Annotated in this window: 420 protein-coding genes, 12 tRNA genes, 3 pseudogenes and 2 riboswitches (2 of these 437 running past the window's edge); of the genes and pseudogenes, 198 read left to right on the top strand and 237 right to left on the bottom strand. The window is 61.3% G+C overall.

The features are described from left to right. The 3 genes from hppD to FE240_RS06235 all read right to left on the bottom strand — a co-directional run. Window positions 1-835, bottom strand: the 5' portion of a protein-coding gene (hppD, locus tag FE240_RS06245) for a 4-hydroxyphenylpyruvate dioxygenase (RefSeq protein ID WP_193003813.1). It extends 269 nt beyond the left edge of the window; only the first 835 of its 1104 coding nucleotides appear in the window; its start codon is at window positions 833-835; the stop codon falls past the left edge of the window. A 184-nt stretch (window positions 836-1019) separates the two neighbouring features. Further along, the gene (locus FE240_RS06240; protein WP_193003812.1) at window positions 1020-1646 is read right to left on the bottom strand and encodes a haloacid dehalogenase-like hydrolase; all 627 of its coding nucleotides are present in this window, start codon (window positions 1644-1646) and stop codon (window positions 1020-1022) included. Further along, entirely contained in the window at window positions 1643-2287 is a 645-nt protein-coding gene (locus tag FE240_RS06235) for a TIGR01621 family pseudouridine synthase (protein WP_193003811.1), read from the bottom strand. Before FE240_RS06235 ends, FE240_RS06240 begins: the two co-directional genes overlap by 4 nt. Before the next feature lie 144 nt (window positions 2288-2431). On the opposite strand from FE240_RS06235, the gene FE240_RS06230 reads away from it, so the two are divergent. Both FE240_RS06230 and FE240_RS06225 read left to right on the top strand, forming a co-directional pair. Then, window positions 2432-3388 carry a hypothetical protein gene (locus FE240_RS06230; RefSeq protein WP_193003810.1) on the top strand — a complete coding sequence of 319 codons (957 nt, stop codon included), beginning with the start codon at window positions 2432-2434 and terminating at the stop codon, window positions 3386-3388. A 180-nt stretch (window positions 3389-3568) separates the two neighbouring features. Further along, window positions 3569-4759 carry an amino acid aminotransferase gene (locus FE240_RS06225; RefSeq protein WP_193003809.1) on the top strand — a complete coding sequence of 397 codons (1191 nt, stop codon included), beginning with the start codon at window positions 3569-3571 and terminating at the stop codon, window positions 4757-4759. A 69-nt stretch (window positions 4760-4828) separates the two neighbouring features. On the opposite strand, the gene FE240_RS06220 is transcribed toward FE240_RS06225, so the two are convergent. From FE240_RS06220 to FE240_RS06190, 7 genes are all read right to left on the bottom strand, one after another. Beyond that, on the bottom strand, window positions 4829-5602 hold the full coding sequence (locus FE240_RS06220) for a YSC84-related protein (protein WP_193003808.1): 774 nt from the start codon (window positions 5600-5602) through the stop codon (window positions 4829-4831). 345 nt (window positions 5603-5947) lie between these two features. Continuing rightward, a complete protein-coding gene (arsC, locus tag FE240_RS06215; RefSeq protein WP_193003807.1) occupies window positions 5948-6373 on the bottom strand; it encodes a glutaredoxin-dependent arsenate reductase in 426 nt (141 codons plus the stop codon). 11 nt (window positions 6374-6384) lie between these two features. Beyond that, the gene (gene arsB, locus FE240_RS06210) at window positions 6385-7434 is read right to left on the bottom strand and encodes an ACR3 family arsenite efflux transporter (RefSeq protein WP_193003806.1); all 1050 of its coding nucleotides are present in this window, start codon (window positions 7432-7434) and stop codon (window positions 6385-6387) included. A 47-nt stretch (window positions 7435-7481) separates the two neighbouring features. Next, complete coding sequence (arsA, locus tag FE240_RS06205) at window positions 7482-9230, bottom strand: arsenical pump-driving ATPase (protein ID WP_193003805.1); 1749 nt, start codon at window positions 9228-9230, stop codon at window positions 7482-7484. A gap of 11 nt (window positions 9231-9241) precedes the next feature. Further along, window positions 9242-9601, bottom strand: a complete 360-nt coding sequence (arsD, locus tag FE240_RS06200) for an arsenite efflux transporter metallochaperone ArsD (RefSeq protein WP_193003804.1) — start codon at window positions 9599-9601, stop codon at window positions 9242-9244. Between the two features lie 5 nt (window positions 9602-9606). After that, the gene (locus FE240_RS06195) at window positions 9607-9975 is read right to left on the bottom strand and encodes an ArsR/SmtB family transcription factor (RefSeq protein WP_193004467.1); all 369 of its coding nucleotides are present in this window, start codon (window positions 9973-9975) and stop codon (window positions 9607-9609) included. A gap of 96 nt (window positions 9976-10071) precedes the next feature. Beyond that, complete coding sequence (locus FE240_RS06190; protein WP_042045662.1) at window positions 10072-10374, bottom strand: ArsR/SmtB family transcription factor; 303 nt, start codon at window positions 10372-10374, stop codon at window positions 10072-10074. A gap of 101 nt (window positions 10375-10475) precedes the next feature. On the opposite strand from FE240_RS06190, the gene FE240_RS06185 reads away from it, so the two are divergent. Continuing rightward, on the top strand, window positions 10476-11561 hold the full coding sequence (locus FE240_RS06185) for a permease (RefSeq protein WP_193003803.1): 1086 nt from the start codon (window positions 10476-10478) through the stop codon (window positions 11559-11561). A 58-nt stretch (window positions 11562-11619) separates the two neighbouring features. Here the strand turns inward: FE240_RS06185 and icd are convergent, their stop codons facing one another. Then, the gene (gene icd, locus FE240_RS06180) at window positions 11620-12870 is read right to left on the bottom strand and encodes an NADP-dependent isocitrate dehydrogenase (RefSeq protein WP_042045681.1); all 1251 of its coding nucleotides are present in this window, start codon (window positions 12868-12870) and stop codon (window positions 11620-11622) included. Window positions 12871-13243: 373 nt separating this feature from the next. On the opposite strand from icd, the gene FE240_RS06175 reads away from it, so the two are divergent. The 10 genes from FE240_RS06175 to FE240_RS06130 all read left to right on the top strand — a co-directional run bounded on the left by FE240_RS06175 (window position 13244) and on the right by FE240_RS06130 (window position 23471). After that, window positions 13244-14365: an ABC transporter substrate-binding protein gene (locus tag FE240_RS06175; RefSeq protein ID WP_193003802.1), complete on the top strand. Its 1122-nt coding sequence runs from the start codon at window positions 13244-13246 to the stop codon at window positions 14363-14365. 102 nt (window positions 14366-14467) lie between these two features. Next, complete coding sequence (locus FE240_RS06170; RefSeq protein ID WP_193003801.1) at window positions 14468-15520, top strand: FecCD family ABC transporter permease; 1053 nt, start codon at window positions 14468-14470, stop codon at window positions 15518-15520. Then, the gene (locus FE240_RS06165; protein WP_193003800.1) at window positions 15513-16283 is read left to right on the top strand and encodes an ABC transporter ATP-binding protein; all 771 of its coding nucleotides are present in this window, start codon (window positions 15513-15515) and stop codon (window positions 16281-16283) included. The genes FE240_RS06170 and FE240_RS06165 overlap by 8 nt, the downstream gene beginning before the upstream one ends. Before the next feature lie 73 nt (window positions 16284-16356). After that, entirely contained in the window at window positions 16357-17583 is a 1227-nt protein-coding gene (locus FE240_RS06160) for an MFS transporter (protein ID WP_193003799.1), read from the top strand. A 157-nt stretch (window positions 17584-17740) separates the two neighbouring features. After that, a complete protein-coding gene (locus FE240_RS06155; protein ID WP_193003798.1) occupies window positions 17741-18583 on the top strand; it encodes a pseudouridine synthase in 843 nt (280 codons plus the stop codon). Then, on the top strand, window positions 18583-19032 hold the full coding sequence (locus FE240_RS06150; protein ID WP_193004466.1) for an NUDIX hydrolase: 450 nt from the start codon (window positions 18583-18585) through the stop codon (window positions 19030-19032). Before FE240_RS06155 ends, FE240_RS06150 begins: the two co-directional genes overlap by 1 nt. 88 nt (window positions 19033-19120) lie before the next feature. Beyond that, window positions 19121-20227: a tRNA 2-thiouridine(34) synthase MnmA gene (gene mnmA, locus FE240_RS06145; protein WP_193003797.1), complete on the top strand. Its 1107-nt coding sequence runs from the start codon at window positions 19121-19123 to the stop codon at window positions 20225-20227. 29 nt (window positions 20228-20256) lie between these two features. Continuing rightward, window positions 20257-20871, top strand: coding sequence for a high frequency lysogenization protein HflD (gene hflD / locus FE240_RS06140; protein ID WP_193003796.1), 615 nt, complete (start codon window positions 20257-20259; stop codon window positions 20869-20871). Between the two features lie 32 nt (window positions 20872-20903). Beyond that, window positions 20904-22274, top strand: a complete 1371-nt coding sequence (gene purB / locus FE240_RS06135) for an adenylosuccinate lyase (protein WP_193003795.1) — start codon at window positions 20904-20906, stop codon at window positions 22272-22274. Window positions 22275-22340: 66 nt separating this feature from the next. Beyond that, window positions 22341-23471, top strand: a complete 1131-nt coding sequence (locus tag FE240_RS06130) for a ribosomal protein uL16 3-hydroxylase (RefSeq protein WP_042045831.1) — start codon at window positions 22341-22343, stop codon at window positions 23469-23471. Window positions 23472-23532: 61 nt separating this feature from the next. On the opposite strand, the gene FE240_RS06125 is transcribed toward FE240_RS06130, so the two are convergent. The 5 genes from FE240_RS06125 to FE240_RS06105 form a co-directional block, all read right to left on the bottom strand. After that, window positions 23533-24564 (bottom strand): permease, encoded by a 1032-nt coding sequence (locus FE240_RS06125; protein ID WP_193003794.1) that lies wholly within the window; start codon window positions 24562-24564, stop codon window positions 23533-23535. A 157-nt stretch (window positions 24565-24721) separates the two neighbouring features. Beyond that, window positions 24722-25234, bottom strand: a complete 513-nt coding sequence (locus tag FE240_RS06120; RefSeq protein ID WP_193003793.1) for a GNAT family N-acetyltransferase — start codon at window positions 25232-25234, stop codon at window positions 24722-24724. 109 nt (window positions 25235-25343) lie between these two features. Then, complete coding sequence (gene pdxH, locus FE240_RS06115) at window positions 25344-25982, bottom strand: pyridoxamine 5'-phosphate oxidase (protein ID WP_193003792.1); 639 nt, start codon at window positions 25980-25982, stop codon at window positions 25344-25346. Between the two features lie 103 nt (window positions 25983-26085). Beyond that, entirely contained in the window at window positions 26086-26409 is a 324-nt protein-coding gene (locus tag FE240_RS06110) for a hypothetical protein (protein ID WP_193003791.1), read from the bottom strand. Next, entirely contained in the window at window positions 26388-28418 is a 2031-nt protein-coding gene (locus tag FE240_RS06105; protein ID WP_193003790.1) for a reprolysin-like metallopeptidase, read from the bottom strand. The genes FE240_RS06110 and FE240_RS06105 overlap by 22 nt, the downstream gene beginning before the upstream one ends. Before the next feature lie 168 nt (window positions 28419-28586). Between FE240_RS06105 and FE240_RS06100 the strand changes: the two genes are divergently transcribed. Beyond that, complete coding sequence (locus tag FE240_RS06100; RefSeq protein WP_193003789.1) at window positions 28587-29798, top strand: RsmB/NOP family class I SAM-dependent RNA methyltransferase; 1212 nt, start codon at window positions 28587-28589, stop codon at window positions 29796-29798. Between the two features lie 69 nt (window positions 29799-29867). Here the strand turns inward: FE240_RS06100 and FE240_RS06095 are convergent, their stop codons facing one another. Beyond that, window positions 29868-30203 (bottom strand): Grx4 family monothiol glutaredoxin, encoded by a 336-nt coding sequence (locus FE240_RS06095; protein ID WP_042045843.1) that lies wholly within the window; start codon window positions 30201-30203, stop codon window positions 29868-29870. Between the two features lie 282 nt (window positions 30204-30485). Between FE240_RS06095 and sodB the strand changes: the two genes are divergently transcribed. Further along, a complete protein-coding gene (gene sodB / locus FE240_RS06090) occupies window positions 30486-31070 on the top strand; it encodes a superoxide dismutase [Fe] (protein WP_193003788.1) in 585 nt (194 codons plus the stop codon). An 83-nt stretch (window positions 31071-31153) separates the two neighbouring features. Here the strand turns inward: sodB and FE240_RS06085 are convergent, their stop codons facing one another. The 39 genes from FE240_RS06085 to fliE all read right to left on the bottom strand — a co-directional run bounded on the left by FE240_RS06085 (window position 31154) and on the right by fliE (window position 66449). Next, entirely contained in the window at window positions 31154-31981 is an 828-nt protein-coding gene (locus tag FE240_RS06085; RefSeq protein ID WP_193003787.1) for an MlaA family lipoprotein, read from the bottom strand. 85 nt (window positions 31982-32066) lie between these two features. Then, window positions 32067-33308 carry a c-type cytochrome biogenesis protein CcmI gene (gene ccmI / locus FE240_RS06080; protein WP_193003786.1) on the bottom strand — a complete coding sequence of 414 codons (1242 nt, stop codon included), beginning with the start codon at window positions 33306-33308 and terminating at the stop codon, window positions 32067-32069. Continuing rightward, window positions 33305-33769 (bottom strand): cytochrome c-type biogenesis protein, encoded by a 465-nt coding sequence (locus FE240_RS06075; RefSeq protein WP_193003785.1) that lies wholly within the window; start codon window positions 33767-33769, stop codon window positions 33305-33307. Before FE240_RS06075 ends, ccmI begins: the two co-directional genes overlap by 4 nt. Then, complete coding sequence (locus FE240_RS06070) at window positions 33769-34299, bottom strand: DsbE family thiol:disulfide interchange protein (RefSeq protein WP_193003784.1); 531 nt, start codon at window positions 34297-34299, stop codon at window positions 33769-33771. Before FE240_RS06070 ends, FE240_RS06075 begins: the two co-directional genes overlap by 1 nt. Further along, the gene (locus FE240_RS06065) at window positions 34296-36251 is read right to left on the bottom strand and encodes a heme lyase CcmF/NrfE family subunit (protein WP_193003783.1); all 1956 of its coding nucleotides are present in this window, start codon (window positions 36249-36251) and stop codon (window positions 34296-34298) included. Before FE240_RS06065 ends, FE240_RS06070 begins: the two co-directional genes overlap by 4 nt. Further along, window positions 36248-36739, bottom strand: a complete 492-nt coding sequence (gene ccmE / locus FE240_RS06060) for a cytochrome c maturation protein CcmE (protein WP_042045812.1) — start codon at window positions 36737-36739, stop codon at window positions 36248-36250. The genes FE240_RS06065 and ccmE overlap by 4 nt, the downstream gene beginning before the upstream one ends. Next, a complete protein-coding gene (gene ccmD, locus FE240_RS06055) occupies window positions 36736-36942 on the bottom strand; it encodes a heme exporter protein CcmD (protein WP_042045811.1) in 207 nt (68 codons plus the stop codon). The genes ccmE and ccmD overlap by 4 nt, the downstream gene beginning before the upstream one ends. A 2-nt stretch (window positions 36943-36944) precedes the next feature. Beyond that, window positions 36945-37685: a heme ABC transporter permease gene (locus FE240_RS06050; protein ID WP_042045809.1), complete on the bottom strand. Its 741-nt coding sequence runs from the start codon at window positions 37683-37685 to the stop codon at window positions 36945-36947. A gap of 120 nt (window positions 37686-37805) precedes the next feature. Continuing rightward, window positions 37806-38474, bottom strand: coding sequence for a heme exporter protein CcmB (gene ccmB, locus FE240_RS06045; protein WP_193003782.1), 669 nt, complete (start codon window positions 38472-38474; stop codon window positions 37806-37808). Next, window positions 38474-39109, bottom strand: coding sequence for a cytochrome c biogenesis heme-transporting ATPase CcmA (ccmA, locus tag FE240_RS06040; RefSeq protein WP_193003781.1), 636 nt, complete (start codon window positions 39107-39109; stop codon window positions 38474-38476). Before ccmA ends, ccmB begins: the two co-directional genes overlap by 1 nt. A 133-nt stretch (window positions 39110-39242) precedes the next feature. Then, window positions 39243-39572 (bottom strand): DUF2802 domain-containing protein, encoded by a 330-nt coding sequence (locus FE240_RS06035; RefSeq protein WP_404800077.1) that lies wholly within the window; start codon window positions 39570-39572, stop codon window positions 39243-39245. An 81-nt stretch (window positions 39573-39653) separates the two neighbouring features. Then, on the bottom strand, window positions 39654-40142 hold the full coding sequence (locus tag FE240_RS06030; RefSeq protein ID WP_193003779.1) for a chemotaxis protein CheW: 489 nt from the start codon (window positions 40140-40142) through the stop codon (window positions 39654-39656). A gap of 59 nt (window positions 40143-40201) precedes the next feature. Next, entirely contained in the window at window positions 40202-41038 is an 837-nt protein-coding gene (locus tag FE240_RS06025) for a chemotaxis protein CheW (protein ID WP_193003778.1), read from the bottom strand. Then, entirely contained in the window at window positions 41035-41829 is a 795-nt protein-coding gene (locus FE240_RS06020) for a ParA family protein (RefSeq protein WP_193003777.1), read from the bottom strand. Before FE240_RS06020 ends, FE240_RS06025 begins: the two co-directional genes overlap by 4 nt. A 1-nt stretch (window position 41830) precedes the next feature. Further along, window positions 41831-42748, bottom strand: a complete 918-nt coding sequence (locus FE240_RS06015; RefSeq protein ID WP_193003776.1) for a flagellar motor protein MotB — start codon at window positions 42746-42748, stop codon at window positions 41831-41833. A gap of 1 nt (window position 42749) precedes the next feature. Then, a complete protein-coding gene (locus FE240_RS06010; protein ID WP_193004465.1) occupies window positions 42750-43487 on the bottom strand; it encodes a flagellar motor protein in 738 nt (245 codons plus the stop codon). Beyond that, window positions 43487-44590 (bottom strand): protein-glutamate methylesterase/protein-glutamine glutaminase, encoded by a 1104-nt coding sequence (locus tag FE240_RS06005; protein ID WP_193003775.1) that lies wholly within the window; start codon window positions 44588-44590, stop codon window positions 43487-43489. The genes FE240_RS06010 and FE240_RS06005 overlap by 1 nt, the downstream gene beginning before the upstream one ends. Window positions 44591-44625: 35 nt before the next feature. After that, window positions 44626-46809 carry a chemotaxis protein CheA gene (locus tag FE240_RS06000; RefSeq protein WP_193003774.1) on the bottom strand — a complete coding sequence of 728 codons (2184 nt, stop codon included), beginning with the start codon at window positions 46807-46809 and terminating at the stop codon, window positions 44626-44628. An 11-nt stretch (window positions 46810-46820) separates the two neighbouring features. After that, the gene (locus FE240_RS05995) at window positions 46821-47558 is read right to left on the bottom strand and encodes a protein phosphatase CheZ (protein WP_193003773.1); all 738 of its coding nucleotides are present in this window, start codon (window positions 47556-47558) and stop codon (window positions 46821-46823) included. A gap of 11 nt (window positions 47559-47569) precedes the next feature. After that, the gene (cheY, locus tag FE240_RS05990) at window positions 47570-47941 is read right to left on the bottom strand and encodes a chemotaxis response regulator CheY (RefSeq protein WP_449696224.1); all 372 of its coding nucleotides are present in this window, start codon (window positions 47939-47941) and stop codon (window positions 47570-47572) included. 126 nt (window positions 47942-48067) lie between these two features. Further along, window positions 48068-48784, bottom strand: a complete 717-nt coding sequence (locus FE240_RS05985; RefSeq protein ID WP_042045794.1) for an RNA polymerase sigma factor FliA — start codon at window positions 48782-48784, stop codon at window positions 48068-48070. Beyond that, a complete protein-coding gene (locus FE240_RS05980; protein ID WP_193003771.1) occupies window positions 48777-49661 on the bottom strand; it encodes a MinD/ParA family protein in 885 nt (294 codons plus the stop codon). The genes FE240_RS05985 and FE240_RS05980 overlap by 8 nt, the downstream gene beginning before the upstream one ends. Next, complete coding sequence (flhF, locus tag FE240_RS05975) at window positions 49654-51063, bottom strand: flagellar biosynthesis protein FlhF (protein WP_193003770.1); 1410 nt, start codon at window positions 51061-51063, stop codon at window positions 49654-49656. Before flhF ends, FE240_RS05980 begins: the two co-directional genes overlap by 8 nt. Window positions 51064-51076: 13 nt before the next feature. Next, window positions 51077-53179, bottom strand: a complete 2103-nt coding sequence (gene flhA, locus FE240_RS05970) for a flagellar biosynthesis protein FlhA (protein WP_193003769.1) — start codon at window positions 53177-53179, stop codon at window positions 51077-51079. 109 nt (window positions 53180-53288) lie between these two features. Continuing rightward, window positions 53289-54419 (bottom strand): flagellar biosynthesis protein FlhB, encoded by a 1131-nt coding sequence (gene flhB / locus FE240_RS05965; RefSeq protein ID WP_042045790.1) that lies wholly within the window; start codon window positions 54417-54419, stop codon window positions 53289-53291. Further along, the gene (gene fliR / locus FE240_RS05960; protein WP_042045788.1) at window positions 54412-55209 is read right to left on the bottom strand and encodes a flagellar biosynthetic protein FliR; all 798 of its coding nucleotides are present in this window, start codon (window positions 55207-55209) and stop codon (window positions 54412-54414) included. The genes flhB and fliR overlap by 8 nt, the downstream gene beginning before the upstream one ends. Then, the gene (gene fliQ / locus FE240_RS05955; protein ID WP_042045786.1) at window positions 55206-55475 is read right to left on the bottom strand and encodes a flagellar biosynthesis protein FliQ; all 270 of its coding nucleotides are present in this window, start codon (window positions 55473-55475) and stop codon (window positions 55206-55208) included. The genes fliR and fliQ overlap by 4 nt, the downstream gene beginning before the upstream one ends. A gap of 9 nt (window positions 55476-55484) precedes the next feature. Further along, the gene (gene fliP, locus FE240_RS05950) at window positions 55485-56231 is read right to left on the bottom strand and encodes a flagellar type III secretion system pore protein FliP (protein WP_042045784.1); all 747 of its coding nucleotides are present in this window, start codon (window positions 56229-56231) and stop codon (window positions 55485-55487) included. Continuing rightward, complete coding sequence (gene fliO / locus FE240_RS05945; RefSeq protein WP_193003768.1) at window positions 56218-56589, bottom strand: flagellar biosynthetic protein FliO; 372 nt, start codon at window positions 56587-56589, stop codon at window positions 56218-56220. Before fliO ends, fliP begins: the two co-directional genes overlap by 14 nt. Further along, complete coding sequence (gene fliN / locus FE240_RS05940) at window positions 56586-56981, bottom strand: flagellar motor switch protein FliN (RefSeq protein ID WP_193003767.1); 396 nt, start codon at window positions 56979-56981, stop codon at window positions 56586-56588. The genes fliO and fliN overlap by 4 nt, the downstream gene beginning before the upstream one ends. 33 nt (window positions 56982-57014) lie before the next feature. Next, the gene (gene fliM / locus FE240_RS05935; protein ID WP_042045780.1) at window positions 57015-58085 is read right to left on the bottom strand and encodes a flagellar motor switch protein FliM; all 1071 of its coding nucleotides are present in this window, start codon (window positions 58083-58085) and stop codon (window positions 57015-57017) included. A 7-nt stretch (window positions 58086-58092) separates the two neighbouring features. Next, window positions 58093-58602: a flagellar basal body-associated protein FliL gene (gene fliL, locus FE240_RS05930; protein WP_193003766.1), complete on the bottom strand. Its 510-nt coding sequence runs from the start codon at window positions 58600-58602 to the stop codon at window positions 58093-58095. 57 nt (window positions 58603-58659) lie between these two features. Next, window positions 58660-60678, bottom strand: coding sequence for a flagellar hook-length control protein FliK (locus FE240_RS05925; protein ID WP_193003765.1), 2019 nt, complete (start codon window positions 60676-60678; stop codon window positions 58660-58662). 99 nt (window positions 60679-60777) lie between these two features. Continuing rightward, a complete protein-coding gene (gene fliJ, locus FE240_RS05920) occupies window positions 60778-61218 on the bottom strand; it encodes a flagellar export protein FliJ (RefSeq protein ID WP_042045776.1) in 441 nt (146 codons plus the stop codon). Between the two features lie 13 nt (window positions 61219-61231). After that, complete coding sequence (gene fliI / locus FE240_RS05915; protein WP_042045773.1) at window positions 61232-62563, bottom strand: flagellar protein export ATPase FliI; 1332 nt, start codon at window positions 62561-62563, stop codon at window positions 61232-61234. 4 nt (window positions 62564-62567) lie between these two features. Next, window positions 62568-63362, bottom strand: a complete 795-nt coding sequence (gene fliH, locus FE240_RS05910) for a flagellar assembly protein FliH (protein WP_193003764.1) — start codon at window positions 63360-63362, stop codon at window positions 62568-62570. Window positions 63363-63365: 3 nt separating this feature from the next. After that, window positions 63366-64424 carry a flagellar motor switch protein FliG gene (gene fliG / locus FE240_RS05905; protein ID WP_193003763.1) on the bottom strand — a complete coding sequence of 353 codons (1059 nt, stop codon included), beginning with the start codon at window positions 64422-64424 and terminating at the stop codon, window positions 63366-63368. Further along, window positions 64417-66120 (bottom strand): flagellar basal-body MS-ring/collar protein FliF, encoded by a 1704-nt coding sequence (fliF, locus tag FE240_RS05900; RefSeq protein ID WP_193003762.1) that lies wholly within the window; start codon window positions 66118-66120, stop codon window positions 64417-64419. The genes fliG and fliF overlap by 8 nt, the downstream gene beginning before the upstream one ends. Window positions 66121-66131: 11 nt before the next feature. Continuing rightward, window positions 66132-66449 (bottom strand): flagellar hook-basal body complex protein FliE, encoded by a 318-nt coding sequence (gene fliE, locus FE240_RS05895; protein WP_193003761.1) that lies wholly within the window; start codon window positions 66447-66449, stop codon window positions 66132-66134. 214 nt (window positions 66450-66663) lie between these two features. Between fliE and rimO the strand changes: the two genes are divergently transcribed. Continuing rightward, the gene (gene rimO, locus FE240_RS05890; RefSeq protein WP_193003760.1) at window positions 66664-67992 is read left to right on the top strand and encodes a 30S ribosomal protein S12 methylthiotransferase RimO; all 1329 of its coding nucleotides are present in this window, start codon (window positions 66664-66666) and stop codon (window positions 67990-67992) included. Between the two features lie 42 nt (window positions 67993-68034). On the opposite strand, the gene FE240_RS05885 is transcribed toward rimO, so the two are convergent. Continuing rightward, the gene (locus FE240_RS05885; protein WP_193003759.1) at window positions 68035-68511 is read right to left on the bottom strand and encodes a DUF4442 domain-containing protein; all 477 of its coding nucleotides are present in this window, start codon (window positions 68509-68511) and stop codon (window positions 68035-68037) included. Between the two features lie 234 nt (window positions 68512-68745). On the opposite strand from FE240_RS05885, the gene fur reads away from it, so the two are divergent. Continuing rightward, a complete protein-coding gene (gene fur / locus FE240_RS05880; RefSeq protein ID WP_042045764.1) occupies window positions 68746-69177 on the top strand; it encodes a ferric iron uptake transcriptional regulator in 432 nt (143 codons plus the stop codon). A 117-nt stretch (window positions 69178-69294) separates the two neighbouring features. Here fur and glnS read toward each other — a convergent pair whose 3' ends face one another. The 3 genes from glnS to nagE form a co-directional block, all read right to left on the bottom strand. Further along, on the bottom strand, window positions 69295-70956 hold the full coding sequence (glnS, locus tag FE240_RS05875) for a glutamine--tRNA ligase (RefSeq protein ID WP_193003758.1): 1662 nt from the start codon (window positions 70954-70956) through the stop codon (window positions 69295-69297). Window positions 70957-71240: 284 nt separating this feature from the next. Next, complete coding sequence (locus FE240_RS05870; protein WP_193003757.1) at window positions 71241-73907, bottom strand: beta-N-acetylhexosaminidase; 2667 nt, start codon at window positions 73905-73907, stop codon at window positions 71241-71243. 118 nt (window positions 73908-74025) lie between these two features. Further along, complete coding sequence (gene nagE / locus FE240_RS05865; protein ID WP_193003756.1) at window positions 74026-75483, bottom strand: N-acetylglucosamine-specific PTS transporter subunit IIBC; 1458 nt, start codon at window positions 75481-75483, stop codon at window positions 74026-74028. A gap of 275 nt (window positions 75484-75758) precedes the next feature. On the opposite strand from nagE, the gene nagB reads away from it, so the two are divergent. The 5 genes from nagB to hdfR all read left to right on the top strand — a co-directional run bounded on the left by nagB (window position 75759) and on the right by hdfR (window position 80410). Continuing rightward, window positions 75759-76559, top strand: a complete 801-nt coding sequence (gene nagB / locus FE240_RS05860) for a glucosamine-6-phosphate deaminase (protein WP_193003755.1) — start codon at window positions 75759-75761, stop codon at window positions 76557-76559. Between the two features lie 10 nt (window positions 76560-76569). Next, entirely contained in the window at window positions 76570-77712 is a 1143-nt protein-coding gene (nagA, locus tag FE240_RS05855; RefSeq protein WP_193003754.1) for an N-acetylglucosamine-6-phosphate deacetylase, read from the top strand. Between the two features lie 9 nt (window positions 77713-77721). Further along, window positions 77722-78936 (top strand): DNA-binding transcriptional regulator NagC, encoded by a 1215-nt coding sequence (nagC, locus tag FE240_RS05850; RefSeq protein WP_193003753.1) that lies wholly within the window; start codon window positions 77722-77724, stop codon window positions 78934-78936. 230 nt (window positions 78937-79166) lie between these two features. Next, on the top strand, window positions 79167-79523 hold the full coding sequence (gene maoP, locus FE240_RS05845; RefSeq protein WP_193003752.1) for a DUF413 domain-containing protein: 357 nt from the start codon (window positions 79167-79169) through the stop codon (window positions 79521-79523). Beyond that, window positions 79523-80410 (top strand): HTH-type transcriptional regulator HdfR, encoded by an 888-nt coding sequence (hdfR, locus tag FE240_RS05840; protein WP_193003751.1) that lies wholly within the window; start codon window positions 79523-79525, stop codon window positions 80408-80410. The genes maoP and hdfR overlap by 1 nt, the downstream gene beginning before the upstream one ends. 48 nt (window positions 80411-80458) lie before the next feature. Here the strand turns inward: hdfR and tyrA are convergent, their stop codons facing one another. The 4 genes from tyrA to FE240_RS05820 all read right to left on the bottom strand — a co-directional run bounded on the left by tyrA (window position 80459) and on the right by FE240_RS05820 (window position 85474). After that, window positions 80459-81586: a bifunctional chorismate mutase/prephenate dehydrogenase gene (gene tyrA / locus FE240_RS05835; protein WP_193004464.1), complete on the bottom strand. Its 1128-nt coding sequence runs from the start codon at window positions 81584-81586 to the stop codon at window positions 80459-80461. Between the two features lie 57 nt (window positions 81587-81643). Beyond that, on the bottom strand, window positions 81644-82720 hold the full coding sequence (locus FE240_RS05830) for a 3-deoxy-7-phosphoheptulonate synthase (protein WP_193003750.1): 1077 nt from the start codon (window positions 82718-82720) through the stop codon (window positions 81644-81646). Between the two features lie 281 nt (window positions 82721-83001). Then, a complete protein-coding gene (gene glpD / locus FE240_RS05825; RefSeq protein WP_193003749.1) occupies window positions 83002-84489 on the bottom strand; it encodes a glycerol-3-phosphate dehydrogenase in 1488 nt (495 codons plus the stop codon). Window positions 84490-84715: 226 nt separating this feature from the next. Next, the gene (locus tag FE240_RS05820; RefSeq protein WP_193003748.1) at window positions 84716-85474 is read right to left on the bottom strand and encodes a DeoR/GlpR family transcriptional regulator; all 759 of its coding nucleotides are present in this window, start codon (window positions 85472-85474) and stop codon (window positions 84716-84718) included. Window positions 85475-86054: 580 nt separating this feature from the next. On the opposite strand from FE240_RS05820, the gene FE240_RS05815 reads away from it, so the two are divergent. After that, entirely contained in the window at window positions 86055-86903 is an 849-nt protein-coding gene (locus FE240_RS05815) for an MIP/aquaporin family protein (RefSeq protein WP_226799022.1), read from the top strand. A 33-nt stretch (window positions 86904-86936) separates the two neighbouring features. Continuing rightward, the gene (gene glpK, locus FE240_RS05810; RefSeq protein WP_193003747.1) at window positions 86937-88442 is read left to right on the top strand and encodes a glycerol kinase GlpK; all 1506 of its coding nucleotides are present in this window, start codon (window positions 86937-86939) and stop codon (window positions 88440-88442) included. Between the two features lie 127 nt (window positions 88443-88569). Here glpK and FE240_RS05805 read toward each other — a convergent pair whose 3' ends face one another. Beyond that, a complete protein-coding gene (locus FE240_RS05805; RefSeq protein WP_193003746.1) occupies window positions 88570-89379 on the bottom strand; it encodes a DUF2726 domain-containing protein in 810 nt (269 codons plus the stop codon). A 209-nt stretch (window positions 89380-89588) separates the two neighbouring features. On the opposite strand from FE240_RS05805, the gene FE240_RS05800 reads away from it, so the two are divergent. The 3 genes from FE240_RS05800 (at window position 89589) to ppx (ending at window position 93721) form a co-directional block, all read left to right on the top strand. Beyond that, the gene (locus FE240_RS05800) at window positions 89589-90095 is read left to right on the top strand and encodes a glycine cleavage system protein R (protein ID WP_193003745.1); all 507 of its coding nucleotides are present in this window, start codon (window positions 89589-89591) and stop codon (window positions 90093-90095) included. 64 nt (window positions 90096-90159) lie between these two features. Continuing rightward, window positions 90160-92241: a polyphosphate kinase 1 gene (gene ppk1, locus FE240_RS05795; protein WP_193003744.1), complete on the top strand. Its 2082-nt coding sequence runs from the start codon at window positions 90160-90162 to the stop codon at window positions 92239-92241. Beyond that, the gene (gene ppx / locus FE240_RS05790) at window positions 92231-93721 is read left to right on the top strand and encodes an exopolyphosphatase (RefSeq protein WP_193003743.1); all 1491 of its coding nucleotides are present in this window, start codon (window positions 92231-92233) and stop codon (window positions 93719-93721) included. The genes ppk1 and ppx overlap by 11 nt, the downstream gene beginning before the upstream one ends. Window positions 93722-93773: 52 nt before the next feature. Here ppx and mgtE read toward each other — a convergent pair whose 3' ends face one another. Next, complete coding sequence (gene mgtE / locus FE240_RS05785; protein WP_193003742.1) at window positions 93774-95117, bottom strand: magnesium transporter; 1344 nt, start codon at window positions 95115-95117, stop codon at window positions 93774-93776. 111 nt (window positions 95118-95228) lie between these two features. Further along, window positions 95229-95398, bottom strand: a riboswitch (M-box (ykoK) riboswitch). A 247-nt stretch (window positions 95399-95645) separates the two neighbouring features. Between mgtE and pseB the strand changes: the two genes are divergently transcribed. The 10 genes from pseB to FE240_RS05735 all read left to right on the top strand — a co-directional run bounded on the left by pseB (window position 95646) and on the right by FE240_RS05735 (window position 104170). Further along, the gene (pseB, locus tag FE240_RS05780) at window positions 95646-96650 is read left to right on the top strand and encodes a UDP-N-acetylglucosamine 4,6-dehydratase (inverting) (RefSeq protein WP_193003741.1); all 1005 of its coding nucleotides are present in this window, start codon (window positions 95646-95648) and stop codon (window positions 96648-96650) included. Next, complete coding sequence (pseC, locus tag FE240_RS05775) at window positions 96647-97789, top strand: UDP-4-amino-4,6-dideoxy-N-acetyl-beta-L-altrosamine transaminase (RefSeq protein WP_193003740.1); 1143 nt, start codon at window positions 96647-96649, stop codon at window positions 97787-97789. Before pseB ends, pseC begins: the two co-directional genes overlap by 4 nt. Next, complete coding sequence (locus FE240_RS05770; protein WP_193003739.1) at window positions 97780-98625, top strand: aldo/keto reductase; 846 nt, start codon at window positions 97780-97782, stop codon at window positions 98623-98625. The genes pseC and FE240_RS05770 overlap by 10 nt, the downstream gene beginning before the upstream one ends. Next, window positions 98622-99377, top strand: a complete 756-nt coding sequence (locus FE240_RS05765) for a cytidylyltransferase domain-containing protein (protein WP_193003738.1) — start codon at window positions 98622-98624, stop codon at window positions 99375-99377. The genes FE240_RS05770 and FE240_RS05765 overlap by 4 nt, the downstream gene beginning before the upstream one ends. Beyond that, window positions 99374-100663, top strand: a complete 1290-nt coding sequence (locus FE240_RS05760; RefSeq protein WP_193003737.1) for an aminotransferase class III-fold pyridoxal phosphate-dependent enzyme — start codon at window positions 99374-99376, stop codon at window positions 100661-100663. Before FE240_RS05765 ends, FE240_RS05760 begins: the two co-directional genes overlap by 4 nt. After that, the gene (locus FE240_RS05755; protein ID WP_193003736.1) at window positions 100664-101608 is read left to right on the top strand and encodes a hypothetical protein; all 945 of its coding nucleotides are present in this window, start codon (window positions 100664-100666) and stop codon (window positions 101606-101608) included. Then, complete coding sequence (gene pseH, locus FE240_RS05750; RefSeq protein ID WP_193003735.1) at window positions 101590-102153, top strand: UDP-4-amino-4,6-dideoxy-N-acetyl-beta-L-altrosamine N-acetyltransferase; 564 nt, start codon at window positions 101590-101592, stop codon at window positions 102151-102153. The genes FE240_RS05755 and pseH overlap by 19 nt, the downstream gene beginning before the upstream one ends. Next, on the top strand, window positions 102150-103178 hold the full coding sequence (pseI, locus tag FE240_RS05745) for a pseudaminic acid synthase (protein WP_193003734.1): 1029 nt from the start codon (window positions 102150-102152) through the stop codon (window positions 103176-103178). The genes pseH and pseI overlap by 4 nt, the downstream gene beginning before the upstream one ends. 18 nt (window positions 103179-103196) lie before the next feature. Beyond that, window positions 103197-103478: a hypothetical protein gene (locus tag FE240_RS05740; RefSeq protein ID WP_226799020.1), complete on the top strand. Its 282-nt coding sequence runs from the start codon at window positions 103197-103199 to the stop codon at window positions 103476-103478. 140 nt (window positions 103479-103618) lie between these two features. Next, window positions 103619-104170 carry a GNAT family N-acetyltransferase gene (locus FE240_RS05735; RefSeq protein WP_193003733.1) on the top strand — a complete coding sequence of 184 codons (552 nt, stop codon included), beginning with the start codon at window positions 103619-103621 and terminating at the stop codon, window positions 104168-104170. A 35-nt stretch (window positions 104171-104205) separates the two neighbouring features. On the opposite strand, the gene FE240_RS05730 is transcribed toward FE240_RS05735, so the two are convergent. The 20 genes from FE240_RS05730 to FE240_RS05635 all read right to left on the bottom strand — a co-directional run bounded on the left by FE240_RS05730 (window position 104206) and on the right by FE240_RS05635 (window position 124168). Beyond that, complete coding sequence (locus FE240_RS05730; protein WP_193003732.1) at window positions 104206-106293, bottom strand: motility associated factor glycosyltransferase family protein; 2088 nt, start codon at window positions 106291-106293, stop codon at window positions 104206-104208. After that, entirely contained in the window at window positions 106293-106619 is a 327-nt protein-coding gene (locus FE240_RS05725; protein ID WP_226799018.1) for a hypothetical protein, read from the bottom strand. Before FE240_RS05725 ends, FE240_RS05730 begins: the two co-directional genes overlap by 1 nt. Further along, a complete protein-coding gene (gene fliS, locus FE240_RS05720; protein ID WP_193003731.1) occupies window positions 106616-107038 on the bottom strand; it encodes a flagellar export chaperone FliS in 423 nt (140 codons plus the stop codon). Before fliS ends, FE240_RS05725 begins: the two co-directional genes overlap by 4 nt. A 20-nt stretch (window positions 107039-107058) precedes the next feature. Next, a complete protein-coding gene (gene fliD, locus FE240_RS05715; RefSeq protein ID WP_404800056.1) occupies window positions 107059-108453 on the bottom strand; it encodes a flagellar filament capping protein FliD in 1395 nt (464 codons plus the stop codon). Between the two features lie 36 nt (window positions 108454-108489). Further along, the gene (locus tag FE240_RS05710; RefSeq protein WP_226799016.1) at window positions 108490-108948 is read right to left on the bottom strand and encodes a flagellar protein FlaG; all 459 of its coding nucleotides are present in this window, start codon (window positions 108946-108948) and stop codon (window positions 108490-108492) included. Between the two features lie 39 nt (window positions 108949-108987). Then, a complete protein-coding gene (locus FE240_RS05705) occupies window positions 108988-109902 on the bottom strand; it encodes a flagellin N-terminal helical domain-containing protein (RefSeq protein ID WP_193003729.1) in 915 nt (304 codons plus the stop codon). Between the two features lie 625 nt (window positions 109903-110527). After that, window positions 110528-111445 (bottom strand): flagellin N-terminal helical domain-containing protein, encoded by a 918-nt coding sequence (locus tag FE240_RS05700; RefSeq protein WP_193003728.1) that lies wholly within the window; start codon window positions 111443-111445, stop codon window positions 110528-110530. A 218-nt stretch (window positions 111446-111663) separates the two neighbouring features. Further along, on the bottom strand, window positions 111664-112872 hold the full coding sequence (gene flgL, locus FE240_RS05695) for a flagellar hook-associated protein FlgL (protein ID WP_193003727.1): 1209 nt from the start codon (window positions 112870-112872) through the stop codon (window positions 111664-111666). A gap of 3 nt (window positions 112873-112875) precedes the next feature. Further along, window positions 112876-114870 carry a flagellar hook-associated protein FlgK gene (gene flgK / locus FE240_RS05690; RefSeq protein ID WP_193003726.1) on the bottom strand — a complete coding sequence of 665 codons (1995 nt, stop codon included), beginning with the start codon at window positions 114868-114870 and terminating at the stop codon, window positions 112876-112878. Window positions 114871-114873: 3 nt separating this feature from the next. After that, entirely contained in the window at window positions 114874-115950 is a 1077-nt protein-coding gene (flgJ, locus tag FE240_RS05685; protein WP_193003725.1) for a flagellar assembly peptidoglycan hydrolase FlgJ, read from the bottom strand. A gap of 50 nt (window positions 115951-116000) precedes the next feature. Beyond that, a complete protein-coding gene (locus FE240_RS05680) occupies window positions 116001-117098 on the bottom strand; it encodes a flagellar basal body P-ring protein FlgI (RefSeq protein ID WP_193003724.1) in 1098 nt (365 codons plus the stop codon). Between the two features lie 9 nt (window positions 117099-117107). Then, complete coding sequence (gene flgH / locus FE240_RS05675) at window positions 117108-117779, bottom strand: flagellar basal body L-ring protein FlgH (RefSeq protein WP_193003723.1); 672 nt, start codon at window positions 117777-117779, stop codon at window positions 117108-117110. 13 nt (window positions 117780-117792) lie between these two features. Next, the gene (gene flgG, locus FE240_RS05670; protein ID WP_193003722.1) at window positions 117793-118581 is read right to left on the bottom strand and encodes a flagellar basal-body rod protein FlgG; all 789 of its coding nucleotides are present in this window, start codon (window positions 118579-118581) and stop codon (window positions 117793-117795) included. 15 nt (window positions 118582-118596) lie between these two features. Further along, window positions 118597-119343, bottom strand: coding sequence for a flagellar basal-body rod protein FlgF (gene flgF / locus FE240_RS05665; protein WP_193003721.1), 747 nt, complete (start codon window positions 119341-119343; stop codon window positions 118597-118599). Window positions 119344-119480: 137 nt separating this feature from the next. Next, the gene (flgE, locus tag FE240_RS05660; protein ID WP_193003720.1) at window positions 119481-120809 is read right to left on the bottom strand and encodes a flagellar hook protein FlgE; all 1329 of its coding nucleotides are present in this window, start codon (window positions 120807-120809) and stop codon (window positions 119481-119483) included. 40 nt (window positions 120810-120849) lie between these two features. After that, window positions 120850-121527, bottom strand: coding sequence for a flagellar hook assembly protein FlgD (locus FE240_RS05655; protein ID WP_042045718.1), 678 nt, complete (start codon window positions 121525-121527; stop codon window positions 120850-120852). A gap of 11 nt (window positions 121528-121538) precedes the next feature. Continuing rightward, the gene (gene flgC / locus FE240_RS05650; RefSeq protein ID WP_042045716.1) at window positions 121539-121958 is read right to left on the bottom strand and encodes a flagellar basal body rod protein FlgC; all 420 of its coding nucleotides are present in this window, start codon (window positions 121956-121958) and stop codon (window positions 121539-121541) included. Continuing rightward, a complete protein-coding gene (flgB, locus tag FE240_RS05645) occupies window positions 121958-122356 on the bottom strand; it encodes a flagellar basal body rod protein FlgB (protein ID WP_193003719.1) in 399 nt (132 codons plus the stop codon). The genes flgC and flgB overlap by 1 nt, the downstream gene beginning before the upstream one ends. 56 nt (window positions 122357-122412) lie before the next feature. After that, on the bottom strand, window positions 122413-123237 hold the full coding sequence (locus tag FE240_RS05640) for a CheR family methyltransferase (RefSeq protein WP_193003718.1): 825 nt from the start codon (window positions 123235-123237) through the stop codon (window positions 122413-122415). Window positions 123238-123256: 19 nt separating this feature from the next. Beyond that, window positions 123257-124168, bottom strand: a complete 912-nt coding sequence (locus tag FE240_RS05635; protein WP_193003717.1) for a chemotaxis protein CheV — start codon at window positions 124166-124168, stop codon at window positions 123257-123259. A 227-nt stretch (window positions 124169-124395) separates the two neighbouring features. On the opposite strand from FE240_RS05635, the gene flgA reads away from it, so the two are divergent. The 3 genes from flgA to FE240_RS05620 all read left to right on the top strand — a co-directional run bounded on the left by flgA (window position 124396) and on the right by FE240_RS05620 (window position 125812). Further along, complete coding sequence (gene flgA / locus FE240_RS05630; protein WP_264293199.1) at window positions 124396-125004, top strand: flagellar basal body P-ring formation chaperone FlgA; 609 nt, start codon at window positions 124396-124398, stop codon at window positions 125002-125004. 71 nt (window positions 125005-125075) lie between these two features. Continuing rightward, on the top strand, window positions 125076-125399 hold the full coding sequence (flgM, locus tag FE240_RS05625; protein WP_193003715.1) for a flagellar biosynthesis anti-sigma factor FlgM: 324 nt from the start codon (window positions 125076-125078) through the stop codon (window positions 125397-125399). Beyond that, window positions 125396-125812, top strand: a complete 417-nt coding sequence (locus FE240_RS05620) for a flagella synthesis protein FlgN (protein WP_193003714.1) — start codon at window positions 125396-125398, stop codon at window positions 125810-125812. The genes flgM and FE240_RS05620 overlap by 4 nt, the downstream gene beginning before the upstream one ends. On the opposite strand, the gene yfcE is transcribed toward FE240_RS05620, so the two are convergent. Then, window positions 125802-126344, bottom strand: a complete 543-nt coding sequence (yfcE, locus tag FE240_RS05615; protein WP_193003713.1) for a phosphodiesterase — start codon at window positions 126342-126344, stop codon at window positions 125802-125804. The two genes, FE240_RS05620 and yfcE, sit on opposite strands and share 11 nt — an antisense overlap. Window positions 126345-126351: 7 nt before the next feature. Then, on the bottom strand, window positions 126352-127884 hold the full coding sequence (locus FE240_RS05610) for a peptide ABC transporter substrate-binding protein (protein ID WP_193003712.1): 1533 nt from the start codon (window positions 127882-127884) through the stop codon (window positions 126352-126354). A 219-nt stretch (window positions 127885-128103) separates the two neighbouring features. Here FE240_RS05610 and FE240_RS05605 point away from each other — a divergent pair, with 219 nt between their 5' ends. Further along, the gene (locus FE240_RS05605; RefSeq protein WP_193003711.1) at window positions 128104-128997 is read left to right on the top strand and encodes a DMT family transporter; all 894 of its coding nucleotides are present in this window, start codon (window positions 128104-128106) and stop codon (window positions 128995-128997) included. A 32-nt stretch (window positions 128998-129029) separates the two neighbouring features. Here the strand turns inward: FE240_RS05605 and rsuA are convergent, their stop codons facing one another. After that, the gene (rsuA, locus tag FE240_RS05600; RefSeq protein WP_193003710.1) at window positions 129030-129722 is read right to left on the bottom strand and encodes a 16S rRNA pseudouridine(516) synthase RsuA; all 693 of its coding nucleotides are present in this window, start codon (window positions 129720-129722) and stop codon (window positions 129030-129032) included. A gap of 147 nt (window positions 129723-129869) precedes the next feature. On the opposite strand from rsuA, the gene FE240_RS05595 reads away from it, so the two are divergent. Next, window positions 129870-131042 carry an HD-GYP domain-containing protein gene (locus FE240_RS05595; protein WP_193003709.1) on the top strand — a complete coding sequence of 391 codons (1173 nt, stop codon included), beginning with the start codon at window positions 129870-129872 and terminating at the stop codon, window positions 131040-131042. A 1-nt stretch (window position 131043) separates the two neighbouring features. On the opposite strand, the gene FE240_RS05590 is transcribed toward FE240_RS05595, so the two are convergent. Both FE240_RS05590 and FE240_RS05585 read right to left on the bottom strand, forming a co-directional pair. After that, entirely contained in the window at window positions 131044-131229 is a 186-nt protein-coding gene (locus FE240_RS05590) for a hypothetical protein (protein WP_193003708.1), read from the bottom strand. A gap of 696 nt (window positions 131230-131925) precedes the next feature. Next, a tRNA-Ser gene (locus FE240_RS05585) sits at window positions 131926-132013 on the bottom strand. Window positions 132014-132196: 183 nt separating this feature from the next. On the opposite strand from FE240_RS05585, the gene FE240_RS05580 reads away from it, so the two are divergent. Both FE240_RS05580 and eco read left to right on the top strand, forming a co-directional pair. Beyond that, complete coding sequence (locus FE240_RS05580) at window positions 132197-132943, top strand: DsbA family protein (protein ID WP_193003707.1); 747 nt, start codon at window positions 132197-132199, stop codon at window positions 132941-132943. Window positions 132944-133129: 186 nt separating this feature from the next. Further along, window positions 133130-133612 (top strand): serine protease inhibitor ecotin, encoded by a 483-nt coding sequence (gene eco, locus FE240_RS05575; RefSeq protein ID WP_193003706.1) that lies wholly within the window; start codon window positions 133130-133132, stop codon window positions 133610-133612. A 157-nt stretch (window positions 133613-133769) separates the two neighbouring features. On the opposite strand, the gene FE240_RS05570 is transcribed toward eco, so the two are convergent. The 3 genes from FE240_RS05570 to seqA form a co-directional block, all read right to left on the bottom strand. After that, on the bottom strand, window positions 133770-135386 hold the full coding sequence (locus tag FE240_RS05570) for a phosphoethanolamine transferase (RefSeq protein ID WP_193004460.1): 1617 nt from the start codon (window positions 135384-135386) through the stop codon (window positions 133770-133772). A 130-nt stretch (window positions 135387-135516) separates the two neighbouring features. Further along, window positions 135517-137166: a phosphoglucomutase (alpha-D-glucose-1,6-bisphosphate-dependent) gene (pgm, locus tag FE240_RS05565; protein ID WP_193003705.1), complete on the bottom strand. Its 1650-nt coding sequence runs from the start codon at window positions 137164-137166 to the stop codon at window positions 135517-135519. A 24-nt stretch (window positions 137167-137190) separates the two neighbouring features. Beyond that, complete coding sequence (gene seqA / locus FE240_RS05560) at window positions 137191-137697, bottom strand: replication initiation negative regulator SeqA (protein ID WP_193003704.1); 507 nt, start codon at window positions 137695-137697, stop codon at window positions 137191-137193. Window positions 137698-137965: 268 nt separating this feature from the next. Between seqA and FE240_RS05555 the strand changes: the two genes are divergently transcribed. From FE240_RS05555 to FE240_RS05530, 6 genes are all read left to right on the top strand, one after another. Then, window positions 137966-138736 carry an alpha/beta fold hydrolase gene (locus FE240_RS05555; protein WP_193003703.1) on the top strand — a complete coding sequence of 257 codons (771 nt, stop codon included), beginning with the start codon at window positions 137966-137968 and terminating at the stop codon, window positions 138734-138736. Between the two features lie 55 nt (window positions 138737-138791). Continuing rightward, window positions 138792-139013 carry a DUF2788 domain-containing protein gene (locus FE240_RS05550; RefSeq protein WP_193003702.1) on the top strand — a complete coding sequence of 74 codons (222 nt, stop codon included), beginning with the start codon at window positions 138792-138794 and terminating at the stop codon, window positions 139011-139013. 12 nt (window positions 139014-139025) lie between these two features. After that, a complete protein-coding gene (ybfE, locus tag FE240_RS05545) occupies window positions 139026-139325 on the top strand; it encodes a LexA regulated protein (protein WP_193003701.1) in 300 nt (99 codons plus the stop codon). 33 nt (window positions 139326-139358) lie between these two features. Then, window positions 139359-139883: a flavodoxin FldA gene (gene fldA / locus FE240_RS05540; RefSeq protein ID WP_042047511.1), complete on the top strand. Its 525-nt coding sequence runs from the start codon at window positions 139359-139361 to the stop codon at window positions 139881-139883. Between the two features lie 126 nt (window positions 139884-140009). Continuing rightward, window positions 140010-140684 carry a response regulator gene (locus tag FE240_RS05535; RefSeq protein ID WP_193003700.1) on the top strand — a complete coding sequence of 225 codons (675 nt, stop codon included), beginning with the start codon at window positions 140010-140012 and terminating at the stop codon, window positions 140682-140684. Then, window positions 140684-142036 (top strand): ATP-binding protein, encoded by a 1353-nt coding sequence (locus tag FE240_RS05530; protein ID WP_193003699.1) that lies wholly within the window; start codon window positions 140684-140686, stop codon window positions 142034-142036. Before FE240_RS05535 ends, FE240_RS05530 begins: the two co-directional genes overlap by 1 nt. A 58-nt stretch (window positions 142037-142094) precedes the next feature. Here the strand turns inward: FE240_RS05530 and astE are convergent, their stop codons facing one another. After that, window positions 142095-143105 carry a succinylglutamate desuccinylase gene (gene astE, locus FE240_RS05525; protein WP_193003698.1) on the bottom strand — a complete coding sequence of 337 codons (1011 nt, stop codon included), beginning with the start codon at window positions 143103-143105 and terminating at the stop codon, window positions 142095-142097. A gap of 159 nt (window positions 143106-143264) precedes the next feature. Further along, entirely contained in the window at window positions 143265-143474 is a 210-nt protein-coding gene (locus FE240_RS05520; RefSeq protein WP_042047516.1) for a DUF1127 domain-containing protein, read from the bottom strand. A 383-nt stretch (window positions 143475-143857) separates the two neighbouring features. Here FE240_RS05520 and FE240_RS05515 point away from each other — a divergent pair, with 383 nt between their 5' ends. Beyond that, on the top strand, window positions 143858-144724 hold the full coding sequence (locus tag FE240_RS05515) for a DNA replication terminus site-binding protein (protein ID WP_193004459.1): 867 nt from the start codon (window positions 143858-143860) through the stop codon (window positions 144722-144724). A gap of 30 nt (window positions 144725-144754) precedes the next feature. Here the strand turns inward: FE240_RS05515 and FE240_RS05510 are convergent, their stop codons facing one another. Further along, on the bottom strand, window positions 144755-148444 hold the full coding sequence (locus tag FE240_RS05510; protein ID WP_226799012.1) for a DEAD/DEAH box helicase: 3690 nt from the start codon (window positions 148442-148444) through the stop codon (window positions 144755-144757). A 107-nt stretch (window positions 148445-148551) separates the two neighbouring features. Beyond that, a complete protein-coding gene (gene tadA, locus FE240_RS05505; protein ID WP_193003696.1) occupies window positions 148552-149079 on the bottom strand; it encodes a tRNA adenosine(34) deaminase TadA in 528 nt (175 codons plus the stop codon). Window positions 149080-149257: 178 nt separating this feature from the next. Here tadA and FE240_RS05500 point away from each other — a divergent pair. Beyond that, window positions 149258-149334: transfer RNA gene (locus tag FE240_RS05500), tRNA-Pro, on the top strand. Window positions 149335-149702: 368 nt separating this feature from the next. Here FE240_RS05500 and FE240_RS05495 read toward each other — a convergent pair. From FE240_RS05495 to FE240_RS05480, 4 genes are all read right to left on the bottom strand, one after another. Beyond that, window positions 149703-149786, bottom strand: a tRNA-Leu gene (locus FE240_RS05495). Between the two features lie 42 nt (window positions 149787-149828). Next, window positions 149829-149904: transfer RNA gene (locus tag FE240_RS05490), tRNA-His, on the bottom strand. A 15-nt stretch (window positions 149905-149919) separates the two neighbouring features. Continuing rightward, window positions 149920-149996, bottom strand: a tRNA-Arg gene (locus tag FE240_RS05485). Between the two features lie 38 nt (window positions 149997-150034). Further along, a tRNA-Pro gene (locus tag FE240_RS05480) sits at window positions 150035-150111 on the bottom strand. Window positions 150112-150336: 225 nt separating this feature from the next. Between FE240_RS05480 and folD the strand changes: the two genes are divergently transcribed. The 6 genes from folD (at window position 150337) to FE240_RS05450 (ending at window position 156379) form a co-directional block, all read left to right on the top strand. Further along, complete coding sequence (gene folD, locus FE240_RS05475) at window positions 150337-151191, top strand: bifunctional methylenetetrahydrofolate dehydrogenase/methenyltetrahydrofolate cyclohydrolase FolD (RefSeq protein WP_042047519.1); 855 nt, start codon at window positions 150337-150339, stop codon at window positions 151189-151191. 175 nt (window positions 151192-151366) lie between these two features. Next, window positions 151367-151702: a DUF3302 domain-containing protein gene (locus tag FE240_RS05470; RefSeq protein WP_193003695.1), complete on the top strand. Its 336-nt coding sequence runs from the start codon at window positions 151367-151369 to the stop codon at window positions 151700-151702. 2 nt (window positions 151703-151704) lie between these two features. Then, entirely contained in the window at window positions 151705-152742 is a 1038-nt protein-coding gene (locus tag FE240_RS05465) for an HlyD family secretion protein (RefSeq protein ID WP_193003694.1), read from the top strand. A gap of 95 nt (window positions 152743-152837) precedes the next feature. After that, complete coding sequence (locus tag FE240_RS05460) at window positions 152838-154604, top strand: DEAD/DEAH box helicase (RefSeq protein WP_193003693.1); 1767 nt, start codon at window positions 152838-152840, stop codon at window positions 154602-154604. Between the two features lie 9 nt (window positions 154605-154613). Then, window positions 154614-156044, top strand: a complete 1431-nt coding sequence (gene dacB / locus FE240_RS05455; protein WP_193003692.1) for a D-alanyl-D-alanine carboxypeptidase/D-alanyl-D-alanine endopeptidase — start codon at window positions 154614-154616, stop codon at window positions 156042-156044. Window positions 156045-156121: 77 nt separating this feature from the next. Continuing rightward, window positions 156122-156379 (top strand): GrxA family glutaredoxin, encoded by a 258-nt coding sequence (locus FE240_RS05450; RefSeq protein WP_193003691.1) that lies wholly within the window; start codon window positions 156122-156124, stop codon window positions 156377-156379. Window positions 156380-156415: 36 nt separating this feature from the next. On the opposite strand, the gene FE240_RS05445 is transcribed toward FE240_RS05450, so the two are convergent. Further along, window positions 156416-156640 (bottom strand): DUF1653 domain-containing protein, encoded by a 225-nt coding sequence (locus tag FE240_RS05445; protein WP_042047526.1) that lies wholly within the window; start codon window positions 156638-156640, stop codon window positions 156416-156418. Window positions 156641-157009: 369 nt separating this feature from the next. Here FE240_RS05445 and FE240_RS05440 point away from each other — a divergent pair, with 369 nt between their 5' ends. Both FE240_RS05440 and FE240_RS05435 read left to right on the top strand, forming a co-directional pair. After that, window positions 157010-158224, top strand: coding sequence for a pyridoxal phosphate-dependent aminotransferase (locus tag FE240_RS05440; RefSeq protein WP_042047527.1), 1215 nt, complete (start codon window positions 157010-157012; stop codon window positions 158222-158224). A gap of 115 nt (window positions 158225-158339) precedes the next feature. After that, window positions 158340-160598, top strand: coding sequence for a putative bifunctional diguanylate cyclase/phosphodiesterase (locus tag FE240_RS05435; protein WP_193003690.1), 2259 nt, complete (start codon window positions 158340-158342; stop codon window positions 160596-160598). Window positions 160599-160648: 50 nt separating this feature from the next. Here FE240_RS05435 and purL read toward each other — a convergent pair whose 3' ends face one another. After that, window positions 160649-164536: a phosphoribosylformylglycinamidine synthase gene (gene purL / locus FE240_RS05430; RefSeq protein ID WP_193003689.1), complete on the bottom strand. Its 3888-nt coding sequence runs from the start codon at window positions 164534-164536 to the stop codon at window positions 160649-160651. Between the two features lie 183 nt (window positions 164537-164719). On the opposite strand from purL, the gene mltF reads away from it, so the two are divergent. Both mltF and FE240_RS05420 read left to right on the top strand, forming a co-directional pair. Further along, window positions 164720-166174: a membrane-bound lytic murein transglycosylase MltF gene (mltF, locus tag FE240_RS05425; protein ID WP_193003688.1), complete on the top strand. Its 1455-nt coding sequence runs from the start codon at window positions 164720-164722 to the stop codon at window positions 166172-166174. Window positions 166175-166287: 113 nt separating this feature from the next. Next, window positions 166288-166431, top strand: a complete 144-nt coding sequence (locus FE240_RS05420; RefSeq protein ID WP_193003687.1) for a hypothetical protein — start codon at window positions 166288-166290, stop codon at window positions 166429-166431. Between the two features lie 45 nt (window positions 166432-166476). On the opposite strand, the gene FE240_RS05415 is transcribed toward FE240_RS05420, so the two are convergent. The 10 genes from FE240_RS05415 to ndk form a co-directional block, all read right to left on the bottom strand. Further along, the gene (locus FE240_RS05415) at window positions 166477-166701 is read right to left on the bottom strand and encodes a zinc ribbon domain-containing protein (RefSeq protein WP_193003686.1); all 225 of its coding nucleotides are present in this window, start codon (window positions 166699-166701) and stop codon (window positions 166477-166479) included. Between the two features lie 54 nt (window positions 166702-166755). After that, window positions 166756-168258 (bottom strand): ribosome biogenesis GTPase Der, encoded by a 1503-nt coding sequence (gene der / locus FE240_RS05410; protein WP_193003685.1) that lies wholly within the window; start codon window positions 168256-168258, stop codon window positions 166756-166758. A gap of 119 nt (window positions 168259-168377) precedes the next feature. Then, window positions 168378-169562, bottom strand: coding sequence for an outer membrane protein assembly factor BamB (gene bamB, locus FE240_RS05405; protein ID WP_193003684.1), 1185 nt, complete (start codon window positions 169560-169562; stop codon window positions 168378-168380). Then, window positions 169555-170202, bottom strand: coding sequence for a YfgM family protein (locus FE240_RS05400; protein ID WP_193003683.1), 648 nt, complete (start codon window positions 170200-170202; stop codon window positions 169555-169557). Before FE240_RS05400 ends, bamB begins: the two co-directional genes overlap by 8 nt. Before the next feature lies 1 nt (window position 170203). Further along, entirely contained in the window at window positions 170204-171481 is a 1278-nt protein-coding gene (gene hisS / locus FE240_RS05395) for a histidine--tRNA ligase (RefSeq protein WP_193003682.1), read from the bottom strand. Window positions 171482-171617: 136 nt separating this feature from the next. Beyond that, window positions 171618-172733 (bottom strand): flavodoxin-dependent (E)-4-hydroxy-3-methylbut-2-enyl-diphosphate synthase, encoded by a 1116-nt coding sequence (ispG, locus tag FE240_RS05390; protein WP_193003681.1) that lies wholly within the window; start codon window positions 172731-172733, stop codon window positions 171618-171620. Window positions 172734-172736: 3 nt separating this feature from the next. After that, window positions 172737-173648 carry a RodZ domain-containing protein gene (locus tag FE240_RS05385; protein ID WP_193003680.1) on the bottom strand — a complete coding sequence of 304 codons (912 nt, stop codon included), beginning with the start codon at window positions 173646-173648 and terminating at the stop codon, window positions 172737-172739. Further along, complete coding sequence (gene pilW / locus FE240_RS05380) at window positions 173638-174417, bottom strand: type IV pilus biogenesis/stability protein PilW (protein ID WP_042047003.1); 780 nt, start codon at window positions 174415-174417, stop codon at window positions 173638-173640. The genes FE240_RS05385 and pilW overlap by 11 nt, the downstream gene beginning before the upstream one ends. A 27-nt stretch (window positions 174418-174444) precedes the next feature. After that, window positions 174445-175548, bottom strand: coding sequence for a bifunctional tRNA (adenosine(37)-C2)-methyltransferase TrmG/ribosomal RNA large subunit methyltransferase RlmN (locus FE240_RS05375; protein WP_042047002.1), 1104 nt, complete (start codon window positions 175546-175548; stop codon window positions 174445-174447). A 146-nt stretch (window positions 175549-175694) separates the two neighbouring features. Then, a complete protein-coding gene (gene ndk, locus FE240_RS05370; RefSeq protein ID WP_193003679.1) occupies window positions 175695-176123 on the bottom strand; it encodes a nucleoside-diphosphate kinase in 429 nt (142 codons plus the stop codon). 748 nt (window positions 176124-176871) lie between these two features. Here ndk and FE240_RS05365 point away from each other — a divergent pair. The 6 genes from FE240_RS05365 to FE240_RS05340 all read left to right on the top strand — a co-directional run bounded on the left by FE240_RS05365 (window position 176872) and on the right by FE240_RS05340 (window position 182166). Then, window positions 176872-177222: an ArsC family reductase gene (locus FE240_RS05365; RefSeq protein WP_193003678.1), complete on the top strand. Its 351-nt coding sequence runs from the start codon at window positions 176872-176874 to the stop codon at window positions 177220-177222. Between the two features lie 10 nt (window positions 177223-177232). Next, complete coding sequence (gene dapE / locus FE240_RS05360; RefSeq protein WP_193003677.1) at window positions 177233-178360, top strand: succinyl-diaminopimelate desuccinylase; 1128 nt, start codon at window positions 177233-177235, stop codon at window positions 178358-178360. Beyond that, window positions 178357-179034 (top strand): M15 family metallopeptidase, encoded by a 678-nt coding sequence (locus tag FE240_RS05355; protein WP_193003676.1) that lies wholly within the window; start codon window positions 178357-178359, stop codon window positions 179032-179034. Before dapE ends, FE240_RS05355 begins: the two co-directional genes overlap by 4 nt. Beyond that, window positions 179031-179174: a hypothetical protein gene (locus tag FE240_RS05350; RefSeq protein WP_104452650.1), complete on the top strand. Its 144-nt coding sequence runs from the start codon at window positions 179031-179033 to the stop codon at window positions 179172-179174. The genes FE240_RS05355 and FE240_RS05350 overlap by 4 nt, the downstream gene beginning before the upstream one ends. A gap of 149 nt (window positions 179175-179323) precedes the next feature. Then, window positions 179324-181051, top strand: a complete 1728-nt coding sequence (locus FE240_RS05345) for a potassium/proton antiporter (protein WP_193003675.1) — start codon at window positions 179324-179326, stop codon at window positions 181049-181051. Window positions 181052-181062: 11 nt separating this feature from the next. Next, on the top strand, window positions 181063-182166 hold the full coding sequence (locus FE240_RS05340) for a beta-N-acetylglucosaminidase domain-containing protein (RefSeq protein ID WP_193003674.1): 1104 nt from the start codon (window positions 181063-181065) through the stop codon (window positions 182164-182166). A gap of 54 nt (window positions 182167-182220) precedes the next feature. Here the strand turns inward: FE240_RS05340 and FE240_RS05335 are convergent, their stop codons facing one another. After that, the gene (locus tag FE240_RS05335; protein WP_193003673.1) at window positions 182221-182853 is read right to left on the bottom strand and encodes a LysE family translocator; all 633 of its coding nucleotides are present in this window, start codon (window positions 182851-182853) and stop codon (window positions 182221-182223) included. 208 nt (window positions 182854-183061) lie between these two features. Here FE240_RS05335 and FE240_RS05330 point away from each other — a divergent pair, with 208 nt between their 5' ends. Further along, window positions 183062-183583: a DUF1523 family protein gene (locus FE240_RS05330; protein WP_042048828.1), complete on the top strand. Its 522-nt coding sequence runs from the start codon at window positions 183062-183064 to the stop codon at window positions 183581-183583. Between the two features lie 3 nt (window positions 183584-183586). Next, window positions 183587-183886, top strand: a complete 300-nt coding sequence (locus FE240_RS05325; RefSeq protein WP_193003672.1) for a winged helix-turn-helix domain-containing protein — start codon at window positions 183587-183589, stop codon at window positions 183884-183886. Here the strand turns inward: FE240_RS05325 and FE240_RS05320 are convergent. Continuing rightward, complete coding sequence (locus FE240_RS05320) at window positions 183877-186066, bottom strand: response regulator (RefSeq protein ID WP_193003671.1); 2190 nt, start codon at window positions 186064-186066, stop codon at window positions 183877-183879. The genes FE240_RS05325 and FE240_RS05320 overlap by 10 nt on opposite strands. Window positions 186067-186069: 3 nt before the next feature. Continuing rightward, entirely contained in the window at window positions 186070-186555 is a 486-nt protein-coding gene (locus tag FE240_RS05315; protein ID WP_193003670.1) for a molybdopterin-binding protein, read from the bottom strand. A 310-nt stretch (window positions 186556-186865) separates the two neighbouring features. Between FE240_RS05315 and FE240_RS05310 the strand changes: the two genes are divergently transcribed. The 6 genes and pseudogenes from FE240_RS05310 to FE240_RS05285 all read left to right on the top strand — a co-directional run bounded on the left by FE240_RS05310 (window position 186866) and on the right by FE240_RS05285 (window position 191264). Further along, window positions 186866-188494, top strand: coding sequence for a response regulator (locus FE240_RS05310; protein WP_193003669.1), 1629 nt, complete (start codon window positions 186866-186868; stop codon window positions 188492-188494). A 44-nt stretch (window positions 188495-188538) separates the two neighbouring features. Next, window positions 188539-188712, top strand: a complete 174-nt coding sequence (locus FE240_RS05305) for a hypothetical protein (RefSeq protein ID WP_193004607.1) — start codon at window positions 188539-188541, stop codon at window positions 188710-188712. Next, a pseudogene (locus FE240_RS05300) lies at window positions 188676-188978 on the top strand (ion channel); the annotation flags it as partial. The gene FE240_RS05305 and the pseudogene FE240_RS05300, both read left to right, overlap by 37 nt. A gap of 64 nt (window positions 188979-189042) precedes the next feature. Then, on the top strand, window positions 189043-189849 hold the full coding sequence (gene xthA, locus FE240_RS05295) for an exodeoxyribonuclease III (protein WP_193003668.1): 807 nt from the start codon (window positions 189043-189045) through the stop codon (window positions 189847-189849). Window positions 189850-189969: 120 nt separating this feature from the next. Further along, on the top strand, window positions 189970-190494 hold the full coding sequence (locus tag FE240_RS05290) for a YbhB/YbcL family Raf kinase inhibitor-like protein (RefSeq protein WP_193003667.1): 525 nt from the start codon (window positions 189970-189972) through the stop codon (window positions 190492-190494). A gap of 2 nt (window positions 190495-190496) precedes the next feature. Continuing rightward, on the top strand, window positions 190497-191264 hold the full coding sequence (locus tag FE240_RS05285; protein WP_193003666.1) for a helix-turn-helix transcriptional regulator: 768 nt from the start codon (window positions 190497-190499) through the stop codon (window positions 191262-191264). A gap of 57 nt (window positions 191265-191321) precedes the next feature. On the opposite strand, the gene FE240_RS05280 is transcribed toward FE240_RS05285, so the two are convergent. Beyond that, a complete protein-coding gene (locus FE240_RS05280) occupies window positions 191322-191714 on the bottom strand; it encodes an NUDIX hydrolase (RefSeq protein ID WP_193004458.1) in 393 nt (130 codons plus the stop codon). Window positions 191715-191930: 216 nt separating this feature from the next. Here FE240_RS05280 and FE240_RS05275 point away from each other — a divergent pair, with 216 nt between their 5' ends. Both FE240_RS05275 and FE240_RS05270 read left to right on the top strand, forming a co-directional pair. Beyond that, the gene (locus tag FE240_RS05275) at window positions 191931-193133 is read left to right on the top strand and encodes an efflux RND transporter periplasmic adaptor subunit (RefSeq protein WP_193003665.1); all 1203 of its coding nucleotides are present in this window, start codon (window positions 191931-191933) and stop codon (window positions 193131-193133) included. 9 nt (window positions 193134-193142) lie between these two features. Next, the gene (locus FE240_RS05270) at window positions 193143-196271 is read left to right on the top strand and encodes an efflux RND transporter permease subunit (protein WP_193003664.1); all 3129 of its coding nucleotides are present in this window, start codon (window positions 193143-193145) and stop codon (window positions 196269-196271) included. Between the two features lie 110 nt (window positions 196272-196381). On the opposite strand, the gene FE240_RS05265 is transcribed toward FE240_RS05270, so the two are convergent. The 8 genes and pseudogenes from FE240_RS05265 to FE240_RS05230 form a co-directional block, all read right to left on the bottom strand. After that, window positions 196382-197359, bottom strand: a complete 978-nt coding sequence (locus tag FE240_RS05265) for a formate dehydrogenase subunit gamma (RefSeq protein WP_193003663.1) — start codon at window positions 197357-197359, stop codon at window positions 196382-196384. Beyond that, entirely contained in the window at window positions 197356-197997 is a 642-nt protein-coding gene (gene fdh3B / locus FE240_RS05260; RefSeq protein ID WP_042048815.1) for a formate dehydrogenase FDH3 subunit beta, read from the bottom strand. The genes FE240_RS05265 and fdh3B overlap by 4 nt, the downstream gene beginning before the upstream one ends. A gap of 4 nt (window positions 197998-198001) precedes the next feature. Continuing rightward, on the bottom strand, window positions 198002-200857 hold the full coding sequence (locus FE240_RS05255; RefSeq protein ID WP_193003662.1) for a formate dehydrogenase subunit alpha: 2856 nt from the start codon (window positions 200855-200857) through the stop codon (window positions 198002-198004). Window positions 200858-200867: 10 nt separating this feature from the next. Then, window positions 200868-201071 carry a twin-arginine translocation signal domain-containing protein gene (locus tag FE240_RS05250; RefSeq protein WP_052449534.1) on the bottom strand — a complete coding sequence of 68 codons (204 nt, stop codon included), beginning with the start codon at window positions 201069-201071 and terminating at the stop codon, window positions 200868-200870. A gap of 28 nt (window positions 201072-201099) precedes the next feature. After that, complete coding sequence (locus FE240_RS05245; RefSeq protein ID WP_193003661.1) at window positions 201100-201675, bottom strand: TorD/DmsD family molecular chaperone; 576 nt, start codon at window positions 201673-201675, stop codon at window positions 201100-201102. 9 nt (window positions 201676-201684) lie between these two features. Next, complete coding sequence (locus FE240_RS05240) at window positions 201685-203352, bottom strand: 4Fe-4S binding protein (RefSeq protein ID WP_226799010.1); 1668 nt, start codon at window positions 203350-203352, stop codon at window positions 201685-201687. Window positions 203353-203458: 106 nt separating this feature from the next. Further along, window positions 203459-203896, bottom strand: coding sequence for a DUF3306 domain-containing protein (locus FE240_RS05235; protein ID WP_193003660.1), 438 nt, complete (start codon window positions 203894-203896; stop codon window positions 203459-203461). Between the two features lie 38 nt (window positions 203897-203934). Then, window positions 203935-204377, bottom strand: a pseudogene (locus FE240_RS05230) (DUF3305 domain-containing protein); the annotation flags it as partial. A gap of 125 nt (window positions 204378-204502) precedes the next feature. Here FE240_RS05230 and FE240_RS05225 point away from each other — a divergent pair. Both FE240_RS05225 and FE240_RS05220 read left to right on the top strand, forming a co-directional pair. Beyond that, on the top strand, window positions 204503-205348 hold the full coding sequence (locus tag FE240_RS05225; protein WP_193003659.1) for a formate dehydrogenase accessory sulfurtransferase FdhD: 846 nt from the start codon (window positions 204503-204505) through the stop codon (window positions 205346-205348). Window positions 205349-205352: 4 nt separating this feature from the next. Continuing rightward, the gene (locus FE240_RS05220; protein WP_193004457.1) at window positions 205353-206222 is read left to right on the top strand and encodes a helix-turn-helix transcriptional regulator; all 870 of its coding nucleotides are present in this window, start codon (window positions 205353-205355) and stop codon (window positions 206220-206222) included. On the opposite strand, the gene FE240_RS05215 is transcribed toward FE240_RS05220, so the two are convergent. After that, window positions 206219-208285, bottom strand: a complete 2067-nt coding sequence (locus FE240_RS05215) for a sensor histidine kinase (protein WP_226799008.1) — start codon at window positions 208283-208285, stop codon at window positions 206219-206221. The two genes, FE240_RS05220 and FE240_RS05215, sit on opposite strands and share 4 nt — an antisense overlap. Beyond that, a complete protein-coding gene (locus tag FE240_RS05210) occupies window positions 208282-209631 on the bottom strand; it encodes a sigma-54-dependent transcriptional regulator (protein WP_193003658.1) in 1350 nt (449 codons plus the stop codon). The genes FE240_RS05215 and FE240_RS05210 overlap by 4 nt, the downstream gene beginning before the upstream one ends. A gap of 236 nt (window positions 209632-209867) precedes the next feature. Here FE240_RS05210 and FE240_RS05205 point away from each other — a divergent pair, with 236 nt between their 5' ends. From FE240_RS05205 to FE240_RS05180, 6 genes are all read left to right on the top strand, one after another. Then, window positions 209868-210683 (top strand): substrate-binding domain-containing protein, encoded by an 816-nt coding sequence (locus FE240_RS05205; RefSeq protein ID WP_319016751.1) that lies wholly within the window; start codon window positions 209868-209870, stop codon window positions 210681-210683. Then, complete coding sequence (locus tag FE240_RS05200) at window positions 210680-211381, top strand: ABC transporter permease (protein ID WP_193003656.1); 702 nt, start codon at window positions 210680-210682, stop codon at window positions 211379-211381. Before FE240_RS05205 ends, FE240_RS05200 begins: the two co-directional genes overlap by 4 nt. Window position 211382: 1 nt before the next feature. Then, a complete protein-coding gene (locus tag FE240_RS05195) occupies window positions 211383-212081 on the top strand; it encodes an ABC transporter ATP-binding protein (protein ID WP_193003655.1) in 699 nt (232 codons plus the stop codon). Then, the gene (mobA, locus tag FE240_RS05190; protein WP_193003654.1) at window positions 212065-212649 is read left to right on the top strand and encodes a molybdenum cofactor guanylyltransferase MobA; all 585 of its coding nucleotides are present in this window, start codon (window positions 212065-212067) and stop codon (window positions 212647-212649) included. Before FE240_RS05195 ends, mobA begins: the two co-directional genes overlap by 17 nt. After that, window positions 212636-214396, top strand: coding sequence for a bifunctional molybdopterin-guanine dinucleotide biosynthesis adaptor protein MobB/molybdopterin molybdotransferase MoeA (locus FE240_RS05185; protein WP_193003653.1), 1761 nt, complete (start codon window positions 212636-212638; stop codon window positions 214394-214396). The genes mobA and FE240_RS05185 overlap by 14 nt, the downstream gene beginning before the upstream one ends. Window positions 214397-214467: 71 nt before the next feature. Further along, the gene (locus tag FE240_RS05180) at window positions 214468-215199 is read left to right on the top strand and encodes a substrate-binding periplasmic protein (protein WP_193003652.1); all 732 of its coding nucleotides are present in this window, start codon (window positions 214468-214470) and stop codon (window positions 215197-215199) included. Between the two features lie 44 nt (window positions 215200-215243). Here the strand turns inward: FE240_RS05180 and FE240_RS05175 are convergent, their stop codons facing one another. The 3 genes from FE240_RS05175 to FE240_RS05165 all read right to left on the bottom strand — a co-directional run bounded on the left by FE240_RS05175 (window position 215244) and on the right by FE240_RS05165 (window position 217642). Then, window positions 215244-215948, bottom strand: a complete 705-nt coding sequence (locus tag FE240_RS05175; protein ID WP_193003651.1) for a MaoC family dehydratase — start codon at window positions 215946-215948, stop codon at window positions 215244-215246. 147 nt (window positions 215949-216095) lie between these two features. Further along, entirely contained in the window at window positions 216096-217022 is a 927-nt protein-coding gene (rlmF, locus tag FE240_RS05170) for a 23S rRNA (adenine(1618)-N(6))-methyltransferase RlmF (RefSeq protein ID WP_193003650.1), read from the bottom strand. Window positions 217023-217156: 134 nt separating this feature from the next. Beyond that, window positions 217157-217642, bottom strand: coding sequence for a C40 family peptidase (locus FE240_RS05165; RefSeq protein WP_042048794.1), 486 nt, complete (start codon window positions 217640-217642; stop codon window positions 217157-217159). A gap of 268 nt (window positions 217643-217910) precedes the next feature. On the opposite strand from FE240_RS05165, the gene FE240_RS05160 reads away from it, so the two are divergent. Beyond that, window positions 217911-218609, top strand: a complete 699-nt coding sequence (locus FE240_RS05160; protein WP_193003649.1) for a 4'-phosphopantetheinyl transferase family protein — start codon at window positions 217911-217913, stop codon at window positions 218607-218609. Window positions 218610-218623: 14 nt separating this feature from the next. Next, window positions 218624-219472: a tetratricopeptide repeat protein gene (locus FE240_RS05155; RefSeq protein WP_193003648.1), complete on the top strand. Its 849-nt coding sequence runs from the start codon at window positions 218624-218626 to the stop codon at window positions 219470-219472. Window positions 219473-219636: 164 nt separating this feature from the next. Here the strand turns inward: FE240_RS05155 and FE240_RS05150 are convergent, their stop codons facing one another. Both FE240_RS05150 and ribB read right to left on the bottom strand, forming a co-directional pair. Then, on the bottom strand, window positions 219637-219876 hold the full coding sequence (locus FE240_RS05150) for an Lpp/OprI family alanine-zipper lipoprotein (protein WP_005363258.1): 240 nt from the start codon (window positions 219874-219876) through the stop codon (window positions 219637-219639). 215 nt (window positions 219877-220091) lie between these two features. Continuing rightward, window positions 220092-220745, bottom strand: a complete 654-nt coding sequence (ribB, locus tag FE240_RS05145; protein ID WP_193003647.1) for a 3,4-dihydroxy-2-butanone-4-phosphate synthase — start codon at window positions 220743-220745, stop codon at window positions 220092-220094. Between the two features lie 111 nt (window positions 220746-220856). Next, window positions 220857-221001: riboswitch (FMN riboswitch) on the bottom strand. Between the two features lie 165 nt (window positions 221002-221166). On the opposite strand from ribB, the gene purU reads away from it, so the two are divergent. After that, entirely contained in the window at window positions 221167-222003 is an 837-nt protein-coding gene (gene purU, locus FE240_RS05140; RefSeq protein WP_042048791.1) for a formyltetrahydrofolate deformylase, read from the top strand. A 64-nt stretch (window positions 222004-222067) separates the two neighbouring features. Here purU and FE240_RS05135 read toward each other — a convergent pair whose 3' ends face one another. Next, the gene (locus tag FE240_RS05135) at window positions 222068-223336 is read right to left on the bottom strand and encodes a DUF945 family protein (protein ID WP_193003646.1); all 1269 of its coding nucleotides are present in this window, start codon (window positions 223334-223336) and stop codon (window positions 222068-222070) included. 76 nt (window positions 223337-223412) lie between these two features. After that, the gene (gene cls, locus FE240_RS05130; protein ID WP_193003645.1) at window positions 223413-224894 is read right to left on the bottom strand and encodes a cardiolipin synthase; all 1482 of its coding nucleotides are present in this window, start codon (window positions 224892-224894) and stop codon (window positions 223413-223415) included. Window positions 224895-224987: 93 nt separating this feature from the next. On the opposite strand from cls, the gene FE240_RS05125 reads away from it, so the two are divergent. Beyond that, complete coding sequence (locus FE240_RS05125) at window positions 224988-225524, top strand: DUF1439 domain-containing protein (protein WP_042048788.1); 537 nt, start codon at window positions 224988-224990, stop codon at window positions 225522-225524. On the opposite strand, the gene FE240_RS05120 is transcribed toward FE240_RS05125, so the two are convergent. Continuing rightward, window positions 225521-225958, bottom strand: coding sequence for a GNAT family N-acetyltransferase (locus FE240_RS05120; protein WP_193003644.1), 438 nt, complete (start codon window positions 225956-225958; stop codon window positions 225521-225523). The two genes, FE240_RS05125 and FE240_RS05120, sit on opposite strands and share 4 nt — an antisense overlap. 216 nt (window positions 225959-226174) lie before the next feature. On the opposite strand from FE240_RS05120, the gene FE240_RS05115 reads away from it, so the two are divergent. Beyond that, a complete protein-coding gene (locus FE240_RS05115) occupies window positions 226175-226945 on the top strand; it encodes a DODA-type extradiol aromatic ring-opening family dioxygenase (protein ID WP_193003643.1) in 771 nt (256 codons plus the stop codon). Here the strand turns inward: FE240_RS05115 and FE240_RS05110 are convergent. Both FE240_RS05110 and FE240_RS05105 read right to left on the bottom strand, forming a co-directional pair. After that, window positions 226930-227841, bottom strand: coding sequence for a Gfo/Idh/MocA family protein (locus tag FE240_RS05110; RefSeq protein ID WP_193003642.1), 912 nt, complete (start codon window positions 227839-227841; stop codon window positions 226930-226932). The genes FE240_RS05115 and FE240_RS05110 overlap by 16 nt on opposite strands. 43 nt (window positions 227842-227884) lie before the next feature. Then, window positions 227885-228607 carry a gamma-glutamyl-gamma-aminobutyrate hydrolase family protein gene (locus FE240_RS05105; protein WP_404800076.1) on the bottom strand — a complete coding sequence of 241 codons (723 nt, stop codon included), beginning with the start codon at window positions 228605-228607 and terminating at the stop codon, window positions 227885-227887. A gap of 342 nt (window positions 228608-228949) precedes the next feature. Here FE240_RS05105 and FE240_RS05100 point away from each other — a divergent pair, with 342 nt between their 5' ends. The 3 genes from FE240_RS05100 to FE240_RS05090 all read left to right on the top strand — a co-directional run bounded on the left by FE240_RS05100 (window position 228950) and on the right by FE240_RS05090 (window position 232784). Next, window positions 228950-229819 (top strand): helix-turn-helix domain-containing protein, encoded by an 870-nt coding sequence (locus FE240_RS05100; RefSeq protein ID WP_193003640.1) that lies wholly within the window; start codon window positions 228950-228952, stop codon window positions 229817-229819. 99 nt (window positions 229820-229918) lie between these two features. Continuing rightward, complete coding sequence (locus tag FE240_RS05095) at window positions 229919-232042, top strand: TonB-dependent siderophore receptor (protein ID WP_226799006.1); 2124 nt, start codon at window positions 229919-229921, stop codon at window positions 232040-232042. Between the two features lie 49 nt (window positions 232043-232091). Continuing rightward, complete coding sequence (locus FE240_RS05090; protein WP_193003639.1) at window positions 232092-232784, top strand: siderophore ferric iron reductase; 693 nt, start codon at window positions 232092-232094, stop codon at window positions 232782-232784. Here FE240_RS05090 and FE240_RS05085 read toward each other — a convergent pair. The 6 genes from FE240_RS05085 to FE240_RS05060 are packed head-to-tail and all read right to left on the bottom strand — an operon-like array spanning window position 232764 to window position 239179. Beyond that, window positions 232764-233756, bottom strand: coding sequence for a lipoate--protein ligase (locus tag FE240_RS05085; RefSeq protein ID WP_193003638.1), 993 nt, complete (start codon window positions 233754-233756; stop codon window positions 232764-232766). The two genes, FE240_RS05090 and FE240_RS05085, sit on opposite strands and share 21 nt — an antisense overlap. A gap of 59 nt (window positions 233757-233815) precedes the next feature. Continuing rightward, window positions 233816-236968, bottom strand: a complete 3153-nt coding sequence (locus FE240_RS05080; RefSeq protein ID WP_193003637.1) for an efflux RND transporter permease subunit — start codon at window positions 236966-236968, stop codon at window positions 233816-233818. Next, window positions 236958-237977: an efflux RND transporter periplasmic adaptor subunit gene (locus tag FE240_RS05075; protein WP_404800075.1), complete on the bottom strand. Its 1020-nt coding sequence runs from the start codon at window positions 237975-237977 to the stop codon at window positions 236958-236960. The genes FE240_RS05080 and FE240_RS05075 overlap by 11 nt, the downstream gene beginning before the upstream one ends. A 31-nt stretch (window positions 237978-238008) precedes the next feature. After that, the gene (locus tag FE240_RS05070) at window positions 238009-238443 is read right to left on the bottom strand and encodes a YeeE/YedE family protein (protein ID WP_193003635.1); all 435 of its coding nucleotides are present in this window, start codon (window positions 238441-238443) and stop codon (window positions 238009-238011) included. 9 nt (window positions 238444-238452) lie between these two features. Then, window positions 238453-238866: a YeeE/YedE family protein gene (locus tag FE240_RS05065; protein WP_042047197.1), complete on the bottom strand. Its 414-nt coding sequence runs from the start codon at window positions 238864-238866 to the stop codon at window positions 238453-238455. Continuing rightward, the gene (locus tag FE240_RS05060) at window positions 238859-239179 is read right to left on the bottom strand and encodes an ArsR/SmtB family transcription factor (protein WP_193003634.1); all 321 of its coding nucleotides are present in this window, start codon (window positions 239177-239179) and stop codon (window positions 238859-238861) included. The genes FE240_RS05065 and FE240_RS05060 overlap by 8 nt, the downstream gene beginning before the upstream one ends. Window positions 239180-239266: 87 nt before the next feature. On the opposite strand from FE240_RS05060, the gene FE240_RS05055 reads away from it, so the two are divergent. Continuing rightward, window positions 239267-239452 (top strand): YgaP family membrane protein, encoded by a 186-nt coding sequence (locus tag FE240_RS05055; RefSeq protein ID WP_193003633.1) that lies wholly within the window; start codon window positions 239267-239269, stop codon window positions 239450-239452. 42 nt (window positions 239453-239494) lie between these two features. On the opposite strand, the gene FE240_RS05050 is transcribed toward FE240_RS05055, so the two are convergent. Beyond that, window positions 239495-240379, bottom strand: a complete 885-nt coding sequence (locus tag FE240_RS05050; protein WP_193003632.1) for a cation diffusion facilitator family transporter — start codon at window positions 240377-240379, stop codon at window positions 239495-239497. Between the two features lie 541 nt (window positions 240380-240920). On the opposite strand from FE240_RS05050, the gene FE240_RS05045 reads away from it, so the two are divergent. Next, window positions 240921-241223 (top strand): hypothetical protein, encoded by a 303-nt coding sequence (locus tag FE240_RS05045; protein WP_193003631.1) that lies wholly within the window; start codon window positions 240921-240923, stop codon window positions 241221-241223. 59 nt (window positions 241224-241282) lie between these two features. Further along, window positions 241283-242011 carry an MgtC/SapB family protein gene (locus FE240_RS05040; protein ID WP_193003630.1) on the top strand — a complete coding sequence of 243 codons (729 nt, stop codon included), beginning with the start codon at window positions 241283-241285 and terminating at the stop codon, window positions 242009-242011. Between the two features lie 39 nt (window positions 242012-242050). Here the strand turns inward: FE240_RS05040 and FE240_RS05035 are convergent, their stop codons facing one another. The 8 genes from FE240_RS05035 to grpE form a co-directional block, all read right to left on the bottom strand. Next, window positions 242051-243064 carry a substrate-binding domain-containing protein gene (locus FE240_RS05035; protein WP_193003629.1) on the bottom strand — a complete coding sequence of 338 codons (1014 nt, stop codon included), beginning with the start codon at window positions 243062-243064 and terminating at the stop codon, window positions 242051-242053. Window positions 243065-243093: 29 nt separating this feature from the next. Further along, on the bottom strand, window positions 243094-244500 hold the full coding sequence (locus FE240_RS05030) for a glycoside hydrolase family 32 protein (RefSeq protein WP_193003628.1): 1407 nt from the start codon (window positions 244498-244500) through the stop codon (window positions 243094-243096). Continuing rightward, entirely contained in the window at window positions 244500-245864 is a 1365-nt protein-coding gene (locus tag FE240_RS05025) for a sucrose-specific PTS transporter subunit IIBC (RefSeq protein WP_193003627.1), read from the bottom strand. Before FE240_RS05025 ends, FE240_RS05030 begins: the two co-directional genes overlap by 1 nt. Before the next feature lie 42 nt (window positions 245865-245906). After that, a complete protein-coding gene (locus tag FE240_RS05020) occupies window positions 245907-246827 on the bottom strand; it encodes an aminoimidazole riboside kinase (RefSeq protein ID WP_193003626.1) in 921 nt (306 codons plus the stop codon). 103 nt (window positions 246828-246930) lie between these two features. After that, window positions 246931-248412 (bottom strand): carbohydrate porin, encoded by a 1482-nt coding sequence (locus FE240_RS05015; RefSeq protein ID WP_193003625.1) that lies wholly within the window; start codon window positions 248410-248412, stop codon window positions 246931-246933. 230 nt (window positions 248413-248642) lie between these two features. Continuing rightward, window positions 248643-249788 (bottom strand): molecular chaperone DnaJ, encoded by a 1146-nt coding sequence (gene dnaJ, locus FE240_RS05010; protein ID WP_193003624.1) that lies wholly within the window; start codon window positions 249786-249788, stop codon window positions 248643-248645. 122 nt (window positions 249789-249910) lie between these two features. Further along, window positions 249911-251836, bottom strand: a complete 1926-nt coding sequence (gene dnaK / locus FE240_RS05005) for a molecular chaperone DnaK (RefSeq protein WP_193003623.1) — start codon at window positions 251834-251836, stop codon at window positions 249911-249913. 244 nt (window positions 251837-252080) lie between these two features. Further along, a complete protein-coding gene (gene grpE, locus FE240_RS05000) occupies window positions 252081-252653 on the bottom strand; it encodes a nucleotide exchange factor GrpE (RefSeq protein WP_193003622.1) in 573 nt (190 codons plus the stop codon). 159 nt (window positions 252654-252812) lie between these two features. Between grpE and nadK the strand changes: the two genes are divergently transcribed. From nadK to FE240_RS04985, 3 genes are all read left to right on the top strand, one after another. Further along, window positions 252813-253700, top strand: a complete 888-nt coding sequence (nadK, locus tag FE240_RS04995; RefSeq protein ID WP_193003621.1) for an NAD(+) kinase — start codon at window positions 252813-252815, stop codon at window positions 253698-253700. A 174-nt stretch (window positions 253701-253874) separates the two neighbouring features. Beyond that, on the top strand, window positions 253875-255545 hold the full coding sequence (gene recN / locus FE240_RS04990; RefSeq protein WP_193003620.1) for a DNA repair protein RecN: 1671 nt from the start codon (window positions 253875-253877) through the stop codon (window positions 255543-255545). A gap of 205 nt (window positions 255546-255750) precedes the next feature. Continuing rightward, on the top strand, window positions 255751-256191 hold the full coding sequence (locus FE240_RS04985; protein WP_193003619.1) for a universal stress protein: 441 nt from the start codon (window positions 255751-255753) through the stop codon (window positions 256189-256191). Between the two features lie 132 nt (window positions 256192-256323). Here the strand turns inward: FE240_RS04985 and FE240_RS04980 are convergent, their stop codons facing one another. Further along, entirely contained in the window at window positions 256324-256788 is a 465-nt protein-coding gene (locus FE240_RS04980) for a hypothetical protein (protein ID WP_193003618.1), read from the bottom strand. A gap of 675 nt (window positions 256789-257463) precedes the next feature. Beyond that, complete coding sequence (gene udp / locus FE240_RS04975) at window positions 257464-258219, bottom strand: uridine phosphorylase (protein ID WP_193003617.1); 756 nt, start codon at window positions 258217-258219, stop codon at window positions 257464-257466. Window positions 258220-258605: 386 nt separating this feature from the next. Here udp and yiaY point away from each other — a divergent pair, with 386 nt between their 5' ends. The 3 genes from yiaY to FE240_RS04960 all read left to right on the top strand — a co-directional run bounded on the left by yiaY (window position 258606) and on the right by FE240_RS04960 (window position 260894). Beyond that, window positions 258606-259757: an L-threonine dehydrogenase gene (gene yiaY / locus FE240_RS04970; protein ID WP_193003616.1), complete on the top strand. Its 1152-nt coding sequence runs from the start codon at window positions 258606-258608 to the stop codon at window positions 259755-259757. 121 nt (window positions 259758-259878) lie between these two features. Further along, entirely contained in the window at window positions 259879-260217 is a 339-nt protein-coding gene (locus FE240_RS04965) for an outer membrane protein assembly factor BamE (RefSeq protein WP_042047178.1), read from the top strand. Between the two features lie 44 nt (window positions 260218-260261). Next, window positions 260262-260894, top strand: a complete 633-nt coding sequence (locus tag FE240_RS04960; RefSeq protein WP_193003615.1) for an NAD-dependent epimerase/dehydratase family protein — start codon at window positions 260262-260264, stop codon at window positions 260892-260894. A gap of 1158 nt (window positions 260895-262052) precedes the next feature. Here the strand turns inward: FE240_RS04960 and FE240_RS04955 are convergent. After that, window positions 262053-262970: an IS5 family transposase gene (locus tag FE240_RS04955; RefSeq protein WP_193003614.1), complete on the bottom strand. Its 918-nt coding sequence runs from the start codon at window positions 262968-262970 to the stop codon at window positions 262053-262055. Between the two features lie 279 nt (window positions 262971-263249). Here FE240_RS04955 and FE240_RS04950 point away from each other — a divergent pair. Continuing rightward, a protein-coding gene (locus FE240_RS04950; RefSeq protein WP_102948393.1) for an IS3 family transposase occupies window positions 263250-264454 on the top strand; the annotation gives its coding sequence in 2 pieces (ribosomal slippage) (window positions 263250-263568 and window positions 263568-264454; 1206 coding nt in all). Between the two features lie 85 nt (window positions 264455-264539). Continuing rightward, window positions 264540-270065, top strand: coding sequence for a beta strand repeat-containing protein (locus FE240_RS04945; RefSeq protein ID WP_193003613.1), 5526 nt, complete (start codon window positions 264540-264542; stop codon window positions 270063-270065). 111 nt (window positions 270066-270176) lie between these two features. Here the strand turns inward: FE240_RS04945 and FE240_RS04940 are convergent, their stop codons facing one another. After that, window positions 270177-271817 carry a methyl-accepting chemotaxis protein gene (locus tag FE240_RS04940; protein ID WP_193003612.1) on the bottom strand — a complete coding sequence of 547 codons (1641 nt, stop codon included), beginning with the start codon at window positions 271815-271817 and terminating at the stop codon, window positions 270177-270179. 417 nt (window positions 271818-272234) lie between these two features. On the opposite strand from FE240_RS04940, the gene FE240_RS04935 reads away from it, so the two are divergent. Continuing rightward, complete coding sequence (locus tag FE240_RS04935; protein ID WP_193003611.1) at window positions 272235-273875, top strand: methyl-accepting chemotaxis protein; 1641 nt, start codon at window positions 272235-272237, stop codon at window positions 273873-273875. 198 nt (window positions 273876-274073) lie between these two features. On the opposite strand, the gene FE240_RS04930 is transcribed toward FE240_RS04935, so the two are convergent. Genes FE240_RS04930 through mhbT form a run of 5 tightly spaced genes read right to left on the bottom strand, consistent with a single transcriptional unit; the run spans window position 274074 to window position 279052 of the window. Next, entirely contained in the window at window positions 274074-275264 is a 1191-nt protein-coding gene (locus FE240_RS04930) for a 3-hydroxybenzoate 6-monooxygenase (RefSeq protein ID WP_226799004.1), read from the bottom strand. A 15-nt stretch (window positions 275265-275279) separates the two neighbouring features. Beyond that, on the bottom strand, window positions 275280-275924 hold the full coding sequence (maiA, locus tag FE240_RS04925; protein WP_193003610.1) for a maleylacetoacetate isomerase: 645 nt from the start codon (window positions 275922-275924) through the stop codon (window positions 275280-275282). An 8-nt stretch (window positions 275925-275932) separates the two neighbouring features. Further along, complete coding sequence (locus FE240_RS04920; protein WP_193003609.1) at window positions 275933-276631, bottom strand: fumarylacetoacetate hydrolase family protein; 699 nt, start codon at window positions 276629-276631, stop codon at window positions 275933-275935. A 13-nt stretch (window positions 276632-276644) separates the two neighbouring features. Then, window positions 276645-277682, bottom strand: a complete 1038-nt coding sequence (gtdA, locus tag FE240_RS04915) for a gentisate 1,2-dioxygenase (protein ID WP_193003608.1) — start codon at window positions 277680-277682, stop codon at window positions 276645-276647. 11 nt (window positions 277683-277693) lie between these two features. Then, on the bottom strand, window positions 277694-279052 hold the full coding sequence (gene mhbT / locus FE240_RS04910; protein WP_193003607.1) for a 3-hydroxybenzoate transporter MhbT: 1359 nt from the start codon (window positions 279050-279052) through the stop codon (window positions 277694-277696). Between the two features lie 128 nt (window positions 279053-279180). On the opposite strand from mhbT, the gene FE240_RS04905 reads away from it, so the two are divergent. Next, on the top strand, window positions 279181-280101 hold the full coding sequence (locus FE240_RS04905) for a LysR substrate-binding domain-containing protein (RefSeq protein WP_193003606.1): 921 nt from the start codon (window positions 279181-279183) through the stop codon (window positions 280099-280101). Between the two features lie 26 nt (window positions 280102-280127). On the opposite strand, the gene FE240_RS04900 is transcribed toward FE240_RS04905, so the two are convergent. Both FE240_RS04900 and FE240_RS04895 read right to left on the bottom strand, forming a co-directional pair. Continuing rightward, window positions 280128-280979, bottom strand: a complete 852-nt coding sequence (locus FE240_RS04900; protein ID WP_193003605.1) for a universal stress protein — start codon at window positions 280977-280979, stop codon at window positions 280128-280130. A 19-nt stretch (window positions 280980-280998) separates the two neighbouring features. After that, the gene (locus FE240_RS04895; RefSeq protein WP_193003604.1) at window positions 280999-282489 is read right to left on the bottom strand and encodes a SulP family inorganic anion transporter; all 1491 of its coding nucleotides are present in this window, start codon (window positions 282487-282489) and stop codon (window positions 280999-281001) included. Between the two features lie 1142 nt (window positions 282490-283631). Between FE240_RS04895 and FE240_RS04890 the strand changes: the two genes are divergently transcribed. The 4 genes from FE240_RS04890 (at window position 283632) to FE240_RS04875 (ending at window position 288351) form a co-directional block, all read left to right on the top strand. Next, window positions 283632-284912: a putative glycoside hydrolase gene (locus FE240_RS04890; protein WP_193003603.1), complete on the top strand. Its 1281-nt coding sequence runs from the start codon at window positions 283632-283634 to the stop codon at window positions 284910-284912. 61 nt (window positions 284913-284973) lie between these two features. Continuing rightward, on the top strand, window positions 284974-286263 hold the full coding sequence (locus FE240_RS04885) for a carbohydrate porin (protein WP_226799002.1): 1290 nt from the start codon (window positions 284974-284976) through the stop codon (window positions 286261-286263). 72 nt (window positions 286264-286335) lie between these two features. Next, window positions 286336-287190, top strand: a complete 855-nt coding sequence (locus tag FE240_RS04880) for a MalM family protein (RefSeq protein ID WP_193003602.1) — start codon at window positions 286336-286338, stop codon at window positions 287188-287190. A gap of 138 nt (window positions 287191-287328) precedes the next feature. After that, the gene (locus FE240_RS04875; protein ID WP_193003601.1) at window positions 287329-288351 is read left to right on the top strand and encodes a LacI family DNA-binding transcriptional regulator; all 1023 of its coding nucleotides are present in this window, start codon (window positions 287329-287331) and stop codon (window positions 288349-288351) included. Between the two features lie 320 nt (window positions 288352-288671). On the opposite strand, the gene FE240_RS04870 is transcribed toward FE240_RS04875, so the two are convergent. Both FE240_RS04870 and FE240_RS04865 read right to left on the bottom strand, forming a co-directional pair. Next, complete coding sequence (locus FE240_RS04870; protein WP_193003600.1) at window positions 288672-290003, bottom strand: ABC transporter substrate-binding protein; 1332 nt, start codon at window positions 290001-290003, stop codon at window positions 288672-288674. A 198-nt stretch (window positions 290004-290201) separates the two neighbouring features. Continuing rightward, a complete protein-coding gene (locus tag FE240_RS04865; protein ID WP_226799000.1) occupies window positions 290202-292922 on the bottom strand; it encodes a glycoside hydrolase family 3 protein in 2721 nt (906 codons plus the stop codon). 790 nt (window positions 292923-293712) lie between these two features. Between FE240_RS04865 and FE240_RS04860 the strand changes: the two genes are divergently transcribed. The 6 genes from FE240_RS04860 (at window position 293713) to FE240_RS04835 (ending at window position 301051) form a co-directional block, all read left to right on the top strand. Next, window positions 293713-295941, top strand: a complete 2229-nt coding sequence (locus tag FE240_RS04860) for a glycoside hydrolase family 9 protein (protein WP_226798998.1) — start codon at window positions 293713-293715, stop codon at window positions 295939-295941. Window positions 295942-296670: 729 nt separating this feature from the next. Then, window positions 296671-296976, top strand: coding sequence for a PTS sugar transporter subunit IIB (locus FE240_RS04855; protein ID WP_193003599.1), 306 nt, complete (start codon window positions 296671-296673; stop codon window positions 296974-296976). 27 nt (window positions 296977-297003) lie between these two features. Then, on the top strand, window positions 297004-298356 hold the full coding sequence (locus FE240_RS04850; RefSeq protein WP_193003598.1) for a PTS sugar transporter subunit IIC: 1353 nt from the start codon (window positions 297004-297006) through the stop codon (window positions 298354-298356). Between the two features lie 57 nt (window positions 298357-298413). Next, the gene (locus FE240_RS04845) at window positions 298414-299793 is read left to right on the top strand and encodes a glycoside hydrolase family 1 protein (protein WP_193003597.1); all 1380 of its coding nucleotides are present in this window, start codon (window positions 298414-298416) and stop codon (window positions 299791-299793) included. 10 nt (window positions 299794-299803) lie between these two features. Then, the gene (locus FE240_RS04840; RefSeq protein ID WP_193003596.1) at window positions 299804-300115 is read left to right on the top strand and encodes a PTS lactose/cellobiose transporter subunit IIA; all 312 of its coding nucleotides are present in this window, start codon (window positions 299804-299806) and stop codon (window positions 300113-300115) included. Window positions 300116-300355: 240 nt separating this feature from the next. Next, window positions 300356-301051, top strand: coding sequence for a family 16 glycosylhydrolase (locus tag FE240_RS04835; RefSeq protein WP_193003595.1), 696 nt, complete (start codon window positions 300356-300358; stop codon window positions 301049-301051). 35 nt (window positions 301052-301086) lie between these two features. Here FE240_RS04835 and FE240_RS04830 read toward each other — a convergent pair. The 3 genes and pseudogenes from FE240_RS04830 to FE240_RS04820 form a co-directional block, all read right to left on the bottom strand. Then, window positions 301087-301266 (bottom strand): annotated as a pseudogene (locus FE240_RS04830) (IS3 family transposase); the annotation flags it as partial. Between the two features lie 334 nt (window positions 301267-301600). Then, window positions 301601-302680: an ATP-binding protein gene (locus tag FE240_RS04825; protein ID WP_193003594.1), complete on the bottom strand. Its 1080-nt coding sequence runs from the start codon at window positions 302678-302680 to the stop codon at window positions 301601-301603. Next, window positions 302677-303405, bottom strand: a complete 729-nt coding sequence (locus tag FE240_RS04820) for a response regulator (RefSeq protein ID WP_193003593.1) — start codon at window positions 303403-303405, stop codon at window positions 302677-302679. Before FE240_RS04820 ends, FE240_RS04825 begins: the two co-directional genes overlap by 4 nt. 157 nt (window positions 303406-303562) lie before the next feature. Here FE240_RS04820 and FE240_RS04815 point away from each other — a divergent pair, with 157 nt between their 5' ends. Beyond that, the gene (locus FE240_RS04815) at window positions 303563-304720 is read left to right on the top strand and encodes an efflux RND transporter periplasmic adaptor subunit (protein ID WP_193003592.1); all 1158 of its coding nucleotides are present in this window, start codon (window positions 303563-303565) and stop codon (window positions 304718-304720) included. 14 nt (window positions 304721-304734) lie between these two features. Continuing rightward, window positions 304735-307863 (top strand): multidrug efflux RND transporter permease subunit, encoded by a 3129-nt coding sequence (locus FE240_RS04810; protein WP_193003591.1) that lies wholly within the window; start codon window positions 304735-304737, stop codon window positions 307861-307863. 320 nt (window positions 307864-308183) lie between these two features. Here FE240_RS04810 and FE240_RS04805 read toward each other — a convergent pair. Further along, window positions 308184-308273 (bottom strand) — tRNA-Ser (locus FE240_RS04805). Window positions 308274-308643: 370 nt separating this feature from the next. Here FE240_RS04805 and FE240_RS04800 point away from each other — a divergent pair. Together FE240_RS04800 and FE240_RS04795 are read left to right on the top strand one after the other, a co-directional pair. Next, window positions 308644-310692 (top strand): TonB-dependent siderophore receptor, encoded by a 2049-nt coding sequence (locus FE240_RS04800; RefSeq protein WP_226798994.1) that lies wholly within the window; start codon window positions 308644-308646, stop codon window positions 310690-310692. 166 nt (window positions 310693-310858) lie between these two features. Beyond that, window positions 310859-314047, top strand: coding sequence for an ATP-binding protein (locus FE240_RS04795; protein WP_193003589.1), 3189 nt, complete (start codon window positions 310859-310861; stop codon window positions 314045-314047). Here FE240_RS04795 and FE240_RS04790 read toward each other — a convergent pair whose 3' ends face one another. After that, entirely contained in the window at window positions 314048-314548 is a 501-nt protein-coding gene (locus FE240_RS04790) for a MarR family winged helix-turn-helix transcriptional regulator (RefSeq protein WP_193003588.1), read from the bottom strand. It lies immediately after the preceding gene. A gap of 91 nt (window positions 314549-314639) precedes the next feature. Here FE240_RS04790 and FE240_RS04785 point away from each other — a divergent pair, with 91 nt between their 5' ends. Beyond that, window positions 314640-315476 (top strand): DMT family transporter, encoded by an 837-nt coding sequence (locus FE240_RS04785; protein WP_042046538.1) that lies wholly within the window; start codon window positions 314640-314642, stop codon window positions 315474-315476. Window positions 315477-315657: 181 nt separating this feature from the next. Here FE240_RS04785 and thrC read toward each other — a convergent pair whose 3' ends face one another. The 4 genes from thrC to FE240_RS04765 form a co-directional block, all read right to left on the bottom strand. After that, window positions 315658-316932, bottom strand: coding sequence for a threonine synthase (gene thrC / locus FE240_RS04780; protein ID WP_193003587.1), 1275 nt, complete (start codon window positions 316930-316932; stop codon window positions 315658-315660). Further along, the gene (thrB, locus tag FE240_RS04775; RefSeq protein ID WP_042048236.1) at window positions 316929-317909 is read right to left on the bottom strand and encodes a homoserine kinase; all 981 of its coding nucleotides are present in this window, start codon (window positions 317907-317909) and stop codon (window positions 316929-316931) included. The genes thrC and thrB overlap by 4 nt, the downstream gene beginning before the upstream one ends. Window positions 317910-317911: 2 nt before the next feature. Next, window positions 317912-320371 carry a bifunctional aspartate kinase/homoserine dehydrogenase I gene (gene thrA / locus FE240_RS04770; RefSeq protein ID WP_193003586.1) on the bottom strand — a complete coding sequence of 820 codons (2460 nt, stop codon included), beginning with the start codon at window positions 320369-320371 and terminating at the stop codon, window positions 317912-317914. A gap of 225 nt (window positions 320372-320596) precedes the next feature. Next, entirely contained in the window at window positions 320597-321286 is a 690-nt protein-coding gene (locus tag FE240_RS04765; RefSeq protein ID WP_193003585.1) for a tRNA/rRNA methyltransferase, read from the bottom strand. A gap of 118 nt (window positions 321287-321404) precedes the next feature. On the opposite strand from FE240_RS04765, the gene aceK reads away from it, so the two are divergent. Together aceK and FE240_RS04755 are read left to right on the top strand one after the other, a co-directional pair. Next, window positions 321405-323132 (top strand): bifunctional isocitrate dehydrogenase kinase/phosphatase, encoded by a 1728-nt coding sequence (gene aceK, locus FE240_RS04760; RefSeq protein ID WP_193003584.1) that lies wholly within the window; start codon window positions 321405-321407, stop codon window positions 323130-323132. 60 nt (window positions 323133-323192) lie between these two features. Further along, window positions 323193-326054, top strand: coding sequence for an HD domain-containing phosphohydrolase (locus FE240_RS04755; protein ID WP_193003583.1), 2862 nt, complete (start codon window positions 323193-323195; stop codon window positions 326052-326054). 105 nt (window positions 326055-326159) lie between these two features. On the opposite strand, the gene FE240_RS04750 is transcribed toward FE240_RS04755, so the two are convergent. Continuing rightward, window positions 326160-326561, bottom strand: coding sequence for an META domain-containing protein (locus FE240_RS04750; RefSeq protein ID WP_042048242.1), 402 nt, complete (start codon window positions 326559-326561; stop codon window positions 326160-326162). Between the two features lie 258 nt (window positions 326562-326819). Here FE240_RS04750 and aroQ point away from each other — a divergent pair, with 258 nt between their 5' ends. The 11 genes from aroQ to panC all read left to right on the top strand — a co-directional run bounded on the left by aroQ (window position 326820) and on the right by panC (window position 337601). Next, entirely contained in the window at window positions 326820-327269 is a 450-nt protein-coding gene (gene aroQ / locus FE240_RS04745; protein ID WP_193004450.1) for a type II 3-dehydroquinate dehydratase, read from the top strand. Between the two features lie 36 nt (window positions 327270-327305). After that, window positions 327306-327764, top strand: coding sequence for an acetyl-CoA carboxylase biotin carboxyl carrier protein (gene accB / locus FE240_RS04740; protein WP_193003582.1), 459 nt, complete (start codon window positions 327306-327308; stop codon window positions 327762-327764). 10 nt (window positions 327765-327774) lie between these two features. After that, window positions 327775-329115, top strand: a complete 1341-nt coding sequence (gene accC, locus FE240_RS04735; RefSeq protein ID WP_193003581.1) for an acetyl-CoA carboxylase biotin carboxylase subunit — start codon at window positions 327775-327777, stop codon at window positions 329113-329115. Window positions 329116-329199: 84 nt separating this feature from the next. Beyond that, the gene (locus tag FE240_RS04730; protein WP_193003580.1) at window positions 329200-329448 is read left to right on the top strand and encodes a YhdT family protein; all 249 of its coding nucleotides are present in this window, start codon (window positions 329200-329202) and stop codon (window positions 329446-329448) included. Then, entirely contained in the window at window positions 329438-330895 is a 1458-nt protein-coding gene (gene panF, locus FE240_RS04725) for a sodium/pantothenate symporter (protein WP_193003579.1), read from the top strand. The genes FE240_RS04730 and panF overlap by 11 nt, the downstream gene beginning before the upstream one ends. Before the next feature lie 78 nt (window positions 330896-330973). Continuing rightward, window positions 330974-332362 (top strand): PTS transporter subunit EIIC, encoded by a 1389-nt coding sequence (locus tag FE240_RS04720; RefSeq protein WP_193003578.1) that lies wholly within the window; start codon window positions 330974-330976, stop codon window positions 332360-332362. A gap of 657 nt (window positions 332363-333019) precedes the next feature. Further along, window positions 333020-333901 (top strand): tRNA glutamyl-Q(34) synthetase GluQRS, encoded by an 882-nt coding sequence (gene gluQRS / locus FE240_RS04715; RefSeq protein WP_193003577.1) that lies wholly within the window; start codon window positions 333020-333022, stop codon window positions 333899-333901. Between the two features lie 116 nt (window positions 333902-334017). Then, a complete protein-coding gene (gene pcnB / locus FE240_RS04710; RefSeq protein WP_226798992.1) occupies window positions 334018-335409 on the top strand; it encodes a polynucleotide adenylyltransferase PcnB in 1392 nt (463 codons plus the stop codon). Further along, window positions 335406-335903, top strand: coding sequence for a 2-amino-4-hydroxy-6-hydroxymethyldihydropteridine diphosphokinase (gene folK, locus FE240_RS04705; protein ID WP_193003576.1), 498 nt, complete (start codon window positions 335406-335408; stop codon window positions 335901-335903). Before pcnB ends, folK begins: the two co-directional genes overlap by 4 nt. A gap of 10 nt (window positions 335904-335913) precedes the next feature. After that, window positions 335914-336708 (top strand): 3-methyl-2-oxobutanoate hydroxymethyltransferase, encoded by a 795-nt coding sequence (gene panB / locus FE240_RS04700; protein WP_193003575.1) that lies wholly within the window; start codon window positions 335914-335916, stop codon window positions 336706-336708. A gap of 41 nt (window positions 336709-336749) precedes the next feature. Next, window positions 336750-337601: a pantoate--beta-alanine ligase gene (panC, locus tag FE240_RS04695; protein ID WP_193003574.1), complete on the top strand. Its 852-nt coding sequence runs from the start codon at window positions 336750-336752 to the stop codon at window positions 337599-337601. Between the two features lie 57 nt (window positions 337602-337658). Here the strand turns inward: panC and FE240_RS04690 are convergent, their stop codons facing one another. From FE240_RS04690 to hpt, 3 genes are all read right to left on the bottom strand, one after another. Further along, complete coding sequence (locus FE240_RS04690) at window positions 337659-338432, bottom strand: ABC transporter permease (protein ID WP_193003573.1); 774 nt, start codon at window positions 338430-338432, stop codon at window positions 337659-337661. Continuing rightward, complete coding sequence (locus FE240_RS04685; protein WP_193003572.1) at window positions 338429-339346, bottom strand: ABC transporter ATP-binding protein; 918 nt, start codon at window positions 339344-339346, stop codon at window positions 338429-338431. Before FE240_RS04685 ends, FE240_RS04690 begins: the two co-directional genes overlap by 4 nt. A gap of 102 nt (window positions 339347-339448) precedes the next feature. Continuing rightward, the gene (gene hpt, locus FE240_RS04680) at window positions 339449-339979 is read right to left on the bottom strand and encodes a hypoxanthine phosphoribosyltransferase (RefSeq protein WP_193003571.1); all 531 of its coding nucleotides are present in this window, start codon (window positions 339977-339979) and stop codon (window positions 339449-339451) included. Between the two features lie 196 nt (window positions 339980-340175). Between hpt and FE240_RS04675 the strand changes: the two genes are divergently transcribed. Then, complete coding sequence (locus FE240_RS04675) at window positions 340176-340814, top strand: TetR/AcrR family transcriptional regulator (protein ID WP_193003570.1); 639 nt, start codon at window positions 340176-340178, stop codon at window positions 340812-340814. Window positions 340815-340864: 50 nt separating this feature from the next. Here FE240_RS04675 and FE240_RS04670 read toward each other — a convergent pair whose 3' ends face one another. Further along, on the bottom strand, window positions 340865-341473 hold the full coding sequence (locus tag FE240_RS04670) for a flavin prenyltransferase UbiX (protein WP_193003569.1): 609 nt from the start codon (window positions 341471-341473) through the stop codon (window positions 340865-340867). Next, window positions 341470-342837 carry a UDP-N-acetylmuramate:L-alanyl-gamma-D-glutamyl-meso-diaminopimelate ligase gene (gene mpl, locus FE240_RS04665; RefSeq protein ID WP_193003568.1) on the bottom strand — a complete coding sequence of 456 codons (1368 nt, stop codon included), beginning with the start codon at window positions 342835-342837 and terminating at the stop codon, window positions 341470-341472. The genes FE240_RS04670 and mpl overlap by 4 nt, the downstream gene beginning before the upstream one ends. Window positions 342838-342998: 161 nt before the next feature. Here mpl and ppa point away from each other — a divergent pair, with 161 nt between their 5' ends. Continuing rightward, window positions 342999-343526, top strand: coding sequence for an inorganic diphosphatase (ppa, locus tag FE240_RS04660; protein ID WP_193003567.1), 528 nt, complete (start codon window positions 342999-343001; stop codon window positions 343524-343526). Between the two features lie 53 nt (window positions 343527-343579). Here the strand turns inward: ppa and FE240_RS04655 are convergent, their stop codons facing one another. After that, on the bottom strand, window positions 343580-343945 hold the full coding sequence (locus FE240_RS04655) for a hypothetical protein (protein WP_226798987.1): 366 nt from the start codon (window positions 343943-343945) through the stop codon (window positions 343580-343582). Window positions 343946-344052: 107 nt separating this feature from the next. Between FE240_RS04655 and FE240_RS04650 the strand changes: the two genes are divergently transcribed. The 15 genes from FE240_RS04650 (at window position 344053) to FE240_RS04580 (ending at window position 357294) form a co-directional block, all read left to right on the top strand. Continuing rightward, complete coding sequence (locus FE240_RS04650) at window positions 344053-344931, top strand: hypothetical protein (RefSeq protein ID WP_193003566.1); 879 nt, start codon at window positions 344053-344055, stop codon at window positions 344929-344931. Between the two features lie 183 nt (window positions 344932-345114). Further along, window positions 345115-345657, top strand: a complete 543-nt coding sequence (locus FE240_RS04645; RefSeq protein WP_193003565.1) for a YtfJ family protein — start codon at window positions 345115-345117, stop codon at window positions 345655-345657. Window positions 345658-345688: 31 nt separating this feature from the next. Then, the gene (locus FE240_RS04640; RefSeq protein WP_193003564.1) at window positions 345689-345985 is read left to right on the top strand and encodes a hypothetical protein; all 297 of its coding nucleotides are present in this window, start codon (window positions 345689-345691) and stop codon (window positions 345983-345985) included. Between the two features lie 43 nt (window positions 345986-346028). Then, window positions 346029-346583: a ZrgA family zinc uptake protein gene (locus tag FE240_RS04635; RefSeq protein ID WP_193003563.1), complete on the top strand. Its 555-nt coding sequence runs from the start codon at window positions 346029-346031 to the stop codon at window positions 346581-346583. 3 nt (window positions 346584-346586) lie between these two features. After that, window positions 346587-347276, top strand: a complete 690-nt coding sequence (locus FE240_RS04630) for an ABC transporter ATP-binding protein (protein WP_193003562.1) — start codon at window positions 346587-346589, stop codon at window positions 347274-347276. Continuing rightward, window positions 347270-348517, top strand: coding sequence for an ABC transporter permease (locus tag FE240_RS04625; RefSeq protein WP_193003561.1), 1248 nt, complete (start codon window positions 347270-347272; stop codon window positions 348515-348517). Before FE240_RS04630 ends, FE240_RS04625 begins: the two co-directional genes overlap by 7 nt. A 20-nt stretch (window positions 348518-348537) precedes the next feature. Further along, on the top strand, window positions 348538-349008 hold the full coding sequence (locus tag FE240_RS04620) for a DUF3299 domain-containing protein (protein ID WP_193003560.1): 471 nt from the start codon (window positions 348538-348540) through the stop codon (window positions 349006-349008). A gap of 93 nt (window positions 349009-349101) precedes the next feature. After that, on the top strand, window positions 349102-349968 hold the full coding sequence (locus FE240_RS04615) for a TIGR03899 family protein (protein WP_193003559.1): 867 nt from the start codon (window positions 349102-349104) through the stop codon (window positions 349966-349968). 204 nt (window positions 349969-350172) lie between these two features. Then, window positions 350173-351171: a lauroyl-Kdo(2)-lipid IV(A) myristoyltransferase gene (gene lpxM / locus FE240_RS04610; protein ID WP_193004447.1), complete on the top strand. Its 999-nt coding sequence runs from the start codon at window positions 350173-350175 to the stop codon at window positions 351169-351171. Between the two features lie 611 nt (window positions 351172-351782). Beyond that, window positions 351783-352076 (top strand): helix-turn-helix domain-containing protein, encoded by a 294-nt coding sequence (locus FE240_RS04605; RefSeq protein ID WP_226798983.1) that lies wholly within the window; start codon window positions 351783-351785, stop codon window positions 352074-352076. Beyond that, window positions 352060-353376, top strand: coding sequence for a HipA domain-containing protein (locus FE240_RS04600; RefSeq protein ID WP_193003557.1), 1317 nt, complete (start codon window positions 352060-352062; stop codon window positions 353374-353376). Before FE240_RS04605 ends, FE240_RS04600 begins: the two co-directional genes overlap by 17 nt. A 412-nt stretch (window positions 353377-353788) precedes the next feature. Further along, entirely contained in the window at window positions 353789-354706 is a 918-nt protein-coding gene (locus FE240_RS04595) for an IS5 family transposase (RefSeq protein WP_193000518.1), read from the top strand. A gap of 683 nt (window positions 354707-355389) precedes the next feature. Next, on the top strand, window positions 355390-356247 hold the full coding sequence (locus FE240_RS04590; protein WP_193003556.1) for a hypothetical protein: 858 nt from the start codon (window positions 355390-355392) through the stop codon (window positions 356245-356247). 2 nt (window positions 356248-356249) lie between these two features. Then, window positions 356250-356909, top strand: a complete 660-nt coding sequence (locus FE240_RS04585) for a hypothetical protein (protein WP_193003555.1) — start codon at window positions 356250-356252, stop codon at window positions 356907-356909. 10 nt (window positions 356910-356919) lie between these two features. After that, the gene (locus FE240_RS04580; RefSeq protein WP_193003554.1) at window positions 356920-357294 is read left to right on the top strand and encodes a hypothetical protein; all 375 of its coding nucleotides are present in this window, start codon (window positions 356920-356922) and stop codon (window positions 357292-357294) included. Window positions 357295-357807: 513 nt separating this feature from the next. Here the strand turns inward: FE240_RS04580 and cysC are convergent. The 12 genes from cysC to FE240_RS04520 form a co-directional block, all read right to left on the bottom strand. Then, window positions 357808-358401 carry an adenylyl-sulfate kinase gene (cysC, locus tag FE240_RS04575; RefSeq protein ID WP_193003553.1) on the bottom strand — a complete coding sequence of 198 codons (594 nt, stop codon included), beginning with the start codon at window positions 358399-358401 and terminating at the stop codon, window positions 357808-357810. Window positions 358402-358445: 44 nt separating this feature from the next. Next, on the bottom strand, window positions 358446-360170 hold the full coding sequence (locus FE240_RS04570; protein WP_193003552.1) for an SLC13 family permease: 1725 nt from the start codon (window positions 360168-360170) through the stop codon (window positions 358446-358448). 3 nt (window positions 360171-360173) lie between these two features. Next, a complete protein-coding gene (cysN, locus tag FE240_RS04565; RefSeq protein WP_193003551.1) occupies window positions 360174-361589 on the bottom strand; it encodes a sulfate adenylyltransferase subunit CysN in 1416 nt (471 codons plus the stop codon). Window positions 361590-361598: 9 nt separating this feature from the next. After that, window positions 361599-362507, bottom strand: a complete 909-nt coding sequence (cysD, locus tag FE240_RS04560) for a sulfate adenylyltransferase subunit CysD (protein WP_193003550.1) — start codon at window positions 362505-362507, stop codon at window positions 361599-361601. A gap of 46 nt (window positions 362508-362553) precedes the next feature. Continuing rightward, window positions 362554-363960, bottom strand: a complete 1407-nt coding sequence (gene cysG / locus FE240_RS04555) for a siroheme synthase CysG (RefSeq protein WP_193003549.1) — start codon at window positions 363958-363960, stop codon at window positions 362554-362556. 156 nt (window positions 363961-364116) lie between these two features. After that, complete coding sequence (gene nirD / locus FE240_RS04550; RefSeq protein ID WP_193003548.1) at window positions 364117-364458, bottom strand: nitrite reductase small subunit NirD; 342 nt, start codon at window positions 364456-364458, stop codon at window positions 364117-364119. Next, window positions 364455-366956, bottom strand: coding sequence for a nitrite reductase large subunit NirB (nirB, locus tag FE240_RS04545; protein WP_193003547.1), 2502 nt, complete (start codon window positions 366954-366956; stop codon window positions 364455-364457). The genes nirD and nirB overlap by 4 nt, the downstream gene beginning before the upstream one ends. A gap of 19 nt (window positions 366957-366975) precedes the next feature. Further along, the gene (locus FE240_RS04540) at window positions 366976-367803 is read right to left on the bottom strand and encodes an ABC transporter ATP-binding protein (protein ID WP_042048283.1); all 828 of its coding nucleotides are present in this window, start codon (window positions 367801-367803) and stop codon (window positions 366976-366978) included. 15 nt (window positions 367804-367818) lie between these two features. Continuing rightward, complete coding sequence (locus FE240_RS04535) at window positions 367819-368748, bottom strand: ABC transporter permease (protein ID WP_226798981.1); 930 nt, start codon at window positions 368746-368748, stop codon at window positions 367819-367821. 14 nt (window positions 368749-368762) lie between these two features. Beyond that, window positions 368763-370106 carry a CmpA/NrtA family ABC transporter substrate-binding protein gene (locus tag FE240_RS04530; RefSeq protein WP_193003545.1) on the bottom strand — a complete coding sequence of 448 codons (1344 nt, stop codon included), beginning with the start codon at window positions 370104-370106 and terminating at the stop codon, window positions 368763-368765. Window positions 370107-370438: 332 nt separating this feature from the next. Then, window positions 370439-371017: an ANTAR domain-containing response regulator gene (locus FE240_RS04525; protein ID WP_193003544.1), complete on the bottom strand. Its 579-nt coding sequence runs from the start codon at window positions 371015-371017 to the stop codon at window positions 370439-370441. Between the two features lie 122 nt (window positions 371018-371139). Continuing rightward, a complete protein-coding gene (locus FE240_RS04520) occupies window positions 371140-373758 on the bottom strand; it encodes a nitrate reductase (protein ID WP_193003543.1) in 2619 nt (872 codons plus the stop codon). A 277-nt stretch (window positions 373759-374035) separates the two neighbouring features. Between FE240_RS04520 and FE240_RS04515 the strand changes: the two genes are divergently transcribed. Beyond that, entirely contained in the window at window positions 374036-374965 is a 930-nt protein-coding gene (locus FE240_RS04515; protein WP_193004446.1) for an SPFH domain-containing protein, read from the top strand. Further along, on the top strand, window positions 374962-375435 hold the full coding sequence (locus FE240_RS04510) for an NfeD family protein (protein ID WP_193003542.1): 474 nt from the start codon (window positions 374962-374964) through the stop codon (window positions 375433-375435). Before FE240_RS04515 ends, FE240_RS04510 begins: the two co-directional genes overlap by 4 nt. Here the strand turns inward: FE240_RS04510 and FE240_RS04505 are convergent. After that, the gene (locus tag FE240_RS04505) at window positions 375410-375826 is read right to left on the bottom strand and encodes a CBS domain-containing protein (protein WP_193003541.1); all 417 of its coding nucleotides are present in this window, start codon (window positions 375824-375826) and stop codon (window positions 375410-375412) included. The two genes, FE240_RS04510 and FE240_RS04505, sit on opposite strands and share 26 nt — an antisense overlap. A gap of 162 nt (window positions 375827-375988) precedes the next feature. On the opposite strand from FE240_RS04505, the gene FE240_RS04500 reads away from it, so the two are divergent. From FE240_RS04500 to FE240_RS04490, 3 genes are read left to right on the top strand one after another with little or no spacing between them, the layout of a single operon-like run. Continuing rightward, the gene (locus FE240_RS04500) at window positions 375989-377902 is read left to right on the top strand and encodes an ABC transporter ATP-binding protein (RefSeq protein WP_193003540.1); all 1914 of its coding nucleotides are present in this window, start codon (window positions 375989-375991) and stop codon (window positions 377900-377902) included. After that, the gene (locus FE240_RS04495) at window positions 377889-378308 is read left to right on the top strand and encodes a DUF2390 domain-containing protein (RefSeq protein WP_193003539.1); all 420 of its coding nucleotides are present in this window, start codon (window positions 377889-377891) and stop codon (window positions 378306-378308) included. The genes FE240_RS04500 and FE240_RS04495 overlap by 14 nt, the downstream gene beginning before the upstream one ends. A 48-nt stretch (window positions 378309-378356) precedes the next feature. After that, window positions 378357-379214: a 23S rRNA (adenine(2030)-N(6))-methyltransferase RlmJ gene (locus FE240_RS04490; RefSeq protein ID WP_193003538.1), complete on the top strand. Its 858-nt coding sequence runs from the start codon at window positions 378357-378359 to the stop codon at window positions 379212-379214. A 118-nt stretch (window positions 379215-379332) separates the two neighbouring features. Here the strand turns inward: FE240_RS04490 and FE240_RS04485 are convergent, their stop codons facing one another. After that, window positions 379333-380583 (bottom strand): mechanosensitive ion channel family protein, encoded by a 1251-nt coding sequence (locus FE240_RS04485; RefSeq protein WP_193003537.1) that lies wholly within the window; start codon window positions 380581-380583, stop codon window positions 379333-379335. A 151-nt stretch (window positions 380584-380734) separates the two neighbouring features. Between FE240_RS04485 and FE240_RS04480 the strand changes: the two genes are divergently transcribed. From FE240_RS04480 to FE240_RS04465, 4 genes are all read left to right on the top strand, one after another. Continuing rightward, complete coding sequence (locus FE240_RS04480) at window positions 380735-381313, top strand: lysozyme inhibitor LprI family protein (RefSeq protein ID WP_193003536.1); 579 nt, start codon at window positions 380735-380737, stop codon at window positions 381311-381313. Between the two features lie 76 nt (window positions 381314-381389). Further along, window positions 381390-383342, top strand: a complete 1953-nt coding sequence (locus FE240_RS04475; RefSeq protein ID WP_193003535.1) for an LTA synthase family protein — start codon at window positions 381390-381392, stop codon at window positions 383340-383342. A 218-nt stretch (window positions 383343-383560) separates the two neighbouring features. Continuing rightward, the gene (locus FE240_RS04470; protein WP_193003534.1) at window positions 383561-383929 is read left to right on the top strand and encodes a VOC family protein; all 369 of its coding nucleotides are present in this window, start codon (window positions 383561-383563) and stop codon (window positions 383927-383929) included. A 15-nt stretch (window positions 383930-383944) separates the two neighbouring features. Continuing rightward, a complete protein-coding gene (locus FE240_RS04465) occupies window positions 383945-384787 on the top strand; it encodes a hypothetical protein (RefSeq protein ID WP_193003533.1) in 843 nt (280 codons plus the stop codon). A gap of 756 nt (window positions 384788-385543) precedes the next feature. Here FE240_RS04465 and rluB read toward each other — a convergent pair. From rluB to rnm, 5 genes are all read right to left on the bottom strand, one after another. Beyond that, on the bottom strand, window positions 385544-386458 hold the full coding sequence (gene rluB, locus FE240_RS04460) for a 23S rRNA pseudouridine(2605) synthase RluB (RefSeq protein ID WP_042049088.1): 915 nt from the start codon (window positions 386456-386458) through the stop codon (window positions 385544-385546). Continuing rightward, on the bottom strand, window positions 386451-387035 hold the full coding sequence (gene scpB / locus FE240_RS04455; protein ID WP_193003532.1) for an SMC-Scp complex subunit ScpB: 585 nt from the start codon (window positions 387033-387035) through the stop codon (window positions 386451-386453). Before scpB ends, rluB begins: the two co-directional genes overlap by 8 nt. Then, window positions 387019-387837 carry a segregation and condensation protein A gene (locus FE240_RS04450; protein ID WP_193003531.1) on the bottom strand — a complete coding sequence of 273 codons (819 nt, stop codon included), beginning with the start codon at window positions 387835-387837 and terminating at the stop codon, window positions 387019-387021. The genes scpB and FE240_RS04450 overlap by 17 nt, the downstream gene beginning before the upstream one ends. Further along, window positions 387837-388457, bottom strand: coding sequence for an L-threonylcarbamoyladenylate synthase (locus FE240_RS04445; RefSeq protein WP_042049085.1), 621 nt, complete (start codon window positions 388455-388457; stop codon window positions 387837-387839). Before FE240_RS04445 ends, FE240_RS04450 begins: the two co-directional genes overlap by 1 nt. Before the next feature lie 119 nt (window positions 388458-388576). Continuing rightward, window positions 388577-389458 (bottom strand): RNase RNM, encoded by an 882-nt coding sequence (gene rnm, locus FE240_RS04440; RefSeq protein WP_193003530.1) that lies wholly within the window; start codon window positions 389456-389458, stop codon window positions 388577-388579. 379 nt (window positions 389459-389837) lie between these two features. Between rnm and aroF the strand changes: the two genes are divergently transcribed. The 8 genes from aroF (at window position 389838) to FE240_RS04400 (ending at window position 398119) form a co-directional block, all read left to right on the top strand. Next, the gene (aroF, locus tag FE240_RS04435) at window positions 389838-390851 is read left to right on the top strand and encodes a 3-deoxy-7-phosphoheptulonate synthase (protein WP_193003529.1); all 1014 of its coding nucleotides are present in this window, start codon (window positions 389838-389840) and stop codon (window positions 390849-390851) included. Between the two features lie 17 nt (window positions 390852-390868). Continuing rightward, window positions 390869-392461 (top strand): anthranilate synthase component 1, encoded by a 1593-nt coding sequence (locus FE240_RS04430; RefSeq protein WP_404800053.1) that lies wholly within the window; start codon window positions 390869-390871, stop codon window positions 392459-392461. A gap of 11 nt (window positions 392462-392472) precedes the next feature. Next, on the top strand, window positions 392473-393072 hold the full coding sequence (locus tag FE240_RS04425; RefSeq protein ID WP_042049080.1) for an aminodeoxychorismate/anthranilate synthase component II: 600 nt from the start codon (window positions 392473-392475) through the stop codon (window positions 393070-393072). A gap of 9 nt (window positions 393073-393081) precedes the next feature. Continuing rightward, window positions 393082-394098 carry an anthranilate phosphoribosyltransferase gene (gene trpD / locus FE240_RS04420; RefSeq protein WP_042049078.1) on the top strand — a complete coding sequence of 339 codons (1017 nt, stop codon included), beginning with the start codon at window positions 393082-393084 and terminating at the stop codon, window positions 394096-394098. Between the two features lie 8 nt (window positions 394099-394106). Beyond that, window positions 394107-395519, top strand: coding sequence for a bifunctional indole-3-glycerol-phosphate synthase TrpC/phosphoribosylanthranilate isomerase TrpF (gene trpCF / locus FE240_RS04415; RefSeq protein WP_193004445.1), 1413 nt, complete (start codon window positions 394107-394109; stop codon window positions 395517-395519). A gap of 20 nt (window positions 395520-395539) precedes the next feature. Next, complete coding sequence (trpB, locus tag FE240_RS04410; RefSeq protein WP_193003527.1) at window positions 395540-396730, top strand: tryptophan synthase subunit beta; 1191 nt, start codon at window positions 395540-395542, stop codon at window positions 396728-396730. Next, on the top strand, window positions 396730-397536 hold the full coding sequence (trpA, locus tag FE240_RS04405; RefSeq protein ID WP_193003526.1) for a tryptophan synthase subunit alpha: 807 nt from the start codon (window positions 396730-396732) through the stop codon (window positions 397534-397536). The genes trpB and trpA overlap by 1 nt, the downstream gene beginning before the upstream one ends. 340 nt (window positions 397537-397876) lie before the next feature. Continuing rightward, window positions 397877-398119 carry a DUF3297 family protein gene (locus tag FE240_RS04400; protein WP_156991717.1) on the top strand — a complete coding sequence of 81 codons (243 nt, stop codon included), beginning with the start codon at window positions 397877-397879 and terminating at the stop codon, window positions 398117-398119. 160 nt (window positions 398120-398279) lie between these two features. On the opposite strand, the gene FE240_RS04395 is transcribed toward FE240_RS04400, so the two are convergent. The 10 genes from FE240_RS04395 to FE240_RS04350 form a co-directional block, all read right to left on the bottom strand. After that, entirely contained in the window at window positions 398280-399227 is a 948-nt protein-coding gene (locus FE240_RS04395) for a LacI family DNA-binding transcriptional regulator (protein ID WP_193003525.1), read from the bottom strand. Window positions 399228-399410: 183 nt separating this feature from the next. Next, entirely contained in the window at window positions 399411-400607 is a 1197-nt protein-coding gene (locus FE240_RS04390; RefSeq protein WP_226798979.1) for a carbohydrate-binding domain-containing protein, read from the bottom strand. A 214-nt stretch (window positions 400608-400821) separates the two neighbouring features. Further along, a complete protein-coding gene (locus FE240_RS04385; protein ID WP_226798977.1) occupies window positions 400822-401271 on the bottom strand; it encodes a CBM35 domain-containing protein in 450 nt (149 codons plus the stop codon). An 87-nt stretch (window positions 401272-401358) separates the two neighbouring features. Then, a complete protein-coding gene (locus tag FE240_RS04380) occupies window positions 401359-403548 on the bottom strand; it encodes a CBM35 domain-containing protein (protein WP_193003522.1) in 2190 nt (729 codons plus the stop codon). 11 nt (window positions 403549-403559) lie between these two features. Beyond that, window positions 403560-404906, bottom strand: a complete 1347-nt coding sequence (locus FE240_RS04375; protein WP_193003521.1) for a maltoporin — start codon at window positions 404904-404906, stop codon at window positions 403560-403562. A 153-nt stretch (window positions 404907-405059) separates the two neighbouring features. Then, a complete protein-coding gene (locus FE240_RS04370) occupies window positions 405060-405962 on the bottom strand; it encodes an ROK family protein (protein ID WP_193003520.1) in 903 nt (300 codons plus the stop codon). 20 nt (window positions 405963-405982) lie between these two features. After that, a complete protein-coding gene (locus FE240_RS04365; RefSeq protein WP_193003519.1) occupies window positions 405983-406294 on the bottom strand; it encodes a PTS lactose/cellobiose transporter subunit IIA in 312 nt (103 codons plus the stop codon). Window positions 406295-406326: 32 nt separating this feature from the next. Then, window positions 406327-407709: a glycoside hydrolase family 1 protein gene (locus tag FE240_RS04360; RefSeq protein ID WP_193003518.1), complete on the bottom strand. Its 1383-nt coding sequence runs from the start codon at window positions 407707-407709 to the stop codon at window positions 406327-406329. Window positions 407710-407758: 49 nt separating this feature from the next. Further along, the gene (locus FE240_RS04355; RefSeq protein ID WP_193003517.1) at window positions 407759-409093 is read right to left on the bottom strand and encodes a PTS sugar transporter subunit IIC; all 1335 of its coding nucleotides are present in this window, start codon (window positions 409091-409093) and stop codon (window positions 407759-407761) included. Window positions 409094-409121: 28 nt separating this feature from the next. Then, window positions 409122-409427 (bottom strand): PTS sugar transporter subunit IIB, encoded by a 306-nt coding sequence (locus FE240_RS04350; RefSeq protein ID WP_193003516.1) that lies wholly within the window; start codon window positions 409425-409427, stop codon window positions 409122-409124. Window positions 409428-409449: 22 nt separating this feature from the next. On the opposite strand from FE240_RS04350, the gene FE240_RS04345 reads away from it, so the two are divergent. The 3 genes from FE240_RS04345 to FE240_RS04335 all read left to right on the top strand — a co-directional run bounded on the left by FE240_RS04345 (window position 409450) and on the right by FE240_RS04335 (window position 411791). Further along, entirely contained in the window at window positions 409450-409677 is a 228-nt protein-coding gene (locus FE240_RS04345) for a hypothetical protein (RefSeq protein WP_193003515.1), read from the top strand. Then, window positions 409674-410984 (top strand): PTS sugar transporter subunit IIC, encoded by a 1311-nt coding sequence (locus tag FE240_RS04340; protein ID WP_193003514.1) that lies wholly within the window; start codon window positions 409674-409676, stop codon window positions 410982-410984. Before FE240_RS04345 ends, FE240_RS04340 begins: the two co-directional genes overlap by 4 nt. A 438-nt stretch (window positions 410985-411422) precedes the next feature. Then, window positions 411423-411791: a hypothetical protein gene (locus FE240_RS04335; protein WP_193003513.1), complete on the top strand. Its 369-nt coding sequence runs from the start codon at window positions 411423-411425 to the stop codon at window positions 411789-411791. 186 nt (window positions 411792-411977) lie between these two features. Here the strand turns inward: FE240_RS04335 and manA are convergent, their stop codons facing one another. Continuing rightward, window positions 411978-413174 (bottom strand): mannose-6-phosphate isomerase, class I, encoded by a 1197-nt coding sequence (manA, locus tag FE240_RS04330; RefSeq protein ID WP_226798975.1) that lies wholly within the window; start codon window positions 413172-413174, stop codon window positions 411978-411980. Window positions 413175-413366: 192 nt separating this feature from the next. Between manA and FE240_RS04325 the strand changes: the two genes are divergently transcribed. Beyond that, window positions 413367-414914: a sensor domain-containing diguanylate cyclase gene (locus FE240_RS04325; protein ID WP_193003512.1), complete on the top strand. Its 1548-nt coding sequence runs from the start codon at window positions 413367-413369 to the stop codon at window positions 414912-414914. Between the two features lie 40 nt (window positions 414915-414954). Here the strand turns inward: FE240_RS04325 and FE240_RS04320 are convergent, their stop codons facing one another. Together FE240_RS04320 and FE240_RS04315 are read right to left on the bottom strand one after the other, a co-directional pair. After that, the gene (locus FE240_RS04320) at window positions 414955-418077 is read right to left on the bottom strand and encodes an efflux RND transporter permease subunit (protein ID WP_193003511.1); all 3123 of its coding nucleotides are present in this window, start codon (window positions 418075-418077) and stop codon (window positions 414955-414957) included. A 15-nt stretch (window positions 418078-418092) separates the two neighbouring features. After that, window positions 418093-419259 carry an efflux RND transporter periplasmic adaptor subunit gene (locus FE240_RS04315; RefSeq protein WP_193003510.1) on the bottom strand — a complete coding sequence of 389 codons (1167 nt, stop codon included), beginning with the start codon at window positions 419257-419259 and terminating at the stop codon, window positions 418093-418095. A gap of 161 nt (window positions 419260-419420) precedes the next feature. On the opposite strand from FE240_RS04315, the gene FE240_RS04310 reads away from it, so the two are divergent. The 9 genes from FE240_RS04310 to FE240_RS04270 all read left to right on the top strand — a co-directional run bounded on the left by FE240_RS04310 (window position 419421) and on the right by FE240_RS04270 (window position 423721). Continuing rightward, window positions 419421-420053 carry a TetR family transcriptional regulator gene (locus FE240_RS04310; RefSeq protein ID WP_193003509.1) on the top strand — a complete coding sequence of 211 codons (633 nt, stop codon included), beginning with the start codon at window positions 419421-419423 and terminating at the stop codon, window positions 420051-420053. Further along, window positions 420046-420420: a hypothetical protein gene (locus FE240_RS04305; RefSeq protein ID WP_193003508.1), complete on the top strand. Its 375-nt coding sequence runs from the start codon at window positions 420046-420048 to the stop codon at window positions 420418-420420. Before FE240_RS04310 ends, FE240_RS04305 begins: the two co-directional genes overlap by 8 nt. Before the next feature lie 69 nt (window positions 420421-420489). After that, on the top strand, window positions 420490-420975 hold the full coding sequence (locus tag FE240_RS04300; protein ID WP_193003507.1) for an NlpC/P60 family protein: 486 nt from the start codon (window positions 420490-420492) through the stop codon (window positions 420973-420975). Window positions 420976-421105: 130 nt separating this feature from the next. Further along, window positions 421106-421190 (top strand) — tRNA-Tyr (locus tag FE240_RS04295). A 33-nt stretch (window positions 421191-421223) separates the two neighbouring features. Beyond that, a tRNA-Tyr gene (locus tag FE240_RS04290) sits at window positions 421224-421308 on the top strand. Between the two features lie 31 nt (window positions 421309-421339). Further along, window positions 421340-421424: transfer RNA gene (locus FE240_RS04285), tRNA-Tyr, on the top strand. Between the two features lie 124 nt (window positions 421425-421548). After that, window positions 421549-422190, top strand: coding sequence for a response regulator transcription factor (locus tag FE240_RS04280; RefSeq protein WP_193004443.1), 642 nt, complete (start codon window positions 421549-421551; stop codon window positions 422188-422190). 57 nt (window positions 422191-422247) lie between these two features. Then, window positions 422248-422820, top strand: a complete 573-nt coding sequence (locus FE240_RS04275; protein ID WP_193003506.1) for a TetR/AcrR family transcriptional regulator — start codon at window positions 422248-422250, stop codon at window positions 422818-422820. Between the two features lie 46 nt (window positions 422821-422866). Then, window positions 422867-423721: an alpha/beta hydrolase gene (locus tag FE240_RS04270; RefSeq protein WP_193003505.1), complete on the top strand. Its 855-nt coding sequence runs from the start codon at window positions 422867-422869 to the stop codon at window positions 423719-423721. Between the two features lie 52 nt (window positions 423722-423773). Here the strand turns inward: FE240_RS04270 and tyrS are convergent, their stop codons facing one another. Then, window positions 423774-424973 (bottom strand): tyrosine--tRNA ligase, encoded by a 1200-nt coding sequence (gene tyrS / locus FE240_RS04265; RefSeq protein WP_193003504.1) that lies wholly within the window; start codon window positions 424971-424973, stop codon window positions 423774-423776. A 110-nt stretch (window positions 424974-425083) separates the two neighbouring features. Between tyrS and FE240_RS04260 the strand changes: the two genes are divergently transcribed. Beyond that, window positions 425084-426367, top strand: coding sequence for a peptidoglycan DD-metalloendopeptidase family protein (locus tag FE240_RS04260; protein WP_193004442.1), 1284 nt, complete (start codon window positions 425084-425086; stop codon window positions 426365-426367). Further along, window positions 426364-427458 (top strand): anhydro-N-acetylmuramic acid kinase, encoded by a 1095-nt coding sequence (locus FE240_RS04255; protein ID WP_193003503.1) that lies wholly within the window; start codon window positions 426364-426366, stop codon window positions 427456-427458. The genes FE240_RS04260 and FE240_RS04255 overlap by 4 nt, the downstream gene beginning before the upstream one ends. Before the next feature lie 712 nt (window positions 427459-428170). Here the strand turns inward: FE240_RS04255 and FE240_RS04250 are convergent. The 17 genes from FE240_RS04250 to glyA all read right to left on the bottom strand — a co-directional run bounded on the left by FE240_RS04250 (window position 428171) and on the right by glyA (window position 444303). After that, the gene (locus tag FE240_RS04250; protein WP_193003502.1) at window positions 428171-428869 is read right to left on the bottom strand and encodes a DUF3334 family protein; all 699 of its coding nucleotides are present in this window, start codon (window positions 428867-428869) and stop codon (window positions 428171-428173) included. 322 nt (window positions 428870-429191) lie between these two features. Beyond that, window positions 429192-429899 (bottom strand): DUF3334 family protein, encoded by a 708-nt coding sequence (locus FE240_RS04245; protein ID WP_193003501.1) that lies wholly within the window; start codon window positions 429897-429899, stop codon window positions 429192-429194. A 100-nt stretch (window positions 429900-429999) separates the two neighbouring features. Next, the gene (locus FE240_RS04240; protein ID WP_193003500.1) at window positions 430000-430428 is read right to left on the bottom strand and encodes an HIT domain-containing protein; all 429 of its coding nucleotides are present in this window, start codon (window positions 430426-430428) and stop codon (window positions 430000-430002) included. Window positions 430429-430483: 55 nt separating this feature from the next. Further along, a complete protein-coding gene (locus FE240_RS04235) occupies window positions 430484-431092 on the bottom strand; it encodes a DUF2057 domain-containing protein (RefSeq protein WP_193003499.1) in 609 nt (202 codons plus the stop codon). A 96-nt stretch (window positions 431093-431188) separates the two neighbouring features. Then, entirely contained in the window at window positions 431189-432124 is a 936-nt protein-coding gene (locus tag FE240_RS04230) for an ABC transporter permease (RefSeq protein WP_193003498.1), read from the bottom strand. A gap of 2 nt (window positions 432125-432126) precedes the next feature. Beyond that, window positions 432127-433101, bottom strand: coding sequence for an ABC transporter permease (locus FE240_RS04225; protein WP_193003497.1), 975 nt, complete (start codon window positions 433099-433101; stop codon window positions 432127-432129). Window positions 433102-433205: 104 nt separating this feature from the next. Next, window positions 433206-434762 (bottom strand): ABC transporter substrate-binding protein, encoded by a 1557-nt coding sequence (locus FE240_RS04220; protein ID WP_193003496.1) that lies wholly within the window; start codon window positions 434760-434762, stop codon window positions 433206-433208. 27 nt (window positions 434763-434789) lie between these two features. Then, window positions 434790-436514: a dipeptide ABC transporter ATP-binding protein gene (locus FE240_RS04215; protein WP_193003495.1), complete on the bottom strand. Its 1725-nt coding sequence runs from the start codon at window positions 436512-436514 to the stop codon at window positions 434790-434792. Window positions 436515-437005: 491 nt separating this feature from the next. Continuing rightward, window positions 437006-437488 (bottom strand): phosphatidylglycerophosphatase A family protein, encoded by a 483-nt coding sequence (locus FE240_RS04210; protein ID WP_193003494.1) that lies wholly within the window; start codon window positions 437486-437488, stop codon window positions 437006-437008. Further along, on the bottom strand, window positions 437485-438444 hold the full coding sequence (gene thiL, locus FE240_RS04205) for a thiamine-phosphate kinase (protein WP_193003493.1): 960 nt from the start codon (window positions 438442-438444) through the stop codon (window positions 437485-437487). The genes FE240_RS04210 and thiL overlap by 4 nt, the downstream gene beginning before the upstream one ends. 54 nt (window positions 438445-438498) lie before the next feature. Further along, a complete protein-coding gene (nusB, locus tag FE240_RS04200; RefSeq protein WP_042046632.1) occupies window positions 438499-438912 on the bottom strand; it encodes a transcription antitermination factor NusB in 414 nt (137 codons plus the stop codon). Window positions 438913-438926: 14 nt separating this feature from the next. Further along, on the bottom strand, window positions 438927-439397 hold the full coding sequence (gene ribH / locus FE240_RS04195; RefSeq protein WP_042046633.1) for a 6,7-dimethyl-8-ribityllumazine synthase: 471 nt from the start codon (window positions 439395-439397) through the stop codon (window positions 438927-438929). Between the two features lie 153 nt (window positions 439398-439550). Further along, complete coding sequence (gene ribBA / locus FE240_RS04190; protein WP_042046634.1) at window positions 439551-440660, bottom strand: bifunctional 3,4-dihydroxy-2-butanone-4-phosphate synthase/GTP cyclohydrolase II; 1110 nt, start codon at window positions 440658-440660, stop codon at window positions 439551-439553. A gap of 73 nt (window positions 440661-440733) precedes the next feature. Beyond that, the gene (locus FE240_RS04185; RefSeq protein ID WP_193003492.1) at window positions 440734-441381 is read right to left on the bottom strand and encodes a riboflavin synthase; all 648 of its coding nucleotides are present in this window, start codon (window positions 441379-441381) and stop codon (window positions 440734-440736) included. 1 nt (window position 441382) lies between these two features. Further along, window positions 441383-442492, bottom strand: a complete 1110-nt coding sequence (ribD, locus tag FE240_RS04180; protein WP_193003491.1) for a bifunctional diaminohydroxyphosphoribosylaminopyrimidine deaminase/5-amino-6-(5-phosphoribosylamino)uracil reductase RibD — start codon at window positions 442490-442492, stop codon at window positions 441383-441385. Next, window positions 442492-442941, bottom strand: a complete 450-nt coding sequence (gene nrdR, locus FE240_RS04175; RefSeq protein ID WP_042046642.1) for a transcriptional regulator NrdR — start codon at window positions 442939-442941, stop codon at window positions 442492-442494. The genes ribD and nrdR overlap by 1 nt, the downstream gene beginning before the upstream one ends. Window positions 442942-443049: 108 nt before the next feature. Further along, window positions 443050-444303 (bottom strand): serine hydroxymethyltransferase, encoded by a 1254-nt coding sequence (gene glyA, locus FE240_RS04170; RefSeq protein WP_042046643.1) that lies wholly within the window; start codon window positions 444301-444303, stop codon window positions 443050-443052. A 179-nt stretch (window positions 444304-444482) separates the two neighbouring features. On the opposite strand from glyA, the gene FE240_RS04165 reads away from it, so the two are divergent. From FE240_RS04165 to FE240_RS04130, 8 genes are all read left to right on the top strand, one after another. After that, entirely contained in the window at window positions 444483-444971 is a 489-nt protein-coding gene (locus tag FE240_RS04165; RefSeq protein WP_193003490.1) for a GNAT family N-acetyltransferase, read from the top strand. Continuing rightward, window positions 444968-445375, top strand: a complete 408-nt coding sequence (locus FE240_RS04160; protein ID WP_193003489.1) for a GFA family protein — start codon at window positions 444968-444970, stop codon at window positions 445373-445375. Before FE240_RS04165 ends, FE240_RS04160 begins: the two co-directional genes overlap by 4 nt. A 79-nt stretch (window positions 445376-445454) precedes the next feature. Further along, window positions 445455-446099: a molecular chaperone TorD family protein gene (locus FE240_RS04155; RefSeq protein ID WP_193003488.1), complete on the top strand. Its 645-nt coding sequence runs from the start codon at window positions 445455-445457 to the stop codon at window positions 446097-446099. After that, window positions 446096-446464, top strand: a complete 369-nt coding sequence (locus FE240_RS04150) for a hypothetical protein (RefSeq protein WP_193003487.1) — start codon at window positions 446096-446098, stop codon at window positions 446462-446464. Before FE240_RS04155 ends, FE240_RS04150 begins: the two co-directional genes overlap by 4 nt. A gap of 70 nt (window positions 446465-446534) precedes the next feature. After that, window positions 446535-447977, top strand: a complete 1443-nt coding sequence (locus FE240_RS04145; RefSeq protein WP_226798973.1) for a PAS domain S-box protein — start codon at window positions 446535-446537, stop codon at window positions 447975-447977. A 10-nt stretch (window positions 447978-447987) separates the two neighbouring features. Further along, window positions 447988-450420 carry a two-component system response regulator gene (locus tag FE240_RS04140; RefSeq protein ID WP_193003486.1) on the top strand — a complete coding sequence of 811 codons (2433 nt, stop codon included), beginning with the start codon at window positions 447988-447990 and terminating at the stop codon, window positions 450418-450420. 69 nt (window positions 450421-450489) lie between these two features. Further along, window positions 450490-452436, top strand: a complete 1947-nt coding sequence (acs, locus tag FE240_RS04135) for an acetate--CoA ligase (RefSeq protein WP_193003485.1) — start codon at window positions 450490-450492, stop codon at window positions 452434-452436. An 8-nt stretch (window positions 452437-452444) separates the two neighbouring features. Then, on the top strand, window positions 452445-453059 hold the full coding sequence (locus tag FE240_RS04130; RefSeq protein ID WP_193003484.1) for a hypothetical protein: 615 nt from the start codon (window positions 452445-452447) through the stop codon (window positions 453057-453059). Here FE240_RS04130 and FE240_RS04125 read toward each other — a convergent pair. Further along, window positions 453056-453553, bottom strand: a complete 498-nt coding sequence (locus FE240_RS04125) for a putative 4-hydroxy-4-methyl-2-oxoglutarate aldolase (RefSeq protein WP_193003483.1) — start codon at window positions 453551-453553, stop codon at window positions 453056-453058. The genes FE240_RS04130 and FE240_RS04125 overlap by 4 nt on opposite strands. A gap of 48 nt (window positions 453554-453601) precedes the next feature. After that, a complete protein-coding gene (locus FE240_RS04120; protein ID WP_193004440.1) occupies window positions 453602-453988 on the bottom strand; it encodes a DUF3293 domain-containing protein in 387 nt (128 codons plus the stop codon). Window positions 453989-454373: 385 nt separating this feature from the next. On the opposite strand from FE240_RS04120, the gene arcA reads away from it, so the two are divergent. Next, entirely contained in the window at window positions 454374-455093 is a 720-nt protein-coding gene (gene arcA / locus FE240_RS04115) for a two-component system response regulator ArcA (RefSeq protein ID WP_042046653.1), read from the top strand. Between the two features lie 105 nt (window positions 455094-455198). Here arcA and FE240_RS04110 read toward each other — a convergent pair. Both FE240_RS04110 and FE240_RS04105 read right to left on the bottom strand, forming a co-directional pair. After that, window positions 455199-455273, bottom strand: a tRNA-Gly gene (locus tag FE240_RS04110). 14 nt (window positions 455274-455287) lie between these two features. Beyond that, window positions 455288-455361: transfer RNA gene (locus tag FE240_RS04105), tRNA-Gly, on the bottom strand. 201 nt (window positions 455362-455562) lie between these two features. On the opposite strand from FE240_RS04105, the gene cydD reads away from it, so the two are divergent. The 5 genes from cydD (at window position 455563) to tsaA (ending at window position 460660) form a co-directional block, all read left to right on the top strand. Next, window positions 455563-457332 (top strand): heme ABC transporter permease/ATP-binding protein CydD, encoded by a 1770-nt coding sequence (gene cydD, locus FE240_RS04100; RefSeq protein ID WP_193003482.1) that lies wholly within the window; start codon window positions 455563-455565, stop codon window positions 457330-457332. Continuing rightward, entirely contained in the window at window positions 457325-459052 is a 1728-nt protein-coding gene (gene cydC, locus FE240_RS04095; RefSeq protein WP_193003481.1) for a heme ABC transporter ATP-binding protein/permease CydC, read from the top strand. Before cydD ends, cydC begins: the two co-directional genes overlap by 8 nt. A gap of 73 nt (window positions 459053-459125) precedes the next feature. Beyond that, the gene (rcsF, locus tag FE240_RS04090; RefSeq protein WP_042046657.1) at window positions 459126-459497 is read left to right on the top strand and encodes an Rcs stress response system protein RcsF; all 372 of its coding nucleotides are present in this window, start codon (window positions 459126-459128) and stop codon (window positions 459495-459497) included. 16 nt (window positions 459498-459513) lie between these two features. Beyond that, complete coding sequence (locus FE240_RS04085; protein ID WP_042046658.1) at window positions 459514-459900, top strand: DUF488 domain-containing protein; 387 nt, start codon at window positions 459514-459516, stop codon at window positions 459898-459900. Between the two features lie 58 nt (window positions 459901-459958). Further along, window positions 459959-460660, top strand: coding sequence for a tRNA (N6-threonylcarbamoyladenosine(37)-N6)-methyltransferase TrmO (gene tsaA, locus FE240_RS04080; protein WP_193003480.1), 702 nt, complete (start codon window positions 459959-459961; stop codon window positions 460658-460660). A 40-nt stretch (window positions 460661-460700) separates the two neighbouring features. Here tsaA and FE240_RS04075 read toward each other — a convergent pair whose 3' ends face one another. Continuing rightward, on the bottom strand, window positions 460701-461373 hold the 3' portion of the coding sequence (locus FE240_RS04075) for a beta-ketoacyl-ACP synthase III (RefSeq protein WP_193003479.1). Its footprint extends 449 nt past the window's final position; 673 of the gene's 1122 nt are visible here — the last part of the coding sequence; its start codon lies beyond the right edge, outside the window; its stop codon occupies window positions 460701-460703.

Below are 461373 nucleotides of genomic sequence, written 5' to 3'. Positions count from 1 at the left end.
GGGTTGCCATGAAGCCGGTCCCCCGGCTACGCAGGGTGCGAACTGTGTGGTAGATGTCGCCGGTCGCGAGGGCGATGTGCTGGATCCCCTCCCCCTTGTACTGGCGCAGGTACTCCTCAATTTGTGACTTGTCGTCTGCCGACTCGTTGATGGGGATGCGGATCTTGCCGCACGGGGCGGTCATGGCGCGCGAGTGCAGGCCGGTCAGCTTGCCCTCGATGTCGAAGTAGCGGATCTCGCGAAAGTTGCCGATGCGCTCATAGAAGTGGGCCCACACATCCATGTTGCCGCGATAGACGTTGTGGGTCAGGTGATCGATCTCGGTCAGCCCCGCGTCCACCGACCCCATGCGCTCCTGCCAGTCCGGGTAGAAAAGAAAATCCACCTCATAGATGGAGCCGCGCTCCCCGTAGCGATCGACAAAGGCCAGGGTGCTCTCGCCGATGCCGTAGATGGCCGGGATGTTGAGCTCCATCGGCCCTATCTTGCCGACAAACGGCTTGGCCCCCTGAGCTAGGGCGTGCTGCTGCGCCAAGCCGGCATCGACCACCCGAAACGCCATACCGCACACGCTCGGGCCGTGCTGCGCGGCGAACGCCTCAGCTTGGGAATGGGGCTCGGCGTTGATGATGAAGTTGATCGCCCCCTGGCGATAGAGCCAGCACAGCTTGTGGCGATGCTTGGCCACCTCGGCAAAGCCAAGGGAGGCAAACAGGCTCTTGAGCGCCGCGATGCCGGCTGCGGTAGGGGCCGTGAACTCGACGTATTCGAAGCCGTCGGTGCCGAGGGGGTTGCGGATCACCGGCTGGTGCTGGGGAGAGGCGGCATGACGCATGGGAGGCTCCTTTTTCGACAAATGTTATCCATTTGTTTCATTTAGGCGCGAGGGGGCGGGAAAAGAAAGAGAGGCGCAGGGAAGCGCTGCCCACAGTGGCCAGGAGCGGATGTAAAGATGCGGTTACTGACGCGCGCGCCCTTGCCGGGCGTGGCCTCGCGGGCCGTCTGGCGTCACGCCAGTGTTACAGTGACCATGTCCGGGCCTCGACGGCGGGCAGGGAGCGCCGGGCCTTCGCCAGTTGCCGGGCGCTGGGGTTGATAAGCCAGGCCCGCTCGCCCAACGCGAGCAGCGGCAGATCGGAGAGACTATCGGAGAGGGCCAGCGCAAAAGCGTGGGGGGGCAACGCGGCCCGCTTGCCCGCCCCGAAGCAGTAGTAGAGCGGTACGATGGCCCCATAGCGGCGCCCCATGCGACTGCCAATAAGGCGGGCCACCGACCCTCCGGCCCACTGATGATGCAAACACCGGCGCACCAGGGCGCGCGGCGAGGCGCTCACAATCCAGACGCGTCCCCCCTCCTGCTCAAGCAGCGCCGCCGCCTCGGCAAACAGGGGGGCGGAGCGGGCCGCCACCGCCTTGATCCAGCGCCGCCAGTCGCGCCCTCTGGCCCCCAGTGTGGCGCACCACCAGATGAGCCAGACGGTGGCGAAGCGGCAACGTGGCCAGAGCAGGGCGATCAGCGGGGCACCGAGCAGCAGCAACAATAGGGGCCAGCGCCGGGCTCGCACTATGTGGCGCAGCAAGGCGGCATGGGCGTCGCCGGGGGTCAGGGTGCCGTCATAGTCAGCGAGGATAGGGGCGCCGGTCACGGCGCCAACGCCTCGATGGCGAGCCGGGTCTCCGGCAACAGGAAGGCCTCGCCCACCTCGGGCGGGCAGACGAAGTCAAAGGCCTCGCCGCCGTACGTAAAATTGAGCCGCCAGGCATGCAGATAGCCGCGCTCGGCCGGTGTGCCGCCGTAACGCTCGTCCCCCAAGATAGGGGCCCCCACGCTTTTCAGGGCGACGCGGATCTGGTGGGTCTTGCCGGTCTCGGGGCGAATACGAAACAGCCGCAACCCCTCGCGAACCAGGCTGGAGTCAAAGCGGCTGATGGCGGGGTTATCTTGGGAGCGCGTCAGCATCCAGCTACCACCGCGCCCCTTTTTCATGTCCCCCTTGATCAGCCCCTGCTTCTTGATGGGGCGACGATCGGAGAGGGCCAGATACTGCTTTTTGATGCGCCGCTCGGCAAACCCCTGACTCAAGGCCCGGTTCGCCTCTGGATGGCGCGCCAGCAGCAGCAACCCCGAGGTCATCTTGTCGAGACGGTGCACCGGATAAAGCGCGAGCCCGGTCGCCTCGCGCACCAGGGTGACGAGACCCGGCGCACCGTTCTCCTCATGCATACCAATGCCCGGCGACTTGTCGATGAGCAGAAAGTCGGGGTGGCGCAGCAGTTCGCGAAACATGAATTCTCCAACACGGGCAACGAGGCGGGAATTGTAAGGGGCAAAGGAACCTGGCACAAATCCGCGCCGGATCACGCCGAGGAGCCCCGCCCCTTGGCGAGGAGCCCCCCGGTCAGTAAAGTAAGCCCCTGTTTCGGGGGAGCCATGACCAATATCGACTTTTCTTCCGGCCAGCTCAGGGAGGTGGCCGAACAGCTGATGGCGCAGGAGTCTGTGCTGATCCGCTCGCGCAACCTGCAACCGCTGGTGAGCCTGATGCTGGAGCACGCCCTGCTAGTTGGCCACGCCCCCCACCGCTATGGCCTCACCGACGCGGGGCGGCGCTACCTCACCCGCGCCCTGACGCTCGGCGAGCTGCGCCAGGCTCCCACCGACCCCGAGCAGTGGCTACATGAACAGGGGCTCCAACTGCCCACTCCGGTCAACCTGCGTCTGCTGGCCGCCCTCTACCGCCGCCACGGCGGCAACGGCCGCCCCCTCTTCTCTCCCGACGAAGAGGTGCGTTTTGCCGAGCAAGGGGTCGAGCTGTGCCGGGATCGCCTGCTGCGCCTGCGCACCTCGCTGCCCCTGAGCCTGTTTTTCCAGGGGGGAAGACTGGTCGACGGCGCCCCGCTGCTCGAGGCCCTCGGCGAGATCAGCCTGCCCGAGCGTGCCCTGCCCGGCCTTGGCAAGATCATCAGCAACGGCGAGCCGCTCACGCGCCTCATCACCACCGATCGCACCGGGGTCTTCACCGCCCTGCCGCTGCCCCCCGATACCCTGCTGGCCTGGCTGCCGCCCGGCGGTCATGAGCTGATCGCCCCCCTGTTCGCCGCCCTCCCCGCGACCGTCAGTTGGAGCCACCTGACCGACCTTGAGCCGGCGGGGCTGGAGCGAACCCGCACGCTGGCCGAGCGGATCGGGCGCCCCCTCAGCTACTGGCTGCCGACCGATCTGTCGCCGCACCTGCGCCACTATGCCCGCCCGCTGGAGCACGCCACCTGGGAGCCAAGCCGCCTGCCGCGCCCCCTGCTGGCCCGCCTCACCCCCCTCATCGAGCAGGGGTTAGGGCTGCCGGCCGAGCTGTTGGCGCTGGCCCATCATTGGGATGCGGTCGGCTAAACGGAGTGGGCAGCCGGCCTCGCTTATGCCATCAACACCACGCTTTTTCCCTTCGCTATTTTCCCCCTCTTCTTGCAGTGGTATAAAGAAACAACAGAGGCGCCCCTGCGCAGCAGTCGGGCGCTTCTGTTTGCCCCCAGGGATTGCCACCATCAAAAACAACGGAATACAGGGATCATCATGTTTGAAAAGGTTGTAGCCGCCCCCGCAGACCCCATCCTCGGCCTGACTGAAGCGTTTCGCAGCGACCCACGCCAGGACAAGATCAATCTGGGCGTCGGCATCTACAAGGACGAATCGGGCGCCACCCCCATCCTCAAGTGCGTCAAGCTGGCCGAACAGAAGCTGCTGACCGACGAAAAAACCAAGAACTACCTCGGCATCGAAGGTAACCAAGAGTACGCCCGCATCGTGCAGGGCCTGCTGTTTGGCAAGGGTGCCGAGCTCATCAATGCCGGTCGTGCCAAGACCGCACAGGCACCGGGTGGTACCGGCGCCCTGCGGATCGCCGCCGAGTTCATCGCCCGCAACCAGCTCTCCAAGACCGTCTGGATCTCCGATCCGACCTGGGCCAACCACGTCAGTGTGTTCCAGGCCGCCGGTCTCGAGGTGAAGTGGTACAAGTACTACGACGCCACCAGCAAGGATCTCGACTTCGCCGCCATGCAAGCCTCCCTGAGCGAGGCCCAGCGTGGTGACGTGGTGCTCTTCCACGGCTGCTGCCACAACCCGACCGGGATCGATCCGACCGCCGCCCAGTGGGAAGCGCTGGCCGAGCAGAGCGCCGCCGCAGGCTGGCTGCCCCTGTTCGACTTCGCCTATCAGGGCTTTGCCCGTGGCATCGAAGAGGACGCCGAGGGGCTGCGCATCTTCGCCCGCTCCCACCGCGAACTGCTGGTTGCCAGCTCCTTCTCCAAGAACTTCGGCCTCTATAACGAGCGGGTCGGCGCCTTCACCCTGGTTGCCGAGAGCAAGGAGGTCGCCGACACCGCCTTCACTCAAGTCAAGACCGTCATTCGCGCCAACTACTCCAACCCCCCCTCCCACGGTGCTGCCGTGGTGACCGCCGTGGTCAATGATCCGGCCCTCTTTGAGCTGTGGGTAAGTGAAGTGGCCGAGATGCGCGTGCGCATCCGCGAGATGCGCGAGCTGCTGGTGGCCAAGCTGGCCGAGCGTGGCGTGAACCAGGACTTCTCCTTCATCGCCCGCCAGAACGGCATGTTCTCCTTCTCCGGTCTCTCCAAGGAGCAGGTAGCCCGCCTCAAGGACGAGTTCGCCATCTACATCGTCGGCTCCGGCCGGATCAGCGTGGCCGGGATCACCCGCGCCAATATCGATCCCCTGTGTGACGCCATCGCCAAGGTGCTGTAAGCGCCACCAGATCCGCACGATCGAAAAGGCCCGCTGATGCGGGCCTTTCTTATGGATGCGCGCCAGCGCTCAAGGGGTCAGATCCCGATCGACCCAGTATTTCGAGCCGGTGATGCTGGCATCGAGCAGCAGCCCCTTGTCATCTTGCTGATAGATGGCCATGCCGCCATTGTACTGGGCGGTCAGTGCGCTGCGCTTCTGGCCGGCCACGGCCCCCACCTCTGAGCTAGCCTCCCACCCCTTGCTGACAAAGCGCTCGAAGGTCTCGCGATTTTCAAACAGGATCACCTGCTGGTAGAACTTGCCACCCAGCCCGGCCCCCATCCCCGCCCCGAACATCTTCATGTAGGTGCGGGCCCCATCATGACGGCTGACCGCCACCCCGGCGCCCTGGCTGGTGTTGAGCATGAGGGCGAACTTGCGCGAATCGAACACGGCATAACCGTAGGCCTGATCAAACAGCAGCTTGGCCGAGGGGCGCTCATTGAAAAGGCGCACCAGCGCGGTGTCAGCCATGGTGTCGAGTGCGCTGCGCGCCTGCTCCGCCGTCTTGGGCTCGGTCATCTCATCGAGCTTCTGGTCGGCCACCACCAGCCATGCCTTGCTCTTGGCCACGCTCTGCTCGCTCCATTCACCGGCTTGGTTGTAGGTGCTGGCGGCCCAGCTCGAGACGGAGGCCCAGGTCGCCTTGGAAAAATCGGTGACGTTCTGCCACGCCTCCTTGCCCGCCTCGCCGACGGCGTCCCCCAGTTGGCTGGCCGCCGACTTGATCTTCTCCCAGTCTGCGTGACTTGGCATGGCCACCAGGGCCGCCAGTAGCAAAGTGAGGGTGCGTATGTTCATAAATCCTCCATCATGGATGACCGGGCAACCTGCGATCGCCTGGGGAGTGCTTAGCATATCTCCCCCACCCGCCTTAGCCCAACTGTCACCCCGCCGGGCGCAGCGACACCAATTGCCCACCGCGCCGGGGTGGCGAGCGTTTCGGCCCAGAAGAAAGGCGCGGCGGCTGGCGCCCACTGCGACACCCCGCTTCACCATGGCTGCGCGTCAGCATGAACAAAGGGGCCTAAAGCCCCTGTATGAATAAGGGGGACTAAAGCCCCTGTATGAACAAGGGGGACTAAAGCCCCTGCATGAACAAGGGGGGCTAAAGCCCCCCTGCATACCAATAACGATCGGCGCCGGTTATTTCAGGCGCTTGCCGTCGGCATCGACCACCTGCTCGCCATCTTCCTTGGCGAAGGCCCCTTTTTGCTGATCGGGCAGAATATCGAGCACCCGCTCGGAGGGGCGGCAGAGGCGAGTGCCTAGGGGGGTCACCACGATCGGCCGGTTGATGAGGATCGGATGGGCCAGCATGGCATCGATCAGCTCGTCGTCGCTAAAGCGCTCCTCGGCCAGCCCCAGCGCCTCATAGGGCGGCACGTTCTGGCGCAGCAGGGCGCGCGGCGTGATGCCCATGGCCGCGATCAGCTGCACCAGGGTGTCGCGGCTCGGCGGTGTCTCGAGGTAGTGGATCACGGTCGGCTCCACGCCACTGTTGCGGATAAGCTCAAGGGTGTTGCGGGAGGTGCCACACTCCGGGTTGTGGTAAATGGTGATGTTGCTCATTGCAGTCACTCTCACGGGTTGGATTGTTCGTACCAGGCTTTGCTTCGGTTGACGATGCGCACGACCAGCAGCATGACCGGCACTTCGATGAGCACGCCGACCACGGTGGCCAGCGCCGCCCCCGAGTGAAAACCAAACAGGCTGATGGCCGCGGCCACCGCCAGCTCAAAGAAATTCGAGGCGCCGATGAGGGCCGAGGGGCCCGCCACCGCATGCTTCTCCCCCACGGCGCGGTTGAGCCAATAGGCGAGCCCGGCGTTAAAGAAGACCTGGATCAGGATGGGCACGGCCAGCAGCGCAATCACCAGCGGCTGGGCCAAGATGGCCTCTCCTTGGAAGGCAAACAGCAGCACCAAGGTGAGCAGCAAGGCGGCCATGCTCCAGGGCTGGATCCGCGCCAGCAGCGCATCGAGGTGGTCGGCCGCCAGGGCGCGTTTGCGCAGCCACTGGGCCAGGAACACCGGCACCACGATATAAAGCACGACCGAGGTAAGCAGGGTATCCCACGGCACCGTGATGCTGGAGACCCCGAGCAACAAGGCCACCAGCGGGGCGAAGGCCACCACCATGATGATGTCGTTCAGCGCCACCTGAGAGAGGGTGAAGTAGGGGTCCCCGTTGACCAGCCGGCTCCAGACAAACACCATGGCGGTGCAGGGGGCGGCGGCCAGCAGGATCAACCCCGCCACGTAGCTGTCTTGCTGATCGGCCGGCAGCAGATCGGCAAACAGCACGCGGATGAACACCCAGCCGAGCAGGGCCATGGAGAAGGGTTTGACCAGCCAGTTGATGACCAGGGTCACGCCAATCCCCTTCACGTGCTCGCGCACCTGATGCAGGGCCCCGAAGTCGATCTTGATCAGCATGGGGATGATCATCACCCAGATAAGCAGCCCCACCGGCAGGTTGACCCGGGCAACCTCAAGGGCGCCTATGGTGCGAAACAGCCCCGGCAGCAGCTGACCCAAGCCGATACCGGCCACGATGCACAGGGCCACCCAGGCGGTAAGATAGCGTTCAAAAAAGCCGATGGCGCTCGGCTCGGCGTCACGATGAGACATGATCTCTCCAGTTAGTCAGACAAGGCGGCCATCCGGCCGCCAACGATTCAAGCGTGGTGGCTCAATGCCAGCAGTGCCGCTGCCCCCACCGGCTCCTCAGGCTGGACGGTGACGGCCGCCCAGCGCGGGCAAAGCTCGGTTACCGCCGCCAGATGGGGCTGCTGGGCTGCGGCGCGGATGCGCAGCAAGGGGGCCGTGACCGACGCCGGCAACACCTGATTGACCAGCCATCCCCAAGGCTCGATGCCCGCACGGCGCAGGTCGGCCTGCAAACCGGCCGCCTCCTGCACCGGGGTGGGCTCAGGCAGGGTGACGATCAGTACCTTGGTCTGGGCCGGGTCCTGCAACTGCATCATGGGGGTAGTAAAGTGCAGCCCCTTATCCCCCATCTGGCGCGCCACCTCTCGGTGATAGGCCCCGGTCGCATCGAGCAGCAGCAGGGTGTGGCCGGTGGGGGCCGTGTCCATCACCACGAAGCGGCGGCCCGCCTCGCGAATGATGCGGGAAAACGCTTGGAACACGGCGATCTCCTCGGTGCAGGGGGAGCGCAGATCCTCCTCGAGCAGGGCGCGGCCGGCCTCATCAAGGCTCTCCCCCTTGCTCGCCAGCACCTGGGCGCGATAACGCTCGGTCTCGGCCTCGGGATCGATGCGGCTCACGGTGAGCCCGGGGGCCTCGTCGGCCAGGGTCTCCCCGAGGTGGGCCGCCGGATCCGATGTGGTCAGGTGCACATCGTGCCCCCGCTGCGCCAGTGCCAGGGCAATGGCGGCCGCCATGGTGGTCTTGCCGACGCCCCCCTTGCCCATCAGCATCACAAGGCCGTGCCCCTGCCCCTCCAGCTCGTCGATCATCGCCGCCAGCTCTGGCTGAGCGTGTGGCACGACGCCGCTCTCCTGCGCCATGGCCACCGGCGCGCCGCACAGGGCGCGCAGGGCGGCCAGCCCGACCAGGTTGGCCCCCAGCAGTGGCAAATGACTTTGGGGCAGGCGCGCCAGCGCGGTGGGCATGTTCGCCAAGGCGCGCTGCTCACGCTGCCACAAGGCCAGGGCCAAGGGGTCGTTCTGGATCGCCGGCTCGGGGAAGAGCCCGTTGATGACCAGATGGGGCAGCTGCATGCCGATGGCGGCCAGCTCAGCATGGGTGCGCGCCACCTCGCGCAGGGTCGAGCCTTGCGCACGGGCCACCAGCACCAGCCGGGTCTTGGCGCCATCACACAGGGCCGCCACGGCGGCGTGATATTGATGGCGCTGCTTGTCGAGGCCGGCCAAGGGGCCGAGGCAGGAGGCATCCCCCTTGCCGTGTTCGAGAAAATCGCTCCACGCTCCCGGCAGTTGCAGCAGGCGGATGGTATGGCCGGTTGGCGCCGTATCGAACAGGATGTGATCGAAGCGCTCATGCAGCGCCGGGTCGGTCAGCAGCGCAGTGAACTCATCGAAGGCGGCAATTTCGGTGGTACAGGCGCCGGAGAGCTGCTCCTCGATGCTCTGCACCACACGCTCGGGCAGCTTGCCGCGCACCGGCCCGACGATCCGCTCGCGGTAGTCGCGCGCCGCAGCCTGGGGATCGATCTCGAGGGCGTGCAGACCCGGCACCGCCACAAGGGGGGTGATCCGGTTGCCAATGGCGGTGGAGAACACCTGCCCCACATTGCTGGCCGGATCGGTGCTCACCAGCAGCACTCGCTTACCCGCCTCGCTCAGGGCCAGGGCACTGGCGCAGGCCAGCGAGGTCTTGCCGACCCCGCCCTTACCGGTGAAGAACAGAAACGGGGGGGCATTGCGCAAAAACTCGAACATAGAGCCTCCTGTTAGCAGCAACCGCTACCGGAGCAGCAGCCCTTGGCAATCCCCTTGATGGGCGAAGGCTCCGCCAGACCAGTGAAGCGGGCCAGCTCGCGCCGGCTCGGGTAACGCCCGGTCAGCACCACCTGTCCATCGACCAGGATCAGCGGCAGCCCCTCTTCACCGGCCACCGCCAGAAAGGCGCTCACCGCCGGGGTGTCGGCAAACATCAGGGGCTGCTGGGCCAGGTTATAGCGCTCGGCAGTGGCCCCCTGCCCGCGGGCCCACTCCAGATCGGCGGCGAACGTGACCAGAGACTGGTCGACCTCGGTACCGCAGACGCCAGTGGCACAGCACAGCGCCGGATCAAAGATTTGGATCGCCATAGGATTTACTCCTTGTTGCAACAGGTGGTGGAAGGCAGCACGGCCGGGGAGCAGCCGGAATCGGCACGCAAGGCGCCGCACGCCTCGGGGTGGCCGGCGCAGCACTCTTCGGTGAGATAACCGATAAGACCGAGCATCAGCGGAATATTGGCGCGGTAGCGCAAAAAGCGCCCCTCTTGCTCCACGCTGAGCAAATGAGCGCCGAGCATCGCCTTTAGGTGAAACGACAGGGTATTGGGGGCCACCTCGAGGGCAGTGGCCAGCTCACCGGCCACCATGCCATCGAGCCCGGCACGCACCAACTGGCGCCAGGCAGCCAGACGTACCGGCGAGGCAAGGGATTCGAGCACCTTGACGGCACTGTCGGAAGGCATGGGATCGCGCATGAGGACTCCTGGGACCATTTCAATAGTTCAACTATACAAGAAACATTGAAATGATCAACTTAAGCCCCCAAAAACAACGCGCGATTAGGGGGCGGGGGGATGGCCGTTGACGCAGCACTCCTCTTGCAAGAAGTGCAAGATGGCCTCCAGCGCCGCGTACTGGGAGATGCAGTAGAGGGTGCGGCTCTGGCGCACCTGCACCACCAAGCCGACCGAGACCAGGGCCGCGATGTGATGGCTCAGGGTCGAGCCAGGGATCCCCAGCTCTTTTTGCAGCTCCCCCACTGGCAATCCCTCGGCACCCGCCTTGACCAGATGCTTGAAGATGAACAGGCGAGTCGGATGACCCAGCTCCTTGAGCGCCTTGGCGACCGCTTCCAGCTCCATTGTGATACCCCTTCAGATTCAATATTTCGATAATACCAGAAATATCTTGCGCTCGATTATATTTCCAATATTTTAGAAATATAGTTTGATAGGAGCCCGCTATGCCCCCCTTCACCACCTTGTTGCAAGACGCCGCGCAGATGTTTCTGCTGTTGTTTGCCGAGCTGTCCCTGCTGTTTTTGCTGATCAGCGCCGCCATCAACCGCCTGCGCCAGACGATACCGGATCATCGCATCCAAGCCTTGCTCGGGGCCCGTCAGGGGCGCGGCTATCTGACTGCCGCCCTGCTCGGGGCCATCACCCCCTTTTGTAGCTGCTCGACCATCCCCATGCTGCGCGGCCTGCTCGACGCCAAAGCTGGCTTCGGCCCGACCCTCACGTTTTTGTTCGTCTCGCCCCTGCTCAACCCCATCATAGTGGGCCTGCTGTGGGTCACCTTCGGCAGCCAGCTCACCCTGCTCTATGTGCTGGTCGCCGCCGGCACGGCCCTCATCGCCAGCCTGCTGCTCTCCCAGTGGGGCTTCGAGCGCTACGTCATCACCACGCGAAGCGAGCCGTCATCTTGCTGCTCGCCCCGCCCCGCCATGGCCGCAGCCAGCCCCTCGGCAACCATTCGCGGCCTGCGTCCGGCCAGTGGCCCCATCCTGCGCCCGGCCAAGACAGCGTGTTGCACAGCCCCAAGCCCGGCACCGGTCAGCACCGCCAACTGCTGCGACACACCGGCACCGGTCAGCGCCTCCAACTGCTGCGGCGCGGCAACAAGCTCCGCCGAGCCCCCCTCCCCCTGGCGCGCCGCGCTGGTTGAGGCCTGGATGCAGTACCGGGATCTGCTCCCCTACCTGCTGCTCGGCGTCGTGGTCGGTGCCTTTATCTACGGCTTCATTCCGGCCGACTGGATTGCCCGCCACGCCGGCCAAGATAACCCCTTCGCCATTCTCGTGAGCGCCGTCATCGGCATTCCGCTCTACATCCGAGCCGAGGCGGTGATCCCGCTGGCCTCGGTGCTGCTTGGCAAGGGGATGGGCAGTGGCGCCGTGATGGCGCTCATCATCGGCAGCGCCGGCGCCAGCCTGACCGAGCTCATCTTGCTCAAGTCCATGTTCCGCGCCCCCATGATGCTGGCCTTTCTCAGCGTCATTCTGGGCATGGCCATCCTGATGGGCTACCTCTGCCAATACCTGCTCTGAGGTTTCACCCATGAAAAAGGCCAGCCCGAGGGCTGGCCTTTTTGCGTCTCGCGCAGACTTACATCTGGTCGACCATGTCCTGAGCGAACTGGGAGCAGGAGCGCAGGGTGGCCCCTTCCATCAGACGCTCGAAGTCATAGGTGACGGTCTTGTTGCGAATGGCCGCTTCCATCCCCTTGACGATGAGATCGGCCGCCTCGACCCAGCCCATGTGGCGCAGCATCATCTCGGCAGAGAGGATGAGCGAACCCGGGTTGACCTTGTCCTGGCCGGCGTACTTCGGCGCGGTGCCGTGGGTGGCCTCGAACAGGGCCACGCCGTCACCGATGTTGGCGCCGGGCGCAATGCCGATGCCGCCGACCTGGGCCGCCAGGGCGTCGGAGATGTAGTCGCCGTTCAAGTTCATACAGGCGATGACGTCATACTCGGCCGGGCGCAGCAGGATCTGTTGCAAGAAGGCGTCGGCGATGACGTCCTTGACGACGATGGTCTTGCCGGTCTTGGGGTTCTTGAACGAGCACCAGGGGCCGCCGTCGATGAGCTGGGCGTCGTACTCTTTCTGGGCCAGGGCATAGCCCCAATCCTTGAAGGCACCTTCGGTGAACTTCATGATGTTGCCCTTGTGCACCAGGGTCACCGAGTCGCGATCGTTGTCGATGGCATACTCGATGGCGGCGCGCACCAGACGCTCGGTACCGGCCTTGGACATGGGCTTGATGCCGATGCCGCAGGTCTCGGGGAAGCGAATTTTCTTCACGCCCATCTCGGTTTGCAGGAAGGCGATCACCTTCTTGGCTTCATCGCTGTCGGCCTTCCACTCGATGCCGGCGTAGATGTCTTCGGCGTTCTCGCGGAAGATCACCATGTCGGTCAGCTCGGGGTGCTTAACCGGGCTCGGGGTGCCTTCGTAGTAACGCACCGGACGCAGGCAGATGTAGAGATCCAGCTCTTGGCGCAGCGCCACGTTGAGGGAGCGGATACCGCCACCGACCGGGGTGGTCAGCGGGCCCTTGATGGCCACGCAGTATTCACGGATGAAATCCAGGGTCTCGGCCGGCAGCCAGACGCCTTCGCCGTACACCTTGGTCGACTTCTCACCGGTGTAGATCTCCATCCATTCGATCTTGCGCTCGCCCTTGTAGGCCTTCTCGACGGCGGCATCCACCACCTTGAGCATGGCCGGGGTCACATCGACACCGATGCCGTCACCCTCGATAAAGGGGATGATGGGGTTATTCGGAACATTCAGCTTGCCGCCAGCTGCGGTGATTTTCTGTCCTTGAGAAGGGATAACTACTTTGCTTTCCATCGGCATCTCCTAACATCCTTTTGTTATCAATCTGATCATTTCGCGCGGCCATCTTAGCCCATCCCTTTACATAATCAAATGGCGAGCACGCAGGGCGAACCATAGTCGCGCACTGGATCACAATGCTCCCTATCCCAGGAAAAGCCACCCATTTTGCCCCCTCTGGCGGCAGTCCGGCACGGCGCGCTGGCGCCCTATCTCCCGCAACAGCGTCCTCGGCGCCCTCCATCCGTACCGCGCGATACTTCCCACGCACCGAGCCAGGACACACAAAAAGTAAGGACAATCCCTACAAATTCCATTGCTTTTCAAGTGGCAAATAGTAATAATTATCAATTTGCTTTTATACTCATCCCCCTGAGGTTCCCACACGATGTTTCGTCACCCCCTGGCAAGGCTACTGTTGCTTGGTCAGCTCGCTCTGGTGAGCTGGATGGCGCAGGCCAATTCCCCCGTTGAAGTGGAAGATGTAATGGGCCGCAAGGTCTCCCTCAACCTGCCCGCCAGCCGTATCGTGCTCGGTTTTTATCCCGAGGATTACCTGGCGGTGGCCGGTGAAGGCGGCGCCGATCGTCTGGTGGGGATGTCCCGCGGCTGGTTCGTCAAGTCCCGTCCCGCCATCTGGTCTCTCTATGTCGCCAAAGAGCCGCAACTGGCCAAGGTGCCTGACCTTGGCAACGTGCAGGATCAGAGTTTTTCCATCGAAAAGACCCTGGCGGTCAAACCCGATCTGGTGATCCTGGCAAAATGGCAATACGAGGCCCTGGCCCCGGATCTGCCGCGCTTCGAGCAGGCAGGGATCCCTGTGGTGGTGGTGGACTACAATGCCCAGACCCTTGCGCTCCACATGGCGAGCACCTTGCTGCTGGGCAAGGTGACCGGCCAAGAGGCTCGCGCCCAAAAGATGGCCGACGAGTACAAGGCCAAGATTGACACCATCACCTCGCGCATCGCTGCCGCGAAGCGCCAGCCACCCCGGGTCTATATCGAGCTCGGTGACAAGGGCCCGGCCGACTACAGCTACACCTATGGCAAGGACATGTGGGGCGCCATGGCCCTGCTGGCAGGCGGTGACAACGTCGCGGCCCCCTTCGTCGATCGCTGGGGCCCCATGCACCCGGAGCAGCTGCTGGCCAGCAAACCCGAGGTGATCCTGATGGCAGGTTACGAAAGCGTGAGCAGCGCAGAGGCGATGCAGGTGGGCCAGGACATCTCGGCTCAGACGGTGCTTCGCCGTTTGCAAGGCTTTGCCGCCCGCCCGGGCTGGAGCGAGCTGCCTGCCGTGCAGCAGGGCCGCCTCTATGCGGTCTATCACGGCGCCACCCGCAGCATCATGGATGCCGCCCTCATCGAGTTCATGGCCAAGGCCCTCTATCCGGATTTGTTCCAGGATATCGACCCCTTAGCCACCTATCAGGACTTCTATCGCCACTATCTGCCGATCCGTCCTCAGGGCACCTTTATGCTGGGCATCAAGCAGGGTGAAGCCAACTAAAGCCGGTCGTTCGGGCTCTGCCACACATAGGCAGGGCCCTCTTCATCCGCCCTCTTTTTCCCTTGTGGGCGCCCTCATGGCGCCCGTTTCAGGATTGACATCATGAATGATTTGGCTGCCTTGCAGCAGACTCTCACCCGGCAGCGGCAGAGGGAGCGCCGTCGCTGGCGCTGGCTGGCACTGCTTGCTCTGGTACTGTGCATCACGCTGGTGCTCGATATCGCCACCGGCCCCTCTCTGCTGGCCCTGCGCGATGTGATCGATGCCCTGCTCTCCCCCGCTCAGGCTGACCCCATGACCCGCACCATAGTCCATGACATGCGCCTGCCCATCGCCCTCATGGCCCTGGTGGTTGGCGCGGCCCTTGGTCTGGGCGGAGTGCAGATGCAGACCCTGCTGGACAACCCCCTCGCCAGCCCCTACACGCTGGGGCTGGCCGCAGCCGCCGGCCTTGGTGCGGCCCTCGCCCTCTACACCGGCGGCCTCGGGCTGCCCCCCCTGATAGCCATTCCCGCTGGCGCCTTCGTCCTGTGTATGTTGGCCTCCTGCCTGCTGTTTGGTCTGGCCATGATGCGCCATGTCAGCAACCAGACCCTGATCCTGGCGGGCATCGCCCTGTTGTTCCTGTTCCAGTCCCTGCTCTCCCTGCTGCAATTTCTCTCCTCCCCCGAGCTCAACCAGCAGATCCTGTTCTGGCTGTTTGGCAGCCTGATGCGCACCACCTGGGACGCCCTGGCCATCACCACAGTGGTGACCCTGATCTGCACCGTGCTCATCTACCGGGATGCCTGGGCCCTCACCAGCCTGCGCCTCGGGGAAGCCCGCGCCCGCAGCCTCGGTGTCAACGTGGACCGACTGCGCATAAAGACCCTGGTGCTGGTCGCCCTGCTGACCGCCACCGCCACCAGCTTTGTTGGCGTCATCGGCTTCGTCGGTCTGGTGGCCCCCCACATCGCCCGTATGCTGGTGGGGGAAGATCAGCGCTTTTTGATCCCGCTCTCCGCCCTGTGCGGCGCCTGCATGCTCTCGGCCGCCTCGGTGCTCTCCAAGTCGATCATTCCGGGGGCCCTCTTCCCCATCGGCATCGTCACCGCGCTCATTGGCGTGCCCTTCTTCATCTGGTTGATCCTCGGCAGGGGGCGTAAACGTGCTTGAACTATCCCGACTCTCCCTCTCTATCGGCCAGCAGACCCTGCTGCGGGATCTCAACCTGACCCTGCAACCGGGCCAGGTGCATGTGATCATCGGCCCGAACGGAACCGGCAAGACCTCCTTGCTGCGCGCCCTCTTTGGCGAGCTGACCCCGGACGGCGGTGACATCCGCTTAGGGGGCCAGAGCGCCCGTCAGATGACGCAGGCCAGTTGGCGCCAACAGTTTGGCTACATGCCCCAGAACATTCAGCTGGAGCTGGATTTGAGCGTCATCGAGGTGGTGGTACTCGGGCGCCTCGACAGCCTCTCCATGCGCCTCGCCGACGAGGACATCCTGGCCGCCGGCCGCGCCCTGCAAGCGCTCGGCATCGCCCATCTGGCGGATCGCCCCCTTTACTCCTTAAGCGGTGGCCAGCGACAGATGGTGCTGTTCGCTCAGGTATTGCTGCGCAACCCCCGCATCATGATGCTGGACGAGCCGGTCAGCGCGCTGGATCTGCACCACCAGATGCAACTGATGGAGCACTTAAACCAGCAGACCCGAGAGCAGCAGTGGATCACCCTGGTGGTGCTGCACGATCTCAATCTGGCCGCCCAGTTTGCCGATCAGCTGATCGTGCTGGCCGATGGCGATCTGCAAGCCTTCGGCCCCCCCGCCCAAGTGCTCGACGCCCCCCTCATCGAACGCCTCTACCATGTGCCGGTAGAGATAAGCCACGATCAGAGCGGCATCCCCTTCCTTCGAACCGTACGCAGACAACCATGATGGCCATCAGAGCAAACGCCCCGAGCCGCAGACCACCACAGGGGGCGCACAGCCACCCCCGGAGCCATGAAGCATGAGCGGCGCCTCCTACTGGCGTGACTGGCAGGGCATGAGCCCGGCCGCCCGCCTGCTCATCACCAACGGGCTGGCCTTCAACCTCGGCTTTTACATGATGATGCCCTTCCTCGCCCAGCACATGGGCAGCGGGCTAGGGCTGGCCGGCTGGGCCTGTGGTCTGGTCATGGGGATGCGGGTCTTCAGCCAGCAGGGACTGTTTCTACTCGGGGGAACGCTGGGAGATCGCATCGGCTATCACCCCGCCATCGTCTGGGGCTGCCTGGTGCGATCGGTCGGCTTCGTGCTGCTGGGCTGGGCCGAGTCCCTGCCCATCCTGCTGCTGGCCGCCGCCCTCACCGGCTTTGCCGGGGCCCTGTTCACCCCCTGCGCCCAGGCCTATCTCGCCAGCGAATGCCACAACCCTAGCCAGCGTCAGCGCGCCTTTGCCCTGCACAACTTGGCCAGTGAGGCGGGCATGCTGCTTGGCCCCCTGGTTGGCCTGACCTTGACCCAGCAGAGCTATACCCTGACCGGGTTCCTGGCGGCGAGCCTATTTGCCCTGCTCGGGGTGTTGCAGTATCGGGTGCTGCCCAAACGCCCGGTCAGTCGCCAGACCCCGCGCGGTGCCATCTTGTCCCAGTGGGGCACCATAGTGCGCCAGCGCCCCTTTATGACCTTCACCCTGCTGGCGGGCAGTTATCAGATCCTGTTCCACCAGCTCTATCTGGCCCTGCCCGCCCACATCCAGAGCCTGCCGGACGCCACCCACCTGATCGGCGGCGTCTTCACCCTCTCGGCGGTGATCGGCGTCCTGCTCCAGCTGCCGGCCTCGCGCCTAGTGGAGCGCCGCCTAGGGGTGCCGCTCGCCATGGGGCTCGGCATCGGCCTGATGGGCGTAAGTTATCTGGCCCTGCCCCTGCTCGCCCCCTGGCCGACGGCGGGGGTCATGGTGCAGGTGGCCCTGCTCTCCTTGGGCTCCATTCTCTGCTTCCCGCTCTTTGCCGCCCAGCTGCCCCGCTACGCGCCGCCTGAGCAGCTCGCCAGCTACTACGGCTTCTATGCCAGTACCGGCGGCTGCATGGCGCTCGTGGGCAACCTGCTGATCGGCTTTATGCTGGGGGACGCAGGCACCCGCCCCGTCACCGCCATCTGGCTGTTGCTGGCGCTGATCGGCCTGCTGGTCGGGCTCGGCCTCTATGCCCACCTCAGGGGCTCAATGGCCACAAGCACCACCACGCCATGATGGATGGACGGGCAACGGCACCAAACGAGCGGGCGTGAAGTGCGCATCGGCCAGCGGCGGGAATCGTGCTATCTGGCCGATGCAGTAACGGGCGCGGGCCCATGCTCCCACCTCCCTGTGATACACTGCCCCCTCCCCAGTTTTTGGTCTGTTTGCGATGAAACCTGCCCGTCCCCGCCGCTCCCTCGCCGAGCGCGCCACCCCTTCTGGCCGCACCGCCCGTGCCGGAGCCCAGCGGCCCGCTTCTGCACGTCCGCGCCCTGGCAGCCAACCCGATCAGCCGGCGCGGCAAAAGCCGGCCGTGGCCCCTGCCGATCGCAAGCTGCTGCTGCTCAACAAGCCCTACATGGTGCTGTGCCAGTTTACCGACGAGGCAGGAAGGGAGACGCTCAAGGATTACATCACCGAGCCCGGTATTTACGCCGCCGGACGGCTCGACCGGGACAGCGAGGGGCTCTTGCTGCTCACCAACGACGGCATCTTGCAGGCACGCCTCACTCAGCCGGGCGAAAAGCTGCCCAAGACCTATTGGGTACAGGTGGAAGGGGAGCCCTCGGACGAGGCCATCTCGGCCCTGTGCGCCGGGGTGACCCTCAATGACGGCCCCACCCTGCCGGCCGAGGTGCGCCGCATGGCGCCACCTGCTGTATGGGAGCGCACCCCGCCCATCCGTGAGCGCAAGGCCATTCCCACCTGCTGGCTCGAGATCAAGATCGTCGAGGGGCGCAACCGCCAAGTGCGGCGCATGACCGCCCACATCGGCCACCCGACGCTGCGCCTCATCCGCTACGCCATCGGCGAGTGGACCCTAGACGGCCTGGCACCGGGCGAGCACAGCGCCGTGCCGGCCCCCGCACTGCCGCCGGCTCGCCGCGCCGCCCCAGAGCGCCGGTCAGGGGCCAAGCCCCCCCGGCCTTCATCGTCCTCCACCGGCAAAGGCCGTGCCACCGCCCGCCGTCCGGCCCGTCGCCACCCCGGTAAACAAGGAGCCTCATCATGATGGAAACCCGCCTCACCGTCGCCGCCCTGGTTCACTGGCAGGGGCGCTTTCTGATGGTGGAAGAGGAGATAGGTGGGGAGCGGCGCTTTAACCAGCCCGCCGGCCACGTAGAGGCAGGGGAGACCCTGACGGAGGCGATGTGCCGCGAGTTGTACGAAGAGAGCGGCCTGAGGCTAGCGCCCACCGCCTGGCTCGGTGCCAGCCTGTTTCGCCCGCACGACACCGCCGCCACCTATGTGCGTTTTGCCTTTGTGTTCGAACTTGAAAATCCGCCCGGCGACCACCATCCAGAAGATCCGGACGGTGATGTGCTCGCCTGCCACTGGTGGACCCGCGAGGAGATCGCCGAGCGGCGCGCCAGCCTGCGCAGCCCTCTGGTGTGGCAGACCATCGACAACTATCTGGCCGGCACCCGCTTGCCGCTGCATGCCTTACAGGCCCATATGTGACCGTGTATTACGGGTGCAGTCCGATATGACCCGGGGCGCGAACTTCTGGTAGAATGCGCCCCGTCAAATGCAAGGATTTTCACAACTGATGACAGACAACAGCCAAATCAAGGTGATCGTCGGCATGTCCGGCGGCGTGGACTCTTCCGTCTCGGCCTACCTGCTCAAGCAGCAGGGCTATCAGGTCGAAGGCTTGTTCATGAAGAACTGGGAAGAGGACGACACGGACGAGTACTGCTCTGCCGCCCAGGATTTGGCTGATGCCAAGGCCGTGTGCGACAAGCTCGGCATCGAGCTTCACACCATCAACTTCGCCGCCGAGTACTGGGACAACGTGTTCGAGCACTTCTTGGAAGAGTACAAGGCCGGCCGCACGCCGAACCCCGATATCCTGTGTAACAAGGAGATCAAGTTCAAGGCGTTCCTGGAGTTTGCCGCCGAAGAGCTGGGCGCCCACTACATCGCCACCGGCCACTATGTGCGCCGCGACGACTCGACCGGCCGCCCGCGCCTGCTGCGCGGCCTCGACGGCAACAAGGATCAGAGCTACTTCCTCTACACCTTAAGCGAAGCTCAGGTGGGACAGAGCCTGTTCCCGGTCGGGGATCTGGAAAAGCCCGAAGTGCGCCGCATCGCCGAGGAGCTGGATCTCGTCACCGCCAAGAAAAAAGACTCCACCGGCATCTGCTTTATCGGTGAGCGTAAGTTCCGGGATTTTCTGGCCCAATACCTGCCGGCCAAGCCGGGCCCCATTGAAACCGTGGATGGCCAGATCATCGGCGAGCACCAAGGATTGATGTATCACACCCTGGGTCAGCGCAAGGGCCTTGGCATCGGCGGGCGAAAAGACGCCAGTGAAGAGCCCTGGTACGTGGTCGATAAAGAGGTGGCGCGCAATACGCTTATCGTGGCGCAAGGGGAGCACCCGCGGCTCTACTCCGACGGCCTCATCGCCAGCCAGTTGCACTGGGTCGACCGCACCCCGATCCGCGCGCCGCGCCGGGTCACCGTCAAGACCCGCTATCGCCAGCAGGATGTTCCCTGCCTCATCGAGCCTATCGACGACCTGACCATCCGTGTCACCTTCGATGAGCCGGTGTCCGCCGTCACGCCGGGCCAGTCCGCCGTCTTCTACGACGGTGAGGTGTGCCTCGGCGGTGGTGTCATCGAGCAACGTTTCAGCCACGGCGCCTAAGCGCCCACTGCATCCAAAAGGCACAAAACGTGAGCGACAAGTATCAAGATCGCACCATGGCGTTCGCTGGCATCTGCCAGGCGGCCGCCCTGGTCCAGCAGGTGGCCCGTAACGGCGCCTGCGACGAGGCCGCCCTGCGCGAGAGCCTCTCCAGCGTACTGGTGACCAATCCGAGCCATCCGCTTGAGGTCTACAACAACACCCACCTGGCCATTCGTGACGGCTACCGCGCCTTAGTCGAGCAGCTCGGCGCCGACGGCAGCCAGAAAAATGCCGAGCTGACCCGCTATGTGGTGAGCCTGATCGCCCTTGAGCGCAAGCTGGCCAAGCGGCGTGATCTGCTGGCCATGCTGAGCGAGCGGATCGGCCAGATCGATCGCCAGTTGCAGCACTTCGATCTGCTCGACGAGCAGGTGCTGGCCAACATGGCCAGCATCTACAGCGACCTCATCAGCCCCATCGGGCCGCGCATCCAGGTGGCGGGCACCCCGCTCTACTTGCAGCAGCCCATGGTGCAGCACAAGGTGCGTGCCCTGCTGCTGGCCGGGATCCGCGCCGTGGTGCTGTGGCGCCAGCTCGGCGGCAGCCGCACCCAGATCATCTTCGCCCGCAAGAAGATGGTGGAGCTGGCCAAGCAATACTGATTCCCCCACACCAACCATCAGGAGTTCACCACATGGAACTGTCAGCACTGACTGCTGTTTCTCCGATCGATGGCCGTTACGGCGACAAGGCGGCGGCGCTGCGCCCCATCTTCTCCGAATACGGCCTGCTGCGTTTTCGCGTTGAAGTGGAAGTGCGCTGGCTGCAAAAGCTGGCCAACACCGCCGGGATCCCGGAAGTGCCCGCCTTCAGCCGCGACGCCAACGCACTGCTCGACGGGATCGTCAGTGGCTTCTGCGAGGCCGACGCGGCCCGCATCAAGGAGATCGAACGCACCACCAATCACGATGTGAAGGCGGTCGAGTACTTCCTGAAGGAGAAAGTGGCGGTGCTGCCCGAGCTGGAGGCCGTCTCCGAGTTCATCCACTTCGCCTGCACCTCGGAAGACATCAACAACAACTCCCACGGTCTGATGCTTAAAGCCGCGCGGGAAGAGGTGATCAAGCCCTACTGCGAAAAACTCATCGCCGAAATCAAACGTTTGGCTCATGAGTACCGCGACCTGCCGCTGCTCTCGCGCACCCACGGTCAGCCGGCCACTCCGAGCACCATGGGCAAGGAGATGGCCAACGTCGCCTATCGCCTGGAGCGCCAGTTCAAGCAGATCATGGCGGTCGAGTTCCTCGGCAAGATCAACGGCGCCGTGGGCAACTACAACGCCCACCTCAGCGCCTACCCGGAAGTGGACTGGCACCAGTTCTCCGAGGAGTTTGTCACCTCCCTCGGCCTGACCTGGAACCCCTACACCACCCAGATCGAGCCGCACGACTACATCGCCGAGCTGTTCGATGCCCTGGCGCGCTTTAACACCATCCTCATCGACTTCGATCGCGATGTGTGGGGCTACATCTCGCTCGGTCACTTCAAGCAGCGCACCATCGCCGGCGAGATCGGCTCCTCCACCATGCCGCACAAGGTCAACCCGATCGACTTTGAGAACTCCGAAGGCAACCTGGGGCTGGCCAATGCCGTGTTCCAGCACCTGGCCGCCAAGCTGCCGATCTCCCGCTGGCAGCGCGATCTGACCGACTCGACCGTGCTGCGTAACCTTGGCGTGGCGGTGGGCTACTCCCTGATCGCCTATCAGGCGACCCTCAAGGGGATCTCCAAGCTCGAAGCCAACGGCGACGCCATGGCCGCCGATCTAGATGCCAACTGGGAAGTGCTGGCCGAGCCGATCCAGACCGTGATGCGCCGCTACGGCATCGAGAAGCCCTACGAGAAGCTCAAAGAGCTGACCCGTGGCCGCCGCGTCGACGCCGAGGGGATGCGCACCTTCATCGACACGCTGGAGCTGCCGGAGGCGGTGAAGGTCGAGCTGAAAAAGCTGACCCCGGCCAACTACATTGGCGCCGCCCAGCGCCTGGTGGACGAACTCAAGTAAGCGTCCACCTTTCAGAGGGGCCCACCGGGCCCCTTTGCCGTTTTACTGAACCGCTAAAGAGACACCATGTACGAACTCAATCTCGATATCGCCCATTTCCTCGAGCACTACTGGCAAAAGCGCCCGCTCCTCATCAAGGGTGGCTTCAAGGACTTTGCCGACCCCATCACGCCGGATGAGCTGGCGGGGCTGGCCATGGAGCAGGAGGTGGAGTCCCGCCTGGTGACCCGCTTCGACGGCAAGTGGCATGCCGAACACGGCCCCTTCGAAGCCTATGACCACCTGGGCGAGGAGAACTGGACCATCCTGGTACAGGCGTGCAACCACTGGAGCCCCGAGGTCAACGAGCTGGCTATCCCGTTCCAGTTCATCCCCGGCTGGCGCTTTGACGACGTGATGGTGAGCTTCTCCACCCCAGGGGCCGGTGTTGGCCCGCACATCGACAACTACGACGTTTTCATCACCCAGGGGATCGGCCGCCGCCACTGGCGGGTGGGCGATGCCCTGCCCCTCAACGAGTTCGCCGCTCACGGCGCCCTGCGCCACTGCGAGCCGTTCGATGCCATCATCGATGCGGTGCTGGAGCCGGGTGATATCCTCTACATCCCGCCCGGATTCCCCCACGAGGGCTATGCCATCGAGCCGGCCATGAACTACTCGACCGGTTTCCGTGCCCCCGATGCCCGCGATCTGCTCTCCTCCTTTGCCGATCACCTGATCGACAACGAGATCACCACCGAGCGCTACGGCGACCCGGATCTCAAGGCGCGCGAGCACCACGGCGAAATTCAGCCCCATGAGCTGCACCGCCTGCGCGAGCTGATGCAGCACGCCCTCGATGACGACACCCTGTTCAAGGCCTGGTTTGGCGCCATGATCTCCGAGGCCAAGCACGATCTCGACGTGGTGCCGGTCGACCCGGACTACAGCGAGGAGGAGGTCGCCAACCTACTCGCCAGCGGCGAGCCGGCCATCCGGGTGCCGGGCCTGCGCTGCGTGCGCTTCGCCGATGCCAGCGATCACTGCTACATCGACGGCGAGAGCTGGTCGCTGCCAAGCAGCGATCCCACCGCACTGGCACTGCTGTGCGATCGCGACGTGGTGACCCAGAGCGACATGGTGACCCTCGAAGATCAGGCCGGCTTCCTGACGCTGTTTACCCGCCTGGTCAACCGTGGCTACTGGTTCTTCGGCTAATTTATCTGATGACTATCGACAAAAAGGGCGCCCATGGGCGCCCTTTTGCGTTTGATGAGGCTTAACCCGCCAGCAGGCCGGTCAGCACCCCGACCCCCACCACCACGGCGGCGGTGAGCCACAGAGCCCGGGCCGGGAAGCTCTTTCGCAGCATCAGCAGCGAAGGCAGGCTCACCGCCGGCAGGGTCACCAGCAGCGCCAGCGCCGGCCCCATGCCAAGCCCGGCCGCCAACATGGCCTGGGTGATGGGGATCTCGGCGGCCGTCGGGATCACAAACAGGGTCCCCGCCAGCGCCATGCCAAGCAGCCAGCCCATGCCATCACCGAGTTGCCCTGCATGGGGGAACAGCCACACCTGGGCGGCGCCCAGCGCCATCACCGCCAGCACATAGGCCGGCACCGTGCTGACAAACAGCCGCCACAGGGCCTGGCCCCAACGTGGCCAGAAGCCGGCAGGCCGCGCCTCGGGCTCCGGCAGGAGAACCGGATCGACGGGCGCCGACTCACGCACCAGACGGCCCACCAGTGCCGCCACGCCGAACACGATGACCAGACCGGCCACCAGCCGCAGCAGGGTGAACTGCCAGCCCAGCACAAACCCCATGAAGATGAGGGTGGCGGGATTGAGCAGCGGATTGCCGAGCCAGAAGGCCAGCGCCCCGCCCATCGAGACCGAGCACTTGCGCATGCCAGCGGCCACCGGCGCGGCGCAGCAGGTGCACATCATGGCGGGCAGGGAGAAGAGGGAGCCCAATAGCGAGCTGCGCAGCCGCTCCTGGCCGAGGGCGCGGCGCAGCCACTGGGCCGGGATCAGCACCTGAATGAGGGAACCGAGCAGTATGCCGAGCAGCGCCGCCTTCCAGACCGCCTTGAAATAGAGCAAGGTGTAGTCGATGGCCGCTTGCAGCGGCGCCGACTCCAGCCCTGCCAGCACCGAGGCGCCGATGGTGTGGCTCTGCGCCGCACTGAGCGCCTTGCCGTAGTAGGGTTGCCATTTCACCAGCCACAGGCCGGCGGCCATCAACGCGAAGAAGATCAGGGGCTTCCACCAGGCGCGTTGGGGCGCCTGGTGAGTGAGGGGTTGCACTGACATGGGGATCCTTTCTCTGAACCGTTGCCTAACTGAAATCGGCCGCTCCGCTCTGATGACGGACTGACCTAAAAACCGGGCGTAGAGAGTAACACGTTCCACGGCGCAGTAGAGAGGCGTGCTTTTGATGAAAACGCGGCGGCCCATCGGCCGCCGCGGTTCACTCCTGCTCGTCCGGTAATGCATCAAACAGGGGGTGATAGAGCACCTCCCCCTGAATGCCGGTCAAGCTGCCGGGCTCAAGCTCCATCGCCATGAAGCACTCAGCGGGCACCTCGTAGATGCAGTGCAGACCGAACTCGCTCGCCGGGCGAAACCCGAAACGCTGGTAGTAAAGGGGATCCCCCAGCACCACCACCGCCTTCCAGTCCATCTCGAGTGCCGTATCGAGCCCCTCGCGCACCAGATCCGAGCCTATCCCCTGCCCCTGCCACTGCGGGTGCACGGCAAGCGGGGCCAGACCGAGCCAAGGGCCCTCCTGGCCGTCGATGGTCACTGGGCTCATCAGCAGATGCCCCATGAACTCATACTCTTCCTCTTCCACCATGGTGACCACGGCGGCGCCACTTTCGCGCAGGCGGTTGACCAACTCGGCCTCGTCGCCGCGGCCAAAGGCGGCCTCAAGCAGTTCCTGAACCGGCAGCATATCGCCAGGACGTTCGGTTCTCAGCATGACCTCTCTCTCTTTGCGCTAGGGACGGCGCATTATTTCACAAGGCAGGGGAGAAACTGAGCCTGCCATATCAAAAATGAGGGAATGTCCCTTTTTTATCGGTCACGGATCAAGGGGCCAGACGCTCGACCTGCCACCCCTCCCCGACCCGGGTGTAGTAGAAGCGGTCGTGCAGCCGATGCTCACCGCCCTGCCAGAACTCGACGGTATCGATCACCACCCGGTAGCCCCCCCAGAAGCTCGGCAGGGGCACCTCCCCCTTGGCAAACTTCTGCTTGAGTTCGAGGAATTTGGACTCGAGCACGCCGCGCGCCGAGATACGCGAGGATTGCTGGGAGACCCAGGCGGCGATCTGGCTCTCTTTGGGACGGCTGTGGAAGTACTTCATCACCTCCAGCGTGCTGAGCTTCTCAACCCGGCCGGTGACATGCACCTGCCGATCCAACATGTGCCAGGGAAACAGCAGGCTGATGCGCGGGTTGCCATCTAGCTGGTGCGCCTTGCGGCTGCCCATGTTGGTGTAAAACAGCATGCCGGCCGCATCGTAGTGCTTGAGCAGCACGGTGCGCTGCCAGGGCTGCCCCTCGCTGTCGACGGTCGCCACCACCATGGCGGTGGGATCGGAGAGGCGCGCCTCACAGGCCTGAGCCAGCCATTTTTCAAACAGGGTCAGCGGCTCGGCCGGCAGATCGGCACGGCGCAGCCCCCCTTTGGTGTATTCACGGCGCAGATCGGCCACGTCCATCATCTTGATTCCCTTAGCTACGGCACACGAAAGCCCCCATTGTGCGCGTGGCCGGCAGATGAGACAACCTCCAAAGAGGCGGGGAGGCTCACGCCTCCCCGCTTCATTACTGCGCCGCCTTGCAGTGCGGCAACATCAGCCGGTTGTACTCGCTGGCATAGAGAACCCGCTTAGTATGCTGCTCCTGCTCACCGGGGCGGATGACATCCCCCAGCCCCTCAAGGTAGCGGATGCCACAGCGCGCCTTGGCATCGGCCTGCTCCCCGGCAGGGATGCCCGGCGCCGTCTGCCCGCGCCCGGCCCGCACAATGAGGCGGGTATCACCGGCCTTGAGGCTGGCCTGCACGTCGGCCTGCGGCCCCTGTGCCTGCACCTGGCAGCCTGCCAGCAACGCCAGCACCGTCAGAACTAAGGGTTGCGCCGACGCCACAGGGCACCTCCTGCCAGCAGCAGACCGAACAGACCGAAGGCACCACCGCCGCCGCCACCGCCGTTGTCGCTGCCCTGGTTATTACCGCCGCTGTCGAGCACCGCCAGCTTGGGCGAGAGGGCAAAGAAGATGTTGTCGCTGCACGCCACCTTGAGGCGCGAAGGAGAGGTAATGCCGCTGGGGATGGTGACCTTGGCCGTACCGCTGTTCGCCACTGAGCTAGCCAGCGCCAGCCAGCGCTTACCCTCGTCGTTGGTCAGGCTGATGTCGACCTTGGCACAGTTGATGGGGGGCTGATCGGTGTCACCCACGTTCCACTGCACTGTGTTCTCAGTGCCCATGGTGAGGCTCAGGGATGTAGGTGGAACCACAGCAAAGGGAGAACTCGTGGGCACGACCTGCACCGCCCGCTCAGCACTGGTCACGCCGCCCTTGTTGTCGCGGGCAGTCAGACGAAAATGCAGGGTGCGCGCCGTGGTCGGCCAGGCTTCCCCCTTAGCCAGGGAGCCGCTTAGCAGCGATGAGAGGGCCGGCAGGGTGCGCTCGGGCTGCGCGGTGGGGGGCACAAAACGGAACAAAGGGCGGCTGCCGTCATCGACCATGGTCTCAGCACTGTCGGAGGCCGTGCCGAGATCGATTTGCTCCCAGGTGTAACTCAGGGTATCCCCATCCGGATCACTGCCGCTGCCCACCAGCACGAAGGGGGTGCGCGCCGGAATGACGCTGTTGTTGCCGCCATTGACCTCAGGGGGGCGGTTGCCACTGGCCACTGCAGTGCCGCAGCTCGCCACCATCGCAATATGCGCCTTCATCTGCTCAATCGACTTGCTGTGGAAGTAGGGATCGCTATTAGCCTGCAAGTTCTCATCAGTACTCCCATCAGCGCAGATCCCCGCATAGGCCATGATGGTACTGCCGCTGCCCGGCTCCCAGGCCTGGTCAGTCGCCCGGTTGCCACCGCCGCAACTGCCGGTGGTGCCGTTGAAGGTGTGCTCAGCTCCCATCTGGTGACCAATCTCGTGGGCCACATAGTCGATGAAGAAGGCATCCCCGGTGGGTTGATCGGAGCCCGTCATGCCCGCCGCCTTCTCCTCGCCGGCGCAGAGCACGCCAAGGCCCGCCAGGCCACCCCCGCCGGTGTTGACCACGTGACCGATGTCATAGGGGCCAATCTTGCCGTTGGTGAACGCCTCACGTTGCACCTGCATGTTCTTGGTGACGTCGTTCTTGTCGTAAAGGCTGCTGAAAGAGGTGTAATTTGGGTTATCCCCGTTATAGAAGGGATCGGTATTGGGATCGGTGAAGATCAGCTCGTCGTTGCCGCTCACCAGTTGGAACTCCACCCCGAGATCGCGCTGGTAGACCTGATTCACCCGGTTGAGCAGGGTGGCGATGGCGGTCATCGCCAGCGTCTTGGAGCCCCCAAAGAACTGGGTGTACTCACCGGCCGCCGAGATGGCAATGCGATAGGTGCGCTTTTCATTACCCTCACTCACCACCTGGCGTGCCAGGGTGCTCTTGGCACTGCCGAGCACCTTGTCGGCCTCTTCATTCAAGCGGCTGTCGGCATCGCGCTGGTCATAGACGGCGAAGCGGCCACCGGGCAGCGGATCGACATAGATGAGGCGCCCCTGATGGCTGAACACGGCGTGAAAGCCGTTGTCACCGACGTCAAAACGGCCGGTCTGGGTCGGGTCGCTGACGTTCTCCCCTTTAAAGGTGCGAATCGTCGGATAACGCGCCGCCAGATCGGCGGGCAGCAGATCGTAGGCCGTAATGTTGAAGGTGACGCTCCCCCCCTCAGGCAGAGGAAGCTCGAGAGTCCCCATCGACTGGTAGAGCCCCGCGAGATAGTCGGCGGCCACATCGACCACCCGGTACTGGCTGGCCCGCACCTCGCCGGTATGACTACCCCGCTCAGCCAGTGTCTGCCATTGTCCGGCCTGCGCCGCGCCAGCAAGTGACCCCGCCACCCATAATGCCAGCCTGATACTTGTTGTTAATCGCATTGCAATATCCTTTCGCAACTTATTGTTATAAAAAGGGAAGCTTATCATTCCCCGGTTTTAGCACTGCGTCTAGTGCCCCATATCACACTTCCCTCTACTGGGTGAAGGTTGCGCCCCACCAGTCTAGTCCCTATCATTGCGCGGTTTGAACTGGCCAAGGTTACTCTCATGCTCAAGTCCCCCTTACATCCCCGCCTCGGCGATCTGGTTGCCGCTCTGCTCGATGACGTGCTCAACCAGGGCATGCCGCTCGATCGCGCCTACTCCCGTCGCTTCTCGGGGTTGAGCCTCAAGCCCTTCGAGCAGGCCCGGATCGCCTTGGTCACCGGCGATCTGCTACGCCGCCTCAACCTCTATTGCGCCCTGGCCGGCATCCAGGTGCGTCAGGCCGGCAAGATGGGATGGCCCTTGCTGCTGGCGTGGCATGCGTTCCACCGCATTGCGATGCCGAACCACCGTAGCCTGGATCGCTTCAAGGAGGAGACCTTCCGCTTCCGCCTGCAAGACGTGAAGAAGAACCCGGCCCTGATGGACGGTTGCCCGACCTGGCTCGATAAGCTTGGCACCGACCAGCTGGGTGAAGGCTGGCCGCGCGAGCGGGCCGCCCTGAGCGAGATGCCCCGGCGCTTCGTGCGCGTCAACACCCTCAAAGGGGACAAGGCCGCGCTGCTGGCTCAGTTCAAAAAAGAGGGGGTCGAGGCCATCGAGGTGGAAGGGGTCGACACGGCCCTTGAGATCACCTCTGATGCTGCCCTGTTCAAGACCAAGGCGTTCAAGGATGGCCTGTTTGAGCAGCAGGACGCCGGCTCCCAGAAGGTGGCCGCCGCCCTCGCCGTTGAGCCGGGCATGCGAGTCATCGACGCCTGCGCCGGTGCCGGTGGCAAAACGCTGCACATCGCCGCGGCCATGCAGGGCAAGGGGCGCCTCATCGCCATGGATGTGGAGCAGTGGAAGCTCGACAACCTCAAAGAGCGCGCCCGCCGCGCCGGTGCCCACAACGTCGAGACCCGCCTCATCGAAGACAGCAAGACCATCAAGCGCCTGAAAGAGAGCGCCGATCGGGTGCTGCTGGACGTGCCCTGCTCGGGCCTTGGCGTGCTCAAGCGCAACCCCGATACCAAGTGGAAGGACACCGCCGAGCGTCTCGCCCCGCTGGTGGCGCTACAGGCAGAGATCCTCGAGAGCTACAGCCGCATGGTGAAAGTGGGCGGCATCTTGGTCTATGCCACCTGCTCCATCCTGCCGATGGAGAACCGCGCCCAGATCGATGCCTTCCTGGCCAAGAACGATCGTTTCCGTCTCATTGAGGACGAGAGCATCAGCCCGGCAGAGACCGGCTTCGACGGCTTCTACCTGGCTCGTCTCGAGCGCATCGCCTGAGCCTAGGGCAACTTTTCGCACAAAAAAGGAGCCTTTCGGCTCCTTTTTTTACTCTTATCAGCGCGACGATTACGCCTCGTCTTGCTTGTACTTGGCCGCGGTTTCCTTGATCAAGGTCTGCAACTCGCCCGCCTGATACATCTCCAGCATGATGTCGCAGCCGCCGATCAGCTCACCTTCTACCCACAGCTGCGGGAACGTGGGCCAGTTGGCGAACTTGGGCAACTCGGCGCGGATGTCCGGATTTTGCAGTATGTCGACATAGGCGAACGGCTCGCCGCACGCCATCATGGCTTGGGAAGCCTGAGCGGAGAAGCCGCAGCTCGGCAGCTTGGGGGAGCCCTTCATGTACAGGATGATGGGGTTCTCTGCCAGTTGCTGCTTGATCTTGTCGATGGTTTCCATGAATGCCTCACATTGCACGTTGTTGGCGCCCATTCTACCCCATGGGATGCGCCTCACAAACTTACAAAGTCAGGGGTTATTACCCTCTTTTTCATCTTTGTATGCCTTTTTGATCCATATCATGGCAAGCCCTGTGGTTGTGACTCTAGTCACTAAGCGCTACAATCCGGCCGTCCCTATTGGGCTTATCCCAATATTTCTAAAAAGATTTCTTTTCTCAGGGAAAAGAAACCGTAATGTCGTGCAACCATCGCCCCGGCGATCGCCAATGGAGAGTAGACAATGGCATTCGAACTTCCCGCTCTGCCCTACGCAATCAATGCACTGGAACCGCACATCTCCCAGGAGACCCTGGAGTACCACCACGGCAAGCACCACAACACCTATGTGGTTAACCTGAACAACCTGGTACCGGGCACCGAGTTTGAAGGCAAGTCCCTGGAAGAGATCATCAAGACCTCCAGCGCTGGCATCTTCAACAACGCCGCCCAGATCTGGAACCACACCTTCTACTGGCACTGCCTCTCCCCGAACGGCGGTGGCGAGCCCACCGGCGCCCTGGCCGATGCCATCAACCAAGCGTTCGGCTCCTTCGCCGAGTTCAAGGATGCCTTCACCAAGTCTGCTATCGCCAACTTCGGCTCCAGCTGGACTTGGCTGGTGAAGAAGGCTGACGGCTCCCTGGCCATCATGAACACCTCCAACGCCGGTTGCCCGCTGACCGAAGCCGGTGTCACCCCGCTGCTGACCGTCGACCTGTGGGAGCACGCCTACTACATCGATTTCCGCAACCTGCGTCCGAAGTACATGGAAGCCTTCTGGGCCCTGGTGAACTGGGAGTTCGCCGCCAAGAACCTGGCTGCCTGATTGACCCAATGAAAACGCCCCGCACTGCGGGGCGTTTTTTTATCTCCAGCCAATAAAAGTAGGCGCCCGCAGGCGCCTGGTTTTCACTGGTCAATCTCGTCCATGTAGTCATCAAGATGCTCGTCATCGTTTTGTGACGGGCTCTTGCCTTGCGCCCCTTCACCAAACGAGCTCTGCTTACCTTCCACCTTGGTCTGGTTGTATTGCAGATAGAAGCCCTTGGTCAGGCTGTAGGGATCGAGCGCGTTGTCGATGATGGGCTCTTGATCGATGAGCTTGGAGCGATTGCCCACCCCGTTGAGCGCCCAGTGCACCGCCCTCAGCGGCAGCGTCAACAGGGCATAGGGGAAGTAGAGGGTATCGACCGTGTCCCCCACCAACTGGCGGGTAGTGGTGGGGCCGTAAACCGGCACCATCAGATAGGCGCCATCACCGATGCTCATCCGCCCCAGCACAGTGGAGAGTTCCAGCTTGTTGCGCTCCAGCCCGACGTGCTTGGCCACATCGAAGATGCCGAGCAGGCCGACCGTGGTGTTGAGGGTAAAGCGGCCCAGGTTGGTGCCGGCACCGGCCAGATCGCCCGAGATCAGGTGGTTGACCATGCTACTCGGCTCGTTGAAGTTCTCGACCAAGTTCTCGATACCGGTCTTGACCGACTCAGGCACATGATTGGCATAGGCGTGCACCACGGGGCGGGCCACATAAGGCTCGAGCACGTCATAGTTCACCGCCCACATGGCCCGGTTAGTCCCCTCAAACGGGTCCTTGGGATCATTGGCGGTACTGACCGCCTTGGCATTGGGGGCCGGCCCCATGGGATCGGGAAGAGTCTCGGGCCCCTGCTTGGGGGGGCCGCCGGCACAGCCGGCCAGCAGAAGAAAAGGCAATAACGCCGCCACTCGCAGTTGCATCGTAGGCACCATCTCTGTTGTTGTACTTGGCTTTATTCTATATGAACCCGGCCCCTCAAGAGGGGGCCGGGCGCGAAAGGGGGTATTAAAGAGCGTGATCGATACGAATGTCAATCGACACCGACGGCACCTCCCCGGTGCGCACGCGCTGGGAGAGCCCCTCGAAAGCGCCGCTCTTCTCCATCACGTTACCGCTGGCCGAGAGGCGAGCCTTGAATTGCAGCTCGGGGTGATCGGCTAACCGGCTCCCCTCCATCATGGCGTCAGCATCACTCAGGCGCAGCGACACCGGAAAGTGCGGGTTGGGGATGCGCTGCACTGCAATCGGCATCGGCGGGCCATCCGGCACCACGGCGAAGACAAACAGATAGGCGCCTTCAGGCGGCACTATGCCGTCAGCTAAGGTCACGGTCAGCGGGAAGCCTGACTCGGCAGCGACCTCTCCCTGCCCTGTGCCGTGGAGCACCTCACCACGCTGCTCCAGCCTCTGCCGGGCAAAGGCGATGGAGCGCTCAATCATCTGATAGCGCGTAGAGCCCTTTTCCAAGAGCGGCAGCATCGCCTGCCAGCGGGCCAGCGCCCCCCGGTAATCCTCCTGTTGCAGCGCCATGAAGGCGTAGGTCGAGTGCGCCTCGAGATTGTTAGGGTCGCTCGCCAACGCCTGCTCAAGCAGCTGCTTGGCCCGCGCCTCATCACCGGTCGCCAGCAGCGCCTCAGCATAAGGGGCGGCCACCAGATCCGGGCTCGGCGCCAGACGATAGGCCTTGTCCAGCGCCTGCGCCGCCGATTCGGGGTCGCGCCCATCGAGCAGCAGGCGGCCGAGCAGCAGCCAGCCACGATAATCGTCGCCATCGCTTTGCAGCCGGGTGCGCAGGGCCAGGATGAAGGATTGCAGATCCTGCTCGGTGACCGTGGCGTCGCGCTCGACCAAGATGCGGTTACTGAGCTCGCCAAGGCGGGATGAGGCGTCGCGCCACACCTGCACCTCACGCCAGGCACCGAGCTGCAAATAGAGCCCAACACTGACGACCACCAGCACCGCTACCCCAGGCAGCCACAGCAGGCTGCGACCCTTACTGGCACGCGGCTCCGCATCGGGAATGTCATCGAGTAGGCTGCGTTGCAGCTCCAGCTCCGCCTCTTTCTCATCGCCAAGCACCCCTTGCTCGCGCTCCTCGGCCAGCTCAGCGAGACGGCGGCGGTAGAGGCGCTTGTTGAGCTCGGAGCGGGTCAGCGGGCTCTCTCCCCTGCCCTGCCACAGGGGCAGGATCAAGGCGGTGGCGGCCAGCGCGACTAGGGCCAGGGCGGCCATCCAGAATCCGATCATGCGTCGTTATCCTCGTCAAGCAGTTGCGTAAGACGGCGCCGCTCAGCCTCACTCAGGGAAGCGGCATCGCCCGTCGGCGCGGGCCGGCGGCTGCGTACCACCACCACGGTGGCGCCAATCAGGATCACCAGCAGCGGCCCGGCCCAGAGGATCAGGGTCGAGGCCATCAGGGGCGGATCATAGAGGATGAAGTTGCCGTAACGGGCGACCATGTAGTCGATCACCTCCTGCTTACTCTTGCCCTCGCGCACCATCTGGTAGGTCTTGTCGCGCAAGTCCTTGGCCAGACCCGCATTCGAGTCGGCAATGTCCTGGTTCTGGCACTTGGGGCAACGCAGCTCGCGAGTCAGCTCGCGAAACGTCTGCTCCTGGCCATCGCTCTCAAAGGCATAGACATCGATGCCGGCATAAGCCGGGCTCAGCCCTGCTAGCAGCAACAGAGAAAACAACAGAGTACGCATCACTTCATCCCCTCGTAGATGGCCTTGAGGCTGCTCTCCCACACCTGGGGATTGATGTCCCCCACGTGGCGATAGCGGATGATCCCTTGACTATCGATAAAGAAGGTCTCGGGGGCGCCGTAGACACCGAGATCGAGCCCCAGCATGCCGTCCGGATCGTACAGGGTCGCCTGATAGGGGTTGCCCAGCTCCTTGAGCCAACCGATAGCCTTGGTGCGATCGTCTTTGTAGTTCATACCGATGATGGCGATGCCCTGGGAGGCGAGCGCCTTGAGGTACTCATGCTCCGAGTAGCAGGTCGGGCACCAGGTGGCCCAGACATTGAGCAGCATGGGGCGACCGATCAGTAAGGAGCGATCGTGCTGCTTGGTGAGATCGAAGATGTCTTGCAGGGTGAACACCGGCACCTCCTTGCCCACCAGCACCGACTCAAGCTTGCGCGGATCGGAGTAAAGGCCGCGAAACAGAAACAGGGCCCCCAGCATGAAGACGATAAAGGGGATCAGAAACAGCCAGCGCTTGCGGCTCATGCCTTGGCCTCCTCTTCACGGCGATTGAAACGGTAACGGCGATCGAGCATGGCCAGCAGGCCGCCCAGCGCCATGATGAGGCCGCCGACCCAGATCCAGCGCACAAACGGCTTGTAGTAGAGGCGCACCGCCCAAGCATCGCCCCCCAGGGGCTCGCCGAGCGCGGCATAGAGATCGCGGGTAAAGCCAGCATCGATGGCCGCCTCGGTCATCGGCATGCGGGTAACGATGTAGTTGCGCTTCTCGGGCTTGAGCAGGGCCACCTGACGGCCATCCCTGTGTACCTCGATCACCCCCTTGAAGCCGTGGTAATTGGGGCCATCCTTCTGGCGGATGCCGGCGAAGACAAACTCGTAGTCGGCGAAGGTGGCGCGATCCCCCGGCTGCATACGCAAGTCCTTCTCGATGCTGTAGTTCTGGGTACAGGCGATGCCGATGATGGTCACCGCCAGCCCGACGTGACCGAGGATCATGGCCCAGTGGCTGTTACCAAGCTTGACGATCCCTTCAGCGAAACGGTGGCGGTGGGTCGCACGCGCCCAGGTCTCCTGCACGCTGGTGACCATGATCCAGACCCCGAGACCGATGCCCAGAGAGGCCCAGGGCTTGACGCTATCGGCAAACAGCAGCGGCAACGCGATGGCGGCCAGCAGGCTCACCAGCAGGGCCACCACCACCTTGCCGCGGATGTCGGCCAGCTCCTGACGGCGCCAGCGAAACAGGGGGCCAACCCCGAGCAGCAGGGCAAACGGAATGATGAGCCAACTGTAGATGTGGTTGAAAAAGGGGGTGCCGATAGAGATGCTGCCCAGCCCCAACTCCTTGTGCACCAAGGGCAGCAGGGTGCCGACCAGCACGGTGAGCAGCCCGGCCATCAATAGGATGTTGTTGCCAAGCAGCAGGGTCTCGCGGCTCCACAGCTCGAATTTGCCGTGGCTGCGAACCTGGCCGCCCTTGAAGGCGTAGAGCAGCAAGGAGGAGCCGATCACCGCCAGCAGGAAGCCGAGGATAAACAGGCCACGGGTCGGATCGGAGGCAAACGCATGCACCGAGACCAGTACGCCGGAGCGCACCAGGAAGGTACCGAGCAGGCTCAAGGAAAATGCCGAGAGGGCCAGCAGCACGGTCCATGCCTTGAAGGTGGCTCGCTTCTCGCTCACCGCCAGCGAATGCAGCAGCGCGGTGCCCGCCAGCCAAGGCATGAAGGAGGCGTTCTCTACCGGATCCCAGAACCACCAACCGCCCCAGCCCAGCTCGTAATAGGCCCACCAGGAGCCGAGCGCAATCCCCAAGGTCAGGAAAATCCAAGCGGCCATGGTCCATGGCCGTGACCAACGCGCCCAGGTGGCGTCAAGCCGACCGGTCAGCAGCGCCGCGATGGCGAAGGCGAAGGCCACCGCAAAGCCGACATAGCCCATGTAGAGCATCGGCGGGTGGAAGATGAGGCCGGGGTCTTGCAAGAGCGGATTAAGATCGCGCCCATCCACCGGATAGAAAGGCAGGGTGCGGGTAAAGGGGTTGGAGGTGAGCAGCACAAAGGCGGTAAACCCCACGGCAATCAGCCCCAGCACCCCGAGCACCCGCGCCACCGCATCGAGCGGCAGACCGCGGCTAAAGCGCGCCACGGCGGCGGTCCAGCCACTTAAGATCAGTACCCACAGCAGCAGCGACCCCTCATGGGCGCCCCACACCGCCGAGATGCGATATTGCAGTGGCAGCAGGCTGTTGGAGTTGGTGGCCACATACTGCACCGTGAAGTCGTTATCGATAAAGGCCCAGGTGAGGCAGGCAAACGAGACCAGCAAGGCCAGCAACTGCATATAGGCAAGGGGCCGCGCGGCATTCATCATGCCAAGGCGACCATAGTGGGCCCCCAGCAACGGATAGGTGCCGAGCAGCAGGGCCACGGCAAAGGCGAGGATCAGGGCAAACTGGCCCAATTCAGGCATCATTTCTGGCTTCCTTCCGGCTGCTTGCCGTACTGGGTCTTGTAGTGATCCATCCCCTTGAGGGCATCGGCGACCTCCGGCGGCATGTAGTTCTCGTCGTGCTTGGCCAGCACCTCGAAGGCATCGATGGTGGTGGCATCGCGCAGGGTGCCTTGGGCGACGATCCCCTGCCCTTCGCGAAACAGATCCGGCAATATGCCGTTAAAATGGACGGTCACCACCTCACCGCCGGCATCGGCCAGCTTGAAGCTCACCTTGAGGCTGTCGCTGGCACGCTGCACCGATCCGGGCAGCACCAGACCGCCGATGCGCAGGCGCTGCCCCTCCTCCGGTTTTATCTGCTCCGGCCCCTTGCCGCGCACCAGCTCGGTCGGGGTGTAGAAGAGATCGATGTTCTGGCTCAGGGCGTAGAGCACCAGGCCAATCACGCCCCCTAACCCCAGCAGGATGGCCAGCAGGATGGAAAGGCGCTTCTTGCGTCGCGGGTTCATAGGGTGTTCTCCATGGACTGGGCCGCCTGCCGGCGCGCTTCGCGGGCCTCTTTGCGGCGCAGCTCGCCGAGCAGCTGGCGACGCTTGAGACGGGTCGTCATGACGATGCCGACCAGAGAGGCCAGCGTGATAGCAAAAGAGAGCCAGACATAGAAGGCGTAGCCGCCCATGGCCAGGAAATCGGCAAAAGATGCGAAGTGCATGGTTACTTCTCCTGCTCGGCGATGGCCTTGACCCAGGGACGGTGCCACTCGTGCATCAGCAGCTCGTTGCGAAAGCGCATCAGGGTCACGGCACCGAGAAAGGCGGCAAACGCCAGGATCATGAACAGCAGCGGCCACAACATGTCGGGGGCGATCGAGGGTTTGGCAAACTTGGTGATGCTGGCGCCCTGGTGCAGGGTGTTCCACCACTCCACCGAGTAGTGAATGATGGGCAGGTTCACCACCCCCACCAGCGCCAGTATGCCGGCGGCGCGGCCGGCCAGCGCCTTGTCGCTAAAGGCGTTGTAGAGGGCAATCACCCCGAGATAGAGAAACAGCAGGATAAGCTCGGAGGTGAGGCGCGCATCCCATACCCACCAGGTGCCCCACATGGGCTTGCCCCAGGCCGCCCCGGTCACCAGGGCAATGAAGGTAAAGACGGCTCCGACCGGGGCGATGGCCGCCACCGTCATGTGCGCCATGCGCAGTTGCCACACCAGACCGATGAGGGCCGCCACGGCCATGGTGGAGTAGGCCCCCATCGACCAGATGGCGGCCGGCACATGGATGTAGATGATGCGAAACGAATCCCCTTGCTGATAATCGGCCGGGGCAAACGCCAGCCCCCACACCGAGCCGACGATAAAAGCCAGCAGGCTCACCACGGCAAACCAGGGCAGCAGGCGCCCAGCCAGGGCATAGGCGCGCTCCGGCTTGGCATAGGGATGCAACCATTTCCACATAATTCACAATACCTTAGCGTTATCTGTCATCCGGCAAGCCTACCTTACCGGTTAAATGGGTATAAAAAATACCCCTATCGGAATAAGCGGGACACTCCTTGATCCATCGCAAACTCACGCTCAGTTCATGCTCACCCGCAGCGCGGCCGCCACCGCCAGCGGGGTCAGGGTCAGGGCCCCCAGCAACAGGGCGCCGAGAATCGCGAGCTGACCGCTGTAGGGCAGCCCCATGCCGGCGGCATCGATGGCCGAGGTGGCGAAGATGAGCACAGGGACATAGAGCGGCAAAATGAGCAGACTCAGCAACACACCGCCACGGCGCAGCCCCACGGTCAGCGCGACCCCAACCGCCCCGAGCAGACTCAGCACCGGGGTGCCGAGCAGCAACGTCAGCGCCACCGCCTGCCAGGTACGCAGATCAAGGGAGAGCAGCAGCGCGATCAGCGGCGAGAGCAGCAGCAAGGGCAGGCCGGTCAGCAGCCAGTGGGCCAGCACCTTGCCAAGAGCCAGCACCCCGAGCGGCGCCGGCATCAGCATCAACTGTTCAAGGGCTCCGTCGGCAAAGTCATCGCGAAACAGCCGCTCGAGGGCGAGCATGGCCGAGAGCAGGGCCGCGACCCAGATGATGCCAGGAGCAATGCGCGCCAACAGGGCCGGCTCAGGCCCTATCCCAAGTGGAAACAGGGTGATGACGATGAGAAAGAACCAGAGGGGATTGAGGATCTCCGAGCATTGCCGCAGGGCCATGCGCAGCTCGCGGCGCACCACCTGACGAAAGGCATGCAGCATCAGGCGGCCCCCCGCATCGCATCACCCAGATGGATTCGCCGCAAGCGATCCCGGCTGAGGTGAAGATCCTGATGGGTGGTCAGCACCACCATGCCACCGCGCTCGGCATGCTCGATAAACAGCTGCTCAAGCACTCCGACCCCCTGCTTGTCGATGGCGGTGAAAGGTTCATCGAGGATCCACAGAGCCGGCTGTTCGCTCAGCCACAGGCGGGCCAAGGCAACCCGACGCTGCTGACCTGCCGAGAGTTGGGCACAAGGGGTCTCTTCAAAGCCCGCCAGCCCCACTCTGGCCAGCACCCGCCAAAGATCGCGCGGCTCATGGCGATGATGGATCTGCTGATAAAAGGCGAGGTTCTCGTAGGCCGTCAGGTTAGCCTTGGTGCCGGGATGGTGGCCAAGATAGAGCAAACTGGCATGAAAATCGTCGCGGCAGCGGCGGATATCCTCCCCCTGCCAGGAGACATGCCCCTCAAACGGGAGCGAAAGACCGGTCAGCAGCCGTAACAGGCTAGTCTTACCAGCCCCATTTGGCCCTTCAATCTGGACGATGTCACCGGGCCGCACCCGGAACGAGAGTGACTCGAACAGCGTCCTCTCTTCCCGGACACAGGTCAGTTGGTGAGCTTCGAGCATGGTCTTTCTGTCTGTTGGCAAAGGCTGCGGCAGTGTACCACAAGAAGCGGGCGGGTCTTTTCCACTGTGGAGGGAAAGAGGTAGAAAATGAGAGGCAGCCGAGGAACGCCTTCCTTCGCGTTCCTGGCATTGTCTATTGGCGCTGACTGCCCTTGCGCAGGGAGATGAGTAACTCCGCCTCGGCCTTGGGCAGCTCGCACTCGGCCATCAGCTCTTCGACATCGGCGCCCAGTTCCACCATCTTGGCGGCACGACTGTACAGGCGGCGCTCGGGCTCAAGCAGTTGCAGCTCCTGCTGGCTATCTTGCAAATGCTGGATATGTCCTTCCATGCCTTGCAAGCGCTGCCCCATACCAATGGAGCCCGCATGGATCTCGGTGAGCTGCTTGCGCATGCTCTCCACACGACCCAACAACACGTCCCTCTCCTCTTCAGCCTGCTTTCTGTTGCGTTTGAGACCCACCCAAACCCCAACACAACACCCTAGCGCAAAGAGGGCCAGCACCAGAGCCAGCCATTGAATTAGTGAAACCACCGCCAATCCTTAGAGTGAACCAATATCATCCCACTCTTCATCACTCAGCAACTTATTGAGATCAACCAGAATCAACAGTTGACCATCGCGATTACTGACACCCTGGATAAATTTGGCACTCTCTTCAGTACCCACCGCTGGTGCCACGTCGATTTCAGAGGCACGAAGATAAACCACCTCGGCCACGCTGTCGACCATGATACCAATCACCTGCTTTTCTGCCTCGATGATGACGATGCGGGAGTTTTCACTCACTTCAACAGGCGGCAGCCCAAAGCGGGAGCGAGTGTCGATCACGGTGACCACATTGCCGCGCAGGTTGATGATCCCCAGCACATAGTCAGGGGCCCCAGGTACCGGGGCGATCTCGGTATAGCGAAGCACCTCTTGCACCTGCATCACATTGATGCCGTAAGTCTCGTTCTCCAGCTGGAAGGTCACCCATTGCAACACCTCATCTTCCGCCAGATTCTGTGCAACATTACGCTTTTCGCTCATAATCCCGTTCCTCAATATAAAAGGGGTGTTAGTAAAACTAGCAATAAAACAACTGGAACTCAGCGCCCATCGATATTCACGCCGCTCTCAAGCAGACGTAGCAGTTCGTGGACATGCAGCAGAGCACACCTCTTATCTTTTACCATGCCCGCCAACCAGGGACGCTTGCCCTCTTGATGACGCCACTTGATCTGATCACTGCGCAGCTTCTCGGTTCCCTTGAGGTGGTGGCAAGAGAGTCCCCAGCTCGAATCCCCTAGCATGATAAGGTACTGATAAGGTGCCAAGGCGCTGTGATCATCATCCGGCATGACCCACAGTGCCGTATCCACCACATTAAGCTTCTTCTCACGCTGAGTCATGATGCCCCGAAACCACGGCGCCTGCCCGAACAGCGACGTGACCTCCCCTAGCCGGTGGATCCCCCCAAGCTCAGTCAAAGGCACTGCGAACGTCACGCCCGCCACCTCAAAAAAGAGCGCTTGAAACTCGTGCCCTGGCTCAATATTGCGCCACTCCGTCGGGGCAAGGAGCTGCGGCTCAAGAGCCACCTCGGTTTGCTCAGCCATCACCGGCTGAACCGGTGAAGGGCTAATGACCTCGGGTTCGACGGTGATCTCGATAGCCGTATCGGTAGCCGTGACCACATCGATATCGAACGCCTCCACCTCTTGGTGAGCGATCACCTCCATCTCATCTTGTACCTGCCCTACCTGGGCCAGTAGCTCGGAGAGCCGCTCTATGCGAGAGGGCTCCTCCAGATAGGGACGCGCATCCCGTAATGGCTCGGCGGCAAGCTGCGGTAACGGCTGCAATTCAGGCTCAGGTAGAGGCTCTTCCAACAACAAGGCGTGGAAGTAATCATCCATGGTGCGGTATTGAAGCGACTCTCTCATGGCGCCCTCTCCAGTTGCTCTTTCTTCTCTAACGCATCCAGAAATTGCAACAGTGTCTGATAGGCATAGGTACCGCGGCTACCCGGAGCATAAATAGAGGGAGGCACATGCAGCAGGCTGGCATCCCGGAACTTGGTATCGATGGGGATCACGGATGGCCAGACCGCCTCTCCATACTGCTCCTTGACGGATTTGAGCGTCATCAGTGAGGCTCGAGTTCGCTTGTCGAACATGGTCGGCACTATGGTGTACTTGAACCCCTCTTTTTTAGAACGCTGCATGATCTCGAACGTTTTCATCATCCGCTCGAGCCCCTTGAGCGCCAGGAATTCGGTCTGCACAGGCACCAGTATGCGGTCACTGGCCGCCACCGCATTGACCATCATCACCCCCAGCACAGGAGGGCAGTCGATGATGGCGTAGTCATAGTGATCCTGAATTTGCAGCAACGCGCGCTTGAGCACCAATCCCATGCCCTCACGGTTACCCATGATGCGATCCAGGGTTGCCAAGGTGATAGAGGCAGGTAGCAGGTGAATATTCTCAAACTTGGTCTTGAGGGTTATCTCTTTGACCAGCTCCGCACTCGGGCGCGGAGCTTGAAACAACTCGTACAGGGTTGCATCCAACCCATCCGAATCATAATCCAGATAGGCGGTGAGCGAAGCGTGCGGGTCGGTATCGATGAGCAGCACCCGCTTGCCTCGCTGGGCAAGAATGCCGGCCAGCGAGACAACGGTCGTCGTCTTGCCGACTCCTCCTTTCTGGTTGGCCACCGTCCACACTCTCACGTCATGGTTCCTTTCTTGTCGTTATACGTATGCCCCCATTGGGGAGCGTAATTACCTTGATGTCCTGCTCATTTGGCACGGTCACCGGAACCATCGGTTCAGTGGCGGAAGTGTTTTCCTTCACCTGGCGCTCAGCCAAGGGAGCAACCCAGGCATAGCGTGAAAGTGCGATCACCACCTTACGATTCTGTGCCCTCCCCTGCTCGCTGCTGTTGTCGCTCCAAGGAGAAAACTCACCGTAGGCCTCCATCGCCAACCGATGCGGGTCGATACCAAGCGCCATCAGTGACTCCAACACCGCACCGGCCCTGGCCGCGGACAACTGCCAGTTGGAGTGGAAAATTTCATTGTTTATCTGTTGGTTATCCGTATAACCACGCACCCTTATATAGTTATCGACCGGTTTCAAAATTCTTGAGAGCGCGGCGATGACATCCGGTGCATTGCGGCCTAACGTGGCACTACCGCTGGCAAACAACAGGCCGGCGCTGAGTTCAATGGTCAACCATTCATCGTCTCGATTGATCTTGACCAAGCCGGCATCCACCAACGCCCCCACCGCGCGGCCAAGCTGCGCATCAATCTCTGCAAGAGATGCGCCATCTTGTCGCTGCATGATGATGGAGTCAGGAGCCTGGGAGGTAGCGGCAGACTCAAGCAAGGACGCCGGTGCCACCGACACCGCATCCAACAGGTGGTTACCGGTCCCTTCAAGCAACCCATGGCTATGTGGTTGTTGCTGGCTGAAGGCCTGTGAAAGACCATCGATCACACTGCGGTACTTCTCTTTGTTCACCACAGCAACCGAGTAGAGCACGACAAAGAGGGCAAAGATGAGCGTCATATAATCGGCATATGAGATCAGCCAGCGATCCAGATGCTCGCGCCCCTTAAGCTGCAGGCGATGGCGACGACGCATGTTACTCCCCTTGCAGATAGATCTGCAGTCGCCGCCGCAACTGGGTCGCATTGTCGCCGTGCGCAATACCGAGCAATCCCTCCAGGGTCATCTCCTGAAACAGGGCTTGGTGATAGTGAAGAGTTCGCAGCCGATTGGCTACCGGGAGATAGAACAGATTGGCCAACCCAACCCCATAGATGGTGGCAACAAAGGCAACGGCAATGCCTGCCCCCAACTCAGCGGGCGCTTCCAGACTAAACATCGCCTGAATTAACCCCATGACAGCACCTATGATGCCGATGGTCGGGCTATAGCCACCAAGTGACTCAAACACCCGGGCACCATGCTCGTTGCGCTCCTGCTCAATGGTGATCTCGGCTTCAAGCAGCTCACGCATGTGCTCGACCTCAACGCCGTCGACCAACATAGTCAGCCCCTTACGGGTGAACGGTTCGCTCTCCTGATCGGACAGCTCCTCTAGGGCGAGCAAACCATATTGGCGGCCACGCAGCGCCCACGCTTCAAGTCGCAGCGCCTGGGAAGCCATATCGAGCCGCTCCGGGCGAAATAACCAACCGAGCTGGATCAGGGCTTGTTTTAGGTAGCGCGTGGGGGTCTGGAGTATGACAGCCCCCAGCGTGCCCCCAACCACAATCAGAAAGGCAGGACCATCGAGCAAGGTCAGCAGACTGCCACCATGCCAGCGCTGGGCCAAGGCGATACAGCCAAGGGCCAACAACAGTCCAACCCAACCGATCATTGGCGCCCCAGTTCAACCAAAATACGCTGAGCAATGCGATCTAATGGTAGGGACTCGCTAGATAAGCCCGCTTTGGTCACCGCTTGGGGCATCCCATAGACGACACAGCTGGCTTCATCCTGCGCCCAAATCGTAGCGCCTTGCTCCTTGAGCAGACGGGCGCCATCGCGTCCATCTGAGCCCATACCAGTTAGCACAATCGCCAGTACCTTATCGCCAAATGACTTGGCTACAGAGGCAAAAGTGATATCAACACAAGGCTTGTAGTTGACCTTGTCATTACCGTCGATAATACGCAGGCGGGCGTTACTTCCCCTCCCCTCAACCAGCATCTGCCGCCCACCAGGGGCCAAATAGGCCTGCCCCTGACGTAACACATCACCATCTGCCGCCTCTTTCACACCGATCTTGCACAATCCGTTGAGACGGGCTGCAAACGCCGCGGTAAATGTTGATGGCATGTGCTGGATAAGCAAAATCGGGTAGGGAAAATCCGCAGGCAATTGGGTCAATATATTCTGTAACGCAACAGGGCCACCGGTAGATGTGCCGATAGCCACCAACTGATACGTCTTACCTGAGCGCTTAAACACGGGCGAGATACTGGGGCGAGCCACGGGTCGCTCTACAGGTTGCTCGCGCTTATTCAGAACGGGAGAGGGCTCACCCACACTTCTATTGCGAAACGCAGAGAGCATGAAGCGCTTGCGGGCGATCGCTTTGACACGCTGCTGCAACAGGTTGACGGCCTCTTCCTTATCGCGAGCGATGTCTTCGAACTTCTTGGGCAAGAAATCAAGCGCCCCCGCATCGAGCGCATCAAGGGTGGCTTTGGCACCCTCGTGGGTCAAGGAAGAGAACATCAGAATAGGAGTCGGATTCTTGGCCATGATCGCGCGAACTGCACTGATCCCGTCAAGCACCGGCATTTCTATGTCCATGGTGATGACGTCAGGGCGCAAGGCGATGGCTTTATCCACCGCCTCTTGCCCATCTCGTGCAGTGTCGATAACCGTCAACGCCGGATCTTGATTGATGATCTCGCTAACACGGCGACGGAAGAAGCTGGAGTCATCTACTACCAGTACTTTTACTGCCATTATTATTTTTTAACCCCTTGATCTCGCTGCCGGCATCAGTGCCGGCGAGCATAGGTCTTGAGCAAGCTGGGTACATCAAGGATGAGAGCAATACCACCATCGCTGGTAATGGTTGCACCAGCCATACCAGGCGTCCCCTGTAGCAACTTATCGAGAGGCTTAATGACGACCTCTTCCTGACCGATGAGGTTATCCACGACAAAACCTATCTGCTGGGTACCAATTTGGGCGATCACCACATGTCCCACATCTTGCCGAGTTTTATGGCCACGATTCCCCTTCATCAGCCACTGCTGCAAATAAAAGAGCGGGATAGCCTTGTCGCGCACTATGATGGTCAGTTGCCCATCCACCATATTGGCTTTCTTGAGATCCAAGTGGAAAATTTCATTAACGCAGCTCAACGGCAAGGCAAATGTCTGCTTGCCCACCTCGACCATCAAGGTCGGCAGAATTGCCAGCGTGAGCGGCACCTTAATCTCAAGGCGCGTCCCCTTACCCTTGGTCGAGTCAATATGAATCGAGCCATTGAGACGGATGATGCTGGTTTTCACCACATCCATCCCCACCCCACGCCCGGAAATCTCGGAAATATCCTTCTTCGTTGAGAAACCGGCAGCAAAAATGAGGTTATAGGCTTCATTGTCGCTCATGCGCGCAGCAGCGTCGGAATCCAGAATCCCGCGCTCGATGGCGATCGACTTGAGCCTCTCAGGATCCATACCGGCGCCGTCATCCTCAATACAGAGCAGGATGTGATCCCCCTCTTGGGAGGCACTCAGAGTGATCGTTCCCTTGCGTGGCTTGCCTGCGGCTTCACGAACATCCGGCATTTCAACGCCATGGTCACAGGAGTTACGCACCAAGTGCACTAGGGGATCAGCCAGCGCCTCGACCAAGTTCTTGTCGAGATCGGTCTCTTCTCCGATCAGAACCAGTTCAATCTCTTTTTTCAAGGAGCGGGCCAAGTCACGAACAACGCGTGGGAAGCGGCCAAACACCTTCTTGATGGGCTGCATGCGGGTCTTCATGACCGCGCCTTGCAAATCGGCTGTGACCACATCCAGGTTGGCAACCGCTTTGGACATATCCTCGTCGTTGCTAGCAATCCCGAGGCTGACCAAGCGATTACGCACCAGTACCAGCTCGCCCACCATGTTCATGATGACATCCAGCGTCTTGGTGTCGACACGAACCGTGGTATCCCCTTGCGCGCTGCTGTCCTTGCTCTCGCTGGCAGCTTTGGGGGCCGCGACAGGCTTGGTTCCGACCTTATTTTCTGACTTAGGAGCCGCAGCAGGAACCGGAGCAGAAATCTCGGCCTTCTTAGAAACCTCAACCTTAGGTGTTGCCGCCACACTGGGGGCCTGGATCACCGGAGCCTCATTCTTAACGGTTGGCCCCTGCCCGGCACCATGCAGCTGATCCAGCAGGCGGTCGAATTCATCGTCATCGATCAGTTGATCGACTTCCTGCTGCACCGATTGCAGTGGATTGACGACTGAGCCGCCATGCTGACCCTTACCATGTAATTGATCCAGCAACGCCTCAAATTCATCATCCGTCATGTCTCCGTGCTCATCGACACTGATGACATCACTACTGCTGCTCACTTCAATACTTGGGCTCTGGGTCGAACTCGGCGCCTTGTTACTACCGTGCAGCTCATCGAGCAGACGCTCGAACTCGTCGTCCGTCATCTCATCAATGGAGCCATTGGTTGCAGGCATGACATCGGCCACAACCGGCTCTGGTTCCGGCTCAGGAAGTGCCATCTCCACCATTGGTGGCTCACTGCCCAATGATGCGGTTTTCAGCTGTTCAGTGCCTTCCGGTTTGCAAAGTTCATGCAGATCATGCAACAAATCATCAGAAGCCGGGCTCAGCGGCTCGCGATTTTGCACCTGGCTGAACATGCCATTGATGGCATCCAGCGCTTGCAGGATAACATCCATCAGCTCCGGCGTTACGCGGCGCTTGCCATTACGCAGAATGTCAAAGACGTTCTCGGCGCCGTGGCAAGCGTCGACCAACTCAGTCAATGAAAGGAAGCCTGCACCACCTTTAACTGTGTGGAACCCCCGAAAAATAGCGTTCAGTAGAGCACTGTCATCAGGGCGTTTCTCCAGCTCGACGAGCTGCTCTGATAGTTGCTCCAAGATTTCGGATGCTTCGACCAGAAAGTCCTGCAGTATATCTTCATCAACATCAAAGCCCATTCGTCACCCCATTAAAATCCCAGGCTAGAGAGCAAATCGTCCACATCATCCTGGCCATTAACCACGTCATCGCGATCTTGGGCATTGATAATGGGGCCTTCAGCCTCTAGCGCGCTGCGTGTCGGGCTCTGTGGCACCTCGGTGCCGACATCACCAAACATCGTCAACATTTCAACCAGTTTAATTTCAATCTCCTGAACCAATTTGATGACCCTGCGGATCATTTGGCCAGTAAGATCCTGAAAATCCTGAGCCATCAGGATTTCAGTTAGTCGTTTTCTTAATATATCGGCGTCAGCTTCAGAAGACTTGAGAAAATCATCGAGTTGATGGCACAAAACCTTAAATTGACCAAGATCCAGAGAACGAGTCATCAGGAGCTGCCAATGAGGTAACACGGCTTGAATGCTATCGTTGAGACGATCGGCTATAGGCAAACTAGCCTCAACCGCATCCATAGTGCGATTGGCCGCTTTATCTGTCATATCAATGACATAATTCAAGTGTTCTCGGGCATCGGGGATCTCGTGGGTCGCCAACACGGGGATTCTGGAGTCGATGCAAAATTCCTGCAAAGAGGTATGCAATTGACGGGTCAGTTGCCCTACTTTTTCGAACAGAGTGTGAGCATTAGGTGCACACGCTTCGGCCAGCAAATTATCGGCTTTAGTAAATTCGCCCTGCTCAAGCAAGGAGACGAGCAACCTCGCTTGCTCAAGAGTGATTAATGAGCTCGCCTTAGCCATCATCAGAAGGCTCCTTAGCCAATACGTTCGAAGATTTTATCCAGCTTCTCTTTCAAGGTCGCTGCGGTAAAAGGCTTGACGATATAGCCATTGACGCCAGCTTGCGCCGCCTCAATGATCTGCTCACGCTTGGCTTCGGCGGTCACCATCAGCACCGGCAGGTGCTTGAGCTTGTCATCCAGGCGGATAGCCTTGAGCAGGTCAATCCCCTGCATACCGGGCATGTTCCAGTCGGTCACAACAAACTGAAAGTCACCATTTTTTAGCATGGGCAGGGCAGTGTTGCCATCATCAGCCTCATGGGTGTTATTAAAGCCAAGATCTCTTAGCAAGTTCTTGATAATCCGACGCATTGTCGAGAAATCATCAACAATGAGGATTTTCATGTTCTTGTCCAAAATTCCCTCCTAGTCGGTAGCCCCTGAAGCAACCGGTGTTGATACCGTATTAAATAGGCAGAATGGCGGCTATTATGCCCTATAGCGCTATTTTAGTGTAGTCAGTACAAAGAGTTATACTTGCCAATCTCGCAATCTAGCGCGCAATCTGTGCATCGCCTGACTGTGGATCTGGCTGACCCTCGATTCGCTCACGTTGAGGATCTCGCCAATTTCACGCAGATTGAGCTCCTCATCGTAATAAAGAGAGAGTACCAGCGCCTCCCGCTCAGGCAGACGCGATATATTCTCAGCGAGCGCTATTTGGAAACGATCGCTCGCTAACTCTTCATAGCCATGTCGCTCACAGGCCCCCTCACCACCGATCACATCCTCGCTGACACCCAGATCTTCGATGCCGATGATCTTGCCACAGGAGACATCCTGCAACATGCTGTGATACTCGTGCAGGGAGACACCCAGTTGGCTCGCGACCTCGGTATCACGAGCATCGCGACCATGCTGCTTTTCCACCTTGTCGATCGCCTCAGCGATCATCCGGCTATTTCGGTGCACCGAACGGGGCACCCAGTCGCCACGGCGAATTTCATCGAGCATGGCACCGCGGATACGGATCCCGGCATAGGTCTCGAAGCTTGCCCCCTTGCTGCCATCAAAATTACGGGACGCCTCGATAAGCCCAATCATCCCCGCCTGAACCAAATCATCGAGCAATACACTACTGGGCAAACGTGCCAGCAAATGTTGAGCAATCCGCTTGACCAAGGGAGCGTGCCGCTCGACCAGCGCATAAGAGTCCTGATGGCGAAGATAGGCTTGGGCTTTATTCACGAGAACCTTCCTTTATGACAACCGGTTTTTGCAACAGGCTTTCCAGGAAAAACTCCAAATGGCCGCCGGGCTGGTTTGGGATCGGCCAACTGGCCGCCTTATTGGCCAGGGCACGGAACGCCAACGAGGCTGGCGACTTGGGAAAGGCATCGACGATCAATTTTTGCTTGCGCACGGCTTGGCGCAGGTTGGTGTCATAGGGAATACAGGCCACCAACTCGAGCGAGGTATCGAGGAAACGATCGGTCACCCGGGTCAGTTTGGCGAACAGCTCCTGCCCTTCGCGTAGGCTGCGCACCATGTTAGCCACCACCTTGAAGCGAAACACGCCGTGATCCTTGGAGAGGATCTTGATGAGGGCATAGGCGTCAGTTATCGAGGTGGGCTCGTCGCACACCACCACCATGATGTCCTGGGCGGCGCGGGCAAAGCTCAGCACCATGTCGGAGATCCCTGCCGCCGTATCGACCATCAGCACGTCGACGGCCGTCTTCATCTCACTAAAGGCTCTAATGAGCCCCGCATGTTGGGCCGCAGAGAGTTCCACCATCGACTGAGTCCCCGAGGTGGCCGGCACTATCATCATGCCGTTGGGCCCCTCGATGATGATATCGTCGAGGGTACATTCGCCAGCCAGCACGTGTGAGAGGTTACGATGCACCCGCAGCCCTAACATCACGTCGACGTTAGCAAGACCCAGGTCGGCGTCCAACACCATGACCCGCTTCCCCTGCGCCGCCATGGCGCCGGCGACATTCAGGGTCACGTTGGTCTTGCCCACGCCACCCTTACCGCCCGAGACGGCGATCACCTTGACCCGGTTGTTATGGTGCATTCTGCGCAGCCCGCTTGCCTGATCCATATTTACGTTACTCATAGAACTCCGAATCTTCCGCCTCACCGAAGCCGGCTCCCCAGAAATAGGGCTCTTCCACCTGCTGCTCCAGCGAGCCCAGTGCCGAGCCGACCAGATAGGCGGCATCAGCAACCTGAATATCTTCCGGAACACGCTGACCGTCGGTCACATAGCTGACCGGCAGCGCATTCTGGATACATACGTTAATCACTTCCCCCAGATTGAGGCTCTCATCAATCTTGGTCAGGATGCAGCCACTGAGCGGGATCCGCTTGAAATGATCGACCGCCTCCTGCATCACCCTGCGTTGGGCAGTGGCCGCCATCACCAGATAGCTGCGAATACGCACCTTGGCGTGTTTGACCAGGGTATCGAGCTGCTCGGTCAGACGGATGTCACGCTGCCCCATCCCCGCGGTATCGATGAGCACCAACCGACGGTGGCGAAATTGATAGAGCGCCGCAGCCAACTCTTCGGCATCGCGCACCTGGCGTACCGGGCACCCCATGATACGCCCATATGTCTGCAACTGCTCGTGGGCACCAATGCGATAGTTGTCGGTCGTGATCAGCGCCACCTGTTCGGCACCGTATTTCATGGCAAAGCGAGCGGCCAGTTTGGCAATCGTGGTGGTCTTACCCACCCCGGTCGGGCCAAGCAGCGCCACCGCCCCCCCTTGGCGCAGGATTTCGTCATCCCCCACCTTGAGCTGAGTCGTCAGTATCTCTGCTAACTGGGCCATGGCCTGATGCAGCGGCATATCTTCCGGGATGATCCCCGCCAACTGATCGGCAAACGCATCCTCGAACCCTATCTTTTTAAGCTCCTTGATGAGCAGGGCCCGCATTGGCTCACGACGCTCCACCTCCTGCCACATCAGACCGGAAATCTGATGCTCAAGCAGCTTGCGGATGCTGGCCATCTCGTTACGCATCCCCTCCAGCTCGCGATCCCGACTCTGTTCACGCGTGGCCTGAGCCGGGCGGGTGGGTGATCGAGGCGCCGCACTCGGCGCACTCTTAGGCGCAGCGGGTGCTTCCCACTGCGCCTGTTCGGCCAGCGTTTTGGGGGCACCGTTGTTGCCCGCCGCAGGGCGAGCGCCCTGGCCGTTGATCTGTTGTTGACGCGCCAGCAGGGCCGCCAAACTGTCGGCGTAGTGCTCCTCTTTTGACGGTGACGGTTTTGCGGTCGTCATCTGGCGGGCCGTCGACGAAATATTGACGCGCTCCTCTCCGAGCGCAGCACGAGCGGGGGCAGGCTCACGCGATGGCACCAGTTGGGCTTGATAGTCGACCGCAGCGACTATCTCCACCCCTCCGGTCACCTTCTTGTTGGACATGATCACCGCGTCTGGCCCGAGTGTCTCTTTGACCTCGGCCAGCGCCGTTCTCATGTCCTTGGCAAAAAACCGCTTAATCTTCACCTGTCATCTCCGCTCACTGGTTCTGCCCGACCGCACTGACGATACGGATCTGCTTGTCGTCAGGGACTTCCTGGTAGGACAGGACACGCAATCCCGGGATCGCATTTTTCACGAACCGCGCCAGGGTATTGCGCAAGATACCCGAGGTCAGCAACACGGCGGATTGCCCTTCCAGCTCAAGACGCTGGGAGGCATCGGCGAGCGAGCGTTGCATCCGCTCTGCCAGCCCCGGCTCAATGCCGGCTCCTTCGTTGCCACCTGCCTGCAAAGATTGATGCAATATGCGTTCCAATTCTGGTGCCAAGGTGATGACAGCCAGCTCGCTCTCGCCGCCCGTGATCTCTTGCACAATCAAGCGGCGCAGGGCGATACGGCAGGCGGCGGTCAGCACGTCCGGATCCTGACTGCGCGGGGCATATTCGACCAGGGTCTGCAATATGGTGCGCATATCGCGGATCGGCACCCCTTCGGTCAGCAGGTTCTGCAACACCTTGACCAGGTTGCCCATGCTGATCACCTCCGGAACCAGACCATCGACCAGCTTGGCCTGATGCTTGGCCACCAGATCCAGCAGTTGCTGCGCCTCGTCATGACCCAGCAGCAAGGAGGCATGGCTGGCGAGGATCTGGCTCAGATGGGTGGCCACCACGGTCGACGCATCGACCACCGTATAGCCCAGCGTCTGAGCATGGGAGACCTGATCCCGGCCGATCCACACAGCCTCTAGCCCGAAGGCAGGATCGCGCGCCTCAATGCCCGAGAGCGTACCAAAAACCTGGCCCGGATTGATCGCCATCTCCTTGTCCTGATAGATGCTGGCCTCTCCCGTGGTGACCCCCATCAGGGTGATACGGTACTGATTCGGCGGCAGATCCAGATTGTCGCGGATATGCACCGGCGGCACCAGAAAACCGAGATCTTGAGAGAGCTTTTTGCGCACCCCCTTGATGCGGTTGAGTAGCTCTCCTCCTTGGGCGCGATCGACCAGCGGGATCAGCTGATAACCCACCTCAAGGCCGATGATGTCGACCGGCATCACATCATCCCAGCTCAGTTCGCGTGGCTCATGGGATGGATGCGCCTCACCGCTGCCCTTCTCCTGCTTGGGCTGCGCCGCGCGGCGCTGCTCCAGCTTGAGCAGCCACCACGAGATGCCGGCACACAACAACCCGAGAGAGAGAAACGCAAAGTGGGGCATACCCGGTACCACCCCCATCACCAGCAAGATGGCGGAGGTGATGATCAGTGACTTCGGATTGCTAAACAGCTGGCCCAACATGGCCTGACCCATGTCCTGATCGGTGTTCTGACGGGTGACGATAAGCGCCGCCGCGATGGAGAGCAGCAGCGAAGGGATCTGGGCCACCAGGCCGTCGCCGATGGTGAGCAGGGTGTAGATGCGGGTGGCATCGCCGAAGCTCATGGCGTGCTGCACCATGCCGATGATGAAGCCACCGATGATGTTGATAAACAGGATCATGATGCCGGCGATGGCATCCCCTTTGACGAACTTGGAGGCACCGTCCATCGAGCCGTAGAAGTCCGCCTCCGAAGTCACTTCATGGCGACGCTTCTTGGCCTCCTCCTGATTGATGAGACCGGCGTTGAGATCCGCGTCGATGGCCATCTGCTTGCCGGGCATGGCATCCAGGGTGAAACGGGCGCTCACTTCCGAGATCCGCCCCGCCCCCTTGGTGACCACCACGAAGTTAATGATCATCAGGATGAGGAAGACGATGAGACCGACCGCGTAGTTGCCACCGATGACCACAGAGCCGAACGCCTCAATGACGTGGCCGGCCGCATCCGGGCCATTATGGCCCTCCAGCAGCACCACCCGGGTCGAGGCGACGTTGAGCGCCAATCGCAGCAAGGTCGCGATCAGCAGCACGGTGGGGAAGGCGGCAAAATCGAGGGGGCGCCGGGTGTAAACCGCCACCAGCAGCACCACCATGGCCAGCGCTATGTTGAACGAGAAGAGAATGTCGAGCAGCATGGCCGGCATCGGCAGCACCACCATGCCCAGCGCGGCCAGCACCAGCAGGGGCGTCCCCAGCCCCTTGCTCACCATGCCACGATACCCTTTAAGCCGGGTCAGCACCTGCGTCATTTCCATCTGCGGTCACGCTTTGCCATCAATACGATAGACAATCCAAAGCAAGAACCATTCCATTAAGATAAGAGGATGAATACAAACAGCTTTTTCTTGCAGCGTCAGAAGTTTGTCAACGCCTGAGCTCATCCGGTATCGGCAGATCCGGCGCCAGCGGCCGCGGTCGCTGCCCCTTGCCACGGCGAAACGCCCTGAGCTGGTAAACATAGGCCAGCACCTGGGCCACGGCGGCAAACAACCCCTCGGGGATCTCCCGGCCCAGCTCGGTGCTGTGATAGATGGCGCGGGTCAACGCCGGCGCCGGCAGCACGGGGATCTGATACTCGCGGGCAATCTCGCGGATCTTCATCGCCACCTCGTCGACCCCCTTGGCCACCACCTTGGGGGCCGCCTTGGGCTGTTTGGGATCGTACTTGAGCGCCACCGAGTAGTGGCTCGGGTTGGTGATCACCACATCCGCCTTGGGCACGTCGACCATCATGCGCCGGTTGGCCATCTCCATCTGCAAACGACGGATCCGCCCCTTCACCTCGGGCTTGCCCTCGCTGTCACGAAACTCGTCTTTGACCTCCTGCTTGGTCATCTTGAGCTGGCGCATGTGGTTCCACTGCTGGAACGGCACGTCGATGGCGACAATCGGCAGCAGCGAGCAGCACAGTACCACCACCATCCACAGCAGCAACTCCAGCGCATCGATGACACCGCCAGGAAACCCCTCGAAAGAGAGGTTCATCAGGTGCTCGAATTGACTCGAAAGCAACCACCAGGCAAACAGGGCGATGAAGAGCACCTTGGCAATGGACTTGATCAGCTCCACCAGTGACTGCACCCCGAACATCCGCTTGAGGCCGCTGAGGGGATTGAGCTTGCTGAACTTGGGGGCCATCGCCTCACTCGAGAAGTTAAAGCCCCCCATCAGGATGTTGCCGGCAAAGGCCGCCAGCGCTACCAGCAAGAAGAGCAGGCCAAGCGGCGCCATCATCTGCCGCAGCAAGGTGGCCAGCAGATCGCCCATGGCATAAGGGTCAAACACCTGATCCCGCTGCAAGCTAAAACCGGTCTTGAAGACCTTGATCAAGGCGCCGGCGAGCGTCTCTTTCAACATCAGCAGGGCAAAACAGGCCGAAAGCAGCACCGCCGCCGTGCCCAGCTCTCGCGAGCGGGGGATCTGCCCCTTCTCGCGCGCCTGTTGCAGTCGTTTACCTGTGGGTAGCTCCGAGCGCTCCTGATCGGTTTCAGCCACTGATGCCTCCCGGGCAGCTGATGCCAATGATTTGGCACTCCACCTCCTGCACCTGCTGCCAGAGGCGGCCGAAGTGATCGGTGAAGCTGCCGAGGGTGAGCCAGAGGATGAACAGGCCGGCGATCATGCTGACCGCAAAACCGATACTGAAGACGTTGAGCTGCGGCGCTGCCCGGGTCATCACCCCGAACGAGAAGTTGATGAGCAGCAGGGCGATGATGGCCGAGAGCGAGATAAGCAGCGCCGCCTGGAACATGATCCCAAGAAACGAGGCCAGATCCCGGTACATCAAGCCGGTAAGACCGCTTTCGGAGACCGGCAGGGTCTGAAAACTTAAGATCACCAGCCGCAGCAGCACCAGATGGCCGTCCACGGCGAGAAACACCAAGGTGGCCAGCATCAGGTAAAACTGGCCGACCACGGGGGTCGATTGGCCATTCATGGGGTCGGCCAGCGAGGCAAATCCCAGGCTGGTCTGCATGGCGATCACCTGGCCTGCGATGACGAAGGTCTCGGTGAGAAACAGGGTCACCTGCCCCATGGCAATCCCGATCAGCACCTGCTGGCCGGTCACCAGAAAGCCGCGCAGCGAGAACAGCTCGACGGCCGGCATGGCCGGCAGCAGGGGGGCCACCACCAAGGTGATGGCCAGGGTGAGCAGGATGCGCACCTGCATCGGCACCAAGCGGCTGCCGAACACCGCCATCACCATCAGCAGGCCGCCGATACGGCACAGTGGCCAGACGATGGAGGCCAGCCACTCCATGATGAGGCCGGCAGAGAAGGTCATCCCACGACCTCGGGGATCTGGTTGACCAGCATGACGAAGAAGTCCATCAGGGTCTGCAATCCCCAGTGTGCCCCGACGCCCAGTGCCAGCAGGGTCACGATGAGGCGTGGCAGAAAGCTCAAAGTCTGTTCGTTAATCGAGGTGGCCGCCTGAAACACCGCCACCACCAACCCCACCAGCAGGCTCGGGATGATCACGGCGCAGACCATCAGGGTGACGATCCAGAGCGCCTCACGAAAGACGTCGACGAAGGTTTCCGGTGACATGGCGCCTCCTTAGCCGGCCCCCAGGCCGAAACTGGTGGCCAGACTGCCCATGATGAGGTTCCAGCCATCGACCATCACAAACAGCATCAGCTTGAACGGCAGCGACACCAGCATGGGCGAGAGCATCATCATCCCCATCGCCATCAAAATACTTGCCACCACCAGGTCAATCACCAGAAACGGCAAAAACAGCATGAAACCTATCTGGAAGGCGGTCTTGAGTTCACTGGTGACAAAGGCCGGGATCAACACCCGCATCGGCACCGTCTCCGGTGTGTCAGCCTTGATGTTGGCGATCTCCATGAAGGTGTTGAGATCCTTGACCCGGGTCTGGGCCAGCATGAACTGATGCAGCGGAGCCTGGGCCTTCTCCAGCGCTACCTTGGCGCTGATGGTCTCGTCCAGATAAGGTTGCAGCGCCTCGCTGTTGATGCGATCGAGCACCGGAGACATGACGAAGAAGCTCATGAACAGGGCGATGCCCACCAGCACCTGGTTGGAGGGGCTCTGCTGCAATCCGATCGCCTGACGCAAGATCCCCAGCACCACAATGATGCGGGTAAACGAGGTCATCATGATGACGATGGCGGGCAGGAACGAAAGGGCCGTCATCAGCGCCAGCACCTGTAGCGTCAGGCTGTACTCCTGACTGCCATCGGGGTTGGTGGTGACGGTCACCGCCGACATGCCATCTTGGCCGAAGCACAGCGGCGCGGCCAGGAGCAGCAGGAACCAGAGCAGGCTAGGCTTTTTCATCTTTTTTCATCAATTGACCCAGTTGCTGTGCAAAGGGCTGGGTTTCGTCGAGCGGCATCTCAAGCCGGGAGAGAAAGCTCACCTGCTGCGGGGTTACCCCCAGCAGAAACTGCTGCTCGCCGACCCGCACCACCATCAGTTTTTCCTTCACGCCGAGCGGCAGCGTGGCCACCACCTTCATCTGGCCACCGTTAAGGGCCTGAGAGAGGCGGGTCTTTTTGAGCAGCACACCGAGCAGTACGATAAGACCGATGACAAGCAGGCTGGAGAGCAGCCAGGAGCCAAGACTCGGCACCGAGGCCCCGGCCGGCTCAGCCAAGGCGGGCAGCGGCAATAACAACAACAGCAGGCGTATCATTTGAGTTTCTTGATCCGTTCAATTTGGCTGATGACGTCGGTCAAGCGGATACCGAACTTGTCGTTCACCACCACCACCTCGCCATGGGCGATCAGGGTGCCGTTCACCAGCACGTCGAGGGGCTCACCGGCAACCCGGTCCAACTCGACCACGGAGCCCTGGTTGAGCTGCAACAGGTTACGGATGCTGATCTGGCTGCGCCCCACCTCCATCGAGATGGTCACCGGGATATCGAGTATGGTGTCGAGCTTACGCCGCTCCTCGGCCGAGATGGGGGCATCCTCTTTGAGCTCCTCAAGAGGGGCCGCTTTCACCTCGGTATTTTCTTGCTCATCAAGCGCCGCGGCCCAGGCATCCGCCATCAGGTCCTGGTCTTCGTCGTTTCCACTCATGCTTTGCGTTCCTTATGCTGGGCCCTTGGCCTGCTACTGCTGTTGATCTTCAATGCTGCGTTCGAGCTCCTCGAGCTCGGCTTCACCATCGATGCGCACCCCACCACGGGTCACCAGATGCATCTCGGTCTTCACTGTGTCGGGTCGCTTGAGCTTGTCGACTATCTTGAGCGCCACCTTCTCTTTGGTGCGCCCCATCTTGGCGTGGAAGGTGGGCAACTCCTCAACCGACACCAGCACGTTTTCCGGCATCTCGACCGGGATGATGTCGCCCGGTTGCAGCTCCATCAGCTCACGCAGGGTCAGCTCCGCCTCGAGCAGCTTGGCCTTGATCTCGACCTTGACGTCCATGATCTCATCACGCAGCGCCTTGCTCCAGCGCACGTCAGTGTCCCCCTTGTCGCTCTGGACACCGGCATCAAGTAGCTCGCGGATGGGCTCGAGCATCGAGTAGGGCATGGCCACGTGAAAATCACCGCCCCCGCCGTCGAGCTCGATGTGAAACGAGCTCACCACGATCACCTCGGTGGGGCTCACTATGTTGGCCATGGCCGGGTTCACTTCCGAGTCGAGGTATTCAAAGCCGACGTCCATCACCGGGGCCCAGGCGTCCTTGTAATCCTCAAATACCAGCTTGAGCAGCATCTGGATGATGCGCCGCTCGGTGGGGGTGAACTCGCGTCCCTCAATCTTGGCGTGGTAGCGACCATCGCCGCCAAAGAAGTTCTCCACCAGGATGAAGACCAGACGCGCCTCCATGGTGATGAGGGCCGTTCCCTTGAGGGGACGAAAGCGCACCATGTTCAGGCTGGTTGGGACAAACAGGGTGTGGACGTACTCGCCGAATTTCAGCATCTGCACCCCGTTGATGGAGACCTCGGCGGTGCGGCGCATCATGTTGAACAGGCTGATACGCATGTGGCGGGCGAAGCGTTCATTCACCAGCTCCAGGGTCGGCATGCGACCGCGCACGATACGATCTTGGGACGAGAAATCAAACGAGGCGACGCCGTGGCTGTCACCGCTGATAATCTCCTCTTCCTCTACCTCGTCCACCCCGTGCAGCAGGGCATCGATTTCGTCTTGGCTTAACAGATCACTCACATGTCACCTACTGCATCACAAAACCGGTAAAGAGCACCTGCTCCACCACGTTTTCCTTGGTGAGCTCCTTGAGTACGCGCTGGGTCTCGGCCAACGCATCAGTGCGCAGCTTCTCCTTGCCCTCAAACGTCATCAGTTGCTCGGCACTGGCGGCGCTAAAAACGCGCAGCAAGGTGCCCTCAATCAGCGGTATATGCTGCTTGGCCAACGCCTCGCTGGCCCCCCCACGCACCATCAATTGCACCTTGATCTGCACCAGGCGATCGCGATCCTGACCACTGACATTGAAGACAAAGGGGCGTGGCATGCCCACGTAAAGTGCATGCTGACGCTGTGGCTCGGCCTGTGCGGGACTGGCCTTGGCGGTCTCTTCGGCAGAGGGCTTGGCAGGGCCCGAGAGCATGAGCCAAGCACCGACTGCGCCCCCGATCAACACCAGGGCAGCCACAGCTATGAGGATGAGTTTCTTCTTACCACCGCCCTTCTCTTTTAGGGTCAGTTCGCTGTCGTCCGCCATCGTGAGCCCACCGTGTCATGTAAGTTTTTCATTATCATATAGTTGCCGCAGGCGGCTTCAAGCATAGAAATCGATTCCGCGACCGTTTGCCGATTCCCTCGGCAACCGGGTCGCCGCCGGTTGTGGTTGAGCTGCTGCCGTCGCCTCCCCTTGGGGATGGCCTCGCCCCTGCCCACCGCCCTGACCAGCACCGGCCTGCGCCTGCTGACCGGTGTGCTGAAACTGCTGCTGCACCTGGGTCTGTCCGAGGGTAATCCCCTGCCCGGCCAGCATATCGCGCAGGCGCGGCATACTCTGCTCGACCAGATCGCGGGTCTGGCCATGTTGTACCACGAAGTGAACGCTGACCTGCTGCTCCTGGCCAAGCTGGATCTGAATTTTCATCTTGCCAAGCCCCATGGGGTCAAGTTGCAGCTCGGCCTGCTGCAACCGCTCGGTCAGCATCACATTGACCTTCTGCTGCAACTCGGCCGGGACTTGCTCTCCCTGCAAACGCTGCGATCCGAGCAGGGTATCGCGCCGCTCCCCCTGCACCGTGGCACTCTGGCCCTGCGGCCCCTCGGCGCTTTGGGTGAGCACGCCGTGCTGGGCACTGCCATGTTGCACTGTGCTCTGTGGCGCGGCCTCGCTCTGCACCGCAGCCGGTTGGGCCTCCTGACGGGCGGCTCCCTGCACCTCAGCGCGCCCCCTCTCCCCATCACGAACCTTCAGCATCTCATCGGGTTGATGTTCATGCGCCCCCGGAGCCACCAGCGAGCGCTCTCCCCCCATGGTTGCCTGGGCCGGTTGCAGCGAGGCGGCGCGGGCCAGTGCCTGCTCCTGATCCACCGGCGCAGCCTCCCGGCTTTTCTGCTCCTGGTGTGCCCCGCTTCCCTGTAGCGACGCCGCCCAGCTACTGGCCTTGCTCTCTGCGGCAACCTCCTTGGTCGGGGTATCTTGGGTCACCTGTGCCGCGTCCTCTTGAGGTGCGCGGGGCGCAGCGCCCGCCGCCGGCGCTTGATTCACTTGACTCGACGTGGCGGCCACTGGGCCCGCAGGCTCACCTGGGGGCGTGCCCGCCTCCTTGGGGGAAGGAGGCACTACAGAGGTCGGCTGAGGCCGAGTGTCGCCCGGCGTGGGGATGGCGTGACCCTTGGCCTCCTCGGGGCGCTGCGCTTTGGCTCCACTTGCCTGCGCGGCGGCCGGCTCCGGCTCGCTCACCTCCACGGCCAGAACGGTCGCGTTATCGGATACCGCGACCCTTTGTTGCGTGACACGGGGATCAGTTTGCTGCGCAAGGTGAGGCGCCCCCTCATCCTGTGCGGGCGCCTCCGGCAAAAGCGCGGCATCGGTTGCCGGGGGGGCTGCCGTGAAGAGGTGGGCGTCTTGCATCTGGATAGGAGAGACCACGGCACCGGGCTCACTCTGCTTGAGCGGCACCTGCGCCATGGTTTGCGCCGTGGTTTGTGGCGTGGTTATCGCTGTTTTGTCTGCCCCTGGTAAACGGGGCGTCTCGGCCGGCTCAGGTTGCGCATCGACCACCTGCATTCCGGCGCCCTGCAAGCGAGATAGCGCAATACCGCCCTCATCACGCGGCGGGTCGCCATCGGGAGCCGGCGTTGCCTTCGCATCCAGAAGCGGCGCTGAGGGCGACGCTCCCTTGGCCTGCCCGGCGGCGGCGATCGCCGTTCCCTGTAAGGCCTCAGCGGCATCACGCTTTACCTGTGCTGTCGCCGCCATGGGGCGCGCGCCCACTAAGTCCCCCTCGTCCAGTGCCAGCGCCTCCTGCTCACCCTGCCCTGCGCTCGGCGCCGCCATCACCAACTGAGTGCTGGTGTGCAGCGAGGCTTCGAGGCGGCTGAGCAGATCGAGCGGCAACTCTTCGCCGCCCTCCGGCAGCGCCTCCCCTTGCTTCTCCTGCGCCGAGGCCTCTTTACTCACCTCTTTTTCACTGACAGGCACATCGCTCTGCTCGGCCGATTCGGGGGAGAGCCAGAGGGCGAAGCTCTCTTCGGTCGCACCACTTTTCGCCGCACGTGCGCCCAGCAGCGGCTCGGATGCACCGGCGGAAAGAGTAAGAGGGGATGGGGCTGTCATGATGAACTCCTGCTCTGGTTATCGTCAGGTCACGCAAGAGCGGACGGGCCAAGGTGCCTGTCCGGTAGAATGCAACTACCGGGCCATTATCTTGATGGGTTACGGCTGAGGCCGATGCAGGTAGCTGCGGGTGGCAAACTCATCCAGCATCTTCTGCTCCTGGCGCTCCGCCTTCTGGCGAGCCCGCTCGGCCTGCTTGGCCAGCAACAGCTCCACCGCCTTGCGCTTTTGCTGGGTGGCGAGCCACTCCTGCTTGCGCTGCTCCACCGCCTGACGCACCTGCAAGACCCCCTCATACTGCTGCTCTGCGGCCAGTTGCAGCTTGTTGATGAAGGCCTGGTACTGCACGTTCTGCTGGGCGGCGATCCCTTGCAGGCCACGCTCGGTCCACTGCTGCTGGTAGATCTGGCGGTAGTGGCTAAGCGCCTCCTGCTGCTCCATGAAGAGCTTGAGATCCTGGCGCGCCTTGGCCAGCGCCATGGCGCAGCGCTGTTCCGCCTCGGCCAGTTGACCGGCCAACAGTTGCAACCCCTTGCTCATCGCGTCTCCTTACTCATCGGTTGAGCGGCCCCGTCACCATCTCCAGCTCGGCCAGCCCGGTGTCATAGCCGACCACCTCGCGCATCCCCTGCTGCAAGAACTGATCCAGATAGGGCTTTTGCAAGATGGCGCGGTCGATGCGCGGATCGGCCCCCTGGCTGTATGCGCCGATGCTGATGAGATCGCGATTCTGCTGGTAGAGGGAGTAATACTGCTTGAGCAGCCGCGCCAGTTGCAGGTGCTCGGGCGAGGTCACCTGAGGCATGACCCGGCTGATCGATTTTTCGATGTCGATGGCCGGGTAGTGGCCGGCATCGGCCAGCTCGCGCGACAGCACGATGTGGCCGTCGAGGATGGCGCGCGCCGCATCGGCGATGGGATCTTGCAGATCATCCCCTTCGGTCAGCACGGTGAAAAAGGCCGTGATGGAGCCCTGCCCCTCCCCGCCATTGCCGGCCCGCTCCACCAGCGCCGGTAATTTGGCGAACACCGAGGGCGGGTAGCCCTTGGTCGCCGGCGGCTCGCCGACCGCCAAGGCAATCTCGCGCTGGGCCTGGGCGTAACGGGTCAGGGAATCCATCAAAAGCAGCACATTCAGCCCCTGATCGCGGAAATACTCGGCGATGGTGATGGCGGTTTCGCACCCCTTGAGACGCATCAGTGGCGAGGCATCGGCGGGGGCCGCCACCACCACGGCGCGCTCGCGCCCCTCAACGCCGAGGATCTCCTCGATGAACTCTTTCACCTCCCGGCCCCGCTCCCCGATGAGGCCTACCACCACCACATCGGCCACCGAGCCCCGGGTCATCATGCCGAGCAGCACTGACTTGCCGACCCCCGAGCCGGCAAACAGCCCCATCCGCTGCCCCTGCCCCACGGTCAACACCGCATTGATGGCGCGAACCCCCACGTCCATCGGCTGATGGATCGGGCGGCGGGCCAGCGGGTTGATGCCGCGAGCGGCGAAACGGGCGGTGTGGGCGGTGAGAATGGGGCCGAGCCCGTCGAGCGGCTGGCCGATGCCATCGATGACTCGACCGAGCAGGCTCATGCCGACCGGAATGCCCTGCTCCTCGGAGAGGGGCACCACCCTAGCGCCGGGGATCACCCCTTTGAGCTGCTCGCTCGGCATCAGGTAGAGCCGCTCGCCGGCAAAGCCGACCACCTCGGCCTCGAGCACCCCATCGAGGGTATCGATGCGGCACAGTGAGCCGATGGCGGCGCGGCACCCGACCGCCTCCAGAGTCAGCCCCACCACCCGCGTCAACTTGCCGGCGACCGGGGTGCGCGGGGCGATGTCGGCCACCCGATAGCGCTGCATGCGGCTAAGCAGAGTGCGGTGCATGGGCTTACTCCCCGTGGTTGTCGCGCAGGAAGTTACGCAGCAGCTGATTGATGCGGGCCTCCAACTGCATGTCGATGCTAGACAGCGTGGTGGCGAGCTGCACGTCGCCGTGAGAAAGAGTGGGATCGGCCTCGAGGCGCCAGCCGCGCTTTTCGCACTCTTCGGCGCCAAAGGCGGCCACCACCCGCTCCACGTCCTCCGGATGCAGTTGCAAGGTGATGCCGCTCTCGGCCGCCGGCAACTGGGCCAGCCCCTCCTTGAGGGCCGCCAGTAGCAGCCGGGGCGAGGTCTCGGCCTCGTGCTTGATCAGTGTCTTGGCCAGCTGCAAGGTCAGGCTCAGCAGTTGCTGCTCCACCTCGTCGTCCAGCTCGGCCAAGGGGGTAGCGAGGCGGGAGGCGAGCTGCTGCCAGTGGGCTACCGCCTGCTCGACCAGCTCGCGCCCCATGGCGAGCCCCTCCTCACGCCCCTGCTCGAGACCGGCGGCGTGGCCCTGTTGCAATCCTTCGAGCTTACCCTCTTCGAGCCCCTTGGCAAAACCGGCCTCACGCCCCTCCTGCATCCCCTCCTCCCAAGCGGCCTGGCGGATCGCCTCCAGTTCCTCGGCGGTCAGGGTGGGGGTCGGCTCCGGCTCAGCGTCCACCTCGGGCTCGGGCTCCTCGTGCTGATACCAGTCGGGCGCCAGCCCCAGGGCATTGCTCTCCATCTGCGGGCCGCTCTCCATCTGCGGCCAGCCCCAGTCCTGCACCTCGATGCCATCCTGCTCCGGGCGCAGGTAACCCCTTAACTTGCGATCGCTCATGGCTTACAGGAACTCGTCGCCACCACCGGCGCCCAGCATGATTTCGCCGGCATCGGCCAGACGGCGAGCAATCGAGAGGATCTCCTTTTGCGCCGCCTCCACCTCGGAGACGCGGATCGGGCCCATCGCCTCCAGATCGTCGGCCAGCATCTCGGCCGCCCGCTTGGACATGTTCTTGAACACCTTCTCGCGCATCTGATCGTCCGAGCCCTTGAGAGCCCGCTGCAACAGATCTCCCGGCACTTCGCGCAGCAGGGTCTGGATGCCGCGATCGTCCACATCGATGAGGTTTTCGAACACGAACATCAAATCCTGGATCTGCTGGCTCATCTCCTCGTCGGCATCGCGGATGGCGTCCATCAACTGCCCTTCGACGTTGGTGTCGAGGTAGTTCATGATGTTGGCCGCCGCCTTCAGGCCGCCCATCTTGGCCGCCTGGGCACCGGCCGCGCCGGCGAACTGCTTCTCCATGATGTCGTTGAGCTCTTGCAGCGCCGCCGGTTGCACCTCTTCGAGGTTGGCGATACGCATCACCAGATCGAGGCGCACCTGCTCCGGGAACTGGCTCAAGATCTCGGCCGACTGCTCGGGCTCGAGGTAGGAGAGGACGATGGTCTGGATCTGCGGGTGCTCGTTTTGGATGATGCTGGCCACCTGGCGGGCATCCATCCACTTGAGCGAATCGAGACCGCGCGCCCCGGAGCCGAGGATGATCTGATCGACCAGGTTGCTGGCCTTGTCCTCACCGAGCGCGGCCACCAGGGCCTTGCGCACGAAGTCCTCGCTGCCGATCCCGATGTTGGTGTACTTCTGGATGTCGTCGATGAACTGACGGTGCACTGCTGCAACCCGGTCGTGGCTGAAATCCGACATGGAGGCCATCGACATGCCGAGGCGCTGCACCTGCTTGGGCTCGAGATGGCGGAAGATCTGCGCCGCATCCTCTTCGTTGAGGCTCAGCATCAGCACGGCCGCCATCTCCATGCCACTCATGCTGTCAAGGATCTGACGCTGGGTATCGGTGATGTCGTTGCCGGTCACTTGGTTGTTACTATCAGGCATCTTTGGTTACCCACTCCTTGATGACCTGGGCCGCCAGGTCGGGTTCATTCGCTACCAGAGCGCGCACTGCCTTGAGCAAGTCTTCGTCACGGTGCAGATCGGGCAGCTTGAGCTGACCATCGCGCAGACCAAACACCGGCTCGGCCTCAGCCTGAGCAGCCAGCAGGCTCAACTCGTCGTCGCCCCCCAGCACGGTGTGGTTATCCAGATCCACCTCATGCTCGGGTCTGGCATCCGGATAGAGCAGCCGTTTGAGCATGGGCCGCACCACGGTCACGATGAGCACGATGATGATGAGCACCGAGGCGGCGATACGTACGGCGCGCCAGAACCAGGGCTGATCGTAGAGAGGAGGCTCGGCCACCGCATCGAGTTCGGGACGGTTGAAGGGGATGGTGACCACCTCCAGGGTGTCGCCACGGGTCACGTCGAAGCCAAGGCCACCGCTGAGCACCCGACGCAAGGTATCGAGCTCGGCCTGACTACGCGGTTCACGACTTATCTTGCCATCAGCCCCCGCCGTAGCCGTCTTGTAGTCGACCGCCACCGAGACCGTCATGCGGCGGATCCCCCCCATCTGACGCCGGGTGTGACTCACCGTGGTGTCGAGTTCGAAGTTGCGGGTGGCCTCTTTACGCGAGCGGCCCGAACTGCTGGCGGCGTTGGCGCCGGTGGCCTGCTCGGGAATGGTTGCGTTAGCAGGTGGCTGGTTGGAGAGGGCGCCGGGGATCCCTTGGCTCTGACCGTTGGCGCTGTTCTCCTCCATGGTCATCTCGGAGCGCACCGCGGGCAAGTCTGGGTTGAAAGTCTTGCGGGTCTGCTCTTGCTGGGTGAAGTCGAGCGACAAATCCACCTCGGCGGTGTAATTGTCGGCACCGAGCACCGGGATCAGGATGGCGTCAATTTTCTGTTTGTATTCGAGCTCCTGCTTTTGCTGCATCGCAAACTCGCGGCGGGTCTGCACCGCGATCGGATCTTGGGAGCCGGAGTTGAGCAGGCGCCCCCCCTGATCGGTGACGGTGACCCGGCTCGGCTCCAGGCCGTGCACGGCGGAGGCCACCATGTCGACGATAGCATCGACCGTGCCCTGCTCAAGCGCCGCCCCCTTGAGGCTGACCACCACGGTGGCGCTCGGCTTGCGCTCGTTGCGGGCAAACACGTTCTCTTTCGGGATGGCCAGCAGCACCTGGGCCTTGGCGATCGACTGGAACTGCTCGATGGCGCTGGCTAGCTGGCGCTCCCGGCTCAGTTTGAGGCGCTCGGCCTCCATCCGCTGGCTCACGCCAAAGCTCGAATCTTTGAGCAGGATGTCCTCACCGCCGATGGCGCTGTCATCCGCGGCGCCCAGCCCGGCACGGGTCAACTGCAAACGGATATCGGGGTACTTCTCGGCATTGACCAGCACCGACTTGCCATCCACCTCGTAGGGGATCTTCTGCTGATCGAGGTAATCGAGGGTTTTCACCAACTGTTCGGTGCTGAAGGTGCCCAGCGGCCGCATGTCGGGCTCTTTGCCCCACAGCAGGATGAAAACCGCGATAGCAAGACAGATGGCCAGCCCCAAAATCAAGGTGATCTGGCGCAGAATGTCGCTGTTGGAGAGGATGCTGCCAAACGCCGAGCTCTTCTGCTCGTGCTCATCCAAGGTGGCGGCGCCGTCTTGCAGCAGGAGATCGCCGTTCTGTTCCGTGGCCACAGGCTAATTCCTTACACTGGCATGTTCATGATGGTCTTGTACGCCTCGACCACCTTGTTGCGAACCTGCACCGTCGCCTCGAAAGCGATGGTGGATTTTTGCCCCGCGATCATGACATCGGAAAGGTCGATGGAGCGATCCCCCATATCGAAGCGGGTGCGCAGATCGTTTGACTGACCTTGCAGCTCATTGACGTTGTCGAGCGCCCGGCTCAGCATGCTGCCGAAATCGGCGCCAACATTCTGGCTCGGCTGGGCCCCCAGACTGTTGCCCGCCTCGATCTTGAGCCCCTGCATCTCCTGCAGCAGATTGGTTGCGTTGATTTCCATGTTGACTCCCGGACAAATGATTGACGCTGTCTCTGTGTATGCAATCAAGATGCCAGAGAGGAAAAAACCGCGCGATTATCCCCGATTGCACGCCCCTGCCCCGGCGGGGCCGCGCATTTTTCCAGCGCTCTCTTTGCGTACAGTTTTTGGCCTTTGTTTGTGCCCCTCATGCTGGTAAAATCCCGCGCCTTTAATGCACTGTGAGCATGAGTGAATGAGCAGCACCCCCAACCAGCCGCCAAAAGTCGGCTTTGTCTCGCTCGGTTGCCCGAAGAACCTGGTCGACTCCGAGCGCATTCTGACCCAACTGCGTACCGAAGGGTATGATGTGGTACCCAGCTATGACGATGCGGAACTGGTGGTGGTCAACACCTGCGGTTTCATCGACAGCGCGGTGCAGGAATCCCTCGAGGCCATCGGCGAGGCGCTCTCTGAAAATGGCAAGGTGATCGTCACCGGCTGCCTCGGCGCCAAAGAGGATCAGATCCGCGAGATCCACCCCAAGGTGCTCGAGATCACCGGCCCGCACGCCTATGAAGAGGTGCTGGGGCACGTCCACAAGTACGTCGCCAAGCCGACCCACAACCCCTTCACCAGCCTGGTGCCGGCCCACGGGGTCAAACTCACCCCGCGCCATTACGCTTATCTGAAGATCTCCGAAGGGTGCAACCACCGCTGCACCTTCTGCATCATCCCCTCCATGCGCGGGGATCTGGTGAGCCGCCCCATCGGCGACGTGCTGGCCGAGGCCAAGCGCCTCAAAGAGGCCGGCGTAAAGGAGATCCTGGTGATCTCCCAGGACACCTCCGCCTACGGAGTTGATGTGAAGCACCGCACCGGCTTCTACGACGGCATGCCGGTCAAGACCAGCATGGTGGCCCTGTGCGAGGAGCTCTCCAAGCTCGGCATGTGGGTACGCCTGCACTACGTCTACCCCTACCCGCACGTGGATGACGTCATCCCCCTGATGCGCGATGGCAAGGTGTTGCCCTACCTCGATATTCCGCTGCAACATGCCAGCCCGCGCATCCTGAAACTGATGAAGCGCCCCGGTACTGTCGAGCGCACCCTGGAGCGCATCCAGAAGTGGCGTGAGATCTGCCCTGAGATCACCTTGCGCTCCACCTTCATCGTCGGCTTCCCCGGCGAGACCGAAGAAGAGTTCCAGATGCTGCTCGACTTCATCGACAAGGCGGAGCTGGATCGGGTTGGCTGCTTCAAATACAGCCCGGTAGAAGGGGCCAAGGCCAACGAGCTGCCGGACCCGGTGCCGGAAGAGGTTCAAGAAGAGCGCTTCCAGCGCTTCATGGAGCTGCAACAGCAGGTCTCCATCCGCAAGCTCGCCCGCAAGGTAGGCCAGCAGATGGACGTGCTGATCGACGAGGTGGACGAAGAGGGGGCGACCGGTCGCTCCATGGCTGATGCGCCGGAGATCGACGGTCTGGTCTACCTCAATGGCGCCACCACTCTCAAGCCGGGCGATCTGGTGCGGGTGCAGATAGAGCACGCCGACGAGTACGACTTGTGGGGCAGCCTGGTCTGACCCTGGTAGCAAGAAGCCCCGCAGTGCGGGGCTTCTCTGTTTTCAGGCGCCGCCCCGGTGCTCGCGCCGCTTGCGCACATAGAGGGTGCGGCGCACTTTGGCCACCACCTCCCCCTTGCCATCCTGGATGGAGACGCTGAATTCAGGGAAGTGCTTGTCCCCCCCTTCGGTCGCCGCCACAATGGCGGCCAGCGCACTGTCACTTAAGGTGAACTCGGCCACCAGCGGCCCCTTGCCCGGTTTGATGTAGTCGATGTCGCCCGACTTGTCCCAGACGTAGTAGTGGTTCTTGAAGTACCCCATCAGCATCAAGGGATAGATGGGATCGGTCATCGCAAACATGCTGCCGCCGAACTGGGTACGATTGGCATTGCGGGTCGACCAGCGCGCCTTGAGCACCACCCGGCAATAGCGGTAGTCATCGCTCAAGGCTTCTATCTTGATCCCGGCGCCCCGGAACGGAGGCCACCAGTTGAGGGCGTGGCGTACCAGGCTGGCACGCCGGAAGAGCCATTCCATTGCTTCTCATCCGACCAGTAACATTAGTTACATGATAGCAACATTCGTGCCCAAGCCTCAAGAGCGATTGCTCTAATCTAGCGTTGGGCTGAATGGCGAAAAGCCTTTGAATTTACGTGTTTATTTTCGTTAATCGAAAACTCTATAATGGTTCGCTTAGCCAGTTCGAGGTTGCCATTCGCGTGGCAGTCAATCAGAATAGCCCCACCACAGAGAATGCGAATAACTAATACTATGGCTGACAATAACCAAGCGTTGAAAAAGGCCGGGCTCAAGGTCACCCTTCCCCGCGTCAAGATCCTGGAAATCCTGCAGCAGCCGGAGTGCCACCACACCAGCGCAGAAGAACTCTACAAGCGCCTGATCGACCAAGGTGAAGAGATTGGTCTGGCCACCGTGTATCGCGTTCTCAACCAGTTTGATGACGCTGGCATCGTCACCCGTCACCACTTTGAGGGCGGCAAGTCGGTGTTTGAGCTCTCCAGCCAAGAGCATCACGACCATCTGGTATGCCTCGACTGTGGCAAGGTGATCGAATTCTCCGATGACGTTATTGAGCAGCGCCAGAGCGAGATCGCCAAGAAGCACAACATTCGTCTGACCAATCACAGCCTCTATCTGTATGGTCACTGTGCCGATGGGACTTGCGCCCACGCCGACGACTGAGTCCGGCCGCCCCCATCAGAAAAGCCAGCCCCAGGGCTGGCTTTTTGCTATCTGGCATTCCTGCCAAACGGGCAGCAAAAAGGCGGGTCACCCCGCCTTGTTTAGCATCAGGCCGACTTAGCCTTCAACCTTGCCCCAAGAATCGCGCAGCGCCACGGTGCGGTTGAACACCAGATGCTCGGCGCTGGAGAGCTTGTTGTCGGCGCAAAAATACCCTTCACGCTCGAACTGGTAGGCAAACTCCGGCTTGGCATCCTTAAGCGACGCCTCGACACGGGCCCCCTCGATGATCACCAGGGATTCCGGGTTCAGGGCCGCCTCGAAGTCCTCTTCGGCGCCCGGATTCGGCACCTTGAACAGACGATCGTAGAGACGGATCTCTGCCGGCAGCGAGGTGGGGGCGCTGACCCAGTGGATCACCCCCTTCACCTTGCGACCATCGGCCGGATCCTTGCCCAGGGTGTCGGCATCGTAGGAGCAATAGATGCAGGTGACCTTGCCTTCGGCATCCTTCTCGACCCGCTCGGCCTTGATGACGTAGGCGTTGCGCAGGCGCACCTCTTTGCCCAGCACCAGACGCTTGAACTGCTTGTTGGCCTCTTCACGAAAATCAGCCTGATCGATGAAGATCTCGCGGCCGAAATGGAGTTCGCGGGAGCCCATCTCGGGCTTGTTCGGGTGTGCCGGCGCCGTCAGGGTCTCATCGTGATCCAGGTTCTCGATCACCACCTTAACCGGATTCAATACCGCCATGGCGCGCGGAGCGTTCTCGTTGAGATCGTCACGGATGCAGGCCTCCAGCATCCCCATCTCGACGATGTTGTCCTGCTTGGTGACGCCGATACGCAGGCAGAACTCGCGGATGGCCGCCGGGGTGTAACCGCGGCGACGCAGGCCGGAGACAGTCAGCATGCGCGGATCGTCCCACCCTTCCACGTGCTTCTCGGTCACCAGCTGGTTCAGCTTGCGCTTGGACATGACGGTGTATTCGAGGTTCAGACGGGAGAACTCGTACTGACGCGGGTGGCACTCGATGCTGATGTTGTCCAGCACCCAGTCATAAAGACGGCGGTTGTCCTGGAACTCCAGGGTGCACAGGGAGTGGGTGATCCCCTCCAGCGCATCGGAGATGCAGTGGGTAAAGTCGTACATGGGGTAGATGCACCACTTGTCACCGGTCTGGTGGTGGTGGGCAAACTTGATGCGATAGATCACCGGATCGCGCATCACCATGAAGGGGGAAGCCATGTCGATCTTGGCGCGCAGGCAGGCGGTGCCCTCGGCGAACTCGCCGTTCTTCATCTTATCGAATAGGGCCAGGTTCTCGTCGACCGAGCGATCGCGAAACGGGCTGTTCTTGCCCGGCTCGGTCAGGGTGCCACGGTACTCACGCATCTGCTCCGGGGTCAGCTCATCCACATAGGCCAGCCCCTTCTCGATAAGCTCGATGGCGTAGCCGTGCAGCTTGTCAAAATAGTCAGAGGAGTAGCACACCTCGCCGTTCCACTGGAAACCGAGCCACTGCACATCACGCTTGATGGACTCGACATACTCGATGTCTTCTTTCACCGGGTTGGTGTCGTCGAAGCGCAGGTTGCACTGGCCCTGATAGTCGCGGGCGATGCCGAAGTTCAGGCAGATGGACTTGGCGTGGCCGATGTGCAGATAGCCGTTAGGCTCCGGCGGGAAGCGGGTATGCACACTGCTGTGCTTACCGCTGGCCAGATCCTCGTCGATGATTTGGCGGATAAAGTTGGTTGGGCTGCTAGCCTGAGTCATGGGCTCACCTCAAAAGTCGTACATCGCGGGGCGGCCAGCGCCACACCCGACATCAAGCCGAATATGATCCACCATTCAGCCCCTGCGCTCAACCGCTATTTCTGTCCCATGTGCCCGTCATCGATAAAAAAACCCGCGCCTAAGCGCGGGTAACCCATTGATAACAATATGAGCACAACACACAACGTCAAGGAAGTCAGTAGGCCCCCTTGGGCAAGGGGTCGCGACGCCAACCCCTTGCCCAAGGAGGGAGGGCCGCCCGGCCCTCCCGGTATCACGAACGGTTAGCCGTTCACCTCGGTAACACGGCTCACCCGCTTGCCATCGAAGCTGACGGTGCGCAGGTAGACCTTACCGCTCACCTGCGGCTTGGCAGCGGCGTCATAGGCGATCCAGCTCTTGCCATCCAGGCTGTACTGGATCGGCAGACCCGGCAGATCGACGTTGGCCTCCAGCACGCCACCGACGACGCGGGCCCCCGGCACGGAGAGGCGATACTCGACCCCGGCCTGATCCAGCTTGGGCAGCACGCGCTGACCCAGTACGTTGGCAAAGCGGTTCCATTCCTGGTTGAGCGCCGCCTTGTTGACGTGCTTGGTCTCGCCGGAGAACTCGCGCCCCTTCACGTAAGGCAGCTCGAAGCTCCCCTTGTGCCAGGCACGCTCGGCCAGGGAGAAGATACGCGGATAGACCATGTACTCGTACTGCGCATCGGTGCGGATGGTCTCACTCCACTGCTGGCCGGAGATCCCCTTGAACTTGACCGGCTCCTGGTCACCCTTGGCCACGAAAGCGTTGCCGTCGCGGTCAACCGAAGTCTCGGCGTTCTGCGGCAGGTTCTCCGGGGCGAAGGCGAACACCTTGCGGGTGTCGTTGAAGCGGGTGGCCCAGTAGTAGCCACGCTCGGCCGGGTGAACCTCGTTCGGGAAGTCGAAGTAGAGGTAGTCCGGGTTGGAGAGCACCACTTCATAGCCGTTGTGGGCCCACTTCATCGCCTCGTTAAAACCACCCCAGTAGAGGGTCTCCCAGAAGTTGACGCGGGTCTTGGCGGTGGCAAAGACGCTGGCGTCCTTGGCGTACTTCAGGCCATCTTCCCACGCTTGCAGGGTGTCAAAGCCATGACCCTTCACCAGCTCGCTCACCTCCTTGGCGAAGTAGACCGGCAGCTCGGCCACGTCCTTAATCTTGCCATCGGCGATCATCTTCTGGCACACAGGGGACTTGCCGAACGGCTTGTCCTGCTTGCTCCAGTCGGTGTTGCCGCGCCAGCCCACCAGCTCTTCCTTCTTGGTGACGGCCGGATCCTGATAGCCGCCCCCCAGCATGATGTTCTTGGCTTCGTCACCACCGTAGTGCCAGGCGGTCAGCGGCTGACCGGCGGCCTGGTGCATCTTGGCCACCTCTTCCATCACCTTAGCCACGAAGTTGGCGGCGCCCGGCTGGCAGGGGTTGATGAAGGACATCTTGTCGTAGAACTGCACCGAGGTGACGTTGGAGGTGTCCTGCGGGTCGGTCAGACGGAACTTGAGTGCCTCGTCCTCCTTGCCCTCGGCCAGCAGCCGCTTGTAGCGCGCCTCCATGGAGACCACAGCGGCACGGGCGTGGGCCGGCATGTTGATCTCGGGGATCACGGTCACACCGCGCGCCTTGGCGTAGCGCACCAGCTCGATGTAATCAGCCTTACTGTAAAAACCGGTGCCCATGTTGTCGCTGGTCGGGCCGGAGCCAAGCTGCGGCAGCAGGCACTGGGTCTCGCTGAGATCGTGGCAGCGCTTGCTGCCCACCTCGGTCAGCTCGGGCAGACCCGGGATCTCGATGCGCCAGCCCTCATCGTTGGTCAAGCCCAAATGCAGCACGTTGAGCTTCATGGCGGCCATCTGATCGACCAGCTTCTTCATGGTCTCGGCGCTTCTGAAGTGACGGGCCACGTCGGTCTGCATGCCGCGGTATTCAAAGCGCGGCGCATCCTCGACACTCATCGGGGAGACCTGCTTGTTGTCGACCCCAAGCAAAGAGAGCAGCGACTGGGCACCCCAGAAGGCCCCTGCCACGTCATGACCACGGATCACCGTGCCCTGCTGGCCAATGGTCATATCGTACCCTTCGGCCTGCTTGACCTTGCTGCCGAGCTTGATGGAGACCGGGTAGCCGGTGTCGGAGAGGGTGACACCCAGGCGGGTCAGCTCGGCCTTGAGGGCCTCGGCACGATCGGAGGGGAGATCCAGCGCATCGAGCTTGATGCTGGAGAGATCCACCGGTGCGCCGGCCTTGATCTCCTGCTTGAGCGGGGTCGGCACTATCTGGTTGGCGATCTTGGCCGCCGGCAGCAGGGCGCTGGTCTGGTTGGCCGCGAAGCGGGTCTCGCTGTTCATCAGGATGTTGTTGTCATCCTTGGTGCGCTTCCAGCCATCGGCCGGCATCGGCTTTTCGTAGCGGGTGGCATCATTGATGTCGCTCATGCTGGCAATCACCTTGGGCTCGGCGCCCTCGGCAGAGATGTACCAGTTCGGCATGATGTCAGATTCAAACAACACCCAGTACTCCACCACCAACGGCACCTCGACCGTGGCATCCTTGGCAAAGCCCTGGAACTTGTCGGTCGGGGTCAGGCGATAGAGGTCGCCGGTCAGGTGAGTGATGGTGAACTGCTCGTTGTCGACCCGCTGGATCCGGCGGATGGAGTGGATGTAGAGCTCCCACTCCTTGCTATCGACGCTGGCCCCCTGGTTGGTCAGGTGCAGCTTGGCAACGCCGCAACTGGCCCACTCGGAGCCGAGCGCCTGGCAATCGATGCCGGCACCAGCGCCGTCATTGGTGACCACTTCGTATTTCACCAGCAGATTGTTGGCAAGCGAGTCAACCACGGCCTGCTTGGCAGCATCGGCGGCCTGGACGTGGGCGACAAAAGCGGAAGACATGGCAATGGCTAACAGTGACTGTTTCAAGTTCATAGCTGCTGCTCTCGTTTGAAGTAAAGGTTGGATGGTTCTTGGCTTGTTATATGGGGCCCCAGGCGGGGCCCTTATTTATGTCAACAATGGACTTAGTCTTGTGGCGACAAGCGCCGGGTTAACGCAGGGACTTCATTTCACCAGCGATGATCTCGGCCAAGGGGCCCAGAATCACTTGCAGGTTCTGCTCGCCGAGCTTGACCACACCGGCGGCGCCGAGAGCCTTGAGCTTACGCTCGTCGACGATGCTGCGATCCTTCATGGTCAGGCGCAGACGGGTGATGCAGGCGTCGATGGTAACCAGGTTGTCGTGACCCCCCAGCACCTCGAGGTATTGACGGGCCAGCTCGGTCTTGTCGGTCGGCTGGTTGGTGACCACCGGAGCGGCTTCGTCATCCTCACGACCCGGGGTCTTGAGGTTGAACTTGGCGATCACGGCGCGGAACACCACATAGTAGAGGCCGAAGAAGACCAGGCCCTGTACCAGCAGCATGTACCAGTGGACGGCCAGCGGGTTGCGGCTGGAGAGCACCATATCCACCAGACCGGCGCTGAAGCCGAAGCCGGCAATCCACTGCATGCTGGCGGCGATGAAGACAGACAGGCCGGTCAGCAGGGCGTGAATGACATACAGCACGGGCGCCACGAACATAAAGGAGAACTCGAGCGGCTCGGTGACACCGGTAAAGAAGGCGGCAAAGGCGGCGGCGATCATGATGGATGCCACTTTCTCTTTGTTCTCTTTCTTGGCCGCGTGGTAGATGGCCAGCGCCGCACCCGGCAGACCGAACATCATGATGGGGAAGAAGCCGGCCTGATACATACCAGTCACACCCGCCACGGCTTTACCCGCGTCGATGGAAGATTGACCACCGAGGAAGTTCGGAATGTCGTTGATACCGGCCACATCAAACCAGAACACCGAGTTCAGGGCGTGGTGCAGACCGACCGGGATCAGCAGACGGTTAAAGAAGGCGTAGATGCCGGCGCCGGCGGAGCCCAGGTTGACGATGGACTCGCCAAAGCTCACCAGACCACCGTAAATAACCGGCCATACCGCCATCAGAATGAAGGAGACGACGATCATCACGACAGAGGTCACGATCGGCACCAGACGGCGGCCCGAGAAGAAGGCCAGCGCCTTGTGCAGCTCGACGCTGCTGAAGCGGTTATACAGCTCGGCGGCGATAACACCGCACAGAATGCCGACAAATTGGTTGCTGATCTTGGCAAAGGCAGCAGGTACCTGATCGGCCGGGATCCCCTTGATCTGGGCCACGGCGCCTGGGCTCAACAGGGTGGTGACCACCAGGAAGCCAACCAGACCCGCCAGGGCCGCAGCACCGTCCTTATCCTTGGACATGCCGTAGGCAACACCGACCGCGAACAGCACAGGCATGCTGTCGATGATGGCGGCCCCTGCCTTGATCAGGAAGGCGGCGACCGGACTACCACCACCCCAGCCATTCGGGTCAATCCAGTAGCCAATCCCCATCAGGATGGCGGCGGCGGGCAGTACTGCCACCGGTACCATCAGCGCGCGGCCGATTTTTTGCAAATAACCGAGAATGTTCACGGCTCCCTCTCCTTATAGTGCTAGTTTGAATTCTTGTTTCAAAATAAGTGCTTTAGACTTGCTCTTGCATAAGCCTATTGGCTTGTTTTTCAGTCTATGTCTTTTATTTCGCCCTGCAAATTAATAAACCATCTTTCGTGATCATTATCACCCAAATGACATATGAATGAGTAAATTGTGTGGCACATGTCGGAATCTTTATTTACGCTATGAAACAACTTACGATTCCGATTCCATGCCAGGGTTCACCCGGCACCTGACCAAAGAGGTATCCCATGCGTCTGATCCCGTTGAAGTCCGCCAGCCAAGTCGGTCTGTGGTCTGCCCGTTACATTGTCGATCGCATCAATGCCTTCCAGCCGACCCGCGATCGTCCGTTCGTGCTGGGTCTGCCGACCGGCGGCACGCCGCTCTCGACCTACAAGCGACTGATCGAGCTGCATCAGGCTGGCGAGGTGAGCTTCGAGCACGTGGTCACCTTCAACATGGACGAGTATGTCGGCCTGCCGGAAGATCACCCGCAGAGCTACCACAGCTTCATGTACAACAACTTCTTCAACCACATCGACATTCGCCCCGAGAACATCAACATTCTCAACGGCAATGCCGAGGATCTGCTGGCTGAGTGCCAGCGCTACGAGGAGAAGATCAAGTCCTACGGCAAGATCCACCTGTTCATGGGCGGCGTCGGCAATGACGGCCACATCGCCTTCAATGAGCCGGCCTCCTCCCTCGCCTCACGCACCCGCCTCAAGACCCTGACCGAGGATACCCGTATCGCCAACTCCCGCTTCTTCGATGGCGACATCAATCAGGTTCCCAAGCTGGCACTGACCGTGGGCGTCGGTACCCTGATGGATGCCGAAGAGATCATGATCCTGGTGACCGGCCATGGTAAGGCGCTGGCCCTGCAGGCCGCCGTCGAGGGCTGCGTCAATCACATGTGGACTATCTCCACCCTGCAACTGCACCCCAAGGGCATCGTGGTCTGTGACGAGCCCTCCACCATGGAACTCAAGGTCAAGACGGTGCGTTACTTCCAGGAGCTGGAAGCGGCCAACATCGGCCGCCTGTAAGGAGAACGCCATGTACGCACTGCACAACTGCACTCTCTATACCGGTGAGGCGATCCTCACCGGCCATGCCCTGCTGATCGATGGCGACAAGATTGCCGCCATCGTCGAACAAGAGGCGATCCCGGCTGATCTGCCCCGCCACGACTTGCACGGCGCCAACCTGAGCGCCGGCTTCATCGACGTGCAGCTCAACGGCTGCGGCGGCGTCATGTTCAATGACGCCATCACGGTTGAGACCCTGGCCACCATGCAGGCGGCCAACCTGAAATCAGGCACCACCAGTTTCCTGCCCACCCTCATCACCAGCCCGGATGAGGATATGAAGCGGGCCGTCATGGTAACCCGTGACTATATGGCCGCCCATCCTAACGAGGTGCTCGGTGTCCATCTCGAAGGCCCCTACACCAATGTCAAACGCAAAGGGATCCATCCGGCCGAGCAGATCCGCCAGCCTGCCGATGAGATGATCGACTTCTTCTGCGCCCATCATGAGGCCATCGGTAAAATCACCCTGGCCCCGGAGCGTAATGACCCCGCCCACATTCGCCGTCTGGTGGATGCCGGCATCTTAGTCTCGGCCGGCCATACCGCCGCCAGTTACGATCAAGCGATGCAGGGTTTTGATTGCGGCATTCGTTTCGCCACCCACCTCTACAACGCCATGACCCCGACCATCAACGGTCGCGAGCCCGGTGTGGTCGGCGCGATTTACGATCGCCCCGACGTCTATGCCGGCATCATCGTCGACGGTCACCACGTGCACTGGGCCAACGTGCGCCTGGCCCACAAGATCCTCGGTGAACGTCTGGTGCTGGTGACCGACGCCACCGCCCCGGCCGGAGCCCCGGAAGGCTTCGATCAGTTCGATTTTTGTGGCGCAACCGTCTATTACCGCGATGGTCAGTGTGTCGACGAAAATGGTACACTCGGCGGCTCGGCCCTCACCATGATCGAGGGGGTCGAAAACCTGGTGAAACAGGTCGGGTTGCCACTGGATGAGGCGCTGCGTATGGCCACCCTCTATCCTGCCCGGGCCATTGGATGGGACTCGCGTCTCGGTAGTATCCAGGTCGGCAAGGTAGCCAACCTCACTGTCTTCGATCAGGACTTCACGGTCCGTGGGACCGTGGTTAACGGACACTACAACCAATAAGCAGACACGATGACTGGCGGACAAATAGCGAACGTAGATCTCATCAAGCAGGTCAACAGTGCAGCCGTATACCGGCTGATTGACCAGCAAGGCCCCATCTCGCGGGTCAAGATAGCAGAGCTGAGCCACTTGGCTCCCGCCAGCGTCACCAAAATCACCCGTCAACTCATTGAGCACGGGCTGATCAGAGAGAGCGCCCCCCAGGCCTCCACCGGGGGACGCCGCGCCATCTCGCTCAACACCATCAAGAGCCGCTTTCACTTCGTGTCGGCCAAGCTGGGCCGCGGCTACCTGCACCTCTCTTTGTATGATCTCGACGGCAAGTCACTCGATGACCACATCATCCAGGTGACCGAGATCGACCAGCAGCCAGTGGTGGACATGCTGCTGCGCGAGATGGGGGCTTTCATCGATCAGAATCGTGAACGCTATCGCCAGCTCATCGCCATCGCGCTCATTATGCCGGGTCTGGTCAATCCCGAGACCGGCATGGTCATCTACACCCCCAAGTACCAAATCCGCAACCTGCCGCTGGCCAAGCTGCTGGAGAACCACTTCAATCTCCCCTGCTACGTGGGCAATGACACCCGCTCGCTGGCACTGGCCGAGCACTTCTTTGGTGAGTCCCGCGACTGCATGGACTCAATTCTGGTGAGCGTGCACCAGGGGACGGGCTCGGGGATCATCACCAAGGGGCAGGTGTTTCTCGGTCAAAACCGCAACGTGGGTGAGATAGGTCACATCCAGGTCGAGCCCCTCGGCAAGCGCTGCCACTGTGGTAACTTCGGCTGCCTTGAGACCATTGCCTCCAACGAGGCCATCATCGATAAGGTGAAAGAGCTCATCAGCCGTGGCCATCAAAGCCGGCTGCAAGACAAGCACATCACCATCGAAGAGGTGTGCAAGGCGGCACTGGCCGGGGACGAGCTGGCGCGCAGCGTGCTTGAAAATGTGGGCGAACACCTAGGGCGGGCCATCGCCATCACGGTCAACCTGTTCAACCCGCAAAAAGTGCTGCTGGCCGGTGAGATCACCGTGGCCGAAGAGATCCTGATGCCCGCCATTCGCCGCTGCGTCGAGCACCAGTCCCTGCCGAGCTTTCACCGTGGCCTGCCCATCGTCAGGGCCCGCTTTCAGAATCAGCCCACCATAGGCGGGGTTGCCTTGGTCAAACGGGCCTTACTGGAGGGCGATCTGCTGCAGATCATCATGGAGCAGAAGTAATACGATGACGGGCTCGCCGTCGCGAGCCCGTCAGTCCCCCTTTCCCTCTTAGAACACGATTCCAGCCCCTTCTGTTTTGCGCCTCCTCGCGATTAACAGAAATTTTTTCGCATCCCCGGTGTTTCGATAAAATTTTTTCATTAACATGGCGAGCAAATTGATTTTGCACTATCGCCGTGCCTGATGATACTTGCCCGCGAAGGCATCCATAACCAGTAAAAAGATCACTTATGAGCTTCGAATCTGATAAGCGTTTCAACGACTTCAAACATTTCCCACGTGGTCTTCGCCGCAGCGGCGAGTTCACGGTTGCCGAGGCCGACAGCCTCGAAAAATTTGGCACCGCCATGCTGGCTCTCTACCAGGGCGCCATGGAGCCCCGTGACGAGGTGGAAGCCGCCTTTATCGCTCAGGTGAAATCGGGCGAAGCAGGTGGCAACCCTCACGCCAAGGTGTGGTTCAAATACCTGAAGGTGATCGGTCCCAAGCGGGTGCACCGCCTGTGCACCGTGGCCGGTGGCGCGGAAGAGAGCAACAGCTTTGATAGCGGCAACGGTGGTGGCGGCGGCGACGAGTCGCTCGATTAATGGATACCGAACTGCTTCGGACCTTTATCGAGGTCAGCAAGACCCGGCACTTTGGCCGGGCCGCTGAGAATCTCTACCTTACCCAGTCGGCGGTTAGCTTTCGCATCCGCCAACTGGAGCAACAGCTAGGGGTGAGTCTGTTTGCGCGGCATCGCAATAACATCCGCCTCACCGCCTCAGGCGAGCGACTGCTCCCCTATGCTGACGCCATCTTGCACACCCTGGGACGAGCCAAGCAGGATGTGGCCCTCTCCCCCGGCTTTAGCCAGCAACTGGCCATCGGGGCTCCCCCTGTGTTCTGGGAGCTCGATTTCAATGACTGGCTGGGCCACATCTACGCCCTAGCCCCCGGCCTTGCGGTGCGCCTCGAGACCGCCTCACGCGAGCACCTCTGCCGTCAGTTGCTGGAGCGCTCCCTCGATTTGGCCCTGCTCTCCGAGCCGACCAAGATCGACGAGATCGCCCTGCATCCCATCGGTGAGCTGGTATTTGAGCTGGTGAGTCGAGAGCCGAATGTGGGCAACGACCAGCTGGCCCAGATGCCCCATATCCACCTCGACTGGGGCACCAGCTTCGAGCCACAGCCAGCCCGCTTGCAAAGCCTGCAAAAGACGCCTGTGCTGCATTCGAGCTCAGCCAGCATGGCGCTGCACTTCCTGCTCGGCAATGGCGGCGCGGCCTATCTGCCGCGGCGCATGGTGGGCCCCTACCTAGAGCAAGGGCGCCTGCACCTGGTTCAGGAGGCGCAGCCCCTCACCCGCCCCCTCTATCTTGCCTATCTGGAGAAATCGGAGCGGCGCGAACTCATCGACGAGCTCTTAAGCCTGCCGCTTGGCTGGCTGGAGGAAGATCTGCGCAGCAGCCTGACCGGCCCCAGCAAGGATTGAAAACAACAAGAGGGCCGCAGCCCTCTTTTTTTATGATCGCCCAGTGGCTTAAGCCAGATGGCGGCGATCGTTGGCCTGGGCAAGCAGCTGCTTGCTCTCACGCAGGAACTGACCGGCATGCTCGCCGAAGTAGTCAGCGACCTCGTTGAACGACGCCACGAACGCCTGCCGCTGCCCCTGCTCGAGCAGGGCGAGCGAGCGACCGAAGCCGTCGTAGTAGCGGCGGATCATGGCCAGGTTCTCCGGTGAGGAGAGGATGATATCGGCGTAGAGGGCCGGGTCTTGGGCAAACAGCCGCCCGACCATGGCCAGCTCCAACCGGTAGATGGGGGAGCTCAACGAGAGTAGCTGCTCAAGATCGGCCTGCTCCTCGGCCAGATGGCGGCCATAGGCAAAGGTCGCGAAATGGCGCAGCGCTTGAATGAAGGTCATGGCCCTGTCGTGTTCAGCGGCGCTCACCTGCACCAGCCGCGCGCCCCAGATGGTCATCTGCTGACGCAGCCACTCGCTCGCCTCGGGATGACGCCCTGTACAGCAGACGATGACCTGCTTGGCAAAACTTGCCACATCCGGCCCGAACATGGGGTGCAGACCGAGCACAGGCCCGTTATGCACCTGTAACATGGCGTTGAGCGGCCCCTGCTTGGTACTGGTGAGATCGACCAGCAGGCAATCTTCCGGCAAGCGGCCCAACTGGCCTATCACCGCCTCGGTCACGTCGATGGGCACGGCCACCAGCACCATGCCAGCATCCGCCAGCAGGTGATCGGCCCGCGCCCACTCCTCTTTTTCCAGCACCTCGACCCGATAGCCGGACAGACGCAGCATATTGACGAACAGCCGGCCCAGCGCACCACGCCCGCCCACTACCACCACGTGGCGCAGTGATGGGTTGATGCATTTGAAGCCTGTGTCTTTTTCACTGGCATAGGACTCACGCATGATGCGGCGCAGCACGTCCTCGATGAGATCCCCCGGCACACCGTTGGCCTCGGCCTCTTCGCGGCGACGGGCCAGCATGGCCGCCTCGCGATCCGGGGCATAGATGGGCAGGCCGTGACGGCTCTTGACCTCCCCTACCTCGGCCACCAATGCAAGCCGGCGGGCCAGCAAGGCCACCAGCTCTTTGTCCACTTCATCAATCTTGTCCCGCAGGACATCCAGTTCTTTTGCCATCATCCCTTCTCTACATGCAAGCGGGCCGCCATGAGGCGGCCCGTCCATTATTCAATGTCAGGCCTGCTGCCGTCGAGCCTCAAGCGCAGTCCCCAGCTCCTTGTGGGCTCGTGCCAGCAGCTCTGCCGTGCTATCCCAGCCGATGCAGGCATCGGTGATAGAAACGCCATAGCGCATGCACTCGCGCGGCTGCTCGGAGGATTGGCTTCCCTCCTCCAGATGGGATTCGAGCATGAGGCCGATGATGGAGCGGTTCCCCTCCTGGATCTGGTGGATGACGTTATCGGCCACCTTGGGCTGCAACCGGTAATCCTTGTTGGAGTTGCCGTGGCTGCAATCGACCACCAGACAAGGTTGCAGACCGGCCGCCTCCATCGCCTCTTCGGCCAACGAGACATTGACCGAGTCATAGTTGGGGTGCTTGCCACCGCGCAAAATGACGTGACCATCCGGGTTGCCCTGGGTCTGGAGCAGCGCCACCTGGCCCTGCTGGTTGATCCCCATAAAGGCATGCGGCATGGCGGCCGCACGCATGGCGTTGATGGCGGTGCCGAGGTTACCGTCAGTGCCATTTTTAAAGCCGACCGGCATGGAGAGGCCAGAGGCCAGCTCGCGGTGAGTCTGAGACTCGGTGGTACGCGCCCCGATCGCCGACCAGGAGAAAAGCTCTGCCAGGTATTGCGGGCTGATAGGATCGAGCGCCTCAGTCGCCAGCGGCAACTCCAGCTCGGCCAGCCAGCACAGCAGCTCGCGGGCCCGGTGCAGCCCCAGCTCCACGTCGAAGGTGCCATCCAGATTGGGATCGTTGATGAATCCCTTCCAGCCGACGGTGGTTCGCGGTTTCTCAAAATAGACCCGCATCACGATGTAGAGAGAGTCACGGTAAGCGTCATGTAAGGCCTTGAGACGGGTTGCGTACGCCTTGGCGGCCTCCATGTCGTGAATGGAGCAGGGGCCGCAGATCACCAGCAGCCGATGATCTCGGCGATGAATGATGTCAGAGATGGTCTGACGCGCCCCCTGTACGAAGGCCAGCGCCTGCTCAGAGATAGGCAACTTTTGTTTGAGCTCGGCCGGGGTGATCATCACCTGCTCGGACTGGATATGAATGTTGTTCAAGGGATCTTTGTGCATGGGTGAACTCTCTCTACTCAATGAAACCACCGCGGCAACTGTAAAGTTTAATTTACCAAAAGTTCGCTCACGGCAACGCAACCGGAGTTCACCTTACCAATTCTGCATCATCAGGCAAGATAAAATGTGACACCACACCATCAACTGCACCTTTTTTGCTCAACCCACCCTCTTCCACCATGAACAACAAACTCTAAACCAGTAATTCGTAAACTATTTAATCCAGTTGCTGAGCAATAAAAACGGAGCCCGTAGGCTCCGTCTTACGCTCAACGACCGGATCAGCTCGCCCTTGGCAGGGCGTGGAGATACTGCTCCAACCAGGCGGCCAGATGCTGCTGCTGCCGCTCATCCAGACGCAGCCCCAGCTTGCTGCGACGCCAGAGAATATCTTCCAGTGTTCGCGCCCACTCCTGATCGATCAGGTAGCGCACCTCAGCCTCATACAGACCGGCACCAAACGCTTCACCGTGCGGCTGGCCGAGCCAGAGTCTGGCCCTGGCCCCATACGCCTCAGCGATACGCAGGGCGGTGCGATCATCCAACCACTCAAATTCGAGGCTAAAGGCCAGCGCCAGCTCGCGTACCGGACAATCAAACTCCCCCCCCGGCAACCGGGTGGTGGCAGTCCAGTCCCCGCCCATCTGCGAGAACCAGGGTTGCAACTTGTGGCAGGCCGCCTGGGCCAGCTTGCGATAGGTGGTGAGCTTGCCACCAAACACCGACAACAATGGCGCCTCCTGCTCACTCCCGCTCACCTCCAGGGTGTAATCGCGGGTTACCGCTTGGGGCGAGTCGGACTCATCGTCACACAACGGACGCACCCCGGCGTAGGTCCACACCACCTCCTCAGGGCTGATCTGGCGAGTGAAATGGGCATTGACCACCTGGCACAGGTAGTCGATCTCCGCCGGGCTCATGCGCGCCTCGCGCGGACTGCCCTTGTGCTCCACGTCCGTGGTGCCAATCAACGAGAAATCCTGCTGATAGGGGATGACGAAGACGATGCGCTGATCCTCGTTTTGCAGTATGTAGGCCTCTTCACGCTCGTGGATGCGCGGCACCACCATGTGGCTGCCCTTGATGAGGCGGATGCCACGCGGTGAACGCTGATGCAGCCCCTCATCATAGAACTGCTTGACCCAAGGGCCGGCCGCATTGACCAGAGCATTCGCGCTGACGGTGAAACGCTCCCCCCCTTCCCGCTCCAAGGTGATCTGCCAGCGCTTGCCTTCGCGATGAGCATCGACACAGGTGGTGCACGTCTCGATCTGTGCCCCCTTGTCCCGGGCCAGCATGGCATTGAGCACCACCAGCCGGGCGTCATCGACCCAGGCATCCGAGTATTCAAACCCCTTTCGGATCTCGCGCTTGAGGCCATCGCCCTCGCTAAAGCGCAGGCCAACACTCCCCTTGAGCCGATCGCGCTTGGCCAGGTTGTCATAAAGAAAGAGGCCGGCGCGGATCATCCAGGCCGGGCGCAAGTGTGGCCGGTGCGGCAGACGAAAACGCATCGGCTTGGCGATGTGGGGCGCCATGCCGAGCAGTACTTCACGTTCGGCCAGCGCCTCTTTCACCAATCGAAACTCGTAGTGCTCGAGGTAACGCAGCCCGCCGTGGATCAGTTTGCTCGAATTAGAAGAGGTGGCCGAGGCGAGATCGCGCGCTTCAAACAGGGCCACCTTCAATCCCCGGCCTGCCGCGTCGGCGGCAATGCCCACTCCGTTGATGCCGCCACCGATGACGACCAGATCATAATGCTCGTTCATGTTCACCCTCTTCATTCTTATAGCTATGCGCGCCTTAACGCTCAATTTCGAGCATATTAGAAGACAAAAAGAAAATAAACGAACACAAAATGAAAAAAGTGTGATCGAAATGGGATATGGGTGTGCCTAACGGCAACACTCCGATAACCCATAAAGGAGAGAAAAGAGAGGAGGAGAAAAACGGATGGTGCGTCAGGGGCTAGACGATGTCAGCCCCTGCCAAGGCTTAACAGAGGTGGTACTCAATCTGATGGCTGGCCATGATGCTCGCCAGCTTCTCCGGCGGCTCCTGATCGGTAAACAGGGCATGGATCTGGCTGATGTGCCCCAGATTGACCATGGCATTGCGGCCAAATTTGGTGTGATCGGCAGCCAGCAGCACCTCTCGGGAGTATTGAATGATGGCCTGGGCAATCTTCACTTCGTGATAATCGAAATCGAGCAGCGAACCGTCGAGATCGATGCCGGAGATACCGATGACCCCGTAATCCATGCGGAACTGACCGATGAAGTCGCGGGTCGCCTCCCCCACTATGCCACCATCACGATTGCGAATTTCGCCACCGGCGATGATCACGGTGAAGTCATCCTTGGCCGTCAGAATGCTGGCCACGTTGAGGTTGTTGGTGACGATGCGCAGATCCCTGTGCCCAAGCAGGGCACGGGCCACCGCTTCGGTGGTGGTGCCGATATCGATAAAGAGCGAGGAGCCGTCGGGAATATGGGCCGCCACCGACTGCGCAATGCGCTCCTTCTCTTTGAGCTGCATCACCTTGCGGGTGGTGTAGGCGGTATTGACCGTGCTCGAATGCAGTGAAGCGCCACCATGATGGCGGCGGATCTTGTTCTGCTCCGCCAGATCGTTGAGGTCGCGCCGAATGGTCTGCGGGCTCACGTCAAAATGGCTCACCAGGTCTTCCGTGGAGACGAATCCCTGCCGGGTGAGGACATCCAGAATCTCCTGATGTCGTTGCGTTTGCTTCACCTAGGTCCTCCAGTGTGATCGAAAAATGCCCCGCAGCATGGCGGGGCCCATGCAGTCTACCCCAAGCCGGGGGGGATCAGGTAGGCGAAGGGTCACGTTTCAACACGCCAACCGGGTGGGTCAAGCCCATTTTTTCTCTGCGCTCATCTCTTGCCCCCAAGGGTTCGAGCTCGAACGCATTCACTCAACCCCCAGGCTTAACATGGTTGTTGTGAGCACAATATGCTCACAAAAAGACAACACCATCCCCATTTCGAACCTAAAAGAACAAAAAGAGCCACAAACAAAAGACTCATACAAAACCAATCCAGCCATTCTTCCCCTTGAAATCGCTTGCACACTTTGCTGGTGGTCACATTTTTTTAGCATCTTGTGCGATCTCGAGCACAATTTGTCGCGCCCGCATTTAACAGCCGCCAAGAGATGGGAGTATCTTTGCGCCATCCCTGAGCGAGCGAAAACGAACATCACGAACGTCGTGAGTGATAAAAAAACAACATCTCTTTCGGGGTCGAACGTCGGCAAGAAAGAACATCAGATTTACGGAATCACGCCTCACGGTGGATACAAGGAACAGACTATGAGCATACAAAGACCGAATACCCTACCCGGCGAACTGTTCGCCGAGTTCATCGGCACCGCCCTGCTGATCTTCTTCGGCGTGGGTTGTGTTGCCGCCCTCAAATTGACCGGTGCCAGTTTTGGCCAGTGGGAGATCTCGATCACTTGGGGTGTGGGCTGTGCCATCGCCATCTATGTGACCGGCGGTATCTCAGGCGCCCACATCAACCCGGCCGTCACCCTCGCGCTGGCCGCCTTCTGCGGTTTTGAGAAGCGCAAAGTGGTGCCCTACATCGTGGCCCAGATTGCCGGCGCCTTTGCCGCGGCGGCCCTGGTTTATGCCCTCTACAGTGGTCTGTTCACCGAGTGGGAAACCACCCATAACGTGGTGCGTGGCAGCCAGGAGAGCCTGGCACTGGCCGGCACCTTCTCAACCTATCCGAATGCGGCGCTGAGTAACCTGCAAGCCTTCTTTGTCGAGTTCTTCATCACTGCCGTGCTGATGCTCTCCATCCTCGCCATCGGTGACAACAACAACGGTGCCCCCAAAGGCTTTGCTGCCGCCCTGCTCATCGGTCTGGTGATCGCCGTCATCGGTGCCTCGTTCGGCCCGCTCACCGGCTTTGCCATGAACCCGGCCCGTGACTTTGGTCCCAAGCTGTTTGCCTTTGTCGCCGGCTGGGGCGAGATCGCCCTCACCGGTGGTCGCGCCAACCCCTACTTCTGGGTACCGATCATGGGGCCCATCTGCGGCGCCCTGGCTGGTGCCGCCCTCTATGTGAAGGTGCTGGCCCCCTGCGTTCCCGGCAATCGTGTGGCCACCGAAGAGGCCGCCAAGCTGTCCAATAAGAAAGAGGCCGCTGCCTGAGTGGCGGCCCTACCCGACCAAGTGGAGAACATCATGACCGCTCAACAGAAATACGTCGTCGCTCTGGATCAGGGAACCACCTCCTCCCGTGCCATCGTCTTCGATCAAGACGCCAACATCGTCGCGACTTCCCAGCGCGAATTCACCCAGCACTACCCCAAGGCGGGCTGGGTCGAGCACGACCCGATGGAGATCTGGGCCACCCAGTCCTCCGTGTTCACCGAAGTGCTGGCCAAAAGCGGCCTGCACAGCGAGCAGATCGCCGCCATCGGTATCACCAACCAGCGTGAAACGACCGTGGTGTGGGAGAAGGCCACCGGCAAGCCCATCTACAACGCCATTGTCTGGCAGTGCCGCCGCACCGCCGCCATCTGTGAAGAGCTCAAAGCGCGCGGCCTGGAAGAGTACGTACGCGAGAACACCGGCCTGGTGCTGGACGCCTACTTCTCCGGCACCAAGGTGAAGTGGATCCTCGACAATGTAGAAGGGGCCCGCGAGAAGGCGATGAACGGTGAGCTGCTGTTCGGCACCATCGACACCTGGCTGGTGTGGAAGATGACCAACGGCGAGGTGCACGTCACCGATCCGACCAACGCCTCGCGCACCATGCTCTACAACATCCGTGATCTGAAGTGGGATCAAAAGCTGCTCGACGAGCTCGGCATCCCCATGTCCATGATGCCGGAGGTCAAACCCTCCTCCTCCGTCTATGGCTACACCACCCGTGGCGGCGGTACCCGCATCCCCATCGCCGGCATCGCCGGTGACCAGCAGTCGGCCCTGTTCGGCCAGCTCTGCTTCGAGAAGGGGATGGCCAAGAATACCTACGGCACCGGCTGCTTCCTCTTGATGAACACCGGCACCGAACCGGTTCGCTCGCAAAATGGCCTGCTGACCACGGTCGCCATCGGCCCGAAGGGCGAGGTGAACTATGCGCTGGAAGGGGCAGTCTTCATGGGCGGTGCCACCATCCAGTGGCTGCGTGACGAGCTCAAAATCATCCACGATGCCCGCGACACCGACTACTTCGCCAGCAAGGTGGGCGACACCAACGGCGTCTATCTGGTTCCGGCCTTCGTCGGCCTGGGCGCCCCCTACTGGGACCCGTACGCCCGTGGCACCATGGTCGGCCTGACCCGCGGCGCCAACCGCAACCACATCATCCGTGCCGCGCTCGAATCCATCGCCTATCAAAGCCGCGACGTGCTCGACGCGATGCAGCAGGACTCCGGCATCAAGCTGGCGGCCCTCAAGGTGGACGGTGGCGCAGTCGCCAACGACTTCCTGATGCAGTTCCAGTCCGACATGATGCACACCCCTGTGGTGCGCCCGACCCGCATCGAGACTACCGCCATGGGCGCCGCCTTCCTGGCCGGCCTCGCCGTCGGTTTCTGGAAGAGTTCGGACGAGCTGGAAGACAAGTTCAGTGTCGATCGTGAGTTCATCCCGCAGATGGACAGAGCCGATCGTGACAAGCGCTACCGCGGCTGGCAAAAAGCCGTCGAGCGCTCCCGCCACTGGGCAATCGAAGAAGAGTAATCATCCACGCAGCGTAACAAAGGCCGGCATTTGCCGGCCTTGCTGTTGCTCAATGCCACCGAGCAAAACATTTAGGCAAGAAACGAAAAGCCGGCCAAAGGGCCGGCTCTCTCTTGGTATGCACCGCTCAGTCGGCGCGCTTGTCGGTCAGGGTGGCATAACGGCACTCGGGGAAACGGGTGCAGGTCATGAAGTAGTGACCGGCCTGTGGCCCTTTGCGGGCCAGGCGCTCCACCAAGGGCGCATCACAGCGCGGGCAGGTATCATGCATCCGCTTCACCTGCGGGGCTCGCGGCTCCTCCTCCACTTCGGTCATCAGGCCGGGATTGAAGGTCGGCTCACGTCGGCCACCGGTCTCGACGCCATCGAGCATCAGGGCCCCCAGCGTCGGCTCGTCACCAAATTCGCGCTCATGGTGATGCTCGTCCACATGGTGGGGCGGCAACTCCGGCTCCTCTTCCTCAAGACCCAGCTCAGGCTCCAAGTAATAGTGCAGCTGCTCATGCAGGGCATCGACGTCGTACTCCGCGGCCAGCGGAATCGCCAGCAGCGCCAATCCTGCCGCCTTGCAAGCCTCACGGCGGAAGTCCTGCTCATGGCCCTCCTCCTCTTCGATGACGATGCCGCACAGAGGGGTGGCATCCTCTCGATCGATGAGGAGATAGTCGAGATCCCAACAGGTCAATTCATCCGCAGCCAACTGCCACTTGCGGCTGGATAGCTTGTCGTTAGGGATCAGCACATTGGCCAGATTGACCTTGGCCAACACCCGCGCTGAATCACCGACGGCCTCCTCCAGCGCATCCAGCAGGGCCAGCTCCTCGGCCTCCAGCACGCCTTCCTGACGACGGTAATCAGAAGGGTTACCACCACGACGCATCCACCACAACACGGCCGCCACCAACAGCATCAAGACGGCCAACCAGACTAGGCCCATCACTCCTCCTGCGCCCACGACTCTCGGGCTGAAAAAAACGGGCGATACTCTAGCACGCCACCAGAGGGATGTCAGTTGGTGACGCAGCCTGTTTATTTTGCATACAACCCAGACCACCCCGCTTCATCGCCGGGAATTTATCGTCCGGGTGCTTCATCTGAGGCAGCGGCGCAGGCACAATGGAACAAGAGCACGACAAGGAGAAGCAGATGCAAAAACAACTGGTTATCACCGTGATAGGTCCGGATCGCCCGGGAATAGTGGAGAGTCTTGCCGAAGCCGTCAGCACGGCGGGTGGTAGCTGGCAGGCCAGCTCCATGAGTGAACTGGCCGGCCAGTTCGCCGGCATACTGCAAGTGACCCTACCCGAGGCGGCGGTAGCACCACTGCACCAGGCGCTCGATGCCCTGCCAGATCTGCGCGTCACCTTAGTCGAGGGGGCCGAGGTCGCCCTGCCCGATAGCGAACTGCTCATCACCCTGACCGCCAACGACCGCCCCGGTATCGTTCATGAGCTCTCCGCCGCCCTGCACCGCCTTTCGGTCAACGTGATGGAGCTCAGCACCGGCTGCGAGGCCGCCGCCCACAGCGGTGCCCCCCTCTTCTATGCTCACGCCCTGCTGGCCCTGCCACAGGGGATGACCCAAGAGGAGCTGGTCACCGCACTGGAATCCCTCTCCGATGATCTGATGATCGACATCGACGAAGCCGGGTGACGTCATCAGGTTGTCATCATTTCGTCATATAAAGGGCAGCCCATAAGGATCACAGAGGCACACCATGAGCACTGACAAGCTGTACGAAGATAAGGAGCTCAGCTGGCTCTCATTTAATGAGCGAGTACTGCAGGAGGCGATGGACAAGACGGTACCGCTCATCGAGCGGATACGCTTCCTCGGGATCTTCTCCTCCAATCAGGACGAGTTTTTCAAGGTGCGCGTCTCCGAGGTCAAGCGCCGCATCCTCATCAACGAAGAGCACGGCGGCGACGAAACCGCCAAGGTACTGCTGCGCGCCATCCAGCAGAAGGTGCTGAACCTCGGTGAGGCGTTCGATGCCACCTACCGCGAGCTGTTGCTGCAACTGGCCCGCCACAATATCTTCTTGGTCAACGAAAACCAGCTCTCCGAAACCATGGTCAGTTGGATGCAGACCTTCTTTCGCGAGAAGGTGCTGCGCCACATCACCCCCATACTGCTGAGCAAGGAGGTGAACCCGGCGCGCTTTCTCAAAGATGAGCGCACCTATCTGGCTATCGAGATGAAGAAGCTGGGCCAGGTGATCCAGTACGCCCTGGTCGAGGTGCCGACCGACGATCTGCCGCGCTTCTTTCAACTGCCGCCAGAGGGATCACGCCGCAAAAAGCAGATCATCCTGCTCGACAACATCATCCGCCTCAATCTTGACGCCATCTTCAAGGGTTTTTTCGACTACGACGAGATTGCCGCCTATGCGGTCAAATTGACCCGCGACGCCGAGTATGACCTCTCGGATCAGCTGGATCTCAGCTTGGTCGACAAGATGAGTGATGGCCTCAAGCAGCGCATCACCGCCATGCCGGTGCGCTTTGTCTATGAGCGGGAGATGCCGGCAGCCATGATTAGCTTCCTCAAGCTCAAGTTGCAGATCAGCTCATACGACGCCATCATCCCCGGCGGACGCTATCACAACTTCAAGGATTTCATCGGCTTTCCCAACGTCGGCCGCGATTATCTGGAAAACCCCAAACTGCCGGCGCTCGATTGCCGCGACTTTGATGGCTTCGTCAATGCCTTCGACGCCATCCGCCAAAAAGACATACTGCTCTACTACCCGTACCACAAGTTCCACCATTTCACCGAGCTGGTGCGCCAGGCCGCCTTCGACCCTGCGGTCACCGCTATTCGCATCAACATCTACCGGGTGGCCAAGAAGTCGCGCATCATCCACTCCCTCATCGACGCCGCCAACAATGGCAAGAAGGTGACCGTGGTGGTCGAGCTGCGCGCCCGTTTCGATGAAGCGGCCAACATCGACTGGGCCAACATCCTGACCGATGCTGGGGTGCGGGTGGTATTCGGGGTGCCGAGCCTCAAGATCCACTCCAAGCTCTGCCTCATCACCCGAATGGAGAACGGCGAGCCGGTACGTTATGCCCACATTGGCACCGGCAACTTCAACGAGCGCACCGCCAAGATCTACACCGACTTCTCCCTCATCACCTGCCACCCGGAGATCGCCGCCGAGGTGGAGAACGTGTTCGACTACATCGAGTACCCCTATCGCCGCTACAAGTTCAACCACCTGCTGGTCTCCCCCATCAACAGCCGTCGCCAACTGTTTCGCTTGATAGACAGCGAGCTGGCCAACGCCAAGGCCGGGCAGCCATCGGGGATCTTCCTCAAGATCAACAACCTGGTGGATCGGGATCTCATCAACCGCCTCTATGCCGCCGGCCAGGCCGGAGTGCCGATCCAGATGATCATCCGCGGCATGTGCGCCCTGCGCCCCGGCATCCCCGGCATCCCCGGCCTGAGCGAGAACATCAAGGTGATCAGCATCATCGACCGCTTCCTCGAGCACCCGCGGGTCATGGTGTTCCACAACAAGGGGGCACAGCAGGTGTTCATCTCCAGCGCCGACTGGATGACCCGCAACATCGACGGCCGGATCGAGGTGGGCACCCCCATCTATGATGACCGGCTCAAGCAACGCATCCTCGATATCCTGGATCTGCAGTGGAACGACACCACCAAGGCGCGGGTCATCGATGCCGAGCAGAGCAATGCCTACGTCAAGCGTGGCAACCGCCGCAAGCTGCGCAGCCAGGTTGCCATCTATGACTACCTCAAACAGACCGAGGAGAAGAGCGGTGGACAATAGTCTCTATGCCGCTGTGGATCTGGGATCCAACAGTTTTCACATGATCATCGCCCACCTCAGCGAGGGGCGTTTTCGCATCGTCGATCGCATCAAGGAGCGGGTGCGCCTAGCCGAGGGGATGGATGCCCAGAAACGGATGAGCCCGGCAGCCATGGCGCGCGGGCTCGCCTGCTTGTCGCTGTTTGCCGAGCGGCTGGCCAACATTCGGCCCGATCACGTGCGTATCGCCGGCACCTACACCCTGCGCCGCGCCAGCAATGCCCGTGACTTTGTGTTGCAGGCCAGCCGGATCTTGCGCCACCCCATCGAGATCATCAGCGGTCAGGAGGAGGCCCGCCTCATCTATCAAGGGGTCGCTCATACCCAACATGTGGAGGGGCAGGTGCTGGTCATCGACATCGGGGGTGGCAGCACCGAACTCATCATAGGGGAAGGATTCACCCCCGCCGCCTTAACCAGCCGCAAGATGGGCTGTGTCAGCTTTACCCAGCAATTTTTCGCCGATGGTCGCCTTGGCGAACGCCAATTTACCGCCGCCATGTTGGAAGCCCAGCACCAGCTCGACCCCATCCTCGAGCAGTACCGCACCCTCGGCTGGCAGGACTGTCTCGGCAGCTCGGGCTCCATCCGCGCCGTGCACGACGTGTTGTTGCAAGAGGGGCTTTCGGAGGGAGGCATCACCCTCGGGGCGCTCGAACAGCTCAGAGAACGGATGATCGAGTGCAAAAAAGTGAGCCACCTCAAGCTCTCCGGTCTGCCGGAGGAGCGGCGCGAGGTGTTCGCCGCCGCCGTCGCCATCCTGCTGGCCCTGTTCCACTCCCTCAAGATAGAGCGGATGGACTACTCGGACGGCGCCCTGCGTGAAGGGTTGCTCTATGAATTCGAGGAGCGCCTGCAACACCACGATATCCGCGAGCGCACCACCCTGGCCCTCAGCCGCCACTACCGCATCGATGTGCGCCAGGCGAGCCGGGTGGAAGAGACAGCCCTGACCCTGTTTGACATGTTGCGCGATGATTGGCAGCTCGAGCGCGAGCCCTACCGCGCCATGCTTGGCTGGGCGGCACGGCTGCATGAAATTGGCCTTGCCATCAACTACAGCGGCATTCACCGCCACTCGGCCTACATACTGCAACACACCGATCTGCCCGGCTTCAGCCAAGAAGATCAGACCCTGCTGGCAGCACTGGTGCGCTTTCAACGCAAGGCGCTGCGCCCGGACGACATGCCCGCGCTACCGAGTCATGACGAACAGAGCGTGCTGCGCTGCATCCGTCTGCTGCGGCTGGCCGTGGCCATGCACCACAGGCGTCAGGATGAGTTGCTGCCCTCCCTGCGCGCCAGCGCCGCTGAGAGCAGAATGACACTGGAGCTGCCGGAGGGGTGGTGCGAGGCCAATCGCCTGCTGATGCAGAACTTGGAAAAAGAGCAGCGCTACTGCCATGAGATGGGCTGGACGCTGGAGCTGCGTGCGCAGTAATGACTTACCTCTCACTACACGGGGCTGCCGCTGGGCAGCCCCGTTTCATTTATCACTGCAACTCGGGCAGCACCCACTTGGCAATCTCGAAGTAGATGATAAGGCCAGTGCCATCGACCAGGGTCGAGATAAAAGGGGCCGACACCACGGCAGGATCGATGTTGAGCCGGCGCAGTACCATGGGGATCACCGCCGAGACGATAGCGCTCCACATCACGATGGCGATGATGGTCAGGGTGACCACCAGCCCGATCTGCGGCCCAACGCCCAGCATCCAGGCTCGAACCCAGGCCGCCACCGCGATGGCCAGCGAGATGAGGCCGGCGGTCGAGAGCTCTTTACGCAGCACAGCGCCGACATTGCGAAGACTCACTTCGCCCACCGCCATGGCCCGCACTATGGTGGTGGTGATCTGGGTGCCGCTGTTGCCCCCCGTGCCGATCAGCAGTGGGATGAAGAAGGCCAGGGCGATCACCGCCTCCAACTGATCTTCAAAGGCTCGCAGCACGGTGCCGGTGTAGGCTTCGGCCAGAAATAGCGCCAACAGCCAGGGAGTACGCTTGCGCCACAGCTCCCAGGTGGTGGTCTCAAGGTAGGGTTTGTCGAGCGGCAATGAGCCCCCTTGCATCTCGGCATCCTCGGTCGACTCCTGCTCCAGGATGTCGGCCGCATCGTCGATGTGCAGCACCCCGACCAGGCGCCCCTCATCCTCGACCGGCAGGGTCGAAAGTGCGCTGTCCACCAGCATGCGGGCGGCCCGCTCCTGATCCGTATCGGCGGCGACGCTGACGACCTGGCAACGCATCACTTCACCAATGGGCTGGGTCAGTTCAGCCACCATGAGCGAGCGCAGCGAGAGTATGCCCCGCAGCCCACCGGACTGATCCACCACGTAGATCTCCTTGCTGGTCATGGCCCGATCCCAGCCGTCGTGGGCCGCACGCTTGGCGTCGGCCACGCTACAGGTGAGCGGCAGGGCAAGGTAATCGAGCCGCATGTGGGCTCCGACCGTCTCGGCCGGCCAGGTGAGTAGCAGACTCAGCCGCTCGCGCGGCGCCTCTGCGAGGGAGGCCAGCAGCTGAGTTTGCTCGTGACGGGGCAGCGGGCGCAGTAACTCAAGAAGTTGATCGGTACTGAGCCAAGCCAACAGCGGGGTCAACACACTGGTGTGCAGCCGTAATAGCAGGCGCCCGGCCACCCCTTCTGGCAGGCTGGTGAGCAGTGACTCACTCTCGCCCACCGACAGGGTGTCGAAGATGCAGTTGAGCTCTTCGGGTCGTAGTGACATCAGCTGATCGGCACGGCGTACCGGATCGGTATTGTGCGCCATCCAGGCCTGCAACGACGTCAGATCGAGCAGTTGGTGGCAGTTAAGAAGCAGGTGTGTTTTCTTCATCACGGAGTTCCTCGTGTGACCCGGTAAGCCGGGAAGCGCTGATGCGCCGATGAGAGAAAACAGCCCTTGCTGGACGAGCAGATAGGCAGGAAAAGGGTCGCTCACGCGAGACCCGCATCCCCACGTTCTAGCTTTAGCACTGCACAACGTATCCGGTTGCCCGGAAGCCACTTGGGTTTACACCTTAAGCCGATGAAAACTGTCCTGATCTTGGGCGTCTCTGGACGTCGTGAGATCAGTGGCCTGTGTTTATGCAGGAGCCTCGCCTAACGAGATGCTGTAAATAAACGGGCCCCTCTCGGGGCGGCGCCATGATGCGGGGCCCACCCTCCCCGGTCAACCCACACTTGGCAGCAGCAATATTCGGTTACAGTTTTCTGGCGAAGAGTCAAATTACTGGCGCTTTCTCGCTCCCTAAGTGGTGAGGCCACCATCGGCATCAGCCCGCTCACGGCCGTGTGACGCGGGCTAGCTTGATATGGAACAGAACTTGCTAAAGTTGGGAGACGCAATCCGGAGACTTCGCCCATGTTGAACGATAAAACCCTGCTTATCACCGGTGGTACCGGCTCGTTTGGAAAGATGCTGGTCAAGACCATTCTGGCTCGCTACCAGCCCAGAAAACTCATCATCTACTCCCGCGATGAACTGAAGCAGTACGAGATGCAGCAGGTGTTCAACGCCCCCTGTATGCGTTATTTCATCGGCGATGTGCGCGACGCCGAGCGCCTTGACATGGCCATGCACGACGTGGACTTCGTGGTGCATGCCGCCGCCCTCAAGCAGGTGCCGGCCGCCGAATACAACCCCATGGAGTGTATCAAGACCAACATTCATGGGGCGGAAAACGTCATCAAGGCGGCGCTCAACAACGGGGTCGAGAAGGTGATCGCCCTCTCCACCGATAAGGCAGCCAATCCGGTCAACCTCTATGGCGCCACCAAGCTCTGCTCCGACAAGCTGTTCGTGGCTGCCAATAATATGGCCGGCAAGCACCCCACCATCTTCTCCGTGGTGCGCTACGGCAACGTAGTGGGCTCACGCGGCTCGGTCGTCCCCTTCTTCCAGAAGCTGATCAATGAAGGGGCCGACTCCCTGCCTATCACCCACGAGGAGATGACCCGCTTCTGGATCACATTGCAGCAGGGGGTGGACTTCGTACTGCACAACTTCGCCCGCATGAGCGGTGGCGAGATCTTCGTGCCCAAACTGCCTTCGGTGCGGATCACTGATCTCGCTCGCTCGATGGCCCCCCATCTGCCACACCGGATCGTCGGCATTCGCCCAGGCGAGAAGCTGCACGAGGTGATGTGCCCGGCCGACGACTCCTATCACACCTATGAATTTGACAACTATTACGTCATCGCCCCCAGCATCACCTTCACGAGCCGCAACAATGACTTCGCCGTCAACGCCTTGGGGGATAAGGCCACCCAGGTCGAACACGGCTTCGAATACAATTCCCTCAACAATCGCCATTTCCTGTCGATAGAGGAATTGAAAGTCATGAATCAGCAGGTGCTCGCCGAATGATCCCCTATGGACGCCAATCCATCACAGATGAAGATATCGAGGCCGTGGTCGCCGTCCTGAAGTCGGACTACCTGACCCAAGGCGAGAAGGTGCCCGCCTTCGAGCAGGGACTGGCCGACTATTGCCAAGTCCCCCACGTGATCGCTTGCAGCAATGGCACCACCGCCCTGCACCTTGCCTGCGCCGCGCTGGATCTGGAGGCGGATGATTGGGTATGGGTCTCTGCCATCAGCTTCGTCGCCTCCGCCAACTGTGCCCGCTACTGCGGCGCCCAAGTGGATTTCATCGACGTGGAGCCCGAAACCGGCAACCTCTGCGTGGCGGCGCTGCGCGAGAAGCTGCAACGGGTGCAAGGCAGCCCCCGCCAGCCGAAGGCCCTGGTCGCTGTGCACCTTGCGGGCCAGCCTTGCGATCTCGCCGAGATAGGCGCCCTGTGCCGGCAATATGGCGTGCACCTCATCGAGGATGCCTGCCATGCCCTGGGGGCCAGCTATCAGGGGCAACCCATCGGCAGCTGTGCCCACAGCGACATGACCGTCTTTAGCTTCCATCCCGTGAAACCCATCACCACAGGGGAAGGGGGCGCCGTCACCACCCGCAGCGCTGCGTTGGCGGCACGGCTTCGGCTTTATCGCAGCCATGGCATCACCCGGGAGCCCGCGCAACTGAACGTTGATGCGCCGGGAGGCTGGTATTACGAGCAGCAGGTGCTGGGTTTTAACTACCGGTTGACCGACATTCAAGCTGCGCTGGGCGCAAGCCAGCTTCGCCGCCTGCCGCAGTTTATTGAGCAGCGCCAACAGCTTGCCGCTCGCTACGACGAACTGCTAACCCGGCTACCGGCGCAGCCCCTGCGCCAAATGGATGACAGGCGCAGTGGCTACCACCTCTATGTGGTTCAGGTCGCCGACCGGGATCGGGTGTTTGCCCAACTGAGGGAGGCGGGCATAGGGGTGAACGTCCATTACATGCCGATCCCGGCCCAGCCCTACTATCGCGGGCTGGGTCATGATCCCGCCGCCTACCCCGGCGCCCAGGCCTATTACCGGCAAGCCATCAGCCTCCCCCTGTACCCCACCCTCTCCCTGGCGGAGCAGGATCAGGTGGTGCGGGCGCTGGAGTCGGTGCTATGCGCCTAGCCCTCGGCACAGTCCAGTTCGGGCTCGATTACGGCATCAGCAATCGAGCAGGCGAAGTGCCGGATGACGAACTCGATGCCATCCTGGCCCTGGCCCGCAAGCTGGGCGTGGATACCCTGGACACGGCCCAAGCCTATGGCAGGGCCGAGACTCGGCTCGGCCGCCGTCATACCGCCGATTTTCAGCTAGTAAGCAAGCTGACGCCGGGTATCCAGGCCACCGAGGTCGTCACCTCGGTGGCCGGCAGCCTGCAACGGCTGGCTCGCCCCAGGCTAGATGGCCTGCTGCTGCACCGCAGCCAAGATGCCAGCCCGGCCCTGTTCGAGCAGCTAGCAGAGTTGCAGCGCCAAGGTGTGGTGGGTAAGGTGGGCGTCTCCGTCTACGCCCCCGAGGAGCTGACGCGTTGGCTCAAGCAGGGTTATCCACTGGAGCTGGTGCAGCTCCCCGCCAACCTGCTCGATCAGCGCTTTCTGCGCTCGGGTTGGCTCGACCGACTGCAAACGCTGGGGTGTGAAATCCACGTGCGCTCTCTGTTCCTACAAGGCCTGTTATTGATGCAGCCGGCCCTTAGGCCCGCTTATTTTGACGCCTTCAGCGAACCGCTCTCGCGACTGGATGGCTGGCGTCCCCACCTGAGTGCCCTGCACAAGGCGCTTGCCCTGATCCCGGCCCTGCCCCAGGTGAGCCGCTTCGTGGTCGGGGTCTGTCATGCCCATGAGCTGGCCGCCATCGCCTCGGCCTGCGCCTATCTGCAACCCAGCCAGAGCGACGAGCTGGGCACCCTCGCCTGCGACGAGCCCGCTCTCATCAACCCTGCCTTGTGGAGAACATCATGATCCTCGGCATACTCCAGGCCCGAGTCAGCTCCAGCCGACTGCCGGGCAAGGTGCTCAAACCCCTGCTCGGCGAGCCCATGCTCGCCCGCCAGATAGAGCGGCTCCAGCGTTCCACCCGGCTGGATCAGCTGGTAGTTGCCACCAGCGATCAGCACGAGGATGACGCCATCGCCACCCTTTGTGCGAAGCTGGATGTCCCCTGTTTTCGCGGCCCACTGGACGACGTGCTACTGCGTTTTCATCTCGCCGCCCAGCCCTTTAACCCCAGCCAGATCGTGCGCCTTACCGGGGATTGTCCGCTCGCAGATTCCGCCCTTATCGACGAGCTGATCGCGCTGCATCTGGCCGGCGGCTACGACTACAGCAGCAACTGCTGGGACCCCAGCTACCCGGATGGACTGGACGCCGAGATCTTAAATGCCGCCACCCTTGAGCAGCTCGTCGAGCGCGCCCACACCCCGACTCAGCGTGAGCATGTGACCTACTACATCCGCCAGCACGAGGCGCAGTTCAAGATAGGCAAGCTGGCGCGTCAGCCGAGCCTGGCTCATCTGCGCTGGACGGTGGACGAGCCCGCCGACTTCGCCCTGATCGAGCAAATCTATCAGCGCCTCTACCCGTCCAACCCGACCTTTGCCACCGATGACATTCTCGCCCTGCTGGCGCGGGAGCCACAGTTGGCGACCCTGAACACCCAACATCAACGCAATGAGGGGCTGGCAAGCTCGCTGGCCAAGGAGAACCACTCATGACCTCACGCTATCAGCATTCACTGACCCTCTCCGCCCGGGCCGAGCAGAGCATTCCTTTAGGGTCTCAGACCTTCTCCAAGAGCCGCCTCTGCTTTCCCCATGGCGCGGCGCCGCTCTTTATCGAGCGCGGCCAGGGCGCCAGGGTGTGGGATGTGGATGGCAATGAGTATCTCGACTTTGCCAGCGGCCTGCTTGCCATCAGCCTCGGCTATTGCGATCCGGAGGTGGATCAGGCCGTGCTGGAGCAGCTCAGCCTGGGCTCCATCTTCTCCCTGCCCCACCGCCTGGAGACCGAGGTGGCGGAGCAGCTCATCGAGCTCATCCCCTGCGCCGAGATGGTGCGCTTTGGCAAGAACGGCACCGATGCCACCTCCGCCTGCATTCGCCTCTCCCGCGCCGTCACCGGCCGGGAGCGGGTCGCCGTCTGCGGCTATCACGGCTGGCAGGACTGGTACATCGGCTCCACCACCCGCCACCTAGGGGTGCCCGAGTGCGTGCGCGAGCTTACCCATCGCTTCGACTACAACGATCTGTCCTCTCTCAAGACTCAGCTGGAAGCCCATCCCGGCGAGTTTGCCGCCGTGATTCTGGAGCCCATGAACGTCGCCTGGCCCGCCCCGGACTTTCTGCCCGGCCTGCGCCAACTGTGCGACGAGCACGGTGCCCTGCTGATCTTTGACGAGACCATCACCGGCTTTCGCTTCCACCTCGGCGGCGCCCAGACCCTGTTTGGCGTCACCCCGGATCTGGCCGCCTTCGGCAAGGGCATGGCCAACGGCTTCCCCATCTCCGCCGTGGTGGGTCGCCGCCAGTACATGCGCCGCATGGAGGATATCTTCTTCTCCGGCACCTTCGGCGGCGATGCCATCGCCCTGGCGGCGGCGAGCGCCGTGATCGGTAAGATGCGCCGGCTCGACGTGCCCGCACGGCTGGCCGAGCGGGGCCAGCAACTGCTGGATGGACTCAACGCACTGCTGGAGCAAATAAACGCCCCGAGCTGGCTGCAAAGCGCCGGACATCCGAGCTGGAGCTTCCTGCTCATCGGCGACTCCCCCAATCATTCCAGCTGGCTGCTGAAGAGCTATTTCATCCAGGAGCTGTGCAAGCGGGGTATCCTCAGCCTCGGCAGCCACAACCTGAACCTGGCTCACAGCGCCGAAGACGTGCAAACCCTGCTGGCCGTCTATGCCGAGGTGTTGCCAGCGCTTATCCGCCTGGATGCCGAGCAGGCCATTCATCAGGCCCTGGATGGCGAGCCTATCCAGCCGGTGTTCAAGGTGCGCTAAGTGCCGCCGCTCTGGATCTTCAGCGAGGGGGACCTGGCCCGGGGCCTCGGTCACCTCAGTCGTTGCAGCGCCTATGCCGCGGCCTGGCGACAGCAGGGCGGTACCGTCCACTGGGTGGTCGATGGTGACGAGCTTGCCAGCACCCTGCTCGGGGAGGAGTCCGTCAGTTGGGACAACTGGCAGCAGCAGCCTATCTCCCCGCAACAGGCAGTCGCCATCGTCGACTCCTACTCGGCCAGCCTGACCACGCTTGAGAGCATCTCTGCCGGTTTCCTGCGGGTGCTCTATCTCGATGACACCGATCGGCTGGAGTACCCGAAGGGATTGGTCATTCACGCCAGCCCAGGCACACCAGGCAACCAGTCCGGCATCGCCACCTGGCGGTGGGGGCCCAGCTGGCAACCCCTGCGCTCCCCGTTCTGGTCCGTGCCCACCCGAACCCGGGTCTCTGCCCGTATCGAGCGCATCCTGCTCATCATGGGCGGCACCGACATCCACGACCTGCTACCTGACCTGGTCACCTGGCTGCGCCGGCACCATCCGGACGCAGAGTTGAACGTCGTCAACCGGGAACCCGACTCGCGCCTGTCGGAATGCCGGCAACATCACAAGCTCGATGCCGGGCTGATGGTGGATCTCATGTGCCGCTGCGATCTAGCCATTAGCGCCGCCGGGCAGGTGACCTATGAACTGGCTCGCTGCGGTCTGCCGGGCATACTCATCGGCGTTGCCGACAACCAGGCCCGCCAGCTGGCGGGCTGGTGCGGTCCAGACACCTTTATCTCCGGTGGATGGTGGCACGATGCGGCCCTGATATCCCGGCTGGAACAAGGGCTGGCGACACTGGCGGCACCGGAGGAGCGTTCCAGACGGGCACAAGGGTTGCAGCGACTCATGACAGGAAACGGTACTCTGGAGGCCCTCTCATGGCTCAACCAGGCCTAGATCTGCAGCACGTCTTCGAGCTCGCCGGGGTGAGCCTACTCCCCTTCGCCATGCTGGACGAACAGCAGGTCGTGGCGGTCTGGCAGATGCGAACCCACCCCGAGATCGCACGCTGGATGAATACGGGAGGTGACATCAGTCTGGAGACGCATCGCGCCTTCATGGCACGCCAGCATCAGGACACCCGCAACCTGAACTACCTCTGCCTCGACGCCCAAGGGATCCTGGGGGTGATCGCCTTGCACCGACTGGACTGGCAAAATCGTCTGGCCTGGCTCGGGATCTATCGCAATCCCTCACGCCCCGACAAGGGGCTGGGCGCTCGCCTGCTGGCCACCGTCAACCACCTCGCCTTCGAGGTCGCCCGATTGCACACGCTCAAGCTGGAGGTCGCTGCCGACAATGAAAGAGCCATCCAGGCCTATCTACGTGCCGGCTTTCGCCATGAAGGAGTCTGGCGGGAGGCGGTCTATCGCCCCCATACAACAAACTATGTCGATCTCGTGCTCATGGGGATCACCGAACAGGAGTGGAGACATCCATGACTCAAGCCATTCATCCGAATCGATGCTTCATCATCGCCGAACTATCGGCCAATCATGGCCACTCCCTGGAAACGGCGCTGGCGACGGTACGCGCGGCTAAGGCGTGCGGCGCCGATGCCATCAAAATCCAGACCTATACAGCCGACACCATCACCCTCGATTGCGACAATGAACATTTCCAGATCAATCAGGGCACCATCTGGGATGGCACCACGCTCTACAAGCTCTACCAGGAGGCCTATACCCCCTGGGAGTGGCATGCCACCATCCAGGCGGAAGCGCACAGGGAAGGCCTCATCTTCTTCTCCACCCCCTTCGACCCCAGTGCCGTCGATTTTCTGGAGACACTCGACGTCCCTCTCTACAAGATCGCCTCGTTTGAAATTACCGATATCCCCTTGATCGAGTACACCGCCAGCAAGGGCAAGCCGATGATCATCTCAACCGGCATCGCGACCCTGGCTGACATCGATGCCGCCGTGCAAGCCTGCCACCGCGTGGGCAATCACGACATCACATTACTCAAGTGCACCTCCTCCTACCCTGCCCCGGTGGAGGAGGCTAACCTGCTCACTATTCCCAATATGAAGCAGACTTTTGGGGTCGAGGTGGGCTTGTCGGATCATACCCTGGGGGAAGCGGTGGCCATGGCCGCCACCGCCCTGGGGGCTAGCGTGATAGAGAAGCACTTCATTTTGGACCGAGCCCTGGGTGGACCGGATGCCTCCTTCTCCATGACACCGGATGAGTTTGCGCACATGGTAGAGGGAGTACGGCAAGTCGAGGCGGCCCTGGGGGAGGTCAGCTATCACCTCAACGACAAGACGATGCGCAACCGGCGCTTCGCTCGCTCTCTCTTCGTCTGTAAGGACATGAAAGCCGGGGATGCCTTCACGTCCCGTAATGTCCGCTCCATCCGCCCTGCCGATGGCTTGCCCCCGGTTCACCTTCCCTCCCTGCTGGGTCGCCATGCCAGCCAGGATATTCAGGCCGGCACGCCGCTGGCTTGGTCATTGGTTTCCTAAACGGTCGAGGAGTTCAGCATGGATCAAAAGAACGTCTTCATGTCCCAAGAAGGGAACGAGTGGTACGAGCGCAACAAGAGCGCCATCCTCGGCAAGACGCTGGAGCGCGATCCCATCTTCAAGGCGCTAGCGTATCTGGGCTGCAAACCAACCAGGATCCTGGAGATAGGTTGCGCCAACGGCTGGCGACTGGCCCAACTGGCCCAACTGGCCGAGCATTATGGCGCATGCTGTTATGGGGTGGCCCCCTCGGCCAGTGGCATACAAGACGTTGACTATGGTAAATTTTATTCTATTTAAACTAACAATTAATTCTCATCCTGTTGAGTGCTGAATATATTTTAATTGAATCTAAAGTGCTTATCCAAAACGAGATTTTATTGATGTGTAACTGGCTCAGATAATATTACGTTTACAACCATCAACAAAAGGATATTAATATGAACGTAGGGGATGTTCTTCTACAGGGAAAAACCAAGAGCAACCTTATCATTACAATAAGAACTTTAACAAATTCAGACATCACCCCTCAATATTGCAACTGGTTGAATGATAAAGAAACAAATCAGTATCTTGAGTCTCGATTTACTGAATGGAACATACAATCACTTTTAGATTATTTTTATGAAAAGAACAAGTCAGAATTGATGCTAGCTATCATCGATAATGACACAGGAATACATATTGGAAATATAAAAGTATCAGAAATAGATAAACACCATCACAGAGCAGAGATAGGCATTATTATTGGTGATAAAAATTCCTGGGGGAAAGGAATTGCGACGACGGCCATTGGAATTGTTGCTGATTATTGTTTTAATACTCTGAATCTTCATAAATTAACCGCCGGTGCATATGCCGAAAATTTAGCATCAATCAACGCCTTCATAAATAATGGGTTTATTGTTGAGGGGAAAAGAAAAGAACACGTCTTAACACCATCAGGGTGGTCAGATGTAGTTTTGCTAGGAAAAACAAAACCACAAGAGTAATTATGAAATGCCGACACGATGTCGGCATTTCATTGTCATGTTCTGAATAATTTCATTACTTCATTATCTATCATATCCACACTATCAAGTGCTTGTGGATACATCTCCTTTGTCTTTTCCAAAAAATCAAGCCAGAGGTCAATAGCTGGCTGCATCAGCACTAATGTTTTCTCTTCACCCTCAAAAGAATAGAGAATGGAGCTCAGCAGGGTAAATACATAATTCATAGAGCCAATCATCGTACGCGCAATGTGGCGCTGACGCGTAGCGAAAATCTGCTCAAGATAGCCAAAATTACGCAGCATGAGTTGGTTGATCTCATTTCTAGATGTAAAGTCATGCTGCCATTCACTGATCATTTTATCAATGAATGTATTGAAGAACTCAATATCTAGTAAAGGCTCAACGTCTTGTTTTGATAAGCTAATCGGTGCACAGAGCGCAAGGATCTCCTTAATAACAGAAGACTTATCTATTGGCGCGGACAGGCTTATTTCGACACTTGGTAATGGCATCGCTTTTTCGATTTTTACACCATCGCTACAATTAAAGCATCGAACATCATCATGGGTGGCCAATATTTGTTCAATCACGCGACGTGAAGTGTCAAACATAGCGTTACTAATAACCATACCACCGAAGTTTCCCTTACGCTGCCATTGATTATCACCATACATCAACTCTCCAAGAATCTGGGCATTCGTCTTATTATTATAGTATGCACTGAATCTAGAATGGTGATGCCCTTTATCCTTGTAACCATTATCTAGTCCAAACAAGTAGATATTTTTAAAACCCAAATGCACAGGCGCGCTGACACCAATATTACCCACGAGTGGATTTACTCCACCAACTTCAGCATAATGTTGTATCTCTGGAAAATAAGATTTTAACAACGCAGCACCAGGCTCATTACGCTTGAATGTAAATATAGACTGACCAAACAATGCAGAACAATCAGGATGCGTCACATCTGTGGTTAATAATAAAGTACCTTTCAGATAATCGGAATCATTTAAACTAGATAAGAAATCGTACACTATTTTGGTACGTTCCACTGTCACATGAATATCAGGCCTAATACCTATTTTATGTAGTGCGGAGATCGCACTGCCGCAAGAAATAACAAGCGCTTTATCTTTGTTTTTTTTAATCACCTCTATAGACTGATCTAATGAGGGGCCGTTGGCAATAATAAAGATAGGCACGCGAGATAAATGATGAGGAATTTTTTTTCCCTTCAACAAGAACGGAACTGCTCGCTCAATATTATTAATTGTATGAGATAGTGCGATAAGATTATCATCAAAAAACCCCCACCCCATGGCAAGCAGGTGATATTCCTGCTGAACCTTTTTCATTAGCTCTTTTATTTTATCGTTCTGATATCCCCACATCACAAAAGCATTGGTAATAAGAAAAGCGCCTCTGCGATGAATAGCAAGCGAGAAATCTCTTACAATAGTCTCTTCATCTTGCCCCAATAGAATATGCAGTCCCAGATTTTCCTGATGCAAATAAGTCAGCAAAGGAGCCCAATCGAAGCAGAACAGGGATGCGTAGAATAGGTCAAGATCTGGCTCAAACAAGAAGAGGGTGCCAACCTTGCACTTTTCATAGAGATAACCGAGGTGATATCCCAAACCGACACCGAAGACCAGGGCCGTCGGCACCTCGTTGGGCACATGCGTAAGCAGCATTTCCTTCGCTGAGATGTCGTCAAGATAGGCATTGAGCTTGTTGAGGTACTCGACGTGCATGAACCCAAGCGGGTTAGCCTCCTTGCCAAAGGAGAACTTGGATAAGCCCCCTCGCTCCATGAACTCAGTGACCAGAGTCTCACAGATGAGGTAAGGTTCCTTACCATAGACCGCGACATCATCGTCGAGCCAAGCCAGATTGGGCTGACCATTCTCATTGCAGAAAAACCGAAATGGGCGGGTGGGTTGGTAGGTTTCATACATGTCGGCGATGTGGGGAATATATTGACGAAACGCCGCCATATTTTGTTCAAATCGCAGCGGTAAGGCCACCGCCATGGCCGCCTCCTGCTCCGCCTGCTGCCGAAGCCGCTGGGCTTCCTGTTCCGCATTTATCAGGGCCGCATCAATATCGCTAGGCATCAGAACTCCTTGCTGTTCACACGATAGGCTTGCCCGGCCTTGTTGGCTCTGTCGACCTGAGACAAGCGTTCGAAAATGGCCTGATGATGGCTAGCAGCCAAGGCCTGCATGCTCTCTTCCTGAATGGCTAATCTGCCGGCCAGCGCCACTGCGGCCGAGCGCTGAGCGGGTTCCTGACCCGCCAGTTGCATCAGACGCGCTATCAACGCCAGCCGATCATCCATGCGCTGCAACGCCTCGTCGTATTGCTGCTGTTGCAACAACGCCTCCACCAGGCAAGCATTCTCGTTCAGGGCCTCTTCGAGGGCGGCAAGGGTCGTGTTCACAGCTCGCCCAACTGTTGTCTCATCTGGAATCCTTGTTGCTTTTCTGACTCCGGCAGTTGATCCCAACCGGACTTGATGGTCAGCATCAGTGCGATGACTTCATCCAGAGGTGCGACATCACGGTTCAGACTGGCATCCCAGACACGCTCATCCATATAGGCATAGAGTCCGTAAAGGTCTTCGGCCATACGCCCTTGGCTCATGTCCAACGCATCCTGCAAACCGTGCAACAACCCCTGGGCCTTGGAGACAGCGATGGATTTGGCTTCCATGTCGTTGCGCTCTATGGCCCCCTTGGCCTGAGCCAAGCGCTCCAGGCACCCTTGCATCATCAACTGGATAACGCGATGGGGATCTGCCGTGGCCAGATCAGCCGCCAGATTCCCCGCCGTATATGCTTTGATATTGCGTTTGTACATATTTTAACTCTCTCGACCTATCAAGAGTTTTGATAATTCGTCTGCAAGGTCGCCAGTGCCGAGGCGGAGCTGTTCATCTTGACCAGTAAGGCATCCAGACTGCCGTATTGAGCACGTAATGCCGCCTCATATTTCGCCAGTTGGGCATTGGTTGTCGCCGTTTTCTGGGTCAGCGCACGTAAATCCGAATTCAGGACATCTTCCCGCTGTGCCAGCATGCCGCCACTCTTGGTGTACTCTTTCAAGCCGGAATTCAGGGTAGCCGCCAATCCGTTCTCCTCGCCAAAGAGGGCCACCACCTGATCGAAGTTCTTGTCGACCGCCTCACCAAACTTGGTCTTGTCTAGCGACAGCTTGCCCTTGCTGTCCATCTTGATGCCGATTTCGAAGATGGTGGAGTAGGTGCTGCTGTTTTCGGAAGGGGTAACTAATAGATTGCTCATGAACGAGCTGATGGCTCGGGTAGTGGAATCCCCCGCCAAGGCTCCGCCATCATCCTGCTTGACCCCGCCCACGAAGCTGCTGCGTTTACCCAAGCCATTCATCTTGTCCTGCAGGGCGTTGTAGCCATCTACAAACTGCTGCACCAGATCCTGAATAGAGGTTTTGTCAGTAGTGATGTCCACCTTGTTGGCCTTGAGATCGCCCGCACTGTCCTTGTCCGACACTCGCAGCACGGTAACCTTGAGATCCTGAATGGAGTCGTCAAAGGTGTTGGTGTCGCTCGTAAGAACGTTGCCATCCACATTGATCTCGGCGCTGCTGGCCGCCCGAGTCTGGCTCATGACACCACCACCGGCCTCAAAAATGGCGAGCTCGGCCGTATTACCTGTGATGGTCAGATCCTTGCCATCTCCCGAGATGCCAGAATCGATCACCAGTTTGGCCTTACCATCCGCCGTATTAACGATGTTGGCACTGAGGCCGAAGTTGTCACCGTTGCTGTTGATGCTCTTGCGAATATCTTGCAGGGTATCGCCCGCCTTCACATCGACGGTGAAGGTCTTGTCGCCGGCCTGAAACGTCAGTTGCCCATCTTGCGTCACCAAGGAGGTGGTAGAGCTATCGAAGATCCCTTCCTGACGACTCGTTTCCGCCAACTTATTGACGGTAATGTTGTATTGCCCATTGGAGGCGCCAGACTTGCTCTCCACCTTCAACACGGGATCGTCTTTGCTCTGAGTGATATTGATGGCGCGTTTGTTGAACGCACCAGGCGCACTCAGTTTGTCGAGGATATCGGTAAAGGCAGAGATGGAGGACTTGAGCTGACCGATGCCAGACAAGGTGATTTGGGTGCTGTTTTGCTTGGTAATGATCGGCTGCTGCAGCTGAGCTTTTTTCGCTGACACACTCGCCGAAATCACGCTCTCAAGATCGATGCCCGATCCCGCACCAGCAGAGGTAATAGCCATCACGTCCTCCTGTCTAAACACCTAAAATTTGTAGCGTCACACCTGACCATCAAACAGCAGCCCAGAGAGGTTGGATATCGTATTTCCCGACTGTTCCATAGACTGTAACCTCTTGCTAATCAAGAGCATCTCTTCACTCGGGATCTGACGGATCACCTCTTTGGTCTTTGCATCTATCACCTTGATCACTGGCTGATCGACGTCAGGAATCAGGCTGAAGTTGATCGTCCATTCTTTCACCTTGCTCAAGTTGTCCAATCTTTCTAGCAATTTTTGGGCCTGTTTTTCTATATCAGCCTTATCTATACGCGGCTCTGCGGCCCTGATGTGTGCCGGTGGCACCTGCGATGCCTGAGCTGTCGACTCAACGCCTTGCTGCTCGCCCACATCATCTCCACCCGAAACAGAGGGAGAAACAGGCATGGCGGCCTGAAGGCCGCCATGTTGAGTTAGCGTCGAAGTAACAGAAGGCATGGCTATTAATTCAGTGGCCATCTGCTGCTCCTTCATATCAATGTTAATGGTTTAACCAGCTTAACCCAGCAACTGCAGTGCAGACTGCGGACGCTGGTTGGCTTGGGCCAGGATACTGGATGCCGCCTGTTGCAGGATGTTCTGCTTGGTCATGTTCGCGGTTTCGGTCGCGAAGTCTGCATCACGGATACGTGAACGCGCGGCATTGACGTTCTCCGAGATATTGGCCTGGTTGCGGATGGTGGAGTCCAAGCGGTTTTGCACCGCACCCAGCTCAGCTCGCTTGCCGTCAACCACTTCCAGCATGGCATCAGCCGCCGCCAGTACCTTTTGAGCCCCAGCCTGGGTACTGATGCTGATACCACCAGCGCCACCGCTGGTGAAGATATCAGAGATATCATTGGTGGATGTGAGACTCCCATTAGCCCCCACTTTTACATCCACTGTGGTGCCAGCTGCTGCGATACCAGAGATACTAAAACCATCGGCTTGGGTAAGGCTGAAACCTATGGTCTGGTTAGCATCCGCACCCACTTGGAAACTACCTTTATAATTGCCATCCAGAAGCTTGGTACCGGCAAAAGTAGTATCTTTGGAAATACGGTTGATCTCGGCGCCCAGTTGATCGACCTCTTTCTGGAGAGCCACACGATCTTTATCAGAGTTGGAGCCATTAGCAGACTGCTGTGCCAGGGTACGCATGCGCTGCAGCATGCTGGTGACTTCATCCATGGCGCCTTCTGCAGTCTGTGCCAAGGAGATACCATCGTTGGCGTTGCGGTTACCCTGATCCAGGCCGTTGATCTGGGAGGTCAGACGATTGGAGATCTGCAGGCCGGCAGCATCATCCTTGGCGCTGTTAATGCGCAAGCCCGACGCCAGACGGGTGTAAGAGGTATCCATCGCTTTGCTGGTATTCATCAAGTTACGCTGGGCGTTCAGTGATGAAGTGTTGGTATTGATAAACATGGCCATAAAAGATTTCTCCTGATGAACAAGAAACTGCGGGCCCTGCTGATGCTATTTCGCCAGGATCCCACCGTTCAGATGGACAGATTGAACGGTCTGTACCATCTGGCGGGTTCTCTGTTTGAACGGACATAGAACCCGCAGTTGCGCAAATGTTGGATTTCCGAACACCCCTCAATTTGCTTCACACTTTGTAACGGCCCGTCTGTCGGAAACTTTAGGAAATTTATTGCCGCCTTCACCAACAAAGAGGCAAGCATTCTCCGCCCAATCAGGAGACGACAAGAGGGTTTGCCATCAATGCCCTCCCATCTCCTTGCTGTTACTCTTGTGCGCATCATTTAATGACAAAGAGCTACTTGGCACGAGTTATGCTTGAAATTATGGGTCGCCGGTTTTTCGGCACCAATAAAAAAGGCCGACAATGTCGGCCAAAGAAGAGCTTACGCTCAGGAGAACAACCTCGGGGGGTGACAGAGTGAACGATCTGCGCAACACTCGAGGGGTATATCAATTAAGAACACTTCTCTTTCGATAGAACAAGGCGTAATTCCGAACACCCCACTGTTCCATCTTGTTTACTAGGGCGGCCTGAACAACCGCCCTGTTCTTTTTCTCACACTCAGGATGCTTAGTTCTGCAACAGAGAGAGAGCAGACTGCGGACGCTGGTTAGCTTGGGCCAGGATACTGGACGCCGCCTGTTGCAGAATGTTCTGCTTGGTCATGTTCGCGGTTTCGATCGCAAAGTCAGCGTCGCGGATACGGGAGCGAGCAGCAGAGACGTTTTCCGAGATATTGGCTTGGTTGCGGATGGTGGAATCCAGACGGTTTTGCACCGCACCCAGCTCGGCACGCTTGCCGTCAACCACTTCCAGCATGGCATCAGCCGCCGCCAGTACCTTTTGAGCCCCAGCCTGGGTACTGATGCTGATACCACCAGCGCCACCGCTGGTGAAGATATCAGAGATATCATTGGTGGATGTGAGACTCCCGTTAGCTCCCACTTTTACATCCACTGTGGTGCCAGCTGCAGCGATACCAGAGATACTAAAACCATCGGCTTGGGTAAGACTGAAACCTATGGTCTGGTTAGCATCAGCGCCCACTTGGAACGATCCCTTGAAAGACCCATCAAGCAGCTTGGTTCCCGCGAAGGTAGTTGCGGTGGAGATACGGTTGATCTCAGCGCCCAGTTGATCGACCTCTTTCTGGAGAGCCACACGATCTTTATCAGAGTTGGAGCCGTTGGCAGATTGCTGAGCCAGGGTACGCATGCGTTGCAGCATGCTGGTCACTTCATCCATCGCCCCCTCGGCGGTCTGCGCCAGGGAGATACCGTCGTTGGCGTTGCGGTTGCCCTGATCCAAGCCGTTGATCTGGGAAGTCAAACGGTTAGCAATCTGCAAACCAGCAGCATCATCTTTTGCACTGTTGATGCGAAGACCGGATGCAAGGCGGGTATAAGAGGTATCCAGCGACTTAGTGGAATTCATCAAGTTACGCTGGGCATTCAACGAAGAGACGTTAGTGTTAATAAACATCGCCATGATAATTCTCCTAAACGATTGAAAGTTAAAGCGAAATGTTTTTATTTTTTTATTGTCTTGCTACGTACTTTATATCGGCTTGATCTGGCTATCCTTTAGTACTCTTTTTTCATGACTGCCAAAGCGCCGTCTGATTAAGTTATCGGCAGCAACCTGCTTCGCTTTAGGATAAATATAAAAAAACCGCCTTTCGGCGGTCTTTTTATATTTAGGTGTGGTTAACGAATGTAATCAAACAAGGAGAGCTGTCCTATCTTGCTGAAAGCCAGCTGGGAAGCGGAGAGCACCGTCTCCTCTTTGGCGATGGTCGAGATAGTTTCATACATATCCGCTTCCGACACATTGGCCCTAGTTTCTTTGTTCATGATGTCGAGCCCCGAGTTGGAGCTCATCACCAGCTCCAAGCTGTTAAGGCGTGCCCCTATGTTGCCCATCCCAAGGTCCATCCGCCGCCTTGAGTTCTCAAGGTGTACGCTCACATCGGCCACCGCATCCTGAAAATTGCTGCCCGTCACGGTGGGGTCACGTAGGGTGGTGATGAAGCTGCCCAATGAGTTGAGCACGTTGTCATTGGTCGGCGTATCCAGCGCAAAACTTTGACTAGCGCCACCGGCCGGCACGCTCAAGGTCAACGACAGCCCCTGGAAGTTGATCGTATTACCAGCGACATAGTCCCCGCTTTGCAGCAAGGTGCCGCCGCTATCATAGACCTCATAGGTATCCGGACTACCGGCAATTGTGTTGACGCTGAAGCTGTTGCTGGGCAGCGCCGGATCGTAGCTGCTCTTGTAAAAAGTATCGAACTGCCCCTGATCCGCCACACCCACCTGGATATTGGCCGAGGTTGCACTGGCACTGCGGCGAGTGGCCACGGTCTGGAACAGATCCAGCCCGGAGTCATTGGCCTGCAAATTCACGCTGGGCGACACCTGCAAGAAACGCACCCCGGTGTCGCCCTGGAACAGGTAGTTACCGGCTGCGTCTTGCACAAAGGGCTGCACCTCGCTCTGGTTGCCCCCAAACATGTACTCACCTTGGGAGTTCTTGCTGTTCATCAGATCGAACAGCTGCTTTTGCACCCCCTCCAGCTCGGAGGCGATGGAAGCCCGGTTGGCCGCATCCAGCGCCCCGTCGTTGGCTTTCTGCACCAGCGTCTGGGCGCTGAGCATGGCGTCATGGATGGAGGAGAGGATAGTCTCCTCATGGCTCAGGCCATTTTCCAGCAGACTGCCGTTGACGTTGTATTGCTGATAGAGGGCAATCTCTTTATCGAGCGCCATCTTCTGGCCCATGCCGGAGGGGTTCTCACCGGCCGAGGTAAACGCCTGCCCGGTGATGAGCTGGTTGTTGGCCCGATCCAGCCGCTCATTGGCGCCGGAGAGCGCCGTCAACGAGCGGTTGTAGATCATGTTGGTGGTGATACGCATGATTTACCTCACAGCCGAAAGCAGGGACTCGAAGATGGTCTGCGCCGTGCTGACCACCCGCGCCGAGGCCGCATAGGCCTGCTGGAAGCGGATCAAATTGGCCGCCTCCTCCTCCAGATTGACACCCGAGACGCTCTCGTGCAAAGCGGTGCTCTGATCCAGCTTGGCCTGGGCCGCCGCCACCGCCGTCTTGCTCTGGCTCACCTTGTTGCCGACCCCCACCACCAGCTCCGAGTAGGCCTGGTTAAAGGTCATTCTGTCACTGGTGGTGCTGCTGCCCTTACTCACCAGATTCTTATTTTGCAGTTCGGCCAGCGCCAGCCCGTTGCGGTTGTCGGAAAAACCGTTGCTGTTGTAGCTCAGGGTAAAGCGGTCGTTGGCCTTCACCTGCCCCTTAATGCTGAATTCGTAACCCGGTGTAGTGTCCGGTGTGGCGTAAACCTTGGGGCCTCCCAATGGATTCTCAAGTGCCGCCATCAGATTCTGCCCCTGGCTGGATGCGGGCGCGACACCGATGAGGGTCGTGCCGTCCTGGGCATACACTTCGTAGTTGCCGCCGGCGTCGATCTTGACGATCTGCGGCGCATTGGGATCGAGCGCATTGCCCGTCAGGAAAGAGCCGGCGCCGGTGTTGCTCACCCCGACCAGGCTGATCTCACCGTTGCCGAGGTTCTGGGCGTTCTTATCGAGTTTAATCGGTGAGGCCAGGGCGAAATCTTCAGCGCGGGTGATGGCACTGGTTACCGCGCTGGCCGCCTGCTTGGTCGGTTGCAGCAGCAGCTTGTCACCGGCCGCCGGAGTACCACCAAAGTCGATCTCGATGCCGTGGTTGTTGAGGGTCAATGTGGAGGGCGGCGTGGCCCCCGTGGTCACCGAGGTGCGCTTGCCTGCCGCATCAATCATGAAAACCTCGTAGTTGGTGCTGCTGCTAAACGAGATCTCATAGTCATAGGGTAACACGTTGGCCCCCTGCCCCGGGATGAAGTTGACCGAGGCGGTGCCGCTGCCGGTATTGGTCGAGTAGGTGAGCGCATCACTGCCCGGCAGGGTCAGCAGGTCGCCACCGAGCTGGTTGTCGAGATCCATGCCGAGGTGGTTCTGGTTGTTGAGCGCATCCCCCAGGGTCACCGCCAACTGACCCAACTCGCGCTTGGCCGGCTCGAGATCGCTGCGCGCCTGCAAGAGGCCGCCTATGGTGCCACCGAGCGGCAGGGTATCGATGCGCTGTTTGTTTTGGCCAAACTCCAGTTGCAAATTGGTCTGCTGGGGATCGGGATCACCGTCAATGATGTTGATCTTGGCGGCCCCCGAGGCCAGCACCAGCGACTGGCCGTTGACCAGATTGACCAACACGCTACCGTTGGTTTGCGGCACGGTACGGATGTCGAGATGCTCGGAGAGCTGGCGGATCGCCTCGTCGCGCTGATCAAACAGCGTCAGGCTCTCCTCCGGCGTATTTTGGGTGCGCAATATGGCCTGGTTCAGCTCATCGATGCTGCCGAGCAGACCATTGACCGTCTTGACCGTGTCGCCCAGCTTGCCATTGATGGTTCGGGTCTGGCTGTTGAGCTGATCGGCCAGAGTGTGGAAGCGATCCACCGTGTTGTTGAGGGCGCCCAGCGCCGTGTTGCGTCCCGTCAGCTCAGATGGCGCCTCGTTGGCACCATGTAGGGCGTTGAAATAGGATCCCATGGCAACACCGACGCTATTGCTGGTGTCGCTCAGCAGCTTGTCGGTCGAATAGAGCATGTTGTAGCGGGTCGTTACCTGGGCCAGCGCCGAGGTATCGCGGCGCACCTCACCCTGGGCATATTGATCGAGGATCCGTTCGTTGACCCCCTGATCGACCCCCATGCCAATCACCAAACTGCTCAGCACGGTCCGTTCCCGCACATACCCCGCCGTGTTGACGTTGGTGATGTTGTTGCTGGTGGTCTGCAGCAGGCGCTGGTGTGCCAGCACGCCCGAGCTGCCGATACTGAGCAGATCTGTGGCCATCGATTACGACTCCCTCTCCTGGTACTGGGCGATCGCGTCGCTGCGCAGTACCTGTTTCAACTTGTGGGCGTAGTTCGGGTCGGTGGCGTAACCGGCCCGTTGCAGCGCCTCGAAATAGCGATCCGGACTACCGGTCTGCGCCAGCGCCTGGCGATAGCGCGACCCCGACGTCAGGAAATCCACGTAGTCGTTGAAGCTCTCCTCAAACGACTCGTAAGAGCGAAACGCCGCCTTCTGGCGCGAGGCCACCCCTTGCTCGTACTCCAGGGTGCTGACCACCGCCTTGGGCCCCTCCCAACGCGGATCGGCCTTGATACCAAACAGGTTGTGGCTCACCTCGCCGTCGGCATTGCGGATCACCCGCTTGCCCCAGCCGCTCTCCAGCGCCGCTTGCGCCACCAGCACCGCGGGGCTGAGCCCCAGCTTGTCGGCCGCCTTGCGCGCCAGCGGCATCAACCGCTCGACGAACTCCTGCGGTGACGAGAAGCCCGATTTGCCAGCGCTCGAGCCGCTGTCGGGGGCGGTCGCCACTTGCGTATCGCTCGTCATGGGCTTGCCCATGGGGGGGATGGTGCGGTGCCGGCTAACACGCACGAATCGCGGCCCCTCCCCTTGCTCTTGTCCAGCAAGTTCTTTGCCAAGTTTTTCCCCCAGCGCTTTCTGCTCGGCCAGGTGCTGGGCATAGGGCTTGTAGACCCGCTCGGTGCGCTCGGGCATGTGCAGCACCCGCCCATCCTCGTGACGGAAGGTCTTACTGTCACCGGAGAGCTGCTTGACCACCATGTCGGCGATGCCGAGCCCTCCTTTGCTGGCCATGTCAGCGACCCGCTGCTGATCGAGCATGTCCTCGTAAAAGCGCGTGTACTGGCTGTTCATGGGGTTGTCTTGGGTCAGTGACGCCCCCGCTTCCCGCATCCCCTTGAACAGGGTCTGGGTGAAGATCGACTCGAACTGGCCGGCTGCGGCGCGCAGTGCCTGCTGCTGCCCCAGCTTGCTCTGGCCAAGGCGACGCAGCTTGTCTAAGTTCTGGACGTCCTGTACCAGCCCCAGATTGACCCCTTGGTTGTCGATGTCCGCCATCTTCCGTTACCTCGCTTCTTTGCCGCCGGTGGCAAGCCTTTGCCGCCCGATTACAGGATCACCAGTTCACCCTGGATGGCTCCCGCCTGTTGCAGGGCCTCCAGAATGGCCATCAGATCGCCCGGAGCCACCCCCACCTGATTCACCGCACGCACCAGATCGTCGAGAGAGGCGCCAGCGTCAAACTTGAACATGCGGCCGTTTTCCTGCTGCACGTTGATGGTCGAGTTGTTGGTCACCGTGGTGTCGCCACCGGCCAGCGGATTGGGTTGGGAGACCTGCTGGTTCTCGGCGATGGTCACCGTCAGCCCGCCATGGCTGATGGCCGCCGGCTTGAGCTTCACTTCGCGCCCGATGACGATGGTGCCGGTGCGCGAGTTGACGATGATCTTGGCCGCCTCGTCTGCCGGGTCTACCTCTAGGTTCTCCAAGGTAGAGAGGTAGGAGACCCGCTGACTTGGATCGCGCGGGGCAAACACCTCGACCGAGGTCGCATCCAGCGCCTGCGCCGTGTTGGGGCCCACCAGATCGTTGACCGCATCGGCCAGACGGCGCGCCGTGGTGAAATCGGGGCGATTTAGGTTGAAGGTGATGGTGTCGCCCTGGCTGAAGGCGGTCGGCACCTCGCGCTCAACCGTGGCGCCGTTGGCAATGCGCCCCACGGTCGGGGTGTTGATCACCACCTTGGAGCCATCGGCCCCCTCAGCACCGAGCCCCCCCACCACCAGACTGCCCTGGGCCACCGCATAGACGCGCCCATCCAACCCCTTGAGGAAGGTTTGCAGCAAGGTGCCGCCGCGCAGGCTCTTGGCCTCGCCGATGGCCGACACCGTGATGTCGATGGTCTGTCCCGGCTTGGAGAAGGGGGGCAGCTCGGCATGCACCGCCACCGGCGCCACGTCCTTGATCTTCGGCTTGAGGTTATCCGGCACCTTGATGCCGAAGTTGTTGAGCATGGTGCGAAAAGTCTGCTCAGTGAAGGCGTTGTTCTTTTCGCCGGTGCCGGGCAAGCCGACCACCAGGCCGTAACCGATCAACTGGTTGCTGCGCACCCCTTCGACCGAGCTGATGTCCTTGATGCGGCTCGCCTGCGCCACCAGAGGAAGGCTCAAACAAACGCCGAGCATGAGCGCGTGATAAAGACGCATGCCGCCTCCTTAAAGTGGCCACCAAGGGCCGTTGAAGAAACTGGTCAGCCAGCCCTGCTCCTGGGTGTTGGCCAGATCGCCGGTGCCGCCGTAATAGATGCGGGCATTGGCCACCCGCTGGGAAGAGACCGAGTTGTCTGATCCCACGTCTTCGGGGCGGATCACCCCGGTGATACGGATGTACTCGTTGCCGTTGTTGAGCATGATCCACTTCTCACCACGCACCATCAGATTGCCGTTGGGCAATACCTTGGAGACGCTGACCGAGATGTTGCCTTGCAGGCTGTTGCTCTGATCGGCCTTGGCCTGCCCCTTGAAGGTGGAGTTCTGGCCGAGGGAGGCCGACATGTCGTAGGCCCCCGCCGTGATGGGCACCCCACCCAGGGTCACCGGATCGAGACCGAACTTGTTGTTCTTACCCGACTGGGTATCGGCCTTCTTCGAGGCGGAGGTCGACTCGGTGAGCTGGATGGTAATGATATCCCCCACCTTGTGCGCCTTGATGTCCGAATAGATGCTGTTGACCTGATCGGGCTGGAAAATGGCGCCGGTCGGCCGCACCGAGACCTGATCGCCATCGGGGGAGACGGGGGCGAAATCCGGATCGTCGGGCCGCGGTGTGTTGGGTGTGCTGGTACAGCCGGCCAACAGCAGGCACCCCAGCATCCATACGGTTTTCATGATGAGCCCCCGCTTACAGACGTTGGGTCAGGTAAGACATCATCGAGTCTACCGCCGAGATCACCTTGGAGTTCATCTCGTAGACCCGCTGCGCCTGAATGAGGTTGACCAGCTCCTCGGTCACGTTGACGTTCGAGCTTTCGAGCATCCCCTGCTTGACCACCCCTAGTCCATCGGCACCGGCCACCCCCTGTATTGGGGCGCCGCTCGATTGGGTCTCGAGAAACAGGTTCTCGCCCATCGGTTGCAGTCCGCTGGCGTTCACAAAGTCGGTGATGTTGATCTGACCGACCACCTGACTCTGGCCATCGCCTTTGAGGACGACCGAGACCTGGCCATCGCTGCCGACGGTGACACTCTGGGCGTTCTCCGGGATCTGGATCTCCGGCAGCAGCGGATAACCGTTGCCGGGGGTCACAATGGTTCCCTCGTCATTGAGGGTGAACTGCCCGTTACGGGTGTAGGCCGAGCTGCCGTCAGGTAGCTGGATCTCAAAGTAGCCGCGGCCACTTATCATCAGATCCAGCGAGTTGTCGGTGGTCTGCACGTTGCCCTGGCTGTGGTTTTTCTGGGTGGCCACCACCTTGGCACCGGCGCCCAGCATCAGCCCCGAAGGGAGCGTGGTGTCGGCTGAGGAGCGTCCCCCCGGCTGGTTGATGTTCTGGTAGAGCAGATCTTCAAAAATCGCCCTGCCCTTCTTGTAACCGACCGTGCTGGCGTTCGCCAGGTTGTTCGAGGTCACGCTGATGTTGACCTGCTGGGCATCCAGGCCGGTCTTGCTGATCCAGAGTGCGGGATTCATATCATGCTCCTTGGGTTAGCTCAGACGCAGCAACTGAGTCTGGGCCTCGTCATTCTCTTCGGCCGTCTTCATCATCTTTATTTGGGTCTCAAACTGCCGCTGCAGGCGGATGAGGTTGGTCATCTCGTCCACCACATTGACGTTGCTCCCCTCCAGTGAACCGGCAATCAGACCGACCCCGGCTGCCGCCGGCTCGGCGTTGCCATCCTTGCGACGAAACAGGCCATCCTCCCCCTTCTCCACCGCATCACTCGCCGGGTTCACCAGCTTGATGCGCTGGAAATCCTCAGAGAGATTGGCCGCCGCCCCTTCTGGCCGACCGCTGATGGTGCCGTCACGGGTGATCTCAATCTTCTCGAGCGGCAACGGCAGCACGATAGGGTTCCCCGCATCATCGACAACATTGAGCCCGGTCGAGGTCTGCAGGTTGCCGGTGGCACTGAGTTGCAAGTTGCCCATGCGGGTGAAGGCCTCCCCTCCCTTGGGGTCTTGCACCGCAATCCAGCCCTGACCATCGAGGGCTACGTCGAGATCGCGCCCTGTGGTCATCAGCATGCCGTGTTCGAGGTTCTGGCCCGGTCGCTCGGTTTTGGAGAAGACCCGGCTTGGCAAGCCATCGCCGAAGGCCTGCATGCTGCGCGCCTGCTCAAAATCGGATTTGAAGCCGACCGTATTGGCATTGGCGAGGTTATTACTGCGCACCGCCAGGCTGTTCATGTTCTCCTTGGCGCCGGACATGGCGATATAGAGCAAGTGGTCCATGGCTCTCCTCACAAAACAGGGAACGACACTTGCCTGAATATCTGCAAGAGTGATGCCACCAATAAAAATCCCTTTTATTTCATTGAGGTAAAAATAAAGAGGGGGGCCGAAGCCCCCCTGTGTCAAGTTGCCGACGATCAGCGGATCTGCAATATGGTCTGCTGCAACGTGCTGTTGACCTCCAGGGCGCGGGAGTTGGCCTGGAAGTTACGCTGGGCGGTGATGAGATCCACCAGCTCGGTGGTGAGATCGACGTTGGATTGCTCCAGCGCCGAGGACTTGATCGAGCCGAAGGTCCCCGAGCCCGGCGTACCCGGCGCCGCATCCCCAGAGAGCAGGGAGGATTGCCAGGAGGTGTCACCAATCTGGCTCAGCCCCTGCGGGTTGGCAAACTTGGCCAGCGCCACCATGGCCACCTTAACCGTGGTGCCGTTGCTGTAGGAGGCGGAGACAATACCATCGGTGCCGATCTCAACCTTGGTCAGACGGCCAACCGTCGAGCCATCCTGGGTCAGCTTGTTGACCTCAAACGCCGAGTTGTACTGGGTCACGGTGCCGAGCTTGATCTCGAAGGTCTGGGTCGGATCGGCACCGTTGTTGATGATGCCCGCCCCAGCCGCGCCCAACTGTTCGGTAATGATGGTGGCCGGTGCGGTGCTGCTGAGCTTGCCGCCCGAGCTGAAGGTCATGGTGACCCCTTGCGGGACGGTACCACCGGGTGACGTGCCGCCCTGCACATCGATAGGCGTGTTGCCCTCGTAGAGATACATCTGCCAGGTGGGCGGAGTCATGGCCTGACCCGGGGTCGCTGGATCTTCCTGGCGCACAAAGTACTGGGTGATCGTGTGCGGCGCCCCCAGCGAGTCATAGATGACGACCGAGGTGGAGTGGGCATAGGTCGTCGTGTCGGTCGGGTTGAAGTTGGCCGGATCGGTCGGCGTGGCCAAGTTGGAATCGCTACTCAGGTTGAAGCTCGCCTCCACCGTGCTGGTCATCTTGGGATCACCGGCGCGATCCGGGATCTGGATCGGCTGGGTGGCGTTGAGGCTGACCGCCTTGGGGGTGCCGTCCTGGTTGATGGCATAGCCTTGCAGGTAACTGCCCTGGTTGTTCACCATGTAGCTGTTTTCATTGAGCTTGAAGGCGCCGGCACGGGTAAAGGTGCGGTCCAGGTTGCTCAAACCGTCCGAGGTTACGAAAAAGCCGTTGCCCTGGATAGCTAGGTCGAGCGAGTTGTTGGTCAGTTGCAGCGGCCCCTGGTGGAACTGCTGAGCCACGGCGCTGGTGGCCACCCCATTACCCACCTGAGTCTTAGAGCTAACATAGATGGAGTTAGCATAGACATCTGCAAACTCGGCACGCGACTCCTTGAATCCGGTGGTATTGACGTTGGCGATGTTGTTAGCGGTGACGTTGAGGTCTTTCTGCGCCGCGCTAACACCACTCAAGGCGTTGTTAAATGACATGGTTTTCTCCTTTCTTCACCGCTATATCAGTGCCACCGGCTCACGCTGAGGTGCCGGCAATTTCCAGAATATCGGAGAGGTAATACCCTCCGAGCCCGTTGACCTTGACCACGGTCGGGTTGGTGCTATTGCCGAGCGTCACACTGCTCACCTTGCCATAGACGCAGGCATTGAGACTCTCCGACTTGTTGTCGATGGTGCCGGTCACCTTGAAGGTGTAGGCCCCCTCCTTGACCGGGTTGCCACTCTTGTCGGTGCCATCCCAGCTGAAGTTCACGTTCTTGCTGTGCTCACCATCGATGGGGATCTCCTTGATCACCTGACCGGAGGCATCCTGCACCGTGACCTTGAGATAGGAGGTGGTGTCGGTGATGGGGATCACCCCGTTGACCTTGCCGCCGTTCTCCAGATAACCGGTGTTGTAAGGCAGCAGCACATTCTGCCCGACCATGGCCGACGCCTGCAGCGCCTGGCTGGAGGTCATGACCGAATTGAGGCTCTCCATCTGTTTGGAGAGGTTGGAGATCCCATCCGCCGTGGTCATCGAGGTCATCTGCGACAACATCTCGGCGTTCTCGACCGGCTTGAACGGATCTTGATAGGAGAGCTGGGTGGTCAGCAGCTGGAAGAAACCGGCCTGATCCAGACTCTTGGTGGCGGTCGCCGTCGAGCTCTGGCTCGCGGCGGCAGACGTCGTACTGTTGACGGAATCAACCATGGCTCAGCTCCTTAGCCCTTACCCATATTCAGCGTCTGCTGCAGCATCTTCTTGGCCGCATCAGCCACCTGCACGTTGGTCTGGTAGCCGCGTGAAGCGCTGATCATGTCGGTCATCTCCTCCACCATGTTGACGTTGGGCTTGTAGACAAAGCCATCCTTGTCGGCCATGGGGTGGTTCGGGTTGAACTCACGAATGAGGGGGGCGTTGCTCTCGACAATTCCCTTGACCTGGACACCGACGCCGGACTGCTTGTCCGACATGGCTTGCTCCAGCTCGGCGGCAAAGACTGGCCGGCGGGCGCGGTAAGTTTTGTCCACGCTGGAGCTCACGCTGTCGGCGTTGGCCATATTGCTGGCCACCGTGTTCAGGCGCACGGACTGAGCACTCATGGCCGAGCCGGAAATATCAAAAACGTTAAAGAGGCTCATCACTGTTCTCCCTTGAGCGCCTTGAGCAGCCCCGAGATCTTGCTGTTCATGAACTCTAGCGAAGTCTGGTACTCCAGGCTGTTCTGCATGAAGTCGCTGCGCTCCTGCTGTAGATCTACCGTGTTGCCATCACCGGTATCTGCTTGCAGTGGCGAGCGATATTTGAGGGCGCCTAGGTTCTCGACGTTCAGGCCAAAGTGGCGCTCATTGGTGGTCGCCATGTTGAAGCCTTGGGCCCCCTGGGCCTGTTGCAGCGCCTGGGAAAAGTCCAGATCCCTGGCCTTGTAGCCCGGGGTATCGGCATTGGCGATATTGCTGGCCAGCACTTCGGCCCGCCGGGAGCGCACTCCCAGGGTGTATTGATGGACACCAAACGCCTTGTCGAACGAGATAGACATGACACACCTCCTGCTTTGCCTAAAGCAGAGCAAGAGGTGTGCCAATCATGGAGGGATTATTTGACTTTGTAGACGATGCCGGGATTGCAGCGAATCATATCGAAGCGATCGGTCAGGCCGGCCAGCGACTCGGAAGCGCCCAGCATCAGATAACCGCCGGGATTAAGACTGGTTGCAAACTGGTTGAGGATCTTGGACTTCACCTCGGGGGAGAAGTAAATGAGCACGTTGCGGCAGAAGATGATGTCAAACTTGCCGAGCAGGCTATAGCTCTCCAGCAGGTTGAGTGGACGAAACGTTGTCAATTTTCTGACTCGCTCCACGACCCGCATCTTGTTGTCACCGCACGGCTCGAAGAACATCTTCTTACGCTCCGGTGAGAGCCCTCGTGCCAGCGCCAGGCTGTCATAGACCCCCTCCTTGCACTGGTTGAGCATGGAGGTCGAGATATCGGTGCCGACGATCTGCACGCTGCCCGGCAAGGTTCCCGGTTTCTTCATCTGCTGCTCAAGCGCCGTCATGGCGATCGAATAGGGCTCTTGGCCCGACGAAGAAGCCGCCGACCAGATCTTGACCGTTTTCCCTCCCTTGCCGAGCTCTGGGAACAGCTTGTCGGTCAGCAACTGGAACGGATAGGTATCGCGAAACCAAAGGGTTTCATTGGTGGTCATGGCATCAACCACCATCATCTTAAGCTCGCGCTCACGGATACTCATGGCGCGAGTGATCAGTTCGTCTAGGTTGTTAGCATTATTCTGCCCAAGCAGGGGAGAAAGCCGGCTCTTGACCAGATATTGCTTGTTGTCACCCAGAACGATGCCACACTGGCTTTCCAGAAAGGCACTGAACTGCTTGTAGATATCATCTGAGAGCGTCTTCATTCAGTCTCGTTTTTCTTGTCTAGAGGGCGTTTTGCACGGCCTTGGCTAGTATATCTGGTTGGAACTTGGCAATGAAGTCATTAGCGCCAACCTTTTGCACCATAGCCTGATTAAACACTCCACTTAAAGAGGTGTGCAGGATAACATGCAATCCCTCTAGAGCAGGATTATTACGGATCTCTGCGGTGAGGGTATAGCCATCCATCTCCGGCATCTCGATATCCGAGATAACCAGTGCCAACTGATCCTTGATAGGCCCGAGCTTGGCCATCTCCAGCAGCATGTTGAGCGCTTCACGCCCATCTTTAGCCATCAGGCAGGAAACACCAATTGCCCCCAGGGCTCGCTGTACCTGTTTACGAGCCACAGAGGAATCGTCAGCCACCAGTACAGGTCTATCGGGGACAGGCATAGTAGCACTCGCGTCCCTGATTTCTGTACTCACATCAGTAGAAAGTGGAGATATTTCATTGAGAATTTTCTCCACATCAAGAATTTCGACCAACTCGCCATCGACTTCGGTCACGGCAGTCATATAGTTGATCCGCCCCGCCCCTTTCGGCGGCGGCAAAATGAACTCCCAGTTCATGTTGATGATCCGCTCGACCGAGTTGACCAGAAATCCCTGCACCGAACGGTTGTATTCGGAGATGATCATGAAACACTTGGAGAGATCGGTGATAGGCCGCCCACCGGTCGCCATGCTGAGGTCGATGACCGAGATGGTCTGACCACGAATATGGGCAACCCCGCGAATGCAGTGATGAATTTTCGGCATGACGGTCAGCGGCGGACACTGTAACACTTCCCTGACCTTGAACACGTTGATGCCAAAGCGTTGACGACCGTTGAGACGAAACAGCAGCAACTCCAACCTGTTTTGTCCTACCAACTGGGTTCTCTGGTTGACTGAATCCAGAATGCTGGCCATAGAAAACTCCCTTCTCGATGCTTGGCATCATAAATGCATGAAATTGTGCATGGCGCTTGGCATCCGAGCATCCACGATTGGCTTGATGCAAGCATAGTTAACCGGGCATGTCAGGGTTAACAATTTAATTTATCGGCCAGTACTTACAAATGATTAGCAAGCTTTTGTTATTACTCTTGATTCCCGTCACCAATCTGGCCTATGCAGAAGAGACCGTCGAGTCCAAGTTGCGTGAGGCCGCCGAGAGTTTTGTGCTGTCGAACATAGACACGACACCGGATGCTCGGGTAGAGGTCAAAGCGGGCAACATCGATCCTAGGCTGCACCTCACTACCTGTGAGTCACATCTCTCGCTGAGCGTGCCGCAAGGGCTGGGGCTGCGCCGCAACACCACCGTCTATCTCAAGTGTGAGGAGGGCAGCGGCTGGGATCTCTATCTGCCGGTGCGTCTTTTCATCCAAAAGCCCTATGTGACCGTGCTCGACAATGTCGCCAAGGGAGAGGTGCTGAGCGCCGAGAAATTGACGATTGCCTATCAGGATGAACAAATGCAGCGTGGGGATACCTTGATCGACCCCAACGTTCTCGTCGGGGCGCGCAGCAAGCGGGAGCTCAGGCCTGGCCAAAGCATCCGGGCTAGCCAACTGTGCGTGGTATGCAAGGGGGATCAGTTAACCCTGACCGCCAATATTGCCAATCTGCAGATCAAGTCGATGGTACGCGCCTTGCAAGATGGCAGCTTCGGCGACACAATCCGGGTCAGCAATCTCCAGTCAGGCAAAGAGGTACAGGCCAGAGTTAGCGCAGTGGGCAGCGCAACTGTGATCTTGCCCTAATTTTGCTAAAGCTTCGACGATACGAGCCGATACGGGGATAAGCAATCTCCAGCAGATGAAGGATAAAGAGCATGGCTATTAACAATATCAACAACTTGACCAGCAACCGCCTGCAAGGTGGCAGTGCGGGTCAGAGTGTTTCGGGAAAGTCGGGCTCCGACGTCACCGCCACCGATGGGCGCAGTGCCCCGCGGGGTGACTCCGTTTCCCTGACCAGCGAGGCACAACAGTTGCAACAGATGCAAAAGAGCCTCTCCTCCTCCGCCACCGATAATGAAAGCCGCGTCAGCCAGATCAAGAAGGCTATCGCTGCGGGTGATTACAAGGTGGATAGCGAGCGGGTGGCTCAAAAAATGACAGCCTTCGAAGGTCAGCTAGATAAGCTGCTCGGATGAACAGCCTGCCTTCTCTGCTGATTGCCCAACGCCAGAACCTGGCCGAGATGCTCGCGCTGCTGGACGAGGAGTTTTCCCTGCTCAAACAGCACCAGACCCTCGCCCTGCCCGATGTCACCGAGCGTAAGCAGTCGTTGGCGCTGCGCATCGAGGCACTGGATCGTGACATCGCAATACACCCTGATGTCGCGCAGACATTGCCGCAGCATCAAGAGCTGGTGGATGAGGTGCAGCAGAGCCTGCTCGCCTGCCATGAAAAAAATGCCGTCAACGGCAAGTTTTTGGAACTGCTTATCACCGCCAATCGCCGCCTTGCCGGTGTATTGACGGCGCTGCGCGATCGCAGCAGCCTGACCTACGACGCCAAGGGCAATACCCGTGCAGGAACTCGCTCGCGCGGGATCAAGGCCTAAGCGTTCGTCTTAGCAATACCTCACCGTCACGACAGCGGCGAACCTGCAACTCCCCCTCTTCATACCAGCCAAAGCTGGCCTCCCACTCCCCTCGGGGAAAGGTGATGGAGCCAGGATTCACACACACTATCCCCTCCTGCTCGGCCAAAACAGGTACATGTGTGTGTCCGCTGACAAACAGGCTGCCTGTCGGCAATGGGACAGCCTGCGGCTGATAAAGATGGCCATGGGTCACAAACCAGCGACGTCCATCGAGCAGCAGTTGGTTGTAGGGAGCCGTGCAGGGGAAGGCCAGCAGCATCTGATCCACCTCAGAGTCACAGTTTCCCCTCACCGCCATGATTCGCTTCGCCTCGCGGTTGAGGCGCTCGGCCACGGCCGCCGGTTGATACCCCTCGGGAAGCGGATTACGAGGACCGTGGTTGAGCAGATCGCCGAGCAGCAACAGGTGATCGGCCGCAGCACACTGCTCGAGTACACGCTCCAGTGCTGGTAGGGCGCCATGAATATCGGCAATCAGGGCCAGTTTCATCGTCACATCACTCCTGACTGAAATAGAGATCCCGGCTCGGCAACACGGTATGAATACCATCGAGCGGCAGGCCACGCAGGGTTGGGTCAACCAGCCGTGCCTGGGTGTAGTAATAGAGAGGGATAGCCGGCACGGCCTCGTTGAGTATCATCTCGGCCTGCTGGTAAAGGCGGGCGCGCTGACGCACATCCAAAGTGTTTTGGGCTTGGACCAGCAGCGCATCGAACTGCTCGTCACAATAGCCGCTCTCATTTTGCGGGTCGCGGCAGCGGAACTGGCCGAGCATGGCATAAGGGTCGGCATAGTCGCCAAACAGGGAGCTGCGGGCGATCACGAATTCACCGGATGATTTGGCCGCCTCATAGGCATCCCACTCCAACTCCTTCACTCTGGCCTCGACCCCCAGTGCCGCCCACATGCCAGCAATCGCGTCGGCCAGCTTGTGATGCGTTTCAGAGCGATGGAAGGTAATGCTCAGACGCAGCGGATGATCTGGGCTAAATCCGGCCGCAGCCAGCAGATTGCGCGCCTTGGCAAGGCGGACATCGCGGCTCCAGGCTGCGGCGGCGGGGAGCGGAGAGTCATAATCGGTCAGATCCGGCAACATGGACCAAGCAATAGGCTCACCCTGACCGGTCACGTTCTGGGTCAGCACCTCGCGATCCAGCGCCAGCGAGAGGGCCCGGCGTACCCTGACATCGGCCACCTCAGGGCGGCTCAAGTTGAAGGTATAGAGATAGGTGCCAAGCTGGGCACCATGCCAGAGCCGGGGGGGCTGCTCTTCCCGTAGGCTGTGCAGCAAGGAGGCCGGCACCCGCTCGGTCAATTGCAGGCGCCCTTCATGGTAGAGTCGATACTCACGCGCCGTGGAGAGGCCCGTCATATAGGTCACCCGCTCGAGCCGGGTCTTCCCCCAGTAGTGAGGATTGCGCAGCAGCGTGATCTCTCCCTGAGGCGTCCACTCCTGCAACTGGAAGGCTCCATTACCAATCAGCTTACCAGGACGGGCCCACTCCCCGCCCTGCTTCTGAACCCGATCCGCCGGTACGGGGGCGAAGGGAGCGAGGCTGATGATGGACAACAGATGAGGCACAGGATGCTCCAAGGTGATCCGCACGATGCGATCGCCCTCCGCCTCCACTCCCAGATTGTTCACCTCAAGCGCACCGCCATAGATGGAGGTGGCATTATTGATCCCCGCCGTCAGCACCAGCGATGCAGAAGGAGAGGCCACCAGCGGATCGATAAGACGCCGCCAGGCATAGACAAAGTCACTCGCCTTGAGCGAAGAGCCATCAGACCAGGTCAGGCCAGGGCGCAGGAAGAAGCGCCATACCAACCCGTCGTCACTCATCTCCCAGCGCTCTGCCTGGGCCGGCACCGGCTCACCGTGGGGACCGCTCCCCACCAAGCCCTCAAACAGGTCGCTTAGTATTGTTTCGGCGGCAAAGCCGCTGCGCATCCGGGCGGGATCCAGCGTGTCCGGCGCCTCGACATTGCTGCGCACCAGTTCGGTTCGCTCAGGCGGGGACAATGGCATAGGCAACGCACTCTCCACCGGTTCGGCAGCCAGCCCCCGGCAGGCCAACCACAGGCCTAGCCACACAACACCACAATGACGCACGACGACTTCCTCTTACAACCCGAATATATTGGAGCCCGCCTCCCCATGAGGCTTGTTCTCGACATGACGGGCCCGTATTGTAACGGCCTCTCACGGAAGGTGGAGCCTTTCGAGCATTATTTTCAGGAGTTTTTTATGGGCTATGAGTGGTGTGCCCTGGCATCGGCCACCTTGTGGGCCGTAGCGGCCCTCATTTCCGTCAAACCGGCTCGCCACCTCGGCGCGTTTGCCTATAGCCGCTGGCGCATGCTGATGGTGACCCTGATGCTGGCCTGCGGCAGCCTCTTCACCGGCGGCTGGCAAAGTCTGCCCGGCACCGCCTGGTCGGCGCTTGCCCTGTCGGGCCTGGTGGGGATCTTCATCGGCGATACCGCCCTGTTTGCCTGCATGAACCGGCTCGGCCCCCGTCGTAGCGGCCTGCTCTTCTCCTGTCACGCCCTCTTCTCAGCCCTGCTCGGCTTGTGGCTGTTTGGTGAAGCCCTGACAGGCGCGCGCCTGTGGGGCGCCGCCCTGGTGCTCTGTGGTGTCTGGCTGGCCATCGCCTTCGGTCGTCGCGCTCAGGCCCATGAATGGGAGGCCGTGCAAGGCACCCTGCTGCTCGGCGTCGGGCTCGGCCTGCTGGCCGCCCTGTGTCAGAGCGCCGGTGCCGTCATCGCTAAGCCGGTGATGCAAGATGCCGCCGTCGACCCGGTCACCGCCTCAGGCGTGCGCATGGCGACCGCGCTGGCAGCCCACGTACTGCTGCGCCTCACCCGTCTGCCGCTCACCCTACCGCTGCGCCCACTCAACCGCGAGATCCTCGCCCTCATCAGCCTCAACGGCTTCCTGGCCATGACCCTCGGCATGACACTGATCCTGGCGGCCCTGCGGCTGGGAGATGTCGGCATGGTTTCTATTCTCTCCTCAACCACACCGGTGATCCTGCTGCCACTACTGTGGTGGCACACCGGGCAGCGCCCCGCCCTACCCGCCTGGCTCGGCGCCGCCTGTGCCACCGCCGGCACCATGCTGGTGCTGGGCGCCGCATAGCAAGAGGCCCCGCATGGCGGGGCCTCTTGGCATCAGAAGAGCGCCACCTCAGCGGCGCTCAACTCACGGTACTCACCGGGCTCGAGCGTCTCATCCAGTGCCAGGGCACCGATCTGCTCACGGTGCAGCCCAATGACCTTATTGCCGACGGCGGCAAACATGCGCTTGACCTGATGGTACTTGCCTTCATGGATGGTCAGGCGTGCCTCGCACTCCCCCAGGATCTCCAACTGAGCCGGACGGGTCTTCTCTTTTTCCGATCGTAACAACACCCCTTCAGCAAACTGCTCGGCCGTCCCCGGTGCAATCGGATCGGCCAGCCAGACTCGGTAGGTCTTGGCGCATTCGTGGCGCGGTGAGGTGATGCGGTGCGACCACTGGCCATCATCGGTGATCAGCACCAGCCCAGTGGTGTCGAGATCGAGGCGCCCCACCACGTGCAGCCGACCCATGCCGGGCTCATCGAGCAGGAAAAAAACGGTTGGGTGATCCGGATCATCGTTGGAGCAGACATACCCCTGCGGCTTGTGCAGCATGAAGTAGCGGTTACCCTGGCTCAGGGTGAGTTCAATCCCATCAAACTCCACCAGGCTCTGCTCGGTGATGTGAAAGGCCGGCTGTTTAACCACGATGCCATCCACCTTTACTTCACCCTGGCGGATCAACTTGCCGGCCAGTGAACGGGTCAGATCGGAACAGTCGCAGAGGAACTTGTCGAGACGCATGGGCAACCCTGTGCTTGCTTCAAAAAGGGCCGCCATTATACGGTGCTCACAGCCCAAGACCAGCGCTGTTCGCTTTTTGCCGGCATCTGGTATGCTTGGCGCCACCGAGATCTCGTTGTGAGTTGTGGGTTATCCCGGAAGAGCGTCATGCCATCACTATCTGCCTACGTCACGCTACCCGTCACCGCCCTTCGCCCCGGCATGTTCGTGGTCGATATCGTCCGCCAGTCGGGCTCGAAAGAGATTGCCAGCTGCGGTTATGTGCGCAGCGATGCCCAGATCCGCGCACTGGCCCAGCAGGGGGTGCAGGAGGTTCGCATCGATCCCAGCCGCACCCAGACCCTCTCCCCGAATGTCACGCTCACCTCCGCTGCCGCAGAGGAGCCGCAACGGGGTGAAGGGGGAACGCTGCGCATCCGTCGCCTCTATCAAGAGGCCCGCACCCTGCAAGTCAAGCTGCTGAGCCAGCTAAAGCAGGGTGAGAGCATTGATGTGGCGCCGCTGGCCAGGGTGGCCGAGGAGATGGTCGACACCATGTTCACCCATGGGGATGCCATGCTCTGCCTGGCCCGGATCCGGGCCAAGGATGCCTACCTGATGGAGCACTCGATGAACGTGGCGATCCTGCTGGCCAGCTTCGGTCGCCATCTCGGGCTCGAGCGCGACATCCTCAAACAGTTGACCCTCGGCGGCTTGCTGCACGATGTGGGCAAGATCATGACCCCCAACCACATCCTCAACAAACCGGGCAAACTGACCGATGCGGAGTTCGCCATCATGCGCGAACACGTGGTGCACAGCCGAGAGATCCTGAGCCAGACCGCTGGCATCACCCCCGTCATGCTGGAAGTGGCCGCCAACCACCACGAGCGGCTGGATGGCTCCGGTTATCCGTTGCGCCTGCACGGTGAGCAGCTCTCCCTCTACAGCCGGATGAGCGCCATCGTCGACGTCTACGATGCGGTGACGGCCGATCGGGTCTACAAGCAGGGGATGGAGCCAACCCAAGCATTTCGCATTCTGCTCAAGGGCGCCGGCAGCCACTTCGATGCCGAGCTGGTGCATCGCTTCATCAAGTGTCTGGGGGTCTATCCGGTAGGCTCGCTGGTACGCCTATCCAACCAGCGTCTTGCCATCGTGATGGAACGTAACGAGCGCGAGCCACTCAAGCCCAGGGTCAAGGTGATCTACCATGCCGCCGCCCGCCACTATCTTGACGTGAAGATGCTCGATCTCGCCCGCCCCGGCGTCACCGAGACCATAGAGGGCGTGGCCGAGCCACGCGACTACGGCATCCAGCTCGAGCGCTTTATCGCCTGATTCAGCGCTCGGCCGCCGGGCCATGCACTAACCAGTGCTGCAACAAAAACTCCTCATCCAGCGGCGAGAGGCAAAAGCGCAAGCTCGCCTCCTCGATGGCCCGACTGTCGTAGCGGTGCTGTTCGCTCAGCCAACGGATCGCCCGGCGCAGCGCTTCCCCATGGGGAAGCAATGTACACTCACTCATGACGGCCTCCTTTGCCATCCCGCTCACCCCAAGTCTAGTCTCCCTCTCATTGCGGGCTGACACCGCTCACCCCGACTGCGCATAACAGACCGCCGCTTAGAAAAACCGTGACGATGCAGGGCAAGCACGCATCAGGCGCACGTCGTCATGCTCGCCCCTGTGTCGTTCACAGTTGGATGAAAAAACAAAATGAATCAATTAGTTGGAATATAGTGGTAGCACAAGAGACTGGAGGGCTTACTCCAACAGCACACGGCTTTCGTTCCCGCATGCAGGGCCGCCAACCTCGCCGAACGAGCCATGAAAGCGACCGGGCTCAGGACGGATTGATCCGAAATCAAGCGACCCAGGGAGTGAGTGACGGGCCCCTGACGGCCCAAAAAGCCAATCGCCTCCCAACAAGCTAACGGATCAGGTGCTGAGCTGCTCTCAGTGGCTGGCGCGCACAGCGGCCACCGTCTGACGCCACCACACGAGCACGATGGCGCAAGAGAGGCGCGAGAAGCACCACCGGACTGGTGACGCGCAAGAGTGAAAAAGAGGCAAGCCGCAAAGGCCGGGAGGTCATCGCGGTTCGCTGGCACAGGCGGTAATGGCCCCCTATGTCCGCCAAGACTCATGGCACACTTAGTGGGCATTCCTTCAAATTACAGATACAAAAAAGCCCAACCGAATCAATCAGTTGGGCTATATAGATGGCGGAGGAGGTGGGATTTGAACCCACGGATGGTCGCCCATCGACGGTTTTCAAGACCGTTGCATTAAGCCGCTCTGCCACCCCTCCGCAGCAGTGGTCGGCATAGTAACCGGGCGAGCGGCGCTTGTAAATCCCTGCAAATCTTGTTTGCCGATAAAATCAGCAACTTATACGAACGCTCCTGTTCTGGATGGTTTTTACTTTCCCACCCTTGACTTGTGCAGCTCGCGCCCCACTATAGAGCAACTTCATCCAAAGGCGACGAATCTCATGCGTATCAAATCCGCCCTGATGGGGGCCGTAGCGGCCGCCCTGATGCTTGGCCAGCCGCTGCAGGCCGCAGAAATGACCCAGTCCGATGTCGAGCAGATCGTGCGCGACTATCTCCTGAAAAATCCCGAGATCTTGGTCGAGATGTCCAATAACCTGCGCGCCAAGCAAGAGAGCATGCAGGCTGAGAATGACAAGGACCTCATCAAGAGCCATGCCAAGCAGCTCTACAACAATCAAGATCCGGAAATTGGTAATCCCAAAGGCTCACTGACCATCGTCGAGTTCTTCGATTACAACTGCGGCTACTGCAAGCGGGCCCACCCGCTGGTGGCCGAGCTGCTCAAAGAAGACAAAGACATTCGCTACATCTATAAGCAGTTCCCTATCCTGAGCGAAACCTCCTATCAGGCAGCCCGCGTCGCACTGGCGGTGCAACTGACCCAGCCCGCCAAGTATCAGGCCTTCCATGACAAGCTGGCCGGACATCGCGGCGCGCTGAGCGAGCAATCGCAGATTGAGGCGCTGGCCAAAGAGGCCGGGATTGACTGGGCACAGATCACCAAGAGCCTGAAGGATCCCCGCATCGACCAGAACATCTCCACCAACCGCGCCCTGGCCGAAGCACTCAACATCAGTGGCACGCCGGCCTTCATCGTGGGCGATCAGGTGCTGCGCGGTGCCCCGCGCGATCTGGCCAGCCTGAAGACCTTCATCCAGGATGTCAGGGACGGCAAGGGCTCCTGAGCCTCCCATCCCCCCCTCTCCGGTCGGCCTCATGCCGACCGGATTCGTTTGGGGTTAAATTTACGTTTTGCTGTTGGCTTGATCGCGCTGTGAGGTGCACCATTGCACGCTTTGCACTTCTTGGTGCTGGTGTCGGTCAAGGCAAACAGTTAGTCTAACGACGTTGTTGCTATTTGTGAGGTACTGATGAAAACCATTGTGCGTTTTAGCCTGCTGGGCGCATTGATGCTGGGCAGCTACGCCTTTGCCGACGAGCCGAAGAAGTTTGATATCAGCATGTTCCCGGCCGCGGAGCCAAATCAGGAGCGGGTCGTTATTCGCCTGCCGGAAGTGGAAAACGAGGCCGACATGATGGTCGAGCTGCAAATCGGCAAAATGATGCTGGTCGACTGCAATGTGCCCCGCTTCTCCGGTAATCTGGAACAGCACAGCGTCAAAGGCTGGGGTTACAACTACCTCACTCTGGGACAGGTCTCTGACCCCATCTCCACCCTGATGGCCTGCCCCGATCTCCAGAAAAAAGAGAGTTTCGTGCAAGTCTACGGCCAGGGCTTCTTCGTCAACTACAGCGCCCGTATGCCGATCATCATCTACATCCCGCAGGACTATGAAGTCCGTTACCGCCTGTGGCGCGCCGACAAGCAGGCCCAGCCTGCACTGGTCGAGTAACCCCCTTCAACGTAACAAGGCCAGGCAATTGCCTGGCCTTGTTATTTCTACTCGCTTCGCCCTTCTTGCCATCATCCGACGCGATGACCCTACGCTCGTGAGCCATCCCCTCCTGACGGAAAGAAGGCCAAGCTTAGTCTGACCTTCTTTGCTCCCCTTATGAGGCCCGGCAGGGCTTGAACATATCGAGCCGGGGCTGATAGGCAGAGGTGGCCACGTCCATCACCCCGAGCAGGGAGTGAAACAGATTGTCCTGGGAATACTCCCCCTCGCTGGCAGCCTGGCTCAGACAACCCTCGTCGATCCCCTTGCTGCGGCTCAACTCGGGCGAGAGCCACATCAGCATGGGCACGTGGGTCTGCTCCTGCGGCGCCAGCGCATAGGGGGTGCCGTGCAGATAGAGCCCCTTCTCCCCCAGTGACTCACCGTGATCCGACAGATAGATGAGTCCCACCCGATACTTAGATTCCAGCCCCTTGAGCCGCTCGATCATCTGGCTGAGGAGCCAGTCGGTATAGCGGATGGTGTTGTCATAGGTGTTGACCAGCGCCTCCTGACTGCAATTTTCGATGTCGCTGCGCGGGCAGTCAGGGGTAAAGGCTCGTAGCTCATCCGGGTAGCGTTTGAAATAGGTCGGGCCATGGCTACCCATCAGGTGGAAGGCCACCAGGCGGTTGCCGTGCATGCTCTCTATCTCTCTGTCCAACCCTTGCAGCAGCACCTCGTCGAGGCAGACATCGTCACGACACAAGGTCGGGTACTCCTTGGGCGACATGGTGATGGTCGGCACCCGATCGCATACCCCCTTGCAGCCGCCGTCGTTCTCCTTCCACAGCACAGAGACACCGGCGCGGGCCAACACATCGAGCACCCCGTCCTGATTGTGGGCCTTCTCGTCGTCGTAGCCGGCTCGGGTCAGATTGGAGAACATGCAGGGCACCGACACGGCGGTGGCGGTGCCGCACGACTGCACCTTGGCAAACGAGATCACCTTCTCGGTGCGGGTGAAGGGGTTGGTGTCACGTCCATAACCGTTGAGGGCGTAGTTCTGGGCGCGCGCCGTCTCCCCCACCACCAGAAACAGCAGGGTCGGCTTGTCACCGTGGGCACTGCCTACCTGACGGGCATCAGTACCAATCTCACGGTAGGGCTCGGGGGTACGCAGGTAGCGATCGCGAAAGATGCGCCAGCCCGCATGCACATAGCTCGATGGCACCAGTTGATGGGTCAGCACCTTGTTGTTGCGCCCGACCGAGGCGTAGTCCTGGTAATAGAGGCCGGCGATGGCGCCAAGCAGCAGCAGCGAGACCGCCATGGCCCCCAGGCGCTGACTGCTCCCCTTCCACCAGCGCGGGTACTCGATCCGGGTCAGCAGCACCAGCAGGGCAGGCAGGATCCCGGTGATAAGGAACCAGCCGAAGCTGGAGAGGCTGAGATAGGACTCGGCCTCGGCAGGGCTTGTCTCCACCACGTTGCGCACCATGTCGGCATCAAACACCACACCGTACTTGAGCATGCCATAGCTGGCCAACGAGCCAGTGAGCAGCATCATCACAAAGAAGGGCTTTTGCACGAAGCGCAGCGAGAAGGGCAAAAAAACCAGATTGAGCGCGGCGATGAGCAGCAGCGGAATGGAGATGATAAACCCCACTTTGACGTGCTCAAGCCCCTCCAAAATGGTAATCAGGTGCAGTAGCACGGGCCAGTTCAGGATCAGGGCGAAGTAGAGCACCAATAACAGGTGCAGACGCAGCATGGGCAGACGAAACGGCATGGGTGAGGGCTCCCCGGACAGAGTGAACATGGGGGGTACGATGCCGACGCTGACTTAAGACTCCCTTAAGTGGGGAATTGAATTTACAAAAAAGGCCACCGTAAGGTGGCCTGCTTCACATGATTCGGACTTAGACGCCGGCCTTGGCCAGGGCGGCAGAGACAATCTCCTGCGCCTCTTTCTGGATCAGATCGAGGTGCGCATCGCCCTTGAAGCTCTCCATGTAGATCTTGTAGATAGACTCAGTGCCGGAGGGACGCGCCGCGAACCAGCCGTTCTCGGTCACCACCTTGAGGCCACCGATGGCGGCGCCATTGCCGGGGGCGGCGGTCAGCTTGGCGAGGATCGGCTCACCGGCCAGGCTCGAGGCCTCGACCAGGCTCGGATCGAGCTTGGCGAGCACCGCCTTTTGCGCCGTGTTGGCCGGCGCGTCGATACGGCGATAGCTGGAGCGACCGAAGCGCGCCTCGAGGGCGTCGTAGTGCTGCTGCGGATCCTTGCCGGTGACGGCCAAGATCTCGGCGGCCAGCAGCGCCAGGATGAAGCCATCCTTGTCGGTGGTCCAGACGCTGCCGTCTTTACGCAAGAAGGAGGCGCCAGCGCTCTCTTCCCCGCCAAAACCGAACTCGCCGCTGTAGAGGCCATCGACAAACCACTTGAAGCCGACCGGCACCTCTTTGAGGGGGCGGTCGATGTCGGCGGCGACCCGGTCGATCATGGAAGAGGAGACCAGGGTCTTGCCCACCGCTGCCGCTGCCGGCCAGCCGGCACGGTGGGTGAACAGATACTGGATGGCCACCGCCAGATAGTGGTTCGGGTTCATCAGGCCAGACTTGGTCACAATGCCGTGACGGTCGTAGTCAGGATCGTTGCCAAGGGCGATGTCGAACTTGTCCTTGAGCGCGATGAGGCTGGCCATGGCGTACGGGCTGGAGCAGTCCATCCGGATCTTGCCGTCTTTATCGAGCGTCATGAAGGAGAAGGTCGGATCGACGCGGTAGTTGACCACCTCGATGTCGAGGTCATAGGTCTTGGCGATCACGTCCCAGTAAGCCACACCGGAGCCCCCGAGGGGATCGACACCGATCTTGATGCCGGCCTGTTTAATGGCATCGACATCGATGACCTGCTTGAGATCGTTGACATAAGGGGTGACATAGTCGTGCTCGACCACGTTGGCCAGCGTCAGCGCCTCGGCAAACGGCACCCGCTTCACGTCGCGCAAACCCGCTTCGAGAATCGCATTGGCACGATTTTCCACCCAGGAGGTGATCTCACCTTCGGCCGGGCCACCGTGGGGTGGGTTGTACTTAAAGCCGCCATCGCGTGGCGGGTTGTGGGACGGAGTGATCACCACCCCATCCGCCTGTTCAGCCGGCTTGGCCGCGTTGTAGGCCAGGATGGCATGGGAGATAACCGGGGTCGGGGTGTAGCCGAGCCCCGCCTGGATACGCACTTCGATGCCGTTGGCCGCCAGCACCTCGACGGCGCTGGCCAATGCGGCCTCGGAGAGGGCGTGGGTATCCATACCGACGAACAGGGGGCCACGAATGCCGGCCTGCTGGCGATACTCCACCAGTGCTTGGGTCACTGCCAAGATGTGGGATTCGGTGAAGGCGCTGTCAAAGGCGCTACCACGGTGCCCCGAGGTACCAAAAGCCACCCGCTGCTCGGGGCGGCTCATGTCTGGTTTATTCAGGTAATAGGCGCTGACCAGACGGGGGATGTTAGTCAGGTCTTCGGCGCGGGCCGGTTGTCCGGCGTGAGGATGCTGGGCCATGTCTCTTTCCTTGCAAACGATGAATCAGATAGCGGCACACACCCGGGCCACCAGCGCCTCGTCGTAACCCATGCTGCTCATCAGCTGGGCCACAATATTTTGCTTGCGGCTGGTGTTGGTGTTGGTAATCACCCAGAAGGGGGTGCCAGGAACCGGCTTGGGCTTGGTGGTGCTGCCACTGGCGCGCAGGGCATCGGGATCGCGGGAAAAGTACATCCGCTTGCGTCCCTTGATTTCAGTGGCCTGGGTAAAGGCGGCCGCATCCTCCTGATAGAGGGTGCCGAGCACCAGCATGAAGCGCTGGATGGAGCGCTCCTCCTGGGCCAGCTCACCGCTTTCGAGCAGGGCAACTATCCCTTCCTGCTGGACGCGCGGCGCCACCTTCTCAGGTGCCGTGGCCGGGCCGGGAGCGGTCACCGGAGCAGACTGACCCAGCAGACGGCGCAGGATATCCGAGGCGCTCTCGCCGATATGGCGGGTCTGGCTGGCAATGTAGAGATAGAGATCGTCATCAAGCTCGATGGTTTTCATAGGGCAGGCACTGGGCTCGTCGATACATGGATGCGGCGATTATACATAGCCTCACCCGGTGGCCCAAGCCAGGACACCGGATGAGAGTCCAGAACAGGGGCAGGATAAGGCATAATGGCATCCAGGTTCTGTGATCCCTCGCACTGAACGCCAAGGTGATGGAAAATTACCACAAAAAAAACAGTACCACTTTTAGCTGAAACTGTTTTCTTTCAGTGCATTACAAGAATATCCATGACCATCATGAGCGCGAAATAGGACGGTAATTTTGCAACTTAATTACAAACGCCAAGGCCAGGGTAAACCGGTGGTGCTGATCCACGGTTTGTTTGGCAGCCTCGATAATCTGGGCCTGCTGGCCCGCCCGTTAAGCGAACAGTGTGATGTCATCAGCATCGACGTGCGCAACCACGGAGCCTCGTTTCATGCCGATGAGATGAGCTATCCAGTGATGGCCGCCGATCTGCTGGCCCTGCTCGACACGCTGGCACTCCCCTGCGTCACACTGATTGGCCACTCCATGGGCGGCAAAATTGCCATGCAGCTCGCCAAACAGGCGCCCGAGCGGGTTGAGCGACTGGTGGTGGTAGACATAGCGCCAGTCGCCTACCCCCACGCCCGTCACCGCAATGTCTTTGCCGGCTTGCAGGCCGTGCAGGCCGCCGCGCCGCAGAGCCGCAGCGAGGCCGACCTGATCCTGGCCGAGCATGTGCGCGAGCCCGGAGTGCGCCAATTTTTGCTCAAGTCATTTACCAAGGGAGAGCACGGCTGGGGCTGGCGTTTCAATGTGTCTGCGCTCATCGCCAACTACGCCAACATCATGGGCTGGCCCGATCCTGACTCGCGCTACGAGGGACCGACGCTGATGATCAAGGGATCAGAATCCGATTACATCCAACCCGAATATCAGGAGACGGTACAGGCTCAGTTTCCGGCTGTCAGGGCCCGGGTGGTGGCCCCGGCCGGCCACTGGCTGCATGCGGAAAAGCCGGCATTATTCAATCGCTTGGTCACCGAATTCCTGGCCGGCGGCGGTTAACAGATCAAGCGCCTATGTGCTATAGTGCGCCGGTCATAAGGAGTGTGCGCATCTCATGTTGAGCCAACACATTGATTTGATTGAAAGTATCGGTCTCAAAGCCTTTTTTGTGATCGTCTTTCTTCTGATCGGTCTCGCCATCCAGGACGTGCTCAAACGGGGGAATGTGCCCCCTTTCGGCCGCCTCATCGTCTGGTTGGTACTTTTTCTGGGATGCGCGGGTTTTGTCGCCAAGGGCCTGATCGAACTGAGCTGGGAAGGCGCAGGGATCGGCTGATAAAGAAGTGGTATGGCCAAACAGCAAACTGATCGAACCACACTGGATCTGTTCGCCAATGATAAGCGCCCCGGTCGGCCGAAAACCAACCCGCTCCCCCGTGAAGCACAGCTCAAGATCAATAAGCGCAATCAGCTCAAGCGCGATCGGGAGCGCGGTCTGAAACGGGTCGAGCTGAAGGTGGAGGCACACCTGCTGGAGCGTCTGAATCAACTGGCTGAGTGCCGCAACATGAGTCGCGCCGAACTGATCCAATCTATCCTGAAGCAACAGCTGGACGAACTGGCCGCCGAGGCGAGTTCATCCCGCTGAGAAATCAACACCACATACGGGTAACGAGACACCATGGCAAGTGTAGGTCTGTTTTTTGGCAGCGATACCGGTAACACCGAAGCCGTCGCCAAGATGATCCAGAAAGAGCTGGGCAAGCAGTTGATCGAAGTGCACGACATCGCCAAGAGCAGCAAGGCCGATATCGAGAACTTCGATCTGCTGATCTTCGGCATCCCGACTTGGTACTACGGTGAATCCCAGGCCGACTGGGATGACTTCTTCCCCGAGCTCGAAGAGATCGACTTCAACGACAAGTTGGTCGCCATCTTCGGCTGCGGCGATCAGGAAGACTATGCCGAGTATTTCCTCGATGCCATGGGCACCCTGCGCGACATCGTTGAAGCGCGCGGCGCCATCATCATCGGCCACTGGCCGACCGACGGTTATGAATTCGAGGCCTCCAAGGCGCTGGTCGACGACAAGCATTTCATCGGCCTCGGTGTCGATGAGGATCGCCAGCCCGAGCTGACCGCCGAACGGGTCAAGAATTGGTGCAAACAGCTGCACGAAGAGATGTGTCTCTCCGAGCTGGAATAAATGACTAAAAGCCCCGCAAATGCGGGGCTTTCCTATGGCGTGCAGTTTCGGTTCAGGCTCATCTATTACAATAGAGCCACCTGTCCTCATATGTGTATGTGATTGATAAGCCTACCGGGTATTACGATGAAGATTCTGCTGGTCGAAGATGATAAGTTGCTCAACCACCACCTCACTACGGTACTGACCGAGGCGGGAAACCAAGTTCACAGCGCCCACCAAGCCGAACTGGCACAACACTACGCGCATGAGTATCCCATCGATGTGGGTATTATCGATCTCGGGTTACCGGATATGGATGGTCTGAGTCTGATCCGAGCTCTGCGCGAACAGCATATCCCCTTCCCCATCATCATTCTCACCGCGCGTGGCAACTGGCAAGACAAGGTAGAAGGCCTGGAGGCGGGCGCCGATGACTATCTGGTCAAGCCGTTCCAAAAAGACGAGCTGCTGGCCCGCCTCAACGCCCTGATGCGCCGCAGTGCCGGCTTTATCTCGCCCAAGGTACAGGCTGGGGACTATGAACTTGATCTGTCGCGCAAGGAGCTCACGGTCAAGGGGGAAGTGGTGGTACTCACCAGCTTCGAATACCTCATTCTCGAATACCTGATGCGCAGTGCCCGCCAAGTGGTCTCCAAGCAGCAACTGCTCGATCAGCTTTATGGTGACGGTGAAGGCGATCCCAACACCATTGAGGTGATGGTGAGCCGCCTGCGTAAAAAACTTGATCCCACTGGCGATATCCAGCCCATCTCCACCATCCGTCGCCAAGGCTATATCTTCAATTTACAGTGCAGCTAATGCGCAAATCACTTCATCTAAAATTGATGCTCAGCTCCATGGTGGTGATAGGTTTTGTCACCGCCGTGGCAGTGTATGCCCTCTACCAGACCCATGCTGAGGAACGTGCCCGCGACTACAGCGCCCGCATGAACCAAAACCTCTCCCGGCTGCTCTCTTCCAATCGCCCACCAGAGCTGGTCAAGGATGAGAAGGAGATGTCGCTTATCAACGGTAACTCGATGGATCCCAGCCTCGATACCATGATCTGTCGCTCCGACGGGGAGCTGCGCTGGTCCAACTTGCATCTACCCGAAGTCATCGCGCTCAAAGAGACGCTCTGCAACGATCTGGTGAACTATCTCAAGCGCCAGGATCGCGACTACTTCTTCAAGTATCTCGAGGTCAAAGAGGGCGAGTACTTCATCTACAGCATCCGCTTCACCCGCAAGGAAGAGGGGCGCCCCGTCACCTACTACGTGGTGATGATTGATTCCGCCAAGCAATACCTTGAAGACCTGCACATCTACCTGATGCAGAAAATTCGCCAATCCTCCGCCGCCTATCTGCTGCTGATTGGCGTGATGCTGCTCAGCACGCGCTGGACCCTGCGTTCACTCTATAAGCTGCGCCGTGAAATCGACCAGATCCGGGCAGGTAAGCGCGAGTCGCTCTCCAGCGGTTATGAGCGTGAATTGACCCCACTCACCGAGTCGGTCAACCAGCTGCTGGAAAACGAGCGCCAACAGACTCTGCGCTATCAGCATGCCCTCAACGATCTGGCCCACAGCCTGAAAACCCGCCTCGCCCTGATCCAAATCACGGCGCAGGATGCGGGGCTAGGTAAGGAGGCGAGCAGCAACCTCAACGAACAGGTGCTGACCATGGATCAGATCATCCAGTATCAGCTGCGCCGTGCCGTAGCCGGTCGTCAGGGGTTACGTCAGCGTGGGGTCGAGCCGATCCCGCTCATTGAAAAACTCCTGGCCAGTCTGGCCAAGGTCTATCAGCACAAGCGGCTGCAAACCCGCTTCCTGTTTGACGATGATGTCCTGTTCAATGGCGATCAGGGCGATCTGATGGAGCTGATGGGTAACCTGCTCGACAATGCCTGCAAGTTTGCCATCTCCCAGGTGCAAGTGACGCTACGTCGCCACGGTGAGCGGATCCGCATCACCATTGAGGATGATGGGCCGGGCGTCGAGCCCAAGAAGCTTGATCGCATCTTCCAGCGCGGCGTTCGTGCCGACAGCTCGGGTGGACAGGGTATCGGCCTTGCCGTCGTTTCTGAGATCGTTGACTCCTACGGTGGCAGCATCGCCATCTCCGAGTCAGCACTGGGCGGAGCCTGCTTTACGCTGGAACTGCCCTGAGTCTGTTGCAGATAAACTAAAAAAAGCGCCCCGATGGGCGCTTTTTTATTAGCCCGGCTCAGGGCCAAAGGGTCGTCGGCACCACCATCAATGCGGTGCGCTGCCCCAGCGCCACCTTGGCATTGGGAAAGACCACCGCCTCACGCTCAGCCTCTACCAGGTGGCGCGTCGCCCCATCCTCGGCCAGCACAAAGCCACGGGGAAACTCGGTGAAATTTTCGACATCGTCGGCAAACAGGAAGCGAAACGCCTCGCTCTGTTTGTTGATGACACGGGCAATGCGAAAGAAAAGGAAATCGTCGGCCCGCCACGGCTCGAGCGGTACCGCATCCCCGGTGATCAGCGCCTCAAGGGCGCCGCGTACCTCGATGAAACGGGTCATGTCATTCTCACCGAAGGGGCGCACCTTACCGAGTTCAACGGTAAAGCCGTGAGCCGCGAACTGCTCGCTGCTGAAGTAGCTGAACGTGGTGGTGGGGCTCTCGGAGAGCAAAAAGGTGCGCACACCGCAGGCCCCGAGAAAACGCACCTGCTCTTGGCTGTAGTCTCGCCCCTCCCCCAGCCGGGGATAGACGGCAAACTTCTCATGGCGCGAGCCACGGATGGCGGTGTGCAGATCGTAGTGACAGCGCTCGCAGCCGCCCCCCGCAAAGAAGCGGGCCACATACTGCTCGAGCCGCTTAGCCCGCATCCGCTCCCGATTGCACAGGCCCGGCCCACGACTGTGGGCGCCACTGAACAGGCGGTTCATGTTCTCCTCCACCTCGCGCACGCCGAGATTCATGGCGGCCAGATTCCCGAAGATGAAGAGGGTACGCTGGCGGGCCTGCCGCTCACCCGACAGCAGACGGGTCAGCAACTGGTTACAGATCTCGATGGGGGCGGTCTCGTTGCCGTGAACCCCGCAAGAGAGGATCACCGCCTTGGCGCCGGGAGCCTGCGGCTCGATACAGAGCACGCCGGTATCCCACACCTCGGCGCGATCACCGCCGGGCAAGGAGAAGCTGAAAGGCTCGAGCTGCCACTCGTTGGCGCGGCTCAGGGCGAGAAAGTCGTGCTCAGGAATCATGCTAACCTCACAGTTCGCAACGATGCCCGATTATAGGTGCGGCGCCTTTAGCATCACAACTTATTCAACATTTTCAAACAGTAAAGTAACCGAATGGCAGGCAGGGAGAGGGAAAACAGGAAAGAGAGGAGGAAGGGCGGGGCATCCATGCCCTTGCATTCAACCGCGCCAGAACGGCTTGACGGTCTCCTGATAGCGATCGGCTTCGGTCAGGCCGATGTCACGCAGCAGGTAGGCCGGCATTTCAGCCAACTGGCGGCGACTGCGGCTGCGCTCCATCCAGGTCAACAGGGTGTGCTTGAGACGGGCCAGCATGGACACTTCGCCCTTATGCTCATAGCCGACGTCGGCGTAAGTGATGTTTGCCATGATGAGGCTCCTTTGAATTATGTTGCGCAAAGTCTAGGAGAGCCCCGAAGCCGTCTCAATTGACGAATTTTGATACAAATCATTAGTAAAAGTAATGGTTGTTTTGCCCAACACTTGAATACTAATTTATTTATTTTCAATGAGTTATATCTAGTTGATTACCACTAACAACGACCACAGTGTTTTATGCTGGTCACCCCTTGGTAAACTATGCTGCCGTGGTACGGAATTATGCATGAAGGGCGACAGGGCTTCCCCGTCATCTCGACATCGATTACCGTGTATGTTTCTGATTTGATGACAAATTGATCGCTTTGGTAACAATCGGAGAGCCTGTGATCCTGACCGAGACCTTCACCCCCATCGCCCGCCTGCGCGCCCTGATGAATGAGTTGGAGTACTCGTTAACCGAGCTCGGCACCCTGCTGCGCCAAGCGCCACTGCGACAAGCCAGGGTGCACCCTCTGCCTGGGGTGGCACAGGGGTGTGAAGAAGATCCCATCGAGCACATTCCGGTGGGCACCTTGGAGGGGCCCGAGGCGCTCGAGGCCGCCATCCGCGCCTTCGGCGAACACACCCTGCGCCCCGGCTGCTCGGCCAAGGCCACCTTACGTCTGCCCGGCTGGCTGCATTATCCCGCCGCCAGCGCCCAGCACATCGCGCCCCGCATTGCCCACATCAACCAACTCAAGGCGCATTTTCAGGAGGAGGTGCAGCGGGCAGGCGGGCGCGATGACAAGTTCCAACTGGTGCATCAGGCTCTGCCCGGGACCATCACATTGCAGGTCTACCGCCAGCTCGCCCTCTATACCGGTGATCTGCTGGCGATCGGCTTCACCTGGGCTGACAAGCAGGCGATCCGCAAGCTGGAGAAGGGTGAGGTGTTGGCCATGCTCGAGCGCAGCCAAGGCTATGTGCCGGGGCTGATGACCAAAGAGGAGTGGCTGCAACGGGTCGAGCGGGAGATAGTGGACGTCAGGCGGCTCGGGCCCGGCGCCGAGCTGCGTATCCGCCGTCCGATCAAGACCCACCCCATGGCCAATCTGCGCTGGGGCGATCGCGCCCCGGCCAAGCAGCAGGTCAAGGCGAGCCTGCCGCTCATCATCTGCAGTGACGCCTCCCCCAAGGCCAAGCCACTGACCGACTACCCCAACCGGCCCCGTCAGCCGCGCAGCGATCGTCGCGGCGCCGAGCGGGTACTGATCGAGCGGATGCACATTTACGTGCGTGACGAGCCATCCGCCACCTAAGCAAAGGGCCCCGTCGGGGCCCTTTTCACATTAACCGAGCAGCAGGTTGCGCAGGCTCTCGATATCGAGCGGCCCCGCCTGTGACTGGCCGCTCAGCAGGCTGTCGGCCAGCGCTCGCTTCTCCCCGTGCAGCGCCACTATTTTCTCCTCCACCGTCTCGGCGCACACCAGGCGATAGACGGTCACCGGCTGGGTCTGGCCCATACGGTGGGCCCGGTCGCTCGCCTGATCCTCCACCGCCGGATTCCACCAAGGGTCGAGGTGCAGCACGGTATCGGCCTGGGTCAGGTTGAGCCCTGTGCCCCCCGCCTTGAGGCTGATGAGAAACAGCGGCACCGCCTCGTCGCGGAAACGGCTGATGGCCTGCTGCCGCTCTTTCATGGAGCAGGCGCCGTCGAGGTAGCAGTACTCCCAGTTGCGCTCCTCAAGACGCTGACGCAGCAGGGTCAGCAGATCGACGAACTGGCTGAACACCAGCACCCGATGACCGCCGTCGATCGCCTCTTCCAGCAGCGCCATCGCCTCATCGAGCTTGCTGCTCTCGGCCTGCCAGTCAGGCAGCACCAGATGGGGGGAGCAGCACAGGCGGCGCAGCCGGGTCAACCCGCTCAGCACGTGCATCAGGGTACGCCCGTCACTGCTTTGAATGCGCTGCACCACTTCGCGCCGGGTCGCCTCGTAGAGCTCCCGCTCGGCCTGAGAGAGGGCGATGTGATGCACGATCTCGGTCTTCTCGGGCAACTCGGAGAGCACCTCCTGCTTGAGGCGGCGCAATACGAAGGGGTGGATGACCGAGCGTAGCAGCGCCATGTGCTGGGGATCGCGCCCGGCACGGCCGAAGCGGCGCTTGAAATCCCGCTGGCTGCCGAGCAGGCCGGGGTTGATGAAGGCAAACAGGCTCCACAACTCGCCCAGATGGTTCTCTACCGGGGTGCCGGAGAGGGCGAGACGAAACGCTCCATCGAGCTGAGTCAGGATCTTGGCGCGCTGGGTGCCGGCGTTCTTGATCTGCTGCGCCTCGTCGATGACCAGCGAGGCCCAGCTCACCTTTTTCAGCGGCTCAGAAAGGCTCGAGAGCAGGCCGTAGTTGATGAGCACCAACTGACCGGCGCGCGCCTCCTGCACCAGATGGGCGCAGCCATAGGATTGATCTAGGGTCACCACCTCCAGCTCGGGGGCGAAGCGGGCCGCCTCCTCTTGCCAGTTGGTGAGCACCGACTTGGGCACCACCACCAGCGCGGGCCCCTCACTGGCACGCATCCGCAGCATAGTGAGAGCCTGCAAGGTCTTGCCAAGGCCCATGTCATCGGCAAGACAAGCCCCAAAGCCGTGGCGAGCCAGGGTCGCCAGCCAGTTGACCCCCTCGCGCTGGTAATCGCGCAGCCCCTCAAGCAGGGGGGCAGGACAGGTAGCTGGCTCGGCCCACTCCGCCTGTAACTCGCTCCACGCCTTGTCCCCTTGGGTCGACATGGCCGAGAGCAGACGCATCAGCGGGTAAGCAAGCCGGCGGCTAAAGCGCTGCTCCTCATCGAGCATGGCCCCGAGCAGGGTGAGCCGCTCCGAGAGTTGATCGCTGAGCAGCAAGCTGGTGTGTTCATCAAGCATCACCGTCTTCTGACCGGGACGGAACTGGCGCAGCAGCAGGCGCAAGTCCAGCACCTGATGCTCGTCGAGCGCCACGCTCCCCTCCAGGGCGAACCACTCCTGGCGCTGCTCGATACGCAGGCTCAGGGTAGTCTCGTCGAGGTTACGCAAGCGCTGGCTCTGGTCATGCCAGAAGATCTTCACCCCCTTGGCCACCCACTCGGGTAACAGCCCGATCGCGTCGATGGCCTCTTCTTCTTCCAACTGCCACGCCAGGCGGGGCCGTGCCAGCCCCAGACTCTGGCACAAGTGCTGCCACTGTGCCTGCTCGGCCGCCATGTCCCTTTGCCAGTAGTCGGCACTGCGCACATCACTGCGCACCACCGCGTCGCCGTGACCCAGCGGCAGCGTCGGGGTTCGCTCCCCTTGCGTCACGCAAGAGAGCGAAAGCACCCCCTTACGCCAGTCAAGTTGCACGCCTGGCTCACCCGGCCAGGGGTGCAAACGGGCATTGCCACCGAGGGCGGCCTCCTCGGCGCACCAGTGCAGTGTCTCAAGGGCATTCAAACGATCCGCCAGGGCAGGCAATTCAGCCACCGGCCAGCGCCGATCGACCGGAAGCCACTCGCTCAGCTCAGGCGGCAACTGCACCACCTGCCACAGATCGGCGGCCAGCGGCAACACGGTGGCCCCCTGCCCCACCTCGGGATAGAGGCGAATGGCCCCCTCCTGCGTCAGGTAGAGCAGTGGCTGGGTCAACGCCAGTTGCAGCCGCTGCCCCTGCACGTTGTAGAGCTGAGGATGAGCGGCCAGCAGGCCCCAGAACTCGGGCGACCAGTGGCGCCCCTCCTGACCGAATTGATGCAAAAGGGCCCAATCCTGCTCATCGAGCAGGGAGGGGTGTTGGGCGGCCAGCAGCGCCAGATCGACCCGTCGTCCTGCCGTCCACTCCCCCTTGACCCCCAGTTTCTGAATGCGGCACTCCAGCGTCGGCCCTTCGGCACTTAAGTTCCACACCAGCCGCTCTTTTATCTTGCCAAGCTGGCTGCTGCGGCCAATCCCCTGTAACCAACCGAGCCAGCCCGCCGGCTGGCCCTGTGAGCCCTCTTCTTCCTCTTCTTCGCGCCAGGTGTCGATCCCCGCCAGCACACCGCGTGCCACCGGCATACCCAGCAGCAGTCGCAATAGCTCCTGACACAAAGCCATCAGACGGTGGCGCGCCGTGGCCCCGAGCAGATCGTCGAGCGGCCACTTGCGCAGAGCCTGCAACGCAGCGCTGCTCTCGCCATGGCGGCTCAGGGCGCACAGATCGATCCACAGGTGCCCCCAAAAGATCTCGTCGGGGGGCAGTTGCAGCATCTCAAACAGACCGACCGAGTGGCGCTCTCCATCCCATTGGAGTAAGGCATCGGCCAGCACGCTTTGATGACCGCACAGCCCCAAGGTGCCTTTGCGCTCGCGCATGGCCAGCACGGGATCATGCTGCTGCGCCAGCCCAAGCCAGACCAGTGACGAGAACAGCGGTGCATCGGGGCGCGTCTGCCATGCCTCTTCCAGCTGGGTCAGCGCCACCTCATCGTGAGACCACAGGGCGGAAAAAGCCCGCCAGTGAGGGAGATCGGCCGCCTGCTCGAGCCACCATGCCTCTTCCCCCTGCCACAGCGCCAATCTGGCCTGGGCGGCGGGCGTCAGCCGGGTAGATTCAATGTCGATGGGACGCGCCTCAAGCAGTGCCTGGGCAGCCCAATAGTCCACCATCAGCGCCTGCCACGCCGGGGCGGCGGGGGCCAGCAAGGCCCCGGCACTCGGCTCATCGAGCAGCTCGGTCAACAAGGGGGGTAACGCGGCCGGCAAGTGCTCAGTGCCCTCCAGCAGGCTGGCCAGCCAGCCCAGCGCCTCCGGCCAGGCCGGCTCGGGACAACGTCCACTGCGAATGGCCAGCAGCAGGCTCAGCGTTCCCTGCGCCGCGATGGCCCACACGCCCTCGCCTCGCTCGCGCACCAAATCTTCTCGTACCAGCTCGGCCAGTGCATCGCTGCAACCGGGAAAGAGAGCCACCAGATGTGTGGTAGAGAGAGGGCGGCGAACCAGCAGGGTCGTCAGGATATCGTATTGCAGGGACGAGAGGCGTAGCACGAAACAGGATCCAGACTGCGGAAAAGGCATAATTTTAGCGCCAAACCCGGGCCGACTCGACCCTTTGACCTAACAAAGGAGACAAAAAAATCCCGCCGTAGCGGGATTTAGTCAGACGGATTCGCTTGCGCGCCCAGGCGGGCCAATGCCTTGGCCGCCTTCTGCTCGGCTCGCCTGCGCTGGAAAAAAGCGGAGATCTGGGCTGCACACGCATCGGCCAACACCCCGCCCTCAACCAAGATGCGGTGGTTGTGGCGAGTGTCCTGCAACAGCTGAAAAACGGACGTGTCCGCGCCGGTCTTGGCATCGTGCGCGCCATACACCACTCTGGCCACCCGGCTGTGGATCAGGGCGCCGGCACACATGCAGCAGGGCTCCAGTGTGACGAACAACTCGGCATCCACCAGCCGGTAGTTACCCATGTGCTGGCCGGCGGCTCGCAGGGCCATCACCTCGGCGTGGGCACAGGCATCGTGCTCGCTGATGGAGCGGTTCCACCCCTCACCGATGATCTCATCACCCAACACCACCACAGCCCCGACAGGCACCTCGTCGATGGCCTCGGCCCGCCCGGCCAGCACCATGGCATGGCGCATCCAGTGTTCGTCCCGTTGCCGTGATGAGGAGAAGGTCATGCTCTTTTCCGGTCTGCGTTGAAAGTTAAGCCGCGGATTATGGCAAAAGTCGGGCGCCAACCCAAGCCCACCCCCGCTGAACAAGAAAGAAGCAAACGGCATGGTATTGATAAAAAAGGACTTGCACTGATGTAACCCGATCATTAGACTTGCCCCCCGTCAGCTTAGCTGACCTCGTCGGCGTGTAGCGCAGCCAGGTAGCGCACTGTCATGGGGTGTCAGGGGTCGGAGGTTCGAATCCTCTCACGCCGACCATCATTCCCCGCAAGAGCCCTGTCCACGGACAGGGCTTTTTTGCGTCTGCGATCAGAGAAAAAGTGCGTTTTTCACACAGAACCAGTTGACTCTTTCACCTGTGACAATTATTGTGCGCGCTCTCACGCCGGAACTGATGCCATGGACGTGAAACGGTGAAAGGAGACCACCCTGCCGGCTTGCTCATTCCCTACAGAGGCAAGCGACATGACCCCATACCCGCCCCTTCCCTCACAGCCGATCACCAGCGAAGAAGAGAGCGCCCAGGAAGTGCGGCTCGACATCATCGACCTAGCAGAGCCGGATGACGAATGATTCCATACAAAAAAAGAGACCCGGCTGATGCCGGGTCTCTTTTTCCATTTTCATGGTGCGGAAGGAGGGACTTGAACCCACACGCCTAAGGCGCCAGAACCTAAATCTGGTGCGTCTACCAATTTCGCCACTTCCGCGAAGCGTTGTCGTCGACCGCGCAATGCCGCCAACGGTAATGATGGGGTGGCTGATGGGGCTCGAACCCACGACAACCGGAATCACAATCCGGGACTCTACCAACTGAGCTACAGCCACCACAGCAGATAAAAATGGCACGCCCTACAGGATTCGAACCTGTGACCCACGGCTTAGAAGGCCGTTGCTCTATCCAACTGAGCTAAGGGCGCACTGTCTTCATCTATTCAGGCATTCCACCTGTAAAAGGTGGTCGGTGATAGAGGATTCGAACCTCTGACCCTCTGGTCCCAAACCAGATGCGCTACCAGACTGCGCTAATCACCGACACATGCTGCCAGCATAACGACAGAAGTCGTACCAGGCAACGGGCGGGCATCATACCCAAGCGCAAAAGCCAGCGTCAACGACTTTTTCCATCAATAAATTCAAATGTCTACTTATTGTCCTCACACCGCAGCCTACATATTGTGAGCGCGATCAAGCCACTGTCGGAGAAGGGTAAAAAATGCGACAATGCGCCGCCATTGTGAAGACGTTGAGTTGAGGATTATGTCAGCCAAGATTATTGATGGAAAACTGGTGGCGCAAACGATTCGCAACCAGGTGGCCACCCAGGTCAAGGATCGGGTGGTACAGGGCAAGCGCGCCCCGGGCCTTGCCGTGATCCTGGTCGGGAGCGATCCGGCCTCCCAGGTCTATGTGGGCAGCAAGCGTCGCGCCTGTGAAGAGGTGGGGTTTGTCTCCCGCTCTTACGATCTCAGTGTCGAGGCCAGCCAGGAAGAGCTGCTCGCCCTGATCGACCGACTCAATGATGATGTCGAAGTCGACGGCATCCTGGTACAGCTGCCGCTACCGCCCCAGATGGACTCGACCCTGGTGATCGAGCGCATCCGCCCCGACAAGGATGTGGATGGCTTCCATCCCTACAACGTCGGTCGCCTCGCTCAACGCATCCCGGCCCTGCGCCCCTGCACCCCCAAGGGGATCATGACCCTCATCGAGACCACAGGTGTTCAGACGCACGGTCTGCACGCCGTGGTGGTGGGCGCCTCCAATATCGTCGGCCGCCCCATGACCCTCGAGCTGCTGCTGGCCGGCTGCACCACGACGACCTGCCATCGTTTCACTCAGGATCTCGAGGCCCATGTGCGCCGCGCCGACCTGCTGGTGGTGGCCGTGGGTAAGCCCAACTTCATTCCCGGTGAATGGGTCAAGCCTGGGGCCATCGTCATCGACGTCGGCATCAATCGCCTGCCCGATGGCTCCTTGGTTGGGGACGTGGAGTACGAAACCGCCCGTAGCCATGCCGCCTTCATCACCCCGGTTCCCGGCGGGGTCGGCCCCATGACGGTGGCCTCCCTCATCGAGAACACCCTGCTCGCCTGCGAGCAATACCACGATTAAGCCTGCCCGCCGCCGGCTCGTCCGGCGGCACCTCTTTGATTCCCCTCCTCCCATAGCACGATTTCTGCATCCGGCAAGAACAGCGCCCGGCGACGTTTGCACCACGAAAAACCTGCCATGATTGAATCACTTCCGCGACATGTCGTCCGGAACGGTTCATGACGGAGACCCCGCTATGGTGCTCGACTACGTTGCCCTCGGCCTGCTCTTTTTTGTGGCGATCGTGCTGTTTTACGGCATCATCGCCCTGCACGACATCCCCTACGAGATTGCCAAACATCGCAATCACCCCCATCAGGATGCCATCCACGTCGCCGGCTGGGTGAGCCTGTTCACCCTGCATGTCATCTGGCCATTTCTCTGGATCTGGGCCACCGTTTACCGGGACGATCGGGGTTGGGGCTTCGGTCAGCGCCTGCAACGAGACGAGCAGTCACTGGCGGCGCTGCACGATGAAGTCGCTACCCTGCGCAGCCGTCTCGAGACGCTGATCCAAGAGAAGGGGCACTAATCATGGATCTGCTGCTGATTCTTACCTACACCGCCCTCTGCGTCGCCATCTTCAAGATCTTCCGTATCCCGCTCAACAAGTGGACGGTACCCACCGCCGTACTGGGGGGCGTGGTGCTCATCGGCACCCTCATTATGGTGATGAACTACAACCACCCCTACTCTGAGATGGCCCGCAACTACTACGTCTCGACCCCCATAGTCCCGCTGGTCAAGGGCCGAGTGAGCGAGGTCGCCGTCACCGCCGACCAAAAAGTGAGAAAGGGTGACGTGCTTTTTCGCATCGATGATGAGCCGTTTCGCCAGCGCCTCGCCAGCCTAGAGGCCAGGGTCGATGCCAACGAAGAGCAGCTCAAGTCCATCACGGCCCGCCTGCGCTCGGCCAAACTCGACCGCGACCGCGCCGCCGAGCTGATGCGCCGCGGCATCGGCAAACAACGGGATCTCGACGTGAGCCAGGCCAACATGGACGATCTGACCGCCCAGCTCGATCAGCAACAGGCCACGCTGGATGACGTCAAGGCGCAGTGGCGCGAGGCCAACTACCAGCTCGACCAAACCGTGATCAAGGCCCCCAGCGACGGCCACGTGGTGCAACTTGCCCTGCGCCCCGGCATGATTGCCACCCCCTTCATGTACCGTCCCGTGATGACCTTCATCCATGAGGATGAGAGCGCCTACGTGGGCTGGTTCTGGCAAAACAGCATGCAGCGACTGGCGGTGGGTGACGAGGCTGAGGTGGTGATCGACGGCATTCCCGGCAAAATCTTCACCGGTAAGGTCGAGGCGGTCATTCCGGCCATCGCGGCGGGTAACGTCCAGGCCAACAGCAACCTCATCGATCAGAGCTCAGCCATGCAGCCGGGTCGGCTGCCGGTGCGCATCAAGATCACCGATCCACGCTGGCAGGAGTACCAAGTCATCGCCGGCTCAAGCGGCCAGGCGGCCATCTATACCCAGCACTTCCACCACGTCTCTGTGATGCGCAAGGTGCTGCTGCGCATGGCTAGCTGGATGAACTACCTCTTCCCCTTCCACTGATCCCCGGTGCGGCAGGCCTGAGCCTGCCGCGCCCTTCACCTTCCCCTCGATTGGCCTATAATGGCCCCCCTGTCTTTCCAGCCCGTCCGGTGCGCATGTTTACCCTACGCCCCTACCAGCAGGATGCGGTCGATGCCGTGATCCGTCACTTTCGCCGCCACGCCGATCCCGCCGTGGTGGTTCTGCCGACCGGCGCTGGCAAGAGCCTGGTGATCGCCGAACTGGCCCGCAAGGCCCGTGGCCGAGTGTTGGTGCTGGCCCACGTGAAAGAGCTGGTCGAGCAGAACCATGCCAAGTACGAGGCATGGGGGCTCAACGCCGACATCTTCGCCGCCGGGCTGGCACGCAAGGAGTCGAGCGCCCAGGTGGTGTTCGGTTCGGTGCAGTCGGTGGCACGCAACCTCGATGCCTTCGATGGTGCCTTCTCCCTGCTCATCATCGACGAGTGCCATCGGGTCTCGCTCGACGATGACAGCCAGTACCACCAGGTAATGGCGCACCTACGAGCCAGCAACCCCGCCCTTAAGATCCTCGGGCTCACCGCCACCCCCTACCGCATGGGGCTGGGATGGATCTACCGGCGCCACTACCACGGCATGGTCAAGAGCCGGGGCGAGCGGCTGTTTGGCGACTGCGTGTTCGAGCTGCCCCTGCGCTTTATGATAAAAAACGGCTACCTGACCCCGCCGCGCCTCATCGATGCCCCCATCGTTCACTATGACTTCAGCAAGCTGGCGGCCCGCCCCGGCGGCCTGTTTGACGATGCCGAGGTCAACCGTGAGATCAAGCGTCAGGCCAGGGTCACGCCCCACATCCTCGAGCAGATCCGCAACTACGCCCATGACCGGCAGGGGGTGATGATCTTTGCCGCCACGGTCGAGCACGCCCGCGAAATCGCCACCCGCCTGAGTGAGGCAGGCGAGGCGGTGGCGCTGGTGACGGGCGAAACGCCGGGGCCGGAGCGCGACACCCTCATCCAAGCCTTCAAGGCACGCGAGCTGAAATACCTGGTCAATGTCTCGGTGCTCACCACCGGCTTCGATGCCCCCCATGTGGATCTCATCGCGCTGCTGCGCCCCACCGATTCGGTGTCGCTCTACCAGCAGATTGTCGGGCGCGGCCTGCGGCTGGCCCCCGGCAAACAGGATTGTCTGGTAGTGGATTACGCCGGCAACAACATCAACCTGTTCGATCCCGAGGTGGGCGAGCCCCGCCCCAAAGGCGACAGTGTGCCGGTGCAGGTGCCCTGCCCCGCCTGCGGCTTTGCCAACACCTTCTGGGGCAAGGTGGATGAAGAGGGCCAGGTGATCGAGCACTACGGCCGGCGCTGTCAGGGCTTTTTGGAAGATGACGAGGGGGCGCGCGAGGAGTGCGATTACCGCTTTCGCGCCAAGATCTGTCCTGGCTGCGGCGCCGAGAACGACATCGCCGCCCGCCGCTGCCATGCCTGCGATCAGGTACTGGTCGATCCGGATGACCAACTCAAGGCCGCCCTCAACCTCAAGGGGTGCATGGTGATCCGTTGCAGTGGCCTCTCCCTTGCCAAGGGGATGGGCAAACAGGGGGAGCGACTCGAGGTGACCTACCACGACGAGGACGGCACCACCCTCACCGACTACTACTCGTTTGCCACACCGGCCGCACGGCGCTTGTTTCAACAGGTCTTTGTGCGTCATCATTGGCGCGCTCCTGGTTTGGAGCCCCAGTTCGCCTCCCTTGATGCTGTGCTGGCCGCCGAACCCCAATTCCGGCATCCCGACTTCGTGATCGCACGCCAGTCGGGGCGCTTTTGGCAAATCAAAGAGAAAATATTTGACTACCAGGGACGCTATCGGACCGCCGACAGCGCCCGGGACGAGTAAGGATCCTTCATGCAGCGGTTTCTCATCGGTTTTTGCGCTCTTTTCTCCCTCGCAGCCCAGGCTGCTCCGCTGACGCCTCCCAAGGGGGGCCATGCCGCCATCGCCGTCATGGGCGCAGGTGGCCTCGAATACCAGCACAACCTCGACGATCTCATGACGCCGGCCTCCACCATGAAGGTGATCACGGCGCTGGCCGCCCGCATTCAGTTGGGTGAAGAGTTTCGTTTTGTCACCGAGATCCAAGCCCAGCCGGGCGCTAAAAGCGGCGAGACCCTGAACGGGGATCTCTGGATCAACTTCGTCGGCGACCCGACCTTGAGCCGCATGGATCTGCTGACTATGTTCAAGCAGATCGGCGTCAAGCGCATCACCGGCAATGTGTTCGTCAACACCGGCGCCTACAACGGCTATGAGCGTGGCAACGGCTGGTCGTGGGGGGATCAATCCCTCTGCTTCACCGCTCCAGTCTCCTCCGTCATCATCGACAAGAACTGCGCCTATGGCACCGTCACCGCCACCCAAATTGGCCAACCGGCCAGCGCCAGCGGCCCGAGCGGGGTGCCCATCAGCATCAGTGCCGAAAACCTGGATGTGATGAGCTATGGCGACATGGCCCGCCAGTCCTGCGCCCTTGAGGTGGACATGGCGCGTGGCAACCACTACGACCTGCGCGGCTGCATCTCGCCCAACAAGGAGCCACAGGGGCTGCGCTTTGCCATCTATGACGTGGAAGCCTGGGGCTGGGACAACATTCGCTGGGCCATGGATCGCGCCGGCATCAGCCACGACGGCGCCCTGCGCCTGACCCACCAGGCGCCGGTAGGAGCCGAGACCCTGACCAGCCACAGCTCCAAGGCGCTGCCTGAGCTGCTCGCCCACATGCTCAAGCGCTCTGATAACCTCTACGCCGACACCTTCCTCAAGACCGTCGGTCGCCACTACTACGGCATGCCAGGCAGCTTTAGAAGCGGCACCAAGGCGGTACGGGCCATCCTCGGCAAGGCGGGGATCAACCTCGATAACGCCAGTCTGGCCGACGGCTCGGGGCTCTCTGCCCATAACCTGGTGAGTGCTCGCCAGATGCTGGCGGTGCTCGCCTATATCCAGCGTAACGACGCCACCCTCAACTTCATCCGCCTGCTGCCCTCTTCACAAGTCGATGGCACCCTGGCCTGGCGCGGCTCGGTCACCGCGCCCTTCATGAAGAACCGGGTACATGCCAAGACCGGCACCGTGACCGGGGCTTCCAACCTGGTCGGTTTCATCGATACCGCCAACGGCCAGCGCAAGGCGTTCGTCATGTTCCAAAACTCCCTGTCGCTGGACCCGACCACCCATGAGCGCTATCGCGCCAGCAAGGCTCGCTGGCCATGGACCACCTTCGAGAAGGGGGTGCTCGAGAGCATCTACCAGAACCAGCCCATCCAGATTGCTCAATAAGGGCCATCGGATCTTTGCACTTTGCCCCGCAGCGACCACCCATTATGCTGACGGGGCACTACTGACAGGAGAACACTATGTTTGTCGCCATCTATGGCCGTCCCGGCTGCCCCTATTGTGTCCGTGCCGTACAACTCGCCGAGCAGCTGAGCGAGCAGCGTGACGACTTCACCTTCAGCTATACCGATATCCAGGCCGAGGGGCTCAGCAAAGATGACCTCTCCGCCATGGCAGGCAAGCCGGTGAGCACGGTGCCGCAGATCTTTTTGGACGAGCAGCACATCGGTGGCTGCACCGATTTTGAGGCCTACGCCCGCGCCAATCTGGGCGCCTGAGCCACCACGACAACGGCGCCCGAAGGCGCCGTTGCTTTATTCCTCTTCCAGTGGCGCAAAACGCGCCATCAGCCGTCCCTCGTGGCGAACCCACTCCAGAAACATCGACTTGGGTCTGGCATAGATAGCCCCGTTCTCCAGGCTGCGATAGACCACCAGCCGCTCCTCCCGTTCGGTATGCTGTGCCTCGGTAAGCACCTCGTAGAGCCCGCCCTTGAAGTGGCGCCAGCGTCCGGCGCGCACCGGTTTATCGACCATCATCTACTCCTTGGCATGTCCGGTCAGCCCGGGCATTCGGCATGAATGCGGCAACTCTGCCACTCTTGCCGGGCAAGCTCCACGACTTTTTTGGATGAGGATTTCCTCCCATTCAATGGCGGCATTAATGGTGATGCATCTGCCGTTATCGTACGGTGACACCACAATCTGCCGAAGATGTCTTTTCATACAAAGCATCGTGCTAAAGCAGATTATCGATAAACTCTGATACCACATGAGAAATCAGCTAATTCCTCTGTCACAAGGATTGTGGTGGCATTCAATTCTGTGAAGAATAGGGTAACTAAAGATTTGATTCTAAATCGGCACTCCCGCCAGCTAGGCCACAACAGGCAAGGATCCACCCCGACCATGCTCACTATCGACAAGTCGCACAAGCTCGACGATGTCTGCTATGACATTCGCGGCCCGGTGCACAAGGAAGCCCGTCGTCTCGAGGACGAAGGCCATCGCATTCTCAAGCTCAATATCGGCAACCCGGCCCCGTTCGGTTTCGATGCACCCGAAGAGATCATCAAGGATGTCATCCTCAACATGCCGCTCAGCCAAGGCTATTGCGACTCCAAGGGCCTCTTCTCGGCGCGCAAGGCGGTGATGCAGTACTACCAGCAAAAGGGGATGCGCAAGGTCGACATCGACGACATCTACATCGGCAACGGCGCCAGCGAGCTGATCGTGATGGCCATGCAGGCGCTGCTCAACAACGGCGACGAGATGCTGGTCCCCTCCCCCGATTACCCGCTGTGGACCGCCGCCGTCACCCTCTCCGGCGGCCATGCGGTGCACTACCGCTGCGATGAAGGGGCCGACTGGTATCCGGATCTCGACGACATCCGCGCCCGCATCACCCCACGCACCCGCGGCCTGGTGCTGATCAACCCCAACAACCCGACCGGCGCCGTCTACGGCAGCGAGTTTTTGCTGGAAGTGATCGAGATCGCCCGCCAGCACAACCTCATCATCTTCGCCGACGAGATCTACGACAAGATCCTCTACGACGACATCTCCCACACCAGCGTCTGTACCCTGTGCGACGATGTGATGGTGGTGACCTTCAACGGCCTCTCCAAGGCTTACCGCGCCTGCGGCTTCCGCCAAGGCTGGATGGTCATCACCGGCCCCAAGGGCCGTGCCAAGGGCTATATCGAAGGACTGGAGATGCTGGCCTCCATGCGCCTGTGTGCCAACGTGCCCATGCAGCACGCCATCCAGACCGCCCTTGGGGGTTATCAGAGCATCAACGAGCTGATCCTGCCGGGGGGGCGCCTGCGCCGCCAGCGCGACAAGGCGTGGGAGCTACTCAATGAGATCCCGGGGGTCTCCTGCGTCAAGCCCAAGGGGGCGCTCTACATGTTCCCGCGCCTCGACCCCAAGGTGTATGACATCCGCGACGACCAGAAGATGGTGTTCGACCTGCTGCAACAGGAGAAGCTGCTACTGGTGCAGGGAACCGGCTTCAACTGGCCGGCGCCGGATCACTTCCGCCTGGTATTCCTGCCCCGCGAAGAGGAGCTGGAAGACGCCATCGGCCGCCTCGCCCGCTTCCTCAAGGGCTACCACCAGTAAATTCGCCACAGGCCACCTCAGGGTGGCCTGTCTGTTTCTGGCATGATGAAATTTGCTACCGCCTCACTCGGCTCCTACTGTTAGGAAACACGGGATAACGCCATAAGAGCACATCATGTTGAGCGGCAGCCTGCGCAAACGGGCCTATTTCTACCTGCTGATGATCACCTTGCTAGCCGGGATACTCGGCTGGGGCATCACTGCGTGGCTCCTCGAGCGCAGCAGCCAGCAACTGCTGATCGATCAGCAGCAGAGGGTGTTGCAACGCACCGATGACCTGCTTGGCAATGAGCTGCGACACTTGGCCACAGAGGCCAAGCGGCTCGCCATGGCGGAAGCGGCGGCGCGCCAACCCCTCTTGCAAGGCGCCAGCAAGATCCGTTTTGCCCTGTGGCAAGATAGCGCTGGCCACCCCCAATTGGGTTTTCTTCGCGAAGGGGAGCGCATACGCGCCATGCACGCCCAGGATTGGCCATGGTGGCTGTCATTTTCAGCCTCCAGCAGGCCTCTATCTGGCCCCCACATCATCTGGCAAAACGCGCTTCCCGTGCTGACACGGCAGATCCCGACTGGTAATGCCGGCAGGTTGCTCATCGGTCAGCCGCTCGATGCCGCAGCCCGCACGGCGCTGGAGCGCAGCGTCGGGGCGGCGCTGCTCTTCTCCCCAACCCGTCCTGTGGCCCAGCCATCTCGCCGCTTGCTTTCCTCCGCCTCCGGAGCCCCCCTGTTTGTCTCCACCGAGCCCGATCCCCTCTTGCAACAGTGGCTGACCGAGCGTAACCGCACCTTACTGCTCGCTATCCCGCTGCTGGCGGCCCTGCTCTGCGCCGCCGTTGCGCTGCTGATCGAGCGGCTCATCCTGCGTCGCCTCACCCAACTCTCACGGCTCGCCATTTCACCGGGTGAAGGAAGCGCGCCGCTCCCCCGCTGGCCGGTACGGGGCCGTGACGAGTTCGATACCCTGGCACTCTCTCTCAACGCCATGGCCGATCAACTGCGTCACTCCCAGCACCGGCTGTTTGACGAGGTCCGCCGCGATGGTTTGACCCGTCTTGGCAATCGCAAACGGCTCATTGAGCTGCTCGATCGGCACATCCCTGCTCTACAAGAGACCCCTCAACTGACCCTGGCCCTGCTTCTGGTCGACCTAGATGAATTCAAGGTGGTCAATGACAGCCTCGGCCACGAGCGGGGTGATCGGGTGCTGGCTCTGGTCGCCAAACGGTTGATGAATCTGGCCCGCGGCTCCGACTCGCTGTTTCGTCTCGGGGGTGATGAGTTTGCCATCCTCTGTCTGCTTCCCCATCAGAGTCAGGGTGCCGAGCGGCTGGCCGAACGAGTGTTGCAAGATATGGATCATCATCCCCTGCTGTTTGACAACACGGCGGTGCAGCTCAGTGCCTCCATCGGCGTGGCCTACTACCAACCGGCGCTGAGCAGCTCTGAACTGCTGCGCAATGCCGATCTGGCCATGTATGAGGCCAAGCGGCTAGGGCGTCGTCACTACCGTATCTACAGCGATGCCATGCATCACAGCGTGAGTGAACGCCTGCACGCCGAGCAGGCATTGCGCCAAGCGCTACATGAGCAGCAACTGGAGGTCTGGTTCCAACCGATCCTCGATACCCGCGATGGCAGCGTCGTCATGGTCGAGGCACTGGTGCGCTGGCCACGTGACCAAGGCTATGTACCGCCCAGTGACTTCATCGCCCTGGCCGAAGAGACCGGCCTCATCATCCCCATGGGGATCTGGATCGCTCGGCAGGCACTGTGCGCCTTACCGGCACTGCGCGAGCACTGGCCCGAACTCAACCTGAACATCAACCTCTCGGTGCTGCAACTGATGCAGCCCGATCTGGTGCCGCGCTTATGCACGCTGGTCGACGAGTGTGCCGTCCCCCACTCGGCCGTTCATTTCGAGCTGACCGAAAGCCTGTTTGCCGAGCAAAACGAGTTTCTGATCAACCAACTGCGTCAACTGAGCGATGCCGGCTTCAAAGTGCATCTGGATGATTTTGGTACTGGCTACTCCTCCCTCGAGCGGTTGCTAACCCTGCCGATCGATACCCTGAAACTCGATCGCAGCTTCACTCAAACACTGGAGCTCGGTGATGAGCGGCTGGTCAAGGCGGTGCTGCTCATCAGCCAAGAGATGGACATGCAGGTCATTGCCGAAGGGGTCGAGACCGAAAAAGAGATGCAGCGGCTGCGAGCACTCGGCTGCCACCTGATGCAGGGTTACCTGTTTGCCAAACCCATGCCGTTGCCTGAAATTCGCGAATGGCTGGCGCGGCACGGCGCACCGAGAGCACCGCCCCCCATGGTTCGGATCCCGCAGCGTCCCGATCCTGTCCCCAATCCCCCCTCCCACTGACTCATAAAAAAAGACCGGCACAAGGCCGGTCTTTTCATCACTGCAACTACTTAGCCGAGGCGAACCCTGGCGTTGCGGAACATCCGCATCCAGGCACCGTCCTCGCCCCAGTTGTCCGGGTGCCAGGAGTTAGCCACGGTACGGAACACCCGCTCCGGGTGCGGCATCATGATGGTGGCACGGCCATCTGTGGTCGTCACTGCGGTAATGCCGAGCGGTGAACCGTTCGGGTTGGCCGGATAGCGTTCGGTGGCGCCGCCACGGTTGTCGACAAAACGCAGCCCCACCAGACCGGAGGCATCGAGCGCCGCCAGGTGGGCCGCATCACGCACCTCGACCCGGCCTTCGCCGTGGGACACCGCAATCGGCATCACCGAGCCCTGCATGCCGGCGAAGAAGGCCGACGGCGAGTGCTGCACCTCGACCAGGCTGAAGCGGGCCTCGAAACGCTCGGAGCGGTTACGCACGAAACGCGGCCACAAATCCGCCCCCGGGATCAGCTCACGCAGGTTGGACATCATCTGGCAACCGTTGCACACCCCCAAAGAGAGGGTATCGTCGCGCTCAAAGAAGCGCTGGAACTGCTCACGGGCGGCAGCGTTAAAGAGGATGGACTTGGCCCAGCCCTCACCTGCCCCCAGCACGTCGCCATAAGAGAAACCACCACAGGCCACCAGCGCCTGGAAGCCATCCAGAGCGATGCGACCGGAGAGGATGTCACTCATGTGCACATCCACCGCGGTGAAACCGGCGCGGTCGAACGCGGCCGCCATCTCGACGTGGGAGTTGACCCCCTGCTCGCGCAGCACCGCCAGACGGGGCGAGACCCCCTTGGCGATGTAGGGGGCGGCCACGTCGTCAGACGGGTTGTAGGTCAGGTTGGCCTGCAAGCCCGGATCGGTGGCGTCCTGGCGGGCGGCATGCTCGCTGTCGGCACACTCTGGGTTGTCGCGCAGACGCTGCATCTGCCAACTGGTCTCACCCCAGAGGGTACGCAGACGGGTGCGGCTCTCGCGCCACAAGTCATTACCGGCACGGCGCAGCACAATCTCATCCCCTTCAACGGCACTGCCGATGACGTGGGCACAGGCCGCCAGGCCGTGGCCGGCCAGCAGGGTCATGACCGCTTCCTTGTCTTCGCGGCGCACCTGGATGACCGCGCCGAGCTCTTCGTTGAACAGGGCCGGCAGCACCTCGCCCCCCACGCGATCCAGCTCGATGTTCAGAGCGCAGTGACCGGCGAAGGCCATCTCCAGCAGGGTCACCAGCAGACCGCCGTCGGAGCGATCGTGGTAGGCCAGCAGGCGGCCGTCAGAGACCAGCGCTTGGATGGCGTTGAAGAAGCCCTTGAGCAGCACCGGATTGTCGAGATCCGGCGCCTTATCACCTACCTGACGATAAACCTGAGCCAGGGCAGAGCCACCGAGGCGCTGCTTGCCATGACCGAGATCGATGAGGATAAGGTCGGTTTCCCCCAGATCGGTGCGAAGCTGCGGCGTGACCGTTTTACGCACATCCTCAACCCGGGCGAAGGCGGAGATGATGAGCGAGAGCGGCGCCGTGTTGCTGCGCTCCACGCCATCTTGCTGCCAGCGGGTCTTCATGGACATGGAGTCCTTACCGACCGGGATGGTCAGCCCCAGGGCTGGGCAGAGCTCTTCGCCCACCGCCTTGACCGCCTCATACAGGCCGGCATCCTCACCCGGGTGACCGGCTGCGGCCATCCAGTTGGCAGAGAGCTTGATCCGCTTGAGGCTGCCGATGTTGGTCGGGGCAATGTTGGTGATGGACTCGGCCACCGCCATACGGGCGGAAGCGGCGTGGGAGAGCAGTGCCAGCGGGGTACGCTCGCCCATGGCCATGGCTTCACCGTGGTAGGTGTCGTAAGTGGCGGCGGTGACGGCGCAATCGGCCACCGGGATCTGCCACGGGCCCACCATCTGGTCGCGGTTGACCAGACCGGTCACGCTGCGATCGCCGATGGTGATGAGGAAGCTCTTCTCGGCCACGCTCGGCAGGCGAAGTACCCGCTCGGCGGCCTCAGCCAGGGTCACGCCATCGAGGCGCAGCGCCTGGCCTTGGGCCTGCTGGGTAGTCACGTCGCGCAGCATCTTGGGCGGCTTGCCAAGCAGCACATCCAGCGGCAGATCGATGGGCTGATTGTCGAAGTGGCTATCAGACAGGGTCAGGTGCGGCTCGTCGGTGGCGGTCCCTATCACGGCATAGGGGGCACGTTCACGCTCGCACATCGCCTTGAACAGGGGCAACTTCTCCTGAGAAACCGCCAGTACGTAGCGCTCTTGGGACTCGTTACACCAGATCTCGAGCGGGCTCATGCCCGGCTCATCGTTCGGAATGGCGCGCAGATCGAAGCGGCCACCGCGACCGCCGTCGCTCACCAGCTCCGGCATGGCGTTGGAGAGACCGCCAGCGCCCACGTCGTGGATAAACAGGATCGGGTTCTCTTCACCGAGCTGCCAGCAGCGATCGATCACCTCCTGGCAACGGCGCTCCATTTCCGGGTTGTCGCGCTGTACCGAGGCAAAATCGAGATCCTCGGCCGACTGGCCCGAGGTCATGCTCGAGGCGGCGCCGCCGCCAAGGCCGATGTTCATCGCCGGGCCACCCAGTACGATGAGGGCCGAGCCCGCCGGGAATTCGCCCTTCTGGACGTGCTCGGGACGGATGTTGCCGATACCGCCGGCCAGCATGATGGGTTTGTGATAACCACGCACCTCACGGCCGTTGTGGCTCTCCACCTCCTCTTCGAAGGTGCGGAAATAACCGAGAATGGCAGGACGGCCAAATTCGTTGTTAAAAGCGGCGCCGCCGAGCGGGCCGTCTTGCATCACGTCAAAGGCACTGACGATGCGATCCGGCTTGCCAAAATCCTGCTCCCAGGGCTGCTCGAAGCCGGGGATACGCAGGTTGGAGACACTAAAGCCCACCAGACCCGCCTTGGGCTTGGCACCGCGGCCGGTCGCCCCCTCGTCGCGGATCTCACCGCCGGAGCCCGTGGCCGCGCCCGGGAACGGCGAGATAGCGGTCGGGTGGTTGTGGGTCTCCACCTTCATCAGGATGTCGACCTGCTCCTGGTGGTAGTCGTATTCACCGGTGGCCGGGCTCGGGAAGAAGCGCCCCCCCTGGCTGCCCTCCATCACCGCAGCGTTGTCCTTGTAGGCTGACGACACGTAATCCGGAGTCTGCTCGAAGGTGTTCTTGATCATCTTGAACAGAGACTTAGGCTGAGTCTGCCCATCGATGATCCAGTCAGCGTTGAAAATCTTGTGACGGCAGTGCTCGGAGTTCGCCTGGGCAAACATGTAGAGCTCGATGTCATTCGGGTTACGGCCGAGCTTCTTGAAGTTCTCGACCAGGTAGTCGATTTCATCGTCGGCCAGCGCCAGACCCAGCGCCAGGTTCGCCTCAGCCAGCGCAGCGCGGCCGCCACCTAGCACATCCACCTGGGTGAAGGGGCGCGGCTCATGATGGGCAAACAGCGCCGCCGCCGCCTCCATGGCGTCAAACACCGTCTCCATCATGCGATCGTGCAACAGCGCGGCAATGGCGGCGCGGTTGGCATCGGTCACGTTCCCTTCGACGTAATAGGCCACACCGCGCTCGAGGCGCTTAACCTTGGTCAGGCCGCAGTTGTGGGCAATGTCAGTGGCCTTGGAAGACCAGGGAGAGATGGTGCCGGGGCGGGGAGTAACGAGGAAGAGGTGACCTTGGGGAGCATGTTCTTGGATGGTGGGACCGTAGCGCAGCAGCTGGTCCAAGGTCGCTCGCTCATCCGGTGAAAGAGGATCGACAAGCTCGGCAAAGTGCATGTATTCGGCATAGATGCTCGTTATCTCGACTCCGCGTTCCACCAGGCTTCGTTGCAGTTTTTGGACACGAAACTCAGACAGAGCGGGAGCACCGCGCAAGATTTCCATATGGCCTTTCTCACCTTGTATCGAGAGTGGGGGGATTTAAAGACGCGCGTATTATAGGGAGGCAGGCAGAGCGGGACAAACGTTTTTCATGTGTAGCCCGATGTGACAGAGAGCACACTCTCTGGTATAAAGGTGCTTCTTTTTTGACTAGTGTTGATTTTTTCGACAACAAAAGAGGTCTGATTGAGACAACTAGCCAAATGGTTCACCCTGTCGATCTCCCTGCTGCTGGCCGGCTGTAATAGCAGCCAACCCACCAGTCAGCTTGAGCAGATCCGTGCACGGGGGGAGCTGCGGGTCGGCACCATCTATGGCCCCACTTCCTTCTACCAGCGCGACGACAGCAATCTGGGTTATGACTACGAGCTGGCGCAGGAGTATGCGGACTGGCTCGGGGTCAAGCTGGTCATGCTGCCCCAGGAATCCACACAGGCACTCGAGAATGGACTCACAGACGGCTCACTGGATATGGCCGCAGGCGCCCTGGCTATCACGTCGGAGCGGCGTACCCGTATGCGTTTCGGCCCTGCCTACTATCAGGTATCCCCCAAGCTGGTCTATCGCCAGGGGGCCCGCAAACCGAAAGACTTCGACGATCTGCAAGGTGAGCTGGTGATCGCGGCCGGCTCGGCCAGCGAAGAGCAGCTGCGCGAGCTCAAGCACCGCCATCCCGCCCTGACCTGGAGCGTCAGTAAGGATGCCGACAGCGAGGAGCTGCTGCGCCAAGTGGCCGAGGGTAAGATAGGTTACACCGTGGTGCACGATACCGTGCTGGCACGGATCCAGCGCTACTACCCGGATCTCGCCGAGGGGCTAACCCTGGGCAGCAATTACCCGATCGGATGGGCCATGGCCCAACTGCCAGATGACAGCCTCTATGCCAGCGTCATCGACTTCTTCGGCCAGCGTTTCCTCGACGGCACCATAGCCCAGCTCGACGAAAAATATTTCGGCCACGTACAAAACTTCGACTTCGTCGATACCCGAGCCTTCCTGCAACGCGCCAAGACGCTTCTGCCCAAATATCAGAAGCTGTTCCAGACCCATGCCGGCAGCCTCGACTGGCGTCTGCTCGCCGCGCTCAGCTATCAGGAGTCCCACTGGGATCCGAATGCCCGCTCCTATACCGGGGTGCGCGGCATGATGATGCTGACCGAAAACACCGCCAAGGCGATGGGGGTGAAAGATCGCACCCACCCCGAAGAGAGCATTCAGGGGGGCGCCCGTTACCTGCTACAACTGCTTGAACAGGTGCCGGATTCCGTGCCCGAGGATGAGCGTTTCTGGTTTGCGCTGACCGCCTACAACATCGGCTATGGCCACATGATGGATGCGCGCCGCCTAGCCAAGCTGCAAGGCAAGAGCCCGGATAGCTGGAGCGATGTGAAGGAGGTTCTGCCGCTATTGCAGGAGTCCCGCTGGCACAGCAAGGTGCGCTACGGTTACGCCCGTGGTGGTGAGGCACGCAACTACGTCAACAACGTGCGCCAGTACTACCAGAGCCTGCTGTGGCTCGACAATGAGCAGCAGAAGATCCGTCAGCGTGAGCGTCAGATGGAGCAATCAGAGAGCCTGGCCACCGACGCCCCCTCCTCGACCCCGATGGGCACGCCCATCCTAGCTGCCATCGCCAGCTGACCCCAATTTCAGAACAATCGGACGCCTGTTCAGCACGATCCGCCTCTGTTAGTATCGAAGCAAGGAACGGGGCCACCGTCGGTGGCCCCCTCCCTGACGCCAAGGAGGTAACGATGCTCAGACGCAGACGTCCAAGCCTGGTGCGCAAGAGCAAACCAAGCCGCAACCCGCGGCGCCGACTGCAGCTCATCGAGCAGAAGCGCAAGCGTCATCGCAGACAGCGATCCGACTTCATGCTCATCGCCCAGGCGGCATAACAACAATCCCCAAGAAGAGAAACCCGGCTCATGGCCGGGTTTGTGTCATTCTGGGCTCGCCGAAAAGGCCACCCTGGATTTGGAGATCAGGCTGTTACAGTGGTTGCAGAAGTAATCCACCGCACCGCACGCTTTGAGTCGCTCGAGCGGCTCAGCGCAATCGGGGCAGAGCGCCGTGATGCGAAAACGTCCCTGACAGTGGCCACAGGTCACGTTGCGGCTACGGGTATCCAGTGGCTCGCCACAACCGGGGCAATTGACTGAACTCATGATTCTCCTCCTTATATAGGCAATGAAAAACGGCCGCCTGCGCGACCGTCGTTCTTACTTCTTGCCGCCCTTGAGCTTCATCAGGCGCTTGCGCTGGCGCTCTTGGCTCAGGGTCAACGCATTTTTCTTGTTCTCGAACGGGTTAGCCCCTTCCTGGAACTCGACCCGGATCGGCGTACCCATCACCTTCAGCGACTTGCGGAAGTAGTTGATGAGATAGCGCTTGTAAGAGTCGGGCAGATCGTTGAGCTGGTTGCCGTGCACTATGATGCGCGGCGGGTTGTAACCACCGGCATGGGCGTATTTGAGCTTGACCCGGCGGCCGCGCACCATGGGCGGCTGGTGATCCTGCTGAGCCATCTGCATGATACGGGTCAGCAGGGCGGTACTGGTACGACGGGTGGCCGACTCATAGGCCTCGTCGATAGACTCGAACAGGTGGCCGACACCGCTGCCGTGCAGGGCCGAGATGAAGTGCACCCGGGCAAAATCGATGAAACCGAGGCGACGATCGAGCTCGCTCTTCACGTCATCTTTCACCTTCTGATCCAGGCCATCCCACTTGTTGACCACCAGCACCACGGAGCGACCGGCGTTAAGCACGAAGCCAAGGATGCTGAGATCCTGATCGGTGATGGTCTCGCGAGCGTCGATCACCAGCAGGCAGACGTTAGCATCCTCGATGGCCTTGAGGGTCTTGATGACCGAGAACTTCTCCACCGTCTCGTGCACCTTGCCACGACGGCGCACCCCAGCGGTATCGATCACCACGTATTTCTTGTCATCGCGCTCCATCGGGATATAGACCGAGTCGCGGGTGGTGCCGGGCATGTCATAGACGATGACCCGATCTTCACCCAGCATGCGGTTGGTCAGGGTCGACTTACCGACGTTGGGACGACCGACGATGGCAAACTTGATCGGCAGATCCGCGTAGCGATTCTGCTTCTCCTCCTCTTCACCGGTCTCGAATTCGCCAGTGGCCAGCATGCGGGCCAGCGCCTCTTCGTCGAACTCCTCTTCGTCCTCGCCCTCATCGGCATCGCCTTGCTCACCGACCAGATCTTCCAGGTGCGGGGCCAGGGCCAGCTCAAGCAGGCTCAGCACCCCACGGCCGTGGGCAGCGGCGATCTGATAGACATCGCCCAATGCCAGGGCATAGAACTCGGCACTGGCCGAGTCTCCGTCGATGCCGTCGGTCTTGTTGGCGACCAGGAACACCTTCTTGTCGCACTTGCGCAGGTGTTCACCGATGGCGATGTCGGCCGCGGTCAGGCCGGCGCGGGCGTCGACCATGAACAGCACCACGTCCGCCTCTTCGATGGCCAGCAGGGACTGCTCGGCCATCTTCAGCTCGATCCCCTCTTCGGTGCCATCGATACCGCCGGTATCGACCACGATGAATTCCAGCTCGCCCAGCTTGGCCTGGCCGTACTTGCGATCCCGGGTCAGGCCGGGAAAGTCGGCCACCAGCGCGTCACGCGTGCGGGTCAGGCGGTTGAACAGGGTGGACTTGCCCACATTAGGGCGCCCCACCAGGGCAACAACAGGAGTCATAAAAGCCTCATCAATCGGGTGTCATGGATGCCGCGCCCTGCTGCAATGGGGGGCATCGATAAGACGACAAAGGCTCCGGGTCCGAAGACCAGGAGCCGTCAAACTTCACTTCAACGTGGTCAAGGACGCTGAAGGGCGTACAACTTGCCACCGCGGCTCTGGATGTAAAGGGTACCACCATCGACCAGCGGTGCCGCATAGAGGCCGCTGCTGTCGAGCTCCTGCATCGCCTTGATGGTGCCATCGAAGCGATCCAGCCAGTAGAGATACCCTTCTACATCACCCACCACCACATAATCGCCAAACACCACCGGCGCCGTCACACTGCGGTTCTCAAGCTGGGTATTGGACCACAGCTCCAGACCGTTGCGACGATCCACCGCAAACAGGTGGCTGCGGCTGTCGGTGATGAAGATCTCATTGCTGCTGACCGCCATGTCGCGGTAGGCGGAATACTTGCGCTTCCATACCTCGTCGCCAGAGAGCAGCTTGCGCGCCATCAGCTGGCCGTTGTAGGCGATAGCATAGAGCTCATCGCCCGCCACCAGCGGCGTTGCATCCACGTCCACCATGCGATCCAGCTCGGTGGCACCGCGCGGGTCGGCCACCTTGGATTGACGCACCGGCTGGCCATTGCTCAGCAGGGCGATGCCCACCTTGCCATCGGCACGGCCGTAAAGTACGGCGCCATTGGTGATGACCGGGGTAGCGACGCTGCGCAGGGTCAGGGGCGGCTGCTCCTCGGCCAGGGTCCACAACAGCTTGCCATCCTCGGAATCGAGGGCCATCAGGCGGCCAGACGTGGTCAGCACCACCACCCGGCCATCCTCGACGGCAGGGCTGGAGACCACTTCACCCGGCACATTGACATGCCACAGCACCTTGCCATCGTCGGCCGAGAGGGCGTACACCACCCCGTTCTCGGAGCCGAGGAACAGCTTGCCGTAGGCTTGCACCAGTCCGCCGGACAGGCGCGGACTGCGCTTGTCGGCGTTGATGTCGAGATCGGCGAGATCGGTGCTCCACACCTCTTTGCCGTCGTCACGCTCGAGCGCGGTGACATCCCCGTCGCGGGAAGCGGCATAGATGCGATCACCGTTGATGACGGGGCGTAGTTGGGAGTAGAAATCACCGATGCCATCCCCCACCGAGCTACGCCAGAGGCTCTTGCCTTCAAAGGCGGAGTCAACCTTGGGCAGCGGCGCCATGGGGGTGAGATCCTCGTCACCGCCGAACAGGGAGCAACCTTGCAGAGCCAGGGCCACAGCCGACCCCAGCAACACCTTCTTAAACAGATTACGCATCCGGTTTCTCGTCCACAGCCACGGCCGGCAGGGCCAGATCATCCATCTTCAGGCGCAGTTCGGCGCTGCTTTGCAGGCCGCCCGCATCAGCCGCAGCTTGATAGGCGCTGCGTGCCTCTTCCGGCTTGTTCTGTGCCAGCAGGATATCCCCACGCACCTCGGCCACCTGGGCCTTGAAGGCGGCATCCTGGATCTTGGCCAGGCGGGCCAAGGCGTCATCGGCCTTGCCCTGCTCAGCCAGCACCCGGGCCAGACGCACGGCGGCAATGGCCTGCACGCTGGCATCCCCTTGGTCGGCCACGCGGGTCAATTGAGCCGCGGCCACGTCCAGCTTGCCCGCCTTGACGGCGGCAGAGGCCAGCTCGAGGGAGGCGAGATCGGCGTAAGCGCCCTTGTTATCGTTGATGAACCCCTCGACCTGAGCGAACGCCTTGTCACCCTCTTTGGTCATGGCTTCGGTCACGCGGCTGAACTCGGAGGAGGCAAGCTGCATGTTGGTCTGCTGGTGATCGTTGTACCAGCGCCAGCCGAACAGACCGGCCAGGCCGATCACGGTACCGGCTATCACCGAGGTGCCGTTCTCTTTCCACCACCCCTTGATGGCCTCAACCTGTTGTTCTTCGTTGGTATAGATTTCCACGCTACTCTCCTTTGTCCGCCAGCAGGGCAATAGCCTCGTCCACCTTGACGGTGACCTGCTCGGCCTGGCCACGCAGATACTTTATGGTTACTTCGCCATTTTGAACCTCGCTCTCGCCGAGGATCAGGGCAATCGATGCACCGCTCTTGTCGGCACGCTTGAGCTGTTTCTTGAAGTTGCCGCCACCACAGTGGCTCATCAGGCGCAGGGTCGGCAAAGCATCGCGCAGCCGCTCGGCCAGCATGAAACCGGCCACCTCGGTCCCTTCACCCACCATCGCAAGGTAGATGTCGACCGCAGGGCGCAGATCCTGGTTGAGTTCAAGGGTCTCGAGCAGCAGCAGCAGACGCTCCATCCCCATGGCAAAGCCCACCGCGGGGATCGCTTGACCACCGAGCTGCTCCACCAGACCGTCGTAGCGGCCACCGCCGCAGACAGTTCCCTGGGCGCCCAGACTGGTGGTGACCCACTCGAACACGGTCAGGTTGTAGTAGTCAAGGCCGCGCACCAAGCGCTCGTTAACCTCGTACTGAATGCCGGCGGCGTCGAGCAGGCGCTTGAGCCCGGCAAAGTGAGCACGGCTCTCTTCACCGAGGTAATCCATCAGACGCGGAGCATCGGCCAACAGGGCCTGCACCCGCTCATCCTTGGAGTCGAGCACCCGCAGCGGATTGGTGTACATGCGACGACGGCTGTCTTCGTCCAACTGCTCCTGGTGCTGCTCGAGGAACGCCACCAGCGCATTGCGATAGGCGGCGCGCTCATCGCTCTGCCCCAAGGTGTTGAGCTGCAAGGTGACGTGATCGGCAATGCCAAACAGGCGCCACAGGCGATGGGTCAGCAGGATCAACTCGGCATCGACGTCCGGGCCGTTGAGGCCGAACACTTCGACCCCAAATTGGTGAAACTGACGATAGCGCCCCTTCTGCGGACGCTCGTAACGGAACATGGGGCCGATATACCACACCCGCCGTTCCTGGTTATAAATCAGGCCATGCTCGATGCAGGCGCGCACGCAGCCGGCGGTGCCTTCCGGACGCAGGGTCAGGCTCTCATCGTTGCGGTCATTGAAGGTGTACATCTCCTTCTCGACCACATCGGTCACCTCGCCGATGGCGCGCTTGAACAGGGGAGTCTGCTCGACGATCGGCATCCGCATCTCGCTATAGCCGTAACCGGCCATCACCTGACGCAGGATCTCTTCCACCTTCTGCCACGCCGGGCTCTGCTCCGGCAGGCAATCATTCATTCCGCGAATCGCTTGGATCTGTTTTGCCACGTTGCTACTCAAGAAAAAGACGTGAAAATTGGCCGCATTATAGGGAGTTTCCCCCCCGAGGTAAAACCGCCGCACGGCGGTGAGAGACGCGGCCGCTCGAAACGGTGCGGGCCACCGAGGTGGCCCGTCACGTAAATCAGCGTTCGTCCACCTGGATCTGGTTGTCCGGATCCAACATGGCGGCGCGCGCCCGGATGCGGCGCTCAAGGGTGGGCACCAGATCCTTGTTGTCGAGCCGGTCCACCCGCTGACCGCCTTCATAGAAGGCGCTCTTGTTCGCCGCGCCAGCCAGCCCCAGATCCGAAACCAGGGCCTCACCTGGGCCATTCACCACACAGCCGATGATGGAGACATCCAGCGGGGTGATGATGTCCTCAAGACGCTGCTCGAGCTCGTTGACCGTGCCGATGACGTCGAACTCCTGACGCGAACAAGAGGGACAGGCGATGAAGTTGATGCCGCGCGAGCGGATACGCAGGGACTTGAGGATGTCAAAGCCAACCTTGACCTCTTCCACCGGATCGGCCGCCAGTGAGATGCGCAGGGTGTCGCCGATACCGTCGGCCAGCAGCATGCCAAGGCCGATAGAGGACTTCACCGCACCGGCGCGAAAACCGCCCGCTTCGGTGATCCCCAGATGCAGCGGCTGTTCGATCTGCTGGGCCAGCAGGCGATAGGCGCCGACGGCGAGAAACACGTCGGAGGCCTTGACGCTCACCTTGAAGTTCTGGAAGTCGAGCTTGTCGAGGTAATCCACATGACGCAGGGCAGACTCCACCAGCGCCTCGGGAGTCGGCTCCCCGTATTTTTCCTGGATGTCGCGCTCGAGCGAGCCGCCGTTGACCCCGATGCGGATCGGGATGTTGAGATCGCGGGCACAATCGACCACGGCCCGCACGCGCTGCTCATTGCCGATGTTACCCGGGTTGATGCGCAGGCAGTCGGCGCCGTACTCGGCCACCTTGAGGGCGATGCGATAGTCAAAATGGATATCGGCCACCACCGGGATGCGCGTCTGCTCCTTGATGAGGCGAAACGCTTCGGCCGCCTCCATCGTCGGCACCGACACGCGCACGATATCGGCACCAACTCGCTCGATACGGCGGATCTGCTCGACGGTCGCGGCCACGTCCGTGGTACGGGTATTGGTCATGGTCTGCACCGTGATGGGGGCATCACCCCCGACAGGGACATGACCCACCATGATCTGTCTGGACTTGCGACGGATGATGGGAGAAGCGTGGGAAGACATGGATTACTCCTGCGGCAGGGTTATGCGGGCAGTGCGGCCGTTGTTGTAACGGCTCATGTCGATCTCCTGGCCCTTGTACTGGATGCGGATCGCCATGGGGGCTCCGACCAGCATCTTGAGGGGCTCCTTCCCTTCCAGATCCAGTTCGTCATTGGCCTTCTTAAGGCCGCTGAAGACAATCTTGCCATCGGCATCCTTGATCTCGAGCCAGCAGTCGGCAGTGAAACTCAGCTTGAGCTGGGGCGCGGCAGCGTCCTCGGTTTCGGTTGCAGCACTCACCTCGGTCGGCTGGGCTGCCGAGACCGCCTCGGCGGAGGTATCGACGGGCGCCTGCGCCGCGCTGACGGCACCGCTCACGGTGATGCCCGCGTCGGAAACGGCAGGCTCCAGTACCGGCGCCTGCGGGTTAACCAGCTCGCTTGGCTCGGTGGGAGCACTCTCGCTGGCCGGCGTGGTGATCTCGCTGGCGGCCAGTTGCTCTTGCCCGGCAGCGCGGCGATTGGATGCCTGCCACCACCAAGCCACCAGTAACCCAGCCAGCACCAGGATCACCAGCCAACTGACGATCTTCAGGCGGCTGTCGCTGGCCTCACGGCGGGTACGCTTGGAGAAGCTTTGCATATTGATGCTGGGTTCGGGCTCTATCCCCAACGTCTTGTAGGCCTCAAGAATGGTGCTCTCCTCGATCCCCACCAACTTGGCATAGGTGCGCAGATAACCGCGGATGAAGGTGGGCGAGGCATGCTTGTCGTACGTGTCAGACTCGATGGCCGCAATCAAGGTAAGGCGAAGATGAAGGCGGGATGCGACCTGCTCACGGCTCCAGCCCATGGCTTCGCGGGCCGAGCGCAGCAACTGGCCGGGACCAACTACCGGGGAGGAGTCTTGGGAATCAAATTGCTGTTCAGTAGTCATTGGCTAAATAACGCTTGGCTTGTTGCGAATCAGGAAAATGTTCCGCCAGCTGCGATCCATACTGGTGCAACTGGGCGGGGCGGTCGAGGGCCTGGGCGAGACGCAGACGCAGCCACAGGCTGTCAGGATTCTCCACGGCCACCTCACCATAACGGTTAAGGTAAGACTGGGCTTCATCCAGCTTGCCGTGTGTGAAGGCGCTCTCGGCCAAGTCCAGTAATAGACTCGGTTTGCGCGGATTATACCCCAATGCCAGACGATAGTACTCACTCGCCTTGTCGTTTTTGCCGCTTCGTGTCGCGCAAATAGCCGCATTTTCATAGGTATCGGCAATTTTGGCGTAGCCTGGCTGGGTTACGGCGCGGTTAAACATGGCATCCGCCTCGTCGTAACGGGCCCGGCCACAGAGAAAAGCGCCATAGTTGTTCATGGCGTCAGCATCTTGGGGAGAGAGAGTCAGTACCTTCTGGTAACTGCGTTCGGCGGCGGCATAGTCCTGCACCGTCTGATAGAAGTAGGCATAGCCCAGATGCACCTCTGGGCTGTCAGGGGCATATTTCAGTGCGCGATCGAGATTGACCTTGGCCTGTTCGGTGTTGCCCTTGCGCAAATATTGAATGCCAAGATCAAGGCGAGTCTTGGCGGCAGCTTGCAGATCCGGCCCCACCACATCGTGGCGTGTATTTCCCTGACCGGTATAGGTGGTCTCGGTCACACAAGCGGGCAGCGTCAGCAACACCGCCCACATGAGCAAGGTTCGATTATCCATTATCCAACCATCGCAAGGGCTTGAAGATTAGACCATTTTGACGGAAATCCCCTCACCTTGCATCCGCTTTTTCATGGTGCGCTTGGTGCGATCGATCACATCCCCGACCAACTGGCCACAGGCGGCATCGATATCATCGCCACGGGTCTTGCGCACGATCACGGTGAAACCGTACTCCATCAACACCTTGGAGAAGCGATCGATCCGGCTGTTGCTCGGCTTGCCATAGGGGTTGCCCGGGAAGGGGTTGAAGGGGATCAGGTTGATCTTGCTCGGGGTGTCCTTGAGCGCTTCGGCCAGCTCGTGGGCGTGCTGCATGTCGTCATTGATATGATCGAGCAGCACATACTCCACCGTGACCCGCCCCTGATTGGCATTGGATTTCTCCAGGTAGCGGCGCACGGCGGCGAGGAAGGTCTCGATATTGTACTTGTCGTTGATCGGCATGATCTCGGAGCGCAGCTTGTCATTGGGGGCGTGCAGCGAGATAGCCAGCGCCACATCGATCTGATCACCCAGCATATCCAGACCCGGCACCACACCGGAAGTCGAGATGGTCACCCGGCGCTTGGAGAGGCCAAAACCGTAGTCATCGAGCATCAGTTTCATGGCCGGGACCACATTGGCAAGGTTGAGCAGCGGCTCGCCCATGCCCATCATCACCACGTTGGTGATGGGGCGCTTACCCCCCACAACCTTGGCGGCACGCCACACCTGGCCGATGATCTCGGAGACCCGCAGGTTGCGGTTGAACCCCTGCTGGGCGGTGGAGCAGAACTTGCACTCGAGGGCACAACCCACCTGGGAGGAGACGCACAGGGTGGCGCGATCCTCTTCCGGTATGTAGACGGTCTCGACCTCCTGATCTCCCACTTGCAGTGCCCACTTGATGGTGCCATCAGCGGAGCGCTGCTCGCGGCTGATCTCGGGGGCGCGGATCTCGGCGATCGCCTTGAGGCGCTCGCGCAGCACCTTATTGACGTTGGTCATCTGATCGAAATCATCACAACCGAAGTGATAGATCCACTTCATCACCTGATCGGCACGAAACGGCTTCTCGCCCAATTCGACGAAGAAGGCGCGCAGGGCATCGCGATCCAGATCCAGCAGGTTGGTTTTCATTTCGCTCATCAGAACCTCAGACAAATAGAAAGACCCCAAGAAAAAGGGCGCAGCATTGTACAAATAAAGGTGGCGCCTTTCCACCCGCAGAACAAAGGGAGATCAGCAAAAAAACAGGGGGAGCCAAGGCTCCCCCTGATGCATTCCGGGCTCGCTCACGCGCGCGGGCAGATCTCACTATCGGTGAAGAAGTAGGCAATTTCACGCGCCGCAGAGGCCGGAGCGTCGGAGCCGTGCACCGCATTGCGGTCGATGCTGTCGGCGTAACAGGCGCGCAGGGTACCCGCCAGCGCCTCCTTCGGGTTGGTCACGCCCATGATCTCGCGGTTGCGACGGATGGCATCTTCGCCCTCCAGCACCTGCACCATGACAGGGCCTGAGGTCATGAACTTGACCAGGCCTTCGTAGAAGGGCTTGCCCTCATGTTCGGCATAGAACCCCATGGCCTGTTCGCGGGTCATGTGCAGCATCTTGGCAGCCACGATACGCAGGCCGGCGGTCTCAAAACGGTTGTAGATAGCACCGATCAGATTCTTGCTGACGGCATCCGGCTTGATGATGGAGAAGGTACGTTCGATAGCCATGGTGTTCTCTTTCCTTAAAACGACAGAGGTTTTTGTTGTAATCCGTTTGCGGGCGCGATTATACGAAAACAAAAGCCGAAAAAAACACAAAAAAACAACTTTTTGTTAAACATGTTCACCATAGACACAACATGGTGACGCGGGTCACCTTCATGTTCGTATCAGAAAATACCCATGAGTGCATCATCGATGTCAAAAGAGCGTGAAAACGAAGGGGGAACGGTCAAAAAACAGGCCGAAAAAACCCCGCCATCGGCGGGGTAAAAAGCAAGCAAGGCTCCAGTCTCCCGGAGTCAGTGTTCAGGCTGTCGGCGCGCAGCACGTGTCCATGGGTCTATTGCGGGGCAGACACGGACTCATGCTGACATTCGACGAAGAAACAGACTAAAGTGGAACACGCATTTCAGGAAATGATTTATTAGCATTCCATGATGCATAAGACGAATTTCACGTCATCTTCAACTGGCTGGCGATATGGCAAGCCCAGTAAGAAGAAGTGCTGCATTGCCCCATCTAGCGCTGAACCAGCCCGCCATAAGCCGCGCGCTCTATCCCCCACAGAAAAAAGCGATGGGCAATGTCGCCCTCGCTTCCCTGGCGTATCAATAGTCACGCTGGTTTGCCCACGCCCCCGCTTTAGGGGCGATAACGCGAAGAAGCTCGGGATGGCACGTGTGTTGACGGTTGCCTGACCCCGCCCCGGATGACAGAATCGGGCGCCTGCCCGCCGTGTTAAGGAGTACGCAACATGCAAGCCGTGATGTACGGGATCAAGAACTGCGACACCATCAAGAAGGCCCGCAAGTGGCTGGAAGAGGCCGGTATCGCCTACCGCTTCCACGATGTGCGCAGCGATGGGCTGGACGCCGAGCAACTGGAGCGCTGGCTCGACGCCCTCGGTTGGGAGGCCCTGCTCAATACCCGCGGCACCACTTTTCGTGCCCTGCCCGATGCACAAAAGCAAGATCTCGACAAAGAGCGGGCCAAGGCGCTGATGCTGGCCCAGCCGGCCATGATCAAACGCCCGCTGCTTGAGCTTGATGGCCATTACCACCTCGGCTTCAAGGCCGATCACTATCAATCCCTGTTTCACCGTTAAGGACGACCCGATGTCTGATGTCATCGACTTGGCCAAGGAGCTGATCCGCCGCCCCTCCGTTACCCCGCTCGACGAGGGGTGCCAGACCCTGATGGGTGAGCGCCTCGCCGCTCTTGGCTTCACCCTCGAACCCATGGTGTTCGAAGACACCACCAATCTGTGGGCCCGCCGCGGCAGTACCGGCCCCCTGTTCTGTTTCGCCGGTCACACCGACGTGGTGCCCGCCGGCCCGCTCGAGCAGTGGCGCACTCCGCCGTTCGAGCCGACCATCGAAGCGGGCATGCTCTATGGGCGCGGCGCCGCCGACATGAAGGGATCGCTTGCGGCCATGGTGGTGGCCGTCGAGCGTTTCGTGGCCGCGCACCCGGATCACCAAGGGTCGATTGCCTTTCTCATCACCTCGGATGAAGAGGGGCCTTTCATCAACGGCACGGTGCGGGTAGTCGATACGTTGGAGGCGCGCGGCGAGAAGATCACCTGGTGTATCGTCGGTGAGCCCTCCTCCACCGCCTTGGTGGGGGACGTGGTGAAAAACGGCCGGCGCGGCTCGCTCACTGGCGATCTGCTGATCAAGGGGGTGCAGGGACACGTGGCCTACCCGCATCTGGCCGATAACCCGATCCACCGCGCCACGCCGGCCCTGGCCGAGCTGGCCGCAACCGAGTGGGACAGAGGCAATGACTTCTTCCCCCCCACCAGCTTCCAGATCGCCAACATCAACGGCGGCACCGGGGCCTCCAACGTCATTCCTGGCGAGTTGCAGGTACAGTTCAATTTCCGCTTTAGCACCGAATCCACGTCGGAAGGGCTGAAACAGCGCGTTAAGACCCTCCTTGACCGCCACGGTCTCGACTACGAACTGACTTGGACCCTCTCCGGTGAACCCTTCCTCACCGGCACAGGGGCCCTGCTCGATGCCACCGTGGCCGCGATTGCCGAGGTCAACGGCCAGCGCCCGCAACTGCTCACCACTGGCGGCACCTCAGACGGCCGCTTCATCGCCCCGACCGGGGCCCAGGTGATCGAGCTTGGCCCGGTGAATGCCACCATCCACAAGATCAATGAGTGCGTGAAGGCCAGCGATCTCGATCTGCTGACCGACATGTATCAGGGCGTGCTGGAGCGCCTGCTGGCATGACCCCGGCGCAACTGGTCGGCCTCGATGATAGCCATCTGATCCTGCTTGGGGCGGGCCCCCACCGCCTGACCCCGGAAGCCGCCGCCGCCTTTACCGCCATGCAGCAGGCAGCGAGTGCCGCCGGCCACAACCTGCAACCAGCATCAAGCTGGCGCAGCTTCGAGCGCCAACTTGCCATCTGGAACGGCAAATGGCGTGGTGAGCGCCCACTGCTGGGGGCAGAGGGGGAACCGCTCGATGCCATGACCCTGAGCGATGAGCAGAAGATAGCGGCCATCCTGCGCTGGAGCGCCCTGCCCGGCACCAGCCGCCACCATTGGGGCACCGACCTCGATATCTACGATCCGGACTGCCTGCCACAGGGAACCCGACTGCAACTAGAGGCATGGGAGTACGAACCGGGCGGCTGGTTTGCTGGTCTCGGCCAGTGGCTGCACGAGAACATGGCCGATTTTGGCTTCTTCCTGCCTTACCGGGGTGAACGGGAGGGGGTGGCCTACGAGCCATGGCACCTGAGCTTTGGCCCCCAGTCACGGCAGCAGCAGACCGATCCTGTCGCACTGGCTAAGGCACTGGAAATGAGCGACATTGAAGGCAAGTCCCTGCTCCTGGCACAGCTTAACCCGCTGTTGGAGCGTTACTGTAGCATCTCGCTACCCGAGGAGCGGTTATGAGTCTGTGGTTGTGGATAGGCCTCCCCCTGCTGTTCCTTCTTGGGTTGTTTCTTAATGCAATCAAAGACATGAAGCAGCTTGAGAAGCAACTTCCCAAATACAAGGACAAGATCCGCGAGGTCAAGGACGACGACGATTGAGACAGGGGAGCACAGCTCCCCTTTTTTTACACTTTTCATATCGAAAAAAGCACTACTAACGTGAATTAAAGAGCGACTTTCTCCCCTTATGGTCTTAAAATGGCTCAGGAATGCCTGTTTTGTAATAAATTGGAAGGAGGAAGCACGAATTGGATGCCGTTACCGTCAACCACTTTTTTCTCGTCGTCGCACTGTTGGTCGGCTCCAGCGTCTTATTAAGTTCCCTCTCCTCCCGTCTTGGCATTCCTATCCTGGTCATCTTTCTCGGCGTCGGCATGTTGGCCGGCGAGAATGGCCCTGGCGGCATTCACTTTGCCGATTACTCCATCGCCTATCTGATCGGTAACCTGGCGCTCGCCATCATCCTGCTCGATGGTGGCATGCGCACCAAGGTCTCCTCGTTCCGGGTTGCCCTCGGCCCTGCGCTCTCGCTGGCCACCCTTGGGGTGCTGCTGACCACAGGTCTGACCGGCCTGGTGGCGGCCTGGCTGTTTGACATCGACCTGATGCAGGGGATGCTGATCGGGGCCATCGTCGGCTCTACCGATGCGGCCGCCGTCTTCTCCCTGCTCGGCGGACGCAGCCTGAACCAGCGGGTCGGCGCCACCCTAGAGATAGAGTCGGGCAGCAACGACCCCATGGCGGTGTTTCTCACCGTCACCCTGATCGAGATGCTCGCCACCGGCCAACAGGCCGATGGCTGGCTGTTTGTCTGGAGCCTCATCAAGCAGTTCGGTATCGGCACCGCTTTCGGCTTTACCGGCGGCTGGCTCATCTGGAAGGTCAACAACCGGGCCGAGCTGGCCCCCGGCCTCTATCCCCTGCTCACGGTAAGCGGTGGCCTGCTCATCTTCTCGGTCACCACCGCCATGGGTGGCAGCGGCATCTTGGCCGTTTACCTCGCAGGATTGCTACTTGGCAACCAGGTGGTGCGCAGTCGCAGCACCACCCTGTCTGTGCTCGACGGGCTGACCTGGCTCAGCCAGATCTGCATGTTCGTGGTGCTGGGCCTGCTGGTCACCCCGAGCAATCTGCTGCCCATCGCCGTGCCCGCCCTGCTGCTGGCCGGCTGGATGATCCTGTTCGCCCGCCCGCTGGCGGTGTGGCTCAGCCTGCTGCCGTTTAAGAACTTCTCGGCTCGCGAGCGCTGGTTCATCTCCTGGGTCGGGCTGCGTGGCGCCGTACCGATCATCTTGGCGGTCTTCCCCATGATGGCCGGGCTGCCCAATGCCCAGCTCTTTTTCAATGTCGCCTTCTTCGTGGTGCTGGTCTCGCTGCTGCTGCAAGGCAGCTCGCTGCCGATCGCCTCGCGGCTGGCGCGGGTGGTGGTGCCCCCCACCCCGACCCCCATCTCCCGCTCAGCGGTGGAGATCCACCCCGAGAGCGAGTGGGAGCTGTTCATCTATCAGCTTGGCGCAGACAAGTGGTGCATCGGCTCGCCCCTGCGCGATCTGCACATGCCGAAAGGCACTCGCATCAGCGCCCTGTTTCGTGATGAAACCCTACAACACCCCTCGGGCAGTACCGTGTTGGAAGCGGGCGACATCCTCTGTGTGATCGCCCACGAGGTCGATCTGCCGGCCCTTGGTGAACTGTTCAGCCAGGCGCCGGAAGAGCAGTCACCGCAGCGCTTCTTTGGTGACTTCCAACTCGATGGTGCGGTGCGTCTGTCCGCGCTCGCCCCCATCTACGGCCTGACGCTGGATGGGGTGGACGATCAGAGCCTGGGGGACTACCTGAGCCAGGAGCTTGGCGATAAGCTGGTGGTCGGTGACCAACTCGACTGGCAGGGGATCCGCTGGACCGTGGCCGACATGGAAGAGCATGAGGTACGCCGGGTGGGTGTCCGCCTGCTGGGTGAACTTGAAGAAGAGTAAACGGAGGCCATATGCCCTACGGCACACTGCTTGCGGGGGGGCTCACCCCTGATCCGGCCCTCGGGCTCATAGAGGGATTTTTCGGCAAGGGATGGAGCTTTGCGGAGCGCCGCCGCTACGCCCAGTGGCTACCCCGCCATGGCTATGGCTTTTACCTTTACGCCCCCAAGGAAGATGGCTGCCTGCGCAAGCACTGGGCCGAACCATGGCCAGAGGCCACCTTGCAGGCGCTCAAGCTGCTGGCCGCCGAATGCCGGGCCAACGGGCTTGCCTTCGGGGTGGGCCTGAGCCCGATGGGCGCCCATCACGACTATGCCGGCAAGCGGGCCGCGCTCGAAGCCAAGATACGCCTTATCGACGCCGAACTCGCCCCCGATCTGCTGGCGGTGCTGTTTGATGACATGAAGGGGGACACCCCGGATCTGGCCGCCCGCCAGCTCACCATCGCCCACGACATCGCCGCGTGGAGCCAGGCGCCGCGACTGCTGTTCTGCCCCAGTTACTACTCGACCGACCCCATTCTCGAGAAGGTGTTCGGCCCCATGCCGGCCGGTTACCTGACCGAGCTAGGCCAGCAGCTCGACCCGCGTTTTGCCATCTTCTGGACCGGCCCCAAGGTGCTCTCCAAGCGCTACCCGAGCGATCATCTGGCCCAGGTCAGCGACTGGCTCCGGCGCAAGCCGTTTTTGTGGGACAACTACCCGGTCAACGATGGCAGCAAGTCGAGCCACTTCCTCCATCTGGATGCGTTTCGTGAACGTCCCGCCCGTCTGGCCCAAGAGCTAAGCGGTCACGCGGTCAACCCGATGAAGCAGGCAGCCCTGTCGACCATTCCACTGGCCTCGCTGCCGCTGAGCTATCGCCTCGGCGATCGCTATAACCCGGAGCAGGCCTTTCACGCCTCGGTACAGGCCGCCTGTGGCCCCCAACTTGGCCCGTGCATCGAAGAAGATCTGCCGCTGATGCAGGAGGTGGGGCTGGCCCAGCTCACCGCCCAGCAGCAGGATTATCTCTCCCGCCGCTACCGCCCCTTCCGCGGCCAGCCCTGCGCCGACGAGATCCTCGGCTGGCTGGCAGGGGATTACGCCTTCGATCCAGACTGCCTCACCGACTGAGCCATCCCCTCACGTGAGAGCGGGGCCTGCTGGCCCCGCTTTTTTTCTTCCTGTTCACCCCAGCGCCAGCCAGACACCGACCCCCATCATCAGCGAGCCGGCAATGCGGTTCATCAGCCGCACGTTGCCACTTTTGGCGAGGAAGTGGCGCAGGGTGCGTCCGCCGCTGGCGTAGAGCACCAGACAGCTGAACTCGATGATCAGAATGAGGCCGACCAGGGCGGCGATCTGCGGCCCCATCGGACGGCTGGTGCTGATGAAGGGGGGCAGCAGCGAGATCATGAAGGCCCACCCCTTAGGATTGGCAATGGCGGTGACAAACCCCTGCATGGCCAGGGTCAGCGCACCGCTTTGGGTTGCGCCCTCCCCCACCTCGCTGATGGCCATCTTGCCGCGCGAGCGCCACATCTGGATGCCGAGCCAGATGAGGTAGGCCCCCCCCACATACTTAAACAGGCTGAACAGGCCGGGATAGTTGAGCATCACGGCCGCCACCCCGACCACCGAGAGCACCGAAACCAGACCGACGCCGATCAGCTCCCCCCACATCATGTGCAAGGTGCGGCGCACACCGATGCTCATCCCCAGCGTCATGGAGAGGGTCATGCACATGCCGGGCGTGACCGAGACAAAGAAAAAGGTGGGAATAAACAGGGCCAGGATGGCGGGATCGATATAAGCGGACACGTAATACTCCTTTTAACGGGTCAGAGAGAGATAATGCCCTGCTAACCGAGTCGGCAGCAAGCCGGAAAGGGGGAGGAAAAGATGACTTTTTCCTGTCGTAGCGGGCTGTTTTAAACGGTTTTTTTCACACTCTCATCAAGCTCGGGTATGGGCTGGCGCGTCAATTTTGGATAAGGTATGGTCACCTCGTGTGCCAAAGAAGACCCCCATGAACGCCAAATTCGAGAAACCCGCCTTTATCCTGCTCGGCGCCATCGCGCTGGCTTCTGCCCTCTGGCTCGATTTCTACCTGCCGGAGAAACAGATCACCACCATCACAGGGGTCGAGGTCAAGCGCACCGACAAAGATGGCCCCATCAGCAAGAACAACCCGGCGGACGGCCCCACCACGGACGTCTACTACATCTACACCGAGAAGTCGGGCGAGAAGGTGCGGGTGTTCCGCAATGAGGATACCGGCTGGGGCTGGCCCTTCTACTTCAAGTTCAATGCCGCCGACGTGCAGGCCAAGGCCAAATCGATGGAGTTCGACAAGCGCCAGGCGCTCATCACCTCCTACGGCTGGCGCATCAACATGCTCTCCATGTTCCCCAACGTCACCAAAGTACAAGATGCCGCCGAAGATACCTCGACCTGGAGCTTCTTTCGCTGGTTTTGGTTCGGCGTCTGGGCGCTGGTGATGGGGCGTGCGGCCTTGTGGCTGTGGCGCGCGTTCGCCAAGGCGGAGTGAGCCATGAGCGAGCCCATCAGTAAGACCCGCACCAGCTTCTTTCGCCGCCTCTATGTGGCGCACCTCATCAGCCAGGGCACCGACAGTGTGCCCGCCCTGATGGAGGCGACCGGTATGCCGCGACGCACCGCCCAAGATACCCTAAACGCCTTGGCCGAACTCGATATCGAGTGTCTCTTCGAGCAGGCCGAAGGAGGGCGCAACAATCAGGGGCGCTACGTCATCCGTAGCTGGGGCCCCATCAATGCCCAGTGGGTGGCCGACGAGGCCGAGCGTCTGGCCAGGGAGCTGGGCTACCGCTGATCCCGGCACGCCTCGCAGCCACAATAGCGTTGCAGGGCGTCGGCCAGCATCTGGCGGGAGATGGGCTTGTGCAGCAGCCCCTGCATCCCTGCCGCAACGCAGCGCTCATCCAGCCCTGGGGTCATGTCGGCGGTGAGCGCCAGCATGCAGTCGGGGCGCCCCGGGCCGGCCACCAACTGACGAGCGGCCGAGATGCCATCCATACCGGACATGTGCACATCCATCAGCACCAACTGATAGTGGCGTGACTGGCATGCCAGCAGCGCCTCCTCCCCCGAGCAGGCCAGATCGGCCTTCCATCCCATCCGCTCGAGCATCAGCGCCGCCACGGTGCGATTCACGCCGTTATCATCCACCACCAGCACCCGCCGCTGCTGGCCATGGCGCAGGGCCACCACCCGAGCCACCTCCTGCAACAGCCGCCGCTTGTCGACCGGCTTGGCCAGATAACCGTCCATGCCAGCGGCGCGATAGCGCTCGTCCGCCTGCCCGAGGGCATCCGCCGTCACCGCTATGATGGGAACATCGGCCCACGGCGCGGCGGCCTGACGGATCCGGGTGGTCGCCGCCACCCCGTCCAGCACCGGCATCTGGGCATCCATCAGCACCAGATCGAACGGCTGCTGCTCCAGCAGCGCCAATGCCTCTTCTCCCTGCCTCGCCTCCTCAACCTGATGGCCGGCACTGCGCAGCATAGCCGCCATCACCTTGCGGTTGGTGGCATTGTCATCGACCACCAGCAGTTGCAGTGCCGCGTGCTCCACTTCCAGTTGCGGCTCACTCACCACCGGCTGCGCCACGGCCACCGGCCAGCTCAGGGTAAAGCAACTGCCCTGCCCCGGTTCGCTCTCGACCTGGATCTCGCCGCCCATCAGGTGGGCGAGACTGCGAGAGATCTCAAGCCCCAGCCCCGAGCCGCCATATTCACGGGTGATGGAGATATCAGCCTGGGCGAAGCGCTGGAACAGCATCCCTATCTGCTCGGCGCCGATGCCGATGCCAGTATCGCGCACCGCAATGACGATACGCGCCCGCGCCGCCTCCAGCGGCTCGCTCGACACCGTGAGCTGCACGCTCCCCTGCGGGGTGAACTTGATGGCATTGGAGAGCAGGTTGAGCAGGATCTGGCGCAGCCGCAGGCTGTCGGCCTGGATCCAAGCCGGCGTGTCCGACGCGATGACATAATCGAGCCGCAGCGCCTTTTTCTCGCCGCTCGGGCGCAGTAACTCGAACAGATCGTGCACCAGGCTGGGAAGGTGGCAGGGGGCCAGGTCGAGACGGATCTTCCCCTCCTCTAGCTTGGAGACGTCGAGGATGTCGTTGAGCAGCCCGAGCAGGTGCTCGGCCGACTCGCGGGCCGTCGCTAGGTAGCGGCGCTGGCGCTCACCGAGCGGTTCGTCATCGAGCAGTGAGAGCATGCCGAGCACCCCGTTCATGGGGGTGCGGATCTCATGGCTCATGTTGGCCAGGAAGCTGCTTTTCGCCCGATTGCCCGCCTCGGCGGCGTGGTTGGCCGCGATCAGGCTCTCGTTGAGCTGACGCAGCTCTTCATGTTGTTCACCGGTGCGGCGCTGCTGACGCCATGCCAGGATGGCAAACAGCATCACCAAGGCAAATTGCAGCGAGGCGATAAGGGTGGTGGTGATGATCTGGCGACGCACCGCCTCGCGCCGCGCCATGTCGAACTGAGCGGTGCGGCGATTGACCTCCAGCATCAGGGGCTGCAACCGGTCGAGCACGCTCGGCAGGGCGCTTTGCATGGTCTTGATCGCCTCGGCATCGAGTGGGGCCTGCGGCTGGGGGCCGAGCCAGACATCGGCCATCGCCACATAACCGCGCACCACATTGACCACCTCGCCAAACAGGGGCGCATCGCTGAGCAGACGGCGATCGCGCCCGGTAAAGGCGAGATCGACCCGGCTGGCGAAGATGTCATAGCGCAGTTGCAGCCGCTCGGAAGCCCCCGGATGCCACAGCAGCAGGCTGTTTTGAAAACGCAGCGCCTCGTTGTAGAGCTGGGAGTAGTTCCACATGATGCTGTCGTCGCCCTGATTGGCGTTGGCTTGCAGATCGATGAACTGGCGATACTGTACCGAGCCTATCCCAAGCAGGGCGCTCACCAACACCAGCACTATGATGACCAGAAAGCGCCGGCTGGGGCTCATGACCCAGGTCAGCATGGGTTATTCCACCCTGATCCGGTCGATCTGCCACGCTGACCAGCCGTAATAGAGCTTGGTCTGGAGCGCCGGGTTTTGATCGAACGGGAAGACGACAAAGAAGGGCCCCTTCTCGCGAACTGTCAGGCGATGGCCATCCTTGCTATGCGCCAAGATGGCGCCCTGAGTGATGAGGGCCTCAATGGGAATGGTGACCGAGTAGTCATTGAGGGCATGCACCACCAACTGCGTTCCCTGCGCCTTGACCAGCGCCAGCAGATCGCCAAGGCGAGGGCCGCGAAAGACGTGGGCGTCGTCATACCAAGGGGTGCGGGTACGGATTTCGTGTTGTGGCAACGCCATCAGCATGGGCAGATCCAGTTCGGCCAACGCGCCATGGTTGCGTGCGTGCAGCGCTCCTTCCATCGTCAGCACCACCTCACCGCGTGGCGCCGGTAATCCCCAAGCCAACGCGCTCCAGCAGCAGAGACAAAACCACACGATGCGCATCCTGTGACCTCCTTACAACGATCTGCGCCCTCTTGGCGTTGCATATTGCACACCTTGGCAGCCCGGTGCAAACCGAAACAACACTTTGTTTGCAACTGCCTAACAAAACAGCGTCTCACCATAGCGCCGCACCAACAACAGGGACAAGACACGCTCAGCGCCCCCGACCCACTCGAGTGTCGTTTCCCCATGTAGATACTCACCCCTTCTGCATCGAGCGGGCGACCGAGCAGACGCCAACACGGCGCTCATTTGCCGGTCTGCCGCTTTGCTGGCACACTCAAAACAGGTCTCTCTCGTCGCGAGCATCATGTCCACCGTCTCCTCTACCGACCCCGTCCTGCGCCTGCTGTTGGTGGACGAACAGCGTTCGTTCCACATCATGATGAAGGCCATGCTGCTCAATGTGGGGATCAACCGCATCTCTTACGCCTATTCCGCCGAAGAGGCGCGCCGCCTGTGTCAGAAAGAGAGCTTCGATATCTACCTCATCGACTACGATCTCGGCGCCGGTGAGAACGGTCGCCAACTGCTTGAGAGCCTGCGCGAGCGGCGCCTCATCCCGCCACGGGCCGTGGTGATGATCGTCAGTGGTGACGCCAGCCGGGCCATGGTGCTGAGCGCCATCGAGGCCGAGCCCGATGAATACCTGATGAAGCCCTTCTCCCAGGAGCAGTTCAAGCAACGGCTCAAGCGTGCCGTGACGCGCCGCCGGGCGCTGCAACCCCTGTTCGAGGCGCTCTCGCGCCAAGATGACACGGCCCTATTGGCCGCCTGCGAGCGCGCGGCGCAAGAGTACCCGCGCTACAGCAACTTCTGCCGCTGCCTGCAAGCCGACACCCTGATGCGGCGCGGCGAGCCCCAGGAGGCACGCCGCCTGCTGCGTCAACTGCTCGCCGCCCAGGACAACAGTTGGGCACGCCTTGCGCTCGGCAAGGCATGCCACCTGTTGGGACTGCACGAGGAGGCGGTGAGCCACCTGCACGCCTGTCTGCGCCTCACCCCCTTGATGGTCGATGCCTATCGCGCCCTGGCTGAGAGTTACCTATCCCAGGGCAAGACCGAGGAGGCGCAGGCCCAGCTCAAGCAGGCGGTCTCTCTCTCGCCCCAGTCGGTTCTGCTGTCACGCCAACTGGCCGAGGTGAGCCTACAACGCGGCGACTATGCCTGCGCCAAGGATGTGCTGCTAAACCTCATCGACATGACGCGCAACTCGATTCACCGCACTCCCCACTATCTGGGGGCCTATATCCAGACCCTGACGCTGTACGCCCTCAACAGCAACGACAGCTATCACATCGCTAACTTGCAAAAGCAGGTGAACAGCGCCCTCTCACGCCTGCGCGACGGCCTGATCAGCGCCGATTTCAACTACCCGGCCTTCGAGCAGTTGTGTCAGGCGCGAGTCCAGATCGCCTGTGGCGAGCTGCTCAAGGGCAAGAAGATGCTCTATCGCGCCAACCAGAACTGGCTCGACAAGCCCGAGAGCATGCCCCCCGCCCTGCTCGGAGAGACGGTTCTCGGCCTCTATCAGCTCGGTGAGTTCGAGTATGCCGAGAGCCTACAGGCGCTGCTGTCAGAGGATGAAGACCACCTGCTTACCACCTGCATCAGCGCCACCCGCACTGACAAGACGGTGCAAGAGCGGCGCCAGCGCTACCAGCAGCTCAACGAGCTCGGCATCAAGGCCTACCAGGCCGGCGAGCTGGAGCAGGCACTGGGCCACTTTCGCGAGGCGCTGCGCCGCACCCCGGCCAATACCGGCTCGGCCCTTAACAAGATCCAGGTGCTGCTGCAACTGCTGGCCAAGGAGCGCAAAAACAGCGAATACCTCGACGAGTGCCGCACCACCTTGAGCCTGCTCGAAGGGATCCCGCTCAACCCGGCCCAGCAGGAGCGCTTTCGCAAGCTGTGCCAGGAGTTCGCCCAATACCAGTAAGGGGGCCTATCCTCTAGGCGGTTTCCCCGCCCGAGGTCTTTCCCATGTCCCACTGCCACTATCTGGTGAGCGACGGCCGCCAGTGCCGCGAGCCAGCCGGCCCCGATGGCCTGTGTCACTGGCACGACCCCAAAAGCGACAAGCAGAGCGAAGAGACGGCGCAAGCCCTGGAGCCGTTTGTGCGCCGCATCGGGTCGTGCTCTTCTCCCTCATCATGATCGCCTGCAGCGCCGTCTTCTATTTCTTCTTCGGCCTGAGCTTTGCAGGCGAGCCCCTGATCTACCGGCCTGACGCTTCGCTGCACGACAACCTCATCTTCCTGCTCGAGTGTCTCTACTACAGCGTGGTCACCTTCACCACCCTGGGGTATGGGGATTTCACCCCGGTCGGGATCTCACGGCTGTTTGCGGCGCTGGAGGCCTTCACCGGCAGTTTCACCCTGCCCCTGTTTGTGGTGGTGTTCGTCAAGAAGATGACCCGCTGATGCCTTGCATCGGCGGCCGATTCCTAGTCCAATACCCGAAAACAACGACATGAGCATCCGGACAATGAAGATCGTCTCTTTCAATATCAATGGCCTGCGTGCCCGCCTTCACCAGTTGCAAGCCATCATCGACAAGCATCAGCCGGACATCATCGGCCTGCAGGAGATCAAGGTGCACGACGAGGCCTTCCCGCGCGAAGCGGTGGAGGCGATGGGCTACCATGTCGCCTTCCACGGCCAGAAGGCCCACTACGGGGTCGCCATCTTGAGCAAGCAAGCGCCGCTCTCGGTGGAAAAAGGCTTTCCCGGTGATGACGAAGAGGCCCAGCGCCGCATGATCATGGCCAGCTTCCAGCGCGCCGACGGCGCCATCATCAAGGTGATGAACGGCTACTTCCCGCAAGGGGAGAACCAGGCCCATGAGACCAAGTTCCCGGCCAAGACCAAGTTCTATGCCGATCTGCAAGCCTACCTTGAGACCCACCATAACCCGAGCGAGCAGCTGGTGATCATCGGCGACATGAACATCTCCCCCACCGATCGCGACATCGGCATCGGCGAGGCCAACCGCAAGCGCTGGCTGAAAGAGGGCAAGTGCTCCTTCCTGCCCATCGAGCGTGAATGGCTGGCCCGCCTGCTCGGCTGGGGACTGACCGACACCTTCCGCGCCGCCCACCCCGACGAGAGTGAGCGCTTCTCCTGGTTCGACTACCGCTCGCGCGGCTTTGATGACAACCGGGGCCTGCGCATCGATCTGATCCTCGCCTCCGACGCATTGAAAGACTCGGTGACCGAGGTGGGGATCGACTACGAGCTGCGCGGCATCGAAAAACCCTCCGATCACGCGCCGATCTGGGCCACCTTCTCCTGATCGCTCTGACATATCGGCTCATCTTGGCGCTCTCTTCGTGCCTTGTTGAGCCGATATGTCCATCTTCTCCCTGCATGACGCCCTATACTGGCCGCACATCGTCACCGGAAGGAGAAGGCCATGAAACCGACCCTGCTCACCCTCTCTCTGCTCGCCACCCTGCCCGTCTCGGCTTTAGAGCTCACCAGTCCCGATCTCAGCGAAGGCAGCCCCATGGCCGACACCTTCGTCTACAACGGTTTTGGCTGTCACGGCGACAACCGCTCCCCTGCCCTGAACTGGCGTGATTTACCGGCCGGCACTCAGCGCCTTGCCATCACCGCCTATGATCCGGACGCCCCCACCGGCAGTGGCTGGTGGCACTGGATCGTGGTCAATCTGCCCGTCAGCGAAAGCGGCCTGGCACGCGGCGCTTCGGGGCAGCTCAAGGCCGGTCTCGAGACCCGCACCGATTTTGGCCTTACAGGCTATGGCGGCCCCTGCCCGCCCAAGGGACACGGCATGCACCGCTACCGCTTCACCCTGTGGGCCCTGCCCGGCCCCCTCTCGGTGAAGGCCGACACGCCGGCTGCCATGATCGGTTTTCAGCTCAACCAGAGCGCCCTGGCCAGCGCCAGCCTGACCGCCACCTACACGAGCCGCTAACGATGACCCCACCCGCCCGGCTGACCCGCTACCAGGCCCGCTTGCCGCAAGGGCTGCGCAATGTTTTCCTGCCGGCCGCCACCCTGATCCGCATCGACAAGGGGGAAAAACGCCTCTGGTGGCAAGAGCAAGCACTGGTGCTGACGGGCGATCAGTGGCTGGCGGTGCCCGCCGGCAGCCGCCTCACCTTTCTCAATCAGCCGGGGGGTGACGGCTTTGCCTCACGGGCGTTGAGCCTGCACCTCCCCCCTCCGCAGGCGTGGTGCTCTGATGGCCCCGCGCCCGCGGCTCGCCCCTGCCTCACGACCACCCCGGCCCTCACCTGGTGTTTCGAGCGGGTCGCCGAGATGAGTGAGGTTTCCCTGTGCCGGGAGAGCGCCGAGGCGCAGGTCACCTCCCTCTATGCCGAGCTGCGCGCCATGGGGGCGCTCTCCCTGCTCTTTCCCGGTAGCGCCATGGCGCTCTCACAGCGACTGGCCGATCTGATAGCTCAGGAGCCCGGCGCCGAGCACACCCTGGCGACCCTGGCCCCCCATCTGGCCATGAGCCGGGCCACCCTGACCCGCCACCTGGCCGCCGAAGGGGTAGCCTTTGCCGAGCTGTTGGCCCGGGTGCGCATGAGCCATGCCCTGACGCTGCTACAACAACGGCTGCCTCCCCGCGAAGTGGCGCTCGCCTGTGGCTACCGCTCGGTGCGCCGCTTCGCCGATCGCTTTCGCGGCCACTTCGGGCTGACGCCGCAGGAGTACCTCCACACCTGCCCGCAATAACAAAGGGACCCGCAGGTCCCTTCTCGTGTCACCACCCGATGTTTGCGGCAGCCAGCCTCAGGCAAGCCGCCCCTCGCGTGCCAGCGCCTCGATCACGACCCGGGCCGCGGCCGAGCAGCGCGCCAGATCATCCACTCCGAGCCAGGCCAGCTCGGCAATCTCGGCAGCCGGTTGCAAGGTGCCACCATAATCGGCCTCATAACAGGTGAGGCGCACCACCACCCCATCAGCCTTGCCATCGGCCTGAGCCTCAAAGCAGCCTGCGGGCCGAAGGGTGCCATCCACCAGGCTCACGGTTAACTCCTCTTGCACCTCGCGGCGCAGCGCCGCCTCGTCACTCTCACCCGGCTCACGCTTGCCGCCGGGAAGGTAGTAGAGGTGCTTGCCGTGGGAGCGGGCACACAGCACTCGTCCCTTTTCAATACGCAACCAGGCCAGTTTGTCGATCAACACCTTGTTCTCCTTCTGTCAGGGGGTCGCCATCATACCGGCGACGACTTTAGGCAGCTCCGATTGAAAATCCATGCTACAAGGCAGGTTTTTTTGATCGCAACAGCCCCTGTTCAACTTTGCGCAATACCATAATTCATCCTGCCCTTCAGGGCAGGATGACAACGATAACAATCCGCAGGCCAGGGTGAGGACTGCCATTCAAAGGGGAGCGACATGATCCGTTCTACAACGAGAGAGTTCAACTATCTGACCAGGGGCACCCTCGCCGCCGTTCTTGGTGGTCTGCTTGGCGCCTGTGGCGGGGAGAAGGGCGATGCCGCCCAGAGCCTGCCGCCGATGCCCGTGGTGGTGGAAACCGCCCAGGCCGGCGACGTGCCGCTGACCACAGAAATGGTCGGCGAGACCGCCGGCTATCGCGAGATCGAGGTGCGTTCACGGGTGGGCGGCATCTTGCTCAAGCGTACCTATGTGGAGGGGCAACCGGTCAGCGCTGGGCAGGAGCTGTTTCTCATCGATCCCGAACCTTACAAGGTGGCGCTGGAGCAGGCCAAGGGGGTGCTGGCCCAAGAGATGGCCCGCCTCAACAAGGCCCGTGCCGACCGGGATCGCATCATCCCCCTGTTCAAGAAGCAGGTGGTGAGCCGCAAGGATTATGACGACGCCATCGCCAACTACGAAGCCGCCGTGGCCAGCCACCAGTCGGCTCAGGCCAAGGTGAAAGAGGCCGAGCTCAACTTGAGCTACACCGAGGTGACCGCCCCCATCGACGGCATGGCCAGCAAGAGTTCCCAATCCGAGGGGAGCCTCATCTCCACCAGCGGTGACAGCAGCCTGCTCACCACCATCACCCAGTACAACCCCCTCTACGTCAACTTCTCCTACTCGGAGCAAGACCGCCTCAACTTTGAAAAATCGGTCAAAAGCGGCCGACTGGAGGCGATGGATGCCACCAACTGGCGCACCCATATTCGCCTCGCCGACGGCTCCCTCTACCCGGAGGCGGGCAAGCTCAACTTCTCCGATAACCGGGTCGATCCCCAGACCGGCACCATCCGCGCCCGCGCCATCTTCGACAATAAAGACGGCAGCCTGCTGCCGGGCCAGTTCGTGCGCATGACCATCGATCTCGGGATGCGCAAAAACGCCATCGTGGTGCCCCAGCGCGCCGTCGTGCAATCCCAGGCCGATCGCATGGTGATGGTGGTGGATGCCGACAACAAGGTGGTGCCGCGCCCGGTCAAGCTCGGCGCCGTGATCGACAAGGGGGTGCTGATCGACAGCGGGCTGAAGCCGGGCGATCGCTACATCGTCGAGGGGTTGATGAAGGCCCGTCCCGGCGCCGTGGTCAAGCCAGTCAGCGCCGAGCAGATGCAGGCCATCAGTGAGCAAGTGGTCAAGGGCGCAGCCGGTCAATAAGGAGCCGCCATGTTTTCCAAGTTCTTCATCGAGCGCCCCATCTTCGCCAGCGTGATTTCGATCATCATCGTGCTGGGCGGTTTTGCGGCCATGCGCTCGCTCCCCATCGAGCAGTATCCCCAGATCACCCCACCCGTGGTGTCGGTGACCGCCTTCTATCCCGGCGCGACCCCTGAGGTGATCTCTCAGACCGTGGCGGCGCCGCTCGAGCAGCAGATTAACGGCGTGGAGCGGATGCTCTACATGCAGTCGGGATCGGCCTCCAACGGCCAGATGAACCTCAACGTCTACTTCGAGATAGGCACAGATCCGGATCAGGCCACCATCAACGTCAACAACCGGGTCTCGGCCGCCATGGCCCAGCTACCGGAAGAGGTGAAAATGCAGGGGGTGACGGTCAAGAAGAAATCGACCTCCATCTTGCAGGTGGTGACCCTGCAATCGCCCGGCGGATCGTTTGATACCACCTATCTGTCGAACTACGCCCTGCTCAACATCATCGACGAGCTCAAGCGCATCCCCGGCATCGGGGACACCAACCTGTTCGGCGGTACCGACTACGCCATGCGCGTCTGGCTGCGGCCAGATCGGCTGGCCCAACTGCAACTCACCCCAAGCGACGTGATTAGCGCCATCCGCGAGCAGAACACCCAGTTTGCGGCAGGCAAGATCGGCGCCCAGCCCACCTCGGCCCCGGTGGATTTTACCTATACGGTGCAGACCAAGGGGCGCCTTGAGGAGGTCAAAGAGTTCGAAAACATCATAGTGCGCGCCATGCACGACGGCGCCAAGATCCGGGTACGCGACGTGGCGCGGGTCGAGCTGGGTGGCAAGGACTATGACGTCATCGCCAGGGCCAACGGCAAGCCTGCCATCGGGATCGCCACCTACCTGCAACCGGGGGCCAACGCCGTGGCGGTGGCCGAGGCGGTGCACGCCACCATGGAGCGCCTCAAGGAGCGCTTTCCCCAAGACATCGAGTACCAGATCCCCTACGACACCACCGAGTTTGTGAAGATCTCCATCGAGGAGGTGGTGCACACCCTGTTCGAGGCGATCGTGCTGGTGTTCATCGTGGTCTACCTCTTCTTACAGAACTTGCGGGCCACCCTGATCCCCTGCATCGCGGTGCCGGTGTCACTCATCGGCACCTTCGCCGGCATGTTGATGCTGGGCTTCTCCATCAACCTGCTGACCCTGTTTGGCATGGTGCTCGCCATCGGTATCGTGGTCGATGACGCCATCGTGGTGCTGGAGAACGTCGAGCGGATCATGAGCGAGAAGAAGTGCTCACCCAAGGAGGCCGCCATTCTCGCCATGCAGGAGGTCTCCGGCCCCGTGGTGGCTATCGTGCTGGTGCTGTGCGCCGTGTTCCTGCCGGTCGCCTTCATGGGCGGCATGACAGGGGTGATGTACAAGCAGTTCGCCATCACGGTCGCCGTATCGGTGGCCATCTCGGGCTTGGTGGCCCTGACCCTGTCACCGGCCCTGTGCGCCGTGCTGCTAAAAGAGGGCCATCAGCAACCGGCCCGCTTCTTCGTCTGGTTCAACCATCTCTTCGATCGGCTCACCCGCCGCTACGTGCGCGGGGTGGCCTTCCTCAACCGCCGGGTCGCGGTGGCGTTTGCCATCATCGCCGTCATCGTCCTCTCCATCTACGGCCTGCTGCTGAAGGTGCCGGGGGAGCTGGTGCCGAACGAAGATCAGGGCTACCTCATCTCGGCGGTGATGCTGCCCGATGCAGCCGCCCTCACCCGCACCCAGGCGGTGGCGGATCAGTTCGACAAGATGGTGATGGCCAACCCCAACGTGCAGGACGTCATTACCTTCTCAGGCTTTGACATCCTCTCGAGCGCCGTCATCAGCAACAGCGGCCTCACCTTCATCACCCTCAAGGATTGGAAGCAGCGCCAGCAGCAGGGGGCCGACTCCTTCTCCCTGGCCAAGACCTTGCAAGGCTACAGCCTGATGGGGCTGGCCGATGGCTTTGTCGCCTCCTTCAACCCGCCCCCCATCCAGGGGATGTCGACCACCGGCGGCCTTGAGGGCTATCTGCAAAACCGTGGCAACGGCGATGCCCACGCCTTTGCCGGCGAAGTGCAGCGCCTGCTCGATGCCACCAAGCAGCGGCCCGAGCTGACCAGCGTCACCAGCACCTACCGCGCCAACGTGCCGCAGGTCTATCTCGATCTCGACCGCGAGAAGGCCAAGGCGCTGGGGCTGCCCATCAACGCGGTGTTCGACACCATGCAGGCCACCTTCGGCCAGGTCTATGTCAACGACTTCAACCAGTTCGGCCGTACCTACCGGGTGCAGTTACAATCCGAAGCCGACTACCGGGCGAAGAAGAGCGACATCAGCAACATCTACGTGCGCTCCAACAGCGGTGAGATGATCCCACTGAGCAGTCTAGTGACGGTGCGCGACGCCAGCGGCCCCGAGCTGGTCGAGCGTTTCAACATCTTCCCGGCGGCCAAGATCATGGCCCAGCCGGCACCGGGCTACAGCTCGGGTCAGGCGATTGCCGCCCTCGAGGCGGTCGCCGCCGAGACCCTCGGCAACGACGCCAAGCTGGAATGGACCGGGGCCGCCTATCAGGAGAAGGCCGCCGCCGGCAGTGCAGGCACCGCATTTGGCTTTGGCATCGTGATGATCTTCCTCATCCTGGCCGCCCAGTACGAACGCTGGACTCTGCCATTTGCGGTGATCACCGCCGTGCCGTTCGCCCTGTTTGGTGCCCTGCTTGCCACTTGGGCCGTGGGGCTTAGCAACAACGTCTACTTCCAGATAGGGCTGGTGACCCTGGTGGGGCTTGCGGCCAAGAACGCCATCCTCATCGTGGAGTTTGCGGTGATGAAGCACGAAGAGGGGATGAGCCTCATCGAGTCGGCTCTGGAGGCGGCGCGCCTGCGTTTTCGCCCCATCGTCATGACCTCGCTGGCGTTTATCCTCGGCTGTGTGCCGCTGGTCACCTCGAGCGGCGCGGGTGCGGCGAGCCGCCACGCCCTCGGCTGGCCGGTCATCGGCGGCATGCTGGCGGCGACCTTCATCGCCATCTTCTTCATTCCGCTCTTCTTTCGCCTCATCATGCGCGGCTCAGAGCAGCGGAAAAAAGCCCAGCAGCGCCACCAGGCGTGAGAGTAAAACGGCGACCCAAGAGTCGCCGTTTTTTTCCTTCTTGCTGCTTGGGCCCACCCAGAAACACGCATTCCCCATCAACAACAAGGGCGCCCGAAGGCGCCCCTGTTTCACTGCTTTTTCGGCTCCCCGACCACTGGCGGCTCGAGGGTGTGCTTGACCTCTTCATACCAGAGATCGTGGTGCTCCTTGGCCCAGGTCTCGTCCACCTCGCCGGTCACCATCCCCTCCAGCGCCCCTTCCAGCTGGAATAGGCCCATATAGATATGGAAGATGAAACCGCAGATGAGGATCAGGGCCCCGACGATGTGGATGAAGCTGGCCCACTCCATCTGGCGGCGCAGTTGGCCGAAGATGGGGAAGTCCAGAAACAGCCCGGTCGCCACGACGATGCCACCAAACCAGATCAGCAGCCAGAAGATGGCCTTCTCACCGCCGTTGGAGAAGCCCGCCGAGGGGTGGCTCCCCTTGTGCTTGCCCAACATGCCGCCCGCCTTCAGGAACCACTGCACATCCACCATGTTGACGATGTTGTGGCGGAACCACTTGATGAGCACGCCGAGCAGGCAGAGGAAGAACAGCGGCCCCACGTAGTTGTGGAACACCTTGGCAAACCAGATCCAGTGCTTCCACACCTCGATGCTCACCACCGGCTTGATGAAGTACTTGCCGTAGATGATGGCCAGCCCTGACCCCGCCAGGGTCAGGAACATGGTGGCCGTGGTCCAGTGCAGCGCCCTGTCTACCCGGCTCCAGCGCTTGAGCTTGCGCCCGGTGCGTGGTTTGGAGAGCTTGGTCTGCCCCACCAGCAGGTAGAAGAGCCCGCACATGCCCAGGGAGCCAAAGATGGCCATGGCCCCCAGCGGAGAGACCCACTTGGTCTTGACCTCGAACCACACCTGGCCCGGCACCGAGATCAGCACCTCATGCTCAGGCGAGCGGGAGGTGGTGGTGCCCGCCTGTCCATCTTTCACCGCTCGCCAGTAGTCGGCGCCGGCAAAGCCGACCGCCTCCTGCTTGGCATCGGCAAAGACAGGCGAACTCACCAGCAACAAGGCGGTCAGCAGCGCCTTCAGCCAGCTTTTCATTGCGCCTCTCCCTGCTTGCCAAGCCGCAGTTGCTTGCCCTTGCCCGCTTCGTGGAACAGCTCGTCTTCACCGGCCCAGCCGGCATGGGGCGCACCGCGCCAAGCCACCCGCTCACGGTAGATGTCGGAGATCATGGCCGCATCGCCGGCCAGCAGCGCCTTGGTGGAGCACAGCTCGGCACACATGGGCAGCTTGCCTTCGGCAATGCGGTTGGCGCCGTACTTTTTGCGCTCCGCCTCGCTGTGATCTTCCTCCGGGCCACCGGCGCAGAAGGTGCACTTGTCCATCTTGCCGCGCTCGCCGAACGCCCCGTGCTTGGGAAACTGGGGGGCGCCAAACGGGCAGGCAAACAGGCAGTAGCCACAACCGATGCAGAGATCCTTGTTGTGCAGCACGATGCCGTCGTCGGTCTGGTAGAAGCAGTCGGCCGGACAGACCGCCATGCAGGGGGCATCGGTGCAATGCATGCATGCCACCGAGATGGAGGTCTCGCCGGGCTTGCCGTCGTTGAGGGTCACCACCCGGCGGCGCTGGATGCCCCACTCGAGGGCATCGTCGTTTTCGTTCTTGCAGGCAGTCACGCAGCCGTTGCACTCGATGCAGCGCTTGGTGTCACACAGAAATTTCATCTTGGCCATGGTTTCAGGCTCCTACTTTGCGAAAACGGCACAGGGTGACCTTGGTCTCCTGCATCTGGGTCACCGGGTCATAGCCGTAGGTGGTCACGATGTTGACCGACTCGCCCAGCACATAAGGGTCAGCCCCTTCCGGATACTTGGAGCGCAGATCCTGCCCCGAGAAGTGACCACCGAAGTGGAACGGCATGAAGGCAAGCCCCGGTTTGACCCGCGGGGTGACCAGCGCTTTCACCTTGACCCGTCCCCCTTCCGGCCCCTCGACCCAGACGTCCTGCCCATCCTTGACCCCGACGTCGTTGGCATCGGCCGGGTTCATCTCGACAAACATCTCCTGCTGCAACTCGGCCAGCCAGGGGTTGGAGCGGGTCTCGTCGCCGCCCCCCTCGTACTCGACCAGACGACCGGAGGTGAGGACGATGGGGAACTCCTTGCTGACATCCTTTGCCTGCACCGAGGCGTACTGGGTCGGCAGGCGCCACAGGCTCTTGGCATCGGGCCAGGTGGCGTAATCCGCCAGCAAGTCGCGGCGCGGGGTATAAAGCGGCTCGCGGTGCTTGGGCACCTGATCCGGGAAGGTCCACACCACGCAGCGCGCCTTGGCGTTACCATAGGGCACGAAGCCGTGCTTGATGGCCACCCGCTGAATACCGCCGGAGAGGTCGGTCTTCCAGTTGCGCCCCTCGGCCTCCTGCTTCTCGGCCTCGGTCAGCTCATCCCACCAGCCCAACTGTTTGAGCAGATCGGCGGTGATCTCGGGATAGCCGTCCTGCACCTCACTGCCCTTGGGCCAGGAGTCTTCGGCCAGCAGGGAGACCCCTTGATACTCGATACCGAAACGGGCGCGGAATCCGCCGCCCCCCTCCGCCACCGACAGCGTGGTGTCATAGAGGATGTGGCTGCCCGGGTGCTTCATCTCGGGGGTGCCCCAGCAGGGCCATGGCAGACCGTATACCTCGCCGCTGACCGCGCCCCCTTCGGCCTTGAGGCTGGTCTTGTTGAAGGTGTGCCAGTTCTGCTGGTGCGCCTTGAGGCGCTCCGGGCTCTGGCCGGTGTAACCTACGCTCCACATGCCGCGGTTGTATTCGCGCACCACGTCCTCGAGCAGCGGCTGGTTGTTCTCCACCTTGATGTGCTTGAACAGCTGGTCGGCAAAGCCGAGCTTCTTGCTCAGCAGATACATGATCTCGTGGTCGACCTTGGACTCGAACAGGGGCTCGACCACCTTGTCGCGCCACTGCATGGAGCGGTTGGTGGCCGTCACCGAGCCATAGGTTTCGAACTGGGTGGTGGCCGGCAGCAAGTAGACGCCGTCGGTGCGATCGTTCATCACCGCCGCGACGGTCGGATACGGATCGACAATCACCATCATGTCGAGCTTTTGCATCGCCTTCTTCATCTCGGGGCCGCGGGTCTGGGAGTTGACCGCATGGCCCCAGTAGAACATGGCGCGGATGTTGGAGCCCTGCTCGATGAGATCGGCGTTCTCCAGCACCCCGTCGACCCAGCGCGACACCGGAATGCCGTTGTTGTTCATCGGCAGCTTGCCGTTGTAGGCCTTGTTGTCAAAGCGCGCCTTGAGCCACTCGTAGTCGACGTCCCATACCCGGGCCCAGTGCTTCCAAGAGCCCTCTTCCAGGCCGTAGTAGCCGGGCAGCGAGTCGGAGGTGACGCCAAAGTCAGTGGCCCCCTGCACGTTGTCGTGGCCGCGGAAGATGTTGGTGCCGCCGCCGCTCTTGCCCACGTTGCCAAGCGCCAGCTCGAGGATGCAGTAGGCACGGGTGTTGTTGTTGCCGGTAGTGTGCTGGGTTCCCCCCATGCACCAGACCACACAGCCGGGGCGGTTGTCGGCGAGCAACTTGGCAGCGCCGTAGACCTCCTGCTCACTCAGACCGGTCACCCGCTCCACTTCGGCCGGGGTCCAGCGCGCCACCTCTTTTTGCACCTCGTCCATGCCAAAGACGCGGGTGCGGATGAACTCTTTATCTTCCCAGCCGTTTTGGAAGATGTGCCACAGCAGACCCCAGATGAAGGCCACGTCGGTGCCCGGACGCAGGGAGAGGTACATGTCCGCCTTGGCGGCGGTGCGGGTACGGCGCGGGTCAACCACCAAAATCTTGCAGCGGTTGCGCTCTTTGGCCAGCAGGATGTGCTGCATGGCGACCGGGTGGGCCTCGGCCGGGTTGGAGCCGATGAACATGATCGACTTGCTGTTGTGCATGTCGTTGAGGCTGTTGGTCATGGCGCCATAGCCCCAGGTGTTGGCAACACCGGCCACCGTGGTGGAGTGGCAGATCCGCGCCTGGTGATCCACGTTGTTGGTGCCCCACAAGGAGGCCATCTTACGAAACAGGTAGGCCTGCTCGTTGGAGTGCTTGGCCGAGCCGAGCCAGTAGACGCTGTCAGGGCCAGACTCCTTGCGAAGACGCAGCACCTCATTGCCCACCTCTTCGATGGCCTGCTCCCAGCTCAGGCGTTGCCACTTGCCCCCCACCAGCTTCATCGGGTACTTGAGACGGCGCTCACCGTGGCCGTGCTCACGCAGTGCCGCCCCCTTGGCGCAGTGACCGCCGAGGTTGAAGGGGTGATCGAAGGCTGGCTCTTGGCCGGTCCACACCCCGTTTTGCACCTCGGCATAGACGCCGCAGCCCACCGAGCAGTGGGAGCAGATGGTGCGCTTCACCTCGACCGGCGCGTCGAAGGGCACCGTCTTGGCCTCGGCGCGGCGCATCATGCCTGGCGCCATCCAGCCGGCGGCGAGCGCACTGCCCGCCACCAGTCCTGAGTTGATCATGAAGGAGCGGCGGGTCAGCCCTTGGGCCTGCTCACCCTGAGCCGTGTCATTACGTTTGGTCAGTTTCATCGGGCGCTCCTCACTCTGTGCCACGCAGGGAACGGTAGTAGGCCTTGACGTGATCGCTCTCGCGATAGCCATTACCGTGTTCCTTGTTCGCATCATCCTGGGCAGCCACTGCCTGCCCGGCCACGCCGACCACGGCGCCAGCCACCACGGCCATGCCCGCCCCCTTCAACAGGTGGCGGCGGGAGGGGTTCTCCAGCTTCTCATCGCTCATCATGGACTCTCCGTTGTTGTTCTCGTTCATCTCAGGAGGCCGCCACCCTAGGCACGCCAAACGGCAGCCGCAGGGCCAGCTCCTGCTGGAAAAAATCGTCGGCCAGCGCACCGGCCGCCCGGTAGAAGACGGCGCTCTTGGCCGCCTGTTGATCACGGCAGCACGCCTGCACCCAAGGGGCCAGGTGCCGCTCAAAAAATTCGTTGCGCGCCGGATGCTCCTCAGCGCACAGGATAGCCATCACCTCGCACAGGGCGGCCAGGTGATCCTCGGGCTCGCACACCCCCTCCTGACGCTCGAAGCCGAGCCGCAGCAGATCGCGGCGCAGCACCGCCAGCGGCAGCTCCATCAGGGATCCGGTCAGGTACCAGGAGGCAAACGGCACGATTTCACCGCGCCCAAGGCCGATGAAGAGATCCTGATACTCCTCGGCCAGCTCCTGCTCGCTGCGGCTGCTCGCCGCCAGTTGCACCAGCCCCAACCCGCGGGCCAGCGGCCCCGGCTCGGCTTCAATGGCGCGCAACCAGGCCAGCGCCTCGCCAGCGGGCGCCGCACGCCACAAGCTGGCCAGCAGGGCATACATTTCACTTCGCATCATTTCGTTCATCGCGGCCCCTTACACCTTGACCTGGTCGAGTGGATTGGCCACCAGAGGCTCGAACACATCGCGCACCCGGCAGTCTTCACACATCAATAGCCGCTCGGCAGCCGCCCCTTGGAAATGGCTGTGCCCGGCCAGCTTCTCGCGAATGCGCCGCACCAGCGAGGCGGGGGCAAACGGCTTGCCGCAGCGGATGCAGCAGGCGGCCTCTTCAGCCTTGAGCAAACGATCGGCGCGACGCGCCTCGGCCACGGGTTGCAGCCCCGGAGCCAAGGTGATGACCCGCTCCGGGCAGGCCTGCTCACACATGCCGCACTGCACACAATCTTGCTCGGTAAAGCGCAGCTCAGGCACGGCGCCACCCTGGCTGGCATGCAGCGCCCGGGTCGGGCAGACCGCCACACAGCCCATGCAGAGGGTACACCCCTGCTCATTATTGAGGCGCACGGCGCCATAGGGGGCGCCCGCCGGCACCGCCAGCGCCGCCATGGCGCCGCCATGGGCGGCATGCAGGGCATCAAAAGCCGCAAAGAGCCGCTCGCGCTTACTCCCCTTGGGGGTCTCCGGCAGCGCAACTGGGCGCTCGGCCAGGGTTTCCGGCAGGGCCGTCCCCGGTTGCCACACGCTGATGGCCTCTTGGGCCACGCCGGCCCCCTCCAGCAAGGGGGCGGCTAGGGCCAGCTCACGCTCGAGCGCCTGGCGCGTGGTCGCGCCGCACTCGGGGTGCAGGGCAATGCTCACCCGGCTCGCACCGGCGGCCAGGGCGCCCAACCAGCTCTCAATGCCGACCGAGGCACTCTCCTCAACCGGCAGCAACAACCAGTGGCCCGGCAGCGCCTCGGCATCGAAGGCGGCGCATTCGGCTTCGCCGGCGATCAGCAGATGGGGATGGCTTCCCCCTGCCTCGCGGTAACGGGCCAGCAGGCGCCACAGGTAATCTTCCTGGGTCGCGGCGCTCGGCTGCTGATAGCTGATGGCGCCGGTCGGGCAGGCGCTGGCACAACTGCCAAGCCCTTGGCAGAGGAAGGGGTCGATACGAATTTCGCCCTGATCGGCGCGCAGGGCATCGGTCGGGCAGAGATCGAGGCAGCGCCGGCACCCCGGTACACCACGGGCAGTGAAGGCGCATGCCTCGTTGTCGAGCTTGAAGTAGCGCGGCTTGTCAAACACCCCCATCAGCTCGGCCAGCGCCGCGATGGCGCAGTCCAGCTCGTCATCTTCACTCAGATGGCGATAACCGAAGGGGGGGCGCTCCAGCGCCAGCAGCGCGGTCTGACCCAGATCGAGCACCAGATCAAAGCGCCCCTCCGGGCCGTAGCAGACCCGCTCCAGCGCCACCGCTTCCCCCTCGGGCCCACGCACCGTCAGGCCGTATTGGCCGAGATAGCCGTGCAGCTTGGGGGAGCGAGCTAAGAGGGTCTCCAGATGGGCGGTTGCCCCAAAGACAGCGTCGAGATCGCTGGCATCGGGATGGCGCGGCTGCTCGCTCACCGCCAGGGTGAGGCGCAGCGCAGGATGGGTCAGAGCGCGGACGGCAGCCCGGCGTACCCGATCCTCGGGGCCGATCAGCAGCAGCCGGCCATGGCTGTGGTAGGTGACAGTGACCGGCAACAGGTTGTCGGCCCGTCCGGTCAGGCGCAGGGCCTGGCCCCGCGCGTACAGGTTCTTGTTATCGACGCTCACAGTGTTTCCTCATGCAGCCGGACTACTTCGGACCGGTTGCTTATTGGGGGCTTGCAATAGCAATAAGCCGGCCAGGGTGGTGGGAAGAAAAATCCAAGAGAGGGAGTCAGGATCCATTTCTCTCTTCATCACCCTCATCAAAAGCGACATTTTGTCCCACCACTGAGACCAAAATGTCCCCATCCTCGTCAGGGTCATGCGCCACTATCTCTGCTTTCTCGCTCTGCTCCTCTTCTACGGGCTCGACCAGCCAGCCACGCAGTCCGGCCACCAGCTCGGCGCTGAGTAGCTCGGGAGCGGCGAAGTCCTGAGTGTAGTCGTCAAGCCCATCGGGCTTGTGTTGGCGAAACAGGGCGCGCAGCGTCTCTTTGTCAGGCAAGGAGGGCACGGCCGGCTCCGCATGTTCAGGCAGCGCGTCGATGCCACTGACCCGCGCCGCCATCCCGCTATCGGGCGAGACCGGCTCCGCAGGGGCCACCGGCTCGGGTTCAGGGGCGATCGGATGGAGCTTGCGCTGCGACCAGCGGCGCAGAAACTCGCTCATGGCTGCGCCCCTTCCAGCGGATCGCCGCGCAGTGGGCAGGCATCCGGGCCGACGGTCTCTCGGGCCCGTCCCTTGCCCTTCTTACCCTTGCCACGGCGCTCAGCTCGCCATGGCGGCCGATAAAGGCCTCGCACCAGGCTTGCAAGGCCTCGGGCAGCGGGCAGGAGAGCACGGTGCGATCGCCATCCATGTAGGCCGCTGCCACGCTCTGGCTCAGGGTGAGCAGATCGGCGCGCAGGCTTTCGCCGGCGCCGCTCGCCACCAGAAACAGGCGCGGCGCGTCCGAACTCAGGTTGAAGCGGTAATCGCTGCGCTCGTCGCGATAGAGGGTCAACGGCAAGGCGTTGGGAAGATCTGGCGCGGCGGGTAGCACCGCGGTCAGCTCGGGGGTCAGGCTCTGCCAGCGACCGACCCGGCTCTCGCGCAGCGATAGTTGGGGCAGCAGCCAGCGCTGATCCGAATGAGGGGATGTTTCGCTCATGACGGCTCCAGTTTGGGATGGAGAAAGCCATTCCATTGCAAGAGCGGGGCCAATACACAACGTGGAGGGGAACATGGAATGGAACTTGCTCCTGTCGTGGCTTTGCCATCAGGAGCCTGCAAACCATGACCCTCCCCCCCTTTATCAAACGCAGCAATCCGGTCGAGCTCACCATGACCGTCGAGGTGATGGATGAGCAGGGGCAGCGCAACACCCAGCAGATCGCATGCGAGCGGCCGCTCACCGTCTACCTCAACTGGAAGGAGGTGGTGACCCTGATGACGCTGGGGGCCCGCCCCGAGGCGCTGGTGCTGGGTTATCTCAAAAATCAGGGGTTTATCCGGGATCTGGCCGCCATCGACTCGCTGATCGTCGACTGGGAGAGCGAAGCGGCGGCCCTCATCACCCGCGAAGAGACCTGCGATATCGACCAAGCGCTGGAGAAAAAAACGGTCACCTCGGGCTGCGGTCAGGGCACCATGTATGGCAGCGTGATGAAGCAGCTTGAGGGGGTGCGCCTCGTTCAGGGACAGGTGCGCCAGAGCACTCTCTATGCCCTGCTCAAGGCGCTGTCGGCCTACAACGACACTTACAAGCAGGCCGGCGCCGTGCACGGCTGCGCCCTGTGCCGGGGCGCGCAGATCCTCTCGTTTGTCGAGGACGTGGGGCGCCACAACGCGGTCGACACCCTGGCCGGCGAGCTGTGGCTCAGCGGTGACAGCGGCAGCGATAAAATCTTCTACACCACGGGCCGGCTCACCTCCGAGATGGTGATCAAGGTGGCGCAGATGGGCATCCCTGTGCTGCTGTCGCGCTCCGGGGTCACCCAGATGGGGCTCGATCTCGCGCGCCAGCTCGGCATCACCATGATTGCCCGCGCCAAAGGGCGTCACTTCCAGGTCTTCAGCGGCCACGACAACCTGCTGCTCGATGAGAAGCCGCCGGTGCTGGAGAGTGCCCGCCGTGACTGAGTTTATGAATGTGCGCCAGGTGGCGGAATATCTCGATCTTAACGAGAAGAAGGTTTACCAGCTCGCCAACGAGGCGCGCATCCCGGCCACCAAGGCGACCGGCAAGTGGCTGTTTCCCAAATCCCTGCTCGATCGCTGGCTGCTCGGCAGCTGCCACGACGGGGTGATGAACGATAGGCTGATCCTGGCCGGCTCCGACGACATGCTGCTGCACCACGGGGTGCAGCGGCTGGCCGAGCGGCTCGGCACCGCGGCGCTGGTCGGCTACACCCCGTGCGGCACCCGCCAGGGGCTGGCGATGCTGGCGCGCGGCCACGTAGATCTGTGCGCCATCCACTGGGGCCGGGCCGAGGAGTCGCACCTGCGCCATCCGGCCCTGATCCAGCAGTACCAAGGGCACCGTCAGTGGGTTCTGGTGCACGGCTTTCGCCGCATGCAGGGGCTGCTCCTACGCCAAGGGCTTGGCGATCTGAAGGCGCCGCAGACCCTGCCGCTGCGCTGGGTGATGCGCCAGGAGGGGGCCGGCAGCCAGCGGGCCCTACAGGAGTGGCTGCTCACCGAGGGGCGTTCGCTAGAGGGACTGCACTGCGCCGTCCAAGCCGGCAGCGAGCGGGATCTGGCGGCGGCACTGTGCCGTGGCGAGGCGGACGTGGGGCCGGGGGCCCTCTCCACCGCCACCGAGTTCGGACTGGGGTTTGTCCCCCTCTCTCAGGAGAGCTTCGATCTGGTGATGCCGCAGGGGGTCTTCTTTCGCACCCTGTTGCAGCACCTGATGGAGTGGTTGCAGGGGAGCGAGGGGCGCGAGCTGGCGGCGCGGCTTGGCGGCTATGATCTGGCCCAGAGCGGCAAGCCGCTGTGGAGTGGCCAGAGCTAGGGCGCCGCCTCCTCCCCGCCCAGACCCAGCCGCCACGCATCGGCCTGGCCCTGCGCCTCCCCCGGCTCGTGGCTGGCACGGCTTTGCAGGCGCACCGTAAAGCAGCTCCCCTGCCCCGGCACCGACTCGACCGAAAGCTCCCCCCCCCAGCGGCTGACGATGCGGTGCGAGAGCGCCAGCCCTAGACCGGTGCCATTGGCGCGAGTGGTGAAAAAAGGCTCGAAAATGCGCTGCAACAGCGCAGGCTCGATGCCGCAGCCATCGTCCTGCACCCGGATCTCCGCTCCCCGCAGCGCCCCCTGCTCACGCCAGTCGCAGGTACTCACCACGATCCGGCCCCCCTTGCCGCTCTGCTCACGACGGCGGGCGATGGCGTGGGCGGCATTGACCAGCAGGTTGACCATCACCTGCAACAGTTGCTGGCGATCGGCCTCGATAGGGGCACTGGCCGACAACTGGCATTCGAGGGCGATCGACTGCTGGCGCAGGGTCGCCCCGACCAGCGTCAGGCTCTCTTGCACGATGGGGCCCAGGTGCTGCCACACCGGAGGGGTCTCGTAGTCACCGGGACGCGAATACTGCAACAGGCTGCGGGTGATGGCCCGGATGCGATCCACCTGAGTGAGCACCAGCTCAATCTCGTCGCTCACTGGTGCGGCTGCCTCCCCCAGCTCCAGCTTGAGCAGCTCCATGTTGCCGAGGATCACCGCCAGCGGATTGTTGATCTCATGAGCCACCCCGGCGCACAGCTCACCGAGCGCCGCCAGCTTCTCGCTGATGAGCAGTTGCTCTCGCGCCTCGGTCAGCATGCGGATGTGCTCCTCCAGCTCGGCGGTCTTCTGGTGCAGGCTCAGGGTGCGGGCCGCCACCTTGCCCTCTAGCTCCTCGGCGGCGCCGGCTATCTCGCGGTTACGCTCGGCCAGCAGATCGAGCATGGCGTCAAACTGGCGCCCTAACTGGGCCAGCTCATGCGCCGGATCGAGCCCGAGCGGGCCGATACGCGCCTCCTGCTGACGCCGAGTGGCGCGCACCACTCGGTGGATCTGCTCGATGGGAGAGAAGAGATCGCGCGCGCCGCGATAGACCAAAAGTCCCGAGATGAGCAGCAGCAGTGCCACCCCACTACCCAGCTCGAGCAGATTGACCAGATAAGTGCGCACAAAGGGCCACTCAGGGAATCCCACATAGAGCATGCCGATGGCGTGGCCGTGCAGATCGCGCAGCGGCTCGTAACCGGAGACCGCCCAGGCGTCGTGCACCCAGGCCCGATCGACCCAGCTCACCCCCTGCTCAAGCACCTGCCGGCGCACCGGAGCCGACACCTGGGTGGCCAGCGCCCGTCCACCGCCCCGTGCGCTGTCAGTCGGTACATTGGTGCTGACCCGCAGATCGCCGAGAAAGAAGGTGACGGCGCCACTCTCCCCCTCCGGCAGGGTACCGGGCACAAACACCTGATCGCGCAACCGATCGACCAGCTCACCGTCGCGGTTGATGAGCGCCCCCCCCTCGAGGATCCCCAGTAGCTGCCCATCCGGCCCCAGCACAGGCACCCAAGAGAGGCTCATCAGGCCGCGCCGCTCTTCACCCACGCGGGCCTGCTCGACCAGCGCCGGATTGAACGCCGCCAACTGCTCGGGCGACCAGATGGCGAACTGGGTTACCGGCGCCCCCAATCGCAGGCGATCGCGCGCCGCCTGCGGCAGGGCATCGAGAGCCACATCGCGGCGCAGGCGCACGCCATCGAGCGGCCAGCGCTGGGCCGGATCGTCCAGCCAGCCATCGAGGCTCTCTGGCGCTTGGCGCAGCCGCTGCTGGAAAGCCCAACTGTCTCGCAGGTGGGCCAGCAGATCGCTCTGGTGCTCCTGCTCGACCCGCAGCGCCTGATGCGCCACCCCGAGATCGGCGCGCACCCGCGACAGCAGGTTCTGCCAGCTGTAATTGAGGGTCCAGTAGAGGGTCAACCCCAGCATGCCAAGCAGGGTGACCAAGATGGGGACAGAGGTGAGGGTAAGCAGGCGCCAGCGCACCCGGGTGCGCCAGCGGCGCAGCAGCGAGGGGGTCACGCCTGCTCCCACTCCTTGAACTTGCGCTCCAAAGTCTTGCGCGCCACCCCGAGAGTGCGGGCCGCCGCCGACTTGTTGCCGTCACAGCGCGCGACCACTTGCTCGATGTGAGCCCGCGCCACGCGCGCCAGATCCCACTCATCGGGGTAGCCGCCCTGAACGGCCTGAACGCCCGCCTCGGCTTGCCACTCCAGCGCGGGCGGTTTGCCAAGCAGCAGGCTGCGCTCGATGAGGTTACGCAGCTCACGCACGTTGCCGGGCCACTCGTGAGCCTGCATCGCTGCTACATCCTCGTGGGTCCAACGCAGCGGCGCCATCCCCATCTCAGTGGTGAGCCGCTCGGTAAAGTGGTGCACCAGCGCCGGAATATCCTCGGGCCGCTCACGCAGGGGTGCCACCTTGAGGGTGACCACGTTGAGGCGGTAGAAGAGGTCGGCCCGAAAACGTCCGGCCTCCACCTCCTCTTTGAGGTTACGGTTGGTGGCCGCCACGATGCGCACGTCCACCGGCAACTCGCGCTCGGCCCCCACCGGGCGGATGGCCTTCTGCTCCAAGGCACGCAGCAACGAGGACTGCATGGCCAGCGGCATCTCGCCGATCTCGTCGAGAAACAGGGTGCCCTGCTGAGCGACCCGAAATAGCCCCTCGCGCCCCTTACGGGCACCGGTGAAGGCCCCCTGCACGTGGCCAAACAGCTCGCTTTCGAGCAGCTCGGGGGCAATGGCCCCGCAGTTGACCGGCACGAAGGCTCCGGAGCGGCCGGAGAGCTGGTGCAGCGCGCGGGCCACCAGCTCCTTACCTGTGCCCGACTCCCCCTCGACCAGCACCGCCGCCGGCGAAGGCGCCACTCTGGCAATCATGCACTTGAGCTCGGCGGTGGTGGCCGAGTCACCGATGAGCTGCACAGGGAAGTGCTTGCTCACCTCCTCGCGCAGCAGCCAGTTCTCCCGCTCTAGGTGGCGGCGGGCGATCACCCGATCCACCGCCTGCACCATCTGCTCGAGGTTGAACGGCTTGAGGATGAAGTCGCTGGCGCCGAGGCGCAGGGCTCGCAGGGCCGACTCCATGTCGCCATAGCCGGTCATGAAGATGAGATCGGAGCGGCGCTCGCTCGGTTGCAAGGATTCGTGCCACTCGATGCCGGAGCGCCCCGGCAGGCGGATATCGGCGATGATGAGGTCGAAATGGAGCCGACTGCGCAGTGCCTCGGCCTCCTCGACGCTGGCGGCGGTCTCAACCTGAGCGAAGCGCTTGGCCAGCGCCTTGCCCAGGAAGCTGCGCATCCCCGGCTCGTCATCGACGATGAGCAGTGAAAGGGCAGACCAGGTGGTCATAGGTAGCGTCATGGGTATCGCTCCGACTGGGTAAGAGGGCTCCGACAGAGGTGGGACATTTTGTCTCGTTTGCCGCCATAAACCAAGCCCAGGGCGTAAGCAGGCACCATTGGCCCCCTTTGAAAGGCGATAAGTCTTTGTTTTAATGTATAAAAAGTAAATGTCATCAAGCTGGCACCGCCCTTGCTTAATAGCGTCTCCCCGGGAGCCCGGGACTGTCCCGGCTCCAGCTCATCATGGAGAATTCGATGAAACGCCTCGCCGCCCTACTGCTCGGCGGCCTGCTGCTCTCCCAGCAGGCCATGGCCGAACCGGCCAATCCGCTTATCCGCCTTGCCACCACCACCAGCACAGAGCAATCCGGCCTGCTCGGCTGGCTGCTGCCCCAGTTCACCAAGGAGACCGGCTACCAGGTTCAGGTGCTGGCGGCCGGCACCGGTCAGAGCCTCAAGATGGGTGAGAACGGCGATGTGGATCTGGTGATGACCCACGCCCCCAGCTCGGAGCAGAAGTTTGTCGACGCCGGCTTTGGCATCGAGCCGCGCCACCTGATGTACAACGACTTCGTGCTGGTCGGCCCGGCGGACGATCCTGCCGGCATCAAGCCGCTCAAGGATGCAGCCAAGGCCCTCAAGGCCCTGGCCGATAAGGATGCCGTCTTCGTCTCGCGCGGTGATGAGTCGGGTACCCACGTCAAGGAGAAGGCGCTGTGGCAAGCCGCCGGCATCACGCCAGCCTTCAAGGGCTACAAGTCCATCGGCCAGGGGATGGGCCCGACCCTGACCATGACCTCAGAGCTGGGTGGTTACACCCTGACCGACCGCGGCACCTGGCTCGCCTATGAGGGCAAGCTCAAGCTGGCCCTACTGCTGGAAGGGGATACGCGCCTGTTCAACCCCTATCGGGTGATCCTGGTCAACCCGAAGCGCTGGCCCAAGCTCAACACCGAAGGCGCCCGCGTCCTCTCTGACTGGCTGGTCTCCCAGCATGGCCAGCAGCTCATCAACAGCTTCACCGTCAACGGCAAGCCGCTGTTCGTCGCGGATGCCGACAAGCCCGCATGAGCACCCTGCTCGACACCAGCACGCAGGCCCTGCGCCTGCTGCTGACCGCCGACCCCGAGCTATGGCAAATCGTCGGGGTCTCCTTTACGGTGTCGGGGCTGGCGCTGGCCCTGTGCTGGCTGCCGGCCATGCTGCTCGGTTTTGGCCTCGCTTACCTCAACTTACCGGCGCGCTGGCTCTGGCTGACGGCGCTGCACACCCTGCAATCGATCCCGAGCGTGGTGATCGGCCTGCTGCTCTATATGCTGCTGTCTCGCTCCGGCCCGCTCGGTGACTGGCAGTGGCTGTTTACCCAGCAGGGGATGATAGCGGGCCAGGTGCTGATCGGCTTTCCGGTCATCGCCTCCATGTCTCACGCCACCTTCCAGCACAGCGACCGGCGCGCCTTCGAGACCGCCCTCACGCTCTCCGGCTCGCGCCTGCGCGCCTTTCGCCAGCTCTGCCACGAGTGCCGCTTCGGCCTGCTGGCCGCTGGCATCACGGCGTTTAGCCGGGTGATCACCGAGGTGGGGTGTGCCACCCTGGTGGGGGGCAACATCCTCTACTTCACCCGTAACATCACCACCGCTATCGCCCTAGAGACCCAGAAGGGGGCCTTCACCCAGGGGATTGCCCTTGGTATGGTGCTGCTTGCCCTCGCCCTCGCCCTCAACCTGCTGCTCTCCCTGTTGCAAGGGCGCGCCTTTCTGAGAACCTGACATGCTGACCCTCCATGCCCGCAACCTGCACATGCAATTTGGCGAGCGGCCACTTTTTTACATTCCCGAGCTGATCATCGCCCCCGGCGATGCCATCTGGCTGCGCGGCGCCAACGGGGTGGGCAAGACCACCCTGCTCAAGATCTTGGCCGGCTTGCAGCGCCCAAGCGGCGGTGAGCTGAGCAACCGCCCCTCCCTGCTGCTCGCGCTGGCGCGGCGCTTCGGTTTGCGCCAACCGGGGCCGGGGCGGGTCATCTATCTGCACCAGAGCCCCTACCTGTTTGACGGCACGGTGCGCGACAACCTGGCGTGGGGGCTGAAACAGCGCCACCATCGGCGCCTCATCGACGCGCTTCGCCGCGCCGATCTCGAGCACCTGGCCGCCGAGCACGTCTCCTTGCTCTCCGGCGGTGAGCGTCAGCGTCTGGCTCTGGCCCGCGCCTGGGTATTGCAGCCGGCCTACCTGCTGCTCGATGAGCCCACCGCCAATCTCGACAGCCACTCCATTGCCCTGATGGCCGATCTGGCGCAGGATCTCGGTGAACAGGGCTGTGCCCGGGTGGTCACCAGCCACCAAGAGAACCTGCTGACCGCCCGCTGCCAGCGCCACTGGTTGTTGCAGCACAGCCAGTTAGTGGAAAATGGCCCACTGACTCTGTATCGCATGCCAACACGAGAAGACCATGTCCAACACGCCTGATCCCCTCTCTGCCGTCATCCTGGCCGGTGGCCGCGCCACCCGCATGGGTGGCCAGGATAAGGGGTGGGTTCCCCTTGCCGGTAAGCCGCTGATCCAGCACGTACTGGAACGCCTAGCCCCCCAGGTCGATGAACTCGTCATCAATGCCAACCGCTCGCTCGAGCAGTACAGCCAACTGGCGCCCGTGGTGAGCGACCGCCTGCCGGACTACCCCGGCCCGCTGGCCGGCATGTTGGCCGGCCTAGAGCGGGCCCACCACGACTGGGTGCTATTTGTCCCCTGCGACACCCCGTTCCTGCCGACCGATCTCGCCGCCCGCCTGTGCCAGGCACGCACTCCCGGGTGCGACGTGGTGGTGGCCCACGACGGCCACTGGCTGCAACCCGTGGTGGCGCTGGTGCGGCGCGCCCTCGCCCCGGATCTGGCCCTGGCGCTGGCCGAAGGGGAGCGCAAAATTGACTACTGGTTTGCCCGCCACCACATGGTGCAGGCCGACTTCTCCGACTGCCCGCACGCCTTTGACAACCTCAACCGCCCGGAGGATATCGCCCAGCATGAAGCCCGCTAATCCCGATCTGCCCATCATCGGCTTCGCCGCCTGGAGCGGCACCGGCAAGACCACCTTGCTTGAGCAGCTCATTCCCGAACTCAACCGGCGCGGCCTGCGTCTGGCGGTGCTCAAGCACGCCCACCATGACTTCGACATCGACCAGCCGGGCAAGGACAGCTGGCGCCTGCGCAAAGCCGGGGCTGAGCAGGTGCTGATCGCCTCGGCGCGGCGCCATGCCCACCTCACCGAGACGCCGAACGGGGAGCCGGTGCTGGCCGAGCTGCTGGCCAAGCTCGATCGCACCACGCTCGATCTCATCCTGGTTGAGGGGTTCAAGCAGGACCCGATCCCCAAGATTGCCCTGCACCGCGCCGCCCTCGGCAAGCCGCTGCCCGAGGTGCGCCAGCAGGATCTGCTGGCGGTGGCGAGCGACGCGCCGCTCGAGCTGGCGGTGCCGCTGCTGCCGCTCAATGACATCCCGGCCATCGCCGATTTCATCGAGCGCCATATCAAGGCGGCGGCTGCCCCGGCAGAGGAGAGCTGCGACACCTTAAGCCCGGCATTTCTCTCGGTGACGCAGGCGCGCGCGCAGATCCTCACCGCCCTTTCCCCCCATGAGCACCATCTCGAGCGTCCGCTCGGCGCGTGCGCCGGTTTGGTGATGGCCGAGGATCTGATCAGCCCGTGCAACGTGCCGCCCCACACCAACTCGGCGATGGACGGCTATGGCATCGACGGCAGTGTGTTGACTCACGGGAGCTGGCAGGTGGTGGGCGAGGTGCTGGCCGGCCACCCCAGCTCGCAGCGCGTGGCCGCCGGAGAGGCGGTGCGGATCATGACGGGCGCCCCCCTCCCCCCCGGTGTGGATACAGTGGTGATGCGCGAGCAGGCGGTGGAGGAGCAGGGGCGGGTGCGCTTTAATGCCCCCCTCCAGCGCGGGCAAAACGTACGCCAAGCGGGTGAGGATCTCCCCATGGGGGCGGTGGCCATCGCACGGGGCACCCGGCTGGGGGCCGCCGAGCTGGGGCTCGCCGCCTCCCTCGGCTGTGCCAGCTTGCAGGTGCTGGCGCCGCTCAGGGTCGCCCTGTTTAGCTCCGGCGATGAAGTGCAGGCTCCGGGCGAGGCACTGCGCCCCGGCGCCATCTACGATAGCAACCGCTTCACCCTGCGCGCCCTGGCCGAGCGCGCCGGGGTCGAGGTGGTCGATCTTGGCATCCTGCCCGACCATCAGGCGGCCATCACTCAGGCGCTGGCCCAGGCCGCGGCCGAGTGCGATCTGGTGTTGAGCTCGGGAGGGGTGTCGGTGGGCAATGCCGACTATATCCGCGCCGCCCTCGAGCAGCTGGGCAGCATCGCCTTTTGGCGCATTCAGATGCGCCCCGGTCGGCCGCTCGCCTTCGGCCAGATTGCCGGCACCCCCTTCTTCGGCCTGCCCGGCAACCCGGTCGCCGCCGTGGTCTGCTTCTTGCAATTCGTGCTACCCGCCCTGCACGCCATGCAAGGAAGGTCATGGCAGCCGTGGCGCCTGCGCGCCCAGGCCAGCGAGGGGATGAAGAGCCGCCCCGGCCGCACCGAGTTTTTACGCGGCGTCTTCACTCAAGACAGTAATGGCCGCCTCACGGTGCGCACCACAGGGCCGCAGGGATCGGGGATCTTAAGCTCGGTCGCCCAGGCCAACTGCCTCATCGAGATCCTGCCGGCGCAAGGCGCAGTACAACCCGGTGAATGGGTCTGGGTTCACCCGCTGCAAGGCTTGCTCGGCTAAACCGGAACCGACTGTGCAGGCGCTGGCTTTGTGTCACAATGGTCAGGCGCGGGCCTCAAGGAGGAGGACGGATGATTCGAGGCATAGGATGGCTGTTACTCGCCTCTCTGGCATGGCCGGGACTGGCTGAACCATTGCGGATAGGGGTCAGTTTGGCCATCCCTCCCTATGTCATCCGCGAGCAAGACAGGGGGATTGAACTCGATCTGCTGCGAGAAGCCTTTGCCGGCTCCCCCTATCAGCCCGAGTTCAATTACCTCTCCCTGCGCCAGACGTTCGAGCAGATGGAGCTGGGGCACCTCGACGGCATCATCAACGTCCGCCCCGGCATGCTCAAGCGTGGTTACCTCTCCCAGCCGGCCATCACCTTCCACAACTATGTGTTCACCCTCACCCCGCTGCGCATTGAGCGGCTGGAGCAGTTGGCCAATCTCAATGTGGTGGCCTTCCAGCGCGCCAGCGATATCCTCGGCAGCGCCTTTGCCAACGCCATCCGGCGCAGCCGTAGCTATCAGGAGCTAGCGCGTCAGGAGTTGCAGGTAAAGCAGCTATTTGAGGGGCGCGCCCAAGCCATCGTGCTAGAGGAGCGGATATTTCTCCACTATCTGGGGGAGCTGGCCGCCAGTGAGGGGGCTCCCTATGATCCCAGCCGGGTAATACGCAACGATCTCTTCCCTGCCACCGTCTATCACTTCGCCTTCGCGCGGGCTGAGCTACGCGATTGCTTCGATCAGGGGCTCGCCGCCATGCGGGCGGATGGGCGCTACGAGCGTATCTTCTCCCACTATCAGCAACAGAAATAAGAACAGGGCCCGTGGGCCCTGTCGCATATCTTGGTGATCGGTGCTCAGAAATAGAGGCGGGTGAGCGATTCAATCACGCAGCCGGGGCGGCGGATCCCTTCGATCTCAACCTTGATCTCTTTGAGTAGCTCAATGCCCCCCTTGATGGGGGTCACCTTGGCCAGCTTGGTGCGGGCACGAATGCGGCTATCCACCTTGATGGGATAAGGAAAGCGCACCGAGTCGAGACCAAAGTTCACCACCATGCGGGCGGTGGGGAACTCGGGATTGTGTTCATCGACCGAGCCGGTCAGGCGCGGCAGCAGCGCCAGGGTCAGAAAGCCGTGGGCGATGGTGCTCTTGAACGGGGACTCCTCAGCCGCCCGCTCCGGGTTGGTGTGGATCCACTGATGATCCCCGGTCGCCTGGGCAAAGCCATTGATCATCGCCTGATCCACCAACAGCCACTCGCCGATGTGGGTCTCTTCCCCCACTTGGCTCAGCAGGGTTTCGAATACGGCGGCGGCCTCACCTTCCAGCTCAATGGCCGGGTCCAAAGAGGGCTGCGCCACACCGTTAACGACCTGAGGCTCAGGCTGCAACGTCGTGATGGCACCATCCATCACCCGGCCAAACAGAGGGTGATGCTGTGCTTTTTGCTGAAATTCGCGCCAGTAGTCACGAATCGCAGGAGAGAGCCAATCCTTAAGCTCAAACGGATGTTGCGCCAGGATCTCCTTCTTGCGCTTCAGAAAATCGACAACCTTCATCAACCTTTCCCTTCCGTCTGGGTGTATACCAAGAGGTCAAACCAGTCCCTATTTTAGAAAAGTCATCGCTGATATTGCAAAAAAATCTCGGCGTACAACTGTACCAACAGGCGAAGTGCCCACTCACATCAACCCCAAAATCCCCCATCACGAGGGCTTGTTTTCAAAGCGCCAGGCGAGGATACGGGTGATCTTGTTGCCCTGATGCATGGGGATTTCCCGTACCTCGCTCACCCCGATTTGGCCCAGCACCTTGCGGGCCGGCGCCAGATTTTCCCCCTTGGAGACCAGCGTGGTGAACCAGCGGCACTGACTGGCAAAGCGCGCACTCTCGGCAATCATGCGACGCAGGAAGGCCAGCTCCCCCCCTTCGCACCAGAGTTCATTATGTTTACCCCCGAAATTGAGCCGCGAGCCCTGCGTCACCCGGTGACGCTCCCCCTTTGAACGGGCCAGATTGCGCAGCTTGCGCTCGCTGCCGGCGCCCGCCTCCTGAGCCGAGGCATGAAAAGGCGGATTGCAGAGGGTCGCTGCAAACTGCTCGCCGGGATGGATGATCCCATCGAAGATGCGCTTGGGATCGGGCTGATGACGACAATCAATGCTTCGCTCCAGCCCATTGCTGCGCACGATAAGCGCAGCACTCTTGAGCGAGGCGGTCTCGATGTCGCTGGCCACGAAACGCCAGCCGTACTCCTGATGCCCGAGCAGTGGATAGATACAGTTGGCCCCCGTACCGATATCGAGCAGGCGCACCGCTTTCCCATGGGGCGCGGCCTGCTCCTCACCCAGCAGATCGGCCAGGTGGTGGAGGTAATCCACCCGTCCCGGAATCGGGGGGCAGAGATAGCCGGGAGGAATATCCCAGAAACGCAGCCGGTAGCAGGCCAGCAGCAGGGCACGGTTGAGCGCCTTGACGGCAAGCGGGTCGGCAAAGTCGATGGTGGCCCGCCCATGGGGGCCGACTCTGACGAAACGGGCCAGCTCAGGGCTTGCCTTGATCAGGGCGGGGAAATCGTAGCCATTGCGATGGCGATTGCGCGGGTGCAATCCGGGGGCAGATGAACGGGACATGATGGCATGGAACGAGAAAAGGGGCGCCTACTATAGTCGCCCCTTCCCATAAAAACCAAGGGCTCCCTTTGGGAGCCCTGCTGTCTTTCTGGAGAAACAGTCCGTACTGCGAGCCATTTTTCAAGAAGGACGGATTAGATGCTGATACGGCGTGCCTGCCAGAACTTGGTGCGCCAGTATTGGTTATCCAACTTCGAGCGGGTGACCCCTTTGCGGGCCGAGGCGTGGATGAACTCACCGTTGCCCACATAGATACCAACATGGTTCAGACGCGGATTGATGCGAAAGAACACCAGATCCCCCTCAACCAGTTCGTTCTTGGCTACACGAACTCCCTCGTGAACCTGAGAGCGGGTAGAGCGGGGTAGCTCGATACCCAGCGCATCACGGAACACTTCACGGGCGAAGGCAGAACAATCAACACCACGCTGGGTCGTTCCGCCCATCCGGTACGGGACGCCGCGCCACTCTTTATAAACCGTCAGGATCTCTTCCACACTGGGGGCGCTGGACTCCGGCTCGACCACCGGCTCAACCATGGAGACTTCGATCTTACTCGCCAAATCTGGATCGGGCGCCGAGGCACAACCCACCATTCCCAGTGCCACCAGCAGTAGCATTAGATGTCGCAATCCCTTATCTCCCTAATGTAAACAGCTAGTTAAGGTATGCACCCGAAGGGGCTTTTAAAGACACAAGGCTCGAATATAAAGGAGAAATGTGTCAGATCAAGAAATAAAACCCATCAAGGTCACATTTTTTCGCAAAAACTTCTTATTTTTCATGCTAAATGTGATCTTGCCCAAACAATATACAATCGCGTCGCCAGCTATGCGTCTGCGCATAAATGTGGTTTATTGGCATTCTCATAACAAAAGAGAGCAGAAAATGGCATATCACGTGGCGCTTTTCCTGGTTGCCCCACTGAATAAAGAAGAGTGCGCTAATCGGGCTCAACTGGCTTCACTTTCCCCTGCCGAGCAGGCGACTGCCGCCCAGTTTTTGCAAGAAGAGCGCCGCCAGCAGTGGGTGAGGGGCAGAGCGCTGCTACGCCGTGAAGTGCGCCGGCGCTATCCGGAGCATCCATTGGAGATACACACCGATGAACACGGCAAACCCTGGCTCGAAGGAATCCACTTCAACATGAGTCACAGCGCAGACTGGCTGGTGCTGGCCCTGTGTCAGGAGGGCGCGGTGGGCATTGATCTGGAACTCGGGCGGCGACAGCGTGATCTCCAGCGCTTGGCCAATCGCTTCTTCGCCCCCAAAGAAGCGCAGTGGCTGGCCGAGCAACCGGCCGAACAGCGAGATCACCTCTTCTACCGTTTCTGGGCGCGCAAGGAAGCCGTGCTCAAAGCCAACGGCGGCGGTCTCTCGGCCGGGCTGGAGCGGGTGAGTTTCGATCCCAAACGGGCCTGGCAGCTGGAAAACCACCTTGATGAAAAATCCTACGTCATCAGTGATAGTCCCTGCGACAGCGGTTGGCTGGCGCTCGCCACCGAGGAAGATCACCGGATTGCCCTGCACTGGCTGGATACACGCCTTGAAAACATCGCCCCCCTCCCCCATGTAGGGATCAGTCTGTAAGCGAGAGCCATTCCATGATCGTCGACATTACTCCCCAGAATTTTCACACCGCCCTGCTCGATGCCTCCATGCAAAAGCCGGTGGTGCTCTACTTCCATGCCCCCCAGATGCCCGAATGCCAAGCCATGACCCCTTTGGTTGAGTCGCTGGTTGGCCCGAATAATCCGGCCGTCACTCTGGCCAAGGTCGACATCAATGATCCCCAGTTGCAGTCACTGGCCAGCCAGCTGGCGCTGCGAGCCTTGCCGGCATTGGTCAAATTCCATCAGGGACGCCCGGACGAAGCGAGCTTCCTTGAGGGGCCACAGGATGATGCCACTTTGCGCGACTACTTCTCCGCGTTTGCGCCGCGCGAGGAAGAGACGCTGCTAGAGCAAGCCAAACAACACCTTGAAGAGGGGAAGGCCGGCGAGGCGCAAGCCCTGCTGACCAAGGCACGGCAGCTAGCTCCCGAGCGCCATGATATCGCCCTGTGGCTGGCACAGGCCGAGCTGGATCTCAACCACCTGGATCAGGCAGAGGCGCTGCTTGGCACCATCCCAATGGTCGCTCAAGAGAGCCATTACCACACCCTCTGCTCACGTCTGGATCTGGCACGGCAGGCCTCCGACAGCCCTGAGTTGCGAGCACTGGAGGAGCGCCATAGCGCCCAGCCGGAAGATTTTGCCACCAGTCAGGAGCTGGCCGTGCTTTATCATCAGGCCGGTCGTCAGGAAGAGGCGCTCGAGCTGCTGTTTGGCATATTGCGCCGTGATCTCGCCTTCGGCGACGCGAAGAAAATCTATCTGGATATCCTGACCACCATGGGCAGCACACCCACTGCATCGGCTTGGCGGCGCAAACTCTATAGTCTGCTCTATTGAGCATCGTTAGGCAGTGTGCAGATAGGGGGCCGGTCTCACGATCGGTCTTTTTTATTGGTTAATCAATGAGATAACTAAGAAGGGGAAAACGAGGAAAGGGGGGGAGAGGCTTTCTGAAGACGAAAAAAAATGGCGCAGTTTCCCGCGCCATTTTTTCACATGTATTACTTCTTGTAGGAAGTAGCCATGTTGTCCAGGCGCTGGTTAGCACGAGCAGCTTCAGCCTTGGCATCAGCTACGTCGGCAGCGATCTTGGACTGATCAGCGCGAACGGCGCTAACGTCTTGAGCCAGTTGATCAACCTTGTTAGACAGATTCTGAACAGAGGTTTCCAGCTCGGTGTTAGCACAACCGCCCAGCAGAGCAGACAGACCAACTACACCTACCAACAACATTTTTTTCATTTTATAGCTCCCTTTAACTCGCCAGACGTTTAGCAAGCGGCGTTATTATGGCACAAAAAAAAAAGAGTTTGCATAGGCCTTGTCATAGATAAATGCATTAAATCACTCATTTTTTTTCGGGCGTCTAAAAAAGCATCACTCGAAACAAAATGTTGGCGAATTAATGGACAAGGCCAGGTCAGAGCGTAACCAATAACAGATGATATGACAATCCGTTAGGCACTCTCTCCTCTCAGAGCCAAACGATACTGCACCAAATCCTCGATGGTCAAGACAGGCATATCGTGCGTGTGAGCAAACTCGACCAAATCAGGGAGGCGAGCCATGCTGCCATCCTCCTTGGTCAGCTCACACAACACACCGAACGGTTTGAGGCCGGCCAGCGTCATCAAATCGACCGTCGCCTCGGTATGGCCACGACGGGTCAACACCCCTCCCTGGCGGGCTCGCAGCGGGAAGACATGGCCAGGACGATGCAGATCGGACGGCACGGCGCCGTCGGCGATGGCGGCTCGGATGGTGGTGATGCGGTCGGCCGCCGAAACACCGGTCGTGACCCCCTGTGCCGCCTCAATGGTGACGGTAAAAGCGGTCTGGAACTGGCTTGAGTTGGCATCGACCATCATAGGTAGCTCTAATTGGCGTACCCGCTCGTCGGTCAGGCAGAGGCAGACGATCCCGGAGCACTCACGGATCATCAACGCCATCTGAGCCGTGGTCATGGATTCGGCAGCGAAGATGAGATCCCCTTCATTCTCCCTGTCTTCATCGTCGGCCACGAGTACGCCGCGGCCATGGTGCAACGCGTCCAGCGCGGCTTCAACACGTTGCAGGGGGGAGCCAAAGGGGGTAAGCAAAGACTGATTCATGGTAATACTCCACTGTATATTGAACAGAGACCAGAATCAGGGCACGGAAAGGCAGACAGAAGCGCGCATGCGCCAAAGCACCGCCAAAAGGCGATGCCAAGAACCACGCACTGTTATCCTCTTTCATCCGGACTATAACCGTCGGCTCCGGCTTCTCACCGGATCTGCTGACCCCGACCGATGTCGGGCGCTCGCGGGCTCCCTGCCACAGCAGGATACCGCCGGTGGGGAATTGCACCCCGCCCTGAGAATAAGCGTCCCCAGACTAGAGAAAAGCCGTTCTGGTTTCCAGTCCCACAGCAGAAAATATTGCCATCCTGTGCGAGCGCTCACGCGAACATGGCTTCCCCTGCCGCTTCGTGGCATAGTGCGGAAAAACGGCGCCTTGTGCGGCCATCACAACAACTTCATGACAGACAAAATGGAAAAGAAAATTCTGCTGACCGACTGCCCTGACGCCAAAGGGTTGATCGCCAAAATCACCAACATCTGCTACAAGCACCAGCTCAACATCATCAAGAACGACGAGTTCGTGGATCACGAACAGGGCCGCTTCTTTATGCGCACCGAGCTGGAAGGCCGTTTCAACGACGAAACCCTGCTAGCCGATCTCGATGACACCCTGCCCCAGGGGGCCGAGCGCCGTCTGGTCAAGGCGGAAAACAAGCGCATCGTCATCCTGGTCACCAAGGAGGCGCACTGCCTCGGCGATATCCTGATGAAGCGCTACGCCGGTGCACTCAACCTCGAGATCGCCGCCGTCATCGGTAACTACGACACCTTGGCCGAGCTGACCGGCAAGTTCGACATTCCATTCCACACCGTCTCCCACGATGGAGTGGATCGCGCCGAGCATGAGCGCCAAGTGCGTGCCATCATCGACAGCTATGCCCCGGATTATGTGGTGCTGGCCAAGTACATGCGGGTACTCACCCCCGACTTCGTCAAGGCCTACCCACGCAAGATCATCAATATCCACCACTCTTTCTTGCCCGCCTTCATCGGCGCCCGCCCCTACCTACAGGCGTTTAACCGCGGCGTGAAGATCATTGGCGCCACCGCCCACTTCGTCACCGACGATCTGGACGAAGGCCCGATCATCGAGCAGGACGTGACCCACGTGGATCACACCTTCACTGCCGATGACATGGCCAAGGCCGGTCGCGACGTAGAAAAATCCGTGCTCTCACGGGCCCTCGGCCTGGTGCTGGCCGAGCGGGTGTTCGTGCACGGCAACAAGACAGTGGTCTTTAAGTAAGTCGGCGCACAGAAACAAAAGAGGCTCCCATCGGGAGCCTCTTTTCATTGTGACCACTCGGCCATCACAGGGGCAGGCTGTTGACCGTCAGGCGGCCATTGGCGAGGTTGATGTCCGCCTTGAGCTGGTTGCCCTCGGCCTTGAGGTATCCCATGGCCGTGAGCCCTTGCAGCATTGGCGCCACCTGGGGCAGCGCATTGCCAAGCTTGCCCGAGAGGATGGCGTCAAACTGGCCGGTCAGGGCGCGCAGACCATCGACACCGTTGGTCAGCTTGTCGAGGGTGGTGGAAGAGAGCACCAGATTGCCTTTGAGCGAGACCGGCTCGGCATTGACCTTGGCCGAGAAGTTGCTCAGCGACAGCGTGGCACCACGGGCCAGCAACAGGTTGAGCGCCTGCTCCAGCTTCTGCTGATCCATATCGACGCCGCTGTTGGCCTGCTGCAACAGACGATACCCCTCCAGATCCATCCCCTTGATATCAACCACCATCTCCCCTTCGGTGAGGGCGACCGTTTCCCCATCCATGGCTAGCTTGAGACTCTGCAATCGAGTCTCGTAACGGCTGGCCAGGGTTTCGGCATCGTCCCCCTCCACATGAGAGCGAGAGCTGAGCCCTTGCAAGGCGATATTCAGTTCATCACCGATGCGTACCGAAAGGCCGGCGACGTCCCCTTCGCTCGAGGGCACCATCAGCACGCCACCAATTTCATCGAGCTCGGCCTGACCCTTCACGTGGGCCAGGTTGATCTCGGTCTGTTGATCCGGCTGGCTGAAGGTCATTCCCTGCCAATCCAGGTTCAGCTTGCCACTGCCATTCAGACTGCCGTCATAGCCGAGCACCAGCGGTAACATCTTGAGGTTCTCCCCTTGCTTAGCCACGTTGGCCTCAGGCAGGGTCAGGGTGCTCACATTACGGCGGCTCCACAGGCTGTTGCGGCTCTCCAGCACCGGCTCCCACCCCTGCAACCCTAACTCGACCAAGCCGGCGGCCAGATCACCACGAGACTTATCCAGCACGACATGGGTCGTGCTATAGAGCGGCAGGATCCGGGTCTGAGTAGACAGATAGAGCTCGAACGGATGTTCAGGGGTCAACTCGGGATAGTGGGAGGAGATAAATTCGGGCGTCAGCACCATCTTGATGGCGCCTTCACGGGAGAGGAAACTGGTTTTGCCCGGCGTCCATTCGAGCTGGATCCCACTCAGTTGCTGCGCTTTGGCCAACTCGGCCGGCACCTGTTTATCGAAAGCCTGACCCGTAAACCAGCAGGCGGCCACCGCGCCCCCCACCAGCAGGACGGCCGCAGCGCCCCCCATGACCCCTTTCTTCATCCCGTAACACCTTGTGCATAATTAAAAAAAGTGCAGGCACTCTAAGTGCTGGGCCGCACGAAGACAAGCGAGCCGCTCACAGTAAAGGGCTAAACAGATAGCAGAAGTTCTCCGTCATGCGCCGATACCAGGGGCGCTGGCGCCAGCGGGCCAGCGACATGGGGCTGGCGGCCTGAATGTATCCGGCCACCAACGCCTGCATCTGGGCCACAAAGACCGGGCTATCGACCAGCAAGGTCACCTCAAAGTTGAGCCACAGGCTGCGCCGATCCAGATTGACCGTCCCCACCAGAGCAAAATCGTCGTCCACCAGCACGCTCTTGGTGTGCAGCAACCCCGCATCATAGCGGTAGATCTCGACCCCGGAGGCGAGCAGCTCTTCTAAAAAGGCATTGCCTGCATGGTGCGCCAGCCGTGAGTCGTTGCGATGGGGCAGCACCAGCTGTACCTGCACCCCTCGCTCGGATGCCGAACGCAAGGCCGCCACCAGCGGGTCATCCGGCACGAAATAGGGGGTGGTCAGGATCAACCGCTGACGGGATTGATAGATGGCTTGCAGCAGGATTTGCTGGATGGCATCGCCCCCCTCGAACGGGCCGGAGGGGATGAGCTGGGCACGATAGTTGATAAGTGGCCAGGCCTCGGGTTGATGCTGCAAGCTGTCGAGCAACCGCTCGCCTGTCTCCATCTCCCAGTCCCAGACAAACAGGGACCACATCAGGGGCACCATGGGCCCTTGCACCCGCAGCATGATATCGACCCATTGGCCCACACCGGCATCCTGTTTGAAAAAACGCGGGTCGACCATGTTCATCGAGCCGGTGTAGCCCACCTTGTCATCGATCACCACCAGCTTGCGATGCATGCGCAGATCCTGGCGCTGGAACGGAATGCGCCACGCCCCGACCGGCAGCACCTCGATCAGCTGCACCCCGGCAGAGCGCAGCCGCTGGGGCCAGCCGGAGCGAAAGAAGTGTTTACTCCCCACCGAGTCGAGTAACACGCGACAGTCCACGCCGCGCTGCGACACCTCGATGAGGGCTTCGCCAACCTCGTCGGCCCACCCTCCCGGCTGCCAGATGTAGAACTCAAGATAGCAAGATTGGGTCGCCGCCCGAATATCGCTGGCGATCTCGCCCAAGATGGCCTCGGGCTGCTCCAGCAGCGTCATACGGTTACCGGAGAGCATCGGCATCGCCAGCCGCCCCTGGATGAGATCATGCAGCGGCGCGGCCTTGTCACTCACCGGGCAGCGATACTGGGGAAAAGCCCTCGCCATCTGGCGGATCCAGGCCGCATAAGGGGTATACATGGTCTTGGCCTGTTCACCACGACGCCGGCCGAGGCGAATTTCACCAAACAGGATATAGAAACCGACCCCGGCAAAGGGGATGGCATAGATGAGGGCCAGCCAGGCCAGTGAGACACCGATAGGGCGCCGTTTGAAAATAACCCGCAAAGAGACGCCGACCACGATCAAGGTGTGGAACAGCAGCAGTAACAGCCCGAGAAAATGGCTGAAGAGATCGCTGAGATCTTTTTCCAGTCCGTTAAACACGTCAGCTCCTTAGCAAAACGGTGACAGCCGTTTCATCCGTTGCAAACGGACGCTGTGATATGCTTGGCGGCCCGATTCTATCAGGTTGTTCCCATGATACTGCAATCCCTGCTGCTCACCGCAGCCCTGCTCAGCCCGGGCCAGAGTGAGATCACCGAATCCCAGATCAATGCCCTGCTGGCCCGCCAGGAGGGGATCCAGCGCGACGTCCAGATGCCCGGCCTGTTCCAGGGACAACTCGCCCTGACCGAAGGCACGGTGCAAATCGGCCGCCAGCAAGCCAACACGGTGCGCATCGAGAGCCGCGGCACCGCCCGTATGGCGATGGGTGACAAGCCCCCGGTCGATGCCACACTGCGCGTCACCTTCGACGGCAAACCGCGCTACGAGCCGGGCAGCCACGCCATCTATCTCGATGATGCCAAGCTGGTCGACTATCGCATCGAGCCCCAGTCGGTGCAGCAGCAATATGGTCTGGTGGTCAATCTGATGCTACAGAGCCTGCAACAGCGCATGAAGGGCAAACCCGTCTATCGCATCACGGGCAAGGGGGCAGAGCAGACCTGGTGGCGCGAGCACCTGACCGGGGTAGAAGTACAACCGGGCAAGCTCAAACTGCTGACGCGCTAACTGACCAGTGCTGCCGAACGCACCAGGGGCTCGACACAATAGCCGAGCTCCTGCTGCTGATGCAGGCGCGAGCGCAGCGGCTCGGGGAGTTGGTGCAACTCTCCGGGGCGAAAACCAACCTTCATGTAGAAATCGCGCTCAAACGGCAGCACTTGGCAAATGATGGGGCGCCCGTCGAGCAGTCCGCAGGCAAAGCTGAGCAACTGCTGGCCTATCCCCTGCTGCTGGTAGTGGGGCAGCAACTGCATGCCACAGAGATGGTAATAGCGCTCCTCGGCCCGCACCCGCAGTGCACCGACAAGCCAATTGGCATCCTTGGCAATGAAGATCCGCTCCCCGATGTCAGGCTCGTAGCGGGAGAACGCTGTCTCGTAAAAGTCACGGATCAGGGTCAGATCCGCGTCGTAGTACTCTTCAAACGTCAATGTCGACATGATGGTGCCGATCGTGGGCCTCGTTAGGCGAAAGATGTATCTGCGCCGACCAGAGTAACGTGCTCACCGCCTGCTGTCAGCCGACTTGAGACCTCAAATGGGGTTAGCCCTTCATTTTCAACTCATGGTTGATAGTGATTGTATTAACACCATGATTATCGAATAGAAATCGGGGTGTAGAGTAGCATCATTCCCTCCCTTTACCCCGAGGCATGCATGAGCACTCCCGCCCCCGTCTGGTTTATCTCCCACGGCGCCCCCGATCTGGTGATCCGCCGCCAGTGCGCCACCACCTTCTTAGAAGGGCTCACCCTGCCCGATGACCTCAAGGGACTGGTGGTGATCTCCGCCCATTGGTTCAGCCAAGAGTTGCAGATCAACCTGCAACCTGGGCCTGAATTGATGTACGACTTTTACGGTTTTCCCGATGCGCTCTATGAGATCCGCTGGCCCGGTCATACGCCCGCCTGGCTCGGCGAACGGCTGCTCGCGCTGTTTGCCGCCGAAGCCATGCCGCTGCAAGGGGTGGCCCGCCCGTTTGACCACGGCGTCTGGTCACCCCTTTCGTTGATCGACCCCGAGGCGACCACGCCGCTGGTGCAGATCTCGATCCCGGCCAGTTGGAGCCCGGCCCAACTGTGGCAGCTTGGGGCATTGCTGGCTCCGCTGCGCAGCGAGGGGATCGCCATCCTGGCCTCGGGGGCCATCACCCACAACCTGCGCGCCCTCGAGTGGGATGGGGGGCGCACCGCCCCCTGGGCCAGCGACTTCGTCGCCTGGCTGGAATCGGCCATGGCGGCGCAGGATAAGGCCGCCCTGATAGACTATCGCGCCCGCGCCCCCCATGCGGCCATGGCCCACCCCCATGACGACCACCTGCGCCCGCTCTTTATCGCCCTCGGCGCCGCCGGAGCAGACCAACCCGAGCGACTGCACCAGAGCTGGGATCTTGGCAACCTCTACATGGGCAGCTATCGCTTCGGCTGAAGCTGACCGAGCAGGGATTCGGCCAGCGCGTGGCTGGCCACGTAGCTGTCGAGCAGGGCGCTATCGCAGCGCCCGGTATTGAGCAGCGCCAGCCAGTGCTCCAGCATGGCGACAAACCCGCGCTGCTCCAACATGGGGGTCCACTCCCCGCCGCCGATGGCCTGCACTGCCTTACCGCGCGCCAGCCAACCGCGACTGCACTGCTCCACGTGCAGCGAGAGGTTCTCGGCATAACCGTCGATACGCTCCTCAGTAACGCCGGCACTGCGGTTCATGCTGCCCTGACACCAGCCATGCCGGGTGCGCCAACTGACGCTGACCCCGGCCAGCGCCCCCGGCTGCGCCGCCGCCCTAGCCAGCAGCCGCGCCTCCCCCTCCGGCCGGCCGCCGTAGTGGCAAAGGCCGTCGAGCACATGAATAAAATCATCGAAAAAGAAGCTGCGCGCCCCGCCGGGCAGGGCGTGGCGGTGCTTTTGCCAGATGAGTTCGGTGAGCGGCTGACGCCGCAGCTCGGCCAGCGCCGGCAGGTAGCGGCGGTTAAAGCCGACAAAAAGCGGACGATCCTGCTGCATGGCCAGCTCGGCCAGCCGCTCCACCCCGGAAGCGGAGTCGCACAAGGGCTTGTCGACAAAGACCGGAATGCCCGCTTGCAGCGCCGCCTCGGCCAGAGGCGCATGGACCGGCGTGGCGGCGTGGATCATCACGGCATCGGGATGGGCGGCCAGCAGCGCATCATAGCGACTGTAGGTCTCACTCACCCGATAGCGGCGCGCCAGCGCGGCCAGCGTCGCCCCATCACGGGTGCAGAGCAGCGGCGTGACCCGCTCGTCACAGGCCAGCAGCGGCAGATAGGCCTTACGGGCAATATCGCCCAGCCCCACCAAAGCGATGCGCATACGCTCTCCTTGCGAGATGGGAGGAGCCATCAGCATACCACGCCTATTTGCTGCGCTGGCGACAGGCATCACCAAACGCCTTGAACAGGCGCACCGAGTGAGGATTGGCGCTGGCCTGCCACTCCGGATGCCACTGCACCCCTAGGGTGAAGGCATCACGCCCCGCGAGTGTCACCGCCTCGACGAGGCCATCCTCGGCATGGGCCAGCGGCACCAGCCCCGCCCCCAGACGGCAAATACCCTGACCGTGCAGCGAGTTGACCATGATGACCGGCTCCCCGAGCTGGGTGTGCAACCAACTGCCCGGCACCAGGGTGACGGGGTGGCGCGCGCCGTACTGTGCCGCGACCGGCGCGGCCGGATCTTCCCGATGATCGGCAAAGGGCCCCTCGGCATAGAGCCGCTGGTAGAGATCGCCCCCCAGCGCCACGTTGAGCTCCTGCATACCACGGCAGATGGCAAACAGGGGCAGGCCGCGCGCCAGGGCGCCGTGAATGAGGGCGATGTCGACCCGATCGCGCTCAGGATCGCGCGCCTTGTCAGGGGTGAGGTTCTGCTGGCCATAGAGGGCCGGATCGATATTAGAGCCGGCGCCGGTCAGGTAGAGGCCATCGGCCAGATCGAGGTAGTGATCGAGGTCATCGAGGCCACAGCAGGTGGGCATCAGCAGCGGCACACAGCCGGCCAGCTCCACCAAGGGCACTATGTATTTGTGGGTCATCACCTGATAGTCGTGACCGGCGCGGGGCTGGCAGCCCATGGTCATCAACACAGTTGGCTTTCGCTTGGCGGAATGCGCGTTTTCGGCACGGGCAAGCGAGTCGGGCGCAGGGCGGGTCGAATTGGGCATAGATCACCTGAATATCACCGTCAGTGGGCGCAGCGCAACCAAAGGGCTACGCTGCCTTCCAGTCTGCCTTGAGCGTTTCAGATAGCAACCCCTAGCAGCGCGCCCTTCAGAAAAGCGCCGCGTCATCGCCTTGAGCCGTCGGCCCGCACGCTTCGTGTCCTGCACATCCATCGCCCGGCCAATCACGAGAGGGCGCGTTGAAGGGGCCGCCCCCCTGTGCGACACTGCGCCTCTTTTTTGCAGCAGCGGTGGTTAAGGATGAGCGCACACGCCCCCCACTCCCGACAACTGACCCGGATCGGTCGGGTGCTGCACTACATCCACAATCACCTCGACCACCCCCTCAGCGTTGAATTGCTGGCCGCCCAGAGCTGCTGGTCACGCTGGCAGTTGCAGCGGGTCTTTCTCGAAGAGACTGGCCTGACGGTGGCCAACTATGTGCGCGAACTCAAGCTCAGCCGCGCCGCCGAAGCGCTGCTCGATGGCCGTGAACGCATCGTCGATCTGGCGCTGCGCCACGGTTTTACCTCGGAGGCCAGCTTCTGCCGCGCCTTCAAGCAGCAGTTCGGTTGCACACCCGGTCGTTACCGCCAACGTGGCCTGCGAGTCGGCCTGCGAGCCCCCCTGTGCCCAGAAGGCGAGAGGGAGGCGCCAGATAGGCTGCTGCCAGTGCGCATTGAGAGCCGCCCCGCCTTTGTGCTCGGCGGCACACACGGCCAGGTGCGAGGGCTGTTTGCCAGCGCCCCGGATTTTCAGCAGCAGGTGCCCGCCCTGTGGCAACAACTGGCCGAGCACTACCCGCCCCCTCTCTGGGGCGCGCAGCCGCGCATCGGCGCCGTCGATGTGACGAGCGCAACGGAAGGGGTGGTCGAGTACTGGGCCGGACTGCCTCAGCCGTTACCCGGTCTTGCCACCCTCTCCATCCCCGCCCAGGAGTACGCTGTGCTGACCCAGCAGGGCGATCTGCGCACCCTGCCCGACACCCTGCGCTGGTTTATTCGCCACTGGCTGCCCGGCTCGCGCTATCGCGGGCTCGATGGCATCGAGTTGGAGATCTACCCCGCCGGATACCGCACCGACGACCCACAAGCCCGCATGGAGTACTGGCTGCCTATCGCCCCCCGCTAAGGGCAAGATGCCCCAAATTGTGAATTCTGACGCAAACGCAGATAATAGAATGCAAATGACATTCATTATCATTTTTCTGTTTGCTTCGAGGACTCCATCTTGCGTTACCCCGCACTGCACCCACTGACCCTGGCCGTGACCAGCCTGCTTGCCGCCCCAACCCTGGCCGCCGACGCCCCCAACGCTGACGAGACGGTGATGGTGCTTGGCAAGACCTACCGCAACACCGCCACCAAGACCCGGCTCACCCCCCTTGAGACGCCGCAAGCGATCTCGGTGGTCGATAGAGAGACCTTAAGCCTGCGCGCCGTGCGTTCGGTCAGCGAGTCACTGCGCTACCTGCCCGGCGTCAATACGGAGCTGCGCGGCGGCGCCGTGTCGCGCCTCGATCTCTTCAACATTCGCGGCTTTGACAACTACCAAAACAGCTACGACGGCCTGCTGCTGCAATACAACGGCTGGAATCTGCAACCCCAGATAGATCCCATTGCCCTCGAGCAGGTCGAAGTGTTCAAGGGGCCCACCTCGGTCCTCTATGGCAGCATGCCACCGGGGGGCATGGTCAATCTCATCGCCAAGGCGCCGCGCCGTGAGGCCGCCACCGAGCTGAGCGTGGCCAGCGGCAGTCACGCCCTGCGCGAAGCCAGCATCGACAGCACGGGTCAGATCGGTCAGAGCCATCTGACCTACCGCCTGGTGGGACTGGCACGCAAGCAAGAGGGCCAAGCCGTCACCTCGACACAGGAGCGCTACCTCATCGCCCCCTCGCTCGACTGGCAACTGGGAGAGCGCACCCTGCTCAACCTGAACCTCTACTACCAAAAAGATCCGGCCATGGGGATCTACACCACAGTGCCAGCCAGCGGCTCGGTTCATGGCAACCCCCATGGCCAGCTTGCCAGCGATGCCTTCTTGGGCGATCGCAACTGGAACCACTACGAGCGCGAAGTTACCCTGCTCGGCTACAAGCTGAACCATGACTTCGGCAACGGCTGGCAGTTTTTGCAAAACACCCGCTACACCGACGCCAGCGCCCTGCAACGCAACACCTACAATGCCCCGCTGGCCGCCGATCAGCGCACCGTGGCGCGCAATGCCTACCTGACCGACGAGGTAAGCCACGGCCTAGTCATCGACAACCAGCTCTCGGCCCGCCTCGATGTCGGTCGCTGGCAGCACCACCTGCTGCTGGGGCTCGACGCCCAGCGCCTCAACGCCGACGTGCGCTACCTCGATACCCTCGACTATTCGGCGCCTGCCATCGACCTGTTCACCCCGGATCACGACCAGATTGATCCGGCGGCGCTCGGCTTCAACTACCAAGATGATGAAGCGATCCGCCAGCGCCAGACCGGCCTCTATCTGCAAGATCAGGTGCGCTGGGATCGCTGGGTACTGATCGCCGGCGGGCGCTATGACAGCTACCGCTCCGACACCGACAGCCGCACCCTCTATCAGGGGACCCCGGGCCAGAGCCACGGCCGCATCAGCCAGCACAACACCTCCTGGCGGGTCGGCGCCCTCTATGAGCTGCCCAACGGCCTAGCCCCCTACCTCAACTACGCCGAGAGCTTCGAGCCGGTCGCCGGTATCGACAAAAACGGCAACGGCTTCAAGCCGTCGACCGGCCAGCAATGGGAAAGCGGCGTCAAATACCTCTCCGCCGATGGCGGCGCCAGCGCCACCTTGTCGGCGTTTCATATCACGAAGAAGAACTCGCTGGTCACGGATCCAGACAACCTCTACGGGCCCAAGTTGCAAACCGGCGAGACCGTTTCGCGCGGGATCGAGCTGGAGGGGCGCTGGGCGCTCAGTGACGCGCTCGATGTGAGCGCCAGCTACACCCTGCTCGACATGGAGATCACCCGCGACACCACAGGACTTAAGGGCAAGACCCCGGTCTGGGTGCCGGAGCAGACCGCCTCGCTGTGGGCCGACTACCGCATTGAGCAGGGAAGCCTGAGCGGCCTCACCCTCGGTAGCGGAGTGCGTTACGTAGGCAAGACCGAGATCGACGCCCAGAACAGCGGCAAGGTGCCCGGCTATACCCTGTGGGACATGGCGGCGCGCTACGATCTGGGCCGCCTTGGCCTGCGCGGCGCCGAGGCGGTGCTCAGTGCCAGCAACCTGCTCGATAAGGAGTACCTCTCCTGCTACGACACCGGTAACTGCTGGTTTGGCGCCGAAAGAAACATCGAGGCGCGCCTCAACTACCGCTTCTAAGTGGCCGCTCAAGCACAAGGGGCCGCCATGGCGGCCCCAGGAGACGATGATGAACCCCCAACTTGATGCCCTCGACGAGCTGGCCCGCCGCCTGCTGCCTGCGTTGCAACGCACGGGGCTCACCGGACGCGAGCCCATCGGTAAGGAGGGAAACACGGCCCCAGTGGCCGCACTGATGGCGCAGTTGCAACAGGCCAACCCCGAGGCGGGGCGGGCCTACTGGCTCACCCGCGGCTGGAGCCTGCTCACCTGGCAGCCTCTCTATCTGGCCATCCTGGCGGTGCACGGCCTAGGGCGGGTGCCACCGCTGGCAAACCTGCTGCAATACCAGCAAGAGGGGATGGTGGCTGGTTACTGGCTGAGCGGGGAGATGGAAGCCGAGCCCAATCTGGTGCGCCGCATCGAGCGCGCTGCCGCCGGGCTGCGCCCCCTGCTGGCCACGCTCGCCGCGCTCATGGCCGAGGCACCGCGCCCGCGCCTGCGCGCCGAGCTGCTGGCCGACGATCTGCTGGTGGCGCTAGAGCGCCTCGCCCCGCACCTGCCCGAGCTGGCCGCTCACCCCTTACCCTTCCTCGCCCGGCGCTGGCTGGCGGCCCTTGAACTGCCGACCCCACCGCGCCTGCCGGGGGAAGATCCTCGCTACCTGCGCCAGCGCTGCTGCCTGCACTACAAGCGCGGCGATGGCGTCCTGTGCGACAACTGTCCGCGCCGGCAGCAGGCCTTAGCGCAGCGCGTCGCTTAACCAGCCCATCAGATCGTCGCGCGCCTCCCCCTCTAAGCGCGCCACCTCGGCCAGCACGCTCTCGGGGCGATAGGCGCAGCCATGCAGCCGCTCGGCCAGCCGCTCCAGCGGAGCCGGGTCTAGGCTGTCGGTGAAGATGCGCGCCGCGCCGATCACCCCCTTGTCCACCTCAAGGTGCAGCTCCACCCCGCCCCAGGTAAAACGCTCCTCCAACTGATGACTAAAGCCGGGCGCCCGACCAAAATTCCACTCCCAACTGCGCTGGCGGGCGAAGGTCTCGGCAAAGCCGGGCAGATCCGGCAGCCGCTCCGGGCTGATGATCTCGGCCGCCACCCGCTCCCCGTAGTGGTGGAAGAAAGCCTCGCCAAGGGCCTCGCACAGCGCCTCGTGCGACAGGCTCACCCCCAGCTCGGCCAGATTGGTCACCCGGCCGCGCACCGAGCTGATCCCCTTGGCCGCCAGCTTTTTAGGGTCGGGATTGAGGTAGTCAGCCAGCCGGCCGAGATCGGCCGAGCGCAGCACGGTGCCGTGGTGAAAGCCGCGATCCAGGGTCTCGCGATAGGCAGAGCCCGAGATCTTGCGCGCCCCTTCTGGGGTTTCGACCAGCAGATCGTTGCGCCCCGACGCCTCGGCCGTTACCCCGAGCCGCGCCAGTGCCGCCAGCACTATGTCAGTCGAGACGCTCTTGTCGTAGGCCGGCTTGCCCGCCATGAAGGTAAAACAGCTGTTACCCAGATCGTGGAACACGGCGCCGCCGCCGCTGCTGCGCCGCGCCAGGGTGATGCCATCTTGCTCCATACGCCGGGTGTTGCACTCCTTCCACGGGTTCTGGGCCCGGCCAATCACCACGGTGTCGGCGTTGCGCCACAGGAAGAGCACCCGCTGGGAGGCATCCATCTGGCGAAAGATGCACTCCTCCACCGCTAGGTTGAAGTGGGGATCGTGGGAGTGAGAGATGAGCAGTCTGAGCATGGGCGCCCCCAAATGGTAAAACGGCGCCCATGGTAACACGCAGGCGCCGGTACCCGCCCTTAGTCGCCCACCCGGCGGCTGAGCAGGGCGTAGTAAAGCAGCGGGATCACCACCAAGGTGAGCAAGGTGGCGACCAAGATCCCGAAAATCAGGCTGATGGCCAGGCCGTTGAAGATGGGGTCGTCCAGGATAAACAGGGCCCCTACCATGGCCGCCAGCGCCGTCAACAGGATCGGTTTGGCGCGCACCTGGGCGGCGCGGATCACCGCCTGCTCAAAGGCGCTACCTTGCGATCGCTCCAGCTCGATGAAATCCACCAGCAAGATGCTGTTGCGCACTATGATGCCGGCCAGCGCAATCATGCCGATCATCGAGGTGGCGGTGAACTGGGCTCCGAGCACAGCGTGGCCCGGCATGACGCCAATCAGGGTGAGCGGAATGGGCGCCATGATGATGAGGGGCACTAGGTAGGAGCGGAACTGGGCCACCACCAAGAGATAGATGAGCACCATGCCGACCGCATAGGCGAGCCCCATGTCGCGGAAGGTCTCGTAGGTCACCTTCCACTCCCCGTCCCACAGCACGGCCACCTCCCCCGGCACTGAGGGTTGCTGCACATAGTGCTGGGGCAAGGCCATGCGCCGGCTGGCCTCCACCATGCCATAGAGGGGGCTATCGAGCGGGCCGGCCATGTCGGCCACCACCATCACCATGGGCAGCATGTTCTTGTGGGTGATGTAGGGGGGCAGAGTCTCATCGCGGCGCACCACCAGCTCGGAGAGGGGCACCCGCTTGCCCGAGGCACCGCGCACCGTGAGGGTCAGCACCCCATCGAGACTGACTCGATCGGCCGAGCTCAATGTGAGCCGCACCGGCACCGGATACTTGACCTGCTCCCGGTGCAGCCAGGTGACGTCCGCATCCCCCACCCCGGTGGCCAGGGTGTTCACCACCTCGCTCACGTCCACCCCGAGGCGGGCGGCCTTGTTGCGATCCACGCTCAGGCGCCACAAGGGCTGGTGATCGCTGTGATAAAGATCGATGTCAACCACGTCGGGCGTCTCGCGCAGGGCCGCCAGCACCTGCTCGGCGCCGCGCTCGCGAGCCTGCTCGGTCGGGCCATAGACCTCGGCCAGGAGCGGCGACCAGACCGGCGGGCCGGGCGGCACCTCGACCACCTTGAGATTGCCCCCGTGCTGGCGGGCGATCTGTTGCAGCGGCTCTCGCACGGCGCGGGCAATGGCGTGGCTGCTGCGTGAGCGAGCGTGCTTGTCGACCAGGTTGACCTGAATGTCCCCTTGGTTGGCGCCGCGCCGCATAAAGTAGTGGCGCACCAGGCCGTTGAAATTGATGGGTGCCGCAGTGCCGACGTAGATCTGGTACTCCTTCACCTCGGGCACCTTGCCAAGTTCGCGCCCGAGCGCCATCAGGGTGCGCTGGGTCTGCTCCAGGCTGGTGCCCTCCGGCATATCGAGCACCAGTTGGAACTCCGATTTGTTGTCAAAGGGGAGCATCTTGAGCACCACCCAGGTGAAGGCCGGCAGGCTGGCCGCCCCTCCCACCAACAGCAGTACCCCGAGCCAGAGCCGGCGCCGAGCCCGCCTTGCCCCCTCGCCAAACAGGAACGGGGACATCAGCCGCTCGAAGAGATGGCCGTGGCGCACCGCAGCGGCGCCGTGAGGGGCCCTCCCCAGCAGGTGCCCAGCCAGCCAGGGGGTGAAGATAAAGGCCACCAGCAGTGAGAGCAGCATGCCCATGCTGGCATTGATGGGGATGGGGCTCATGTAGGGGCCCATCAGGCCGCTGACAAACGCCATCGGCAGCAAGGCAGCAATCACCGTCAGGGTGGCGAGGATGGTAGGCCCCCCCACCTCGTCGACCGCCCCCGGGATCAGCTCGCGCAGCGGCCGCGGCGAGAGCATCCAATGGCGGTGGATGTTCTCCACCACCACGATGGCATCGTCCACCAAAATGCCGATGGAGAAGATGAGGGCAAACAGCGACACCCGGTTGAGGGTAAAGCCCCATGCCCAGGAGGCAAACAGGGTCAGCAGCAGGGTAATGGCAATCGCCAGCCCCACCACCAGCGCCTCGCGCCAGCCCATGCTCACCACCACCAGCAGCACCACGGCGGCGGTGGCGAAGATGAGCTTGCCGATCAAGGTGGCCGACTTGTCCGCCGCCGTCACCCCATAATCGCGAGTGACGCTGACCTGGATCTCGCTCGGCAGCAGGCGGTTTTGCAGGGCCGCCACTCGGGCCTCGACTCGCTTGGCCACCTCGACCGCGTTCTGGCCCGGCTGCTTGCCGATGGCCAGCGTCACCGCCGGGTGGGGCGCCGCCCCCTCCCCGCCCTGGGCAAACCAGGCCGACCGGGTCGGCAGGGGCGCGCCCAAGGTCACCTCGGCCACCTCCCCGAGGTAGACGGGGTAGCCATCGTGCACCCCGACCACTAGCTGGGCCACCTCATCCGGGGAGCGCAGAAAAGCCCCCGCCTGCACCTTAAACTCGCGGTTCTCTTGAGTCATGCCAGAGAGCATCCCCACCCGGTTAGCGGCGCCAAGACGCTGGGCCAGCTCGGGCACGGTGAGATCGTGGGCCGCCAGCGCCGCCGGATCGAGGGTGACGCTCAGCACCTCGTCATGCCCGCCTATGGTGGTGACATCGCGGGTTCCCGGCAGGCGCTTGAGCTCGGTCTCAAGCTCATGGGCGGCGCGGGTCAGCTCGGCGGCCCCGAGCCGCTCACTCCAGAGGGTCAGGGTGACAATGGGCACGTCATCGATGCCGCGCGGCTTGATGAGTGGCTCGCCCACCCCCAGCCCCTGGGGCAGCCAATCCTTGTTGGAGTAGAGCTGGTTATAGAGATCGACGATGGCCTGGGCCCGCTTCACCCCCACCTTGAACACCACCACGATAAGGGCGCCGTCCGGTTGGGAGAACGAATTGAGGGTATCGATGCCGGCCAACTGGGAGATCACCTGCTCGGCCGGCGTGGTGATGAGATTTTCCACCTCGCGCGGTGAGGCGCCAGGATAGGGGATATAGACATCGGCGAAGGTGACGTCGATCTGCGGCTCCTCCTCCTTAGGGGTCACCAACACCGCAAACAGACCGAGCAGCAAGGCCACCAGCGCCAGCAGCGGGGTGATGGCGCTGGTCTGAAAAGCCGCCGCCAGACGGCCGGCCAGCCCGAGGCGCGGGTTACGGCTCATGGCTCACCTCCCTGACCTGCGCCCAGGCGTCGCTGGCAATCTGATCCCCAGCCTGTAGGCCGCTTAAGATCTCCACCCTCTCCCCCACGCGCTGGCCAACCCGTACCGGGGTCAGTGCCCACCCCTTTTCCACCTTGAGGTAGACGGCGCTAAGCTCCCCCTGACGCAGCAGGGCGCGGGTCGGGATCATCAGTGCGCGGTGTTCACCGAGACGCACCCTGACCTTGACCCACATGCCGGGCAGCACCCCGGCCTGCCGCTCGGGCAGGTCGAGGCGCAGCCGAAAGGTATGGCTGGCGCTGTCGGCATAGTTAAAACGCTTGACCGCCTGCGGCCTGAGCGCCTCACCCGAGGGGAGCAGCACCTCAATCTGATCCGGAGTCAGCTCACCCCCCTTGAAGGCACGGACAAGCTGAGATTGGGGCAGTTCACTTTCAACCCGCAGGGTATCGAGCGAGAGACCGGAGAGCAGCGGCGTCCCTGGGGCCACCGTCTCCCCCAACTCCACGTGGCGGGCGGTCACGACACCGGCATAAGGGGCCAGCACTCGGGTGTAGCCAAATACCTCGCGCGCCTGGGTCAGGGCGGCGTCGGCCGCCTTAACCTCGGCACTCGCCGCCAGCGCGCTGGCCTGAGCGTTGTCAAATTGGGCGCGGGTCACGACGCCTTTGACCGACAGCGCCTTGAAGCGCACCAACTGAAGCTCGGCCTCTTTGTACTGCGCCTGCGCCCTAGCCAGCCGGGCCTTGGCTGCATCAACCGCCGCCGACTGCTCATTACCACTGATCTCTAGCAGCGCAGCCCCGGCCTCCACCCGGTCGTTCACATCCACCAACATGCGCACCACGCGCCCATTGGTCTGGGCGGCGATGGTGCCCTTGTTGACCGGCTCGACCGTACCGTCGAGGGTGAGCCAGCGGGGCACAGGTTCAGCACGCACGGTGAGGGACGTCGCCTCCATCTGCACCGCACCACTTGCCATGATGGCCAGCACCATACCGATCGCCATGTTCATCGCCGCTCTCCCTCGCCATTCACTATCAGGTGCGCTGGGCCACCAGACGGGGCAACAGCACCTTGTCCACCAGCAGCAATCCGACCGCCATGCTCAGCACAAACAGCAGGATCTGAGGTTGACCGCTGGACAACAGGCTCAGCGCCGGCCCGGGGCAGATCCCGACCATGCCCCAGCCTACCCCGAACAGGGCAGCCCCACCAATGAGCTTGCCATCAATAGCCCCCTGTTTTGTGAACTGATACGCCGTACCGGAGAGGCTACTGCGACGCGGCTTGATCAGCAGGAAGTAACCGGGCATGAAGACGCCGAGCGCCCCCCCCATCACGAAGCCGAGGCTGGGGTCCCAGGCGCCCGCCAGATCGAGAAAGCCGGTGACCCGGGCCGGGTCGACCATGCCGGAGACCGCCAGCCCGAGGCCGAACAGGACGCCGCTAAGCAGGGCAGCAAACAGATTCATGGGAACTCCTTACAGCAGGTGATGGGTGACGAAGACGGTGACGATGCCGCTGGCCATGAAGGTCAGGGTCGCCACGATGGAGCGCGGTGACAGTCGCCCCATGCCGCAGATGCCGTGGCCGCTGGTGCAACCGTTAGCAAAGCGGGTACCGATGCCGACCAGCAGTCCGGCCAGCGCGACCCAGGGCCAGGCCGGCAGGGCGGCGAAGTCGGGCAGCGCCGCCCACCCCAGGGTAAAAGCAAGCCAGGCTCCGACGCCAAGGCCAAGCAAGAAGACCCAGCGCCACGGGGTACGGCTTTGCAGGGCACCGGTCAAGATCCCGCTGATCCCGGCGATACGGCCATTGACCAGCAACAACAGCAGCGCGGCGCTGCCAACCAGGGCTCCCCCCAGCAGGGCGAGCAGCCATTGGGTTTCAAACATCGACATCATTCTCCTGTGAGTGACAAAAATTTTTCGCCAGCGCGGCCAGCACGTCGCTGACCGCCTCGCTGGCGAGCGAGTAGTAGATCTGCTGCGCCCGTTTACGCGAGCGGATGAGGCCGCTACGACGCAGCACCGCCAGTTGCTGGGAGAAGGCGGACTGACCGAGCCGGCTGTGGGCCAGCAGTTCGCTCACCCCCTTCTCCCCTTGAGTCAACTGGCACAGCACCAGCAGACGCTCGGGATGGGCCAGCGCCTTGAGCAGGGCGGCGGCAGCCTCGGCGTGGTGGTTCATCTCGTCATACTGGGTCATGGTAATAAATTAGCAATTACTGATATTTAGGCTTATTGTATAAAGCAAACCTAAATTAGCAACAGCTAATTAAAAAGGAGAGCAAAAATGACGGTCGACAACGGTGTGCGTGTGGTGGCAGGCAGCATGCTGCTGCTCTCGTTGGCGCTGACCCACTGGGTTCATCCCGGGTTCGTCTGGCTCAGCGTGCTGGTGGGGATCAACCTGATCCAGAGCGCCTTCACCGGCTTCTGCCCGGCGGCCAGGCTGCTCACGCGGCTGGGATTGAAATAAGAAAGGGCGGCCACTGGCCGCCCTTCGCGCTTGTCAGCTCCCTCACCCGCCGTGTACCCCGGCCGGCTCGACGTGGATCAGCACCTCGGCATGGGGCAGCATGGCGGCGATGAGCCGCTCCAGCTCGTCGCACAGGTGGTGAGAAGCGGCGACCGTCATGGCCGGCGGCACCGTCAGATGAAAGTCGATATGGCGCCGCCGCCCCGACTGACGGCTGCGCAGGGCGTGATAGGCCGTCCCTTGCGGGCAGTTGGCCTGTAACAATTGCTCAAGCTCGGCCAGCTCGGCCTCCTCCATACGGTGATCGAGCAGGCCGCGCAGCGCCTTAAGCAGCAGCTCGATCGCCTCCTTGAGGATGAACAGTGCCACGCCGATGGCGATGAGGGGGTCAAGCCGGGCCAGATCCCAGCCAAGGGCGACCCCGCCCCAGATGAGCAGCATCCCCGCCGCGACCCCGAGCGAGGTGAGCACATCAGCCTTGAGATGCAGGGCATCGGCCTCAAGCGCCAGCGACTCCTCCTCCTTGGCGACCCGATAGAGGTGGCGCGACACCAGGATGTTGACCAGCGCCGAGGCGCCCATCACCAACACGCCCCAACCGGCGCCCGAGATGGGCTCGGGGTGCAGCAATTTATCCAGCGCCTCGGTCATGATCCACAAGGATGCCACCAAGATCAGCAGCGCCTCGATCACCCCCGAGATGTTCTCAATCTTGTCATGGCCGTAGGGGTGGCACTCATCGGGTGGGGCGTCGGAGCGCGAGACGGAGAAAAAGGCGATGAGGGCCGCCACCAGATCCATGGCCGAGTGGATGGCCTCCGAGATAATGCTGACGGCACCGGTCAGCAGACCCACCGCCAACTTGGCCACGATGAGCAGGCTGTTAGAGCAAACTGAAAGCAGGGCTGCCCGACTCTTTGTATTCATCATTACACTCCTCTCCACGGCCCTGCTTTTTAACCAAAAGCCACCCCATATTCAAATTAATTTATGGCGACAAGAAATAAATTCACCGCTAAATGGAAACCATTGCCATTTATTCTATCACCCCATAACAATAAAACTTAACTAGATGATTCTTAAAGATAAAAAATAACCAAATAAATCATTCTCACTATTAACGCCCTTCTCATCCGGCTATCAACCAAGCGGCATCGGCGCATCAATTAACGAGGGGGAATAATATTCCAGATAGCCGTTGAGTCAGGGTGGATGGCCCACCAATATTTACATTTTATTAATATTTAGTTATTATCTTGCCCGCCAATTCATCATGGAGACACACAGTGGGCAATTCATCGGGCGACCGGCGCTCGCTGACCCCGTCAGCCAGCCACTAGGCGACGAGACTCGCAGATTGCCTGCCGCTCTCGCGCCAGCGAGAAGCACTCTTCTTCTCCCCACCCTGAAACGGCGCGGCGCCCCCGCGACCGGCCTCTGTTTCTCCTCCAGCCATTAGGGAGGAAACATGTTCAACCCACTGATACAACGCTGTTTCAAGCGACGAAAACGCGACACTCGCCACCACTACCGCGTGCAGATCCGCTGCCTGGATCGCCGCGATATGGAGCAAGTCATGGGGTCGGTCGACACCTTGCTGGTGCCCTTTGGCCTACAACCGGCGCAGGCCATGGTACCGCTCGCCGCCGACGGCAACGGCCGCGACCTGTTGCTGACCCTGACCTGCCTGCCGAGCCAGCGCCCACACCTGCGCCACTTCGTGCACCAGGTCGCACTGGCTCACCCGGTGCGCTGGTTCCTGCGCCCCTGACGCCCCTTTTCCTTTTACCCGTGACACGCCCAGCAAGGCTGGCGTGAAGGAGAGACTTGATGAGAATGTGGCAACAGATAGACCTTATCTCCCTTTCCGATACCCTGGCGAGCCTGGCGCTCGCCTTTGTGCTCGGCGCCCTGGTCGGCTTCGAGCGCCAGTACCGCCAGCGCACAGCCGGGCTGCGCACCAACGTGCTGGTCGCGGTCGGCGCCGCCCTGTTCGTCAACCAAGCCCAGCGCATTCATGAGCTTCATGGGGGCAACTACGGCATGCTCCAGGTGCTCGCCTATGTGGTTTCGGGCATCGGCTTTCTCGGCGCTGGCGTCATCATGCGCGAGTCGGGCAACATCCGCGGTATCAACACGGCGGCGACCCTGTGGGGCGTGGCGGCGGTAGGGGCCGCAGCGGGAGCCGGATTGGCGCTCGAGGCGGTGCTCGGCGCCCTGTTCGTGCTGGCCGCCAACACCCTGCTGCGTCCCGTGGTCAACCGCATCAACCGCACCCCGATGGATAACGAGGAGAGCGAGGGCACTTACCGGGTGACCGCCCTCACCGAACGCGCCACCCAAAAACCGGTGCTGCGCTGGCTGGAAGAGACACTGGAGGGGGCAGATTTTCCCCTGAGCGAGCTCGATATCGCGCCGTTTGGCGAGCGCGGCGTGGCCATCAGCGCCGTGCTGCTGCCGACCGCCATCGATGGCAAGGAGCTCGATGCCGTGGTGCTGCGTCTGGGGGATCATCCGGATGTGGAGCTGGTCTACTGGAGCTGTAGCCCCCACGCCTGAGTGAGTACACCATGACGCCGGCAGAAGCCGGCGTCATGGTCATGGGCGGCGGCTACGCCAGCGAATGCGGGGCGGCAGCACCAGGGCGGTGCGCTCGGGGGAGCGGCCGCGCACCAGCTCCTGCATCAGGGTGAAGGCCCCTTCTGCCAGCGCCGGGCAATCTTGCGCCACCGAATCGATGCGCATCGGGATGCAATCGAGCAGATCGTGATCGTCGAAGGTACACAGGCGCAGTGGCGCATCCATCAGGCCGTGCTGATTGAGGTAGCGCAGCACCCCTTCGAGCAGGGTGAACGACGCGGTGAACAGCGCCTCGGGCAGGCCACCGAGCTCCTCCACCAGCTCGGCCATCAACTGATAGCCGGAGTGGGGTTGGTAGTCGCGGTGGCGGATGCGCGCCGGCTCGGCGGCCAGCCCGGCCCGGTGCAGCCCCAGCTCATAACCTGCCAACCGGTGCCGGCTCGGGGAGAGATCGAGCAATCCGCCGAAGTAGTAGATGCGGTTGCCATGCTCGCTCGCCATCGCCTGCACCAGCTCGGCGGTGGCCTTGCAGGCATCCGAGATCACCATGGGCAGGCGCGACTCGCCGATGTGGCGATCGAGCTGTAACACCGGCAGTTGGGCATGGATGCGGCGATAGATCTCGTCGCTGTGGCCGCTCGAGGCGACGATGAGGCCATCCACCTGACGGCTGATGAGCGAATCCACCACCTGCTGCTCGATCAGGGGATCATCCTCCGAGCAGGCGATGAGCAGCTGGATCCCCGCCTCGCGGCAGCGCGCCTCGAGCACCCTGGCGATGCTGGCAAAACCGAAGTTGGTGAGATCGGGAATGACCAGCCCCCAGGTGTAACTGCGGCTCTCGCGCAGGGCGCGGGCGTGGATGCTCGGCTGGTAGTGGCACGAATCGGCCACCGCCTGGATGCGGCGCCGGGTCTCGTCGGCGATACGGTATTCGGCGCTGCGCCCGTTGAGCACCAAGCTGGCGGTGGCCTTCGAGACCCCCGCCAGCTCGGCAATCCGGGCGATGGTGATGCGTTTTTTCTTCTCCACCTGGCGTTCCGGCTTGTGGGATGACCGCGCTATTGTACTAGGCTCGCGCGCAGCGGCCAGTGCCAAACGGCAATTTCCCCCTCCCCTTGCCAGCTCGCCAGGGGCTCTCCTGCCGGGAAGTGGCGGGCCGAGAGCACGGCGCGCCCCTCGTCGACGAAGCACTCGATGCTGGAGCTATCGAGCAGCACGCGCAAGACGCCGCCCAGCCAGGGGGCGCGGCGCCACTGCCACTCCCCCGAGCCCCAGTTGCGCCGCTCGAGCGCCACCTCACCCGGCTGCCAGTGCAGGCGCAGCCCCTCACCGATGGTGAGCACCCCGCGCCCGCTCGGCGCCAGATCGAGCCAGGCCGAGCCGAGCGCCAGCGCCGGGGCACCGGTCACGGCCCCCTGATAGTGGCTCTCGTCCCCCTTGAGGGCCGCCAGCTCCGCCACCGGACGCTGGCACAGCCACGCCTCCTGCCAGTAGAGCTCGCGCGGGCAGCTCATCTGATGCAGCCAGCCATGCGCGATGGTGGGCTGACTCATCTCGTTCTCTTCAGGTAGCCCCAGCCAGCCAAATAAAAGACGCCGCCCCTGGCGGTCTATGGTGGTCTGCGGCGCATAGAACTCAAAGCCTCTGTCTAGCTCATGGAAGGCGCCGTGCTCGAAGCGCGTTCCGTCAAAGTGCCCAGCCAGCCAGCCGCATTGATAGAGGTTGAGGTAATCCTCTCCCTGCGGGGCTACCCCCTGCGGGCAACTGATGAGCACGTGGTAAGAGCCCAGCGCAAACAGATCCGGGCACTCCCACATGTAGCCAAACTCCCCCAGCCCGCCGCGTCCGCTGCCAGCGATGGGGCCCACCCATTGCCACTCATGCAGGGAGGCGCCGCGATAGAGCAGCACCTCGCCGCGATCGTCCAGGGTACGGGCCCCCAGCACCATCAGCCACTGCTGGCCGTCGTGCCACACCTTGGGGTCGCGCACGTGGCCGCTGTACCCTGGCGGTAAATCGAGTACGGGCCCCAGCTTGTCAAAGCCGCCCCGGCCGTCATCGCGGGCCAGACACTGGAAGGCGGTGCGGCTGCCATCCGGGTATTTGACGTTGCCGGTATAGATGAGGGTCAGGCGCCCCTGCTCGTCGCTCACCGCCGAGCCCGAGTAGCAGCCGCTCTGCTCGTAGGGCTCGACTGGCAGCAGGGCCGGCAGCTCGTGGCGCCAGTGCAATAGATCGGTCGAGCTGACGTGGCCCCACCCCTTGTTGCTGTGTTCACAGCCGAGCGGGTTCCACTGGTAGAAGAGGTGGTAGCGCCCGTCGTGCTCGATGAAGCCGTTGGGGTCATTGAGCAGCCCCACCGGGGCTGCCAGATGCCAGCGGGGCCGATGGGGATCGGCCGCCGCCTCGAGCTGTCCGGCCAACAAGGCGCGAACCGTCTGTTTGAGCAAGTCGACTTCTTGCATCACTCCACCTTGTACTTGAGCAGGTAGGAGGCGGCGAAGGCGGCGCCAAAGGCGATCACCATGCCGATGACGTAGTGGATGAGGCTCAGCGGCTGGACGATGGCCATGCCGGGAATACCGGTCAGCCCCACCGCCGTCATCCCCACCTTGGCCGCCACCACGTAGGCGCCGCCGCAGGCCCCGCCGAGCAGACCGGCCAAGAAGGGCTTGATGAAGCGCAGGTTGACCCCGAAGATGGCCGCCTCTGTGATGCCGAGCAGACAGGACATAGCCGCCGGCACCGTGATCGCCTTGATCTTCACGTCACGGGTCTTGAAGTAGACCGCCAGACAAGCCCCCCCCTGCGCCACGTTGGCCATGGCCCAGATAGGCAGCAGGAAGTTGACCCCGATCTGCGCATTGGTGAGCAGCCCCGCCTCGATGGCGTGGAAGCTGTGATGGATGCCGGTGATGACGATAAGCGAATAAGTGCCGCCAAACACCAGCCCCGCCAGCCAACCTGCGTGTTCATAAAGGGCGCTCAGGCCAAACGAGATGCCATCCCCCAGCACGCGACCGGCCGGGCCGATGAAAAGCAGCGCCACGAAGCCGGTGATGATGACGGTGAGAAAGGGGGTCACGATGAGATCGAGCGCATCGGGAATACGCTTTCTCAGCTGCTTCTCCAAGTGCGACATGAACCAGACCGCCAGCAGCACCGGGAAGACGGTGCCCTGGTAGCCGATCATCGCAACATCCAGCCCGAAGAAGTCCATGGTCTTGAAGCCGCCGGCCACGCCCCAGGCGTTGGTCAGGGCCGGGTGGGTGAGGATGCCACCCAGCGTCGCCCCGAGATAGGGGTTGCCGCCAAATTCCCGCGCCGCCGTAAAGCCGATGAGGATCGGCAGTATGATGAAAGCCGCCGAACTGAACATGTCGAGCATGACGAACAGGGCGCTGTCCGGGTTGACCCAGCCATAGGTGCGCACCATGCCGAGCAGCCCCATCAGCAGGCCGGAGGCAACGATGGCCGGGATGATGGGCACGAAGATGTTGGAGAGGGTCCGCGCCAGGCGCTGGGCCACGTTGAGCTTGGCGCTGGCCATGTCGGTCAGCTCCGCCTTGCTGGCAGTGCCGGTGCCGGTCAGGGCCACGAACTCGGCGTAGACCTTGTTGACCAGGCCAGTGCCGAAGATCACCTGAATTTGGCCGGCGTTGCTAAAGCACCCCTTGACCCCTTCCAGCTTGTCGATAGCGGCCTTGTCAACCTTGCCGTCATCGGCCAGCACCAGCCGCAGCCGGGTGGCGCAGTGGGCGGCGCTGACGATGTTCTCTCTTCCCCCGAGCAGGGGGATCAGATCCGAGGCGATTGCATTGATATCCATATGTCTCTCCCGGCCCGCCCGCGCGGGCCCTTGTGAACTGTTTTATCTGCTTCCCAGAAAAGTGGCCAGCGCCGCCCGATCCGGCAGGGCGGTCATCGCCCCCTTAGCGGTGGTGGCAAGCGCGCCGCAGCCGTGGGCCTGAGCCAGGATGGCGGGCAGCTCGTCCGGGCCGGGCAGCGTGGTGCGCTCGGCCAGGGCAGCCAGCAGGCCAGCCACGAAGGCATCCCCTGCACCTGTGGTATCGACCGGCGTCACCACAGGGCCGCGCCAGTGCAGCCGCTCTTGCCCAAGACGCGCCACCACCCCCTCCTTGCCGAGGGTGATGAGCACCAGGCTCGGCCCCTGCAAAGCGGCGAGCCCCGCCTCGAGATCGGTTTCCCCGCTGAGCCAGGCCAGCTCCTCCCCCGAGAGCTTGACCACATCGGCCTCGCGCACGGCGCGCGCCACTTGAGGGTGCATCTCGCCCGGCTCGCCCCACACCTCAGGGCGCAGGTTAGGATCGAAACAGACCCGGCCACCGGCAGCGCGCATGGCCGCCATCGCCTGCCAGGTGGCGCTGCGTACCGGCTCATTGGCAAGGGCGATGGAGCAAGTGAGCAGCCACTGCCCCGGCCCGAAGGCCGGCAGATCCGCCGCCGTGAGCCGCTGGTCGGCACTCGGGCGCACCATGAAGGTGAAGCTGCGCTCCCCCTGCTCGTCGAGATCGACCAGCACGGTGGAGGTGCGGCCATCCGAGTCCAACATCAGGTGACTCACGTCGACCCCCTCCTGCACCAGGGTCGTGGCCAGGAAGCGGCCAAACGGATCGGCACCGACCCGGCCGATGAAGGCCGCGTCCCCGCCGAGGCGGGCCACCCCGACTGCCACATTGGCCGGCGCCCCACCCGGACAGCGCAGGTAGCGCCCCTCCCCTTCCGGCAGCAGATCGACCACCGCATCACCCAGAACCCAGACTCGCTGCATCACAACCTCCACGTCGATGCCTCTTTGATGGGGCGCATTATCAGCTAAACCGTTTTAGCTAACCAGCGGATCCCGCCACCATTTCTGTGATCGGCCTAACAAATCAGAACCAGGTTTCCATCTGTACGCCGAAGTTCCATTCGCCACCGGCGCTGAAATCGCTCTGGCCGAAGGCGTCGCTGCTGGCGTAGTCATCCAGCTCGGACGACCAGTTCATCCAACTGGCAAACACCCGCAGCTCGGGGCGCTCGAAGAAGCCGGCGGTGCGCGCCTTGAAGGTGGGCGCGAAGGTGAGCTTGGTGAAGTCCCCCTTGACCGCCTGGCGCCCCTGATAACCCTTGGGATCGAGATCCATGTACTGCCAGGTGGCCTCGTAGACCAGCTCCACATTCTGGCTCAGGATCTGCTCAACCCGGCCGTTGAGCGTGGCCCAGCGGTATTCGTCCCCCTTCACGTAGCGATCTTGGCTCTGCTCGGCCAGCACGGCCGGGGCGAGACGCCAGTGGCTGCCGAGATCCGTGGTACCAAACAGAGCCAGGCGCACCGCATCGGCATCCGGTAGCAGCTCGCTCTCCGAGCCCAGCCCCTTGACCTGAGCCCCGAGGCCGTGGCCGTAGAGCAGGGCCGCCTTGCTCATGCCGGGGCGCATCCCGAAGAAGCTGTCGGCGTGATAAGCCAGCAGGGTGTGTACCCCCTTGTCGGCGGCCGCACTCCCCTTGCCGCCATCGTTGATGCGCGCCTCGTTGTCCTTGGCCGACAAGCCGTTGATCATCCACTGCCAGTGACCGATGCGGTTGTTCATGGTGAGGATGTAGCTCTCGATGTCGGAGAGATCGCTGGCGCTGATGTCGCCGTAGTCGCGCCCGTAGAGGGAGAAGTTCGCCTTCCAGTTGTCGGCCAGCTGCACGTCATAGACGCCGCCGCCGGTGCCGGCGAGGAACACCACGTCCGAGTCGAGCCAGTGGATATCGAAGTTGTCCCGATCAAAGCGCTTACCGGCCCACAGCACCGAGTGCTGGAACGGGCCGCTAAAGCTCGCCAAATCGCCGATTTCGGCAAACACCTGGCGGGTGTTGAGGCTAGAATCGCTGGCGGTCCAGTCGTTGCTGGTCTCCACCCCGTCGGCCAGCATCAGCTTGTAGCGGGCCCAGCTGCCGTCCTCGAAGGTCTGGGTTTTCAGCAGGTTGGCCTCCATGTAGGTGTCATCCTCGTTACCAAGGCGCCCCACGGCGCCGCCCACCGAGCCCGCCGGCGTCACGTAGGGGCCGCCGCGCCCGCCGTTGCCGTTGCCATTGACCAAGAGGCCCGAGCGGGCATAGCCGTGGAACTCAAAGCCCTGGGCGCCAGCGGTCTGCTTGTCCACCTTCTCGCTCTGGGCCTTGGCCACCACGGCGGTCTCACGGGCTTCGCTCGCCTTGCTCTCAGCCTTATCAGCCCGCGCCTCTGCCGCAGCCGCACGCGCCTCGGCGGCCTGCACCCGAGCCTCCAGCGCCGCCAGACGCGCTTCAATGCCGCCGTCTGCCGCCCACAGGGAGCCACTCATCAAGCCCAGCGTCACCGCCAGCATCACCTTGCTTTTTTGCATGTCACCATCCTCATCTGTGTCGTTGTTATCAGGCGAGGCAAGAGTAGCTAAACCGGTTTTGCACCAGCAATAGGGGAGCTGAACCGTTTTAGCTGAACTGTGATCCGCTCAACATTCGGCCAGTAAGGGAAGTGGGAACTTGTGATCGCGATCCCTGATGAGCGAACACTCAGCAGGGCTGAAAAAAAGAGAGCCGGCACTGTGGCCGGCTCTTTTCGAGGCTAATGAGATCAGCTGGTGAGGTCATCGAAGAAGCGTTTCACCCCTTCAAAAAAGCCCTCGGACTTAGGCTTGTGGGTCTTGGCGGCGGCGCCGCTGAACGACTCGTCGAGCTGACGCAGCAGCTCTTTTTGCTGCTCGGTGAGGTTGACCGGGGTCTCGACCACCACCTTGCACATCAGATCGCCCACCTGGCCGGAGCGCACCGATTTCACTCCCTTGCCCCGCATACGGAACATCTTGCCGGTCTGGGTCTCGGGCGTCACCTTGAGCTTGACCCGGCCATCCAGGGTCGGCACCTCTATCTCGCCACCCAGTGCCGCTGCGGTGAAGCTGATAGGCACCTCGCAGTAGAGGTTGTTACCGTCACGCACGAAGATCTCGTGATCGCGCACGTGCACCTGGACGTAGAGATCGCCGTTCGGGGCGCCGGTCTCACCTGCTTCCCCCTCGCCGGAGAGGCGAATGCGATCGCCGGTGTCGACCCCGGCCGGGATCTTGACCGACAGGGTCTTGGTGCGCTGGTAGCGCCCCTCGCCGTGGCACTTGCCACACGGGATGGAGATGATCTTGCCGCGCCCGTGGCAGTGGGGGCAGGGCTGCTGCACCGCGAAGAAACCCTGGCGCATCTGCACCTGGCCGGAGCCATGGCAGGTGGGGCAGGTCTTCACGTCGCTGCTGCTCTTGGCACCGGTACCGTTACACTGCTCGCAGTGGACGTGGGTCGGGATCTTAATCTCCTTGGAGACGCCGCGCACGGCCTCTTCCAAAGAGAGCTCCATGTTGTACCGCAGATCGGCACCGCGGGCCGGGCCACGCCGGCCACCCCGGCCACCCCGGCCACCACCGAAGATGTCGCCGAACACGTCACCGAAGATGTCGCCAAAGTCGGCACCGCCACCAAAGCCACCGTGGCCGCCGCCCATGTTGGGATCAACGCCAGCATGGCCGAACTGGTCATAGCGGGCCCGCTTCTCGGCGTCGGTCAGCACCTCGTAGGCCTCTTTGACCTCCTTGAACTTCTCCTCGGCGTCCGCGTCACCCTGGTTGCGATCCGGGTGGTACTTCATGGCCAGGCGCTTGTAGGCCTTCTTGATCTCGCGCTCATCGGCGCCCTTGGCCACACCAAGCACTTCGTAGAAATCGCGCTTCGACATACTTATCCTGTTGCTATATCAGCAGTTATGCAGACGGGCGTTGGTCACCCAACGCCCGTGAATTCATGGACTGTGCACTCATGGGCGCACCCTGCGGGCCGTTACCGGCCCGCCCGGGACAATTACTTCTTGTCGTCCTTCACTTCTTCGAACTCGGCGTCGACCACGTCGTCGTCCGCCTTAGCGGAGGATTGCTGCTGGCCGGCACCGGCCTCGGCACCTTGAGCCTGGGCTTGCTGCTGGGCGATCTCCATCAGCTTCTGGGAGACTTCCAGCAGGGCTTGCTGCTTGGCTTCGATGGCGGCCTTGTCGTCACCCTTGAGGGCAACTTCCAGCTCGCTCAGCGCGGCTTCGATCTTGGTCTTGTCATCGCTTGGCAGGGCTTCACCAGCTTCGGTTACCTGCTTGCGTACCGAGTGGACCAGACCATCAGCCTGGTTGCGAGCCTGTACCAGCTCTTCAAACTTCTTGTCCTCGGCCGCATTGGCTTCGGCTTCACGTACCATGCGCTCGATCTCGTCATCGGACAGACCAGAGGAGGCCTGGATGGTGATCTTCTGCTCTTTGTTGGTCTCTTTGTCTTTCGCAGAGACGTGCAGGATACCGTTGGCATCGATGTCGAAGGTCACTTCGATCTGCGGCAGACCGCGCGGTGCCGGACGGATGCCTTCCAGGTTGAACTGGCCCAGGGACTTGTTGTCGCTGGCGCGCTTGCGCTCACCTTGCAGCACGTGAATGGTCACGGCAGACTGGTTGTCTTCGGCGGTGGAGAACACCTGGGACTTCTTGGTCGGGATGGTGGTGTTCTTCTCGATGAGCGCAGTCATCACGCTACCCATGGTCTCGATACCCAGCGAGAGCGGGGTCACGTCAAGCAGCAGCACGTCGGTCTTGTCACCGGACAGTACGGCGCCCTGAATAGCAGCCCCCATGGCCACGGCTTCGTCCGGGTTGACGTCTTTACGCGGCTCTTTGCCAAAGAACTCGGCCACGGTCTTTTGAACCAGCGGCATACGAGTCTGACCACCCACCAGGATCACGTCGTCAATCTCGCCCACCGCCAGACCGGAGTCTTTCAGGGCAACGCGAACCGGCTCCAGAGAGTCTTTCACCATGTCTTCGACCAGGGCTTCCAGCTTGGCGCGGGTAACCTTGATGTTCATGTGCTTCGGACCGGTGGCATCGGCAGTGATGTACGGCAGGTTGACGTCGGTCTGCTGGGCAGAGGAGAGCTCGATCTTGGCCTTCTCGGCGGCATCCTTCAGACGTTGCAGCGCCAGCTGGTCGTTGCGAAGGTCAATGCCTTGCTCACGCTTGAACTCGTCTACCAGATAGTTGATGACGCGATTGTCGAAGTCTTCACCACCCAGGTGGGTGTTACCGTTGGTGGCCAGCACCTCAAAGGTAGTCTCACCTTCTACTTCATCGATCTCGATGATGGAGATATCGAAAGTACCGCCACCCAGGTCATAAACGGCAACCTTGCGCTCACCCTTGACCTTGTTCACGCCATAGGCAAACGCGGCCGCAGTCGGCTCGTTGATGATGCGCTTAACTTCCAGACCGGCGATGCGACCGGCATCCTTGGTGGCCTGACGCTGGGCGTCGTTGAAGTAGGCCGGCACGGTGATAACAGCTTCGGTCACCGGCTCACCGAGGTAGTCTTCGGCGGTCTTCTTCATTTTTTTCAGCACTTCGGCAGAGATCTGCGGCGGTGCCATCTTCTTGCCCTTGATTTCAACCCAGGCGTCGCCGTTGTCAGCCTTGGCGATAGCATACGGCATGATCTCGAGATCACGCTGCACCTCGTCGTCTTCAAAACGACGGCCGATCAGGCGCTTGATGGCGAACAGGGTGTTCTTCGGGTTGGTGACGGCCTGGCGTTTGGCGGGCTGGCCGACCAGGATTTCGCCGTCATCGGCATAGGCAATGATGGACGGAGTAGTACGGTCACCCTCGGCGTTCTCGATCACGCGAGCGTGGTCACCATCCAAAATGGCTACGCAGGAGTTGGTAGTACCCAGGTCAATACCGATGATTTTACCCATTTGACGAATCTCCAAATGCTTTCAACTGGTGGGGAGGCGCTGCCTCCCTTTCTGAACGTTAACGGCTAGGTGGGGTTATCCCGATGGGCTTTCAAGAGCCCGGTGATAAATTTTCCGGCTGTCCCAAACGCCCCTGCCGCAGGCTTGTTTCCTATATGGGGGCCCACTTGCCCCCTTCAAGGGTAAGGTCGAAAAAAATCAGCAAAAAGCCCGCCAAAAGGGCGGGCTGAACCGGCGGGGGCGCTCAGTCAACCGACTTGGCGACCATGACCATGGCCGGACGAATGACACGACCGTTCAGATCGTACCCCTTCTGCATCACGGCGATGACGGTATTGGGGGCCACCTCGGCGTTCGGCACCATGCTCATGGCCTGATGGGCATTGGGATCAAACGGCTGGCCGGCCGGATCGATGGGGGTCAGACCGAACTTGGCCACCGAGCTCACCATCGACTTCAGAGTCAGCTCGACCCCTTCGATCATCGGTTTGAGGGCGTCGTTTTCCTTGTCGGCCAGCTCGATGGCACGTTCCAAGTTGTCGAGCACCGGCAGCAGCTCACTGGCAAACTTCTCCAGCGCAAACTTGTGGGCCTTCTCGACATCCTGAGCGGCACGGCGACGCAGGTTCTCCATCTCGGCGACAGCGCGAACGGCACGATCACGCTCGTCGGCTGCGGCAGCGGTGGCAGCTTCAAGCTGGGCTTCCAGCTCGACAATGCGTGCCTGCTCCTGAGTCAGCTCGCTGTCCACATCGGGCTGTTCGACGTGATCTTCCAGCCCTTCCATCTGCTCAACCTTCTGCTCTTCGTGGTTCATGACATCTCCAATAACAAGGTGACTTCTTTATGTGGGGGTATTATGGGGACGAAGCCCTGCCTTTCAAGTACTAAGGCCCCCCTTTGCCACGATTGCAGCAGTAAAGCGTGACAAACGCGGTATACTCGCCCCCATCACTGGCGACATGCAAAACACACCATGGATTCTCCGTTCAAGACCATAGGACTCATCGGCAAGCCTCATCATGAGGGGGCAAACCAGACGCTACAGGGGCTGCATGACTACCTGACCCAACGTGGTTTCAACGTGCTGGTCGAAACCCGGGTAGCTCAGGCTCTCGGCGTCATCGAAGAGCAGCACATCGTCGATTTGGTACAGCTTGGTGAACGCTCGGATCTGGCCATCGTGGTCGGCGGTGACGGCAACATGCTGGGCGCCGCCCGCGTGCTTTCACGCTTCGACGTGGCGGTGATCGGGGTTAACAGGGGTAACCTCGGCTTTCTCACCGATCTCTCACCGCAAGATTATTTGGTGCCGCTTGAGCAGGTGCTCTCGGGCCATTTCAAGAGCGAGCAACGCTTCTTGCTGGAAGCCTCTGTCTATCGCCATGGCGAGCGCAAGGCGAGCAACCTGGCCGTCAACGAGGCGGTGCTCCATCCGGGTAAAATCGCCCACATGATCGAGTTTGAGGTCTACATCGACGGCAGCTTCATGTACAGCCAGCGCTCCGATGGCCTCATCATCGCCACCCCGACGGGCTCCACCGCCTACTCACTGTCGGCCGGCGGCGCCATCCTCACCCCCAAACTCAATGCCATCACGCTGGTGCCGATGTTTCCGCACACCCTGAGCAGCCGCCCCATCGTGCTCGACGCCGACAGCGAGGTGCGTCTGCTGGTCTCCCCCGACAATCAGGATGACGCCATGCTGGTGAGCTGTGACGGCCAGATCACCCTGGCGGTGCATCCCGGGGATGAGATCATCATCAAAAAGAGCCAGCACAGGCTCAAGCTGGTGCATCCACTCGATTACAGCTACTTTCACGTGCTGCGCAACAAGCTCGGCTGGGGTAGCAAGCTGTTCTAAGAGCTGCGAGTGCACATCCCCTCATGAGATCTGGTGTGAGCCGCCAACGAGGGGATAAACCGCCCCCTGAATGGCCAGGTTGAGTCATGGCGAACCTGCCGGCACTTTACTGTATGTAAAACCAGTATATACTGGATGCATACACAGTAATGTTGGCCCATACAGGATGCGACCATGCTGGCACAGCTCACCGTCACCAACTTCGCCATCGTTAAATTCCTCGAACTCGACCTGCAAGCCGGGATGACCTGCATCACCGGTGAGACCGGTGCAGGTAAATCCATCGCCATCGACGCACTGGGCCTGTGCTTAGGTGAGCGGGCCGAAGCGGCCATGGTGCGCCCAGGCTGCGACAAGACTGAAGTCAGCGCCCGTTTTCTGCTCGCCGGTAACCCGGCCGCCCGTGGCTGGCTAACCGCCAACGAACTCGAAGGGGATGAAAGCGAGGAGTGCATCGTGCGCCGGGTCGTCTCGGCCGAGGGACGCTCGCGCAGCTATATCAACGGCGTGCCAGTGCCGCTGGCTCAACTGAAAAACCTGGGCCAGCTGCTGGTCAACGTGCATGGCCAGCATGCCCATCAGTTGCTGCTGCGCGCAGATTACCAGTTAGCCCTGCTCGACGGCTTTGCCGGCCATACCCTGCTGCTTTCGGAAGTTCGCGAGCACTACCAACAGTGGCGCCAGCTGCAAAACGAGCTGGCCCGCCTGCGCGCCGAGCAGCTCGAACGGGAATCACGCCGGCAACTGATCGAGTATCAGGTACAGGAGCTCGACGAGTTTGCCCTACAACCGGATGAGTTTGAGGAGATCGAGGAGGAGCACCAGCGACTGGCCAACGGCACCGAGCTGCTGCAAGAGTGTGGCAGCTGCATCGATCTGCTCTATGAAAACGACGACACCACCATCGCAGGACTGCTGCAACTGGCCATCGACAAGGCCGAGGCACTGGCCGGCATGGATAGCCGTCTAACCACCGTGCTGGAGATGCTCAATGAGGCGCAGATCCGGGTCGAAGAGAGCCACGGGGAGCTGCGCGGTTATCTCGATAGCCTGGAGCTCGACCCCGAACGTTTCACCGAGCTGGAAAACCGCCTGTCACGCGCCATCTCGCTGGCCCGCAAGCATCACGTCAAACCAGCCGAGCTGGCGCTACACCATCAGTCACTGACCGAAGAGCTGGCCCGCATCGGCTCGGACGAGGCACGCCTTGAGGGGATGGAGAGCGAGCTGAGCCAAGCCCGCGAAGCCTTCCTGACCGCCGCCGAGGCACTCAGCCAGAGCCGGCGCCGCCATGCCGAGGCTCTGGCCTGCCGGGTCAGCGAAAGCATGCGTGAGCTAGCTATGCCACAGGGACAATTCGCTATCGACGTGGTCGCCGATCGTGGCCAGCACCTCTCACCGCTCGGTATAGACAGGGTTGAATTCCAGGTCACCACCAACCCGGGTCAACCATTGCAGCCGCTCGGCAAGGTCGCCTCCGGCGGTGAACTCTCTCGTATCAGCCTGGCCCTGGTGGTGATCAGCGCCCGCCAGATGGCCACCCCCACCTTGATCTTCGATGAGGTGGACGTGGGGATCAGCGGCCCCACCGCGGCCGTGGTAGGGCGCCTGCTGCGCCAGCTCGGCGAATCAACTCAGGTGCTGGTCGTGACTCACCTGCCCCAGGTGGCTGGCAACGGGCATCAGCACATGGTGGTGAGTAAGCACACCGATGGCCACACCACGGAAACCCAAATGCAGCCCATCACTCAGGGGGATCGCCTGCATGAACTGGCGCGCCTGCTCGGTGGCGATCACATCACCGATAACACGCTGGCCAACGCTCGCGAGTTGCTAGCCGGTTGAAAAGACGAAACGTCATGCCGATGAGTTCATTACAACTTATTAAAAAATAAAGATTTCCTTTTCATCTTTCATTCATGACGGGATGTTATGATGATGTAAATACCAGCAGTTCAGCCATGCCGATGCTGCATGACCCCATCGCGAGGGCGGCATGGCAAGCTGGTTGATTGAACTGCTGGCTCTCACGCAGGTGAAGGAGGGAACGATGGCCACACCCAGAATCATTTTGCTGCTGGAAGGGAAAGAGTACGAACAAGAGACCCTGACCCGAGCCAGCCACCTGGCCACCAAGCTTGGTGCCGAACTGGTATTGCTGCACCTGACACACAGCAGCAAGGTGCGTCGCGATAGGATTGAACTGCCCGACGATGAACGCAGCGCCCAGGCGACGTTGCAGGCCAAAGCGCTGATCAGTGAATTAATTGCTACCCTGCCCCAACCAGTTCGCTACGAGTGTTTAGCCGTCGACAACGTGGTGCGCGAGCTGAGGGAGTGGATTGCGGCCAACCCAGCCAATCTGCTGTTACTCGGCAGCCGGCATCACTGGATGGGGGGCTCTTTGGCCCGCTTGCTCATCTATAAGCTGCCGATTGATATCCAGATCTGCCACGAATCATACAGCGCCAATCTCCAGGCGGTGGGCTAGAGCTAGGCCCGGGATGATTCATCATGACTGAATACGGCACTGGTCTTCGCAGGCCACATCTTGAACAAGCTAGGCCCGTTATCATGACGGGCCGTGATAACCCGTAAGGGTAAACAACTCTCGCCTTCACCCTTACCCTCCCCTAGCAATAGCGTCATCATCGACCTCCTCACGTGTACAATCGAGCACGCTGGTATCAAGATCGTCGCGATTACGGGTCAGTAGCGGCGCTTTCCCCTCGCGATAAGGTCGAACATCGGAAAAGTCAGAGCCAAAATAGTGAGCAAACTCACGCCTGGCCTCATCAAGTGGCAGGGGAATAAAGAGCAGATGCACATCGAAAGTGGAGGCCGGAACGACAAAGCCACTCACCGGTATATCGTGAAAATGCTCATTGACCCGGTACCAAGCCAACCCCTCCTCCACTTTCCACGGCCGGTAGTTCGCCAGCAGCGGGCTGGCCGGGGTCGCGCTCGCCGGATCGAGATAAAGATCGTCAAACTCGCACTGCGCCATACCCTGCCACATGCGCTCAAATGGGGATGAACAGCCCCCCAGAGCCAGCACGGCCAGCAACCACACACGTGCTCCCTGCATCATCACTCCTTGTCAAAAAACCGCTGTCGCTCCAACAGCTTAAGGCCTGACTGCCGCTCTAACAGTACAGTAGCATTGGGGCCCGTCAGCCCAATCCATGGCAATTCAGCACCATTATGCCGACAGTGTACTCGCGCCTCGATGCAGACCCAACAATTCTGCCCCACAACTCAGAGCTGGCTATAGCAACCAGGTGATGGCGCAGGGACCGTGCAGCGGTGCAGCCCCCACTTTGATGCCTTGTGGTAAATCATGAAGATATCATGCGGCCCGGCGACACAGCTCGGCACCGGGTGTTTGCTGAGGCGAACGCATTCGATTTACACCATCCGAACTAGGCCCAAGTGGGTTATACCAAGTTCGCACGGGACGATCCCCATATCGACACGCAACCCAGACTGGAGCCAAAGGAGCGATGGACACCCCACTCCACCATTGGTGCCCAGTTACCGGTGCCGACATGACCTCATCTGCGAGATAGGGGCAATGAGGTCATCATGGCCGGGACGCAGTCGACGAGAAGCGCCATGGACGCACCATGTATCGCATGGAAAACGCCCGCTTAACCAACCCATTCAGATCCCATTGGCAACTCGTTCACCGTTTGTCACGCCGACGAGCGGATAAAGATAGGGGCCGCGCTTTCGCAACGGCCCCCCACTCGTGGTGGTGCTATCAGAGCAGCTTACGGGCTGCGCCCAGCACTATCTTGATGGCATCAGATTCGGTTTTCGCCATGGTTTCGGCGTTCGGGATCTCTTGTTGGGTACGGTTGACGATGACACCGGCCACCATGCCAGCACGCAATCCCTGGCTGGCACACATGGTCAGCAGGGTGGCAGACTCCATCTCGAAGTTCAGCACGCCCATGGACTGCCACTCCTTCATGGAGCCTTGGAAGCGCTGCACCACGCGGCCGGAGAAGGTGTCATAACGCTCCTGCCCCGGGTAGAAGGTGTCAGAAGAGGCGGTCACCCCCACGTGCAGCTTGGAGCCCAGCTCCTTGGCAGTGTTAACCAGAGCCGTGGTGCACTCGAAATCGGCGACGGCGGGGAACTCCATCGGCGCAAAGTGCAGGCTGGCGCCATCGAGGCGCACCGAGCCGGTGGTCACGATCACATCGCCCACATTCAAGTGCGGCTGGATGGCGCCGGTGGTGCCGATACGCAGGAAGGTGCGGATACCCAGCTGGGCCAACTCTTCCACGGCGATAGAGGTGGAAGGGCCACCGATACCGGTGGAGCAGACGATCACCGCCTTGCCATCCATCTCGCCGCGCCAAGAGGTGAACTCGCGATGGCTAGCCAGCAGAACAGGGTTGTCCATCAGTTCGGCAATACGCTTCACGCGCTCGGGGTCGCCCGGAACGATGGCCAGGGTGGCGCCTTGCAGATCCGCTTTCTTCAAGCCCAAGTGAAATACATCAGACATAACGAACTCCTGAGTCGCTCCCGGCTGAGCGGGTACCAACTGATTTAAAGTATTTTCAAGTTGCGTTCCCCTGAGTGCGGGGAGCGCCAACTATGGGCGATCGCCTCCTCGATTTCTATGAGTTTTCTCACATTTCCCCTCTCAAAAACGGGTGTGGAATGAGGCGAAACGTTTTACAAGCTAATGAATTTATTGATAAACGTTTTTCAAAATATGCGGTATGCTATCCGGTACTCACCCGGCCCCTAGGTCGGGGGGAGCAGGATGCTTTTCACGTCGGTCAGTGTCAGAAAATAGCGCCGAGATACATCTCACCGTTTCCTCGCGGACACGGCCCGACAGAGTGGCATGGAGCCATCCATACACCACGAATCGGGAGTTATCTCATGAGTGCATTTACCTTCTACATCCCCACCATCAACCTGATGGGCGCCGGCTGCCTGTCTGACGCTACCGACGAGATCGCCCGCCGTGGCCACCACAAAGCGCTGATCGTGACCGATCACATGCTCAACCGCCTCGGGGTCGTGGCCAAGGTTACCACTCTGCTGGCCGAGCGTGGCGTCACCGCCATCGTCTTCGACGAGACCAAACCCAACCCGACCGTTGATAACGTCAACGCCGGCCTGGCCCGCCTCCAACAAGAGGCGTGTGATTGTGTCATCTCCCTCGGTGGCGGCTCCCCCCACGACTGCGCTAAAGGGATCGCCCTGCTGGCGGCCAACGGGGGCTGCATCAAGGATTACGAAGGGGTGGATCGCTCTGCCAAGCCGCAGCTGCCGCTCATTGCCATCAACACCACCGCCGGCACCGCCTCCGAGATGACCCGTTTTTGCATCATCACCGACGAATCCCGTCACGTGAAAATGGCCATCGTCGACAAGCACGTGACCCCACTGATGTCGGTCAACGACCCCGAGCTGATGCTGGCCAAGCCGGCCGGCCTGACCGCCGCCACCGGCATGGATGCCCTCACCCACGCCATCGAGGCCTACGTCTCCAGCGCCGCCACCCCGATCACCGATGCCAGCGCCATCATGGCAATCCAACTGATCGCCAAGCACCTGCGCACCGCCGTACAGCAGGGAGATGATATCGAGGCGCGTGAGCAGATGGCCTATGCCCAGTTCCTTGCCGGCATGGCCTTCAACAGTGCGGGCCTGGGTTATGTGCATGCCATGGCGCACCAGCTCGGCGGCTTCTATGACCTGCCGCACGGGGTATGCAACGCCGTGCTGCTGCCCCATGTGCAGAGCTTCAACGCCCGGGTCTGCGCCGCTCGTCTCAAGAACGTGGCCGGTTTCATGGGGGTTGATGTCAGCGCCATGGATGACGCCCAAGGGGCCGCAGCAGCCATTGCGGCTATCCAGACCCTGTCCCGTGACGTGCAGATCCCGGCCGGTCTCGAGCTGCTTGGCGTCAAGGCCGATGATTTCGACCGACTGACTGAAAACGCCCTCAAGGACGCTTGCGGACTGACCAACCCAGTGCAAGCCAGCCACGCCGAAATCCGGGCCATCTTCCAGGCGGCCATGTAACGATGAGGTTCGGGGCGACAAGGTCGCCCCGTTTCGCATGCAGCTCGCTTTTTACTTCCGGCATGGCTGTCGGTATGATGTGCCGAGCTGAAAATGACGGTATGGATGATCTGAACTCGTTATGCGGATGAAACCCTTGATTGCCGCGGCCCTGACCGCGCTCACCCTTTCTGGTTGCGGCCTGGTCTATCGCATCGATATTCCCCAAGGCAACTATGTGGAACAAAAGCAGGTGGACAAGCTACGCCAGGGAATGACCCGCGAGCAGGTCGCCTACGTGATGGGCTCGCCCATGCTGCAAGATGCCTTTGACCCCGATACCTGGTACTACCTCTATGAGTTCCAGCCGGGTCGAGGCGACAAGGAGCGAAAGGAGCTGACCATGAAGTTTGTCGGCGATCGCCTGGCTACCGTCAGCGGCGACTTTCCCCTACCCGCCGCCTTCAACACCCCGCTCTGACAAGAACCGGCCACAAGCCGGTTTTTTCATGGAGACATGACACCATGTCACACATCCTGATTGGCGGTGCCACCGGTTTGGTGGGTCGTGCCTTGGTGCAGCAACTGACACCTAATAATGATCTCTGGCTTCCCTGCCGCCACGCCGGCACCGCCCGAAATGGCCACCACTGGTTGGTGACCGATTTTGCCCACCTGACCGACCTGAATCTGCCCGTTCCTATCGATACCGCCTTCTGTGCGCTGGGCACCACCCGGCGTGAGGCCGGCTCGGCCGAGGCCTTTCGCCGAGTCGATCTCGACTATGTGCTGAGTTTTGCCGAACTGGCGCGCCGCCACGGCTGTCGGCGCCTAGTGGTGATCTCCAGTCTGGGAGCCAACCCACACTCGCTCTTTCTCTATCCCCGCACGAAAGGGGAGATGGAACAAGCGCTTCTGGCACAGCCATGGGAACGGCTCGTCATCGTCCGCCCGAGCATGCTGCTAGGTCAGCGACCCCCCCCTCGACGCTCAGAACAAATCAGCCAATATTTCCACCCACTTCTGGCGCCGCTACTGCGTGGTTCTCTTACTCGCTGGCGAGCGATTGAATCTACCCAAGTGGCGCGTGCCATGGTGCACTTGGCGACAGGTGAAGGAATCGACATCATAGAAAACGAGCATCTTCTCACTCTCTAAACAACCGTTGCACACATACCTAAAAACAAGTGAGCGGATAGCCCTCTTGTATCTATTCCTCATAGCCAGCCCAACCAACATGGAGTCAGCCTGATAGGAGGTCTGAGAGGTCTCCCCCTCTTTGCAAGGGAACTTGCAAGGGAAGTGTCGCTTTGTTCCGGCTTCATTATGAAAGAAACATGATTGTCCAACTATGATGACGTCACCGCGATACAAAAATAAGGTGTTTAAAACAATATATGTCACGCATCTCTGTCAGATACGGATAAAAACGACATATCATTGCAACTCATTGATGGAAAAAAACTACGCTTATCAAGTAGCCAAACAATGACGGCATGAATACACCAAGCCGCCTCACCACCTTAATCTATCGATCATCAGTAAAATAATCTCGATCTAGGCTCTCCCCCCCTAAGCCTTCATCCAACAAAGTGGCACTAATAAGTATGAAAATGATGTTCTACCGATTTTTAGATAGAACAAAGCGAAATAACCTCATAAAAAAAGAGCCAATTAACCCTATCCAATAGCACAGTAATGACTAAACCTACGCATCTAGAGCGCCAGATATCATAACTCCTGACCCACACAAGCCACACAGGAACCTTTCGAGTCTTATATAGAATGCACGAATAGAACAAAAAATTATAAGAGGCCTTATGGAACTTATTTAGAAATAGAACTATTAATAAAAAGCCACCTAGCCAGTAAAATATAATGGGCACATGTTAATTATTCGCAGATGCGAATTTCACTCGGGATAAAAAAACCTTTCAAACATTGAAGCCATAGTCTCTCACGAGGAGGCACATTTATGCTTGCATCAGAACAATCCTGTTAATTCAGGAGAGCATCACTCACATTACAAATTTTTTCATGCAAAGGAGAATACCTATGAGCAGGATGCTTTATTTTCTCGCATCTCTCCTGATGGCAACTTTACTCTCGGCCTGTGGTGGGGGGGGCGGAGGGGGTGATGATAGTAGTGGCGGCACACCTCCCGGCACACGCACCCTGACCAAGGTGCAGATCTTCAGCTCCAGCAGTACCGACGCTCGTCGGGATCAGACCAATCCTAGCCTTCCTCTTGGTCTAAAGGGGCGTTGTTTCCCAAATCAGCCAGCAAGTCATGACGTTCCCAGCCCAGGGTGAGCGCTACACTCGGGGCTTTCTGACAGGTAGGCCAAGGGTATTCAGTTTGTTCATCGCACACACGTAGGCCATGACCTCTCCCACTTGACCGTTGTAGTTACGCAGACTGATTTTCCCCGTCAGCAACTGTTTGAACCGGTACATCGCCGTCTCTGCCAGCGAGCGAAGGTGATACCCCGATATCTTCTTCCAGTGCGCCAACCCTTCCTTGCGCATCACCAGCACAGCCTCATTTCTTGGATGCCCCTTTTTCCAGAGCCCCGCACTCTTGCGAGGCGGGATACAGGCTATCGCCCCTTTGCGCGAGATAAGCTGATGGCTGGCCTTGCTGTCATAGGCGCCATCTGCATAAACACGCCCCAGCTTACGCCGCAGAGGGTTAAGCAAGGTGGGCAACACCTCAGCATCATGGACATTTTCCAGCGAGACTTCCGCCGCCACGATATCGTGGCTCACCGGGTCTACCGCCAGATGCAACTTGCGCCACACTCGCCGCTTCTCAGCGCCATGTTTTCTAACCTTCCACTCGCCTTCGCCAAACACCTTCAGGCCAGTCGAGTCGATAACCAGGTCGGTGATGCGCCCCTTGCTGGGCTGCCGATAGGTCACGGTCACCGTGCGGGCCCGCTTGCTGACACAGCTATAGTCCGGTGCGCACAACGGCACATTCATCAACTCGAACAGGGAGTCGAATAGTCCCTGAGTAGCCCGCAGAGTGAGGTTGAAAATTCCCTTGAGCATCAGGAAGGTACAGATGGTCTGGTCAGTGTAAAGCTGGCTGCGGCCCCGCCGCCCATGATGGTCGTGGTAGAGCCAGTTGTTCATGACTTCGGCATCAACCCAGAAGGTGAGTGAACCTCGGTTAATCAAAGACTTGTTGTATTTAGGCCAATTGGTGATGGGGTGAAGCGACTTGCCCATAATGCAGACTTGAAGAGGATGGTGGTGATCAGATCACCAAGTCCTCTGTTAGTTCCATTCAAGCTGCATCGATTTGGGAAACAACGCCGTCTAAAGGCCCAGTACAAGGCCATGGCCATCTACAGCGATGACACCCAGGAAGATGTCAGTACACAGGTCAGTTGGAATATTTCTAGCAGCAAGCTAGGTAGATTGGCCCCTTGAAGATCCAGACACTTCGCCCCTCTTAACTTAAGAGGTAGTCTTGGAGCTATGTTCAGTACTAGTCACAACGAGAAGATGGTCGAAGTGTTAACAGGGGCCGAGCGCCGTCGACGCCGGACTCCACAAGAAAAGATCGCCATCGTGCAGCAGACCTTTGAGCCCGGGATGACCGTCTCTCATGTTGCTCGCTTGCACGACGTCAACGCAAACCAGCTTTTCAAATGGCGTAAGCAATTCCAAGAAGGGTCTCTCACGGCGATCACCGCCGGTGAGGATGTTGTTCCTGCTTCCGAGTTGGCTGCTGCCATCAAGCAGATCCGAGAGCTTCAGCGTCTGCTCGGGAAGAAGACCATGGAGAACGAGATCCTCAAAGAAGCCGTGGAGTATGGTCGAGCAAAAAAATGGATTGCGCATGCGCCCTTGTTGCCGGGGGACGACGATTAAGTGCTGTGAGCCAGGCTCTTAATGTATCGCGTGCGCAGCTATCCGTTCGTGTTCATCGAAAACCGGGTTGGCAAGATGGTCGTCATCATCGCCAGCGTGATGATGCAGCCTTACTTGGCCGTATCATGGAGGCGATGGCAGAGCTTCCCTCCTATGGCTATCGCCGGGTCTGGGCGCTGTTACGGCGTCAGTCTGAGGCAACAGAACAACCTGTGGTAAACGCTAAGCGGGTATATCGCGTCATGCGCGAACATGGCTTGCTGCTGGAAAGAAAACCAGCTGCACCATTGGCCCAGCAGGCACATAAGGGGCGTGTTGCCGTCAAGGAGAGCAATCGACGGTGGTGCTCAGATGGCTTCGAGTTTCGCTGCGATAACGGTGAAAAACTACGTGTCACGTTCGCCATGGATTGCTGCGATAGGGAAGCGTTGGACTGGGCGGCCAGTACTGGGGGTTACGATAGTGACACTGTGCAAGATGTCATGCTGAGGTCTGTCGAACATCGCTTTGGGGATTCGTTGCCGGCATCACCGGTGGAGTGGCTGACTGATAATGGCTCGGCGTATCGAGCCCATGAGACCCGCGCGTTTGCACGAGAAATCGGGTTGGAGCCCAGAACGACAGCAGTGAGAAGCCCACAGAGTAACGGTATAGCGGAGAGCTTCGTGAAGACGATGAAGCGAGACTATATCGAGATGATGCCAAAACCGGATAGCCGAACAGCGGTAGGCAATTTGGCTATCGCGTTTGAGCATTATAACGAGCACCACCCGCACAGCGCCTTGGGATACCGTTCACCACGGGAATTTCTGCGCAGTCGGGTATCACAACCCTAAGCGGGAAAAAGTGTCTGGACCTATGGGGTCAAATCCACTAGCCAACATAGACAACAAAGGGCTTGTCAAAGCCATATTGAAGGGAGTGGTCACCATCACAGCCACCTACCAAGGCCTGACGAGTAACACCTCCACCCTGACCATCACTGACGCCGTCGTCAGTAAAGTTCAAGTGATCCCTCCTGCCGAGCGGTTAGCCAAAGGATTAACCCTGCAACTGAAAGCGATAGCAACCATGAGTGATGGCTCCACACAGGAGATAACAGGCCAATCCAGCTGGAGCAGCAATAAGCCAGATATTTTATCGGTGGATGTGAAGAAGGGATTAGCCACAGGGCTCGCCATTGGACAGGCCACCATCACCGCGGCTGCCCAGGGTAAGAAGGGCGAGGCAACGATCACCGTCTCCGAGCTTGGGATATCACGCATCCAGCTCCTTTCCTCTACAGCGACTCTGGCCAAGGGTACCTCCGTCAAGATAAAGGCAATGGCCATTTTGGAGGACAACAGTAGCGCCGATATCAGCACTCAAGCCAGCTGGAGCAGCAGTGACAGCACTGTGGCCACGGTCGATGCCAGCGGCACCGTCAAAGGGATCGCCGCCGGAAAAGCCACCATCAATGCTGCGCTGAAAGGTGTTAAAGCCAGTACCTCACTCACCATCAGCAATGCCACCGTTGCCAAATTACACATCATCCCGACCAGTGCCACGCTGGCGATAGGAACCCGCACCGGATTCAAGGCGATTGCGACCCTCTCGGATAACACCACTCAAGATGTCACGACCCAGGTCAACTGGAGCAGCAGTGACGAACAGGTGATCACCATCAACGCCCAAGGGGTCGCCACGGCCATTGCCCGAGGCAATGCGCTCATTCGGGCCGCAATACAGGGCATCAGTCATGAAGTCGCCATTGAGGTCAGTAATGCGGTGCCGACGACGCTGCAAATTCAGCCATCCAATGCCACGCTGGCCCAAGGCCTCAAGCTGCCCTTTACCGCTCAGGCCACCTTCAGTGATGGCTCGACTCAGGATGTGACCTCGTTGGTCGCTTGGGACAGCGATGACATCAGCCTGCTCACCATCGATCTTGACGGCCTGGCAACGGCGGTGAAACCGGGAAATGTGACGGTGAGTGCAAGCTGGCAAGGTCTGCTGAGTAACCTCAGCCAAGTCACGGTGAGTAATGCGAGCGTGCAGTCCATTCAGGTGATCCCCGCCACTACCTCTCTGGCCTTAGGGACTCAAGTCCACTTTACCGCCATCGCAACCCTTTCCGATGGCAGTACCGTGGACATCACCAACCAGGCTGATTGGATCACTAGTAATGCAGCTATCGTCACCATAGACGCATCCGGGCTGGCCACTGCGATTGCCAAGGGAAGCGCCACGCTCAGCGCGACCTTGCAAGGTGTAACCCACAGTGCCAGCGTCACTATCACCGATGCCACCGTGGCCAGCCTGCATGTCATCCCGCCCTCAGCCATGCTGGCTCTTGGAACCCAGCTACAACTGCAAGCCATCGCCACCTTTAGTGACGGCACCACTCAGGACATGTCCAGCCAAGTGGCTTGGCTGAGCGACAACGCCTCGGTACTGGTAGTCAGCCTTCAAGGGGAGGTCAGTGCCGTCGATGTCGGAAGTGCCCATGTCTCAGCCAAAATAGCGGGAGTCAGCAGTGCCCCCGTCGCCATCACGGTCACGGATGCGACTGTTTCCGCTATCCAGATAACGCCCACCACCTTAAACCTCGCCATAGGAACCCAAGCCAAACTGACTGCCACGGCAACGCTCTCCGATGGCAGCGTGCAGGATGTGAGCGACCAGGCCTCCTGGAGCAGCAGTGATCCCACTGTGGCGAGCATCTCCAGTCAAGGTCTCGTCACGGCCCAGACCAAGGGTGACGTCACCATCAGCGCACACCTCCAAGGGGTCACCCAGACCGCGACCCTCTCAGTGAGTGACGCTGTGGTCGCCACTATCCAGGTCATTCCACCCACCGCAACCCTTGCCAAGGGGACCAAGCTACAACTGCAAGCAGTCGCCACCTTCAGTGATGGCTCCACTCAGGACATCTCCAGCCAAGTGGCCTGGCTGAGCGACACCCCCTCGATTCTGGTTGTCAGCCTTCAAGGGGAGGTCAGTGCCGTCGATATCGGCAGTGCCCATGTCTCAGCCAAAATAGCGGGAGTCAGCAGTGCCCCCGTCGCCATCACGGTCACAGATGCCACCCTCTCCACAATCCAGATAAGTCCCCCCACCTTGAATCTCACCATGGGGGCCCAGGCTAAACTGACCGCCACGGCAGCGTTCTCCGACGGAAGCGTTCAGGATGTGAGTGGTCAGGTCTCCTGGAGCAGCAGTGATCCCACTGTGGCGAGCGTCTCCAGCCAAGGGCTCGTCACGACCCAGACCAAAGGGAACGTCACCATCAGCGCGACCTTACAAGGTGTAACCCACAGTGCCAGCGTCACCATCACCGATGCCACCGTGGCCAGCCTGCATGTCATCCCGCCCTCAGCCATGCTGGCTCTTGGAACCCAGCTACAGCTGCAAGCCATCGCCACCTTTAGTGACGGCACCACTCAGGACATGTCCAGCCAAGTGGCTTGGCTGAGCGACAACGCCTCGGTACTAGTAGTCAGCCTTCAAGGGGAGGTCAGTGCCGTCGATGTCGGAAGTGCCCATGTCTCAGCCAAAATAGCGGGAGTCAGCAGTGCCCCCGTCGCCATCACGGTCACGGATGCGACTGTTTCCGCTATCCAGATAACGCCCACCACCTTAAACCTCGCCATAGGAACCCAAGCCAAACTGACTGCCACGGCAACGCTCTCCGATGGCAGCGTGCAGGATGTGAGCGACCAGGCCTCCTGGAGCAGCAGTGATCCCACTGTGGCGAGCATCTCCAGTCAAGGTCTCGTCACGGCCCAGACCAAGGGTGACGTCACCATCAGCGCACACCTCCAAGGGGTCACCCAGACCGCGACCCTCTCAGTGAGTGACGCTGTGGTCGCCACTATCCAGGTCATTCCACCCACCGCAACCCTTGCCAAGGGGACCAAGCTACAACTGCAAGCAGTCGCCACCTTCAGTGATGGCTCCACGCAGGATGTCAGCGGCCAAGCCAGCTGGCTGACCAGTACCCCCACGCTGCTGACCATCTCGACAAGTGGTGAGGCAACTGCGCTGGCCAAGGGCAGTGCCAATGTGACGGCAAGTCTCGGCGGCGTTACCAGCAATCAGGCCGCACTGACCATCACGGATGCCACTTTGGTATCGCTACAGGCCATCCCTCCGAGCGCGAGCCTGGCCCTTGGCACCAAGTTGCAACTGCAAGCCATCGCCACCTTCAGTGACGGCTCAACGCAGGATGTCACCGATCAGGTGAACTGGCTCAGTAATGCCCCCGGGGTTATCGCTGTTAGCCTGACCGGCGAGGCAAACTCAGTGGCTCAGGGTAGTGCTACCGTGACCGCCCACACAGGCAGTATCGATAGCAACCCGGTCACACTGACCGTGACGAGCGCAACAGTGCAGAGCCTGCAAGTGATCCCGGCCACGCTGAATCTGGCCATGGGAACACAGACCCAGATGAGCGCACTAGCGACCCTCTCGGATGGCAGCGTGCAAGACGTCAGCAGCCAGGTTTCCTGGAGCAGTAGCGATCCTGCCGTGGCCACCGTGACTTCTCAGGGCATGGTTAGTGCCATCGCCAAGGGCAGTGTCACGATCGGAGCCAACCTGCAAGGCATCAGCCAAAGTGCCAGTCTCACCATTACTGATGCGGTAGTGAGCAGCATTCAGGTTATCCCTCCCACCCCCTCACTAGCTGCGGGAACCAAGCTGCAATTCCAAGCACTGGCGACTTTCAGTGATGGAACCACGCAAGATGTGAGTGGCAAAGCGAGCTGGATCAGCAGCGCCACTGATGTGCTGGCGATCAATCTGAGCGGTGAAGCGACCGGTCTCAAGGCTGGCAATGCGACCGTCACCGCCACCCTCGGAGGTGTCACCAGTAACGGGGCAAGCGTCACCGTGACCAATGCCGTGGTCAGCACGGTACAAATCAGCCTCAGTGGCGCTAGCTCTCTGGCTAAGGGAACATCGGTGCAGTTCAGCGCACAAGCGATCTTGAGTGATGGCACCACGCAAGATGTGAGCAATCAGGTCTCTTGGCTGAGCAGCGACACGAGTCGCGTCACCATCGACGCGAGCGGTAAGGCAACCGCCGTGGCACTGGGTAGCAGCAATATCAGCGCCAAGATCAATGGTGTTGAGAGTACGCCGATTACCCTTACGGTGACGGATGCCACCCTGGCTCAGTTGCAAGTCACCCCCGCAACCATCACCCTGGCCAAGGGAACCAGTCAGCAACTGACAGCCATGGCGACATTCAGTGATGGCTCAACCCAGAATCTCACCTCTCAGGTGAGCTGGGGAGTGACCCCGAGCAGCATCGCCACCGTATCGGGCAGCGGACAGCTCACCGCCGTCGCAACGGGCAGTGCCACCGTTGTCGCAACCCAAGGGGGCATCAGCAGCAACGAGGCACAACTGACCGTCACGGCAGCGACGGTCAGCAGCATCGAGATTGGGGCGTCCTCCACGTCGCTGGCGGCAGGTAGCAAAACCCAGCTCAGTGCTAAGGCCACGCTCTCTGATGGCAGCGAGCAAGATGTCAGCAGCCAGGTCTCCTGGAGCAGTTCCGATGCGAACGTCGCCACCGTTAATGCCAGTGGTCAGGTCACCGCCGTCAATCCGGGTTCGGCTACCATTCATGCCCAACTCAACGGTGTTGCGCAGGATCTGGCCATCACGGTGACACCGGCTACCGTGGCCAGCATCGATCTCAAGGCCACCGACAGCGCTCTGGCACTCGGTCTGAGCACCCAATTGCAAGCGCTGGCGACTTACAGCGACGGCAACGTGGTCGATGTTACCAGCCAGGTAAACTGGGGGAGCAGTGACACCAGCGTGCTGGGTGTCGATGCTAACGGCAAGGTCACCGCCCTTGGCATTGGTAATGCTACCGTGACCGGGCAGTTGGGGGGCGTCAGCCAGAATATCGGCCTTAGCGTCACCAATGCGGTGATCACCGGCATCAGCATTACGCCGATCGATCCGCTGGCCAAGGGAACCCAGGGGCAACTCAAGGCTATCGCCACCTTGAGCGACCTGACTCAGATGGATGTATCGGCGTTGGCCAGTTGGAGCAGTAACAACACGAGCGTCGCCACCGTCGATCTTGATGGTACCGTCAGTGGTGTGAACGTGGGCACGGCTACCATCCGTGCCAGCCTGGGCGGGGAAAGTGCCACCACGGCAGTGACCGTCACAGCAGCCACGCTCTCGAGCCTGACCCTGTCCGCCACCGAGTCGCTCAATCTGCTGACCCTGGCTCGTACTCTGACCTTTACTGTGATGGCCACCTACTCAGATGGCAGCCAGCAGAATGTCACCAGCTCGGCCAGCATCCGCCATAATGGCTCGCTGATCACGCTGGGGGTCGGTAACACTTACGTTCTGGTGAACCTGCTAACCGACAGCACCTTCCAGGCCAGCCTCAATGGGGTGAACAGTAATACCCTGCTCTACAAAACCCTGCTATAAGCAGATCCCTGATGCAAAGAGCCGCCCGAAGGCGGCTCTTTTTTATTTGGACATGACAATTCGAACATATAAGACAGAGGGGCATGATGCCCCTCTTGTTCGCTTGCATGATTACACTCGGAAACGGTGAACCATCTCATGCAGCTGACTGGATAGCTGAGTCAGCTCGTTGCAAGCCTGAGCCATTTGATCTGCACCAGTAGCCACCTCTTCCGAGGCTTTACTGATGTTGACCATATTGCGGTTCAGCTCTTCAGTCACCGCATTTTGCTGCTCAGTGGCCGTTGCAATCTGAGTACTCATTTCAGAGATACAGTTAACCGCCCCGTTGATTTCACCAATGGCATGACCTGCCTGGCGGGCACTCGCCACCGTTTCTCTGATGATACCTTGGCCTTGTGACATAGTGACGCCAGCCTGATCGGCCCGCTGACGCAGTTCGGAAATAATGTCATTGATACGGGAGGTTGAGTCCTGAGTACGACGAACCAGGGAGCGCACTTCATCGGCCACGACCGCAAACCCTCTACCGTGCTCACCAGCGCGAGCGGCCTCGATGGCGGCATTGAGGGCCAGCAGGTTGGTTTGATCGGCGATGTCATGGATAACATCAAGCACGACCCCAATATTTCGGCTGTCATTGCCCAACTGCTCGATGATACCGGTGGCATCTTCAATGACCTCTTCAACCTTCTCGATGCGGTTGATGGAGTCGCGCACCGTCTTGGCACCGGCTTCTGCACTCTGGTTGGCCCGCACCGCAGAATCAGCCGCATCGCTGGTGTTGCGGGAGACCTCGTGTACGGTGGCACGCATCTCATCCATCGCGGTTGAGAGGTGATTAATATCACTACGCTGGTTGTTCATATTGCTGGCCGACTGGCAAGCAACCGCACTGATCTCTTCTGCGGCGGAAGTCAGATGCACGACAGAGTTAGATACTTCACCCACTAACGTACGCAAGCTACCTTGCATCTCGTCAAAGCCTTTGGCTAGTGCGCCTAATTCATCGCGGCGGAAGATACTGTGATCCAGCTCAGTACGCAGATCCCCTTGCGCCACTCGACGAATTTGTGACAGCAAGACCACGATCGGACGACGAATTTGCTGGGTTAAATAGGTGGAGAGCAGCAACATGAGGATCACACTCACGATGCCGGCACCGTAACCAATTTCACGACCGCGCTTATACGTGATTTCACTGTCTTTAGCCTGATTAGTCGCAATCTCGACATTGATCTCACTCAGGTGTTCAGCATAGCGAATAGCCTCGAGCAGCACAGTCCTACTCTCGTTATCCCGCAGGCTGATAACACGAGCCATGTCTTTTTGGCGCACAGCTTCTTCGATGTCATCATGAATTTGATAGTAGCGCTGGAGGCTCATGCCCAACTTGTTGTAGGTCGTCTGTTCATCCTGATTGAGGAAGGGGATGGTGCGATAGTACTCAAACTCTTTCTCGAAGATGTCGTGATGGGCTTGGAACTGCTTGATGTTCTCTTCATAACCCGCTTCATCGCCATGAGAGAGGGCCAGCAAGGCCGCCAGTTCCATACGGCGGGCATCCAGCAGGTAAGCGTTGATCTTTCCAGAACTGACAACGGAGGGCAGCATGTTGCCCGACAGTTCAGATGTGTCGGTATAGAGGCGAGATAATTGGGTCAGCGAGATGATCACCACGGAGATGAGCATGAGCGCCATGACGGCAAACCCTCCCCCTAACTTCTGACCAATCGACAATTTCTTCAGCATGACAGACATCCTTTTGCGCCGAGGTTTGGCTGCCAAGAGACAGAACAAAATCCCATAACGCACAGTGTTTAAAACAGATACACATCCTCGTGATGTGTGTGCTTCCCTCCATTGAGCGACCATTATCTCTTCGAACTTAAATAAAATATGGTGATCCGCTAAATCAGGGTTCGCAATCTGGGTGCTGCACATCCCCCCACAGAAAAAGAAAACGTTTTCCGCTGTTTGGCCGTACGCGAGTCCAGTCCCTTATCTCTTCAATAATTCTTCATTAATTGAAAATTCATTTCAGTTTTCGCCAGAAATGGTCGCATCACGTCATACATGTGAGCTAACTCACTCCCATTTTTACCTCAGCGCACCATGGAGTTTTGCCCACACCCTTCGCAGCAGAACTCCATAACAAGGATATTTATCATGTTGAAGAATTTATCGATTGGTCAAAAATTGGGGGCTGGGTTTGCTGTATTAGCACTCATGATCATCTCCTTGGTGCTCTTATTGCTGGCCCAGCTCTCACGCCTTCACAACGACACCGCCAGCCTGGCAGAAGATATCCTTCCCTCTGTCGCCAGCTCTGGAAAGATCAATGCCTATCTGCTGGATGCTCGCCGTATGGAGCTCAATGCATTGCTGGATCTTGCCGGTGGCGATCTCGCCGGATATGAACGTTTCAATAAAAAATTCAATGACTTCCGCGATGAGTTTGAAAGGGAATTTGCCCATTACCGCACTTTAACGTTTAGCTCGCCAGAAGAGCGTGCTATGTACGATAAGCTGGGCATGCTCCTCAACCGGTATTATCAAATCCATGAATACATTGAAACGGCAGTGCAGCAAGGCGATAACGAAAAAATTACTAGCCTTCGTAATAATGAAAGCCGTGTTGCACTACTTGAGGCGATAGAGTATGCAAACAATCTTCGAGAAATGAATGAAACCATCTCCTCCATTCAAGCGAAAGAGAGTGAGGAGACCTATATACAAGGCCGTAACATCGGTTATGGTGCAGGTATTTTCACCACTATTTTGGTGATAATCCTTTCGACCGTATTGACCCAACAGATCCGCCGCCCGATAGCTGCGCTGCTGATACAAATCCGTCGGGTCGCCCAAGGGGATCTCAGTGCCTCCATCGATCGCAGCCTGTTTCGTCATGATGAGCTGGGCGCCGTGGCCAAAGGTCTTGACGAGATGCAAGACAGCCTCAGAACCTTGGTGAGTGAAGTGTCTGCCTCTGTCGTGCAACTGAGCTCTGCCGCCGAAGAAATCAGCATGGTGGCCGGACAGTCTGCTGGCAACATGAATAACCAGCAGTACGAGATAAACCAACTCTCCGCCGCGATGGATGAGATGCGAGCCACCGTACACGAGGTCTCCCGCAACACCAGCGATGCGGCCGATTCCGCAGGCCACGCCAATCAGAGCGCGGAAGCCGGTGCCAAGACAGTACACGACTCCATCAACCGCATCGAGAAGGTTGAAGAGGTGATCGAAGAGGCGGCATGCATCATCGAGCAACTGGGCAATGACAGTCAGAACATCGGCATGGTTCTCGATGTCATCCATAACATTGCCGATCAAACCAACCTGCTGGCCCTCAACGCGGCCATCGAGGCGGCCCGTGCCGGTGAGCATGGCCGAGGATTTGCGGTCGTGGCCGATGAAGTGCGCTCTCTGGTTCGACGCACTCAGGATTCAACCTCCCGTATCAATGACATTATCTCTGAGCTGCGCCAGCGCGCAGAGCTGGCGAGCGTGACCATGAAGCAAGGGCAGGGAATCATGAAGGACACGGTGGCGAGTGCCCGTCAAGCAGGCAGCGCTATTGGTGAAATCAATGGTGCGGTCACGACTATCTCCGAAATGAGCGTACAAATTGCGGCCGCCACAGAGCAACAAAGTGCCGTGACCGAGGAGCTGAACCGCAACATGGTTAACATCACCAGAGCCTCGGAAGAGGTGGCCACCGGCGCCAACCAAATGGCCCAGGCTTGCAATGAGCTGACCCAGTTAGCCAGCCAGTTGCATGGCATGGTCAGCCGCTTCCAAGTGTAACTACTGCACGGCGCTGATGAATGCCTCGCGGCGCACTGCGGAGCATGACCAGACACCGGCCTAAGGCCGGTGTCTTTTTATAGGGCGTGTGCGCTCACGCCCTTGATTATCACTGCCCGCCCCCGCCTGCACAGGCGAGCGGGAGTTATGCCGCCCCCCTCCAAGTGCAGGATCGCCGCCGGAAAACGGCGAGGCCGATTAACGCGGTTCGAGGCAGTTATCTTCTTTCCAGCCGTACAGCCACTCCATACTGCGGTAAAACTCGTCCTGGGTTTTCCCCTTCCAGAGCAGGTTTCTCACCTGGCGTTCCACGCCGGCGGCGTGGTAAAGCCGCCCCATTTCACGGGTAGACCAGACAATACGCGCGGTACGGGGAATACGCACTGATTCGTACAGCGCAAAGGCGCGTGCCACATCGCCATCACAGCTCGCCAGCGCTTTTCCGAGCGTGACCGCATCTTCCAGCGCCATGCACGCCCCTTGCGCCATGTACTGCGCGACCGGGTGCGCGGCATCCCCCACCAGTGTGATGCGCTCGTTGCCCCACTTGGCGAGCGGTTCACGATCGGCGGTGGCCCATCGGCGCCAGGTCGTGGGTTTATCCAGCATTTGCCGCGGACGAGGATGAATGCCCTCAAAGTAGGAGAGCACCTCTTCCTTGCTGCCGTCCGTCACGCCCCACTCTTCCTTATTGCGGCTGTGGAACGTCACCACCAGGTTGTACTGCTTGCCACCGCGCAGCGGATAATGCACCAGATGGCAATGCGGCCCGGCCCACAATACCGGCGCATTAATGCACAAGTCTTCCGGCATGTCGGCCCGATCGATCACGGCGCGATAAACCACATGACCGGTCACGCGCGGTGTGTCGTTCACCAGGCTCTGACGCACCACGGATTTCACTCCGTCACAACCGATAAGAATATCCGCCGTCCAGCGGTTGCCCTGGTCGTCAATGACCGTCACGTCGTCGGCGCTTTGCTGAATATCAACGATGTTGGTGGATGTCCGGTACTCGATACCGGGCTGCTTCTGCGCAGCCTCCCACACGGTAGCGTGAATATCCACGCGGTGAATCACCGCATACGGGCCACCGAAATGCTCCCGAAACGCCTGCCCCGTTTCGATACTCACCACCTCTTCGGCATTGACCGCATCCATCATCGTAATATGGTCGGTAAACACCGCGCGCTCACGGGCGACCTCGCCCACCCCCAGGCTATCTAGCGCCGAGAATGCGTTAGGGCCAAGCTGAATACCTGCACCGATTTCACCAATCTCATGTGCCTTTTCCAGCAGCATGACCTGAACGCCCTGGCGAGCCAGTGACAGTGCCGTTGCAGCGCCACCGATCCCTCCACCAACCACGATTGCTCGTATCGCTTTCATGATGTCCCTCTCCTGTTATGCCGGAATTTTATCTTGCTGATTTTCAGGCGCGGCGGCGATGAAGGCCGGTAACCGAGTGCAGGCGTCATACACCGCCTGGCAACGGGGGTAACCGCTCAGATCGCATCCCATACGCAGCGCATTGGCCCATTGCGGGATTAGGCAGCAATCGGCGAGCGTCACGGAAGTACCGACGCAAAACTCGCCGGACTGGTTACTGTGTAGCAATCGCTCCACCGCGCTCAATCCCTGCTGGATCCAGTGTTCGTACCAACGTTTCTTGGCCTCTTCACTGATGTGCAGCTCATCGCTGAGGTAGCGCAGTACCCGCAGGTTGTTGATGGGGTGGATATCGCAACTGATGGCATAAGCGATCTCCAGCACGCGCATGCGCTCGGTCTCATCAGCAGGCAATAGCGGCACCTGCGGGTAATGACGGTCGAGCCAGTCAATGATCGCCAGTGATTGCCCCAACGACGCCCCTTCATCGGTCACCAGCGCCGGCACCAGTCCCAGCGGATTCAGTTGCCGGTACTCCAGCGTGTTCTGCTGACCGATACGGATGTTCACTCCGGTGCTCTGGTAATCAATCCCTTTCAACGCCAGCGCAATACGCACGCGGTACGACGCGGAGCTATTAAAAAAACTGTACAGCTTCATCGGCCACCTCAAACCACGTTGACGGCGATGGGGGTCAGGCCATCCACATTGCCGGTGATCCGATCGCCCTTGACCACGGCGCCCACCCCTTCCGGCGTACCGGTAAAGATCAGATCGCCTGGCTGCAACTCGAAAAAGCCGGACAGGTAGCTGATGGTCTCGCTAACCGACCAGATCAAATGGCGAATATCGCTGCGCTGGTGATCTTTGCCGTTCACCTGCAACCAGATAGGCGACTTCGCCACATTGACCTCCTCGGCCTTATGCAATGGCGCTATCGGCGCGGAGAGATCGAACGCCTTGCCGATTTCCCACGGACGCCCCATCTGACGCATCTCCATTTGCAGGTCGCGCCGGGTCATATCAAGACCGGTCGCGTAGCCCCACACATACTCAAGCGCCTTTTCCTGGGGGATATCCTTCCCCTGCTTGCCAATGGCCACCACCAGCTCGATTTCGTAGTGATAGTTGTTGGTTTTAGCCGGATAGGGCAGCTCCAGTGTCTGACCATCGGCAACCGGCACCACGGCATCTGCCGGTTTGCAAAAAAAGAACGGCGGCTCCCTGTCCGGATCAAAGCCCATCTCTCTGGCGTGCGCGGCATAATTACGACCTACGCAATAGACGCGGCGAACCGGGAACCGCTGCTCACTGCCAACAACGGGAATCGTGACCGGTGCCTGCGGGGCAAAAACATACTGAGTCATGCTTCTTTCTCCATTAGTAACGGGCTTCACGGAACAGCCCCAGCGCTTCTTGAACAGGACGATCTGAAAAACTGAACAACACTGTCTCTTCACTGGCATCGAACGACACGCTGTGCCACGTCGGCACCACAAAAATGTCTTTGGCCTGGAAATGGAACACCTGATCGCCCACCGTCACCTTCCCGGCCCCCTCCACCACGTGGTAGATGGTGCTGTCAGTGGTCTTCGCTTGGCGCGAGCGAAATCCCTTTGGCAACAGTTGCAAGAAGGCCCCTATCGACGGCATCGGATAGCCGCCGGTGACCGGGTTGACGTAACGCATCTTGTAGCCATCCCACTCGTCGGCATCGCCCAGCCGGGTCAGGTCATGCAGCGCTTCGCGGCTGCGGTCATAGCGATAGTTAAAAATGGGGGATGAGTTCCCAACTTGGTGGCGTAGCGGCAGCATGTTGGCGGCGTAGCGCGGCATATAGTCACCTTCCGGGCGAGTCACGGGTTGCTGCTCTTGCGGGTAATCCTCAGCAAAACCACAGCCGAGGTAATTCACCAGCGGCAGGTCAAGGCCATCGACCCAGACCACCGGCTCGTCGCCAGGGTTGCCGTGATCGTGCCAACGCCATTGCGGTGTCAGGATGAAATCACCGGCATGCATCTGAGTGCGTTCACCATCAACGGCGGTAAACGCCCCTTTCCCCTCGACGATGAACCGCAGCGCCGACTGGTTATGGCGGTGGCTCGGTGCCACCTCGCCCGGCATGATCAGCTGCAATCCGGCATACAGCGACGAGGTAATCGACGCCTGTCCACGCAGCGCCGGATTCTCCAGCACCAGCACGCGGCGCACCGCCTCTTTGGCACCGATCAGGTTGCCGCTCTCCAGCAGCAACGGGCGAATGTCCTGATAATTCCAGTGCGCCGGCGCACAGTTGGCATTCGGCGTTTTGGGCACCAGATGGTGCAGCGACTCCCAAAGTGGGGCCAAGTTCTTTTCTGAAATGTGTTGGTAAAACTGCTGGCGGCTAGCTTGAACATGCTGTTGAGGTGCAGACATCACGATTCTCCTTATTTATTCACGACGCCGGCCAGGGGTCGTGTGGCGGGTACAGTTGTTGTCGGGTAAACCACCAGCGTCAGCAGCATCAAGATGACGGCGCTAATCACAGCCGGCACGGCGATGATGAAAAACAGGGTGTCGAAAGAGAAATTCATCGCCATCATCATTCCGCCAGAGAGGGAGCCAACGATGGCGCCGCAGCGGCCCACCGCGTTAGCCCAACTGACGCCCGTCGCGCGGCTCTGGGTGGGATAAAGGGTGGCAGTGATGGCATTTAGGCCAACCTGAGAGCCGCTGACACCAATCCCGGTGCCAAACACCACCAGCGCCATCAGCCACAGTCCGTCCTCACTCAGCCCAATCATGACAATACACACAGCCCCGGCGGCATAGCTGAGAGCCAGCACCCAGAAAGGGTTAAATCTGTCCATTAATACGCCAAGCAAAATGGCCCCCAGCGTACCGCCTATCTGGAAGGCCGCCGTTATCCAGGAGGCGTGTTGCAGGTCAATGCCTCGCTGATAGAGCAGCGTCGGCATCCAGCTAGACAGCAGATAGATGATCAGCAGGCTCATGAAAAAGATGCCCCACAACATCAGGGTGATCGGCAACTGACGCCCGGCGAAAAGCTGGCCTATGCTGCCTTTTTGCTCCGCGGTCGATTCGTTGAGCCAGAACTCCGTGTTGTCGTAACGCTCGCCGGTAATGGCGCTGACGGTGCGGGCGATCACCGGTTGCGGCAACTTATGCCGAACCTGCCAACGCGGCGATTCCGGGAGCCAGATCAGCAGCGCGACGCACAGTACCAGTGGCAGCACACCGCCCAATATCAGGATGCCGTGCCAGCCGATCACCGGGATCAGTTGCGCACTCACCAGCCCACCCATCGCCGAGCCGAGAGTAAAACCGCAGAACATCATGGTCACCAGCGCACCGCGACGCCGTGACGGCAGGTATTCCGAGGTCATGGTGATGGTGTTCGGCATCGCCCCGCCAAGGCCGAGACCGGTTAAAAATCGCAGGGCCACCAGCGTTTCCAGATCCGGCGAGAACGCAGAAAGCAGGCTGAAGAGACCAAACAGCGCCACGCAAAGCTCAATCACGCGTTTGCGTCCGAAGCGGTCAGAAAGCGGGCCGCACAGCAGCGCCCCTATGGTCAGCCCCAGCAAGCCGGCGCCAAACAGGGGGGCCAGCTCACCGGCCGTTAATTGCCAATGGTCGCGAATATCCGGCGCGATAAAACCAATTGCAGCCGTATCGAAACCATCTGTCATCACCACCAGAAAACAGCAGATGATGACGCGCCACTGGATGCCGCTGATAGGAGCAGCATCGATTAGCGCCTGTAGATCAAGTCGTTGAGTCATAGCGAATACCTCAGGTACTCATGGGTAAGGTGTGTGTTTTTTTATTGGAATGTTGCAACCTTGTGGCATTTGAAATGCGATGTACAATGGCTTTTAGGGCCAATCCATAACCAAGAGGTTATATCTCGATGGCAAACTGGATACAGAAGCTCAAGCTGCATCACCTGCAAATGCTGGTGGCGCTAGGTGAGCAGGGGAACCTGACGCAGGTGGCAAAAATGATGCACATCACCCAGCCTGCCCTGTCCAAATGGCTGACACAGTTTGAAGAAGAGGTCGGCGTGACGCTGTTTGAGCGCCACAGCAAGGGGCTGCGCACATCAACCGCCGGGAAGCTGCTGCTGCAACACGCCAGGCGGATGATTAACGACATGGAGCGCTCGCAGACCGAAATGGAGCGCTACAAACAAGGTGGGATGTCGGAAAGCCTGAAGATCGGCTGCTCGCCGGTGGCAACCGACTGCGTGTCGCAGGCGATCTTGCACCTGTTAAAAGAGATGCCGGATATCCAGTTCAATATCGAAGAAAAAGTGATGGAGCCGCTGCTCAACGACCTGCTCGCGGGCACCATTGACGTCGTCGTCGGCCGCGTGGGCGGACGGGCGCTCGGCCTGCCACTCAACTATCAGGTGCTATACACAGAGCCCGTCTGTTTCGTCGCCCGGCTCGATCACCCGCTGGCGAAAAAAACCGCCGTCACCTGGGAAGACTTGACCCATTGGCGCTGGATTGTCTGGCCGACCGGCACGCCCATTCGGCAGAGCATCGATAACGCTCTGGTCGATCACAACGCCATGTTGCCGGAAAATATTATTGAGTCATCGTCGATGAATGTGAGCATTAACCTGCTGCAAAACAGCGAGATGGTCTCCATTCTCTCGTTGCGGCTGGCCGAGCGTTATGCCCATGAGAAGCAGCTGGTTATCCTGAACTTGCCCAAAATAGAGCAAAAAGGCAGCGTTGGGGTGTTCTGGCGCAAAGACTCGCCGCCCTCTAGGGCGCTCAGTGCATTCCTTCACTACTTGATTCAATCTAATCACCACTCATGAAGGAGAGGGCCTTGGCCCCCTCCCCTCTATCTCAGTAAGAGTACGGCGGCCGTGGTGCGTTTGAGCAAGCCGGTGGTGGTGCTACCCACAATGAACTGCCTGATCCGTGAGTGGCCGTAAGCCCCCATCACGATGAGATCGCAACCCACCTCGGCGGCATGCTGGCAAATGCTCGGAGCCACCTCTCCCTGAATCAGGTGGGCGTCAACCTCTACCCCAGCGCTTTTCAACGCTTGTCTAGCCTGCGCCAGTTGGCGATCGTGCTCGTCACTCGCCTCACCGACCATCACCAGATCGCACGCTAGCTCCTTGAGCAGCGGGCTGCTAACGACCAATTCCAGCACCTTCTTCGCGGCCTGGCTGGCGTCATAGGCCAGCAGGAAGCGGCGCGGCGCCTCAAAGCCCGGCTGCACCACCATGATGGGGTTGGCCAGGGTGCGGATGACGTTCTCGATATGACTGCCGATGAGCGCGTGGTCTCCGGCGTGGGTAGTGCCCCGCTTGCCCATGATCATCATGCGCATTCCGGGTGAGAGCGTCTGTACCGCCTCCACCAGTTGGCCGTGGCGTTGCAGGCTTTCGACCTGGGCCACCCCCAAACCAGTCAAGTAGCCTTGAGCGCTCTCGAGCAGCCGCCCACCCTGCTCCTGGGCCAGGCGGCTGCGCCGATGATCCAGCTCGGCCAACTCCTCTAGCAACAGCTCACGGCTGCCCAGACCGATGGCGCCGGAGAGATCGCTCTCCCCCTCAAACGCGTTTTTTTCCAGTACGTGCAGCAAGGTGACCGGCAGCCCTGTGCCGCTCGAGGCCCAGGCAGCGGCGTCGCACACTGCGGTCTGGGCAGGGGAGCCGTCGATACAGGCAAAAATATGGGTCATGATGGACTCCTTTTCATGATCAGTGGCCAGCCAGCAGCGTTTCCACTTCTTCCGGTTTGTCATGAACCCCGAAGCGGTCGACTATGGTGGCACTGGCCTCGTTCAGGCCGATGATCTCCACCTCAGTTCCTTCACGGCGGAACTTGATGACGACTTTATCCAGTGCGGTGACGGCGGTGATGTCCCAAAAGTGGGCATGGGTGAGATCGATCACCACCTTCTCCACCACCTCCTTGAAATCGAAGCCAGCGAAGAACTGCTCGGCGCTGGCGAAGAACACCTGGCCCCTCACCTGATAGGTGCGCACCGCGCCGCTGCGCTCGCTGTCGCTCTTGACCAGCATGAAGCGGGCGACCTTGTTGGCGAAGAACAGGGAGGCGAGCAGTACCCCGACAAATACCCCGAGCGCCAGGTTATGGGTAGCCACCACCACAGCGACGGTGGCCAGCATCACGATACTGGTGGAGAGGGGGTGAGTTTTCAGGTTACGCACCGACGCCCAGGAAAATGTCCCGATAGAGACCATGATCATCACCGCCACCAGGGCCGCCATGGGGATCTGGCGGATCCACTCATCCATGAACACCACCATCAGGATGAGCAAGGAGCCCGCCACAAAGGTGGAGAGGCGGCCACGGCCACCGGATTTGATGTTGATGATCGACTGGCCAATCATGGCGCACCCCGCCATGCCCCCCATCAGGCCGGCGCCGATATTGGCGATCCCCTGCCCCTTGCACTCACGATTGCGATCGCTTGGGGTATCGGTCAGATCATCGACAATGGCCGCCGTCATCATGGATTCAAGCAAGCCCACCACAGCCAGACCCGCAGAGTAGGGGAAGATGATGGCCAAGGTATCGACATTGAGCGGCAACTCTGGCCAGAGGAAGATGGGCAGGGTATCGGGTAGCTCGCCCATGTCGCCCACGGTGCGAACATCGATGCCCAGGGTGATGGCCACCGCCGTCAGTATGACGATGCACAGCAGTGGAGAGGGCACCAGCTTGCCCACCACGGGGATGAGCGGGAACAGATAGATGATGGCAAGGCCGGCCGCCGTCATGGCGTAGACCTGCCAAGTGACATGGGTCAGCTCAGGCAGTTGGGCCATGAAGATGAGGATGGCCAGGGCATTAACGAAGCCGGTCACTACCGAGCGGGAAACAAACCGCATCAGGCTACCGAGCTTCAAATAGCCCGCCACGATTTGCAACACCCCGGTGAGCAGGGTCGCGGCCAACAGATATTGCAGGCCATGTTCTTTCACCAGGGTCACCATCAAGAGTGCCATGGCACCGGTGGCGGCGGAGATCATGCCGGGGCGGCCACCGACGAAGGCTATGACGACGGCGATACAGAAGGAGGCATAGAGCCCAACCTTGGGATCGACACCGGCGATGATGGAGAAGGCGATGGCCTCCGGGATCAGCGCCAGGGCGACCACGATACCGGCCAGCAGGTCGCCACGGATATTAGAAAACCACTCTTGTCTTGCACGTTCTAGCATTGGGAATGTCTCGCTTATTTGAGATCCATAGCAATAAGCCGCCACCGACTAGGCGTCAGAGGGCATTAGGCTGTGTGGGCTTGTTGTACAGGGATTCAATGGGTGTAAAAAATCGCTCCGGTCATGAACACCAGAGTCAAGCGGCAGGCGCCGCAAAGGGAAGGGTTAAGGCGGCGTGACAGTCACGCCGATATGCGCCGTTGAGGTCATGGGGTCAGCAGCCTAGCAGAAGGCGTGAGAACAGAGAAGCGGCGAGAGTGAAGCTGATCCCGCCTTATCTGAATGGGTCTGGGTAAAAACACCGGGGAGCACAACGAGTTCAATCGTATATCGTCATCACGACAAAGCAGGCAACGCCTCTGCTCGCGCTTTCCAAATGATACGCTTGGTATAGCCCCACAAAGAGGACTCACTCCCCCCTGCAACACGTCGTCATGAAGACAGACTCCCATATGAGCACATCATCTCAATGAACGAAGCGTCGCTGACGCCATTTCAACCTCCCTGCGGTTCATCCCCCCACCACGGCAATCAATGAAAAAGCCCAACCATATTGATTCGCTTGGGTTTGTTGGTGGCAAAGAGGCCGCTCGCCCGCAGCAGAACCCGGCACAATCAAGAGGCCACGGATGCAATTTTGCACACATTTTGTCATCACCCATCAAGGTTGTACTGGAACCACTGGAGAGCTCCCCGCAAGGTGGATAACAGCGTAGTTATCATTCACCACACAAATGAAATCGAAATCACAGCAAGTGTTGCTCAGAAATCGATACATCACAATCACCCCAAATACATCCTAGATCGACGCCAATACGTTACCTCTGATATTAAGACGCGAACAAAAACAAGAAAAACATCAACAAAAACAACCAAGTGCGTTTAATTTGTTTGGTTTTTTCATTGTTTTCCACATCATTGTTGCTGGTTACCAAGAGATGTTTTCTGTGATTTGAAACACAAACTTTGATCATCACAAGGGATAAGCATTGCATTGGAAATCGATTTCAAGAAAATGAAGTCAGCATGATTTGTCTTGGCATCGATTGCATGACGTCTGTTTGAGTCTTGACAGTTCATCGCGGTGGATATCTTTCCCATTGATTGGAGTGGTCAGTATGAATGCAACAAAAAAAGGACTTTTGGCGTCGTTGATCGCCGCCGCCCTGCTTGGCGGGTGTGGTGGGGCCGAGAATATCGACTCGAATAGTGGCAACAACGGTGGTAATACCGGTGGCACCACGCCCCCTGGCGATAGCGCACTGTTCTTGTTTGGACTCGGTGCCAATGCGGGGGTAACCCCCAGCATCCAGTCCGAGAAGGACAACTGGAACTTGCAACCGGTGACGGCCTCTCCCGTCGCCATGACCAGCATCAGCGCCGTGCTCATCAACAATGCCGGAACCGATGACACCGTCGATGTGCAGGTGGCCGGTGACGGGGATGGCACCTTCATGCTCAAATCCGCCACCCCTCTGAACCTGAGCCAATACGCTTCCGGTTTCATCGAGTTCCAACTGCGGATCAAGAGCGAGACGATACCGAATGAGCTCAATGCCTCCATCGACAACGAATATCCCAACCGTAGCAGCCTGCCCATTGCCAGCGCCCTGGCCGGTACCGGCGACTGGGAAACGCTCACCCTCCCCATCAACTGCATGAAGCCCTTCCCCGGTGCCACGGCCATCAACCTCGCCACCGTGGGCACACCGTTCCACCTGGCCACCAAGGAAGCCTTCAACTACGAAATCACCAACATCAAGTACCTGCTCACCACCTCGGCCAAGCCCGTTGTCGACCCGGTCACCTGTGAAGCGCCAGGTAATGGTACCGATCCTGGCACCGATCCCGGTACCGAGCCGGAGACCGGCTCCGGCGTCAACAACGCCCCCGCGCTAGTGGCCACCGATACCGCACTCTACTACTCCGGTGACAAGAGTCTGGCCCAGGACCGCAGTGCCGATTACCCGGTAGCCAGCTTCGGCGGCACGCTGACCGATGAAAACCAGGTCATCACCATGGATCTGCCGGGCAATGGCGCCGCCTTCCTCGGGACCGACAGCGCCAATGGGGATCTCTCTGCCTATCAGGACGGCGTCATGCTGCTCGATATGAAGGTTTCCAGCTACGGTGACTCCAACAACATCCAGATCCGCATGGACGGAACCGCAGGCCCGGACTATGGCACCTTCTTCACCATGAACAGCGACGTCGTGCCCGATGACGACACCTGGTACCGCTGCACCCTGCCGGTCGCGTCTCTCATCCCGGTGGCCAACACTGGCTCGGTACAAAAAGCGCTCTACCTGAGCGGGGAATGGGATTCCATGGCCGGTCTGCGCTTCGCCTTCACCAACGTGGCCCTGAAAACAACTATCCCGGCAGACTTTGACAGCAGTCAGCCCTGCCAGAAGATCAATTGATAAGGCATTAAATCCTCAAGAGAACGCTTGAAAATACTTTTCTACGGATTGGAGCAATAAGATGAAATTGAAGTCACTCGCCTTGTTTGTCGGGGCATGTTGTGGGCTTGTATTACCTGCCGTATCCCATGCTACCGAAAGTTTTGGTTTCCATGGTTATATTCGTGCTGGCTCTCTTTTTGATGCAAAAGATAATTTTTCCAAGGCTGGCTATGAATATGAGATGGATAAAAATATGGGGCGCCTTGGCTCCGAGCTGGATAACAGTTGGGAAGCCGGTCTAAATAAACTATGGGATCTGGGTAACAACAAGTCCGTCAATATACATTTCAAGGTGGAATCGGATGCCGACGGCTTGCAAACCCGCACCTCGCCTCGGGAGAGTGGTGTATCAGAAACGTATGTAGAACTTGGCGGTATTATACCGACTGGTACCATATGGGGAGGTTTACGCTACTACGATCGGGAAAACTATATCTGGACTACCGACTTTTTTTACACTGACTACTCGGGCACTGGCGCCGGTATAAAAGGTCTGGAGATGGCTGGAGGGAAATGGGACTTTGCCTATATCAACAGCAATGACACCGACCATTCCGATCGCGCTAATGGTACCGATGCAACCATGCATACCCTCCATGCCGGGGCTTTGTATGGTGCCTGGGATATGGAAATTGCCCTGAAACAGATGCCCGACAATGAATTTGATGGGGACAGTAAGCAGTACGCAACCAAAGGGGTTGAGGGGACGCTCATCTATTCCCGCGATGACTTCTTCTTCCTACCCGGTGGTTTTTCCAAATTCATTGCCCAAGCGGGGCGAGGACTGGGATCTGGGGATCTGCTAGGAGCCAATCTGACGAATACAGCCATGTATCGTAAAGGGTCTCTGTATCAGAAAACCCTGCAAGATAAGGCGGATGGTTACAAACCTTATCAATCCAAGGTAATGGATGGCGACCAATCCTATCGCCTCTTCCTCTGGGGGGGTTGGTATGGTGCCAACATCCACTTACTCCCCACGTTGTCATATCAGTACAACGATTATGAGATGGGTGGACACGACTCTTGGTATGCCGCCTCACTGCGCCCTGTTTTCCCGGTCAATGAGTTTTTCTCTGTCCAAACTGAAATTGGTTATGTGAAAAATAATTTGACCGTCGACAACATTGAGCGTGGTAGCACTTCCCACAAGGTCAGTATCGTGCCTACGTTTACTGTCAACACGGGAATGGGGCCTTCGCCCGAGATCCGTTTGCTGACAACCTATGTCAAACACAATAATGAGACGCCATGGCAAGAAGATCGTGAAGATTTCCTCGTTGGTGTACAAGCGGATATGTGGTGGTAAATTAGGTTGAAATACTGACCCACTCTATAATCTCGGGCCCCTTGGGGGGCCCGCATTTTATAAGGAAACAAAATGAATAAAAGTAAGCAGTACCTACCTTTTTTAGCCAGCTTACTGATGGCAGGCTGCGTCAGCGTTGACGCTGCGCCCCCCACTAACTCGGCAGCAACGTCTCAGCAGCAGGTTTATGATGACAAGGAGATATTGTCAAACAAGGTGGCGATCGAGACATTTAAGGAGCTGCACTTCCAGCCTCTGGGGCTGAAGAGCCGCTGGGTTAATATAGATGCAAACAGCCAGGTCTATGCCTTCGATTCAGGTAAAAGCTATGTGATGCCCTTCTCATTGCCGGCCCTCACCCAGGCTGCCCACGTAAAAATAACCATTCCAGTCGATTATACCGTCTTCCTGCCCAGCATCCTGTTGTTAGATGATAGTTACAGAGCCATTCAGACCATTTCTAGCACCATATTCCAATATGACGGTCGCTCATTAATTTCTGAGCAACATCTCCAAGGGGAATTTACCATTCCAGCCTCTATTGGTGGTGCCAGAGTGGCCTACATGGTGATCTATTCCACAGCGCAGGATATGCAAGGGAACACTCCGCTCAACCCCGACGATCTCCAACGCGCGATGCAATATAATCGCACCTCAGATGTCGCTCGGCTCATCAATGTAGAAGTGCCCCACTCAGCCACCGGCCGCCTATATTTATCACTCGACGCCGACGCTGATAAAATCGTGCAAAACGTATCCCCCATCATTGTCAATACAGATAAACCATTGAGTGAGATGGAGTATTATCAGCATATTCGTACTGCGGTAGAGAACAAAAACTACGAGCAGGCTATCGCATGGGTCAAGGCAGCCGAAAAGGCTGGTTTTACCAAGGCAAAAGAGGTCTTTTTTGAGGCTCAGCAGTAGCATTCCCTCCCCAGAGGCAACGCATCACCGCTTGTCACCGTAGGGGGAAAGGAGTATCCTAACTTGCTGATTTAATAAGAAGATATTTATCTAATACTGGCCATAATCAGGGATTTCACAGTCGAATACGGAGGGGGGATGTCGAAGTCAGCTCAGGAAAAAAAAGCCACTGTCTATGATATCGCCCGTCGAGCAGGCGTCTCGGCAAGCACAGTATCCCGGATATTGAATGGCTCGGCCAAAGTCGCCGCAGATAAACGCCAAGCCGTGGAAAATGCAATTCAAGAATTGAATTTCCGCCCCAACCTGATGGCGCAATACCTGAAGACAGGACAGTCCATGACCTTGGGGGTATTGACTCAACATGTTGAGAGTCCGTTCTCCAATGAAATGTTGCGGGGTGTTGAACATACCCTGCAAGGTATGGAATATGTACCGCTGATTGTCAGTGGCCACTGGAATGTAGAGGAAGAAGTTGAGCGGCTGCGACTGCTTGTGGCTCGCCGAGTTGATGGCCTCATTATTTTGACCGGTCACGTCAATCAGCAAACGTTGCTTGAGTTTTCACAGCAAATACCGATTGTGGCCACGGGCCACAATATCATGACCGAACGGGTACACTCCTTCAGCATCAATAACCGGCTGGGTGGCTATATGGCGACTCGCTATTTATTGGATCTGGGTCATCGTGATATCGCCCATATCGTCGGCTTGCCGGATCATAACGATGCCATCGAGCGTCATCATGGTTATCGCCAGGCCCTGGTGAGCGCCGGACTCGAATATGATCCCTCCCTGGTCATCCAAGGGGATTTCGCCGAGGCAGGTGGACTCAATGCCGTCAAAAAGCTGGTGGAAAGCGGCCGGAAATTCTCTGCCATCTTCTGTGCCAACGATCAGACCTGCTATGGGGCTATCCTGGGACTCAAACAGTGTGGTTTACGTGTGCCCGAAGATGTCTCTCTCATTGGTTTCGACGATCTGCCTTTCTCCACCTACTCCAACCCACCATTGACCACGGTACGCCAACCCATCTACGAGATGGGCGTTAAAATGGCCAAGACCCTGCTGGGATTGATCGAAAATACGGAGCTGAACTCGGACGAATTGCCCGAATTGAGCATAGTGGAGCGTGATACCACACTGCCGTACAAGGGGTGAGCCCTGACGGGGAGCCCTGTACAGCATCAGATCAAAGCGGCCTGCGGGCCGCTTTTCCTTTCCCTGCCCAGCGAGAAAGCCCGTCCTGATCCGTATCGTATCTTTCATCTCGTCTCTTCTGATTTGGTACAGACACCCGCTTCCCTACCTTGCAAGGCAAGCCCATGGCTCGCTCAATCCGGCCTGGCCAGTCGGTGCCCTGAAACCTGCCACAACCAGGCAATGACAGACGCCAACCCTGATAAAAAGGCGCCTAAAGGCGCCTTGGACAGTATGCAGATCACCGCAGGGCGGTGCCTTTCCTGTGGGCATGACCTGCGTCACGGCGTTGCGAAAGGGGACTCCGTCCCGATGCCAGCACTGGTGGCCTGCGTGGAGAGAGGCGCGTCCGCTTCGCACAGACGGGCTCTTTTCGTGGCCGCCTTCTGGGGGGGATACCAGCTTGCCAGCCCCTGCTGTATGCGCGCGGCGGCCGCTTCCGGCGTCAAGGTACCCAGCACCACGGATTGCGATACGTCTGCGAGCTCAGTGGTGAGCGATGGCTCACCCCGGGTGAGGAACTGGGCCCCCAGACGCAGGGTGGAGTCACAGGTATCCCGCCAGCCCATCATGGTGCTCGCCACCGGGTCTTTGAGCTCGAAGAAGTGGTTGGAGAGGGAGAAGAAACCCGGCACCGAATTGGAGAAACGCTCGGCAAAGTCGGCGCTCGCCATCCACTCCACCAGCTTCAGGGCCGCCTCCTTGTTGGGGCTGGCGGCATTGATGCCGATCCCCATGTCGGTGTGATCGGTGAAGTAGCAGGTGTCCCCCTCCCGTGCGACGGGGGGCGGGAAGGCGCCAAAGTTGACCTTGCCGGTGAACTGGGCCAACGACCAGGATCCCGCCACGATCATGGCCGCCTTGCCGGCAGCAAAGGCATCCACCGCTTGCGCCTCAGTGGTATCGGCCGGGTGCTCACCTAAGTAGGGCCGCCAACTCGCCAACTCACGAAATGCCGCCACATAAGGGGCATCGGTCACTCGCGCTTGGCCATTGATCAGCGCCAAGCGGCCATCTTCCCCCCGCCAGTAGTTGGGGCCGATATTCTGGTAACCAAGCTCTGAGACCACCCAACTGTCGTGGGCCGCCAGCGCCAGCGGCAGGTAGCGGCCATCCTGTTTCACCTTCTCCAGCACGGCGAAAAAATCAGCGCGGGTTCGGGGCGGCGTCAGCCCCAGGCTGTTGAAGATGTCGATATTGAAGTAAAAACCCTGGATCACGGAAGCAATGGGCAGGCAGAAGGTCTGGGCCCCAGAATCGGTCTGCCAGGCGGCCTTGGCAAAGCTTGGGAAGTTCTCCATGCCGGGCAGCTCCGTCAGATCCAGCAGATACCCCTGCTGAAACAGTCGCAGGGACTGATCATAGGGACGGCAAGTGATGAGATCCCCCGCCTTCCCTGCCGCCAGCCGTTCGGCAAGCCCCTGATCGTAATCGGCCGAGCGCTGCGGTTGCAGCTTGAGGGTGATCTCGGGATGGAGCGCCTGAAAACGGGGCAGAAACTGCGCCTTCCACAGCGCCTCGTCATCCACACGCCAGGTTTCCAGCACCAGCGCCTGGGACAGCGCCGCCGTACTCACCCCCCACACCAGCAGGGCACTCACTGATTTCCACATCGCCTCTCTCCTACTCCTTGAAACGGGCCACCAGACTCGGTTGCTGGCGGCCAGCCCCGACGACAGCTCACCACGGCTCGCCGCCCCCGAGAGGCCGGCTTGCTCGCGTGAGCCACGTCGGCGATAACCGCCCCGAGCGGGGCCGGTTATCAAGGCACCAGGAGCCCGGCAGGCATCCTGGTGCATTTATTTGACGGGTTATCGAGTCAAGCGGCCCTGACAATCGAGCCTAGCCACCTCCCCTGACGCCCCCAGCAGGGAAGCCGGCACCCAGCGTACGGTCGCTACGTCGATGCGCGCCTGTCCACTGGTGCCCAAGATGAAGGGGGTATTGACCTTCGCGAAGTCCATGCCCTCTTCGAGGCAGCGCAGGGGCAGGCTCAAGGTCACCCACTGCTGCGGGGGCAACTGGCGCAAGGCCGGTGCAATCTCGATGGACTTGCCACAAGGCCAGCCACACTGCATCCCCAGCGTCATGTCGCCCGCTGGCGCCTGCTGCACCCGCAGCGTCACCCGCAGCTCGCTCTCCCCCTTCAAGTAGGTGCGACGATCCGCCCCCTTGACCTGGGTGGTCTGCAACTGGATCGTGGCTCCGGAGTCGACACCCGGCTTGTCCGTACCAAGGAAGGTGACGGCGCGCGCATCCTGCTGGCGTAGGTAGTCGATGGGCTGAACCTTGATGAAGGTCATCTCGGTCACGCTGTTGCCGGAGACTTCAGTCCCCGTCCAGTTGCTGGCATCCCCCATGCGCAGACGGTGCTCTTCACCCGCCTTGGGCCCGAACAGCTCAAGCACCTTGTCGGCGGCGCTCAGTTTGGCGGGATCGCTCTCGTTGCAACCGAAGGTACGGTTATCCAAGGTCAGGGTATTGAGGTTGCTAACCCGAGCCGCCACAGGGGAAGGCTTGCTGTAGCTGAGCCCGTAGCCATAGGGGAAGAGCGGTGCATTCTCCCCTTCGAGGGATTGCTCGAAGGCAGGGCGCTGCCAGCCCGGGATATGGGTGGGCGTGCGATTGATGGTGGTGGCGCACTTGGCAAAGGGCCAGGAGAAGGAGAGGCGTCCCTGGAAGTCGTGGGCCACCTTGCCCTTCGCATCCTTAAACAGGAGATCGGTGATCCCCTCCCCCTCAGTGCCCGGCAACCAGGCGGCGACAAAGGCGGAAGAGAGATTGAGCTCCTCATTGACATAAAGCGGGCGCCCGGAGAACAGCACGGTCACCACGGGGATGCCGGCCGCCTTCAGCCGCTTGAGGGTCAACAGATCCTCGTGATAGCTGCGCTTGAGATCCCCATAGGCGAGGGTCTTGTTATCGGGAATGTCGCCGAACCACTCGGCATAGGGGTCCTCCCCCATGACCAGGATGGCGACATCGGGCTTGGCTCCCGTCAGATCCCCGGCCCCGGTGCTTACCTGCACACGATCCGCACCGACGGTGGCGGTCACCGCATCCAGTACGCTCTGGGCTCCAGGGAAATCACCGTGCCCGTTCTCGCTGCCTTGCCAGGTCAGGCTCCAGCCCCCCACCTGCTTGCCCAGATCGTTGGCGGCGCTGCCCGCCACCAGCACCCGGCTCTGCCGGCTCAGGGGCAAGATCCCGTCTTCGTTTTTGAGCAGCACCAGCGACTTGCGCACCGCCTCCCGGGCCAGCGCCTTGTGCGCCGCGGCGCCAAGTTCACCCTGTTTGCCCGCCAGCTCACGGGTCGACGGCATGGGTTTTTCCCACAGCCCGGCCCGCATCTTGACCCGCAGGATACGCGTCACGGCATCGTCAATGCGGCTCATCGGGATCTGCCGGCTCGCCACGCCATCGAGCAGGCTCTGGCGAAACTCCATCCAGTCCTTGCGCGCCGTGACCATGAAGATGTCGACCCCGGCCAGCACCGCAGGCAGGCAGCGCCCCATGGTGCAACCGGCGATCTCGCTGTGGCCATTCCAGTCCGAGACCACCAGACCATCAAAGCCCATCTTGCCCTTGAGCACATCGGTCAGCAGATAGCGGCTGCCATGCAGCTTACCGTTGTACTCGGCCCCGTCCTCTGGCAGCACATCGCCATTAAGCTCATTGTGCCAACTGTTGAACGACGCCATGACCACCTGGGCGCCGGCATCCAGCCCCGAGAAGTAGCCCACGGCGTGCAGGTTGCGCAGATCGGCTTCCGAATAGAAGTTCTGGCCCCGGTCGACCCCATTCTGGGTTCCGCCGTCCCCCACGAAATGCTTCACGTTCGAGATGACATGGCGCTGGCCGCGCAGATCCACCGCCGACCCTTGCAGGCCGCGCACCATCGCGCCGGCATAGTGATAGACAATGGCGGGATCTTCGGAATAGCCCTCATAGGTCCGGCCCCAGCGATCATCCCTGGGCACCGCGACCGTCGGGGCAAAGGTCCAGTCCAGCCCGGTGGCGGCCACTTCCCGCGCCGTCACCTGGCCGATACGGTAGATGAGCCCCGGATCCCGCGCCGCCCCCAGGCCGATGTTGTGCGGGAACAGGGTCGCCGCGAAGACATTGTTGTGGCCGTGCACCGCATCGGTCGCCCACATGAAGGGGATGCGATAGCCCCTGCCCTCAAAGCCCGCCTCCGCCGCCAGCCAGTAGGTGTCGGCCTGACGTGCCCAGTCCGATGCCGACGCATGTTTGTTATTGCCGGGCCAGCCACCTCCCCCATTGAGGACAGAGCCAATCTTGTAGCGCGTCACCTCCTCTGGCGTCACTTCACGAAAGTCGGGCTGGATCATCTGGCCGACCTTCTCTTCCAGCGTCATCCGGGAGAGCAGAGCCTGGATCTGGCGCTCCATCCCCTCATCCTTGGCAATGGCACTGTGGATCTGCGGCCAGGTGGCAAAATAGGGCATGGTCGACAGCTCATCGGCCACCCCGGCACTCCAGATACCGCACCCTACGAATAGGCAGGTCATAGACCTGGTGAGACCTGTTGTTTTACGCATTTTCCTTATGACTCTCCGGATGTTCTCATTCATCACTTGGCCCATCGAACATGGGGCTGCATTGAAAATGCAACACCAAGACATGAAATCGATTGCAAGAATATTTAATGGTAAACAGAAATCTCTGCACCATTCCAGCAGTATCTTTGCCTTGCCATGGTAAAAAGCATACCGATAGAGAAAATAGTGATACCGCTCACAAAGCCCAGGCTACTTCGCGCCAGTAAAATAGCCTTTCGGGGCGGAAAACATGAGAAGAAGAACGAAGAAAGCAAAATAAAAAATCATAAAATCAACAAGATACAATAATGCACTCACATCACTTCGCGGCATTCGTTGCCGAGAGTGGCACCGACATGGCCAAACGTGTGGAAAAGGGAGGGAAATAAAAAGGATTCAAAAGAACTCCGATTATGCACATGGATATATCAATAAACGAAAATTTGTAGCCCCCATCACAGTTCATAAAAGCAAACTTGATTTGCCACAAACTTTACTGTTACTTGATTTGTGAAATCGATTTCCACTCAAGGCTGTGTGTGAATCTTGAAAGTGAAATACGGGCCGCAGGATGACTCGGCCGTTTTCAGCACGAGAGCAAAAATCGACGCCATTATTTCCGTCTGTGATCAAAGGGGTAACAATGAAAATATCTCGGCTTAGTGCCCTGACGCTCGCCATGTCTTGCGTCATTGGCTTGCATGGCTGCTCCCTGCCCAGCGCAGGGGCATCAGGTGCCTCCTCGGCATCTGCCGGACCTGTGGGTGAATTGCTGACCAACGGGGGCTTCCAAGGAACCGATGGCTGGTGGGCGGCCGGGGGCACCCTGAACGCCGAGAACCAGATGGGCTGCCTCACCTTCACCGAGTCGGGCGCCAATCCCTGGGACGTCATCCTGGGCCAGTCCAACCTCGGCTTGGTGCAAGGGCAAACCTACAAGCTCCATTTCACTGCCATGGCCAAGAGCAACATCAACGTCAAGGCCCTGATCCAGCATGATGGCGCCCCTTACACCAACTACATGGTGCAGGACCTCGCCCTCAGCAGCACCCCCAAGCCGTTCGATATCCAGTTCACGCCCTCCGCCACGGACGAGAAGACCCAGTTCCAACTCCAGATGGGCACCCAGACACCGACCACCGTCTGCATCGGTGAAGCCACGCTCTCGGGCCCATCCTTGGTCAAGAAATCGGATCTGGCCAGCGTGCGCGTCAACCAAGTCGGCTACCTGAGCAAGGCACTGAAACGGGCGACCATCGCTACTGACAGCAAGGACTCGCTCCCCTGGGTCCTGCGCAATGCCCAGGGTGAGGCCATCGCCGAAGGCAAGACCACGCCCTTTGGCCTGAATGCCGCCTCCGGGGAAAATGTGCAGATCGCCGACTTCAGTCAGGTCACCGCCCCGGCCACCGGCCTGGTGCTGGAGGTCGCAGGCCAGAAGAGCCATCCGTTCAGCATCGGTGATGACATTTATCACACCATGAAATTCGACGCCCTCTCCTTCTTCTATCAACAGCGCAGCGGCATCGACATCGAGGCCAAGTATGTCCAGCGCCCCGATCTCGCCCGCCCGGCAGGACACAGCCCCGAGAAGGTGACCTGCTTTAACAAGCAAGATGCCAAGGGTAACCAGTGGCCTGGCTGTGACTTCACCCTGGATGTGACCGGCGGCTGGTACGACGCCGGCGATCAGGGCAAGTACGTGGTCAACGGCGGTATCTCGGTGTGGACCTTGATGAACCTCTATGAGCGGGAGCAACTGGCGAAAGAGGGTGACAAGAGCGCCTTTGCCGACGGCAAGGCCAAGATCCCGGAACAGCACAACGGCCACAACGATCTGCTGGACGAGTCCCGCTGGATGATGGAGTTCTTCCTCGCCATGCAGGTGCCTGAAGGCAAGAAGGTCTGGGTACCGGTAGGCGATCAGTCCAAGCAGCTCGACAACCTGACACTGACCGAGATCGATGCCTCCGGCATGGTCTTTCACAAGGTCGCCGATGAAGCCTGGACCGGGATGCCGCTGCCTCCCCACAAAGATCCGCAGCCCCGTTTTCTCAGTCACCCCAGCACGGCTGCGACCCTGAACCTAGCGGCCACCGCCGCCCAGTCTGCCCGCGTATGGAAAGATCGGGATCCGGCCTTCGCACAGCGCAGCCTACAGGCAGCCGAACGGGCCTGGAAGGCAGCCAACCGTCATCCGAACGTCTATGCCTATGACAACTTTGTGGGATCCGGTCCCTACGATGACACCCAACTGAAGGACGAATTCTACTGGGCCGCCGCCGAGCTGTTTGCCACCACCGGCAAGGCCGAGTACAAGCAGGCCGTCCAGCAGTCCCCTCTCTATCTGGCCGCCCCCAAGGGGGATCGCAGCGCAAGCGGTGATCTCTACTGGCAGGATCTCAGCAGCGCAGGGACCATCACCCTGGCCATGGTGCCCAACACGCTGGGCAAACAGGAAGTGGAGAAGGCGCGCGCCGCCATCATCGCCGCCGCTGACGGCTACCAGAAGAGCGTAGCGACAGAGGGTTACCTTATCCCCTATCAGGCTACCGAATACCCCTGGGGCTCTAACTCCAACCTGATGAACCGCAGTATCTTCCTCGGGCTGGCGCACGATTTCACGGGTGAGCGCAAATACCTGCAAGCCATGTCTGACGCCATGGACTATGTGCTAGGTCGCAACCCGCTCGATCAGTCCTATGTCTCGGGTTACGGCAGCCGTCCGCTGAAAAACCCGCACCACAGGTTCTGGGCTCACCCCATCGACCCTGCATCCCCCTTGGTACCGCCGGGCGTGATGTCGGGTGGCCCGAACTCCATCAACTTCAGCGATCCCGTTGCCTCCACCCTCAAGGGCAAGTGCACCGGCCAAACCTGCTGGAAAGATGAGATTGGTGCCTGGACCCTCAACGAGGTGACAATCAACTGGAATGCCCCTTTCCTCTGGGCCCTTAGCGTTCTGGATGAAGGCGGATTGACCCGTTAAACCTCTTCCCATGCTCCGTCCCCGTGACGGAGCATTTTTTTCACTCCCCTGCCGACCTTGTCCCAGACTCATCCTGAGTTTTGCTATCTCTTCGCTCTGCGATTGTCTTCCCCTTCATGCATCCCCCACCGATCTGCTGATATCCCCCTCGCGCCGCCCCCTCCCCCACCGCTCGTCTAAGGCCTGGCTATGTCCATATTCCTTGGGCTACACGGTAGCGTTCAGATCAGCGCATCCAGCGCCCTCCTCTGTTTTGTTTTGTTCTGTTCTGCTCTGTTCTGATCCGTCCCTCACCATGCACTCAGAAAAGAGGGCCGCCCTAAGATGAGCCCACCTCACCTAAGACGGCGTGAAAACCTCAAAGAGCAAGGTAAGCCCAGAGGCAAGGCACTTGTCCCATGTAGGCCCCCTCCTTGCGTCACCACTATACCGGCAGAGTGCCTGCGGTTTCGTATAAAAAGCAGACCCAACCACTGAGCGTGATAGACACTGAGAATAGGGCGCCTTGAAATCGATGTTTCAAGAAACCAAAACCCATGGCGCGCCAACTTGTCCTTTGAGAAACAAAACATATATGACTGATATATAACGAGTTAAATGCAATCACCAGGCGCAGCTACACCACCAAAGTGATCGGAATCACAATTACAAACACCCATTCATGAAATCGATTTCCCATTTTGTTGTGTCGTTCTATAGTTAACTCAACTTAACCACTGAGGAATGGTCATGAAAAAAATCATGCTTTGCTGCTCTGCCGGAATGTCCACCAGCCTGCTGGTGAAAAAAATGCAGGTGGAAGCCGAAAAACGGGGTTTGTCAGCCGAGATCAAGGCCTTTGGCGCATCGGAGTTTGATGATCAGATGCCGCGCTACCAAGTGGTCTTGCTGGGGCCCCAGATCAAATACATGCAACCCGAATTGCAAGCTAAGGCTGCCGCTTACGGGATCAAGGTACAACCTATCGACATGATGGATTACGGCATGCAGCGCGGTGACAAGGTGCTGGACTACGCCCTATCCCTGATTGGTTAAACGTGCTGACAAGGAAGGACACACACTATGAGTTCACTCTATGGGATGCTGGTCAAGTTGATCGAACAGCGGATCGGCCCATTAGCAGGAAAACTGGGCCAGCAGCGCTATGTGCTGGCCATCCGTGACGGCTTTATTGCCGCGCTGCCATTTATGATCGTCGGCAGCTTCATGTTGGTTTTCATCTTCCCCCCCATCTCCAGCGAAACCACCTGGGGCTTTGCCAGAGCCTGGCTCGATTTTTCCAACACCTATCGGGCCGAACTCATGTTGCCCTTCAACATGAGCATGGGGCTGATGACGGTCTTTATCTCGGTGGGCGTCGCATCCAGCCTGGCCAAGCAATACTCCCTAGACCCCATCACCACGGGCCTGCTCTCCCTGATGTCGTTCATGCTGGTGGCGGCGCAATATAAAGACGGCACCATCTCCACCCAGTATTTCTCCGGTCAGGGCATCTTTACCGCGCTCATCTGCGCCATCTACTCAACCGAGGTCTATGCCTGGCTCAAGCGCAACAACATCACCATCCGTCTGCCCGAGCAGGTGCCGATGGGGGTGGCGCGCTCCTTCGAGGTGCTGATCCCGGTACTGGCCATCATCCTGACCCTGCATCCCCTCAATATGTTGCTGCAAGAGACCACAGGCATGATTCTGCCTGAGGCGATCATGGCCATGCTCAAGCCTTTGGTGGCCGCCTCTGACAGTCTGCCTGCCGTGCTGCTCGCCGTGCTGCTGTGCCAGATCCTCTGGTTTGCCGGTATCCACGGCACCATGATCGTCACCGGCATCATGAACCCGTTCTGGATGGCCAACCTCGCCAGCAACCAGGCCGCCCTGGCCGCCGGCCAAGCCATTCCCCACACCTTCCTGCCCGGTTTCTGGGATCACTTCCTGTTTATCGGCGGTGTGGGCTCCACCTTGCCCTTGGCCTTCCTGCTGATGCGTAGCCGCGCCGTGCACCTGCGCACCATAGGGCGGATGGGCGTGGTCCCTGGGTTCTTCAACATCAACGAGCCGATCCTGTTTGGTGCGCCCATCATCATGAACCCGGTCTTCTTCCTGCCTTTCATCCTGGTGCCCGTGATCAACGCCATTCTGGCTTGGTTCGCCGTGGATCTGGGTCTGGTGGAGAAGGTCGTGATGCTGACCGCCTGGACCACACCAGCCCCCATCGGCGCCTCCTGGGCGACCAACTGGGCCTTAAGTCCGGTCATTCTGTGCTTCATCTGTATGGGGATCTCTGCCCTGATGTACTACCCCTTCGTGCGGGCTTACGAACGCACCCTGCTCAAGCAGGAGGCCGAGACGGCCGAAGCAGAAGAGGTCGCTAGGTCAGAAAAAGCAGAAACCATCACACCGATTCAGAGTCAGGCATAAGCGCCAGGCGTGCGGGCGCCATGCCGCCCGCACGCCGGTCATCAAGAGGAAACAACAATGCAATACACATTTCCCGAAGGCTTTTGGTGGGGTAGCGCCTCATCGGCCGCACAATCGGAAGGGGCTGCCAACGTGGGCGGCAAGGCACCGACCATCTGGGATCACTGGTTCGAAACGGAGCCACACCGCTTTCACGGTCAAGTCGGCCCAGCCAACACCTCCACCTTCTACGAGCGCTATCGCGAAGATATCGCACTGATGGAACAAATTGGCCACAACAGCTTTCGCACCTCCATCTCCTGGGCCCGGCTGCTGCCCGATGGCCACACCGTCAACCAAGAAGCCGTCGACTTCTATAACAAGGTGATCGACGAGCTGTTGGCCAAGGGGATTAAACCCTTCATCGGCCTGTTCCACTTCGACATGCCGATGTACTGGCAAGAGCAAGGGGGCTGGGAGAGCCGCGAGACCGTGGCGGCTTTTGCCAAGTACGCAGAGCTCTGCTTTAAACTGTTCGGTGATCGCGTCGCCTGCTGGATGACCTTCAATGAACCCGTGGTGGTGGTGGAAGGGGGCTATCTGTATGACTTCCATTACCCGAATCAGATGGACTTCAAGCGGGCAGCCCAGGTGGCCTATCACATGATGCTGGCCCACAGCCTGGCGGTGAAGTGCTATCGCGCACTCTCCCTGCCCGGCCAAATCGGTATCGTCCTGAACCTGACCCCCTCCTATCCGCGCTCTTCCCACCCGGCGGACTTGAAGGCCTCGTTCATTGCGGACCTGTTCTTCAACCGCGCCTTCCTCGACCCGGCAGTGAAGGGGGTCTATCCCCAGGAGCTGATCGACATCCTGCGCGAACACGATCAGATGCCCGTGGTGCAAAGCGGCGACGGCGAGCTGCTGGCCGCCGGCAAGATCGATCTGCTCGGCATCAACTACTACCAGCCGCGACGGGTGAAGGCGCGCATGACGGCCATCAACCCGGGCACCCCTTTCCTGCCTGACTGGTTCTTCGAAAATTATGAAATGCCGGGCCGCAAAATGAACCCCTATCGCGGCTGGGAAATATATGAACGCGGCATCTATGACATATTGATCAACCTGCGCGACAACTATGGAAATATCCCCAGCTATATTTCAGAAAATGGCATGGGCGTCGAAGGGGAACACAGATTCATTGGTGAAGACGGCCAGGTAAAAGATGATTATCGAATCGACTTCATTCGTGGTCATCTCCAGTGGATTCATACCGCCATTGCCGAAGGAAGTAACTGCCGCGGCTATCACTTGTGGACCTTTATTGACAACTGGTCTTGGATGAATGCCTACAAGAACCGTTATGGATTCATCAGCCTTGATTTGGATAGCCAGAAGCGCACCGTCAAGAAGAGTGGTGAATGGTTCGCCGACGTTTCTCGTAATAATGGATTTTAAGGAGTCATAAATGTTGGATCTTGAAGAAGCCGTCATGGGCATCATCGTCAATGCTGGCCAATCTCGTAGTCTCTGTTTTGAAGCCCTACGTCATGCCCGCGCCGGCCAATTCAGCGAAGCGGATGCCTTGCTGCTCCAGGCCACCGAAGCAGGCAAGGCCGCCCATGCCGTACAAACCAAACTGATTGAAGCCGATGAGGGCGAAGGCAAAACCAAGATGACGCTGGTCATGGTACATGCTCAGGATCATTTGATGACCTCCATTCTGTGCCGAGAACTGGCCACCGAACTGGTCGAGATCTATCGCCGCCAAGCTAACTGATATTTAACCCATCGGATCGGGAGTCCGTGTTTTTGCCACCGTTATATACGGTGGCTTTTTTATTCTGGTTATACCAGTTAGTTGTCATGTATTTCATACCCTTTGCTGGCAGTTTCAAAAATATGAAACTGTCATGACGCGATACCAGTATAAGTTTCCAAATTTTTTATGGCTATTCTGATGCGGCTTGTTGTTATCAATGAAAGCACTCACCAATAAACACATAGGAATGTGGATAATATGCGTAAACTTGGACTGATGTCAGTATTGCTGCTGGCAGGGGGATTATATTCCACTCAGGCGTCTGCATGGTGGTGGAGCAATCAGGATTGGCAGGTCTCTGATGGCTGGCGCAATGGCGGGTCGGAATTCGACTGCACCTGGCGTGCCGCCAATGTCTGGATGGAGTCCGGCATGGCGATCCTTCACGCAAAATCCGACCAAGGAAATAAGAGCTGCGCTGAGCTGCGAACCTACAACTACACCCGCAAGGGTCGTTATGAGGTGCAGATGCAGGCAGGATCGGTGCCCGGCACCATCAGCTCCTTCTTTACCTACACCGGAGAGGCAGGCACCAGCTCTCACTATGAAGTCGATATCGAGCTGATGGGGGGCACCAACCTGCTCCATACCAACGTCTGGATCCAGGGGCGTCAGTATCCCCAAGACATCGATCTGGGCCAGTACGGCATGTCCATCTGGAACATGGAGCGTTACGCCTTCAACATCGACGAGGCGGGTGTCACCTGGCAGGTCTTCAGCCGCACCCAGAACAAATGGGTGAGCGTGCGCCGCGAGAGCCGCCCCGTCACCAGTTGGATGCAGCTCTTTGTGAACAACTGGATCAGCGCCAATCCGAGCTTCCCGCCCAGTACTTACAATGGCCAGCCTGTCTATGCCAAATACAAGTACGCCAATGTGACGCCCTGGGAGTGATTTTTTCTAGCACGTTTGGGTGAGAGGGGGCGTGGTCAACTCAATCCAGACGCTTGGTTAGGCCGATCTTCGGCATGTGTTGGCGGCATCCCATCGTTGTGTTGATGTGGACGCCGCCCGTCATCCATCCGATAAGCCCTGATATCCGGCTTCGCTTCCCGCAAGCTGATCTCCCCCGTGACCGGCAGCCCAAGGATGACTAGACCACGACAGAGGGGCGGTTTGTATTTGAAAAAAGCCCAACGATGTAGACTTACGCCCCTGTCCGCTCGGCCGATCACTGCGGCCATCGCCCCGCTCACCCACAGCACTGCATCGAAGAAATATCCCACCAAAGACCACAGCCATACTGCTCGGCAGTGCTTAGCGATATAGCTAAGCCAGAGCCCAAACGCTCAAGTTGCGATGCTAAATCAAGATGTAGGGGGATCCGGCCCCACCCCATAGACAATGAGGTGCTAGCCCATCAGGGCACTGGCCTACGCTGCGGGATATAGCGAGATCTGAGCCCACGGGACGCGATTGGCCGTTTAAACAGCAAGATGTGTTTCAGGGCCACTGAGCCTTGAGCGATACAGGCCAAGAGAGCATGAACATCGAGCCTCCACGTTGAGTGGATTGGCAAACCGCACTGCCGCCGTGGGCCTCGGTAATGGCCTTGACCACGGCCAGCCCGAGCCCGCTGCCGCCGCTTTTGCGCGAACGCGACGGATCCCCCCGGCGAAACGCCTCGAAGATAGAGGCGGCAACTTCCTCGCTGATGCCAGGCCCTTCGTCTTCCACGCTCAGGACGCACTGAGGGCCAGAGCGATGCAGGCGCACGGTCAGCATACCCGGCAGCGCGTGCTTCTGGGCATTTTCCAGCAGCGCCATCAGGGCCTGACGGATGCGAAGAGCATCGCAACCAACAAGCAGTTCGGCATCAAGCTCCCGCTTGAGGGTGAAGCCGCTCGCAGCCAGCGGGGTGGCAAACGCCTCGAGCACCACGGCAAGCTCGTCGGCCAGCCTGACTTCCGAGCGTTGCAGCTCCAGATGACCGCTGTCGTTGAGGCTCAGCACCCGCAGGTCTTCGATCAGGTGGGTCAATCCCTCGACCTGACGCAGTAGCCCTTCAAAGAGCGCACGCTCTGGTGGAAAGATCCCTTCGGCCAGCCCCTGCAAGCGGCCACGCAAGATGGTCACCGGGGTGCGCAACTCGTGGGCGATGGCGGCATTCCAGAACTCCCGCTCGCGGGTCATGCTTTGCAGCCGTTCGGCCATGGTGTTGAAGTCACGCACCAGTTGCGCCGTCTCCCCGATGGCCTGTTCATCCAGCGGCACGCGGGCGTCGAGTTTGCTCTCGGCCACCTCGCGCAGGCTGTTTGCCACCGAGTTAAGGGGGGTCAGAATACGCCGAGAGAGGCGCACCGCCACGTACAGCGCCATCCCCAGTGCAATGAGAATGGTCGAGCCAATCCAGATCATCTCGACCCTGGAGGGGAGCCAGCTCTCAGAGATGCTGCCAGGCACATAGGTCACGGCAATGGCGTAGAACACATAGGTGCCGATCACCGCGAGGGAGATGATGCCAAGCGCCATCAGCCCCAGGGAGCGGATGATTTGCCTGCGAAGGCCGGGGGCCGATGTCATGCGTCGCCCCCGAAGCGATAGCCAACGCCCCAGACACTGGCGGGCACCCCATGGATGCCGTGCACTTCGAGCTTCTTGCGCAGCTTGCTGATGTGGCTGTCCACCGTACGCTCCTGGGTATCCCCCTCGGGCAGGCAGTGGGTCAGCAGTTCGGCGCGGCTGAACACCCGTTTCGGCGCCCGCATCAAGGAGGCGAGCAACTTGAACTCGGTCAGGGTCAGATCCAGCACCTGTTGCCCGTCATCACGGCACAGGCTGGCCTCGTGGCTCTCCAGATCGATCTGGAAGGGGCCGACCCGCAGCACCTGGGCCGTGGCCTGCTTTGCCACCAGGCTGCGTCTGAGCACCGCCTGCACCCGGGCCACCACTTCCGCCGGGTTGAAGGGTTTGACTACATAGTCATCCGCCCCCATACGCAGCCCCATCAGCTTGTCGAGATCTTGATCGAGGGCAGTCAGCATGATCACCGGCGTGTCGCCACGGGCCCGGATCTCGCTGAGCACCTGCCAGCCATCGAGCTGCGGCATCTGCACATCCAGCAGCAGCAGATCGGGCTTGAATGCCTGGTGCATGGCCAAGGTTTCACGGCCATCGGCGGCATGCAGAGTGCGCAATCCGTGACGTTGCAGGTAAGCGGCGAGGATGTCGGCAATCTCGGCTTCATCCTCTGCGATCAGTACCAGTGACTGGGCCGCCGGACTGGCGGAAGCAGGAAGATACGACATGGTCGGACTCGAAAATGGTGGGTTTGAACTTTATCACCGCCTCCATGGATTCTCCACAAAGCCTCAAATCATTCGCAATAGCCCCTCTCCATAATGCCCGCTCGATGTGCTCTCGCGGCGACCCCATGCCGGGGAGACGGTTTAACGAGGTGAATGGATGATGTTTATCAGACGGCGATATGTGGGCGCCCTGCTCGCAGTCATGACCGTAGTCGGGTTGGCAGGTTGCGATGGGGCGCCACACGCGCAAGACGCGCAGGCACTCCCTCAGGTATCGGTGATGACGCTGGCAGGAGAAGATCTGGTCATCAGCGAGGATCTGCCCGCCCGGGTGGCGGCGGTGCGCAGCGCCGACATTCGCGCCCAGATAAGCGGCATAGTCCAGCGCCGCCTGTTCGAGCAGGGCGCCGAAATCAGCGCAGGCACCGTGCTGTTTCAGATAAACCCGGCCCCCTTCAAGGCCGATGTCGACAGTGCCGCCGCCGCATTGCAGCGGGCCGAGGCCGTGCTGGCCCGCGCCCGCATCCAGATTGAGCGCCTGACGCCACTGCTGCGCACCGAGGCCATCAGCCGCCAGACCTATGACGACGCCGTCTCCCAGCGGGATCAGGCGGCCGCCGATGTGGCCCAGGCCAAGGCAACCCTGGCCCGGCACCAACTGAACCTGCAATTTGCCAGCGTGCAGGCTCCCATCACCGGGCGCATCGATCAGGCGCTAGTAAGCGAAGGGGCCCTGGTGTCGCCGACCGATACCACCCCCATGGCCAGGATCCAGCAGATCGATCAGGTCTACGTCGATGTGCGTCAACCGGCCTCGGTGCTGGACTCCCTGCGCCAGCAGGCAGGCTCGACGGCGCCTGAACTGACGGTGGACATCCTTAGCAGCGACGGCACGCCGCTCGGCATGCAGGGGCACATCCTCTTCTCCGGCATCGAGGTGGATGCCGGAACCGGCGACGTGCTGCTGCGGGTGCTGGTGGACAATCCCGAGCGGCGCCTGTTGCCCGGCCTCTACGTGCAGGCGCGTATTCCCCGTGCCCGCTATGCCAACGCCCTGAGCGTGCCCCAGCAGGCAGTGGTGCGCACATCGGGCCAAGCCAGCGTGTGGGTGGTGAATGACCAGGGACAGGCACAGCAGGTGCCGGTCACAACCGGTGAGCTGGTGGCGCGCCAGTACCGCATCGCATCCGGGCTCAGCGCCGGACAGCAGGTGGTGATCGAAGGGATAGAGCGCCTGACCCCAGGGGCGCAGGTCATCGCCCACCCCTGGCAACCCCTTGTTGCCGGCCAGCAAGCCAGCCCCCACATCCGCTGAATCGGAGCGTTTTCATGCCGCAGTTTTTTATCCATCGCCCGGTGTTTGCCTGGGTGATCGCCCTTTTCATCGTGCTGGCGGGGGTCATCGCCATCCCCAAGTTGCCCATCTCCCGCTACCCCTCGGTGGCGCCGGTGTCGGTGACCCTCTATGCCACCTATCCGGGCGCCACGCCGCAGACCCTGAACGATGCGGTGGTGAGCCTGATTGAGCGCGAGCTGTCTGGGGTGAAAAACCTGCTCTACTTCGAGTCGTCGGTGGACGCTTCGGGCAGCGCGCAGATCACCGCCACCTTCAAGCCGGGCACCGACCCGGAGCTGGCCCAGATGGACGTACAAAACCGCATCAAGGGGGTCGAGCCTCGCTTGCCACAAGCGGTGCGGCAAAACGGCCTGCAAGTGGAGTCCGCCTCGTCCGGCTTTCTGATGATGGTCGGCATGACCTCGCCGGATGGGCGCTTCGATGAGATAGCGCTGAACGACTACATGGCGCGCAATATCGTGCAGGAGCTGCGCCGCATCGAGGGCGTGGGACGAGTGCAACTGTTCGGCGCCGAGCAGGCCATGCGCATCTGGGTAGATCCGGGCAAGCTCGCCGCCTTTGGTCTGACCATCGGCGAGGTGGCGCAGGCCATCGAGCAGCAGAACATCCAGATTGCACCGGGGCGCATCGGCGACGAACCCGCCCTGCCGGGACAGCGCCTGACGGTCCCCCTCACGGTAGAGGGGCAACTGACGACCCCAGAGGCGTTCGCCGCCATCGTGCTACGGGCCGGCGCCGATGGCGCCAAGCTGGTGCTGGGTGATGTGGCCCGAGTCGAGCTGGGGGCACAATCCTACGCGTTTTCCAACCGCGAGAATGGCGTGGCCGCCACCAGCGCCGCCATCCAGCTCTCCCCCGGTGCCAACGCCGTGCGCACCGCCGATGCGGTGCGCTCGCGCCTTGCCCAGCTTGCCCCCACTCTGCCGGCGGGCATGGCCTACTCGATCCCGTTCGACTCGGCCCCCTTCGTCAAGGTCTCCATCGACAAGGTGATCCACACCCTGCTGGAAGCCATGGTGCTGGTGTTTCTGGTGATGTTCCTCTTCTTGCAAAACCTGCGCAGCACCCTGATCCCGGCCATCGTCGCCCCCATCGCCCTGCTTGGCACCTTCGCGGTGATGCTGCTGGCCGGCTTTTCCATCAACGCCCTGACCATGTTTGGCATGGTGCTGGCCATCGGCATCATCGTCGACGACGCCATCGTGGTGGTGGAGAACGTCGAGCGCCTGATGGCCACTCAGGGACTCTCGCCCAAGGAGGCGACATCGCGGGCCATGAAGGAGATCACCGGGGCGGTGATCGGTATTACGCTGGTGCTCACGGCGGTGTTCATCCCCATGGCGTTCGGCAGCGGCTCGGTCGGGGTCATCTACCAGCAGTTCACCCTGTCGATGGCGGTGTCGATCCTCATTTCGGCCTTCCTCGCCCTGACCCTGACGCCGGCGCTCTGCGCCACCTTGCTGCGCCCGGTCAGCCCGAGTCATCATGAAAAGCGCGGCTTCTTCGGTGCCTTCAACCGGGGTGTCGAGCGGTTCACGGCGGGCTACGGCGTTCGGGTCACCCGCCTGGTCGGGCGCAGCGGACGCATGATGGCGGCCTTTGCCGCCCTCTGCGCCGTGCTGGTCATCGCCGCCGCCAACCTGCCCTCCTCTTTCCTGCCGGACGAGGATCAGGGTTACTTCATGACCTCCATCCAGCTACCGACCGGCGCCACCAGAGAGCGCACCCTGGCCGTCATCAAAGAGTTCGAGGCCCATGTAGCCTCTCGCGAGGCGCTCGGCACCAATCTGGTGGTACAGGGCTTCAGCTTCTCCGGCGCCGGCCCCAATGCCGCCATGGCCTTCACCATGCTCAAAGAGTGGGATCAGCGCCAGGGTGCCACGGCGGCCGAAGAGGCGAAGCTGGCACAGGCGGCCATGGCCAACAGCAAGGAAGGCACTGTAATGAGCCTGCTGCCCCCCGCCATCGACGAGCTGGGCACCTCGTCGGGTTTCACGCTCTTTTTGCAAGACAGGGCCAACCAGGGAGAAGCCGCGCTGCTGGCCGCCCAAGCGCAACTGCTGGCGCTGGCCGCCCAAAGCGAGGTCGTGAGCGATGTCTATCCCGACAGCCTGCCCCCCGGCGAGAGCATTCACCTCGAGATCAACCGGCAGAAGGCCGAGGCCATGGGGCTCTCGTTCACCAGCGTGAGCAGCACCCTGTCGGCGGCCATGGGGTCGCTCTACGTCAACGACTTCCCCAACGGCGGGCACATGCAGCAGGTCATACTGCAAGCCGACGCCAAGGCGCGCATGCAGCTCGATGATGTGCTCGGCCTGCGGGTGCGCAATGCCAGCGGCGGCATGGTGCCCCTGCGGGAGGTGGTGACACCGGAATGGCGCCAGTCGCCGCAGCAGATGATGCGCTTCGAGGGCTTCCCCGCCGTGCGTCTCTCCGGGAGTGCCGCCCCCGGCGTTTCCAGCGGCGCGGCGATGGCACAGATGGAGCGACTGGCGGCGCAATTGCCGCCGGGCTTTGCCCTCGCCTGGACGGGGCAATCCTTGCAAGAGCGCCAGTCGGCCGAGCAGGCCCCCCTGTTGATGCTGCTCTCGGCGTTGGTGGTGTTCCTGGTGCTGGCCGCGCTCTACGAGAGCTGGTCCATTCCGCTCTCGGTGATGCTGGTGGTGCCGCTGGGCCTGCTCGGCGCCGTGGCGGCGGTGATGCTGCGCGGCATGCCCAACGATGTCTTCTTCAAGGTGGGCATGATCACCACCATCGGTCTATCGGCCAAAAACGCCATCCTCATCGTGGAGTTTGCGCGCCAGTTGCACGGTGAAGGGCGCACGCTGATTGATGCGGCGGTGACCGCCGCCCGCCTGCGTCTTCGCCCCATCCTGATGACGTCGCTCGCCTTCACCCTCGGTGTGGTGCCCTTGATGCTCGCCAGCGGCGCCAGTGCGGAGACCCAGCATGCCATCGGCACCGGCGTGTTTGGCGGCATGATCAGCGCCACCCTGCTGGCCATCTTCTTCGTGCCAGTCTTTTTTGTCTTCATCATTGGGGGACAAGAGCGCCTGCTGCTCTGGCAGGCCCGCCGCGCACAGCGGCGGGGGAATCCATGAGGCCCCTGTAGCCACGCCTCTTATTGTCGGGTGAAGGGGCGAATGCACTGCCCGCTCTCACCCATATGCTCTCTGACGTTCGGCGGCGCAGGCTGGTGTTGCTGGCCGCCTATGCGCCAACGCCAGTCATGCCGATCGGTGCGCTCCCACCTCTGCGGCCTGCGCACCGTCGCCAGCTTATGGCTGGCATTGTCAGCGGGGGCCTTGCACTATCATTCGGCGATACAAGAAAGCGCCCTAACGATACCTATCTCAGTGGCATACCAGCAAAAGCACAAAATGAAAAAGCCCAACCTGATCAACAGGTTGGGCTTGGTATGTGGCGGAGAGACAGGGATTCGAACCCTGGGTGGTATTGCTACCACAATTGATTTCGAGTCAATCCCGTTCGGCCACTCCGGCATCTCTCCGTGGCGCTATGTTTTACCCAAGCTGCTCCCAAAAAGCAAACAACTTTTCCTGTAGGATCAAGCAAGTGGCTGCTTTTTCATCACCGCAATCCCGCAGGCTGCCCGGCCCAAGGATCAAGCGCGCCAGCGCATCAGCATCACCCACGCGCAGGACGCCCCTCCTACACAGAGGCGCCTCATCCTCCCACCCCTTTCCACCCCAAGAGCGATACCGCCAGCCAGACAGAAATGAGAATTTAAATCATTTAAACGATTGAGATGAGAATGGCTTTCATCTAGGATCTGCCCTCCCATTCCGCGCAGATAACAACAAATGAGAACAAAATCAATATTTTGCATTGCAGTCGTTGGCACAACTCCGTTGCTTGGCATGGCCAATGAATCCCCTTCGGTAGCCACCACGGCATCCCCCGTGGCCGATGAGACCCTCACCGTGCTCGGCCGGGCCCGCACCCACTACCGGGTCGACGAGAGCAACCTGGCCACCGGCACCGATACCGAGCTGGCCCGCACCCCCCAGTCGGTACAGATCCTCAACCAGACCCTGATCGAGGATCAGGCGGCCCGCCAGGTGACCGATCTCTACCGCTCCATCAGCGGGGTGAGTCAGTACTCCTACTCCGGAGTCACCTTTCGTGGCTTTCGCCAGGAGGAGATCCGCTACGACGGGCTGCGCGGCGATCCCTTTGCCGGTTTTGCCATCCCCCAACTGGCCAACATAGCGCAGGTGCAGGTGCTCAAAGGGCCATCCAGTGCCCTGTTTGGCAGCGGCGAGCCGGGCGGCCTCATCAACTACGTGACCAAGCAGCCTTCGGCCAAGGCCAGACGCAGCCTCAAGGTGACCGGTGGTAATCAGGACTTTCTCAGCACCCAGCTCGACATGACCGGCCCCCTCGATGAAGCCGGTGAGCACAGCTATCGCCTCGGTTTCTATCAGGATCACGAGAACCCGTCACGCTGGAACAGCGACACCCGCAACCGCATCATCGATCTCGGCTACGGCTGGCAGATGAGCGACGCCACCCGCCTCACCGCCCAGTACACCCACATCGACCAGACGCTCGGCGGGGCGCGGCTGCGCGGGGTACCGACCGATGACGATGGCAACTTCCTGGCCGATATCGACTGGAATGCCAACGAAGCGAGCGATCACCAACGTCTCTCGGCCGATGTCTACCAACTACGCCTCGGCCATGATTTCAGCGATACCCTGAGTGGTGAGCTGGCCGGGCGTTATTATCGCAACGAGGAGCGTCAGGCCTATCACGAGCCCTCGGCGCTCAAAGACAGCAACGGCGACGGGATCAACGACTGGGTCGACAGGGAGTTTCGCAACCAGAGCTACCAGCACGACGGCCTGACCCTGGCCGGTCACCTCACCGCCCGGCTTGGTGCCCACACCCTGCTGACCGGGGCCGACTACTACCGCTACCACCAAGACTACCTCTACTACCGGGCTCGCAAGAAAGACGGGGTGGGCGGGCTGAGCCTGACCGACCCTCAATACGGCAGCAGCAGTGCCAGCTATAAGCAGTCCCTCGCCAAGTCCAGCGACACCACCTCGGAGCGCTACGGCCTGTTCGTGCAGGATCAGTGGGAACTCACCTCGCGCTGGGATGTGCTGGGGGGCGTGCGCCTCGACGGCTACCGGGATCGCATCGATGACAGGGTGAGCCTGCGCCGCGACAGCGACAGTGGCAGCGCCCCGAGCTATCGCCTTGGCACCACCTACGAGTTGAGCCAGCAGCTACGCCCCTACGCCCTCTGGTCGACCGGCTATGTGCCGCAGGATGCCGGCAGCCAGGCCAGCAGCAAGGGGGGCCCTTTCGATCCGCAAAAGAGCAACCTGTGGGAAGGGGGGGTGCGCAGCTACTGGTTTGATGATGCCATCAACCTCAACCTGGCCACCTACCGCATCGTCAAACAAAACGTGCTGCAAACTGACCCCAACGACACCGACCGCATGGTGGCCTATGGCAAGGTGCTGAGCAAAGGGGTCGAGGTAGATCTGATGGGGGACATCGCCGAGCACTGGGTGATGAACCTCTCCTATGCCTACAACGACACCCGCATCAAGCAAGCCTATGAGGGGATGAGTGGCGCGGTCGGCCAGCGCTTTGCCAATGCCCCCCACCAGCAGTTCGGGGCATGGACCCGCTATGATCTGCCGCTCATCAACTCCGCCGTCTCGCTTGGCATGGATTACGTGAGCGACCAGCTCAACCAAAGCGGCCAGAAGGTCAAACCCTACAGCGTCTTCGACGCCGCCTGGCAGACCCAATGGCAGGCATGGGAGGTGCAGCTCAACGTGAAGAATCTGTTTGACAAGGAGTACGCGGTGAGCGGCTTTATCGACCGCACCGGCCACTTCCCGGGCGAGGGGCGCCGGGTCTATCTGGGGGTCACCCGTCAGTTCTGAGTCAGGGGGCAGCGCCCCCAACTCACATTCCGGGCGGGGAAAGTGCGCCCTTTCTTCCCCTTCAGTGCGCACTTTCCCACCGAACGAGGGCCGACTTTGATATGGTCACGCGGTTTCACGCCCTCTCTGGGATAGAATAAAGGCATCACCATTCCGATGATGTTCTATGTTGCGACCCCTGCTGCCACTGCTCCTGCTGTTCACGACCCTATCGGCCTGCGCCCTGACCCTCGATAACCGCGCCTATGTCATGCCCGAACTGCATGGAGAGACGCCCTCTGCCCGTCAGTGGATCGAGCGAGGTGGTCGCCTGCGAGTCGGCCTGCTTGAGAGCGCCTATCGCCCCTTTACCATAGTGACGCCGGATCGCCGCCTTGAAGGGATCACCGCCGACTACCTCGGCCTGCTTGGAGGGGCGCTGAACCGCACGCTGGAACTGCACCGCTATGCCAATCAGGAGGCGGCACTTGCGGCGCTGCGCCGGGGAGATATCGACATCTATCACCTCGGCAACCGGCTGCTGCGCGGCGAAGCTCGTCAGGGATTACGCCTGAGCGCCCGCTACTTCAGCAACAACGCCAGCTTCTTCGCCAGCCATCCACTGACCACACTCCCGCTCGCCAAGCCCCAGAAAGTGGCCGCCGTACAGGGACGGGTCGACGTTGAGAGCTTCTCCCACTACTACCCGAACTGGACGCTGCACCTCTACCCCGACAACCAGCAGGCCCTCGACGCCCTCTATTTCGGCCAAAGCGATCTGCTGCTGTGCGATCTTCACTCGACCTACTACCTTGGCAGTGCCCGCTTCGACAAGCTGCAACCACTGGGTGATGCCTATCCCGGCCTCACCAACCGTGGCTTTCGTTTCGTCACCCGAGCCAGTGATGAAGAGCTAACCAGCCTGCTCGATCAAACGCTGGAGCTGCTCGACGAGCAGACCCGCCACCTCATCTTCAGCAACTGGAGCGGCCCCCGACCTCACGGCCATAGCGATGAGGTGCAGATCTACAGCGCCGATGAGCAAGCGTGGATAGCCCAAGCGCCGCCGATAAAGGTCTGGTTGATGGAGGATCTCTACCCCTACGGGCTGCGCGATCAGGATGGTGAGCGCATCGGCATGACGGTCGATCTGCTCGAGAACATCAGCCGGCGCAGCGGTTTGCGCTTCGAGTTCGTGCGCTACGACTCCGAGGTCAAGCTGGTGCGTGCCATGGACAGTGGCAAGGTGGATCTGATCGGTGCCATCTCCCGCGAGGTGGCACAAGAGTTCAATCTGCTCCCCTCCCTCCCCTACTCGTCGAGCGACATCTATGTGATCGTCGGCAAACCGGAGCGTCCGGCACAGCGGTTAAGTTTACTGGTCGGCGAGCGGGTAGCTCTGAGCCGCTACAACCCGCTGCGCCACCGGCTGACCGGCAGCGAGCTGCACTATGCCGACACACCGCAGCAAGCCATGGCCTGGGTGGCATCTGGCGAGGTGGATCACGCCATCGTGCCCCTCTATTTCGCCCGCCACGGATTGGGGGAAGGGAGCAAATCGCAACTGCAAATCCAGGCCAGGGCCAGTGACGAGCCCCTCAACATGGGCATGGCGGCGGCACCAAGCCGTCTGCGCCTGTTGCAGATCATCAACAAGACCCTGCGCGCCATGCCACCCAACGAGCTGGCGCTGCTCAACCACAACTGGCAGCGCCAGAAGATCCCCCAACCGAGTTTGCTAGAGCGCCATCAGCACGCGCTGACTCTGCTGCTGCTCGTGCTCGCGGCCGCCATCTTGTTGCTGCTCTATCGCAACCGCCTGCTGCGCCGGCTGGCCCAGAGCCAGCAGCACCAGCAAAACCAGCTCAAGGAGCATCTGCGCTTTATCGAGGCACTGATCGAGTCACTCCCCCACCCCATCATGGTGCGGGACAAGGCCGGCCATGTGCTGCGCTGCAATCAGCGCTATCTCGATTTCATGGGCAAGGAGCGCTCGCAGATCACCGGCCGCGAGTTTGCCGCTACCCTCGGCAATACCCTCGACGAACAAGCCGTCAACGAGCTAGAAGCCGACTTTGCCACCGTGTTGCAATGCCGCCGTGGCATCTTCCGCGATCGGCTGTTCCGGGGCCCCAACGGCAGAGAGCAACAGGTCTATCACTGGACCGTGCCCTATTTTGATCACGACAAACACTTAAGTGGGGTTATCAACGGTTGGATTGATATCAGCGAACGTAAGCGCCTTGAGACCGAACTCATCGCCGCCAAGCAGCAGGCCGATGCGGCCAACCAGGCCAAGAGCCACTTCCTCGCCACCATGAGCCACGAGATCCGCACCCCCATGAATGCCCTGCTCGGGGTGCTGGAACTGGCCATGCACGATGGGGGAAAGGCCGATCGCGATTATTTGAACTTGGCCTCTGACGCAGCCCACAGCCTGCAAGCCCTGCTCGGGGATATCCTCGACATCTCGACCATAGAGGCAGGACAGATAGCGCTGCACCCGACCCGCTGTGATCCGGTGGCCCAGATTAGCTCTCTGATCACCTTGTTCCAGACCGAGGCCAGCCGTAAGGGCATCAGCCTCTCTTTAAACACCACCGCCCCTGAGCCGCCGCTCTGGGTCATGGCTGACGGGCAACGGCTGCGCCAGATTGTCACCAACCTGCTCAGCAACGCCATCAAGTTCACCAAGGCGGGGGGCGTCGAGGTGACGCTGACCCTGAGCCCCGGCGACCCGACCCACCTCGCCCTCTGTGTCAGCGACAGTGGCAGCGGCATCGCCCCCGAGCATCTGGCGCACCTTTCCACCCCCTTCTACCGGGGCGGCGCCGCGCGCCATGTACCGGGAACCGGGCTTGGTCTTAACATCGCCCGCCAACTGTGCGAGCTGATGGGTGGGGAGTTGCAGCTAGAGAGCACGCCCGGCGTGGGCACCCGTGCCAGTCTCACCCTGCCGCTGCCGATGGCCGATAGCCCGGCGCTGCCGCCACGCCCCCAGCAGGCGGGCGCCGTGCACGGGCTGCGGCTGCTGGTGGTGGACGATCACACCCCAAACCTCATCTTGCTGCGCCAGCAGCTCAAGCATCTGGGGCACGAGGCCATTCTCTGCACCAGCGCCGCCGAGGCGCTAGAGAAACTGGCACGCGAGCCCGTACAGCTGATCGTCACCGACTGCCAGATGCCGGAGATGGACGGCTTTGCCCTCACCCGCGAGCTGCGAAGCCGCGGCGTCACCACGCCCATCTGGGGTTATACCGCCCACGCCATGGCCGAGGAGCGCGAGCGCTGCCTGGAAGCAGGCATGGACGAGTGCCTGTTCAAGCCCATCTCGCTCGCCCGCCTGAAGGCCCAGCTCGAACGCCAGTTCGGCTGATTACTCGTAGGCCCGCAGCCAGCGCCGCAGCAAGTCGGCCAGCTGGCGCTGCTCGGCCTCGCTCAGGGGGGCGAGCAGGCGCCACTCGTTGTGCACATGGGCCGCCACCGCCTTGTCGATCACCGCGCGCCCCTCGTCGGTGAGCGCCACCAGCAGGCTGCGTCGATCGCAAGGAGAGGGCTGGCGGGCGATCCACCCCTGGCGCTCGAGCTTGTCGAGGCGCGCCGTCATGGCGCCCGAGGTGAGCATGGTGCTCTGATAAAGCGCCGTGGGCGTCAGCGGTTCGCCGGCGCGGCGCAAGGTGGCGAGCACGTCGAACTCGCCGCTGGCCAGCCCCTGCTCCTTGATCCCCTCGTCAATATCGCGCCCGGCCAGGGCCGCCATGCGCGCCACCCGGCCAAAGATGGCCATGGGCCAGCAGTCGAGATCCGGCCGCTCGCGGGCCCACTGGGCCAGCAGGGCATCGACATGATCCCGCTCATCGGATTGTTCGTGGTTCATGATGAATTTGTCTTTATGAAAAGATACTTGATGATAAAGCAACTCCCCTCTAGATTAGCTTTACATCAAGATACTTAAAGGAAAGAAACCTGTGGCCTATCTCATCGCCCTCATCGCACCGCTCACCTGGGGCAGCACCTATGCCCTGGTGAGCCTGAGCCTAGACGGGCTCTCACCGTACTGGGTCGCCTGCTGGCGCGCTCTACCGGCAGGGCTGCTACTGCTACTGCTGCGCCCGCGCCTGCCCGAACTCGGCTGGGGCAGGCTCTTGCTGCTGGCCTTTTGCAACATCGCCGCCTTCTTCGCCCTGCTGTTTCTCGGCGCCTATCGCCTGCCGGGAGCGGTGGCGGGCACCCTTGGCGCCACCTTGCCGCTGATCTTGCTGCTGCTCGCCTGGCTGCTCGATGGCAGCCGCCCATCCCTGCGCTGGGTGCTGCTGGCACTGCTCGGGCTCGCCGGCGTCTTGCTGCTGCTCAACCCCTCGGCCCGATTGGACCCGATCGGCGTGGCCTGCGCCCTCGCCGCCGCCCTGCTGATCGGCATCTCAGCGCGCTGGATGCAGCGCTGGCCGCTCGGTGACTTGCTCACCCTCACCGGCTGGCAGTTGCTGCTGGGAGGGCTGATGCTCATCCCCATCGCTTGGACCCTGGCCGGCCCCATGCCGCTACCGAGCGCCCACGCCCTGCCGGGCCTCAGCTATCTGGTGCTGGTCAACACGGCGCTCGCCTACTGGGCTTGGCTGTGGGGGCTGCGCCGCCTCGGCGCCCAGGTGATGAGCATGCTGGCCCTGACCAACCCCGTGGTGGCGGTGAGCCTCGGCGTGCTGCTGGTCGGCGAAACCCTCGGCCCCCTGCAATGGGGCGGCATCGCGCTGATCCTGCTCTCGCTGCTGCTGATGAAGCTGCCGCTTAAACGGCGCGCCGCCTAACTTCCTTATCCCTCCAAGCGAGCGCACCGCTCCATTGTGATAAATCACCCCTCACTTTTTGAACTGCCTCTGTACAGGTCTAGTTATCACATGACTCCTCCCTAAAACAAAAATCCCCCGTTTTTTTAAAAGACGGGGGATTTTTTATTTCTATCAGCTAGCCAGCGCTAGGAACAAAGGCTTAGTCCATCAGGAAAGCCCGCAGCCGGGCAAACTCTGCCGGCAGGGTGTGGGAGAGCAGCGGCAGCTCGGCGTGTTTGGCCAGCGGCCCCGGCAGCGGTACGTCGAGGCCGAGGATCTCGTCCACGCTCTCTTTGAACTTGGCCGGGTGGGCGGTGCACAGGAACACCCCCACTTCGTCAGCGGCCAGCTCGCTTTGCAGCGCATCCCAGGCGATCGCCCCGTGCGGCTCGCACAGATACCCCTCGGCGTAGAGGCGCTTGAGGGCATCAACCGTCTGCTCGTCGCTGCGCATGGCCGAGCCCAGGGTCTCCAGCGCCCAGCCCATGCGGCGGCACAGCTCTTCCACCCGCGGCCAGTTGTTGGGGCGGCTCACGTCCATGGCATTCGACAGGGTCGCCACCGTCTGGTGCGGCTCCCACACCCCGGTCTTGAGGTAACGGGGCACGGTGTCGTTGGCGTTGGTGGCGGCGATAAAGCGCTTCACCGGCAGCCCCAGCGCCTTGGCAATCAGGCCGGCGGTGAGGTTGCCGAAGTTGCCGGACGGCACGCTCACCACGGCGTTGGCGCGCTCGGCCTTGGGCAACTGGGCGATGGCCTCGAAGTAGTAGCAGACCTGGGCCAGCAGGCGGCTGATGTTGATGGAGTTGGCCGAGTTGAGGCCGATGGTGGTTTTCAGCTCTTCGTCGTCAAAGGCCTGCTTGACCAGGGCCTGACAGGCGTCGAAGTCCCCTTCGATGGCGATGGTGCGGATGTTGCCGCCGAGGGTGCAGAAGAGTTTTTCCTGCAAGGGGCTGATCTTGCCCTTGGGATAGAGGATCACAACCTCGATGCCTTCCAGCCCATAGAAGGCGTGGGCCACGGCGGCGCCGGTGTCGCCCGAGGTGGCGGTGAGGATGGTGATCTTGTCGTTGGTTCTGAAGGCAGCCAGACATTGGGCCATGAAGCGGCCACCGAAGTCCTTGAACGCCAGAGTCGGGCCGTGGAACAGCTCGAGGGCGTGGATGCGCTCACTCACCTTGGCCAGCGGTGCCGGGAAGGTGAAGGCGGCCTCAATCATGGTGCGCAGGGTGGCTTCGCTCACCTCGTCCCCCAGCAGGTGGCCGAGCAGGCGGATGGAGCGCTCGCGCAGCGGCAGCTCGAGCAGGGCGTCGACATCCGGCAGCGGGTCGATCGTCTCGGGGAAGAACAGCCCCTGCTCGCGCCCCAGCCCTTGGCGCACCGCCTGGGCAAAACTCACCTGTTCACTCTTGTCCTTGATATTGTAAAGATTCATAGCTCGCTTCCTGTGATCCGGGCCCCTTGCAGGTCGAGTTTGCAGACCCGGGCAAAACCATCTTCATTCTTGACGAAATTCGCTTCCAGCCACGCCTTGAGACGTTCGGCCTGGGTGGCATCTTTGAGCACCGAAAATACGGTGGGGCCGGAGCCGGAGATGCCGGTCGCCAGCGCCCCGTTCTGGGCGGCGTGCTCGCGCACCTCGTGAAACCCCTCGATGAGGGCGGCGCGATACGGCTCGGCAATCACGTCCTTGAGCACGCTGGCGGCCAAGGGCTCCTGGCCGGTGTAGCTGGCGTGCACAAAGGCGGCCAACCGGCGGCCATAAGTGAGGCACTCCTGGCGGCGATACTGGGCCGGCAAGATGGCGCGCGCCGCTGCGGTCGACACCACGGTGCCGGGGTAGCAGACCACCCAGTACCACTGCTCGAAGGTCGGGATCCCCTGACTGATGATGCCCGCCTCTTCCACGATAAGTTGCAGTCCACCGAGATAGCAGGGGGCCACGTTGTCGTAGTGCACTCCACCTGAGATGCGCCCCTCCATCTCCCCCATCAGCAGCAGCAAGTCGTGCTCATCGAGCGGGGCGCCGTGAAAGGCGTTGAGCCCCTCGAGCGCGGCCACCACGCTACAGGCGCTTGAGCCAAGCCCAGAGCCCACCGGCAGGTTCTTCTCCAGCACCATGCGCAGGGGCTTGAGGGTCAGGCCGCGCTTTTCCAGCGCCTCACCATAAGCCACCCAGCAGTCATAGAGAATGTTCTTTTTCGGATCATCCGGCAGTTTGTGGGCATAACGGCCCACGGCGGCGAGGGCAAACGGCTGCTCAGCGGCCTCCACCAGCACCCGATCGCCGAGCAGCGAGCCGTCGATGGGGGCGAGCGCCGCCCCCAACACGTCAAAACCGACGCTCAAATTGGCACTGGATGCCGGGGCATAGGCCACCACGCTGCCACCCTGGCACATGTCAGCACTCATGCTCATACCTCCTGTTGCCAGTTTTGGGTGCGCAGGATGTCGGCAAACACCCCGGCGGCGGTCACCTCGGTGCCAGCGCCATAGCCGCGCAGCACCAGGGGGATCGGCTGGTAGTAGCTGGAGAAGAAGGCGAGCGCGTTCTCCCCATCCTTGACCTTGAATAGCGGCTCATCCGGCCCAACCGCCTTGATGGCGACCTTGCACTTGCCGCCCTCGATGGAGCCCACGTAGCGCAGCACCTTGCCCTCTTTTTGCGCCAGCGCGAACTGATCGCGGAACCAGGCGTCGGCCTCGGGCAGGCGGGCCATGAAGGCCTCGACGTCACCGCTGGCGTCAAAGCCGGGCGGCAGGGCCTGCTCGACCTCCACATCAGAAAGCTCCAGCGGCATGCCGGCCTCACGGGCCAGGATCAGCAGCTTGCGCGCCACGTCCATGCCGCTTAAGTCATCGCGCGGGTCCGGCTCGGTGAAGCCGTTGCCGCGGGCCACCTTGGTCGCCTCGCTAAAGGCCATCCCCTCGTCGAGCTTGCCGAAGATAAACGAGAGCGAGCCCGACAGGATGCCGTCGAAGGCGCGCAGGCGATCGCCGGCCTTGATGAGGTTTTGCAGGTTCTCGATGACCGGCAGGCCCGCGCCCACGTTGGTCTCGTAGAGGAACTTGCGGCGGGTCTGCAAGGCGGTGCGGCGCAGGGCGCGGTAGTAGCTCATCGAGCTGGTGTTGGCCTTCTTGTTCGGGGTCACCACGTGGAAACCAGCGGCCAGGAAGTCAGCGTATTGGGCCGCGATATCCTCACTGGAGGTGCAATCGACGATCACCGGGTTGATGATGTGGCTCTCGGCCACCAGCCGCTTGACCGACTCCAGGGTGAAGCTCTCGCGTCCCTCGGCCAGCAGCGCCTTCCAGTTGTCGAGTTTCAGACCGTCGGGGCAGCTCACCATCTGGCGGCTGTTAGCCAGTGCCACCACGCGCAGGCCGATGCCCTGCTCGGCCAGCACCGGCTGCTGACGGCGGATCTGCTCGACCAGCGCCTCGCCGACGCCGCCCACACCGACCATGAACAGATCGATGAACTGCTGGCTGCCGAAGAAGTTCTGGTGGCACGCCTTGATGGCCTCGGCCACCTTGCCGGCACGCACCACCGCCGAGATGGAGCGCTCGCTCGAGCCCTGGGCGATGGCGACGATGTTGATAGAGGCCTGAGCCAAGGAGGTAAAGAAGCGGGCCGCCATCCCCTTGGCCGTGCGCATGCCGTCACCGATCAGCGAGATGATGGCCAGATCGCTCACCACCTCAAGCGGGTCGAGCAGCTGGTTTTTGAACTCCAGCGCGAACTCGCGCTCGATCACCTTGCGAGTCTTCTGCTCGTCATAGCTGTGGATACAGAAGCTGACGCTGTATTCGCTCGATGACTGGGTGATGAGCACAATGCTCACCCCGGCGCGCGAAACGGCGGTGAAGATACGCCCGGCCATCCCCACCATGCCCTTCATGCCGGGGCCGGAGACGTTGAACATGCACATGCCGGCCAGATCCGAGATGGCCTTGACCTTGAGGTCGTCATCGCCGCTCTCAGGGCCGATCAGGGTGCCGGGGCCTTGCGGGTTGAAGGTGTTCTTGATGAGGCAGGGGATCTGGAACTGAGCCACCGGGGCGACGGTTTTCGGGTGCAGCACCTTGGCGCCGAAATAAGAGAGCTCCATCGCCTCTTTGTAGGAGAGGGTTTTGAGCAGATAGGCATCCGGCACCAGGCGCGGATCGCAGCTGTAGCAGCCATCCACGTCGGTCCAGATCTCGCAGCACTCGGCATCGACGCAGGCGGCCAGCACGGCGGCGGAGTAGTCAGAGCCGTTGCGCCCCAGCAGCACGGTTTCGCCCTTCTCGTTGCCACCCGTGAAGCCCGGCATCAGATAGAAGCGCTGGTGATCGAGAGGGGCGGCGGCAAAGCGCTCGCGCGAGGCCTCGATATTGACGTGGGCTTCGAGGAAATTGCCGTCGGTCACCAGCATCTGCTCGGGGCAGATGAAGCCGGTTTCGATGCCGCGCGCCTGCAACAGGGCGGTCATGAAGGCGATGGAGAGGTTCTCGCCACGGCTTAAGATGCGCGCCTGCACGTTATCGGGGCACTGACCGAGCTGGCTGATGCCGCCTGCCAGACGCTCGACAGTGCCGAGCTCCTCGTCCAGACGCGCCTTGAGAGCGACCTCATCAAAGGCGGGGCAGGCCTCTTTCAAACCACTCAGTACCCGCTCGAAGATGGCGCGGATCTCGGCGAGGGTTTGATGGCCATCCATACCACGGCTGGTCTGCTCGACCAGCGCAACCAGATGATTAGTGACCTTGGCCGGGGCCGACAGCACCAGGGCAACCTGGGACTGTCGGTGGGTGTTCATGACGATCTCGGCGGCCCGCAGAAAACGCTCCGGATCCGCCAGACTGGATCCACCAAACTTCATCACACGCATCTGTTTCTCTCCCTGTAAATTGCTTAACAAAAAGGCCCGTACTGGGTGGTACGGGCCTTTTCGTGATTTGTGAACCTGTTTCGTTCGCGTATCAGCCGACCCCAGCGCCACCTGTGGTGGTACCGGTAGTAATGGTGGTAATGGTACGCGGGAACGGGGACATGGACGAAATCTCTAAATTTGAACTGTATTTAGCAATACCTCGCCGTACCTGATACTGTCAACTCAATCTTTCGCCCCAAGCCGACGCAGTAAGTCTTTGTACAGCAAATGCAGCATGTTCAGATCCCGCTGCGGCAGCATAGGCACCCGATCCATCACCCATTGATGCAGTTTTTCATCCTGTGAAACGCCAAGTTCACCGAGCAATTGCGCCGATTTGTCTTTCAGCACCCTGACCTGGGCCTCGCTCACCGCCATTTCTGCTGGTGCGGCCGGGGCATCGAGCAACGGACTCAGCTCCCAGGCGTACAGCATGATCGCCTGACCGAGGTTGAGCGAAGGGTAACTGACCCGCAGCGGCAGGTAGCTGATGAGGTCACAATGGCTCAACTGCTCGTTGGAGAGCCCCGACTCCTCGCAGCCAAACACGATGGCCACCTTTTGCAGGTGCTTAGCGGCAATCTGCTCGCGCGCCTCGGCCGGGGTCAGGTAGTGCTGGTAGCGGCCGCGCTGACGCGCCGTGGTGGCGACGGCCAAGTCCACGTCGGCCAGCGCCGCCTCCAGGGTATCGAACGATTCGGCCGAAGCCAGCAGCTCCTGGGCGCCGTGGGCGACCCAGCCGGCCTGCTCCTGCTGATGGGCCTGGCTTGCCACGATACGCATGGCGTCGAACCCCATGGTCTTGATGGCACGGGCGGCAGCGCCGACATTCTCGGGGCGGGCCGGCGACACCAGCACGAAATAGAGCTTCATGGACGATTCCTCTCGGGCAAACAGGGGGCGAAATCTACCGTTTTCGAGCGGGAAATGCCACTTGAACAGCCGTTTGAAGCTTGCCATAGTGACCCGACATTCACAGGGAAGGTGAACCATGAAAACATCGCTGGAGCAGGCGCTGGCTCAGACCATATTGCAGCGCTTCGAGGCCTTCTACAGCCGGTTTCTCGAGATAACCCGCGGCGCCAAGAGCCGCTTTGAGCACAGCGACTGGCTCGGCGTGCAGATAGCCGGGCGCGAGCGTATCCGCCTCTACGATCACCACGTCGGCGCCACGGCCGCAACCGTGCGCACCATGATGGGCGAGCACCACGTCAACCAGGCGCTGCTCAAACGGGTCAAGAGCGCCTTTAGCGATTTGCTGCCGCGCTGCGAGAATTTCGAGGTGGCTGAGTCTTTTTTCAATTCGGTCTATCGGCGCATCTTCCGCCACCGCAATATCCGCAGCGAAAACCTCTACATTCACCGTTTCCTCTCGCGCGGTGAGCAGCCGGATCTCGCCCCCCTCATCCGCCGTTATTCGGCCGATGCGGCCACCCTGCCCCATGCCCTCGACCGGCTCCTCGCCGACTACGCCTTCACCCTCCCCTATGAGGATGCCCGGCGCGACATCGCCGACATCTGCCGCCACCTGGCCGAGAGCGGCCCGGCCGAGCTGCGCCAAGGCCCCTTCGTCCTGGAGATGCTCAAAGAGGTGTTCTATCGCAACAAGGCGGCCTATTTGGTGGGGCTGATCCGCTGCGGGGATAAGGTGTTCCCCTTCCTGCTGCCGCTGCTCAACAGCGGCGAGGCGATCGTGGTCGACACCGTGATCTTCGAGCACGATCTCGCCTCGATTATCTTCGGCTTCGCCCGCGCCTACTTCATGGTCTATGCCCCGGCCCCGGCGCTCTATGTGGCCTTCTTGCGCCAGATCCTCCCCAACAAGGCCGACTACGAGCTCTACAACGCCATCGGCTGCCAGAAGCACGGCAAGACCGAGCTCTATCGCCACTACCTGCACCATCTGGCCCAGAGCCGCGATCAGTTCGTCATCGCCCCCGGCATCAAGGGGATGGTGATGAGCGTGTTCACCCTCCCCTCCTACGACGTGGTGTTCAAGGTGATCAAAGACGAGTTCACCCCGCCCAAGGAGGTGAGCCACGAGCAGGTGAAAGAGAAGTACCGGCTGGTCAAACAGCACGATCGGGTCGGCCGCATGGCCGACACCCAGGAGTTCACTAACTTCGAGTTCCCCCTCGATCGCATCAGCCAGGAGCTGCTGGACGAACTCAAGCGCGTCGCCCCCTCGGCGCTCACCCTCAGCGCCGACAAGCTGGTCATCAAGCACCTCTACACCGAGCGCAAGATGATCCCGCTCAATCTCTATCTGGAGCAAGCCGACGAGCAGCAGACTCGCCATGCGCTGGAGGAGTACGGCAACGCCATCAAGCAGTTGGCCGCCGCCAACATCTTCCCCGGCGACATGCTGTTTAAAAACTTCGGCGTGACTCGCCACGGCCGGGTGGTCTTCTACGACTACGACGAGATCTGCTACATGACCGAGTGCAACTTCCGCCAGATCCCGCCGCCGCGCTACCCGGAAGATGAGTGGAGCGCCGAGCCCTGGTACTCGGTCGCCCCGAACGACATCTTCCCCGAGGAGTTCGCCACCTTCCTGCTGCAAAAGCCCCTGGTGCGCGAGATCATGCTGTCGCAGCACCACGAGATGTTCGAGGCAAGCTTCTGGCAAGCGCAGCAGGCACGCATCCAGGCTGGCCACATCGAAGATGTCTTCCCCTACCGGCGCAAAAAGCGATTCACGTATCAAAGAGGGAATTAAGACCCTGTTACACTCCCACCGGGAGCAACGCGGCTCCTGCCTGTCTGCCGGGGGAGCCCCATGAACACGCAGCTAACGCGCGCGCGCCAGCCACAGCGCCTCTCATTTCCTCTTTTCATCGCACTCGCCATGAGTCTGGTGGTCTTGGTGGTGGCACTGGTGCTGGCCAGCCAGACCTACCGTGAGACGATGGCCCAGAGCCTGGCGGATCAAGAGCATCAGTTCGACAACCTGACCCGAATGCTGCGGCTGCGGGTCACCGCCAACCAAAACCTGATAACCGCCCAACTGCGACTGATGGCGCAATCAAAGTTGCAGGAGGCGGCCAACTGGCCCGATCGTGAGCGTTTCTTGCCGCAACTGATGGAGCTGCTCCCGCGCAGCGGGGCCAGCAGCAGCGTCTTCGCCCGCTTCGACAATGGCGACCAACTGATGCTGACCCACCAACCCGATGCCGACGTGCGCTGGCAGGTGCGTCAGTTTGATGCCGCCAGTCAGCAAGAGCGGCTCATCCTGCTTGGTGAAGATGGCGCCCCCCTGCAACGCAGCCACCACGACGTGGCACTGCCGGCTCACCTAGAGCAGGCCCAGTTCGAACAAGCCTTAACCAGTAACCACACCGTACAATTACCCCTGATGTCACTCTGGTCGGGAGAGCCCCCGGTGATCGCGACCTTGCAGGCCGCCAGTAACCACCGCAGCGTGTTCGGAGTCACCGCCGCTCTCACCGATATTCGTGACGCTATGGTGCAGCAGATAGGCGCCCTTGAGGGCTACCTGCTGGTCATCGACCGCCATAGCCGCCGCCTGATCCATGGCGATCCTGCGCTGCTTGGAGACAACAAAGAGGCCGCCCCTCTGCTGACGGATCTCTCCCACCCGCTGCTGAACGCGCTCACCCAAGCTCGCTCATCTGACCTTGATCGCCACGACCTCCATGGCTTTACCCTGACCCTGCCAAAGGGCGAGCAGTGGCAGATCCGCCACCTCGATGAGGGCTCGCATCCCGATCTCGAGCTGCTCTACGCCGTGCCGGCCGACCTGCTACACCAACGAGCGGTGACCAAGGCGCGCCAGTTCACCTTGTCACTGCTGCTCTGCTTTGCACCGGCCATCCCCCTCATCGGGTGGATGACCCAGCGCATGAGCCGCCCCCTGCACCAACTGACCCAAGAGATAGGGCGTATCGGCGCCTTTGAGCTCGACGAGCGGCCACTGCCCGAAGCACCGGTGAGCGAGTTCCACGCTCTGGTGCAAGCCATCAGGAGGATGCGCGGCGCCCTGCGCAATTTCATCAACATAGGTGAGAGCCTAGTGGCAAAGCAGGATCTGCGGCCCCTACTGCAAGGGATGCTGGTTGAGACGAACCTGGCCTTGCAGGCCGAAGGGGGGGCGATATTACTCAGGGAGGGGGACGCCTTTACCTTGGCCGCCACCTGCTGGCACGGCCGCGAGCTACCCCCCATGACGACGCCGCTCTCATTGGAGCGCCACCCGCTGTTTGCCCGGCCGCTGGAAGGTCACCCGCACTGGAGTGATCTCGACGATTCGCTGTGGCGCCCCCTCTCTTTTTTCGGGGAACGCCCGCCCGGTGCCGGGGTGGCCATCGAGCCGCTTAAGGATCACGGGGGGCGGTTGGAGGGATTCATGTTGTTCGTGCTGCCCGCCATGGCGCCGACGCGCCGTAACGGCCATCTGGCGCTGCTGCGCGCCTGCTCCGGCAGCGCCGCCTCGGCGGTACTGACCCAGCGCCTGCTGCACGAACAGAAGGGGCTACTCGATGCCATGGTCAGATTGCTGGCCGGCACCATCGATGCCAAGAGCCCCCACACAGGAGGCCACTGCCGCCGGGTGCCTGAGCTGGCCCTGCAACTGGCCCGCTGCGCCAGCGCCAGCCAGGAGGGGGAGCTGGCCGGCTTTACGCCCGGCCCGGATCAATGGGAAGCCATTGAGCTCGCCAGCTGGCTACATGACTGCGGCAAGATAGCGACCCCTGAGTTTGTGGTGGACAAGGCGACCAAGCTCGAGACCCCCTACAACCGCATCCACGAGATCCGCACCCGCTTCGAGGTGCTAAAACGAGACGCGCTGATTGCAACGCTCGATGAGCGCCTCCCCTCAGATGAGCAAGCCGCCACCCGCGCAGCCGTGGCCCCCCAGTGGCGCGAGCTGGATGAGGAGTTCGCCTTCGTGGCGCGCTGTAACCTCGGCAACGAATTCATGTGCGAGGACGATCAGGCGAGGGTGCGAGCCATTGGTAAGCGCACCTGGCTGCGCACCCTTAGCCTACGTCTTGGCCTTTCTGACCAAGAGCTGGCCCGCCTGCCCGCAGGTACAGAGCCACTGCCCGCCTGCGAGCCACTGCTCAGCGATCGCCCCGAGCAGCGCATTCCCCATGCGGCGCCTCCCCCTACGGATCCTCGCTTTACCCTGCGCCCGCCTAAGTGTCTGTACGATCAAGGGGAGCTGCACAACCTGACGGTGAGCCGTGGCACCCTGACCCCTGAGGAGCGCTACAAGATCAACGAGCACATCATCCAGACCATTCGCATGCTGGAGGCGCTCCCCTTCCCCCATCATCTGGCCGAGGTACCACTGATGGTGGGGGGCCATCACGAGCGGGCCGACGGCAAGGGCTACCCTGCGGGGCTGACGGGTGAGCAGACCCACCTGTGCGCCCGCATTATCGCCATCGCCGATGTGTTTGAGGCGCTCACCGCCAGTGACCGCCCTTACAAGCGCCCCAAGCGGCTCGGCGAGGCGCTCGCCATCATGCGCAAGATGACCGAGGGCGGCCATTTCGATCCGACCCTGTTTGCCCTGTTTGTCAGTAGCGGCATTTGGCGCGACTATGGCCAGCGGCACCTCTCTCCTGCACAGTGCGACGAGGTGAATGAGGTGGCCCTATTAGCCGGATTGTGACGGTGTAGCGACAAAAATGGTCGGGAAGCGCAGCAAATTGGCGCATAAAAAAGCAGGGCCGCCCCGAAAGGCGGCCCTGCTACACGACGTCCAAACCCGGTGAAATCAGTTGGCCGGGCCCTTGTCGTCCAGGGTCATCAGCACGCTGCCAGCCCCATCCTTGAGCTGCAACTGCTGGCCGCTGATGGCGTAGCCACGCACCTGATCGAGCTGGCGGAAGAACTCGCTCTCACGCTCGGCCAGATCCCCTTCCATGCACATCATGCGGGTGGCACCGATCGCCCCCAGAGTCAGCTCCTGCGCGTCCAGGCTCTTGATGGCACCGAAGTAGCGGTTGCAGCCGCCCTTACCGGAGACCCGATCCCCATTGACCTGTAGGGTGAAGGTGTCGCCCGCAGCGCCACTGAGTTGCCATTGCTGGGACTTGAACTGTTCCAGGCTGTTGTCTGCGTTCATTGCACATCCTCCCAGGGCCAGCGCGGCCAGCAGCATCAAACGGTTTTTCATCGCTTTCCTCACAGTGTGAACGGATTGATGGGGCCCATTTAGACCGCCAGCGGCGCAGAAGTCAAACCGGCAGAAACGAGCAAAAAACAGCCAGATATAGAGATTAGACCAGTAAAATGCTGTGATTTTTCACGAAATCAATATAATTGCGAAATCTGTGTGCCCGGGCACACTCGCTCGAACAAAAAATGACTAGATTGCATCTTCACCGCAATGAAGCACGAAGATAGCAGCAATATCGTCGAGGATGACCGCAATATGGCGCAACAACACCGAATCCTGGTGCTCAATGGCCCAAACCTCAACCTGCTGGGTCAGCGGGAGCCGGGTATCTATGGCAGCCAGACCTTGGCCGACATCGTCGCCCGTCTTGAGCAACAGGCCGATGAGTTGGGGGTTGCGCTGGATCATCTGCAATCCAATGTTGAAGGCGAGCTCATCGAGCGCATTCATCAGGCCATGGGTCAGGTGGATTTTATCATCATCAACCCGGCCGCTTTCACCCACACCAGCGTCGCCATCCGTGATGCGCTGCTGGGGGTCGCCATTCCCTTTATCGAGGTGCACCTGTCCAACGTTCATGCACGGGAGCCCTTTCGCCACCACTCCTATCTCAGTGATGTCGCCAAGGGCGTCATCTGCGGGTTGGGAGCCGATGGCTACCACTTTGCCTTAACCGCGGCCGTGCGTCACTTGCGCGCCGCATAATCTTCACGCACAGACAAAAGAAGAAAGAGAATGCTAATGGATATCCGCAAGATCAAGAAACTGATTGAACTGGTTGAAGAGTCCGGCATCGCTGAACTGGAGATCTCCGAAGGTGAGGAGTCCGTGCGCATCAGCCGCAACTTCGCCGGTCAGGTGAGCGCCGCGCCGCAAATGGTCATGCCGCAGATGGCCGCACCGGTCGCCGCCGCACCGGCCGCCACCAGCACCGCAGCGGCGCCGGCCGCCGACGCCGTGCCGAGTGGCCACCTGGTTCGCTCCCCCATGGTCGGCACCTTCTACCGCTCCTCCAGCCCGGAGTCCAAGTCGTTCGTGGAAGTGGGCCAGCAGGTCAACGTCGGTGACACCCTGTGCATCGTCGAAGCCATGAAGATGATGAACCAGATCGAATCCGACAAGTCCGGCGTGATCAAGGCCATCTTGATCGAAAACGGCCAAGCCGTGGAGTTTGACGAACCGCTGTTCATCATCGAGTAAGGGGCGTCACATGCTGGATAAAGTAGTCATCGCCAACCGGGGTGAAATCGCCCTGCGCATCCTGCGCGCCTGCAAGGAGCTCGGCATCAAGACCGTGGCCGTCCACTCCACGGCCGACCGCGAGCTCAAGCACGTGCTGCTGGCGGACGAGTCGATCTGTATCGGCAAGCCGGCCAGTACCGACTCCTACCTGAACATTCCGGCCATCATCGCCGCCGCCGAAGTGACCGGTGCCGTGGCCATCCACCCCGGTTATGGCTTTCTCTCCGAGAACGCCGACTTTGCCGATATGGTGGAGCAATCGGGTTTCATCTTCATCGGCCCGCGCGCCGAGACCATCCGCCTGATGGGCGACAAGGTCTCCGCCATCGAAGCGATGAAGAAGGCGGGCGTGCCCTGCGTTCCGGGTTCCGACGGCCCGGTCGACAACGATGCCAAGCGTAACGCCGCCATCGCCAAGCGCATCGGCTATCCGGTGATCATCAAGGCCGCCGGTGGCGGTGGTGGTCGCGGCATGCGCGTGGTGCGCAGCGAAGCCGAGTTGGCAGGCGCCATCGCCCTGACCAAATCCGAGGCAGGCCAGTTCTTCAAAAACGACATGGTCTACATGGAGAAGTACCTGGAGAACCCGCGCCACATCGAGATCCAGGTGCTGGCTGACGGCCAGGGCAACGCCCTCTATCTGGGTGAGCGCGACTGCTCCATGCAGCGTCGCCACCAGAAGGTGGTCGAAGAAGCACCGGCTCCCGGCATCACCGAAGAGATGCGCCGCAACATCGGCGAGCGCTGCGTGCGCGCTTGTATCGAGATCGGCTACCGCGGTGCCGGTACCTTCGAGTTCCTCTATGAGAACGGCGAGTTCTACTTCATCGAGATGAACACCCGGATCCAGGTCGAGCACCCGGTGACCGAGCAGATCACCGGCGTCGATCTCATCAAGGAGCAGCTGCGCATCGCCGCCGGCCAGCCCCTTTCGATCACCCAGCAGGACATCCGCATCCGTGGCCACGCCATCGAGTGCCGGATCAATGCCGAAGATCCGGCCACCTTCCTGCCCTCACCGGGTCTCATCCAGCGCTTCCACGCGCCGGGTGGTCTGGGCGTGCGCTGGGACTCCCACATTTATGCGGGCTACAAGGTGCCCCCTTACTACGATTCGATGATCGGTAAGCTGATTTGCTTTGGCGAGAACCGTGACGTTGCCATCTCCCGCATGCGCCAAGCGCTCGACGAGCTGGTGGTCGAGGGGATCAAGACCAACGTGCCGCTGCAAAAAGAGATCATGAAGGACGAAAACTTCCAGCACGGTGGTACCAACATCCACTACCTGCACAAGAAGCTCGGACTCTAAGCGATCCTTGCACCAAAAAAAGGGCCATGGCGACATGGCCCTTTTTTGTTATCCTTCTTCGCCTCGTTTTTCATGGAGGCCAAGGTGAACCGCTTTACCCTTGCCCGCAGGGAGGCCGTGCTCTGTCTCGCCCTGACCCTGCTCTACTTCATCGCCTGGTATGCCAGCGCCTACTTCATCCCGCCCGAGGCCGAATGGGAGGGTATCCCCCTGTGGTTTCTACAAAGCTGCATGGTGATGCCGCTGCTGTTCATCATGCTGTGCGCCGCCATGCTGCGCTTTCTGTTTGTGCCTGTGCCGCTCGATGAGCGGGAGTCGCCCCATGAATCCTGAGCTGCTCATCCCCCTCTTCATCTATCTGGTGCTGGTGCTGGCGGTCGGCTTTTGGGCCAGCCGCCACCGCCGCGGCGGCAACTTCATGAACGAGTACTTCATCGGTAACCGCAGCATGGGTGGGCTGGTGCTGGCCATGACCCTGGTGGCCACCTACACCTCGGCCTCGTCGTTCATCGGCGGCCCCGGCGCCGCCTACAAGGTGGGGCTCGGTTGGGTGCTGCTGGCGATGATCCAACTGCCCACTGTCTGGCTAACCCTGGGAGTGCTTGGTAAGAAGTTCGCTATCATCGCCCGCCGGGTCAATGCGGTGACCATCAACGACATGCTGTGGGCCCGCTATCGCTCGCGCGCTGTAGTGATCGTCGGCTCGCTCACCATCGTGCTCGCCTTCATCGCCACCATGGTAGTGCAGTTCATCGGTGGGGCGCGCCTGCTCGAAACCGCCACCGGTCTTTCTTACCAGCAGGGCTTGTTCCTGTTTGCTGGCTGCGTGCTGCTCTATACCGTGGTCGGCGGCTTTCGCGCCGTGGTGATGACCGATGCCTTGCAGGGGGTCATCATGGTGATCGGCACCGCCGCCCTGCTCGGTGGCATTCTGGTGGCCGGCGACGGCCTGCCCCAGCTCATCCACGAGCTGCGCGAGATCGATCCCAAGCTGGTCACCCCAAGCGGCGCCGGTGACATGCTGAGCCAGCCCTTCATGCTGAGCTTCTGGGTGCTGGTGTGCCTCGGGGTCATCGGCCTCCCCCACTCGGCGGTGCGCTGCTTCGGTTATCGTGACAGCAGAGCACTGCATCGCGCCATCCTCATCGGCACCGTGGTGAGCGCGTTTCTCATGTTCGGGATGCACCTGGCCGGCGCCCTGGGGCGCGCCATCCTGCCCGGCATGGACAGTCCGGACAAGATCATGCCGGCCCTGATGATGCAGGTGCTGCCCCCCTGGCTCGCCGGCGTTTTTCTCGCCGCCCCCATGGCCGCCATCATGTCGACCATCGACTCCCAGCTCATTCAGGCCTCGGCCACCCTGGTCAAGGATCTGTGGCTCAACTATGTGCGTCCGAGTGAAGAGAAGATGGTGGTGCAGGTGCCGCGCCTGTCGCTCCTGTGCACCCTGATCCTCGGGAGTTTGGTGCTCATCGCCGCCCTCAAGCCCCCCGAGATGATCATCTGGCTCAATCTGCTCGCCTTCGGCGGGTTGCAAGCGGTGTTCCTCTGGCCGCTGGTGCTCGGCCTCTACTGGCCACGGGCCAACGGCGCCGGGGCGCTGTCCTGCATGCTCGCAGGGGCGCTCTGCTATGGCCTGCTCAGCCAGTTCAAGCTGTCACTGTGGGGAACCCATGCCATCGTGCCCAGCCTGCTGTTGGGACTGGTCTGTTTCGTGCTGACCAGCCTGCTGACTCCGCCGCCGGATAGCGAGGTGGCTCGGCTGTTTGAGCAGGATTGATTTCCGTTCAGGAAAGGTTATCCCCAAATGGGCACCTATACGATAAACTGTGCGCCAAATCACAGTTTCGATGCCTGTATGCCCACGCCTTCTCTCACCAAGAGCCTGCAGCGGCTCGGTTATGCCCTGCTGCTGCCAGTTTCACTGCTGCCGCTGGCCGCCCTGCTGATCCGCCTGGGCGATCTCTACCTGCCGGCTCTGACCCTGATCGGCCAGGCCCTGTTCGGCCAGATGCCGCTGGTCTATGCGGTCGCCATCGCCTTTGGCCTGAGCCGGCGTGGTCATGGCTCCCAGGCGCTGGCCGGTGCCGTCGGTTACCTGCTGCTCTCAAGTGCGATTAGCACTTTGCTGCCCGCCCTGCACACCGACATGATCTGCGGCCTGCTAGCGGGCATCACCACGGCTTACTGCTGGCCACGCATCGGAGCGCTGCCGCTCCCGCGCTGGCTGCAACATCAGCCACACGAGGCAATCGCCACCCTACTCACCCCGCTGCTCTGCCTGCTGCTGGTGCTGCCGCTGGCCGGCATCTGGCCCCTCATCGAGCAGGGCTCTGAACTGCTGCTCGACGAAGTGCTGACCAACCCGCTCGGCGCCTTTGCCTATGGCATGCTCAATCGCCTGCTGATCCCGCTTGGCCTGCATCAGGTGCTGGGCAACCTGATTGGCATCGGCAGCGGCGATCTCGAGGAGCTGAGCCACGCGCTCCCCCCTTATTCAGGCTTTGTCGCCGGTCTCTATCCGGTCATCATGTTCGGCCTGCCTGGCGCCGCCTTCGCCATCTGGTTGCACCGCCTGCGCCAGGGCAAGCTACGCCAGGGAGGGGCCTTGCTCGCCCTTTCGCTCACCTCAGCCCTGCTCGGCATCACTGAGCCCATTGAGTTCCTGTTTGCCTTCACCGCACCGCGCCTGTTCCTGGCCCACGCGCTACTGGCCGGTACCTCGTTTGCCCTGTGCAACCAGATAGGCATCAAGCTCGGCAGCTACTTCTCGGCCGGCCTGCTCGATCTGCTGCTGTGCGCCCCGAGCGGCCTGCACGCCTTTTGGATCATTCCCATCGGCATCCTGTTCTTCGTCGCCTACGCCTTGGTCTTCACGCTGCTGCTGGGACACCATACCCAGCTCAGCCCACACACTGATCTGGGCCATGCCACGGCGGCATGCAGCCCGGCAGCCGACCCCCAGATGCTGGCCATCCAGTACCTCAAGGCCCTCGGCGGTCTCGACAACTTGCAGGCCATCAGCGTCTGCCTGACCCGCCTGAGCCTGCGCGTCACCAGCATGTCGCTGGTGGATCAGCTGCAACTGCCCAAGCTCGGCTGCCTCTCTTGGATGGTGCTGAGCGAGCAGCAACTGGTGCTGGTGCTCGGCCCCAACGCCGGCCCGGTGGAGGCGCAGATCCGCATGCTGGCCGAGCGCCAATCTGTGCCCCTCGGCCAACCGGCCGAGTCGGGCCTTGGCAGTTAAGCCGAGCAGCGAAGATAAGCTAGCGCAAACCGGTAAACGGGCACGGTCACTGCACGAGAGGAGCGCAGCGCTGATCGGGCAAGGTGCAGAGGTTATGCACCACCGGGGGGCAAACAGGCACCACTTTGCACCACTAAAGGAGTAGCCCGTCACCGCAAGCATAAAAAAACCGCCCCGAAGGGCGGTTGAAACAGAAGAAGGCGCCAAGATACGCCTCCCAAAATCGGGGCGTCATGCAGACGAGGGTTCCGCCCCCAGGGAAAAAGAGAGGCTGGCTCATCCCGAGCCGGCCTCATACCTGAAACCTGGGTCAAGAACACACACATCCTGTAAACAGGACAAACAATCTATTGCATCTAGCGTGCCAATTTCGCCAGAACCAGCCCTTTTTCATAAAAAAAGAGGCCACCTGTCGGCGGCCTGGAAAATGACGGAGCTTTACGAAAGACCCTGGAGGGGGGTGCCTTCGCTGAAGAGCAAAGGAACGGATGGAGCGTGGTCGATAAGCCCCCACCGTCGCCTTTTAAGCTATTCAGAATACGTGCCAACTTTTTTAGCCTCCCCACGACACCCGTAACCGGGGACATAAAGCACAAGACTTGAGTTTTTCGCACAGGGGCGCAGAATGCCCCCCATCCGTTTTCAGACCGAATCGCCATGCAGACTCCCTACGTCGGCCGCTTCGCCCCCTCACCGTCCGGCCCGCTCCATTTCGGCTCCCTCATCGCCGCCCTCGGCAGTTATCTGCAAGCCCGCGCCCATGGTGGGCGCTGGCTGGTGCGCATCGAAGACATAGACCCGCCGCGCGAGATGGCGGGGGCAAGTGATCTCATCTTGCGCACCCTGGAGCACTATGGGCTGGAGTGGGATGGGGAGGTGATGTTCCAAAGTCGCCGCCACGCCCGCTACGACGAGGTGATCGACCAGCTCTACCGAAGCGGCGATCTCTACTGGTGCCGCTGCACCCGGCGCGACATCGCTGCCGCTGGCGGCTTCTATCCCGGCACTTGCCGCAAGCTGGGACTGGGGCCTGTGGGCTGCGCCGCCCGTCTGCGCCAGCACCACGCCGTCTATCACTTCGACGATGCCTTGCAGGGGCGCATCGAGGTGGCGCCGGCGCTGGCCGAAGAGGATTTTATCGTGCGCCGCCGTGATGGCCTGTATGCCTACAACCTAGCGGTGGTGGTGGATGATCTGGACAGCGGCGTGACCGAGGTGGTGCGCGGTGCCGATCTGCTGGAGCCGACGGTGCGCCAGATTGCCCTCTATCAGCGCCTCGGAGCGCCGGTACCCGGTTGGGTGCACCTGCCGCTGGCAGTGCAGCCAGATGGCAGCAAGCTATCGAAGCAGAACCATGCCCGCCCCCTGCCCGGCGAGGTGCAGGCCCCGCTCTTGGCCGCGCTGGCCTTTCTCGGCCACCCGGCCCCCACCGAGCTGCACCAGGCCTCCCCTCAAGAGCTGCTGGCCTGGGCCATCCCGACCTGGCAGCTCGCCCGGGTGCCTCACCGAGTGAGCCAGCCTTCACCGGTCGCAGGCTAGATGGTTTTTCATTTGCCCAGCCCTGAGCTATCATAGGCCGCTATTTTTTTGGCCTCCCGTCAACCGAGTTATCGAGGTGTACCATTTTTTCCCAGATCGCAAACTTTTGCCGCAAGGTGCTAGGCAAGGAAGAGGGCGGCGTACAGATGGATTCTGAACCACAAGCCCCCGTCATCCACGAACGCCGCATCCTCTCCCGCGACGAGCACTCCATCTCGCGCAAGGAGATCAGCGAGAATGCGCTCAAGGTGCTCTACCGCCTGAACAAGGCCGGCTACGAGGCCTATCTGGTCGGTGGTGGCGTCCGTGACCTGCTGCTTGGGCAGACCCCGAAAGATTTCGATATCGCCACCGAGGCTACCCCGGAGCAGATCAAGGCGCTGTTCGGTAACTGCCGCCTGATCGGCCGCCGCTTCCGTCTGGCCCATATCGTGTTTGGCCGTGACGTCATCGAAGTGGCCACCTTCCGCGGTCACCACCATCAGGTCAACAACAGCCGCCATATCTCCGCCCAGAGCGAAGAGGGGATGCTGCTGCGCGACAACGTCTACGGCACCATCGAAGAGGATGCCGAGCGTCGCGACTTCACCGTCAACGCCCTCTACTACAGCGCCAAGGACTTCACCCTGCATGACTTTGCCGGTGGCCTTGAGGATCTGCACGCCCGCCGTCTCGAGCTCATCGGTGATCCCGAGACCCGCTATCGGGAAGACCCGGTACGCATGCTGCGTGCCGTGCGCTTCGCGGTGAAGCTCGACATGAGCATCAGCCCGCGCACCGCCATGCCGATCCACGAACTGGCCCCCCTGTTGCAGGACATTCCGGCAGCCCGCCTGTTTGAGGAGACCCTCAAGCTGTTCCTGGCCGGCCACGCCCTCGGCACCTATCGCATGTTGCGCGAGTACAACCTGTTCCAGCAGTTGTTCCCGCAGCTCACCGCGCTGCTCACCCCGAACGGAGACTCGGTATACGAGCGCTTCATCGAGCAGGCGCTGATCGATACCGACGCCCGAGTGCGCGACGACAAGCGCGTTACGCCCGCCTTCCTCTACGCCGCCCTGCTGTGGGGCTGCGTTGAACGCCGCGCCCGCGAGCTGGAAAACGAGAGCGGCCTGCCCTGGCACGACGCCTTCATGATGGCGGTCAACGAGGTGCTGGATAACCAGACCCGCGTCATCGCCGTGCCGCGCCGCTTCACCACCGACATCCGCGACATCTGGGCCCTGCAACTGCGCATGACCCGTCGCCAGGGGCGTCACCCCGAGCGCGCCATGGAGCACCCCAAGTTCCGCGCCGCCTACGACTTCCTGCTGCTGCGCAGCCGGGTCGAGCGCGGCATCGGCGAACTCTCGAGCTGGTGGGAGCGCTACGTGGAGTCCGCGCCCGAGTCGCGCATGCAGCTGCAAAAGAGCGCCAGTCGCGATGAGCCGCGCGGCGAGAAGAAGCCGCGCAACAATCGCCGCCGTCGCCCGCGTCGGCGCAAACCCAGCGGCGCCCAGAGCGCATGATCCGGGCCTTCGTCGCCATCGGCTCCAACCTGGGCGATCCCCTCGCCCAGGCTCGCCATGCCGTGACGGCCCTCGCCGCCCTGCCGGACTCCCGGCTGGTGCTCGCCTCCTCTTTCTATGCCAGCCGCCCCATGGGGCCACAAGATCAGCCCGACTATGTCAACGCCGTGGTGGCGCTCGATACCGGGCTGCCGCCCTTGGTGCTGCTGGATCATCTGCAACATATCGAACTGGAACAGGGACGTGTCCGCAAGGAAGAGCGCTGGGGGCCCCGCACCCTGGATCTCGACCTGCTGCTCTACGGTGATGCCGTCATCGAGCACGAACGCCTGACCGTGCCCCACTACGGCATGAAGTGCCGCGAGTTCGTGCTGCTGCCGCTGCACGAGATCGCCCCGGCACTGCAACTGCCGGATGGGGATACCCTGTCCGACCTGGTCGCCCGCTGTCCGCACAATGGCCTGTGCGCCATCGCGCCGGCCACGTTCCCGTAGGAGCCAAGCAATGAGCAAGACTACCATCTCGACCCTGCTGAAGATGAAGCAGGATGGACAGAAGTTCACCGCCATCACCGCCTATGACGCCAGCTTCGCCAAGCTGTTCGACGACGAGGGCGCTCAGGTGCTGCTGATCGGTGATTCCCTCGGCATGGTGTTGCAAGGGGGGGATGACACCCTCGCCGTTACCATGGACGACATGGTCTACCACACCCGCTGTGTGGCCCGTGGCGCCAACCAGGCGCTGGTCATCGCCGATCTTCCCTTCATGAGCTACGCCACCCCGGATCAGGCCTGCCAGAACGCCGCGCGCCTGATGGCCGCCGGAGCCCGCATGGTCAAGCTCGAGGGGGGGGACTGGCTGTGCGACACAGTGCGCCAGTTGACCCGCAACGGCGTGCCGGTGTGCGGCCACATGGGGCTCACCCCCCAGTCGGTGCACGTCTTCGGCGGCTTCAAGGTGCAGGGGCGCGACGAGTTCCAAGCCCAGGAGATCTACCGTCAGGCACTGGCACTGCAAGAGGCCGGCATCCAACTGCTGGTGCTCGAGTGCGTGCCGGTTGCCTTGGCCGAGCGCATCAGCAAGGCGCTGCGCATCCCTGTCATCGGCATCGGTGCCGGCCCGGTTACCGACGGTCAAGTGCTGGTGATGCACGACGCCTTCGGTATCACCTCCGGTTACACCCCCAAGTTCACCAAGAACTTCCTGGCCGAGACCGGCGAGCTGCGTGCTGCCGTCCGCCTCTATATCAAGGAAGTGGCCGAGGGCACCTTCCCCGGCCCGGAGCACTGCTTCAACTGACCATCAGGGGGCCTTCGGCCCCCTTGCCTTAAGGAGTCATCATGCTGGTCGCCCAATCGATCCCGGAACTTCGTACCGCCATCACCGCCTGGCGCCGCGCCGGTGAGCGCATCGCCTTCGTGCCCACCATGGGCAACCTGCACCAGGGCCACCTGACCCTGGTCGCCGAGGCCCGTGCCCGCGCCGAGCGAGTGGTGGTGAGCATCTTCGTCAACCCCATGCAGTTCGACCGCGCCGAGGATCTGGCCAACTACCCGCGCACCCTAGAGCAGGACTGCGACGCCCTGCGCGCCGCCGGCGCCGATCTGGTGTTCACCCCGACCCCGGAGATCATCTATCCGCAAGGGGTGGCCAACCACACCTTCGTCGAGGTGCCCGGCCTCTCCGAGCTGCTCGAAGGGGCCCTGCGCCCCGGTCACTTCCGCGGCGTCACCACTGTGGTGAGCAAGCTGTTTAATCTGGTGCAGCCCGATGTGGCCTGCTTCGGCCAGAAGGATTTTCAGCAGCTCGCCATCATTCGCAAGATGGTCGAGGACATGGCCATGCCCATCGAGATTGTGCCGGTGGCCACGGTTCGTGCCGCAGACGGGCTGGCCCTCTCGTCGCGCAACGGCTACCTCAACGAGGCCGAGCGCACCATCGCCCCGACCCTAGCCCGGGTGATGAATACCCTAGCTGGGCGCCTGGCGGGCGGGGAGCGGGATCTCTCCTTGTTGATGCGTGAAGGCGCCGCTGAGCTCGATGGGGCGGGATTTAAGACCGATGCCATCGACATCGTCGATGCCCGCACCCTGCAACCGCTCTCGGCCGAGAGCCGCGAGGCGGTGATCCTGATGGCCGCCTACCTCGGCAAGGCGCGCCTCATCGACAATCAGGTGGTGAGCCTGTCCTGAGCCTGGCTCAGATAAGAAAAGGCGCCCTCGGGCGCCTTTTTCGTCTCTTGCATGGGCTTAGTGCCGCAGCCCGGTCCCCCGGGAGATGAGCCACCAAGCCAGCCCATAGAGGGCCAGGATGAAGAGCCCGATAATGGCGTAGGCAGTGCCGAGCGACACGTCGGAAATACCGAGAAAGCCATAACGGAACGCGTTCACCATGTAGATGATGGGGTTCACCTGGGAGACCCCCTGCCAGAAGGGCGGCAGCAGGCTGATGGAGTAGAAGACGCCGCCCAGATAGGTGAGCGGGGTCAGCACGAAGGTCGGGATGATGCTGATGTCATCGAAGCTCTTGGCAAACACAGCGTTGATGAGCCCCCCCAGCGAGAAGACGATGGAGGTGAGCAACACGGTGACGCAGACGCTGAACAGATGGTGGATCTGTAGCGGCACGAAGAACAGCGATACCAGGGTAACGATGAGGCCGACAAGCAGGCCGCGAGCCACCCCGCCACCGACGAAGCCGGCGATGATGATGTAGTTGGGCACCGGCGCCACCAGCAGCTCCTCCACGTTGCGCTGGAACTTGGCGCTGTAGAAGGAGGAGGCGACGTTGGCGTAGGAGTTGGTGATGACCGACATCATGATGAGGCCGGGCACGATGAACTCCATGTAGGTAAAGCCCCCCATCTCGCCGATGCGGCTGCCGATCAGGTTGCCGAAGATGACGAAGTAGAGGCTCATGGTGATCGCCGGCGGTACCAGGGTCTGGATCCAAATCCGCATGAAGCGGGTGATCTCTTTGGTCAGGATGCTCTGGAAGGCGATCCAGTAGGCGTGCGGATTCATGCTTTTCTCCCCTCTTCCACCAGACGGACAAACAGCTCCTCGAGACGGTTGGCCTTGTTGCGCATGCTGAGCACGGCGATCCCCTGCTCGCTCAGGGCGCTGAACAGCGCATTGAGCGACTGGCTCTTGTCGAGCTCGACCTCAAGGGTGCGCGCATCGAGCTGGCGGCTGACGAACTGGGGCAACACGGGAGCCGGGCTGTCCGGCGCCAGGTCAAACAGGAAGGTCTCGCGGCCCAACTTGCCAAGTAGCGTCTTCATGCTGGTGTTCTCGATGAGGCGCCCCTTGTCGATGATGCCGATATTGCGACACAGCATCTCGGCCTCTTCCAGGTAGTGGGTAGTGAGGATGATGGTCACCCCCTCGCGGTTGAGCTCCTGCAGGAATTGCCACATGGAGCGGCGGATCTCGATGTCGACACCCGCGGTCGGCTCGTCGAGGATCAGCAGCTTGGGTTGGTGCATCAGGGCACGGGCGATCATCAGGCGGCGCTTCATGCCTCCCGACAGGGTGCGTGCCGGCATGTCACGCTTCTCCCACAAGTCGAGCTGGCGCAGGTACTTCTCGGCCCGCACCTTGGCCTCGGCCCGCGGCACCCCATAGAAACCGGCCTGGTGGGTGACAATCTGCCCCACCTTCTCGAACTGGCTGAAGTTGAACTCCTGGGGCACCAGGCCGAGCTGGGCCTTGGCCCGCTCCAGATCGCTGTCGATGTCATGGCCAAATACCTTGACCGAGCCCGAGGTCTTGTTGACCAGCGAGCTGATGATGCCGATGGTGGTCGATTTACCCGCTCCGTTGGGCCCCAGCAGGGCGAAGAAGTCCCCCTGCTCGACGCTAAGATCGATGCCCTTGAGCGCCTCGACGCCGCCGGCATAGACCTTTTTCAATCCACTGATCTCCAGTGCTTTCATGAATTCCTCTGCAATTGTTCACGCCTGCTGTTGACTCAAGACGCGACAGGCGGCCCAAAGGCCGCCTGTATCCACGGGGCGGCCAGCACCGCCGACGCGCCCTTATTCTTGGGGCACCACCTTGCCGATGAAAGGTAGGTTGCGATAACGCTGGGCATAGTCGATGCCGCAGCCGACCACGAATTCGTCCGGAATGGCGAAGCCGACCCACTCCACCGGCACGTTCACCTCGCGGCGCGACGGCTTGTCGAGCAGGGTGCTGATGGTGAGCGATTTTGGCTCACGTAGCGACAAAATCTCGCGCACTTTGCTCAAGGTGTAACCGGTGTCGATGATGTCTTCGACGATCAATACATCCTTCCCCTTGATGTCGTCATCCAGGTCTTTGAGGATGCGCACATCACGGGAGCTGCTCATGCCGGAGCCGTAGCTAGAAGCGGTCATGAAGTCGAGGCAGACCGGCAGATCGATGTGACGGCACAGGTCTGCAAGAAAGACGCAAGAGCCGCGCAACAGGCCCACCAGCACCAGCTCTTCGGTGCCCTGATAGTGTTCGGTGATCGCCTTGCCGAGCGCCGCGATGCGGGCCTGGACTTCGCTTTCAGGGATCATCACCTCAACGGTATGTTTCATGCTTAACTCCATCGTACCGTGCCTCGAGACGGTACCTCACGACTCGAAAGGCAGTGATTGTACCATCTGTAATGGCAATCGTCAGGGATACATCACTCTTTAACCAGTGCCGTTTAGTTGGTACAGTGCAAGCCGATCACAGGCTGTGTCGGTAACGACAGATTGACAAAAACATAATCAAAAAAGAACTCACAATATGGAACCACGCGCAGAAATAAGGCGGCGTACCCGGCTCTCGCCGGAGGCCCGTCGAACTCAGCTTATGGAATGTGCCATCGAAGTGTTTTCCCGCCGCGGCATCGGGCGGGCTGGACATGCCGAAATCGCCGAGCAGGCGAAGGTGTCGGTGGCGACTGTTTTCAACTACTTCAACACCCGTGAAGATCTGGTCGACGCCGTCCTCGGTGAAATCGAGCAGTTCATCCGTCGGGTGATGACCGAAGCTTATACTTCCCACCACCCCATCACTGAATGCATTCATCGCCATATCCAGTTGTTTGTCGATGAAGCATACGACCGCCCCGATCATGTCAGTATCTGGCTGGAATGGAGTTCGTCGGTACGTGAAGAGGTGTGGCCGCGCTATGTGCAACTGCTCGAGAGCACCCAGCAGCACATCACTGAATACCTGCAAGACGCCATCGACAAGGGCGAGATCGAGAGCACCCTGTGTGCCCGCGATCTGGCTTGGCTGATGACCAGCTTCGGCTACATGATGATGCAGATGATCAATGCGCCAGTCCGTCCGGAGCGCGAGAAGGTGGTCGAAATCCTGTTCCACTCGGTCACCGCGCCGCTGCGGGCCAGTCGGAACAACCTGCTCTCTTTTTCCTGAAAAAGAGACGATGAATAAGAAGGGGCGGCCACTGGCCGCCCCTTTTGCATTCACTGTGGCTGGTAGCCCCAGCGCTGACACAACTCATGGGTGATACCGAGGTGATCGAGGAGGCGTGCCACCATGAAGTCTACCAGCTCGGCCACCGACTGCGGCGCGTGATAAAACCCCGGCGCCGCCGGCATGATGGTCACCCCGAGCCGAGCCAGACTCAGCATGTTCTCTAGATGGATGGCGGAGAACGGCGTCTCGCGCGGCACCAAAATCAACTGGCCGCGCTCCTTGATAACGACGTCGGCCGCTCGCTCGATGAGGTTATCTGACGCGCCGTGGGCGATGGCCGACACTGTTCCCATCGAGCAGGGACAGATCACCATCTGTTTCGGGGCCGCCGAGCCCGAGGCCACCGGCGAGAACCACTCCTCCTTGCCACAAGCGACAATCTGCCCCTCGCGGGCGCCATACTCGGCGCACAACTGCGCCGAGAGGGCCTGAGGTGAGGCCGGCCAGTCGATGCCCTGCTCGGTCTTGAGCACCACCCGCGCCGCGCTGCTGGCCAGTACGTAGACCTGATAGTCGGCCTGCACCAGGCACTCGAGCAGGCGCAGCGCATAGGGGGCGCCGGAGGCCCCGGTCAGGGCAAGGGTGAGTTGTTTCATGCCAGTCCGTGATACTCCTTGAGGCGGGCCAGCAGTTTGTCGTGAATGCCGCCAAAGCCGCCGTTACTCATGATGAGCACATGATCCCCGTCGCGGCTCTCCGCCACCAGGCGATTGATGAGCGCCTCGAGATCGTTAAACACCTTGCCCGGTTTCTCCATGTGGGCCACCACTTCGCCCAGATCCCAGCCGATATTGGGCGGCTGGAAGAAAAACACCTCGTCGGCCCCATTGAAGCAGCCGGCCAGCTCCTCCTTGTGCACCCCGAGCTTCATGGTGTTGGAGCGCGGCTCCAGCACCGCCAGGATGCGCTCATCGCCCACCTTGGCACGCAGGCCGCCAAGGGTGGTGGCGATCGCCGTGGGGTGGTGGGCAAAGTCGTCGTAGACGTGAATGCCGGCCACTTCCCCTTTAAGCTCCATGCGCCGCTTGGGCGAACGGAACTGGCACAACCCCGCGATGGCATGCTCCACCATCACCCCGGCGTGGCGGGCGGCGGCAATGGCCATCAGGCCGTTGTTGACGTTGTGATCGCCGATGCACTCCCAATGCACTTCGCCTTGCTTCTCCCCATCGAGCCACACCTCAAAGGCGGAGCCGTCACTCTCGAGTTTGGCGGCGCGCCAGGTGGCGTCTTCGCCCACCAGCTCCACCTCGCTCCAGCAGCCCATCTTGTGCACTGCGGCCAAGTTTTGATCCGCCTTGGGATAGAGCACCCGGCCCGTCCCCGGCACGATGCGCAGCAGATGGTGGAACTGCCGCTGGATGGCGGCCAGATCCGGGAAGATGTCTGCGTGATCGAACTCCAGGTTGTTCATGATGAGGGTGCGCGGCCGGTAGTGGACAAACTTGGAGCGCTTGTCGAAGAAGGCGCAATCATATTCATCGGCCTCGATGACGAAGAAGGGGGCGGCCCCAAGGCGCGCCGAGACCGGGAAGTTGCCCGGTACGCCACCGATGAGGAAGCCGGGCTCGAGCTTGGCGTACTCCAGCACCCAGGCCAGCATGCTGGCGGTGGTGGTCTTGCCGTGAGTGCCGGCCACGGCCAGCACCCAGCGATCTTTGAGCACATGCTCGAGCAGCCACTGGGGGCCGGAGACATAGGGCAGGTTGCGGTCGAGCACATACTCCACGCAGGGATTGCCACGGCTCATGGCGTTGCCGATCACCACCAGATCCGGCGCCGGATCGAGCTGGGCGGGGTCATATCCCTCGATAAGCCCGATCCCCTGCTCCATAAGCTGGGTGCTCATGGGGGGATAGACGTTAGCGTCCGACCCGGTGACCTGGTAACCGAGCTGCTTGGCCAGGACGGCCAAGCCACCCATAAAGGTGCCGCAGATCCCGAGGATGTGAATGTGCATACCGCTTCCTTTTCATGTCAGGTAGGGCGCCATTCTAGCAACCCCACCGCCGCATTGGCAGCGCCTCAGCCGACACGGCGTCGAATATGGTCATTTGAAGCGAGCTCGCTATAATGTGCCCCTGCACTTCTTTTATGCCTCAACCGTTTTAAGGAAACGTCATGAGCCTGAACCTGGTACCGGCCGGCAAGAGCCTGCCTGAAGACATCTACGTCGTCATCGAAATCCCGCAAAATGCCGACCCGATCAAGTACGAAGTCGACAAGGAAAGCGGCGCCATCTTCGTTGACCGCTTCATGGCCACCCCCATGTTCTATCCGTGCAACTACGGCTACGTGAACGGCACCCTCTCCCTGGATGGTGATCCGGTTGACGTGCTGGTGCCGACCCCGTACCCGCTGCTGGCCGGCTCGGTGATCCGCTGCCGCCCGGTCGGCGTGCTGAAGATGACCGACGAATCCGGTCAGGACGCCAAGGTGGTTGCCGTTCCCCACTCCAAGCTGACCAAGCAGTACGACCACATCAAGGATGTGAATGACCTGCCGGAGCTGCTCAAGGCTCAGATCCAGCACTTCTTCGAGCGCTACAAGGAGCTGGAAGCGGGCAAGTGGGTCAAGGTTGATGGCTGGGGCGACAAGGCCGAAGCCGAGGCCGAGATCCTCTCCTCCGTCGAGCGCGCCAAGAAGTAAGGTGCGATCGAAAAAGGGGCGCCCACGGGCGCCCCTTTTTATTGCCACCGACGCTAGCGCGGCGCCTGTGGTTCGCTTGGCGTGATACGCGGCGACGCCGGCTCCTGCGGCTCACCACGAATATAGAGAGGCTTGCCGTTCTGGCGGTACTCCCGATACCAGTCGCCCCCACAGCGGTAACGGCCATCAGATTGGCTCACCAGCTCGCAGTCGACCGGCAACACCTCGAGCCAGCGCAGGGCTTCCTGATGGCGCAGCCACTCACGCCACTCCTGCTCACGCGCCAGTTGATCGCGCAGAGCAAAGGCATCGATCTGCTGCTCACCCCGGGTAACGGTGACGCTCCCTGCCCACGCAACCCCGTGAGTCAGCAACACAGCCAACCCCAGCAAAGCCCTTACGTTGGTGTCTATCTTCATCACCCGAGTCCCCCACGCCATTGAAAAGTGGCACGCCCGCCAGCTAAACCGCTGACTCTCACCTAGTAGTTAAAGGAGAGGTCACAGCAGTGAAGCACAGGGAGGCCATGATGAGAAGCATGACACTGATGGGGGCGCTGCTGTTTACCCCCCTAGCACTGGCCGAGCCCCAGTCACTGCAATGGCAGTGGCGCTCCCATGATGGGCAGGAGCACCACATTCGCTTCGATGCCACAGCGCGCGACGTGGCAACCAGCCATCGCGACATGCAGCGCCTCGATGCGGCCCTCAACGCCCCCCTCGAAACCCTGTTCGCCCAGATGGGGCAAAAACTGCAACATACCCTGACGGCCATCAACCAGAGCAGCCCAGCCAGTGCCCCCAAATTCAGCACCCTGGATGAGGCCTTCTCTCGCCGTGACGACACACCGGAATCGCTCCAGTTCTGGCAGGCCTACCACCAGTATCAATCCGATGCCTTCTACGAGATGCGCATCGCCCCCTGCGTACACCCAAGCAATCGCAACCTGCCCTGTGTGCGACCCAACTACTCCCAGCTCTTTTATGGGCTCAAAGGGGCGCTGCGGCCACTGGCGCGGCAGTTCAGCCAAGCCGACATGCCACGTTCGGTCGCACTGGTGCAGGAGTGGCTCGCCGCCATCCCGAGCTCCGGCGAGCAGATGGAGCGCTTTGCGCCGCCGCTGCAAGCGCTGCAAAGAAACCTAGCCGACAGCGACGAGCGGGCCCTGCTGATGGCCGCCCTGGTGGCCGAGCTGGCGCCCCAGTACCCGCTCTCCATCATCTATCCCGATATTAGCGTCGGCAGCGTGTCGCCGGCCTGGCTGGCCATCAGCGCCGACAGCGGGCTCAAGGGCGAGACGGTGCTCATCAACCACCAATCTCACGTGCTGCTGACCGGCTCACCACTGCTGGTGCAGCAGATGATGCTGGGAAATATCCGTTTAATCAGCGAACCACTCTACTGAATTCCCCTACTCCCCACGGTGTCGGTTGCATTTGGTGACCGACGTGGCATGCTGCGCAGCCAAAGCAGGGTGGCGCACTAAAACTTAACAGTTTTTAAACAGGTCGGATCAGCTTAGGATACGGCATGCCCGTTTTCTCACGCCGCAAAGCGTTATAACATCACCACAAGGAGTGTCATCAGGATGAAATCTCTGGCTCTTACTCTGGCGCTGCTGTCGCCGCTGGCCATGGCCCATAACTTCAAGGAATCCGCTCCGGTTCCGCTGGTGAAGATCGGCGAACAAGGTGAATTGGTGCTCAATGGCAAAGAGGTCGGCTACCAGCCGTGGCAGAGCACCCAGCTCACCGGCAAGGTATACATGATCCAGCACATCGCCGGCCGCTCCAGCGCCAAGGAGCTCAACGCCCCGATGATCGAGGCCATCAAGGCTGCCAAGCTGCCCCATGACCAGTACCAAACCGTCACCATCATCAACAGTGATGACGCCATCTGGGGCACCTCGGGCTTCGTCAAGAGCAGCGCCGAGAAGAGCAAACAGGAGTTCCCTTGGTCGAGCATTGTGCTCGACGCCAAGGGCATGGCTCGCAACGCCTGGGCACTGACCCCCGAAAGCTCGGCCATCGTGCTGCTCGGCAAGGATGGCAAGGTGCTGTTCGCCAAAGACGGTCAACTGGCCCAGGCCGATATCGACAAGGTGATGGGGCTCATCAAGACCCATCTGTAATCAGTGAGGATGCCGGGGCTGCGCCCCTCTTATGGTCACGTTTCGCGCACTGCTCTGGATATGGCTGGCGGGCTGGTTGTGGATGCAACCGGCCCTTGCCCTGCACCAGCTCGAGAGCCTGACCCCGGATCACTCCCACCTCTGCCAGGTGTGCGCCGCCCATCTCGATGGCAAGTCGCTGCCCGGCTCCACCCCACCGCTACGCGGCACACCGTCGCCACCGCCGACCCCCGATAGCGCCGCGCCCGAGGCCGGCCATGCCGATGTGCCCGGCCACTACGCCATTCGCGCGCCCCCAGCTGATCTCAATCGTCTTTTTTGCCCGTAAAGCGGGCCTGTTTCCATTCACGATTGACTCAACAGGAGTGCTGATGAAAGCCCTCGTACTGATGATGGCGGCGGCAACCTTTGCCGTGTCCGCCAACCACGGATCCCATGACCACCACGACTCAGCCGGCCACGCGGCCCACGAACATGGCCACGGCCAGCTCAATCTGGTGCTAGATAGCAACTTGCTGTTGCTGGAGCTGAGCGCCCCGGCCGCCGACCTGATCGGCTTCGAACATGCCCCGAAAAACGATGATGAGAAGGCGCGCATGGCCCAAGCCATGGCTCGCCTCAAGCAGGCTGAGACCCTGTTCGTGCTAGCACCCGGCGCCGGCTGTACCCTGGCCCAGCAGGAGATCAAGGCAGGCCATGATGAGCATGATCATGATGATGACCACCACCATGATGAGGCCGATGACCATGCGGACGTCGCCGCCAGCTACAGCTTCACCTGCACCCAGCCGGATGCACTCAAGGGGATGCGGGTCAACCTGTTCTCCCACTACCCGAGCCTCAGCAAGCTGACCGTGCAGGGCTTGATCCCCGGTGGCCAACTGGCCGGTGAACTCACCCCGAGCAATCCAACCCTGGAGTGGTAACCCATGAGCCGTACCGTGGTTAACATCCATGACCTGCGCTTTGCCTGGCCCGGTCACGATCCCGTGCTGGAGATCCCGGCGTTGCAGATAGCGCAGGGGGAGCGGGTCTTTATCAAGGGGCCGTCCGGCTCGGGTAAATCCACCCTGCTGGGGCTGCTCGCCGGCATCCAGACCGTCAACCACGGCACGCTCGAAGTGCTGGGCCAGCCACTGGCCCAGCTCTCTTCCCGCGCCCGCGACGGCTTTCGCGCCGGCCAGCTCGGCTACATCTTCCAGCAGTTCAACCTGCTGCCCTATCTCTCGGTCATCGACAACGTCACCAGTGCGCTGACCTTCTCGCCGCAAAAGCGTGCGCGCCTTAATGCGGCCCCCGAGGCTGAGGCGCGCCGTCTGCTCGGCGAGCTGCAACTGCCCGAGGCGGCCCTGAGCCGCCCGGTACATGCCTTGAGCATCGGCCAGCAGCAGCGGGTGGCCGCCGCCCGTGCCCTGATCGGGGCGCCGCCTCTGGTGATCGCCGATGAGCCCACCTCGGCCCTCGACACCGACAACCGCGCCGCCTTCATCCGGCTCCTGTTCAAGGAGTGCGACCAGCAGGGCTCGACCCTGATTTTCGTCAGCCACGACCCCTTCCTCGAGCCGCTCTTCCCGCGCGTGGAGAACCTGCAACAACTGAACCGGAGGAGCCAATGCTAAGACTCGCCCTGCACAGCCTCTGGGCCCGCCGCCTCACTGCCAGCCTGACCCTGCTCGCCGTCGCCATCAGCGTCACCCTGCTACTCGGGGTCGAGCGGGTGCGCAGCCAGGCCCGTGACAGCTTCGCCAACACCGTCTCGGGCACCGATCTCATCGTCGGCGCCCGTTCGGGTCAGGTGAACCTGCTGCTCTATTCGGTGTTTCGCATCGGCAACCCCACCAACAACGTGGGGTGGGATGCCTATCAGCAGATCCGCGCCCTGCCCGGCATCGCCTGGACCATCCCCCTCTCCCTTGGCGACTCCCACAAGGGGTTTCGGGTGCTCGGCACCAACGAGGATTACTTCAGCCACCTGCGCTATGGCCGCCAGCAGCCGCTGGTGATGGCCGAAGGGCACCCCTTTGCCACCCCCTTCGAGGCGGTGCTCGGGGCCGAGGTGGCGCGCAAGCTCGGTTATCGTATCGGGCAACCCATCGTTATCGCCCACGGGGCTGGCAGCACCTCGTTCAGCCAGCACGACAACCTGCCTTTCAAGGTGGTGGGGATCCTCGCCCCCACCGGCACCCCCATCGATCGCACCGTGCACGTGCCGCTCGCCGGCATTGAGGCGATCCACCTGGGATGGGACAGCGGCCGCCACAGCAAGGCGGTGACCGCCGAGCAGGCGCTGGAGCAAGATCTCACCCCCAAGACCATCACCGCCTTCATGGTGGGCCTTGGTAACCGCATCATGGCCTTCCAGCTACAACGCACCATCAACACCTGGCGCAGCGAGCCGCTGATGGCGATCCTGCCCGGCGCCGCCTTGCAGGAGCTGTGGGGGCTGTTGAGCGTCGCCGAGCGGGCACTTGCCATCATCGCCGGCTTCGTGGTGGTGGCCGGGCTCATCGGCATGCTGACCACCCAGCTAGCTGGCCTCAACGAGCGGCGCCGTGAATTGGCGATCCTGCGCTCGCTCGGGGCTCGTCCGCTGCACCTGTTTACCCTGCTCACCCTGGAGTCGCTGGCCCTCACCAGCCTCGGCATCCTGGCCGGGCTGGCCCTGCTCTATGGCGCCCAGGCGCTGGCGGCGCCACTTTTAGCAAGCCAATATGGCCTGCTGTTCCCGCTCGCCATGCCAAGCACCTACGAGTGGCAACTGATCGGCCTGGTGTGGCTCGCCGGCCTGCTGATCGGCCTGCTGCCCGCCTGGCGCGCCTACCGCTACTCCCTTAGCGACGGTATGAGCATCCGTTTATGACCATGACACAAGGAACATCGATGAAACGTCTGATCCTGGCCCTGCTGGCCACCCTCTGGGTGCTGCCGGCCATGGCCGCCGACTACAAGAGCCTGGAGTGGGACAACCTGATCCCGGAAGGGGAACGGCTGGCGCCGCCGCCCCAGGTCAACCACGAAGGGGACCCCATGAGCACGCCGCAACCGGTCGGCGGCGTGGTGCCGACCCTCGATGGACAGAGCGTGCGCCTGCCCGGCTTCGTGGTGCCGCTCGAAGGTGACAGCAAGACCATCACCGCCTTCCTGCTGGTGCCCTATTTCGGCGCCTGCATCCACGTGCCGCCCCCCCCCACCAATCAGGTGGTCTATGTGCGCTTCCCCAAGGGGGCGCCGGTGGACGATCTGTGGGACGCCATCTGGGTTAAGGGCACCATGAAGGTGGTCAGCTCCAACCATCAGATGGCCAACGCCTCCTACGCCATCGAGGCGGTCGACGTGGTTCCCTACGAGTAATCCCCCCTGTGCAACCACCGCCTGCGGGCGGTGGTTTTCCCGCCAGTGACAAGAGAGTAAGATCGGCCCATTCACCCTAGGGAACCGCCTCTCATGTCCGACTTGCCGCCCCCCAAACGTGATTCGAACAGCATCCTCAGCAGCCAGGAGCTGACCCTGCGCCTGGCCCGCAGCCGCAACATCGACGGCATGTTGACCAAAAACAGCGACAGCACCTTCGAGCAGCGCGCCACCTTTCGCCTCGCCGCCGAGCAGGCCACCCGTCAGCGCAACCTCGAAACCATCATGGTGATGGCGGCCCGCCATGGCGGCGAGACCGTCGCTGGCGGCGAGCCGGACCCGGACTGGCTCACCCGTTTCCTGCAACTGGCCGAAGAGATTGGCTCGGTGCCGATGCAGCAGTTGTGGGGGCGGATCCTCGCCATTGAGCTGATCAGCCCTGGCAGCTTCTCGGTGCGCTCGCTCATCACCTTGCGGGAGATGACCCAGCGCGACGCCCAACTGTTCCAGCGCTTGTGCGCCCTCGCGTGCAGCTATACCGGCAGTGACGAGCGGCGCCTGCTCACCGGCCTCTATAAGGGGGCAACCCTGCTCAGCCGCGCCAAGGCCAGCCACCTGGGGCTTGGCAAATACCGCCTGCCCTACAACGCCCTGTTACAACTGTTTGAGCTGGGGCTGCTCTACAAGGGGGAGTTGGAATCGGGCGAGCTGCCCGCCGAGGGGCTGGAGCTGGTCTTTAGCAACCAGCGCTGGCGCCTGCGCAGCCGCCAAAGCCACAACAAGCTGCTTTACTATCGCCTCACTCCGGTTGGTAACGAGCTGGCCCACTTGCTCGAAGAGCCGCCTCAAGAGGAGTACCTGCAAGATCTGCTGGTGCTGCTGCACCAAGGGATACATATCGAAGTGGCGATGACCACGCCCCCCGCCCAACCCGAAGCCCAGGACGAGAAAGGGGGCTGATGCCCCCTTTTTCTTGCCACCGCGCTCTCGCCTGTCGCGAGACGATGGGCCGCCTGCCCTCAACAAATTGCAAGTAACTCCCTGCCTTTCGCGTTCTCGGCGGCGCTGTGGCACTCTTCCTCTTGTCGCTTTATTAACCTCGATTAACTGGTATTACCTGTCAGGACGACTACAATGCAGCACCCCATTCTGCCAGGCCATGACATGCCCGCCCCCGATCCCGTATTTTCCTCCTCGTTCGAGGCCCGTTTTCTGCATCCTCGTTACTGGTTGAGCTGGCTGGCCCTGGCGGCGCTGATGCTGCTGGCCTTTGTGCCGGTTCGGTTGCGGGACAAGCTCGCCGCCGCGCTGGCACCACTGGTGTTTCGCCTCTCCAAAAAGCAGGTCTATATCGCCAGAACCAACCTGGCCATCTGTTTTCCGCACTTAAGCCCGGCCGAGCGCGATGCCATCGCCCTGACCTCGGTGCGCGTCGGCCTCAAGAGCCTGCTGGGATTTGGCGAGTTCACCATGCGCAGCCCCCGCTACCTGATGCGCCGCTTCCAGGTGAGCGGCTGGGAGCACATTGAAGCCGAACAGGCCGCCGGACGCCCGGTGATCTTGGTGGTGCCGCACACCTGGCCGGTGGACGCGGCCGGCTACTACTTCACCCAGCGCGGCGTACCCATGTGCACCATGATGAAGCGGGCGCGCAACCCGGTGTTTGACTGGCATCTCAATCGGGCGCGGGCCAGGAATGGCTGCCGCGTGTACGAGCGCAGCGTCGGGATCAAGGCGGTGCTGCGAACCCTGCACCGCGGCCGCAGCTTTTTCTACCTGCCGGATCAGGATCATGGCCGCGACAAGAGCCTGTTTGCCCCCTTCTTTGGCCACTCGAAGGCGACCCTGCCCGCCCTGTCCCGCCTAGTGGCGGTGAGCCGCGCCAAGGCGGTGCCGCTGCTGGCCTGCTACGACGAGGCCAACCACTGCTACCGGCTGGAGGTCGAGGCGCCCTTCGACGACTACCCCAGCCAGGATATGATGGCGGACACCTGCCGGATGAACGACATGGTGCAGCAGCAGCTGACCCGCCATCCGGGCCAATACATGTGGTTTCTCAAGATCTTCAACACCCGTGAGGATCAGCTGGGGCCGGATGGCCTCTATGAGGCGGGGATCAAGCGGATCAGAAAGGGGCTCTCCCCGCACCCTGACGGGGTGTAAGTGCTCAGCCCCCACAGTTGGCGGCGCTCAGCGAGCGCCTTGCCTGCAATGAGCGATTGAACGCGAGGGCCCTGCCCTCGATTTTTTCGCCCGGCCAGTGACGTCTTGCAGACCTAAGATGTCACCTAGATGGCCTTCCCCCACCAATCCGACTGCTACGCGGTTCCCCTCGGGTCGGTCACAAGCTCGGGCGCAGCCGCAGATGGCGCTCCTGACCTTGCATCCTAACCTCGGCGGATTGCAGGGGGAGCCAATACCGCGAACTTGCTAATACTGATGGCATCCGTAGGTTCGAATAGCGCAGCGTATTCGAACATTCGCGGTTCGGAGTAAAGGCGGCCCGTCAAACCCGTGATAACCCCTGCCCTCGGCGGTTTGCCGGGATAGGCAGGCATCGTTGCTCCTCTTGGTACCGCTCGGCAAGTGACAGCCACAGAGATCCTCATCCAGGCCATTCCCACCGTCCCGCTTTAAAAAAGTGAACCTTTCTACACTTTCCTGTCGCAATCAGCAGCAAGGCCATCAAAAGTGCATCATCGTACACTTTTAGTTAGTGGTTTCTCTTTCCATGGGTTAAGGTGTAACAACCTACACTTTTTATCGTGATAATGATGGCAAACGGATCGCTACAAACCGGCCCGCAAGAACTGGATCCCGCCTCGCTGGGCGTAGCGATAAGGGAGAGACGCAAGGCCGCCAAGATGACCCAGGAGGTGACGGCCTCCCTGTGTGGCATCTCCAAGAAGACCCTGATCAAGATTGAAAAAGGGGGGGATGTCTACCTCTCGACCCTGTTACAGGTGATGAAGGCGCTGGGGATGAGGTTGCAACTGGAGCAGGAAGCAGGCGCGCGGTTAGCAAGCGGCAACAACCGACCAGGGATCGATGATGATGAGTGGTTCTAAGCACCATCGGCTCGAACTTCGGCTGGGTAACCGGCTGATCGGCCATCTCGAGTATGACTCCACTCAAGATACGTTTGGGCTCGGCTATCTGCCAGAGTGGCAAACACGCGGGTTCCCGCTCTCACCACCGCTGACGCTGGACGGCTCGGCCAGCAGCGCCCAGATCCGGGCGTATCTCGGCAACTTGCTGCCAGAAAATCGCGGACTGGATCATCTGATTGAGGCGCTCAGCGTTTCGCGCAGCAATCTCTTTGCCCTGATCCACGGCATTGGTCGCGATGTCTCCGGGGCTGTCACCTTTACCCTGCCCACAGAGCAAGACGTCCCCACCCAGTTTCGCCCCATCACGCCAGAGGAGCTGTTGCTGCGACTCGACCAACCCGAGACCTGGCCACTGGAAATCTGGGATGGCCGGCCCCGCCTCTCGGTTGCGGGGGTGCAGGCCAAGCTCAACCTGCTGCGACGAGAAGGATCCCTGGGATTTGGCGAGGGTGAACTCTGTTCCACCCACCTCCTCAAGTTCGAGCATCACCCTCATCTGGTGATCAATGAATTTGTGACCATGCGGCTGGCGGCGTTGCTGGGTATGTCGGTCGCCCAGGTCGAGCTGCACACGGTTGGTCTGGGTGAAACCTCTCACCGGGGCTTACTGGTTGAGCGGTTCGATCGGCGTCTCGATGAGGATGGCCTGAGGGTACGCCGCCGTCACATGATCGATGCCTGTCAGGGGTTGGGGTTTCCCGTCACCCGGAAATATGAACGCAACTTCGGTGATGGGCGAGACGTGGCCCATATCCGGGAAGGGGTGAGCCTACCACTGCTGTTTAGCCTTTGCGCCCTTTGCATCAATCCGGCGCAGGCCAGATTGAACATGCTGCAATGGCTGCTCTTTAACCTTTGCGTCAACAACCATGATGCCCACGGCAAAAACTACAGCTTCTTCGTCTCACGGGCAGGGCTGACACCCACGCCCTGGTACGATCTGGTCAATGTGGGGCTCTACCCCGAGTTCAACCAGCACCTGGCCATGGCCATAGGTGACGAGTTTGCCCCCGAGGCGATCAACGCATGGCAGCTGCTGGAGATGGCTGAGGCGTGTGATCTGCCCCGACGCCTGTTACAGCAGACCCTGCACAAGATGGCCAGCGACATCCTCCACCATCTGGATGCCGCCATCGTCATGGTCAAAACAGACAACCCCGCCGAGCTGGCGTATCTGGCGCGCTACCGGGACGACGTCGAGCGCCGCTGCCGCCATTTTCAAGATCAGGCTGCGATATTGCCCGAACTACACCTGTAGCCACTCATCAGAAGTTGGAGGAGCTCGGCCAAGCTCCTTGCCTACGGCCTGACCTTTGATACGGCTGCGCCGCATGGGGATTTCGCCCGCCCCGCAGGCTGTGGCGAGTGACTTTTCTTTGTGTGGCCAAACAAAACTCACCCATCGAGCGGCCACCTGCGATTGTGCTGGCCGTGACAAAGCGCTCAGAAAGGTGGGTGTCCCATTTTTCGCGCGAGTCATCCGCTGTGCGGATACCCTCGGCTCATTGCGCGGGCCGGACATACCGCCGCACACGCCCTTTGGTCTACGCCATCCATGGCTTCGGCCAAAGCCCGCGTCAAAGGCGTTGTTTCCCAAATCGATGCAGCTTGAATGGAACTAACAGAGGACTTGGTGATCTGATCACCACCATCCTCTTCAAGTCTGCATTATGGGCAAGTCGCTTCACCCCATCACCAATTGGCCTAAATACAACAAGTCTTTGATTAACCGAGGTTCACTCACCTTCTGGGTTGATGCCGAAGTCATGAACAACTGGCTCTACCACGACCATCATGGGCGGCGGGGCCGCAGCCAGCTTTACACTGACCAGACCATCTGTACCTTCCTGATGCTCAAGGGAATTTTCAACCTCACTCTGCGGGCTACTCAGGGACTATTCGACTCCCTGTTCGAGTTGATGAATGTGCCGTTGTGCGCACCGGACTATAGCTGTGTCAGCAAGCGGGCCCGCACGGTGACCGTGACCTATCGGCAGCCCAGCAAGGGGCGCATCACCGACCTGGTTATCGACTCGACTGGCCTGAAGGTGTTTGGCGAAGGCGAGTGGAAGGTTAGAAAACATGGCGCTGAGAAGCGGCGAGTGTGGCGCAAGTTGCATCTGGCGGTAGACCCGGTGAGCCACGATATCGTGGCGGCGGAAGTCTCGCTGGAAAATGTCCATGATGCTGAGGTGTTGCCCACCTTGCTTAACCCTCTGCGGCGTAAGCTGGGGCGTGTTTATGCAGATGGCGCCTATGACAGCAAGGCCAGCCATCAGCTTATCTCGCGCAAAGGGGCGATAGCCTGTATCCCGCCTCGCAAGAGTGCGGGGCTCTGGAAAAAGGGGCATCCAAGAAATGAGGCTGTGCTGGTGATGCGCAAGGAAGGGTTGGCGCACTGGAAGAAGATATCGGGGTATCACCGTCGCTCGCTGGCAGAGACGGCGATGTACCGGTTCAAACAGTTGCTGACGGGGAAAATCAGTCTGCGTAACTACAACGGTCAAGTGGGAGAGGTCATGGCCTACGTGTGTGCGATGAACAAACTGAATACCCTTGGCCTACCTGTCAGAAAGCCCCGAGTGTAGCGCTCACCCTGGGCTGGGAACGTCATGACTTGCTGGCTGATTTGGGAAACAACGCCCGCGTCAAACATCCCTGTTCTCGCGCCACATCGGGGTCGAGCGGTGCTCGCCCTGACCCGATTTGGCCCATGCTCCGCTGCGGCTGCACCGTCCTCCCTGAGGGCGATCCTTCCCCTCGGCGAATTGCAGGGGGAGCCAATACCGCAGCCCTGATGCGCTGGCGGATCGCTCACCCACCGTATCGATTGCCTACCCGTTGGGTCGCCCCATCGCCGCCCGTTACTGACTAATTTGTTGATCGTCCTCAGAAAACCATCACCTCCCTCTTCCCTCCCCCACTTCACTCGCTAATATCTCCGTTTGGCAACCTCTCGTCGAAATCACCCATGAGTCAGGCCAGCATCACATCGCAGGTAAACCGCAGCAGACTGGAGTTGTTACCCAGTGCGGTAGCGTGGTTTTGGTAGGTTGGCGCAGAGCGTAGCGAAGCTCAACAGACGAGCATAATCACGTCAATCAGAGTGGGATAAACATGGATTTTGTCGATCGGTAAAACAAATTGGCAGATACGTTTCGCGGTAAACGTTGGGCTTCACTTCGTTCAGCACCAACCTACGATTTTTTAGCCCAGCATACGAGATAATGGTTAAACATCTTTTAGAACACTAAAAAAAATTGGGGGCACTTTGAGTCTCGTTCAAATTCACTTTGATGGTGATATTGCAGTCAACCATCAAGTAAGCATGAGAACTTTGGGTAAAACGCTTACTCATCTTCAAAATTCAATGGATAGAGCTTATTTAGAAATCCATTATGGGCAGTTATGGAAGTTTGCGAAAATGCGACAGGAGTTCTACCAAGATGTTGAGCTGCTTGTACAAGAACCAAAGGAAGGTGGTTATGTTCTTGATTTTCTGTCTTCAAATCCAGTAACTAAAACTGTCATCAATCGTGTTTCTAGTGCTGTAAGTGGCGCTGTAGAAGCATCAAAGAAAGCGGGATTGGACAAAGCAACTAAAATCGAAGAGTCTCTAGGAAAAAGGATGGCTCAAGTTGAAAGCGGAATACTTGTCCCCAAAGACCTGCAAACAATGATAGATAACCCAGACGCTTCCGTAATAAGGCGCTATGGAGATCGTGCTATTTGTAGAGAAATTGATCAAATACTCTCGATCATTAGAGCAGGCCATGCGGGAGATAGTACCTTTGAGCTTTTTTTAAGTTGTGATAAGTCAGCTAAGTTTGACTTTAATAGAGAGTCTGCTGGCAAATTCCATTCAACTGTTTCTCGCAGGGAACTGGGAGAGCCTGTACTCTACCATGCAACAATCTCATCGCTAGATAGGCAGAATAATAATGGGAAAATATACAACTTAATTACAGGGAAAGTTGCAAACATTCATTTCTTTAGTGAAGACTTCCTTGAGATGGCAATGCCATTTTTTCAAGAAAAAAAGGAAATGGCTTTTGTTGGCTCTCCATTAATAGAGTACGGAGCATTTGATCCAAATGCTGGTGATATATATTTCATTAAATTGGCATGATTATGGATGAGCTAGCAAAAGCTGTGCAGAAAAAGTATGTTGAAGATATTACAAAAAAATATCCTCTTCATCGTTTTCTTGTAATGTTTATAGTGCTGATTTCCTCACACATTTATTCTAAGGGAAATGACACCCGAGTACTTTCTGAACTCAATAATATAAAGGTTAACTTTATATTTGATTTCAATAAAGGATTGCTTGCCTCCGTCAGTTTTGAGCAGTTTGTTATTTCTATATTAGTAACTAGAGTAGTTAGCTATGTATACTCAAAGATAAGCAGCAAGTCATTTGAATTATTAACAAAAACATCATCTTTTGACTCGTACATTTCTATAATTAGAGAAAACATTGATTCAAAAAAGTCAAAACAAGAAGTTTTAAATTACTTTATTGCAAAGGATTTATCGAAAGAGCTTGATGGTTTAAGGGGGAAGTTAAAGTCGTTTCACACTCGTTCAGAGTTGTTTCTTATTTCAGCATTAAGTGTATTCTGGGGATGGGCGGCCAACACTTATCTAGATTGGTTTCTGATTATAGTGCTTATAGCATTGATCATTATAAACATTTGGAACGCATTCAAATTCTATATTTCTGATTTTTTACCTTACTATATAACGGAGCAAACATTATTGGGCGCTAAGGTTGAATTTGGTGATGAATAGGTAGATGAGCATGAATCTAACTCTTTCAAACTTGATTCAGAGAATTCCCATCAAAGCTCTAAAGCTCTTGGGACCAGCTATTGTCGCGGCCATAGCCACATACAAAGCTGCTGCCCTGCAATTCAATGCCACATTGCAACAACTACGTGAGAATAACGAACTCACCGCCCGCCAGCACCTCTTTGACTACTACAAAGAACGTCAGAAGCGACTGTCAAAAGGTTACTCAAGCCTAACCTACTCGATGGACCAAGTGCTTAGGGTGAATGCATCAGTAGCAGAGGAACTGCCCAACGGAGCACTCAAAGAAATAGTTGACTCCTTCACATCTATTGCTCAACTTCATCTGCGCAGCACCATTCGAAATAAAGCTGGTATTACGTGACATGAAAGCTAAGAAACTAGATAAGCAGGAGGAATACAAGGAACTTGAAGAAAAACAAGCGATACTCTCTCGTCTAACTATTGGTAAGGACTTCGAAAGTAAGCGCACAACAGTGTTTTCGGTCATTGAAGTATATGGCTCCCTAGAGCGGTGCAACCAATTACTACTAGAGAGAGAAATGAATCGACTATTTCGAAAATACGTCGGTGATGGCACATAACAAGCTATTCTCGTGACTGAAACTGGGAAAATTAAAATTGGGACACCCACTATTTTGAATGCCGTGTAGCGGCTAACCGCCTCGCTAAGCCCCTTCAGCCACAGCCGAGCACGGTATTGACCCCCGGCAAGTCGCCGAGGCGAGTTGAACGGGCCAATAGCGCCATCAGGGAAGACGGCGCAGCCACATCCATCCCTTCTCGGCAGAGGAAATAAAAAGGGGGCCTTGGCCCCCTCGCTTATTGATAAACCCCATTGGTGCGGGCTTACCCGCGACAAGCTCACAAGTCGCCCCTAATCGATCAACCCCCGCAGCCTCAAGGCCGCCAGCAAGCTCTCCACCAGCGCTGGCACCGGCGCGCCATCGTTGTGCAGATGAACCTCGGGGTTGAGCGGCGCCTCGTAAGCCGAATCGATGCCGGTGAAATTCCGAATTTCGCCGGCGCGCGCCTTCTTGTAGAGCCCCTTGGGATCGCGCTCTTCGCACAGGCTCAGGGGGGCGTCGACAAACACCTCGACAAACTCCCCCTCACCCAAGAGATTGCGCACCAAGTCGCGCTCCTCCCGGTAGGGGGAGATAAAGGCGGTGAGCACGATGAGGCCAGCATCCACCATGAGTTTTGCCACCTCCCCCACCCGGCGGATGTTCTCGCGCCGCGCCGCTTCGTCAAAGCCGAGATCGCCGCACAGGCCGTGGCGCACGTTGTCCCCATCGAGCAGGTAGGTGTGCTTGCCAAGCCCCGCCAGCGCCTCTTCCAAGGCGCCAGCCAGAGTGGACTTACCCGCCCCCGAGAGGCCGGTGAACCAGATGACCAAGGGGCGCTGACCCTTAACTCGGCTTCTATCCTGTTTGGTCACCGCATGGGGATGCCAGACAATATTGTTCATTGCTCCTCCGTCGGGCTTGGCCCGCGAAATAGTGTGCCTTGTCCTCAGAACGGGAACAGCAGGGGCACCATGATGATGACGCCGATGCTATAGGCCAGCGACACTGGCAGGGCCAGCTTGAGGTAGTCCTGCATCCGGTAGTTGCCCGCCGAGAAGACCATCAAATTGGTCTGGTAGCCATAGGGCAGAATAAAGCTTGAGCTGGCGCCAAACAGCACCGCCAAGATAAACGGCATGGTCGAAACGTCCATGCTGAGCGCCAACTGGTAACCCATGGGGAAGGCCAGGGCGGCGGCGGCGTTGTTGCTCATCAGCTCGGTCAGCACCAAGGTAAACAGATAAATCCCGATGAAGGCAATGAGGGGGCTTGAACCATTAAACTCCCCCATCAGCCACTGGGCGATCACCTTGGCCAGCCCGGTGCGTTCGAGCTGATCCGACAAGGCCAGCGCCCCGCCCACCACCAGCCAGATCTCAAGCGGAAAGCGGCGGCGGATCTCATCGAGGGTCAAGATGCGGGTCGCCAGCAGTGCCACCAGCATGATGAGCAGCCCTTTAAACAGCGGCAGCACGTCAAACACCGAAGCGGTCAGCACAGCGGCAAACCCCGCCACCACGGCGGCGCTGCGGCCGGTTCCCAGACGGGTGGAGGCCTCCAGGCCGCTCACCACCAGAAACTCCCGCGAGAGGGACTTGTTACTGGCAAAGCGCGGGCCGGGCGCCAGTAGCAACACGTCACCGGCGTGCAACTCAATCTGGCCGAGTCCACCGGTGAGCTGGCTCTCGCCACGGCGCACTGCCAGCACCACCGCATCGAAGTGGGTGCGAAACTCGGCATCACGCAGAGTCTGCCCCACCAGGCGCGAGCTGTGGCTGACGATCACCTCGACCAGATGCTGGCCGTTGAGGCGATGCTCGCCATACAGCTCGAGGCCGCGCATCTCTTGCAACACCCCCACGCTCTCCACGTCACCGCAAAACAGCAACATGTCCCCTTCGTGCAGCTCGTGCTCGGGCTGCACCGGGCAGATCACCTGCTGCCCACGGATGATCTCGGCCAAATAGAGGCTTTTGAGGCTGCGCAGGCCGTTCTCTTTGACACTGCGCCCGGCCAACGGCGAGCCGGCCGTGACCTTGGCCTCGAGAAAATAGCCGTGGCTGCGGTCAAATTCGCTCTCCTGCTCGGGCAGGCGGCGGGCAAACAGCAGCACCGCAATCCAGCCGGTGAGCAGGGTACCGGCGCCGACCATAAAGAAGTCGAACATGCCGAGCGGCGGGGCCCCCATCTTCTCGAGGAAGCTGTTAACGATAAGGTTGGTCGAGGTGCCAATCAGAGTCAGCACGCCGCCAAAGGTGGCTGCAAAGCACATAGGCAGCAGCAGTCGGCTGGCGCTGTGCTCGGGGTTGCGTTTGACCGCCCCCAGCATGGAGGCCACCACGGCGGTATTGTTGACAAACGCCGACAAAAAAGCGGTGGAGAACCACACCTTGGTCAGTACCTGACCAAACGAGCCACGGCCAACGGCGCTGGCAAACCAGCTCATCATGCGGGTCTTTTCAACCGCGAGCGACACCAGCAGCAAGAGAACCAGGGTGAGCAAAGAGCCGTTGGTGTAGCCTGCCACCACCCCCTGGATATCGGCCAGCCCCACCAGATAGGTGATGAGCACCGCCCCCGAGAAGAGCAGGGCCGGCCGTAGCCGGCCCTGGATCAACAGAGCGACCAGGGCAACCAGCAAACCCATGACTAGGGATTGTTGCCAGCTCATCGCTTACCCCTTGCTGATATCGAGCGCTTGCCAGTGCGGGAAGTGCTTGCGAATGAGGGCGTTGAGCTCGAGCTCAAACTCGCTGACGCTCGTCTTGGCCGCCACCTCGTCCAGCGCCTGCACTATCATGCCGGCCCCGACCGTGACGTTGGAGAGGCGATCGATGAGGATGAAGCTGCCGGTATCGCGGATATCGCGATAAGGATCGAACGCCACCGGCTCGGTCAGGCTCAGCTCGCACAGGCCGATCTCGTTGAGCTTGAGCGCATCGGCGGCGTGCTCTTCGAGGTTGTTGATATCGATGCGGTGGCGAATGGCTGCCACCTCGCCACGGCTCTTCTTGGTGGCGAGCTTGATGGCGTAGCTGCGACCCGCTTGCAGGGGCTGCTCCCCCATCCAGACGATGTGGGCCAGCAGGCGGCGCGACACCACGGGCGGGTGCTCGGCGGCCACCAGCAGATCGCCACGGCTGATGTCGATCTCATCGGCCAGCGTGATGGTGATGGCCTGGCCCGGCAGGGCGCGCTCGAGATCCCCATCGAAGGTGACGATGCGCTTGACCGTGCTCTGCTTGCCCGACGGCAGCACCGCCAGCCGGTCGCCGACCTTCAATACCCCCGACGCCAGGGTGCCGGCAAAGCCGCGAAAATCGAGGTTGGGACGATTGACGTACTGCACCGGCAGGCGCACCGGGTGGCGCTCAAGATCTTGCTCCACGTCGGCGCTCTCGAGCAGGGAGAGCAGCGGCTCACCCTGATACCAGGGCATCTGGGCGCTCTGGTTGACGACGTTGTCACCGTCCAGGGCCGAGACCGGCACCAGGTGGATGGTCTCCACATCGAGCTGGCTGGCAAAGGCGCGGTAGTCGCGGCTGATCTCATCGAAGCGAGCCTCGCTGAACTCAACCAGATCCATCTTGTTGACCGCCACCACGAACTGCTTGATGCCGAGCAAGCTGGCGATAAAGCTGTGGCGGCGGGTCTGATCGAGCACCCCCTTGCGGGCGTCGATCAAGATGATCGCCAGATCGCAGGTGGAGGCGCCGGTCGCCATGTTGCGGGTGTACTGCTCATGGCCCGGGGTGTCGGCGATGATGAACTTGCGCTTGGCCGTCGAGAAGTAGCGATACGCCACGTCGATGGTGATCCCCTGCTCGCGCTCGGCCTGCAAGCCATCGACCAAGAGCGCCAGATCCAGCTTCTCGCCGGTAGTGCCGAGCTTCTGGCTGTCGGATTCGAGGGCCTTTAACTGATCTTCATAGATCTGCTGGGAGTCGTGCAGCAGGCGCCCGATAAGGGTGCTCTTGCCATCGTCCACGCTGCCGCAGGTGAGAAAACGCAGCAGGCTCTTGTTCTCTTGGGCCTTGAGGTAGGCCTCGATCCCTTCGCTCTCGAGGGCGGTCTTGACGTAAGAATTCATGGCAACTCCTTAGAAATATCCCTGGCGCTTCTTCTGCTCCATCGAGCCCGACTGGTCGTGGTCGATGAGGCGTCCCTGCCGCTCGCTCGAGGTGGTCAGCAGCATCTCCTCGATGATCTCGGTGAGGGTGGTGGCATTCGACTCGATGGCCCCGGTCAGGGGGTAGCAGCCGAGGGTACGAAAACGCACCAGCTCCTCGCGCACCTCATCGTCGGGGCCGATGGGCATGCGCTCATCGTCCACCATGATCTTGATGCCGCCGCGCTCCACCACAGGGCGCTTGGCCGCAAAGTAGAGGGGCACGATGTCGATGTTCTCGAGGTAGATGTATTGCCAGATGTCGAGCTCGGTCCAGTTGGAGAGGGGGAAGACACGGATGCTCTCACCCTTGTTCACCTGGCCGTTGTAGGTGCGCCACAGCTCGGGGCGCTGGTTCTTGGGGTCCCAGCGGTGGTGGGCGTCACGGAACGAATAGACCCGCTCCTTGGCACGGGACTTCTCCTCGTCGCGGCGCGCCCCGCCGAAGGCGGCGTCGAAACCGTAGTGGTTGAGCGCCTGCTTGAGCCCCTCGGTCTTCATGATGTCGGTGTGCTTGGCGCTGCCGTGCACGAAGGGGTTGATGCCCATGGCCAGCCCCTCCGGGTTCTTGTGTACGATGAGATCCAGCCCGTACTTCTTGGCGGTCTCATCGCGAAAGCGGATCATCTCCTTGAACTTCCAGTCGGTGTCGACGTGCAGCAAGGGGAAGGGGATCTTGCCCGGATAGAAGGCCTTGCGGGCCAGGTGCAGCATGACAGAGGAGTCCTTGCCGATGGAGTAGAGCATGACGGGGTTGTCAAACTCGGCAGCCACCTCGCGGATGATGTGGATGCTCTCCGCTTCCAGCTGCTGCAAGTGGGTCAATCTTTCGCGGTCCATGTCGACTCCTCGGTCATTCATCACGTCGTTGCTTACGGGTTCGGGATCAGGCCAGCTTGACCAGCCCGAGGGGGGCCGGCTCGGCGCGCTCGCCAAACCAAGCCAGTTGTTCATGCAATCTCACCACCTGCCCCACCACGATGAGCGAAGGGCTCTCGGCCTTAGCGGCCAGGGTGGCCAGTTGCTCAAGGCGCCCCACCAGGGTGCGCTGGCGCGCCGTGGTGCCGCGCTCGATGATGGAGATCGGCGTCTCGGCGGCGCGGCCGTGGGCAATTAGCTGCTGCTGGATAAGTTCGCTTTTCATCAGCCCCATGTAGATGACCAGGGTCTGGTTGCCAGCGGCCAGCGCCGGCCAGTCGGGCTGACTGCCCTCGGCCTGGCAGTGACCGGTGATGAAGGTGGCGCTCTGGGCAAAATCGCGGTGGGTGAGCGGAATGCCGGCGTAGGCGGTGGCCCCAGCGGCGGCCGTGATACCGGGCACCACGGAGAAGGGAATGCCCGCCTCGGCCAGCACCTGTAACTCCTCGCCGCCACGACCAAACATGAAGGGATCGCCCCCCTTCAAGCGCACCACCCGCTGGCCCGCCTTGGCGTACTCCACCAGCAGGCGGTTGGTCTCCTCCTGCGGCACGCTGTGGGCGCCGGCCTTCTTGCCGACCGACACCAAGGTGGCGTCGCGGCGCACCAGATTGAGGATCTCGGGCGAGACCAGTTGGTCATAGAGCACCACCTCGGCCTGCTGGATCTGTTGCAGCCCCTTGAGGGTCAGCAGACCCGCGTCCCCTGGGCCGGCGCCGACCAGCACCACCTCGCCCGCCGTCTGGCAGGATTGGGTCAGTTCATCATCGAGCCAGGCCTCGGCCTGCTCCCACTCCCCCTTCTCGATGAGACCGCCGAGGGTGTTGGAGGCATAGGCCCGCTCCCAGAAGCGGCGACGGGCCACTAGGGTGGTGAGCGCCCGCTTGGCGCGCTCGCGGATGCGCCCGGAGAGGGTGGCAAGGCCACCGAGGTGGGCCGGCAGCAGGCTCTCGAGCCGCTCGCGCAAGAGGCGCACCAGCACCGGAGCCTTACCGCCACTAGAGACCGCCACCATGATGGGGCTGCGATCGATGATGGAGGGGAAGATGAAGCTGGAGCGGGCCGGATCGTCGACCACGTTGACAAACAGGCCGCGCTGGTTGGCGCTCTGATAGACCAGGGCGTTAACCGCCAGGCTGTCGGTGGCGGCCACCGCCAGCAGTTGGCCGTCGAGGTGCTCGGGGCGAAACGCCTCGGGAATATGGGTAAAGCGCCCGGCGACGTCGGCAAAACCGGCATCGAGCTCGGGGGCTATCAGGGTGAGGCGGCTGCCTGCGGCCAGCAACAGGCGCGCCTTGCGCAGGGCCACATCGCCCCCGCCCACCAGCAGCACCTTGCGACCATCCAATTTGGCAAACATCGGCAGATAATCCATCTTGCACCTCTCCATACCTGATGAGCGCACTCTAGTGGGTTGCGCGAGTGCGATAAAATAATAAAGAACGTTCATTTATATCTTTTGGGAATATGCTTTGCCGCGGAGTGGCAAACAGGGGGAAGCAGCCCCCGCGAACGCGGGGGCTGAAAGGGGCTAGTACGTCGGGGCGGCCAGCCAGACTCGCTCGCCATCGACCTTCACCAGCCAAGGGCGCAGCCCCAGCGCTGGGTTGTCGAGGCAGCGGCCATCGCGCAGCGAGTAGCGCTGCTTGTAGAGGGGGGACGCCACCATGGGTTCCCCCTGGCAGTCCCCCACCAACCCCAGCGCCATCACCGCCACGCCCGAGACCGGGTCCACCCCGTCGAGGGCATAGACGGCGCCGCCGCAGCGAAACAGGGCCACCACCTCACCGCCGTGCAGCAGGCTGCGCCCCAGCCCCTCTTCCAGCGCCGCCAGCTCGCACACCGGCAGCCATTGCATCGCTTGTGTCGTCATACCACCTCCTTGATGTCGATCGCCGGCACCCACTGGCCGCGCTCGGCGCGCCGTGGCGGGGTGGGCTCCTCGGGGGCATTGAGGTGCGCCTCAAACAGGCGCAGCTTGTCCGGGTCGGCCAGGGTCGCCTTCCACTCACACTCCCAGCTACCCACCACCGAAGCCATGGCGGCCTCCAGCTCGGCGCCGATGCCGAGCCGATCGTCGATGATGACCCCCTTTAGGTAGTCGAGCCCCCCTTCCATCCCCTCGAGCCAGACCGAGGTGCGTTGCAGGCGATCGCCGGTGCGCACATAGAACATCAGCAGCCGGTCGATGTAGCGGATCAGGGTCTGATCATCGAGATCGGTGGCAAACAGATCGGCGTGGCGCGGGCGCATGCCGCCGTTGCCGCAGACATAGAGGTTCCAGCCACGCTCGGTGGCGATGACGCCGATGTCCTTGCTCTGGGCCTCGGCGCACTCGCGGGTGCAGCCGGAGACGGCGAACTTGAGTTTGTGCGGGGCGCGTAGCCCCTTGTAGCGGTGCTCCAACTGCTGGGTCATGGCCAGCGAGTCCTGCACCCCGTAGCGGCACCAGGTGGAGCCGACACAAGACTTCACCGTGCGCACCGACTTGCCGTAGGCCTGGCCGGTCTCAAACCCCGCCGCCACCAGCTCACCCCAGATGGCCGGCAGCTGATCCCGGCGTGCCCCCAACATGTCGATGCGCTGGCCACCGGTGATCTTGGTAAACAGGCCGTAGCGCTCGGCAATCTCGCCGAGGATGATGAGGCCGCGCGGGGTGATCTCGCCGCCGGCGATGCGCGGCACCACCGAATAGGTGCCGTCTCGCTGCACGTTGGCAAGGAAGCGGTCATTGGTGTCTTGCAGCGCCCGGTGCGGCTTGGCCAGCACGTGCTCGTTCCAGAGCGAGGCGAGGATGGAGGCGATCGCCGGCTTGCACACCTCGCAGCCAAGCCCCTGGCCGTGGCGCGCCAGCAGGCTGTCAAAATCGCGGATCTGCTCGACCCGGATCAGGTGGCACAGCTCCTGCCGGCTGAAGGCGAAGTGCTCGCACAGGTGGTGGTTGGTCTCAAGCCCAAGCTCGCTCAGGGTCTGATCCAGCACCTGCTTGAGCAGGTTGCTGCAACCGCCGCAGCCAGTGCCGGCGCGGGTCACCCCCTTGATCTGGCCCAGCTCGTGATGCCCCTCGCGCACCGCCGCCACCACGGCGGCCTTGCTCACGTTGTGGCACGAGCAGAGGGTCGCACTATCCGGCAGACAGAGCGGGGCGGCGGCCGCCTCCCCTTCCCTGGTGAGCAGGGCCAACACCGGGGTGGGCAGCGCCATCCCCTGCTGGTAGTAGGCGAGCAGCCGATCGTAGTCGCTGCCGTCCCCCACCAAGATGGCGCCGAGCAGCCGCTCACCGCGCTCGTCCACCACCAGCTTCTTGTAGACGCCGCCGCTGCGATCGAGCAGCAGCAGGGTCTGGGCCCCCGGCGTGGCCCCGTGACCATCGCCGATGGCCCCCACGTCCACCCCCATCAGCTTGAGCTTGGTCGACATGTCGGCCCCGCCAAAGCGGCTCTCGCCGCCACACAAGGTGGCCACTGCGGCGCGCGCCATCTGGTAGCCGGGGGCCACCAGGCCGAAGATGCGCCCCTGCCACAGGGCGCACTCGCCGATGGCGAGGATGGCGGGATCGGAGCTCTGGCACTGCTCGTCGATGACGATGCCGCCGCGCTCCCCCACCGCCAGCCCGGCGCCGCGTGCCAGGGCATCGGCGGGGCGGATCCCGGCCGAGAAGAGCAGCACGTCGCACTCGAGGTGGCTGCCGTCGGCAAACTCCAGCCGATGGCGCGCCTGCTCGCCGTCGACGATGCGCTCAGTGGCCTTGCCCAGATGCACCGCCACCCCCAGCTCGCCAATCTTGCTGGCCAGCAGCTCGCCGCCCAGCTCGTCGAGCTGCACCGGCATCAGGCGCGGAGCAAACTCCACCACGTGGGTCTTGAGCCCGAGCAGGCGCAGGGCGTTGGCTGCCTCCAGTCCAAGCAAGCCGCCCCCAATCACCACGCCGCTGCGGGCATGGGCGCACGCCTCGCGGATGGCGGCCAGATCGCCGAGGGTGCGATAGACAAAGCAGTGGCTGCGCTCGCGCCCCGGCACCGGCGGCACGAAGGGCACCGAGCCGGTGGCCAGCACCAGCCGGTCATAGTCGATGGCCTCGCCGTTGCCGAGGATCACCTGCTGCTGCCCCCGGTCGATGGCCTCCACTGCGGCGCCGAGGCGCAAGTCGATGTCGTGGCCGGCGTACCAAGCCGGATCGGCCAGCCGCAACGCCTCGGGGGCGCGCCCGCCAAACACCTCGGAGAGGTGCACCCTGTCATAGGCCGGATCGGCCTCGGCGCCGAGCACGGTCAGCTCGAACTGCGCCAACGCGCCAGCGGCCACCAGTTGCTCCACGAAGTGGTGGCCGACCATGCCGTTGCCCACCACCACCAGTCGCTGTTTGTTCATCCCTGTTCTCCTCGCTTGCTCAGGCCCGCAACTTGCCGGTCTGCGTCTTGTTCTCTTCCCCCTTGAGCGGGGTCACCTTGCGCTGTTTCTCGTACAAAAAGCGCAGCACCTGCTGGCGCAGCCTGTGGTAATGGTGATCGTCGGCCAGCGCCACCCGATCCCGTGGCCGCGCCAGCGGCACCGCCAGCACCTCGCCGATGGTGGCGCTCGGGCCGTTGCTGAGCATGACGATGCGATCCGACAGCAGCACCGCCTCGTCCACGTCGTGGGTCACCATGATGACGGTGGTGCCAAGGCGGGCCTGAATCGCCATCAGGGCGTCTTGCAGGTGGGCGCGGGTCAGGGCGTCGAGCGCCCCGAACGGCTCATCCATCAGCAGCACCTTGGGGCTGAGCGAGAGGGCCCGCGCTATGCCGACCCGTTGCTTCATCCCCCCTGAGATCTCGTGGGGCATCTTGTGGGCCGCGTGATCCATCTGCACTAGGGTGAGAAACTCCATCACCCGCTCGCTGACCCTGGCGCGGCCGGACTCCACCTGGCGCACCGCCAGCGCCACGTTCTCGAACACCGAGAGCCAGGGCAGCAGGGCGTGATGCTGGAACACCATGGCCCGCTCCGGGCCGGGGCCGCGCACCTCGCGCCCCTCCAGAATGACGCCGCCACGGGTCGGATCGCACAGCCCCGCCACCAGGTTGAGCAAGGTGCTCTTGCCACAGCCGGAGTGGCCGATGAGGGAGATAAACTCGCCGCGCTCGATGCGCAGGTTGACCTGGGTCAGCGCCTCGAAGTAGCCGCGCTCAGTGGCAAAGCCCACCCCCAGATCGCTCATCTGCAAAAATGTGTTCATCCATCGCCTCCTGATTCAGCGCAGCGCCGCACGCTTGTCCCACGACCAGCGCTGCTGCAACGCCAGCATCAGGCGGTCAAGACCACAGCCGATGAGGCCGATGGTCAGCACCGCCACCATGATGCGGGCCAACGAGCTGGCGCCGCCGCTTTGAAACTCGTCCCACACGAACTTGCCGAGCCCTGGGTTCTGGGCCAGCATCTCGGCCGCGATCAGCACCATCCAGGCCACCCCTAGGGAGAGGCGCAGGCCGGTGAAGATCATCGGCAACGCCCCCGGCAGCACGATGCGGCGCACATGGGTCGGCCAGGAGAGGCGCAGCACCCGGCTGACGTTGCCCAGATCTGGATCGATCCCGCTCACCCCCACCGCCGTGTTGATCAAGGTCGGCCAGAGCGAGCACAGGGCCACGGTCGCCGCCGAGATGAGAAACGACTTGGAGAAGGCCGGATCGCCACTGGCGTAGAGGGCACTCACCACCAAGGTGATGAGCGGCAGCCAGGCGAGCGGCGAGATGGGTTTGAGCACCTGTACCAGCGGGTTGACCGCCTGATAGAGGCGCGGGTTCATGCCCAGCAGGATGCCGAGCGGCACCGCGATCAGGGTCGCCAGACCAAAGCCGAGCAGCACGGTACGCAGGCTGGTGAGCACTTGGCTAACGAAGGTGGGGCGCCCTGTGTAGGGCACCAGACGCACCGTGGCAGCCGGATCGGCGGCCAGCCGCTCGGCGTTGCGCTTGGCCTGGCGCGCCATGAAGGCCTGCTCGCGCTCGCGCTCGGCCAAAAACTCCTCGCCAAGCTGGCCGGCCTGGCTCAGGGTGGCGAGCGGGCCGGGCAGGGCGCCGAGCGAGGTGCTGACCTGGCCCGCCCCCCACTGCCACAGCAGCAGGAACAGGGCGCCGCCCAATAGGGGCCAGAGCAGGCCTTTGCAGAAGTTGAGGGTCATGTTGCGCTCCTTGTTCATTGCACCCGCTCATCGCCCTTGAGGCCGATGGGGAACTGGCTGAGGTAGTCATTGGGGCGGCGGCCATCGAAGCGGTGGCCGTCGATGAAGCCCGCATCCGGCGCCCGATAGCCGCTCTCGTTGGCAAAGTCGACAAACTCGTCGGCGTTGAACTTGCCCTCGGCCACCAGCGCCTCGGCGGCCTGACGGTAGACATCGGGGCGGTAGACGGCGCGGGCCACCTCGTCATACCAGGCGTCGCTCTGGCCAGTCGGGATCTGGCCCCAGCGGCGCATCTGGGTCAGCAGCCAGACCGCGTCCGAGTAGTAGGGGTAGCTCGCCTGATGGCGGAAAAAGAGGGTGAAGTCGGGGGCCGGGCGCTCGTCGCCCTTGCCGTAGCGGAAGGTGCCGGTCATGGAGGCGCGCAGCACCTGCTCGTCGGCCCCCACGTAGTCGGGGCGGGCCAGCAGCTTGGCCGCCTCGGCCCGGTTGCGGTTCTCCCCCTCGTCGAGCCAGCGGGCGGCGCGCAGCAGCGCCTTGATCAGCCGTACATGGGTGTTGGGGTAGCGCTCGGCGAACGTCCGGGTCACCCCCAGCACCTTCTCCGGGTTGGAGTGCCAGATCTCGGCATCGGTGATGACCGGCACCCCCAGCCCCTTGGCCAACGCCTGCTGGTTCCACGGCTCGCCGACGCTATAACCCATGATGGTGCCCGCCTCCAGGGTGGCCGGCATCTGCGGCGGCGGCGTGACCGAGAGCAGCACGTCGGCCTGGATCTGGCCCGCGTTGTCGCCGCGCGCCGGGGCGTAGAAGCCCGGATGCAGGCCGCCAGCCGCCAGCCAATAGCGCAGCTCGTAGTTGTGGGGGGAGACCGGAAACACCATGCCCATGTTGAACGGCTTGCCTTGGCTGCGGTACTGCGCCACCACCGGCTTGAGGGCCGCCGCGCTCACCGCGCCTGTCTGGCCGGCCAGCGCCGGCTGCATCTGCTGCCAGACTGCGTTTGCCACCGTGATGGCGTTGCCGTTGCGATCGAGAGAGAGCGCGGTGACCAGCTCGGCCTGAGTGCCGATGCCCACGTGGGCCGCCAGCGGCTGGCCGGCCAGCATCTGGGCGCCATCCAGCTCGCCGCCGATCACCCGATCGAGCAGCACCTTCCAGTTCGCCTGCGGCTCCAGAGTGACGTAGAGCCCCTCATCCTCGAAGAACCCCTTCTCGTAGGCCACCGCCAGCGGCGCCATGTCGGCCAGCTTGATAAAGCCAAGGCGCAGCGCCTCTTTCTCCGGCGGCCCCAACTCGGCGTGAGCCGATGTGCCCAGCAGCAGGGCACAGCACAGTGCCCCCCATATTCTCATGCGCATCACGCGTCCTCCCTGTGTGACGGCGGCGCCACCGCTGACGCCGTTGCCGGCGATGGAGCCAAAAAAAACGCCCCACCGATGCGGGATCGGTGGGGCGACGTTGCCCTGAGCCTGATGCGCTCAGGCGGCGGTTGTGTGAAGGTGCTCCCCGAAGGGCTGGCAGCCTTGTCTTGCTCTATGGCTTATTCACATTGCGTGCCAGCTTGTTCCTGTGGCGTCAGATTTGTGGGCTCACCCTGCTATCTGGCGCGCCACTGTGGGCCCCCTCGCCCATTTTCCGCTGAGGCGCGGGGCCAACTGCGCCAATTCGGGTCACCCCTGCACCAGTTTGGTCAGCGCCCCATCACCAGCAACAGTTGGCGCGCTAGGGTGGCCAGGCTCTTGCCCTGATCCATGGCGGTTCGGCGCAGCAGGCGGTAGGCCGCCTCCTCGTCGAGCCCGTGCTGGCGCATCAACTGCCCCTTGGCCTGCTCCACCAGCCGCCGCTCCTCGAGCTTTTGTTCCAGCGCCTGCTCGCGCTGGGCCCCCTCGGCCAGCATCTGTTGCAGCTGACGCGCTAGGGTCAGCCAGGATTCGATACGCTCCTGCTCGCCACAGCCGTGCGGCACCAGCCAGACCCCGCTGGCTAGCAGCGCCTCCTGCTCGGCGGCCCCGAGTCGGCTACAAAACAGCACCCGCGCCAACGCCGGGCGACCGGTCAGGGCAAGGCGGATGTCGGCGCTGTAGCGGCGGCAGCTCACCAGCAGGCCGTCGGCCGCCTCTTCGCGCAGCAGGGCATGGCGATCGAGGATGCGGGCGCGGTGGCCGTAGTGGCTACAGAGGGCGGCGAGGCGGTTGGCCTGCACCGGATCGTCGGCGTGGACAAGCAGCAGGGAGCGGCTTGCGCCGCTCTGCATTGTGCTAGGAGTCATGGTCTCTTCCGTGAGTGACATTGCTGATGGCTCGTCACGCAACATGGAGACCAACTTATTGAATCTACCCCCTTTTTATCTATCAGGGGGTAGAGGGGGAGAGCCGGATGGCAGCGCCTGACTCACCCCTGCTGGCAAGCCAGCAGGCGCGCCACCTCGGGCAGGCAGGTGCCGCAGTTGCTGCCGCAGCCGAGCAGGGCTTGCAGGCCGGCCACCTCGCCGATCCCCTGCTGTGCGATGGCATCGAGGATCTGCCGCTCGCTCACCCGCAGGCAGGAGCAAACCAGCCGGCTGGCACCGGCCAGCGCCTGATCCAAGGTGGCGATAAGGGCATCGGCCTGTAGCGGGGCGCCGAGCAGGCTGGCCAGGCTGTCGCTACGCACCTTCATGGGATCGGGCGTCACCAGCAGCAGGCTGGCGATCCGTCCCTGGGCCAGCTCGATGGCGAGCCATCCCTTGGCCTGGGGCAGCCGCAGCCAGTTGCCCCCGGCGCTCAGCCGAGCCCAGCAGGCGTCATCGCCTTCGCTCCAGCTCGCCAACCACTGGCACACCCCACCGCCGACGGCCCCCACCAGGGGACGCCGCGCCCACCAGTCGACCGGCACTCCCCACGCCTGCGGCCCGAGCCAGAGCCCCTGCCAGCGCAGGGGGCGCAGGCTCACCCGCACCGCCTCTTGCTTGAAGGCGGGCTGGCCCGAGAGGGGATCGACCCTAGGCGCCAGCAGGCGGTTGACCCCGCTGCCCGCGGCGTAGCTCTCGCTCCAGTGCATCGGCAAGAAGGCCTCCCCCTCGCGCAGCCCCTCGTCACGGGCCGCCAGGGCGTGGGCCTCCCCCTGGGCACTGCGCAGGTGCAGCAGGGCACCTGGCTCGGCCCCCAGCGCCAGCAGGCTGGCCGGCCCCAGCCGCAGGGTGGGCCAGGGCTCGGACTCTTGCAGCCGGGCCACGTGGCCGGTGCGGGTCATGGTGTGCCACTGATCGCGCAGCCGCCCCGAGTTGAGCAGCAGTGGCAACCCCTCACCGGGCGCGACCTGCAACGGCGCCGCGGGCGGCGCCGCCACCACCAGCCGGGCCCGACCATCGGCCGTGGCGAAGCGGCCATCGGCAAACAGCCGATCGCAGCCGTCGGGGTGTGCGGCGTTGACCGGCCAGCGAAGGGGGGTGAGCGCCTCATACTGCTCGCGGCTCAGGTGGGCCAGTGCCGAGATATCGAACTGGCGCGCCCCGTCGTTCTCAAAGCCCGAGAGGGCGGCATGCTCGCAGAAGATCTGCTGCTCGTGCTCATAGGGGAACGCCTCGGCAAAGCCCAGCCGGCGCGCCAGCTGGGTCAGCGCCCACCAGTCGGGACGCGCCTCGCCGGGCGGCGGCAGAAAGGCGCGCTGGCGACTGATGGTGCGCTCCGAGTTGGTGACCGTGCCCCCCTTCTCGCCCCAGGCGGCGGCTGGCAGCAGCAGGTGGGCCAGCCGGGCGGTGTCGGTGTCGGCGGTCACATCGGAGACCACCAGCAGCTCGCAGCGGGCCAGCGCCTCGCGCACCCGCAGCGAGTCGGGCAAGGAGACGGCGGGGTTGGTGCCGAGCACCCAGAGGGCGCGGATCTCCCCCTTGTGCAGCGCCTCAAACAGGGCCACCGCCTTGTGGCCGGGGCCGCTCACCAGCCGTGGCGCCCCCCAGAAGCGAGCGAGGCGATCGCGGCTCTCCTCGTCAAAGCCCATGTGGGCGGCGAGCTGGGTCGCAAGCCCCCCCACCTCGCGCCCCCCCATGGCGTTGGGCTGGCCGGTCATGGAGAAGGGGGCCGCCCCTGGCTTGCCGATGCGCCCGGTCAGCAGGTGGGCGTTGATGATGCAGCCGGCCTGATCCACCCCGCGTTCGGACTGGTTGATCCCCTGACAAAACAGGGTCACGGTGCGCGGGTTGGCGCCAAACAGGCGGTAGAAGCCGAGCAGATCGCAAAGCGGCAGATCGCAGGCGGCGGCCACCGCCTCGGGGTGCCAGCAGGGGCGGTCAAGTTCGGCGGCCAGCCCGTCAAACTCGGCCACGTGGCGCGCCACATAGGCTTTGTCCCACAGCCCCTGCTCGAGCAGGTAGCGGCACAGGCCGTTCCACAGCGCCACATCGCTGCCGGGGCGCAGCGGCAGGTGCAGATCTCCCTGGCTCGCCGTCATGGTCTGGCGCGGGTCGATCACCACCAGCTTCATCCCGGGGCGCCGCTCACGCGCCTGTTGCAGGCGGCGAAACAGCACGGGATGGGTCCAAGCAGTGTTGGCGCCGGTCAGCACCACCAGATCGGCCAGCTCGAGATCCTCGTAGCAGGCGGGCACCAGATCCTCGCCAAAGGCGCGCTGGTGCGCCACCACGGCCGACGACATGCACAGCCGCGAGTTGGTGTCGACGTGGGGCGAGCCGATAAAGCCCTTCATCAATTTGTTGGCGACGTAGTAATCCTCCGTGGTGAGCTGGCCCGAGAGGTAGAGCGCCACGCTCTGTGGCCCCGACTCCCCTATGATGCGCGCCAGCTCGCCGGCCAGCCGATCGAGCGCCCCCTCCCAGGTGAGCCGCTCCCCCTGCCAGCGCGGGTAGAGCAGCCGCTCGGGAAAGGCGAGACTCTCGATCAGGCTGCTGCCCTTGATGCACAACGCCCCCCGGTTGGCCGGATGGGCCTCATCCCCTGCCAGCCGCCACTGGCCGGCCTCCTGCTCCACCCTGACGCCGCAGCCGACGCCGCAATAGGCGCATACACTCCGCATGGCTTGCTCCTCCGAGACCAATAAAAAGGCGCCCGCCCCCTGCGGGGCAGACGCCAGTGTCGATACGCTTCCAATTTGTAGTCTAATGATGGACAGCCATGACACAGCAAGTTGTGCGCCAATTCTGATTTAGGGTGAATAGGTAGGAAAAGGCGGCGATCCTGCACAGTTCTTGGGCCAATTTGGTGCAATTAGCCCTATTTGGTGCAGTCTGATGGCTGGCCCTTTCCCCTTATGGGGTATAAGCTGCTGATAATCCATCAAAAGGAGCAAGATGATGAATGAACCCCTGATCGTGTTGGCCATTTTTGTCGTGATGGTGATCGTCACCCTGAGCGCCGGCATCAAGATAGTGCCGCAAGGCTACAGCTGGACCGTGGAGCGCTTCGGCCGTTATACCCGCACCCTCTCCCCCGGCCTCAACCTGCTGGTGCCCTTCATCGATCGGATAGGCCACAAGATCAGCGTGATGGAGCAGGTGCTCGACATCCCCTCCCAAGAGGTGATCTCCCGCGATAACGCCAACGTCACCATCGACGCCATCAGCTTCGTCCAAGTGGTCGAGGCGCACCGCGCCGCCTATGAGGTGAACGACCTGATGAGTGCCATCCGCAACCTGACCATGACCAACATCCGTACCGTGCTCGGCGCCATGGAGCTCGACGAGATGCTCTCCCAGCGCGACACCATCAACGAGAAGTTGCTGCGCACCATGGATGCCGCCACCGCCCCCTGGGGGGTCAAGGTGACCCGTATCGAGATCCGCGATGTGCAGCCGCCGCACGATCTGGTCGAGGCGATGAACGCCCAGATGAAGGCCGAACGCCAAAAGCGCGCCGAAATCCTGGAAGCCGAGGGGGTGCGCCAATCGAAGATCCTCAAGGCCGAGGGGGAGAAGCAGTCCCAGATCCTCAAGGCCGAGGGTGAGCGTCAGGCCGCCTTCCTCGCCGCCGAAGCGCGCGAACGGGCTGCCGAGGCCGAAGCCCGCGCCACCGAGATGGTCTCCCAAGCCATCGCCAAGGGGGATGTGCAGGCCATCAACTACTTCGTGGCTCAGAAATACACCGAGGCGCTCACCCGCATCGGCGAGAGCGACAACAGCAAGCTGGTGATGATGCCGCTTGAAGCCAGCCAGTTGATCGGCGCCATCGGCGGCATCGGCGAATTGCTGGCCAATGGCATCGGCCGTAATGGGAAAAACACATGAGCGAGTGGCTGACCACCCTCTCCCACTGGCACTGGCTGGGGCTGGGTTGCCTGCTGCTGGTCATTGAGGTGAGCACCAGCGTCGGTCTGCTGCTGTGGACCGGCATCGCCGCCCTCGAGGTGGGGTTGCTGCTGCTGCTCTTCCCCTTTGGCTGGCAAGGGCAGTGGCTATTGTTTGCCCTGCAAGCCACCCTCACCACCTGGCTGTGGTGGCGCTGGCAGCATAGGCGCGATCAGGCGCCGCACGATGCGGCGTCAGGGCTCAACCAAAGGCTGCAAGGGTACATGGGGCGGGAGGTGATCCTGCTCGATGCCGTGGCGCAGGGGCAGAGCCGGGTACGCCTCGACGATACGGTGTGGAGCGTCATCTGCGACGAGCCGCTGCCGGCTGGCAGCACCGTCAAGGTGGTGGGCGCTGACTCCCACCGCCTCAAGGTGATCCCGCTTAGCCCTGAAAGCAGCCCTGATTGATGCAGGCGCGCAGCAGATCCTTCCAGGTCACGATCCCCACCAGCTCGCCGTTGTCGAGCACAGGCAGGCAGGAGACCCCCTTGTCCAGCATCAGGCTGGCGGCCGCTTGCAGCGACATGCGCGGCGAGACCGTGATGGGGTGGCGAGTCATGACCTGGTGGGCCCGTTTGTGCAGGGTCTGAACGTCGCGCAGTTGCTCGGTCTGGGAGCCCAGATAGGGGCTTAACGCCTGAAACAGGTCGGTGTCGGTCAGCACACCGACCAACTCCCCCTCCTCAACCACCAGCAGGTGACGAAACGGCGCCTGGTCAAAGATCTCCTTGATGGTCTCGAGCCGGTCATCCATGGCGATGGTCGCCAATCGGGTGGTCATGATATCCGCAACGTGCATAGGCACACTCCCCGTTTGAGCCTCGATATGAGGGTTATGGCAGGTTTACCGGTGGCAAACCATTGCCTCGCTCCCATATTGTGGGTCAGGTGTGCAAACAGAGGCCATTTCACGTAAGATCGGCCCGTTTTTTTCGCCCTTTTTCAAATCCCCGGTATCTCCATGATCGTTGCCAGTGAAGTCGAACTGATCCGCGGCGGCCGCAAGCTGCTCGATGGCGCCAGCGCCACCATCCACCCCGGCCACAAGGTTGGTCTGGTGGGCAAGAACGGCAGTGGCAAGTCCACCTTCTTTGCCCTGATCCGCGGCGAGCTGACCCTGGACGGCGGCTCATGCACGCTCCCCTCCGGCTGGCAAATTGCCGGCGTGGCCCAGGAGACCCCGGCGCTCGACTGCTCCGCCCTCGATTACGTCATCGACGGCGATAAGGAGTTTCGCGCCCTCGAAGCCCGGCTCAGCACCGCCGAGGCGGCCGACGACGGCATGCTGGTGGCAGAGCTGCACGGCCGGCTCGACACCATAGGTGCTTGGAGCATCCGTGCCCGCGCCGCCGAGCTCTTACACGGCCTTGGGTTTGGTGACGAACAACTCGCCTCGCCGGTGCGCAGCTTCTCCGGTGGCTGGCGCATGCGTCTCAACCTGGCCCAGGCCCTGCTGTGCCGCTCCGATCTGCTGCTGCTCGATGAGCCGACCAACCACCTGGATCTCGATGCCGTCATCTGGCTGGAGAAGTGGCTAAAGAGCTATCAGGGCACCCTGATCCTCATCTCCCACGACCGGGACTTCCTCGATGCCGTGGTGGGGCGCATCATCCACATCGAAAACGGCAAGCTCAACGAATACACCGGCGGCTACTCCGACTTCGAGCTGCAACGCGCCGAGCAACTGGCCCAGCAGCAGTCGATGTTTGAAAAGCAGCAGCGCGAGATGGCCCACATGCAAGCCTATGTGGATCGCTTTCGCTACAAGGCCTCCAAGGCGCGCCAGGCCCAGAGCCGATTGAAAGCCATGGAGCGGATGGAGAAGATCCTGCCCGCCCACGCCGACTCCGAATTCAGCTTCGAGTTTCGCGAGCCCTCGGCCCTGCCGACCCCGCTCATCGCCATGGAGAATTTAAGCGCCGGGTACGGCGACAAGGTGATCCTCGAGAAGATCAAGCTCAACCTTGTGCCGGGCTCGCGCATCGGCCTGCTGGGTCGCAACGGGGCCGGTAAATCGACTTTCATCAAGATGTTGGCCGGCTCCAACCCGCCGCTGTCGGGCAAGCTCGAGGTGAGCGCCGGGGTGAGCATCGGTTATTTTGCCCAGCACCAGCTCGAGACCCTGCGCCCGGATGACACCCCGCTCGCTCACTTGGCGCGCCTGGCCCCGGACAAATCCGAACAGGAGCTGCGTAACTACCTCGGCAGCTTCGGCTTTCACGGCGACAAGGCGCTGGACAAGGTGGCCCCCTTCTCGGGCGGCGAGAAGGCGCGCCTGGTGCTGGCGCTCATCACTTGGCAAAAACCCAACCTGCTGCTGCTCGATGAACCGACCAACCACCTGGATCTGGAGATGCGCCACGCCCTGACCCTGGCGCTGCAAGGGTTCGAGGGGGCCATGGTGGTGGTCTCCCACGACCGGCACCTGCTGCGCACCACCACCGATGACTTCTATCTGGTGCACGCAGGCCGGGTCGAAGCCTTTGACGGCGATCTCGACGACTACCACAAGTGGCTCGGCGAGCAGGAAAAAGAAGCGAACGCCAAGCCGGCCGATGCGCCGCTCTCGGCCAATTCGGCGGTCGCCAGAAAAGATCAGAAGCGCCGCGAGGCGGAGTTTCGGCAAGCGACCCGGCCGCTGCGCCAGAAGCTCGAAAAGCTCGAGGCCAGCATGGAGCAGCTGCAAGGCAAGCTCGGCGAGATTGAAACGCAGCTCGCCGACCCGGCCATTTACGAAGAGAGCGCCAAGGGCCGGCTCTCAGAGCTGCTCAAATCCCAGGGCCCGCTCAAAGAGCAACTGGAGGCCGTGGAGCTGGAATGGATGAGCCTCAGTGAAGAGCTCGAGACCATGGAGCAGGCCTTTGCCGCCGAGTAACTGGCCCACTCCGGCCCCATTTTGGGCGTGGGCGGCCGAGCGCTACGAGCGGGACCCGCAGCGCTGGCTCGCCCTGCAAGCGCAGGGGGGCAACGTCAACCTCGCCCTGCTGCTCGCCTGGTGCGACGAAGTGGGGCGCCGGGCCCCGCCACTGCACACCCTAGAGACGGCTATCGCCCCCCTTGAGGCGCTATTGCAGGAGTTTCGCGCCCTGCGCCGACGCCTCAAGCCGCAACTGGCCGCGTCGGACTACCACGCCCTGCTGCAACACGAGCTGCACCTTGAGCGCGAGCAGCAGGCACGTCTCTTGGCGGCCGCCGCCTTGAGCGAGAGCGGTGACGTCGCGCCAGGGCAGGCACTGGCGCACTATCAACTGCGCCACGCACAGAACAACCCGGGTCATTAAGACCCTTTCCCGAACACCAAGGCGCGCTGCGCCAGGAAATAAGAGATCATGCTGAGCTATCGCCACGCCTTTCACGCCGGCAACCATGCCGATGTCCTCAAGCACGCCGTACAGGCCCTCATTCTCGAGAGCCTGAAGAAAAAAGAGAAACCCTTCATCGTTCTCGACACCCATGCCGGCGGCGGTCTGTATGATCTGCGCGGCGAGTGGGCCCAGAAGAAGGCGGAATTTGCCGACGGTATTGGCCGGCTGTGGGACGAGCAGGCGCGCTGGAGCAGCATCGATCCCTATTTGGCTATCGTGCGCGCCATGAACGACGATGGCACGCTCACCTACTACCCCGGCTCCCCCGAGTTATCGCGCCGCCTGACCCGAGCGCAGGACAAGGTGGTGCTGATGGAGCTGCACAACAACGAGGTGGAGTCCCTGCGCGGCAACATGCAGGGGGATGAGCGTGTCACTGTGCATCACCGTGACGGCTTCGAGGGGCTGGTGGCCCTGCTGCCCCCCACCCCGCGCCGCGGTCTGGTGCTGGTTGACCCGCCCTATGAGCTTAAAGAGGATTACTTCCGGGTGGTCGAGACCTTGAAAAAAGCGCAGAAGCGTTGGGCCACCGGCATCTATACGATCTGGTATCCCATCCTCGGGCGCGAGGCGGATCGGTCGCGCGATATGCTCAGCGCCATCGCCAAGGCCGGCCTAGGTGACGTGCTGGTGGCCGAGCTGGAAGTGGCCGGCCAGACCCCGGACTGGGGCATGAACGGCTCGGGCATGGTGATCGTCAGCCCCCCTTGGCTGTTAGACAAGCAGATTGAGGCCTTCCTCAAGCCCCTGTGCGCCAAGCTGGCCCAGGGCCCCGGCGCCCAGTACCGGGTCGAGTGGCTGAGCCGCCGCGAAGCGCAGTAACTGACAGGCCGCCCTCGGGCGGCCTGATGCATGATTCTCTGGCCCCTGGGCTTGGCACTGGGTCGAGCATTCCATAAAAGAGGGGGCCGATGGCCCCCTCTTGTTGCTTAGCAGACGGTTATGGCTGCGGCGCACCGCTCCAGCTTCGCATGTCGTAACCGGTGGGCGACTGGTGCAGGCGCAGGTGGAACTGATCGATCACCGCCAGCAGGTGATCGAAGATGTCAGCTTGGATCGCCTCATACTCCAGCCAGGCGGTGGTGGCGGTGAAGCAGTAGATCTCAAGCGGCACCCCGTCCGGGGTCGGCGACAACTGGCGCACCATCAGGGTCATGTCGTTGCGGATCTTGTCGCTCGCCTTGAGGTAGGCCTCAAGGTAGGCGCGCAAGGTGCCGAGGTTGGTCAGATGACGCCCGTTGATGGGGTTGCCAATCGCCTCCTGCAAGCGCTGGTTGTAGTCGCTCAGCTCCTGCTCCTTGCGGCTAAGGTAGGGGGCCAGCAACTTGGCCTGCTTGAGCGCCACTATCTCTTCGTGGGTCAGGAAGCGCACGCTGGTCATGTCGATGTTGACGCTGCGCTTGATACGCCGCCCACCCGACTCGGTCATCCCCTGCCAGTTCTTGAACGAATCGGAGATGAGCGCATAGGTGGGGATGGTGGTGATGGTCTTGTCCCAGTTCGACACCTTGACCGTGGTGAGGCCGATGTCGGTCACCTCGCCATCGGCGCCGTACTTGTCCATCTGTAGCCAGTCACCGACGCTCAGCATGCGGTTGGCCGAAAGCTGGATCCCCGCCACCAGTCCGAGAATGGGGTCTTTGAACACCAACATCAGGACTGCGGTCATGGCCCCCAGGCCGCTGAACAGGAACAGAGGCGACTTGCCGATGAGCAGGGAGAGCATCAGGATGCCCACCAGTATGCTGCCCATCAGCTTGACCCCCTGGAAGATACCGCGCAGGGGCAGGCTCTGACCGAACTGGGTGCGCCGGCTTAAAAACAGCACACAGTCGAGCAGGGCAAACAGGGCCAGCAGCAGGAACAGCAGGATCCACAGCTGGGTGGTGACCACGATGAACTCAAGGCTCTCCGAACCACGCGGCAGCCAGATCTCGGCCTGGCCGAGCAGCACCACCCCTTGCAGCACAAAGGCCAGGCGGTTAAACAGACGCTGCTGCAAGTTGGCCGGCAGCCACACCTGCTGCTTGCGCTCAATCATCCCCACCAGACGCACCAGCAGGATGCGGTGCAGCAGCAGGTGCAGCAGCAGCGAGGTCACCACGATAAAACCAAGGGCGATGGCCAGGGCCATCATGTTGGTGACCTCCAGCCCGAGCCCACCGAGCCAGGCAAACAATTTCTCTTTCATGCACTTCCTCCTTCGAGCCCGCTAGGATACCACTCCCACCCGACTCTCCCATGAATAGAGAGGCAGGCTGTGACGCATCCTGTCCCAACAAAGATGCGATGTGGCGCGGGTTGTGTTCTAGTGAAGGGGAGATAACGAGGAGAGACACATCATGCGCCTGTTCATGCTGCTTCTGCTGGGTCTGCCGCTGCTGGCGGACGCCGCGCCCGCCTTCGACTGCGCCAAGGCCGAGGGGACGGTCGAGCAGCTCATCTGTCACGATCCCTCATTGGCCGCGCTCGATCGTGAGCTGGCCGAGCGCTACCCGAAAGCGATCGCCCACTTCCCCGAGCGGGAGCAGCGCCAAGAAAGAGCCATCCAACGCGGCTGGATCAAGGGGCGCAACGAGTGCTGGAAGAGCAGCGACGTGCGCGCCTGCATCGAGCAGAGCTACCGCATGCGCATCACCGAGTTGCAGATAAAGGGGGGGCAGCTTGAGGTGCCTGCCCCGACCTACTACCAATGCGGCGCGGCCCTGCGCCTTGAGGTCTACTTCTATCAGAGCGGCAAGCTGCCGGCTGCCGTCCTCAACCTCACCGAGGGGGACGACATGCAACAAACGCTGGCGTATGGCGAGCGCCAGGCGGACGCCACCCGCTATACCGGGCGCAACACCCACCTGCTGGTGCAGGGAAGCCGCGTCACGCTAGAGCGCTATGGCAAGCCCTCACTCACCTGCCAGCCCGGATAGGCAGTTGTTCATCTTGCCATCACGGCGGCAAAACCGTTAAATGTGTGCCTTTGCACACTCTTAACGGTTTTCCCCCATGTTCGCGCGATTTCTTTTCGCCGGGCTGGCGCTGCTAGCGCTGCTTGCCCTGCTGCTCAAGTCACTGATCCTACTCTGGTCTCCCGCCAGCTTTGCGGCCTTAAGTTCAGCCCAGCAGCTGGAGGCCATAGTGTGGGGTTTTCGCTTCGATCTGGCGGCCGCCAGCCTGGTGTGGGCGCCGTTCGCCCTGCTCTGCTGGCTCTCGGTGCGTCTGCTGCGCCAGCGTCGTCTCTCTTGGCTCTGGTGGTGGGCGCCGGCCCTGCTGCTGACCGCCATGCAGTTGGGCGATCTCATGTATTTCGACAACTCGGGCCGCCACGTAGGCTACGAAATTCGCGAGCTGACCCGCGAGTTTGCCGGTCTGTTTGACACCGCCCTCAAGCAGTACTCGCTGCCCATGCTGGGGCTGCTGGCCGTCGGCCTCGCCACTGCCCTGCTCTGCCGGCGCGGCGCCGTGCTGCAAGGGCGTCTGGGCCCGCTGCGCATCGAGTTGCCGCTGCTGCTGGCCCTGCTGGTGGCGGCGGTGGGCATTCGCGGCTCCCTGACCGAGCTACCGATGAAGCCCGATCGCGCCTATGACATCGGCAACCCGCAGCAGGCGCTGCTCTCGCTAAATCCGGCCTATGCCATGCTAAGCGGCCTGCTCGCCTCCAGCAAAGGACAGGCCAGCAACCCCCTCTATCGCCAACTGCCGGCACCGAGCAACAAGGCCCTCGCCCTGCTCGAGCCACAACGCCTGCGCGCCGCCGAGCCCTATCAGGCGCCGACGCGCCAGGTCAACGTGGTGCTGATGCTGCTCGAGAGCTGGCCGGCCGAGGTGATGCACAGCTACAACCCGGCCGCCCCGACCAAGCCCGCCGTCACCCCTAACTTCGATGCTCTGCACGCCAAGGGGCTGCGCACCGACGGCCTGCTCGCAGGCGGCCGGCGCACCGTCGAGGGCTTCTTCGGCGCCCTGTGCTCCTACCAAAATCCCCTCGAGGCCGGCGTGCCCAACACGGCGCTGCAAAGCCTTCCGTATCACTGTCTGCCCGAGTTGCTGAGCCAGGCGGGCTGGAGCACCGCCGTCTTCCAGGGGATGCACAAGGGGGAGACCGGCTCGTTCGCCCAGCAGCTCGGCACCCAGCACTCCTACGGCAAACTTGAGATGCCGCCAGCCCAGGTCGAGAAGAACAGTTGGGGCTATCAAGATCCGGATCTCTACCGCTTTGTAGTGGCGCAAGCCAAGCGCGAGACCGCCCCCTTCTTCTACATGATCAACAACACCACCACCCACGACGATCAGCTGCCGCCGGGCGAGCCATGGGTGTTTGGCAAAGAGGACGCCAAGGCGCGCCAACTGAGCGTGCTGCACTACGCCGATAAGGCGTTGGGCGATTTCATCCGCGCCTTCGAGCAGGCCAACATAGGGCCGACCCTGTTTGTCATCACCGCCGATCACACCGCCGGTGAACGCTCCGGCCATCTGGGGCGCTACTGGATCCCGTTCCTGCTCTACGCCACCGACGGCTCGGTGCCGGCCCGCCACGTGCCGGGGATCGGCGCCCAGCAGGATATCGCCCCGACCATCATGGAGTACCTCGGCGGCCGCGCCCCTTGGTTTGCCGGCCACTCCTTGCTGAGCCAGCCGCCACAAGGGGCCGGCTATGCCACCAGCGGCAGCCTCGGCTGGGTCAGCGGCAAGACGGTGATCGAGTATCCTCTGCAACATCCGGATCAGCTCACCTGCTACGACTGGCAACAGGATCTGGCCATGACCACTCCCCAGCCCTGCCCGGCGCAAGCCAGCGCGCTGCGCGATCTCAGTTGGGCCAGTACCTGGTATCAACAGAGCCTGCTGTTCCAGGGCCAGACCCGGGAGTTTGGCCGCGTCGATCCAGCCAGCCTGCTGCGCAATGACAGCGCCACGCAGACGGCGGGGGGCTCCGCCACCACTCAGCCGGCCGGCTGAGTCGCGCTGAGTGCACCCCATCAACAAAAGGGAGGCTGTCGCCTCCCTTTTGCTGCTCTGGTCTGCTTTCTGAATCCATTGTCAGCAAGCGCTGGTCAAACCGGGGATGAGCGCTTACGATAGCCATCCGACGCCTATCCCTTGCCGGTCATCTCCCACACAACGATGAGCCAAGATCGGCGCCGCCGACCCGTACTCTTCAGCAAAAGGAGTTTGCTGTGTTTGATCATGTCGAAATCAGGACGGCCCACTTTAGCGCAAGCCGCCACTTCTATGAGACCGTGCTGCGCCCCCTGCGCATCGAGCCCAAGTGGGCCAACGAGCAGGAAGCCGGCTTTGGCAAGATGAACGGCGATAAGGTGGCCTTTCTCATCGCCCATGACGAAGCGGCCCCCAGCGGCCCTTGCCATCTGGCCTTTCGCGCCGCCCACCAGAGCGAGGTCGATGCCTTCTATCGCGCCGGCATTCAGGCCGGCTTTCGCTGTAACGGCAAGCCGGGGCTGCGCAAGCACTACTCCCCCAACTACTACGCCGCCTTCCTGTTCGATCCCGATGGCAATAACATCGAGGCGGTGGTCTACCTCTGAGCCCAGCGCCATCCCATGCTCGTTTTCTACATTCGCCACAACTGGAACCACAGCGACTTTGCCGCGCTCAACCCGCGCCTGTTCGCCGAACACAAGATTGCCGTCCATTACCAAGAGGCGGCAGAGCCGTTCAACCGCGCCCATTACCACAGCAGTAGCGCCAAAACCGCCATCGACTACATCAACCGGGCCTCATCGCAAGAGACCCTGATCGTCGCCGCCTACGCCGGCATCGATAAGATCCTGATCGGCCTCTCATGCCCAGGCAGCAAGGGGGTTGAGGAGTGTCAGGGGAACCAGCTCAAGGTGGTGCAACTGCGCAAGGTAAGGGAGGTGAGCCGCCATGAATTTCTCCTGCCCTTCGTGGTGCCCCCACCCCATGCTGCCTTCGTCCGCTGGCATATGGGCGAGCGCGCTGTGCTGCGCTTCTACCGCGATGAAAGAGAAGCGATCGGGCTCGACATGCTGCTCCCCTGGCACCTCGAGTTATTGTGTGAAGAGTGGCTGCGCAAGCAGCAGCGGCTGCACCGCAAGCTGTTTCACACCGGCAAGACCATGCAGGATTTCGATATTGTCGGCCTCGATCCGCAAGGGGAGTACCTCATCGCCCAGGTCAAGCACAAGGCGAGCGCGGCCGCGGTGCTCGACTTCTTTAGCAAGGCAGCCCCCTTCTTTGACCACGATGCCGCGCGGCTAAGGCGCAGCGCCCTGTTCTTTGCTGGCCACGCTTCCCAGGACGCTGAGCCGGGCCAGATCATCCCGATAGAAAAGGTGATCGCCGAGTTTGAACGTGATGAGCCCGGTTACCTCGCCGCCCTCTATGGCAGCCATCAACCCGGCACCGCGCCGCGCACATAAAAAAGCCCGGCCAAGCCGGGCAACATCGGCTGCCAGCTATCGGCAGCACACGGTCATCAGTGCAAGAGATGATGGCGTTATCATAAGTGGCCGTCCGCGCCAGCCGCCAATGGGTTGTTCCGACCGGGGCAATCGAGCCTCGCCATCACCCAGCGCGCTTCGCCGACGAGCATACCGCCCCTACAACCGTGATGGGATGGGCCCAACCTGGATATAGGTCAGCCGCCCCGAGTCAGCCGCTGGGCTGGGCAGCGCAAACTGGCTGCGCCGAGCAAACCGCTGGCGGACGGCCACCCAAATAGCGGGAGTGAGTTCATCCCACGTTGCGAAGTGGCGGGCGAGGTGAAAAATGTAGTGGTCAACTAAATCCGGACACTTGGTTAGGCCGATCTTCGGCTTTTGCAGCACCAAATTGGGACACCCACCATTTTGTGTGCCGCGTAGCGATCAACAGAGCCCAATCTGCCACCCTAGTCACAGACGGGCAGGTATTGCTGCCCCCAGCAAGATGCCGAGGTGAGTTGAGGGAATACACGCAGTAGACAACTTGCCGGGGATAACCGATCGATTGGTGACTTTTCTTTGGCCACGCAAAGAAAAGTTGTTCACCACAGCCCGAAGGGCAGGAGAAACCCTATCGGAGGCGAAAGCCTTCGAGTCTTATGCGGCAGCGCCGCATTAAGAGAGGAGCCATGGCCGAGCGCCCACAAAAAAGCCCGTCATACGACGGGCTTTTTTTCGGCCTGATGCTGCCGCTTACTTGCTGCCACCCGAGTTGCGGGTCGAGGGGCGGCGGCGCGAGGCCGGGGTGCGGGCACGGCCGCCAGCCGATTGCAGCTCCTTGTGGCGCTTGACGGCGCGGCGGATCTGGGCGGCCTGCTTGTGGCGGCTACCCTTGCTGTCGGCGTGCACGTCAACCTTGGACTCGGTCTCGGGCTGCATGCCGACCAGGGAGCGCAGGTAGTTCACCTCGGTCAGTTTCAGCTCCTGCCAGCCGCCACGCGGCACACCGCGATCGAGCTTCACGTCGCCGTAGCGCACGCGCATCAGGCGGCTCACCTGCACCTCCTGGGACTCCCACAGACGGCGCACTTCGCGGTTACGGCCCTCGGTCAGGGTGACGTTGAACCACTGGTTCAGCCCCTCGCCGCCGGCCGGCTTGATCTTGTTGAACTTGGCCATGCCATCTTCGAGCTGCACCCCTTTGCGCAGGCGCTGCAACATGGCTTCGTTCACCTCGCCAAATACCCGCACCGCGTACTCGCGCTCCACTTCGTGGCTCGGGTGCATCAGGCGGTTGGCCAGCTCACCGTCGGTGGTAAAGAGCAGCAGGCCGGAGGTGTTGACGTCGAGGCGGCCGACGGCGATCCAACGCCCCTCGGAGAGGATCGGCAGGCGATCGAACACGGTCGGGCGCCCCTCCGGATCGTGGCGGGTACACATCTCCCCTTCCGGCTTGTGGTAGGCGAGCACGCGGCAGATCAGTTCGTCAGCAGGCTTGGTCTTGACCACATGGCCATCGATCCGGATCACGGCGTTGGATTCGACGCGATCTCCTAGTGTGGCGGCCTTGCCATCCACACTCACCCGACCCTCGGTGATCAGGGCCTCCATCTCACGACGGGAGCCGTGACCCGCACGGGCCAGCACTTTTTGCAGTTTTTCACTCATCGGGTTTACCTGATTGTTGAACGCTCTCGGCCAGTGATGCCGACAACGGGGTTCCTGCCTCGTCCAGCTCGGGGAGCTGATCCAGGCTCTTCAAATTGAAATAGTCGAGAAACTCGCGGGTGGTGGCAAGCAGCTCGGGGCGGCCGGGCACCTCTTTGTGACCGATGCCGCGCACCCAGCCACGCTCTTTTAAGGTGGTCACGATCTGGGTCGAGACCGCCACACCGCGGATGGCTTCAATTTCGGCGCGGGTGATCGGCTGACGATAGGCGATCAGGGTCAGCGTCTCCATCACGGCGCGCGAGTAGCGCGGAGCCCGCTCGCTCCACAGGCGAGCCAGCTCCTCGGCATACTCCTGACGGGCCTGAAAGCGCCAGCCAGAGGCGACCTCTTTCAGCTCGACGCCGCGTCCCTCATAGTCGGCCTTCAATTCGGCCAGCAGCAGCTGCACGTAGCGCGGCGTGACCGGATAGTCGGCCAGCACACTGCCCTTGAGTTCACTCACGCCAAGGGGCCGGCCGGCCACCAGCAGGGCCGCCTCGATGAGGTGCTTGAGCCGCTCAGTGGGCAGGGCCATGGTCATGCTCCGCGTCGTGCTGGCCGGCGGCCAGGGCAAAGTGGATGGGGCCAAGCGGCTCGGCTTGCAGCAGCCAGATCATCGACTCCTTGCACAGCTCGAGCAGGGCGAGGAAGGTAACCAGCACCCCCATGCGCCCCTCGTCGGCCCGCAGCACCCGATCAAAGCGCAGCGTCACACCGGGGGCCAGCATAGCGAGGATCTCGGCCATGCGCACCCGGGTCGGGATCTGTTCGCGCCTTATCTGGTGATGTTCAAAATGAACCGCGCGTTTTACCACACTTTGCATGGTCAAGGCGAGTTCAATCAGGCCGACGTCGGGGGCAAGCGGCTTGAGATCACCAAAATCCGGTGGCAGGGCGCTGGCGACAAAAATCTCCCGCTCCAGGCGTGGCAAGGCGTCCACCCCCTCGGCCGCCACCTTGTAGCGCTCATACTCCTGCAACCGGCGCACCAGCGCCACTCGCGGGTCCTCCCCTTCCTCCTCTTCCAGCTCGGGCGCCCGTGGCAGCAGCAGGCGCGACTTGATCTCGGCCAGCCAGGCCGCCATCAGCAGGTACTCGGCCGCCAGTTCCAGATTGAGGCCGCGCATCAGCTCCACGTACTCCATGTACTGGGCGGTGATCTCGACGATCGGCAGGTTGAGGATGTCGAGCTGCTGGCGCCGGATGAGGTAGAGCAGCAGATCGAGGGGCCCCTCGAAGGTATCGAGAAACACCTCGAGCGCATCGGGCGGGATGAAGAGATCCTGCGGCAGCTCGGTATAGGGCCGGCCCTCGACCAGGGCGATCGGTGCACTCATCACTCGAAGGGGGTCGGGTCCCCTGCGCCGCGGCGACGGATCACCGCCTCGTCGTCGGAGAAATCGATGACGGTGGTGGGCTGCTCACCGAGGTAGCCGCCGTCGATCACCAGATCGAGCAGCTTGCCGAGCTTGTCGTTGATCTCTTGCGGATCGTACTCGGCCATCTCGGAGCCGGGCAGGATCAGGGTGGTGGAGAGCAGCGGCTCGCCGAGCGCCTCAAGCAGGGCCAGCGAGATGTTGTTGGCCGGTACCCGGATGCCGATGGTCTTCTTCTTCTCGTTCATCAGGCGGCGCGGCACTTCCTTGGTCGCCTTGAAGATGAAGGTATAGGCCCCCGGCGTGTTGTTTTTGATAAGACGAAACGCGCCATTGTCGACCCGGGCGTAGGTGGCAAGCTCGGAGAGATCGCGGCACACCAGGGTGAAGTCGTGATCCGCCTCGATACGGCGGATGCGGCAGATGCGCTCGAGCGCCCCCTTGTCCCCCATCTGGCAGCCGAGGGCATAGCCAGAGTCGGTCGGGTAGACGATGACGCCGCCACTTTTGAGGATCTGTACCGCTTGGGTGATGAGACGCACCTGCGGGTTTTCGGGATGAATGTAGAAATACTGGCTCATGAATACCTCCCGGGATAACCCCGGCGATTGCTCACGCAATGTGGCAGCCAGAGGCTGCCAACGAAGGATCCGGCCGCGCGCAGCGAGCGGATCCACGAATCGCTATTGTGCTCCCCTTTTCAAGGGGTTGCATCCGCCACAGCGAAATCGGCGGCGCTCAGCCCGAACAGCTCGGGATAAGCCAGCCACAGCGGCCGGCCCCGCTTGGGCAGCCACAGGCCACGCCCCAGCTCCAGCCAGGGCTGGGGAAAGTGGAAATCCGACCCGACCGAGATCAGCAGCTCATGCTCCTCGGCCCACTGGCCGAGGTTGGCCCGCTCACTTGGGCTCTGCTGGGGCAGGCAGGCCTCCATGGCATCGCCGCCGGCTCCCTTGAAGGCGACCAGCAGCCGCTTGAGCCACTTGGTCGAGAGATCGTAACGGGTCGGGTGGGCCAGCACGGCGCGCCCGCCCGCCGCGTGAATGGCGGCAATCGCCGCCGCCATCTCGGGCCACTGGGCCGGCACATAGCCCTTGTTGCCACGGCTCAAATACTTCTTGAACACCTTCTGCATCGAGTCGGCCACCCCGACCTCCACCAGATAGCGGGCAAAGTGGGCACGGGTCACCTCACCACTGCCGGCCAGCCGTTTGGCCCCCTCGTAGGCGCCGGGGATGCCGCACTTCTCTAGGCGAATCCCCATCTCTTCGGCCCGCTCGCGGCGCCGACGCCCCTGCTCGGCCAAAAAGGCGACCAGCGTGGCGTTATCCACGGCGACCCCGATCCCCACCACGTGGATCTCGTGGTGCTCCCAGCCGGTCGAGATTTCGACGCCACTCACCAGACGCAGTGGCAGCGACTCGGCCGCGATAGTGGCGGCGGCTTCGTCAAGCCCGGCAAGGGTATCGTGGTCGGTGATGGCTAACACCTCGACCCCTTTTTCGGCGGCGCGGCGCACCAGTTCAGTGGGGGAGAGGTGACCATCCGAAGCGGTGGTATGGGAGTGAAGATCGAATCGCAAGGGGGCAACGGCTCCGTGTGGTGAACGCATGCAACGAAAAATCGGCTTGACTTGATTGCCGGAATATCGTTTTACTGTAGGCACTTCTGCAACCATGAAACGGGTTATCGCATCATGACAACGACTTACACCCCGAACCTGATCTGGTGGTGGCACACTCCCTCCTAGCGGGCGTGTGGTCGTTGCTGTACCTGAAAACCTGACAGCAGATAAAGAACCCAAAAAAGCCCGCTGACACCAGCGGGCTTTTTTATTATCCGGCAAATGGACTGACGATGAAACCGATGAAACTGACCTGGCGATGGCGCCACCCCGACAAATAAGTATCAACACACTGATTTAGTTAATTTTTTAAGAGTCAATTTCAAGGAATCACGTCATGATCATCGTTCTCAAGCCGCACGCCAGCGAAAGCGACGCCAAGGCCCTGCTGGCCCGCATCGAACAAACCGGCCTCAAACCGCTCTACTTGCCGGGGGCCGAGCGCATCGTCCTCGGTGCCCTCGGTGACGAGCGCGTGCTCGAGGGCCTCAACCTCGAGGCCGACCCCATGGTCGAGTCGGTCAAGCCGATCCTCTCTAAATACAAGCTGGTGAGTCGCGAGCTGCACCCCCACGACAGCCAGGTTCGCATCGGCAACCTCACCGTCGGTGGCGACAGTTTCGCCCTCATCGCCGGCCCCTGCTCGGTGGAGTCCTGCGAGCAGCTGCGCGCGGTGGCGGCCATGGTCAAGGAGTGTGGCGCCCAGGCCCTGCGCGGCGGCGCCTTTAAGCCGCGCACCAGCCCCTACGGCTTTCAGGGGCTGGGGGAAGAGGGGCTGAAACTGCTGGCCGAGGCCAACCGCGAGTTTGGCCTGCCCACCGTCTCCGAAGTGATGGACGCCAGCGACGTGGCACTGATGTGCCAATACGTCGATTGCCTGCAAATCGGCGCACGCAACATGCAAAACTTCCGCCTGCTCACCGCCGTCGGCCAGTGCGGCAAGCCGGTGCTGCTCAAGCGCGGCCTGTCGGCCACCATCGAAGAGCTGCTGCTGGCCGCCGAATACATCTACGCCGCCGGCAACCCCCGCATCATCTTGTGCGAGCGTGGCATCCGCACCTTCGAGACCGCCACCCGCAACACCCTGGATCTCAACGCCGTGGCCCTGCTCAAGCAAAAGAGCCACCTGCCGGTACTGGTCGACCCGAGCCACGGCACCGGTATCCGCGAACTGGTGATCCCGCTGTCGCGCGCCGCCGCCGCCGTGGGGGCTGACGGCATCATAGTCGAAGCCCACCTCAACCCGGCCGAGGCCCTCTCCGATGGCCATCAGGCGCTGACCGAGCCCCTGTTCCGCCGGCTGGTGGCCGAACTGACCCCCTTCGTGCAGGCCGCCGGCCGCCATCTGTGATTGAAAGGATGCAAATCATGACCACACTGCCCCTCGGCAAGTTTGAAATCCTGCGGCTCGCGGCCCCCTATGTGGCCGACCCGCTCGCCCTCTACCGCACCCTGTGCGATGAGCGCCCCAACACCCTGATGCTCGAATCGGCCGAGATTGACAGCAAGACCGGCACCCAGAGCCTGCTGCTGGTCGATGCCTGCCTGCGCCTCGAGTGCCGCGACCAAACCGTTACGGTGCGCGCCCTGACCCCCAACGGCGAGCCGTTACAGCAGTTGCTCGACGAGCAGTTGCCCGCCGCCGTGATCCGCAGCCGAACCGGCGCCAATGATCTGACCCTCACCTTCCCGCGCGCCGAGCGCGAGCAAGACGAAGACAGCCGCCTCAAGGCTGTCGGGGTGCTCGATGCCCTGCGCCAACTGGTCACCAGCCTTGAGACCGAGCAGGAGCCACGCAGCCTGTTTCTCGGCGGCACCTTCGCCTATGACCTGATCGCCGCCTACGAGGATCTGCCCACCGTGCCGCAGGGGAACAACAGTTGCCCCGATTACTGCTTCTATGTAGCCGAGAGCCTCATCACCATCGATCACCAGGTGCAGAGCACCAAGATCCAGGCCTGCGTGTTCGGAGGCGAGAGCGTCGCCACCAGCTACCGCCGTCTGTCGGCCCGCATCGGTGAACTTAAAGCCGCCTGCGCCAGTGCCCCGGCCCCCGAGCTGGCCGCCCCTGTCATCACAGGCCCGGTGCTGGTCGACAAGGAAGACAACCACTTCTGCGCCGAGGTAGAGCGCCTCAAAGGCTTCATCCGCCAGGGCGACATCTTCCAGGTGGTGCCTTCACGCAGCTTCTCCCTGCCCTGCCCCTCCCCGCTGGCCGCCTATCGCCGCCTCAAGCAGACCAACCCCAGTCCTTACATGTTCTATGTGCAGGATGAGGCCTTCACCCTGTTTGGCGCCTCACCCGAGAGCGCGGTGAAATTCAGCGCCCGCAGCCGCCAAGTAGAGATGTATCCCATCGCCGGCACCCGCCGCCGTGGCCTCAACCCGGACGACAGCATCAACCTCGACATGGACGGTCGCCTCGAGCTGGAGCTGCGCCAGGACGAGAAAGAGGTGGCCGAGCACCTGATGCTGGTCGACCTTGGCCGCAACGATATCGCCCGCATCAGCGAGCCGGGCAGCCGCTACGTTAAAGATCTGCTCAAGGTGGATCGCTACAGCCATGTGATGCACTTGGTCTCCCGCGTGGTGGGCACACTGCGCGCCGATCTCGACGCCCTGCACGCCTACCAGGCCTGCATGAACATGGGCACCCTGACCGGCGCTCCCAAGATCCGCGCCAGCGAACTGATCCGCCTGGTGGAGGGGAAACGGCGTGGCAGCTACGGCGGCGCAGTGGGTTATCTCACTGGGGATGGCGAGATGGACACCTGCATCGTCATCCGCTCGGCCTTCGTCAAGGACGGGATCGCCCATGTTCAGGCCGGTGCCGGCGTGGTGTTTGACTCCAAGCCGCAGGCCGAAGCCGACGAGACCCGGGTGAAAGCCGCCGCAGTGCTGGCGGCCATCGCCGCCAGTCACGGCACCTCACTGCAAGCGCTCAGCGCCACCGACCGATAAGGAGCCGTCTCATGACCAATATCTTCCTGCTCGATAACTTCGACTCCTTTACCTACAACCTGGTGGATCAGTTCCGCACCCTCGGCTATCCGGTACGCATCTATCGCAACAGCCTGCCGGCCGAGCGCATCATGGCCGAGATTGACGCCTGCGAAGGCAGCGCCGTGCTGGTGCTCTCGCCGGGGCCGGGAGCTCCGACCGAGGCCGGCTGCCTCATCGAGCTGATCCAACTGGCCCGCGGCAAGCTGCCAATCCTCGGCATCTGCCTCGGTCATCAGGCCCTGTGTCAGGCCTATGGCGGCACGGTCGGCGCCGCCAACGAGATTGTCCACGGCAAGCGCTCCCTCATCGAGCACAGCGGCCACGGCCCGTTTGCCGGCCTGCCCAGCCCGCTGCCGGTGGCGCGCTACCACTCGCTGGTCGCCACCTATGTGCCGGCCGAGCTGACGGTCATCGCCCACTTCCAGGGCATGCCGATGGCCATCGAGCACTCCGATGATCGGGTGCTCGGCTTCCAGTTTCATCCCGAATCCATCCTGACCAGTGAAGGGGCCCGTCTGCTGACCCAGGCGCTCGCCCACATCACTCGTCCCGAGAGCAGTGTGCGGTAAGGAGACCCCATGCATCATCATCTCAACACCCTCTATCAGGGACAGTCACTCACCCGCGAGGCGGCCCGCGAGGCCTTCGGTCAGGTGGTGCGTGGCGAGGTCGACCCGATTGTGCTGGCCAGCCTGCTCACCGCCCTCAAGATCAAGGGTGAGACGCCAGAGGAGATCACCGGCGCCGCCGAGGCTCTGCTGGCCGAATCGCGCCCCTTCCCGCGCCCAGATTACGACTTCTGCGACATCGTCGGCACCGGCGGTGACGGCCTCAACACCATCAACGTCTCCACCACTTCGGCACTGGTGGCGGCCGCCTGCGGTCTCAAGGTGGCCAAGCACGGCAACCGCTCGGTATCGAGCAAGTCCGGCTCGAGCGATCTGCTCGATCAGATGGGCATTCGTCTCGACATGAGTCCTGAGCTGTCGCGCCGCTGCTTAGACGAGGTGGGGGTCTGCTTTCTGTTCGCCCCCCAGTATCATGCCGGGGTGCGCCACGCCATGCCGGTGCGCCAGGCGCTCAAGACCCGCACCCTGTTCAATGTGCTGGGGCCGCTCATCAATCCGGCCCGCCCCACCTTCCAACTGATGGGGGTCTACGCCCCTGAATTGGTGCGCCCGCTGGCAGAAACCTTGCTGGCCTTGGGGCTGAAAACAGGTATGGTGGTACATGGTGCCGGCCTCGACGAAGTGGCCATCCATGGCCCGACTCAAGTGGCCCAGATCCGTGACGGCGAAATTCGTGAATTTATGCTCACCCCGGCGGACTTCGGCCTCGAAACCTATCCGGTCAGCGCCATCCGTGGCGGCGAGCCGGCCGAGAACCGCGCCATCACTGCCGCCATTTTGGAAGGTCACGGCGCGCCGGCCCACAACGCCGCCATCGCCGCCAACGTAGCCCCGCTGCTGCTGATGGCCGGCAAGGCCAAGGATCTCAAGGAGGCAGCCGCCCAGGTGCTGGCCGTGCTGGCCTCGGGCAAGGCCGCCACTATCGTCACCCATCTCGCTGCCCTGAGCCGGCAGGAAGCACAGTAATGGAATCAATGGAGAAGGAAGACCGCATGCTCAATCACCCCTCCCTCAGTCAGACCATCCTCGGCAAGATTGTCGCGGCCAAGCAGCAGTGGCTGGAGGAGCGCAAGGCCCGTGAGCCATTGGAGGGCTTTAAGGCCGGCCTCACCCGCAGCGATCGCGATTTCGAAGGGGCGCTACGTCAGGGCGGCACCCGCTTCATCATGGAGTGCAAGCGCGCCTCCCCCTCCAAGGGGTTGATCCGCGCCGACTTCAGCCCGGAGGCGATCGCCGATACCTACGCCCCTTACGCTGCGGCCATCTCGGTGCTGACCGACGAGCCCTATTTTCAGGGGGATTTTGCCTTCCTGCCGCGGGTACGCAGCCGGGTCAACCAGCCGGTCTTGTGCAAGGACTTCATGATAGACCCCTACCAGGTCTATCTGGCGCGCCACTATCAGGCCGACGCCATCTTGCTGATGCTCTCGGTGCTGACTGACGAGGGGTATCGCACCCTCTACGCCGTCGCCCGCGAGCTGGGGCTCGGGGTACTGACCGAGGTGAGCAACGAGGAGGAGGCCGAGCGCGCCATCGCCCTCGGTGCCCCCATCATCGGCATTAACAACCGGGACTTGCGCGACTTGAGCGTCGATCTCGACCGCACCCGCCAACTGGCCGAGCGCATCCCGGCCGATCGGCTGGTGGTGAGCGAGTCCGGCATCCACCACCGTGCCCAGGTAGCCAGCCTGCGGCCCCACGCCAAGGCATTCCTGGTCGGCTCCTCCTTGATGTCTGAGCCCGATCTGGGCAAGGCGGTCAGGAAGCTGGTGCTCGGCCAAAACAAGGTGTGCGGCCTGACCCGCCCCGAGGATGCCGCCGCCGCCCACCGGGCGGGCGCCATCTATGGCGGACTGATTTTCGTGGCTAAGAGCCCGCGTTACGTCGATATTCCGGCCGCCCGGGACGTGATGGCTGGCGCCCCGCTCGATTACGTGGGGGTGTTTCGCGGCGCCAAGCCCGAGACCATCGCCAAGACGGTCGAGGCGCTGGGGCTGCACGCCGTACAGCTGCACGGGGACGAGGACGCCTTCTTCATCGCCCGCCTGCGTCCGCTGCTGCCGGAAGGGTGCCAAATCTGGAAAGCGGTGCCGATCTGTGCCGGTGAACCGCTGCCCTCGCTCGACTACCCTTGCGATCGCCTGCTGCTCGACAGCCAGGTGGCGGGCCAAAGCGGCGGCACTGGCGTGACGTTTGACTGGCGCCTGCTCGATGGGCTCGATAAGTCACGCCTGATGCTGGCCGGTGGCCTTAACCCCGACAACGCCTTGCAGGCGGCCCAGGTGGGCTGCCTCGGTCTCGATTTCAACTCCGGGGTCGAAAGCGCCCCCGGCGTGAAGGATGCAGCCAAGCTCGCCGCCGCCTTCGCTCAGTTGCAACAACTTTGATTGTGATAAGGAAAACAACAATGACACTGCTCAACCCGTTTTTCGGCGAGTTCGGCGGCATGTATGTGCCGCAGATCCTCATCCCGGCCCTGCTCCAACTGGAGAAGGCCTTCGTTGAGTCCAAAGATGACCCGGACTTTCAGGCCGAATTCAAGGCCCTGCTGACCGAGTACGCCGGCCGTCCGACCCCGCTCACCCTGACCCGCAACCTGACCCGCGGCACCAAGACCCGCCTCTATCTCAAGCGCGAGGATCTGCTGCACGGCGGTGCCCACAAGACCAACCAGGTGCTGGGTCAAGCCCTGCTGGCCAAGCGCATGGGCAAGAGCGAGATCATCGCCGAAACCGGCGCCGGTCAACACGGCGTGGCCACGGCGCTGGCCTGCGCCCTGCTCGGCCTCAAGTGCCGCGTCTACATGGGAGCCAAAGATTGTGAGCGACAAAAACCCAACGTGTTTCGCATGCGCCTGATGGGGGCCGAGGTGATCCCGGTGCACTCCGGCTCCTCCACCCTCAAGGATGCCTGTAACGAGGCGATGCGCGACTGGGCCGCCAACTACGAAACCGCCCACTACCTGCTCGGCACCGCTGCCGGGCCGCACCCCTTCCCGACTATCGTGCGCGAGTTCCAGAAGATGATCGGTGAAGAGGCCAGAGCCCAATGCTTCGAGAAAGAAGAGCGTCTGCCCGACGCCGTCATCGCCTGCGTCGGCGGCGGCTCGAACGCCATCGGCATGTTTGCCGACTTCATCGATAAGCCCTCGGTACGCCTCATCGGCGTCGAGCCGGGCGGCCACGGCATCGAGAGCGGCGAACACGGCGCGCCACTCGGCTACGGCACCCAGGGGGTCTTCTTCGGCATGCACTCCTACCTGATGCAAGATGATCAGGGACAGATCCAGGAGTCCTACTCCATCTCTGCCGGCCTTGATTTCCCCTCGGTTGGGCCGCAGCACGCCCATCTGGCCGCCACCGGCCGCGCCGAGTACGTGCCCATCACCGACCAGGAGGCGCTCAACGCCTTCCAAGAGCTGGCCAAGCACGAAGGGATCATCCCGGCGCTGGAGTCTTCCCACGCCCTGGCCCAGGCCCTCAAGATGGCTCGCAGTGAGCCCGAAAAGGAGCAGGTGCTGATCGTCAACCTCTCCGGCCGTGGCGACAAAGATATCTTCACCGTCGCCGACATTTTCGAGAAACAAGGAGTCCTGTGATGAACCGTTATGCGGATATGTTTTACCGTCTCGATGCTGCCAAGCAGGGCGCCTTCGTTCCTTTCGTGATGCTGGGGGATCCGACCCCTGAGCTGTCGCTGGCCATCATCGATGCCCTGGTCGAGGGAGGCGCCGATGGCCTCGAGCTCGGCATCCCCTTCTCCGACCCGGTGGCTGACGGCCCGACCATCCAGGGGGCGACCCTGCGCGCCTTCACCAGCGGTACCACCCCGAATCGCTGCTTCGAGCTGATCGGCCGCATCCGGGCCAAGTACCCGACGCTCCCGATCGGGCTGCTGGTCTACGCCAACCTGGTCTATGTGCGCAAGATCGATGGCTTCTATGAGAAGTGCCAGCAGGCTGGGGTCGACTCGGTGCTGGTGGCCGACGTACCGGTGGAGATGTGCGAGCCCTATAAGGCCGCCGCCGATCGCTTCAACATCGACAGCATCTTCATCGCCCCGCCCAACGCGGATCAAGAGACCCTCAAGCAGGTGGCCGCGCTGGGCCGTGGTTACACCTACCTGGTGAGCCGTGCCGGCGTCACCGGTGCCGAGACCAAGGCCGGCATGCCGGTCGAGGGGCTCATCAACACACTGCGCGAGTTCAATGCGCCGCGCGCCCTGCTCGGCTTTGGCATCAGCGAACCGAGCCAGGTGCGTGATGCCATCAAGGCCGGCGCTGCCGGTGTTATCTCGGGCTCGGCCGTGGTCAAGATCATCGAGACCCACTACCAGGACCCGGCCCACATGCTGATCCGCCTCAAGGAGTTTGTGCAGGGGATGAAGGCGGCGACCAACCGCTAAGGCTGGCATTGACCAGATGCCGCTAACCGTAAATAGCGGTTTGCACCGAGGGAGCCTGATGGGCTCCCTTTTCTTTTCGACCCCTTGATGCGGCTCGCCACATGGAACGCGAGGGCGAAAGCCCTGTGCGGCGCCGCCGCATCACAAGCCCCCAGCCACAGGCTTGAGTGCGTCGACCAAAGGGCTGACAACCCCCCGTAGCGGCAATTCCGCAGGGATTGAGTTGCCCGGCATCGGTGAAAGAGCCTGGCCGAGCCCCCCACTGAGAGTAGGGCGACCTTGAGCCCACTACGGCCATTGCCTACAATGGCGCACTTTGCATCCACAACAGGTAATCACCATGAGCGACAACAAACCGGCCCTGCCGGATCATCTGGCGGCCAACCCGCGCAGCCCGCACTATGTGGCCGAATGCTTCGAGCACGAGATCGGTATTCGTGTGAACGGCAAGGAGCGCACCAATGTCGAGGAGTACTGCATCAGCGAAGGCTGGGTGAAGATCCCCTCCCCCAAGGCCAAGGATCGCTACGGTAACCCCATGCTGATCACCGTCAAGGGTAGCGTCGAGGCCTATTACCTCTGAGTCTTTGGTTCAGCACAAAGAGCCAATTAGGCCAGGGCGGCGCGCCACGTGAAGGGAGTGTCCCCAGCGGCCTCCTTAGACCATAAAAAAACCTCTGCCATGAGCAGAGGTTTTTTTATTTCCCGGCGCTAACCGGTTCAAGCTGCTCGCGGCGCGGCGATCAGCAGGCGCGCACCGAGTCGCGGGTCACTAGCCGCCCATGCAGCCGGATCTCCTTGTGCAGCACCTCCCGGCCCTCGCCTCTGGCAATCAGGGCCTGGGCGCACTCGCGGGCAATCTGCTCGACCGGGTACTCGATACAGGTCAATGCCGGTTGCAGGACGGCCGAGAGCGGGCTCCCCTCCAGCGTGATGAGGGAGACCTCTTCAGGCACCTGGATATTGAACTCTCGCAGCAACTGCATCGCCTCGGCGGCCTGCACGTCGTGCTGCACCACCAGGGCGGTGAAGGGTAGATAGCGGTTGAGCAGACCGAGCAGGGCCTGGGCGTTGCCCTGGGCATCGATCACCAGTTGCTGGTTATAAGGCAGGGATTGCTGTTGCAGCGCCTCCTGATAACCGCGCAGGATCTGCTGGCCAGTCGGAGAGCGGCGATCGTCGAGCAGCAAGGCTATCTGGCGATGCCCCTTGCCAAGCAGGAAGCGGCAGGCGCTCTCGCAGGCAAAGGTGAGGTCGTAGCTGATCACCCCCGCCATATCATCGAGCAGCAGCAGGCGCTCCTCATCGGGCGGGTTGACCATCAATCCGATGCCAAGCACTGCATCACAGCGCCCACCGAGCAGCTCGTCGAGCGCCTGTTGCTGGGCCTCCTCGCTGTCAGCAAAGCGCAGCAGCAGGCTCTTACCGGCCTGGGTCAGCTGAGATTCAAGCGCAGGCAACAAGGTGGTGAGCAACTGATGGCTCTGGCTGGTCAGCAGCAGACCGATGCAGTCGGTTGCCTGGGTCGCCAGCGAGCGGGCCAACACATTGGGGCGGTAGTTGAGCTGCTCGACGGCCTGCAATACGGCTAGGCGGCTCTCTTCACGCACACCGCGCGAGCCGCTGAGCACCCGCGAGACGGTCGCCTTCGAGACATTTGCCAGACGTGAAACATCGGTAATATTCGCCATGGAGTGATTCCGGTAACCGGTTTACAACTTGTTTCATCGTACCAGATCCCCCACCGACGGCCAATGTGATTGGCCGATTTATCAACAGGGTGACCGCAGAAAAGGGGTTCAAAAGAGGCGAGGGATCGCCACGCCATGCAACGGGCCTCCCACCGCAGGAAAGCGGCAGAAGGCCCAAATGAGTTACTTGAGCAGGATGGAGGTCTGCTGGAGCCCCCCGTTGCCATAGACGATGTCGTTGCCGCGCGGCGAGAGATTGATGCTGCCGTAGTCGTAAGACATGTCGAGCACCTCCTCGGCGCCGGCGCCATTTCCCTTCCAAGACCAGGCAATCCAACCGACCGACTCGTCCTGCGCCTTATTCAGCAGGTAGTAGTGATCGACGTTGTTGGGTGCCTGGAAGCGCTTGTCACCGAACTCACCGAACAGGAAGGGCAGGCCCTGGGCCTTCATCTGGGCGATGGCGGCATCGATCTCGGCACTGGTGTCCCACAGCCAGTGGTAGGCGTGCAGGGAAAACAGCAGGTTCTTCCTAACATCGGCCCCCAGCAGCTCGCTGCCGCGCCCGGCGAGGAAGCTCTGCACATACTGGCCGCAGTGGGCCGCGTCGATCACCAGCGGCATGGTGTAGCCACCGTCGCGCAGCTGCTTGATGAGGCCCTTGTAGGTCGTGACGAAGTCCGCGTAATGGTTGGTGTCCTCCCCCCACTCGTTGGCGATGTTGAGCAGGATCTTGCCCTGGTACTTGGCATCCTGCATCACCGCCTTCCAACTGCCGAGCCACAGCGAGCTGACGGCGCTTTGCAGCGGCTGCGGGTTGCTCTGGCAGGTCACGTCACTCTCCCAATACATGGGCATGGCGACCATGTTGCGTGCGACGATGGCATCGAGCGCACTACGCAGCTGCTGCGCCGTGGTGCTCTTGCGCAGTTGCAGGCGCACCAGGTTGGCGCCGGTATTGGCGATCGGCGTGATGGCGGCCAGCGCCGCCCCTGGGTTGTCGCCGTACTGCAAGTTGATGCCACGGGCGACAAAGCGCTGGCCAGTGGCGGAATAAAGCTGGCCCTCTTTCACGTACATGTCGCCGCTGCCTGGGGGTGGTGTGGTGCTGGCCACCTTGCAGCTTTGGTTGTTCTCCCAGCCCCAGCCGTCGCCATCCGGATCGCTGGCGGCCGAGGCGCAGGTCGGGTAGCTGGTCGAGCCGCTCGCCACCTTGCAGCTTTGGTTGTTCTCCCAACCCCAGCCGTCGCCGTCCGGATCGCTGGCGGCCGAGGCGCAGGTCGGGTAAGTGGTCGCGGCCTGGGCCAATGGGCTCAGCAGCAAGGCGGGGAGCGTACAGCAGCCAAGCAGCATGGCGGCGATGATTGTCTTGTTCTTCACGTATCTATCCTTTTGTTTATCCACGGGATAAGCGGTCATTCCATAACCTGGACAGCGATACCGCACGACGCATTGCCACGGCATGATGGAAATACACCACCGGTGTTTTATCCGGGACCGGCAGGGCCGCCCACAGATAATCAGGGCCCTTGTTGTGATGGATCTTGCTGGGCAAAAAACGGCCACCGGCTCACGCTGGCAGCCCTATTGATGGTCAGTGGCTCGTCACCTTGATCGATTTCACGAACATATAGCCCCAGTCATTGGGCGCCTTGCCAAAGCTGATGCGGTTGCTGCCCGCTTGCAGCGTCACCGGGATCACCTTCTCCTCACCGACCTCACTGGTCTGGGGAAAATCGATCTGCTGCGGCTCGCCCCCATTGATCACCAAGGTGTTCTTCTTGCCGCCCCACTTGGCGTTGAAAAAGAGGTGCAGCCGGTATTGGCCCGCCTTGGGCAAGGTCACCGTCCAGGTCACCTTGTCCCCCTCGCTAGCAAACGGGCCGAGAAAGCCGTCGGCACCGATGGCCAGCTGATCCTTGGGGCTGGTGACCACATTGAGCAGGCCCTCCTTAGCCGATTGCTCGGCCAGCACCTCCTGCGCCATGCTCGGCACACTGAGCAGCGCCGCCAGCGCGGCCCCCATCAACACGCGTTTCTTCATTTTTGGCTCCTTGGCTAAGCGAGGTGGGCATAGCCCCTCGCCGCGACAAAACATAAAGCGGGCAGCACTGGGGCTGCCCGCCTTGCATTACTGCGCTATCACCTGAATGGATTTCACGAACATGTAGCCCCAGTCACCGGCGAACTTGCCAAAGCGGATCTCGTTCTTGCCCTGCTTGAGCTGCACCGGGATCACCTGCACTTGGCCGGCCTCGTCGGTCTGCGGGAACTCGATCGGGTAGCTGTCGCTGCCGTTGATGACCACGCTGTTCTTCTTGCCGCCCCACTTGCCGTTGAAGTGCAGGTGCACGTTGAAAGCGCCGGCCCAGGGAGCCTCGACATGCCAGCTTATATAGTCGCCCTCGTTGGCAAACGGGCCGGCAAAACCGTCCGCCGCCACGGCCAGTTGGTTCTCGGCGCTCTTAACCACATTAAGCGCCCCCTCCTTGACACCGAGCACAGCCGAGCTGAACGCGCAGTAGCTGGCCGGCAGCTCGCCATTGGCCTTTGTCACCTGCACCTTGATGGACTTGGCGCTCTGCGCCAGGCCGTCATCGGCGCTGAAGGTCAACTGGTACTCGCCAACCTGGGGGAACCAGGCGCGGGTTGCCGCCTGATCGGCGTGGCAGAAGTGGGCCTTGAGGGGCCCGCTGCTACGCCAACCCACCTTGACCTGCGGGGTCGGCAGTTGGTCGTCGCGCCAGGCACCGTGTAGCAAGACCCCCTGATCCAGCGTAGTGGTGAGATCGCGCCCGGCCTCCACCACCGGCGGCTGGTTCTGCTGGGTGTGCTTGATTGCGATGACGTTGGAGGGCTGGGACACCCCAGACTCGTTCTTGGCGATGACTCGGTAGTAGTAGGTCTGGCCCAAGGTGAGGGAGCGGTAGTCATCGCTAAACAGGCTCATCTTGCTCGGATCCCACTCGTTGCGACCGTCCGAGACATCCTTGCCGACCCGGCTCCATGGCCCCGTGGCGGTAGGGGCGCGCTCGATGTCATAAGCCCGCCCCACCGGCGCCCCCATCCAGTTGATGGCAAACGGCGAGTGGCTCTGGCGCAGCACGGGCGCATCCGGTGCCGGCAGCGCCGGAGCCTGCTCAAGGCCGGCCATCTGGGCCGAGGCCTGGCGCACCAGGTTGACCACCTCCATCTCCTGATTGGCTTTCCCCTCGACCGGGAAGCCGGGCAGGTGATAGCTGTAGTGACCCGTGTACTCCTTGTGCCAGTAGAAGCCGCCATCGTGGCGATGGCCGCGGCCCCCCCAGATAAAGCCTCCCGCCGCCTTAGCGCCATTCACCTCGCTATGGACGATGGACTGCATGATGTGATTGAGATCTTGGTGATCGAGCAGACCAAACTCCCCCACCAGATAGACCTTCTTGCCAGCGATGGCCGCCAGATCCTTTTTCACCTGATCCGGGTGGTTATTCCCAGCGTTGGTGTAGTAGTGGTTGCTGATGATGTCGACGTTCGGATCCTTGAGGGAAAAGTCATTGATCTTCTTGTAGGTGCCGTCGATGACCAACTGGTGCGGGGCGAGCTGCTTGATCCAGGCCGCGGTCTGGGTCAGGAAGGCCTCGTTGGTGTTCTCCAGCTCGTTGCCGGTCTCCCAGGCCATGATCGCCTTTTCGTCGTAGTAGTGACGACCGGTGACCGTGTTCTTGCGGGTGATCACCTGGCGGATGATGTCCCGATAGGCCTGATAGGTCTTGCTCGAGGTGTTGTAGAAGTCGTCGGCCTTCTCCTTGTAGAAGGCCGCTAGCTGCTCGCGGCCCCCCCACCACCACCAGTGATCGATGAAGGGGAGGATGAGGCGCAGCCCCTGCTTGTCGGCCTCGGCAATCATGTTGTCATAGACCACCATGGCCTTCTCGTTGAGGCGTGGCATCCCCTCGGCCGTGGCGGGCGCCAGAATGTGGGTCTCGCGGCCGCACGCCTTGTCACTCTCTTGCTCCACCGAGAGGACATAGACCCGCTGGGCCTTGGCGCCGGTCTGCACCATGGCGCGGATCCAGTTGGCTTGCTCTTCGGCAGTCGGCCACTTGAAGTACTGGCCCCAGCCGCGCGGGTCAGCCTTACACACGCCGCGCGCATCATCCTCGATGCGGTGCAGCTCGGGAGCGTGAATGCCGGCGAAGCGAAACGCCTGCTTGCCATCCATCAAGGCGGCGCCATCACGGGTGATGAAGTGCTCAAAGTGCGAGGGGGCGGCCAGGGCGCTGCCCGCCAGGGCTGACAGCACACACAAGCTCAGGGTATTGAATAATGCGCGTTTCATGCTTGCTCTCCTTAGAACCACACTTCGCCCTGGACACCGAAGTTCCAGGTGCTGGTCTTGCCGCTGCGCGAATAAGCGCCGGCCGAGAGGGTGCCCGTGCCCCAGTCGTAGTTACCGTCGATGGCATCGGCCACATCGCGGTCCCACTTGGCATAGGTGGCGAACAGGCGCAGTTGCGGCCGGCTCCAAAAGCCGGAGTCGAAGGTCAGGGTCGGTGCTATGGTGGCCTTGGTCATGCCGCCCTTGCCCTTGCTCCCCTCCACTCCCTTGAAGTTGTCGTCGTCGAGGTACTCGTAGCCGACCTCATACTGCATGGCGAAGTTCTTGGTGATCTGCTGCATCGGACGCACGCCGGCCACCCACATGCTGCGGCCCCAACCGCTGTCATCGCCGGTCCACCAGCGGTAGTTACTGTCTTTTTGATAGAAGGCGAAGGTCGAGACGTCCCAGCCATTGCCGAGGGAGGCCATGCCATCGAGCACCAGGCGCCAGGATTGGGTGTCATCGAGGTTGGCCCAGCCCCAGCCATTCTTGCCAAGGGAGTCCCCGGCCGCCAGGCCACGGCCAAACTGGGCGACGATGCGCGAATAGCCGCCGCTCAGGCCATAGAAGCCGTCGAGGTGATAGATACCGGTGATGCCGTAGCCCTTCTCGGCGCTCTGCTTCCAGCCGTTGCCCTCGTTCTGGTTCATGTGGTGAGCGACCAGTTGCAGATCGATGGGGCCGCCGCCCAGCTTCTTGAACCACAGGTTGAGGGAGTAGTCGTCCGGGTAGCCCTGCTCATCCTTGTCGTGGGGATAGCGCTTGGCCTCGTCGCTCGGGGTAAAGGCATACAGGCCAACGTCAAACTTGGCAAAGCCGAGATCGATGTTGTCGGCCCCGCCGCCAGTACCGTTGTACTGGATGTACTCCCAGTCAAACTGGTGGCTGGAGGTGTTGGAGCTGCTGTAGCGCTTGCCGCCCCAGAACACCACGTCCGGCGCAAAGTCGAGCTTGGTCAGCTGGGCATAGGCCTCGCGCACCTGGATGTCATGCCCGTCATCATCGACACAGTTCCAGTCGGCGGTGCAGTCGGTTTCGTGGGTCAGGTTGGCCTGGATCTTGGCCACCGGGCCGGCGTCGGAGGTGAGGGTCACCTGGGGGATCAGCTCAAGTTTGGTGTTGTCTTCATTGCCAAGGCGCCACTTGCCGTCTGGCATCAGGCTGACGGAGTCGACCCGGTTGCCGTCCTGGTTGGCCAGTACGCCGGAGCGCACATAGCCGTGCATGGCGAAGTCGTACTTTTCTGCCAGCGCAGTGCCACTGAACATGGCCAAGGTGAGCAGAGACAGAGGCATGATTTTGTTTATGTTTTCCATTTTTTCTTCCTTTTTATAACGTCCAACTGAAGTGGCGTAAGCCGCGCCGCACCACCGGTAACGCTCCCCTGCGGGCAACACATCCCCGCACGGTGGCGCGGCACCATGTCCTTTCTGTGTGGTTGAGAATCGCCCCGCAGGGCGATGGCATTGCTAGCGCTGTGGCAGCCAGGCGGCGCCGCGCACCCCGCTGCTGTCACCGTGCCGGGCCGGCAGCAGCCGGGTCAGGCAGCGGTCGGTGAACAGCCAAGGGGTGATAGCGGCCGGCAGATCCTCATAGAGGCTCGCCACGTTGGAGAGGCCACCGCCGAAGACGATGACGTCCGGATCGAGCAGGTTGATGACGCTCGCCAGGCTGCGCCCCAGGGCGTGGATGAAGTGGCCGTAGTGGGCCTGCGCCTCGGCATCTCCCTCTGCGGCCGCCATCAAGATCCCCTGCGGTGACAGGCTGCGACCATGGCGCTCGACGAAGCGCCCGGCAAAGCCGGTGCCCGAGACGAAGCGCTCGATGCAGTTGCTGCGCCCGCAGTAGCAGGGCTGAGCCGGGCCATCAAACTGGGGGGTATAGCCGGGCAGCGGATTGTGCCCCCACTCGCCGCTGATGGCGTTGGGGCCCACCAGCAGGCGCTGGTGCGCCACGATCCCACCGCCGCAGCCGGTGCCGAGGATCACCCCGAACACCAGGTTGGCGCCGCTGCCGGCGCCGTCGAGCGCCTCGGAGAGGGTGAAACAGTCAGCATCGTTGGCCATCCACACCGGCTGACCGAGCGCCGCCTCCAGATCGGCCTTGAGCGGGTGGCCGTTGAGGAACAGGCAGTTGGCGTTCTTGATACAACCGTTATCGCTGCGCACCGCGCCGGGCAGGCCGATGCCGATGCTAAAGGGGGCGCCGGCCTCCTCGGCAAAACCGCGAATAAAGCCAGTTACCACTTCGATAAAGGTGGCGTAGCCCTGCTGCGGGGTCGCGATGCGGCGCCGGCAGCGCTCGTTGCCAGCGGCATCGAGCAGCAGCCCCTCCATCTTGGTGCCGCCGATATCCAGTCCCAGTCGTAACATGCTGCGACTCCTTTTTCTGATCAGGCCGCCTGACGGCGGTAGATGTCGATGAGCTCGACCACCAGCTCCTTGGCCAGCATGGAGGTCATCAGGTGATCCTGGGCGTGCACCAGTACCAGAGTGACGGCGATCTCGCCGGTGCCCTGATCGGCCTCGATCAGCTTGGTCTGCACCGCGTGGGCGGCGTTGGCCGCCTCGGTGGCCTGCTTGAGCAGATCGTCGGCCTCACTAAACTGGCCCTGCTTGGCGCAGCGCAGCGCCTCGTAGCAGAGGCTGCGGGACTGGCCGGCATTGATGATGATGCCCATGACGGTTTCTTCGAGATCAAACATGCTGTACTCCTTGTGTTGCTGTCGGGGCCGGCTTAGAAGCCGCCGCGGCGCGATACGTCGGCGAACCACTCGCCGCTTTTCTTGATGCGGCGCTCGCCGCTTTCCAGATCAAGGCGGATGAAGCCATAACGGTTCTTGTAGGCATTGCTCCACGACCAGTTGTCGATGAAGGTCCACAAGTGGTAGCCGAGGCACTGGCACCCCTCGCCGATCCCCTTGTGTACCCAGCGCAGGTGGTCGCTGACGAAGGCGATGCGGTAGTCATCCTGGATCTGGCCATCCTCGCCGAGGAACTTCTCCTCCCCCTCGACCCCCATGCCGTTCTCGGAGATAAAGCAGGGGATGTTGCCGTAGTGGTCGCGCAGGTTGGTGAGGATGTCGTAGATCCCCTTCTCGTAGATCTCCCAGCCCCGGTGCGGGTTCATCTTGCGCCCCGGCATCTCGTAGTAGTCGAAGAACCACTCCGGCATGAAGGGGCTGGCGGGGTTGACCGCGTTGCTGCGCGCCTTGACCCGGCGCGGCTGGTAGTAGTTGACCCCGAGCAAGTCCACCTTGCCGGCGGCCAGCAGCGCGCGATCGCCCGGCTCGCAGGGCGGCAGCTGATCATATTCCCGCAGCAGCGCCACCAGCTCGCTCGGGTATTCGCCGCGCACCGCCGGATCGAGAAAGCTGCGGTTGAAGAAGAGATCGGCGATGTTGGCCGCCTTCAGATCCGCCGGGTGCTGGGAGCGCGGATAGGAGGGGGTCAGGTTGAGGATGATGCCGATCTGCCCATCCTGGCCCTGACTGCGATAAGCCTGCACCGCCTTGGCGTGGGCCAGCATGGTGTGATAGGCCACGGTGGCGGCGCGGCGAAAATCGACCACGTTCGGGTAGTGGAAGTCGTAGAGATAGCCCCCCTCCACCGGCACGATCGGCTCGTTGAAGGTGAACCAGTGCTTGACCTTACCCCCGAACAACTGGAAGCAGGTGGCGGCAAACTCGGCGAAGGCATCGACCACCTCACGGCTCTCCCAGCCCCCCTTCTCCTGCATCACCATCGGCATGTCGAAGTGGAACAGGTTGATGAAGGGGGTGATGCCGCGCGCCAGCAGCTCGTCGAGCATGGCGTGGTAGAAGCGCACCGCCTCCGGGTTGGGCTCACCCCGCCCTTCGGGCAGTAGACGGGCCCAGGCGATCGAGGTGCGAAAGCTGTTGTGGCCAATTTGCGCCATCAGGGCGATGTCATCGCGAAAGTGCTGATAGAAGGTCGAGGTATCGGCCGGGCCGACCTGCTGGTGAAAACGGTGCGGCTCGATGGCGAACCAGTGATCCCAGATGGTCGGGGCCTTGCCCCCTTGCAAGCTGGCGCCTTCGGCCTGGGGGGCAGATGAGGCACTGCCCCACCAGAAGGTGTCGGGGAAACGGTACTGCATGATGATTCTCCTCTGGGCCGCCCCACAGGGCGGCCGGCAGCAATGGGGATTAACGGGCGTTGGCAGTGGCCATGGGGGCGCTGACGGCCTCGTCATTCTGGTCGTCGGCCTCCTGCTTGAGCAGGGTGCGCTCATAGGCCTTCAGGAACGGGTAGTACATGACGGCGGCCGAGCACATGCACAGGACGCTCATCACCGCCGGACTGATGGCCCAGTTGGCGGCCCAGGAGGCGCCGATGGGGCCGGGGGTGGTCCAGGGGGTCAGCGAGGCGACGCGGGCGACCAGCCCCAGATCGAGGGCGAACCAGGCCAGGGTGGCGTTGATCATCGGCACCAGGATGAAGGGCAGGAAGAACACCGGGTTCATCACGATCGGGGCCCCGAACAGGATTGGCTCGTTGATGTTAAACAGGCCGGGCACCACCCCCATCTTGCCGATGGAGCGCAGGTGCGCCGCCTTGCTGCGCAGCAGCAGGAAGGCCAGCGGCAAGGTGGAGCCAACCCCGCCGATCAGCAGGTAGTGATCCCAAAATCCTTGCAAGAAGATGTGCGGCAGCGCCTCGCCGGCAGCCATGGCGGCCTGGTTATTGGCCAGGTTGGCCATCCAGAACGGGTTCATGATGCCGGTCACGATGAGGGCACCGTGGATGCCGGCAAACCAGAGGATCTGGCACAGCAGCACCGCCAGCAGCATGGCAGGCAGCGAGTCGGAGGCCGCCACCAGCGGCTCGACCAGCGACATGATGGCCTGCGGCAGGATCATGCCGGTGCTGCTCTCGATCAGCAGGTTGAGCGGATGCAGGGTCAGGATGATGACCAGCACCGGGATCAGCACCTCAAAGGAGCGGGCCACACCGGTCGGCACCTGGGGCGGCAGCTTGATGGTGACGTTGCGGCGCTTGAGCAGAGCGTACATCTCGGAGGCATAGATGGCCGTCAGCAGGGCGGTGAAGATCCCCTGACCCGAGAAGTACTGCATCGAGATAGCCCCCTCCTTGACCGGCGCGGCCACCAGCATGAAGGCCATCAGGCAGAGCAGGCCGGTGGTCACCGGATCCAGCCCGTTCTGGCGGGCCAGGCTAGCGCCGATGCCGACCGAGATGAACAGGGTCATCAGCCCCATGCTGAGCTGGAACGGCAACAGCAGCTGGGTCTGGTAGGTGCTGGCAAAGTCGAGCCAGGCACGGGCGAAGCCCCACTGGGTCTCCGGCGAGAAGGGCGGGTAGATGAACACCAGCATGAAGCTGCCGACAATCATGAACGGCAGTGCGGCGATGAAGCCGTCGCGGATGGCCTGGATGTACTTCTGCTGCCCGAGGCGTCCGGCCAGGGGGCTGATCTTCTGCTCGATCAGTGAGACGAAGCGGTCGTAAAAGGTACTCATGGACTCTTCCTTGTAGTGGTAAGCAAAATCAGCCGATCAGCGACAGGGCGTGATCCAGCACCTTGTCACCCCGTTGCATGCCGTAGTCGATCATGTCGATGACGGCGACCGGCACCCCGTGCGGCGCGGCGCGGCCGGCCAGCTCGGCCTGCATGTATTTCACCTGCGGCCCCAGCAGCACCACCTGGTAGTGGGGCATCTGGGCATCGAACTCGCTGGCACCGAAGGCGTTGATCTCCGCCGCTAGGCCACGTTTGGCCGCCTCTTCCTTCATCTTCTTGACCAGCAGACTGGTGGACATACCGGAGGAGCAGCACAGCATGATCTTGTTCATCAACGAATCTCCCTGAGTAGTAATGGACGATGAAATCACGGGGCCATTGAAACACAACGGAAACCGGTTTCCATTGTTTTCCGTATGCTTTGTGATTGAGATCGCTCAAGGGAAAGGCTTGACCATGATTTCTGTGAGGCGGATTGGAAAAATCGGAGCGGAAACCGAAGCGGCAGGATTGTTTCCAAGAAAAGAGGCAAAATGGACACACCATCGCCGTGGGGCCAGTGAGGACGTAAGAGACGAATGAACATGCAGGTCATGGGGATGCTGGTCAGCATCATCGAGCAGAGAATGGTGCCGGTGGCCAACTGGCTGACCCGCAGCCGCCACGTGATGGCCCTGCGCGACGGCTTTCAGTTGGCGATGCCCTTCATCATCGTCGGCAGCCTGCTGGTGCCGCTGCTCTATCCCCCGATCGCCCCCGATAACCTGCATCCGCTGGCCACCGGACTGCGCCAGCTCTCGCAACAGCTCACCCCCTGGCTCCACCCTGTCTACAGCCACACCACCGGGCTCATCGCGCTGATCATCGCCTTCGGCGCCTCGGCCAGCCTGGCTAAGGCCTACCAGATGCCGGAGCGGCTCAGCGGCCTGTGCGGCTGCGTCGCCTTCCTGCTGCTCATCGACTTTCGGTCGCTGCAAAGCGGGGTGTTTGGTTATCTCGGGGGGCTGGGCATCTTCACCGCCCTGCTGGCGGCCTTCTACACGGTGGAGGTGATCCGTCTGTTCCACCGCGCCGGCTGGATCATCTTCTTTCCCGACGAGGTGCCGCTGATGACCCGGCAGGGCTTTCAGCTCATCATCCCGCTGCTGTTTGTCACCCTCTCCTTGAGCCTGCTGCGGCTGTGGTTGCAGAGCCATTTCGGCATCTCGATGCCGGAGCTGATGGAGCAACTGTTCCAACCGCTGGTGACCGGCGCCGACACCCTGCCGGCCCTGCTCATCGCTCTGCTGGTGGCCCACCTGCTCTGGTTCATGGGGGTGCATGGCGCCCTCATCGTCAATGGCCTGCTCTCCCCTTTCTGGATGGCGGGGCTCAGCGCCAACCAGAGTGCGCTGATGGCGGGTGAGCCGCTGCCGCACATCTTCTTGCAGGGATTTTGGGACTACTACCTGCTGATCGGCGGCATCGGCACCACCCTGCCGCTGGTGTTCATGGCGATGCGCAGCCGCAGCCGCACCCTGCACTCGGTCGGCCGGCTCGGCTTCATCCCTTCCCTGTTCAACATCAATGAGCCGATCCTGTTCGGCTTTCCCATCATCATGAATCCGCTGTTCTTTCTGCCCTTCATCGGGGTGCCGATGATCAACGCCACCCTGGCCTGGCTGCTGACCCAGTGGGGCTATCTGGATCGCTTCGTGGCCATGCTGCCCTGGTCGATGCCCTCCCCTCTCGGCGCCGCCTGGGCGGCCAACGGCAGTTGGGCCAACGCCCTGATGGTGCTGGTCTGCATTCTCAACAGCTATGTGCTCTATCGCCCCTTCTTCATCGCCCACGAGCGGATGCTGCTAGAGCAAGAGACGGCGCGCCAGCAGCGGGCGAGCAGGGGTTAGCCACCGCCGGAGCCCTTTATCGATCTAGGCTCGGGAAGCTCAGGCTCACTTGGGGGAGCGCAGGGCGAGAGCCGAGCTGCGGGGAATGCGGGCTCCAGTGAGCCAGCGACCCAGCGCGTTTAAGAAGAGGTGACGCGCCTATCTCCCCGGCAGAGGAGTCAGACGCCAGATTGCAGCGCTTAAAACAGCAACCGCTAAAGTGCCAGTCACTAAGTGTCGCAGCGCTGAACTCATCGTCGCTCCACTCACTCCCCTCGCCCTAGCTCGCCTCGTGGCCGCAATTAGCCAGCGCTAGGCGACAGAGCAGGCGATCGAGATATTCGTGAGGTGGCAGCATGATGGCATGCCCGTGGGATCAGAAAGGGAGTGGGGTTTTACAACCTGAGGGGTGCTTGACTAAGGTCTATTCGCTTAACTGACCACAACAGGAGTGCGAACATGAAGCGAATCATTGTGTTGCTGGCGCTGTGCGCCATGGGGATTGGCGCGGCTCAGGCCGCTCCTATGCAAAGCTGCGCCGATCAGGCGGCTGCCAAGAAGCTGGCCGGGGCGGCCAAGACCAGCTTTGTCGACAAGTGCATGCGTACCCAGAATCAAGCCAGCCCCATGGCCCGTTGTGAGCAGGCCGCCAAGGAAAAAAAGCTCTCTGGCGCGGCTAAAACCAGCTTCGTCAACAAGTGCGTCAAGGATGCCGGTGGCCCAGGCATGGGCAATCACTGCGAGCAGGCGGCTACCGACAAGAAGCTGGCCGGGGCTGCTAAGACCAGCTTCATGAAAAAATGCATGAAGGACATGAAAGGCAGTTAATGAGCCGCCAATACAAACAAGGGAGCCCAGGCTCCCTTTCGTTTTTCTGGTAGGTCACCCGTTGAGTGCAGGCAAGCCCTCGTGACGGGCGGGCATCAAGTGACCATGCAAAGGCGCCAGAAACGTGACGCTGGGCAGGAAATGAAAAGGGGGATCCTCGCCCCCCTTCTCATGTGGCTGGATCACTCAGCCATTGCCAGCCCGGGCAAACCGCCCCTTGGCCTGCACCTGATAATGGCCGGTGGCTGCGGGTACAAAGGCCGACTGGCCCGGCTGCAAGCTCAGCGACGCGCCCCCCTGCACCAACGACAACTCGCCATCGATGGCCAGCAGCACCTCGGCGCTGGCGCTGTGCAGCTCGTGCTGCCCGGCCGGGTAGACGCTGAAAGTGAAATCCGGCACCGGTACCTCAAAGTGCTGCACCGCCCCCTCCATGCTGGGCGCCAGTATTATCTTCTCCGCCGGCGTGGGCTCGCAGCGGGTGCAAGAGAGTAGCTCCTCCACGTCCATGTGCTTGCCGGTCAAGCCGGCGCGCAGCACGTTGTCCGAGTTGGCCATGATCTCCAGCCCCGTGCCTCGGATGTAGGCGTGCGGCGTGCCGGCGCCTAAGTACATGGCCTGGCCCGGCGTCAGGGTCACCACGTGGAGCAGCAGCGGAGCAAACAGCCCCACGTCCCCTGGGTATTGCTCGAACAAGGCGAGCACCGCGGCGAAGGTCTCCTCCTCGCGGTGGGCCAGGGCAGCGGCGTGCAGTGCCGCGAGCGCCTCCTCTTTGGCATGCCCCTGCAAGGTCAGCAGGGCGCGAAAAAAGCCAGCCAGCCCGGAAGGGGTCTGCTGGGCGGCGAAGGCGCTGACCAAGGGCGCGAGGCTCGGTGCCGCTACCCGCTGGAACAGGGCGAGGATGGCGGCGAAGTCACGAAAGCCGTTCATTGCCTGATAGGGAGTGAGGGCGAACACCAACTCGGGCTTGTGGTTATCATCGCGGTAGTTGCGGTTCGGCGCGTTGGCGGCGAGCCCGGCGGCGTTATCGCGGGCAAAGCCGGCCTGAGCTTGCGCCTTGCTCGGGTGCACCTGTACCGAGAGAGCCTTGTCGGCACACAACACTTTGAAGAGAAAAGGTAAGGCACCAAAGCGGGCCACGGTGGCGGCGCCGAGAGTGGCCTCGGGGTGGGCGGCAATGAGGTCGGCCAGGCGAGTGGGTGCACCGTCTAGCTCGACCAAGGAGCAGCCGTTGGGGTGGGCGCCCATCCACAACTCGGCCTGGGGCACCCCTTCAGGGTTGGGTAGACCAAACAGAGTGGTGAGGGCAGTGCGGCTGCCCCACGCATAATCCTGAACCGGGTTGGTCATGCGGTAGAAGGGTGAGAGCGCGATCTGAGTCATGCGACATCCATGGCAAAAAGGTGATCGGCACACTCGGTACCGATGCAACGTGAAACAAAGGGAAACCGCTTTCCATTATAATCCGATCTGACGCCAAGTACACTAGCGAGCGTCATGGGAGGCTCTTTCTGCCACTCCGACTTCATATGCTACTGTTTAATTTCATAAAGTCGACGGAAGAAAGAGATGCGCATGGATAACCCACAAAAGGTGCCGATCCCTCCCCCCTCCCATGCTCTCATTGGTGACGATCCCGCGCTTAGCCTGACATCTAAGACCATCGGCGATGCCCCTTCTCTTGATGAACTCAAGGCCAGGCTGGTCGCCATCGAGCGCAGCCATGGCGTGATCGAGTTCACCGCGGAAGGCATCATCACCCGTGTCAACGATCACTACCTGAAACTGACAGACTATCCGCGCGAAGCCCTGCTCGGCCAGCATCACAGTCTGCTCTGCCCCCCCGACTATGTTGCCAGCGATGAGTACCGCCTCTTCTGGCAGCGCTTGCGCCAAGGCCAACCATGCAGCGGCCGCTTCCTTCGTCGTGGCCACCAGGGCCGCCACTACTGGATCCAGGCCAGCTACACCCCGCTCATCGGCGGCGATGGCCGAGTCAGCCGCATCGTCAAGTATGCCCACGATGTCACGCAGAACGTGGAGACAGAGCAAAAGGTGCTACGCCAGGGACAGTTACTCGACATCATGCTATCGGCTCAGGATGGTTTCCTGCTCGATCACAACCTCGCCGGCGCCTGTGACAAGCTCTTCTCCCGCCTGCTCGGGGTCACCGAAAGTGAATTTGGCTTCATCGGCATTGTGCAGGGTAGCGGCGAACAAACCTGTCTCTACCTCCCCTCCATCTCCAACCTCTCCTGGGATGAACGTACCCGAGCTTGGTACGAACAGCAGAGCCGCACCCGTGGAGGCCTCATCTTTAGCAACCTCAACAACCTGTTCGGCCATGTGGTGACCCACAACACTACGGTCTGTACCAACCATCCCTCCAGCCACCCGGCCAGTCGTGGTTTTCCCCCCGGCCACCCTCAGTTGCACTCTTTTCTTGGCATTCCCGTCACCTATGGGGGCAAGGCCATCGGCATGATTGCCTTGGCCAATCGCCAACAAGGTTACGATGAGTCAGTGATCCAACTACTCGAGCCGCTGGTCGCCACCCTCGGTACCCTGATCCATGCCCGAACCCTGGAAGATGAGCGTAACCGGATGGAGAGCGCATTGCGCTTTAGCGCCGGCCATGACTTTCTGACTCAGCTCCCCAACCGCAGCCTCTTCTTCGAGCAGGCCAGCGCTCTGTTCGCCGGCCCGCATCGGCGCAAAGCCGGTCGCCACTGTCTGGCGCTTCTCGACATCGATCACTTCAAGAGGATCAATGATGAGCATGGTCACCTGGTCGGCGATGCAGTACTCAAGGAGCTGGCCAGGCTGCTCCAAGAGACCCTGCGCGAACAGGATCTGGTGGCCAGAGTCGGGGGCGAGGAGTTCGCCGTGCTGCTGCACGACGTCACGCTGGCCAATGCCTACCAGACCCTGGAGCGGCTACGCAAGGAGGTTGACGGCCACCCGTTTTGCCACGAGTCACGACTCTTACACCTGACCATCAGCGCCGGCGTCACCCCCTATCACCCCACACTGACATCGGTCGATGACTGGCTACAGGAAGCCGATCACCTTCTCTATTGCGCCAAGCACAAGGGGCGCAACCGGGTCGAAAGCCAGCCATGAAAAAGGGCCCTTCAGGGCCCTTTGTTATCTGATTTGAAGATCAGATCTGGTTATGCTCGCTGCGCCCCTTGGTGAAGTAACGCATGACCAGCACGAAGAAGATGGGCACGAAGAAGATGGCCAGCACGGTGGCCGTGATCATCCCCCCCATCACACCGGTACCGATAGCGTTACGGCTGCTGGCGCCAGCGCCGGTACTGATCACCAGCGGCAGCACGCCAAGGCAGAAGGCGAGCGAGGTCATCAGGATCGGGCGCAGACGCTGACGCGAGGCCTCCAGCACGGCGTCACCAAGCTTCATCCCCTTGTCGTACAGCTCCTTGGCGAACTCAACGATGAGGATGGCGTTCTTGGCCGACAAGCCGATGGTGGTGAGCAGGCCCACCTGGAAATAGACGTCATTTTCCAGCCCGCGCAGGGTGGCGGCCAAAATGGCCCCGAGAACCCCAAGCGGCACCACCAGCATGACCGAGAACGGAATACTCCAGCTCTCGTAGAGGGCCGCCAAGCAGAGAAACACCACCAGGAGCGAGATGGCGTAGAGCGCAGGCGCCTGAGCCCCCGCCTCGCGCTCCTGATAAGAGAGCCCCGTCCACTCGATGCCCACCCCTTCCGGCAATTTCTCGACCAGCTTCTCGATGGCCGCCATGGCGTCACCGGTACTCTTGCCGGGGGCCGCCTCACCCACTATCTCCATCGCCGCCACCCCGTTGTAGCGTTCCAGGCGCGGGGAGCCGAAGCTCCACTCGGTCGTAGCAAACGAGGAGAAGGGCACCATCTGGCCGCTGCTGTTACGTACGTACCAGAGGCTGAGATCTTCCGGGTTCATCCGGAAGGGAGCATCGGCCTGCATGTAGACCTTCTTCACCCGGCCGCGATCGACGAAGTCGTTCACATAGGAGGAGCCCCAGGCCGACGACAACGTGGTGTTGATGTCGCTGATGCTAAGCCCCTGGGCCAGCGCCTTGTCGTAGTCAATCTTGATGTCGAGCTGCGGCGTATCCTCCATCCCGTTCGGGCGCACCCGCACCAGAGTCGGATCCTGCGCAGCCATGCCGAGCAACTGGTTACGCGCTTCCATCAGCTTGTCATGGCCAACGCCACCGCGATCTTGCAGATAGAAGTTAAAACCGGTGGCCGTCCCCAGCTCTGGGATGGAAGGCAGGTTAAAGGCAAACACCTGCGCCTCCTTGATGCTGAGCAGATAGCCCATGGCGCGGCCGATGATGGCATTGGCGCTGCGCGAGGCTCCCTGACGAACATCCCAATCCTTGAGCTTGATAAAGGCCATCCCGGTGTTCTGGCCGCTACCGGCAAAACTGAACCCAGCGATGGTCAGCACCGACTCGACGTTATCCTTCTCGTGCTCGAGGAAGTAGGTACGCATGTCGCTCAGCACGGTCTCGGTGCGCTCCTTGGTGGCCCCCACCGGCAGCTGCACCATGGACATGATCACCCCCTGATCCTCTTCCGGCAGGAAGGAGCTGGGCAGGCGAATGAACAGGATGGCCAGCACCACCAGCATGGCGGCATAGATGATGCTATAGCGGGCCCCCTGCTTGATCACCTTGCGCACCCCGCTCTGATAGCGCTGGGTGCTGGCGTCAAACAGACGGTTGAACCAGCCAAAGAAGCCGCGCTGCTGGCCAAACTCGCCATGCTTGAGCGGCTTGAGCAGGGTGGCGCACAGGGCCGGGGTCAGGATCAGCGCGACCAGCACCGACAGGGTCATGGCCGAGACGATAGTGAGCGAGAACTGCCGGTAAATCGCACCGGTCGAGCCACCAAAGAAGGCCATCGGCACGAACACCGCCGAAAGCACCAGGGCGATACCGACCAGGGCGCCGGTGATCTGATCCATCGACTTGCGGGTCGCCTCAAGTGGAGAGAGCCCCTCTTCACTCATCAGACGCTCCACGTTCTCGACCACCACGATGGCGTCATCCACCAAGAGGCCGATGGCCAGCACCATACCGAACATGGTCAGGGTGTTGATGGAAAAGCCAAACGCCGACATGACGCCGAAGGTGCCAAGCAGCACCACGGGCACCGCGATAGTCGGGATCAAGGTAGCGCGGAAGTTCTGCAAGAACAGATACATAACGCAGAACACCAAGATGATCGCCTCGATCAGTGTCTGGGCCACCTCCTCGATGGAGATCTTGACGAACGGGGTGGTGTCATAGGGGTAGACCACCTTGACGCCGTTCGGGAAATAGGCCGACAGCTCGTCCACCTTGGCCTGCACCTTCTCGGCAGTATCCAGCGCGTTGGCGCCGGTCGCCAGCTTGATCGCCAGGGCGCCGTTGGCCTGCCCGTTATAGAGCGCCTCGGCATCGAAACGCTCGCCATTGAGCTCAACTCGCGCCACATCCCCCAGACGAACCTTGGAGCCATCCTGATTCACCCGCAGCAGGATGTTCTGGAACTGCTCCACGGTGGAGAGACGGGTCTGACCCATGATGGTGGCGGTAAATTGCTGATCGGTCACCGCCGGGGTGCCCCCCAACTTACCGAACGCCACCTGAGCATTCTGGCTCTGGATGGCGGCCTTGACGTCATCAGGGGTCATCTGCACCCGATTAAGCTTGTGCGGATCGAGCCAGACGCGCATGGCGTACTGACTGCCGAACACGGTCACCTCACCCACCCCGTCGAGACGACTGAGGGGCTCTTTGAGGTTACTCACCAGATAGTCAGAGAGATCCTGACCACTCAGGGAGCCATCGGTGGAGATGATACTCATCACCATCAGGAAGCTGCTCGAGGTCTTCTCGACCCGGATCCCCTGGGACTGCACCTCTTGCGGCAACAGCGACATGGCCTGTTGCAGCTTGTTTTGCACCTGTACCTGGGCAATGTCGGGGTCAGTACCCGGCTGGAAGGTGAGGGTCACCGAAGCATTGCCCGATGAATCCGATTCGGCGGACATGTAGAGCAGGTGATCCAGCCCGGTCATGTTCTGCTCGATGATCTGGGTCACCGAGTCTTCCACCGTCTTGGCGGAGGCGCCCGGATAACTGGCCGAGATCCCCACCGCCGGCGGGGCGATAGTGGGATACTGGGCCACCGGCAATTTCAGGATTGCCAGCCCCCCCGCCATCATGATCACCAAGGCGATCACCCAGGCGAAGATGGGTCTGTCTATGAAAAATCGTGCCATTTGGCGACTACTCCATTACTTGCTCTGGGGCGCGGCCGGGGTGGCGGCGGCCTTTGCTTCACTGGGATTGACGTCGGCGCCCGGCTTGACCTTCTGCAGGCCGGCGACGATCACCTTCTCGCCCGCCTTGAGTCCGGACTCAACCAACCAGTTGTTGCCCACCATGCGGCTCACCTGCACATCGCGAACCTCGACCTTGTTATCTGCGCTCACCACCATGACAGAGGCGCCCCCACGCGGGGTACGGCTGACCGCCACCTGCGGCACCAGCAGTGCATCCTGACGCTGTCCCTCCTGCAAGGTGGCGCGCATGAACATGCCCGGCATCAGCAGGTTGTGGGTGTTGGGCACCACGACCCGCAGGGTCACCATACCGGTGGTCTCGTCGACGGAGACATCGGAGAACTGCAGCGAACCCGCCTCGGGGTAAACACTGCCATCTTCCAGCGTGAAGTTGACCGGCGCGCCATGGCGCTCATCGGTCTTGAGCTTGCCAGCCGCAGCCAACTGCTTGAGACGCAGCAGGTCGGCAGTCGACTGGCGCACATCCACGTACATGGGATCGAGCTGCTGGATGGTGGTCAAGGCGGTGGCCTGCTGGGCAGTCACCAGGGCCCCCTCGGTCACCGCCGAGCTGCTGATGCGACCGCTGATGGGGGCCGTGATGCGGGTGTAACCCAGATTAATCTCGGCGGTGCGCTGCGCCGCCTTGGCGGCCATCACCTCGGCCTGCGCCTGCTTCCAACTGGCCAGAGCGTCGTCATAGTCCTGGCTGCTGATGGATTTCACCTTGAGCAGCGACTCGTAACGCTTGGCCTTGAGCTGGGCGGTACGCTCGTTGGCCTGCGCCTTGGCCACATTGGCCCTGGCCGAGGCCACCTCGGCCTCATACAGCGAAGGATCGATCTGATAGAGCAGATCGCCGGCCTTGACGTCAGAGCCCTCGATAAAGAGGCGCTTTTGCAGTATGCCACTCACCTGAGGACGCACCTCGGCGATGCGTAAGGCGGAAGTGCGGCCGGTCAGTTCGGTGTCGAGCGTCACGGTGGATGCACCGAGAGTGACCACGTCCACCGCGGTCGGCGGCATCTGTCCCTGGGTGGGGCCGGCCTGCTCACCGCAACCTGTCAGTGCTCCACCGGCCATCACGGCCAACAGCAGAGCAAGAGTATGTTTTTGCATGAAGAGTCTACGCCTCTGTTACCTATCGGGCAGCCGCTTCACGACGAAGCCGGCTGGCAAAAAAACGTGAGTGGGTTAATATACAAACATTCACGAATGTATGTAAGTTACTTTTCCTTCTTTTTACACTACGCAATCAGGTGGAGAACGCCCTTCCTTATATGGCCAGAAGAACCAAAGAAGAAGCCCAGCAAACCCGCGAGCGCATCATGAACACCGCGCTCGATCTCTTTTGCCGCCACGGTCTGGCCAAGACCAGCCTGAGCGACATCGCCCAGGCCGCCGACCTGAGCCGGGGGGCCATCTACTGGCACTTCAAGAACAAGGACGAGCTGTTTGCCTCACTGTGGGAGGAGCTGTGCGCGCCGCTGGCCCAGCAACTCTATGCCTGCATCGATCCGGCCGAAGCCGACCCGCTCGGGCGTCTGAGAATCTTTCTGCGTGAAGCGCTGCACCAGGTCAGCACGGCGCCGGCCCACCGCCAGATGTTCAGCCTGATGTTCAGCCTCGAGTCGATGGAAGGGGAGACCCATACCCTGCGTACCCACATGCGTGAACAGGCGCAGCAGTTCTTCCGCGATCTCGAAGCCACCCTGAACAACGCCAAGCAGCAAGGACAACTGCCTCCCCACACCAATACCGCCCGCTGCGCCACCCTGCTGCACTGTGCACTGGATGGTTACATCCTTAACTGGATGCACTTCCCCGAACGCATCAGTCTGGAGCAGGAGACCGATTTCCTGCTCGACAACTTATTTGCTTTGTTGCGCCAAACCGGTGGCATGCATGCATAACGCCCCCCCTCTGCCGGCCGGCAGCCACCTGCTGCTGCTCGGTGACGATGGCCTACTCGCCGCCCGCCTGCTGCAAGCCGGCATGGTGGTCAGCCTCTACCATCACGACATTGCGGCCGCTCAGGCCGCATCGCTGGCGGCCGGCCTGCCGGTTCGTGTCTGCCGCCTAGAGCAGCTCAGCACGCCGGTGCCCTTCGCCGCCGCTTGGCTCGAGCCGGCCCATTTTTCTGTGGAGAAGGCGCTTCCCCATTTGCCCGCCCTGCTCAAACCGGGGGCGTCGCTCTACCTATTGCGCCCCACGCCACTGCCCACGCTACCCCCTGGATGGCGGCAAATAGATGAACAGCACCTCATCCGGCTCCCCTAGCCCGCCGGGTTCCATTTGGCTGAGCCTCTGTTTACACTGATGCCGTTCTTCCCCCATCAAGGAGGCCGGATGCGCTATTTTCTCCTGTGCGGTGTCACACTGCTGCTCGCCGCCTGCTCCAGTACGCCGGATCAGGCACCGCCTCCCACCAGCCGCAACCAGGCGTTTGATGGCTTCTACCAGCAGTGGCGCGGCGTGCCCTATCGCATGGGCGGCAACTCGCGCGCTGGCCTCGACTGCTCGGCCTTCACCCAGCTCGCCTACCAGCAGGTGTTCGGCCTCTCTTTGCCGCGCACCACCACCTCCCAGGCCAACCTCGGTCAGCCCATTACCCGCAGCCAGCTGCGTCACGGCGATCTGGTCTTCTTCAAGACCGGCTGGAACCAGTACCACGTCGGGGTCTATACCGGAGCGGGCGAATTTATCCACGCCTCCACCAGCAAGGGGGTGATCCGTTCGCGCCTCGATAACGTCTACTGGCGCAAGCATTACTGGCAGGCCCGCCGCATGGACCCCATCCTGCTGATGGTGCAACAGTCCGCCTACGGGTCATGAAACGCTCATTAAAGGGCGAAAAACAAGCAAACATACTCAAAAAACCGCCAAACGGGCTTTTACCATCAATCTTTTTCGTTCTCGGGGTTCACAAGCGCCAAGATTCTGGTAGTATGCGCCTCGCACTTGGGGAGGGGTTCCCGAGCGGCCAAAGGGATCAGACTGTAAATCTGACGGCTCTGCCTTCGAAGGTTCGAATCCTTCTCCCTCCACCATCTATCAAGTGCAACAATCAGGAAATATCCCGTGGAGGGGTTCCCGAGCGGCCAAAGGGATCAGACTGTAAATCTGACGGCTCTGCCTTCGAAGGTTCGAATCCTTCTCCCTCCACCATCTTCCTGAACACAATATGCAATGCCCCTGTGGAGGGGTTCCCGAGCGGCCAAAGGGATCAGACTGTAAATCTGACGGCTCTGCCTTCGAAGGTTCGAATCCTTCTCCCTCCACCACTCTTCAGAGACCCCGGCTTTGCCGGGGTTTCGCATTTCTGTCTCCTCACATTTCTATCAACTCCATTTGACCCTGCCAGGGCCGGGTGCTAGCGTGCAGACCAAATCCCTGACAGGTCACGCCATGGACAGCACCCAGACCATCGTCATCGCCGATGACCACCCCCTCTTTCGCGGCGCCCTCTATCAGGCCGTACAGATGGCCATGAGCGACGCTCGCCTGCTCGAAGCCGACTCCATCGACTCGCTGCTCGCCCTGCTCGGCGGAGAGGATGAAGTGGACTTGCTGCTGCTCGATCTCAAGATGCCCGGCGCCAACGGTCTGGAGGGGCTGGCCCACCTGCGCGGCCAATATCCCGATCTGCCGGTGGTGGTGGTCTCCGCCACCGAGGATCCGACCATCATCAGCCAGGTGATGAAGATGGGCGCCGTCGGCTTCATCCCCAAATCCTCCCCCATGAAGCAGCTCATCGAGGCGCTTGGCTGCGTATTGCAGGGGGATACCTGGCTGCCGGAGGGGATTGAACTCGACAGTGCCCCCGGCGAAGACTCGCTGGCCCAGCGCCTCTCCAGCCTGACACCACAACAGTACAAGGTGCTCTTGATGCTACGCGATGGCAGCCTCAACAAGCAGATTGCCTGGGAGCTCAATGTCTCCGAGGCCACCATCAAGGCCCACATCACCGCCATCTTCCGCAAGCTGGGGGTCAAAAACCGCACCCAAGCCGTGATCGCCCTGCAACAGCTCGACCTGCCCCAGGATTAGATCGACAAACAGCACGAGCGTGCTATCCTCGCCCCCTTGTGACGAGGAGTTGAATCCATGGGCAAGGGGCGCGCCACCCGCGAGAACATACTGGCCAGTGCCTTCGAGCAGGCCAGCCGTTTTGGTCTCGAGAGCCTCACCATCGGTGAGCTGGCCAAGCAGTGCGGCCTCTCCAAGAGCGGGCTGTTTGCCCACTTCCGCTCGCGCGAGAACCTGCAACTGGCGGTGCTTGAGTACGCCGCCACCGTATTTCGCGAGCGGGTCATCGCACCGGTGCGCATGGCACAACCCGCGGGCTCGGCGCAGAAGCTGCGCGCCCTGCTTGAGGCCTGGCTGGCCTGGAACGAAAGTTTCAGCGGTCGCTGCATGTTTCTCGACGCCTGGAGCGCGCCCCATGAAGGAGAGGTGCAACAGGCCGCACGCGACTTCGTGCGCCAATGGCTCGCTTACCTGCAACGCCAGATCGTCCTCGGCCAGCAGCAGGGCGATTGGGATAGCACGCTCGACCCCTGGCAGGCGGTCTACCGCCTCTACAGCCTCTATCTGGGCGCCCAGGTATTTGATGCGCTGGCCCTGCCCGCCCCCTTCTGGCCTGAGGTGGAGCGGCTGATGGCGAGCTGGCATCCCTGATTTTTTAAAAAGCGACAAAAAAGCACGACCGTACTAAAGAGGTTCCATGAGCAGCAAGATCTACTTCAACACGGGGCGGCGTCTCTCACTGCGCCGCATGGTGACCGGCATGGCCACCACCTTGCACCACCGCCTGGCCCCGCGCCATGCCAAACGCGTCGCCCGGGATCTGCTGCTGACCCCGCAGCGCGATCAGCGCGCCATCACGGCGCCGGCAGGCCTAAGTGAGCAACCGCTCGCCACCCCGCAAGGCGAGATCATGACCTATCGCCTCGGCAGCGGCCCCGTGTGGCTGCTGGTGCACGGCTGGTCTGGCAGCGCCCGCCAGTTCTTTCCCCTGATGGAGCAGATTGCCGCCGCTGGCTTCACCGCTCTGGCCTATGACCACCCGGCACATGGCCAGAGTGCCGGTCGTCACGGCCACCTACCGCTGTTTCTGCGCACCCTAGAGACCCTGCTCGAGCACGAGGCGCCCCCCGTCGCCGTCACCGCCCACAGCATGGGGGCCGCCGTGGTGCTCTCGAGCCACCATCCGGCGCTGGCCGGCGTGCCGCTGCTGCTGATCGCCCCAGTACTCGACTATGTGCCCCAGCTCTATGGCATGGTGGCGCGCTCCGGCTACTCCATGCCCCTGTTTAAGGCCGTGGTGCGCGACATCGAAGAGGAGTTCCAGCTCCCCTTGGCCAATCTGGACCCGCTGGGACAATTGCTGGCACGGACCAGCCCCGCCACCATAGTCCACGACCGGGGGGATCGTTTCGCCCCCTACCTCGACTCGGCCCGGGCCGCCGAGCAGGGGGAGCATGTCTCTCTCATCACCACAGAGGGGCTCGGTCACGGCCGCATCCTTGCCAGTGCCCCGCTCTTCTCGGCCATCGGTCATCTGCGGCAGACGCTGTGAAGCGCCCACGAAAAAGGCCTCCCGAGGGAGGCCTTTTTCTATCCGGTGACCATCACGCCAGGGTGATGCGCGCAAACTTGCGCTTGCCCACCTGATAGACGGCGGTACCGGCACCGATCAGCGCCTTGCCATCGTCGAGCTTGTCGCCGTCGATCTTGACCGCGCCCTGCTTGATCATGCGCAGCGCCTCGGAGGTGGTCTCGACCAGGCCGGCCTCCTTGAGCAGGTTGGCCACCGGCATGCCTTCCCCTTCCAGCGGCAGGGTCAGCTCCGGCATCTCGTCCGGGATGGCGTTCTTAGAGAAGCGCTGGGTGAAGTCTTCATGGGCCGCCTCGGCCGCCGCCGCATCGTGGTAACGGGCGATGATCTCTTTGGCCAGCCAGATCTTCACGTCGCGCGGGTTGAGGGTGCCCGCCTCAATGCCGGCCTTAAACCCTTCGATCTCGGGAAGCGGGCGGAACGAGAGCAGCTCGTAGTAGTTCCACATCAGGGTGTCGCTGATCGACATGATCTTGCCAAACATCTCGCTCGGGCTGTCGTGCACACCGATGTAGTTGTTGGCCGACTTGGACATCTTCTTGACCCCGTCCAGACCCACCAGCAGCGGCATCATCAGCACGCACTGGGTCGCCATGCCGGCATCCTTTTGCAGCTCGCGCCCCATCAGCAGGTTGAACTTCTGGTCAGTGCCGCCGAGCTCGACGTCGGCCTTCAGCGCCACCGAGTCATAGCCTTGCAGCAACGGATAGAGGAACTCGTGAATGGCGATGGACTGGCCGCCTGCGTAGCGCTTCTTGAAGTCGTCGCGCTCGAGCATGCGCGCCACGGTCTGCTTGGCCGCCAGCTTGATCATGCCGGCCGCGCCCAGCTCACACAGCCAGCTGGAGTTGTACTCGATGCGGGTCTTTTTGGGATCGAGGATCTTGAACGCCTGCTCGGCGTAGGTCATGGCGTTGTGCTTGATCGCCTCTTCGGAGAGCGGCGGGCGGGTGGCGTTCTTGCCGGAAGGATCACCCACCTGGGCAGTAAAGTCGCCGATCAGCAGGATCACCTCATGCCCCAGATCCTGGAAGGTCTTCAGCTTGTTGAGGATAACGGTGTGACCCAGGTGAATGTCCGGCGCCGTCGGATCCATCCCCAGCTTGATGCGCAGCGGGCGCCCTTCCTTCAACTTGGCAACCAGTTCCTCTTCGACCAGGATCTCTTCCGCTCCGCGCTTAATCTCGGCCAGCGCCATCTCGAGCTGGGACATGTTTCGTCTCTCCAATCACGTTTCCACAAGACCGCTCATCTTACTGGAATGGCAGGACAATTGGAAAGCCTGTAAAATCGCGGGATTGTGCTCGTTTGCCCCCTTTTTGCATGGTGATCTGGACCGCCTTCAACACCCTTCCCCATTGGCATCGCAAGATGGTGCTCATTCTGGGGATCCTGACAATGATGCTGGCCGCCTGGCCCAGCAAACACCCCGAGGCCACGCGGGTTGCCGCCCTACCCGAAGCGCAGCTCAACCCGCCCCCCGCCCCGCGTGCCGAGCCGCAGGTCGAACGCCCACGCCTCAAGACCCGCAGCGTGCGGGTGCGCCGTGGCGACAACATGGGGGTCATCTTCCAACGCCTCGGGCTCGACACCGCCGAGCTGCATGAAATCGACCAACTGGCCGCCGCCGAGCCGCTGCGCCGCATCAAACCCGGCGATGAGCTGACCTTCAAGCTCACCCCGGCAGGACAGTTGCACAGCCTCGACTACCCCCACTCCCTCGAGCAGACCCTGCGGGTCAACCGCACCGAGGAGGGATTCGACGCCCGTCACCTCAAGATCGATCTGGATACCCGCGATGCGGTAGCCCACGGCGAGATCCGCTCCAGCTTCTGGAATGCGGCGGTCGATGCCGGCATGGACGAGACCCAGATCATGGCGCTGGCGACCCTGTTTGGCTGGGATATCGACTTTGCTCAGGACTTGCAGCCCGGCGATCACTTCACCGTCATCTACGAAGAGAAGTTTCGCGATGACGAGAAGGTGGCCGCCGGCGACATACTGGCCGCCGAGTTCGTCAATCAGGGCGAGCGTTACCGCGCCGTGCTGGGGCCCGATGGCAACTACTACACCCCGGAGGGCAAGGCGATGCGCAAGAGCTTCCTGCGCGCGCCGGTCAACTTCCGCTACATCAGCTCCAACTTCAATCCGCGCCGGCTGCATCCGGTCACCGGCAAGGTGCGCCCGCACAACGGCATCGACTATGTGGCGCCGGTCGGTACCCCCATCATGGCCTCGGGGTCGGGCACGGTTGTGGCCGCTGGCTACAACCCGTTCAACGGCAACTACGTCTTCATCCGCCATGACAGCACCTATGTGACCAAATACCTGCACCTCTCCAAGCGCACCGTGAACAAAGGGGAGCGGGTCAAGCAAGGAGAGACCATCGGCCTGCTCGGCGGCACCGGCCGCGTCACCGGGCCGCACCTGCACTACGAATTCTTAGTCGCCGGCGTACACAAGAACCCGCGCACCGTCACCCTGCCCAAGGCCGATGCCTTGAGCGGTCGCGAGCTGGCGCGCTTTCGTGCCGTCAGTGCCACCTTACTGGCGCGACTGGAGCGGCCGGATGAGCCGCGCCTCGCCATGAACGGAGAACGCCCATGATCCCGCGTTACATCGGTCTGATGTCAGGCACCAGCATGGATGGCATCGATGCGGTGCTGCTCAAGGAGGGAGACGATGGCTGGGAGGTTGAATCCGCCCTCTGCCACCCCTGGGCAGAGCACGAAGTGGCCACCTTGCACGCCCTGTGCACCCCGGGTGACAACGAAATCGACCGGATGGGCGTGGCCGACAATCTGGTGGCCGAGTGCTTCGCCGCCGCCACCCATGCCCTGCTGGAGCAGGCCGGCGTCGCCCCGACCATGGTGCGCGCCATCGGCTCCCACGGCCAGACCATCCGTCACCGCCCCGAGCTTGGATTTACCCTGCAAATCGGCAACGGCAACCTGCTGGCGGCCCGCACCGGCATCGACGTGGTGGCCGACTTTCGCCGTATGGACATGGCGTTAGGGGGTCAGGGGGCGCCGCTGGTGCCGGCCTTCCACCAAGCCTGCTTTGGCAGCCCGAGCGAGCCCAGAGTGGTGCTCAACATCGGCGGCATCGCCAATATTTCGGTGCTACCCGGCCCGGCCGAAGCGGTCTATGGCTTTGATACTGGCCCCGGCAATACTCTGCTCGACGGCTGGTACCGACGTCACTATGGCGGCACCTTCGATGCCAGTGGGGCGTGGGCGGCGCAAGGGAAGGTGCATGAGCCGCTGCTCTTGGATCTGCTGACCCACCCCTATTTCGCCCAACCCTACCCAAAGAGCACCGGGCGCGAGACCTTCACCGCCCAATGGCTCGATGAGCGCCTCGCCCACCACATCGGCGTGGAACCAGCCGACGTGCAGCGCACCCTGCTGGAGCTGACCGCCCGCTCCATCGCAGACGCCCTGCCGAGCCTGGCCGGTGCGCTGTTCATCTGCGGTGGCGGTGCCCACAACCCACTGCTACTGGCGCGCCTTGCCGCCCTGCTGCCCGACTGGCGGGTCGCCGACACCAGTGCCCTGGGCATCCATCCCGACTGGGTCGAGGGCGCCGCCTTTGCCTGGCTGGCCCACCGCTTCCTGCTGCGCGAGCCGGGCAACCTGCCAGCAGTGACTGGAGCCCGCCGCCTCGCCGTGCTCGGTACCCTCTACCCCGCCCCCTGACAAATGACAGCAGCCTAGGGCGCTCCGGCGCCCCAAGCACATCATGTTGGCTATCCCATCACATTCGCGACCCGCTATGCAGCCGCAGCCATGAGTCAGGCATGCCCAACGAGCCCCTATTCATAACGGCAAGCGTGTAAGGAATTTCCGCCATCTAATTAGACGTAGCCGTCACCGACATCATCCAGCAATGCCAAATAAGATAGGAGACAAAGACCTGTACCCAGGCAATATGGTAGATAATATGGCGCCATGCACCTTGTCTTTTTATTATTCAATTCAGACAAAAACAGAACCCAAGCGGCTATTACTTTACCGCTGACGTTATTAAATAATGGCGGCAATAAAAAGAGAGGGGGGGGGGCGGGACATAATTATGCACCATATGCCGACCAGGATTAAATTATAAACCCATATCCGAGCACGATTATCGGCACATGAATTAAATATCAACCACTCTGCTCAGGAGTGGTAATACCCAGCATGGTGCCCACCGATAAGATTGGCTTATTATGGCAGCGAACACCGAGAAGGACACCAGCACTCGATATAAAGAAGATGGGTGCTCGATTGAGAACATTGATCTCAGAATGTGCAGAAAAAGAGGCAGTCCATGTTGGAAAGCTCAAGCGCCGAGCCTGAAGTAACGACTCACTTTAGGCTTGGCCTTCCAACACGTCATTGAAACCGAACCATCAAAAAGCCCGGCTCTTTAAATACCGAGGGAGCTGAGCAGCTCGTCATGCTCACCACTCTCGGCAGGCACTGCAACTGCCCCCTGCTCGGATCTTTTCTCCCGGGCCTGAGCAATCAGTTCGTCCGGGTCGACCTCTTCTAGCATGGCGCCATCGTGGATCTTAATAAACTCGGTACGATCCATGGCCAGTTCCATGTAGAAGATATTGTTCTTCTCAGTAAAGAACGTCACACGGCGCATCTCTGGATTATCGAGGTTGGTATCGATACTCAGAAAAATAGGCATATTCAGTGCCAGCATCTTAGGTTGACTCTGGGAAATATGAGTCTGTAAATCGCGGCTAACCTTTTTGCTGAAACGACCGACGATCTGATTCATCAGCTCCCCCATCACATTCCCCACCTCATCAGAGGTGTAAGAGATGGCCAGCTCTTCCTGAGGAAAGCCCATGCTCTTCATATAATCCTGATAGAGTTCCATTGCCGCAGCGGCAGAGAAGTTGATGACCACCAGCCCCGAGAATCCACCATCAAACAACACAAAGCTGCCGATATCCGGTTTGAGACCCGCCTTTTTAATTCGCTGAACCATGCCAGAAAAACGAATATTATTATGTGCGGCAGACGTCAGTACTTTAGTCACTGAGTTACAAAGACTCAGCAGTACATCGTCTGTAGTCAAAATTCGGGTCGCGTCATCATGCTTATGATGCATTTCAAATGTCCTGGCGATAAAAGGCCTGACACCCTATACCATCGTCACGCAAAGGACAAAGCCTCAGAGACGAGCCACGACGCCTGACGACGCATTCATTAATTAACCGGCCAAAATAAAACAAAATGTAACAAAATAAAAACTGGGTCGATGAGTTTATACATATTTAGTAAACACAAGGCAGCGGTTGCAAACCGCTGCCTTGTTGCTATGAGGTCGACGCTCTCGTTGCCAGATGACCCTGCGGGGGTATCTTGCAGCCGGATGGCTACCCGTGTTGGTGACCAGCCGCCTTGCAACAACGCGGCGCTATTGTCGCCTTCTAGATACCGAGTGAATCGAGCAGATCATCATGCGCACTGCGCTCACTCTTACTCGGCACTAGCGTAGACACCACGACCCCGGCACTTTGTCCCTTGGCCTGAGCGATCAGCTCGTCCGGATCGACCTCTTCTTGTACGTCGCTATCGTGGATCTTGATGAACTCGGTGCGATCCATCGCCAGCTCCAGATAGAAGATGTTGTTGCGACCGGTGAAAAAGGTGACCCGCCGGGTCTCCGGGTTGTCGAGGTTGGTGTCAACGCTCAGCATTACCTGCTTGTTGAGGGCCAGCATCTTGGGTTGGTTTTGGGTGATGTGGGTCTGCAATTCGCGCCCCACCTTGTTGGTAAAGCTGCCGACGATCTGATTCATCAGCTCACCCATCACGTTGCTCACCTCGTCCGAGGTGTGGGAGATGGCGAGATCCTCCTTCGACAGCCCCATGCTCAGCATGTAGTCCTGATAGAGCTCCATGGCGGCGGCGGCGGAGAAGTTGATCACCACCAGTCCGGAGAAACCGCCGTCGAACAGCACAAAACAACCGATATCGGGCTTGAGACAGGTCTTACTGATGCGCTGTACCATGCCGGAAAAACGCACCTGACTTTGGGTCGCGGCGCTCAGCACATCGGTCACCGAGTGGCAGAGACCGAGCAACACATCCTCTGTGGTCACGACCCTGATCTCTTCATCCTGACTATGAAACATCTTCTGACTTCCTGACACTGTTGTTGTGACCCTATCTATACCATAGTCCCGTGCGGGTAAACGCAGAGGGGATCACGCTGCCGCGCGCCTCCCCCATCGCTCACTGAGCCGGAATAAAGCCCCCCACCCCGGCCAGCCGCTCGCGCCAGAGCGCCACCTGCGACTCCAACTGCTCCTCGCTATAAGGTTGCGGCGGCCTGGCACCCCAGATGGGCCCTGGCCATGCCGCATCGCAGGCAAAGCGGGCCACATGGTGCAGGTGCAGTTGGGGCACCAGGTTGCCCAGCGCCCCCACATTGATCTTGTCTGGATGCAGGCTCGCCTCCATCACCGCCGCCACGGCGCAGGACTCGCGCATTAGCTGCTGTTGATCGGCCTCGCCGAGGTGATGGATCTCGCGCAACTGCGCAATGCGCGGCACCAAAATAAGCCAGGGATATTGGCTGTCACGGGAAAGCAGTACCCGGCAGAGGGGAAGATCGCCCACCACCCGGGTATCGGCGGCAAGGCGAGGATGCAGTTCAAACATGAAGGGCTCCGGTGGACACGACATCGCGCCCACCTTACTGCAAGCCGGGGCGAACTCAAAGCTGGTTGGCGGCCCAGCCGATGAAGCGGCGTTGCAGGGCCGGATCGGCGCTGCGGAACAAGCGTTGCAACTCCCCCTCAAGGGTGCCAGCCGGCGACGCCTCGGCCCCCTGTTTTGGTGTCGTCCCCAGGCTCTCCACCAGGGCCGCCTTGCCGCCGCTACGGTTGTACTCGGCCAGCTTGCTGCCCCAATCCACGCCGATCTGCAACCCATTGACCACCATGGCATCCTGCATCAGGGGCACCCCCTTGCCCAGACCGCTTTGCAAAGTGAAGTCAGGCTGCCGGGCAAAGGCCTCTTTTTGCACCGAGCCATGGGGCAAGGCCCCGAACGAGAGCGCCGTACCGGCTGCTTCGAAGCGCAGCACCTGGGGTGAAGAGCGAAAATGGCGATCGCTCTCCCCCGACGAGCGGCTCTCCTCTACCCCATCGTACTGCACCAGCAACTGGTTCATGCCATCGGGCAGCACCAGCAGCGCCCCCTCCTGATGGCCTTGACCTGCGCTGAGCAGCCGTACTTCATCGGGTAGGGTGAGACGAACCTCAGCCTGTACGCCAGTGGCACAGAGGGCGGCGAGTAAGGCAGCGGTCAGCGATGTATTCATGGGTGACATCCTTCTGTCATGTTGACTGGCTGGCACCTTACCCGAGCCAGATGACAGAAAAATAACAGGGCCCGCAGGCCCTGTTGGAGAGAGGGGTTACCCCTTGTAGATCTTGGGGTTGAACACGTCGCGCAGCCAGTCCCCCAGCAGGTTGATGACCAGTACCAGCACCACCAGGCAGACGCCGGGGAAGGCCGTGATCCACCAAGAGCCGGAGAAGATGTAGTTAAAGCCCACGCTGATAAGCGACCCCAGCGAAGGCTGATCCACCGGCATGCCGAGCCCAAGGAAGGAGAGCGCCGCCTCGCTCATGATGGCGTTGGCCACCTGCACGGTGGAGATCACCAAGATTGGCGACAGGCAGTTGGGCAGGATGTGGCGGAACATGATGCGCGGGGCGCGAAAGCCCATCACCTTGGCCGCCTCCACATACTCCTTCTTCTTCTCGGCCAGCACCGAGGCGCGCACGGTGCGGGCGTACTGAGGCCACTCGGCCACCCCGATGATCACCACCAGCATCAAGATGGCGTACTTCGAATAGAACTCAGAGCCAAACGCCGCCTGGAAGATGGCCGAAATAATGATGGCCACCATCATGGTGGAGAACGACAACTGCACGTCGGCAAAGCGCATCAGCAGGTTATCGAGCCGCCCGCCGAAGTAGCCGGCCAGCAGGCCCACCACCACCCCGATCGCCATCTGCAATCCCACGGCGAACAAGCCGATGGTCAGCGAGATGCGCGAGCCATAGAGGATGGTGCTCCAGATGTCGCGCCCTTGGTTGTCGGTGCCAAGCCAGAAACGCTCCTCACCCCCTTCCAGCCAGGAGGGGGGCAGCTCCGCATCCATCAGATCGAAGCTGGTCTGGTCATAGACGTTGTGTGGCGCCACCCAAGGGGCCAGCAGGGCCGCCACCACATAGATGAGAAACAGCGCAAAGCTGAACATCGCCACCTTGTCGCGCAGGAAGTAGTAGACGATGTCGGAATTCTTGAAGCGGGCCCAGCGGCCCGTCGTCACGGCGTGAGTCATGCTTACCCCTTGGCGGTCAGGTTGACGGTCGGGTTGATGAGACCATAGAGCAGATCCACCAGCGTGTTGGTCACCACGAAGATGAGCCCGACGAAGATGACGTAGGCGGTGATGAGCGGGGTATCGACCCGATGGATCGCCTCGAGGAACAGAAAACCGGTGCCCGGCCACTGGAACACGCTCTCGGTCAGTATGGTGTAAGCCACCATGGTGCCGATCTGCACGCCGCCCACGGTAATGACCGGCAGCATGGTGTTCTTCAGGGCGTGGCGATAGTAGACCACCCGATCATCCAGCCCCTTGGCGCGGGCAAACTTCACGTACTCAGAGGAGAGCTGCTCGAGCATCTCGGAGCGCACCAGCCGGATGAACAGCGGCAACATGATCGAGGAGAGCGCCACGCTCGGCAGGATCAGGTGCTTGATGCCATCCCAGGTAAAGAAACCGGACTCCCAGCCCAGCAAGTTGGCGGTCTCACCACGGCCGTAGGCGGGCAACCAGCCGAGCTGGATCGAGAAGAGGTACATCAACATGATGGCGGTGAGAAACACCGGGATCGAGATGCCGATGCTGCTGACCCCCATGATGATCTTGGTCAGTACGCTGCGCGGCCGGATGGCCGAATAGACGCCGAGCGGGATCGAGACCAAGACGATGATGAGCGACGCGCCGAACACCAGCTCCAGGGTTGCCACCAGCTTGTCGAGGATCACCTCGAGTGCCGGCCGCTTGAAGAAGTAGGAGGTGCCGAGATCGCCGTGGACGGCCCCCTTAAGGAAGCGGGCGTATTTGACCAAGAAGGGATCGTTGAGCCCCATTTGGTCGCGCAGGGCCTGACGCTGCGCCTCGGAGACCGACTGGCCTACCATCTCGCGCAGGGGATCACCCAGGTTGTCCTGAATGGCGAAGGCCACCAGGCTGATGACGAACATCACGATCACCGCCTGATAAAACCGTTTGAGTAGAAATGTGAACATGCTGATCCTTCTACGTGGCCTGCTTTATAGGAGTACAGGCTTCTGTATCAAGGCGGGGGCCCGCGCCCCCGCCGTGTCCTTGGTGTTGACTGAGCCGCAAGCGCTTACGGCTTGATGACCAGATCGCCGAAGTACGGGAAGTTCATCACGTTGACCACCGGCTTGATGTCGGCGCTCTTCTTGGCGCCATAGGCTAGGTCTTCCCAGTGCAGCGGCACAAACGGCGCGTCTTCGGCCAAGATGGCCTCGACCTTTTGCAGCAGGGCGGCCCGCTTGGCCGGATCGGTTTCGCTGTTGGCCTCGTTGACCAGCTTGTCCGCCTCCGGGTTGGCATAGCCGGAGCAGTTGTACTGGCCCATGCCAGTCTTGGCGTCCTTGGTGTAGGTCAGGAACTCGTAGAAGTTGGCGCTGTCCTCGGTGTCGGCGTGCCAGCCAATCATCTGCATGTCGGCGGCGCACTTGTCATACTCCGGCCAGTACTGGGCCACCGGCATGGTCTTGAGATCCACCTTGATGTTGATCTTGGAGAGCATGGCGGAGACGGCCTGGGCAATCTTCACGTCGTTCACGTAACGGGCCGCCGGGGCGATGAAGGTCATCTTGAAGCCCTTCTCGTAACCGGCCTCCTTCATCAGCGCCTTGGCCTTGGTCAGATCGTAACGGGGGGTCAGCGCCTCGTTGTAACCGGCGTAGCCCTTCGGGCTCAGCTGGCCGGCCGGGGTGCCGAAGCCCTTGTTGATCTTCTGGACGATCCCCACCTGATTGACGGCGTAGTCGATGGCCTGACGCACCCGCTTGTCCTTGAGGGCCGGGTTGGTGTTCTGGTTCAGCTCGATGATGATGGCGCGGGTACCGGAGAGGGTCACCAACTGGGTGTTGGCCCCCTTCTTGACCCGATCCAGATCGTTCGGCGCCACCGGATAAATCACGTCCACGTCACCGCCAAGCAGGGCGGCCACGCGGGTGGCGTCTTCCTTGATCGGCACCAGAGTCAGGTTATCCACGTTCCCCTTGGAGGCCTTGTCCCAGTAGTTAGGGTTGCGGGCATAGTCGAGCTTGACCCCCTGCTCACGGAACTTGACGGTGAAAGGGCCGGTGCCGGAGACATTGGTCGAGGCAAACGAGGCGCCGTTTTTGATGATCTCGGCCTTGTCTTTACCCTCGCTGGTCTTGCCGCTATAGAACTTGGCATCCATCGGGAAGATGTAAGTCGCGGTCTGCAACACCAGCGGATAGGGCTTGACCGTAATGATATCGACGGTGAAGTCATCGACCTTCTTGGCCGCGGCGATCGGGTCGAAGATCGCCTTGAAGTCCGGTGAGGCCTTCAGGCGGTTGACGGTCCACACCACGTCATCGGCGGTCAAGTCGTTGCCGGAGTGGAACTTAACCCCTTTGCGCAGGTGAAAACGCACCGTCTTGTCATCGATACGCTCATATTTTTCGGCCAGACGCGGCTCAAATTGCAGATCCTGGGTGTAACGGATCAGCGGATCGAACACCAGGTGGGACATCTCCAGGGTCTGGCCGGAGAGCTGCTCCTGCGGGTCCAGCGAGGTGGGATCGGAGGCCACGGCCACCTTGATATCGGCGGCAGAGACATTGAAGGCCAGACCGGCGGCCAGCAGCGCCAGTGCAATCTTGGACAATCCATTCTTCATCTTGTTCTCCATGCTTATCTCTTTGTATTAGCTTGCGATTTCCAGCCCCTCGCGGGACATTCCCTTAAATTCCGGCATGAGCGAGATCAGCTTGCGGCTGTACTCATGGGCGGCGTTGGTAAACAGGGTCTCGGTCTCGGCCACCTCGACTAAATGACCGTGCCGCATCACCCCGATGCGGTCGCACATCTGGCGGATGACCGGTAGATCGTGGCTGATGAACAACATGGTGAGCCCCAGCTCCTTTTGCAGATCCTTGAGCAGGTTGAGGATCTGGGCCTGCACCGACACATCCAGCGCCGAGGTAGGCTCGTCGCAGATGAGAAAACGCGGGCGGGTGGCCAGGGCGCGGGCGATCGAGATGCGCTGGCGTTGGCCGCCGGAAAACTCGTGGGGATACTTGACCCCGGCGCCACGGCCAAGGCCCACGTGATCGAGGAGATCCCCCACTATCTGTTCAATCTGGCGCTCGCTCTCGGCCAGACGATGGAAGCGGAGCGGCTCGGCGATGATGTCGCGCACCTTCATGCGTGGGTTCATCGACGAGTAAGGGTTCTGGAACACCATCTGCATCTGGCGGCGCAGCGGGCGGCGTTCATGCTCCCCCTTGAGGGCGGTGAGATCGATCCCCTCGAACACTATCTTGCCCGCATCGGGCGGATAGAGGCCGGTGATGGCGCGGGCGATGGTCGACTTGCCGGAGCCCGACTCCCCCACTAGGCCGAAGGTCTCCCCTTCGAAGATCTCGAAGCTGATGTCGCTGCACGCCTGCACATACTCGCGCCGGCTCGGAAACAGCGAATCCTTGGTGACGAACTTGAGATCGACGTGCTCGACCCGCAGCAGCGCCCCTTCATAGGCGCGCTGATCCTGGCTCTGACCGAGCCAGTGGGTCTTGAGATCGATGCTGGTGTCGGGCGCCCCTGCGTCTTCGATATAAGAGACCAGCGGGAAGCGCACCAGCTTGACGTCGGAGCGCGGCACCGCCGAGATGAGGCTGCGGGTGTAGGGGTGAGTGGGAGCGCCGAGCACCTGCTCGGTCTGGCCGAACTCCACCAGATCGCCGCGATACATGACCGCCACCTTGTCGGTAACGTTGGCCACCACCCCCATGTCGTGGGTCACCAGCATGCAGCCCACCTGGCGCTCCTTACACAAGGTGCGGATGAGCTGGAGGATCTGATCCTGGATGGAGACGTCCAGCGCCGTGGTCGGCTCGTCGGCGATGATGAGTTCGGGATCACAGGAGAGGGCGATGGCGATCACCACCCGCTGGCGCATACCGCCGGAGAATTGGTGCGGGTACTGCTTGATGCGCAGCTCCGGCTTGGAAATGCCCACCGCCTGCATCAGCCCGAGCGCCTTGTCAAAAGCCTGTTTCTGGGTCAGCTCGGTGTTGGCGAGGATGGTCTCGACCAACTGCTGCTCCACCGTGAACAGGGGGTTTAGCGAGGTCATCGGATCTTGGAAGATAAAGCCGATGCGCGAGCCGCGAATGGCGCGCATCTCACGCTGGCTGCGCCCCGAGATGAGCTCGCCGTTGAGATAGATGTCGCCGCGGGCGATGCGGCCCGGGGGACTCAGGAGATCGATGACGGCATTGCCGATGGTGGACTTGCCGGCGCCGGATTCACCGACTACACCGACAATCTCCCCCTTTTCGATGGAGAAAGAGAAATCCTTCACCGCGGCGTGCACCCCATAGCGGGAGGGGTACTCGATCCGCAAGTTCTTCACTTCGAGCAAGGACATGTTTACCTCTGCGGGGGACATCCGTCCCAAACAAAATTCATCCGTAAACAGACCGCAGGTGCCGGGATAGTCTCGAGCCTCGGCAGGCTCACTCCGTGAGACAGGCAAACCAGCGTTCCGCGCGGGTTTTTTACATTTTTTTGGTATAACCCGCTTGTAACCTAAACTGTTTGCTGCTTCCTGTAAATGCTGGATTTATACAATTTCATTGCAAGAAAGCGGATATTTACCCGCATCATCAGAAAATAATACCGCAATAAAATTAAATGGCAGATATAAACACTATTTGAAAACCACTTTTTTGTATATGCGTTATGCATACACTTCCCATGCAGCAGGCTGCTCTGTTTTTTCATCACGCATATCATCCGGTATACCAGTGAATTTTTATTCACACATTGCCTTTTTCAGCGTGATCTGCGGCCCGAGGATTTCACGACAGCAAAAAATAGGGGGCGCTTTTGGCGCCCCCCTCTCCGATTTCCCCTGACTCAGGCAAGCCAGAATGCCAGCAACTGCATCCCCAGCAGGGCAAACAAGCCGGCGATCAGATCGTCGAGCATGATGCCAAGCCCGCCGTGAATGCGGCGATCAAACCAGGAGATAGGCCAGGGCTTGAGCACATCGAACAGGCGAAACAGCGCAAATCCGATCACCACCCAGATCCAGCCGGCCGGCGCCGCTATCATGGTGACGCCAAACCCGATGATCTCGTCCCAGACGATGGCCCCGTGATCCGGCATGCCGATGGCGTCGGTGGCCGCCTGGCAGAGGCGAATACCGGCCACAAATCCCAGCGCCAGCAGGGCGATGAACCAAGGGGTGGGCAGGCCGCTCACCAGCAGATAGAGCGGGATCGCCGCCAGCGTGCCCATGGTGCCGGGTGCCTTGGGGGAAAGGCCCGAGCCAAACCCCACCGCCAGCAGGTGCAGCGGGTTGCGCAAATCCAGTCGCTTCAACTCAGGTTTTATCATGCGAAGTGATCCCATCCCTTGAGCGCGAGCGCCACCGGCAGCTCACCATCTTGCCACTCGATGCCCGGCTCGCCGGCCAGAATGCGGCCGATGCGGGTGAACTTGACGCCGCTGTGGGCCAGTGCCGTATCGAGCACGCCGCGGTGCTCCTCGGGCACGGTAAACAGCAGCTCATAGTCATCGCCACCGGCCAGCGCCAACTGCCACGCCTCCTCGCGGCTCACCGCATCGTGCAGTACCGGCGAGAGGGGCAGCTTGTCGAGGTTGATCAGGGCTCGCACGCCCGAGGCGCGCAGCACGTGGCCCAGATCCGAGGCCAGCCCATCCGAGAGATCGAGCGCCGCCCCCGCGATGCCACGCAGGGCTTGTCCGGCCAGGATACGCGGATGAGGATGCTCAAGGCGCGGCAGCACCGCCGCCAGCTGGTTCTCGTTGAGGGTGCGACGGCCCAGCAGGTGCGAGAGAGCCAGCGCGGCATCGCCCAGGGTACCGGTGACATAGATGCCGTCACCGGCCTTGGCACCGCTACGCAGCAGAGCGCGCCCGGCCGGCACCGTCCCCTTAACCGACACCGTGATGGAGAGCGGCCCACGGGTCATGTCGCCGCCCACCAGCGCCACGTTGTAATACTCGGCCAGCTCCAGAAACCCTTCGGCAAACCCGGCAACCCAGCGCTCGTCGATGGCTGGCAGGGTCAGCGCCAGCGAGACCCAGCGCGGCTCGGCCCCCATGGCGGCGAGATCGGAGAGGTTCACCGCCAGCGCCTTGTAACCGAGGCTCACCGGATCCATGTCCGGCAGGAAGTGCACCCCGCTCACCAGGGTATCGGTGCTCACGGCCAGCTGCGTTTCGGGAGGAACGCTGAGCAGGGCACAGTCGTCCCCCGGCCCCAGATCCACGTCCTTGCGCTGCGTGGCCACCTTGAAGTACTTGTCGATCAGCTCGAATTCACCCATGCAGTAAAAAGCCAGCTTACGCTGGCTCCTCTCTTATTCTGTATCGGGCCGCAGTTACTGCTTACCCAGGGACTTGATCACCTTGTCCAGCACACCGTTGACGAACTTGTGGCTGTCTTCAGCGGCGAACGACTTGGCCAGCTCGATCGCCTCGTTGATGACCACCCGCGGCGGTACATCGTTGCGGCGGGTCAGCTCGTAAGTGGCCAGACGCAGGATCGCCTTATCCACCAGATCGACCTCTTCCAGCGGGCGGGAGAGGAAGGGGGAGAAGACCTTGTCCAGATCGTTGCAGTGCAGCGACACGCCGAACAGCAGATCGCGGAAGTAGGCGAGATCCACACCCTTGGTGTCCTGCTCGATCTTGAACTGCTCTTCGATATCACCCACGTTGTCTTTGGTCATCTGCCACTGGTAGATGGCCTGGGTGGCGAAGTGGCGGGCCTTACGGCGCTCAGACGGTTTCAATCTTTCTCTCCTCGTTACACGCCCAGTTGCTTCAGGACGTTGATCATCTCGAGTGCGCTCAGTGCAGCCTCTGCACCCTTGTTACCCGCCTTGGTACCGGCGCGCTCGATGGCTTGTTCGATGTTTTCTGTGGTCAGCACGCCGAAGGCGACGGGAATTTCGAACTCCATCATCACCTGGGCCAGGCCCTTGCCATTCTCGCTCGCCACCAGTTCGAAGTGGTAGGTGCCACCCCGGATCACGGTGCCCAGTGCCACGATGGCATTGTACTGACCGCTCTTGGCCAGCTTCTTGACCGCCAGCGGAATTTCGACTGCTCCCGGTACCTTCACCAGGGTGATGTTGTCGTCGGCAATCTGCCCCTGACGCTTGAGCACGTCCAGGGCGCCCTCCACCAAGCTCTCATTGATGAAGCTGTTGAAACGGGCAACGACAATAGCGACGCGCGCCTCGGGGGCGGCAATGTTCCCTTCGATAACCTTCATGGGGCAATCCTGTCAAACGGGCCTAGTCAAAAGTGGGCACAGTCTAGCACAAAGGGTGGGGGACAAAAACCGCTATGAGGAGCTCGCCTCGGCCCCCGTAAAACGCAAAAAGGGATGGGCTGGCCCATCCCTTTTTAAGCGTGGTGAGATCGGTTATTCGCCGACGTACTCCACCACCTCGAGACCGAAACCACCGAGGGCGTGATACTTCTTCGGGTTGCTCAGCAGGCGCATCTGGCGCACACCGAGCGCCTTGAGGATCTGCGAGCCCACACCGACCCGGCGTGAGGTGCCCTGCCACTTGGCCCCTTCGGGCTGCTCGCCCTTGTCCACCGCCTCGAACTGGCGCACCCGGTTGAGGATGTCCTGACCGCTGGCCTCCGCGCCGAGGATCACCAACACCCCGCCCTCACGGGCGATGCGCTGCATCGACTTGGCCAGCGGCCAACTGCGCGCCGCGTGGCGGTCGGTCAGCAGCAGATCGCTTAGCACGTCATGCAGGTGCACCCGCACCAGGGTCGGCTGCTCGGCCAGCACCTCGCCCTTTTTCAGGGCAAAATGCACCTGATTGTCGACCGTGTCGCGGAAGGTGATGAGGTCAAACTCGCCAAATTCAGTCGGCAGTTTGCAGGCGGCCACCTGCTCGACCGTGGTCTCGTGCTGGTTGCGGTACTCGATGAGATCGGCAATGGTGCCGAGCTTGATATCGTGCTCGGCGGCGAACTTCTCGAGATCCGGGCGGCGGGCCATGGTGCCATCCTCGTTGAGGATCTCGACGATCACCGCGGCCGGCTCAAACCCCGCCAGACGGGCCAGATCGCAACCGGCCTCGGTGTGGCCGGCGCGAGTCAGCACGCCGCCATCTTGGGCCATCAACGGGAAGATGTGGCCCGGCTGCACCAGATCGGCCGCCTTGGCATCCGGCGCGACGGCCGCCTGCACGGTCACGGCGCGGTCGGCAGCGGAAATCCCTGTGGTCACCCCCTCGGCCGCCTCGATGGAGACGGTGAAGGCGGTGGAGAACTGGGCGTTGTTGCGATCGACCATCAGCGGCAGCGCCAGCTGCTTGCAGCGATCCCGGGTCAGGGTCAGGCAGATGAGGCCCCGTCCATAGCGCGCCATGAAGTTGATGTCTTCGGGGCGAACACAGGAGGCGGCCATGATGAGGTCCCCCTCGTTCTCTCTGTCCTCGTCATCCATCAGGATCACCATCTTGCCGGCCTTGATGTCGGCGATGATATCGGCGGTGCTGCTCAGTGCCATGTGCTTCTCCAGAAGTCGTCTAGGGTACCCGGTCAAGATGAGGGCAAACCGGGCCGTTTCAATGCTACTGCGATCACAAAAAGCCGGATTGGGCCAGCTTCTCCAGGGTCAGGGTCGAGCCGCTCTCGGCGCGCCCCTGCATCAGCCGCTCCAGATAGCGGGCAATCTGATCCACCTCCAGATTGACCCGGGTACCCGGCTTCCACTGGGCTATGGTGGTCTCAAGGGCCGTGTGCGGCACTATGGTGAGGCGAAACTCACGCCCCTTCACACCGTTGACCGTGAGGCTGATGCCATCGACGGCAATCGACCCCTTCTCGGTGATGTAACGGGCCAGCTCTTCCGGCGCCGCAATCCAGTACTCGATGGCGCGACCGCTGCTGCTCTTGCTCTTGACCACGCCGATGCCGTCCACATGGCCCGAGACCAAATGCCCACCCAGGCGAGTGGTGGGCAGCAGGGCCTTCTCTAGGTTAACGGTATCACCCACTTTCGCCTCGGCAAAGCGGGTGCGCGAGAGCGTTTCGAGCGACAGATCGGCGCTGTAGCTGTGATCGCCAAGGCTGACCACGGTCAGGCACACGCCATTGGTGGCGATGGAGTCGCCGAGCTTGACGTCGGAGAAGTCGAGCCCGGGGGCGTGTACGGTGAGGGTCATGTCATCCCCCTGCCGCTGCATGGCGGTCAGGGTGCCGACCGCCTCGATGATGCCGGTAAACATGTCAGACTACCTTGGCTGTGATACGGATATCCGGGCCGACGCGACGCACGTCGCTCAGCTCGAGTTTGGGGGCGCGCGCAAGCTTCTCCAGCCCCGGCAGATGGCACAGGCCACGGCCTGCATCGCCCATCAGAATTGGTGCCTGATAGAGCACCAGCTCGTCGACCAGCCCCGCGCTGATGAGGGCTCCGGCGAGCGACGCCCCTGCCTCCACCAGCACCGAATTGATGTTCTGCTTGGCCAGCAGCATGAAGAGGCTCACCAGATCGAGCCCCTCCCCCAGACGCGGCACCAGCAGCTCGTTGACCGATGCAGGCCACTGCCCTTGTGCGGTGTGGCGCGCCAGCCACACCTCACCCTCACGGGCAAACAGGGATTGGGCCGGGGTGAGGCGGTTTTTCGAGTCGATGACGATGCGTTTGGGCTGACGCAGACGCTCCCGCGGGTAGGCGGCCTTGACCCCCTCGGGCAGCTCGTCCCAGCGCACGGTGAGCGAGGCATCGTCGGCCAGCACTGTGGTGGCGGTGGAGAGCACCGCATCGTGGCGAGCACGCAGGCGCTGCACGTCGCGGCGCGCCTCGGGAGAGGTGATCCACTGGCTCTCGCCGCTCGCCATGGCGGTGCGCCCGTCGAGGCTCGCCCCTAATTTAAGGGTGACGCGCGGGAACCCGGTACGCATGCGCTTGAAAAAGCCCGGATTGAGCGCCTCGGCCTCAGCCGCCAGCAGGCCGTGGGCCGTCTCGATGCCGGCCTCGGAGAGCAGACGCAGGCCGCGTCCGCCCACCTGGGGATTGGGGTCGACCATGGCGGCCACCACCCGGGCGACGCCAGCCTCAATCAGGGCGTTGGCGCACGGCGGGGTGCGGCCATGGTGAGAGCAGGGCTCTAAGGTCACGTAGGCGGTGGCACCACGGGCCTTCTCGCCCGCTGCGCGCAGGGCGTACACCTCGGCATGGGGTTCACCGGCACGCTGATGATACCCCTCGCCCACTACCTCACCATCACGCACCAGCACACAGCCGACGCAGGGATTGGGGGCCGTGGTGTAGACGCCGCGCCGCGCCAGTTCGAGGGCGCGGCTCATCCAGCGATGATCGTCTTGGCTAAACATCACATCTCCAGCTTGGCGATCTCTTCGCCGAACTCACGAATGTCTTCAAAACTGCGGTAGACAGAGGCGAAGCGGATATAGGCCACCTTGTCGAGGGCCTTGAGCTCCTCCATCACCAGGTTACCGACCTGCTTGCTCGGCACCTCGCGCTCGCCGGTAGCGCGCAGGGCCGACTTGATGCGGTTGATCCCCTGCTCGATGGCCTCCATGCTGACCGGCCGCTTCTCCAGGGCGCGCAGAATACCGGCGCGCAGCTTGTCCTCGTTGAACGGCTCGCGCGAGCCGTTGCTCTTGATGACCCGCGGCATCACCAGCTCGGCCATCTCAAAGGTGGTAAAGCGCTCGCGACACTGCAGGCACTCGCGCCGACGACGGACCTGATGCCCGTCAGCCACCAGCCTCGAGTCGATCACCTTGGTGTCGACGGCACTACAAAAGGGGCAATGCATGGTGCCTCCGCTGCTTGTCTCACGAAATGAGCGCCAGTGTAGCACGGGTAAGAAAATCCAGAAAAAACAATGCCGCCCGAGGGCGGCATTGGTCAGACTCGCGTCTTATCAGGCATAAACCGGCAGACGGCGGCAGATATCCAGCACCTTCTCGCGCACGGTGGCCAGCACTTCGTCGTTGTCGTGGTTATCCAGCACGTCGCAGATCCAGTGGGCCAACTGCTGAGACTCAGCTTCCTTGAAGCCACGGCGGGTGATGGCCGGAGTACCGATCCGCACACCGGAGGTCACGAACGGGGAGCGCGGGTCGTTCGGCACCGAGTTCTTATTGACGGTGATGTTGGCCTTGCCGAGTGCAGCATCGGCGTCCTTACCGGTCAGCTCACGGCCGATCAGATCCACCAGCATCAGGTGGTTGTCGGTGCCACCGGAGACAATCTTGTAACCGCGCTCGATGAAGGTGGCGGCCATGATCTTGGCGTTCTTCACCACCTGAGCCTGGTAGGTCTTGAACTCGGGCTCCAGCGCTTCTTTGAAGGCGACGGCCTTGCCGGCGATGACGTGCATCAGCGGGCCACCCTGACCACCCGGGAAGACGGCGGAGTTGAGCTTCTTGTAGAGCTCTTCGTCGTCAGCGGCAGAGAGGATCAGACCACCACGCGGACCGGCCAGGGTCTTATGGGTGGTGGAGGTGACGACGTGGGCGTGCGGCACCGGGTTCGGATAGACACCGGCGGCCACCAGACCGGCCACGTGGGCCATGTCGACAAACAGCCAAGCTCCGATCTTGTCGGCGATTTCACGCATGCGAGCCCAATCGACCACGCCGGAGTAGGCGGAGAAGCCACCGATCATCATCTTCGGCTTATGCTCAACGGCCAGGCGCTCCATCTCGTCGTAGTCGATCTTGCCGGACTCATCGATGCCGTAGGGGATGATGTTGTAGAGCTTGCCAGAGAAGTTAACCGGAGAGCCGTGGGTCAGGTGACCACCGTGGGCCAGGTTCATACCGAGCACGGTATCGCCCGGTTGCAGCAGGGCCATGTAGACGGCGCTGTTAGCCTGGGAGCCAGAGTGTGGCTGCACGTTGGCGTAGGTGGCACCGAACAGCTCTTTGGCGCGCTCGATTGCCAGGGTTTCGACCACGTCGACATACTCGCAACCGCCGTAGTAACGCTTGGCCGGGTAGCCTTCAGCATACTTGTTGGTCAGCTGGGAGCCCTGAGCCTCCATGACACGGGGGCTGGTGTAGTTCTCAGACGCGATCAGCTCGATATGCTCTTCCTGACGACGGGTTTCGTCTGTGATGGCCTGCCACAGCTCGGGATCATAGCCGGCAATGGTCATGTCACGTTTCAACATCCGTTTATCTCCTGAAAATCGTTTGCGCGTGGGGTGTAATCAAGGCGAGGTATTGTAACGTGACAGGGATCAAAGCGACAGCCCGAGCACTTAAAAAAATGTTTATAACTTGTAAATTGCGTCGCATTAAAGAAGGGGTATACGATGGGCATTCCGCCATCACCTCCCCGCCAGCCACCATGTATCAATTGCTTCCCGCCCATCCAAGCCATCACGTGAGCCACGCCTTCCCCTTTCGCCGCGATGCTTGGCGCATCAGCTTCGGCCAGCTCGATACCTTCGATGAGCAGGACACCCTGGCCTGGCTTGCCCGATTGCACGAACTCGGACGCCTGTATCACCTCTGGCATCAGGATGAGATCATCGGTCAGCTCGAGCTGAGCCCTGCATTGGTTCGCCCGGACGGCGTGCAGGAAGGCTATCTTTACCTCCTTTATCTGTGCGAGCCATGGCGCGGTCGCGGGGCAGGGCTGTGGCTGCACGACCAAGCGCTGGCGCGCATCCGCGCTGCCGGCAGCCATCGGGCGGGGCTGCGGGTTGGCTCTGGCAATACCCGGGCAGCCAATTTCTATCGCCGTCTCGGCTGGCAACCTGTCGGCACTCCAGATGCCCGTGGCCAGCTGATGCACCATGATCTTTTTCCTCGACCTAACCAGGAGCCTTTATGAGCATGCTCACCGCCAGCTGTCTGTGCGGCGCCGTCCAACTGCGCCTGCCCGATCGTTTCGACTATGTGGGTCACTGCCACTGTAGTGAGTGCCGCAAATTTACCGGGGCCGCCTTCTCCAGCGTCGGTGGTCTCGATGCCGCCCTGGTCACCACGGTGCGCGGCGCCGAGGCCATCGCCCTGTATGACAAATCCGCCGAAACCCGTCTCGCCTTCTGCCGTCACTGTGGCGCCAGCCTCTACAGCCTCAAACGCTCGAGCAATAAGCTCAACCTGCGCCTTGGGATACTCGATACCCCTCCGAGTCAGACACCGACCTTCCACATCTTCGTCGGCTCCAAGGCACCTTGGCACGAGATCTGTGACACGCTGCCCCGCTTCACGACACGTCCCGGCGAGGAGTGAGCCTGCAAGGGTGGCCTTTATTAGCAAAGCCGTTAAAATCGGGCTCAATACGCCTCGATTGCCGTCTACGGAGGAATGAATGCAGGAATTTATGGCCACCAGCGAACGCCGCGCCGAGCTCTACTGGTGGTTTGCCACTCTGTTCGCACACCCGTTGTGCGATGAGGAGATTGCCGAATACGACAGCTATGACGTGCGCAGTTTCCTCAAGAGCCTCTCGACCCTGGATCCCATGCGCGAGGCCGTTGCCGAGCTCAACGACGCCATCGCCCGCCTGCTGGTTCGCCCGACACGGCAAGCCGCACTGGCACAAGAGTTCACTGCGCTGTTTAGCCGCAGCAGTGCGGCGCACGTGCCGCCTTTTGAATCCACCTTCCATCACGAGGCTCACAGTGCAGCTCGGATGCAGGCGCGTCTCGAGCGTCTTGCCATCGCCGTCGACGACAAATATGAGCCTCCCTTCGATCACCTCTCGGTCGAGCTGGATCTGATGGGGAGCCTCATCATTCGTGCTGCCGAGGCCCAGAGCGCCGAAAATCGTACCCAGTGGCTGGATGAGCAAGCCTCACTGCTGCACGAGCACCTGCTCGTCTGGTACCCCGACTTTGAGGCCCGCTGCCGCAGCCAGGATGAATTTGGTTTCTACGGCGCCTGTGCCCGCCTGCTCGGTGTATTCCTGACCATGGATGCCAACTACCTCACGCTGGTCCAACCGGCGCAGTGAAGACGGCCTGGCTGCTCATTGCCAGTTGGTTGCTGATCCTGCAACCCACCGAGCAGGGGTGGCGCCTTCTCGGCATGCTCCTGCTCGATACGGATCGGGAACTCTATGGCACCGGCCAGTTGGCGGCCCTGGCCGGTATGCTGCTGACCCTTTATCTGGCTAATCTCGGTGTCGAGGTGGTGCTGAGGCGGCGTTTTCAGAGCATGGGCATGTTTGTCCTATTCTCAGCCTGGCTGGAGCTGGCCGACAAGAGCCAGCTTACCGGCTCTCCCCTGCTGCATTGGCTGTCAGCACTCCCCTTTCTGCTCTTGTGCGTGCTGGTACTCTCACGCTCTATCCAGGCCTGTTTTCGAACCAAGGGCTGATCGCCTCCATCTGGCACATCCAGCGGGATGACGCATACTCCTTTGACAACCTTGTCAGAAGGGGACATCCATGTCGCCGGGACTCTTCAACCAGCCGCAGAGCCTGTTCACCCATGGTTTCAGTGACAACAGACTGCTGATGCAGCTGTTTGCCGTCGCCCCACTGGGGATCGGGATCATCGATAAGCGGCTGCACTATTGCGAGGTCAACCAGGAGCTAGCCGATATCAATGGCTGTGCTATCGAAGCGCATCGGGGACGTCACATTAGGGAGATCATCCCCACGCTGGCCTCCACCATTGAGCCCCTGCTGCTACAGGTGCTTGCCACGGGCGAAGAGTTTGTCGAGCTGCCACTGAGCGGTTATACCGCCGCCCATGGCGGCAGCTCCCGTCACTGGCTGGCCACTTACTCTCCCCTGCTCAATGAGTGCGGTGAGCCCAACGGCATACTGGCCATCGTGCAAGACATCACGGCACAACATCTCGATCGAGATGCAGTCAACAGCTCGGAAGAGCGCTTTCGCCAAGTGGTGGAGGCCGCCCCGGATGGGCTGGCCATGGTCGATGAAAACGGCCTGCTGGTGTTGGTCAATGCCGGCTTGGAACGCATGTTCGGTTATCGCCGTGAAGAGATGATCGGACACCCCATCGAGTTTCTGATGCCGGAGCGCTATCGGGGGGGCCACCTCGAACGGCGCAGCCATTTTCTGCGCGCACCCGAAGCGCGTGACATGGCGGGGCGCAAAGAGCTCTATGCCAGGCGTAAAGATGGTAGCGAATTCCCTGTCGAGATCGGCCTCAATCCGCTGCAAGCGGCCGATCGCCTGCATGTCCTCGCCACCATTCAGGATGTGACTAAGCGCAAAGCCGACCAAGCCATGCTGGAAAAAGCGCTCCAGGAGAAGACCGCCCTTCTCAACGAGGTGCATCACAGGGTCAAGAACAACCTGCAAGTGGTCTCCAGCCTGCTCAACTTGCAGACCCGGCACGCCAGCCCCGAAGCCAGTCAACTGCTCAGCGAAAGCCAGGGACGGGTCAAGGCCATCGCCCTCATCCATCAATTGCTCTATGAGCGCAATGACTATGCCCAGGTTGAATTGGGCCTCTATCTTCAGCGTCTGGCACGATTGCAATCAGAGACCTTCCAATCCCATAGCGACCGCATCCGTCTGCATATCCAGCAGCCAGACCACCCTATCACTCTGGATCTACAGCGGGCCGTTCCCTGTGGCCTGCTGGTCAACGAACTCATCTCCAACGCTTTCAAGCACGCGTTTCCCAATGAACAACGCGGCACCATCTGTATCACCCTCAGCCCCTGTGAGGATGGTTGTTTCATCACGGTCAGAGACGATGGCATCGGGCTGCCCAGCGATATTCACCTTGGCGAGACGCTGACTCTCGGCTTCCAACTGCTGCCGCTGCTGACCGAACAGGCCAGTGGGCACCTGAGTGTCGAGCCGTGTGAACGCGGTTGCCACTTCCTGCTCTCCCTTCCCCACATTGCTTAGGAATTACGTCATGCAGCAACGCATCATGATTGTCGAGGATGAACGCATCGTGGCGCTCGACCTGAAAAACAGCCTGACCCATCTCGGCTACGAGGTGGTGGGCATGGCCTCACGAGGGAGCGACGCCATCCAGTTGGCCGGCTCACTGCAACCGGACATGATCCTCATGGACATCAATCTGGAAGACGAGATGGATGGCACCGAGGCGGCATCCACCATCTTCCAGCGCTGGCAGTTGCCGGTCATCTTTCTCACCGCCTATGCCGAGGAGAAGAGTCTGGAGCGGGCCGAGGCCAGTTTGCCTTATGGCTATTTGCTCAAGCCGTTTGACCTGCGCGAACTCAAGGCCACCTTGCAGATGGCGCTGGCCCGCCGCCGCACCGAGCTGAATTTACGCCAGACGGAGCAGCGCTTGCGGCTGGCCATGCAGGCAGCAGCACTCGGGCTGTGGGAATGGGACATGGAGCGCGACATCCTGCATCTGAGCGGAAATGACCCTTTGGTCCGGTTGTTCCCGGACGGTCATTGCCAGGGAATCGAGCAATTTACCCGGTTACTGCTCCTACCCTCGCAGCAGCAACTGCGCAAGGCGCTGCGTGGCAATGGTGCCTTCAACCTGACGCTCGGCTATCTGCGCCCACAAGGCGATCTGGCCTGGATCGATCTCTATGCCGACTACCGCGACTTAGGAGATGGCCGCAAGGGGATGATCGGCGTTTTTCTCGATGTCACCGAACGCTGCCGACGTGAAGAGTTGCTCCGGCAAGCCAATGTGGTGTTCGACACGGCGGCAGAAGGGATCATCATCATGGATGAGCAGCAGCAGATCATCTCGGTCAATCCTGCATTTACCCGGCTCACCGGTTTCTCCCGCGATGAAGTGCTTGGCCAATCCCCAGACCGCTTCATGCAGACGCGCAGGCAGGGGGATTCCCAATATCCCTGGCACACCCTTGGGCGCAAGAACCCGGTCTGGCATGGAGAGATGAGTTGCTTGCGCCGTGATGGCCAACCCTTCACGGCCTGGCAGCACGTCAGTATCGTGTATGGGCAGGGACGCAAGACCACCCACTATGTCATCGCGTTTTCTGATATCAGCGCCATGCGCCATGTCGAGGCACAGCTCAACCATCTTGCCTACCATGACGCCTTGACCGGCCTTGGCAATCGCAACCTCATTCAGGAGCGGCTGGGGATTGAGCTACAGACCGCCCGCATCAATCATCACAGTCTGGGATTGCTGTTTCTCGACCTTGATGGCTTCAAGCTGATCAACGACACCCTGGGTCATAGCGCAGGGGATGAGCTACTCAAAGTGCTTGCATGTCGCTTGCAAGGCATCATCCGCAGCACTGATATTGTGGCCCGCCTTGGCGGCGATGAGTTCCTGATCCTAGTACCCCGCCTTACCCACCCGCAGGAGCTTGAGGTGCTTTCCGACAAGATCCTCAATACCATTCGCCTACCGCTGATGCTGTGCTCAGATCCGGTGACCATCTCGGCGAGCATCGGTATCTCCATCTTTCCCAACGATGGCACCACCCCAGAAGCCCTGCTGCAAGCGGCCGACAGCGCCATGTATGAAGCCAAGAGCCAGGGGCGTAATCGTTGCCTACTTTACTCCCCCGACATGGCCCGCCGCAGCCTCGACAAGCTCAAACTCGAGCAGGGACTCTCGCAAGCCATTCAGCGTCAGGAACTGGAACTCTTCTTCCAACCCATCATCGCCCTGCATTCAGGCCAGTTGTGTGGCGTCGAGGCGCTATTGCGCTGGCACCACGGCGAACGAGGGCTGATGACGCCGGACAAATTCATCCCCATCGCAGAGGAGAGTGACCTCATCGACAGGTTAGGGCGCTGGGTCATGCGCACGGCCTGTCAACAGGGGCAACACTGGCTACAAGCCGGATTTCCACTGACCCGGCTGGCGGTCAACGTATCGGTACGTGAACTACGCGCCAGTGATTACATAGAGCAATTACAAGGCATTCTCGATGAAACGGGATTTCCACCCGAGCGTCTGGAGCTGGAAGTCACAGAGAGCATCATGCAGCAAGTGGATCAGAGCCTGACCCTGTTCAGTCGCCTCAAACAGCTCGGCGTCATGATCGCCATCGACGACTTTGGTACCGGCTTTTCCTCGCTCAGTCTGCTTAAGTCCCTGCCCATCGATCGCATCAAGATAGACCGCTCATTCGTGCAACCACTTCCCCATGACCGTCACAGTTGCGAACTGTGCCGCACCATTCTCACACTGGCGCACAATCTGGATCTCACTGTCACTGCGGAGGGGATAGAACAGGAGGAGCAGTACCATTTCTTGCAACAGTTGGGGTGCGAAGATGGCCAAGGTTACCTGTTCAGCAAACCACAGCCCGCAGCAAACATGACAGATCAATGGGATAGGCGAATACATGGCTCACCGGTCTATCCAAAAGTCTAATTGTCCCTGTGGCCGCAAGGTATAAGTTGTTACCTAATTATTAAAAGGACGATTCGCCAAGGAGCCGCTATGAGCGACAGCAAGGTCTACCCGGTCAAAGAACAGATTGCCTCCCACGCCCTCATCAACAGGGCCAGCTATGACACCATGTACCAATTCTCGGTGGACAACCCTGATGCCTTCTGGGGTGAACACGGCCAGATTGTCGATTGGATCAAGCCCTACACCAAGGTCAAGAACACCTCCTTCGATCCCGGTCACGTCTCCATCAAGTGGTATGAAGACGGCCAGCTCAATGTCTCGGCCAACTGCCTGGATCGCCACCTGAGTGAGCGCGGTGACAAGGTTGCCATCATCTGGGAAGGGGACAACCCGGCAGAAGATCGCCAACTGACCTATCGTGAGCTGTACGAAGAGGTGTGCAAATTTGCCAATGTGCTGAAAGCGCAGGGGGTGCGCCGTGGTGATGTGGTGTGCCTCTACATGCCCATGGTGCCGGAGGCGGCCATCGCTATGCTGGCTTGCACCCGTATAGGGGCCGTGCACAGCATCGTCTTTGGTGGTTTCTCGCCCGATGCCCTGGCTGGCCGCATCATTGATTCGGGCTCCTCCATCGTGATCACCGCCGACGAAGGGTTGCGCGGTGGCCGTCCGGTGCCACTTAAGAAAAATGTGGATGAGGCGCTCACCAACCCGGAGACCCAGGTCAGCAAAGTGATCGTGCTCAAGCGCACCGGTGGTGATATCGCGTGGCATGCTCACCGAGACCTCTGGTGGCATGACGCCATGGCCACTGTCGGTCATGACTGCCCGGCCGAGCCCATGAATGCAGAAGATCCGCTCTTCATTCTCTATACCTCAGGCTCCACCGGTAAGCCTAAGGGCGTGCTGCACACCACCGGTGGCTATCTCGTCTATGCCACCATGACCTTCAAGTATGTCTTCGACTATCACGACGAGGATATCTACTGGTGTACGGCCGATGTGGGCTGGGTCACCGGCCACTCCTACTTGGTCTATGGCCCCCTGGCTAACGGTGCGACCACCCTGATGTTTGAAGGGGTGCCCAACTATCCGGCAGCGAATCGAATGAGCCAAGTCGTGGATAAGCACCAGGTCTCCATTCTCTACACGGCCCCCACCGCCATTCGCGCCTTAATGGCCAAGGGTAACGAAGCCGTACAAGGTACCTCGCGCCAGAGCCTACGCATCATGGGGTCAGTGGGGGAACCCATCAACCCGGAGGCCTGGGAGTGGTACTACCGCACCATTGGTGATGAGCGCTGCCCCATCGTCGACACCTGGTGGCAGACTGAAACCGGCGGCATTCTCATTGCCCCGCTCCCCGGCGTGACCGATCTCAAACCCGGTTCGGCCACCCGCCCCTTCTTTGGGGTACAACCTGCGTTGGTCGATAATCTTGGCGAACCGCTGGATGGCGCCACCGAAGGCAATCTGGTGATCACCGACTCCTGGCCGGGGCAGATGCGCACCGTCTATGGCGATCACGAACGCTTCGAGCAGACCTATTTTTCCACCTTCCCCGGCCGCTACTTCACCGGTGACGGCGCTCGCCGTGATACTGATGGTGACTACTGGATCACCGGCCGGGTCGACGATGTGCTGAATGTCTCCGGCCACCGAATGGGAACAGCCGAAATCGAGTCAGCCTTAGTGGCGCACCCGAAGATAGCCGAAGCAGCCGTGGTTGGCGTCCCTCACGACATCAAGGGCCAGGGGATCTATGCCTATGTCACCTTGATCGCAGGCGAGGAGCCCAGCCGAGAGCTGCACAAGGAGGTCAAAGAGTGGGTGCGTAAGGAGATTGGCGCTATCGCCACGCCTGACATCATCCACTGGGCTGAGGGGTTGCCCAAGACCCGCTCAGGAAAAATCATGCGCCGTATCTTGCGCAAGATTGCCACCGGCGAGACGGATAGCCTGGGTGATATCTCGACCCTGGCTGATCCGGGGGTCGTCGACAAACTCATCAAGGAGAAGTCTCAGGCAGCCTGAGCACATTCATGAACCAGCCGCCGGCCTATTATGGCCGGCTTTTTGTTGCTGCCACGATAGCAACTGCTGATAAAATATTCGGTGGCGAGCTGGTCGCATGTGCCATGCTTGTACCTCGTCTGGCAACAAGGAGAGGTCCAATGAGCGCATTGCCGGTATTGTGGGGGTGGGCAAGCATACTGCTCTCTGTCAGCGCTAGCGCAGCGACATGGGACGATGTACTGAGTGAACGCAGTACGAGCGAGTCACTCTATACCCACGGCTATTCCGGCGTGTTGATGGGAAAACAAAACAATACAGAGCATGAACATTTCGATCTCTGGATCATCAATTCAGGGTATCAGCTCCCCCTGTCAGAGAGCTGGTACTGGTTTGTCGAGGCCGGTTCAATGCTCTCTTCCAGCGAAGAGGCTCAAGGCTACACACTGGGATCCGGTGTACGTTATCAGCTGATGCCATCGTTGAGCTTGGGTAGCCAGATACGACAGCTCCACCGGGCATCAGCCCATACTCAGCTGCAATTCAACGGCGTCTACCAATTGCCATCATCGCTCTCCCTGCAAGCCGACATTGGTGTCAGCACCGAACAAAGCCTGACTCTGGGCCTTGGGTTTCAGTTCTAAGCAGGTAACTGAACCCGACTGACAACCAGTCCGTTGGGATCGGCATAGATATAATCACCGGGATGAATCGTCACATCGGCAAAGCTCACCACCAGCCCCAGCTCTCCGGCACCTAACTTCTCGGTTTTCACCGGACAGGCTGCCAGTGCCTTGACCCCCAGAGGCAAAGAACCCAGTGTCACCACATCACGCACCGCCCCATTGATAACGATCCCTTCCCAGCCATTGTCCATGGCTTTTTGTGCCAGCAAATCGCCAAGCAGCGCCCGCCTCAGCGACCCCTTTCCATCGATCACCAGCACCTTGCCATGGCCGTCTTGTCCCACCAAGTCGCGGACCAGGCTGTTATCTTCGAAACATGAAAGGGTCACAGCAACCCCGTGAAACGTTTTTTTGCCGCCGAAGTCGACAAAACCAGGGGCGGCGACGTGGAGCAACCCCTGATGGTTGTCACAAAGATCAGGAAGCAGATCGAAGGGAGCCGGAAGAGACATGAACACTCCTTTATCATCCTTGACAAATGAATGTTCATTATTTCACCTCTAAGTTGCATCGGCAATCCAGCAGCGCGCAATCCTCCCTAAGCTCTCCCTCTCATGCCGTAGTCGCACTGGCAGCAAGAAGAGCTCCCCTTTTTCGACCCAGTAAATGGCATTTTGTCCAAACTCTTCTGCCAGCGAGAGGGCAAAGGGCAGAGGACAGGCAACCGCCAGACTGAACTCCTGCCATGAGCGATCCGGGGCACTCCCCCACACCTCTTGGGAGGGAAAATGGCACACCCGCTCCTGCAAAGCTCGATGCCGCCCCTCATTTTGTTCCTGCGACAGGGGCAGGCTACCAGGATTCCAAGCTGTGATGATGGCGTAATCGTCCCACTCAGGAGGTGCTGATGGGGCGATAAAGCAGATTTGTTTGTAGTTTTCCCACATATCGAATACCTCTTTTGAGTTAAAATGAGAGGCGGTTTCGACCTTGCTCACAGCTACGTATCTTGGTGTAAACACTGTTTTGACTTATATCAAACCTGAGTTAAAAACTTGCTACCCAACCGCAAAGAGTGTTGTTATGCCACTGTTAATTGCTAAAATGCCACCTCTGCTGTTAACGGATTACCTTCACGGATGCGGTCTGCCTTCAAAACCAGAGACTGTTGAGCGGCCATGGATTGTGCCACAACCAGATTACAGGTTTTTCCGACCTGACCTGTTCCCTCAGGATGATGTAATTCTTTTTCAGGACTCCGGGGGTCAGGGGCGGAAGTACCAATCAGTGTTAAATTTTGAATAATCAGTTGCTACAAATTTGGGAACATCCATGCAAACACCACACATTCTGATCGTCGAAGACGAACTGGTCACCCGCAATACCCTCAAGAGCATCTTCGAGGCCGAAGGGTATACCGTGCTCGAAGCCAACAACGGCGATGAGATGCACCAGGCCCTCACCGAGCACACCATCAATCTGGTGATCATGGACATCAACCTGCCTGGTAAGAACGGGCTGTTGCTGGCTCGCGAGCTGCGCGAGCACGACAACATCGCCCTGATGTTCCTGACCGGTCGCGACAACGAAGTGGATAAGATCCTCGGCCTTGAGATCGGTGCCGATGACTACATCACCAAGCCGTTCAACCCGCGTGAACTGACCATTCGGGCCCGCAATCTGCTGGGTCGAACCATGAACGTCAACGGCCTGGGTGAAGAGAAGAAGCAGGTCGAGCGCTACACCTTTAACGGCTGGGCGCTGGATATCAACAGCCGGGCCCTAGTGAGCCCCACCGGCGATGTGTTCAAGCTGCCGCGCTCCGAGTTTCGCGCCATGTTGCATTTTTGCGAGAACCCGGGCCAGATCCAGACCCGAGCCGAACTGCTCAAGAAAATGACCGGCCGTGAGCTCAAGCCTCACGACCGCACCGTGGATGTGACCATCCGCCGTATCCGCAAGCACTTCGAGAGCGTCACTGACACTCCGGAGATCATCGCCACCATCCATGGCGAAGGCTATCGCTTCTGCGGCGAGCTGGAAGTGGAATAATCCGGCTGATGCAAAAAGGGCGCCTTAGGCGCCCTTTTTTGTTGCCTTGGCACCCACAAACCGCCAATAGCAAAAAACCCGCTCGATGAGCGGGTTTTTCATGATTGGAGCGGGCAGCGGGAATCGAACCCGCATCATCAGCTTGGAAGGCTGAGGTAATAGCCATTATACGATGCCCGCCAAACATCAATGTATGGAGCGGGTGATGGGAATCGAACCCACGTTAAGAGCTTGGGAAGCTCCCGTTCTACCATTGAACTACACCCGCTTTGTGCGCCTTACTATATGACTTTTAAGGATAAGCGCAACGCCATTTCACTATTTTTTTGCACTTCCCCCGTGCGTTTGCACACTCTTCATCCAAGACGGCTATTTTTCACCCTCAACATCCCCTTTACTCCGTGCACTAAGGTTGCCAAGCCCATGGCGCGAGGATAGTCTTGCGCCACCCCACGCATCCGGAGGTGGCATGGATAAACAGACACAGCGGCACCTGTACGGCTGGCTGCGCAAACAGTCGGCCCATGGCCGGCGCTGGATAGCCCTTTGTATTACGCTCGGGCTGGTTCAGGGCATGCTGATGGTCGCCCAGGCCTGGTTACTGGCGACCCTGCTGCACGGCTTCATTATGCTGGGGCATACCCCCGAGCAGTATCTCCCCCATTTTGCCGCCCTACTGGCCGTCACCGCCCTTAAGGCACTCGCTGCCTATGGCCGCGAGGTGACGGGGTTCCATGCCGGCGCCACCGTACGCCAGACCATTCGCGATCTGGTGCTGACCCGTCTCACCGCCCTCGGGCCCGCCTATGTTCAGCGTCGTCCGGCCGGCAGTTGGGCCAGCCTGCTGCTCGAGCAGATAGAAGAGATGCAGGACTTCTTCGCCCGTTACCTACCGCAGATGGCCATTGCCGTCTTCATCCCGCTGGTGATCCTGGTTGCGGTCTTTCCGGTCAACTGGGCGGCGGGGCTCATCCTGCTCGGCACCGCACCCCTGATTCCACTGTTCATGATCCTAGTTGGCGTCGGTGCGGCCGATGCCAACCGGCGCAACTTCCGCTCGCTCGAGCGCCTCTCCGGCCATTTCCTCGATCGACTCAAGGGGCTGCGCACCCTGCAACTGTTTTTGCGCGCCGCTGCCGAAGGCAAAGCGATCGAGCGCGCCTCAGAGGAGTTTCGCGAGCGCACCATGGAGGTGCTGCGGCTGGCCTTCCTCAGTACCGCCGTACTGGAGTTTTTCGCCGCTATCTCGGTGGCGCTGGTGGCCGTCTACTTTGGTTTTACCTATATCGATCACCTCGATTTCGGCCATTACGGCGCCGAGGTCACCCTCTTCACCGGCCTGTTTGTGCTCTTCCTCGCCCCCGAGTTCTACGCCCCCCTGCGCGAGCTTGGCACCCACTACCATGCCAGGGCACAGGCCATCGGTGCCGCCGAGCAGCTGCTCGCCTTCCTCGAAGCCGAAGTGACCGAGCCTGCCTCTGGTGCTGAGCCTTTCTCGGCCTCGGCCCCCATTCACATCGAAGCGCGAGCCCTTGAGGTGTTAAGTGCCGAGGGCAAGACCCTGGTCGGCCCCCTCTCCTTCACCATTGAGCCAGGCCAACAGGTGGCTCTGGTCGGGGTGAGCGGGGCCGGCAAGAGTTCGCTCATCAACGCCCTGCTTGGCTTCATGCCCTATCGGGGCAATCTGAAGGTCAATGGCCAGGAGCTGCGCGATCTCGACATGCCCCAATGGCGCCGCCATGTGGGCTGGCTCTCCCAGAACCCGCAACTGCTGACCGCCTCGGTGCGCGACAACCTGCTACTGGCCGATCCCGCAGCCGACGATGCTACCCTCGAGATTGCCCTGCGCCGCGCCCAAGCCTGGGAGTTCGTCGCAGCCAAGGGGCTCGACTACCGCCTCGGCGATGCGGCCACCGGCCTCTCGGTCGGTCAGGCCCAGCGCATCGCCCTGGCCAGAACGCTGCTCAAACCCACCGCGCTGATGGTGCTCGATGAGCCGACCGCCAGTTTGGATCGTCACTCCGAGCGCGCCATCATGGCCAGTCTGGCTGAGGTGGTGTGCCGTCAGACCTTGGTGATGATCACCCATCGCATCGAGCAGCTCGAGACCATGGATCAGATCTTGGTGCTCGCACGCGGGCAACTGGTCGAGCAGGGGCCGTGGCGCACCTTGAGCCGGGCTGACGGCCCCTTTGCCGCCCTGCTGGCCGAACGTGAAGGAGGTGACCTCGATGCGTGATCTGCTCCCTTACCTGCGCCTTTATCGCCAACATTGGGGCAGCCTCTCCCTCGGCCTGCTGCTCGCGCTGGTGACCCTGATCGCCGGCATGGGTCTGCTGTCACTCTCCGGTTGGTTCTTAAGCGCGGCCGCCGTGGCCGGGCTGAGCGTATTCACGCGCGATCACTTCAACTACATGACCCCAGCGGGCGGGGTTCGCTTCTTCTCCATCATCCGCACCGCCGGACGCTGGGGGGAGCGGGTGGTGAGCCACGACGCCACCTTCCGGGTGCTGACCCGGCTGCGGGTCTGGTTCTGGCAGCGTCTCTCGCCCCTTTCCAGCGCGACGCTAGGACGCTTTCGCCACTCTGACCTGCTCAACCGCCTGGTGGCCGATATCGACGCGCTCGATCACGTCTACCTGCGCCTTATCACCCCCATCGGCGTGGCCCTGCTCGGATCGCTCGCCATGGTGGGGTTCCTCGCTCTGTTTGACCGCTCGCTGGCGCTGATCCTCGGCGCCATCCTGCTGGCTACCCTGGTAGTGCTGCCGCTGCTTTTCTACCGTCTCGGCAAGGGGCCGGGCAAGGCCTTGATCGAGCGGCGCGCCGCCCTGCGCACCCGGGTGCTCGACTACCTGGGGGCCCAGGCCGAGCTACAGATGTTTGCCGCGGCCTCCGCCCAGCTCACTCGGCTGCGTGAAGAGGAGCAAGCCCTGATCGCCTCCCAGCGCACCATGGCCCGTATCACGGGGCTGTCGGCGGCGCTGATGGGGCTCATCAGTGGCTGGAGTCTGGTGCTGATGCTGTGGCTGGCTGGCCACGGGGTGGCCGGACAAGCGCCAGACCCCTTCACCGCCCTGATGGTGTTCGCCACCCTGGCCAGCTTCGAGGCCATGATGCCGCTGGCGGGTGCCTTCCAGCACCTCACCGCCAGCCTCACCGCCGCTCGGCGTCTCAATCAGATCCTGGAGGAGGCCACCCCGCTGGCGTTTGGCGAGCAGGAGAGCGGTGCGCACGGCGAGCTGGTGATCGAGGATCTGCACTTTGCCTATCCGGGGGCCGCCGCCCCCGTGCTGCACGGGTGCTCCCTCACCCTGCGTGCCGGTGAAAAAGTGGCGCTGCTCGGTCAAACCGGCTGTGGCAAGTCGACCCTGCTGGCGCTATTGACCCGGGAGTGGGAGCCCAGCTCCGGCCGGCTCACCCTAGGGGGCATCCCGCTGGCCAACTTGAGTGAACCGGCGCTACGCAGTGCCATGACAGTGGTGAGCCAGCGGGTGCATCTCTTTAGCGACACCCTGCGCGCCAACCTGCTCTTGGCCGCCCCCGAGGCGTCGGACGAGCGACTGACCGAGGTCTTGCTCCAAGTTGGGCTCGGCCAGTTGCTAGAAGATGACGGGCTGGATGGCTGGCTAGGCGAAGGGGGACGAGCGCTCTCCGGCGGCGAGCTGCGCCGCATCGGCATCGCCCGCGCCATCTTGCACGACGCCCCCCTGTGGCTGCTCGATGAACCCACCGAAGGGCTCGATCGCCAGACAGAGCAGACCATCATGGCCTTACTGCACGAGCTGTGCACCGGGCGCGGCGTGCTGCTCATCACCCATCGCCTCGGCGGGCTGGAGCGGATGGATCGCATCGCCCTGATGGAAGAGGGCAAGGTACGCTTGTGCGACAGCCACGCCAACCTGCTGCGCCAGGATGATCACTACCGCCGCCTGCACCAGCGGCTGGCCCCAGCCTGATGTGGAGGGGGCTGGCCGAGCAAGCTCGCCCCCCCCTATAATGGCCCCTCCGATCCCGACACAAGATGCAACCATGAAACGCCTGATCCTGATGATGCCCCTGCTGGCCAGCGGCTGCGCCAACTTCGCCTTCAATACCAATCTCGATAAGAAGAACTTCGACGACTACTTCAAACCGAGCGGGGTCGAGCTTTACCAGCAGTCCCAACTGGCGGATCTCAACTACCTCTATCTCGGCACCGTCGAGGGGCAATCTTGTCAGGAGAAGAGCGATCAACCGGTACCGAGCGCCGCCACGGCCCGCACCGAGGCACGCACCAAGGTTGCCGACATGGGTGGCAACGGCCTGGTGCTGGACAAGTGCAGCGAGCTGACCGGCACCTCCGGCTGCCTCAAGCAGATCGTCTGCTACGGTCAGGCGTTGAAAGTCGCCGAAGAGAAGTAACCCCGGAGCTGATCCCATGGCCCTTTCCATCGTTCGCCTCGGTTCGCCGCGCCAGCCCGGCGAGGGGCTGCGCATCGGCACAGTGCGCCGGCCACCGCGCGGCGTGGCCAAGAGTGACTACGCCAGCGGCGACTGGTTCGATGTCTGGTACCCCAATCTGGCTCCGAGCAGCGAGACCATGAAGCTCGGCCAGGCGGCCGAGGACGAGCAGAGCTGGCAGCGCTTCGTGCGTCGCTACAAAGCCGAGCTGAAATGCCCCGAGGCGCGCCATAACCTGGCCCTGCTCGCCGCCCTCTCCCACAGCACGGATCTGGCCATCGGCTGCTACTGCGAAGAGGCGGCGCGCTGCCATCGCAGTGTGCTGCGCGACGAGCTGCTGGCACTCGGCGCCCGACTGGCATGAATGGTGTGACCCGGGCACCTGTGCTAGATTGCCCCGTTTTTTTTGCAGGGGATGTGTCATGAAGTTCGAGATCGATACCCTGGGGGTGATCCACTCCCCCTACAAGGAGAAGTTCGCCATCCCGCGCCAGCCGGGGCTGGTTCGCTCGGCCACCGCCCGGCTCGAGCTGCTGCCGCCCTACAACCAGGCAGATGCGGTGCGCGGCCTTGAGCAGTTCTCCCACCTCTGGCTCAGCTTCGTGTTTCACCAGACCATGGAGCAGGGCTGGCACCCCACGGTGCGCCCGCCGCGCCTTGGCGGTAACGAACGGGTCGGGGTGTTCGCCACCCGCTCCACCTTTCGCCCCAACCCCCTCGGCCTCTCCGTGGTGCCCCTGCTCGGTATCACGTTGGAAAAGGGGGGCGTTTGGCTCGAACTCGGCGCCGTGGACTTGCTCGACGGCACCCCTGTCGTCGACATCAAACCCTACCTCCCCTATGCCGACAGCCTGCCCCACGCCCGGGGTGGCTTCGCCCCTGAGCCGCCAAGGGATCTGCTCAGCGTGCGCTTTCACCCCGAAGCCGAGGCGGCGCTGGCCCGGCGCCGCGATCTGCCCGCCCTGCGTACCTTTTTAAGCGAGGTGCTGGCCCAAGACCCGCGCCCGGCCTACAAGAAGGGCAAGCCGGATGACAAGGAGTACGGGGTACGCCTGTACGACATGAACGTGCGCTTTCGTATCCATGAACCCGAGTGCGAGATCACGGCCATCGAGTCCCTGTGACGACAACGCCACCTTACGGTGGCGTTGTGTTTTACCAAGGCTAGCGCCGCTCGAGTAGCAGACTGCCGACCGAGTAGCCGGCGCCGAACGAGCAGAGCACGCCGCGCGCCCCGGCTGGCAGATCCTGATTGTGCAGGTGAAAGGCGATGATGGAGCCGGCCGAGCTGGTGTTGGCGTAGCGATCCAGAATCACCGGCGCCTCGTCGGTGCTGGCGTCATGCCCCAGTATCTTGCGGGCGATGAACTGGTTCATGGTGAGGTTGGCCTGGTGCAACCACAGCCGTGCCAGCACTTGGCTCTGCCAGCCCGCCTCGGCCAGTTGGGTGGTGACCAGCTCACTGACCATCGGCAGCACCTCCTTGAACACCTTGCGCCCCTGCTGTACGAACAGCTTGTCATGGCTGTAGCGGGTGTCCGGGCTGCACCGGTTGAGAAAGCCGAAGTTGTTGCGGATGTTGTTGGAGTACTGAGTCACCAGACGTGCATCGACCAGCGCCCACGGGTGTGGCTGGCGGCTCGAGCCCTCACGCTCCAGCACGAGGGCGGTGCAGGCATCGCCGAAGATGAAGTGGCTGTCGCGATCGCGGAAATTTAAGTGGCCGGAGCAGATCTCCGGGTTAACCACCAGCGCCGCCCTGGCCGTGCCGGCCGCCAGCATATCGGCGGCGGTCTTGATGGCAAAGGTGGCTGACGAGCAGGCCACGTTCATGTCG

This window comes from Aeromonas simiae, assembly GCF_014892695.1.
Classification (GTDB): Bacteria; Pseudomonadota; Gammaproteobacteria; order Enterobacterales; family Aeromonadaceae; genus Aeromonas; species Aeromonas simiae.
Note: the sequence above shows the minus strand (reverse complement) of the source record. Positions and strands in the feature narration are given on the sequence as shown.

Bases quoted from the DNA above. Each gene is read 5' to 3' on its own strand.
- ndk (WP_193003679.1), bottom strand. From the start codon at position 176,123: ATGGCTATCGAACGTACCTTCTCCATCATCAAGCCGGATGCCGTCAGC.
- seqA (WP_193003704.1), bottom strand. From the start codon at position 137,697: ATGAAAACCATCGAGCTTGATGACGATCTCTATCTCTACATTGCCAGC.
- pseH (WP_193003735.1), top strand. From the start codon at position 101,590: ATGGCTCAACCAGGCCTAGATCTGCAGCACGTCTTCGAGCTCGCCGGG.
- FE240_RS05330 (WP_042048828.1), top strand. From the start codon at position 183,062: ATGAACGCCAAATTCGAGAAACCCGCCTTTATCCTGCTCGGCGCCATC.
- FE240_RS04795 (WP_193003589.1), top strand. From the start codon at position 310,859: ATGTTGCGACCCCTGCTGCCACTGCTCCTGCTGTTCACGACCCTATCG.
- FE240_RS05025 (WP_193003627.1), bottom strand. From the start codon at position 245,864: ATGGATATCAATGCAATCGCCTCGGATCTGATCCCCCTGCTCGGGGGA.
- accC (WP_193003581.1), top strand. From the start codon at position 327,775: ATGCTGGATAAAGTAGTCATCGCCAACCGGGGTGAAATCGCCCTGCGC.
- FE240_RS06125 (WP_193003794.1), bottom strand. From the start codon at position 24,564: ATGTCAGTGCAACCCCTCACTCACCAGGCGCCCCAACGCGCCTGGTGG.
- FE240_RS05110 (WP_193003642.1), bottom strand. From the start codon at position 227,841: ATGCGCATCGCTTTGGTGGGGCTGGGCGATATTGCCCGTAAGGCCTAT.
- FE240_RS05255 (WP_193003662.1), bottom strand. From the start codon at position 200,857: ATGAAACTGACCAAACGTAATGACACGGCTCAGGGTGAGCAGGCCCAA.
- trpD (WP_042049078.1), top strand. From the start codon at position 393,082: ATGCATCATCATCTCAACACCCTCTATCAGGGACAGTCACTCACCCGC.
- arsB (WP_193003806.1), bottom strand. From the start codon at position 7,434: ATGTCTCATCGTGACGCCGAGCCGAGCGCCATCGGCTTTTTTGAACGC.
- ccmB (WP_193003782.1), bottom strand. From the start codon at position 38,474: ATGCTGCATGCCTTTCGTCAGGTGGTGCGCCGCGAGCTGCGCATGGCC.
- rimO (WP_193003760.1), top strand. From the start codon at position 66,664: ATGAGCAGCACCCCCAACCAGCCGCCAAAAGTCGGCTTTGTCTCGCTC.
- thrB (WP_042048236.1), bottom strand. From the start codon at position 317,909: ATGAGTGCTGACATGTGCCAGGGTGGCAGCGTGGTGGCCTATGCCCCG.
- nadK (WP_193003621.1), top strand. From the start codon at position 252,813: ATGGATTCTCCGTTCAAGACCATAGGACTCATCGGCAAGCCTCATCAT.
- FE240_RS04820 (WP_193003593.1), bottom strand. From the start codon at position 303,405: ATGTCGTATCTTCCTGCTTCCGCCAGTCCGGCGGCCCAGTCACTGGTA.
- nagB (WP_193003755.1), top strand. From the start codon at position 75,759: ATGCGTCTGATCCCGTTGAAGTCCGCCAGCCAAGTCGGTCTGTGGTCT.
- cysD (WP_193003550.1), bottom strand. From the start codon at position 362,507: ATGGACCGCGAAAGATTGACCCACTTGCAGCAGCTGGAAGCGGAGAGC.
- FE240_RS04800 (WP_226798994.1), top strand. From the start codon at position 308,644: ATGGCCAATGAATCCCCTTCGGTAGCCACCACGGCATCCCCCGTGGCC.
- FE240_RS04155 (WP_193003488.1), top strand. From the start codon at position 445,455: ATGCAGGAATTTATGGCCACCAGCGAACGCCGCGCCGAGCTCTACTGG.
- FE240_RS04880 (WP_193003602.1), top strand. From the start codon at position 286,336: ATGAATAAAAGTAAGCAGTACCTACCTTTTTTAGCCAGCTTACTGATG.
- glyA (WP_042046643.1), bottom strand. From the start codon at position 444,303: ATGTTGAAACGTGACATGACCATTGCCGGCTATGATCCCGAGCTGTGG.
- FE240_RS05275 (WP_193003665.1), top strand. From the start codon at position 191,931: ATGATCCGTTCTACAACGAGAGAGTTCAACTATCTGACCAGGGGCACC.
- yfcE (WP_193003713.1), bottom strand. From the start codon at position 126,344: ATGAAACTGGCCCTGATTGCCGATATTCATGGCGCCCTACCAGCACTG.
- ccmD (WP_042045811.1), bottom strand. From the start codon at position 36,942: ATGCACTTCGCATCTTTTGCCGATTTCCTGGCCATGGGCGGCTACGCC.
- FE240_RS04955 (WP_193003614.1), bottom strand. From the start codon at position 262,970: ATGGGCAAGTCGCTTCACCCCATCACCAATTGGCCTAAATACAACAAG.
- xthA (WP_193003668.1), top strand. From the start codon at position 189,043: ATGAAGATCGTCTCTTTCAATATCAATGGCCTGCGTGCCCGCCTTCAC.
- ribD (WP_193003491.1), bottom strand. From the start codon at position 442,492: ATGTTTAGCCAAGACGATCATCGCTGGATGAGCCGCGCCCTCGAACTG.
- FE240_RS05100 (WP_193003640.1), top strand. From the start codon at position 228,950: ATGAGCGCACACGCCCCCCACTCCCGACAACTGACCCGGATCGGTCGG.
- fliN (WP_193003767.1), bottom strand. From the start codon at position 56,981: ATGAGTGGAAACGACGAAGACCAGGACCTGATGGCGGATGCCTGGGCC.
- FE240_RS05530 (WP_193003699.1), top strand. From the start codon at position 140,684: ATGCGCAAATCACTTCATCTAAAATTGATGCTCAGCTCCATGGTGGTG.
- flgB (WP_193003719.1), bottom strand. From the start codon at position 122,356: ATGTCTATCTCGTTCGACAAGGCGTTTGGTGTCCATCAATACACCCTG.
- nirD (WP_193003548.1), bottom strand. From the start codon at position 364,458: ATGACGACACAAGCGATGCAATGGCTGCCGGTGTGCGAGCTGGCGGCG.
- FE240_RS05125 (WP_042048788.1), top strand. From the start codon at position 224,988: ATGATACTGCAATCCCTGCTGCTCACCGCAGCCCTGCTCAGCCCGGGC.
- mnmA (WP_193003797.1), top strand. From the start codon at position 19,121: ATGACAGACAACAGCCAAATCAAGGTGATCGTCGGCATGTCCGGCGGC.
- FE240_RS04225 (WP_193003497.1), bottom strand. From the start codon at position 433,101: ATGTTCACATTTCTACTCAAACGGTTTTATCAGGCGGTGATCGTGATG.
- FE240_RS05925 (WP_193003765.1), bottom strand. From the start codon at position 60,678: ATGACAGCCCCATCCCCTCTTACTCTTTCCGCCGGTGCATCCGAGCCG.
- FE240_RS04220 (WP_193003496.1), bottom strand. From the start codon at position 434,762: ATGAAGAATGGATTGTCCAAGATTGCACTGGCGCTGCTGGCCGCCGGT.
- FE240_RS05760 (WP_193003737.1), top strand. From the start codon at position 99,374: ATGACCTCACGCTATCAGCATTCACTGACCCTCTCCGCCCGGGCCGAG.
- FE240_RS05020 (WP_193003626.1), bottom strand. From the start codon at position 246,827: ATGCAGCGAGTCTGGGTTCTGGGTGATGCGGTGGTCGATCTGCTGCCG.
- FE240_RS05800 (WP_193003745.1), top strand. From the start codon at position 89,589: ATGCAAAAACAACTGGTTATCACCGTGATAGGTCCGGATCGCCCGGGA.
- FE240_RS05235 (WP_193003660.1), bottom strand. From the start codon at position 203,896: ATGAGCGAGTTTCTGCGCCGCTGGTCGCAGCGCAAGCTCCATCCGATC.
- pseB (WP_193003741.1), top strand. From the start codon at position 95,646: ATGTTGAACGATAAAACCCTGCTTATCACCGGTGGTACCGGCTCGTTT.
- FE240_RS05375 (WP_042047002.1), bottom strand. From the start codon at position 175,548: ATGAGCGAAATGAAAACCAACCTGCTGGATCTGGATCGCGATGCCCTG.
- FE240_RS05030 (WP_193003628.1), bottom strand. From the start codon at position 244,500: ATGCAAGAAGTCGACTTGCTCAAACAGACGGTTCGCGCCTTGTTGGCC.
- cysG (WP_193003549.1), bottom strand. From the start codon at position 363,960: ATGGATTATCTGCCGATGTTTGCCAAATTGGATGGTCGCAAGGTGCTG.
- FE240_RS04120 (WP_193004440.1), bottom strand. From the start codon at position 453,988: ATGTGGGAAAACTACAAACAAATCTGCTTTATCGCCCCATCAGCACCT.
- FE240_RS05285 (WP_193003666.1), top strand. From the start codon at position 190,497: ATGACCCCACCCGCCCGGCTGACCCGCTACCAGGCCCGCTTGCCGCAA.
- acs (WP_193003485.1), top strand. From the start codon at position 450,490: ATGAGCGACAGCAAGGTCTACCCGGTCAAAGAACAGATTGCCTCCCAC.
- FE240_RS05640 (WP_193003718.1), bottom strand. From the start codon at position 123,237: ATGAAGACGCTCTCAGATGATATCTACAAGCAGTTCAGTGCCTTTCTG.
- dacB (WP_193003692.1), top strand. From the start codon at position 154,614: ATGCAGCGGTTTCTCATCGGTTTTTGCGCTCTTTTCTCCCTCGCAGCC.
- fliP (WP_042045784.1), bottom strand. From the start codon at position 56,231: ATGAAAAAGCCTAGCCTGCTCTGGTTCCTGCTGCTCCTGGCCGCGCCG.
- ybfE (WP_193003701.1), top strand. From the start codon at position 139,026: ATGGCCAAACAGCAAACTGATCGAACCACACTGGATCTGTTCGCCAAT.
- cydC (WP_193003481.1), top strand. From the start codon at position 457,325: ATGCGTGATCTGCTCCCTTACCTGCGCCTTTATCGCCAACATTGGGGC.
- FE240_RS04380 (WP_193003522.1), bottom strand. From the start codon at position 403,548: ATGAAACGCGCATTATTCAATACCCTGAGCTTGTGTGTGCTGTCAGCC.
- FE240_RS05150 (WP_005363258.1), bottom strand. From the start codon at position 219,876: ATGAAAAAAATGTTGTTGGTAGGTGTAGTTGGTCTGTCTGCTCTGCTG.
- FE240_RS04305 (WP_193003508.1), top strand. From the start codon at position 420,046: ATGCATAACGCCCCCCCTCTGCCGGCCGGCAGCCACCTGCTGCTGCTC.
- mobA (WP_193003654.1), top strand. From the start codon at position 212,065: ATGTCCAACACGCCTGATCCCCTCTCTGCCGTCATCCTGGCCGGTGGC.
- FE240_RS04325 (WP_193003512.1), top strand. From the start codon at position 413,367: ATGGATAACCCACAAAAGGTGCCGATCCCTCCCCCCTCCCATGCTCTC.
- maiA (WP_193003610.1), bottom strand. From the start codon at position 275,924: ATGAAGCTGTACAGTTTTTTTAATAGCTCCGCGTCGTACCGCGTGCGT.
- FE240_RS05385 (WP_193003680.1), bottom strand. From the start codon at position 173,648: ATGACTACTGAACAGCAATTTGATTCCCAAGACTCCTCCCCGGTAGTT.
- FE240_RS04235 (WP_193003499.1), bottom strand. From the start codon at position 431,092: ATGAATACATCGCTGACCGCTGCCTTACTCGCCGCCCTCTGTGCCACT.
- fliI (WP_042045773.1), bottom strand. From the start codon at position 62,563: ATGCACCGCACTCTGCTTAGCCGCATGCAGCGCTATCGGGTGGCCGAC.
- FE240_RS05830 (WP_193003750.1), bottom strand. From the start codon at position 82,720: ATGCACAAAGATCCCTTGAACAACATTCATATCCAGTCCGAGCAGGTG.
- FE240_RS06070 (WP_193003784.1), bottom strand. From the start codon at position 34,299: ATGAGCCGCAAGCGCTGGCTGTTTCTGATCCCCTTTATCGTCTTCATG.
- FE240_RS04570 (WP_193003552.1), bottom strand. From the start codon at position 360,170: ATGAGCTGGCAACAATCCCTAGTCATGGGTTTGCTGGTTGCCCTGGTC.
- accB (WP_193003582.1), top strand. From the start codon at position 327,306: ATGGATATCCGCAAGATCAAGAAACTGATTGAACTGGTTGAAGAGTCC.
- FE240_RS04850 (WP_193003598.1), top strand. From the start codon at position 297,004: ATGAGTTCACTCTATGGGATGCTGGTCAAGTTGATCGAACAGCGGATC.
- FE240_RS05075 (WP_404800075.1), bottom strand. From the start codon at position 237,977: ATGGCGATCGGTATGGTGCTGGCCATCATGGCAAGTGGTGCGGTGCAG.
- gluQRS (WP_193003577.1), top strand. From the start codon at position 333,020: ATGCAGACTCCCTACGTCGGCCGCTTCGCCCCCTCACCGTCCGGCCCG.
- FE240_RS04840 (WP_193003596.1), top strand. From the start codon at position 299,804: ATGTTGGATCTTGAAGAAGCCGTCATGGGCATCATCGTCAATGCTGGC.
- FE240_RS05090 (WP_193003639.1), top strand. From the start codon at position 232,092: ATGAACCCCCAACTTGATGCCCTCGACGAGCTGGCCCGCCGCCTGCTG.
- FE240_RS05350 (WP_104452650.1), top strand. From the start codon at position 179,031: ATGAGTCTGTGGTTGTGGATAGGCCTCCCCCTGCTGTTCCTTCTTGGG.
- FE240_RS04445 (WP_042049085.1), bottom strand. From the start codon at position 388,457: ATGAGCCAGTATTTCTACATTCATCCCGAAAACCCGCAGGTGCGTCTC.
- FE240_RS05885 (WP_193003759.1), bottom strand. From the start codon at position 68,511: ATGGAATGGCTCTTCCGGCGTGCCAGCCTGGTACGCCACGCCCTCAAC.
- FE240_RS05265 (WP_193003663.1), bottom strand. From the start codon at position 197,359: ATGAAAAGCTGGCTGAAGGCGCTGCTGACCGCCTTGTTGCTGGTGAGT.
- FE240_RS06195 (WP_193004467.1), bottom strand. From the start codon at position 9,975: ATGCCTTCCGACAGTGCCGTCAAGGTGCTCGAATCCCTTGCCTCGCCG.
- FE240_RS05135 (WP_193003646.1), bottom strand. From the start codon at position 223,336: ATGAAGAAAGGGGTCATGGGGGGCGCTGCGGCCGTCCTGCTGGTGGGG.
- FE240_RS06120 (WP_193003793.1), bottom strand. From the start codon at position 25,234: ATGCTGAGAACCGAACGTCCTGGCGATATGCTGCCGGTTCAGGAACTG.
- FE240_RS04315 (WP_193003510.1), bottom strand. From the start codon at position 419,259: ATGCAAAAACATACTCTTGCTCTGCTGTTGGCCGTGATGGCCGGTGGA.
- FE240_RS05080 (WP_193003637.1), bottom strand. From the start codon at position 236,968: ATGAGCCGTAACCCGCGCCTCGGGCTGGCCGGCCGTCTGGCGGCGGCT.
- dapE (WP_193003677.1), top strand. From the start codon at position 177,233: ATGTCTGATGTCATCGACTTGGCCAAGGAGCTGATCCGCCGCCCCTCC.
- nagC (WP_193003753.1), top strand. From the start codon at position 77,722: ATGACTGGCGGACAAATAGCGAACGTAGATCTCATCAAGCAGGTCAAC.
- FE240_RS04400 (WP_156991717.1), top strand. From the start codon at position 397,877: ATGAGCGACAACAAACCGGCCCTGCCGGATCATCTGGCGGCCAACCCG.
- trpA (WP_193003526.1), top strand. From the start codon at position 396,730: ATGAACCGTTATGCGGATATGTTTTACCGTCTCGATGCTGCCAAGCAG.
- fliQ (WP_042045786.1), bottom strand. From the start codon at position 55,475: ATGTCACCGGAAACCTTCGTCGACGTCTTTCGTGAGGCGCTCTGGATC.
- thiL (WP_193003493.1), bottom strand. From the start codon at position 438,444: ATGGGTGAATTCGAGCTGATCGACAAGTACTTCAAGGTGGCCACGCAG.
- FE240_RS04355 (WP_193003517.1), bottom strand. From the start codon at position 409,093: ATGAGTACCTTTTACGACCGCTTCGTCTCACTGATCGAGCAGAAGATC.
- FE240_RS05705 (WP_193003729.1), bottom strand. From the start codon at position 109,902: ATGGCCATGTTTATCAATACCAACACTTCATCACTGAACGCCCAGCGT.
- glpD (WP_193003749.1), bottom strand. From the start codon at position 84,489: ATGAACGAGCATTATGATCTGGTCGTCATCGGTGGCGGCATCAACGGA.
- FE240_RS05980 (WP_193003771.1), bottom strand. From the start codon at position 49,661: ATGAGTAACGTAAATATGGATCAGGCAAGCGGGCTGCGCAGAATGCAC.
- FE240_RS05210 (WP_193003658.1), bottom strand. From the start codon at position 209,631: ATGACGCTACCTATGACCACCTGGTCTGCCCTTTCACTGCTCATCGTC.
- FE240_RS04280 (WP_193004443.1), top strand. From the start codon at position 421,549: ATGGACAGCACCCAGACCATCGTCATCGCCGATGACCACCCCCTCTTT.
- FE240_RS04580 (WP_193003554.1), top strand. From the start codon at position 356,920: ATGAATCTAACTCTTTCAAACTTGATTCAGAGAATTCCCATCAAAGCT.
- FE240_RS04360 (WP_193003518.1), bottom strand. From the start codon at position 407,709: ATGCAGTACCGTTTCCCCGACACCTTCTGGTGGGGCAGTGCCTCATCT.
- dnaJ (WP_193003624.1), bottom strand. From the start codon at position 249,788: ATGTCGAAGCGCGATTTCTACGAAGTGCTTGGTGTGGCCAAGGGCGCC.
- FE240_RS05710 (WP_226799016.1), bottom strand. From the start codon at position 108,948: ATGGCCACTGAATTAATAGCCATGCCTTCTGTTACTTCGACGCTAACT.
- FE240_RS04475 (WP_193003535.1), top strand. From the start codon at position 381,390: ATGTTCGCGCGATTTCTTTTCGCCGGGCTGGCGCTGCTAGCGCTGCTT.
- aroF (WP_193003529.1), top strand. From the start codon at position 389,838: ATGATCATCGTTCTCAAGCCGCACGCCAGCGAAAGCGACGCCAAGGCC.
- flgJ (WP_193003725.1), bottom strand. From the start codon at position 115,950: ATGGCGGACATCGACAACCAAGGGGTCAATCTGGGGCTGGTACAGGAC.
- fur (WP_042045764.1), top strand. From the start codon at position 68,746: ATGGCTGACAATAACCAAGCGTTGAAAAAGGCCGGGCTCAAGGTCACC.
- FE240_RS04750 (WP_042048242.1), bottom strand. From the start codon at position 326,561: ATGAAAAACCGTTTGATGCTGCTGGCCGCGCTGGCCCTGGGAGGATGT.
- FE240_RS04425 (WP_042049080.1), top strand. From the start codon at position 392,473: ATGACCAATATCTTCCTGCTCGATAACTTCGACTCCTTTACCTACAAC.
- trpB (WP_193003527.1), top strand. From the start codon at position 395,540: ATGACACTGCTCAACCCGTTTTTCGGCGAGTTCGGCGGCATGTATGTG.
- FE240_RS04255 (WP_193003503.1), top strand. From the start codon at position 426,364: ATGATCCCGCGTTACATCGGTCTGATGTCAGGCACCAGCATGGATGGC.
- udp (WP_193003617.1), bottom strand. From the start codon at position 258,219: ATGTCTGATGTATTTCACTTGGGCTTGAAGAAAGCGGATCTGCAAGGC.
- FE240_RS04790 (WP_193003588.1), bottom strand. From the start codon at position 314,548: ATGAACCACGAACAATCCGATGAGCGGGATCATGTCGATGCCCTGCTG.
- fliG (WP_193003763.1), bottom strand. From the start codon at position 64,424: ATGCCTGATAGTAACAACCAAGTGACCGGCAACGACATCACCGATACC.
- FE240_RS05460 (WP_193003693.1), top strand. From the start codon at position 152,838: ATGTTTACCCTACGCCCCTACCAGCAGGATGCGGTCGATGCCGTGATC.
- FE240_RS04310 (WP_193003509.1), top strand. From the start codon at position 419,421: ATGGCCAGAAGAACCAAAGAAGAAGCCCAGCAAACCCGCGAGCGCATC.
- yiaY (WP_193003616.1), top strand. From the start codon at position 258,606: ATGAGTGCATTTACCTTCTACATCCCCACCATCAACCTGATGGGCGCC.
- FE240_RS04655 (WP_226798987.1), bottom strand. From the start codon at position 343,945: ATGAAGATAGACACCAACGTAAGGGCTTTGCTGGGGTTGGCTGTGTTG.
- mpl (WP_193003568.1), bottom strand. From the start codon at position 342,837: ATGCACATTCACATCCTCGGGATCTGCGGCACCTTTATGGGTGGCTTG.
- rlmF (WP_193003650.1), bottom strand. From the start codon at position 217,022: ATGTCCCGTTCATCTGCCCCCGGATTGCACCCGCGCAATCGCCATCGC.
- FE240_RS06160 (WP_193003799.1), top strand. From the start codon at position 16,357: ATGAGCGGCGCCTCCTACTGGCGTGACTGGCAGGGCATGAGCCCGGCC.
- FE240_RS04600 (WP_193003557.1), top strand. From the start codon at position 352,060: ATGATGAGTGGTTCTAAGCACCATCGGCTCGAACTTCGGCTGGGTAAC.
- FE240_RS05590 (WP_193003708.1), bottom strand. From the start codon at position 131,229: ATGAGTGAGTGTACATTGCTTCCCCATGGGGAAGCGCTGCGCCGGGCG.
- FE240_RS04345 (WP_193003515.1), top strand. From the start codon at position 409,450: ATGGACGATGAAATCACGGGGCCATTGAAACACAACGGAAACCGGTTT.
- arsD (WP_193003804.1), bottom strand. From the start codon at position 9,601: ATGGCGATCCAAATCTTTGATCCGGCGCTGTGCTGTGCCACTGGCGTC.
- FE240_RS04515 (WP_193004446.1), top strand. From the start codon at position 374,036: ATGAATGAACCCCTGATCGTGTTGGCCATTTTTGTCGTGATGGTGATC.
- FE240_RS05290 (WP_193003667.1), top strand. From the start codon at position 189,970: ATGAAACCGACCCTGCTCACCCTCTCTCTGCTCGCCACCCTGCCCGTC.
- FE240_RS05740 (WP_226799020.1), top strand. From the start codon at position 103,197: ATGGATCAAAAGAACGTCTTCATGTCCCAAGAAGGGAACGAGTGGTAC.
- icd (WP_042045681.1), bottom strand. From the start codon at position 12,870: ATGGAAAGCAAAGTAGTTATCCCTTCTCAAGGACAGAAAATCACCGCA.
- ccmE (WP_042045812.1), bottom strand. From the start codon at position 36,739: ATGAACCCGCGACGCAAGAAGCGCCTTTCCATCCTGCTGGCCATCCTG.
- FE240_RS04270 (WP_193003505.1), top strand. From the start codon at position 422,867: ATGAGCAGCAAGATCTACTTCAACACGGGGCGGCGTCTCTCACTGCGC.
- glnS (WP_193003758.1), bottom strand. From the start codon at position 70,956: ATGACTCAGGCTAGCAGCCCAACCAACTTTATCCGCCAAATCATCGAC.
- maoP (WP_193003752.1), top strand. From the start codon at position 79,167: ATGAGCTTCGAATCTGATAAGCGTTTCAACGACTTCAAACATTTCCCA.
- FE240_RS05610 (WP_193003712.1), bottom strand. From the start codon at position 127,884: ATGCCATTGTCCCCGCCTGAGCGAACCGAACTGGTGCGCAGCAATGTC.
- ccmI (WP_193003786.1), bottom strand. From the start codon at position 33,308: ATGATCGGATTCTGGATGGCCGCCCTGGCCCTAGTCGCGCTGGCCGCC.
- sodB (WP_193003788.1), top strand. From the start codon at position 30,486: ATGGCATTCGAACTTCCCGCTCTGCCCTACGCAATCAATGCACTGGAA.
- flgH (WP_193003723.1), bottom strand. From the start codon at position 117,779: ATGAAAACCGTATGGATGCTGGGGTGCCTGCTGTTGGCCGGCTGTACC.
- FE240_RS05570 (WP_193004460.1), bottom strand. From the start codon at position 135,386: ATGCCGTTTCGTCTGCCCATGCTGCGTCTGCACCTGTTATTGGTGCTC.
- FE240_RS06095 (WP_042045843.1), bottom strand. From the start codon at position 30,203: ATGGAAACCATCGACAAGATCAAGCAGCAACTGGCAGAGAACCCCATC.
- fliR (WP_042045788.1), bottom strand. From the start codon at position 55,209: ATGACCTTCTCTGCCGGCCTCATCATGGAGTGGCTGGCCTCCATCGTC.
- FE240_RS04540 (WP_042048283.1), bottom strand. From the start codon at position 367,803: ATGAACACATTTTTGCAGATGAGCGATCTGGGGGTGGGCTTTGCCACT.
- FE240_RS05635 (WP_193003717.1), bottom strand. From the start codon at position 124,168: ATGGCCAGCATTCTGGATTCAGTCAACCAGAGAACCCAGTTGGTAGGA.
- pdxH (WP_193003792.1), bottom strand. From the start codon at position 25,982: ATGATGGACGTGGCCGATCTGCGCCGTGAATACACCAAAGGGGGGCTG.
- fldA (WP_042047511.1), top strand. From the start codon at position 139,359: ATGGCAAGTGTAGGTCTGTTTTTTGGCAGCGATACCGGTAACACCGAA.
- FE240_RS04855 (WP_193003599.1), top strand. From the start codon at position 296,671: ATGAAAAAAATCATGCTTTGCTGCTCTGCCGGAATGTCCACCAGCCTG.
- FE240_RS06015 (WP_193003776.1), bottom strand. From the start codon at position 42,748: ATGCGTCGTCGCCATCGCCTGCAGCTTAAGGGGCGCGAGCATCTGGAT.
- FE240_RS05270 (WP_193003664.1), top strand. From the start codon at position 193,143: ATGTTTTCCAAGTTCTTCATCGAGCGCCCCATCTTCGCCAGCGTGATT.
- FE240_RS04210 (WP_193003494.1), bottom strand. From the start codon at position 437,488: ATGATAAAACCTGAGTTGAAGCGACTGGATTTGCGCAACCCGCTGCAC.
- FE240_RS06185 (WP_193003803.1), top strand. From the start codon at position 10,476: ATGCCCCCCTTCACCACCTTGTTGCAAGACGCCGCGCAGATGTTTCTG.
- FE240_RS06230 (WP_193003810.1), top strand. From the start codon at position 2,432: ATGACCAATATCGACTTTTCTTCCGGCCAGCTCAGGGAGGTGGCCGAA.
- FE240_RS05305 (WP_193004607.1), top strand. From the start codon at position 188,539: ATGTCCCACTGCCACTATCTGGTGAGCGACGGCCGCCAGTGCCGCGAG.
- FE240_RS04885 (WP_226799002.1), top strand. From the start codon at position 284,974: ATGAAATTGAAGTCACTCGCCTTGTTTGTCGGGGCATGTTGTGGGCTT.
- FE240_RS04320 (WP_193003511.1), bottom strand. From the start codon at position 418,077: ATGGCACGATTTTTCATAGACAGACCCATCTTCGCCTGGGTGATCGCC.
- FE240_RS04900 (WP_193003605.1), bottom strand. From the start codon at position 280,979: ATGACCCATATTTTTGCCTGTATCGACGGCTCCCCTGCCCAGACCGCA.
- tadA (WP_193003696.1), bottom strand. From the start codon at position 149,079: ATGACCTTCTCCTCATCACGGCAACGGGACGAACACTGGATGCGCCAT.
- FE240_RS04920 (WP_193003609.1), bottom strand. From the start codon at position 276,631: ATGACTCAGTATGTTTTTGCCCCGCAGGCACCGGTCACGATTCCCGTT.
- FE240_RS05355 (WP_193003676.1), top strand. From the start codon at position 178,357: ATGACCCCGGCGCAACTGGTCGGCCTCGATGATAGCCATCTGATCCTG.
- FE240_RS05050 (WP_193003632.1), bottom strand. From the start codon at position 240,379: ATGAATACAAAGAGTCGGGCAGCCCTGCTTTCAGTTTGCTCTAACAGC.
- FE240_RS04250 (WP_193003502.1), bottom strand. From the start codon at position 428,869: ATGCATCATAAGCATGATGACGCGACCCGAATTTTGACTACAGACGAT.
- FE240_RS04535 (WP_226798981.1), bottom strand. From the start codon at position 368,748: ATGACCCTCAACTTCTGCAAAGGCCTGCTCTGGCCCCTATTGGGCGGC.
- FE240_RS05445 (WP_042047526.1), bottom strand. From the start codon at position 156,640: ATGATGGTCGATAAACCGGTGCGCGCCGGACGCTGGCGCCACTTCAAG.
- fliS (WP_193003731.1), bottom strand. From the start codon at position 107,038: ATGTACAAACGCAATATCAAAGCATATACGGCGGGGAATCTGGCGGCT.
- FE240_RS05580 (WP_193003707.1), top strand. From the start codon at position 132,197: ATGCGTATCAAATCCGCCCTGATGGGGGCCGTAGCGGCCGCCCTGATG.
- FE240_RS04875 (WP_193003601.1), top strand. From the start codon at position 287,329: ATGTCGAAGTCAGCTCAGGAAAAAAAAGCCACTGTCTATGATATCGCC.
- flhA (WP_193003769.1), bottom strand. From the start codon at position 53,179: ATGGAAATGACGCAGGTGCTGACCCGGCTTAAAGGGTATCGTGGCATG.
- nrdR (WP_042046642.1), bottom strand. From the start codon at position 442,941: ATGCATTGCCCCTTTTGTAGTGCCGTCGACACCAAGGTGATCGACTCG.
- aroQ (WP_193004450.1), top strand. From the start codon at position 326,820: ATGGCGCAACAACACCGAATCCTGGTGCTCAATGGCCCAAACCTCAAC.
- FE240_RS05735 (WP_193003733.1), top strand. From the start codon at position 103,619: ATGAACGTAGGGGATGTTCTTCTACAGGGAAAAACCAAGAGCAACCTT.
- fliE (WP_193003761.1), bottom strand. From the start codon at position 66,449: ATGGAAATCAACGCAACCAATCTGCTGCAGGAGATGCAGGGGCTCAAG.
- FE240_RS04985 (WP_193003619.1), top strand. From the start codon at position 255,751: ATGGCCACACCCAGAATCATTTTGCTGCTGGAAGGGAAAGAGTACGAA.
- FE240_RS05465 (WP_193003694.1), top strand. From the start codon at position 151,705: ATGGATCTGCTGCTGATTCTTACCTACACCGCCCTCTGCGTCGCCATC.
- FE240_RS06085 (WP_193003787.1), bottom strand. From the start codon at position 31,981: ATGCAACTGCGAGTGGCGGCGTTATTGCCTTTTCTTCTGCTGGCCGGC.
- FE240_RS04430 (WP_404800053.1), top strand. From the start codon at position 390,869: ATGACCACACTGCCCCTCGGCAAGTTTGAAATCCTGCGGCTCGCGGCC.
- fliO (WP_193003768.1), bottom strand. From the start codon at position 56,589: ATGATACGCCTGCTGTTGTTGTTATTGCCGCTGCCCGCCTTGGCTGAG.
- FE240_RS05765 (WP_193003738.1), top strand. From the start codon at position 98,622: ATGATCCTCGGCATACTCCAGGCCCGAGTCAGCTCCAGCCGACTGCCG.
- ribBA (WP_042046634.1), bottom strand. From the start codon at position 440,660: ATGGCACTGAGCAGCACCGCCGATATCATCGCCGACATCAAGGCCGGC.
- FE240_RS05220 (WP_193004457.1), top strand. From the start codon at position 205,353: ATGAATGTGCGCCAGGTGGCGGAATATCTCGATCTTAACGAGAAGAAG.
- FE240_RS05435 (WP_193003690.1), top strand. From the start codon at position 158,340: ATGTTGAGCGGCAGCCTGCGCAAACGGGCCTATTTCTACCTGCTGATG.
- FE240_RS05015 (WP_193003625.1), bottom strand. From the start codon at position 248,412: ATGCAAAAAAGCAAGGTGATGCTGGCGGTGACGCTGGGCTTGATGAGT.
- FE240_RS05225 (WP_193003659.1), top strand. From the start codon at position 204,503: ATGACCCTCCCCCCCTTTATCAAACGCAGCAATCCGGTCGAGCTCACC.
- FE240_RS05605 (WP_193003711.1), top strand. From the start codon at position 128,104: ATGGGCTATGAGTGGTGTGCCCTGGCATCGGCCACCTTGTGGGCCGTA.
- FE240_RS06005 (WP_193003775.1), bottom strand. From the start codon at position 44,590: ATGGCAGTAAAAGTACTGGTAGTAGATGACTCCAGCTTCTTCCGTCGC.
- rluB (WP_042049088.1), bottom strand. From the start codon at position 386,458: ATGAGTGAAAAACTGCAAAAAGTGCTGGCCCGTGCGGGTCACGGCTCC.
- FE240_RS05245 (WP_193003661.1), bottom strand. From the start codon at position 201,675: ATGAACGAAATGATGCGAAGTGAAATGTATGCCCTGCTGGCCAGCTTG.
- dnaK (WP_193003623.1), bottom strand. From the start codon at position 251,836: ATGGGTAAAATCATCGGTATTGACCTGGGTACTACCAACTCCTGCGTA.
- grpE (WP_193003622.1), bottom strand. From the start codon at position 252,653: ATGAACCACGAAGAGCAGAAGGTTGAGCAGATGGAAGGGCTGGAAGAT.
- FE240_RS04825 (WP_193003594.1), bottom strand. From the start codon at position 302,680: ATGACATCGGCCCCCGGCCTTCGCAGGCAAATCATCCGCTCCCTGGGG.
- FE240_RS05165 (WP_042048794.1), bottom strand. From the start codon at position 217,642: ATGCTACTGCTGGTGGCACTGGGAATGGTGGGTTGTGCCTCGGCGCCC.
- FE240_RS04835 (WP_193003595.1), top strand. From the start codon at position 300,356: ATGCGTAAACTTGGACTGATGTCAGTATTGCTGCTGGCAGGGGGATTA.
- FE240_RS04675 (WP_193003570.1), top strand. From the start codon at position 340,176: ATGGAACCACGCGCAGAAATAAGGCGGCGTACCCGGCTCTCGCCGGAG.
- FE240_RS04510 (WP_193003542.1), top strand. From the start codon at position 374,962: ATGAGCGAGTGGCTGACCACCCTCTCCCACTGGCACTGGCTGGGGCTG.
- FE240_RS04615 (WP_193003559.1), top strand. From the start codon at position 349,102: ATGTCCGACTTGCCGCCCCCCAAACGTGATTCGAACAGCATCCTCAGC.
- FE240_RS05995 (WP_193003773.1), bottom strand. From the start codon at position 47,558: ATGATGGCTAAGGCGAGCTCATTAATCACTCTTGAGCAAGCGAGGTTG.
- panC (WP_193003574.1), top strand. From the start codon at position 336,750: ATGCTGGTCGCCCAATCGATCCCGGAACTTCGTACCGCCATCACCGCC.
- FE240_RS04480 (WP_193003536.1), top strand. From the start codon at position 380,735: ATGCGCCTGTTCATGCTGCTTCTGCTGGGTCTGCCGCTGCTGGCGGAC.
- FE240_RS04500 (WP_193003540.1), top strand. From the start codon at position 375,989: ATGATCGTTGCCAGTGAAGTCGAACTGATCCGCGGCGGCCGCAAGCTG.
- FE240_RS05105 (WP_404800076.1), bottom strand. From the start codon at position 228,607: ATGACCATGGGCTGCCAGCCCCGCGCCGGTCACGACTATCAGGTGATG.
- FE240_RS04370 (WP_193003520.1), bottom strand. From the start codon at position 405,962: ATGTTACGACTGGGACTGGATATCGGCGGCACCAAGATGGAGGGGCTG.
- scpB (WP_193003532.1), bottom strand. From the start codon at position 387,035: ATGGCCCTGCCCACTGAGCGGCTCAAGCACCTCATCGAGGCGGCCCTG.
- der (WP_193003685.1), bottom strand. From the start codon at position 168,258: ATGACTCCTGTTGTTGCCCTGGTGGGGCGCCCTAATGTGGGCAAGTCC.
- FE240_RS05310 (WP_193003669.1), top strand. From the start codon at position 186,866: ATGTCCACCGTCTCCTCTACCGACCCCGTCCTGCGCCTGCTGTTGGTG.
- FE240_RS05365 (WP_193003678.1), top strand. From the start codon at position 176,872: ATGCAAGCCGTGATGTACGGGATCAAGAACTGCGACACCATCAAGAAG.
- purL (WP_193003689.1), bottom strand. From the start codon at position 164,536: ATGGAAATCTTGCGCGGTGCTCCCGCTCTGTCTGAGTTTCGTGTCCAA.
- FE240_RS05470 (WP_193003695.1), top strand. From the start codon at position 151,367: ATGGTGCTCGACTACGTTGCCCTCGGCCTGCTCTTTTTTGTGGCGATC.
- flgC (WP_042045716.1), bottom strand. From the start codon at position 121,958: ATGAGCCTCTTTAACGTTTTTGATATTTCCGGCTCGGCCATGAGTGCT.
- FE240_RS04605 (WP_226798983.1), top strand. From the start codon at position 351,783: ATGGCAAACGGATCGCTACAAACCGGCCCGCAAGAACTGGATCCCGCC.
- FE240_RS05870 (WP_193003757.1), bottom strand. From the start codon at position 73,907: ATGAACTTGAAACAGTCACTGTTAGCCATTGCCATGTCTTCCGCTTTT.
- FE240_RS04810 (WP_193003591.1), top strand. From the start codon at position 304,735: ATGCCGCAGTTTTTTATCCATCGCCCGGTGTTTGCCTGGGTGATCGCC.
- FE240_RS05195 (WP_193003655.1), top strand. From the start codon at position 211,383: ATGCTGACCCTCCATGCCCGCAACCTGCACATGCAATTTGGCGAGCGG.
- FE240_RS04895 (WP_193003604.1), bottom strand. From the start codon at position 282,489: ATGCTAGAACGTGCAAGACAAGAGTGGTTTTCTAATATCCGTGGCGAC.
- cheY (WP_449696224.1), bottom strand. From the start codon at position 47,941: ATGAAAATCCTCATTGTTGATGATTTCTCGACAATGCGTCGGATTATC.
- FE240_RS05680 (WP_193003724.1), bottom strand. From the start codon at position 117,098: ATGCGTCTTTATCACGCGCTCATGCTCGGCGTTTGTTTGAGCCTTCCT.
- FE240_RS04465 (WP_193003533.1), top strand. From the start codon at position 383,945: ATGCTCGTTTTCTACATTCGCCACAACTGGAACCACAGCGACTTTGCC.
- FE240_RS06235 (WP_193003811.1), bottom strand. From the start codon at position 2,287: ATGTTTCGCGAACTGCTGCGCCACCCCGACTTTCTGCTCATCGACAAG.
- FE240_RS05520 (WP_042047516.1), bottom strand. From the start codon at position 143,474: ATGGCAAACATCACTTACGCCGACGTCGGCTATGAGCATAAGGGCGAA.
- FE240_RS04845 (WP_193003597.1), top strand. From the start codon at position 298,414: ATGCAATACACATTTCCCGAAGGCTTTTGGTGGGGTAGCGCCTCATCG.
- FE240_RS04505 (WP_193003541.1), bottom strand. From the start codon at position 375,826: ATGCACGTTGCGGATATCATGACCACCCGATTGGCGACCATCGCCATG.
- fliJ (WP_042045776.1), bottom strand. From the start codon at position 61,218: ATGAGCAAGGGGTTGCAACTGTTGGCCGGTCAACTGGCCGAGGCGGAA.
- mgtE (WP_193003742.1), bottom strand. From the start codon at position 95,117: ATGAAGAAAACACACCTGCTTCTTAACTGCCACCAACTGCTCGATCTG.
- FE240_RS04085 (WP_042046658.1), top strand. From the start codon at position 459,514: ATGGCCCTTTCCATCGTTCGCCTCGGTTCGCCGCGCCAGCCCGGCGAG.
- rsuA (WP_193003710.1), bottom strand. From the start codon at position 129,722: ATGCGTCTCGACAAGTTCCTCTGCGACTGTTCCGATCTGACCCGTTCA.
- flgG (WP_193003722.1), bottom strand. From the start codon at position 118,581: ATGAATCCCGCACTCTGGATCAGCAAGACCGGCCTGGATGCCCAGCAG.
- FE240_RS06170 (WP_193003801.1), top strand. From the start codon at position 14,468: ATGAATGATTTGGCTGCCTTGCAGCAGACTCTCACCCGGCAGCGGCAG.
- ribB (WP_193003647.1), bottom strand. From the start codon at position 220,745: ATGAATCAGTCTTTGCTTACCCCCTTTGGCTCCCCCCTGCAACGTGTT.
- flgK (WP_193003726.1), bottom strand. From the start codon at position 114,870: ATGGCCACAGATCTGCTCAGTATCGGCAGCTCGGGCGTGCTGGCACAC.
- FE240_RS04940 (WP_193003612.1), bottom strand. From the start codon at position 271,817: ATGCTGAAGAAATTGTCGATTGGTCAGAAGTTAGGGGGAGGGTTTGCC.
- FE240_RS05340 (WP_193003674.1), top strand. From the start codon at position 181,063: ATGCCCTACGGCACACTGCTTGCGGGGGGGCTCACCCCTGATCCGGCC.
- tsaA (WP_193003480.1), top strand. From the start codon at position 459,959: ATGAAGTTCGAGATCGATACCCTGGGGGTGATCCACTCCCCCTACAAG.
- FE240_RS04245 (WP_193003501.1), bottom strand. From the start codon at position 429,899: ATGTTTCATAGTCAGGATGAAGAGATCAGGGTCGTGACCACAGAGGAT.
- FE240_RS04340 (WP_193003514.1), top strand. From the start codon at position 409,674: ATGAACATGCAGGTCATGGGGATGCTGGTCAGCATCATCGAGCAGAGA.
- FE240_RS06030 (WP_193003779.1), bottom strand. From the start codon at position 40,142: ATGAGCGAAAAGCGTAATGTTGCACAGAATCTGGCGGAAGATGAGGTG.
- ribH (WP_042046633.1), bottom strand. From the start codon at position 439,397: ATGAAGGTTATCGAAGGGAACATTGCCGCCCCCGAGGCGCGCGTCGCT.
- astE (WP_193003698.1), bottom strand. From the start codon at position 143,105: ATGATTCCTGAGCACGACTTTCTCGCCCTGAGCCGCGCCAACGAGTGG.
- FE240_RS04935 (WP_193003611.1), top strand. From the start codon at position 272,235: ATGTTGAAGAATTTATCGATTGGTCAAAAATTGGGGGCTGGGTTTGCT.
- mhbT (WP_193003607.1), bottom strand. From the start codon at position 279,052: ATGACTCAACGACTTGATCTACAGGCGCTAATCGATGCTGCTCCTATC.
- FE240_RS05070 (WP_193003635.1), bottom strand. From the start codon at position 238,443: ATGAATCTGTTTGCTGCCCTGCTTAGCGGCGTCCTGTTCGGCCTCGGG.
- bamB (WP_193003684.1), bottom strand. From the start codon at position 169,562: ATGCGTAATCTGTTTAAGAAGGTGTTGCTGGGGTCGGCTGTGGCCCTG.
- FE240_RS04450 (WP_193003531.1), bottom strand. From the start codon at position 387,837: ATGAGTGCACCGATCGCCCTGGTCGAGGGCCGGCCCTATACCGAGCTG.
- cydD (WP_193003482.1), top strand. From the start codon at position 455,563: ATGGATAAACAGACACAGCGGCACCTGTACGGCTGGCTGCGCAAACAG.
- flgM (WP_193003715.1), top strand. From the start codon at position 125,076: ATGGCTATTAACAATATCAACAACTTGACCAGCAACCGCCTGCAAGGT.
- FE240_RS04865 (WP_226799000.1), bottom strand. From the start codon at position 292,922: ATGACCTGCCTATTCGTAGGGTGCGGTATCTGGAGTGCCGGGGTGGCC.
- pseI (WP_193003734.1), top strand. From the start codon at position 102,150: ATGACTCAAGCCATTCATCCGAATCGATGCTTCATCATCGCCGAACTA.
- FE240_RS05185 (WP_193003653.1), top strand. From the start codon at position 212,636: ATGAAGCCCGCTAATCCCGATCTGCCCATCATCGGCTTCGCCGCCTGG.
- FE240_RS04815 (WP_193003592.1), top strand. From the start codon at position 303,563: ATGATGTTTATCAGACGGCGATATGTGGGCGCCCTGCTCGCAGTCATG.
- gtdA (WP_193003608.1), bottom strand. From the start codon at position 277,682: ATGTCTGCACCTCAACAGCATGTTCAAGCTAGCCGCCAGCAGTTTTAC.
- FE240_RS04140 (WP_193003486.1), top strand. From the start codon at position 447,988: ATGCAGCAACGCATCATGATTGTCGAGGATGAACGCATCGTGGCGCTC.
- FE240_RS04905 (WP_193003606.1), top strand. From the start codon at position 279,181: ATGGCAAACTGGATACAGAAGCTCAAGCTGCATCACCTGCAAATGCTG.
- FE240_RS04755 (WP_193003583.1), top strand. From the start codon at position 323,193: ATGAACACGCAGCTAACGCGCGCGCGCCAGCCACAGCGCCTCTCATTT.
- FE240_RS05325 (WP_193003672.1), top strand. From the start codon at position 183,587: ATGAGCGAGCCCATCAGTAAGACCCGCACCAGCTTCTTTCGCCGCCTC.
- arsC (WP_193003807.1), bottom strand. From the start codon at position 6,373: ATGAGCAACATCACCATTTACCACAACCCGGAGTGTGGCACCTCCCGC.
- FE240_RS04350 (WP_193003516.1), bottom strand. From the start codon at position 409,427: ATGAACAAGATCATGCTGTGCTGCTCCTCCGGTATGTCCACCAGTCTG.
- FE240_RS06050 (WP_042045809.1), bottom strand. From the start codon at position 37,685: ATGTGGAAATGGTTGCATCCCTATGCCAAGCCGGAGCGCGCCTATGCC.
- FE240_RS05620 (WP_193003714.1), top strand. From the start codon at position 125,396: ATGAACAGCCTGCCTTCTCTGCTGATTGCCCAACGCCAGAACCTGGCC.
- purU (WP_042048791.1), top strand. From the start codon at position 221,167: ATGGAAAAGAAAATTCTGCTGACCGACTGCCCTGACGCCAAAGGGTTG.
- FE240_RS04185 (WP_193003492.1), bottom strand. From the start codon at position 441,381: ATGTTTACCGGCATCATCGAGGCGGTCGGCACCCTGACCGCCATGCAG.
- nirB (WP_193003547.1), bottom strand. From the start codon at position 366,956: ATGAACAAACAGCGACTGGTGGTGGTGGGCAACGGCATGGTCGGCCAC.
- folD (WP_042047519.1), top strand. From the start codon at position 150,337: ATGTCAGCCAAGATTATTGATGGAAAACTGGTGGCGCAAACGATTCGC.
- tyrS (WP_193003504.1), bottom strand. From the start codon at position 424,973: ATGTCCCAGCTCGAGATGGCGCTGGCCGAGATTAAGCGCGGAGCGGAA.
- FE240_RS04965 (WP_042047178.1), top strand. From the start codon at position 259,879: ATGCGGATGAAACCCTTGATTGCCGCGGCCCTGACCGCGCTCACCCTT.
- fdh3B (WP_042048815.1), bottom strand. From the start codon at position 197,997: ATGGCCAAGATGAAATTTCTGTGTGACACCAAGCGCTGCATCGAGTGC.
- FE240_RS05040 (WP_193003630.1), top strand. From the start codon at position 241,283: ATGAGAATGTGGCAACAGATAGACCTTATCTCCCTTTCCGATACCCTG.
- FE240_RS04685 (WP_193003572.1), bottom strand. From the start codon at position 339,346: ATGAAAGCACTGGAGATCAGTGGATTGAAAAAGGTCTATGCCGGCGGC.
- FE240_RS04130 (WP_193003484.1), top strand. From the start codon at position 452,445: ATGAACCAGCCGCCGGCCTATTATGGCCGGCTTTTTGTTGCTGCCACG.
- FE240_RS04215 (WP_193003495.1), bottom strand. From the start codon at position 436,514: ATGTCCTTGCTCGAAGTGAAGAACTTGCGGATCGAGTACCCCTCCCGC.
- FE240_RS04530 (WP_193003545.1), bottom strand. From the start codon at position 370,106: ATGCGCATGAGAATATGGGGGGCACTGTGCTGTGCCCTGCTGCTGGGC.
- FE240_RS05115 (WP_193003643.1), top strand. From the start codon at position 226,175: ATGAGCACTCCCGCCCCCGTCTGGTTTATCTCCCACGGCGCCCCCGAT.
- FE240_RS04490 (WP_193003538.1), top strand. From the start codon at position 378,357: ATGCTGAGCTATCGCCACGCCTTTCACGCCGGCAACCATGCCGATGTC.
- panB (WP_193003575.1), top strand. From the start codon at position 335,914: ATGAGCAAGACTACCATCTCGACCCTGCTGAAGATGAAGCAGGATGGA.
- FE240_RS04385 (WP_226798977.1), bottom strand. From the start codon at position 401,271: ATGAAGAAACGCGTGTTGATGGGGGCCGCGCTGGCGGCGCTGCTCAGT.
- FE240_RS05085 (WP_193003638.1), bottom strand. From the start codon at position 233,756: ATGCTCAGACTGCTCATCTCTCACTCCCACGATCCCCACTTCAACCTA.
- pgm (WP_193003705.1), bottom strand. From the start codon at position 137,166: ATGGCCCAGCATCCTCACGCCGGACAACCGGCCCGCGCCGAAGACCTG.
- FE240_RS05440 (WP_042047527.1), top strand. From the start codon at position 157,010: ATGCTCACTATCGACAAGTCGCACAAGCTCGACGATGTCTGCTATGAC.
- FE240_RS04335 (WP_193003513.1), top strand. From the start codon at position 411,423: ATGAAGCGAATCATTGTGTTGCTGGCGCTGTGCGCCATGGGGATTGGC.
- FE240_RS05180 (WP_193003652.1), top strand. From the start codon at position 214,468: ATGATTCGAGGCATAGGATGGCTGTTACTCGCCTCTCTGGCATGGCCG.
- FE240_RS04520 (WP_193003543.1), bottom strand. From the start codon at position 373,758: ATGCGGAGTGTATGCGCCTATTGCGGCGTCGGCTGCGGCGTCAGGGTG.
- FE240_RS04145 (WP_226798973.1), top strand. From the start codon at position 446,535: ATGTCGCCGGGACTCTTCAACCAGCCGCAGAGCCTGTTCACCCATGGT.
- FE240_RS05415 (WP_193003686.1), bottom strand. From the start codon at position 166,701: ATGAGTTCAGTCAATTGCCCCGGTTGTGGCGAGCCACTGGATACCCGT.
- pilW (WP_042047003.1), bottom strand. From the start codon at position 174,417: ATGGATAATCGAACCTTGCTCATGTGGGCGGTGTTGCTGACGCTGCCC.
- hdfR (WP_193003751.1), top strand. From the start codon at position 79,523: ATGGATACCGAACTGCTTCGGACCTTTATCGAGGTCAGCAAGACCCGG.
- FE240_RS06220 (WP_193003808.1), bottom strand. From the start codon at position 5,602: ATGAACATACGCACCCTCACTTTGCTACTGGCGGCCCTGGTGGCCATG.
- fliD (WP_404800056.1), bottom strand. From the start codon at position 108,453: ATGGCTATTACCTCTGCTGGTGCGGGATCGGGCATCGATCTTGAGAGC.
- flgF (WP_193003721.1), bottom strand. From the start codon at position 119,343: ATGGACCACTTGCTCTATATCGCCATGTCCGGCGCCAAGGAGAACATG.
- lpxM (WP_193004447.1), top strand. From the start codon at position 350,173: ATGCCCGCCCCCGATCCCGTATTTTCCTCCTCGTTCGAGGCCCGTTTT.
- FE240_RS04300 (WP_193003507.1), top strand. From the start codon at position 420,490: ATGCGCTATTTTCTCCTGTGCGGTGTCACACTGCTGCTCGCCGCCTGC.
- FE240_RS04275 (WP_193003506.1), top strand. From the start codon at position 422,248: ATGGGCAAGGGGCGCGCCACCCGCGAGAACATACTGGCCAGTGCCTTC.
- FE240_RS04720 (WP_193003578.1), top strand. From the start codon at position 330,974: ATGCCCACGCCTTCTCTCACCAAGAGCCTGCAGCGGCTCGGTTATGCC.
- FE240_RS04230 (WP_193003498.1), bottom strand. From the start codon at position 432,124: ATGACTCACGCCGTGACGACGGGCCGCTGGGCCCGCTTCAAGAATTCC.
- FE240_RS04635 (WP_193003563.1), top strand. From the start codon at position 346,029: ATGAAAGCCCTCGTACTGATGATGGCGGCGGCAACCTTTGCCGTGTCC.
- rcsF (WP_042046657.1), top strand. From the start codon at position 459,126: ATGAAACGCCTGATCCTGATGATGCCCCTGCTGGCCAGCGGCTGCGCC.
- FE240_RS04670 (WP_193003569.1), bottom strand. From the start codon at position 341,473: ATGAAACAACTCACCCTTGCCCTGACCGGGGCCTCCGGCGCCCCCTAT.
- FE240_RS05160 (WP_193003649.1), top strand. From the start codon at position 217,911: ATGGCATATCACGTGGCGCTTTTCCTGGTTGCCCCACTGAATAAAGAA.
- FE240_RS06150 (WP_193004466.1), top strand. From the start codon at position 18,583: ATGGAAACCCGCCTCACCGTCGCCGCCCTGGTTCACTGGCAGGGGCGC.
- FE240_RS05535 (WP_193003700.1), top strand. From the start codon at position 140,010: ATGAAGATTCTGCTGGTCGAAGATGATAAGTTGCTCAACCACCACCTC.
- FE240_RS05065 (WP_042047197.1), bottom strand. From the start codon at position 238,866: ATGTTTGAAACCCAATGGCTGCTCGCCCTGCTGGGGGGAGCCCTGGTT.
- FE240_RS06130 (WP_042045831.1), top strand. From the start codon at position 22,341: ATGTACGAACTCAATCTCGATATCGCCCATTTCCTCGAGCACTACTGG.
- fliH (WP_193003764.1), bottom strand. From the start codon at position 63,362: ATGAGCGATCGCAAGTTAAGGGGTTACCTGCGCCCGGAGCAGGATGGC.
- fliL (WP_193003766.1), bottom strand. From the start codon at position 58,602: ATGGCGGACGACAGCGAACTGACCCTAAAAGAGAAGGGCGGTGGTAAG.
- ispG (WP_193003681.1), bottom strand. From the start codon at position 172,733: ATGTCTTCCCACGCTTCTCCCATCATCCGTCGCAAGTCCAGACAGATC.
- FE240_RS05515 (WP_193004459.1), top strand. From the start codon at position 143,858: ATGAATGAGTTGGAGTACTCGTTAACCGAGCTCGGCACCCTGCTGCGC.
- FE240_RS06100 (WP_193003789.1), top strand. From the start codon at position 28,587: ATGCTCAAGTCCCCCTTACATCCCCGCCTCGGCGATCTGGTTGCCGCT.
- flgL (WP_193003727.1), bottom strand. From the start codon at position 112,872: ATGCGTATCACCACCAACATGATCTACAACCGCTCGTTGACGGCGCTC.
- arcA (WP_042046653.1), top strand. From the start codon at position 454,374: ATGCAAACACCACACATTCTGATCGTCGAAGACGAACTGGTCACCCGC.
- FE240_RS04525 (WP_193003544.1), bottom strand. From the start codon at position 371,017: ATGACTCCTAGCACAATGCAGAGCGGCGCAAGCCGCTCCCTGCTGCTT.
- FE240_RS04630 (WP_193003562.1), top strand. From the start codon at position 346,587: ATGAGCCGTACCGTGGTTAACATCCATGACCTGCGCTTTGCCTGGCCC.
- FE240_RS05550 (WP_193003702.1), top strand. From the start codon at position 138,792: ATGTTGAGCCAACACATTGATTTGATTGAAAGTATCGGTCTCAAAGCC.
- recN (WP_193003620.1), top strand. From the start codon at position 253,875: ATGCTGGCACAGCTCACCGTCACCAACTTCGCCATCGTTAAATTCCTC.
- FE240_RS04260 (WP_193004442.1), top strand. From the start codon at position 425,084: ATGGTGATCTGGACCGCCTTCAACACCCTTCCCCATTGGCATCGCAAG.
- FE240_RS05045 (WP_193003631.1), top strand. From the start codon at position 240,921: ATGTTCAACCCACTGATACAACGCTGTTTCAAGCGACGAAAACGCGAC.
- FE240_RS06075 (WP_193003785.1), bottom strand. From the start codon at position 33,769: ATGCGTACTCTGTTGTTTTCTCTGTTGCTGCTAGCAGGGCTGAGCCCG.
- thrA (WP_193003586.1), bottom strand. From the start codon at position 320,371: ATGCGTGTGATGAAGTTTGGTGGATCCAGTCTGGCGGATCCGGAGCGT.
- FE240_RS04585 (WP_193003555.1), top strand. From the start codon at position 356,250: ATGGATGAGCTAGCAAAAGCTGTGCAGAAAAAGTATGTTGAAGATATT.
- FE240_RS04980 (WP_193003618.1), bottom strand. From the start codon at position 256,788: ATGCAGGGAGCACGTGTGTGGTTGCTGGCCGTGCTGGCTCTGGGGGGC.
- FE240_RS04625 (WP_193003561.1), top strand. From the start codon at position 347,270: ATGCTAAGACTCGCCCTGCACAGCCTCTGGGCCCGCCGCCTCACTGCC.
- aceK (WP_193003584.1), top strand. From the start codon at position 321,405: ATGAAAACATCGCTGGAGCAGGCGCTGGCTCAGACCATATTGCAGCGC.
- purB (WP_193003795.1), top strand. From the start codon at position 20,904: ATGGAACTGTCAGCACTGACTGCTGTTTCTCCGATCGATGGCCGTTAC.
- eco (WP_193003706.1), top strand. From the start codon at position 133,130: ATGAAAACCATTGTGCGTTTTAGCCTGCTGGGCGCATTGATGCTGGGC.
- FE240_RS05175 (WP_193003651.1), bottom strand. From the start codon at position 215,948: ATGAAGGTTGTCGATTTTCTGAAGCGCAAGAAGGAGATCCTGGCGCAA.
- FE240_RS05450 (WP_193003691.1), top strand. From the start codon at position 156,122: ATGTTTGTCGCCATCTATGGCCGTCCCGGCTGCCCCTATTGTGTCCGT.
- FE240_RS05420 (WP_193003687.1), top strand. From the start codon at position 166,288: ATGCTCAGACGCAGACGTCCAAGCCTGGTGCGCAAGAGCAAACCAAGC.
- glpK (WP_193003747.1), top strand. From the start codon at position 86,937: ATGACCGCTCAACAGAAATACGTCGTCGCTCTGGATCAGGGAACCACC.
- FE240_RS04870 (WP_193003600.1), bottom strand. From the start codon at position 290,003: ATGTGGAAATCAGTGAGTGCCCTGCTGGTGTGGGGGGTGAGTACGGCG.
- FE240_RS04595 (WP_193000518.1), top strand. From the start codon at position 353,789: ATGGGCAAGTCGCTTCACCCCATCACCAATTGGCCTAAATACAACAAG.
- FE240_RS04375 (WP_193003521.1), bottom strand. From the start codon at position 404,906: ATGGAAAACATAAACAAAATCATGCCTCTGTCTCTGCTCACCTTGGCC.
- FE240_RS06105 (WP_193003790.1), bottom strand. From the start codon at position 28,418: ATGCGATTAACAACAAGTATCAGGCTGGCATTATGGGTGGCGGGGTCA.
- FE240_RS04365 (WP_193003519.1), bottom strand. From the start codon at position 406,294: ATGTTTGATCTCGAAGAAACCGTCATGGGCATCATCATCAATGCCGGC.
- FE240_RS04645 (WP_193003565.1), top strand. From the start codon at position 345,115: ATGAAATCTCTGGCTCTTACTCTGGCGCTGCTGTCGCCGCTGGCCATG.
- FE240_RS04930 (WP_226799004.1), bottom strand. From the start codon at position 275,264: ATGAAAGCGATACGAGCAATCGTGGTTGGTGGAGGGATCGGTGGCGCT.
- pseC (WP_193003740.1), top strand. From the start codon at position 96,647: ATGATCCCCTATGGACGCCAATCCATCACAGATGAAGATATCGAGGCC.
- cysC (WP_193003553.1), bottom strand. From the start codon at position 358,401: ATGAACAATATTGTCTGGCATCCCCATGCGGTGACCAAACAGGATAGA.
- flgE (WP_193003720.1), bottom strand. From the start codon at position 120,809: ATGTCATTTAACAACGCCTTGAGTGGTGTTAGCGCGGCGCAGAAAGAC.
- FE240_RS04160 (WP_193003489.1), top strand. From the start codon at position 444,968: ATGAGCATGCTCACCGCCAGCTGTCTGTGCGGCGCCGTCCAACTGCGC.
- FE240_RS05205 (WP_319016751.1), top strand. From the start codon at position 209,868: ATGAAACGCCTCGCCGCCCTACTGCTCGGCGGCCTGCTGCTCTCCCAG.
- FE240_RS06025 (WP_193003778.1), bottom strand. From the start codon at position 41,038: ATGAGAGAGTCGCTTCAATACCGCACCATGGATGATTACTTCCACGCC.
- FE240_RS04125 (WP_193003483.1), bottom strand. From the start codon at position 453,553: ATGTCTCTTCCGGCTCCCTTCGATCTGCTTCCTGATCTTTGTGACAAC.
- tyrA (WP_193004464.1), bottom strand. From the start codon at position 81,586: ATGGCAAAAGAACTGGATGTCCTGCGGGACAAGATTGATGAAGTGGAC.
- FE240_RS05700 (WP_193003728.1), bottom strand. From the start codon at position 111,445: ATGGCGATGTTTATTAACACTAACGTCTCTTCGTTGAATGCCCAGCGT.
- FE240_RS05655 (WP_042045718.1), bottom strand. From the start codon at position 121,527: ATGGTTGATTCCGTCAACAGTACGACGTCTGCCGCCGCGAGCCAGAGC.
- FE240_RS04650 (WP_193003566.1), top strand. From the start codon at position 344,053: ATGATGAGAAGCATGACACTGATGGGGGCGCTGCTGTTTACCCCCCTA.
- FE240_RS05770 (WP_193003739.1), top strand. From the start codon at position 97,780: ATGCGCCTAGCCCTCGGCACAGTCCAGTTCGGGCTCGATTACGGCATC.
- FE240_RS06000 (WP_193003774.1), bottom strand. From the start codon at position 46,809: ATGGGCTTTGATGTTGATGAAGATATACTGCAGGACTTTCTGGTCGAA.
- FE240_RS04640 (WP_193003564.1), top strand. From the start codon at position 345,689: ATGGTCACGTTTCGCGCACTGCTCTGGATATGGCTGGCGGGCTGGTTG.
- FE240_RS05200 (WP_193003656.1), top strand. From the start codon at position 210,680: ATGAGCACCCTGCTCGACACCAGCACGCAGGCCCTGCGCCTGCTGCTG.
- hpt (WP_193003571.1), bottom strand. From the start codon at position 339,979: ATGAAACATACCGTTGAGGTGATGATCCCTGAAAGCGAAGTCCAGGCC.
- FE240_RS05120 (WP_193003644.1), bottom strand. From the start codon at position 225,958: ATGTCGACATTGACGTTTGAAGAGTACTACGACGCGGATCTGACCCTG.
- FE240_RS04690 (WP_193003573.1), bottom strand. From the start codon at position 338,432: ATGAATCCGCACGCCTACTGGATCGCCTTCCAGAGCATCCTGACCAAA.
- FE240_RS05250 (WP_052449534.1), bottom strand. From the start codon at position 201,071: ATGATGAGCGATGAGAAGCTGGAGAACCCCTCCCGCCGCCACCTGTTG.
- FE240_RS04960 (WP_193003615.1), top strand. From the start codon at position 260,262: ATGTCACACATCCTGATTGGCGGTGCCACCGGTTTGGTGGGTCGTGCC.
- ppk1 (WP_193003744.1), top strand. From the start codon at position 90,160: ATGAGCACTGACAAGCTGTACGAAGATAAGGAGCTCAGCTGGCTCTCA.
- FE240_RS05730 (WP_193003732.1), bottom strand. From the start codon at position 106,293: ATGCCTAGCGATATTGATGCGGCCCTGATAAATGCGGAACAGGAAGCC.
- ccmA (WP_193003781.1), bottom strand. From the start codon at position 39,109: ATGCTCGAAGCTCACCAACTGACCTGTGTCCGGGAAGAGAGGACGCTG.
- FE240_RS04485 (WP_193003537.1), bottom strand. From the start codon at position 380,583: ATGAAAGAGAAATTGTTTGCCTGGCTCGGTGGGCTCGGGCTGGAGGTC.
- FE240_RS04240 (WP_193003500.1), bottom strand. From the start codon at position 430,428: ATGTTTGAACTGCATCCTCGCCTTGCCGCCGATACCCGGGTGGTGGGC.
- FE240_RS05055 (WP_193003633.1), top strand. From the start codon at position 239,267: ATGACGGTCGACAACGGTGTGCGTGTGGTGGCAGGCAGCATGCTGCTG.
- FE240_RS05595 (WP_193003709.1), top strand. From the start codon at position 129,870: ATGCCATCACTATCTGCCTACGTCACGCTACCCGTCACCGCCCTTCGC.
- trpCF (WP_193004445.1), top strand. From the start codon at position 394,107: ATGGAGAAGGAAGACCGCATGCTCAATCACCCCTCCCTCAGTCAGACC.
- nagA (WP_193003754.1), top strand. From the start codon at position 76,570: ATGTACGCACTGCACAACTGCACTCTCTATACCGGTGAGGCGATCCTC.
- ppa (WP_193003567.1), top strand. From the start codon at position 342,999: ATGAGCCTGAACCTGGTACCGGCCGGCAAGAGCCTGCCTGAAGACATC.
- FE240_RS05060 (WP_193003634.1), bottom strand. From the start codon at position 239,179: ATGACCCAGTATGACGAGATGAACCACCACGCCGAGGCTGCCGCCGCC.
- FE240_RS04765 (WP_193003585.1), bottom strand. From the start codon at position 321,286: ATGAAGCTCTATTTCGTGCTGGTGTCGCCGGCCCGCCCCGAGAATGTC.
- FE240_RS04395 (WP_193003525.1), bottom strand. From the start codon at position 399,227: ATGGCGAATATTACCGATGTTTCACGTCTGGCAAATGTCTCGAAGGCG.
- FE240_RS04620 (WP_193003560.1), top strand. From the start codon at position 348,538: ATGAAACGTCTGATCCTGGCCCTGCTGGCCACCCTCTGGGTGCTGCCG.
- FE240_RS05815 (WP_226799022.1), top strand. From the start codon at position 86,055: ATGAGCATACAAAGACCGAATACCCTACCCGGCGAACTGTTCGCCGAG.
- panF (WP_193003579.1), top strand. From the start codon at position 329,438: ATGAATCCTGAGCTGCTCATCCCCCTCTTCATCTATCTGGTGCTGGTG.
- FE240_RS06175 (WP_193003802.1), top strand. From the start codon at position 13,244: ATGTTTCGTCACCCCCTGGCAAGGCTACTGTTGCTTGGTCAGCTCGCT.
- cysN (WP_193003551.1), bottom strand. From the start codon at position 361,589: ATGAATTCTTACGTCAAGACCGCCCTCGAGAGCGAAGGGATCGAGGCC.
- FE240_RS05805 (WP_193003746.1), bottom strand. From the start codon at position 89,379: ATGGGCCTAGTCTGGTTGGCCGTCTTGATGCTGTTGGTGGCGGCCGTG.
- FE240_RS05315 (WP_193003670.1), bottom strand. From the start codon at position 186,555: ATGCGCATCGTGTGGTTTTGTCTCTGCTGCTGGAGCGCGTTGGCTTGG.
- FE240_RS06225 (WP_193003809.1), top strand. From the start codon at position 3,569: ATGTTTGAAAAGGTTGTAGCCGCCCCCGCAGACCCCATCCTCGGCCTG.
- FE240_RS06065 (WP_193003783.1), bottom strand. From the start codon at position 36,251: ATGATGCCTGAATTGGGCCAGTTTGCCCTGATCCTCGCCTTTGCCGTG.
- arsA (WP_193003805.1), bottom strand. From the start codon at position 9,230: ATGTTCGAGTTTTTGCGCAATGCCCCCCCGTTTCTGTTCTTCACCGGT.
- FE240_RS05320 (WP_193003671.1), bottom strand. From the start codon at position 186,066: ATGCTGACCTGGGTCATGAGCCCCAGCCGGCGCTTTCTGGTCATCATA.
- FE240_RS05155 (WP_193003648.1), top strand. From the start codon at position 218,624: ATGATCGTCGACATTACTCCCCAGAATTTTCACACCGCCCTGCTCGAT.
- FE240_RS06190 (WP_042045662.1), bottom strand. From the start codon at position 10,374: ATGGAGCTGGAAGCGGTCGCCAAGGCGCTCAAGGAGCTGGGTCATCCG.
- thrC (WP_193003587.1), bottom strand. From the start codon at position 316,932: ATGAATCTTTACAATATCAAGGACAAGAGTGAACAGGTGAGTTTTGCC.
- folK (WP_193003576.1), top strand. From the start codon at position 335,406: ATGATCCGGGCCTTCGTCGCCATCGGCTCCAACCTGGGCGATCCCCTC.
- FE240_RS04165 (WP_193003490.1), top strand. From the start codon at position 444,483: ATGTATCAATTGCTTCCCGCCCATCCAAGCCATCACGTGAGCCACGCC.
- FE240_RS06155 (WP_193003798.1), top strand. From the start codon at position 17,741: ATGAAACCTGCCCGTCCCCGCCGCTCCCTCGCCGAGCGCGCCACCCCT.
- manA (WP_226798975.1), bottom strand. From the start codon at position 413,174: ATGACTCAGATCGCGCTCTCACCCTTCTACCGCATGACCAACCCGGTT.